The following is a 461,373-nucleotide window of genomic DNA, read 5'->3' as shown; positions in this document are numbered from 1 at the left end:
CCTCAAAGCGTGGGCGAAACATTCAAGGGTTTTCCGGCCGGGGTTGGTGGTGCACCTAATCAGGGCCCCGTCGACGGCAAGATCCCGAGCGGTGGTCACGCGCTGTTCTCCGCGCTGGATGCCCAGTCTGCTACCCGCTGGCATCTGAATGAAATCAAGAACCGCAACATTGACTTCCAGTGGCGCTACACCGCTTCTCACCCGGCCACCAAGCATGAATATTTCATCACCCGTAACGGCTGGAATCCGAACGAATCGCTCAAGCGTGCGACCTTCGAGAGCACCCCGTTTTGCACCGTCGATGGCGGGCATCAGTTGCCGGTGTCGGGTGCCAAGCACAACTGTAATATTCCGGCGGACAAGTCCGGCCCCCATGTGATCCTGGCGATCTGGACTGTCGGCGATACCGACGCGGCGTTCTACAACGCCACTGATGTGAACATCATCGCCGAGCCTGAATTGCCGGGCGGCTGGTCGTCGGTAGGCGGCATTGCTGCGTCCAATCACCTGCTGGTGGGCGACAAGGTCAAGGCCCGCGCCTTCTCCGCCAATGGCGAAAGCCAGGATTACAGCGTGGAGATCGCCATCGACACTGCCGAGGAAGGTGCGCCAGCCAACTGGTCATTCAAACTCGCAGAGAAGATCAACAGCACCCACAAACTGATCCGCGCAGGTATCCGCGACGAAAGCGGCAATATCGAACCGGTGCGTGGCAACAACACCCTGTACGCGCAAAAAGACAGCGGTGTAACCCGCTACGAAGTTCAGCTGGACATGAAGGAAGACGCGTCGGCGCGCATGTCGGTCGCTTCCCAGCGTCCGGAATATGAGCTGGACAAAGGCTTGGCCAAGGTCGATTTCGGCATGATCGCCAACCGCCAGATGAACGTTGAAGCCACCTTGTTCGACGAGAACAACAAGCCGGTCGGGACGGTCTCGGCGCAAGTGCAAAGCGGTGCGACCAGCCTCGTCATGGACGTTCGCAGTAACCCGGGCAAACACACCCTGACACTGGTCGGCACGACGCTTGATGGCCGTACCACCCGCCAGGACACGCAGACCACCCTCATGACCGGTGAAGGCGCGGGCGTGGAACATGACTTCGTGTTCCCCGAAGGCCTTGGCGAGTACACCGCCGGCACCAAGGTGTTGCAACCCAAGACCAATGAGGTCTTCGAGTGCAAGCCATTCCCCGAGTCCGGTTACTGCAAGCAGTTCAGCCCGACCGCCAACGGCTTTGAGCCGGGCGTCGGCGCGCACTGGCACATGGCCTGGAACAAACTCTAAGGCCGTTGGGTAACGCCTGCGGCGGTCTGTGCCTGGACCGCCGCACGCTTGAGTTTGACCGCCACACGCAGCAACTCGTGCTGCTCTCGTACTCGCAGGGCTTTTCAATGATTAGGCGATTTTTCACCTTCTGCCTGGTGATGATCTGCGTCGTTTACGCAGGGTTTCTGGTGTGGCAGGAGCAGGACTTTCGCAAAAGCCAGGCTTCGCCGGCCCAGGGCGCTGCACCGCTGCAGACACCTTCGCCCCGCGCATCCCTGGACGCCACTGCCATCGCCTCCGTATTCGGGTTGAGGCCTGAAGCCTCATTGCTACCCAGTGCCGAGCCGCTGACCCTGCTGGCCAGTTTTGTCGTCATCAGCGGACTGTCCAAGGCATTGCTGGCCGACGCGCAGGGCGCACGCATTTACCAGGTCGGCGACCGGTTGCCGGGCGGCAGCATTCTGCGTCGGGTCGAGACCGATAAAGCGGTGTTATGGAACAAGGGGCGCGAAGAGGTCTTGATGCTGCAAACGTCGACCGTGCGTTTTCTCAACCGGCTGGACCACCCAAGCGCAGCACCAGCTCCCGCCACACCTACGCGTTATCTACGCCCGTATACCGAGTGATGTCTGCGATGAACAGTTACAACGGCGCGCAGGTGTTGCGTGCCCTGGTTTTCCTCGTTGCCTTGGCGACCACGCTTTTTCACGGCGACTTGCAAGCCGAGGAAGAAAAATGGCAACTGGCGATGAACAACGCCGAGCTGCGGGACATTGTGGAAGAAATGTCCGCAATTCTTCAAACGACGGTGGTGCTTGACCCCCGTGTCTCGGGACGTATTACGGTCATGTCTCGTCAGGCGCTTGATCGTGAAGGCGTTCGTCGTCTGTTTTACTCGGTACTCGATGCCCACAACTTCACCGTGATCGACGAGGGCGACCGAATTCTCATTACACCGGTGACCGAAGCGAAAACCCGCGCCAGTCAAGGCACGGCAAAAAACGCTACGGCGTCGCAGTTTGTCACCCAGGTCATCGCGCTCGACACCAGCAACGCCGCCGACCTGGCCGGGCTGGTACGACCGCTGGTTTCGGCCAACGGTTATGTGGGGCCATCGGTGTCGGCCAATGCCCTGGTGGTCACCGATACCTCAGCCAACGTGCAGCGAATCGCCAAAGTCGTACGTCAACTGGACGCGGGGAAGAACAACCTGCATTCGGTGATGCAGTTGAAGTATGCCCAGGCGGCTGATGTGCTCACCATCATCGAGTCGTCGCTGGGCAAGCGCAATGCCGACACGGCGATCCAGGCACTGGCCGACCACCGCACCAACCGCCTGATTTTCATCGGCCCGCCCGCAGTGCGCCAGCGTCTGCTCGATCTGGCACGGGGCCTGGACACGCCGGCTACAGCCTCGGTGGACAATGCGCGGGTCATTCGTTTGCGCCATAGCGATGCCAAGCAACTGGCCGAAATTCTGGAAGTGATGGGGCAGGGCCGCAAGCAGGCCTCGACCCTGGGCAGTGTGAAGGACAGCGCTTCCAGTGCGGCCTTCATGATCAAGGCGGACGAAAGTCAGAACGCGCTGGTGGTGATTGCCGAGCCGGCGCAAGTCCGGACGCTGGAAAACATCGTGCGCCAACTGGACCAGCCTCGTGCGCAAGTGCTTATCCATGCCGCCATCGTCGAGATTTCCGGCGACATCGCAGAAACCGTTGGCGTGCAATGGGGCTTGAGCACCGGTGACATCAAAGGCTTCATCAACTTCCCTGGCACCGATGTGCCGATCGTGGGCGGGCTGACCTTCGACGGCAAAAGAGTCGCGCCCGAAGGCGCGATCCTGAAACTGGGCACCGACCGTTTTGGCGCGTTGATTTCGGCGCTGGCCAGCAGTACCCACAGCAATCTGCTTTCCACGCCAAGCCTGCTGACCCTGGACAATCAACAGGCGGAAATCATCGTTGGGCAAAACGTGCCATTCAAGACCGGTTCCTACGCCACCAGCAGCAGCGGTGCGGACAATCCCTTTACCACAGTCGAGCGCAAGGACGTTGGTATTAGCCTGAAGATCAAACCGTACATCAACGAAGGGTCGACCCTGCGCCTGGAAGTGGAGCAAGAGGTGTCGGATATCGCGCCTTCGGTCTCGGGCATCGATTCTTCCGACCTGATCACCAACAAGCGAGCGCTCAAAAGCACCATCCTCGCCGATGATGGAGAGATCATCGTGATCGGCGGCCTGATCCGCGACAGCGTGCGCACCCAGCGCAGCGGCATCCCACTGCTGCGTGACATTCCCTATTTGGGGGCATTGTTTCGCTGGAGCCGCGACACGCAAACCAAAAGCAATCTGATGGTGTTCCTGCGTCCGACCATCGTACGCAGCAAGGAAGACCTGGCCGATGTGAGCCAGCAGCGCTACAACGCCATGCGCAAATTGAGCCAGCCGGCCGCGCACGAAAACAACTCGTTGCTGCTGCCCGCCGAAGCCCGGCAGTTGTTCGACCAGCCCGTTGAGCCGCCGGTGTTCGATTTACGCAAGTCGGCGTCGGGGACACCATGAGCGAAGAAAACGCTGCGCTGTCGTTCGGTTTCGCCCGGCGCTTTGGTGTCTTGCTGGCGCATGAGGAAACCGGGCCTTGTCTGATGCTGCGGGCCGATACGCCGCTAACGGCGCTGTCTGAGGCCCGGCGCCGGTGCGCTCGGGATCTGCCGATCCGGGTGCTCGATGCCGATCAGTTCGCTGCGCGCCTGGGCACCGCGTTCCGTGACGGCCAGAGCGCGGCGCAGCAGGTTGCGCAGGGGCTGGATGACGAACTGGATTTGCTCAGTCTGGTCGATCAAGTTCCGCAAACGGCTGACTTGCTGGAGCAGCAGGGCGATGCACCGATTATCCGCCTGGTCAACGCGTTGCTCAGCGAAGCCGTGCGTGAACACGCTTCGGACGTGCACCTGGAAACGTTCGAGCATTCAGTGGCCGTGCGCATGCGCATCGACGGGCAATTGCGCGAGATGCTCCGGCCGAGGCGTGAGTTGGCGACCCTGCTGGTGTCGCGGGTCAAGGTCATGGCGCGCCTGGACATCGCCGAAAAACGCATTCCCCAGGATGGTCGGATAGCCCTGCGCCTGGCGGGACATGAAGTCGATGTGCGGGTCTCCACGTTACCGTCGGCCCATGGTGAAAGGGTGGTATTGCGCCTGCTGGATAAACAGGCTGGACGCCTGGATTTGCAGCGTTTGGGAATGCCCGCGGACACTCTGGCAACCCTGCGTCAGTTACTCGCCAGGCCCCATGGCATCCTGCTGGTGACCGGCCCCACCGGCTCCGGCAAAACCACCAGCCTTTACGCTGCACTGAGCAGCCTGAACGACCAGACGCGCAACATTCTCACGGTCGAGGACCCCATCGAATATCACCTGCCGGGGGTGGGGCAGATGCCGGTCAATCCGAAAGTGGACATGACGTTCGCTCGTGGGTTGCGCGCCATTCTGCGCCAGGACCCGGACGTGGTGATGGTCGGCGAAATCCGTGATCGCGAGACGGCTCAAATCGCCGTTCAAGCCTCCCTCACCGGGCATCTGGTGCTGTCGACGCTGCACACCAACAGTGCGGTCGGCGCGGTGACACGGCTGGTGGACATGGGCGTGGACGCCTACCTGCTGGCGTCGTCGCTGGTCGGCATTTTGGCTCAGCGTCTGCTGCGCACGTTGTGCCCGCATTGCAAGGCGTCGTACCGCGCCGACGCGGTCACGTGTGAACGTCTCGGGATCAGCGAGACGCCCCCCACAACGTTGTTTCGGGCCGTGGGTTGTGAACGGTGCCAGCACGGTTATCGCGGGCGTATCGGTATCTACGAGTTGCTCAGTGTCACGCCGGCGGTGGCAGCACTGATTCATCAGGGCGCCGGTGAGCGGGCATTGCTTGAAGAGACACGCCGGGCGTCTCGCAGCCTGTTCCAGGACGGCCGACAACGGGTGCTCGATGGCGTGACCAGCCTCGACGAGTTGTTGCGCGTGACCCGGGAGGATTAGCCAGTGCCGACCTTCGACTACCGGGCCGACGATGCCCAGGGCAAGCGCTGCAAGGGGCGGTTGGAGGCGGACAGCCCGCGACATGCTCGTGAACTGTTGCGCGAGCGCGGTCTGTGGCCGCGTGAATTGAAAGAAGTGCACGTGGGCACCGCCATCGGTTTGCAACCGCGCGGTGGACGTTTGAGCGCCGCGCAACTGGCGTTGTTGACGTTGCAGTTGTCCACCCTGGTTCAAGCCGGTCTGCCTCTGGAAGAAGCGTTGCAAGCCGTGGCCCGCCAGAGTTCGAGGCGCAAAGTAGCGGGTCTGTTGTCGGCGGTGCGCAGCCGGGTCATGGAAGGGCATGCACTCTCCACGGCACTGTCGCTGTTTCCCAGGGCGTTCCCGGATCTCTATCGCGCCACCGTCGCTGCGGGAGAGCGTTCCGGCCATTTGGGTCAGGTGCTGGAGCAATTGGCCGCGTACACCCAGGCGCGTCAGGCCTCGCGGCAGAAGATTCAGATGGCGCTGGTGTACCCGTTGATACTCATGCTGGCCAGCGTGGCGATCGTCGGTTTTCTGCTGGGTTTCGTGGTGCCGGATGTGGTGAAAATCTTCATCGACAGCGGTCAGCCGCTGCCTTGGTTGACTCAGGCGCTGATCGGCTTGAGTGGCGGTTTGCGCCAGCATTTCCTGACGTTGATCGCTGGTCTGGCGCTGCTGGTCGGCCTCTACCGCTGGAGTTTGCGCGAGCCTGCGTGGCGGCTGCGCTGGCATCGCCTGGCGCTGCAACTACCGGTTGTGGGGCAGGTGTTGCGGGCGATGGAAGCGGCACGCTTTGCCAGCACCCTGGCGATCCTGAGCAAGAGCGCCGTGCCGTTGGTGGATGCGCTGGAAATCGCTGCGGCGGTTATCGGCAACCTGACCCTACGCGCGCGCATGGTCGATGTCGCCCGCTCTGTGCGTGAAGGCGGGACGTTGACTCGCGGCCTGGAACTCAGCGGCGACATCCCGCCGATGATGCTGCACATGATCGCCAGCGGCGAACGCGCTGGCGAACTCGACCACATGCTGGTGCGGGCCGCGGAGCAACAGGAGAGCAGCCTGGCCGCGCGCATCGCGCTGGTCGTGAGTCTTTTCGAACCCGCCATGCTGGTGCTGATGGGCGGCGGTGTGCTGCTGATCGTGCTGGCCATCCTGCTTCCTATCCTGAGCCTCAACCAACTGGTGAATTGACCCATGCAACCTCTACCTGACAATTTGTCCCGCCGGCAGGCGGGTTTCACCCTGATCGAAATCATGGTGGTGGTCGTGATCATCGGTGTGCTGGGGGCCATTGTGGTTCCACAGTTCATGAGCCGTCCCGATCAGGCCAAAGTCACCGCAGCGAAAATCGATATCCAGGCGATTTCCACTGCCCTGGAAATGTATCGCCTCGACAATTTCCACTACCCCTCGACGCAGCAGGGGCTGGAAGCCTTGAGCAAACACCCGTCGGGCCTGCCGGCGGCGAGAAACTGGAACCCCCAGGGCTACCTGAAAAGCTTGCCGGTCGACCCGTGGGGCACGCCCTACCAATATCTCAATCCCGGCGCACAATCGCTCGATGGAAGCTTTGACCTGTATTCCCTGGGGGCTGATGGCGTGGTCGGCGGTGACGGGCATGCAGCCGACATCGGCAATTGGGGCGGCTGATTCATGCGCCAGTGTTGTCAGGGCTTCACCTTGCTCGAGTTGATGATCGTGCTCGTGGTCATCGGCATGCTGCTGGGCATGGTGAGCCTGGTGGTCGCGCCCAACCCATTGCGTGAAGCACGCTACGAAGCGGGCGAAGTCGCCGGCATGATCCAGCGGCTGCGTGAGCGCGCCGTGCTCAATGGCGAGCAATACGGTATTCGTCTCAGTGAGTCTGGTTATCGCGTCATGCAGCTCCAGGACCGTGAGTGGCGGCCAATGGCTGCCTTCCATCAGTGGCCCGCCCACCTGCGTTTGCACCTGGAGCAGGACGGGCAGGCCCTGACGCTCGGCGGCGATCAAGGGTTGCCGCAACTGTTGATGCTCAGCAGCGATGAAAACACGGCCTTCATCCTGACGTTTTCGATGGGCGACCGCTCGCTCCTCAGCCTGTCGAGCGACGGCCTGGGTGAGGCAGTGATCGATGGTTAAGGGCGTGTCGCAGCAAGGCGGGTTCACCTTGCTGGAGATCATGGTGGCCCTGGCGGTTTTCTCCACGTTGGCGGCCGCCGTGCTCTCGGCCAGCCAGTACGTGGCGAAGCAGACCACGGTGGTCGAGGCGCGGCTGTTCGCCGTCTGGTTGGCCGATAACCAGCTCAATGAACTGCGCCTGCAATCGTCGTTAGCCCCGGGGCAGGAGCAACGTACGGTGCACATGGATCGCCGCGACTGGCGGCTTCGCCAGCAGGTCAGCGCATCGCCGGACTCGCGACTGTTGAAGGTCGATATCGAGGTCAGCGCTGTCGGTGGCGACTCAGTCCTGCACCGCAGCCGTGGCTGGATACCGGTGCGCGATGAATAGGCAAAGCGGCTTTACTTTGCTGGAGCTGGTGATCGCCCTCGCGATCTTCGCCGTGCTCGGCCTGGCCAGTTGGGGATTGTTCGACGGTGTCGTGCGCGTGCAGCAGGGCACAACGGCCCACGGGCGGGAGTTCAGGCGCCTGCAACGGGCGGTGGCGGTGATTGAGCGTGACTTGATGCAGGTCACCGAGCAGCCGGTGGTGCTCGAGCAACGCCAGTTGCAGTTGCAACGCAGCCATTGGCGCAACCCTCTGGACCAACCGCGCAGCGAGCGCCAGACGCTGACCTACCGGCTTGAAGACGACGTGCTGTGGCGTGAAAGCATGGGTGAGGGCACGCCGGCCCCGCAGCGGCAGAAACTGCTCGGTGAAGTTCGGCAGTTGAGCTGGCGCTTGTTTGATCGTCAAAGCGGCTGGCGAGATGAGTGGCCGGCCTCGGACGATGCAAGTGTACCGCTGGCCGTGGAACTGCAAGTGTCGGTGGGGCGCTTCGATTCGATCCGCCGGGTGCTGCTGTTGCCTGGGGCATTGCCTTGAACGGACGACAGCGGGGGATCGCCCTGATCAGCGTGTTGCTGGTCATGAGTCTGGCGTTGCTGATCACCGGCGGCTTGCTGCGCAGCCATCGCCTTTCGTTGCAAAGCAGTGGCCAGGCTGTGCAACACGTGCAATTGCGTCAGTGGGCGATGGCCGGGGAAACGTGGGCGCTCTTGCAATTGCAGGAGGCGGCCAGTGCATCGCGGACAACCGTCGACCTGACCCAGGCATGGGCGCGGATGTCGCCCGATTTCGACATCGAAGGTGCGCAGTTGCACGTCGGTATTGAGGACCTGGCCGGTCGTTTCAATCTCAATGCCTTGTTACGCCAGGGCCGGATCGACCAGGTGACGCTCAATCGTTGGGGACGCTTGCTTGAGCGGCTCGAACTGGCGCCACTGTCGCTGAGTCAGGTCGGCGTCTTGAATGAGCTCAGCCAATTGCGTCTGCTGCCGGGCGTGGATGGGCAGCACCTGCGTCGATTGGAACCCTGGGTCGCGTTATTGCCCACCGACGCTGCGCTGAATATCAACACCGCCCCGGCGCTGCTGTTGAGAACGCTGGATGACCTCGAGCCAGCCACGGTCGACGCCCTGATCCGCCAGCGCTCGATGGCGGCGTGGCCCAGCGTCCAGGCCTTTACCGAGGAACCGCTGCTGCGGGGTGCCGACCTGAGCCGTCATGGCCTGGGCGTCACCAGTCGCTGGTTTCGAGTCACCGTGCAGATCACCCAGGGGCAGAGCCGACTGCGACTGGCCACGGATGTCGAGCAGGATCCCGACACTCGGCAATTCAAAGTCCTGCAGCGACGCCTACTTCCTTCAAGTGCCAATGAGATGCCCCAATGAACACCTGGCTTTACCTGACCGCCGAGGGTCTGAACACGGCTTCTACCGACTGGCCAAGCTGCCTGTGGTCATCCGCCGGACAACGGCGGTTGATGCCATTGGATCAGGCCGCGCGCGAGCTTGGCGGGCAAACGGTGGATCTGCTGTTGCCCATGGAATTGTGCAGTTGGGTGCGCACCGATCCGTGGCCGAACAAACGCCACCCCGGGGGGCAGGCCATTGCTTTTGCCGTGGAAAACCAACTGAGCGACCCCCTCGATCATCTCCATTTAGGGTTTGGCTCCCGCGACAAGGAGGGGTGTTATCCGGTGATGGTGGTGGAACGAGAACGCTTTGCCGCAGTGCTCGCGTTGCTCAAGGAAACGGGCATTGCTGTGCGTTCGGTGTACGTAGACGCCGATATCATGCCCGGGACCGGACCGTTGGCGGTGCGCTGGTTCGGTCGATGGCTGGTGGGCGCAGGCGCTCCAGCCCGCCTGGCGATGGACGATGAGGGATTGGCGCTGCTGCGACCGCTGCTGCCACTGGATACCCGATGGATCGACGAGCGCCACGATGCGGTCGACATCGATCCGTACCTGACACTCAGTCACTCGCGGGCCATCAACCTGCTGCAAGGACCTTTCGCCCCACGTCGCCGGCATCTGTCGTGGCGGCCTGGTGGCCTGGCGCTGCTCGCTCTCCTACTGTTGAGCTGGCTGGCCAGCGCCGCGCGAATCGATTTTCTCGAGCGCGAAACCCGTCGGATCTCCAACCAGAATGAACAACGGTTCACCACGCTCTATCCAGACCAGACCCGCATCGTCGATCTGGCGACACAGCTCAAGGTACTGCAAAACCAGGCAACAGAGCCGCAGAAGACCCATATCGCCGGCCTGCTCGGTTTGGTTGAGCAAGTCGTTGGCGCCAGCCCGGTTGAAGTACGGCGTATCGAGTATCGGGCGGGTGATGGCTGGAGAGTCCAATTGACTGCCAACAGCTTTGCCGAGCTTGAGCAGTTACGCGAACGCGGTCGCCAGCAAGGCATGCCGGTCCGGCTCGACAGTGCGAACAAGGAACTTGACCGCGTGCAAGCGACGCTCACCATGGAGGACGCTCGATGAAGGCTGCCTGGCGTCGCCTGGCCATTCGTGAGCAACGCCTGTTGATGCTGATGGGCGCCTTCGTGCTGATGGTTGCCGCATTCAGCCTGATCTGGCAACCCACCCGCGAGCGCTTGGACGCCGCCGAGCGCCAGCACCAACGGCAATGGATACTGGCGTCGCAGTTGCAACGCGCGCAGCCGCGCAGTGAAGTGAACGCCCTCGTCCCTGATCAGCCCCTTTCACTGCGCATCAGCGAAAGCGCCACGGCGGCCGGGCTGGAGCTGCACCAGATGGATGCCGACAACGACCTGTTGCGCCTGACTGTCAGCGGGGACGGGAAAACGCTGCTGCAATGGCTGGATCGCGCGGAGCGCGAGGGCGCAGCCTTGCAATCGCTGACACTGGAAAAACGCGACACACTTTTGCAGGCGCGGGTGGTGCTCAAATAGAACGCCTCACCTCCTGAATGACCCTCACCGCCCTTTGTAGGAGCGAGCTTGCTCGCGATGGTGCCTGAGTGGCTGCGGTGTCTGGACGTTAATCGCGACGGTTCGACGCCTCGACATGCTCGCTCCTACAGGGTGGGCCTGCTTCAAATTGGGGTTCCTGGCAGAGGCGGCAGCTTCGCCAGCTTCAAAGCCACCAACAGCGCCACCACCAGCAGGGCACCGATGAACAGGCCGATGCCATTCCAGCCACCCAGGTGCCAGAACATGCCGCCGGCGGTCCCTGCGATGCTCGAGCCGGCGTAGTAGCTGAACAGGTACAGCGACGATGCCTGGCCCTTGGCCTTGGTGGCGCGGCGGCCGATCCAGCTGCTGGCTACCGAGTGCGCGCCGAAAAAGCCGAAGGTGAAGATCAGCATGCCGATGATGACAACCGGCAGCGGCGTGACCAGGGTCAGGGCGAGGCCGACGAACATCAGCGCAATGGTGGCCCAGAGCACCTGGCGCCGGCCCAGCTTGTCCGCCAGCGCACCTATTTTCGCCGAGCTGTAGATGCCCGACAGGTACACCACCGAGAGCAGGCCGACGAAAGCCTGGTCCATGTGGTACGGCTCGGCGAGCAGGCGATAACCGATGTAGTTGAACAGGGTGACGAATGCACCCATCAACACAAAGGCCTCAAGAAACAGCAGGGGCAGGCCGGCATCTCGAAAGTGCATGGTGAAGCCATCCAGCAGGCTGCGCGGGTGCAGCGAGCGCGCGCGGAAATTGCGCGATTCGGGGAGGATTCTCCAGAACACCACCGCCGCGATCAGTGCCATCGCGCCGACCACCAGCATCGCGGTGTGCCAGCTGACGAAGTCGATCAATACGCCTGTGATCAAACGCCCGCTCATCCCGCCGATGGCATTGCCGCCGATGTAGAGGCCCATTGCCAGGCCGATGTGCTTGGGGTGGATTTCTTCGCTCAGGTACGTCATTGCAACGGCCGCCAGGCCGCTCAACGACAGGCCGATCAGTGCACGCATCAGCAGCACGCCGTGCCAGCTCGGCATCATCGCACTGGCGATGGTGCACAACGCGGCGGCTGCCAGTGCCGTGACCATCACCGGCTTGCGCCCGATGCGGTCCGAGATCGGACCGGTGATCAGCAGGCCGATGGCGAGCATGCCCGTGGCCACTGAAAGGATCAGGCTGCTTTGCGCCGCATTGATGGCGTACTCGTGGGACAGCAAAGGCATCATCGGTTGCACGCAATACAACAACGCGAAGGTGGCGAACCCGCCGCAGAACAGCGCCAGCACCGTGCGCATGAACATCGGGGTGCCTTTCTCGATGTAAATCTCCTTGAGCTCGGCGGCGGTATCGCCAGCGGTGGCGGGAGGCACTTCATGGGCGAGTGGGGCGACAGCAGTTTTCACTTCAGACCTCGGGGCGGGCAGCGGTCAGGCAATGGAAAAAGCATATAGCTGGCTAATGATTCAATCCAATATATTATTCGACCTGTTTAAGAGGTTTTACGACCTGTTGGAGGGATCATGGAACTGCGACACCTGCGCTACTTCATTGCCGTGGCTGAAGAACTGCATTTTGGCCGTGCGGCCCAGATGCTCGGCATCTCGCAGCCGCCGTTGAGCCAGCAGATCCAGGCGCTGGAGCAAGACGTGGGGGCGCGCCTGTTCGAGCGCACCAATCGTCGGGTCGAACTGAGTGAGGCGGGCCGATTGTTCCTGGAGGAAGCCCGGCTGGTGTTGGCACAGGTCGACAAGGCCGCCGATGTGGCGCGTCGGGCGCAGCGAGGTGAGCTGGGCGAACTGAAGATCGGCTTCACTTCGTCCGCGCCATTCAACTCGACGATTCCCCAGGCGATTTTTGCTTTTCGCCAGCAATTCCCGGCCGTGCATTTGACCCTGCGGGAAATGAGCAGCACTCAGGTGGCCGACGCGCTGGTGGATGAGTCGATCGAAATCGGCATCATGCGGCCATTGGCTTTGCCCGAGTCGCTGAGCGTGGTGGAGTTGACGCGCGAGCCTCTGGTGGCGGTGCTCAGTTCCAAGGATCCACTGGCCCTCGGCAGCGAAGAAGGTTTGTTCCTTTCAGCCCTGGCTCACGAACCCTTTGTGTTTTTCCCTCGCAGCTACGGCAGCGGGTTGTACGCGCAATTGTTGAGTCTGGCGCGGGAGGCGGGTTTCAGTCCGAATTTTGCGCAAGAGGCTGGCGAGGCAATGACCATCATCGGCCTGGTGGCGGCGGGGCTTGGGGTGTCGGTGTTACCGGCGTCTTTCCAGCGGATGCGCATCGATGGCGTGGTCTATCGCTCCTTGCTCGACCCCGGAGCGATGTCGGCGGTGTGGCTCGCCCAGCGCAAGGGGCAGGTTTCGCCGATGGCGAAGGCATTTGTCGAGTTGCTGACGGAGGTCGAACCGCTCAAGGCCTGAGGAGTATCCCTGTAGGAGCGAGCATGCTCGCGATGGTCGTAGATGATGACGCTGGCTGTCTGAATGCCCGCGGTGCCTGATCCTCCATCGCGAGCAAGCTCGCTCCTACAGGGGCAACGGACTCAGGACCAGCGCCGGAAAATCAGCGACGTGTTGACCCCACCAAAGGCGAAGTTGTTGTTCATCACGTACTGGTTGCGCATTTTCCGGAATTCGCCGCGCAGGTAGTCGAGCTTGCCGCAGTGCGGGTCCACCTGGTCGAGATTGAGGGTGTGGACGTACAAGTCGCGGTTCATCATTTCGATGCTGAACCAGGACTCCAGCGCACCGCATGCGCCGAGGGTATGGCCAAGAAAGCTCTTCTGCGAACTGATCGGCATGTGCTCACCGAACAGGGTGCTGGTTGCCAGTGTCTCGGCGATATCGCCCTGTTCAGTAGCGGTGCCATGGCCGTTGACGTAGCCGATGTCCGATGGCTGCAAGCCGGCGTCTTCAAGCGCCAGCTCCATGGCCCGGCGCATGGTCACCTGTTCCGGACGCGTGGTGTGCTGGCCGTCCGCGTTGCTGCCGAAGCCAACGAGTTCGGCATGGATATGTGCGCCGCGCGCCAGGGCGTGTTCCAGCTCTTCCAACACCAGCATGCCGCCGCCTTCGCCGATCACCAGGCCGTCGCGACCGCTGTCATAAGGGCGCGGTGAGGTCTGCGGAGCGTCGTTTTTCAGGCTGGTGGCGTAGAGCGCATCGAAGACCATGGCTTCGGTGGGGCACAGTTCCTCGGCGCCACCGGCGAGCATCAGGGGCAGGCGTCCGAACTTGATCGCTTCATAGGCGTAGCCGATACCCTGGCTGCCGCTGGTGCAGGCGCTGGAGGTGGGAATCAGGCGGCCGGTGAGGCCAAAGAAAATGCTGATGTTCGCCGCCGTCGTGTGGGGCATCATCCGCACATAAGAGTTGGCGTTCAGGCCTTCGGCGACGGAATTGAGCAGCATGTTGCCAAACGCCTTGATCTCGTCGGTACTGCCCGTTGATGAACCGCAGGCGACGCCCATGCGCCCGTCCTTGATCGACGCGTCACCCAGCAAGCCCGCGTCGGCCAGCGCCTGCTCTGCGGCGCCGACCGCCAGGCGCGAGACCCGGCCCATGCTGCGCAGTTGCTTGCGGGTCCAGTGGCTTGGCACCTTGAAATCATCGATTGGCCCGGCCAGGCGCGTGTTGAGTTCGGTGAAGCGATCCCACTCGTCCATCCGCCGGATACCGCTGCGATTGGCGCGGAAGTTGGCGGCGATGGTGTCCCAGTCGCAGCCCAGCGAGGTGATGCCGGCCATGCCGGTAACGACAACACGTTTCATCAGCACAGGCCTCCGTTGACGGCCAGCACTTGACGGGTGATGTACGACGCTTCAGCCGACATCAGGAAGTTCACCGCGCCGGCCACCTCGTCAGGGGTGCCCATGCGTTGTGCAGGAATCATTTTCATCAGTTCTTCCACCGGCACGTTCTCGTCGAGCATGGCTGTGTCGATCAGGCCGGGCGCGACACAGTTGACGGTGATCTTGCGCTTGCCCAGTTCGATGGCCAGAGCCTTGGCGGCACCGATCAGACCGGCCTTGGAGGCGCTGTAATTGACCTGTCCGCGATTGCCGATCAAGCCGGACACCGAGGTGATGCATACAATGCGTCCGGCGGCGCGACGACGAATCATCGGCATCATCACCGGGTGCAGCACATTGTAGAAACCGTCGAGGTTGGTACGCATCACCACATCCCAATCATCCTCGTTCAGCGCTGGAAATGCACCGTCACGTGTCAGGCCGGCATTGAGCACGACGCCGTAATAGGCGCCGTGGGTCTCCACGTCAGCTTCGAGGATGGCCTTGCAGCCGGCGCGATCGGACACGTCGAATTGCAGGATGCGGGCGCGGCGACCGAGGGCCTCAATGTCCGCCTTCACCGCCTCGGCTTCTGTCAGGCCGCTGCGGCAGTGCAGCACGATGTCATGGCCGGCCCGAGCCAGGCGCAAGGCGATGGCACGGCCGATACCACGGCTGGAACCGGTGACCAGTACCGAGTCAGTCATGCCAGGGTTCCTTGTGCAGAGCTGTGTGGAGTTTCATGCAGGTATTGAGCGGCCTGGGGCGGACGGAACACATTCAGACGAGCGGTGGCGTGAATGCCGGGGGCGTTGATGTGGCATTCAAACACGCCCATGCCGTTGTCGTCCTCCAGCGAGCGAATGCCGTGGATACGCAGTTCGGTGCCGACAGGGAAATGATCGACGTTGCATTCGAATTTGCGCGAGCCCAACAGGAAGCCCAGTGCCACTTCGTCGCCGCGCTGACGTGCATGGCAACCGGCATAGGCAGCGACACTCTGCGCCATCAACTCGACACCCACCCACGCCGGCAGTCCGCCGTCTGGACGACTGAACAGGCCATCGGGCCTGACGGTGAGGCGGGTGTGGATCTGTTCGTCGTCGAACGCCAGGACCTGATCAATGAGAATCATGTCGCCGGCGTGCGGCAGCAGCTGCGCGAGCGGCCAGTCAATCATGGGGCATCTCCGATAATCAGGCTGACGTTATTGCCACCGAAGGCAAAGGAATTGCTCATCAGGAAGCGAGGTGCAATGGACGCCAGATGATCGGTCGCGGTCACCCATTTCAAAGTCGGCAGGGCGGGGTCTTGCTGTCCGTCCCACACATGCGGCGGCAGCGCCTGTTGGTGGTTGTCCGCGCACAGGCTCAGCCAGCAGAACGCCGCCTCCAGCGCACCGGCCGCGCCGAGGGTATGACCGGTCATGGGTTTGGTCGATGAGCACGGCACGCCGTGGGGGAACAAGGTCGCCACCGCCAGGCTTTCCATGGCGTCGTTGTGTTGGGTGGCCGTGCCGTGCAGGTTCAGGTAGCTGATTTGCTCCGGTTGCAGCCGCGCCCGGCTCAGGGCCTTGCGCATCGCTTGCAAGGCGCCGCGCCCGGTGGGCTCCGGCGCGGAAATGTGGTGGGCATCGGAGCTGGCGCCACTGCCCAGAAGGGCGATCGACGGGGTGGCGTTCGCCTGGCGGGTCATCAGGAACAACGCTGCGGCTTCGCCGATGTTGATCCCGTCGCGGTTCATCGAGAAGGGGTTGCAGCGTTGTTCCGAGACGGCTTCCAGCGCCGAGAAACCGTTGAGTGTCAGCTTGCACAGGGTGTCGACGCCACCACACAACACTGCGTCGCACATGCCCAGGTCCAGCAGGCGTTGCGCGCTCATCAACGCCCGGGCGCTGGAGGTGCAGGCCGTGGAAATCACGTAAGCCGGGCCGCTCAATTGCAGCCAGTCGGCGAGGAAGGTGGCCGGCGCGCCGAGTTCCTGTTGCTGGTAGTCGTACTCGGCGGGGAATTGCTGTTCGCGAACGTAATGCGCCAGCCCGCGGCTGGCCTCGTCGATTCCCGATGTACTGGTGCCCAGGACCACGCCAATACGCTCGCGACCGTAGGAGTGGATCGCTCGGTCAATGTCGTCGCGGATCTGCAATGCCGCTTCCAGCAGCAGTTGATTGTTGCGGCTGCCTTGATGTGCCAGTTCAGGCGGGATGGGCGCCAGTTCGCCGCGCACGGCGGCCACCGGTATTGAACGTTCCGGTACCCAGCCGGCCTCGCTGCGCACGCCGGCGCAATCACCGGCGAACAGATTGCTTGCAACCTGTTGTTTGTCGCGACCCAGGGCGCAGATGACCCCGAGGGCGTTGAGGTACGCGGTCATGGCGTTTCACCGGTCAGGGGGGTGACAAGATACGTCGGACCCTCTGACAGCTTCAGTTCAAAATTCAGTGGTTGTGCGTAGCGCACATCCCAATGTTCGGGCAAGGCACGTTGCACGCCATGTTGCCAGGCGCTCGGGTAGTTATCCGAAAGTTCATCCCTGGGTGTCAGTGCGAACAACAGCGCCGCGAACAACGTCCGCGCTTCGGGGTTGGGCGGTAACAAGCCATCAGCCTGCCATTGACCATCGATCAGTTTCTGGCGTGCCTGGGGAATGCCCAGCAGGTCCATCATCGACCAGCGAATGCCCGGGCCTTCGCGGGCGATCACCAGGACCCAGTCCTGACGCAGGCCGTCCTCCAGGCGCTGAATGTGCAGTTGCTGGGGCAACGGCAGGTTGGGGGCCTGTTCAGGCAGCGGCGCGCGGCTGGCGCAGGCGCTGAGCATCAACAGCGCGAAAACCACCCCTGTAGGAGCGAGCTTGCTCGCGATGGCGATCGCCCATCCGAAAAATTCGCTGACTGACACACCCCTATCGTCGGAACGCCGCCCGGAGACAAGCTCGCGCCTACAGGTTGGGTGTTTCATACGGCTTGAGGTGAACATCAGGCAACCCCTTCCAGAGGCTTGCGCGCCACCACATTGACCAGGGTTTCTTCCCGTTGGCCGAAGGGTTTCGGCTGGCGCAGGCCGAAGCGTTCAAGGAGGCCGAAATCCCTGGACCGACTCCACCACAAGTACGGATAAGACACGTTGTGCGGTGAAAATTCAAAACCCTGACTGCGGATCATCTCGAGATACTGGGCGGCACTCTTTTGCACGTGCATGGGGTGGCGAAATAACCAGCGGATGACCCAGGTATCAATGTAAGCCTCGGTGGATTCTGCGAACAGCAGATATCCGCCGGGCTTGAGCACGCGATGGAACTCGGCCAGGGCCCTTTCCTGCTCCACCAGGTGATGGAAGGTCTGGTGACAGAACAGCAGGTCAACGCTGGCATCCGCTACGGGCAGGGTCGCGCAATCGCTGCCGATCAGTTCCACGTCCATGGCCTGACGGGCGGCTTCCGCGCTGCTGAGTTCAAGGCTGTGCGGGTCGGCATCGATACCGATCAGGCGCCGTGGCGCGAATGTCTGACGCAGGTGCTGGAACGACTTGCCCTGGCCACAACCGGCATCGAGCAGTACGGGATGCTCTGGCAATGCTTCGCTGAACAGGCTGCGCAGGTCATTGATCGCGACGCGCAGCACATGATGCTGCCAGGTATGGCTGCGCAGGAACCAGAGACCGAAGCGAGTCTCTTCAACGTAGTTGTCGCTCAGGTAATTCATGTTGCATCCCTAGCACAGAGTTCCGACAGCATTCGCAATCGGCGTTTGGGTTCAGCGACAAACGGGTTGCGCTCGTCCCAGGCGTAACCGGCGAGGATCGAGCTGATCATGCGGCGGATATCGGGTGAGCTGTCCGGATGATAAATCACATCCTGGAATGTGCCGGCGTACCAGCCTTCGACATAGCAGCGGAAGGTATCGACGCCACGCTTGAGCGGCTCGGCGAATTCGCGCTGCCAATCGACGGTTTCCCCCAGCAGCTGTCGGTGCAGCACGGCGGCGGCCATGCTTGCCGAACGCATGGCGATGGTCACGCCGGAAGAGAACACCGGGTCGAGAAACTCGGCGGCGTTACCCAGCAGCGCGAAACCGGGGCCGTGCAAGGTCTTGACGTTGGCCGAATACCCGCCGATGACGCGTGCCGGAGTATCCCACACGGCGTTGCCCAGCACACCCGCCAGGCTGGGTGTTTCGGCAATGAACTGGCGCAGGCAGTCGTCCAGGTTTTGCGCGCGAGCATCGAAATGCCCGGCTGCCGCGACCACGCCCAGTGAGCAGCGGCCATTGCTGAACGGGATGGTCCAGAACCAGATGTCACGCTGGGTCGGGTGGGTGGTGATCAGGATTTTCGTGCGGTCGAAACCTGGGTGATTGATGTGGTCTTCGATGTGGGTGAAAACCGCCTGGCGAACCGGAAAATTCGAAGGCGCTTCAAGGTCCAGCAAGCGCGGCAGGACGCGGCCGTAGCCGCTGGCATCGAGCAGGAAGTCCGCTTCGACGCCGTATTCGCTGCCGTCCTCGCGTTGCACGCCCAACTGCGGTTTTACCCGAGCGACATCGACACTGACGATGGTTTGTCCGTAGCGGATTTCCACGCCTTGCAGCGCCGCCTGATCGGCCAGCAGTTTGTCGAAATCCGCCCGCTGGACCTGGAAGGTCGTCGGTTTTCCCTGGCTGAAGGTGTCGCTGAAATCGAACGCGCTGCGTTGCTCGCCCCAGGCGAACGCCGCCCCGGTTTTGAGCTGGAAACCGGCGGCGTTCACGGCGTCGAGCATCCCGGCTTCCTCGACGAAATCCAGGCAATGGGACAACAGGCTTTCGCCGATGGAAAAACGCGGGAAGTGCTGGCGTTCGATCACCAGCACGTCATGCCCCTTGCGCTTGAGCAATGCGCCGGCGATGGCACCCGAAGGCCCGGCCCCTATGATGACGACCTGACGACGTTCCATTTCAGTGGTTGGCATGGGAATTCCTTTGCGAGGTGGCAGCGTTCACGGGCATTCGATGCAGGCCGACCAGTGCCGGCAGCAACGTCGCGATCAGGCCCATCAGCATCAGTGCGAAGTACAGCGGCGGGCTGATGAGGTGTTGTTGCAGCAGCAGGTTGAGAAAAACGATCTCGCTCAAGCCGCGAATGTTGAGCAGCACACTTTCACGCCAGCGGCTGGCGCCTGGGAAGGAAGCGCCGGCCCAACCCAGCCCCAGCCAGTTACCGACCATTTTGCTGATGATCGGCAGCAGCAGCAGCGCTGCCAGTTGCAGCCAGCCGAGGCTGTTCAGGGCGCTATGGACGTTGATCTGCACGATGCCGAACGTGAGGATCAGCGGGATTGCGACCCAGGTCTGCATGCCAGTGATCCAGCTCGTCGGCAGCGGCAGCACCAGTGGCACCTTCAGTGCGGCCATGCACAGCAGATAGCCGATGCCGACCAGCAATGCGTTGAGTTTGTAGTGTTCGGCGACCACCAGCAGCGCGAAGAAACAGGCGCTGTACAGTCTTGGCTGGCGCAAACCCAGGAGCCGCAGCAGCAAAGGCAGGGACGCACAGGCCAGGGGTAATAGCAGGCTGCTCAAGTGCAAGCTGCCTTGCGCGATGGCGAACAGCGTCCAGCAGGTGAGGTCGATCAGGATCGCAGTCTGCACCAGTCGACGCGTTGCGGTGTTCGGGTAGCCGATATGCCGCAAGTACAGATACAGCACCGGGATCGCGGTAATGGCGAACAGCAGGCCCACTGCCAGCGAACTGATCCACGGTTGCGGCGGCAGCAGCCAGACGGCTGTTGCGAGCCCACAGGCAAACGGCACGCAGAAACTCGGCAGGGCGATTTTCAGGCTCTGGCGGTCGAGTTGCAGATCGATCACGTCACTGAGAATGAAACCCAGCAGCAGGGCAAAACTCAGGCTGTAGAGGGTTTTCAGCCACAGTGGCGCGACCAACTCGACGCCGCTCAATTGCCAATGTGGCTCGACCCAGAAATACATCAGCAACGGCAGGCCGGCGGTGGCCAGCAATAACTGACTGACAATCGGAATCAGGCCGAAGTGCCGCCCCACGCGGGTAGCCACGGCAAACAGCGCCAGGGCCATCGCCCAGAACAGCACGATCATCATGCTGCAGGCTCCGCGACCGTCGCCGCATGTGCCTGTCGTCCGGCCCAGGGTGCGAGCAAAAAGCTGAACGCCAGGCCCAGGCTCACCGACAGTCCAAAGTTGCTCACTGCCGGGGTGCTGGACACCGCCAGCAAGCCGAAGGACAGCCAGGTGGTCAGCGCTGCCAGCAGGGTGCCCAGCAGGCTGACGGCCGCTCCGCCGACCTGTTCGCGCATGAGAATGGCGTAGTCGACGCTGATCGCTGTTACGAGCAGCAGGCCGAACAGGCTGAACAAGGTCAGCGGCTGACCCAGCCAGCCGAGACTCGCGAGGCTGCACAATGCGGCCAGCAGCGGCAGGGCGACGATGCGCATCGCGCCACCCAGGCCGAACGGCAGCATCAACACCAGCACGATCAACACGCATGAAGCGAGTTTCAGCTCCGCAGCGCTGATCTGCGTCTGGGCAAAGACCCTGTTCAAGTCGCCGAGTCGATCCACCAACTCCACACCCGGCAAATCCATCACCTGAACCCGCAACAATGCAGCGTCGTTCAAGCCTTGCAGGCTGACAATGGCGGCGACGCCGTCATCGGTCGAGCCCAGCCACAACGTACGATAGGGTTCGGCCAATGGGCCGGTCAGTGCGCTGTCGATATCCTCGGTGGGCAATGTCTGCAACTTCGCCAGCTCGCTTTTCAGAGCGTCCAGCGGTACACCGACGGCGAGCAGCGGCTGCCAGAACTGAGGCAACTTGTTTAGCGCTTCGCGCACCCGCTGCTGTTCACTGGGTGGGCTGACCAGTTGATTGAGCGCCAGGTATCCATTGAGTTTGTCCAGATTGATCAACTGCTCCAGCCGCTCGCCCAAAGCGCTCTGGCGCTCCAGCAACTGCTGCTGATTGGCCGCGCGCACCAGGAAAAACTGACTGGTGGGCTGATAACCAGTGATGCGCGCGATGGCCTGGGCTTCGTCAGTCAGTTGCTGCGGCGCGCCAATCCACTGGCGGATATCGTTTTTGCTCTCGAGTTGCAGCAGGCCACCGACACAGAAGGCAATCAATAGCGCCAGCAACACGGGGGTACGCGCGACCTTCAGCAGGGCTTCGCGTCGATCGAGCAGATAGTCGGACACCCGCAGTGGCCAGTCCGCCGGGCGCAGCTCCACGTTCTTGAGCAGCGCGGGTAGCAGGCACACTGCTGACAGGTAGGCACCCAGCAGGCCGGCGGCGGAGAACACGGCAATCTGGGTCAGCGCCGGGAATGGCGTCCAGGCCAGCGCGAGGTAGCCAATGCAACTGGTGATCAGGCTCAGCGTCAATCCGGGCAGGGTCAGGCGCAAGGCTGGCCAACTGCGCCAGGGTTTCAGGCTCCAGCTTTTGGAGAGGTAATGCAGCGGGTAATCGACTGCGACGCCGATCAGGCTTGAACCGAGCACCAACGTCATCACATGCATGCGCCCGAACAGCGCCACGCAGGCCACCGCACCGAACAGCATCCCAACCAGCACCGGGACGAAGGCCAGCAGTACTCGCCAGCGACGGAAGGCCAGCAGCAACAGCAGAAGAATGCCGAGCGTGGCGCCGCCGCCGACCCAGGTCATCTCGCGAGTGGCTTGTTGCTGGCCGTTGGCGGCGTAGAGCAGGCCGCTGGCGGCGAGCAGTTGCACGTCGGAGCGGGCCGCCTGTTCGCGGCTGAGCTTGAGCAGGTCGGCCACTTGCAGTGGCAGGTTCATGTCGAAGGCGTTGCCGGTGGTGCGCGCCCGCAGCAGCACCCAGCTCTTGCCGTCAGCATCGGCCACCAGCGCGCCGCTGCCGATGTCCAGCTGCACCGAACCCAGTTGCGACTGGCTGTTCTGGATGCGTCCGGTCAAACCCAGCCAGTCATCCTGGCTGGGCACCAGGCTGAACCCGGTAAAGGGGTCGAACAACGCCTGCACCCGTTGCTGGATGAACGCGTCGGGGTGTTCGATCAGTTGCTGGCGATCCTTCGCCGACAGCATCGCCAGTCGGCCTTGAAGCAGTTGTGCGCGCAGGGCTGGCAAGTCTGCCTGCAAGGTCCACTGGACCTTTTCGAACAGACCGCTGGCCTGCCATTGCTCACCCAGTTGCTGCGCCGTGGAGACGGCTTGCTGGCGATCCGGGTGACCCACCAGCACCAGCATTTCGCGGTTCAGCGGTTCCTGCATGCGCTGTTCGGCACGCAATTCAAGGGCGTCCGGCGCGGTGCCGGGCACCAGTTCCATCAGGTTGGCCGACAGCGGGGCTCCATCACGCCATTGCCAGCCGGCGAGCGCGAGCACTGCCAGCAGCAGGAGCACAAACAGACGTGGCAGCGTGCGTTCACTCGGCAAAGTCTTGTTGCTCCGTTTCGCTTAGCGGGGAGGTGCTCGTGCTGTCCTGCATGCGCATCAATGTGCGGTCGCCCTGGGTTTCCAGCAGTTCGATGCTGTGCACCAGCTCGCCGCCTGTGATGTTGATCTGATTGAACACCTGCTTGAGCAGCACGGACCGCGGGATCAAGGTCAGGGTCCAGTTCTGCGCATCGCCCCCCAGGGACAGTTCGAAATCCCGCTTCAGTCCGCTGCTGTCGCCCTGCAATACGGCCAGGAACAAGCGGTTCTGCTCGGTACCGGCACTTTTGCCCGGCAGCAGTTGCCAGCCGCTGGCATCACGCCGGGCGATGCCTTTGGCGGTGATGCGGTAATCCTGTTGCAACGGTGTTTTTAACAGCCACAGCAAACCGTGGTTTTTCGCCAGGACGAAGCTGCCTTTGCTCGTCAGGGGTTGGGGCAGGGCGCGCAGGTGTTTTTCCTGGGTGAACTGGCCGTGGATGACATCGGGTTTGGCCAGTTGATCGCTGAGCTGTTGCAGATCGAACGCATGGGCGATCGATGACAGGCACAGCAGTGTCAGCGCGCCCATGCATTTCAGGAGTGGGTTCATGCCAGTACCCTTTCGACAGCATCGGTAAAAACCCTGGGTGAGGCCAGTTGCATCTCCCGGCTGCGCATCTCGACCGCCACCTGCACCGAGCTGGCGCGGGTCAGGCGTTCACCGGTCTGCACGTCGCTGATGAGGTAATTGATCTTCAATCGATTTTCCCACTCCACCAGGTTGGCCCGTACATTGAGCGTCTGGCCGAAGACGGCGGCGCGCACGTAGCGCAGTTGCAGGTCAATGACCGGCCAGGCGTAGCCCGACTCGACCATGGCCGCGTAGTTGTGGCCGATCCTGTCCAGCAACGCGCAGCGCGCCACTTCCAGGTATTTGATGTAGTGGCCGTGCCAGACGACGTTCATGCTGTCGACGTCGAAGAACGGCACGAGGATCTGCGTATCGATGTGAAGAACGCCCTTGCTACGCATGCAACCTCCAGTGTTGTTCGGCAATCCGTTGCAGGCACAGGCGTAATTCGCTTTCCAGCGCACGGTCCTCGATGACCGGTGAAAAATCCCTGGCCAGTGCCTCGTGCATGGCGGCGAGGGCCGGAGGCAGGGGACGCGCCTCCTCGGCCTTGCTGCGCAGCCACACGCCTTGGTTGGCCGCCAGCAACGTGGCGGCGGCGACCTGTTCGGTCAGCTCCAGCACACGGATCGCATCACGGGCGGCGATGGTGCCCATGCTCACCTTGTCCTGGTTGTGGCATTCAGTGGAGCGTGAGAACACGCTGGCCGGCATGGTGTTTTTCAAGGCTTCGGCGGTCCAGGCGCTGGCACCGATCTGTACAGCCTTGAAGCCATGATTGAGCATGGCGCGATCTGCCGTAGCACCAGACAGGTTGCTCGGCAAGCCATGGTTGTAACGCTCGTCCACCAGCAGCGCGAGTTGACGGTCGAGCAGGTCGGCGACGTTGGCCACCAGGTTTTTCAAGCTGTCCATGGCGAACGCGATATGGCCGCCATAGAAATGGCCGCCGTGCAGTACACGTTCGGCTTCGGCGTCGATGATCGGGTTGTCGTTGGCGCTGTTGAGTTCGGTCTCGATGAACGAGCGCAGCCAGTTCAGGCTGTCGGCCAACACGCCGAGCACGTGGGGTGCGCAGCGCAGGGAATAGCGGTCTTGCAGGCGGTGCAGTGGCGCGGTGGGCGCGGCGATGGCCAGGTCCTCGCGCAACCACTTGGCGACCTGCATCTGTCCCGGATGAGGTTTGGTTGCGAACAGGCGCTCGTCGAAATGCTCCGGATTGCCTTGCAACGCCACAACGTTCAGCGCAGTGATGCGCGTGGCCAGTTGCAGCAGGTAGTCGGCGCGGGCATAGGCCAGGCAGGCCAGGCCGGTCATCACGGCAGTGCCGTTCATTAATGCCAGGGCTTCCTTGGGGCGCAACACCAGCGGTTGCCAGCCCAGTTCACGATGCACATCGCCAGCCTGTCGGCGTTCACCGCGATAGATCACTTCGCGCTCGCCGGACAGGGTGGCGGCCACGTACGACAGCGGCGTCAGGTCACCACTGGCGCCCACCGAGCCCTCTTCGGGAATCAGCGGCAGGATGTCGTGTTCGAGGAACGCCTGGAGGCGCTCCAGCAATTCCACGCGCACGCCGGAAACGCCATGGCACAGCGACTGCAAGCGCGCCGCCAGCACGGCGCGGGTGGCCTGTGCGTCGAGCAGCTTGCCCAGGCCGCAGCCGTGGAACGTGAACAGGTGCTGCGGCAGCGCCTCGACGTGATGCAAGGGCACCGCCACCACGCACGAATCGCCGTAACCGGTGGTGACGCCGTAGATCACGCCTTCCTTGTCCAGCAGCGAATCGAGGAAACGTGCGCCCTTGGCGATGCGCTCGCGGTAGGCGGGGTCGTCCTGCAATCGTGTCGGCACTTGGCGGTTGGCCAGGGCTCGCACGTCTTCGATGCGCAAAGGGAGTTCGCCGAAGGTTACCGGCTCAAGCGTTGGCGTCGTCATCGGTCTTCCAGAAAGGATAAAAGTTGAACCATTGTTGGGGCGCTTCAAGGCAATAGTGGCCCAGGCGTTCGGCGTAGCGGTTCGCCCACTGATGAATGACCTGTTCGCGGTCGTTGCGCTTCCAGATGATGGTGTCGGCGAACGGTTCGAGGGTCAGGCGATAATCACCATCGGGCTTCTTCAGGCACAGCAACAGATTGACCGGGCACTTCAACAGTCCGGCCAGCAGCCATGGCCCTTGTGGGAATCGAGCCGGATAACCGAGGAAATCCACGGTCACGCTGCGCCCGCCGTGCAATGGCACACGATCACCAGCAATCGCCAGCCACTCGCCGCGCTCCAGGCGCTCGTGCAGTTGCAGCATGATGACCGGGTCGAGTTCGCTGACCTGGATCAGCCGCAGGTTGGTCGCGCCGGCCTCACCCAGCAGGCGGTTGAATTGTTCGGCATGCTTGGTGTGCACCAGCACATTCATCGTGACCTTTTCGCCGATCTCTGCCAGCGCACGACACACTTCGAGGTTGCCCAGGTGGGCGCCCACCAACAGTTGGCCACGGCTGCCGCGCAACTGGTTGCGCAGCAGTGCGGGGTCGATGATTTCGATCTGCTCGATGCTGAGCTTGCCGTTCCACACGTCGAGTTTGTCGAGCATTGAGTCGGCGAAGGCCATGAACTGGCCAAACACCCGCCAGTGGCTGGGACGCAAACTGTCACGGCCACTCCAGTCGGCCAGGCGTTGCTGGTATTGCCAGGCACTGTGGCGGGCAGTGCGACCAAACAGGAAAAAGTACAGGACGATGCCGTACAGCACCGGGCTCAGCAGCCTGCGGCCGAGCACCTTTGCGCCAAACGCAGTGAGCTTCATCAGCCAGAAGCTGCCCCGCTCCTGGCGGTCCGCCCAATGTTGCTTGTCGACCCCGTCGCTCATGCTCGCCACCGTCGCCAGAGGATCACCGGAGCGCGCAGCAACATGCCAAAAAAAAGCCTGGTGTGCATGCTCGAAATCAGCACATTGTCGTGGAGCATGCGAAAGTGCGAGACACCGTCCAGCGGGTAATGCACCTTGGTGGGCAACCACTGCATCGGCTGATTGCGCCAGGCCAGTCGCACCAGGATGTCCGAGTCGAAGTCCATGCGCTTGCCGATACGGGCCGAGTCGATGACCGCCAGCACGGGCGACAGCGGGTAGACGCGAAAACCGCACATCGAATCGCGGATCTGCAGGGACAGCGTGTTGATCCAGACCATCACGTGCGTCAGGTAGCGCGCGTACAGGCGACCTTTCGGCACACTGGCGTCATATTGCGGATAACCGCAGATCAGTGCGTGGGGATGGGCGCGCGACTGTGCGATGAAAACCGATACGTCCTGCAGATCATGCTGGCCATCGGCATCCACCTGCAAAGCGTGGCTGAAGCCAAGGCGCGAAGCTTCGCGCAGGCCGGTCATGACCGCGCCGCCCTTACCCTGGTTGGCGGCGAGGCGGATCAGGTAGACCATTTCGCGCTGCGCCAGTCGATCCAGCACCGCCGCACAGGCCTTATCGCTGGCGTCGTCCACCAGGATGCACGGCAAGCCACAGGCGATCAGCGCATCGACCACCGTGGTGATGGCGGTTTCGTGGTTGTAGACGGGGATGACGGCGCAGGGGCTATGCATCGCCGGCCTCCAGCAAAATCCGCCCACTCGAGCAGGTGGCCGTCTCGTTGCGATAGGCGAAATACACCTTGCCGCGAACCGGGTCGAAGCGCAGGTGCAACTGGATTTCATCGCCCGGGCGCACCAGTTGCTGGAACTTCAACACTTCCATGCCGGCGAATTTCTCCGGCAGGTTCATCAACTGTTGACCCAGTTGCAACGCCCACTCCACCTGCACCACGCCGGGCAATACCGGAGCCTGGGGGAAGTGACCGCTGAAATAGGCCAGGTCTGGCGGCACCGCCAGTTGCAGGCTCCACTCACCATCGGTTTCGATTTGCTCGAGGATTTCTGGCGACTTCGGGCGTGGAGCCATCAGCAAGGCGTCCACGTCCGCCTGAGGCAATTTGCCTTGGGTGTTCAGCGGCAGTTGTCGCAGCAGGCGCCAGCGCCGAGGCAGGGCGATGGCTTCGCAATGCTGGCTGAGGTGCTCGCGCAGTGTTTGCGTCAGTGTGCGTCGACCGTGATTGCGCAAGGCATGCAAACCTGACTCACTCAGGACCAGCAGCGCACCCAGCGAGGCACGATTTTCCTGGACGACCCCCAGGCGCGCTTCGGCCACCCACTCATGGTCAGTCAGTGCCCGTTCCAGCATGGGCAGCGAAATGCGTTTTTCTTCGAGCTTGACGATCCGGTCCAGTCGGCCCAGCAGTTCGAAACGGCCGTCGGCGGCGATTCGTACTGCATCCGCGGTGTGCTCGACATGATCCTGCGGCAGGTAGGGCGACGCAATCAGCAACGCGCCATCGCTGTCCTGGCTTAATTGGACGCCGGCAAAGGCTTGCCACAGCGCATCGCCCTGGCGCCAGGCAATGCCACCGGTTTCAGAGCTGCCGAGGATTTCCGTTGGCCATTGCTGCAGGCGTTGATACAGGCCGTGTGCTGCCTCCACCGGCAAGGCACCGCCCGATGAAAATACTCGGCGCACTGCGCTCAAGGCTGGCCAGTCGAGGTTGTCACCCATGCGCTTGAGCAACGCAGGGCTGGCGACCCAGGCAAACGACGGATATTCACGGCTGGCGCGCTGCAGGTCTTCGGGGAAAGGCAGTTGCCTGCGCACGAATGGTCGCCCGGCGCACAGCGGCCACAACACGCGAAACAGCAGACCGTAAATGTGTTGAGTGGCAACGCTGCCAATCACGCAGGCGTCGGCCAGATCGGCTCCCCACAATTGCTCCAGCGCCTGGACCTCGTTGACGAGCTGGCGAAGGGATTTATCGATTCGCTTGGGTTCGCCGCTGGAACCGGACGTGCACAGGCTCAGCGTGCAACGATCCAGGTTGAGAGGGGCAGGGATTGCGGGCGTCTGGCGATAGTCGTCCAGGTGCCCATCATCGGCCTGGTCCGTCAGCCACAGATCGACCTCATGCGACCAGCGCTGACGGGTCTGTGGTTGCAGGTCCGCCGGTAACAACACGCTGACCCCGGCACGCCAAGCACCGAGCAGCGCGATCGCAAGGTCGGCCGCGTCTTCGAGGTGCACGGCGATGCGTCGCACGCCCTGGCGCTGAAGGCCGGCCGCAAGGCTCAGGGCCTGTTCGCACAGCTGTGCATGATTCAACGCCGGCCCGGCCGTCACGGTGCGTTCCGGCTGCGGCTTGAGCAACAGTTGCTCAAGGTTTATCCAATTCATGGTCGGCCTCGTACCCGTTGTCGTATGAGCCATTCAATGGCAAACATCAGGCCGATCAACCCGTAGGAGATCAGGCCCGTGTACAACATCCACCAACTCAGCGGCGCCCAGAGCGTCAGCGCCGCCGCACAAAATCCGTTGCACAGGAAAAACACGCACCAGGCGATCGTGACCTTGCGTGTGTAGCGAATGGCCCTGGCGGGCAGATGGGGTTCACGCAACCTGGCCAGGCGCTCGATCATCGGCGGACCATATTTCAGACTCAGCCCGAACAGCACCAGCATGAATCCGCTGATCAGCACCGGGTACCAACGCAGCAGGGCGGGGCTGTCGAACAAGGCCAGCAGCAGGCAGAACACGATGGCGACGGTGGCCATCCACAGGCTGCCAGGCTTGCGCGCGCCGGTCAGTGCCCGCGCCAGCCACAGGCTTCCCAGCAGCAGGCCGAACTGCCACGGCGCGAAATGCTCCATGCCGAAATACACCGCGAAGGGGTACAGCACGCCCGCCAGCAGCAGGCCAAGGCCGATCAGTCGCCTCATGCAGCCGGTTGGACCAGTCGATAGACCGCCTCGACCACATCGTTGACTGTGCGCACCGATTTGAACTCTTCGGCGGCGATTTTCTTGCCGGTCTGACGCTTGATGTGATCGATCAGGTCGACCGCATCGATGCTGTCGATTTCCAGATCCTGATACAGGTTGGAGTCGAGGCTTACACGCTCGCGGTCCAGTTCGAAGAGTTCGACCAAGGCATCGCGCAGGGTGTTGAAAATGTCTTCACGAGTTTGCATGGTCCGGTCTCAAGCTGCCTGTTTTGCAGTGACGAACGCCGCAAGGCTCGCCACGTTGCTGAAGTGGTTACGGGTGTCCTTGGCGTCGGCGTCGATTTTGATGCCGTACTTTTTCTGAATGGCCAGACCCAACTCCAGGGCGTCGACGGAGTCCAGACCCAGGCCTTCGCCAAACAGCGTCTGGTCGTCGCCAATATCCTGGACACTGATGTCTTCGAGGCCCAGGGCGTCGATGATCAGTTCTTTGATTTCACGGTGTAGATCGCTCATCTTCGGCGAGCTCCTGGATAAAGTAGTGATGCAGGTAATCGTTGAGCTTGCGAGAGGCCTGTGGCGCAGGGCCCTGTGCGGCGAAGGCCTGTGGATCTATATCGGCCCCCACTCGGAAACTGAAGTGCACGCGTCGTTTCGGAATTCGGTACCAGGGGTCTGCCTTGGTCAGGGTGGTCGGGTTGACCTTGATGACCACCGGGGTGAGAATTTTCGCACCGCGCAAGGCGATTGCAGCGGCACCCCGATGAAAGGCGGGCGCTTGCCCAGGTTGGGTACGGGTGCCTTCGGGGAAGATAATCAGGGTCTGGCCGCTTTTCAGCGCATCGGCTGCCGCGTCGAGCATACCCATGCTGCCATCATTGCTGATGTATTCGGTACGCCGCAGCGGGCCACGGGTGAAGGGGTTTTCCCATAGGCTGCTTTTGACCACGCAGTTGGCATGGCGCACCAGGCCGATCAGGAACACCACGTCGATCAGCGACGGATGATTGGCGATGATCATCTGGCCGGGGCGACCAAGCTTTTGCGCACCCTGAATGTCGTAGGTCAGCACCCCGCTGCGAGCCATGATCCGCACGAACAGCCAGAAGCAGCGACTGACGGTTCGTCGCGCACGCAATCTGTGGGTTTCGACGCTACCGGGCAGGCAGCTCAATATCGGGAAAATCACCAGGCGCAGGCACAGGCCGGCCAACCCGAAAAGGGCAAAGCTTGCCGCCGTCGCCAGCCAACGCCAGTAATAAGCGTCGCGATTTTTCTCGGTCACAGGTTGCGTTGCCAGGTCCATACACGATTTTTCCAGGCATGTTGGCAGGTGGTGTGCTGGCCGAGCAGGGTATGCAACAGATTCAGGGCGTGCGGCCAGTGGGGTTTGGACAACGCATCCGGGATGCTGTTCAGGGACAACTGCCAGTCGTTACCGGGCGTCAACAACAAACCGACCGCGTAGGGAAAGGGTACATCGTCGATCCAGTCCGAATACGCTTGGGGTGGCTGCTCTTCGGTGATCACCAGCAGCACTGCGGGCGCCCCTTCGGCCAACAATGCCGCAGCCTCGAGCATGCCATGTTCCAGGCCGTCGCCAGCCGCCGCCAGGGCTGTCATCTCGCTGGTTTCACCGCGCATGATCGACCAAAGGCCGATGACTGCGTTATGGACCGAGAGGCTGAACTGGGTCGGTGACAGGGGTTGTTCAGCGGCCAGGTCGCTGAGAATCTCGAAGGTGCGCGGGGTTTCGCCATGCCGGGAAATAAAGACCAACGGTAGATCGTGCCGACCATCGGCCAGCGGCCAACCCACGCTGAACGCCATTCGCGCCAGGCGACTGAGTCGGCGTCGCTGCATGGCCGGCAGAAACGAAACGTCGGGAGCGGCGTCGCTGCTGTGCGGCACGATCGATTGCCGGCTCCAGGCTAGCCAGTCTTGCGCGCTTTCGAGCCCGGGAGCCCAGGCGCGCCATTGGGCAATGTTGAAGTTGATCACTGGCGTACATCCCGCCCCTGCGGGCTTTTTTGACACGGCGAGTCGAAAAAAACAGCGGTTCACCTGACGTGACGCTGAGCGCCGAGTGGCGCGCATTATCCCGGTGCGGCGGGTACGTAGCAAATGCTGGTTACATCTTGCTCAACGCAGATTACTGCCTGGCGAGTGGACGGCTGTCGCTGGGTGATTATCCACGCCTGGCCGCTCCTTTCTGTCGGCTGCCAGAAGGATTCTCGGGCGAGATTTCGGTTTTTACGGTGAGGGGTTTATACCTCTCGATGTAGTCCATTGCCCGGGGAGGTAGCAAAGCGGCTCTGAGGCCTACTACACTCGATCAATCTTTAGATACACGGAGGTTTGACATGCGGCGCGTGGTATTCAATCAGAAAGGCGGCGTGGGCAAGTCCAGCATCGCCTGCAACCTGGCCGCAGTCAGCGCCAGCGAGGGTTATCGCACCCTGCTGGTGGACCTGGATGCCCAGGCCAATTCGACCCAATACCTCACTGGGCTGACCGGTGAAGACATTCCCATGGGGATCGCCGACTTTTTCAAGCAGACACTGTCCTCCGGCCCGTTCTCGAAGAAGAACCGTGTCGATATCTATGAAACCCCGTTTGAGAACCTCCACGTCATCACCGCCACCGCCGAGCTCGCCGACTTGCAGCCCAAGCTCGAGGCCAAGCACAAGATCAACAAGCTGCGCAAACTGCTAGAGGATCTGGATGACGAGTACGATCGGATTTACCTGGATACCCCGCCGGCGCTGAATTTCTACGCGGTTTCGGCGTTGATTGCTGCCGATCGAGTGCTAATCCCGTTCGATTGCGATAGTTTTTCTCGACAGGCACTGTATGGCCTGCTGTCGGAAATCGAGGAATTGAGAGAGGATCACAACGACGGGCTGGAAGTTGAAGGCATCGTCGTCAACCAGTTCCAGGCCCGCGCCAGTCTGCCTCAGCAAATGCTCGATGAGTTGATCGCTGAAGGTTTGCCGGTACTGCCGGTCTACCTGGGGTCGTCGGTGCGCATGCGCGAATCGCACCAGGCCAGCACGCCGCTGATCCACCTCGACCCGCGACACAAGCTGACCCAGCAATTCGTCGAGCTGCATTCCCTGCTCGAAAACGCCTGATCCCCTGAACCTTTAGGGGCGAGCTTGTCGAACCGTCGCGGTGGTAGACCAGACAACGCTGGGCGCCAGATTGCCCGCGTTATCGCTATGGTCCATCGCGGACAAGTCCGCTCCTACAGGGAACTACGCAACCAACTCATCAACTGCGGCAACGGCAACGCCCCGCTCTGACGCGCCACCTCCCGGCCATTCCTGAACAGGATCAGGCTCGGAATCGACCGAATCCCCAACTGCGCAGACAACTGCGGGTTCGCCTCACTGTCCAGCTTGGCCAGCCTGCACTTGCCTGCCAACTGCCCGGCGGCCTGCTCAAACACCGGCGCAAACGACTTGCATGGCCCGCACCAATCCGCCCACACATCCACCAAGAGCGGCAGATCGCCCTTGATCTGGCTGGCGTAGTCACCTTGCTTCAATTCAAAAGGTTTGCTCAGCAGCACCTCAGCCTTGCAGCGTCCGCATTTGGGCTGATCACCCAGGCGCTCGGCAGGGATGCGGTTGAGGCCGTTGCAGTGGGGGCAGGGGATGAGAAGTGGGTCGGTCATGATCGGGCTCTTGGCTGTGGGCGGGGCATGCCGGTTATCTGGAGTCCGGGAGGCGTTTTATCAAGTGTTGGGTGAGCTGCGCGAGGAGGTGAGTGTCGCAAATGCTCACATTTTCGCGCCGGCATATTTCTGCGCAATGGCTAGGCTGGAATCAACTTCGACGTCTTTCACTTCCAGAGGCTTTCGCTTTGTCTTCAATTGCGTGCTACTTTTGTTGCACTCATCGAGAAATCGATGCCCTGCATTTGTCGGATAGGAGTTATCCCGTGTCCGTGACATCCAAAATTCGCCGCCAGGGAGGCGCAGCAGTAATCACGCTTGCGCCGACCTTGCTCAAGCTCCTGCACCTTGAGGTGGGAGCACAACTGGAGCTGAATGTGGTCGATGGAGAATTGATTGCCCGCCCTGTGAAATCCGAGCCTCAAAAGCGATATAGCCTCGCGCAGTTGCTGGAGGGCGCCGAAGAAATGGCTGAGCTGAACGCACAAACGGCCTCTGCTCGCGAGGGCGATCCAATAGGCCGGGAGCTTGGCTGATGGTGCGTCGGCGTGCCCCGCAGCGGGGCGATGTTTACTGGATTGATCCCAACCCGGTCGCGGGTCGGGAGATGATGAACCGGCACCGTTTTGTGGTGATAACCCCCAGGGAAATTAATGCGCTGGGTGTCAGCATGACAGTGCCAGTCACCAGCGGCGGCGGTTTCAGCCGGAACGTAGGGCTGGCTGTCAGTGTATCCGGGCACGAAACGAACGGCGTTGCGGTATGTAATCAGGTCCGCAGCTTTGACATCGAACAACGTGTACTTGATGGCTCGGCCAAGTTCATCGAGCGACTCGATGACGTCACGATGGCCGACATCGTCGCTCGAGTCGTCAGTGCCATCGATCCTCTGGACTGACCACCTCACGACGAACAACTGATCTCCAGGTGCTTGCCCCACTCCGGCGGTCGCTGGGCGTAGCTTTCCATCCCCGGCTGCTCCTCGAACGGTTTACTCAGTACCTCATGCAGCCTGCGCACCTCTGAATAGTCGCCTTTCTCGGCGGCATCGATGGCGTTCTGCGCCAGATAGTTGCGCAGGATGTAGAGCGGGTTGACCGCGTGCATGCGTTGGCGGCGTTGGGTCTGGTCCGGTTCTCCTTCGCGGCGGGTGCGGTCGATGTAGCGCTGTCCCCAGGCGTCGAAACCCTTGATGTCGACGAAGTCATCGCGCAAGCGTGCAACCGCCTGCTCCGGGGCTTCTTCGCCCAGGCGGCGGAAAAACAGCGTGTAGTCGACGCCGCTGTTCTGCATCAGTTGCAGCAGGTGTTCCAGCAGTTGCTGGTCGTCTTCTTCGCCAGTGGTCAAGCCCAGGCGACGACGCATCAGGTCCAGGTAATGGGCTTGGTACAACGGCAGGTACAGACCCAGGGTTTCACGCAGCGCCTCGACGCTGATGAACGGCGTCAGGGCCTGAGCCAGGGCGCTGAGGTTCCACTGACCGATCGGCACCTGGTTGCTGAACGAGTAGCGGCCCTGGTCGTCGGAGTGGTTGCAGATGAAATTGGCGTCGAAATCGTCGAGGAAAGCAAACGGGCCGAAGTCGAAGGTGATGCCCAGGATCGACATGTTATCGGTGTTCATCACGCCGTGGCAGAAGCCGTATGCCTGCCACTTGGCGATCAGTTCGGCATTGCGCTCGACGATTTCACGGAACATCGCCAGGTAGGGTTCCGGTTGTTCGAGGCACTGTGGGAAATGCAGCGCCAGCACGTGCTCGCCAAGCACTTTCTGTTGCTCTGGACGTTTGGTGTAGTAGAAATACTCGAAGTGGCCAAAGCGCACGTGGCTGGGCGCCAGGCGCAACACCATGGCCGCGCGTTCCTGCCGCTCACGCCACACGGGCGTGTCTGAACCGATCACACACAACGCCCGCGTCGTGGGAATGTTCAGCGCGTTCAGCGCTTCGGAGGCGAGAAATTCACGGATCGAAGAACGCAACACGGCGCGTCCGTCGCCCATGCGCGAAAATGGCGTCTGGCCCGCGCCCTTGAGGTGCAAATCCCAATGTTCGCCGGCTTCGTTGTATACCTCACCCAGCAACAGGCCCCGCCCGTCGCCCAACTGCGGGTTGTAGGAGCCGAACTGATGACCGGAATAAACCATTGCCCTCGGCACCGCGTCGGCCCACAGCTTGTGGCCGCTGAACAGCTCGGCGAACTCCGCCGTTTCGGCCACCGCCGGGTCAAGGTCGAGCAGCGCCATGGCGGCGGAGCTTGCGACCACCAGCCGTGGATTGTCGATGGGTTCGGGTAGCACGTGGGCGGAAAAGGTATCGCCCAGGCGGTCGAAGCGGTTATCGAAGGTCAGTTCGTCTAGGGCTTTCACCGGCCATCTCCAGCAGAATGTCCGAGCATTCTGCTAGGGATAGGGCGGTTAGTCGAGCTTGGCGGGCGGCGGCTCTTGCAGGGGCTTGCCCTCAGCCAGCGGCACGATGGTCTTCGTTTCCGGCTCGATAGGCACCATCTTGTATTCCTGACCGTGCAGGTTCTTGAGGTAAACCTCCATTTGCCGGAAAGAAATATTGATGTGCTGTTTCTTGAACTCACGGTTGATGAAGCGGTTGACTTCATCGAGCACCGGGTTGCGGTCGCCGAGGTCACGCACGTGCATGCGCAGCTCATGGTCAAGGGTGCTTTCACCAAAATTGAGGAAGTACACGTGCGGCTCCGGTTCCTTGAGCACCCGTGGGTTCTCCCGGGCGGCCTTGAGCAGCAGTTCTTTGACCAGGTCCAGGTCCGAGCCGTAGTCGACGCCGAGTTTGAGCGTGACCCGGGTGATGGTGTCAGTCAGCGACCAGTTGATCAGTTGCCCGGTGATGAAGGTTTTGTTCGGGACGATGATGTCCTTGCGGTCGAAGTCGGTGATGGTCGTGGCGCGGATGCGGATCTTGCTCACCGTGCCCGACAGGTTGCCGATGGTGATGGTGTCACCAATGCGCACCGGGCGTTCGAAGAGGATCATGATGCCGGAAATGAAGTTGGCGAAAATCTCCTGCATGCCGAAACCGAGGCCTACCGATAGCGCGGCCACCAACCATTGCAGCTTGTCCCAGCTCACGCCGAGGGTCGACAGGGTCGTGACGAAACCGACGCCGGCAATCACGTAGGAAAGTAGCGTAGTGGTGGCGTAGGCACTGCCTTGGGCCAAGTCCAGTTTCGACAGCACGAACACTTCCAGCAGACCCGGCAAGTTGCGCGCCAGGGCGAAGGTGATACCGATGATGATCAGTGCGCCCAGCATGTCGCCGATGCTGATCGGCACCATGCTCATATTGGCCCCGGTGCCGCTGGTGTATTCGTAGAGGGTGACGTTGTCCAGGTACGAGAACACCGAGATCAGGTCGGACCAGACCCAGTACAGCGCCGCGATGAAGCCGCCCAGCAGAGCCAGGCGAATCAGGCGCAGGGACTGTTCGTTGACCTTCTCGATGTCCAGGGTCGGCTCTTCGATCACCGCTTCGCCATCACCGGCTTCCTTGGCGGCCTGGCGTTTGGCCAGGGCGCGCTGATAAGCCAGGCGCCTGGCCGCGACGCTGAGTCCGCGTACGAACGTGGCTTCAATCACCAGCCAGAACATCAGCAGGTACAAGGTATTGATCAAGCGGTCGCTGAGTTTCAGTGCGGTGTAGTAGTAACCAAAGCACACGGCCACGAATAACGCGATGGGCAGGGCAGTGAACATCACTCCCACGGCCTTGCGGAACAGCGAGGCATTCTTGTGGGTCGGGCTGCTGATCAGCAGGCGGCTGAGCAACAGGGCCATCAGCGCGTAGCAGGTCAGCACCACCGGCATGCCCAACACGTCGTCGGCCAGCGCCGCCGGTTGCAGTTCGGCGACCGCCACCACCGCTACCAGGGCCATGACCACCAGCCCGAGTCGGCGGACCCAGGCCTGGAGGAACTCGACCTGGGGTTTTTCCCAGCGGAAGTGCAGTTCGGCTACGCCACCCGGCGCGAGGATTCGGTAAGCGGTGTAGAACACCAGCCAGGCCATCGCCATTTGCAGCAGCGCCGCGCCCATGTTGGCGTTCTGTCCGCGGGCGTCGATCTGCAACGCCAGCCCGCACAGGGCAAGACCCAGTGCAACCGGCAACGCCAGCAGAATGTTGATGAGGATCGCCTGTGGCGTGTGCAACTGGCTGTCACGCTTGAAGTGGCCGATGTCCTGGTGGACCTTGTTCAGACGGGCATAGAGGCTTTTGCGGCGCCATAGCAGTGCGCCGATCAGCAGCACCAGCGGCAGGAACAGCAGCGGTCGCTGCGTCAGGCCATCGCTCAATTCGCTGAAGCTCGAAGCCAGCGGCAGGGTCGCGATCTGGCGTTGCAGGCGTTCCGGCACGCCGCGCATCCATTCCAGGTCCAACGGCTTGTTGCTCGGAATCCAGAACATCTGCTCGTCGAGCGTCGCACGCAGGCTTTGCGCGGTGCTCAGCAGTTGCTTCTGGTTGAGCTGCAGCGTGATGGATTCGTTGAGCACTGCGCTGAGTTCGCGGTTCAGACGCTCCAACAGGTCGGCCCGGGTGGTGGCCAATTCCAGCAGGCTTTTACGCAACTGCGGGGTGACCTGCTCGGGCGGCTGGGTCGACAGCAGATTGTCGACGTAAGTCGCCGGATTGCTGAGCAACTCGCGCTGTTGGCTCACCTCGAACTGGTACAGGCGGATGTCGGCGATCTGGTCGGCAAGATCACGATCGACCTTGAGGCGCGGCAGGCCCTGTTTTTGTTTGTAGAGGATCTTGGACAGCAGCAGGCTGCCCTTGAGCACGTTGATTTGCTCGTCCAATGCCGAGTCACTTTGGGTCACATTGTCCAGTTGCTGCTTGGTTTGCAGGTTCTGTTGCGTGACCACGTTCAAGCGGTCGGTGCTTTTGAGCAGGTAGTCAGACAGCTTCAGGTTGGCTGCGCTTTCACTTGCCAGCAAGGCACTGCCGCCGGATTTCTGCGCTTCGATGGACTGCTGCGTCACGGTCTCCTGGGATTGGGCCAGGCGCTTTTGGTTGATCAGGGTTTGCAGTTCCTGGATTTCCCGGTCCAGGCGGTCGGACTTTTCCGTCAGCAGGTCGTGCTGGCTGTTACCCAGGTCCTGCAACTGGCTGTTGCCGGCCAGTTCCTGGCGACGCAGCGGGATCAGTGCATTCAGTGCTGCCAGCTCGGCATTGAGCAGGTCGCGTTGCTCGCCGCTCAACGTCTTGCCGGCATCTTTGCCGGCCTTGAGAATATTGTTGATCTGCTGGATGCGCGTCTGGCTGCTGGAGATTTCCGCCTGGGCGCGCTCGGGACGGGTCTGCGCCGTGATGACCAGGCTATTGGCATCCGCCAGGGCCTTTTGCATGTCGCTTTGCTGGGTCGAGCGCTCGGTCAGCAATTGTTCCAGTTGCGGGATGGACTCCTTGGCGTAGCGCTGTGCCACCGGCGGCATGCTGGTGCCCTTGAGTCGGGTCAGCTCGCGCTGGTTCTCGATGGTCTGTTTAGGCGCTGTCGCCAATTGCTGCTTGATGTCGGCCAGCTTCTGCTCGTAGTCACGCTGGTTGCCGAGCTGGGTCAGGGTGTTTTGCAGAACGCTCTGCAAGGCTTTCTGATCGGCTTCGGGCAGTTTGCGATCGGCGATCTTGTCCAGGTTGGCCTGTACGGTTTCGCGGGACGGCGGTTCGGCTGCTTGCAGAGAGCCGACAGAAAGGCTCAGGCCCAGCAGGGCCATGATGAAAAAGGTGCGCAGGGTCGACATAGATTTTGATCGGAAACAAAAGGCGAAGTGTGGAGTTTAGAGGAAGAGCCCGGGGCCCGGGCGACTTCCTTCGGGGAATCTGACGCCCACTTTGCCGATCTTGTTCCCGTCCATGACCGCGACGGTCCACAGGGTGTTGTTCCAATCCACCTGGTCGCCGACTACTGGCGCACCGCCCACTTTCTGCGCAATGAACCGACCCAGGGACATGTCCGGATCGATGCCTTCGACCTTCAACCCGTAGAGGGCAGCAACCGCGGCCAGTTGGGCGTCTCCTTCGAGTACGAAGTCGCCGAAGAAACGCAAATCCAGCCCCCGTTGCGGCGCCTGGCTGAACAGTTTTCCCAGGGCCGGCAGGTTGTGTTCATGACCGATTACACACAGCAAATCGTCGACTTCGAGCACCGTACTACCCGACGGATGGAGCAATTGTTGGCCGCGAAACAGCGCTGCGATCCTGGTGCCCTCTGGCATTTTCAACTCGCGCAGCGGCGAGCCTATGCACCACTTCTCGGCACCGAGGCGATAAACGAACAGCTCCCACTCGCTGGTGACGTGAACCTCCAACGCGGCGCGAGAGATCGGCGCCGGCTCCGGGGGAACGGTCACCTTCAACAGTTTGGCCACCCACGGCAGGCTGGTGCCTTGCACCAGCAGCGAGACCAGCACGATGAAAAATGCGAGGTTGAAGTAGAGCTGGGCATTGGGCAGCCCGGCCATCAGCGGGAACACCGCTAGAATGATCGGCACCGCCCCGCGCAGGCCCACCCAGGAAATAAAGGCTTTCTCGCGGCCATGGAATGCCTTGAACGGCAGCAGGCCAACGACCACCGACAGCGGACGTGCTACCAGGATCATCCACAGCGCCAGGCCGAGCGCGGGGATGGCGATGGGCAGCAAGTCGTGTGGCGTCACCAGCAGGCCCAGCACCAGGAACATGCCAATTTGTGCCAGCCATGCCATGCCATCGAGCATGTGCAGGATGCCGTGGCGGCTGCGTACCGGACGGTTGCCGATCACCAGGCCGCACAGATAAACCGCGAGGAAGCCGCTGCCGTGCAGGGCGTTGGTCAGGGCGAACACCACCAGGCCGCCGGCAATCACCAGGATCGGGTAGAGACCGGTGGCGAGGTTGATGCGGTTGACCAGTTGCAACATCAACCAGCCACCGCCCAGTCCGATCACACCGCCGATGCCGAACTCTCGCACCAGGTGCAGCAGCAGGTCCCAGTGCAGCCCCGTCTGACCGCTCGCCAGCATGTCGATCAGGGTGACGGTGAGGAACACCGCCATGGGGTCGTTGCTGCCGGATTCGATCTCCAGGCTGGCGGTCACCCGCTCATTGAGTCCCTTGCCGCCCAGCAGCGAGAACACCGCCGCGGCGTCAGTGGAGCCGACAATGGCGCCGATCAGCAGGCCCTGGATCATATTCAGGTCGAACAGCCAGGCTGCGACCATGCCGGTCAAACCGGTGGTAATCAGTACCCCGACGGTGGCCAGCGACAGCGCCGGCCACAATGCCACACGGAAGCTTGAGACCCGGGTGCGCAAGCCGCCGTCGAGCAGGATGACCGCCAGTGCGAGGTTGCCGACCAGATAGGCCGTCGGGTAGTTGTCGAAAATGATCCCGCCGCCGTCGACACCGGCGGTCATGCCCACGGCCAGGATAATCACCAGGATCGGGATGCCCAGACGTGAGGAAAGTGAGCTCACCAGAATGCTTGCACCTACCAGCAACGCGCCGATCAAGAACAGGCTGTTGATGGTTGTCGCATTCAAGGGCAATACTCCGGAAGCTGAAAAAAGGCGGGCACAAACTGACCATGCAGTCTGCGTGCCATCGATTCTAACCTGTTGAAATGTGATGCTGTCAAACAGGTTTGGGCGCCGATCGTTCCGATGCGTCGTATCCGGATCGTTCCCACGCTGCGTTCAATGATCGTTCCCGCGCTCGGGGTGGGAACGATCATCGGCGAGAGGTCAGAGCCTGAAACGCCCCACCATCGTGTTCAGATCCACTGCCAGGCGCGACAGCTCGTTGCTGGCCGCACTGGTCTGGTTGGCGCCGGTGGCCGATTGCACCGACAGGTCACGAATGTTCACCAGGTTACGATCCACTTCGCGGGCCACCTGGGCCTGCTCTTCGGCGGCGCTGGCGATGACCAGGTTGCGCTCGTTGATTTCGGCGACGGCGCTGTTGATGGTGTCCAGGGACAGGCCGGCGCCCCGAGCGATGTTCAGGGTCGACTCAGCACGTTCGGTGCTGTTGCGCATCGAATCCACGGCCTGTTCCGTACCGTTCTGAATGCTGCCAATCATGCGCTCGATTTCGCTGGTCGACTGCTGGGTGCGGTGGGCGAGCGCTCGAACTTCATCGGCCACCACCGCAAAACCGCGACCCGCTTCACCGGCGCGAGCCGCTTCGATGGCAGCGTTCAGGGCCAGCAGGTTCGTCTGATCAGCCAGGCCACGGATCACATCCAGGACCTTGCCGATGTCGCGCGATTCATTGGCCAGCTCGCCGATCAAGGTGGCGGTGCTCTGCACGTCGGTGCTCATGCGTTCGATGGCGCTTACGGTTTCCTGAACCAGGTCACGGCCGTCACCTGCGGAGGTGGTGGCGTTCTTCGACGCCTCGGAGGTGCTCACCGCGTTGCGTGCCACTTCTTCCACGGCGCTGGTCATCTCGTTGACGGCCGTGGCGGCCTGTTCGATCTCGTTGTTCTGCTGGGTCAGGCCACGGGCGCTTTCGTCGGTGACGCTGTTGAGTTCTTCGGCGGCCGATGCCAACTGCGTGGCCGAACCGGAGATACGTTGCAGGGTGTCGCGCAGCTTGTCCTGCATCTTGGCCATGGCGGCCAGCAGTCGACCGGCTTCGTCCTGGCCATCAACGGTGATCGGGCGCGTCAGGTTGCCCTCGGCGATGGCCTCGGCGGCGCCCAGGGCATTGGCGATTGGTCGGGTGATGCTGTTGGTCAGCAGCCAGGCAAACAGGAACGTCAGAACGGTGGCGATAACCAGCAGGACAACCACCAGATTGAACGCGCTGTCGTACTGATCGGCGGCTTGCTGGTCGGTGTCGAGGGTTTGCCGGGTGTTGATCTCCAGCAGTTTGGTCAGCACCGTGTTGATCGCCTCGGAGTTGCTCAGCAGATCGGTGTTGAGCAGGTTGCGCAGATCATCCACCTGATTGCTGCGCGACAGTGTTTTCATCCGGTCTTCGATCTGGCGATATTGCCCCAGCAGCTGTACGTATTGATCGTAGGCGGCACGTTCCTGCGGGCTGGCGATCAGTTTTTCGTAGATGCCCTGGGCGGTGCGGATCTGCTGGTTGCGCATGTCCAGCAGGTCCATGGTCTTTTGCTGTACGTCCGCCTCGCGATTGACCAGCAGACGGTAGGACAGGACGCGCAGGCGCAGGGTCAATTGGGTGAATTCATCGAGAGCCTTGATGCTTGGCACACTGTTACTGGCGATGTCCTCGGCGGCACCGCGAATCTTGCTCATCTGATTCAATGCAAACACGCCCAGGATCATCATCAGCGCGCCAATCAGGGCGAAACTCACAAACGCACGCGGGGCGATATTCATATTACGAAGGGACATGGTGGGTACCGAATTAAACGCGCCTGTGCGGCGCTGAAACTGACGTATGCGTGACTTATCGGTCATACGACTAAAGTCTTGAGGGGGCTTCGGATCAGTCGCCAATCCGATGCGGCGACGAAGTGCAGGAACCAGATCCGCCAATCACAGTCTCTAGGGTTCGCCGAGGAGCGTTACCGACCAGGAAAATCAAGGGCTTGCGTCCTTGTACCCCTGGCATCGCCGGTAACTTTTCTTTATCGTACGCGCCCTTTGAAAAAGCCTGGAAAATCAAAATGTTGGAAGCATCCCTCAGCCAATTGGAACAACTGGTCAGTGACCTCGTGCAACAGAATCAGAGCCTCTTGGGCACCAATCAGGCCCTGAGTGCGGAACTGGCCGGGCTCAAGGATGAAAATGAAAGCCTGCAACTGAGCCTGATGGAACAGGAAGAGAAGCACGGCGCGACCGCTGCCCGTATTCAGGCGCTGGTTGATCGCGTCAATGCCGGCCCGGTCAGCGCATGAGTATCGGCGCCGCAGGGGTAAAGGTCGTCTCGATTCTGGGAGAGGACTATTCGATCAAGGCACCGGCCGGGGAAGAGCAAACCCTGCTGGACGCCGCCGTCATGTTGAAGGCTGCCCTGGCCGAGACCAAAAGGAAGTACCCGACGCTGATCGGCGATCGCCTGCTGGTGCTGGCCGCGATGAACCTGTGTTCCCGGCAGATCGAAATGCAGAAGCAACACAAGCTGGAACTCGACCGTTATCAAGAGCAAGTCAGCGCCACGGTTGAAGTGATCACCAAGACGATCAATCAGGCCTGATAGGTCTTGAGCACAACCAAAGAATAGATTGTCGATTGTCCTGTATACAATCGGCACGGCTGTTGCAGTGTTTCAGCCTCTTATTCTTTGGGGGTGTTTCATGCAGTTCTGGCGACGCAGTATTCAATGGCAGTTGATCTTGAGCATGGGCACCGCCCTGCTGCTCAGCATCCTGATCGTAGTTGGCATTTATACCCTCGTGGTCAACCGTCTTGCCCAGCGTTATCTGGTCGAACAGGCGCTGCCGTCGAGCATCGAGGCCATGCGCAACGACATCGAGCGCATCCTCGTGCAGCCCCTCACCGCCGCCAAGGACATCGCCAGCAACAGCATGGTCCGCGAGTGGCTTGCCAATGGCGAAGATGCCAGTAAAACGCCGGCGTTCGTAGACTATCTGGAAGGCATCCGCGCCGAACACAAGGCGTTTACCGCGCTGATTATCGGCGCCGCGACCAACCACTACTTCACCGAAAAAGGCCTGGATCGCTCCCTGAGCCGAGCCAACGCCAAGGACGCCTGGTTCTACTCCTTCCTCGACAGCAATCAGCCGCGCACCCTCAATATCGACAATGACACCGCCACCGGAGAATTGGCGCTGTTTATCGACCTCAAGGTCGAACAAGCGGGCAAGGTGGTGGGTGTCGCTGGCCTCGGGCTGAGCATGAAAGAGCTGTCCGAGTTGATTCACGACTTCAACTTCGGGGCGCGCGGCCGGGTCTATCTCGTGCGTTCCGACGGTCTGATCCAGGTCCATCCCGAGGGGCAGTTCAGCGGCAGGCGCACGCTTGCCGAGCAGATCGGCGCGTCCGCAGCCCAATCGATCATCGGTCAAAAAAACGCCGCAAGCAGCAGCTTCAGTCGTGAGGGCGAAGACTATCTGGCGCTAAGCCTGCCCTTGCGTGATCTCGACTGGACGCTCGTGGCCGAAGTGCCGCAGTCGCAGATCTACGCAGAAGCTCGCCGCGCCCTGTGGATAAGTAGCGGCATCGGCCTGGCGGTAGCCCTGGTGAGCTTGCTGCTGGTGGTCTTGCTGGCCCGCGGGTTGGTGCGACCGATTCGGCAGGTAACAGAAGCACTGGTGGCCATCGGTAGCGGTGGTGGAGATTTGACTCACCGGTTAGATTCCACTCGCGCTGATGAACTTGGCGACCTTGCGCGTGGTTTCAACCGCTTCCTGGAAAGTCAGCGCACCCTGATCGGTGAAGTACTGGCCACCAGTGAACGCTTGCGTACAGCCGTGGGGCAAGTGGCGCGAGTGGTGGACAACACGGCTGAACGCTCTGGTCGGCAACAGGAAATGACCGACATGGTCGCCACCGCCGTCCATGAGATGGGTTTGACCGTGCAGGACATCGCACAGAACGCCGGCAACGCGGCGCTCGCGTCACAGACGGCCCGTGACGAAGCGTTGCTGGCGCGGGAGGTGGTTGGCGGGTCGATCCGCCACATCGAAAGCATGTCCGATGAAATCGGCGTGGCCGCCGGTGCGGTCGGGGAGCTGGCGCATCAGGTGGCGTCGATCGATCAGGTGCTGGCGGTGATTCGCGGGATTTCCGAGCAGACCAACCTGTTGGCGCTCAACGCCGCCATCGAAGCCGCGCGGGCGGGGGACATGGGGCGTGGTTTCGCGGTGGTGGCCGATGAAGTGCGGACCCTGGCCCGACGTACACAGGCGTCCACCGACGAGATTCAGCAGATGATCGCCAGCCTCAAGCAGGGGGCGGAAAATGCGGTGTCGTCGATGCACAGCGGACAAGCGGCGACGGGAACCGGTGTCGAGTCGAGCCAGCGCACGGGTGCATCCTTGACCGCTATCACCGGGCAGGTCGAACGCATCAGCGACATGAACCACCAGGTGGCGACCGCGACGGAAGAGCAGTCGGCGGTGACCGAAGAGATCAACCGCAACGTGCAGGGGATTTCCGATCTGGCGCGGGCGACGGCGGGAGAGGTGAGGGCATGTCGGGAGGATTGCCAGACGTTGCAGCGCTTGGCCGATGACCTGGCGCGGCAGATGGGTGGGTTCAAGTTGGGGTGATGGGGTGTTTTCACTGGCGCCTTCGCGAGCAAGCCCGCTCCCACTGATGGCTAGGGTGTTCACACCATTTGTGTTCCACCCCAAACCCTGTGGGAGCGGGCTTGCTCGCGATTGGCCGCGCTACAACAAGCCGATCAGAACCACTCATCCTGCATGTTCAGGCACACATCATCCCGAGCTTCAAGAATTGCCAGTTCATGATGGCAACCCGGTACTTCCCAGGTCAGGAAATACCGGGCCGCCTGCAGCTTGCCTTTATAGAAGCCTGCATCCGCCGCATTGCCTTTGGCCAAGCCTTCCTCGGCACGAATGGCCTGCTCCAGCCAGCGCCAGCCAATGACGGTGTGTCCGAACACTTTCAGGTACAGCGCCGAGTTCGCCAGGCTGCTGTTGACCTTGCCTTGGGCGAGGTCTGTCAGCAGGCCGATGGTCACGCTCTGCAAGCGGGCAACCAGCTTCTCCAGCGGCTCACGCAAGGGCGTCAGTGAGTCGAACCCCTGCGCCCGCTCGGCCGTCTCGGCGATCAGACGAATCAGTTGCTTGAGCCCCGCGCCGCCATTCTGTGCCAGTTTGCGTCCGAGCAAGTCCAGCGACTGAATACCATGGGTGCCTTCATGGATCGGGTTCAGGCGGTTGTCGCGGTAATACTGTTCCACCGGGTACTCTCGGGTGTAGCCATGCCCGCCGAGAATCTGGATCGCCAGTTCGTTGGCCTTCAGGCAGAACTCCGACGGCCAGGATTTGACGATCGGTGTCAGCAGATCCAGCAGCTCGTGGGCCTGCTTGCGCTCGGCTTCGGTTTCAAGCGTGGTGGTGTCATCGAACAGTCGCGCCGCGTAAAGCCCGAGGTCGAACGAACCTTCGACGTAGGCTTTTTGCGTGAGCAGCATGCGCTTGACGTCGGCGTGCTGGATGATTGCCACAGGTTTGGTGGTCGGATCCTTGCTGTCCGGCACCCGGCCTTGTGGGCGCTCGCGGGCGTATTCCAGCGAGTACAGGTAGCCGGCGTAACCGAGCATCACCGCGCCCATGCCAACACCGATCCGCGCCTCGTTCATCATCTGGAACATGTAGCTCAAACCCTGATGCGGCTGGCCCACCAGATAGCCAACACATTCGTCGTTATCGCCGAAGTTCAGCGCCGTGGACGTGGTGCCGCGCCAGCCCATCTTGTGAAACAGCCCGGCCAGCAGCACATCATTGCGAGGCCCCAGGCTGCCGTCATCGTTGACCAGAAACTTGGGCACGATGAACAGCGAAATTCCCTTCACCCCGGCGGGTGCATCCGGCAGTTTTGCCAGCACCATGTGCACGATGTTCTCCGACAGCGGGTGATCACCGCCGGAGATGAAAATCTTGTTGCCCTTGAGTCGATAGGTGCCGTCGGATGCAGGCTCGGCGCGAGTACGAATGTCCGATAGCGAGGAGCCGGCATGTGGTTCAGTCAGCGCCATGGTGCCGAAAAAACGGCCCTCGATCATCGGTTGCAGGAAACGCTGCTTTTGCTCGTCGGTGCCGAAACTTTCTATCAGGTTGGCCGCGCCCATTGTCAGGAACGGGTACGACGTCGATGCCGCGTTGGCTGACTGGAAATGGGCAAAACAGGCTTGGGACAGCAATGTAGGAAGCTGCATGCCCCCGGCGTCGAAACTGCGCGCGGCGTTGAGGAAACCGGCCTCGAGGAACGCATCCACGGCAGGTTTCACCTCGGGGATCAGAATCGCCCGACCGTCTTCGTAGCGCGGCTCGTTCTCGTCGTTCTTGCGGTTATGCGGGGCGAAAAATTTCTCGGCGATGCTGCGAGCGGTGCCAAGGGCGGCATCGAAGGTTTCGCGATTGTGCTCGGCGAAACGCTCACGCTGGGTCAGGCCCTCGGCATCGAGGACTTCATACAGCTCGAAAGCCAGATTGCGGGAACTGAGCAACGTCTCGGACATGGCGGCCTACCTGTTTTTGGAATGGGCCGAGTCTAAGTTGGGGAATGCAGGAGGGATAGGATGATTGATGGAGATGATAAAGCAGCACAAGCCTCAAGCCACAAGTAAAAGCACTCGCAGGTGCTTTTACTTGCAGCTTGTAGCTTGAGGCTCGCAGCTGCCGTCAGCCGATGGTCATCAGGCTGGCATTACCACCTGCTGCCGCAGTGTTGACGCTCAATGCGCGCTCGATCACGAGGCGTTCCAGCGCAATGTTGGATTCGCCCTGCGACAGGCCCTGAACACCGACGATGGCGCCAGCACGCTTCGCCACTTGCTGGCACACCGCACGCAGTTGGTCGGAATGGCCATGATGCAGGACCGCATCAAACACCACTTCGTCCTTGTTCCAGTCGGTCACCAGCTTGATGCGCGCCTGAATGTCTTTCGACAGGCGGGCGAACAGCGTCTTGGCCACGTCAGTTTCCGGCCATACCGCGCAACCGCCCACTGCCAGCACCGCTGCCAGTTGAGCCAACAGGTCGCCTTCGACTTCCGCCAGGCACAGCACGTGTTCACGCGGCAGGATCGCATAGCTGTTGCGCTCACCGGTCGGGCCGGCCAGGACGCGGGTGATGCCGCTTTGCGATTGTGCGGCGAATTGCGCGCACAGTGCGCTCAGGTCAGCGAGCTTGTTGTTGTCGGCCCAGGCTGTGAGGGCGGTCAACGGTTGGCTCATGGCATCGCGCAGACGAACATCCGGCGCCGCGATGGCGTCACCGCGAGCGAAGGATTGCTCTATGGCATCTGTAGGACGGGTCGACAACAGGCGGTAAAGGTACAGCGGGCCGCCCGCTTTCGGACCGGTACCCGACAGGCCTTCACCACCGAACGGCTGTACACCGACCACAGCACCGACGATGTTGCGGTTGACGTAGACGTTACCGGCATTGACGTTATCGATCACCTTGGCGATGGTCTCGTCGATGCGGGTGTGCACGCCCAGGGTCAGGCCGTAGCCGGAGGCGTTGATCTGGCCGATCAACTGGTCGATGTCCTTGCGCTTGTAGCGAACCACGTGCAGCACAGGGCCGAAGATTTCCCGTTGCAGTTCGTCAAAGCTTTCCAGTTCGATCAGGGTCGGCATCACGAAGGTGCCGCGCTTGACCTCCTCGGCATCGGCGATAGCGACCTGGTACACGCTGCGGCCTTTGTCGCGCATGGCCTGGATGTGCTTCTCGATACCTGCCTTGGCTTCGGCATCGATCACTGGCCCGATGTCCACGGACAGGCGCTCTGGGTTGCCAAGGCGGCTTTCGGCCATCGCGCCCTTGAGCATTTCGATGACGCGGTCGGCGGAATCTTCCTGCAAGCACAGCACGCGCAGTGCCGAGCAACGCTGGCCGGCGCTGTCGAAGGCCGACGATACAACGTCAATCACCACTTGCTCGGTCAGCGCCGAGGAGTCGACGATCATGGCGTTCTGGCCGCCGGTTTCGGCGATCAACGGGATCGGACGGCCCTGGTTGTCCAGGCGACCGGCAATGTTGCGTTGCAGCAGGCGCGCCACTTCGGTGGAGCCCGTGAACATCACGCCTTTGACGCGATCATCGCCGACCAGGTCGGCACCTACCGTTTCGCCACGTCCCGGCAGCAGTTGCAGTACGCCTTGCGGAATGCCGGCTTCGAGCAGCAGGCGCACGGCTTGCGCGGCGACCAGTGGAGTTTGTTCCGCAGGCTTGGCCAGAACCGGGTTACCGGCGGCGAGGGCTGCGGCAACCTGGCCGCTGAAAATCGCCAGCGGGAAATTCCACGGGCTGATACAGACCACCGGGCCCAGTGGGCGGTGGGCGTCGTTGCTGAAATCGTTGCGTGCCTGGACCGCGTAGTAACGCAGGAAGTCCACGGCTTCACGCACTTCGGCAATGGCGTTGGCGAAAGTCTTCCCCGCTTCACGGGCCAACAGACCCATCAACGGCTGGATTTCGGCTTCCATCAGGTCGGCGGCGCGCTCCAGGATGGCGGCACGTTCGGCGGGCGGGGTGGCCTGCCAGATCGGGGCGGCGTTCAGGGCACACTGAATGGCGTTGTCGACATCTTCGACCGTCGCTTCCTGCACGTGGCCGACCACGTCACGCAAATCGGAGGGGTTGAGTACGGGCGCCGGGGTTTCGGTGCTGGAGGCGCAACCGAGCATGGGTGCGGCTTTCCAGTTGTTGTGTGCGGTGGCCAGCAGCGCGCAGGACAACGACGCCAGACGGTGTTCGTTGGCCATGTCGATGCCGCTGGAGTTGGCGCGCTCGGGGCCGTACAGGTCGCGCGGCAATGGAATGCGCGGGTGCGGCAGGCCAAAACCGCCTTCGGTAGTGGCCATCTTCTCGATGCTGGCGACCGGATCGGCCACCAGTTCCTGGATCGAGATCGACTGGTCGGCAATGCGATTGACGAACGATGTGTTCGCGCCGTTTTCCAGCAGGCGACGTACCAGGTAGGCCAGCAGCGTTTCGTGGGTGCCAACCGGAGCGTACACGCGGCACGGACGGTTCAGCTTGCCCTCGGAAACCTTGCCTACAACTTGTTCGTAAAGCGGTTCACCCATGCCGTGCAGGCACTGGAACTCGTATTGGCCCGGGTAATAATTCTGACCGGCGATGTGATAAATGGCCGACAGGGTGTGGGCGTTGTGCGTGGCGAACTGCGGGTAAATGACTTCCGGCACCGACAACAGTTTGCGCGCGCAAGCGATGTAGGACACGTCGGTGTACACCTTACGGGTGTAGACCGGATAGCCTTCCAGGCCTTCGACCTGGGCGCGCTTGATTTCGCTGTCCCAGTACGCGCCTTTTACCAGGCGGATCATCAGGCGATGACGGCTGCGGCGAGCCAGGTCGATCACGTAGTCGATCACGTACGGGCAACGCTTCTGATAAGCCTGGATCACGAATCCGATGCCGTTCCAGCCGGTCAGTTGCGGCTCGAAGCACAGGCGCTCCAGCAGATCCAGCGACAGCTCAAGGCGATCGGCTTCTTCGGCGTCGATGTTCAGGCCAATGTCATATTGCTTGGCCAGCAGGGTAAGCGACAGCAGGCGTGGGTACAGCTCGTCCATCACGCGCTCATATTGCGCACGGCTGTAACGCGGGTGCAGGGCGGACAGTTTGATGGAAATGCCCGGGCCTTCATAAATCCCACGACCGTGTGAAGCCTTGCCGATCGAGTGAATGGCTTGTTCGTACGAGGCCAGGTATTTCTGTGCGTCGTGCTCGGTGAGCGCGGCTTCACCCAGCATGTCGTAGGAGTAGCGGAAGCCCTTGGATTCGAACTTGCTCGCGTTGGCCAAGGCTTCGGCGATGGTTTCGCCAGTAACGAATTGCTCACCCATCAGGCGCATGGCCATGTCGACGCCCTTGCGGATCATCGGCTCGCCACTTTTGCCGATGATGCGGCTCAGGGACGAAGTCAGGCCGGCTTCATTATGAGTAGACACCAGCTTGCCGGTCAGCAGCAGGCCCCAAGTGGCGGCGTTGACGAACAGCGACGGACTGTTGCCCAGGTGTGGCTGCCAATTGCCAGTGCTGATCTTGTCGCGGATCAGGGCGTCACGGGTGCCTTTGTCCGGGATGCGAAGCAGCGCTTCCGCCAGGCACATCAGGGCCACGCCTTCCTGCGAAGACAGGGAAAATTCCTGCAGCAGGCCCTGCACGATCCCGGCACGGCCGCCGGCACTTTTCTGGTTGCGCAACTTTTCGGCAATCGAAGCCGCCAGCTTGTTGGTGGCGTCGGCCATCGGTGCGGGCAGGCGAGCCTGTTCGATCAGCATCGGCACCACTTCCGGCTCAGGGCGGCGGTAAGCGGCGGTGATCGAAGCGCGCAGGACCGATTGCGGCAAGATGCTTTCGGCGAATTCGAGGAAGCACTGGTGAGCGTGGTCGACGTGCAGCTCGCCTGCATCATCACTCGCAGCGGCGCTCAAGCCGTTGAGCTCAGTCAGGGTTGCACCACCCTCGAGTTTTTCCAGGTAATTGAAAATTGCCTGCTTGATCAGCCAGTGGGGCGTGCGATCAATCGAGGTTGCGGCGGCCTTCAGGCGCTCGCGGGTCGGGTCGTCAAGCTTGACGCCAAGGGTGGTGGTAGCCATGTTTTTATCCTCATGTTTGCCACGACTGCGTGGCATCAGCTGGCCGCAAGATTAGCCGTGCTCTGGATGAGGTGCAACCGGGTGCAACCCTTTTTTTGCAGGAATAATGCGCAACTCGTCAGGAAAATAATTCTGGAACGAAAGTCCCGCTTCTGCTTGGTGCTTTTGCTTATAGCAAGCACATTTTACTGACCCATTACGGAGCAAAAGCGCTTTTTTTTCTGAGGAATCCGACTAGGTGCAACTAATTCTCGAGAAATGGGTTGCACCTTATTTGCAATGTTGCATAGCATCTGCGCCCCAAGGTGCAACCGATCAAAAGTTGGCTGCACCGGCTGATGGCTTTCCTGGGGAAACATCAGTCATAAATGCGCGGCCTCCCGAAGCGTCTGTCAAACATCATCGTTTACAGGCGGTTCAACTTGCCGCTGCTACATAAAAACAAAGCCAGGGCGTCACTTAATGAGCAATCCAACCCTGATCACGTTCGTGATCTACATCGCAGCAATGGTGCTGATCGGCTTCATGGCCTATCGCTCCACCAACAACCTTTCCGATTACATCCTGGGCGGTCGCAGCCTGGGCAGCGTTGTCACCGCGTTGTCCGCCGGTGCTTCCGACATGAGCGGCTGGTTGCTGATGGGCCTGCCGGGCGCCATCTACATGTCCGGCCTTTCGGAAAGCTGGATCGCCATCGGCCTGATCGTCGGTGCCTACCTGAACTGGCTGTTCGTCGCCGGCCGTCTGCGTGTGCAGACCGAGCACAATGGCGATGCGCTAACCCTGCCGGACTACTTCTCCAGCCGTTTTGAAGACAAAAGCGGCCTGCTGCGGATCATTTCCGCGATCGTGATCCTAGTGTTCTTCACCATCTACTGCGCCTCCGGCATCGTGGCCGGTGCCCGCCTGTTCGAAAGCACTTTCGGCATGTCCTACGAGACCGCGCTGTGGGCCGGTGCTGCGGCAACGATTGCCTACACCTTCGTAGGCGGTTTCCTGGCAGTGAGCTGGACCGACACCGTACAAGCCACGCTGATGATCTTCGCCCTGTTGCTGACGCCGATCATCGTGCTGCTGGCCACTGGCGGCGTCGACACCACGTTCCTGGCCATCGAAGCGCAGAACCCAAGCAACTTCGACATGCTGCGCAACACCACCTTCATCGGCATTATCTCGCTGATGGGTTGGGGCCTGGGTTACTTTGGTCAGCCGCACATTCTTGCGCGTTTCATGGCGGCGGACTCGGTCAAGTCGATCGCCAATGCCCGTCGCATCTCCATGACCTGGATGATCCTGTGCCTGGGTGGCACCGTAGCGGTAGGCTTCTTCGGTATCGCCTACTTCTCCGCGAACCCTGACGTGGCCGGTCCCGTGACCGAGAACCATGAACGTGTGTTCATCGAGCTGGCAAAAATCCTCTTCAATCCATGGATTGCCGGTGTGCTGCTGTCCGCCATCCTGGCTGCCGTGATGAGCACCCTGAGCTGCCAATTGCTGGTGTGCTCGAGTGCCCTGACCGAAGACTTCTACAAGACTTTCCTGCGTAAGTCGGCTTCCCAGCTGGAGCTGGTGTGGGTCGGTCGTGCCATGGTGCTGCTGGTGGCACTGGTCGCCATTGCGCTGGCCGCCAACCCGGAAAACCGCGTGCTGGGCCTGGTCAGCTACGCCTGGGCGGGTTTTGGTGCCGCATTCGGTCCGGTGGTTCTGATCTCCGTGATCTGGAAAAACATGACCCGCAATGGTGCACTGGCTGGCATCCTGGTGGGTGCGATCACCGTGATCGTGTGGAAACACTTCGAACTGCTGGGTCTGTACGAAATCATCCCTGGTTTCATCTTCGCCAGCCTGGCGATCTACATCGTCAGCAAAATGGGCGCGCCGACTCAAGGCATGCAACAGCGTTTTGCTGCGGCCGAGGCCGATTACCGCCTGAACAAGTGATCGTGACGAGCTGATGCTCTGACCTTTCGCTAAAACGGCCCGCTTCCTTCTGGAGGCGGGCCGTTTTTTTTGCGTAGGGTCAACAATGCTCGGGTTGCCCACTCGGCTGCGAAGTCCTGACGTTCACCTTCGTACAAGGTAAACTTGCGGGCCTTCGCAGGAGCAATCATGAATTATCGTCACGCCTTCCATGCCGGCAATCACGCCGATGTGTTCAAACACCTGACCTTGACCCGCCTCATCGCCTTGATGTCGCGCAAGGAGCAGCCATTCGCCTATCTGGATACGCACGCCGGTATTGGTCTGTATGACCTTCAGGGCGATCAGGCGAACCGTACCGGCGAGTACCTGGAAGGCATCGCGCGACTGTGGGATCAGCCAGACCTGCCGGCGGCGACCGCCGATTACATGAAGGTGCTGCACGACATGAACCCGGATGGCCAGCTGCGCTATTACCCGGGTTCACCGGAGCTGGCGCGACGCCTGACGCGAGCGCAGGACCGGGTGATGCTCAACGAGAAGCATCCCGAAGATGGCGTGCTGCTCAAGGACAACATGGCTGGCGACCGTCGAGTGAAAGTGCACCTGGGCGAGGGCTGGCACGTGGCCCGCGCGATGTTGCCGGTGCAGGAAAAGCGCGCGGTGATGTTGATCGATCCACCGTTTGAACAGCTCGATGAAATGCAGCGCTGTGCGGCTTCGTTGAAAGAGGCGGTTGGCCGGATGCGCCAGACAGTGGCGGCGATCTGGTACCCGGTGAAGGACCAGCGCATGTTGCGTCGTTTCTACCAGGACCTGGCCGGGACGGGCGCACCCAAGTTGCTGCGCGTGGAGTTGCTGGTGCATCCGCTGGAAACACCCAACAGCCTGAACGGTTCCGGGCTGGCGATTGCCAACCCACCCTGGGGGCTGGAAGAGGAGCTGCGCGAGCTGCTGCCGTGGCTGTCCGAGAAACTGGGGCAGACCCAGGGCGGCTGGAAGATGGACTGGTTGATTGCTGAGTAACAGCATTCCCCTGTAGGAGCGAGCACGTCGAGGCGTCGAACCGTCGCGATGGTCGTTAACGATAACGCTGGCGGCCTGACACCCCGCGGTGCCTGGACTTCCATCGCGAGCATGCTCGCTCCTACAGTTCAGGCAGGGATGCCCTAGATCGGGCAGGTCACGCCTGTACCGCCAATCCCGCAGTAACCTTCAGGGTTCTTGGCCAGGTACTGCTGGTGATAGGCCTCGGCGAAGAACACCGTCGGTGCCTGGTCGATTTCGGTGGTGATCGTGCCTTGGCCCGCCTTCGATAGTTCCTCCTGGAACACCGCTTTGCTGCGTTCGGCGGCGGCGAGTTGTTCCGGGGTGGTGGCGTAGATCACCGAGCGGTACTGGGTGCCGATGTCGTTGCCCTGGCGCATGCCCTGGGTCGGGTTGTGCAGTTCCCAGAACATCTTCAGCAGCTCGTCGTAGCTGACTTTCTGCGGCTCGTAGACCACCAGTACGACTTCGCTGTGACCGGTCAGGCCCGAGCACACTTCCTCGTAGGTGGGGTTCGGCGTGAAGCCACCCGCGTAACCCACGACCGTGCTGACCACACCTTCGCGCTGCCAGAACCGGCGTTCCGCGCCCCAGAAGCAACCCAGGCCAAAAATGGCAAATTCCACGTCATCGAAGAACGGACCCAGCAGCGGCGTGCCTTTAACGAAATGGTTTTCCGGCAAGGTCATCGGGGTTTCGCGGCCAGGCAGAGCTTGTTCTTTAGTCGGTAGCACGTTTTTGTTCACCAGAATTTCCGAGCGCAAGACCATCATCAGTCCCCTCAGTCAGGTTGAAATGTAAGGAATCAGACCGCCAGTGTGCCCGAGAGTCGCGTCGCTGTCAGGCGATTGGGCCACGCGGATAGCGTTTGAGCTTGTCGATCAGCTCGGCGCCCGGAATCGGTCGGTCGAACAGGTAGCCCTGGCCAACGTCACAACGGTGACGGCGCAGGAACGTCAGTTGCTCGGCTGTTTCGATGCCTTCGGCCACGACCTTGAGTTTAAGGTTGTGGGCCATGGCAATCACCGCGGAGGTGATTTCCATGTCGTCCTGGTTGTCCGGGATTTCGTGAATGAAGCTTCGATCGATCTTGATGATGTCGATGGGGAATTTTTTCAGGTAACTGAGCGAGGAGTATCCGGTGCCGAAGTCATCCATGGCCAGGGTCAGCCCCAGGCGCTTGAGCTGGTCGAGCTGCAAGTGGGTGTCTTCGGTGGCTTCCAGCAGCAGGCCTTCGGTCAGTTCCAGCTCCAGCAGGCATGCCGGCAGCGCTTCTTCCTTGAGGATGTTGGCGATCGAGGACACCAGGTCCGGGTCGGAGAACTGCTTGGGTGACAGGTTGATCGCCACCTGCAGATTGCCCAGGCCGGCAGCGGTCAACTCTTTGCTCATGCGGCAGGCCTGGCGGGCGATCCACTTCCCGATCGGGATAATCAGGCCCGTTTCTTCGGCGACGCTGATGAACTGGTCCGGACGGATCATGCCTTTTTCCGGATGGTTCCAGCGCAGCAGCGCTTCCATGCCCAGCAGCCGACCGCTGCGCAGGCACAGCTTGGGCTGGTAGAACACATCCAGCTCGTTCTGGGTCAGGGCGCGCCGCAGGTTGTTCTCGACGAACAGTTTGTAGCTGGCCTCGGCATTCAACGCTTCGGTGAAGACCTGCACCTGATGTTTGCCGTTGGCCTTGGCCTTGTGCAGCGCGAGGCCGGCGTTACGCATCAGGGTCTGTGGGTCACGTCCGTGCAGCGGTGCGCAGGCCAGGCCGACGGAGCCGGTGACGCTGATCAATTGGTTGTCGACGAACATGGGTTTGTCGAGCGTCGCCAACAGTTGATTGGCAACCTGCTGGCCCGATGTGAGGTCGGTGTTGTCCAGCAGTACGGCGAATTCGTTACTGGCGAAACGCGCCAGACTGCCGCCCGGCGACAGGCTGTTGCGCAGGCGACGGGCCAGGCTGATCAGCAGCTTGTCACCCGTCTGGTGGCCCAGGCTGTCATTGATTCGCTTGAAGTTGTCGATGTCCACCAGCAGCAGGCTGATCGGGGTATCGCTGTCTCGGGCGAAGCGTTCATCGAGGTTTCGGATGAAGGCCGGCCGATTGCCCAGGTTGGTCAGGTTGTCGGTGTAGGCCAGGCGTTCGATGCGCTGCTGGGCGAGCTTGGTCTGGGTGATGTCTTCGTAGATGCCGATGTAATGCGTCAGTTCGCGGTTGTCGCCGTACACCTTGGAGATCGACAACTGGCCCCAGTAGGGTTCGAGGTTTTTCCGGCGACTTTTGAATTCACCCTGCCAGCTGTTGCTCTTGGCCAGTGAAGACGGCGCATCGAACAACAGTTCACTGAGGTTTTCCAGGGCCGGCAGCTCCGACAGCCGCTGGCCGTGGACTTCTTCGGTGCTGTACTGGGTGATGGCGGTGAAGCTGGGGTTGACGTACTCCACCACGCCATCGCAGTTGACCAGCAGAAAGGCGTTGGCACTCTGTTCGACCGCGCGCTGGAACAAGTGCAGTGCGCTGGTGGCGGTGCGCCGATTGTGGTTGTTGATCACTTGGGCGAACTGATCAGCCAGTTCGCCGGCAAACGCAATCTCGTCGGACTGCCAGTCGCGGGTTTCACCTGATTGCTCCAGGCAGAGCACGCCGACCACCTGGCCGTCGATGCGGATGCTGGCGTCGAGCATCGCGTTGACGTTACGAGCGCGCAGGGCCTCGGCCATTTCCCGGGTGCGTGGGTCGCGGATGGCGTTATGCGCATCGATCGCCCGGCTGCCGTGCAGCGCATCCATGTAATCGGGGAAGCCACTGATGTCGATGGCGTCAGGCAACTCATAAGTCTGGGTGCAGCGGTGATACGCCGAAATCGGTACCAGCAGCGAGCCTTCCAGGTTCCACAGGCTGGCGCAATCGATCTGGTAAATGTCACAGGCGCTGCGGGTGATCAGCTCGGCCGCTTCTTGCACGGAGTTGCCAGTGCTATAGCGCTGGCGCGTCAGCAGCAGGATCAGGTCTTGTTGGGCGCGTACCCGGTCCAGATGCAGGAGTTGTTCCTGCTGGGCGCGTTGATTGAGTTCCAGGGCGATTTGCAGCCGGGTGTTGCGGGTTTCGAGATCCAGTGCCGGCAGCAGTGGTTCACCTTCGAAAATGCCGTCGACCACCATCAGGTAGCCACGCAGCAAATGTCTGTTGTGTTGTTTGTAGGCTTCGCCCAGCTCCAGCAGGCTCAGGGTGCCCGCAGCGGTGTGCAGGGTGTACCGGACCAGGTAGTGGGCGTTACTGGTCAGTTGCTGCTGGATGGTGTCATGCAGATGATAGCGTGCTTCGGGCTCCATCAAGCTGGCGTAGGGCGAGCCGACGAGCGCGCACAGCTCCACCGCCGGGAGGCCGAACTGTCGCTCGCAATTGGGATCGAGAAACAACAGGGCCCAGCTCGGTTCGTTCAGCCGTTCGAAACGCAGCATGCCGAGGCGCGAAGGCACCGGCAGTTGCGTCACTACCTCGGCCACCATACGGCTGGCGGCATCGGGTTGGCTTTTCATGGAAGGAACTCGCTTCGATTGTGCTGAACGCGCCGGGCTCTCGCCCTCTTTACTGTTGCCTGCAGCAAGGTTGCATCATTGCGACACCGACTGACAAGAGACATGAAGGCCAAGTGCTATAAGAATATGTCGGCAGGCAGGAAGAATTCTTCAGTTCGTGGCGAAAACTACCGGATTCAGCCCCTGCGAGGTTAACGCAACCTGATTTTCAGCGTTTGCAGAGGCCCGCCACACCGGTTGTGATAAGTCACCTGAAGGTGCCGGGACTCCACCCGCAGATGGGCAAAGTTGTCCTGGCTGATCACTGGGCTGGTCAGTTGATGCCGGTACTCGCCTGCGTCGGTCCTGGCCAGCGGTTCGTCGAATACGAAGGTACAAGTTCGGGCATAGGGCAACAGCATGCTGTTGCACAGCGGTGAGGAGACGATGGTGTGCACTTCGAAGTCCGGGTCTTCGCTGTGGGTCAGCCGGCTGGTCAGGGAGCCGTGGACATCGCCGCAAACGAAGAAGACATTTTTGATCCGGTGTGTACGAATCGTTTCCAGCAATCGTAATCGTTGCTCCGGAAAGGCTTGCCAGGCATCCGTGGCGAACCGTCTGCGGTCGGGGTACAACACCACGCTGGTGACCACGAACTTGACGCGTGCCGGGCTGTGAACCAGCCAGGTGCACAAGGCCTGCTCCTGCTCTTCGTCGAGAATGCGCCGATTGTCGGCCGACAGATTGCGCCGTGTGCGGCTATCGGTGACAAACCATTCGATATCGCCATGGGTAAACTGGTACCAATAACGGCTGAGGTGACGATTGATTGTCCCATCGTCGTGCAGCTCATGGGCGGGGCTGTGGCTGGCCTGGTACAGCTCGTACGCGGCGATGGCATTGTCGTATAAATGATCGTCGCCCCGGTTTTTGTTGGCCGGCCAGTTGTCCTCGATTTCGTGGTCGTCGAGGATCATGTACGTCGGGATTCCGGACATCAGTCTCGCTATGTGCGGTTGGGAAAAGGCCGTGCGGTACTTCTCCAGGATTTCCCCGTAATCGCGGTCAGGCGCAATGAGATTCAAGTCGTCGATGTAGACCTGGTCGCCGGTCATTACCATCGCGTTGATCGGCGCCGCGCGATGCTGCGCCAAGTGGTTGATCGAGGCAAAGATGCGGTCGCCCAGATGTGGCAGCGCAGCCATTCCAGCGGTCATGCGCAGGTATCGACACGAGCCGACGATGTATCCCCTCGGCGCCGTCGCGCTGTCTGACGGCGTGCGGAAACGATAGATGTCCCGAGGCCATTGCAGCGCCAGCTCCTGGATTGACTCCACGGTATGCAGAGCGCTCATCGGGCTGAACCAGCCCGCCTGGTACTCGTATTCGGTATCGGCGGCGAGCTGGTTCAGGGCAATGACCTCGCACATGTCGCGCTGCTCTGTCAGTTGGCTGAAAACCCCGCGGGACCAATGAGCCTCGCCCCTGTGTCGATAGCGCAGGCCGGCGAATACCAGGGCACCTTTTTGCGATTTGCCCCGTAGGAATATCCGGGTGTGAGACGACGTAGTGTGTCCAATGATCGGGCCGACGGTAGGTTTGTGCAGGTAGGAATTCATTCGACGCAGTACTCGTTGAGCCAAAAGTGTGTTGGCCCAGCCTAGAGATTGCCTCGCAAAAAAAATCGGGGTGAAGTGGACGGAGGGTGTGGGATTTGTAAGCCCGATCTGTCGGACAAGGGAGGAGGGCATCTGCCAATAAAATCAGGGCAAAAAAAAGCCCCGCCAAATTGACGGGGTTGAGGTACGAGCGTGGCGCTCGAAAAAGCAGCGACGCGACAGGCCCTCCGGTGAAGGAGGGCCGGCCGGTGTTACAGCAGGATAGTACGGATGTCCGCCAGCAGGTCGCTCAGGCGCTTGGTGAAGCGAGCCGCAGCGGCGCCGTTGATCACGCGGTGATCGTAGGACAGCGACAGCGGCAGCATCAGCTTCGGCTGGAAGGCCTTACCGTCCCAGACTGGCTGGATGGTGGCCTTGGAAACACCGAGGATCGCCACTTCCGGCGCGTTGACGATCGGCGTGAAGCCGGTGCCGCCAATGTGGCCGAGGCTGGAAATGGTGAAGCAGGCGCCTTGCATGTCGTCAGCGGTGAGCTTCTTGTCGCGAGCCTTGGCGGCCAGCGCAGCGGCTTCGGCTGCCAGTTGCAGCAGGCTCTTCTGGTCGACGTTCTTGATGACCGGTACCAGCAGGCCTTCAGGGGTGTCGACGGCGAAGCCGATGTTCACGTACTTCTTGCGGATCACAGCCTTGCCGCTTGGAGCCAGCGAACTGTTGAAGTCCGGCAATTCCTTGAGCAGGTGCGCGCAGGACTTGAGCAGCAGCGGCAGGATGGTCAGCTTGACGCCAGCCTTCTCGGCAACTGCTTTCTGTGCGACGCGGAAGGCTTCCAGTTCGGTGATATCAGCCGAATCGAACTGAGTCACGTGCGGGATGTTCAGCCAGCTGCGATGCAGGCTCGACGCGCCGATCTGCATCAGGCGGGTCATCGGCACTTCTTCGGTTTCGCCGAAGCGGCTGAAGTCCACGGCCGGAATCGGCGGAATGCCCGCACCTCCGGTAGCGCCGGCAGCAGCCGGTGCTTCCTTGGCCTTCTGCATCATCGTCTTGACGTAAGCCTGCACGTCTTCCTTGAGGATGCGACCGTGCGGGCCGCTGGCGCCAACAGCGCTCAGCTCTACACCGAACTCGCGAGCCAGTTGACGCACGGCTGGGCCGGCGTGAACCTTGGCGCCTGGCTTGGCTGGAGCGGCGGCCGGTGCGGCAGCCGCAGGAGCGGAGGCAGCAGGCGCAGCAGCGGCAGGTGCAGGCGCGCTCGGAGCCGCAGCGGCCGGAGCCGGTGCAGCCGCAGGCGCGGCGCCTTTGACCTTGAGTTTGAGGATCAGGTCGCCGGTGCCGACTTCGTCATCGAGCTTGACCGAAACGCTTTCCACCACGCCAGCGGCAGGCGATGGAATTTCCATGCTGGCCTTGTCGGATTCCAGGGTGATCAGCGATTGGTCAGCTTCGACGCTGTCGCCGGCCTTGACCAGCACTTCGATGATCTTGGCCTTGCCCGCCGAACCGATGTCCGGAACGTGAATATCCTGGACGCTGTCGGCAGCGGGTGCGGCTGGTGCCGCAGCAGCAGGGGCTGGCGCAGCAGCGGCCGGAGCAGCGGCCTGGGCTGGCGCGGCAGCACCCGCCACTTCCAGGTCCAGAATCAGGTCGCCAGTGCCAACTTCGTCATTGAGCTTGACGTTGATGGCCTTGATCACGCCAGCGGCAGGCGATGGGATTTCCATGCTGGCCTTGTCGGATTCCAGGGTGATCAACGACTGGTCAGCTTCGACGGTGTCGCCGACCTTGACCTGGATTTCGATGATCTGAGCCTTGCCTGCCGAACCGATGTCCGGCACGTGCACTTGCTGAACCGAAGCGGCAGCCGGGGCAGCAACTGGCGCGGCAGCAGGGGCAGGGGCGGCAGCAGGCGCTGCTTTTTCCGCAGGAGCAGCGGCAGGCGCAGGGGCCGCAGCAGCGGCACCTTCGACTTCCAGCTCGAGCAGTTCGTCGCCTTCTTTCAGGCGATCGCCCAGCTTCACTTTCAGGCTCTTGACGATACCGGCCTTCGGCGCAGGCACTTCCATGCTCGCCTTGTCCGATTCCAGTGTCAGGATGCTCTGGTCGGCTTCGATACGGTCGCCGACCTTCACAAACAGTTCAATTACTTCACCTTCACCGCTGCCGATGTCAGGTACGCGAATGAGTTCGCTCACGGAATCTCTCCTCAGCAGTCCAGTGGGTTGCGTTTTTCCGGGTCGATCCCGAACTTGGCGATGGCTTCAGACACCACCTTGGGTTCGATATCGCCACGGTCAGCCAGTGCTTCAAGGGCTGCCAACACCACGAAATGACGGTCGACTTCGAAGAAATGACGCAGTTTCTTGCGGCTGTCGCTGCGGCCGAAACCGTCGGTGCCCAGGACTTTGAATTCCTTGGACGGTACCCACTGACGGATCTGCTCGGCGAACAGTTTCATGTAGTCGGTCGAAGCGATGACCGGGCCTTTACGGCCAGTCAGGCACTCTTCAACGTAGCTGCGCTTAGGCTTCTGGCCCGGGTGCAGGCGGTTGGTGCGCTCGACGGCCAGGCCATCACGACGCAGTTCGTTGAAGCTGGTGACGCTCCACACGTCGGCACCGACGTTGAATTCTTCACGCAGGATCTTCGCCGCTTCACGGACTTCCCGCAGGATGGTACCGGAGCCCATCAGCTGAACGTGGTGCGCCGCTTCGCGGGTGTCTTCCTCGAGCAGGTACATGCCTTTCTTGATGCCTTCCTCGGCACCGGCCGGCATGGCGGGCTGCTGGTAGGACTCGTTCATCACGGTGATGTAGTAGAAAACGTCCTGTTGCTCTTCGGTCATTTTCTTCATGCCGTCCTGGATGATCACCGCCAGCTCGTAGCCGTAGGTTGGATCGTAGGTGCGGCAGTTCGGAATGGTGGAAGCCAGCAGGTGGCTATGACCGTCTTCGTGCTGCAGGCCTTCACCGTTGAGGGTGGTACGGCCGGCGGTGCCGCCGATCAGGAAGCCACGGGTGCGGCTGTCGCCAGCGGCCCAGGCCAGGTCGCCGATACGCTGGAAGCCGAACATCGAGTAGAAGATGTAGAACGGCAGCATTGGCTGGTTGTGGCTGGAGTACGACGTACCGGCCGCGATGAAGGAGCTCATGGCGCCCGCTTCGTTGATGCCTTCTTCGAGGATCTGGCCCTTCTTGTCTTCCTTGTAGAACATCACCTGGTCTTTATCGACTGGCTCGTAGAGCTGGCCGACGGACGAGTAGATGCCTAACTGACGGAACATGCCTTCCATACCAAAGGTACGGGCTTCGTCCGGGATGATCGGGACGATGCGCGGGCCGATTTCCTTGTCCTTGACCAGTTGCGCGAGGATGCGCACGAAGGCCATGGTGGTGGAAATTTCGCGGTCGCCCGAGCCGTCGAGGATGGCCTTGAGGGTGTCGAGCGATGGGGTCGGCACGCTGAAGCTCTGCGCACGACGCTGTGGCACGAAACCGCCCAATGCGGCGCGGCGCTCGCTCAGATAGCGGGCTTCGGCGCTGTTCGGCTCCGGCTTGAAGAACGGCAGGTTTTCCAGCTCTTCGTCCTTGACCGGAATGTCGAAGCGGTCGCGGAACAACTTCAGGCTGTCGACGTCGACCTTCTTGGTGTTGTGCGCGGTGTTTTTCGCTTCGCCGGCACCGGTGCCATAACCCTTGATGGTCTTGGCCAGGATGACGGTAGGCTGGTCCTTGTGGTTGACCGCCTGGTGGTACGCCGCATAGACCTTGTACGGGTCGTGGCCGCCACGGTTGAGTTTCCAGATCTCGTCGTCGGACAGGTCTGCAACCATCGCCTTGAGTTCTGGCGAGTTGAAGAAGTGCTCACGCACGAACGCGCCGTCCTTGGCTTTGTAGTTCTGGTATTCGCCGTCGATGACTTCGTCCATGCGGCGTTGCAGGATGCCGTCGACGTCCTTGGCCAGCAGTGGGTCCCAGAAACGGCCCCAGATGACTTTGGAAACGTTCCACTGAGCACCACGGAACACGCCTTCGAGTTCCTGGATGATCTTGCCGTTGCCGCGAACCGGGCCGTCGAGGCGCTGCAGGTTGCAGTTAATGACGAAGATCAGGTTGTCGAGCTTCTCGCGGCCAGCCAGCGAGATTGCGCCCAGGGATTCCGGCTCGTCGCACTCGCCATCGCCCAGGAAGCACCAGACTTTCTGCTTGCCTTCAGGAATGAAGCCACGGGCTTCCAGGTACTTCATGAAGCGCGCCTGGTAGATCGCCTGGATCGGGCCCAGACCCATGGATACGGTTGGGAACTGCCAGAAATCAGGCATCAGCCAAGGGTGTGGGTAGGACGACAGGCCCTGACCGTCCACTTCCTGGCGGAAGTTGTTCATCTGCTCTTCGCTGATGCGGCCTTCCATGAATGCACGGGCGTAAACGCCTGGCGAGGTGTGGCCCTGGAAGTAGATCAGGTCGCCGCCGTGCTCGTCAGTCGGGGCCTGGAAGAAATAGTTGAAGCCGATGTCGTACAGGGTAGCGCTGGAGGCGAAGCTGGAGATGTGACCGCCCAGGTCAGAATCCTTCAGGTTCGTACGCATCACCATGGCCATCGCGTTCCAGCGTACCAGCGAGCGAATGCGGCGTTCCATGAACAGGTCGCCAGGCATGCGTGCTTCGTGGGTGACGGGAATGGTGTTGCGGTATGGTGTGGTGATGGCGTAAGGCAATTGCGAACCGCTGCGGGTTGCGAGTTCGCCCATACGGGTCATCAGATAGTGAGCACGGTCTTCGCCTTCTTTGTCGAGAACCGATTCCAGGGCGTCCAGCCATTCCTGGGTTTCGACGGGATCGAGGTCTTGCATGGCTTGCTCCAGGGCGGAAAGGCTACCAGAATCGGTTGCCTGAGTGAGCGACTGGCCTTGTGGGCAGACGTTATGAATTCTTGGATTGCCGAGAGGTAGGTTCCGGCGGCGTGTAGTTTTACTACAAATCATCGGGCATTTCAGCTATCCGAATGTATATACGAGTAGTAAAACTACAGGTGAGCGGCTTGTGGCCTCCAGCTGCGTTGTGAGAATAATCGTTAAGGTTGGTCTTTTGCCAACCAAAAAAGGTGAAAGCTTGATGCTGACTACCAAAAATGAAGAATTTTCAGCTATTTTTAACCTTTGTTCGACAGTCGATCAGGTAGTGCGAACTGAAAAATCACTACAAGCAGCCCTCCACACGCCGATCAAGGATAGACCATGAGCCTGCCTGCGCTTGCCGAACTTCCCGGCATTCTCCTGCCGTTGGTCACCCGTGCCGAGCAGTCGTTCCGTGAGGCTGTGCTGACCCTTGAGGATGACCATGGGTTCTCGGGGTGGACTCCAGAGCGCTGGGCGCAATGGGCGCGCGTGGGCGCCGCCAGCGATTTCGTCATTGAACAAAGTGTTCGTGACCCTTTGATGTTGCTGACCCTGGTGCAGTCCGGGGAACTGGATCGTGCCTACACTCCCGGCGAGTTGTGCGCGCAGATTGCGGCAGCGGTGAACGAGGCACAGACCGAGGACGAACTCGGTCGCGCCTTGCGTCGCCAGCGTGCCCGCCACCAGGTGCGGATCATCTGGCGCGACCTGACTCGCCAGGCCGACCTGGTCCAGACCTGCCGCGACCTCTCGGACATGGCCGATGCCAGCATCGACCAGGCCTATCAGTGGTTGTACAAACGTCATTGCGAGCAGTTCGGCGTGCCTACCGGCAGGCGCAGCGGCGAGCCGCAGCAGATGGTGATCCTTGGCATGGGCAAACTCGGCGCGGTCGAATTGAACCTGTCCTCGGACATCGACCTGATCTTTGCCTACCCGGAAGGCGGCGAAACCGTCGGGGTGAAGCGCTCGCTGGATAATCAGGAGTTCTTCATCCGTCTGGGGCAGCGCCTGATCAAGGCGCTGGACCCGATGACCGTTGACGGCTTTGTATTCCGTGTCGACATGCGCCTACGGCCTTACGGTTCGTCGGGCGCGCTGGTGCTCAGCTTCAACGCGCTGGAGCAGTATTACCAGGATCAGGGGCGGGATTGGGAACGCTACGCAATGATCAAGTCGCGCGTGGTGGCGGGTGATCAGGCAGCCGGTGCGCAGTTGCAGGAAATGCTGCGTCCGTTCGTTTACCGGCGTTATCTGGATTTCTCCGCCATCGAAGCGCTGCGCACCATGAAGCAGCTGATTCAGCAGGAAGTGCGGCGCAAGGGCATGGCCGACAACATCAAACTCGGCTCGGGCGGCATTCGCGAAGTGGAATTCATCGCCCAGGCGTTTCAATTGATCCATGGCGGTCGCGACCTGAGCCTGCAACAACGCCCTCTATTAAAGGTGCTGAGCACGCTCGAAGGCCAGGGTTACCTGCCGCCAGCGGTGGTCAACGAACTGCGCGAAGGTTACGAGTTCCTGCGTTACACCGAGCACGCAATCCAGGCGATTGCCGATCGCCAGACCCAGATGCTGCCAGACACCGCACAGGATCAAGCGCGCATTGCGTTTATGTTGGGTTTCGATAGTTGGGACACCTTTCATCAGCAATTAATGTACTGGCGCGGTCGTGTGGCCTGGCACTTCGGCCAGGTGATCGCCGACCCCGACGAAGAAGCCGGCGCCGAAAGCGAAGTGGTGGTCGGTGGCGAGTGGCTGCCGCTGTGGGAGGACGTCCAGGACGAAGAAGCGGCCTGCCGTCAGCTGGAAGACGGCGGTTTCACCGATGCCGGCAAAGCCCTGAAAGCCCTGGCCGGACTGCGCAGCAGCCCGCAATTGCGGGCGATGCAGCGTTTGGGGCGTGAGCGCCTCGATGCCTTCATCCCGCGATTGCTGGCCCAGGCGGTCGAGCATAGCAATCCTGACCTGGTGCTTGAGCGTGTGCTGCCGTTGGTGGAGGCCGTGGCTAGGCGTTCAGCGTATCTGGTGCTGTTGACCGAAAACCCCGGCGCGTTGAGGCGTTTGCTGACCTTGTGCGCCGCGAGCCCGTGGATTGCCGAGCAGATCACTCGTTTTCCGCTGCTGCTCGACGAATTGCTCAACGAAGGCCGCTTGTTCAAGCCACCCTTGGCTCCGGAGTTGGCAGCGGAGTTGCGCGAGCGCCTGACACGCATTCCCGAGGACGACCTGGAGCAACAAATGGAGGCTCTGCGCCATTTCAAGCTGGCGCACCGCTTGCGTGTCGCGGCGTCTGAAATCGCCGGGCATCTGCCGTTGATGAAAGTCAGCGATTACCTGACCTGGCTTGCCGAGGCCATTCTCGAGCAGGTGCTGGCACTGGCCTGGCGCCAGACAGTGGCCAAATATGGCACACCGTTGCGCAACGACGGGACGTTGTGCGATCCGGGCTTCATTATTGTTGGTTACGGGAAAGTCGGCGGCCTGGAATTGGGGCATGGGTCCGACCTGGACCTGGTGTTTATCCATGACGGCGACCCGCAGGCGGAAACCGACGGCCCCAAATCCATCGACGGTGCGCAATTCTTTACCCGGCTGGGGCAACGGATCATTCACTTGCTCACGGCCCAGACCAACTCCGGTCAGTTGTATGAAGTGGACATGCGCCTGCGGCCCTCCGGGGCATCGGGGCTACTGGTAAGTTCGCTGGGGGCCTTTGCCCGGTATCAGGAAAACGAAGCCTGGACCTGGGAACACCAGGCGCTGGTGCGAGCGCGGGTGCTGGTGGGCAGTCCGGATGTGGGTCAGGCGTTCGAGCAGGTTCGTGCGACTATTTTGGGTAAATCCCGGGACCTGGCGACCTTGCGCCAGGAGGTCAGCGATATGCGCGCCAAGATGCGTGACAACCTTGGCAGCAAGAGCACCGGGGCCGGCACCGCGGCGAATGCCTTCGAGGCCTCGGCACCGTTCGATCTCAAGCAGGACGCCGGAGGTATCGTCGATATTGAATTTATGGTGCAATACGCCGCCCTGGCGTGGTCTGAAACACACCCGCCGCTGCTGCGCTGGACGGACAACATCCGCATTCTGGAAGAGCTGGAACACGAAGGGCTGATGCCTGCCGAAGACGCCAGCCTTCTGCGCGAGGTCTATAAGGCCTACCGTTCCGCCGCGCATCGGCAGGCCTTGCAGAAGGACCCGGGAGTGATACCCGGTGACCAGTTCGTGGACGAACGGCGACAGGTGATGAGGATCTGGCGTGAAATGGGGCTAACCTGAAGGGCTTGCCACACCGTGTTTTGGAGAATTCTCGAGGCGGGGAGGCGTATGCCTCCCCGGTTCGTTTTTGGAAGCCACATGAAAATTCTGATCGTTGGGCCCAGTTGGGTCGGTGACATGGTGATGGCGCAGACACTGTTTCAGTGCCTCAAGCAGCGTCACCCGCAATGCGAGATCGATGTCCTGGCGCCCGAGTGGAGCCGGCCGATTCTCGAACGCATGCCCGAAGTTCGCCAGGCCTTGAGCTTTCCGCTCGGCCACGGCGCGTTGGAGTTGGCGACCCGTCGGCGCATCGGTAAATCCCTGGCCGGCCAGTACGACCAGGCGATCCTGTTGCCCAACTCACTGAAATCGGCGCTGGTGCCGTTTTTTGCCGGTATTCCCAAACGCACCGGTTGGCGTGGCGAGTTCCGCTATGGCCTGCTCAACGACGTGCGCACGCTGGACAAAGAGCGTTATCCGCTAATGATCGAGCGCTTCATGGCCCTGGCTTACGAGCCCGGTTCTGAACTGCCCAAGCCCTACCCGCGCCCGACCCTGCAGATCGACCCGGTGAGCCGTGAAGCGGCGCTGGCCAAATTCGGCCTGGCCCTCGATCGTCCGGTGCTCGCGCTGTGCCCAGGCGCCGAGTTTGGTGAGTCCAAGCGTTGGCCATCCGAGCATTATGCGAAGGTCGCCGAGGCAAAAATTCGCGAAGGCTGGCAAGTCTGGTTGTTCGGCTCGAAAAACGATCATGCGGTCGGCGAAGACATCCGCGCCCGGTTGATTCCCGGCCTGCGTGAAGAATCCGTGAATCTGAGCGGCGGTACATCCCTGGCCGAGGCCATCGACCTGCTGTCCTGCGCCGACTCTGTGGTGTCCAACGACTCTGGACTGATGCACGTCGCGGCAGCCCTGAATCGTCCTTTGGTGGCGGTCTATGGTTCGACATCGCCGGGCTTTACCCCGCCGTTGGCCGAGCACGTGGAGATCGTGCGCCTGGGCATCGAATGCAGCCCGTGCTTTGATCGCACGTGCCGATTCGGTCATTACAACTGCCTGCGCCAATTGATGCCGCAGGCGGTGAGCGAAGCCTTGCAGCGGTTGCAGGGCACTGCGGTCGAGGTCCACTAGTTTGCGGGTTCTGCTGATCAAGACTTCTTCGCTGGGCGACGTGATTCACGCGTTGCCGGCACTGACCGACGCGGCCCGGGCCATTCCCGGCATTACGTTCGACTGGGTGGTGGAAGAAGGTTTCGCCGAGATCCCGACCTGGCACCCTGCCGTGGGCAAGGTCATTCCCGTGGCCATTCGCCGCTGGCGCAAGAATCTCTGGCAAACCATCAAGAGTGGCGAGTGGAAACGCTTCAAGCAAAGCGTTCGCGCCACCCGATACGACCTGGTCATTGATGCGCAGGGCCTCCTCAAGAGTGCGTTGCTGACTCGCTATATCAAGGCGCCGGTGGCGGGACTGGATAAAAACTCGGCGCGTGAACCGATGGCTGCGCGATTCTATGATCGACGCCTGGCGGTTGCCCGCGGTCAGCACGCGGTGGAGCGCGTGCGTCAATTGTTCGCCATCGCGCTGGGTTACGACCTGCCCAAGGGGCTGGGCGATTACGGCCTGAACGTCGAACGGCTGGTGGAGTTACCGCGCAAGAACCCGTACGTGCTGTTCCTGCATGGCACGACCTGGGATACCAAGCACTGGCCCGAAGCCTACTGGCGCGAGCTCGCCGAGCGGGTTGGTTACCTGGGTGTCGGTGTCAAGCTGGCGTGGGGCAACCCGGCGGAAAAGGCGCGTGCAGAGCGCATCGCCAAGGACATGCGCCACGTCGAAGTGCTGCCCAGACTGAATCTGGCGGGCGTCGGCAAGGTCCTGGCGGGTGCGCAAGCCTGCGTGGCGGTGGACACCGGCCTGGGCCACCTTGCCGCAGCGCTCGACGTGCCGACGCTGTCGCTGTTCGGTCCGACCAATCCGGGTCTGACCGGCGCCTATGGCAAGGCACAGATTCACATCGCCAGCGATTTCCCCTGTGCGCCGTGCCTGCAAAAAAAATGCACCTACCAACCGACGGCCGAAGATGCCCGTCGGTTTGACCTCAAGCGCGAGTGGCCGTTGTGCTTCACGCGTCTGAATCCCGAGCGTGTCGCGACCCGACTGAGCACGTTGCTACTGGCTGAGGAGCTGCGCTGATGCAATTGGCATTCGTCCTGTACAAGTATTTCCCCTTCGGCGGCTTGCAGCGTGATTTCATGCGCATTGCCCTGGAATGCCAGCAACGTGGCCACCAGATTCGCGTCTACACGCTGATTTGGGAAGGCGATATACCCCCGGGTTTTGAAGTGCTGGTGGCGCCGGTGAAGGCGTTCTTCAATCACCGGCGCAATGAAAAACTCAGTGAGTGGATGGCGGCCGACCTGGCCAAGCGCCCGGTGGATCGCCTGATTGGCTTCAACAAGATGCCCGGCCTGGACGTCTATTATGCCGCCGATGGCTGTTTCGAGGACAAGGCGCAGAACCTGCGCAACTCGCTCTACCGACGCTGGGGCCGCTACCGGCACTTCGCCGAATACGAGCGCGCCGTGTTCGCCAAGGATGCCAAGACCGAAGTGCTGATGATTTCCGAGGTCCAGCAGCCGCTGTTCATCAAGCACTACGACACACCGCTGGAGCGCTTTCATCTGCTGCCACCGGGCATTTCCCAGGACCGTCGCGCGCCGCCGAACGCCGCCGAAATCCGCGCCGATTTTCGCCGCGAATTCAGCCTGAAGGACGACGATCTGCTGATGGTGCAGATCGGCTCCGGGTTCAAGACCAAGGGCGTGGACCGCAGCCTCAAGGCGCTGGCCGCGTTGCCCGCTGATCTGAAGAAACGTACCCGGTTGTTTGTAATTGGCCAGGATGACCCCAAATTGTTCCAGATGCAGAGTGCCACGCTGGGGCTTGGCGATAACGTGACATTCCTCAAGGGGCGCAGTGATATCCCGCGTTTCCTGCTCGGCGCTGACCTGCTGATCCATCCGGCCTACAACGAAAACACCGGGACCGTCCTGCTCGAGGCACTGGTTGCCGGTTTGCCGGTGCTGGTCAGTGCGGTCTGCGGTTACGCCCATTACATTGCCGAGGCCGATGCAGGCCTTGTACTGGATGAGCCTTTCGATCAGGGGCAACTGACGCAGTATCTGACCCTGATGTTGAGCGACGCACCTGCACGGGCGGCCTGGCGCCGCAATGGTCTGGCCTTCGCGCAGACGGCCGACCTCTACAGCATGCCGCAGCACGCGGCCGATGTGATTCTGGCGGAGCACGCTTAATGAAGTTGATGCTGGCTGAACCGTTCAAAAGCCTTTGGGCCGGACGCGATCCATTCGCCGAAGTCGAAGGGCTTCAGGGCGAGGTGTACCGTGAGCTGGAAGCGCGGCGCACATTGCGTACTGAAGTGGACGGCAACGGGTTTTTCGTAAAGATTCACCGCGGCATTGGTTGGGGCGAGATTTTCAAGAATTTGCTGACCGCCAAGCTGCCGGTGCTCGGTGCCGGCCAGGAGTGGCAGGCCATTCAGCGCCTCCAGGAAGTTGGGGTGCCGACCATGACGGCTGTCGCCTACGGCGAGAAGGGCAGCAATCCGGCCGACCAGCATTCGTTCATTGTCACCGAGGAACTGGCGCCGACCATCAGTCTTGAGGACTTCAGCATCGACTGGGTCAAGCAGCCGCCAGAGCCAAGCCTCAAGCGCGCACTGATTGCCGAGGTCGCTCGTATGACCGGCATGATGCACCGCGCCGGGGTCAATCACCGCGATTGCTACATCTGCCACTTCCTGCTGCACACCGACAAACCGGTTACGCCTGAGGATTTCAAACTCTCTGTGATCGATTTGCACCGCGCCCAGACCCGCCCGGTAATTACCCAACGCTGGCGCAACAAGGATCTGGCGGCGCTGTATTTCTCGGCCCTGGACATCGGGCTGACCCGGCGTGACAAATTGCGGTTCCTCAAAGGCTATTTCCAGCAGCCGCTGCGCCAGATTCTGGCTGACGAAGCTGCATTGCTTTCCTGGCTCGACGGCAAGGCCAACAAACTCTACGTGCGCAAGCAACGATACGGGGATGCACTCTGATGTCGGGCTGGAAACTCGATCCTGCCTACAGCGATCTGGCCGAGGACTTCGGCACCCTTGAGGCGGTTTTCGCCCTCAAGGGGGAGCAGTTGACCCGCGACCCGTTGTCCGAAGTCGTCCGGGTCCAGCGCAATGGCATCAACTATTACGTCAAGCGCTACGTAGGCGCTGGCAAGGGCTTGCGTCGTTACCTCGGCAAGCCGCGGGTGAAGATGGAGTGGCAGAACCTCAAGCGTTTTGCGAAGTGGGGCATCCCAACGGCCGAAGTGGTTGCCTGGGGGCTTGAGCGGCGTGGTGCGGCCTATGATCGCGGGGCGATGATCACCTTGGAGCTGCCGCATACCGAAGACCTCAATGCCTTGGCCGAGCGCAACGATCCTAAACTGAAGGATCGCGCCTGGGTCGACCATATCAGTCGGCAATTGGCGGCCTACACCCGGACCATGCACGACAACCGCTTCACTCATAACGATCTTAAGTGGCGCAATCTGTTGGTCGATGATCAGGGGCAACTGTTTCTGATCGACTGCCCCAATGGTGATTTCTGGCGTGGTTTCTGGCTCAAATACCGGATTTCCAAGGACCTGGCGTGCCTCGACAAGGTTGCCAAGTACCATCTCTCGGCGACCCAGCGCCTGCGCTTTTACTTGCACTATCGTCAGCGTGCGCGGCTTAACGCGGCCGATAAAAAACGCATCCGGCATGTGGTGAGATTTTTTGAGGGACGCGAATGACTGATTTCCTGGCCGATGAAGACCGTGCGTTGCTGGAACGCCATGGGCTCGGCACCTTCGAAGCACTGTGGGCCAAGCAACTGGAAGCCGTGGATGAACCCAATACCGTGCGCGGTGGCTGGAGCAGTGTGTTCAGGCTGGATCTTGAAGGGCATGGTTTTTACCTCAAGCGCCAAAGCAACTATCAGATGCACACCCTGCATGCGCCTTTTGGCGAACCGAGTTTTGCCCGGGAATTTCGCAATATCAGCCGCTATGAAAAGCTCGGTATCCCGGCACTGAAGGCGGCGTTCTTCGGTGAGCGCAAGGTGGATGGCGATGTTCGAGCGGTACTGCTGACCCGCGCGCTGGACGGCTGGGATGACCTGGACTCACTGTTGCAACGCTGGCAGGACCTGAGCCCGGCGCAGCACTCGGCCATCCTCAAGGCCTGCGGGCAGCTTGCCCGGCGATTGCACGGCGCACGTCAGCTGCATGGCTGCTTCTATCCCAAGCACATATTCCTCCAGGCCACGGGCGATGGTTACAGCGCTCAATTGATCGACCTGGAGAAAACCCGTCCATTGCTGTTCGGCCATCGCGACCGGGTCAAGGACCTGGAACCGTTGACCCGCCGGGCTCGGGAATGGAGCGTGGGGCACTTGCGCGAGTTGTTGGCGGCCTACCTGGACCAATCGCAGGACAGCTCGCTGATCGACAGTTGGTTGTCGCGCCTGACCGCGCGGCGCAGTTACAAGAGGGCGGGCTGATGCGCTTGTCGCAACTCCGAACGGCCGGTCGCCAACCGACGCTGCCGCTGAGTATTTCCCTGGCGGACGCGGCTGGCCAAGCCGATTTGCAATTGTTGAGCCTGTTGAGGGTACTGCCCGGGCAGCGATACGTCGGCGCCGGGATCTGGCGTGGCCGCCCGGTGTTGGCCAAATTGCTGGTCGGCAGCAAGGCGGCCCGGCATTTTCAGCGCGAGCGCGACGGCGTGCAGTTGCTGGCGGCTCAAGGGCTGGCCACGCCGCAATTGTTGGTCGATGGCCTGAAAGAGGGCGAGGGCGGCTGGCTGCTGTTCGATTTCCTCGAAGGCGCCGACAGCCTGGGCGACGCCTGGAAAGCGGTCGAGCACCTGACGCCACTGGCGGATGAGCAGACCGCCGTGCTGGCTGAGGCACTGGGTGCTATCGGGCAGATGCACCGCAAGGGGTTGTGGCAGGAAGACCTTCACCTGGACAACCTTCTGCGCCAGGGTGGACGGTTGTATCTGATCGATGGCGCCGGCATTCGCAGTGAAAGCCCTGGCCAGCCGTTGTCGCGGCAAAAGGTCCTGGAAAACCTCGGCGTATTGTTCGCGCAACTGCCCAAGTCGCTGGAGCCGTTCACTGAAGAGCTGCTGGTGTACTACCTCCTGAGCAATGGCGAACATGCGTTGCCGATGGAAGCCTTGCAGAAGCAGATCGACAAGGTGCGTAGCTGGCGTCTCAGGGACTTCCTGATCAAGGTTGGGCGTGAGTGCACCTTGTTCAGCGTGCAGCGTGGGGCATTCGGCTTGCGGGCGATTCGCCGCGAGGAGGAAGCGGCCATGCTGCCGGTACTCGAGCAGGCTGATGCGCTGCTCGATCAGGGCCATCTGTACAAGACCGGCGGCGCGGCGAGTGTGGGAAAAGTCGAGACGGACGGCCGGACGCTGGTCATCAAACGGTACAACATCAAGGGTTTTGCCCACTGGCTCAAGCGCTTCTGGCGGCCTAGTCGCGCGTGGCATTCCTGGCGCGAAGGCAATCGACTGGCGTTCCTGGGGATCGCCACGCCAAAACCCCTGGCAGTCCTGGAAAAGCGCTTCTTATGGTTGCGCAGTCGGGCTTACCTGGTGACCGAGCACCTGCCGGGGCCGGACATCATCGAGCGATTTGCGCCTTACGTCGAGAATGGCGAAGCGCCCGAAGCCGAACTGGCGGCGTTGGATCACCTGTTCGCCGAACTGATTCGCGAGCGGATCAGCCACGGTGATTTCAAGGGTCACAACCTGTTCTGGCAGCAGGATCGCTGGGCACTGATCGATCTCGATGCCATGTGTCAGCATACTTCGCGCAGCAGCTTTGCCCCCGCCTATGCGCGGGATCGGGCGCGGTTCATGCGTAACTGGCCTGAGCAGAGTGCGTTGTATCAGGTCATTGATCAGCGGCTGCCCAGGGACATCCCCAGCGCCAGCTGAAAACGCGAGGGCGAGCCTGCTCGCGTTGGCTGCCTTCCGGGCTGTGAAGCTCGGAAGGCAGGTTGATGTGAACTCTCCTACAGGCGCCGTCGCCCTTCATGAACTGGGCGTCCCATGGTCACGATGCTAGCTTGCCGGATGTTCTCGGAGGGCAAGATTTGACTATCAAAATGGCTATCACGCTTGGCATCTGCTCGCTGGTGCTGTCGGGCTGCGGGACCGCACTTACGGTTATGCAAAATGAGGAGGATGCAGCGCGTGGCCTGAGGAAGCACAAGACCTACTGCCCGTCGATCCCGCGCATCTATAGCGGGCTGTCCTATGATTTCTGTGTCTTGAATGCGCCGCCAGAACCCGGCGGCTATCTCGCCTCGTTTGTGCTGCTGGATCTGGCGCTGTCCGGAGTAGGTGACACGGTCGTTCTGCCCTACACCATTTATCGGCAGGTGATCGATGGCAACATCGGCATCTACTGGCGAACCACACCCCGATGACGGGCCTCTGTATACCACTGACAACCCGGTGGGTCATTCCTGCCATCTTTTACGCTATAATCCCGCCCTTTAGCTGTCTCTCGCCCCTTGCGAGGGCACATCCATTTTGAGGCGCGTTGCGCCTGCATGCAGACTTAAGAGGCTAGACCCCTGTGGCATTGACGATTCTTGGCCTGTCCGGCGCCCTTAGCCATGATCCTTCCGCAGCCTTGTACATCGACGGCAAGCTGGTCGCGGCAGCTGAGGAAGAGCGCTTCGTACGCGATAAACATGCAAAGAACCGCATGCCCTACGAGTCGGCGAAATTCTGCCTTGAACAGGCCGGTATCAAGCCCTCCGACGTTGACGTGGTGGCAATCCCGTTCGCCCCGATCAGCCTGTTCGGCAAAGCTCGCTGGCACTACGCCAAGCGTTACTGGTATGCACCGGATCGTGCACTCGATGCGATCCTGATGGGCAACCGTCGCTATAAACGCTATCGCAACAAGATCGTCTGGTGCCTCGAGCAACTGGGTTTCGATCCGAAGAAAATCAAGATCGAGCCGGTTGAACATCACCTCGCTCACGCCTCCAGTGCTTACCACTGCTCCGGCTTCAAGGAGAAAACCGCGATCCTGGGGATCGACGGCAAGGGCGAGTACGCCACGACCTTCTTCGGATACGGCGAAAACGGCAAGATCCACAAGATCAAGGAATTCTTCGATCCGGACTCCCTCGGCGGTCTGTACGGCGCGATCACCGAGTTCCTCGGTTTTGAAATGCTCGACGGCGAATTCAAGGTCATGGGCATGGCGCCGTACGGCGATGCCAGCAAATACGATTTCTCGCGCCTGGCCTCCTTCGAAAACGGCGAGTTGGTGATCAACACCGACTACGCCAACGTCATCGGCCTGCGTCGCTATAAAGAGAAGGGCAAGGGGTTCTACTTCTCGCCGAAATTGATCGAGTGGCTGGGTCCCAAGCGCGAAGGCGACATCGCCGACGAGCCTTACATCCACTACGCTGCGAGCATGCAGGCACTGTTCGAAAAACTCGCGCTGCAGATGATCGATCACTACCTGGGCGACGTGCTCAAGGAAACCGGCAAGCTGGCCTTCGCCGGTGGCTGTGCGTTGAACGTCAAGCTGAACCAGAAAATCATTGCTCGCCCTGACGTCAAGGAACTGTTCGTCCAGCCAGCGTCCGGCGATGCCGGCACCGCGGTCGGCGCGGCCGCCTACGTGTCGCACGCCCGTGGCGTGCCGGTCGAGAAGATGGAGCACGTCTACCTCGGCCCGTCGTACAGCAACGAAGACGTGATTGCCGCGTGCGCCCGTCATGCCGACAAGCCGAAATGGCGCAAGCTCGACAACATGCCTGCGCAGATTGCCAAGATCATGGTAGACGGCAACCCCGTGGCCTGGTTCCAGGGTCGCATGGAGTTCGGTCCGCGCGCGTTGGGCGGACGTTCCATCATCGGTTGCCCGAGCGTGGCGGGTGTGGCTGACCGTATCAACCACCAGATCAAGTTCCGCGAGCGCTGGAGGCCTTTCTGCCCGTCGATGCTCGACACCGTTGCCCCGCAGATGATCAAGGTCGATCACCCGGCGCCGTTCATGACCTTCACCTTCGAAGTGGCTGAAGAGTGGAAAACCCGAGTGCCGGAAGTCGTTCACGAAGACGGCACTTCCCGCGCCCAGGTGCTCAAGCGCGAGTACAACCCGCGCTACTACGACATGATGAAGGCGCTGGAAGACCTGACCGGCAACGGCGTGTCGCTGAACACCTCGCTCAACCGCCGTGGTGAGCCCATGATCTGCTCGCCGACGGATGCCCTGAACATGTTCTTCGGTTCCGACCTACAGTATCTGATCATGGAGGACATTCTCGTGGTCAAAGAGGGTGCGGACGCCTATGACACGCTCGGCTGAACGCCATGTGCTGCAGTTCTGCCACGGCTATGACGGTCCGTTCCTGGACTGCGCCCGGCAGTATGCCAGCCTGTTCGCGGGGACCGGTTATCGAGTCACCACGGTGTTTCTCACCGGGGTGGCCGATGCACAAGTCGCCGCGAGCTGTGCGTCGGACGAAGTGTTATTCATGGAGTACAGCTCCAGGGCCATTCGTGGCCTGAAGCTGGGCGCCATCGGCGATCTGCGCAAGATCGCCGCTTCGCGCAACTTCAGTTTCTGCATCGCACACCGATTCAAGCCGATCTACATTGCCCTGCTGGGCACATCGTTGTCAGTCATTGGCGTTCATCACGCGTTTGATGACTATGAGCGCCCTGGCCGTCGGTTCTTCGCGAATTTCTTCCGCAAACGCCTGAGCCTGCTCGGGGTTTCCGATGCCGTACGCGACGACATCCGCCGTTGCCTGCCGAAATGGCCGGCGGCACGGATCCAGACGCTCTACAACCGCATCAACGTACAAGATCTCCAAGACGATCACGTCTCCGTCCGCGAGGCTCGGGAAACCCTCGGTCTGTCGATGGATGCGTGGATTATCGGCAACGTGGGGCGACTGCATCCGGACAAGGATCAGGCCACGCTGCTGCACGGTTTTGCGGCGGCATTGCCGGGATTGCCGGCCAACAGTCAGTTGGTGATTCTGGGGATCGGGCGACTGGAGCAGGAGCTCAAGGCCATGGCCCGTGAGCTGGGGATCGGTGATCGTGTGCTGTTCCTTGGCCAGGTGCCCGAAGCCCGGCGTTTTTTCCGGGCCTTCGATGTCTTTGCCCTGACCTCCGATCACGAACCGTTTGGCATGGTGTTGCTCGAAGCCATGGCGGCAGGCCTGCCGTTGCTGGCCACCGCCTGCGGCGGCGCCAGGGAGGTGGTCGAAGGCGTCGGCATTCTGTTCCCGTTGGGTGATACCGAACGTCTGGCCCAGGGGCTGCAACACCTGGCTGCGATGGATGACCAGCAGCGGCGCCAGTGCGCCGAACTGATGCTGGAGCGCCTGCGAGAGCGATTCTCCGACCGCGCGGTGCGAGATGCATTCTGGCATCTGCCCAATGTCACGGAACTGGCGGCGAGGGGTTGATGCTCAACCGATTTCAAGGATGGCGCGAGCGTGGTTGGTCGGTGGTCGATGCCCCGACCTACGAGCAGGCCTGGCAACGATACGGCGGCAGTGTTGCGACCCACCCCCTGGTGGTCGAGCGTCTGGCCGGGTTGGCCAACATCCCCGTACGTTATCTGGCGTGGGCGCCAAACGGCGATGTGCAGGCGGCCATTGCGACTTGGGGCCGCGATCTTGCCCTGTCCAAGGACGTGCTCAAGCGTAACGGCAAGAAGGGGCTGTTCGACCTCGGCAATGCCGAAATCATCCTGCCTGCTGCCGTTGATAGCCAGGCACCACTGCGCCATCGCGCCCGTTATCTGTCTGCGCTGAATGAAGGTCGCTTCAGCGGTATCAAGCTGCAGGCCGAACAGTTGGCCATGGCGCGCACGCCTGAAGAACTGTCCAAGAAGTTTCGCTACAACCAGCGGCGCGAGTTGCGTTTGCTGGAGGAGGCGGGTGGTGTGGTGCGTCCGGTCAGCGAGTTTTCCAGCGCCGAGCTGGCTGCCATCTACTGTGATCTGTTCCTGCGCCGCTGGGGATTCCCGGCGACTGGCGCTGAGCGCATGGCCGAGGTGGTCGAGTTATTGCGTGAGCTGCTGATCGGCTCGGTGATTTTCCTTAACGATGCACCCATTGCCATTCAATTGGTGTATCGCGTTGAAGCGCCGCAATGGATCAGTGTCGAGTACATCAACGGCGGCGTCGATCCGCAGACCCGTGAATTCAGCCCCGGTAGCGTCTTGAGCTTCCTCAATACCCAGAGTGCCTGGGAGCACGCTCGGGCGCTGGACAAGCCCCTGCGCTTTTCCTTTGGTCGTGCGGACCGTGAATACAAGGACCGCTGGTGTAATCCTGTGCCGGTCTTTACCGTATGAGTGCGCCCATGAGTCGCAAACAACAACTGCTCAAGCGTCACCGGCGCAACAAACGCATCGGCCTGCTGATTGCCCTGGTGCTGCTGATTGCAATCGGTGTGCTGGTGGCCTGGTGGCTACCGCTGGTGCTGGCGATAGTGAGCTGGATCGCACACGAGGCCTGGTTTGCCGACCATCTGTTCTACTCGCCCAGGGACGATTACGCCTACAGCTTCCCGCCTTACACGCCGCAACCCAGGGTTCACCTGGACGGTGAGCGTCTGCGCCTGGATGATGGAGTCATGCTGGTCGATGACGCGACCCTGATCCTGGCAGTGCAAATCAAAAGCAGCTGGCTGGGGCGCTTTTTCGACCCGGCCGTGGAGTTGTCCGGTGGCGATCACGCCGATTGGCAGACGTTCGAGCGGGGTGCGAATGGGCTGCGCTACCTCAACCTGAGTGGTCAGGCGCAGGTGCTGTCCCGGGGTGACCTGCGCCTGCGCGGGCGCTTTTGCCGGGTGTCTGGCGAGCCGGTGCTCTGGGCCTTCGAACAACCGGACTACCGTCGTCACCGGGTGATGGTCATCGCCCCTCATGCCGATGACGCCGAACTGGCGGCTTATGGTTTGTACAGCCAGGCCGACGAAGCCTGGATCGTGACCCTGACCGCAGGCGAAATCGAAGCACAACATTATCAACAGATGGGCCTGGATCCGGTTGAAGCCGCGCGGCTCAAGGGGCGACTGCGCGCCTGGGACAGCATCGCCGTGCCGCGCTGGGCGGGTGTACCCCAGGAACATTGCGTACAGCTGGGCTATTTCTGCCTGCAACTGGCGGCCATGCGAGATGCCCCGTCGCAGCCGATGGGGTCGCGCGAAGCACAGATGCACGACACCCGGTTGTTCCGTCAGTTGAACCCCTTCGCTCTGCCGGGCGATGCCGATGGCGCACCGACGTGGAACAATCTCGTGGCCGACCTGCGCGAGTTGCTGTTGCGGGCACGGCCGGAAGTGATCGTGCTGCCACACCCGACACTCGATCCGCACCCTGATCACATTTGTGCTCAGCAGGCGGTGCTCGAGGCCCTGCACGGCCTGCAATGGCAGCCGACGACATTGCTCGGTTATGCCAACCACCTGCACGACAATGACCGTTGGCCCATGGGAGATACCGGTCACGGCATCGCATTGCCGCCGGTGTTCGATTCGGCGATCGTGATGCAGCCTTATTGCCTGCCAGTGCCCGTTCCACTTCAGCGTGATAAAGCCATGGCGCTGGCAATGATGCACGACCTGCAGCCACGCATGCCGTTCAAGCGCCGCCTGAGGCGGTTGATACAGCGATTACTGGCCAGTAGAGTGCCGCCCACCTATGGAGAGAATGAGTTCTTTCGCAAGGCGGTCCGGCGCCACGAGCTGCTCTGGCTTCTGAAGCATGGCGAGCCATCCGGGCCCCAGAATTGAACTACAACCCTGCCTGTAAAAGGCAGTGTTCCCAGTATTTACAGTGAGTTTTCCGTGATCAATCCATGCCCGCGTATTTTGTTCCTGATGCCCTATTTCGGGCGCTGGCCTTTCTGGATGCCGTTTTTCCTGGAGAGCTGCCGACGCAATCCTGATATCGACTGGCTGTTCTTCAGTGACTGCGGGGTTCCTGACAACCTGCCGCCCAACGTCACCATCGAGTGCATGACATTCAGCGATTACTGCGGCCTGGTGTCCCAGCGCCTGGAAATCGATTTTGCACCGACCCAGGCCTACAAGTTGTGTGACATCCGCCCGGCGTTTGGGCTGATCCATGCCGATCGCCTGGAAGGTTATGATTTCTGGGCATTTGGCGATATCGACCTGGTGTACGGCGATCTGCGCAGTTACTTCACGGCGGATCGGCTCGCTTCCTATGACCTGTATTCGACCCACGAGCGGCGAGTGGCGGGGCATCTGTGCCTGATCCGAAATTCCGAGCGAAAACGTCAGTTGTTCAGGCAGATCGAGGATTGGCAGGCGCGATTTACTGACCAGAAGCACCACGCCCTGGACGAAGGTGCTTTCAGCCGGATTTTCCTCTGGCGCAAGAATTTCCCGGAACCCTTGTTCAAGTTGGTGGGCAAGTTCAACCCGTGGCGCCGCCGAAGCGAGTTCACCGAGGCTTTCAGTACGCCGGGCGGTTGCATCAAGTGGCACGACGGGACGGAAAACTTCCCGCGCCGGTGGTTCTGGCGTAACGGCACGTTGACCAACGATCGCGATGGCGAGCGTCAGTTTCCGTACTTCCATTTCGTCTGCTGGAAGCGCAACGAATGGCCGCAGTTACCAGAACCGGATCCGGCAGAGATCAAGCGCCTGGCCGCCGAACCTGCCTGGATAATCGACGAAACCGGCTTTCACCGGGGCGCGTTATGAGTCAACGGTTGAAAGTGCTGCAGTTGCAGCCTGACTACAACGTCAAAGCCCATGATTTCGCCGACCTGGCCGAACAGATCGTCAAGGCTTTGCCGGGCGATCGCTATGAAGTGACCGCGGCCTTCCTGCGGGGCAAGCCCGGACCGGGTGAGGCGGTGAGTCGTGCTGCACACTCGGTGTACTTCGAGTTTTCCGACAAGTCGCTCAAGGGCATGCGCATACGTGCCATGTGGCGGCTGTACCAGTTTTGCCGCAAAGAAAAATTCGATGTGGTGATCTGCAACCGTTTCAAGCCGGTGAACATGATGCTGGCGCTCAACCGCTGGCTGAAGGTGCCGCTGTGCATCGGCATCTCCCACGGTTTTGGCGAGTACGACCGGTTTTACCGGCGTCGCCAGACCCAGCGCCTGATCGATCATCACTGGCGTTTCGTCGGAGTGTCGCCGGCAGTCAAGCAGTACCTGTTGGACTGCGACTGCGGTTTCACTGACCAGAACACCTGGGCCATTACCAATGCGATCGACATCGACCAGGCTGAAGGTTTGCAGCACAGCCGCGAGCGTGCCCGGGAAATGCTCGGCATCGATCCTTCGGTACGCTTGATCGGTGCGCTGGGTCGGCTGGTGCCGGTCAAAGGGCACACCTACCTTTTACAAGCGTTCGCGGCACTCAAGGACAAATACCCCGACACCCAGCTGGCGATCATTGGCGCAGGTCGCGAAGAGTCGCGCCTGGCGGCCGAGATCGAGCGTCTGGGGCTGACCGGACGTGCGCATTTGCTGGGTTTCAAGGAAAACGCCCTGCAGTATGTTCGCGCCTTCGATATCTGGACAATGCCCTCGCTGGCCGAGGGGCTCGGGTTGGCGCTGCTCGAAGGTATGAGCGGGCACCTTCCGGTCATCGCCTCGAACGTGCCCGCGATGCTGCCCCTGATCCAGGGGGCGGGCGGTCTGGCAATCACCCCCAAAGATGTGCCGAGCCTGGTCGCAGCACTGGATAGCTATCTCGCATTGTCAGATGACGATCTCAGGGCCAAAGGTGAGCAGGCCTATCGCTATCTTCAGGAGCAACACGATATCGAGGTGTTCCGCCAGGAATACCTGAATCTGATCGACACTGGCTTGAGCCAGGCCCGCAAGGAGCAGTCATGAACGACGCACAACCCATCGTCACGGTCATCATCGCGTCGTACAACCACGGGCGTTACATCGAGGACAGCATTCTCAGTGTGCTGAATCAGACCTACCCCAATATCGAGCTGCTGGTGGTCGATGATGGCTCCAGTGATGACAGCGTCGAGCGGATCAACGCCTTGCAGGCGCTACACGGTTTCGATTTCCGTGTGCAACAGAATCAGGGGCTGACCAATACCCTTAACGGCGCCATTGCGCGGGCAAAGGGTAGTCTGATCGTGCCCTTCGGTTCCGATGACATCATGTTGCCCGAGCGCATCGCCATCCAGGTGGCGCATATGGACGGCAAACCGGAGGTCGGCATTTGCGCCGGGAATATCGAGCTGATGGACGCTGAAGGGGTCGCGTACCCGGAATCACGTCAGCGCCGCGATGTGCCGTTTCGTCGTCTGGACTTCGATGACATGTTCCTCGAACGCAAGCCTTATCCGCCGGCGCCGACCCTCATGATCCGTCGCGAGGCCCTGGAGAAAGTCGGTGGCTTCGATCCGACGATTCGCCTGGAGGATTTGCTGATCGAACTGAAAGTGACCCATGCCGGGTATTTTATCGATGGTTTGAACGTGCTGATGGCGCGCTATCGCAAACACGCCACAAACTCCTACAAGAACCACCGCTTCATGATCGACAATATCCTGCGCACCTACGCTCTGTTCAGCGATCACCCGATGTACGAGTTCGTGCGTTACCGCTTCCTGAGTTCGATGTTCCTGAAAACGGCCAACCGCGACCGTACGCTGGCGCGCGAACTGCTGGCGCAGATTCCGTTCAAGGCGTGGAACAAGAAGACCTGGCGCGGGCTGGGGCGCTTGTACTTTTCACCGCTGGAGAAGGATTAAGCCCGCACCGGCAGGTGCGAGCCTTCATCCTGCGGCTGTCTCATCGGGCGGATGAGGCAGTCGCAAGCACCTGTTTATGCAGGGTGTCCACGGCCGACGGCGAGGCTGTCACGGCATACCCTTGCAGCAGCGCCTGCAAATGCTCTTCGAACAGCCAGCGTCGATCGACGGTGTAGCGCTGCATATGGCGCAGGTTGCGCTGGCGCAGCGACAGGCTCAGTGATGACGGGAAGATGCGCAGGTCGGCGACGTCGATCAGGCCGAATTCTCCATCCTCCAGAACCAGCACGTTACCCAGGTGCAGCGAGCGGAAGTACACCCCTTGCTCGTGGAGTTGCGCCATGAACTTGCCAAAGCGCTCCACCAGCGCCTGACGCACTTCCGGTGCTGTGATTCCTTGGAGTACCTGGCGCAGGGTGTGACCCGGCAGGGGCGTGTAATGCACGGCACTGCTGCCATCCTCCAGGCGATAAAGCTCCAGAATCCGTGGCGTCGGGAAACCCATGTTGCGCAGCCGCTCGCTGTTGACAGCAAAGCGTTCGGAATAGGCATTGAAGCTGCCCGAGGTGTACCAGCGCCGGGGCCGGAACAACTTCAGGAAACTGCCATCGACCAGGCGCAGCACTTTTGGCCCCAAGCCATCTTCTTCGATAATCCGGGCGTCGGCGCTCATCGCTTCCAGGGCTGGCTGGGTCAGGCGCTTCACGGACATCGTCAGCAAGCGACCGGCAAGCTGGTTGATGCTCAAAGCGGCAATCAGTGCCAAGGGAATCCATAGCAGGAACCAGTGCTCCTTGGGCCGGGAAAGAATTCCGCCGCCTTCGGTGAGGCCGCCGCCGATACCGAACACCAACCAGGTCGACGCAATGATGAGCAGTGGTTGCAAGCGTTGGCGCCAACTGCTCAGCAACGCCCAGGCTTGAACGAACAACCAGGGAATGAAACCGATAATACCGACGTAATACAGCACGCCGAGGGCGAAGTTGTGTGGCTCTGCCAGCGTGTAACCCAAGCCGACATCGACCTCCAGGCTGGCATCGTAGCCATGGCCAAGCCATGGTCGTTCGGCGATTTTGTGCAGGACGAACTGCCAGATTTCGAAACGGTAGGAATTGCCTCGATCAAGGATCATGCTCGAGAAAAGCACCAGCACTGCCGCACCCCCGACGCCCATGAGACCCAGCAGCAGGATCGAGCGACGGTTCCAGCAGATGAAGCTCAGCCACAATGCCGCCAGCGTCAGGCCGACCAAGGGGGTACGGGAGCCGGTCGCAATGACCGCCGCGAACATGACTGCCATGGCGGGGATACTCAGCCAGAGTATCTGTGGGCGTTTACACGTCATGCTCAAGCTGAGCCAGTAGGCGCAGAAGAAGGCGAACAGGTGCGAGCTCAACAGCGGGTTATCGAACGCGCCTCCGCCAATCAGGCGCAAACCCGGTGCGTAAATCCCGGCAAACACGTACAGGTAGCAGATTGTCGCGATCAGCCCCACGATCGCGGCGCTGAACAGCAGCGGTTGGATGACTTCGCTGCGATGGCGAATCAGCAGGTAGCAACCTGCAAACAACATCAGCAAATGCAGGGGCGGCTTGAGTTTGCCGGAGAACCCGTCATCGCCAGGGCTCCAGGCAAGGCTGATCAACGCCCAGGCGGCAAACAGCAACACCGCGATAAAGATCGGATCGCGCAGCAGTTCCCTGAGCTCGCGCGGACGCATGCACAACGCAATCAATGTCGGGATGCTGAACAACCCGTAGTAGAGCTTGTGAAGCAGGCTGCGATCCGGCAGGAAAAACATCGAGCACAAAAGCAGAAAATAGCCCGCAGGAAGAATCCAGAGGCAGATGAAGTCGAAGACTCGATTGGGGGTACTGCTCAAACCACTGAGTTGCATGTTGGAAAATTCAATCCTGAAGTTGATCGGCCAATCCGATGGTGGCCTTATGATACTGTTTGCGTCGTCTAACAATAACAGCCTTTATGCGATTGCCAGAACCCTGAGGAAGCTGTGCTAAAGTCAGCGTCCTTTTTATCGACATTCGCGTGATATGACCGACTCCAGTCTCTACGCAAGCCCTTCGAGCTTGAAAATCTATTTCCGCCTGCTGGGTTACGTCCGGCCCTACATCAGCCTGTTCCTGATCAGCATCGTCGGTTTTCTGATTTTCGCCTCGACGCAGCCAATGCTCGGGTACATCCTCAAGTATTTCGTCGATGGCCTGTCCAATCCCGAGGCGGTGCTGTTTCCCAGCGTGCCTTACCTGCGCGACCTTCAACTGCTGCAAGCCGTGCCGTTGCTGATCATCCTGATCGCCGCCTGGCAGGGGCTGGGATCTTATCTGGGCAACTACTTCCTGGCCAAGGTTTCGCTCGGGTTGGTGCACGACCTGCGTGTGCAGTTGTTCAATAACCTGTTGGTGCTGCCGAACCGATATTTCGACAAGCATAACTCGGGTCACCTGATTTCCCGCATCACCTTTAACGTAACAATGGTTACAGGGGCGGCAACAGATGCGATCAAGGTCGTAATCCGTGAGGGTATGACGGTTATCTTCCTGTTTGCCTCGTTGCTGTACATGAACTGGAAGTTGACCCTGGTGATGGTCGCGATCCTGCCACTGATTGCGTTCATGGTGGGCAACGCGAGCAAGAAATTCCGCAAGCAGAGCAAGAAGATCCAGGCCGCCATGGGCGATGTCACGCACGTGGCGTCGGAAACCATCCAGGGTTATCGCGTGGTGCGCAGTTTCGGCGGGGAAGTCTACGAAGAGAAACGCTTCCTCAATGCGAGCCAGGGCAATACCGACAAGCAACTGCGCATGACCCGCACGGGTGCCATTTATACGCCGCTGCTGCAGTTGGTGATTTATAGCGCGATGGCGGTGCTGATGTTCCTGGTCCTGTACCTGCGGGGCGATGCTTCCGCCGGTGACATGGTGGCCTATATCACCCTGGCCGGCCTGCTACCCAAACCGATCCGCCAGTTGTCGGAAGTCAGTTCGACCATTCAGAAAGGCGTCGCCGGTGCCGAAAGTATCTTCGAGCAACTGGACGTTGAACCGGAAATCGATACCGGGACCATTGAACGTGATGCCGTTACCGGTCGTCTGGATGTTCGTCATCTGAGCTTCACGTACCCGGGCACCGAGCGCCAGGTGCTCGACGACATCAGTTTTTCCGTCGAGCCAGGGCAAATGGTCGCGCTGGTGGGGCGCTCGGGCAGTGGCAAGTCGACCCTGGCCAACCTGATCCCGCGGTTCTATCACCATGACAAGGGCGAGATCCTGATCGATGGTGTCGAGGTCGAGCAGTACAAGTTGCTCAACCTGCGCAGACACATTGCCCAGGTGACCCAGCATGTCACCCTGTTCAGCGACACGGTGGCCAACAATATCGCCTATGGCGATCTGGCTGGCGCACCCCGTGAAGACATCGAAAAGGCTGCGAAAGATGCCTATGCCATGGACTTCATTGCACAATTGCCCCAAGGCCTGGACACCCAGGTCGGTGAGAACGGCGTGTTGCTGTCTGGTGGCCAGCGCCAGCGTCTGGCGATCGCCCGGGCGTTGCTGAAGAATGCACCGCTGCTGATTCTCGACGAGGCGACTTCGGCCCTGGACACCGAATCGGAGCGACACATCCAGGCGGCACTGGATCAGGTCATGAAGGGACGAACGACGCTGGTCATCGCTCACCGTTTGTCGACTATCGAGAAAGCCGATCTGATCCTGGTCATGGACCAGGGCCAGATCGTCGAGCGGGGTACGCACACCGAACTGCTGGCTCAGAATGGTTACTACGCCCGCTTGAATGCCATGGGGCTCGATGCCCCGGCAGAAAACATCGCGTGAGCCTTGCGCGGTCAATCATGTAGGTAACTGTCTGGAAAGATCGCAGCCTGGGGTCATCAACCCTGAACAGGCTGCGATCTTTCATTTTTGCTCCTCGGAGGCGTGCCATGCGCCGGCCCCGCACCAACCCTGTGCTAATATCCCGCCCTTGTTCATTTTGTATGTGGGATGCTCCATGAAGTTGTCCATGCCGCGATTCGATGTAGCCCCAGTATTGGTGGTCGGCGATGTCATGCTCGACCGCTACTGGCATGGCGGGACCTCACGGATCTCCCCTGAGGCACCGGTTCCGGTGGTCAAGGTCGAGCAAATCGAGGATCGCCCGGGCGGCGCTGCGAACGTTGCCTTGAACATTGCCGCGCTGGGCGCACCCGCCTCGCTGGTCGGTGTGACTGGCGACGACGAAGCCGCCGACAGCCTGGCCAATAGCCTCAAGGGTGCTGGCGTGCGAGCGATGTTCCAGCGTATTGCGCATCAGCCGACCATCGTCAAACTGCGGGTCATGAGCCGTCATCAGCAATTGCTGCGCATCGACTTCGAAGAACCGTTCGCGACCGACGCCCTGGCGCTGGGCGACCAGGTCGGCGAATTGCTGGAAGGCATCAAAGTGCTGGTGCTGTCCGACTACGGCAAAGGCGCGCTTAAAAATCACCAGGTGCTCATCCAGGCCGCTCGTGCCCGTGGCATCCCGGTGCTGGCCGACCCGAAGGGCAAGGATTTCTCGATCTACGGTGGCGCCAGCCTGATTACCCCCAACCTCAGCGAATTCGAAGCGATCGTCGGCCGTTGCGTCGATGAGCACGACTTGGTGAATAAAGGCGCTCAGTTGATGCATGACCTCGAGCTGGGTGCTCTGCTCGTGACCCGGGGCGAACATGGCATGACCCTGTTGCGCCCGGATCATCCGGCGCTGCACCTGCCGGCGCGCGCGCGGGAAGTGTTCGACGTGACAGGTGCCGGCGATACGGTGATCTCCACTTTGGCGGCGGCGATTGCGGCCGGTGAAGAACTGCCCCACGCGGTGGCGTTGGCCAACCTGGCGGCAGGCATCGTCGTCGGCAAGCTCGGTACGGCGGCCATCAGTGCTCCGGAACTGCGTCGGGCCATTCAGCGTGAGGAAGGTTCCGAGCGCGGTGTGCTCGGCCTCGAGCAACTGCGACTGGCGGTTGACGACGCTCGCGCTCACAAGGAGAAGATCGTCTTTACCAACGGTTGCTTCGATATCCTGCATGCGGGGCACGTGACCTACCTTGAGCAGGCACGGGCACAGGGTGATCGCCTGATCGTTGCCGTAAACGACGATGCGTCGGTCAGTCGCCTGAAAGGTCCGGGGCGGCCGATCAATAGCGTCGACCGGCGCATGGCGGTGCTGGCGGGGCTCGGTGCGGTAGACTGGGTGATCAGCTTTTCTGAGGGTACTCCGGAAAATCTGCTGCGCGAGGTCAAGCCGGACGTGCTGGTCAAGGGCGGCGATTACGGCATCGACCAGGTGGTCGGCGCGGACATCGTGACGGCCTATGGTGGAGCGGTAAAGGTACTGGGGTTGGTGGAAAACAGCTCGACAACGGCGATTGTCGAGAAGATCCGCAGCCATTGAACAAGATTAAAAGTTCCCGTTCCTGTCTGAGCATGAGCGGGTTTAATTGTGAGGGGCTGACCGCACCGATGAAGTTCGTTGGTAATCTCTCAATGCTTTTGCTTGCTTTTTCTCAGTGGTAAAAGATTGATGAAAGTCATGCTTCTGGTTATGGCCGAGCAGCGCGTCATTCTGGACCGCCTGTATGAAATCGTGCAGCAGAACTGCGACGAGTGCGTGGTCTATCGGCTAAGCAAAAAACAGCAGATGAACCTGGGGCCGTTTCTCGCATCTGTCAATTATCAGGCGTTCGACCGGGTTGTCATCTTCTCCAGGGTCAAGCGGCTGGTCCCACAACTCAGGGTGTTGAGGTGCATTCCCGGCCTGATATTTCTTGAGCACGATGCTTATCAGAACTACATGCCCGAAAGTAAGTATCAAGGGGTTTACTCACGTCTGTACAGTCGTTTGCCCAGTTCGCGTGCGCTGGTGTCCGGCGCGGTAGTGGCGCGTCGGATGCGATCGGAAGATATTGATGCCGTGTTCGTTTCAAAGGGATATGACGAACAGATGTTGCATAACACGGGAAGTGTGCGGGATATCCCCGCTGGCTTCCTGGGTAGCCTGAAAAGTACCGAGTATTCCCAGCGCAAGGCACTGCTTGAAGTGCTCGCCCGGCGTACCGGCATGTTGGTGACCCGCACCAAGTCGGGTGCTGAGTACCTGGAAATGCTCAATCGCATCAGGATCTTCGTGAGTGCCGACATCGGCATGAATGAATTCATGATCAAGAACTTCGAAGCGATGGCTTGTGGGTGTGTTCTGCTGGCATGGAGCCAGGGCGAAGAAGACCAATTGCTCGGCTTTGAGGATATGCACAACACGGTGTTCTACCGCTCCGAAGAGGAAGCGGTGGAAAAACTCAGGTTGCTGCAAAGTGACCCGGAACTGACGGCGCGGATTGCCAGTAACGGACAGGCATTTGCCGAAAGCCGGTATTCCTTCGCTCGGGTGGGCCGTACGCTCGCGACCGAAATCCAGCGTGAAATGCGCCCTTGGCAGCCTCCGTCGGCATTCACGCGTTTATGGGTCAAGGTGCGTTACGGTATGCAGGTCCCGTTGCAGTGATGGCCGACAGCCAACCGCCACACGATGACCACATGGCGCTGGATGCTCTGCCCGGTGGGCACCAGTCCATTCCCGATGGGTTGCCTCAGGCGCTCCAGGAGTGTCTGCGCAAAGCGGCTCGGGTGGTGCTATTGGCCAACAATCCCGCCATCAGCCAGGACGATTTCCAGGCATTGGACATCGGCGCTGACGATGTCGTCGTCAGCTTCAATAAATGTGTCCTGGCGACGCTGCTTACGCCACGCAGCGTCAATCTGTTCGTACACGGGTTCAACGCACCGGACGCCTATTTTTTCGGCCTTCCTTATGGGCCAGGGGTGCAACGAATCCTGGATCACCCTGATGCGCGTTGTTTCACCCTGCTGGTCGGGTGCACGGGGCAGATGTGCCCATTGCCTGGGGTGGCCCTCTTTTGGGAGCGGATTCCGTTGCCGGCCTTGTGGAACTACCCCGTCGATCGTCCGGACGGCAAGCGTTACGTCGGACCAACCACTGGCTTCAATGTGTTGGTATTGCTGGATTGGTTGCGCGCCCAGGCGGGTTACGACTTTCAACTCGTGACCCTGGGCTTTTCCAATGAGGCGGGCAAACGTTGGGGCGGGCATGCCTGGGATTATGAGCGTGACTGGTTGCAGCGGTCGGGTGTGACGGCGATACCGCTGCGGCCTCGCCGGTGGTGGCGGAAACTGTTCGGTCGAAGGTGACTGCGGGACGATTGTCTGCCGGGCAACAAGATCAAATTTAAAGGGGTGCTGTCGAGTGTTGAATATTGCAGTGGCTTTTTTTGGTATCCCTAGAAATTCGCAGGTCTGCTTTCCTTCCATTCAAGAAAACGTCCTTTCGCGGCTGCCTTCGAACAGCAATGTGAAGTGTTTTTACCATCTTTATGAAATCAACGAAGTGCAGAACTCGCGCTCGGGCGAACAGGGAGAGTTGAAGGCCGACAACTACGAGCCCTTCAAGTCCATGACCGGACAACTGACTTCAACCGATGGCGTGCTTGAGCGCTGGGATTTCGAAAAAGTGAAAGCGCTGGGCGATACCTGGGCGGATGATTATGCCTCGCTTCGCAACCTGATCTTCCAGCTCAATTCGCTGCACACGGTCACGACGATGATGGAGTCCTTCAAACCGGATTTCGTGGTCTTCGTGAGACCGGATATCTGCTTTCACACCGCACTGCCCACGTATGTGTTCAAGCGTGAGCAAGCCCGGCGGCTCAATTGCTACATTCCGGACTGGCAATGGTGGGGCGGGGTCAATGATCGTTTTGCCATTTGTGGGCGTGACACTTACGCCGCTTACGGCAAAAGGATCGAGAAAATTTTTGAGTTCACTCAGGTGACGGGCAGGAAACTGCACTCCGAGCGCCTGCTCAAGTTCGCTTTGCAGCAGGCCGGGGCCAGGATTTGCACCCTGGACACCCAAGCCTCGCGGGTGCGTATCACCGGAGCATTTGCCGAAGAGTCGTTCTCGCCCAAGCGCGGCATGGGCAAGCGCGAGAATCGCTACTTTCATTTCTTTGCGCGACTGCGCACCTGGATGGACAAGCGGCGCAGCTGATCCGGTCCGGGGTGTGGGTGTTTACTTGCGCAGACCTGCGCGCATCAGACGAACCAGCCCCAGGGCCTTGACGCTCAGCTTCTTCAAGCCCTGTCGGGGTGCCTTCGGTATTTGCAGTCCCTGTTGAACCACCCATTCTTTCCAGCGAATCCGCTCTTCGCTCACGGTCCAGCCTTGCTGGATGGCAAAGCTTTCGGCGAGGTACAGGCCGCGAGTGCTGGCGGGTATGAGCTTGTCGCGCTTGAGCGTGTACAGCTCGGCCAGCGGCCGGCCATCCTTGAGGGGCATCAGGTACAGGTCCGGACGTTTGCGATCCAGGCGTGCCACCAATTGGTCGCCTTCGAGCCGCTCGTCGACATGAAACAGGCTCAGGGACTTGGCCTCACGGGGCACTTCCAGGCGCAGGTCATAGATCAACTGCAGCGAGGCGGTCGGCAGATGCACATAGGCCTGTGGCCGCTCGATCAGTGGCAGGTTGGCGCAACGCACAGGTCGCGCCGCTCCGGATAGTGGCGTCAGGCGAAAAGGCAGTGCCTCGCGGTAGTGCAATGCAGACGAGTAGGGCGCTGGTAGCCAGGTGTCATTGAATCGTCCACCGAGCCAACCTTCCGGGGTTTCCAGCAGGCATTCCTCGGCAATCTCCTGGATAGCGGTGTGCAGCGGCAGGTTCAGTTCGTGTGCGGGGACGTAACCGGAAATCAGCTTGAGGACCACATCCCCGCGGTCCTGCCGCCGCTGGCGCACCAGCACCCAGTAATCACGATTCTGCCAATGCAGAGTCAGTCGCACCGAGACCCCGAGGTTGGCCAGTTCCAGGGCGAACCGCTCGTTGTCGGCCACCGTCACCGGGCGGCGCCGATGCAGGGTCTGGGAAAAATTGAGCGGCATGCCGACGCTCTGGTAACTCAAGCCTTCGGGGGACGCTTGCACGAATAGCGGCAGGGTCTTGAAGTTGCTCGGGTTCTTTCTTATGAGCGTACGCGGCATGTCGGCTCCTGCTAAAGGCCGCGAGGCGGCATCATTTTTTGCCCAGAACCTGGGCAACGGTCGCGACGTTGTGGGCGAGGTGCAACGGGTTGATGGTCCCGACAATAGCACTGGCTACACCCGGATGTGCAAACAGCAACTCGAAACTGGCGCGCACCGGGTCCACGCCCGGGCTCAAGCAGACGTGGCCGCTGGCGAGGGCTTTTTTGACCAGGATGGCTTTGCCGTGAGCAGCAGCATAGTCAATGACCGCTTTCTCGTGCTGCTCGTTCAGATTGTAGGTGACCATTGCACAATCACCTTGCTCCAGCGCCTTCAAACCGCCGTCGACAGTTTTGCCGGAAAAACCAAAACCGCGAATCTTGCCTTCGGCCTTGAGTGTGGCAAGGGTGGCATAGACCTCGCTGTCGTTGAGAATTGCCAGATCGTTGCCGTCGGAGTGCACCAGCACCAGGTCGATGAAATCCGTTTCCAGACGTTGCAGGCTGCGCTCCACCGAGAGCCGGGTATGTGCCGCGCTGAAATCGTGACGTGACTGACCGTCGGCGAACTCCTCGCCGACCTTGCTGACGATGACCCAGTCCTGACGCTGGCCCCGCAACAGAGGGCCGAGGCGCTCTTCGCTGTGGCCGTAGGCCGGCGCCGTGTCGATCAGGTTGATACCCAGGTCACGCGTCAGCTTGAGCAGCTGGCGTGCGTCCTCATCGTCGGGAATCTGGAAGCCATTGGGGTATTTGACGCCCTGGTCACGGCCCAGTTTGACCGTGCCCAGGCCCAATGGGGAAACCAGCAGGCCGGTGCTGCCCAGGGGGCGATGCAGACTGTGCAGTGTGGGTACGCTCATGGCAGCAATTGCTCCCAGGCCGGGACGCCCATCGGCGGTTTCGGCAGTTCTGGCAATGGCCCCGGGTGGCCTGGCTGGATGCCGTCACGTTGCAGGGCGCTGATGACGCGGTCGGCGAAGTCCGGCGCCAGCGCCAGCTTGGTCGGCCAGCCCACCAGCAGCCGGCCCTCTTCTGCGAGGAACGCGTTGTCCGGGCGGGTCAGGCCCGATTGCAGCGGCTCGGCACGATCCACGCGCAAGGTCGCCCATTGCGCGGTGCTGAGGTCGATCCACGGCAGTAACTGGCCAAGTTCTTTTTGCGCGGTTGCAATCTGCTCCGCCGGTTCGCGTGCGACGCCCTCGGCTTCGGCGATGTCACCGCCCATATACCAGACCCATTGGCCATCGGCGGCCGGGTGGGTGGTGACGGTGATGCGCGGTTTGGTGCCGCCGCCCAGGCAGTGGGCGTACAGCGGTTTCAGGCCCGGGCCCTTGGCGATGATCATGTGCAGAGGTCGGCGCTGCATGGCCGGCTGGCTCAGGCCCAGGCTCTGGAGCAATGCTGCCGTGCCCGCACCGGCACTGAGGACGATGCGCTGGGCGCGGATCTCGCGCCCGTCGACCTTCAGGCCGACCAGTTCGCCGTCCGCGAGTAGCGGTTCGATATGCTGGCCGGCGAGCAGGCCGTCGCCGGCGAGGTCGGCCAGGCGCCGGACCAGGCTGGGGACGTCGACCACCAGTTCGGCCAGGCGATAGACCTTGCCCTTGAAACGCTTGTCCTGCAGGGCCGGTGGCAGTTGGTCACCCTTGACCTGATCGACACGACCACGCACGGCTTTGCTGGCGAAGAAACTGGTGAGGTTGCCGGCGAGGGTGCCCGGCGACCAGAGGTAGTGCGCTTCGGACAACAGGCGCACGCCGGACAGGTCCAGCTCGCCTTCACCGGTCAGCGCTTCGCGCCAGCGGCGCGGCATGTCGGCGATGGCTTCCGAGGCGCCGGTCAGCGCACCGTGAAGCGCGTACTTGGCTCCGCCGTGGATGATCCCCTGGGATTTGACACTCTGCCCGCCGCCGAGACTGGCGCTTTCCACGAGCACGGTCGAGAACCCCTGGCGGCGCAGGCGTGCATTCAGCCAGAGGCCGGCGACACCAGCGCCGACAATCAGAACGTCGGTGGAAATAACGGATGGCATGCAGCGACCTCAGGGTTTTCCAGGAAGCTGCAAGTTTCAAGCTTCAAGCTTCAAGCTGCAAGCAAGAGGCGCAGATATCCCTCATGTAGCTTGCCGCTTGAAGCTCGTGGATGGGCTAATGGCCGGCTGTTTTTGAGAACAACTGGATCACCACCACGCCCAGCACGATCAGCGCCATTCCTAGCATGGCCGGCACGTCCAGTTTCTGTCCGTAGATGAACAGCGCCGCGACGCTGACCATCACGATGCCCATGCCCGCCCACACGGCGTACGCCACCCCTACCGGCACGGTGCGCACCACCAGGGTCAACATCCAGAAAGCGATGGCGTAACCGGTGATGACCAGAATCAGGGGTAGCGGGGTACTGAAGCCCTTGACGGCTTTCATCGAAACCGTGGCGATCACTTCGGCGCAGATGGCGATAGCCAGATAGTAGTAAGCGGTCATGGGCGGACTCCTCGTGTGACGTGTTGCGTTCTGAGTCGGCATTCTAGAGATTGGCCAGATGCGGTAAAGTCATTACCTATCTGATTTGGAGATGGGTTGATCATGCAATGGGACCTGGACCAACTGCGCCTGTTTGTCAGCGTTGCGGAGCAGCGATCGTTTTCGGCGGTGGCGCGACAGCAGCGCAAGGCGCAGTCGGCCGTCAGCAGTTCGATTGCCTTGCTCGAAGAAGACCTGGGCATGAGCCTGTTCGATCGCAGCAGCGGTCGGCAACCCAGGCTCACTGAAGCTGGCAATGCCCTGCTGGAGGAGGCCCGGGAAGTACTGCGCCAGTGCGAGCGCCTCAATGGCCGAGCGTTGGCGATGATGCGCGGGGAGGAAGCGCGGCTGCGACTGGCGCAAGATGAAGCAATGCCTTATCAACCGATCATTGAAAGTTTCGAGGCGCTTGCGGAGCAATTCCCCAGCCTGGAAGTGCAGTTGACCAGCGCCGCCCAGGGCGAGGTTGCGCGCAAACTCGTGGAGCGTCGCGCCGATCTGGGGTTGCTGTTCTTCCATGACCAGATTCCCGAGGCGCTTGAGCGACGGGTACTGGGCAGTGTGGAGATGGTCACGGTGTGTGGTGTTGAACATCCGTTGGCGCAACGGGAGCGGGTCGATTGCCAGCAACTGGCACAGCATCGTCAACTGCTGATGTCCACCCAGTCCAGTGTCTACCCCGGCAGCGAGCCGGCCAGCCCTCAGGTCTGGCGCGCCGACAGTTTTTATGTGATGGCCGAATGGCTGGTGCGTGGCCTGGGCTGGGCATGGCTGCCTCGGCATGTGGTGCAGTACCCCACCTATCACGGCCAGATGGTTGAGTTGGACAGCGAATGGACCCCACCCGCGCTGGTGGTTGAACTGGTGTGGCGTCGCGACGAGCCACTCGGACCTGCGGCTCGCTGGCTGGCGGAACGATTTGCCGTGCACTTGCAGGCGATCGGCGGCAAAAGTGGATAAACTCCGCCGCCATGAATAGAACTCTCTACACCGCGCTGTTTTACCTGGGGCTGCCACTGGTAGCGATTCGCTTGTGGCTGCGCGCGCGCAAGGCGCCGGCCTATGCCAAACGCATTGGCGAGCGCTTCTCCCTTGGGCTGCCGGCCATGAAGCCGGGCGGTATCTGGGTGCACGCGGTGTCCGTTGGCGAAAGTATTGCCGCGGCGCCGATGATTCGCGCATTGCTGCAACGCTATCCGACACTGCCGATCACCGTCACCTGCATGACCCCGACTGGTTCCGAGCGCATCCAGGCCCTGTTCGCCAATGAGCCGCGCATCCAGCATTGCTACTTGCCGTATGACCTGCCTTGCGCTGCCGCGCGATTCCTGGATCGGGTCCGGCCTACGCTGGCCGTGATCATGGAAACCGAGTTGTGGCCCAACCATATCCATCAATGTGCCAAACGCGGGATTCCCGTGGCCTTGGCCAATGCGCGGCTGTCCGAGCGCTCCGCAAGGGGGTACGCACGCTTTGGGAAGTTGACGCAACCGATGCTTGCCGAGATGAGCCTGTTCGCCGTGCAGACCGAAGCCGAAGCCCAGCGCTTTCGCGAGCTGGGCGCTCGCGCCGAGACCGTGCAGGTAACCGGCTCAATCAAATTCGACCTGACCATCGACCCCGCGTTGCTACAGCGCGCCGCCAATCTGCGCGAGCAATGGCAGGCGCAGGAACGTCCAGTCTGGATCGCCGCCAGTACCCATGACGGCGAAGATGAGGTGGTACTGGCCGCCCATCGCCGATTGCTCACCGGTCACCCTGATGCGTTGCTGATCCTCGTGCCGCGCCATCCGGAGCGCTTCAATTCGGTGTTCGAGCTATGCCGGCAGCAGGGCTTCTCCACGATCCGTCGTTCCACCGGCGAACCGGTGACTGCCGGCACGTCGGTGTTGCTGGGCGACACCATGGGCGAGCTGCTGTTTCTATATGCCCTGGCGGACAGCGCGTTTGTCGGCGGCAGCCTGGTGCCCAACGGTGGCCACAACCTGCTGGAGCCCGCGGCTCTGGCCAAACCGGTGATCAGTGGCCCGCACCTGTTCAACTTTCTGGAAATCGCTGCACAGTTGCGCAGTGCCGGGGCGTTGCAGGAAGTGGAAGACGCCGACGGCCTGGCACTGGTCGTGCAACGTCTGTTCGAATTACCCCGCGATGCGCAGCGCATGGCCGAGGCCGGTTTGAAGGTGATGCGCACCAATCAGGGTGCCTTGCAGCGCCTGCTCGATGGGTTGGGGCGGTTGATCGAGCGCTGATCCCCGCCTGATCGTTCACTTTTGTGGGAGCGAGCTGGGAGCATTCCCGGTTTGATGATCAGGGCCGTGCCTTGAGCTGAGCCTCTGCCGCCTTCGCCAGATCCGGTGGCAGGAAGTCCTTGTCCGGGTTGTAGTCGGGCTTGAGGTAGCGTTTCAGGTCTTGCAGATCCCCCGGGTTCAGCGTTCCGGCCGCCTGCTTCAGGCGCAGGTTGTCGAGGATGTAGTCGTAGCGGGTGTTGTTGTAGTCCCGCACCGAGTTGTACAGCTGACGCTGGGCATCCAGCACGTCGACAATGTTGCGCGTCCCCACCTGATAACCGATTTCGGTCGCTTCAACCGCGCTCTGGTTGGAGATGATCGACTGCTTGCGCGCCTGAACCTGTTCCACGTCAGTGTTCACCGCGCGGTGCAGGTTGCGGGTGTTTTCCACCACTTGGCGACGCAGGCTCTCACGCTGCTGTTCGTTCTGGTCCAGTTGTGCATACGACTGACGGACCTGCGAACTGGTCAGCCCGCCGCTGTAGATCGGAATGTTCAGCTGCAACGCCAGCGTGGTTTGCTCGACAGGGCCGCCGTAGGCCTGGCCGAACGCATTCGGGTTACTGAAACCAAAGGCATCGTTGTCACCTCGTTGGTACTTGGCGACCGCATCGACGGTGGGCAGGTGGCCAGCCTTGCGTTGCTTGAGGGTGTCTTCAGCGGCACTGACCGCGAAGTTGCTGGCCAGCAGGTTGAGGTTCTGCCGGGCAGCGGTATCCACCCAGGCCTTGGCGTCGTTTGGCGCCGGCGGCAGGATCGGCAACGAGTGGACCATACCCTGAATCGAGTTGTACTGGCGGTTGGTCAAGGTGATCAAGGCTTCGAACGCGTCGTCCACCTGACGCTGGGCCACGATCCGGTTGGCTCGCGCGGTGTCGTAGCTGGCCTGGGATTGCAGCACGTCGGTCTTGTCCGACAGGCCGACGTCAAAACGCTCGTTGGACTGATCGAGCTGACGCTTGAACGCGGCTTCTTCTGCCTTGGTCGAGGCCAGCGTGTCCTGGCTGCGCAGTACGTTGAAGTAGTCTTCGGCGGTTTGCAGAATCAGGTTCTGCTCGGTCGCCGACAGTTGCAACGCCGCTTGTTCGTTGACGTTCTTGGCGGCCTGGTACTGGAACCAGCGGTCGGCACGGAACAGTGGCTGCGCCAGCGTAGCCTGATAGGAGTTGGCGCTGCGGTTGGCGATGGCCGACGGTTGATTGATGTCGGTGCGTACATTGGCCACCTCGCCACCCCCTGAGAGGTTCGGCAGCAGACCGGCGCGGGCCTGGGGCACGACTTCCTTCTGGGCGCCATACTGGGCGCGGGCGGCGGCCAGGTCGGCATTATTGTCCACCGCTTCCTGGTAGACGCTGACCAGGTCAGTGTTGGTCGCCAGGGGCGCTTCTGCTGCCCAGGCCATTCCATTGGACGCACAAGACACGGCAACGGCCAGTGAGAGTTTGCGCAGCATGAGGCGATCCCTAAAAAAGTGATATGACGCTGATAATTCAGGCGCCAAGTTAAGGCGCGGGCTGCACAGCGTCAAGGCGCTATGCGGCGTAGCGAGTGTAGTTGCGCATACGGGCGGCAACAATCCTGCAATTACGCCATTCATCATGGTGATTGCCGCGGTGTTGGCGTTCCTTGCCAGTTGTGTCTAGACTGGCCGGGTTCTTGTCGGGGTGCCTTGCTATGAGGCTGAGATCGAATCATTTCGGATCCCGTTGAACCTGATCAGGTTAGCGCCTGCGTAGGGAACAAGATTTCTCGTCACCCGGCGAGTCCTCTTGTGCTTCGTCCGGGATGTTGTTCGCCATCGAACTACCCCTCGAGCACTGAGCACAGCACAGCTGGTTTCCAGCATTCGTGCGTCCATTCGTCACAGGTTCGCTCCGACAAAATTCCAATGCCTGGATGCCGTCTGGAGAGCCCGTGATGACGATAAAACTAAAAAATACAACCAACCTCAGTGATTCGGCGCAAGTCGATCAGCAATCGGTTCAGCCGTTTACCCGCTCGCAAAAAATCTATGTCCAGGGCTCTCGTCCGGACATCCTCGTGCCGATGCGTGAAATCAGCCTCGACGTGACGCCGACCGACTTCGGCGGTGAGGTCAACGCCCCGGTCACGGTCTATGACACCTCCGGCCCGTATACCGACCCCAACGTCATCATCGACGTGCGCAAAGGCCTGGCCGATGTGCGCTCACCGTGGATCGAATCCCGTGGTGACACCGAGCGCCTGAGCGGCCTGAGTTCGAACTTCGGCCAGGAGCGCCTGGCCGATCCCGAGCTGACCCAATTGCGCTTCGCCCACGTCAACAACCCGCGCCGGGCCAAGGCCGGGGCCAACGTCACCCAGATGCACTACGCGCGCCAGGGCATCATCACCGCCGAGATGGAATTCGTTGCCATCCGCGAGAACATGAAGCTGGAAGTGGCGCGCGCCGCGGGTCTGCTGGACCAGCAGCACGCCGGCCACAGCTTTGGCGCCAGCGTGCCGAAAGTCATCACCCCGGAATTTGTGCGTGATGAAATCGCCCGTGGCCGCGCGATCATTCCGGCCAACATCAACCACACCGAACTGGAACCGATGATCATTGGCCGTAACTTCCTGGTGAAGATCAACGGCAACATCGGCAACAGCGCCCTGGGTTCGTCCATCGAAGAAGAAGTGGCGAAACTGACCTGGGGCATTCGCTGGGGTTCGGACACGGTCATGGACCTGTCCACCGGCAAGCACATCCACGAAACCCGCGAGTGGATCATTCGCAACTCGCCCGTACCGATCGGCACCGTGCCGATCTACCAGGCCCTGGAAAAAGTCGGCGGTGTGGCCGAAGACCTGACCTGGGAGCTGTTCCGCGATACGCTGATCGAGCAGGCCGAGCAAGGTGTCGACTACTTCACCATCCACGCCGGCGTGCTGCTGCGCTACGTGCCGATGACCGCCAAGCGGGTGACCGGCATCGTTTCGCGCGGTGGTTCGATCATGGCCAAATGGTGCCTGGCGCACCACAAGGAAAACTTCCTCTACACGCATTTCGAAGACATCTGCGAAATCATGAAGGCCTACGACGTCAGCTTCTCGCTGGGTGATGGCCTGCGGCCGGGCTCGATTGCCGATGCCAACGACGAAGCGCAGTTCGGCGAACTGGAAACCCTGGGCGAGCTGACCAAGATCGCCTGGAAACACGACGTGCAGTGCATGATCGAAGGCCCGGGCCATGTACCCATGCAGTTGATCAAGGAGAACATGGACAAGCAGCTCGAGTGCTGCGACGAAGCGCCGTTCTACACCCTCGGCCCGCTGACGACCGACATTGCCCCCGGCTACGACCACATCACCTCCGGCATCGGTGCGGCGATGATCGGCTGGTTCGGTTGCGCCATGCTCTGCTACGTGACGCCCAAGGAACACCTGGGCCTGCCGAACAAGGATGACGTGAAGACTGGCATCATCACCTACAAGATCGCCGCCCATGCCGCCGATCTGGCGAAGGGGCATCCGGGCGCGCAGATCCGCGACAATGCCTTGAGCAAGGCGCGATTCGAGTTCCGCTGGGAAGACCAGTTCAACCTGGGCCTGGATCCGGACACGGCTCGTTCGTATCACGATGAGACGCTGCCGAAGGACTCGGCCAAAGTCGCGCATTTCTGCTCCATGTGCGGGCCGAAATTCTGCTCGATGAAAATCACTCAGGAAGTGCGCGAGTACGCGGCCAACCAACGGATCGACACGGTCGATGCGGATGTTGCCCAAGGCCTGGCGGAACAGGCCGAGCGTTTCAAGCAGGAAGGCAGTCAGCTTTACAAAAAGGTTTAAGCGACAAGCTGCAAGCTGCAAGTAAAGAGCGCGCGTAATGCCGGCTTTTTCTTGCAGCTTGAAGCTTGCGGCTTGTGGCTATCATTTCTCTGAGACAACCCCCTTGAGCATCCAACCCAGCACCTACTCCCCCGACATCGCGGTACCCGCCGACAAGCGTGTGTTCGGTGGTCGTGATCTGTTTTCCCTGTGGTTTTCCCTAGGCATCGGCCTGATGGTGTTGCAGACCGGTGCGTTGCTTGCGCCGGGTCTTGGCCTGTCCGGCTCTTTGCTGGCGATATTCCTCGGCACCCTGGTCGGCGTCCTCCTGCTGGCGGCGGTCGGCGTGATTGGCAGTGACACTGGCCTTTCATCGATGGCCGCACTGAAACTCAGCCTCGGCGCCAAAGGTGCCAGCCTGCCGGCGGTGCTGAACCTGCTGCAACTGATCGGTTGGGGGTCGTTCGAAATCATCGTCATGCGCGATGCCGCCAGCCTGTTGGGCGCCCGGGCCTTCAGTGAAGGCAGCCTGCTGGCCAATCCACTGCTGTGGACCGTGTTCTTCGGCGGCCTGGCGACCCTGCTCGCGGTCAGCGGTCCATTGACGTTTGTGCGTCAGATCCTGCGTAAGTGGGGCATCTGGTTGCTGTTGGCCGCCTGCACCTGGCTGACCTGGAACCTGTTCGCCAAGGCCGACCTGGCCGCGTTGTGGGCCCAGGCAGGCGACGGCTCGATGCCATTCGCCGTGGGCTTCGACATCGCGATTGCCATGCCACTGTCGTGGCTGCCGCTGATTGCCGACTATTCGCGGTTCGGTAAACGCGCGAAAAGCGTGTTCGGCGGTACGGCCGTGGGCTTTTTCATCGGTAACTTCTGGCTGATGAGTCTTGGCGTGGCCTACACCCTGGCGTTCGCGCCCAGTGGTGAAGTGAACGCTTTGTTGCTGGCACTGGCCGGCGCGGGACTGGGCATCCCGTTGCTGCTGATCCTGCTGGACGAATCGGAGAACGCCTTCGCCGATATTCACTCGGCAGCGGTTTCCAGCGGGATCCTGTTGCGCCTGAAAGTCGAGCACCTGGCCTTGGCCATCGGCGTGATCTGCACCTTGATCGCCCTGCTGGCGCCGTTGGCCCAGTACCAGAACTTCCTGTTGCTGATCGGTTCGGTGTTCGCACCGCTGTTCGGCGTGGTGCTGGTGGACCACTTCATCCTGCGCAAACGCAGTGGCCAGGTTGCGTCAACCGCGTTGCGCTGGCCGGCATTGCTCGCCTGGCTGGGCGGTATCAGCACCTACCATCTGCTGGCCAACCTGTATCCGGATATCGGCGCCACCCTGCCGGCGCTGATCCTGGCAGGGCTGTTGCAACTCATCCTGGGTCGGGCCTTCAGCTACGGCCGGGAAACAGCTCGGGCTTGAGAATGCCATTGAGGCGAGGGTAGGGGATCTTCAGTTCGACATGGCCCAGCGCATAAGGCGCGATGCTGCTGGTCTCGTACTTGAGGATCACCCCGCCATAGGTCAGCGCCACGTTCTGGGTTTTCTGGAACGGCCAGCTCTTCACGAACTCCGCTTCCTGATCGAGCTTGGTGCTGATCAGCCAGCTGTTGTGCGCCACCTGCGCGGCTTTCCAGAATGCCTCTTCCTGGCCCGGCAGCAGCATGTCAGACAGGGTCAGCACCTTGTGCTGCGGGCGCGAGTAGTTGACGAAGCCGCGGCCCGGCGTGCCATGGGCGCCTCCGGTGTCCAGATAGCTGGCAAATTCGATGATCACCAAGCCGTCATGCTGCTCACGTACCTTGGCCTGCAAATAGCTGCTGTTACGCGGTGGCGCTGTGCGCAGGAACTCATCGCGATAGGCCGCCAGCGTTGGCGCCACCGGGGCGTCGGGCGAGGTGCGGGTCATTTGCAGCAAACGCTTTTCGACGATGCCGTCCAGAGCGGGCTCGCCGGGGAAGCGCAGCGTGTCGATGTTCACCAGCGGGCAATCGGCACTCGTGCAACCTGGCTTCAACTGCTCGGAAGTGTCGCGGGTGACTTCCAGCGGCACTCGATAGTTGGGTTGGAACAAGCTCTGGCAAGCGCCCAGGGTCAGGGCGATGACCGCCACGGAGGCGAATTTGAAAAGCGACATGGGCGTCCTTCATCAAACAGGGAAAGGCGAAAAGGTATCCGCTTCGACTCTCGAGCAGGCCGTCAGTTCGCCACTAAGCTAATTAGAGTGGGTTTCTCCCTCACCGTCCATCCCGCTGGCGGGAAAGGGGCTGCATCAAACGTCACGGGCGCGTTAGGATGGCGCGAAGTCGAGGTGGCAAGAAGCGAACCTCGGATCGGATTTGTGGAAACGAGGATTGTCATGACCGATTTTGCCAGCGCCATTCCGACCGCCGTGGAGATCGTTCGGCGCGAAAAGTGCTACCAGGGCTTCTACAAGCTCGACCGCGTGCACTTGCGCCACGAATTGTTCGCCGGTGGCATGAGCCGCGAAATCAGTCGTGAAGTGTTTGTGCGCCACGATGCGGTGTGCGTGCTGCCTTACGATCCGCGGCGCGATGAAGTGGTGCTGATCGAGCAGTTTCGGGTTGGCGCCATGGGCAAGACCGACAATCCGTGGTTGGTCGAATTGGTCGCTGGTCTGATCGACAAGGACGAAGTGCCGGAAGAAGTTGCTCACCGCGAGGCGCAGGAGGAAGCTGGGCTGGTATTCGGGGCGCTCTGGCCGATGACCCGGTATTTTCCATCGCCTGGCGGCAGCAACGAATTCGTGCACCTGTTCCTGGGGCGCTGCGAAACGAACGGGGTGGGGGGCCTTCATGGATTGGAGGAAGAAGCTGAAGATATCCGCGTGACGGTCTGGGCCTTCGAAGATGCCTTGCAAGCCGTGCGCGATGGGCGAATTGCCAACGCGGCGAGCATCATTGCCTTGCAATGGCTGGCATTGAACCGCGTTGAAGTGAGGGGGCTATGGTCGTAAACAAGCTGCGCGATCGCTACCGGGTCGACCTGGCGGGGCTGCAAGCTTCCTGCGAGGCCAACTACGCGCGCCTGATGCGACTGCTGCCCGACATGCGCAGCGAACCCGCAGCGCGGCGCATTGCCGTGACTCACGGCGACCAGATGCTCGGCGTGCTTGCCCTTGAGGTGTTGCAGGTCTGCCCGTACACCACGACCCTGCAAGTGCGCCAGGAGCACAGCCTGCCGTGGCTGCCGGTGCCGCAGCTGGAGGTCCAGGTCTACCACGATGCGTGCATGGCCGAAGTGGTCAGTGCCGAACATGCACGGCGCTTTCGCGGCATCTATCCTTACCCCAATGCCGCGATGCACCAGCCCGACGAAAAGGCCCAGTTGAACATGTTCCTGGGCGAGTGGCTGAGCCATTGCCTGGCGCTGGGGCACGAGTACGAAGTCGTTCGTTAGTTGTGAACTGCGTCCGGTTCACGGGTTTCCTCTTTTGCACGTCCCCCAGCATAATTGCGTCACTCGAGCCCTGGGAGAACGTCTTGCCGAGCGTATCCACACTGACCACCGCCGATTCGGCGCTACTGGTGCAACTGTCTGACAGCCATCTGTTTGCCGAGGCCGATGGCACGCTGCTGGGCATGAACACGCGGCAAAGCTTGCAAAAGGTCATCGAACTGGTCCGGCAGCAACAGCCTCGGATCGACCTGATCATTGCCAGCGGCGACCTTTCCCAGGACGGAACATTGGAGTCCTACCGGCAGTTTCGCGACCTGACTCGCCCCCTGGACGCGCCAGCCCGCTGGATTCCCGGTAACCACGATGAGCCGCAGGTCATGGCCGAGGCGGCGGTGCAGAGTGCACTGCTGGATCCGGTCGTGGACATCGGCAACTGGCGGGTCACCTTGCTTGACTCGGCCGTACCGGGGTCCGTGCCGGGGTATTTGCAGGAAGAGCAATTGCAACGGCTGGCGCGTTCCCTGAGCGAAGCGCCGGATCGCCATCACCTGGTGTGCTTTCATCACCACCCGGTGCCGATCGGCTGCGCCTGGATGGAGCCAATCGGCCTGCGCAACCCTGACGCACTGTTCGCTGTGCTGGACCGTTTTCCCCAGGCGCGTGCCGTGTTGTGGGGGCATGTGCATCAGGAAATCGATCAAGTGCGTGACAACTTGCGACTGATCGCCTCGCCTTCGACCTGCATTCAGTTCGAGCCGGGCAGCGCCGATTTCAAGGTCGGCGAGCAGGCGCCAGGTTATCGCTGGCTGCGGTTGCTGCCCGATGGGCAGATCGAGACCGGGGTAGAGCGGGTGACCGGGTTCGAGTTCACTGTGGATTATGGGTCTAATGGCTATTGAGGTTGTTGGCTTGATCTGAGACCGAGGCGCGCCCATCGCGGGCAAGTCGAATCGTCGCACCGCCGCTCCCACAGTTGGACCCGCTCCCCTGTAGGAGCGAGCCTGCTCGCGATGAGGCCGGTACAGGCGCCCCCGCTTCCCTGTAAACTCCGCCTTCCTCACCCGACACCCAGGGAGCTCCAATGTCCGGTTCGATCCTCTATATCCACGGTTTCAACAGCGCACCCGCCTCGAAAAAGGCCACGCAGTTGATGCAGGTAATGGAACGGCTGGGCTTGAGCGATCACTTGCGGGTTCCGGCCTTGCATCACCACCCGCGCCAAGCCATCGCGCAACTGGAGCAGGCCATCGGGGAGCTGGGACGGCCATTGCTGGTCGGCAGCTCGCTCGGCGGCTACTATGCCACTCACCTGGCCGAGCGCCATGGCCTCAAGGCCCTGTTGATCAACCCTGCCGTCAGTCCGCACCGGATGTTCGACGGATTCCTGGGAACGCAGAAAAACCTGTACACCGATGAGGCCTGGGAGTTGACCCACGACCACGTGACGGCGCTGGCCGAACTGGAAGTGCCGGCGCCCCAGGACCCGCAGCGATATCAGGTGTGGTTGCAAACCGGTGATGAAACACTGGACTATCGACTCGCCCAGCAGTATTACCGGGCCTGTGCGTTGCGCATCCAGGCTGGTGGCGATCATGGTTTCCAGGGTTTTGCCGAGCGATTGCCGGCAATGCTGAGTTTTGCCGGCATCGGCGCAGATGTGTATCAGGCGATGGATTTCACAGCTTTGTGAGCCTTCGCTCCTTTTTTATCGAACATTTTTTATACAGGCGGACGAAGAGACCCCATGGCCACTCCCAGCGCTAGCTCTTATAACGCAGACGCCATCGAAGTCCTCTCGGGCCTCGACCCGGTGCGCAAACGCCCCGGGATGTACACCGACACCAGTCGGCCGAACCACCTCGCCCAGGAAGTCATCGACAACAGCGTCGACGAAGCCCTGGCCGGCCACGCCAAGTCCGTGCAGGTCATCCTGCATGCCGACCATTCGCTGGAAGTCTGCGATGACGGGCGTGGCATGCCCGTGGACATTCACCCCGAAGAGGGCGTGTCGGGCGTCGAGCTGATCCTCACCAAGCTGCACGCGGGCGGCAAGTTTTCCAACAAGAACTACCAGTTCTCCGGCGGTCTGCACGGGGTGGGTATTTCCGTGGTCAACGCCCTGTCGACCGAAGTGCGGGTGCGCGTCAAGCGTGACGGTAACGAATACCAGATGACCTTCGCCGACGGTTTCAAGAAAACCGAGCTGGAAGTGGTCGGCACCGTCGGCAAGCGCAACACCGGCACCAGTGTATTTTTTGCGCCGGACCCGAAATACTTCGATTCGCCAAAATTCTCCATCAGCCGCCTCAAGCACGTGCTCAAGGCCAAGGCTGTGCTGTGTCCCGGGCTGCTGGTGAGCTTTGAAGACAAAGGCACCGGCGAGAAAGTCGAGTGGCATTACGAAGATGGCCTGCGCTCGTACCTGGTCGATGCGGTCAGCGAATTCGAGCGCCTGCCGAACGAGCCGTTCTGCGGCAGCCTGGCCGGTAACAAGGAAGCGGTGGATTGGGCGCTGCTGTGGCTGCCCGAAGGTGGCGACAGCGTTCAGGAAAGCTATGTCAACCTGATCCCGACTGCTCAGGGCGGTACCCACGTCAATGGCCTGCGCCAGGGCTTGCTCGATGCCATGCGTGAGTTCTGCGAGTTCCGCAGCCTGTTGCCGCGCGGCGTCAAGCTGGCGCCGGAAGACGTCTGGGAGCGCATCGCCTTCGTGCTGTCGATGAAAATGCAGGAGCCGCAATTCTCCGGCCAGACCAAAGAGCGCCTGTCGTCCCGGGAAGCGGCGGCATTCGTCTCCGGCGTGGTCAAGGACGCGTTCAGCCTGTGGCTCAACGCCAACCCGGAAACCGGCATGTTGCTGGCCGAACTGGCGATCAACAACGCCGGTCGCAGGCTCAAGGCCAGCAAGAAGGTCGAGCGCAAGCGTATTACCCAGGGCCCGGCCCTGCCAGGCAAGCTGGCTGATTGTGCCGGCCAGGACCCGATGCGCTCCGAGCTGTTTTTGGTGGAAGGTGACTCCGCCGGTGGTTCGGCCAAGCAGGCACGGGACAAGGAGTTCCAGGCGATCCTGCCGCTGCGTGGCAAGATCCTCAACACCTGGGAAGTCGACGGCAGCGAAGTGCTGGCCAGCCAGGAAGTGCACAACATCGCCGTGGCCATTGGTGTCGATCCAGGCGCGGCGGACATGAGCCAGCTGCGCTACGGCAAAATCTGCATCCTCGCCGACGCCGACTCCGACGGCCTGCACATCGCCACGCTGCTGTGCGCGCTGTTCGTCCAGCATTTCCGTGCGTTGGTAGAGGCCGGTCACGTCTACGTGGCGATGCCGCCGCTGTACCGCATCGACCTGGGCAAGGAAATCTACTACGCCCTCGACGAAGCCGAGCGCGACGGGATTCTTGATCGCCTCGTTGCCGAGAAGAAACGCGGCAAGCCGCAGGTCACCCGATTCAAGGGCCTGGGTGAAATGAACCCGCCGCAACTGCGCGAAACCACCATGGACCCGAACACCCGGCGCCTGGTGCAGCTCACCCTGGGTGAAGATTTCGCCGAAACCTCGGAAATGATGGACATGCTGCTGGCGAAAAAACGCGCCGGCGATCGTAAAACCTGGCTCGAATCCAAAGGCAACCTCGCCGAGGTTCTTGCCTGATGCGGGTTGGCTTTGCCCTGGCGTGCCTGTTGACCTGCGTTTCGGCTTTTGCCGAACCGGTTCCGGAGTTGCGCCTGTTGTCCGAGCATCCCGTGGAAGGGATGCGCGGCGGCAACCTGTCAGGGCTGGCCTTGTGCGGCAAGGAGCTGTGGACGGTTTCCGATCGCGATGACGATCAGATCTATCGCCTGCAGGCCAGCGATACGGTCTGGCAGGCGCAAGCCGTGCACATTGACGTGCCGCCTGTACCGGACAGCGGTTTGCCCTGGGGTTTGCGTTCGCGGACCTGGGCGGCCTCGTTCGTGCGGGGGGGCGACCTGGATTTCGAAGGCATCACCTGTGATAACGCCGGCAATCGCTACATTGTCAGCGAGGCACATGCGGCAGTGCTGCAAGTGCCGGCAGACGGCGCCACGTCCTGGCTGAGGATTTCGCCATTGCTGGTGCGCGAGGCACGGGCCAGCGGCATGCTGTTGCACTTCAATGCGCTGTTCGAAGGCCTGGCAATCAACCCGGCTGGCGATCAGTTGTGGTTGGCGGCGGAGCGTGAGCGCCGTGGCCTGCTGAAAATCAAGCGCCAGCAAACGCTCTGGGATTGCGACGGCGGTTGTGTGTTGCTGAGCGAAGCCGGAGTGGAAATGCAACCGGCACAGTTCCCCAAGGCGAGGGCGGTGTCGCGGGATTTTTCCGACCTGTCCCTGTTCAACGGCAAGCTGTTTACCCTGGAACGCAATGCATTCGAGATTTGCCGCCGTGATGCGGTGACAGCCAAGGTCGAGCGTTGCTGGTCGTTTGCCGATGAAGCGTTGCAGGAAAACCGACGTTATTCTCAGAGCTATGGTTTGGCCGAAGCGTTGATCATTGACGCCGATGGCGCGTGGATCGGCATCGACAACAACGACGGTGCCCGGGCCGATGGCGAGACACGCCCAATTGTCTGGCGCTTTGCCGCGCCGCAAGGCGGCTGGGGTGCCACGCCGTGACTGAGCAGGCGCCGGGCAAGCGCGCCGGTCGGGTCTTGCTGATCCTGGCCTGGTGCGCCGGGCTGTTCCTGGCCACGCGGTTTTTCGGTGAATGGGAAGCACGCCAGAACAACCCGAACGTTATCGTCAGCTCCGAACAGGGCGATGGCTTTATCGAAGTGAAACTGGTGAGCAATCAACAGGGGCATTTCGTCGCCAGCGGCCAGATCAACGGCCAGCCGGTGGATTTCATGCTGGACACCGGGGCGACGGATGTTTCGATCCCGGCGGACCTGGCCAAGCGGTTGAAACTTGAAGAAGGCTTTGGGGTGACCCTGAGTACGGCAAACGGCCTGAGCCAGGGTTACCGTACCCGGATCGATCGTTTGCAGGTCGGCGACATCGTCTTGCGCGATGTTCGTGCGCTGGTCGCACCCGGCCTGGATGGCAATCAGGTGCTGCTCGGTATGAGCGCGCTGAACAAACTTGAATTTACCCAGCGCGGTGGCACCATGCTGCTGCGCCAGACAACGAACCGATGAGGCCCGCATGAGCGACTCCCTTGATCTCAGCCTGGACGGTGTAGAACGCCGGTCACTGTCTGACTTCACCGAAAATGCCTACCTCAACTACTCCATGTACGTGATCATGGACCGTGCCCTGCCGCATATCGGCGATGGCCTGAAACCGGTACAGCGCCGCATCGTCTATGCGATGAGCGAGTTGGGGCTTGACGCTGATTCCAAGCACAAGAAATCGGCGCGTACCGTCGGTGACGTGCTCGGCAAGTTCCACCCCCACGGCGATTCGGCCTGCTACGAAGCCATGGTGCTGATGGCCCAGCCATTCAGCTATCGCTACACGCTGGTCGATGGGCAAGGTAACTGGGGTGCGCCGGACGATCCCAAGTCCTTCGCTGCCATGCGTTACACCGAGGCGCGTTTGTCGCGTTACTCCGAAGTGCTGCTCAGCGAACTGGGTCAGGGCACCGCTGACTGGGGGCCGAATTTCGACGGCACCCTTGACGAGCCGCTGGTGTTGCCGGCACGTTTGCCGAACATCCTGCTCAACGGCACCACCGGCATCGCCGTGGGCATGGCCACTGACGTGCCGCCGCACAACCTGCGTGAAGTGGCGTCGGCGTGCGTGCGTTTGCTCGATGAGCCCAAGGCCACGGTCGAACAGCTCTGTGAACACATCCAGGGCCCCGATTACCCGACCGAAGCGGAAATCATCACCCCTCGCGCCGATCTGCTGAAAATCTACGAAACCGGTCGCGGTTCGGTGCGCATGCGCGCCGTGTACCATATTGAGGATGGCGACATCATTGTCACCGCGCTTCCGCACCAGGTCTCCGGGGCCAAGGTGCTGGAACAGATCGCGGCCATGATGCAGGCAAAACCGTCGAAAGCCCCGCAGATCGCCGATCTGCGCGACGAATCCGACCACGAGAACCCATGCCGCATCGTGATCATTCCCGGGGCGCGAAAAAGCTTCGACCACGACGCGCTGATGCAGCATCTGTTTGCCAGCACCGATCTGGAGTCCAGCTACCGGGTCAACATCAACATCATCGGCCTGGACGGCAAGCCGCAGCTGAAAAACCTGCGAGCGCTGCTGGTCGAGTGGCTGGAGTTCCGGGTGAAGACCGTGCGTCGCCGCCTGCAATTCCGCCTCGACAAGGTCGAACGCCGCCTGCACCTGTTGGACGGCTTGCTGATTGCCTACCTCAACCTGGACGAAGTGATCCATATCATCCGCACTGAGGAACACCCCAAGGCGAGCCTGATCGCACGGTTCGCCCTGAGCGAAATCCAGGCCGACTACATTCTCGATACCCGCTTGCGTCAGTTGGCGCGACTGGAAGAAATGAAGTTGCGTGATGAGCAGGATGCATTGCTCAAGGAACAGGCCAAGCTGCAAGCGCTGCTGGGCAGCGAAGCCAAGCTGAAGAAGCTGGTGCGCAGCGAGCTGATCAAGGATGCCGAAACCTATGGCGACGATCGTCGCTCGCCAATCGTCGAGCGCGCCGAAGCCAAGGCCCTGACCGAACACGATCTGCTGCCTAACGAGAAAGTCAGTGTGGTGCTGTCTGAAAAAGGCTGGGTTCGCTCCGCCAAGGGCCACGACATCGACGCCACCGGGCTTTCCTACAAGGCCGGGGATGGTTTCAAGGCGTTGGCGGCAGGGCGCTCCAACCAGTACGCGGTGTTTATCGACTCCACAGGTCGCAGCTATTCGGTGGCCGCTCATACCTTGCCGTCGGCCCGTGGCCAGGGTGAGCCGTTGACCGGTCGCCTGACGCCGCCGCCAGGGGCGAACTTCGAATGTGTGCTGATGCCTGAAGACGATTCGCTCTACGTGATCGCCTCCGACGCCGGCTACGGGTTCGTGGTCAAGGGTGAAGACTTCCAGGCCAAGAACAAGGCGGGCAAGGCCCTGTTGAGCCTGCCGAACAATTCGAAAGTGATTGCGCCGCGTCCGGTGGCTGATCGTGAGAACAACTGGCTGGCCTCGGTGACCACCGAAGGTCGCCTGCTGATTTTCAAGATCAGCGATCTGCCACAATTAGGTAAGGGCAAAGGCAACAAGATCATCGGTATTTCCGGTGAGCGCGTGGCCAATCGCGAAGAATATGTCACGGACATCGCCGTCATTCCCGAAGGCGCCACCTTGGTGCTTCAGGCTGGAAAACGTACCTTGTCACTGAAAGCGGACGACCTCGAACACTACAAGGGTGAGCGTGGTCGTCGTGGTAACAAATTGCCACGTGGCTTCCAGCGGGTCGATGCGCTGCTCGTCGAAAACCTCAATTAAGCGTCCTAGAGCGCCGGATCTGCGATTTAACGCGTAGATCGGCGCTTTGGCGCTGGAGTCGGAGCGCATATTCACGGATGATGTGCCCTTTCAAGCGCCGGTGTAACCGAGCGTTCTTCATATTTATTGAGTATTTTCACTGTGGTCCGCTTTGTAGCGACCACCTGGACGGGATGATGACTGCTCTGCGCCTTCCTTTTATTTTGATGCTCGCCGGCGTTCTTGGCCTGGCGGGTTGCAGCGTTCACCAGCCGGTGTCGCTGTATCAGCTGGACAGCGGAAGTCCGGCACAGCCTGCGCAAGCCGCAGGTATGGCGGTTTTACTCGGCCCGGTAACGGTTGCCGACTACCTGCAACGCGAAACCCTGCTGCAACGTCAGCCGGATGGCAGCCTGCAGGCATCGATTGACGGTCGCTGGGCGGGTAGCCTGTCGGCGGATATCGATCAGCTGTTGCTGCGCCAGGTGGCGGGTCACCTGGACAGCCAGCGTGTGGTACTGGCCCCGGCGACCCTCGGTTTCACCCCGGATGTCCAGGTACTGCTGACCATTACCCGCCTGGACTCGGGCGAATCACAACCGGCGATCCTCGATGCGCAATGGCGTCTGATCGACCGCCGTGGCCAGGTTCGCGATAACCGCATCGTTCACCTGCAAGAGGAGCACGCCGGCGGCACAGCGGCCCAGGTGCAGGCCCAGGGCGTGTTATTGCAGCGTTTGGCCGAACAGTTGTCCGTGGCGCTCAAGCCACTGGCCAACCAGCCACCGATTGCCGAAGCACCACGCAAACCGGCAGCCAAGCCGGCGGCGCCGGCGGTCGAGCAGGAAAAACAGCCAAAAATCCCGATGGCTGCGCCGATCCGTACCGATATGGAAGTGTTCAGGTTTTGAGGTTGGTTTGATTTGGTTTAAAGCAAAGCCCGCGAACGTGCGGGCTTTGTTGTTTCTGGAGGATCTTCAGGGCTTCTGCCGGCTCCATCGCGAGCAAGCTCGCTCCTACAGGAGAGCGCGGGCCCCTGTAGGAGCGAGCTTGCTCGCGATGAGGCCGGCACAGGCAACAAAAAAAGCCCGCATGATCTGCGGGCTTTTCTACGACTGAAACTCAGGCCTCAGGCCCTACGCTCATGCATCCGCGCCAGCTGGCGTTCAAGCATCGATGGATAAGGCTCCATCAGCCGCTCCACGCAGCAGGCCCCCTCGGGGCTGGCGATCGGGCGGATACGGGCGCGCTGGCGGATCAGGGCGTCGTCGCTGATCTTGCGCTCCACCAGCAGCAGGTTGCGGCTGTGTTGCGAAAGCGCCAGGGCGTCCTGGGCGGTTTCGGTCAGCAGCAGGTCGATCTGGCTCAGGCCGAACAGCTCGTCACCCAGGGTCAGGCCCAGTTGCAATTGCAGGGTGATGCCGCTGTCCGCGACTTCGATCTGCAATTGATGGCCCAGCGCACGCAGCAACTCACCGCAGCAGATGGCGTTGGTCAGGTAGTCGTCGCCGCTGTCCTCGGTGTGGAACAGCATCAGCGTGCTGCCATCGTTCAGGGTGTGCAGTTCACTCTGGTAGAGCGACGCGGCCTGATCGAGGCAATCGCGATAGCGTTCGAGCAATTCTTCCAAGCGCGCACGGGGCAGGCGACGCAGTTGGTCCTGGGCGCCGAGCTGCACGGCCAGCACGGCGCTGTGCTGCGGTACGCTGGACACGGGTAGCTTGATAGCCGGGCTCGCTGCCGACTCGTCGCGCAGGTCGGCAAACGGGTCCTCGTCGTCATCGTCGTCTTCGACGGTGCTGACGATTTGCCGGGGTGCGGGCTTGAGGCCAGCAACCGGCTTGGTCTCATCGAAACTCGGATCGCGCAGGTTACGCACTTCGAAGGCCGGTTCGTCGGAGTCAGCGTAATCGCTGTCGTCGTACTCGGCTTCCGGGACCGGCTCGGGTTCAGCCGGTTCCGGAGCGAAATTGGCGTGAAGTTGACGCGCCAGGTCGCCGATTTCGTCCTGGCGGTCGGTCGCCGGGGTGTATTCGTCGATATTGCGCAGCCACACGCGCAATTGCAGCAGCGGCGTGGACAGGTAGCGCCCCATGCGCAGGCTCAGGGCCAGGGACAGGGCCAGCAGAATGGCACTCAGGATGCCCATGCTCTGGAGGCTGATGGTCATCGGCTGCTGGAACTGATCCATGTCCAGGCTGATGCGCAGTTGACCGGCGGTTACGTCCTGGAAGGTGATCTTGCTCTGGTACATACCCTCGGCTTCGCCCAGCAGGCCGTGCTTGGGGCGCTGACCGGATTCGGCGAGGATGCGATTATCCACGCTGTAGATGGCGGCGTGTGCCACCAGCTTGTTCTTGGTCAGGTTGTTGAGCAGCACGTTGAGGCTGAGGATGTCGTTGGACACCAGCAGCTCGGTGGCCGAGGTGGCCGTCTGCGTGGTCAGGCTTTCGCCCAGGGCATCCGCCTGCTCGTGCATGGCCTGCTTGAACTGCAAACCCATCACGCAGGCGTAGATCACCAGGGCCAGGGCGACCAGGATCACGTTATGGCTGGCGATGCGCAATGCAATCGGTACACGGCGGTGACGCAGTGCACGGAAGATCAGCAGGAAGAAGTTATCGGTTTTTACTGGCGTGGGCCGGTTCACTTGCGCTCGGCTCTTTTGTCCGTGAAGTTGACGCGCAGTATAGCGACAGGCCCTAGACCGGCAAAGCGCTCACGGTGCCCGATGGTCACTGAATGTGGGTAGAATGCGGTTTTTTTCCACTTGCGGGGGTGCGCCTTGCGCGAAATCGTCCTGATAAACATCACCGGATCCGATCGTCCGGGTCTGACTGCGGCCATTACCGGCGTTCTGGCACAGGGTGGTGTGAGCATTCTCGACATCGGCCAGGCGGTGATCCACGACACGCTGTCGTTCGGCATCCTGGTCGAAATTCCCGACACCGAGCAAGGTCAGTCGGTGCTCAAGGACATCCTCTTCAAAGGCTACGAGCTCGAACAACAGGTGCGATTCACGCCGGTGTCCGAAGAGGATTACCAACAGTGGGTGGGCAACCAGGGCAAAAAACGCCATATCGTGACGCTACTGACCCGCAAAGTGACCGCCGGGCAATTGCAGGCGGTGAGCGAAATTACCGCCAGGTACGGGCTGAACATCGATCACATCGATCGTCTGTCCGGACGCATGCCCCTCGACACCCCGGCCGACAAGGGCAAGGGTTGCATCGAGTTTTCGGTACGTGGTGAAGCCGCTGACCCACAGGCATTGCGCGCTGAATTCCTCAACGTCGCCCAGGAACTGAACGTCGACATCGCCTTCCAGGAAGATTCGCTGTTCCGTCGCAACCGTCGCCTGGCGGTGTTCGACATGGACTCGACCCTGATCGAGGCCGAAGTGATCGACGAACTGGCCAAGGCCGCTGGTGTAGGCGACAAAGTCTCGGAAATCACCGAGCGCGCCATGGCCGGTGAGCTGGATTTTCGCGCCAGCTTCAAGGAACGCCTGGCGCTGCTCAAGGGCCTGGATGTCGGCGTGCTGGACTCCATCGGCGCCTCATTGCGCCTGACCGAAGGCGCCGAGACGCTCTTCGCGGAACTCAAGCGCCTGGGCTACAAGACGGCGATCCTGTCGGGCGGCTTCACCTACTTCGCCAAGCAGTTGCAGGCCAAGCTGGGCATCGACTATGTGTTCGCCAACGAGTTGGAAGTGGTGGATGGCAAGGTAACCGGCGTTGCGGTCGAGCCGATTGTCGATGCGCAACGCAAGGCCGATCTGCTCAAGGAACTGGCGGCCAGAGAAGGCTTGCGCCTTGAGCAGACCATCGCCGTGGGCGACGGCGCCAACGACCTGCCGATGCTGGCGATCGCCGGCCTGGGCGTTGCGTTTCGCGCCAAGCCGCTGGTCAAGCAGTCGGCGAAACAGGCGATTTCCACGCTGGGGCTCGATGGTGTTTTGTATCTGCTGGGCTTCAGGGATCGTGACGGGCAGCTCTGAGTTCAGCGGCGGCTGACAAACCTTATCGCGGGCAAGCCCGCTCCTACAGGTGGTCTGCTGTAGGAGCGGGCTTGCCCGCGATGGCCGCGCTGCGGTCTATCAGAGTGTCTTCCACAACGAATCAAAATCTTCTTCCGAGCCGACCCCACCGTCGCTGCCCGTGACGTTCTCGTTCCTGGCCGCTTCCAGCGAGCGATACGCGAACTGATTGAAGCTGTTGGTGCTGGCCAGCCGCCGATCCAGACCGGCGCGGCGTTCTTCGCCGTTGGTATTGATCAGCACCTTGTTGCCTTCCTGGAAGGGCAGGCGCGGGGCGAGCAGGGTTGCCGGCAAATCGACAGCACTGATGGCCGGCAACAACAGGCCACGCAGATAATGGCTGTGGTCGTCGCGAGCGCGCACCAGTTGCAGGCCGCAAGGTTCGGCATACGGGGCAACTTGCTCAATGCCCATTTGCGTGCCGCCGCCACGAACCTGGCGGATCCAGCGCACCACCGCAATGCTCCAACCGCCCCCCGCTGCATCTTCGATGCCGACCATTTCGCCCGCCTGCAATTCCTCTGGCACAGCGTCGGGCCACGCCAGGCAATAGCCTCCCGGGCTGTGATTGATCACGGGCAGGACGTAGGTCGGGAAGTGACGGTTCTGGTCAGAGGTCTCGTGACTGTCGTCGATCTGCAGTTGTGGGTATTCGATTTCCTCATAGGGAAGCATCGCATCGGCGGTGCCTTGAGGCGCGGCGTCGAATGCCTGTCGCCAATGGTCATTTTGTGGACCGGCAGGTTCCATGGCTGTGAATTTGGCGCGGCCGCTTCCGGGGGTTTTCAGGATTTCGCTAAACGGACGTTGGCCGCCCAGGTAAAAGTGCAGCGCGCTCATGCCAACGCACAGCGTCAGGGTGCCTTGGCTGGCGGTGCGCTGGAAGCTGCGCTCTACGGCCTGGCCCCAGGCGGCACTCAGGTGTTGCAGGGTGTCCACGCTCAGGCCTGCGGGCACGGGTAGGGGATTGGCGCTTTCGATGTCTCGCAGGTGCGCGTCAATGGCGGCTACGAGTGGCTGCGGATCGAAAGTGAGCAAGCTTTCCAACTGTTCAGGGCGGAATTTCGCTCGGTAGCGCGGGCCGATATCGAGTTCCGGTGCGACGGCAAACAAGCCAGAGGCTTGCGTTTGCAGCTTGAGCCATTTGCTCCAGGGCTCAAGGACTTCGACAAGCCGTGCGATCTGGTTCTGGCGCAGCTGATTGCAGCGGGCGGCGCCGAGCAGCAGGGCGACCGTATAGGTTTGTTCGATACTGATCGTTTGCGTCTGACTGGCCAACGGGTCGCGCAGACTCTGGTCCTGAAGGCGATGGGTGCAGGCAATCCGATACAGTTGGTGCAGTTCCAGCCACAAACCTTCCGGCACGGGGGCGTACAGTTCGGTGGCGCGAATCAGGGTACCGTTGAGGCAATGCATGGCCCGTTGCAATGCGTGGGTCAACAGCGGTGCGCGGTCTTTGCTAAAACGCGGGGCGATGCGTACGACGATCTGCTTGTACCCGATCGCCAAATGACCTTGCAGCGCCTGGCAGAGGTTGACGACCTTGCGCGAGCGCTCATCGAGCACAATCGACTGGTGCAGGAAGTGCCGCTCCAGGTGCTTGCAAACGTAATACACCTCGGGCCGCAGCAATTCGAGGAGTTGCAGGCGATTGTCGCTGGGGGTGAGCAGTTGGTTGAGTTCGCTCAGGCCCTGATAAAGCCGACGTGCGGTTTCGCCGATGTTGGCCTTGGGCAAGTCTGCGATCCAGCGCTTGAGATCGCGCGGAGTGGCCTCGCAGAAAGACAAACGTGGTTGAGTGGGCGTGGGTGCCCGTAGCAACAAGTGGGGACTGGTCTCATCCATGCCGTAAACAAACTCCAGCCGGGAAGTGGGCAGTGAAGGTTTGACTCTAGCAGCTATGGACAAGCGAAAGGGTACACAAATTCCACACCCCCTGTAGGAGCGAGCAAGCTCGCTCCTACAGGTACAGGGTTGGTATCAGGCCTTTGGCAGGCCCAAACCCTGGCCCATCTGCACGGGCGAACCAGCGGCCAATTCTTCGGCCCACTTGACCTGATCCGGCCCGAACAGCACGACGGCGGTCGAACCCAGCTTGAATCGACCCAGTTCCGCACCTTTTTCCAGGTGGATCGGCGCACGGGCCGCTTCGTCGTAGCGGAAGGTTTTCAGCTCGCGCTTGGGCGGCGTCACCAACCCGGCCCAAACGGTTTCAATCGACGCCACGATCATCGCGCCCACCAGCACCACGGCCATCGGCCCGCGCTCGGTGTCGAAAATGCACGCCACACGTTCGTTGCGCGCGAACAGTTCCGGGACGTTTTCAGCGGTGGTCTGGTTGACCGAGAAGATACGGCCCGGAATGTAGACCATCTCGCGCAGGGTGCCGGCCAGCGGCATGTGCACGCGGTGGTAGTCCTTGGGCGACAAGTAAATGGTGGCGAAATCGCCGCCCATGAACGGTGCGGCATTGGCCGGGTCGCCGCCCAGCAGTTCCAGCACGCTGAAACTGTGGCCCTTGGCCTGGAACACACGTCCGTGTTCGATCGGGCCCAACTGGCTGACCGCGCCATCGGCCGGGCTCAGGATTGCGCCTGGTGTCTCGTCCAGCGGACGGGCGCCATCCTTCAAGGCACGGGTGAAGAATGCATTGAAGTGCTCGTACGCGGTGATGTCTTCAACCAGGGCCTGGGACATGTCCACCTGATAGCGCTTGGCGAACCAGGCGGTGAACGCATTCTTGAACCAGCGCACACGGCATTCGGCGACGCATCCGGCCAATCGCGAAAGCAGGTGGTGGGGCAGCAGGTACTGGCTGAGGATAAACAGACGCTTGTTCATTAACTGTCCTTTAAAACCTTAAATCTCTACGGGCGTGTCGGGATGGTTGCCCCATTCGCCCCAGGAACCGGCATAGCCTTTGACCCGCGGATAACCGAGGGATTTGGCCACCAGATAAGTGAAGCCAGAACGGTGATGAGTCTGGCAGTGGGTAATGACTTCTTTGTCCTTGGTGATCCCCAGGTGTTCGAGGATTCGCGGCATGTCGGTGCGGATGCGCAGGTTGCGCGCCGGGTCCATGCCCTCGGTCCACTCGAAGTTGACTGCGCCGGGAATGTGCCCAGCCTTGGCCGCCAGGACCTTCTCGCCGGAATACTCCAGTGGCCCGCGTGCGTCCCAGATAGCCAGGTCGGCGGCGCCAAGGCGGCTTTGCAGGTACTCGCGTGTCGCGGTGGGTTCCTCGTGCAGGGTCAAGGTCACCGGACCGCCCACCGCTGGCGGGATTTGGATCGACATCGGCGAGCCTTCCGCCAGCCAGGCCGTCAGGCCACCGTCGAGGTAGTGGTACTTCTGGTGGCCGATGACATCGAGCAACCAGATGAAGCGCCCGGCCCAACCGCCGCCTTCGTCGTCGTAGACCACGTACACGGCGTCGGGATTGTGGCCCAGTTCACCGAACAGCGCCTCGAGTGCCGCTTGCGGTGGCATCAGGCCCGGCGCCGGCGGCTGGCCGAGTTGCGTGCGTTTCGGATCGACGAAGCGCGCGCCGGGAATATGGCCTTCGGCATAGCGGGCGCTGCTGGTCAGGTCCACCAGGATAAGATCGCGGGCGTCGAGGCGAGGAAGCAAGTCGCTCGGCTCAATGACCAGCGGCAAGCCAGAGAAGTCAGACATGTGAGGTCTCCAGGGCACAAAGGGGAGGATTGTAGCGGGTCATTGGCCGCGATGGCTAAAGCTGTGCAGGGCTTTCTCGATGCACTGCGCGGTTTTCCCAAAGGCCTGCACGGTGATATCCGAAAACGGCCCACCACCCTGGTCTGCGGCCACGATCATGATGACGCGGCCGTTGTTGACCAGCGAACGCAGCATCAAGTGTTCACCGCGAAATTGTGCGCGCAGGCCGGGGGGCAGCAGCGCCGAGAATTGCGCATTGTTGGCCGGGTTCAGGCGCACCTGCGCCTGTTGCGCCAGCAAACGTTGCAACACGGTGCTTTGACTGACCACGAAATTCAATCCGGCTGCTTCCTTGGGCAGCCCGGCGGTCTGGTGTACGCGCAGATTGGCGTGGGTGCGGTCGGCCATCAGGATCATCACCCGGCGCATGCCACACGCCACCAGGGCGTCCCGTGCCGAGTTGGTCAGGTGCATGGCATTGGTGAACCGACTCGGCTCTGCCAGTAATTCGGCGCATTGCCCGCGCCACTTCGTCAAGTCTTCGGCAGACGGTCCCGGGGCAGGCAGCAGGCCCGCGTGGATACGATGGGTGCCCCACGGCCAGAGCAGCGCAACGGCGGGATGGAAGAGGCCAGGCGCGGCGTGGTGGCGGGCGCTGTTGACAGCCTGCTGGTGCAGTTGCTGCTGCAACTCGTCCATTGGCATTTGCAGGTAGAGGCTGGTCAAGTATTGCCAGCGCTGACTGTGCGGGCAGTCCCAGGATTGTTGCGCCGACAGTGCCAAGCCGTTGGCCAGCAACACGGTGTTGGCCGGCTGGTTGAGCCAGCGCCGCAGTGTCGGGTCGTCATCGAGACGGTTTTGCTGGCGCAGCGGATGATCGATGTCACGGGCGATGCGCAGAACTTGCACCAGCTCACGTTGCTCCATGAGCAGCAGCCTGTAACCTTGTTGGACCCAGTTCGGCAGGTGCCAGGTTTCCACCAGCGTGCGGGCGATTCGCAACAAGCGAACGCCGAACAATTGTTTCTCGACTTTGCGTGCCGACTCGCCCTTGTGGATAACCCGCAGTTCCCACTCTTCGAGCAATTGCGGGTGGGTCAGTGCCAGCGGCCATAACGGCGACAGGAATAACAGGCTGCCCCAGTGGATGTCCTGCCACAGCCTGGCCAGGCGTGCGGCGAAAAAACCATTGGCCTGTTGCGTAGCGTGCTGGCTGATCAACTGCAACTGTCGCAGGGTCGCTGGAATTTGCGATTCAGGCATGGCAGGCAGCCGAGCGAGCAACTCTTTGGTGCGCTTCAAACCCAGGCGCGTGATCGCCACCTCAAGGTTTTCCGCCGGCTCGGCCATGCTGCCGTGAGTCTGCCGATTGGCTTCGCGAATCACGCTCAATGCCAGTGCAGGGCTGTCCTGCATCAGGTCGGCGATATCGCGCAATGAGCTGCGATTGTCGGTGATTGCCTTGCAAACCCGGTCGTGGCTGGCCTGTGGGACAGGCAGGCGCACGCCATCGAGAAGCTTTACCCAGCCTTCGAGCGTGGTCGGTTTTTGCGGTGGAACGTTCGTTTCATTAGCCATGGTTGGACGTGATCATCGTCTGCATTACCTACGCCCAGAATGGGCCAAATTGGCTTTTCGCCTGAACTGGCTATAGTCTGGCGCAGTTTTGCCGATAAGTAGAAGAAGAGATTTTTTAACTTCCGAATATGACCTTGAACCCGACTCAGTAAGTGCTCTCCTACCTATGGCTAAAATAATCGGCATCATCGTCGTATTCGCTAGCGTGCTCGGCGGATACGTGCTCTCCCACGGCAAAATTGCCGCCCTGATCCAACCCTTCGAAGTCATGATCATTGGCGGCGCAGCCTTGGGTGCGTTCCTGCAGGCCAACCCCGGCTATATGACCATGCACGTGCTCAAGAAATCCCTGAGCATGTTCGGCTCGCGCTTCAGCCACACCTTCTACCTGGAAGTGTTGGGGCTGGTTTACGAAATCCTCAATAAAAGTCGCCGTGAAGGCATGATGGCCATCGAAGGCGACATCGAAGATGCGGCGGCGAGCCCGATTTTCGCCAAGTATCCCGCAGTGTTGAAAGATGAACGCATGACCGCGTTTATCTGTGATTACCTGCGCATCATGTCGTCCGGCAACATGGCTCCCCATGAGCTGGAAGGTCTGTTCGACATGGAGCTTTACAGCCTCAAGGAAGACCTGGAGCATCCTTCCCATGCGGTCAACGGCATTGCCGACGGCATGCCCGGTTTCGGTATTGTCGCCGCGGTACTGGGTATCGTGGTCACCATGGCCTCGCTCGGTGAGGGCGACCAGGCTTCCATCGGCTTGCACGTAGGTGCGGCACTGGTGGGTACCTTCTTCGGTATTCTTGCCGCTTACGGTTTTTTCGGCCCCCTGGCCCATTCCCTGGCCCACGATGCCAAGGAAGAGCTGAACGTATACGAAGCGATCAAAGCCTCGCTGGTGGCCTCGGCTTCTGGCATGCCGCCATCGCTGGCCGTGGAGTTCGGGCGCAAGGTTCTGTACCCGGCGCACCGTCCTAGCTTCGCTGAGCTGGAACAAGCGGTTCGCGGTCGCTAAACCATGGAAAATAATCAGCCGATAATCGTCAAGCGCGTCAAGCGCATAGCCGGCGGACATCACGGGGGCGCCTGGAAAATCGCCTTCGCTGACTTCGCGACGGCGATGATGGCGTTCTTCCTGGTGCTGTGGCTGCTGTCCACCGCGACACCGGAACAGAAGATAGCCATCGCCGGTTACTTCAAGGACCCGGTCGGGTTTTCCGAAAGTGGCACGCCCTACATCATTGACCTGGGCGGCTCGCCGACCCTGGCGCCGGAAAACACCCTCAACCCTGAGGTGAAGTCCCAACCTCAGCCGGACAAGGTGACGGTCGACGCCGAACAGGTCGAAGGCATGGCCGAGATGGTCGAGAAGGAACGCCTGGAGCTGTTGCTGCAGGAACTGCAGAACAAGGTGGAAGAAAATCCGCAACTGCAGAAGTTCAAGGACCAGATCCTGTTCGAGATCACCACCGACGGCTTGCGTATCCAGATCGTGGACGCCGAGAACCGGCCGATGTTCGATTCCGGCAGTGCGCGCCTGAAGCCGTATTTCGAAGACATCCTGCTGGCCATGGCCGACACCATCAAGGCGGTGCCGAACAAGATCAGCGTCAGTGGCCACACCGATGCCAAGCCGTTCGCCGGTACCGGCGACTTCGGCAACTGGGAGCTGTCGGCCAACCGCGCCAACGCCGCACGCCGTGCGCTGGTGGCGGGCAGTTATCCGGAAGATCAGGTGGCGCGGGTGGTGGGTTATGCCTCGTCGGCACTGTTCGATCGCGAGAATCCGCTCAACCCGGTCAACCGCCGTATCGACATCATCGTGCTGACCAAGAAAGCCCAGCGTGCCATCGAAGGCTCGCAAGGTGCGGAACCGGCTCCGGAACCGACACAAGGCCAGGGTGGCCCAGGTGAAGTGCCGGCCAAACCGGCCGATCCAAACGCCTTGCCGCCTGAAAAGGAACCGCTACCGGCCCACGAGCTGCGCGAACGCCTGAACCTGTTCGACAACCCGGCCCCCAAACCGCCGGAAGCGCCGAAACAGTGATACGAAAAAGCCGCGATATGATCGCGGCTTTTTTGTGCCTGAATGGCTAATTTCAAAGCTGATCACCGACCCCTGTAGGAGCGAGCTTGCTCGCGATGGATGTCCAGACACCGCTGGATGTCAGGCCGCCAGCGTCATCGTTGACGACCATCGCGACGGTTCGACGCTTCGACAAGCTCGCTGCTACAGGTTCGGTGTTATGCCGGTGGGTGAGGTCGCCCGGGAAAAAACCGAAAAACCATCCATGTCCGAGATTGATGTGGGAAATCTCTTAGTTGCATAAACCGGGGTTTTCTTCATCTGGGGCGCGCCTATAGTTTCCCCGTCACCGACGAAAACGGTGATCGACTTTAGCCGGTCGTATCAGATGATGCACAAGCGCCCGTATAATCGCGGCGCTTTTTGCTGCCTTGGGTCTGCATGTCTATGGTGGCTGTGCGTGGGACACCTTCGGGTGTGCCGGAGTCATCTGCCGGTCGGCTAACCCGCGCATAGCTACCACCTAATTCGTTTAGCCGCGAAAGGTGGAGCTTCATTTATCAGATGAGATTCAGCCATGCCTAAATACCACCCCCTCCAAAGCAATTTCAGCGCCGGCCCGATCCTGTACATCGATACCGAGGCCCGAGCTGTCGACCTGCTCGAAAACGCTGTCCACCGCCTCAAAATTGCCCGTAACCTGCTGAATAGCGTCACCTGCCTGAGCGTCAGGAATGCTGAAGGTCATGACCTGGAACACTTCGCCAGTGCCGCCCACCTGCTGTTGCAGGACGGTTGCGATGCGCTGGATGTGCTGGGTTGGTCGCTGGAAAAAGCCGCCCGCTAAATGCAAAAAAGCCGCGAAATGCTCGCGGCTTTTTTATGCCTGAATGGCCAATTTCAAAGCTAATCACCGACCCCTGTAGGAGCGAGCTTGCTCGCGATGGATGTTCAGACACCGCTGGGTGTCAGGCGACCAGCGTCATCGTTGACGCCCATCGCGGCGGTTCGACGCGCTCCCACCGGAACAACGCCGCTTAATAACCACCCTGCGGCAAGCTCGCGATGATCGAGCGATAGCTGTTCATCCGCTGCTGTTGCACGCGGCCGTCTTCCAGGGCCTTGAGCAGCGCACAGCCGGGTTCGCGGTCGTGTTTGCAATCGCGGAAGCGGCAGGTGCCGATCAGGTCGTTGAATTCGATGAAGCCGGCTTCGACGTCGGCGCGGCTGACGTGGCCGAGGCCGAATTCGCGGATGCCCGGGGAGTCGATCAATTCGCCACCACCGGGGAAGTGGAACAGGCGCGCGGTGGTGGTGGTGTGGGTGCCTTGGCCGGACAGCTCGGACAAAGGACCGACGCGGGTGTCGACGTCCGGCAGCAGACTGTTGACCAGCGACGACTTGCCGACGCCGGACTGGCCTACGAACACACTGATGTGCCCGTCCAGTTGCTGTTGCAGTTGCTCCATGCCGTTGCCGTGGTGCGCCGACACTTCCAGCACCGGGTAACCCAGCGTGCGGTACACCGCGAGCAGGGCGTTGAGTGCCGGGGCGTTCTGCTCGTCGATCAGGTCGAACTTGTTGAGCAGCAACAGCGGGCGAATGCCGGCATGTTCGGCGGCCACCAGATAACGGTCAATCAGGTTGGCGTGAGGCTCGGGCAGCGGAGCGAAGACGATCACGATCATGTCGACGTTGGCCGCCACGGGCTTGAGCTGGCCGCGGCTGTCCGGGCGGCACAGTTCGGTGTTGCGCGGCAATTGCGCGACGATCACCCCGATGCCCTGATTGCCGGCGCGCCACACCACCTGATCGCCGGTCACCAGCGCTGGCAGGTTGGCGCGCAAATGGCAGCGAAACACCTGGCCAGCCAGTTCGCCAGCCAGCGCTTCGACTTCGACCTGCACACCAAAATGCGCAATCACAAGGCCTGTCTGTTCCGGGCCCAGGTCGCCACCCTCGAGTGCCTCGACCGCCGAGGACTCGCGTTTGGCGGCGCGGGCAGCGCGCTCGCCCTGAATTTTTTCGATGCGCCAGTTTTGACGACGATTGAGTTGGCGTTTGGCCATGGGTGTTCCACAAGAAGAATGCAGCGATTAGGTAAAACGGCCGCGAGTTTAGCACGCCCCGAGGCCTCCCTAAGCTAAACTGCGCAGCATTGCCTAGGAGTCGACACATGCTAAACGCGCAAAACCTGATCTGGATCGATCTGGAAATGACCGGTCTGAACCCTGACACCGACGTCATTATCGAAATGGCCACCATCGTCACCGACAGTGAGCTCAACACCCTGGCCGAAGGCCCGGTGATCGCCATTCACCACAGTGACGAAGTGCTCGCCACCATGGACGAGTGGAACACCCGCACCCACGGCAACTCGGGCCTGACCCAGCGTGTGCGTGAGAGCCGCATCAGCATGGCCGAAGCCGAAGCGCAAACCATCGCGTTCCTGGAACAGTGGGTGCCGAAGGGCAAATCGCCGATCTGCGGCAACAGCATCTGCCAGGACCGTCGCTTCCTTTATACCCACATGAAAGGCCTCGAAAGTTACTTCCACTACCGCAACCTCGACGTGTCGACTCTCAAGGAGCTGGCGGCACGCTGGGCGCCGGATGTGCGTGACAGCTTCAAAAAGGGCAGTACCCACCTGGCACTGGACGACATTCGCGAATCGATCGCGGAGTTGCAGCATTACCGCAAGCATTTCATCAAGGTTTGATTTGCCGGTGTCTGGGCGGGCCTCTTCGCGAGCAAGCCCGCTCCCACAATTGATCGCGTTCACAATTGGGCTTCTGTGGGAGCGGCGGTGCGACGATTCGACTTGCTCGCGATGGGGCCAGCACAATCTACAAGGCACGCCCCCTTTTGGTGCCGCCCCTTAATGGCTAGACTGCGCGCCTTCTCGCAAGGACTGCCGCCATGTTGCTGATGCTTTACCTGATCGCCATTACCGCCGAAGCCATGACCGGGGCGCTGTCCGCGGGGCGGCGGGGCATGGACTGGTTTGGCGTGGTGCTGATTGCCTGCATCACGGCGCTGGGCGGTGGTTCGGTGCGCGATGTTTTGCTCGGCCATTATCCGCTGACGTGGGTCAAACACCCGGAGTACCTGGTGCTGACGTCGATTGCGGCCATGGTCACCGTGTTCACCGCGCGCTGGATGCGCCACCTGCGTTCGCTGTTTCTGGTGCTCGATGCCGTGGGGCTGGTGGCCTTCACTTTGATCGGCTGTATGACCGCCCTGGAAATGGGCCACGGCATGCTGGTGGCCTCGGTCAGCGGTGTGATTACCGGGGTGTTTGGCGGCATCCTTCGTGACATCTTCTGTAACGACATCCCGCTGATCTTCCGCCGCGAGTTGTACGCCAGCGTTTCCTTCGCGGCCGCCTGGTGCTACATGCTGTGCATCTACCTGCAACTGCCCGGCGAACAGGCGATCCTGATCACCCTGTTTGGTGGATTTCTCCTTCGCTTGCTGGCCATTCGTTTCCATTGGGAAATGCCCAAGTTCGTCTATAACGACGAACAGTGAGACACATGCACTCACAGACCCTTTGCGTTGCGGTACATAGATAAAGACAAGGCGTTCAAGTGACTCAATAAGCTGTGGGCTACCACTGTTTAAAGGATCCTTCCATGCCTGATTCATCGACTGCCAGCGATGCTGGGGGCCCACCTCTACATTCCAATGCTTTCAATTTCAGCGGGTTTCTCACCGGAGGGGTCGATCCTCGCACCGGCACGTATACCTGCTCGCTGACACTGGGCGAGCTCAGGTCCAACTTTTTGCAGGGGCCAAGCCTGCCAATCAGGCTTTTCTTCAATCCACTCCAGACCCATGACGGCGGATTCGGGAAAGGCTGGTCACTGGCACTGACCCGCTACGACGTACCCCATGGCCTCCTGACGCTGGCGGGGGGCGAACGTTACCAGGCGAAGAAGACGTCTTCGGGGCTCGTCCTTGACGAACTCAAGCTGAAGACTTTCAAGGTGCTTTGTCGGGAATCCGGACGCTTTGATGTCGTGCATAAAAGCGGCTTGATCGAAGAACTGGAGGTCTACGTCGGTAGTGAGCTGGCGGTGCCCAAAAGAATCGTTTCGGCCAACGGCGGGGCGATCCTGTTCGATTACCAGTCGATGGGTGATGTGCCGGCGCTGTCCGCCGTGCGCGACGCCACTCGAGCCTTGTTGAGCATCGAGCGAACGCCTGGCCAGGTGGTCTTGACGTTGTACCCAGGCAGCGAGTGCGCCGCGTCCTTCACGCTGAAACAGGCCGGTGATCGGGTGAGTGCCGTGCAGTTACCCGACGGCAGTGCCTGGATACTGAGCAGTCAGGCCATCGGCGGGGCCGAATGCCTGACAGAGGTCATCTCACCCCTGGGGGCGCGCGAACAGATCCGCTACGAAGCGGCGGGCCATCGGCTTCCCTGTGGCGCGCCACAGACGACGATCCCGCATGTCTGCACCCATACGGTTTTCCCGGGCCTGCAACCGGCCATCACTACCCACTACCGATTCTCGCCGACCAATTTCCTGGGGTACGACGACAGTGATGTGCACTGGAGGCGGGACGGCGACACCTTGTACCAGAGGAGCTCGGACTACCTGTATTCTTCGGTGGAAATGCTGATGGAGGGTGCCAACGTGCATCGCTCCATCAAGCGTACCTACAACAAATACCATTTGCTGATCTCCCAAGTGACCCGCTGCAATCAAAGCGTGGTGTCGAGAACGGTCGATTATCACCTTGAGCCGGGCAAACCGTTCACCGGGCAGCCCGCGCAATTCCGACTGCCCAAGGTCCAGACGCTGCGCTATGAAAACCGCCAGACCCAGGCTTTCCGCGAGGAGGTGACCACGACCCTGTTCGATGCCTGGGGCAACCTTCTCAAGCATGTCGCGCCGAACGGGGTGGTGACCGTCTCGACGTTTTACCCGGCCAGCGGTGCCGAAGGTTGTCCGGCCGACCCGCTGGGGTTCGCGCGCTTCGAGAAAAGCCGAACCGTACGGGCGGCAGCGGATCTTGCCCAGGCTGCGACGACGCAGCTGCAATTTCGCTACCGGCAAATCGGCGAGCCCGGTAAGCCTGGCTGCGATGTCGTACTGTCGCAACAGAGCTTTTACGAGCACACGCAGGCGGGAGCGGTCTTGCGATTGCAGACCGATCTCGAATACACCGAGATGGTCACAGACCCGCAGGCTTACACCGTGCTGCACAAATACACAGTGCGCCAGGGCGGGGAGTCGTGCGCGACGCATTTCGAGTACCTGCTTGATGACACCGCGTTGCAGATGCAAACCATCCAGTTGGGGTTCGATGAAACCCGCCAGGAATCGAGCGTGAGCGCGTCTGTCATCAATGGCTTGAAGCGCTCGGAGCAGAACGAGGATCAGGGGCGCGTCGACTTCACTTACGATGGCCTGGGTCGAGAAACGAGCCGAACCGTTGCAGCCGGCAGTGAATTCGAAAGCCGCAACAGCTCGCGTTTTAAACAGGAGAAGAAGGGGGCCCGGATCCTGGTGACGAAACTGGACACCGATGCCATGGGTCAACACAGCAAAACCCGCTATGACGGGCTTGGGCGGGTCATTGAGGTCGAAGAGCAGGACCCGGAGCAGGACGGGGACGTGGTGTTTCGCGAGGTCTATGCCGCGAAGTACGACGTGCTCGGGCAAATGACTGGTGAAAAAAAGATCGACTGGTGGCTCGGGCAGCGCCAGGTGTTCAATACGGTCTTCACCTATGATGATTGGGGGCAGGTCAGCAGTACGGTGCACCCCGATGGTCGTCGGGAGCGTCGCGACTTTGACCCGATCCTGCGCAAGGAGACGACCTGGCTGGAGGGCATGGGCAAAACCGTCACGGTGTACAACACATTCGGTAAACCCGACAGCATCGAGCGCTTCGATACCTCGAACAACAGCCATGGCGCACAGCTTTATGCGTATGACGGTCTGGGCCGTTGCGTCGAGCAGACCGACCCCGTGGGGAATCGCACCACCCATGCCTATGACGTGTTCGATCGCCTGACCCTCAGCACGTTACCCGACGGCAGTGCGGTGCAGACCACCTACGCCGGGCACTCCCGGCAGTCCTTGCCGGTCGGCATCACGGTGGCCGGCCATACGCTGGGGCGACAGGTATTCGATGGGCTGGGGCGCTTGACCCTGAGCGTCGTAGGTGGCCGGACCAGTCGGGTGGGATATGAAGCCGGTTGCAGCCAACCTGCCTGGAAGCAAACGCCCGCTGGCGAGCGCATCGAATACCGCTACGAAGCCCAATTGGGTGGTGTTGTCACGCAACGCCAGGCCACCGGATTACTCGCCAGCTACGAATATCATCCTCAGCTGGGCGAGTTGACCCGGTGTGTCGAGCAGGGCCGCGAAACCCGACTGACGTACGACCGGGCCGGGCGCCTCAAAAGTGAGACTTCCCTGGTCGGCGACGACGGTAAAAGTGTCTTCTACAGCTATTCCCTGGGTGGTCGATTGCTTCGTTTCGTCGACGTTCTGGGTGAGCCGCACACGACCGGGTATGACGATGCAGGTCGTGCGCAGTCATTTGAACATCGGGCGCTGAACGCCACTTTTTCCTACAATACACTCAGTCAACTGGTGGCGATCGAGGCCCGCGCCACGCAGGGACAAGGCTCCATGACCACGCGTATGGCCTACGATGATTTCGGGCGTGAGGTGTCGCGAACCTTCCAGTTCGGCGATGGTGCGACTCAGGTCTTGTCGTCGGCCTACACCCAGGCGGACAAACTGACGCGAAAGACGTTGCGGCACGAGCAGGCGGTGTTGCGCGACGAGCAGTTCGCCTACGACTCGCGCGGTCGTCTCTGCCTGTATCAATGCACGGGCACTCAACGGCCGTGTGATGCCCAGGGCAAGGAGATCATCCGGCAAGCCTATGTGTTCGATGCGCTCGATAACATCCTCACCCTGGAAACCCGATTCCCCGGTGGCAGCAACCTCACGACTTTCGAATACAGCGCTACTGACCCGACCCGATTGACTGTGATCCGTAACAGCCACAAGGACTACCCGGCGCCAGTGACGCTGCAATACGACGACAATGGTCATCTGGTCCTGGATGAACAGGGGAGGCGTATTTCCTACGATGCTCTGGGGCGCCTGGTCCGGGTCGCCGGCACGGACCAGCAGGTCATACGCGACTTTCATTACGACGCCCGGGATCGGCTGGTCGAGCTGGCCCAGCCGTCAGGGGCGACCACCCGGCGTTATTATCGAAACGATCGGAGCAGCAATGATCTCGAGGGTGCCAGCAGCCGCACGTCGTTGGCGTCGAACGGCCTTCTGCTGGGGCTGGAGCGCCGAGGTACCGATGCCGGGATCGGGCTGCTGGCTGTCGATCAGCAGCGTAGCGTGCTCAGCGAGACGTCGGGCACGCAATGTTCGCCGTTTGCCTACAGCCCTTTTGGTCATCGACGGGTGCAGGCCGGTTCGTTCAGCGTGCCGGGATTCAGTGGCGAGCTACTCGATCCGCAGAGCGGTTTGTACCTGCCCGGAAACGGTTATCGTGTTTACAGCCCGACCCTGAGGCGCTTCCTCAGCCCCGACAACCTGAGCCCGTTCGGTGCGGGTGGTTTGAATCCCTACGCTTACTGCGCAGGCGATCCGATCAATCGAGTCGATCCCACCGGGCATTTCTGGGGGGCGATCCTGAGTGGCGTGGTCTCGTTCATCGGCATTGCAGCCAGTGTTTTGACATTAGGCGTCGCGACGCCACTGGCAATGGTGGGATTGGCCATGGGGGTCGTTTCCGGCGTTACCGGAGCGACTGCCGCTGTGTTGCGGACCTTTGACGCGGAGTCGGAAGCGGCGGATATCCTCGACTGGGTCAGTATCGGGGCAGGCGGGGGTTCGGTGGTGGCAGGGGTTGGCGCCATCGGTAAGGCCACCGTGCATTGGGGCAATCGGCTTGGCAAAGCCTTTTCGAAGGGTTTGAGCCCCAAGCGCCCACCCTCGGCATCGGGAATCGGTACAAAAACCGGGAATGCCGGCAGTTCGGTCGGCGAAGGCTTCAGGGGCAATGGGCCGTGGAAAATCAAGCTGGCCGAGCCGAAAAGCATCTCGAAACAACTGAGGCGCGCGCAGCAACACGAGTACGACCAATTCAAGAACGTGATCTACCACAAAGGGGTGGACCCGGCCGAAGCGGTTCGGCACATGGGCGACCCCAACCCCAAATTCCTGCAGCATCATTCGAAGGCCTGGAAGGACCTTCAGGGTAACAGGGTCAACCGGGTCGATATGTGGGAGGCCCGGCTCGGCGGCAAGGACCGCGTGACGTACCTGGTCGATGACACCGACAAGTTGGTCACTGTTCTACAGGTAGGTGGCCACACCTGAGCCACTCAGGAGGCGCGAGCAGAATGCTGGCGCAACGCCCATTCCACGTGTTCCCTGACCATCTCCGAGGGATAATCCCGCCGTGCCTTCAGCGCTTCCAGCACCTGGATCGTCGAAGGCGCATTGCCCAGGCCCACGGCCAGATTCCGCAACCAGCGCTCGTACCCCGCCCGGCGCAGTGGCGAGCCTTCGGTACTGCTGAGGAATTTATCCTCGTCCCACAGGAACAGCTCCGCCAGTTCGGCGTTGTCCAGGTTATGCCGTGGCTTGAAGTCGCCTTCACCGGATGGTTTGGCAAAGCGGTTCCACGGGCAGACGATCTGACAGTCATCACAGCCGAACACCCGATTGCCGATCAGGGGGCGCAACTCTTCAGGGATGGCGTTTTTCAGCTCGATGGTCAGGTAGGAAATACAGCGCCGCGCATCCAGCACATAGGGGCCGACAAAGGCGTTGGTCGGGCAGATGTCGAGGCATGCCGTGCATTTTCCGCAATGATCGCTGGCGTGCGGCGGATCGACCGGCAACGGCAGGTCGACGAACAATTCGCTCAGAAAGAAATAACTGCCGGCCTTGCGATTCAAGACCAGGGTGTTCTTGCCGATCCAGCCTAGACCGGCCTGCTGTGCAATGGCTTTTTCCAGCACTGGAGCGCTGTCGACGAATGCCCGGTAGCCGAACGGGCCGATCACTCCTTGAATTTTTTCTGCCAGTTGTTGCACACGTTTACGGATCAATTTGTGGTAATCGCGGCCCAAGGCATAACGCGATACGTAGGCTTTTTCCGGTTGGGCCAGGCGTTTGGCCATTTCGGTGTCGCCTGGCAGGTAGTCCATGCGCAGGGACACCACCCGAAGTGTGCCGGGCACCAGTTCCTCCGGATGCGAACGTTTGCTGCCGTGGGCGCCCATGTAGTCCATTTCGCCGTGATAGCCGGCTTCGAGCCAGCGCTCCAGGTGCTGCTCATGCTCGGCGAGGTCCAGGCCGCTGATGCCGACTTGCTGGAAGCCCAGCTCGCGGCCCCAGTCCTTGATGGATTGGGCGAGGGCGGACAGGTCTGTAGTAATGGCGGACATGAGGCGAGAGAAACCGGAGCTGAGGTGCGTATAATTCTGCCAGACATCGGAGCCCGAAGACGCATGCCGCACACTAAAGATGATTTACCCGACGCGCTGTACGGCGCCGCGCAAGTGCGAGCCATCGATGCGCGGCTGATCGCTGCCGGCACACCGGGCTTCGAATTGATGCAGCGCGCTGCGTATGCCACCTGGCGGACGCTGGTCCGGCGCTGGCCGGGCGCGGACGAATTGACGGTCGTTGCGGGCCACGGCAATAACGCCGGTGATGGCTATCTGATTGCTGTGCTGGCCAGGCGTGCCGGTTGGAAGGTTCGCGTGTTGGCTGCCGGTGATCCTCAGCGCTTGCAAGGCGATGCCGCGTTGGCCTGTGCCGAGGCACGGGCCGAGGGCGTGGACATTGAGACCTGGGGCGCGCAATCGGCGCTTCGGGGCGTCGTCGTGGACGCGGTGCTGGGCACGGGTCTGACGGGCGAGGTGCGCGAGCCCTTCGCCAGTGTCATCGGTGCAATCAACGCCTGTGGCTTGCCGGTGGCGGCGGTGGATATACCTTCGGGGCTGTGTGCCGATACCGGCCGGGTATTGGGTGTGGCGGTGCGGGCCGACCTGACCGTGACATTCATCGCTCTGAAGCTGGGACTGTTCACCGGGGACGCGGCGGATGTGCTCGGAGAGCTGGTGTTCAATGATCTGCAAGCATCACCGCAGGCTTTCGAGGGCGTCGACGTCAGGGCGCGTCGACTGACGGCCAGCAACTTGCCTCGTCTGGCGAGTCGCGCGCAGAGCGCCCATAAAGGCCAATTCGGCCATGTCCTGTTGATCGGCGGGGATCGCGGTTTTGGGGGTGCCATCCTGCTCAGTGCACAAAGTGCGCTACGCAGTGGCGCGGGCATGGTGTCGCTGGCCACCCGTAGCGAACATGTGCCGGCAGCGCTGGCCCGGCTCCCGGAAGCCATGGTCCTGGGCACTTCGTCGGCCAATCAGTTGATGGGATTACTGCAAAAGGTTTCCGTGCTGGTGGTCGGGCCCGGCTTGGGGCAGTCTTCCTGGGGGCGAAGTTTGCTGTCGGCAGCGGCCAATGCGCCGTTGCCACAGGTTTGGGATGCTGATGCCCTGAATATGCTGGCGGCAGGGCAGGTGAAGCTGCCCGGTGGCGGTGTGATCACACCTCATCCGGGCGAGGCCGCACGGTTGCTCGGGATCACTACCGCTCAGGTTCAGGCCGACCGGCCAGGCGCCGCCCAGGCACTGAGCAAAAGATATACAGCGGTTGTGGTGCTCAAGGGCGCCGGCAGCCTGATCGCCAGCCCCGACGGGCGTCTGGCGGTGTGTCATCAGGGCCACCCGGCCATGGCCACAGCAGGTCTGGGCGATGTGCTGGCCGGTTTGATTGGCGCGTTGTTGGCGCAAGGCATGAGCCCGTTCGACGCTGCTTGTCTTGCGGTCTGGCTGCACGCCAATGCCGGGGCGCAACAAGGTAATTCGGGCCGTGGGCTGGCGGCCAGTGATTTGATTCCAGCCATTCGTCAGTTGTTGGAGGAGCAAGCACCGTGTCTGAAGTAACCCTGTACCTGGCTGATGAGCAAGCGATGACCGCTTTTGGCACACGCATCGCGAAAACCACCGAAGGGCACGGTCTGATTTTTCTCGAGGGGGATCTGGGGGCGGGTAAAACCACGCTGTCCAGGGGCATCATCCGTGGCCTGGGCCACGTGGGCGCGGTGAAAAGCCCGACCTTCACGTTGGTCGAACCCTACGAGATCGGTGACATTCGCGCCTTCCATTTCGACCTTTATCGGCTGGTTGACCCGGAAGAGCTGGAGTACCTCGGCATCCGTGACTATTTCGAAGACGATGCGTTATGCCTGATAGAGTGGCCCCAGAAGGGTGCAGGCTTTTTGCCAAAGCCTGACCTGACCATTACCATTAGCCCCCAAGGCAGTGGGCGCTCGCTGAAAATTTTGTCCCAGGGCTCGCGTGGCGAGTCCTGGTGTGCCGCTTTGGCATTGGAATCCAATTAAATGATGGGGTCAGGTATGCGCTTTCGCGCGATGGTAGCTGCCGTTGGGATGTTGTTTTTGGCGGTGACCGTCAACGCTATGGCCGACACGAAGGTCAACAGTGTTCGTCTATGGCGGGCGCCGGACAACACGCGTCTGGTGTTCGACCTCACCGGGCCGGTGCAGCACAGTGTGTTCACCTTGACCGCCCCGGATCGACTGGTGATCGACATCAATGGCGCCAGCCTTGGCGCGCCATTGAACGTCTCCACCGCCAACACCCCGATCACCGCCATGCGCTCGGCTCAACGCACGCCGACCGACCTGCGGGTTGTCATCGATCTTAAAAAAGCCGTCACGCCGAAGAGTTTCACCCTGGCGCCAAATGCCCAGTATGGCAACCGCCTGGTGGTCGACCTGTTCGACAATCCGGCGGACGCTGCGCCGATTCCGGCGCCGACCAACGTCGCGACCGTCGCCCCGGTCCCGGTCACCCCGGTAGATCCTCCGGTGAAGTTGCCGCCTGCCCCGGCCGGCAAGCGCGACATCATTGTGGTCATCGATGCCGGCCACGGCGGTGAAGACCCGGGGGCCTCGGGTTCCCGTGGTCAACGCGAAAAAGACGTGGTGCTGTCCATCGCCCGTGAACTGCAACGGCAAGTCAACGGCATGAAAGGCTTCCGCGCCGAACTGACCCGTACTGGCGACTACTTCATTCCACTGCGCGGACGCACCGAAATTGCGCGCAAGAAAGGCGCCGATCTGTTCGTCTCGATCCACGCCGATGCCGCACCCTCCACCGCCGCGTTCGGTGCGTCGGTGTTCGCCCTGTCGGATCGTGGCGCCACGTCGGAAACGGCACGGTGGCTGGCGGACAGTGAAAACCGTTCCGACCTGATCGGCGGTGCGGGCAACGTCAGTCTCGACGACAAGGACCGCATGCTCGCGGGCGTATTGCTCGACCTGTCGATGACCGCGTCGCTGACTTCCAGCCTGAACGTCGGCCAGAAGGTCCTGAGCAACATCGGGCGCGTCACGCCTTTGCACAAACAACGCGTGGAGCAGGCCGGGTTCATGGTGTTGAAGTCGCCGGACATCCCATCGATCCTGGTGGAAACCGGTTTTATCTCCAACGCCAACGAAGCGTCCAAGCTCGCCGCGTCCAGCCACCAGCAGGCCCTGGCACGCTCGATCAGCAGCGGTGTGCGCCAGTTCTTCCAGCAGAATCCTCCGCCGGGGACCTACATCGCCTGGTTGCGTGATTCCGGCAAGATTGCCCAGGGCCCACGGGACCACCGGGTCAACCCCGGCGAAACCCTGGCAATGATCGCCGTGCGCTACCAGGTGTCGCCGGCGACCTTGCGCAGTGCCAACAACCTGAAAACCGATGAGTTGAAAATCGGTCAGACCCTGACCATTCCCGGCACTGAACTGGCGTCCAAAGAATGAATCAGGTGGTGACCAACAGCGCTCGTATCGAGCTGCTCAGCCCCCGACTGGCCAACCAGATTGCCGCCGGTGAGGTGGTCGAGCGCCCGGCTTCGGTGATCAAGGAGTTGCTGGAAAACAGCCTCGACTCCGGTGCCAAACGCATCGATGTCGATGTGGAGCTGGGCGGCATCAAGCTGCTGCGGGTGCGCGACGATGGCCGAGGCATCGCCGCCGATGACCTGCCGCTGGCCCTGGCGCGACACGCCACCAGCAAGATCCGCAACCTGGAAGACCTCGAGCAGGTGATGAGCCTGGGGTTTCGCGGTGAGGCGCTGGCTTCGATCAGTTCCGTGTCGCGCCTGACCCTGACGTCACGTACCCGCGATGCCGATCAGGCGTGGCAGGTGGAGACCGAAGGTCGGGAGATGGCGCCCCGTGTCCAGCCGGCGGCTCACCCGGTGGGCACGTCGGTGGAAGTGCGCGACCTGTTCTTCAATACCCCGGCGCGGCGCAAATTCCTCAAGACCGAAAAAACCGAATTCGATCACCTGCAGGAAGTGATCAAGCGCCTGGCGCTCGCCCGGTTCGACGTGGCGTTTCATTTGCGTCACAACGGCAAGACCATCCTCAGCCTGCATGAGGCCCATGATGATGCGGCCCGCGCACGGCGTGTGGCGGCCATTTGCGGCCCGGGTTTCCTGGAGCAGGCGCTGCCCATCGAAATCGAGCGCAATGGCCTGCATCTGTGGGGATGGGTCGGCTTGCCCACCTTCAATCGCAGCCAGGCGGACTTGCAATACTTCTTCGTCAATGGCCGGGCCGTGCGCGACAAACTGGTGGCCCACGCGGTGCGCCAGGCCTATCGCGATGTGCTGTTCAATGGCCGGCACCCGACATTCGTGCTGTTCTTCGAGGTCGACCCAACCGGCGTCGACGTCAACGTGCACCCGACCAAGCACGAAGTGCGCTTTCGCGAAGGGCGCATGGTCCATGACTTCCTCTATGGCACCTTGCACCGCGCCTTGGGCGATGTACGTCCCGACGATCATCTGGCCGCACCGGTAGCGACCGCCATCGTCCGCCCGACCGGCCTTGAAGCCGGCGAGTTCGGGCCACAGGGCGAAATGCGCCTGGCGGCCAATGCCCTGCTGGAGCAGCCGCAGGCCCAACCGTCATTCAATGCCGCCGGCGCTGGAGCTGGAGCTGGCGCCGGTTATCAGTATCAATACACTCCGCGCCCGCAGTCGACGATGCCAGCAGCGGAAGCCCAGGCCGCCTATCGCGAGTTCTTCGCGCCGCTGCCCGAAGCCAACGCCGCTGCGCTTCCCGAAGGGCAGGGCGATATCCCGCCGTTGGGTTATGCGTTGGCGCAGCTCAAGGGCATCTACATCCTCTCGGAAAACGCCCAGGGTCTGGTGCTGGTAGACATGCACGCCGCCCATGAGCGGATCATGTACGAGCGACTCAAGGTCGCCATGGCGAGCGAGGGTCTGAGCGGACAGCCGTTATTGGTCCCTGAATCGTTGGCGCTGAGTCAGCGCGAGGCCGATTGTGCCGAAGAGCACGTCGCCTGGTTCCAGCGCCTGGGCTTCGAATTGCAGCGGTTGGGCCCGGAGACTCTGGCCATTCGCCAGATTCCGGCGTTGCTCAAGCAAGCCGAAGCCAACCGGCTGGTCAGCGATGTACTGGCGGACCTGATGGAATATGGCACCAGCGACCGCATTCAGGCCCACCTCAACGAACTGCTGGGCACCATGGCCTGTCACGGTGCGGTGCGGGCGAATCGGCGGCTGGCCCTGCCGGAAATGAACGGCTTGCTGCGTGACATGGAAAACACCGAGCGCAGCGGCCAATGCAACCATGGCCGACCGACCTGGACCCAACTGGGCCTGGACGATCTGGACAAATTGTTCCTGCGCGGTCGTTGATGAGCCAGCTCCCACCTGCGATTTTCCTGATGGGCCCGACTGCAGCGGGCAAGACAGACCTGGCCATCGAGCTGACCAAGGTCCTGCCCTGCGAACTGATCAGTGTCGATTCGGCCCTGGTCTATCGCGGCATGGACATCGGCACCGCCAAGCCTTCGAAAGAAATCCTGGCTGAATTCCCACACCGCTTGATCGATATTCTCGACCCGGCAGAGAGCTATTCGGCGGCCGATTTCCGCCGTGACGCCCTGCAAGCCATGGCCGAGATCACCGCGCGCGGCAAGATTCCGCTGCTGGTGGGCGGCACCATGCTCTATTACAAGGCGCTGCTCGAAGGCCTGGCGGACATGCCGGCAGCCGATCCCGAAGTGCGGGCGCAAATAGAAGAAGAGGCTGCACGCCTTGGCTGGCAAGCCCTGCACGAGCAATTGCAGCGTATCGACCCCGAGTCGGCGGCGCGCATACACCCCAACGATCCCCAGCGCCTCAGTCGCGCATTGGAAGTTTATCGGGTCAGCGGTCAGAGCATGACCGCGCTTCGATTGCAACAAAGTGCGCAAAGTACTGAAGCAGCCGCGTCGGGACGGCAACAATTGCCCTATACTGTCGCGAACTTGGCCATTGCCCCGGCAAATCGCCAGGTACTGCACGAACGAATTAAACAAAGATTCACTTTGATGTTGGAACAGGGGTTCATGGACGAGGTCGTAGCCCTGCGTGAAAGAGGTGACCTGCACACCGGGTTGCCATCTATACGTGCGGTCGGTTATCGACAAGTCTGGGACTATCTGGATGGCAAGCTGACAGAAGCCGAAATGCAGGAGCGTGGAATCATCGCCACGCGCCAATTGGCCAAGCGTCAGTTCACGTGGTTGCGCAGCTGGGCTGACTTACACTGGTTGGACAGTCTCGATTGCGACAATCTGCCACGCGTCTTGAAATACCTTGGAGCCATCTCCATATTGAGCTGAGTCTTTGCAATTGCCGTCTATCCTTGGGGGTGTGACGGCCACAAGCCAACTGTTTACCTATTTTTATATTGAATCCTTAAAGGAGTGCGACACATGTCAAAAGGGCATTCGCTACAAGACCCTTACTTGAATACTTTACGTAAAGAGAAAGTTGGGGTGTCCATCTACCTGGTCAACGGGATCAAACTGCAAGGCACGATCGAGTCGTTTGACCAGTTCGTCATCCTGCTGAAAAACACCGTCAGCCAGATGGTCTACAAGCACGCTATCTCTACAGTGGTGCCGGTTCGTCCAATTCGTCTGCCTAGCGCAGCCGAATCCGAGTCGGGTGACACTGAACCAGGTAACGCCTGATAGGAGTCTCCTTTGTTCTTTGAGCGCCACGGTGGTGGGGAGCGAGCCATTCTCGTTCACTTGGATGGTCAGGACCCTGAGGCGCGCGAAGATCCGCAGGAGTTTCAGGAGTTGGCGGCATCGGCTGGTGCCGAGACCGCGGCGTTTTTCAACGTGCCGCGTAATCGGCCAACCGCCAAATACCTGATTGGCAGCGGCAAGGTCGAGGAGTTGCGCGACCTGGTCAAAGCCGAACAGGTAGAACTGGTTATTTTCAATCACATCCTCACGCCCAGTCAGGAACGTAACCTCGAACGTGTTTTCGAGTGTCGCGTGATCGACCGCACGGGTCTGATTCTCGATATCTTCGCCCAACGCGCCCGTACCCATGAAGGCAAGCTCCAGGTTGAACTGGCCCAGCTTGAGCACATGAGCACGCGCCTGGTTCGTGGCTGGACTCACCTTGAGCGGCAGAAGGGCGGTATCGGCCTGCGCGGTCCGGGTGAAACACAGCTGGAAACCGACCGGCGCCTGTTGCGGGTTCGCCTGCGGCAGATCAAGGGGCGCCTGGAAAAGGTTCGCAGCCAGCGCGAGCAGTCTCGGCGCGGGCGCAAGCGCGCGGAAATTCCGACGGTTTCACTGGTGGGTTATACCAACGCCGGCAAATCGACGCTGTTCAACTCGGTGACCGATTCCGAAGTGTTTGCCGCGGACCAGCTCTTCGCCACCCTCGACCCGACACTGCGCCGCCTCGAACTCGACGACCTCGGCCCCATCGTGCTGGCCGATACCGTGGGGTTCATCCGTCACCTGCCGCACAAACTGGTCGAGGCATTTCGGGCTACGCTCGAGGAGTCGAGCAACTCCGACCTGCTGCTGCACGTGATCGACGCCCATGAACCCGAGCGTATGGCCCAGATTGAACAGGTCATGGTAGTGCTCGGGGAGATCGGGGCGCAGGACTTGCCGATCCTCGAGGTATACAACAAACTCGATTTGCTCGAGGGCGTGGAGCCGCAGATCCAGCGCGATGCCGATGGCAAGCCGCAGCGGGTCTGGTTGTCGGCCAGGGACGGTACCGGTCTGGACTTGCTCAAGCAGGCCGTGGCCGAATTGCTCGGCGATGATTTGTTCGTGGGCACCTTGCGCTTGCCGCAACGTTTTGCTCGACTGCGTGCGCAGTTTTTTGAAATCGGTGCTGTACAGAAAGAAGAGCATGACGAAGAAGGCATCTGCCTGCTGGCCGTTCGTTTGCCACGCGTCGAGTTGAATCGACTGGTGAGCCGCGAAGGCATGCAACCGATGGAATTCATCGAGCAACACACTTTGCAATAAAAGCCTGAGAAAGCGGTTGTGCCGCAGGGACAGGCATTCTGTAGCATTGGTCGGCGCGCCGTGGGTGCGTCTTTGCTTTATCAGATGGAGAGCGCTATGGCTTGGAATGAGCCGGGTGGCAACTCGAATAATCAGGATCCTTGGGGTGGCAAGCGCCGCAATAACGGCGACCGCAAGGGGCCACCAGATCTCGACGAGGCCTTCCGAAAGCTGCAGGAAAGCCTGAACGGGTTGTTCGGTGGTGGTAAAAAACGCGGTGATGACGGCGGTGGTTCCGGCAAGAGTGGCGGCTTTGGCGGCATACTCGGCATCGGCCTGGTCGTGCTGGCGGCCGTCTGGCTGTACAGCGCCGTTTATGTCGTGGACGAGCAGGAGCAAGCCGTGGTGCTGCGCTTCGGCAAGTACTACGAAACGGTTGGCCCGGGCCTGAACATCTATTTCCCGCCGATCGACAAGAAGTACATGGAAAACGTCACGCGTGAGCGTGCGTACACCAAGCAGGGCCAGATGCTCACCGAAGACGAGAACATCGTCGAAGTGCCGCTGACCGTGCAGTACAAGATCAGCAACCTGCAGGACTTCGTGCTGAGCGTCGATCAGCCGGAAATCAGCCTGCAGCACGCGACTGACAGCGCCTTGCGCCACGTGGTGGGTTCCACTGCGATGGACCAGGTGTTGACCGAAGGTCGTGAATTGATGGCGAGCGAAATCAAGGAGCGTCTGCAACGCTTCATGGATACCTATCGCACCGGTATCACCGTTACCCAGGTCAACGTACAGAGCGCAGCGGCACCGCGTGAAGTGCAGGAAGCCTTCGATGACGTGATCCGTGCCCGTGAAGACGAGCAGCGTTCGCGCAACCAGGCGGAAACCTATGCCAACGGCGTCGTGCCGGAAGCCCGTGGTCAGGCCCAGCGCATCCTTGAAGACGCCAATGGCTACCGCGACGAAACCGTCTCGCGTGCCAAGGGTGAGGCTGACCGCTTCACCAAGCTGGTGGCCGAGTACCGCAAGGCGCCTGAGGTTACACGTCAGCGTCTGTACCTGGACACCATGCAGGAAGTCTTCAGCAGTACCAGCAAGGTACTCGTGACCGGCAACAAGAACGGCCAGAGCAACCTGCTTTACCTGCCGCTGGACAAGATGATCGACAGCAGTGGTCGCAGCACCAACGCACCGGTCAACAGTGCGGCAGCGACCAGCAATGAAGCAAATGCGCGTGCCGCAGCTGATCTGCAGCAACAGCAGGCACGTACCAGGGAGAGTCGCTGATGAGCAATAAATCGCTGATCGCCCTTATTGTTGGCGTCGTTGTGGCGATCGCTGCCTGGAACTGCTTCTACATCGTGGCTCAGACCGAGCGCGCGGTGTTGCTGCAGTTCGGACGCGTGGTTCAGGCTGATGTCCAGCCGGGGCTGCATGTGAAAGTGCCTTACGTTAACCAGGTGCGCAAGTTCGACGCTCGCCTGATGACGCTGGATGCACCGACACAGCGCTTCCTGACCCTGGAAAAGAAAGCCGTGATGGTCGATGCCTACGCCAAGTGGCGTGTGAAGGACGCCGAGCGTTTCTACACCGCGACTTCCGGCCTCAAGCAGATCGCCGACGAGCGTCTGTCCCGTCGTCTGGAATCGGGCCTGCGTGACCAGTTCGGTAAGCGCACCCTGCACGAAGTGGTATCCGGTGAGCGTGATGCGCTCATGGCGGACATCACCTCTTCGCTGAACAAGATGGCCGAAAAGGAACTGGGTATCGAAGTGGTCGACGTTCGCGTCAAGACCATCGACCTGCCCAAGGAAGTGAACCGCAGCGTGTTCGAGCGTATGAGCACCGAGCGTGAGCGTGAAGCTCGCGAGCACCGCGCCAAGGGTAACGAGCTGGCAGAAGGCATCCGTGCCGACGCCGATCGTCAACGCCGCGTGCTGCTGGCTGAAGCCTATCGTGAATCGGAAGAGATCCGCGGTGACGGCGATGCCCAGGCCGCAGCGATCTATTCCAAGGCCTACGGCCAGGACCAGGAGTTCTACGCGTTCTACCGTAGCCTGCGCGCCTACCGTGAAAGCTTCGCGAACAAATCCGACGTCATGGTCCTGGACCCAAGCAGCGACTTCTTCCACTACCTGGAAAAAGCCAAGCCTTGATACGGCGTTGACCGAAATCGCCCCCGCCGGGCGGCTAAAACCTTCGGCGGGGTGATCCTTTGGGAAAACGTGTGTATGATGCGGCAGCCGGGAAATTCCCGGCTTTTTTGCGTCTGCACGTTTGATTGCTGTTTTTTTGCAGATGTCCGGGCCCGTTGGCTCGACAGGTTTTACGAGGAAAGTGTTTGGCGAAGCCCGAATTCAGGCTTTTCGCTTCGTTGCTCTTGCGCGTGTTTTCGCAGGGCCAGGCATTTTCTGCTTCACTCAAGGCTCGCCCCAAGGCTTGCCGCCCGGATCATAGGGGAATGGCGTAATGGCAACGGTAGACCGCTGGCTGCTGCCAGATGGCATCGAAGAAGTACTGCCACCGGAGGCGGCGCGCATAGAAGTCGCGCGTCGCCAGGTGTTGGATCTGTTCCAGAGCTGGGGTTACGAGTTTGTCGTGACTCCCCATATCGAGTACCTGGAATCCCTGCTGACCGGCGCGGGCCAGGACCTGGATCTGCGTACCTTCAAGGTCATCGACCCGCAATCGGGTCGGCAGATGGGTTTCCGGGCGGATATCACGCCGCAGGTGGCGCGCATCGATGCGCACACCTTGCGTCGCGAAGGCCCCAATCGCCTGTGCTATGCCGGTAGCGTGCTGCACGCCCAGCCGCGCGCCTTGTCATCCTCGCGCAGCCCGATCCAGTTGGGTGCCGAGTTGTACGGCGATGCCAGCCCGAGCAGTGACGTCGAAGTCATCAGCCTGATGCTCGCCATGCTGCAACTGGCCGATGTGCCGGACGTGCACATGGACCTCGGGCATGTTGGCATCTACCGCGGCCTGGCCCGTGCGGCAGGCCTGTCCGGTGAAGTCGAGCAGCAGTTGTTCGATGCGTTGCAACGCAAGGCCATCGACGAGGTCATTACCTTGACCGAAGGCCTGCCGGCAGAACTGTCCGACATGCTGCGCGCGCTGGTTGACCTGTGTGGCGGCCGTGAAGTGCTGGTGGCGGCTCGTGAGCGCCTCGCCAAGGCGCCGGCACCCGTGCTGGCGGCGTTGGACGATTTGCTGGCGATAGCCGAGCGCCTGTCCAGCCGTTTCCCGGATCTGCCGCTGTATTTCGACCTGGGCGAGTTGCGCGGTTATCACTACCACACCGGTGTTGTGTTCGCCGTGTTCGTACCGGGTGTTGGCCAGTCCATTGCCCAGGGTGGTCGTTACGACGACATCGGTGCCGACTTCGGTCGTGCCCGTCCGGCAACCGGCTTCTCCACCGATTTGAAAACCCTGGTGACCCTGGGGCGTGCTGAGATCGAGCTACCGTCTGGCGGTATCTGGATGCCTGACAGTACGGATGCGGCACTCTGGCAGCAGGTTTGCCAGTTGCGCAGTGAGGGTCAGCGTGTTGTCCAGGCATTGCCTGGGCAGCCTTTGGCCGCCGCCCGTGAAGCGGACTGCGACCGGCAATTGATTCAGCAGAACGGGCTTTGGCAAGTATCGCCACTGGCCTCTTGAGTTTTCCTGCCGGCCGCCGCCGGCACCAAGTTTGCGCGAATGAGGACAAGTGTTATGGGTAAGAATGTCGTAGTCCTGGGCACCCAGTGGGGTGATGAGGGCAAAGGCAAGATCGTTGATCTGCTGACCGAACATGCTGCCGCCGTAGTGCGCTACCAGGGTGGCCACAACGCGGGTCACACGCTGGTGATCGACGGTGAGAAAACCGTCTTGCACCTGATCCCGTCGGGCGTGCTGCGCGAAGGCGTACAGTGCCTGATCGGTAACGGCGTGGTGGTTGCGCCCGACGCTCTGATGCGGGAAATCACCAAGCTGGAAGAGAAGGGTGTGCCGGTGCGTGATCGCCTGCGCATCAGCCCTTCCTGCCCGCTGATCCTGTCCTATCACGTGGCGCTGGACCAGGCCCGCGAAAAGGCTCGTGGCGAGATGAAGATCGGCACCACCGGTCGCGGCATCGGCCCGGCATACGAAGACAAGGTTGCACGTCGTGGCCTGCGCATCGGTGATCTGTTCCACCGCGAGCGTTTCGCCGCCAAGCTGGGCGAGTTGCTGGACTACCACAACTTTGTCCTGGTCAATTACTACAAAGAGCCGGCCATCGACTTCCAGAAAACCCTGGATGAGTGCATGGAATACGCCGAGTTGCTCAAGCCGATGATGCTCGACGTCACCGCCGAGCTGCACGAGCTGCGTCGCGCGGGCAAGGACATCATGTTCGAGGGTGCCCAGGGTTCCCTTCTGGACATCGACCACGGTACCTACCCGTATGTCACCAGCTCCAACACCACCGCCGGCGGTATCGCCACCGGTTCCGGTGTGGGTCCGCGCTTCATCGACTACATCCTGGGTATCACCAAGGCCTACACCACTCGTGTCGGTTCAGGTCCGTTCCCGACCGAGCTGTTCGATGACATCGGTGCATTCCTGGCCAAGCGTGGCCACGAATTCGGTGCAACCACCGGTCGCGCCCGTCGTTGCGGCTGGTTCGATGCCGTCATCCTGCGTCGCGCCATCGACGTCAACAGCATCTCGGGCCTGTGCCTGACCAAGCTGGACGTACTGGACGGCCTGGAAACCATCAACATCTGCATTGGCTACAAGAACCAGGACGGTGCGGTGATTGACGCTCCAACCGACGCCGACAGCTACATCGGCCTGGAGCCTGTGTACGAACAGATGCCAGGCTGGACCGAGTCGACCCTCGGCGCCAAGACCCTGGAAGAGCTGCCGCAAGCCGCTCGCAACTACATCAAGCGCATCGAAGAGCTGGTCGGCGCGCCGATCGACATTATTTCGACGGGCCCGGACCGCAACGAAACCATCGTTCTGCGTCATCCGTTCGCTTAATAAGTCGTTGATGTAAAAGACAAAGGGCCCTTATTTGGGCCCTTTGTCGTATCTGTCTGTAGGACGGCACGACCTTTGCTCTGAATTTGAAAAAGCTCAATAAAAAAGGATGGCTGCCTCCGTGCCATCAATTTAATGGCGTCAAAGCAGAGGGATTACCTGTGTCGGCCGTTCTTTCCCTGTTACAAAGCCGTCTTTTGCGGCCTGTGTTCGTTACCCTTGGTATCGCTCTTTTGGTGCAAGTGCTGGTTGCGGTCGCCCTGACACGCAGCACGGTGACTGCGCTGGAGGCCGATCTGGGCGTTCGCCTGGGCGCCGACAGCCAAAAACTGTCCACCGAGCTCGAGCAGGCGGGACGCGAAGTCACGTCGAGCCTCGACAGCCTCTCCGCCAGTACGCGCCAGCGGCTCACTGCCGGCTTGTCTTCGCGTCTGGAAGAGGAGCAATCGCAGCTGCGGGCGACCCTGGAAAAAGACCTGAAGGACTCCGCCAGTGATATGGCGCAGCTCCTGGCCTCGGTCGCGCCCCGCGCCATGTGGGACAACGACGTGCCGACCCTGTCCGAATTCGCCCGTCGCGCCCAGCGCAATCCCAACGTGCTGTTCGTCGTCTATGACGATGCGACCGGCCAGCACCTGACGCGCTACCTCAATCGCGAAAATCCGATCAACAAGGCACTGCTGGAAAAAGGCCAGGGCGAACGTGCCCTGGACAAGGTGCTGGATGCAGCGAGAAACGATCCGTCGGTCTACTACGTTGAAGCGTCCATCAACCCTAATGGCGTGGAAATCGGCAAGGTGCTGATGGGGGTCTCCACCGCTTCGGTGGAAACGGATCTGGCGGCGCTGGATAAACGCTTCGAAGCGCTGATTGCCAACAGCGATCAACTGGTGGGCGACAGCCTCAAGGGCGCGGCGGCCGACAGTGCCACCGCCATGCGCGCACGGCTGGCTTCCGCTCAGTCCACTGCTGCGGACATGAAAGCCAATACCACCGAAACCGTGCAGGAAGCGGCAGCGACCTTGCGCTGGCGCATTGGCATGGGCCTGGCCTTGGTGGGGTGCGGCGTGTTGCTGCTGCTGGCCGTCGTGCTCGGTCGTCGGGTGGTCAATCGTTTGAAGATGCTGATCATCGCCATGGACGACCTGGCGGCCGGCGAGGGCGACTTGACCAAGCGCGTGCAGATCAACAGCAAGGACGAGATCGGCGACATGGCGTCGGCGGTCAATCGCTTTGTGGATAAGTTGCAGCCCATCGTGCGTGAAGCGGGCGATGTCGCCCAGCGCACGGGCGTCGAGATCGGCGCCATGACCTTGCGCAACGCCGGTGCCGATGCGGCGGCCGGTATGCAGCGCGACGAGGTGGCCGAGAGCCTGCGCGCGTTGTCGCAAATGGCCGATGAGGCGCAGTCCGAAAGTCATGCCATGCAGGCGGCCTTGCAGCAGGTGGTGGAGATTCGTTCGGCCACCGACGAAAATACCCGCACCTCGGCGAAAGTCGGCGGCCTGATCGAGGCGCTGGCCGAGCAAGTCGATACCGGCGCCAAGGTGATTGAGCGACTGGCGCAGCAGAGTGAGCAGATTGAAGTGGTGCTGACCGTGATCCACGGCATCGCCGAGCAAACCAACCTGCTGGCGCTGAACGCGGCCATCGAGGCGGCGCGCGCCGGTGAAACCGGTCGTGGCTTCGCCGTGGTGGCGGATGAGGTGCGGGCGTTGGCGAGCAAAACCCAAAGCTCCACCGGTGACATCCAGGCGCACATCGTCGCCTTGCAGCAAGGTGCGCGGGAGGCTGTTGCTGCGATTGGCCAGGCCGGGCGCCAGGCCAGCGAAGGTCTGCTGGTGTTGCGTGACAGCGCGCGCTTGCAGCAAACGGTGCAGGTGTCGGTCGAGCAGGTGCACGCGGCGATTGGCCTGGCCACGCAGGCCGCGGCGCATCAGGCGCAGGGTGCGCAGGCTGTACGCGGGCGCGTGGAAACCATTCATGCCCAGGCCGAGAAAGCGGCTCAGGCGGTTGTAGAGACGACCGAGAGCGGCAAGGTGCTCGATGGGTTGGCAGCGCAGCTCAAGGCCAGCCTGGGGCAGTTCAGGGCTTGATGTGTAGTCTGTAAGGCCGCCATCGCGGGCAAGCCCGCTCCTACAGTTTGGAATGCGATTTCCTGTAGGAGCGGGCTTGCCCGCGATAGCAGTATCAGCGGTTCAGATACATCCGCGTCGTCAACAGATAAACCGGCAACCCCGACACCACAATCAACAGCGCCGCATAAGGCGCTGCCGCTGCAAACTCCACATTCGCCGTGTGCGCCCAAACCTCTGTTGCCAAAGTGTTGAGCCCCGTGGGGCTTAGCAGCAGGGTCGCCGTCAATTCCTTCATCGCGTCCAGGAACACCAGCGCAAACGCCGCCCCTAGTGCCGGGAAGATGATCGGCAAGGTGATGCGACAAAATGCGCTGAACGATGATGCGCCCAAGGTGCGGGCGGCTTCTTCCAGTTGCGGCGCGGCCTTGTTCAGTGCCGTGCGAATCGGCGCCTGTGCCAGCGGCAGGAACAGCAGAGCATACGCAATCAGCAGCAATGCCGAGGTCTGGTAGAGCACCGGCACGTAATGCAGGGCGAAATACACCAGGGTCAGGGCAATCACCAGTCCCGGCAGCGCATGCAACAGATAAGGCAGGCGCTCAGCCCAGATGGCCAGTCGACCCTTGTGGCGCACCACCAGCAGTCCCACTGGCACCGCCAGCACCAGGCACAGCGCGGCGCCGCCCAGAGACAGCGCGAGTGACGACAGGAGCGCCTCGGTGATCGCGGCCACGGGAAACGCCGCCGAGGAACCCACCATCAACCAATACGCCAGCATGCCCAGGGGAATGCCGCTGCCGATGATCGCCAGCGCCAGGCAGTAAAGTTGCCCGGCGACAGCCCAGTGCCCAAGCCGAACCTGCTCTGCACGTCGTGCCGCACCCTGGCCGGTGCGCACGTGGCGGCCCTTACCACGCATCCGTAGCTCGAGCCACAACAGCATCAGGCACAGCGCCAGCAGTACTGCGGACAGCATTGCCGCGTTGGCATTGCTGAACTCCAGCTCGAACTGCTGATAGATCGCCGTGGTAAAGGTTTGCAGGCCGATGATCGACAGCGCGCCGAACTCCACAAGCATGTGCAGTGCGATGAGCAGCGAGCCGGCCAGCAGGGATGGCCATAGCAGCGGCAGGGTGATCTTGAAGAACACGCCCCAGCGGTTCTGACCCAATGTGCGCGCGGATTCTTCCAGGGATGGGTCGAGATTACGCAGCGTGGCCGCTACCGGCAGGAAGATCAGTGGGTATTTGGACAGGGTCATCACCAGGATGGCGCCGCCCAGGCCTTCGAAATGCGCGCTCAGGGAAACCCAGGTAAAGCTGCTGACAAACGCCGGCACGGCGAACGGCAGGCAGAGGATCACCCCCCACAGTCGCCGTCCCGGCAAATTGCTGCGCTCCAGCAGCCAGGCCAGCGAAAGGCCGATGATGCCGCAGGCCACCGTCACGCCCGCCATCAATGCCAGCGTATTGCGCAACAGGCCGAACACATAAGGTCGCCACAACAGGTGCAGTGCCTCGGCCCAGCCGGCCTGCCAGGTTTTCAGGCCGACATAGACCAGCGGCAACAGGCTCAATAGCACCAGCAACAACACTGGCAGCAGCAACCAGATCGACGGCCGCTTGCGTCGTGGCACATGACCCCCGCGCGCGGCGGGGGCAGATAACGATGCGCTCATCAGTTCAAGCCAACGTCGCGTTCCAGGTCCAGGGCTTCTTCAGCGTTGCCGAGGTCGGCCGGCGTGACGTTGGGGGCTTGCAGCTCGCTGAAGGGCTTGAGACCGCGATCCGACTCCATGCCTTTGTGCAGCGGGTACTCGGCGGTGGTCTGGGTGATCACGCGCTGGCCTTCTTCGCTGGCCATGTAGGCGAGCAACTGCTGGGCTTCTTTGGGATGCTTGCTGGATTTCAGCACGGCCGCGCTGGAAACGGTGATCAGCCCGCCGACGTCGCCGCCGGTGAAATAATGCAGTTTCGAATCAAGCTGGCCTTTTTCACGCTGCAGGGCGAACCAGTAATAGTTGTTCACCAGGACAGTGGCGACGTCACCGTTTTCCACGGCCTTGAGTGCGACCATGTTGTTGCTGTACGTCTTGCCGAAGGCGCGCAGCCCAGTCAGCCATTCCTCGGCCGCGTCCATGCCGTGCACCTTGATGATGGCGACGGCCTGTTCCTGGAACGCGCCGCTGGTAGGCACGAAGCCAACCTTGCCTTGCCATTTCGGGTCGGAAAATTCCATTACCGACTTGGGCAGGTCTTTTTCATCGATCAGTTTAGGGTTGAAGGCCACCACACGAACCCGCGCGGTCACGCCGATCCAGGTCCCATTGCTTGCGACGTAGTCTTTGGGCAGGACGGCGAGGGTGGCGGCGTCGGTCTGGGCCAGCAGGCCCTGCTCGCCGAGTTTGTTCAGTGGGGGAGATTCTTCGGTGTAGATCACGTCGGCGGGAGAGCGACCGCCTTCTTCGACGACCTGGCTGGCGAGCTGATTGCTGCTGCCCTTGCGCACATTGACGTGAATCCCGGTCTTGGCCTCGAACGCCTTGGCGACGGCGTCGCCGACTTCCTTGTGTTGGCCGTTATAGAGGGTCAGGGAAACCGGGTCGGCAGCCTGGGTGAGGGGAGTAGCGAGTGCCAGGCCGAGCAGGGTGAAGGTCAGGCCGCGGCGCAGGGTATTTCGAAACATCATTCGCAGGGTTCCTCACTGTCGCATTGCAAAAACTTGCAACAATGATAAACGATATTGTTTCTCATGTGCGCCTTGCGGGTTGGTATTGCCTTTGGTATGGATCTGGAGCTGAAACCTGTAGGAGCGAGCATGCTCGCGATGGTCGTCAACGATTGCGCTGGCTGCCTGACACTCAACGGTGTCTGGGCGACCATCGCGAGCATGCTCGCTCCTACAGGGGGTATGGGATTTCAGGGGGGGGGCAGAAACGCAAAAACCCGCTTTCGCGGGTTTTTGTGAAATTCAGAATCGTGATCCTGAATTTGAAATTGGTGCCCAGAAGAAGACTCGAACTTCCACGACCGTAAGGTCACCAGCACCTGAAGCTGGCGTGTCTACCAATTTCACCATCTGGGCATTCATCGCGAGCGTTGCCGCTGTTGATGTGGCGCACTATACGGAGAGCTTTTTGATCTGTAAACCCCTGATTTGGTTTTAATAAATCAAATGCTTAGAATGCAAAAACCCGCTTTCGCGGGTTTTTGTGGGAGCCTTGAAATTGATCTAATCTCAAGCTCGAAATTGGTGCCCAGAAGAAGACTCGAACTTCCACGACCGTAAGGTCACCAGCACCTGAAGCTGGCGTGTCTACCAATTTCACCATCTGGGCAGTATCGGCAGCGCTAGTGCGTCGTCGATGGCGCGCACTATACGGAGCGTCTTTTTAACTGTAAACCCCTGCCTTCAAAAAAACATGAAAAATGTTACCGACGGCATTTTTACCAGCTCTGCGGTGTCCATAAAGGGGCTTTAGGCGAGTCGATGCAGTCCGAAATTTCCCGTTTCATTACGCCTATGCCAAACTAACGCGTATATAGACAAGGTGAAAACTCTCTAATGGCCGATTGGCAGTCCCTCGATCCCGAGGCCGCTCGTGAAGCGGAAAAATATGAAAACCCTATTCCTAGCCGCGAACTGATCCTTCAGCACCTTGCTGATCGAGGTTCGCCTGCTAACCGCGAGCAGTTGGTCGAAGAGTTCGGCCTGGTCACCGAAGACCAGATCGAAGCGCTGCGCCGGCGACTGCGCGCGATGGAGCGCGATGCTCAACTCATTTATACCCGTCGTGGCACTTATGCGCCGGTGGACAAGCTCGACTTGATCCTGGGTCGCATCAGCGGTCACCGCGATGGTTTCGGCTTCCTGGTGCCGGACGACGGCAGTGACGATTTGTTCATGAGCCCCGCGCAAATGCGCCTGGTGTTCGATGGTGACCGTGCATTGGCCCGTGTGTCTGGCCTGGATCGTCGCGGTCGTCGTGAAGGCATGATCGTCGAAGTCGTGTCCCGTGCTCACGAAACCATCGTCGGTCGTTACTTCGAAGAAGGCGGTATCGGCTTCGTGGTGGCGGACAATCCGAAGATCCAGCAGGAAGTGCTGGTGACACCGGGTCGCAACGCCAACGCCGACATCGGTCAGTTCGTCGAAGTGAAGATCACCCACTGGCCGACGCCACGCTTCCAGCCCCAGGGCGATGTCATTGAAGTCGTGGGCAACTACATGGCGCCGGGTATGGAGATCGACATTGCTCTGCGCACCTACGATATTCCGCACGTCTGGCCCGATGCAGTACTCAAGGAAGCCGCCAAGCTCAAGCCGGAAGTCGAAGAAAAGGATAAAGAGAAGCGCATCGACCTGCGCCATCTGCCGTTCGTCACCATCGACGGTGAAGATGCCCGCGACTTCGATGACGCGGTGTATTGCGAGGCCCGCCCGGGCAAGCTGCGCCTGTTCTCCGGTGGCTGGAAGCTGTACGTGGCGATTGCCGACGTCTCCAGCTACGTGAAGCTCGGTTCGGCGCTGGATGCCGAGGCCCAGGTTCGCGGTAACTCGGTGTACTTCCCCGAGCGCGTGATTCCGATGTTGCCCGAGCAGTTGTCCAACGGCCTGTGCTCGCTGAACCCGATGGTCGACCGGTTGGCCATGGTTTGCGAGATGACCATCTCGAAAACCGGTGAGATGACCGATTACTGCTTCTATGAAGCGGTCATTCACTCTCATGCACGCCTGACCTACAACAAGGTCAGCGCCATGCTCGAAACGCCCAAAGCCGCCGAGGCGCGCAAGCTGCGTGGTGAATACACCGATATCGTGCCGCATCTCAAGCAGCTTTATGCGCTGTACAAGGTGTTGCTGGCTGCCCGCCATGTGCGTGGCGCGATCGATTTTGAAACCCAGGAAACCCGGATCATCTTCGGTTCCGAGCGCAAGATCGCGGAAATTCGCCCGACCGTGCGCAACGACGCGCACAAGCTGATCGAGGAATGCATGCTGGCCGCCAACGTGGCCACCGCCGAATTCCTGCAGAAGCACGAAATCCCTGCGCTGTACCGCGTTCACGACGGTCCGCCGCCTGAGCGCCTGGAAAAGCTGCGTACCTTCCTGGGTGAGTTGGGCCTGTCCCTGCACAAAGGCAAGGACGGTCCATCGCCCAAGGATTATCAGGCGTTGCTGGCCGGCATCAAGGATCGTCCGGACTTCCACCTGATCCAGACCGTGATGCTGCGTTCGCTGAGCCAGGCGGTGTACACCTCCGATAACCAGGGCCACTTCGGCCTGAATTACGAGGCCTACACCCACTTCACTTCGCCGATTCGTCGCTACCCGGACCTGCTCACGCATCGGGCGATCCGTAGCGTCATTCACTCCAAGCAGAACACCCCGCACGTTCGTCGGGCCGGTGCGATGAGCATTCCCAAGGCTCGCATCTACCCTTACGACGAGGCGGCGCTGGAGCAGCTGGGCGAACAGTGCTCGATGAACGAGCGTCGCGCCGACGAAGCGACTCGTGACGTGGTGAACTGGCTCAAGTGCGAGTTCATGAAAGACCGCGTGGGCGAGTCGTTCCCGGGCGTGATCACTGCGGTGACCGGGTTTGGCCTGTTCGTCGAACTGACCGACATCTACGTCGAAGGTTTGGTGCATGTCACGGCGTTGCCGGGTGATTACTACCACTTCGATCCTGTGCACCATCGCCTCGCGGGTGAACGCACCGGTCGCAGCTTCCGCCTGGGCGATACGGTCGAAGTGCGCGTGATGCGCGTTGATCTCGACGAGCGCAAGATCGACTTCGAGATGGCTGAGAAAACCATCAGCGCGCCGATCGGTCGCAAGAAGCGCGGGGCCGACACGGCTGCGCCAGCTTCCACCAAGGCGTCTGAGCCGGCTGCGGCAAAAACCGGTCGTCGCACTGCCAAGGAAAAACCTGCCGAGGCCTACCGCTCGAGCGATGCCGCGGCGAAGAACGCCGAGGTGCGCAAAAGCCGCGAGATGAAAAAGGCGTTGCTGTCCGAAGCGAAAAGCGGTGGCAAGTCCTCGCGTTCCACCTCGGACAAGGCGCCTGCGAGCAAAACGAGCAAACACCGTAAAGGCCCGCCAAAAGCGGGTTCCGCTCCAGCCAAAAGTGGCGGGGCGCGTAAACCGAAGGCGAAGTCATGAGTCAGTTGGAAAAAATCTACGGCGTGCATGCCGTAGAAGCGTTGCTGCGTCATCACCCAAAGCGCGTCAAGCAGATCTGGCTGGCCGAAGGCCGCAGTGAGCCGCGCTTGCAAAACCTGATTGCACTCGCTGGCGAAAACCGCGTGCCGGTCGGCAATGCCGAGCGTCGCGAGCTGGATGCCTGGGTTGAGGGCGTGCATCAGGGCGTGGTGGCGGAAGTGAGTCCCAGCCAGGTCTGGGGCGAAGCGATGCTCGACGAACTGCTCGATCGTACCGACGGTGCGCCGCTGCTGTTAGTGCTCGACGGTGTGACGGATCCGCACAATCTGGGCGCTTGCCTGCGTTCGGCCGATGCCGCCGGTGCGCTGGCGGTGATCGTGCCCAAGGACAAGTCGGCTACCCTGACCCCGACAGTGCGCAAGGTCGCCTGCGGGGCGGCGGAAGTGATTCCACTGGTCGCCGTGACCAACCTGGCGCGCAGCCTGGAAAAACTCAAGCAGCGTGGCTTGTGGGTCGTGGGTACGGCGGGTGAAGCCGAGCAGAGCCTGTATCAGCAGGACATGACCGGTCCGACCATCCTTATCATGGGCGCTGAAGGCAGCGGCATGCGTCGCCTGACCCGCGACCTGTGCGATTACCTGGTGCACTTGCCGATGAGCGGCAGCGTCAGCAGCCTCAACGTCTCCGTGGCGACCGGGGTCTGCCTGTTCGAAGCGCAACGTCAGCGCGCTGCGCGCAAGTAGTGAGCTTTAAGCTGCAAGCCTCAAGTAACAGACAATCTGCTTGAGGCTTGTAGCTTGCAGCTTGCATCTATTGTTCAAATAATCACCAATTGCCTTGCGCCTCCCCCCTCCCTTCTCTACAATTGCGCCCCTTGCTGTGACGGCAGGCACGCATGTGTCTCCCGCAAGCAAGTCCATAAGTGTCATTCACTCCTTGTCTGACCGCCTTCGAGCGGCAGGCTACAACCCGTAAGGAGCATTCATGCGTCATTACGAAATTATCTTTTTGGTCCACCCGGATCAAAGCGAGCAAGTCGGCGGCATGGTTGAGCGTTACACCAAGCTGATCGAAGAAGACGGCGGCAAAATCCACCGTCTGGAAGATTGGGGCCGTCGTCAACTGGCCTACGCAATCAACAATGTTCACAAGGCTCACTACGTGATGCTGAACGTTGAGTGCACTGGCAAGGCCCTGGCCGAGCTGGAAGACAACTTCCGTTACAACGATGCAGTGATCCGTAACCTGGTCATCCGTCGCGACGAAGCCGTTACCGGCCAGTCCGAGATGCTCAAGGCTGAAGAAAACCGCAGTGAGCGCCGTGAGCGTCGCGACCGTCCTGAGCACTCCGACGCCGAAGGCGTTGATGGTGATGACAGCGACAACAGCGATAACGCTGACGAGTAATCCACGGACCTTTTGAGGAGCCTATTACATGGCACGTTTCTTCCGTCGTCGTAAATTCTGCCGCTTCACCGCTGAAGACGTGAAGGAGATCGATTACAAAGATCTCAACACTCTGAAAGCTTACGTATCCGAGACCGGCAAAATCGTTCCAAGCCGTATCACCGGTACCAAAGCACGTTATCAGCGTCAGCTGGCCACCGCTATCAAGCGCGCCCGCTTCCTGGCCCTGCTGGCCTACACCGACAGCCACGGCCGCTGAGACCGGGTAGTCGACTCGTAGCAAAGGATTGAATGCATGCGTGCCTTGGCTGAGTTCATCATGCGGGGCCGTATGCAGGCCACTCTCGTAGTGGCTGGATGCGCGGCATTGCCGTTGTTGTATTGGTTGGGTGCTGCCGCTGGATGTCTCGTGCTCCTGCGGCGCGGATTGCAGGACGCCCTTGGCGTGCTTGCTCTGGGACTGCTGCCGGCATTGCTCTGGTGGCTGTATTCCGACGACCCACGGGCACTTCTGGTGCTGTTGGGGTCTTCGAGTCTTGCGCTGGTTTTGCGCGCAAGCGAATCCTGGACCCGCGTGTTGCTGGTCAGCATAGCGATGGGAGTGGTGTTTGCAGTGGTGCTGGGGACAGTTTTTGCTCCCCAAATCGAGTTGCTGGCGCAGGCCTTGATCAAGGTCATGCCGTCGCTACTCGGTGATGTCTACCAGAAGCTGTCGGTAGATGAGCAAGCGCATTTTGCGTCGCTGATTGCACCAGTCCTGACCGGCCTGATTGCGGCCTTGTTGCAAATCGTCAGTGTGCTGAGCCTGCTTGTTGGGCGCTACTGGCAGGCGTTGTTGTATAACCCGGGTGGTTTTGGTCGCGAGTTTCGCACCATCCGATTCCCGCTGGGGCTGGCGATGTTACTGCTGGCGTGCATGCTTCTGGGGCCGAACATCGGTCCGCAGATGGCCATGTTGACGCCGTTGTGCAGTGTACCGCTGGTGTTCGCCGGGCTGGCCCTGATTCACGGGCTGGTGGCGCAAAAGCGACTGGCCAGGTTCTGGCTGGTGGGGTTGTACGTCACGTTGTTGCTGTTCATGCAGCTGATCTATCCGTTGCTGGTGGTCCTGGCCATCGTCGACAGCCTGATTGATTTTCGCGGTCGTCTGGCGCCGAAAGACGCCGATAACGCGAACGGTGAAGGTTAAAAGTTAAGAGGATTTCCACATGCAACTGATCCTTCTGGAAAAAGTCACCAACCTGGGCAACCTGGGTGACAAAGTGAACGTTAAGGCTGGTTACGGTCGTAACTACCTGCTGCCTTACGGCAAAGCTACCGCTGCGACCCCAGCCAACCTGGCTGCGTTCGAAGAGCGTCGCGCTGAGCTGGAAAAAGCTGCAGCAGACCGTAAAGCATCGGCTGAAAGCCGTGCCGCCCAACTGGCTGAGCTGGAAGTGACCATCACTGCCACTGCCGGTGACGAAGGCAAGCTGTTCGGTTCGATCGGCACCCACGACATCGCTGATGCACTGACCGCCTCCGGCGTCGAAGTGCAGAAGAGCGAAGTTCGTCTGCCGAACGGCACCATCCGCAACGTAGGTGAATTCGACGTAGCCGTGCACCTGCACGCTGAAGTTGAAGCCACCGTACGCGTTGTCGTGGTAGCAGCTTAAGCAACACCTGATCGGCTGGCGGCTTGCCCGTCAGACGGTTAACATCGGGCACGATCCTGTTTACAGGTCGTGCCCTTTGTCTTTCTGGGAACTCCCGTTTTTCAATCCCTGCTTCTAAAAAACCAAGTGACCATGAACGATATTTCCGCTCCTGAGCAATACGATCTGCAAACCGCCGCGCTAAAGGTGCCGCCGCATTCCATCGAAGCCGAACAGGCTGTGCTCGGTGGTCTGATGCTGGACAACAACGCCTGGGAACGTGTGCTCGATCAAGTCTCCGACGGCGATTTCTATCGACATGATCACCGCCTGATTTTTCGTGCGATTGCCAAGCTTGCCGACCAGAACATGCCGATCGATGTCGTCACGTTGGCCGAACAGTTGGACAAGGAAGGGCAAACTTCCCAGGTCGGCGGCCTCGGTTACCTGGGAGAGCTGGCAAAAAACACGCCGTCGGTCGCCAACATCAAGGCCTACGCACAGATCGTCCGCCAGCGCGCGACCTTGCGCCAACTGATCGGCATCAGTAATGACATCGCTGACGCCGCCTTCAACCCGGAAGGGCGTACTGCCGAGGAAATTCTCGATGAAGCCGAACGGCAGATCTTCCAGATCGCCGAGGCTCGTCCAAAGACCAGTGGTCCGGTGGGCGTCAACGAATTGCTGACCAAGGCCATCGACCGCATCGACACCTTGTTCAACACGGGTGAAGGGATCACCGGCCTGTCCACCGGCTACACCGACCTCGACGAAAAAACCAGTGGCCTGCAGCCCGCCGACCTGATCATCGTTGCCGGCCGTCCGTCGATGGGTAAGACCACCTTCGCGATGAACCTGGTTGAAAACGCGGTACTGCGCAGCGAGAAGGCGGTGCTGGTGTACTCCCTCGAGATGCCAGGTGAATCGCTGATCATGCGTATGCTGTCCTCGCTCGGGCGCATCGACCAGACCAAGGTGCGTTCCGGCCAACTGGAAGACGATGACTGGCCGCGCCTGACTTCGGCAGTCAATCTGCTCAACGACCGTAAGCTGTTCATCGACGATACGGCGGGTATCAGCCCCTCGGAAATGCGCGCCCGTACCCGTCGCCTGGTGCGCGAGCACGGTGAAGTCGGCCTGATCATGATCGACTACCTGCAACTCATGCAGATCCCGGGCTCCAGCGGCGACAACCGGACCAACGAGATTTCCGAGATTTCCCGGTCCCTGAAAGCCCTGGCCAAGGAATTCAACTGCCCGGTGGTGGCCCTGTCCCAGCTCAACCGCTCCCTGGAGCAACGGCCGAACAAGCGTCCGGTGAACTCCGACTTGCGTGAATCCGGAGCGATCGAGCAGGACGCCGACGTCATCATGTTCGTGTACCGCGACGAGGTGTATCACCCGGAAACCGAGCACAAGGGCATTGCCGAGATCATCATCGGCAAGCAGCGGAACGGTCCGATCGGGTTTATCCGGCTGGCGTTCATCGGTAAATACACGCGCTTTGAGAACCTGGCGCCGGGTAGCTACAACTTCGATGATGATGAGTAAGATCTTCATCGCCTGACCTGGCCCAATCGTCGCACCGTCGCGATAGGGTCACCACAATTTCCGACCGAATCCGTCGGAATTGGTCAAAATTTGTGCTATATTCCGCGGCCGCGAAATTCCATGCAAGCCAACACCGGTCATCGTCATGCAAACAGCCAAGCCGTTATTTGACTATCCCAAGTACTGGGCCGAATGTTTCGGTCCAGCGCCATTCCTGCCGATGAGCAGGGAGGAGATGGATCAGCTTGGCTGGGATTCCTGCGACATCATCATCGTCACAGGTGATGCGTACGTTGACCATCCGTCATTCGGCATGGCGATCATCGGCCGGCTGCTGGAGGCCCAGGGCTTTCGCGTCGGTATCATTGCCCAACCAAACTGGCAGTCCAAAGACGACTTCATGAAGCTGGGCGAGCCGAATCTGTTTTTCGGCGTCGCGGCCGGCAACATGGACTCGATGATCAACCGCTACACAGCCGACAAGAAAATCCGCTCCGACGACGCCTACACCCCTGGTGGCATGGCGGGCAAACGTCCGGACCGTGCAAGCCTGGTTTACAGCCAGCGCTGCAAGGAAGCTTATAACCACGTGCCAATCGTCCTCGGTGGTATCGAAGCGTCCCTGCGCCGCATCGCCCACTACGACTATTGGCAGGACCGGGTGCGCAACTCGATCCTGATCGATGCCTGCGCCGACATCCTGCTCTACGGCAACGCCGAACGGGCCATTGTCGAAGTCGCTCAGCGCCTGTCCTACGGCCACAAGATCGAAGAGATCACCGACGTGCGCGGCACCGCGTTCATCCGTCGCGACACGCCCAAAGACTGGTACGAAGTCGATTCCACGCGCATCGACCGTCCGGGCAAGATCGACAAGATCATCAACCCGTACGTGAATACCCAGGACACCCAGGCCTGCGCCATCGAGCAGGAGAAGGGGCAGGTTGAAGACCCGCAGGAAGCCAAGGTCGTACAAATCCTTGCCAGTCCGAAAATGACCCGCGACAAGACCGTGATCCGCCTGCCATCCGTGGAAAAGGTGCGTAACGACGCGGTGCTGTATGCCCACGCCAACCGTGTGCTGCACCTGGAAACCAACCCGGGCAACGCCCGTGCACTGGTGCAGAAGCATGGCGAAGTCGATGTCTGGTTCAACCCGCCGCCCATTCCGATGACCACCGAAGAAATGGACTACGTGTTCGGCATGCCGTACGCACGCGTTCCCCACCCAGCGTATGGCAAGGACAAAATCCCGGCCTACGACATGATCCGTTTCTCGGTGAACATCATGCGTGGCTGCTTTGGCGGCTGCACCTTCTGCTCGATCACCGAACACGAAGGTCGGATCATTCAGAACCGTTCCGAAGAGTCGATCATTCGCGAGATCGAAGAGATCCGCGACAAGGTGCCAGGTTTTACCGGCGTCATTTCCGACCTCGGCGGCCCGACCGCGAACATGTATCGCATCGCCTGCAAGAGCCCGGAAATCGAATCCGCCTGCCGCAAGCCGTCGTGCGTGTTCCCTGGCATCTGTCCGAACCTGAACACCGATCACTCGTCGCTGATCCAGCTTTATCGCAGTGCTCGTGCCCTGCCGGGGGTGAAAAAGATCCTGATCGCATCGGGTCTGCGTTATGACCTGGCAGTCGAGTCGCCGGAGTATGTCAAGGAGCTGGTGACCCACCACGTGGGTGGTTACCTGAAGATCGCCCCGGAACATACCGAGGAAGGTCCGCTCAACCAGATGATGAAACCGGGTATCGGCACCTATGACCGGTTCAAGCGCATGTTCGAGAAGTACACCAAGGAAGCGGGCAAGGAACAGTACCTGATCCCGTACTTCATTGCGGCGCACCCCGGCACCACCGACGAAGACATGATGAACCTGGCCCTGTGGCTCAAGGGCAATGGCTTCCGTGCCGATCAGGTGCAGGCGTTCTACCCGTCACCGATGGCCAGCGCCACGGCGATGTACCACTCGGGCAAGAACCCACTGCGCAAGGTGACCTACAAGAGCGATGGCGTCACCATCGTCAAGAGCGAAGAACAGCGTCGTCTGCACAAGGCATTCTTGCGTTATCACGATCCGAAGGGCTGGCCGATGCTGCGCGAAGCGCTGACGCGAATGGGGCGCGCCGATCTGATCGGGCCGGGCAAGAACCAACTCATTCCGCTGCACCAGCCGTCGACCGACAGTTACCAGAGCGCCCGTCGCAAGAACTCGACCCCGGCCGGTAGCCACAAGGTAGCAGGTGAAAAGACCACCAGGATCCTGACCCAGCACAATGGCCTGCCACCACGTGCCAGCGATGGCGGCAATCCTTGGGACAAGCGCGAGCAGGCCAAGGCTGCCGCGTTCGCGCGCAACCAGCAGGCGGCCAAGGAGCGCAAGGACGCGGCCAAGGGCAAGGGCCCCAAGCCTGCGCGCAAGCCTGTGGTGCCGCGCTGAGGATTGTGTGAGCTGATCAAGAAACGCCAGCCTTCGGGTTGGCGTTTTTTTTGTGTGATGGCTGCTGGCCTCTTCGCGGGCAAGCCCGCTCCCACAGGGGACAGGTGTACAAGGAACAAATGTGGGAGCGGGCTTGCCCGCGAAGAGGCCGGTCCAGTCACCGATAAATTTGCGCTCGCCCTCCACGGCAACATTTATGTGCAATTGCTCCTCGCACATTTCCTGCATTGCCCGATTTTGGTGCTGTACTGCCTCCTGTAAAGGGAGAAAGCGCCAGCGCCACCGGGTGGCATAAGTCTTGCGCGCTTTCGCATACGCCCAAGGCTCGCAGGAGGCACGCCGTGTCGATTCATGTCGCATTGCACCACGTCACGCATTACCGCTACGACCGCGCCGTCGAACTCGGCCCGCAGATCGTTCGCCTGCGCCCGGCCGCCCATAGTCGTACGCGGATTTTGTCTTATGCGCTGAAAGTCTCCCCAGAGCAGCACTTCATCAACTGGCAGCAGGACCCGCAGGGCAATTACCTGGCCCGATTGGTGTTCCCGGAGAAAACCGACGAACTGCGGGTGGAAGTCGATCTGGTGGCGGAGATGGCGGTGTTCAATCCGTTCGATTTCTTCCTCGAGCCCTATGCAGAAAAGATCCCTTTTGCCTACGCCGCCGACGAGCGCAAGGAGCTGGCACCGTACCTGGAAACCCTTCCCCTGACACCGATGTTCAAGGACTATCTGGACGGCATCGACCGCACACCGTTGCCGAGCGTGGATTTCCTCGTCGCCCTCAATCAGCGCCTGAGTGAAGACATCGGCTACCTGATCCGAATGGAACCGGGGGTTCAGACTCCCGAGCACACCCTTGAGCACGCGTCGGGTTCCTGCCGTGATTCGGCCTGGCTGCTGGTACAACTGCTGCGCAATCTCGGGCTGGCGGCGCGCTTCGTCTCCGGCTACCTGATTCAACTGACTGCCGATGTGAAAAGTCTGGATGGGCCGTCGGGCACCGAGGTGGACTTCACCGACCTGCACGCCTGGTGCGAAGTCTACTTGCCCGGCGCCGGCTGGATCGGCCTGGACGCGACTTCGGGGTTGTTCGCCGGTGAAGGGCATATTCCGTTGGCCTGTAGTCCGGATCCGGGCTCTGCGGCGCCCATCAGTGGCTTGGTCGAACCCTGCGAATGTGAGTTTACGCACGAAATGTCGGTGGAGCGGATCTGGGAGGCGCCGCGTGTCACCCAGCCTTACACCGATGACCAGTGGCTCGCGATCCAGGCGCTGGGGCGGCAGATCGATGCCGACTTGCTGGCAGGCGATGTGCGCCTGACCATGGGCGGTGAGCCGACGTTCGTCTCCCTGGACGATCCAGACGGCGCGCAATGGAATACCGCTGCGCTCGGACCAGACAAACGCCGCCTGTCCGCCGAACTGTTCCAGCGCCTGCGCAAACATTACTCACCCAAGGGCCTGGTGCATTTCGGCCAGGGCAAGTGGTACCCCGGGGAGCAACTGCCACGCTGGTCGCTCAACAGCTACTGGCGGCGTGATGGCGTGCCCATCTGGCACAACAGCGCGCTGATTGCCGATGAGCAGCAAGACTACGGCGCCGATGGGGAGCTGGCGAGACGTTTCCTGGCGAGTGTCGCCGAGCGATTGAAGATTGAGACCCGTTTTGTCTTCCCCGCCTACGAGGACAATTTCTATTACCTATGGCGCGAAGGTGCCTTGCCGCAGAACGTCACCGCCGAAGACTCGCGGTTGGAGGACCCCCTGGAGCGTGCACGCCTGCGTAAGGTCTTCAGCCAGGGCCTGGATAAAGTCATCGGCCAGGTGCTGCCACTTGCCCGCACTGCCAGGGGCGACCGCTGGCAGAGTGGCCGCTGGTACCTGCGCGACGAGCATTGCCGGCTGGTGCCGGGGGACTCGCCGCTGGGCTATCGCTTGCCGCTGGCTTCGCAGCCTTGGGTCAAGGCAGCGGAGTATCCGTTCATCCATCCTCAGGATCCGAATCAGGATTTCCCGTCTCTGCCCGACACAGCGCAACTGCAAAGCCCTGACACGGCATCGGTTGCGGATGACCGGGCGCCGCTGATTGACGAGTCCGCGGCCTGGCTGACGCGCATCGCATTCTGTGCCGAGGCGCGGGAAGGGCGGTTGTACCTGTTCATGCCGCCGCTGGAGCGGGTCGAGGATTATCTGGAACTTGTCACCGCCATCGAGGCCACGGCCGAGGAACTGCATTGCCCGGTGTTACTGGAAGGTTATGAGCCGCCAAGCGATCCGCGGTTGAGCAACTTTCGCATCACCCCCGACCCTGGCGTGATCGAGGTGAACGTGCAGCCGTCCGCCACCTGGGACGAACTGGTCGAACGCACCGAGTTTCTGTACGAACAGGCTCGGCTGACCCGATTGACCAGCGAAAAATTCATGATCGATGGTCGACACACCGGCACCGGAGGCGGTAACCATTTCGTACTGGGCGGTGCGACCCCCGCCGACTCACCGTTTCTGCGCCGGCCCGATCTGCTGCGCAGCCTGATCAGCTACTGGCATAACCACCCGTCATTGTCCTATCTGTTTTCGGGTTTGTTCATCGGCCCTACGTCCCAGGCGCCCCGTGTCGATGAAGCGCGCAACGATGCGTTGTACGAGCTGGAAATCGCCTTCGCGCAAATGCCGGAGCCCGGTGAGCAATGTCCGCCATGGTTGGTGGACCGGCTGTTGCGCAACCTGCTGATCGATGTGACCGGCAACACCCACCGCGCCGAATTCTGTATCGACAAGCTCTATTCACCCGATGGCGCCACGGGACGTCTTGGACTGCTGGAGTTGCGCGCTTTCGAGATGCCGCCCCATGCGCGCATGAGCCTGGTCCAGCAGTTGCTGTTACGCGCGTTGGTTGCACGGTTCTGGCGCGAGCCCTATGCGCCGCCGAAGCTGGCCCGCTGGGGTACTGAGTTGCACGACCGCTTCCTGTTGCCGCACTTCATCGAGCAGGACTTCGCCGACGTTATTGTCGATCTCAATGCGGCGGGTTATCCACTACGGGCTGAGTGGTTTGCCGCTCATCTGGAGTTTCGTTTTCCCAAGGTAGGCGACTACGCGGTCAGCGGTATCGAACTGGAACTGCGCCAGGCACTGGAACCCTGGCATGTGCTGGGCGAGGAGGGCACCGCCGGCGGCACCGTGCGTTATGTGGATTCGTCGCTGGAACGCTTGCAGGTCAAGCTCAGTGGCCTGCCGCCACAGCGTTACGTACTGACGTGCAATGGCGTGCCGGTGCCGTTGCAACCGACCGGGCGTGTAGGCGAATTCGTCGCAGGCGTGCGTTTCCGTGCCTGGCAACCCGCCAATTGCCTGCAACCGACGATTCCCGTCCACGCGCCCTTGGTGTTCGACTTGCTCGACACCTGGATGGAGCGTTCGCTGGGTGGGTGCCAGTATCACGTGGCCCATCCGGGCGGACGCAACTACGAGAGCCTTCCGGTGAATGCCAACGAAGCAGAGAGTCGACGGTTGGCGCGTTTCTTCCGCATCGGACACCGTCCCGGAAAACTGGCGATACCCGTTTCTGAAATCAACGACGAGCTGCCGATGACACTCGATTTACGACGTTGCTGAGCCTTGCGCGACGCTCGGATTTTTCGTCTATCCGGGCGTCACAAGCGTGCGTTAGTCTGACTGTTTCCTGCTGTCTGCCGAGCTTTCCATGCCTGACCTGCTAGATCGCTACCCGCTCACTGCGGGCTCCTATCACGAACTGCTCGACGAGAGTGGCGGCGTACGTGTGCATTGGCGTCGGCTGTTCGACCAATTGCAACGCAGCACGTCCGCGCAGTTGGAGCAACGCCAGGCACTGCTGAGCCGGCAGATCCAGGAAAACGGCGTGACCTACAATGTCTATGCCGACCCCAAGGGTGCTGACCGGCCCTGGGAGTTAGACCTTTTGCCGCATGTCATCGCCGCCGATGAGTGGGAACAGCTGTCGGCGGGCATTGCCCAGCGTGCACGCTTGCTGAACGCGGTTCTGGCTGACCTTTATGGCCCGCAACGCCTGATTGCCGAGGGCCTGCTGCCTGCCGAACTGGTGTTCGGCCACAACAATTTCCTCTGGCCATGCCAGGGCATCACCCCGCCTGACGGTACTTTTTTACATCTGTATGCCGTGGATCTGGCGCGCACGCCCGATGGTCGCTGGTGGGTGACGGCGGACCGGACCCAGGCCCCCTCCGGCGCCGGTTACGCGCTGGAAAATCGCACCATCGTGTCCCGGGCCTTTCCCGAGTTGTATCGCGACATGAAGGTGCAGCATCTGGCCGGATTCTTTCGCACGCTTCAGGAAACCCTGGCCCGTCAGGCGCCCAGTGAAACGCCGTTGGTGGTGTTGCTGACGCCCGGGCGTTTCAACGAAAGCTATTTCGAACATTTGTATCTGGCGCGGCAGCTGGGCTACCCCTTGGTGGAGGGCGGCGACCTCACGGTGCGCGACGCCACGGTTTACCTGAAAACATTGAGCGGCCTGCGTCGAGTCCACGCAATCATGCGTCGGCTCGACGACGATTTCTGCGACCCGCTGGAGCTGCGCACCGATTCGGCCCTCGGGGTACCGGGGCTGCTGGACGCCGTGCGGCAGGGCCGGGTGCTGATGGCCAATGCGCTGGGCAGCGGGGTGCTGGAGTCGCCGGGGCTGCTGGGTTTTTTGCCGAGGATCAACCAATTCCTGTTTGGCGAAGAACTGATCCTGCCCTCCATCGCCACCTGGTGGTGTGGCGAGGCGCCGGTGCTGGCCCAGGCGCTGGAAAAGCTGCCGCAATTGCTGATCCGTCCCGCGTTCCCCTCCCAGAGCTTTACCCCGGTATTGGGGCGAGACCTGAGCGAAGCGCAGCGTCGGACACTCGCCGAGCGCATGCAGGCGCGACCCTACGCCTACGTGGCGCAGGAACTGGCGCAGTTGTCCCAGGCGCCGGTCTGGCAGGCCGAGGGCGGCCAATTGCAGCCACGGGCCATCGGCATGCGCATGTATGCGGTGGCCAGTGGCGAGGGTTATCGGGTGCTGCCCGGCGGATTGACCCGAGTGGCCGCCGAGGCGGACGCCGAAGTGGTGTCGATGCAACGCGGTGGTGCGAGCAAGGACACCTGGGTGCTGAGCGATCGCCCGCCGAGCGGCGAGCAGTGGAAAGCCCAGCGAAATATCGGCGTGCACGATCTGGTGCGGCGCGATCCGTACCTGCCATCGCGGGTCGTGGAAAACCTGTTCTGGTTCGGTCGTTACTGCGAACGCTGCGATGACAGTGCGCGCTTGCTGCGCATCATGCTGGCACGCTACGTCGATGGCGACGACCCGCAAGCCCTGCAAGCTGCCGTCGATTTGGGCGAGCGACTGATGCTGTTGCCCGATGAAGGCTCCTTGCCCGAGCGATTGCTGGCGGCATTGCTCGGCGATGACTGGCCGTTCAGCCTGCGATCCAACCTGCAACGATTGCAGTGGGCGGCGTCGCAGGTGCGCGGCAAGCTTTCCCGGGAAAACTGGCAGGCGCTGGTGGAGTTGCAGCGCGAAGCGATGGAGCTGGAAACCGCTGATCCGGACTTCGGCGAGTTGTTGGATTTTCTCAACCGTTTGGTGATGTCGCTGGCAGCGTTGTCCGGTTTCGCCCTCGACGATATGACCCGCGATGAAGGCTGGCGCTTCCTGATGATCGGGCGACGGATCGAGCGCCTGCAATTTCTCAGCGCCAGTCTGGCGGCGTTCCTGCGCGGTAGTGGGGCGTTCGATCAGGCGGGCCTTGAGTGGCTGCTGGAACTGGGCAACAGCAGCATCACCTACCGCTCGCGTTATCTGGCGGTGGCGCAGTTGATCCCGGTGCTGGACCTGTTACTGCTCGACGAGCAGAACCCTCACGCGGTGTTGTTCCAGCTGAAGTTGGTGACCCGCACGCTGAAACGCTTGAATGACGATTTCGGCGCCCCACGCGAGTCGGGGCTACCGCTTCTGGTGGAGCATTTGGCCCGCTTCGACCTGGGTTGTCTCGAGTATTCGCTGTTTGGCGATGCCAGTGTTCGTGCAGCAATCGATGGGCTGGCCGACCTGCTGCAAGCAATCGCTGACGCCAGCGGGCAGGTGTCGGATCGCCTGGCGTTGCGTCACTTCGCCCACGTTGATGATGTCAGCCAGCGCACGGTGTCCGTCTGATGAACGCCCGTTACCAGATTTTCCACGACACGCATTATCACTACGACAGTCCGGTGTCGCTGGCCCAGCAACTGGCGCACCTGTGGCCTCGCACCTGTGTCTGGCAGCGCTGCACGGATCAGCAGTTGCAGATCAGTCCCGAGCCGACCTCGCGCCGGGACGAACTGGACGTGTTCGGCAATCCGCTGACACGCCTGGCCTTCGAACGGCCTCACGATGAATTGCAGGTCAATGCGCGACTGTGTGTTGAAGTGCTGGCGCGGCCTGTTCTGGATTTCACCCGGTCGCCGGCCTGGGAAGACACGCGTAATGCCTTGACCTACAGCGGTCAGCCACTTTCATCAGAGATGCTTGAAGCGTGTCGGTATCGCTTTGAATCGCCCTATGTGCACCTCAAACGCAATTTCGTCGACTTTTCGCAAAGCTGTTTCCCTGCGCAAAGACCGCTGTTACTGGGTGTGCGGGCGTTGATGGAGAAAATATTCCGCGAATTCACTTTCGACGCCGAAGCCACGCAGGTGGCGACGCCGCTGGTGGAAGTGCTGGAGCGTCGACGGGGAGTGTGTCAGGACTTCGCCCACTTGATGCTCGCGTGTGTGCGCTCGCGAGGGTTGGCGGCGCGCTACGTCAGCGGCTACCTGTTGACCCAGCCACCCCCGGGCCAACCACGCCTGATCGGTGCCGATGCCTCCCATGCCTGGGTGTCGGTGTATTGCCCGGTACTGGGCTGGGTGGATTTCGACCCGACCAACAATGTCCAACCGGCGCTGGAACACATCACCCTGGCCTGGGGCCGGGACTTCTCCGATGTTTCGCCATTGCGCGGGGTGATCCTGGGTGGCGGCAATCATGACCCGGAGGTGCGGGTTACCGTGATGCCGCAGGATTGAATGCCCCGCCCTTGTAGGAGCAAGCATGCTCGCGATGGAGGCTCAGGCGGCGATGGCGTCCTGACACCCCGCGTCATCGTTGACGACCATCGCGAGCATGCTCGCTCCTACAGAAGGTTAGGATCAACCTGGTGTCTGCTCCGTCCACTTCGGCGCAATGGTCGGCTGCCAGGCGTCCAGGGCGTCGATCAGCGTTTGTGGCGATTCGCTCACTTGCAGCATGTCGCGGTGTGCCCCGCGAACGAAGCCTTCGCCGACGATGTGATCGAGAAACCCGGTCAGCTTGCTGTAGAAGCCGTTCACCTCAAGCAATCCCAACGGTTTGCCGTGATAGCCGAGTTGGCCCCAGGTCCAGACTTCGAACAGTTCTTCCAGGGTGCCCAGGCCCCCTGGCAGCGCGATGAATGCGTCGCTGAGCTCGGCCATCCGCGCCTTGCGCGCGTGCATGCCGTCGACGACTTCCAGGCGAGTCAGTCCGCTGTGGCCGATTTCCTTGTCTTTGAGGCTCTGCGGAATGATGCCGATGACTTCACCGCCTGCCGCCAGTGCGGCGTCGGCGACAATGCCCATCAGCCCCACGGCGCCGCCTCCATAGACCAGGGTCAACTTGCGTTCGGCCAGCGCGCGGCCAAGCGCTACGGCTGCCTCGCGATAAGCTGGGTTGGTGCCGGTGCTGGCACCGCAAAATACACAAACGGATGTTAAAGACATGCCTTACTCCATGCTCAGGATGGGCACAGAGTAAAGGCAGCGTCGCTGCGTTCCAAGGTCTAGACTTCGCGCCGGGACGTTTCACAGGTACCACTGGCGCCGCAGGCGTAAGCGGCGAGCAAGCTGCACAAAAAACTGTTGATGGACATGACAGGCACTCCGGTTGAAGGTCGATGGCCTAATGATAGGGTCGCCCCGGACGTCTGACTGGTAGATTGTCTCGATAGGGGTCATAGCCCGAAAGTTGTATACAAGTTATGACGTAGGTCATAGGAACTTGCCGGATTTTCAGGCAGTCTTCTGTCCATTAGAAATTTCGTTAACCATGCCTTGGAGATTCACCATGTTTGCCAAACTTGTTGCGGTATCCCTGTTGACGCTGGCCAGCAGCCAATTGATGGCTGCCGAGTGCAAGACCACCATCGACTCCACTGACCAAATGTCCTTCAGCACCAAGGCCATTGAAATCGATAAAAGCTGCAAGACCTTCACCGTGGAACTGACCCACTCCGGCAGCTTGCCGAAGAACGTAATGGGCCATAACTGGGTGCTGAGCAAGGAAGCCGACATGCAGCCGATCGCCACCGACGGCCTGGGTGCCGGCATCGACAAGAACTACATCAAAGAGGGTGACGCCCGCGTCATCGCCCACACCAAAATCATTGGTGCCAAGGAAACCGACTCGGTGACCTTCGACGTATCGAAACTCGATGCTGCCGAGAAATACGGCTTCTTCTGCTCGTTCCCAGGCCACATCTCGATGATGAAAGGCACTGTGACCCTGAAGTAAATCCGCGTCATCGTCGCCTGTTCTGGTCAATGAAAAAGCCCGCTGAATCAGCGGGCTTTTTCATTCATTCACGCCTCAAGGCGCAAACGGCATCACCCGCTTGTGATGCGTCTTGTTGTACGTATCGCAAATAATCCTGAACGCTTCATCCCGCACCGGCTCACCGTGCAGGAACGCGTCGATTTCGGCATAGGTCACGCCATGGGAGGCTTCGTCCGGCTTGCCCGGTGCGAGGTCTTCAAGGTCCGCCGTCGGGACTTTCTCAACCAGCGACTCCGGCGCACCAAAGCTGCGGGCGATGGCTCGTACCTGGTTTTTCACCAGGCCGCTCAACGGTGCAAGGTCGCAGGCGCCGTCACCGAACTTGGTGAAGAAACCCATCACCGCTTCGGCTGCATGGTCGGTGCCGATCACCAGGCCCTGCGTGGCGCCGGCGATGGTGTACTGGGCGATCATGCGCATCCGTGCCTTGGTGTTACCCAGGACGAAGTCCACCGAAGCCGCCGGCTTGCCTTCGAAAGCTTTCACTTCGGACGCCAACGCCTTGACCGCCGGGCCGATGTCCACGGTGTGACGTTCGTCTGGCTGGATGGCTTCCAGCGACGCCTGGGCATCGTGCTCATCGAACTGCTTGCCGTAAGGCAGGCGCACGGCGATGAACTTGTAACGCTCATCGCCCGTGCGCTCGCGCAGCTCACGTATGGCGCGCTGGGCCATCAGGCCGGCGGTCAGCGAATCGACGCCGCCGCTGATGCCGAGCACCAGGGTCTTGAGCCCGGAATTGACCAGGCAGTCCTGGATGAACGTGATACGCCGCACGACCTCTGCCTCGAGGGCAGCCTTGTCGGCGAATGGCGGTTGAACCTTGAGCTGCTCAGCAATCTCACGCTGTACGGCTTGCATGAATTCACTCCTTGCTTGGTGTGCTGGAAGGGTCGGCAGGTACTTTGAATACGTGTCGCAAGTAGGCGACGAAATTAGGGTCTTTGCAGTGAGTCTTGCCGGGCTCGTCGGAGATCTTCGCCACCGGCTGGCCGTTACAGGCGGCCATTTTAAGCACGATGCTCATCGGTTCAACACCCGGAATATCGCACGTCAGATGGGTGCCGATGCCAAAGCTGACATTGATCCGACCACGCAGGGCACGGAATATCTCTAGCGATTTGGGCAGCGTCAGACTGTCGGAGAACGTCAGCGTCTTGCTCATGGGGTCGATGCCGAGCTTCTGGTAGTGCGCGATCGCCTTTTCTGCCCAGATGACCGGGTCGCCGGAGTCATGACGCAAACCGTCGAAGAGCTTGGCGAAGTACAGGTCGAAATCGTTGAGGAAGGCGTCCATCGTGATGCAATCGGTCAGGGCAATCCCCAGCAGGCCACGGTATTCACGAACCCAGCAATCGAGGGCGGCACTCTGGCTGTCGATCAGGCGCGGGCCTAGCTGCTGGTGCGCCATGATCCATTCGTGGGCCATGGTGCCTAACGGTTTCATGTCCAGCTCCCGGGACAGATGCACGTTACTGGTGCCGACAAACCGACCAGGAAAATCGTGCTTGAGCACATTCACGACTTCTTCCTGCACACGGTAGGAAAAACGCCGGCGGGTGCCGAAATCGGCGACTTGCAACTCAGACAGTTCGTCGCTGCTGGCGTTGACGGTCAGCCAGTCGAACTTGCGATATAGCTGCTCGCGGGCCTGCTCCAGCTTGATATCCCGGTAGCGATAGCGGTTGCGCACTTCGCTGACGATGGACAACAGCGGCACTTCAAACAGAATCACATGCAACCAAGGCCCACGCAGGCGGATGAACAACTCACCGTTCTCTATGCCGGTATGAACGTAGCGCAAGTTGAAGCGGAACAAGCCAAGAAAACGCAGGAAGTCCGGTTTCATGAAGCTGATGCGCTCCATGAAGCCCAACTGATCGGCGCTCAGGCTCAGCTCGGCCAGGCGCTCGATCTGAAAGCGGATCTCCGCCAGGTAAGGGCGTAAATCTTCGCTGTTGCGGCAACGAAACTCCCATTCGACTTCCACGTTCGGGTAGTTATGCAGCACCGCCTGCATCATCGTCAGCTTGTAGAAGTCGGTGTCGAGCAGGTTCTGCACGATGCGGTCGGCAAATACGCTCTCGCTCATAACGGGGGTTCTCCACTTTGAATGGCGATAGTGGCGCATATCGGTGCCGCTCATGACCAGCGATTTTTTAGTGGATTCGATCCACTGTAGGAGCGGGCTTGCCCGCGATAGCGGTACATCAGTCGACATTCAGGGTGACTGGCACAGCGCATTCGCGAGCAAGTCGAATCGTCGCACCGCCGCTCCCATCAAAAGCAATGTCGCGTTAATTCGGGGTGTCGATCTGCTCCAGCATCCACTGCACGAAATCCCGCACCTTGGGCACTTCCGCCGAGTGTTCCGGGTAGGCCAGGTAGTAGGCGTCGGCGCTGGGCATCGCATGTTGCCAGGGGATGACCAGCTTGCCGTCGGCCAGTTCCTCTTCCACCAGAAACCGGGGCAACAGCGCTACGCCGCAGCCCACCTGAGCGGCGCGGATGCACATGTAGAAGGTTTCGAAACGCGGGCCGTGGTAACTGTGTTCGGTGTGGTAGCCCTGGCTGTCGAACCAGTCGTGCCAAGCCTGGGGGCGGGATGCATTTTGCAGCAGGACCAGGTCTGTGAGTTGCGTCGGATCAGTAAAGGGTTTCGCCGGCAGGCTGGCCGGCGAGCAAACGGGCACCAGTTCTTCGCCGAACAGCTTCAGGCATTCGCTGCGGGGGCGGGAGCCCTGGCCGAAGTAGAACGCCAGGTCGCTGCGACCTTGCAGCAGGTCGTCGGCTTCCTGTTCGCTGCACAGGTCCAGGTGGATCGACGGATGACGCAGGCGCCAGCCTTTCAGGCGCGGCACCAGCCAGCGGGCGCCGAAGGTCGGCGGGGTGGAGACGCGCAGTACCTCGGTCTCACCGCCGTAGGAACGCAGGTAATGCGTCGACATTTCGACCTGAGTGAGGATTTTTCGGACTTCCACCAGGTACAAGTCGCCGGCCGGAGTCATCTGCAGGCGACGGCGCACGCGACGGAACAAAAGGTGTTGCAGCAATTCTTCCAGTTGCGCGACCTGTTTGCTCACCGCGCTCTGGGTCAGGTTCAGCTCTTCGGCTGCCCGTGTGAAGCTCAAATGCCGGGTCACGGCCTCGAAACACTGCAGGGCGGTGATCGACGGCAAGTAACGTTTATTCAGCATGTGGGGTGTCCTTTTTCCGGATTCTTTCTGGCCAGCAATTCGCAGCATGAATAAACGGAATGATATCTCTCTTAAAGGTCGTTTGTTGGGTAACCTGCGGCAGGCTAAAACTACAGGTCTGATCAGTCGGCGTAATCGGCTGGACGTTTTCTGTTTTTTGCTTGAGGAGTGACCCATGGTTGCCGCATTGCTTGATCGTCTTGGTGTAAACCCGGCCCTGTACCAGAACGGCAAAGTGCCGGTGCATTCGCCGATCGATGGCAGCCGGATCGGTGCCGTGAACTGGGAAGGTGCCGCCGAAGTCGAGCAGCACATCAGTCGTGCAGATCATGCGTTCGAGTTGTGGCGCAAGGTGCCGGCCCCGCGCCGTGGCGAACTGGTGCGTCAATTCGGCGAAGTCTTGCGTGAATACAAGGCCGACCTCGGTGAGCTGGTCTCCTGGGAAGCCGGCAAGATCACCCAGGAAGGTTTGGGTGAAGTCCAGGAAATGATCGACATCTGCGACTTCGCCGTCGGGCTGTCCCGCCAGTTGTACGGTTTGACCATCGCGTCCGAACGTCCTGGCCACCACATGCGTGAAACCTGGCATCCGCTGGGCGTCGTCGGCGTGATCAGCGCGTTCAACTTCCCGGTCGCGGTCTGGGCCTGGAACACCACGCTGGCGCTGGTCTGCGGCAACCCGGTGATCTGGAAGCCGTCGGAGAAAACCCCGCTCACCGCTTTGGCTTGCCAGGCGCTGTTCGAGCGCGTGCTGAAAAATTTCAGCGATGCCCCGCCACACCTCAGCCAGGTTGTCATCGGTGGCCGCGATGCCGGCGAAGCGCTGGTCGATGATCCGCGCGTCGCGCTGGTCAGCGCCACCGGCAGCACCCGCATGGGCCGTGAAGTGGCGCCTAAAATTGCCGCTCGCTTTGCCCGCAGCATTCTTGAATTGGGCGGCAACAATGCGATGATCCTCGGCCCAAGCGCTGACCTGGACATGGCCGTACGCGCCATCCTGTTCAGCGCCGTTGGTACCGCTGGCCAGCGTTGCACCACCCTGCGTCGCCTGATTGCCCATGAATCGGTCAAGGAAGAAATCGTCACCCGCCTCAAAGCCGCCTATGCCAAGGTGCGCATCGGCCATCCGCTGGAAGGCAACCTGATCGGTCCGCTGATTGACAAGCAGAGCTTTGACAACATGCAGGATGCGCTGGAACAGGCCCTGAGCGAGGGCGGTCGGGTATTCGGTGGCAAGCGCCAACTGGAAGATAAATTCCCGAACGCCTATTACGTGGAGCCGGCCATCGTCGAAATGCCGGAGCAGAGCGACGTGGTCCGCCACGAAACCTTCGCCCCGATCCTCTACGTGATCGGCTATAACGATTTTGAAGAGGCGCTGCGTCTGAACAATTCGGTGCCACAAGGCCTGTCCTCGTGCGTGTTCACCACGGACGTGCGTGAAGCCGAGAAATTCATGTCGGCAGTCGGCAGCGACTGCGGCATCGCCAACGTCAACATCGGCCCGAGCGGCGCGGAAATCGGCGGTGCATTCGGTGGCGAAAAAGAAACCGGCGGTGGCCGCGAATCCGGCTCCGACGCCTGGCGCGCCTACATGCGCCGCCAGACCAACACCGTGAACTATTCGCTCGAGCTGCCGTTGGCGCAGGGCATTACGTTTGATTGAGCAGCTTTGAGCTACGAGCTACAAGCTGCAAGCCAATTTGCTTGTAGCTTTTAGCTTGCCGCTTGCAGCTGCTCCGCCAGGAGCCAACATGCCGTTACGCGAAGAATGTCTGTGGGAAAAACTGACGCCGCAAAGGCCCGACCATGCGGCGCTCAAGGGCGAAGTAACGGTTGATGTGTGTGTCATCGGCGCCGGTTTCACCGGTTTGTCGGCGGCGGTGCATTTGCTGGAACAAGGCAAGACCGTCTGTGTGCTCGAAGCCCACCGTACCGGTCATGGCGGTTCGGGACGCAATGTCGGGCTGGTCAATGCCGGCATGTGGATCCCGCCGGATGACATCGAAGCCGGGTTTGGCGAAGCGGTCGGCAGTCAGCTCAATCGCATGCTGGGCGCGGCGCCGGCGCTGGTGTTCAGTCTGGTGGACAAATACAACATCGATTGCCAGTTGCGCCGCGAAGGCACGCTGCACATGGCGCACAACGCGCGTGGCGAGGCGGACCTGCGCAGTCGTGAACAACAATGGAAACGCCGTGGCGCGCCCATCGAACTGTTGACCGGTTCGGCCTGCGAGCAAGCCACGGGCACCAAAAAGATCGCCGCAGCGCTGCTCGATCGGCGCGCGGGTACGATTAACCCGATGGCCTACGCCACCGGGCTGGCCAATGCCGCCGTAAAGCTGGGTGGCCAACTTTTCGATCACTCACCCGTCACGCGCCTGGAGCGCCAAGGCCAGCGCTGGTCGGTGCAGACCGAGCAGGGGGCGGTGCTGGCTGAACAGGTGGTCATCGCCTCCAACGCTTACACCGAAGGCGACTGGACCGAGTTGCGACGCAATTTTTTCCCCGGTTATTACTATCAGGTGGCTTCCGTGCCGCTAAGCGGCGAGGCGGCGGACCGCATTCTTCCCGGCGGTCAGGGATCCTGGGACACCCGTCAGGTACTCAGCAGCGTGCGTCGGGACAAAGAAGGTCGACTATTGCTCGGCAGCCTGGGCAACGGTAATCAGAAACCGACGTGGTTTCTCAAAGCCTGGGCCGATCGGGTGCAGCAGCATTACTTCCCGTATCTCAAATCGGTGGAGTGGGAGTGCACCTGGACCGGGCGCATCGCGTTTACCCCCGATCACCTGATGCGCCTGTTCGAGCCGGCCCCGGGGCTGGTGGCCGTCACCGGTTACAACGGGCGCGGTGTGACCACGGGCACGGTGGTCGGTAAGGCGTTTGCGGACTATCTGTGTAACGGAAATCCTCAGGCCCTGCCGATTCCATTCGCACCCATGCAGCCGGTAGCCGGGGTGGGGCTGCGCAGTTGTCTGTACGAAGCCGGCTTTTCGCTGTATCACGCGGGCCAGTGCCTGCGCATCGTGATCTGATTGAAGAAATTTGTTGCCCGAAGCGGCGCTTTTCGGTGTTGCGACTAGCCTGTAATGGTGCGGGTTGTAGCAGTCCCCGCACCAGCAGTGTGCAGTTCGGTGACGCGGGTTGTTACAGGCTGGTTGCACGCCGTTTGGTGTCGCGGTTGCAATGATGGCGCAGGCAGGTTGCGCCTTAAAAAATAATTGGTTTTACCTTCCGCGGTTTAGACGGTTGCACGCCCAATGAAAATGGGACCGAAACAGTCATAAAAACAATAACGCAGCGACTTTTTTCAGAATAAAAAACCGATGGCACGGCCCTTGCTCTGAGCATTCAGTGAAGTTGCAGTGCCAAATCAAAAAAAACCTTGGAGCACCACCTCATGTCCCAGACGTTTTACAAGAAAGGCTTTCTGGCCCTCGCAGTGGCTACTGCGTTGGGCGTTTCTGCGTTTGCTCAGGCTGACATCAAGATCGGCGTAGCGGGTCCAATGACGGGCGCCAACGCGGCATTTGGCGAACAGTACATGAAGGGTGCACAAGCGGCGGCCGATGCGGTCAATGCTGCAGGCGGCGTGAACGGGGAAAAAATCGTACTGGTCAAGGGCGATGACGCCTGCGAACCGAAACAGGCTGTGACGGTCGCCAAGGACCTGACCAACCAGAAAGTCGCAGGTGTGGTTGGCCACTTCTGCTCCTCGTCGACCATCCCGGCCTCCGAGATCTACGACGAAGCGGGCATCATCGCCATCACCCCGGGCTCCACCAACCCGCAGGTGACCGAGCGCGGCCTCAGCGCCATGTTCCGTATGTGCGGGCGTGACGACCAGCAAGGTATCGTCGCCGGCGACTACATCGTCGACGTGCTCAAGGGCAAGAAAGTCGTCGTGCTGCACGACAAGGACACCTACGGCCAAGGCCTGGCAGATGCCACCAAGGCACAGCTGGAAAAACGTGGCGTGAAGCCGGTGCTGTACGAAGGCCTGACCCGTGGTGAGAAAGATTTCAGCGCCGTGGTCACCAAAATCCGTGCCGCCGGTGCCGACGTGGTCTACTTCGGTGGCCTGCACCCGGAAGCCGGTCCACTGGTCAAGCAACTGCGTACCGAAGGCCTGAAAGACGTGAAGTTCATGTCTGACGACGGCATCGTGACCGACGAATTGGTGACCACCGCCGGCGGCCCGCAATACGTGGACGGCGTGCTGATGACCTTCGGTGCCGACCCTCGCCTGCTGCCAGACAGCAAGACGGTGGTAGACGCCTTCCGCAAAGCCGGCACCGAGCCAGAAGGCTACACCCTGTACGCCTACGCCTCGGTCCAGACCCTGGCTGCAGCCTTCAACGGCGCCAAGTCCAACAAGGGCGAGGACGCGGCTGCATGGCTGAAGAAAAACCCGGTCAAGACCGTCATGGGCGAAAAAGCCTGGGACAGCAAGGGTGACCTGAAAGTGTCCGACTACGTGGTTTACCAGTGGGACAAGGACGGCAAATACCACCAGCTGGAAAAACAGAAGTGACATGACTGCCCGGCGCCCCGTGCGCCGGGCAATCCTTGAACATGTCCGTGCAGTACCTGACTTTTCTTGTAGAGCTGCACACAACCGCGTTGCGTCGGCGGCTGAACCCCGGTCCGTCGCAGGTGGCTTCTGTGCAGTCTCTCAAATGCGTGAGATTGCGTTATGGATGGTATTTTCCTGCAGCAACTGGTCAACGGCCTGACCCTCGGGTCGGTCTATGGCCTGATCGCCATCGGCTACACAATGGTCTATGGCATCATTGGCATGATCAACTTCGCCCACGGCGAGGTTTATATGATTTCCGCTTACCTCGCGGCAATCAGTCTGGCACTGCTGGCTTACTTCGGTATTGAATCCTTCCCTCTGTTGATGCTGGGCACACTGGTCTTCACCATTGTCGTCACCGGGGTGTATGGCTGGGTCATCGAACGCATCGCCTACAAACCCCTGCGCAACTCCACTCGGCTGGCACCGCTGATCAGCGCCATCGGTATTTCGCTGATCCTGCAAAACTATGCCCAGATCAGCCAGGGCGCTCGCCAGCAGGGTGTTCCGACACTGCTGACTGGTGCATGGCGGATCGACATCGGTACTGGCTTCGTCCAGCTCACCTACACCAAGATCTTCATCCTGGTCGCGGCATTCGCCGGCATGGCGTTGCTCACCTACATCATCAAGTACACCAAGCTCGGCCGCATGTGCCGCGCCACCCAGCAAGACCGCAAAATGGCCTCGATCCTGGGGATCAACACCGACCGGGTGATTTCCTACGTGTTCATCATCGGTGCAGCGATGGCGGCCCTGGCCGGCGTGCTGATCACCATGAACTACGGCACGTTCGACTTCTACGCAGGCTTCGTCATTGGCATCAAGGCGTTTACCGCAGCGGTACTCGGCGGCATCGGCTCACTGCCTGGGGCCATGCTCGGCGGGATTATCCTCGGGATTTCCGAGTCGCTGTTCTCGGGTCTCGTCAACTCGGACTACAAAGACGTCTTCAGCTTCTCGCTGCTGGTCCTCGTTCTGGTCTTTCGGCCTCAAGGCCTGCTCGGCCGTCCTCTTGTGTCGAAGGTGTAAGTCATGTCTTCAACCACTAAAAAAACCATTGATCTCAAGAAAAGTCTGGTTGATGCGATTCTCTCCGGCCTAGTTGCCCTGATCGTGTTCGGGCCGATCGTCGGCGTCGTACTCGATGGCTATGGCTTCAATCTGGAAGCCACGCGAGTGGCCTGGATCATCGCCGTTGTCATGGCCGGTCGTTTTGCCCTCAGCACCTTCCTGCAAACTCGCAGGGGCCTGAAAATTCTCGAGGGTTTTGAAAGCTCCGGCTCCGGGGTACACGTACTGCCACCTGACTACAAATCACGCTTGCGCTGGATCATCCCGTTGATGATCGTCATCGCCGTGGTGTTTCCGTTCTTCTCCAACTCCTACCTGCTGGGCGTGGTCATCCTCGGGTTGATCTACGTGTTGCTGGGCCTGGGCCTGAACATCGTGGTGGGCCTGGCCGGCCTGCTCGACCTCGGTTACGTGGCGTTTTACGCCATCGGTGCCTATGGCCTGGCGCTGGGTTATCAATACCTGGGGCTGGGGTTCTGGACCGTGCTGCCGCTGGCGGCGATCACGGCTGGCCTGGCGGGCTGCATCCTGGGTTTTCCGGTGTTGCGTCTGCACGGCGACTACCTGGCGATCGTGACCCTGGGCTTCGGTGAAATCATTCGCCTGGTGCTCAACAACTGGCTGTCGCTGACCGGCGGGCCAAACGGCATGCCAGCGCCACTGCCAACGTTCTTCGGCCTTGAGTTCGGCAAGCGGGCGAAAGATGGCGGGGTGCCGTTCCACGAGTTCTTCGGCATCGCCTACAACCCGGACGTGAAGTACTACTTCATCTACGCCGTGCTGTTCCTGGTCGTACTCGCCGTGCTGTACATCAAGCACCGCCTGACCCGCATGCCGGTCGGCCGCGCCTGGGAAGCCCTGCGGGAAGATGAAATCGCCTGCCGTTCCATGGGGTTGAACCACGTGCTGGTCAAACTCTCGGCGTTCACCATCGGTGCTTCGACCGCCGGTTTGGCAGGGGTGTTCTTCGCCACCTATCAAGGCTTCGTCAACCCGACGTCCTTCACCTTCTTTGAGTCAGCCCTGATCCTCGCCATCGTGGTACTCGGCGGCATGGGCTCGACCATCGGTGTGGTCATCGCGGCTTTCGTACTGACCGTGGCCCCGGAGCTGCTGCGTGGTTTCGCTGAATACCGCGTGCTGTTGTTCGGCATCCTGATGGTGGTGATGATGATCTGGCGACCGCGCGGCCTGATTAGGATCAGCCGTACCGGTGTGACGCCACGCAAGGGGGTAGCGCCATGAGCGAAGTCGTACTTTCAGTTGAAAAATTGATGATGCACTTTGGCGGCATCAAGGCGTTGAACGACGTCAGCCTCAACGTGCATCGCAACTCGATCTTCGCCCTGATCGGCCCCAACGGCGCCGGCAAGACCACCGTGTTCAACTGCCTGACCGGTTTCTACAAGGCCTCCGGCGGCAAGATCGAACTCAACGTGCGGGGTGAGCGCACCAACGTCATCCAGTTGCTGGGCGAATCATTCAAACCGACCGATTTCGTGTCGCCGAAATCCTTCGCCAGCCGCATGTACTACAAAATGTTCGGCGGCACCCACCTGGTGAACCGCGCCGGCCTGGCCCGTACCTTCCAGAACATTCGCCTGTTCAAGGAAATGTCGGTGCTGGAAAACCTGCTGGTGGCGCAACACATGTGGGTCAACCGCAGCCTGCTCGCGGGCATCCTCAACACCAAGGGCTACCGCAAGGCCGAAAGCGATGCGCTGGACCACGCTTTCTACTGGCTGGAAGTGGTGGACCTGGTGGACTGCGCCAACCGCCTGGCCGGTGAGTTGTCCTATGGCCAGCAACGCCGTCTGGAAATCGCCCGTGCGATGTGCACCCGGCCGCAGATCATCTGCCTCGATGAACCGGCCGCCGGCCTCAACCCTCAGGAAACCGAAGCGCTGAGCGCGATGATCCGTCTGCTGCGTGACGAGCACGATCTGACCGTGGTGCTGATCGAACACGACATGGGCATGGTTATGAGCATTTCCGACCACATCGTGGTGCTGGACCACGGCATTGTCATCGCCGAGGGCGGCCCCGACGCTATCCGCAACGACCCGAAAGTGATTGCCGCTTACCTGGGCGCTGATGAAGAGGAGCTCGTATGACTAACGGCGCCATCCTCGAACTCAAGGAGCTGGACGTGTTTTACGGGCCAATCCAGGCCCTGAAGAAAGTCTCGCTGCACATCAACGAAGGGGAAACCGTCAGCCTGATCGGCTCAAACGGCGCCGGCAAGTCGACGCTGCTGATGTCGATCTTTGGCCAGCCGCGTGCGGCGGGTGGGCAAATCCTCTACCAGGGCGTGGACATTACCCACAAGTCATCGCACTACATTGCCTCCAACGGCATCGCGCAATCGCCGGAAGGCCGGCGTGTATTCCCCGATATGACTGTCGAGGAAAACCTGCTGATGGGCACCATTCCCATTGGTGACAAGTACGCCAAGGAAGACATGCAGCGCATGTTCGAGCTGTTTCCGCGTCTTGAAGAGCGGCGCACTCAGCGGGCCATGACGATGTCGGGTGGTGAGCAACAGATGCTCGCCATCGCCCGCGCGCTGATGAGTCGGCCGAAACTGCTGTTGCTCGATGAGCCAAGCCTGGGCCTGGCGCCTATCGTGGTGAAACAGATCTTTGCCACCCTGCGCGAACTGGCCAAGACCGGCATGACCATCTTTCTTGTCGAGCAGAACGCGAACCATGCCCTGCGCCTGTCTGACCGGGCCTATGTGATGGTCAACGGCGAGATCCGCATGAGCGGCACTGGCAAGGAACTGCTGGTGAACGAGGACGTGCGCAACGCCTACCTTGGCGGGCATTGATCTCGGCGGCAACACCCAAGCCCCGGCGCGCAAAGCGCCGGGGCTTTTTCATGGCTATCCCCAACCCCTGTAGGTGCGAGCATGCTCGCGATGGTCGTCAACGATAACGTTGGGTATCTGGTTCCCCGCGGTGCCTGGGCCACCATCGCGAGCATGCTCGCTCCTACAGGATGGGGGGAGCAAAAGGTCAATTGTGGAAAACAAATTCCAGAAGCTCCGAAAGCGCGACATAAAGCCGCTGTAAACAGTTGTTTCGCCAAGCTTTTGAGTTGTCCCCGTTTGCTGTGGAACTGGCTGTGAATAACATGGGAGTAGCCGGCTGAACGCCTTGTAAATCGTGGCTTGCAGCGTGGCGGTTGTTTTTTGAGCAGGTGGTTTTGGCCTGCGTCAGGCCGGCAATGTCAACCTTTTTATTGGTCGCGTCAGGCGCACAAAAACGCAAGATACCGCCTGTGGATAACTCTGTGGTTAAACTCTGGAAAGACTCACCCGAGGGCCGTCGTTACTGGCTTGGCGCCATCGCCGATTGAGTCGGTAGATCGTGCAAATTGCCCAGGTCTGCACAGTGAGTATTACGGGGTCAAGCAAAAAACTTTGTAATCTGCCCGCAAAGCCTTATGCACAGCGGCTTGCAGCGTAATGACTTGCCCCCGGAAACTGTGGAGCGGCTTGTGGATAACATGCGGGTATCTGGCTGCAGGCCACGGCTGGCGAGGCGTGCGGCATGTTGATCGTTTTTTGTACAATGCTACCGGTTGCCGGTGCGTGCCAAGGCGGGCATGCTGGCTGCTGAACTTCCATTCCAAGGGTTGCACGGCAGCCCAAGCAAGGAGAACACGATGTCCAACACCCTGTTTATTACCGGCGCGACGTCCGGTTTTGGTGAAGCCTGCGCCCGTCGTTTCGCCGAGGCTGGCTGGAAACTGGTGCTGACAGGTCGTCGTGAAGAGCGTCTGAATGCCCTGTGCGCCGAGCTATCGAAGCAGACCGAAGTCCATGGCCTGGTGCTCGATGTCCGTGATCGCAAGGCCATGGAAGAAGCCATTGCCAATCTGCCGCCGTCCTTCGCCAAGCTGCGCGGGCTGATCAATAACGCTGGCCTGGCCCTGGGCGCGGACCCGGCGCCGAAGTGCAGCCTGGATGATTGGGACACCATGGTCGACACCAACATCAAGGGCCTGATGTACGCCACCCGCCTGCTGTTGCCGCGCCTGATCGCCCATGGCCGTGGCGCCGGTATCGTCAACCTTGGCTCGGTTGCCGGCAACTACCCGTACCCAGGCAGCCATGTGTATGGCGGCACCAAGGCGTTCGTCGGGCAGTTCTCGCTGAGCCTGCGTTGCGACTTGCAAGGCACGGGCGTGCGGGTCAGCAACATTGAACCCGGTCTGTGCGAAAGCGAGTTCTCGCTGGTGCGTTTCGCCGGTGACCAGGAGCGCTACAACGCGACTTACGCCGGTGCCGAGCCGATCCAGCCCCATGACATTGCCGAGACGATTTTCTGGGTACTCAACGCTCCGGCGCACATCAACATCAACACCCTTGAGTTGATGCCGGTGAGCCAGAGCTGGGCGGGGTTTGCGATTGATCGTTCGGGTGGAAAGGCTTAAACCGCGTCGCGGCCAATCGCGGGCAAGCCCGCTCCTACAGGGTCCGGTGTGACACACAAAGGGTGTGAACAACGAAAATCACTGTAGGAGCGGGCTTGCCCGCGATAGCGGTCTAACCGTCAGCCGAGATACTCAACCAACCCGCCATAACAGGTCGCCAGGTGATACGGCGTGGTCGACGGCATGTCACGGCGGCAGACTTCACCATTCACCGCACGGCACTCATGCCATCCGCCGGCATGCAGGAAGCGACGCTGCAATGTCTGTAATTGGCGCAGCACATTGGCTTCGCTGTCCGGCCGCAGGGTCAGTGCGCGCAGGTATTCCGCCTGGGCCCAGATACGCTGGGTCGCATCGCGTGGCACGCCATCGTGTTCCAGCACCAGTGTGGCCTTGACCGCCCCTGTCTTCTGGTCGACCCCCAATCGTTCGGTGAACCTGAAAGCACGCGTGATCGAGCCGTGCAGGGCCGAGTCACGCAATAACGGCGAGGATTCCAACAGGAAATACCACTCGAACTGATGCCCGGGTTCGAACCAGTTATCCACAGCGCCCAGCGGTTTCTCCATCAGCACGCCGTGTTCCGGATCGATGAAATGTTGCTGCATGGCTGTGCATAACCCGATGAGGGCTGCCTGCACCGCGTCATCCTTGCGTACCGACAAGGTCGCGAGCAGGGCTTCGGCCAAATGCATGAGTGGATTTTGCAGGGGGCCGCTGCTACGCGACGACCAGTCGCGCTCAAGGCTGGCTTCGTAAAGGCCGTCGCCCGTGGCGAATCGCTCGGCCACCACTTGCAGCGAGGCATTGAGCACCGATTCCACCAGCGGTTCGCGAACCTTGCCCCAGTAATGGGCGCAGGCGAAGACGATGAATGCGTGGGTGTAGAGGTCCTTGCTTTGATCCAGCGGGGCGCCTTGTGGATCGATGCTATAGAACCAGCCGCCGTGTTCGGCATCGTGAAAGTGATGCTGCAGCGAACGGAACAACGCGGCGGCGCGAGCCTGGGCGCCGGGCACCTGGCCGATCAGGCTGGAAAACAAGTACAGCTGCCGTGCGCAGGCCATGGCCCGGTAACGCTGGGGCGGCAGCGGCTGGTGCGCGGCATCCAGGGCCTCGTAGGGCAAGGCCATCTCGGCATTCCAGCCGGGCCCCTGCCAGAGCGGCACGATCACCTTCAGAAAATGCGCTTGCACCGTGGCAAACAGGGCAGTCAGTTCAGGCTGGGAAGCGGAGCGGGAAACAGGCGGCATTGGCTGGCGTCACGGCAGGGTTGATGGCGCGACATGTTAGCAGGCCTTGGGTATGTGGTGTCTGTCAGGGCGCTATCGCTGGCAAGCCAGCGCTTACATGGGGGCGCGCGGCAACGGTAGGAGCGAGCTTGCTCGCGATAGGGGCGCCCCGAATCCATCGTTCCTGAAATAGAACGCTAAAGCCAATTTTCGCTATCTACCGCTCAAAAGGTGATGGTTTTAATCTTCTCCCATCAACGCGAAACACACCCACTACTGAAAATCAAAACACCTTAGGAGCAACAGCCATGGCTAAATTCAAATACAACCGCCTGAACAAAGACGACGCTGCCGTGCTGCTGGTTGACCATCAGGCGGGCCTGCTGTCCCTGGTTCGCGACATCGATCCTGACGCCTTCAAGAACAACGTGCTGGCCCTGGCTGACCTGGCCAAATTCTTCAACCTGCCGACCATCCTCACCACCAGCTTCGAGCAAGGCCCCAACGGTCCGCTGGTTCCTGAGCTCAAGGCGTTGTTTCCGGATGCGCCGTACATCGCCCGTCCCGGCCAGATCAACGCCTGGGATAACGAAGACTTCGTCAAGGCGGTGAAGGCCACTGGCAAGAAACAGCTGATCATCGCCGGCGTGGTCACCGAAGTCTGCGTAGCCTTCCCGGCCCTGGCTGCCCTGGAAGAAGAGTTCGATGTGTTCGTGGTCACCGACGCCTCCGGCACGTTCAACCAGATGACCCGTGACGCCGCCCACGACCGCATGAGCCAAGCGGGTGCGCAACTGATGACCTGGTTCGGCGTGGCCTGCGAGCTGCACCGCGACTGGCGCAACGACATCGAGGGCCTGGCCGCGCTGTGCTCCAACCACATCCCGGACTACCGCAACCTGATGACCAGCTACAACGCCTTCAACACCGCCAAGTAAGCCAACCGCGCCCAAGGCAACGGCTATCGTTGTCTTGGGCGCCGCTTCGTTCACCGCACATCCATCCAATTCCTGCCGGGCAATCCCCGGCATGCTACGCAGTCGTGCCCACCGCTGCCGCATCCAGATGGAGAACATCATGACCCAAGACTCCAACGACAAAAGCCGCCGACAGTTCCTGGCCAACAGCACCATCCTCGGTGCCGCCGGCGCGCTTTGGTCGGCGTTGCCATTTTCTGGCTCCACCGGTTCTGCCTACGCTTCCAGCCAAGGTGGCTCCATGAGCGCCGACCTGATTCTGTTCAACGGCAAATTGCACACCGTCGACCGCGAGAAACCCCTGGCCACCGCTGTCGCCATCAAGGACGGCCGCTTCATTGCCGTGGGCAACGACGGCGAAGCCATGGCCCACAAGACCTCGGCCACCCGGATCATCGACCTCAAGGGTCGTACCGTCATCCCCGGCTTGAACGACTCCCACCTGCACTTGATTCGTGGCGGTTTGAACTACAACCTGGAACTGCGCTGGGAAGGGGTGCCCTCGGTGGCTGATGCCTTGCGCCTGCTTAAAGATCAGGCGGCCCGCACGCCGACGCCACAGTGGGTGCGCGTGGTGGGTGGCTGGAACGAATTCCAGTTCGCCGAAAAACGCATGCCCACCCTGGAGGAAATCAACCAGGCCGCGCCTGATACTCCGGTGTTCCTGCTGCACCTCTACGATCGTGCGCTGCTCAACCGCGCCGCGCTGAAGGCCGTGGGTTACACCAAGGACACGCCGAACCCACCGGGCGGCGAGATCCAGCGCAACAAGTTCGGCGAGCCCACAGGCCTGCTGATTGCGCGCCCCAATGCGATGATCCTGTATGCCACGTTGGCCAAAGGGCCGAAGCTGCCGCTGGAATATCAGGTCAACTCGACCCGCCAGTTCATGCGCGAGCTCAACCGCCTTGGCCTGACCAGCGCCATCGATGCCGGCGGCGGCTACCAGAACTACCCGGACGACTATCAGGTGATCCAGGAATTGGCCGACAAGGGCCAGTTGACCGTGCGCATCGCCTACAACCTGTTTACCCAGAAGCCCAAGGAAGAGCTCGCGGACTTCAAGAACTGGACGTCCAGGGTCAAGCCCGGCGATGGCACCGACTTCCTGCGCCACAACGGTGCCGGCGAGATGCTGGTGTTCTCGGCGGCCGACTTCGAAGACTTCCTTGAGCCGCGCCCGGACCTGCCGCAGACCATGGAGCAGGAACTCGAACCGGTGGTCCGCCATCTGGTCGAGCAACGCTGGCCGTTCCGACTGCACGCGACCTACGACGAATCGATCTCGCGCATGCTCGACGTATTCGAGAAGGTCAATCGCGACATTCCGTTCAACGGCCTGCCGTGGTTCTTCGATCACGCCGAAACCATCAGCGCGAAAAACATCGAGCGCGTGCGCGCGTTGGGCGGCGGCATCGCCATCCAGGACCGCATGGCATTCCAGGGCGAATACTTCGTCGACCGTTACGGCGCGAAGGCTGCCGAGAAGACGCCGCCGATCCAGCGCATGCTTGCCGAAGGTATTCCGGTCGGTGCCGGCACTGACGCCACTCGGGTCTCCAGCTACAACCCGTGGACTTCGCTGTACTGGCTGGTCAGCGGCAAGACTGTCGGCGGAATGGCGTTGTACCCGGAAGGCCTGAGTCGCGAAACCGCGTTGCAACTGTTCACCCATGGCAGCGCCTGGTTCTCCAGTGAACAGGGGAAAAAGGGGCAGATCAAGGTCGGCCAACTGGCGGACCTGGCCGCGTTGTCGCTGGATTTCTTCAGTGTCGATGAAGAGGCGATCAAAGGCATCGAGTCGGTGCTGACCGTCGTCGACGGCAAGGTGGTGTACGGTGCGGCGGAATTCAGCAACCTCGGCCCTGGCCAGGTGCCGGTGTTGCCTGAATGGTCGCCGGTGGCCAAGGTGCCAGGGCACTGGCGCGCCGGTGCGCCCTCGTTGGCGGCGGTGGCGCACCAGTGTGTCGGGCCTTGTGGGGTACATGCGCACAGCCATGAGCGGGCGCGGCATTCGAGTGTGCCGGTCAATGATTACCAAGGGTTCTGGGGAGCCTTGGGTTGTTCGTGTTTTGCTTTCTGATGTGAAGGGGGGGAACCGTGAGGGTTCCCCTTTTTTTGTGTTGTCTGGTCGGGCCTCATCGCGGGCAAGCCCGCTCCCACAGTGGTGCGATGTACGCAGTTCCATTGTGGGAGCCTGCTCGCGATGGGTTAGCGGGCGCCGCGATTTGTCAGGCTGGCCCCGCCAACAAATGCCGAATCCGGATCTCGACCCCATCGGTCTGCAACTGCCGCACGCGCGCTTCGATCTTGAGCTCGCCACGGGTGACCCGGCCGTGATGGCGCAGGTGCTCCAGCCACGATTCCTCGAAGAAGAACTCGACCCATAAGTCCGGGTCGGCGCTGTCACGCATCAACCCCCACGACAACGCACCGTTGCGCTTGCGCATGGCTTCCAGCGCCCGTGCGGCTTGCTGAAAAGCTTCGACCTTGCTCGGTTCGACGTGGTACTCGACCGTGATCATCACCGGCCCGCTGTCTCGGTCCAGGGCATCACTGAGCAGCGGCGTTGGCCAGTGCAGGGAGGGCGTCAGTTCCTCAACCTCGGTGCTGGGTAGTGCCACCTTGATAGTCAGCAGCGTACAGAGGGCCAGGCCCCCGGCCGCCAGCAGCAGGCTGAGGGTAATCGAGGCGTGACTCGCGAGGCTGCCCCACAGCAGGCTGCCCGCCGCCATGGCACCGAAAAACACCAGGATGTACACCGACAATGCCCGCGCCCGCACCCAGGCCGGCACCGAGGTTTGCGCCGCCACTTGCAGGTTCGATAGCACGGCAATCCATGCCGCGCCGCTGAGCAGCATCGCCGGCAGCAGCGCGTAGAAATTGCGCGTCAATGCCAGGGCCAGCAGAAACAGCGCGTACAACAGGCTGGCCACCGCCACCAGGCGATCGCGGCTGATCTTTTCCCGCAGGCGTGGCAGCAAGGTCGCGCCACCGACTGCACCGATGCCGATGGCCGCCAGTAACATGCCGAAATCGGCTGCACTGCCGTGCATTTCACCGCGCACGATCAGCGGCAGCAGGGACATGCCGGCGCTGGCGCAGAAGAAAAACGCCAGGGCGCGGATCAACACCGCTTGCAAAGGTTTGGAACTGCGGGCGAAGCGCAGCCCGGTTCGGATGGCGCCGACAAATCGCTCGGCGGGCAGCAGCGGCTCCTGTACCTGCCGTTTCCACAACAGCAGCACCACAATCACGCCGGCGAACGATACGGCGTTGAGGGCGAAGGTCAGCCAGGGGCCGACCAGGCTCACCAGCACGCCCGCCAACGCCGGGCCGACCGCACGCGACACGTTGATGCCGACGCTGGAAATCGCCACCGCATTGGACAGTTCGTCCTTGCCCACCAGTTCCGGCGTCAGCGCACTCCACGCGGGCATCATCAGCGCGGTGCCGATGCCCAGCGCCAGTGTCAGTACCAATAGCAGCGTGACGTTCATCATGCCGAACAGGGTCAGCAGCGCCAGGGTCAGGGCGACCGCCGACATCCACAACTGCACCAGCAACAGGTAACGACGCTTGTCGACGATGTCCGCTGCCGCGCCAGCGGGCAGGGCGAGGAAGAACATCGGCAGTGAGCCGGCCACCTGGATCAAGGCCACGTGCAGCGGGCTGGCGGATAACGTGGTCATCAACCAGCCGGCACCCACCTCGTGCATCCAGGTGCCGATGTTGGAAGCGATGGTGGCGATCCACAGCATGCGGAAGGTGGTGTTGCGCAGGGGGCTCCAGGCGCCTGAGGTTGCAGTGCTCATATCAGAAGGTGCCTTTGAGTGGGTATTCGATGATCACGTAAATGCGGTCGATGTCATCGCCAGCCTGGGCGCTGTTGGCGCGGTGACTGACATGGGACAGCGACAGGTTCAGCCCCTTGGCGCTGCCGGACTGCACGGTGTATTTAAGGTCGATGTCACGCTCCCAGTGCCGGCCGCCCTTGCCTTGCTGGGGCGTGAAGCGATCTTCGCCCGGATCGAACGGATTGTAGGCGCCGCCTTGTGGCGCGTGGGTGCCGTCGATGCCGCTGCCACTGACATAACGCGCCATCAGCTTCAGGCCGGGGATGCTGAAGGTGGCCATGTCGAGGTCATAGCGCAGTTGCCAGGAGCGTTCGCCCGGGCCGTTGAAGTCCGCGTACTTGATGGAGTTGGCGAGGTAGATGGAGTCGCCGCCGACGAAGTCGAATGGCGTGTCGCCTTCGATCTTTTGCCAGGCCAGGGTCACCGCCTGGGCGCCGAAGTTGTATCGGGTCGCCACGCTGTAGGCCAGGGTGTCGATGGCGCCAGCACTGGCATTGCCTGTGTCGCGGGTCTGGTACAGGTTGCCGTCCAGTTTCCAGTTACCCTCGCGTGCATTGAGGTTCAGGTAGGCTTGGCGCCAGGTGTCTTGCAGTTGTGAGGCAAACAGCGAGCCGCCGAACGGACCGTCGGGAGCGTAGGTGGCGCCGGCCAGGCTGATGGCATGGCCGTCGGTGTTGGCGCCGTAGCCGTCGAAATCCTCGAAGCTCGAAGTGCTGTCCTGGTTGCTGAACGCGGTGAAGCGTCCTGCTTGCAGGCGCCAGTCCGGCAGGTCGGTGTTTTCCAGCAACCATCCCGTGGCGTACTCCGGGCGCAGGCGTTTGTCGGCGGTGTCGAATACCGGGGTTTCGACGGTCATCTCGCCGTAGCGCAGCAGGGTGTTGCCCATGCGCAGCTTGAGTGCCGCACCGGCGCTGGAGTAATCGGATTCGGCGCGTCCATCGCTGTCACGGGGCAACAAGCCGGTCCCGGCGTGGCCACGGCCGCCGTCGAGCTTGAGGCCGACAAAACCGTGGGCGTCGAGGCCCAGGCCAATCGTGCCTTCGGTGAAACCGGAACGGACATCGCCGATGAAACCCTGGGCCCATTCCTGGCGGTAGTTTTGTCCGCTGGCGGAGGGCGAGCGGAAATCGCTGTGCAGGAAATAATTGCGACTGAGCAGCGACCAGCCAGGCTCGTCATCGGCGTGGCTCAGGGCTGGGGTGATGATTGCAGCGGTGGCGAGCAAGGCGCGGGATGACCCACGTATCAAGGCAGTCATGGGCGCTCCGGCGTATAGGAGCCGCCACTGTAGCGCCGCGTCGAGGCCTGGGATTGTGTCGGTGTGCTGGATCAGGAACCGGGGCTGGGCGGCGCCGGTTTCACGCCATGTCGCTGATGCAGAACTCTTCGGCCAGATGATCGATCAGCGAGCGCACCGACGGCAGCAAACCGCGCCGCGACGGGAAGATCGCATGGACAATGCCGCAACGCGGGTGCCAGCCCGGCAGCAGCTCCACCAGCCGCCCCTCCGCCAGATCGTCACGTACCGCCACGCGCGGCAGGTGCGCGATACCCACGCCGGCCACCACGAAATGACGCAGCGCGAACAGGTCATCGGTGACCATCCGCGGTGTGTGCGCGACGACCAGGCTGTGGCTCATGTCTTCGCCCTGGATCAGCTCCCACTGGTACTCGCGCTGGGCACTGCCCCAATGCACGCTGGGCAACTGGCTCAGAACCTGCGGATCGAACCCTGGCGGCAGTTGCTGCAAAAAACTGGGGTGGCCGACCAGGCATTGCGTGCTGTTGCCCAGCACCTTCATCACCATGTCGGTGTTTTCCAATGGCGGAAAGCGCACGCGCAGGGCGACGTCGATGCCTTCGTGCAACAGATCGACGCGGCGGTTGGTACTCTCGATGAACAGCTCTACCTGGGGATATTTGAGCATGAAGCGCGAGAGCATCGGCCCGACCCAGAAGTTCAACAGGGTGGTCGGGCAGCTGATGCGCACCAGCCCACGGGGTTCGCTGCGATTGCGCTCGATGATCTCGGCGGCGCCCTCGGCTTCCACACGCATGGCCAGGCAGCGCTGATAATAGGCCTGGCCGACTTCGGTCAGCGAGCAATGGCGGCTGGTGCGGTGCAACAAGCGCACGCCCAGGCGCTCCTCAAGATCGGCAATGCGTCGGCTGAGTTTCGACTTGGGCATGTCGAGCGCCCGCCCGGCGGGGGCGAAGCCGCCGTGCTCGACCACTTGGGTGAAGTAGTAGAGGGAGTTGAGGTCTTCCAATGATCGTTCTCCGGCTGGCGGCGCAATTACTCGGTGCTGCCGAGTCCTTGCCAGTGTTTGAGGCCAATGAAGATAAAACGCAGTTGCTGGGTCATCTTGGCTTGCGGCGTCAGGTGCTCGGGCAGCGCCTCGGCCGGTGGGTCGATGACGTCGGGCAGGGTGGCAAACACACTTTTAACGACCAGGTCGGCGATGACGCTCAGGGCCGCGCTGTCCAGGTGATGCAACTTGGGCATCAACCCCAGATCGGCAGCCAGGTCGGAGCTGATGTCTTCGCGCAAGCGGCCGATGGCCTGGCGTACCGGCAATGAACCGCCGTACTGCTCGCGGGCGAGAAACAAAAATTGTGAGCGATTGGCCGACACCACATCGAGAAAGATCCGCACCGAGGCGTCGATGATGCCGCCCATGACAAATTCGTTGTGGCGTACCAGGCGAATGGTTTCGCGGAAGGTCTGGCCGACTTCACTGACCAGCACCAGGCCCAATTCGTCCATATCGGCGAAATGCCGGTAGAAACCTGTTGGGACTATCCCGGCGGTTTTCGCCACTTCGCGCAGGCTCAGGCTGCCGAATCCACGGCCGCTCTCCATCAAATGACGGGCCGCGTCCATCAGGGCGTTGCGGGTTTGTTGTTTCTGTTCGGCGCGGGGCAGCATCGCAAGGGCGTTTTTTCTGGACAGGACAGCGACGCACTCTAGCAAATCGGCTTTGCCGGCGTCGAACGATCAGGCGGGGAAAGGAGCTGCCATAAAAGTCAAAAGCCCAATCCGGGGATTGGGCTTTTTTTCAAGGCCGTCATGGCCTTAGCTCAAGCGGGCATTGCGTTCGATAACACGGTCACCACCACCTTCGGCGAGTGTTTGACCCAGAGGAGTGCGGTCGGAACCATCAGCAGCGAGGGTTTGGCCCAGAGGAGTGCGGTCGGAACCATCAGCAGCCAGGGTTTGGCCCAGTGGAGTGCGGTCGGAACCATCAGCAGCGAGGGTTTGGCCCAGTGGAGTGCGGTCGGAACCGTCAGCAGCCAGGGTTTGGCCCAGTGGGGTGCGGTCGGAACCGTCAGCAGCCAGGGTTTGGCCCAGTGGGGTGCGATCGGAACCATCGGCAGCCAGGGTTTGACCTTGTGGGGTACGATCCGAACCGTCCTGAGTGATCAGGCCTTTTTCTTTCAGGCGATCGTTACCACCTTCAGCCAGGGTCTGGCCTTGTGGAGTACGGTCGGAACCATCAGCGGCAACCGTCTGGCTGAACACCGAGGTGGCGGCTTTGACTTGTGGGGTGGCCTGTTCTGCGGCTGGCAGGGCGAAAGCGGTGCTGGCCAGCATTGAGAGTGTAAGGCTAAGCAGTAATTGGCGTTTCATGATCGGGGTGCTCCGTGGCAAGGCAACAATTTGGGTACGAGGTCAATGTTACCCTCGATAAATCGATATAAAAGTTCATAAGCGCAATGGTAATAATCAACGGAATTGATTGTTCCATGCGAAGGCTCTAAACCGGGCCTTTCAGCGCGGTGTTTTTGCACTGATGTGGGTATTTTCAACTCACATTCGCCGCACAACAGTGCGGGAGCGGTAACACTGGCTGACGGGCGCAGGTTGATCCGGGCCGATTATTTGAACGTTAAGCCGCATTTCGGTTAAACCTGCGGGCGGTTTTCCAGTCGTACATTCCATGCAGGCCGATCTGGCCTAACGTTTCACATGCGCGTCGCGGTCAGGGCGCTCAGTCGTTTTCAGGAGCTCTGTGCAATGACGCGCACCCCCAAAATCCTCGCCTGGACCTTTGCCAGCCTGGCGTTTGTACTGGCAGTACTGGTGCTGATCATCGTGTTCTTCGATTGGAACCGGATCAAACCGACCCTCAACGAGAAAGTTTCCGCAGAGCTGCATCGACCGTTTGCCATCAACGGCAACCTCGCCGTGGTCTGGCGGCGCGAGCTGGACGAGGGCGGCTGGCGCGCGTGGGTGCCGTGGCCACACGTGGTGGCCGAGGACTTGAGCCTGGGCAACCCGGATTGGTCGAAGCAGCCGCAGATGGCCACGCTCAAGCGCGTCGAGCTACGCATTTCGCCACTGGCCCTGTTGGCGCAGCGCGTGTCCATCCCGCGCATTGACTTGACCGAGCCCAATGCGCAGCTCCAGCGCCTGGCCGATGGGCGGTCGAACTGGACGTTCCAGTTCGACCCGAAAGACCCGAACGCGGAGCCGTCCAACTGGGTGGTGGACATCGGATCGATCGGTTTTGACAAAGGCCATGTCACCCTCGACGACCAGACGCTCAAAACCCAGCTCGATCTATTGATCGACCCGCTGGGCAAGCCGATCCCATTCAGCGATATCGTCGGCGACAAGGCGGCCAAAACCGCCCACGAGAAAGGCAGCGCGCCTCAGGACTACGCGTTCGCGCTCAAGGTCAAAGGCCAGTACCACGGGCAGAAACTGTCGGGTGACGGCAAAATTGGCGGGTTGCTGGCGTTACAGGACTCAACGCGACCGTTCCCGCTGCAGGCCCAGGTCGCCATTGCCGACACCCGTATCGAACTGGCCGGCACGCTGACAGACCCCCTCAACCTCGGCGCACTGGATTTGCGCCTGAAGCTGGCTGGCAGCAGTCTGGGCAACCTTTACCCGCTGACCGGCGTCACCCTGCCGGACACGCCGCCATACGCCACCGACGGCCACCTGATTGCCAAGCTGCATGAACCGGGCGGCGCGGTGTTCCGCTATGAAGCGTTCAACGGCAAGATCGGCGCCAGCGACATCCACGGCAACCTCGCCTATGTCGCCAGCCAGCCTCGGCCGAAACTCAGCGGTGCGCTGGTTTCCAATCAATTGCTGTTTGCCGACCTGGCGCCGCTGATCGGCGCCGACTCCAACGCCAAGCAAAAGGCCAGAGGTGGTGAAAGCAAACAACCCGCGGACAAGGTACTGCCGGTTGAAGAGTTCAAGACCGAGCGCTGGGGCGACATGGACGCCGATGTCGAGTTCACCGGCAAGCGTATTGTCCACAGCGAAAAATTGCCGTTCAACGACCTCTACACCCACCTCGTGCTGACCGATGGCGTGCTCAGCCTCGAGCCGCTGCGCTTTGGCGTCGCGGGCGGCAAGCTGGACGCACAGATCCGACTCAACGGCCACACCCAGCCCCTGGAAGGTGATGCGAAACTGACCGCCCGGGGTTTCAAGCTCAAGCAACTCTTCCCGACGTTCGAACCGATGAAGACCAGTTTCGGCGAACTTAACGGCGATGCGGACATCAGCGGGCGGGGCAACTCGGTGGCGGCGCTATTGGGCACGGCCAATGGCAATCTGAAAATGCTGATCAACGATGGCGCCATCAGTCGTGAGCTGATGGAGCTGGCGGGGCTCAATGTCGGCAACTACGTGGTCGGCAAAATCTTTGGTGACAAGGAAGTGAAGATCAATTGCGCAGCGGCCGATTTCGACATCAAGTCGGGCCTGGCGAGTACGCGTTTGTTCGTGTTCGACACCGAGAACGCGATCATCTACATCGACGGCACGGCCAACATGGCGACTGAGCAACTGGACCTGACCGTGACCCCGGAATCGAAGGGCTGGCGCTTGATTTCCCTGCGTTCGCCCTTGTACGTACGTGGCAAGTTCATCAAGCCGGATGCCGGCGTGAAGGCCGTGCCATTGATGTTGCGGGGTGCGGGGATGGTCGCGCTGGGCGTAATCGCGGCGCCGGCGGCCGGGCTGCTGGCCCTGGTGGCGCCGAGCGGCGGGGAACCGAACCAGTGTGCGCCGTTGTTGCAGCAGATGAAGGCGGGGAAGGCGCCGGTCACAGTCAAACCCACCAAGTAATCGACCTGTCGTTGATACCCCGCGGTGTTCTTGCGACCATCGCGAGTAAACTCGCTCCTACAGGGGAATGCGGACCCCTGTAGGAGCGGGCTTGCCCGCGATGAGGTCTGTCAGACGCTACAAATCCTGCAGAATGTCGGCCATATCATCGGCATGCTCTTCTTCCTGAGCCAGGATGTCTTCGAAGATGCGCCGTGTGGTCGGGTCCTTCTCACCGATGTACTGAATGATCTCGCGGTAGCTATCGATGGCGATACGCTCGGCGACCAGGTCTTCATAGACCATCTCCTTGAGCGTGTTCCCGGCCACGTACTGGGCGTGGGAGTTTTTCGACAGCAAGTCCGGGTTGAACTCCGGCTCGCCGCCCAGTTGCACAATACGCTCGGCCAGTCGGTCGGCATGTTCGGCTTCTTGCTGGGCGTGTTCGAGGAATTCGTCCGCCGCGGCGTGCGCTTTCAAGCCACTGGCCATGAAATAGTGGCGCTTGTAGCGCAGCACGCACACCAACTCCGTCGCCAGCGATTCGTTGAGCAGGCGCAACACCTGCTCGCGGTCGGCACTGTAGCTTTCGGTCACCGCGCCATTCTCGACATTTTGCCGGGCACGGGCGCGAAGCGTCGTTACATCAGACAACTGCATGTCACTCATTTCGTTCTCCTGGAGGCTAATCCGGTGGGGCGTCACCTTCTGTGCAAGTGATCGCTACTTAGGGTGTGAGTCCCGCGAACGGGAAAAAGTTTGATGCAATTGGGCACTCGAAAAAGGGCCTTGGAACAGGTTTGAGTGGCGGGATGTCATAGACTGCTCATCGTGTTGTCACCTTTGTTGGTGATGCTTGGCGGACGTCTTGCATCCCGTCAGGCGACTGTTCACCGCTCACAAGGATGTCCGTCCATGTCGCAAGGTGCTGCCACGCGTTATCCGTTGGTGCTGGTTCCGGGGATGCTCGGGTTTATCCGGCTGGTGCTCTATCCGTACTGGTACGGGATTGTCGAGGCGTTGCGTCAGGGCGGGGCGACGGTGATCGCCGTGCAGGTCTCGCCGCTCAACTCCACCGAAGTGCGTGGCGAGCAGTTGCTGGCGCGAATCGACGAGATCCTGCGCGAGACCGGTGCCGAAAAGGTCAACCTGATCGGCCACAGCCAGGGCTCCCTGACCGCTCGCTACGCGGCGGCCAAACGCCCGGATCGTGTGGCTTCGGTTACCTCGGTGGCCGGGCCCAATCAGGGTTCTGAACTGGCGGACTACATTCACACCCACTATCCGGCGAACAGTGCCAAAGGTCGGCTACTGGCCGTTTTTCTGCGGTTGATCGGTGCGGTCATGGGCGTGCTGGACACCGGTTATCGCGGACCAAAATTGCCAGTGGACATCCACGCGTCCCACGAATCGCTGACCACCGCCGGCGTGGCGCTGTTCAACCAGCTTTATCCACAGGGCCTGCCCGAAACCTGGGGCGGGCACGGGGCGGAAGAGGTCAATGGCGTGCGCTACTACTCGTGGTCAGGCACTCTGCAACCGGGCAAGACCGACCGAGGGCGTAACCTGTTCGACGGCACCCACCGCAGTTGTCGGCTGTTCGCCAGGACCTTCGTGCGTGAAGCCGGGCAGTGTGATGGCATGGTCGGGCGGTATAGCTCGCATTTGGGCACGGTGATTGGCGATGCGTACCCGCTGGATCATTTCGACATCGTCAACCAGTCGCTGGGGCTGGTGGGCAAGGGGGCTGAGCCGATTCGGTTGTTTGTCGAGCATGCGGGGCGCCTGAAGGCGGCAGGGCTCTAGTCCGAGTCGCCCCCATCGCGGGCAAGCCCGCTCCCACAGGTTTTGTAGACGCAGCTAATCCCTGTGGGAGCGGGCTTGCCCGCGATGGCGTCCGCTCAGCCACCGCGACTTTTACCTCCCAACTCCGTCGTCCACCGCTCCGAAACAATCACCCCACCCAACGTCAACGCCCCACCCACCAGGTGATACAGCGCCAACTGCTCACGCAACACCACCGCCGCAATCAACGCGGTAATCACCGGCAGCAGGTTGAAAAACAACACGGTCCGGCTCGGCCCCAAACGGACCACCGCCTGCATCCACAACAGCGGAGCGATCATCGACGCCAGCAGGCAGGCATACAACACCAGCGGAATGTTCTGCGCGGTCGGCCCGGTTTTCGCAGAAGCGGCAAACAGCGGAAACAACACCACCACGGCCACGACCACTTGCAGGTACAGCAACACCAGCGGCGGCAACCGCAGCTGCCATTTTTTCAGCAGCGTGCTGTACAGCGCGTAGGCCAGGGTAGCGATCAGCATCAGTGCGTCGCCCAGGTTCACCCCGTGTTCCAGCAGCGCCGCGAGGCTGCCGGACGACACCACCACCAGCACGCCGATCAACGACAGCACCGCACCGACCAGCGCGCCCGCCGATGGCCAGCAGGGGGTAAGCGTATTGCATCAGCACAACCAGAACGTTGGTGGCCGGCCATTATCCATAGTCTGGCGACCGGCAGGAATGTGTAACAGGCCTTGTCTACACTTCAGGGCGAGGCCGCGCGCTCCCGTGCGGCGACAGGAGAAAACTCCATGAAGATGTTGCGTGTCCCTTTGTTGATGATCGGTCTGCTGCTTTGCTCCCAAGGGTTCGCCGCCACGGCCCAGCAGACCAAGATGACCACCTGCAACGCCGACGCTACCGCCAAAAGCCTCAAGGGTGATGAGCGCAAGGCCTTCATGAGCACCTGCCTCAAGGCGGCCCCGGCGGCCAACGACGCCAAGGCCCTGACCCCGCAGCAGGAGAAAATGAAAACCTGCAATGCCGATGCGGCGACCAAGGCGCTGAAGGGCGATGAGCGCAAGGCGTTCATGAGTAGTTGCCTGAAAAAATAACAGGCGGCGGGATTTGTGGGGGCTGACAGGGCCCTTTCGCGAGCAAGTCGAATCGTCGCACCGCCGCTCCCACAATGGATCTGCGTACGCCGGACTACTGTGGGAGCGGCGGTGCGACGATTCGACTTGCTCGCGAAGGGGCCAGTATGGTCACTGCAAAAACCTACAATCCCTAGTGCTCTCCCGCGAACGCTGGCAGACTGCCAATCCTTCTACGCCGTTCGTTTTGAGGCTGTATGCCAACGTTTTCTCAACGCCAAGTCTTGCTGGTCATCAGTTGGGTGATCATCTTCGGTGGTTTGCTGCTGGTGCTGCCACTGCGCTTACTGCCCAGCCTGTTGGCGGGGTTGCTGGTTTTCGAATTGGTCAACATGCTCACGCCGCAATTGCAGCGCCTGATCGAAGGGCGGCGGGCACGCTGGCTGGCGGTGGCGTTGCTGGGAACGCTGGTAGTGAGTGTGCTGGCGCTGATCTTCGCCGGCGCCATCAGCTTCCTGCTGCACGAGGCGGAAAACCCCGGCGCGTCCCTGGATAAATTCATGCACGTGGTCGACCGCGCGCGCGGCCAGTTGCCGCCGTTCATCGACGCCTACCTGCCCGCCAGCGCCGCCGAATTTCGCGTGGCGATCGGCGACTGGCTGAGCAAGCACCTGAGCGATCTGCAACTGGTGGGCAAAGACGCGGCGCACATGTTCGTGACGCTGCTGATCGGCATGGTGCTCGGCGCGATCATCGCCTTGCAACGCATCCCGGACGTGACCAAACGCAAACCGCTGGCGGCCGCGCTGTTTGATCGACTGCACCTGCTGGTTCAGGCCTTCCGCAACATCGTGTTCGCACAGATCAAGATTTCCCTGCTCAACACCTTCTTCACCGGGATCTTCCTGGCGGTGGTGCTGCCAATGTTCGGCATCAAGCTGCCACTGACCAAGACCCTGATCGTGCTGACCTTCCTGCTCGGCCTGTTGCCGGTGATCGGCAACCTGATCTCCAACACCCTGATCACCATCGTCGGCCTGTCCCTGTCCATTTGGGTGGCCGTCGCGGCGCTGGGTTATCTGATCGTGATCCACAAGCTCGAATACTTCCTCAACGCGCGCATCGTCGGCGGGCAGATCAGTGCCAAGTCGTGGGAGTTGCTGCTGGCGATGCTGGTATTCGAAGCCGCCTTCGGCCTGCCGGGGGTAGTGGCGGGGCCGATTTATTATGCGTACTTGAAGAGTGAGCTGAAGCAGGTGGGGATGGTTTAGGGGCAGTTGGGGAGCTTTAAGCTGCAAGCTGCAAGTAGAGGCAAGAGCGGGTGTGGGTTGCTTTTGACCTTTCTTGCAGCTTGAGGCTTGCAGCTCAAGGCTGCCCCTCAACCGTACCGCTTGGCCGCCTCGATCGCCAGACCACTGCCGATGCTGCCAAAGATATTCCCTTCCACATGCCGCGCATTTGGCAGCATCGCCGCCACGCTGTTGCGCAGCGCTGGAATCCCGCTTGAACCGCCGGTGAAGAACACCGTGTCCACTTGCCCGACCTGGACATCAGCGTCATTCAACAGTTGGCCGACGCTTTCGCGCACGCGTACCAGCAGGTTATCGATGGCCGACTCGAACAGCGCCCGGGTCAGCTCCACGGCGAGGCCCGGCTCGATGCGGTCCAGGGGCACGTTGCGGCTGTCGTTGTAGGTCAGCTGGATCTTGGTTTCTTCCACTTCCATCGCCAGCCAGTGCCCGGCGCGCTGTTCGATCAGCTTGAACAGGCGGTCGATGCCGCCGGTGTCCTCGATGTCGTAGCGCATGCTGCCCAGGGCCAGTTGCGACTTTTGCGAATAAACCGAGTTGATGGTGTGCCAGGTCGCCAGGTTCATGTGGTGGCTGGTGGGCATGTAGGCGCCGCTCTTCATGCGGCTGCCGTAGCCGAACAGCGGCATCAGGCCTTGCAAACTCAGTTGCTTGTCGAAGTCGGTCCCGCCGATGTGCACGCCACCGGTGGCGAGGATGTCGTCCTGGCGCTGGTCGTGGCCACGACGCTCGGGTGACAGTCGCACCAGGGAGAAGTCCGATGTACCACCGCCGATGTCGACGATCAGCACCAGTTCTTCCTTCTCGATGGTCGACTCGTAGTCGAACGCCGCCGCAATCGGCTCGAACTGGAACGAAACGTCCTTGAAGCCGATCTTGCGCGCCACGTCCACCAGGGTGTCTTCGGCTTCCTTGTCGGCGACCGGATCTTCGTCGACGAAAAACACCGGACGACCCAGCACCACTTGCTCGAACTCGCGACCGGCGGCGGCTTCGGCGCGCTGCTTCAACTGGCCGATGAACAGCCCCAGCAGGTCCTTGAACGGCATCGCCGTGCCCAGCACGCTGGTGTCGTGCTTGATCAGCTTGGAACCCAGCAGGCTCTTGAGCGAGCGCATCAGGCGGCCTTCGTAACCTTCCAGGTACTCGTGCAGCGCCAGCCGACCGTAGACCGGGCGGCGTTCTTCGAGGTTGAAAAACACCACCGACGGCAGGGTGATCTTGTCGTCCTCCAGCGCGATCAGCGTTTCCACGCCGGGGCGCAGCCAGCCGACGGTGGAGTTGGACGTGCCAAAGTCGATACCCAAGGCACGGGCTGGAGATGCGTTTTTCATGTCTTTGCGGTTCCGGTCGAAAAAACGGCCGCGCAGTGTATGCCAGTGCGGCGCAGAATCGAAGGCCGACCATCCACTAAATCTCGCCGTTCGTGCCTTGATAAGCCGCCCCGAAGCCCCCAACTTGTCAGCATCAAGCGCGGCAGCCCGCGAACGGTCGCAAGTACCGGACGCCGCTGCCGATAAACTTCTGAAGCGCCCCCCGGTCACAATAGTGTCCCGCACTTGAGATCGGTCAACCGGCCAGCCGCAAATGCGAGCATGCTGGCCGTCATGGCGCGATATCGATAACGGATGGTGAGCCTTAGATGGACTTCAAAGACTATTACAAGATACTCGGTGTGGAACCGACCGCAGACGATAAGACGATCAAGGCCGCTTATCGCAAACTCGCGCGCAAGTACCACCCCGACGTCAGCAAGGAAAAGGACGCCGAAGCCAAGTTCAAGGATGCCTCGGAAGCCTATGAAGCGCTGAAAAGCGCCGACAAGCGCGCCGAATACGACGACCTGCGCAAATACGGCCAGCATGGCCAGCCGTTCCAGGGCCCGCCGGGTTGGCAGGGTCGCAGTAGCGGCGGTTTTGGTGGCGGCAACACGGGTGATTTTTCGGACTTCTTCAGTTCGATCTTTGGTAACCGTGGCCCCGGTTTTGGCGGTGGACAATCAGGCCGCAGCGCCGGACGACGAGGGCAAGACGTGGAAATGGAACTGGCGATTTTCCTCGAAGAGACCCTGTCCAACGAATCGAAGAAAGTCACCTTCCAGGTGCCGCAGTACAACGCGGCCGGCCAGCACGTGAGCAACACCAGCAAGAGCCTGAACGTGAAAATCCCGGCTGGTGTCACCGATGGCGAGCGCATCCGCCTCAAGGGCCAGGGCGCGCCGGGCATCGGTGGCGGTGCCAATGGCGACCTGTTCCTGATCATCCGCTTCGCGCCGCACCCAAAATTCGACGTCGAAGGCGAAAACCTGATCATCACCTTGCCGCTGGCACCGTGGGAACTGGCCTTGGGCGCCGAAGTGGCCGTGCCGACCCTGACCGGCAAGATCAACCTCAAGGTCCCGGCCGGCAGCCAGAACGGCCAGCGCATGCGCGCCAAGGGCCACGGCTTGCTGAACAAGGCCGGGCAACGCGGCTACCTGTTCGTGCAACTCAAGGCCGTGATGCCCAAGGCGTCCAGCGACGAGGTCAAGGCGCTGTGGCAGGAACTGGCGAAGAAGGCCGCCTTCAACCCGCGAGAGAACTTCTGACACCCCAGATGGAGTAGCCGACTATGAGCAGTCCCCTGATCGTTCAACTGGACATGGCAGAATTCTGCGAGGCGACCGAGCTGTCGGACGTCTACGTGATCGAAATCGTCGAACACGGCATCCTCGAACCTCAGGGCTCCGTGCCCAAGGATTGGCGTTTCACCGACTACGAGCTGACCCTGGCCAAGCGTGCCGCCAAGCTGCGGCACGACCTTGAGCTGGAATGGGAAGGGGTGGCGCTGGCACTGGACCTGCTTGAGGAGGTCCAGCAGTTGCGGGCGGAGAACCGGATGTTGAAGCAGCGGTTGGGGCGGTTGGTGGTGGAGTAGGGGCTCCCGCTGCTGGGGCGAACCAACGGAATTGATAGTCAGAGACCGCCATCGCCGGAACAATGCGATCGCGAGCAAGCTCGCTCCTACAGTGGAGCGGTGGCGTGCGCGGCTGATTCTCCCTTGTAGGAGCGGGCTTGCTCGCGATAGCGGTACACCCGGCGCCACTGTGTTACCTGATAGTGCGCGACGCCCGGTGGCATTGGAGGGCAGGTTCAATCGTCAATCCCGTCAACCACCCCTCGGGTCGAGCTGATCGAGGGCGCGGTTCACCGAGATTTCCGCGAGCATGACGATTTGCACGATGCCCAGCAGGGTGTTGCGGCCGGCGCCTGTTTCACGGTCGGCCAGGTCCAGGGTGATGACGCTGGCAGAGGCAAGTGATTCGCTGACGCTGCCCAGCAGCTCCTGGATGTGGACGTCCGGGTTGACGTTGTACATCGAGCAGGGCTTGCGGGGTTTGGCCTTGAAGTCGGCGGTGGAGGGTGGGGGTTCGCTGTCGTTTGTTTCGGGTGGATCTGGTTTGACCTTGCGCATATCTGAGAACTCTTATTGGGGCCTACACCTTTACGCCGCTAAGCAAAAAGAGGTGGCGACTGCACGCAGGTTAGCGGACCGGGGTTCTCAAACCGGTGCGCCCTGAGGCGCCCTGCGTGCGGTCACCATAAAACCGCAGGCATAAAGCCTGTGCGGTGGATGCACGTGCAGTTGAAAACCACGGGCCGCTAAGCCCGACCACTGAGGTATCAGTGGCGAGTCAACGATAGAGCCCAAGACCAAGCTGCACTAGCCGGCCGATTCTGGGAGGGTCGTAGGTCACGACGCAAGGTTTTGTGGCTTTCAGGAAGTAACCTGGAGTGCTTTTAAACAGCGCTGGTAAACGGGAAAAACTTCTTACGATCAAAGCTTTCAGGTAGATGTTTCCAACGGGCGCTTGGTCAAAATCTGACATTTCGGTGCCGCCATCGTCGGAACGCCGCCCGGAGCAAGCTCGCTCCTACAGTGGAGCGGTGGCGTGCGCGGATGATGTGTTCGGCGAAAATCCCTTGTGGGAGCGGGCTTGCCCGCGATCGCGGTGCATCAGGCGCCCGCTGTGTTGGATGACACCCCGCTATCGCGAGCAAGCTCGCTCCTACAGTTGATTGGTGGCGTGCGCGGATTGTGGTTTCGGTGAAGATCCATGTGGGAGCGGGCTTGAACTGGTCAAGTAATCTTGGACACTGATTACGGTTCACGCCGCCAATCTTTCCTTCACGACCGGCGACCTGTAGTCGTTATAGCTGTGAGGCCTGCTGATGTTGTAGCGCGAGACATAGCGCTGCACATCTGCCCGGGCCTCATGCTCCAGTTTGTAGCCCGTTTCAGGCACCCACTCGGACTTCAAACTACCAAAGAAACGCTCCATCGGGGCATTGTCCCAGCACTCGCCTTTACGGCTCATACTTTGCCTGAACCGATGTTTCACAAGCGCATTTCGGAATTTATGGCTGGTGTACTGGCAACCTTGATCAGAATGAAACAACACATCCTGGGGATGGCCGCGCAGCTCAACCGCCATGCGTAGCGCTTCGCAGGTCAGGTTGGCATCAGAAATCATCGAAAACGACCACCCTACGATCCTGCGAGCGTACAGATCCAAAACGGCGGCGAAGTACATCCACCGCTTGCCGACCTTGATGTATGTCACGTCGCCACACCACACCTGATTAACCGCCGTCACATCAAATTTTCGCTTGAGCACGTGCGGCGCCACCAAGGCCTCCACACCCGGCGACTTGTACTTATGGCGCCGGCGCTGACGACTAGCGATGCCAGCTTCGCGCATCAAACTGCGAGCCATATAACGCCCGATACGATGCCCTTTGGCTTGTAGCTCCTTGGACAAAGTACGTGCGCCGGCCGACTCTCTGGACGCCTTGTGGTGCCTGACCAACGCGGCTTTGAGCTTGTCCCGTTCAGGATTTGCTCTGCCTTGGCGCTGGCGCCAGGCGTAAAAGCTACTGCGGTTGCCCCCAAACGCCCGGCAACACTTTTTAACGCCGTACTGCTCGCCCAGCTCATCGATCAGCGTGAATGATCTTTGGCGTCCAAAAGCAGGAGAGCACTGGCCTTTTTTAGGATTTCGATATCCAGGTCTTTCTCTCTGAGCAGAGCTTTGAGTCTCTGGATTTCTCGTTGATCAGCGGTAATCGCCTTGGCCCCCACCGGAGTCGAGCCCAAGCGCTCTTTTTGCACTTGATCAACCCAACGGCGCAGGGCTGTGGGGCCGATATCCAGGCTGGCACAGACTTCGGTAACCGGCTGACCTTCATCCAACACCATGCTGGCAGCCTTGAGCTTGAACTCACTCGAATAGGATTTACGCATATCCAAACACCTCAGATTTGGGCGCTATCATAGCGCCCGATTGAAGTGTCCAAAATCATTAGGCCAGTTCAGCTTCACGCCCTAACTATGTACCGCAATCACCTCCCTCCAAAGTGATGTGCTAGCCCTCCAATTCACTGGAGAGACGCTATGCCCAATCCCCCCGCTTCAGCCAGCCTGCACGGCACGTTCCTGGAGAAGTCCATTCCCGAGTGGTTGATCAACGCCAGTGCGGAACGCCGCCAGGCCCTGAAAGATCATGCCGTTGCCACACCTGACTGGTTAAAAAATGCCACACGCGAGGAGCGGGCCGCCGCAGGCGTGTCCGCGGCGGCCAGCCTTGCCGCGCAGAATTGCCTCGACAAGGTCATGTCCAGTCTGCAAACCATCGACACCTTTGCCGAGCCCTTGCTGGTCGAGGCGCTGAGAGACCAGTTCAAGGTCGAACTGGACGTCAACACCACGCTGCTCAGTCTCAAGCAACCGCTGGAGTGGGGGATATTCGGCACCGATGTCGGGACCTACGAAGTGTTGCGCTTGCCGCTGCTGCAAGCCGCCCTGCATAACTTTGAAGCGTCGGAAACCGAGCCCAACGCCTTCCACGAGTCCTCGGGGTTTGTGCAGGAAACGGCAAACGGTTTCACCCCGGTCGAGACGCCGCTGACCGTGGCCCAGTTCACGCAGTTGTGCCGCTCGCTGGACATCGGTGCGAAGTACCAGGCTTACCTCAAGGACTTCCTCAAACCCGCTGACGGTGTCGCGCTGCAAACCCTGCGCCTGCCCTTCATCGACGCCCAGAAAACCGCGATGCGCGCCGCCGCCGAACTGGCGCTGCTCAAGCAGGACATTCAACCGGCTGACTACCGAATGATTCTCTCGGTAATCGCGGGTGAAACTCATCCGTGGATGGGCGAGAAACAGGTCTGGTTCCGTGACCTGTTTTTGATGAAGCGGCGGATGATCGGCTGTGTGCTGTTCATCATCTGTGAAAAATACCGTTACCCCGATTCGCTGATCCTGTACATCCCCAACGACCCGCAGCATCCACTCAAGCGTTACACCTTCGATGAAATGCGTGCGATGTTCAAACGCCGCTTCACCACCCGCGATCCCGTGCAGACCAGGGGTGGCAGCCCCACCCCGGAGCAACGCCACTTCAGCCGGTTTGTGTCATATGCCGACCTGCCGCATTACTTCAAGACGTTCACCCAGGATGCAGCGGACGCCCCGCTGGGCCAGACGCTCAACCCTTACATCTCCATCGCCAACAAGGTGCTGCAGGGCATCAATCCGTTTTCGGGCTTCAAGCAACTGCCCGATGTCGCCGTCAATCAGGCCCCCAACAATGACCCCTTTCTCGCACCCAGCAGCCTCCCGCGCAAGGGCGAAGGCCTGTGGTCGGAGAACATGGAGCTGTGGGGGTATCTGTTCGAACAACACCGTGACAAGGTCATCGCCGATGCGCGCAGCCATGCGGTGCCGACGGCGGACGTCGATGCGCGGGTGCGTTCGGAAAAAATCGCCCATCTGTTGAACATCGGCATGCTCGTGTTGACCTCGGTGGCGATGTTCGTACCGGTCCTGGGCGAGGCGACGATGGCGGTGATGGCCGGCCAGTTGATGTCGGAGACCTTCGAGGCGTCCATCGAATGGAGCGAGGGCGACATCCAGGCTGCCAAGGCGCACCTGGTCGATGTGGCAGAGAATCTGGCCTTTATCGCCGTGGCCGGCGCTGCCGGTAAAGGCCTGGCCAAGTTGAGTGCGGTCAAGGCTGAACCGGTGATCGAGCGACTGGACGCCGTCACCCTGCCCAACGGTGAACCCCGGCTATGGCGGCCCGACCTGCGCGGCTACGAGCGCCCGGTGTCGGTGGACCGCGACGTGCCGGCCACTGAGCTGGGTCAGTTCGAATTTGACGGCAAAACCCACGTGCGACTCGATGGCCGGTTTTACCAAAAAACCTACGACACAGCGCTCAAACGCTGGCGCATCGAGCACCCGGCACAACCGCACGCCTACCGCCCGGCGCTCACACATAACGGTCGCGGCGCCTGGCGTCACGTGCATGAGCGACCATTGAGCTGGGACCGTCTGACATTGCTGCGACGCATGGGGCCGTTGACCGATCCATTCTCCGACGGGCAGTTGCTGCAGGTTGCCGATGTCAGCGGTATCAGCGACGCCGCTTTGCGCAAGATGCATCTGGACAACGCCGGGCCACCGCCCTCCTTGGTCGATGCGATGCGACTGTTCAACGCCGATCACGGCGTGGCGCAGGTCATCGAGCAGATAGAGACCCGGCGCGCCGTCGATGATCGCTACCTGTTTACCTTGCCGCTGATCGCCGAGTTGCCACGCTGGCCGGCCGGGCGGGTGTTGCAAGTGTTCGAAGGCGCCGAGTTGGCCGGGCCATCGCTCAAGTACGGTTCCGAACGGCGGATGGCTCGGGGCAAAAGAAAGACGCCGATTCGCATCAGTCGCGCGGACGTGCTCAGTGGAGAGTTGCCCGAGCGCATCCTGGCCGCTCTCGACGAGAAGGAAATCAACGACCTGCTCGGTGGCGAACCGGCCCGGGTGAAAGAAGCCAGGCCAGCAGAGTTTCGCAAGCAAATCGCCGATTTCGCCCGCACCCGTCAGCCGGCGTTGTTCGAAAGCCTCTACAAAGGCGCGGACCCGGTGGCCCCTGGCGTGGCCAAGCTGCAACGGTTATGTCCAGGGCTCAGCGAGTCGGGCGCCGTCATCGTGTTGAGCCAGGCCAACGCCGAAGAACTGATGCGTCTGGCGAACGGACACGCGCCGCTGCGCCTGCTGGAACAGGGCCGTTGGTACGCCCAACAGGGCCGGTTGAGCCGGGCTTTCGCCGGGCTGCATCTGCCAAACACGGTGTCGGCAGACAGTAAGCGTCTGGCCTTGCACACATTGGCGCAATTGCCGGGTTGGTCGGGGCGAGTGCGTCTGGAAATTCGCGAGGGCCGTATCGAAGGGCCGCTGATCGATGGTATCGGCGACCCGACGAGCGAGGTGCGCAAATACCTGGTGAAGAAAGGACCGGTCTATCAGGCCTTCAATGATCGCGGCGAAACGCTCAATGGTGTGCCTCGTGAAGGCGATAATTTTTACGCCTCGATCCTGCACGCGTTGCCCGACGATGCGCGCCAGGCCCTGGGCATTCCAGGCGTGGCGCAAAGTGCCGACCTGCGACGGGCGATCATCGACCACGCCACTGCGCATCCCGCTGAGGCGGCGCGGGCGTTGCGCGATCGATCAACGATGCGCGCCTGGTTCAGGCCACCGCAACGCATGACCAAAAAACTGTTGGGCTACCCGGCCAGCGGCCGTGCGGAAGGCGTGGACGGTGAACTGATCGCGAGGGTGCAGTCGGTGTATCCGGAGTTGTCGAATCCCGATGCGCTGAACTTTCTGCTTCAACGATGGCGACAGGGCGAGAGTCGTCAGCAGATCTGCCAGTGGCTCGACAGCCGATTGCAGGAATGGCAGAACCTGGAAGCAGCGCTCGATCATTGGGTGGCCACCGACGACCCGCAGCGCCAGCCACGTTTGCGATGGAGCAGCAAAACCGAGGTGGTGCAGGCGATCAAGGTGGCGTGGCGTAATGCGCCGTTGGTCATGGCCGATCCCACAGCCGTGTCGCGGCTTGACCTGTTGATCGATGAACCGCTGGTGGCGCTGCCGGCCGATTTTTCCCATATCCGTGAACTCGCCGTGGCGGGTGCCGGTCTGTCCAGTGCGAATATCGATGGTTTTCTGCGCGCGTTCGGCCAGGTCAACACACTGACCCTCTCGGCCGGTGCGTCGCTGCGCAGCTTGCCGACCTTGCTCGACAGCCTGTCGCAACTCACCGACCTGCGGGTGTTTTCGAGCCTGCCGCTCAGCCTGACGGACATGGCCCGGCTGGAAAACATGACCCGGCTGCAAAGCTTGCACCTGCGTGGCGTGCTGGCCTCGCCCGATACCTTTGACGTGAGCCGCTTGACCCGCCTGCGCAGCCTTTGCATCGCGCAAACGAACATGCTCGCGTTTCCCAAGGGCGTGCTTGAGTTGCCTGGCCTCGAACGGTTGGATCTTCGCGATACGAAGGTCAGCCAGTTGCCGGAGATCCTCCTGGAGGGGCGTCACGACAAGCTGTTGTCCGGCCTCTCGGTGGAGTGGTTCTGGTTCTCGCGCGAAGCGTTCAAACCGATTTATGACTACGTCAAGAATCATCCCGTACACCTCATCGATCGGGAAGAAATGGTCCGGGGTTATTGCCGGGGTCGGCTGGGGCATTTGAGCGATGCGCCCTATGCAGCCCTTCGACCATCGACGCAAACCCCGTTTGTGTTGCTGTTCGAGGCGTTTTTGCGCACATGGGAGGGGGCCCAAGCCCGATTCGATGCCGTTGAAGCCGTGCTCGATCAGCACGACGAACTCAGTCGCCAACTGGACGCCTGGCTGGCGGGGATGAAGTTCCTGGACAGCGCCGCTCTCTGGACCGAGGCGCCGACATTCAGAATCAGTTGGTACAACGGGCTGCTGCGCCGTTACGGCGTGGCGTCGTATTCCCAGGTACTGGAACTGCCCGGCATGAAGGTTGACCGCCTGCCGGCGTTTTCCACCGATGACTTCGCGCATGTGACGACGTTGTCGCTGCGCGAGCTGCAAGCGCCCCTCGAGCAAACGCGGCGCTTTCTCGGTCATTTCAGCCAGGTGGAAAACCTCGATATGGGCGGCAGTCAATTCTCCGATGTCGACGTTTCGCGGCATGGGTTGGACGTCAGCGAGCTGCGTCACCTCAAGGTCCTGAACCTGGCAGGCAGCAATCTGCAGCGTTGGCCCACCGGTGCAGGCAACCTGGCCTGGCTTGATTTGAGCCGCACACGGATCAGCGCCGTGCCCGAGGTTGTGCTGGCCGATGACTACCTGTTGTTGCGCACTCACCTTGCGGACATGCCATTGGCGCCACAAGCCCGGCAAGCGCTGAGTGCCGCTTACGCCCGGATTGAACGGACCAACGGGATCCCGCTCGGAACCCTCGACCGTTTTGCCCGCGAACCGCTGCCACGGGCATTGGTGCCCGGCGAAACAGTGGCGTCGATCATCGAGGCGCTGTTGCCATTGCCGGTTGAGGCACCGGCAGGCGAGGGGCTTGCCCAGCGTTTGCAGCGCGTCACCCCGGTGTCGGAGGACGCAGCCTTACAAGCGCTGGAGCAGATGCGCACCCATGGGCTCAGCGATACACAGGTGGGCGAGCGCATAGACGGCTGGCACCAGAATCTGGTCGACCTGACCCGTCGGCTCAACGGTTGGATGTGTATTCGCCAGACCCAGGGCGCAGGGTGGCTGGTGTCGTCCCAAACGCGACGCGTCGCCGCGCTGCGCATTGTCGAGTGCTGGCAGCAAGGCCTTATCGGTTGGAGCGGCATCGCCGATCGCACGCTGAGTTTCGATGGTTTGCAGTTGGGCGACCTGCCCGAGTTAGCGTTGCCGCTGCCCCATGTGGACACATTGGACCTGACTGGTGTCAGGCTTTCCGCTCAGGGCTCCAATGCGTTCCTGGGGGCATTCACCCACCTGCGAAGCCTGACCCTCAGCGGCCAGAACTTGCAGGCGTTACCGCGGGCGATCGAGTCCATGGCCACACTGGAACGGCTGGCGTTGTCCGGCAACGAGTTGCTCGACCCCCGGGAAATCTACTCGGTCCTGGACCCTCTGGAGCACCTGCAATGGCTGGATCTGAGCCACAACGATTTGCCCGCGTTCAGTGTCGGGACCTTGCCGCGACTGGAGGCGTTGGACCTGCGCAACAACCTGATCACTGAGTGGCCAGAAGGCACGCTGCAATCGGTGTATCTGCGCGAGCTGAACCTGAGCGGCAACCGAATCGCTCACATTCCCGAAGAGGCGTTCAACGGGCAACATGACACGCTGATGCAGGGGACGGACCTGTCCGATAACAGTCTGTCGGGCGACAGCCTGATGCGGCTATGGGATTACGCGCTGAGTGTTCATCCCAACGCCTGGCTGGGTTATGCACCCGATGACCTGGACCTGATGCTCGATGAGTCGGGCAGCGGCAGCGAGGAAGAGATGACTGTCGAGAGCGACGTTGAAGAGGCGGGCATGTCCGTCCAGCCTGACGAAGTGATCACGCAGATCGACGCGCGACCCGAAGATCTCCAGCCTTGGCTCGAAACCCTGGAGCCGAAGGTGGCGGACAGTTACCGGTCGCTGTGGAACCGGTTGGCGGCCGAACCGGACAACGGCGCGTTTTTCCATTTGCTGAGTCTGCTGCGACTGACCCCGGAATATCGCTTGGCCCGCGCTGACCTGACCCGTCGCGTCTGGGAAGTGGCGGGGGCGGCGGGGGAGGACACCGAGTTGCGCCAGACCTTGTTCAGCCTGTCCAGCACCCATGGCACCTGCGAGGATGGACGGATCCTGACCTTCAGCGGGTTGGAGGTGAAGGTCTTTGAACGCAACGTGCTGCAAGGCATTGCGCCGGATCGTCTGGAAGAGAAAGGCGCGGCGTTGCTGCGCCTGTCCCGCCAGTTGTTTCGTCTTGCGAAGGTCGAGGAACTGGCCAGCCGAGCCACCGGCCGTCACGCCGATCCGGCGGAAGTGCGCCTTGAATATCGCTTGGGTCTGACCCGTGGCTGGCGGGACGGCCTGGAACTGCCCGGGCAGCCGAAATACATGCGGTTTGGCCGACCCATCAGCGGCACGGTGTTGCAGCAGGCGCAGGCCACCATCGAGGCCATGGAGCGGTCCGATGCGTTTTATGAAGACCTGATCAGCCGCGATTACTGGGTGCAGTATCTACGGGAAAAATACCCCGAAGCCTTCGACACTCTGGATCGCAATGCGGCCGAAAGACAGGGCCAACTGGAGGATGCTCACTCGGGGCTGGGCGACGCAGGGTACGCGGGTGCAGTGGAGATGCTCGGCATTGAGCTGAGCATTGCGCGCAATGAAAAACTGATGGAATTGTCGCGCCTGGAAACCCTGGATGAAGCAGCGGCGCCCTGACCCCGAGTCAGCGTTAACGACCATCGCGAGCCGGCGTCCGGACACCGGCAGGAGCGAGCCTGTTGAGGCGTCGCGATGGGGCCCCAGACACCCTGGAAGTTACTGCGCCCCTTGCAGCACCTTGTAGTAAAGGGCGGTTGGCTTGTAGCGACCGCTGGGGTCGCAGGCGTAATCGGGAATTTCCCCTGCACGGGTGTAGCCCAACGCCTGATAAAAGGCCTCGGCGGGGGAGCCGGCTTCGGTGTCGAGGTAGAGCATGCCGCGTTTGTATTGCAACGCGGTCTGTTCCAGCGCACTCATCAACTGCTGACCCAGGCCGCGACGGCGCGCCTGCTCACGCACCAGCAGCTTCTGCACCTCAGCACGGTTCAGCCCATTGGCTTTCTGGCACAGGGTCAGTTGCACGCTGGCCTGGACTTCTTCGTCCTTGACCACCACCCACAGCAGCACATTGCCTTTGCCCAATTGCTCCTGCACGTCATCGAAATAGGCACGTGCCTGGCGGGCATCCAGATCTGCCATGAAACCCACGCTGGCACCATAGCCCACGGCATCGAGCAGCAGGTCGATCAAGCCCTGGCGGTAGTGCGCAAAACTTTCAACATTGACGCGGCGTAACTGGGCGGCATTCATCGAGCGTTACTCCTGGCTGGCGCAAGGGGGTTCAGCGCCAGGGTTGAGGGTCAGTTGCATGAAGGTCAGGTCCAGCCAGCGCCCGAACTTGGTGCCCACCTGCGGCATCTGCCCGGTGATCACGAAACCGACGCGCTCATGCAGGCGAATGGACGCGGCATTGCCGCTTTCGATGGCCGCGACCATCACGTGTTTGTCGCAGCCGCGCGCGCGCTCGATCAGCACGTTCATCAGTTTGGGCCCCAGGCCATTGCCGCGTTGGTCGCTGCGCACGTACACCGAGTGCTCCACGGTGTGGCGGAAACCGTCGAATGGCCGCCAATCACCGAATGAAGCGTAGCCCAGGACGCTGTTGTCGCCGGCGACAATCACCAGGATCGGATAGCCCTGGGCCTGCCGGGCGTCGAACCAGGCCTGGCGATTGCCCAGGTCGACCGCTTGTTCGTTCCAGATCGCCGTGGTGTTGAGCACGGCGTCGTTGTAAATGTCGCGGATCGCCGGCAGGTCGGCGGGGATCGCATCGCGGATGGAATAAGTCATGGGCTGTCTCGAACTATCGGTTAGGCGCTGCGTGGAAAAGTCGTTATTGAAACATGCTGCGACAACGTGGCGCTTATTGCCAATCGGGTGAGGCATATGTACCGCACGACAGAGTGGCAGGAATTCCAGCATCGGCGTGTTCGCTCCCATTTCGCCGGGGCGATTCACTGACTGGAGTTTTCGATGACCACACCGATAGAACACGCCGGCATGCCGGTATTACCCCCCTTGAGCCCACCCTTCACCAGCGCCGACGATGCTGCCCTGTGGGCGCATCAACAGGAACGGCGCAGCGACCGGGAATACGGTGCCCTGATATTGAAACGTCCCGACGGCAATTTCGTCGCCACCACCCCGATTGAAGATGGCGCGGATTCCTTTGATTTCGAACGTTTGCTGCTGTTGGAACGGGCCACGCAAACCATCATTCACCCGCCGGGTTATCGGTGTGTGGGCCTTTTCCACACTCATCCCGAAAACGAGCGAGAGACTGCACGGTTGTTTCCTCATTACCGCGAGGAGCAGGTCAAGCTGCACATCACGTTGCCTTCGACGGTGGACCTTTCGCTGTCTTTCCGGCAATCGGCCGTTTTGCAGCAGCAGTACATTTCCAGCCCCTATGGCTCCCTGATTGTCTATGGCATCGACCCACAGTACGCCCGACGCAGCCCGAGCTATCGAATGGGTTCGACGCCGGAAAGCCGTGTCCGGCGAATCGTCGCCATTGGCCACTTCCGAGTGCTCGAGCCCGGTACGGTCTGGAATGGATGGCGTGGCCCGGTCACCGCCGACTGGGTGCCCTACCAAGCCGTTACGCCCTGATCCATAACCTGTTCAAATCGTCACCAGCCCGCGTACGCCTTCGGCTTCCATCTGTTCGCCGCGCCCCTGTTGCACGATTTCGCCCCGGGACATCACCAGGTACTGATCGGCCAGTTCGGCGGCAAAATCGTAGAACTGTTCCACCAGCAGGATCGCCATGTCGCCGCGCGCGGCGAGCTTCTTGATTACCGCGCCGATTTCCTTGATGACCGACGGCTGGATGCCTTCGGTGGGCTCGTCGAGGATGAGCAGTCGCGGACGACTGGCCAGGGCTCGACCGATCGCCAGTTGCTGTTGCTGACCGCCGGACAGGTCGCCGCCGCGTCGATGTTTCATTTGCAGCAGCACCGGGAAGAGTTCGTAGATGAACGCCGGGACTTCCTTCGCCTCGCTGCCGGGAAAGCGCGACAGGCCCATCAACAGGTTTTCTTCGACGGTCAGCCGACCGAAAATTTCCCGGCCCTGGGGCACGTAGGCGATGCCGGCGTGCACCCGTTGGTGCGGCTTTAGCGTGGTGATCGGCTGACCTTCCCAGTTCACCACGCCCTCCCTGGCCGGCAGCAGGCCCATCAGGCATTTGAGCAGGGTGGTCTTGCCCACCCCGTTGCGGCCGAGCAGGCAGGTGACCTCGCCGACCTTCACGTCGAACGTCAGGCCACGCAGGATGTGGCTACCGCTGTAGTATTGGTGCAGCTGTTTCACCTGTAGCATCTGAACTCCCGGGTTTGGTTTTGAGCTTGAAGCTTGCAGCTTGCAGCTGTCCGATTCATCGGCCCAAATACACCTCAATCACCCGCTCATTTTCCTGCACCTGCTCGAGCGAGCCCTCCGCCAGCACGCTGCCCTGGTGCAACACGGTGACGTGGTCGGCAATCGAGCCGACAAAGCCCATGTCATGCTCCACCACCATCAACGAGTGCTTGCCCGCCAGGGTCTTGAACAGTTCAGCGGTGAATTCGGTTTCGGCGTCGGTCATGCCCGCCACCGGTTCGTCGAGCAGCAACAGTTGCGGGTCCTGCATGAGCAACATGCCGATCTCCAGAAACTGCTTCTGCCCGTGGGACAGCAGGCCGGCAGGGCGATTGACCGAGGTGGTCAGGCGAATGGTTTCCAGCACTTCGCTGATGCGATCCCTTTGCTCGCCGCTCAGGCGCGCCCGCAGGCTGGCCCAGACCGACTTGTCTGTTTTCTGCGCCAGTTCCAGGTTCTCGAACACGCTCAAGGCTTCGAACACCGTGGGCTTCTGGAATTTGCGACCGATGCCGGCCTGGGCGATCTGCACTTCGCTCATCTGCGTCAGGTCCAGGGTTTCGCCAAACCAGGCCTGGCCATGGCTGGGGCGGGTCTTGCCGGTGATCACGTCCATCAGCGTGGTTTTGCCCGCACCGTTGGGGCCGATGATGCAGCGCAGTTCGCCGACGCCGATGTACAGGGTCAGATCGTTCAAGGCCTTGAAACCGTCGAAGCTGACGCTGATGTCCTCCAGGGTCAGGATGGTGCCATGGCGGGTATCCAGGCCTGGGCCGACGCGCTGGCCGAGGCCGATGGCCTCGCGGCTGCTGCCGGGGTCCTTGTTCGGTTGCGGTGGATAGAACGCCGGTTCGAGCATGAATTGCGCCGTGGCCGTGATTCTCATTGCTCACCTCGTTTCTTCAGCAGACCGATCACGCCCTTGGGCAGGTACAGGGTCACGACAATGAACAGCGCACCGAGGAAGAACAGCCAGTACTCGGGGAACGCCACGGTGAACCAGCTCTTCATCCCATTGACCACCCCAGCGCCGAGCAACGGACCGATCAGGGTGCCGCGCCCGCCGAGTGCGACCCAGACGGCCGCTTCGATGGAGTTGGTCGGCGACATCTCGCTGGGGTTGATGATGCCCACCTGCGGTACATACAGGGCGCCGGCCAGGCCGCACAAGACCGCGCTCAAGACCCAGACAAACAGCTTGAAACCGCGTGGGTCGTAGCCGCAGAACATTAGGCGATTTTCCGCATCGCGCAGGGCCGTCAGCACCCGGCCGAATTTGCTTTGCGCTAAACGCCAGCCGATGAACAGGCTCGCGATCAGCAACAGCACCGTGGCCAAAAACAGCACCGCCCGCGTCCCGGGTTCGGTGATGCCAAAACCCAGGATCGTGCGGAAATTGGTGAAGCCGTTATTGCCACCGAACCCCGTCTCGTTGCGGAAAAACAACAGCATGCCGGCGAAGGTCAGGGCCTGGGTCATGATCGAGAAGTACACACCCTTGATCCGTGAGCGGAAGGCGAAAAAACCGAACACCAGCGCCAGTAGACCCGGCGCCAGCACCACCAGGCACAGGGCCCAGAGGAAACTGCCGGTGCCGGCCCAATACCAGGGCAATTCAGTCCACGACAGGAACGTCATGAACGCCGGCAGGCCATCACCTGCCGCCTGGCGCATCAGGTACATGCCCATCGCGTAACCGCCCAGGGCGAAGAACAGGCCATGACCCAGTGACAGCAGGCCGGCATAACCCCATACGAGGTCCAGCGCCAGGGCGACGATGGCGTAGCAGAGAATCTTGCCCACCAACGTCAGTGTATAGGCGGAGACGTGCAACGCGCTGTCCGCCGGCAACAGTGACAGCAGCGGCAATGCCAGCAGCACGGCAAGGATTGCTGCGCCAACGGCGAGGGTGACTTTCGGGCCGGCCTTTTGTGCGGCCGTGAGCATCAATGGCTGGTTCATCAGTCGATCACCCTTCCCTTGAGTGCGAAGAGGCCTTGCGGACGCTTCTGGATGAACAGAATGATCAGCGCGAGGATGAGGATCTTGCCGAGCACCGCACCGATCTGCGGCTCCAGGATCTTGTTGGCGATACCCAGGCCGAAGGCGGCCAATACGCTACCGGCCAGTTGACCGACACCCCCCAGTACCACCACCAGGAACGAGTCAATGATATAGCTCTGGCCGAGGTCCGGGCCGACGTTGCCGATCTGGCTCAGGGCCACACCACCAAGGCCGGCGATGCCCGAGCCCAGGCCGAAGGCGAGCATGTCGACGCGCCCGGTGGGCACGCCACAGCAGGCGGCCATGTTGCGGTTCTGGGTGACCGCGCGCACGTTCAGGCCCAGGCGCGTTTTGTTCAACAACAGCCAGGTCAACACGACCACAAAAAGCGCGAAGGCGATGATGACCATGCGGTTGTACGGCAGCACCAGGTTGGGGAGCACTTGGACCCCGCCGGATAACCAGGCCGGGTTGGCCACTTCGACGTTCTGTGCGCCGAACAGCAGGCGCACCAGTTGAGTCAGCATCAGGCTGATGCCCCAGGTCGCCAGCAGGGTTTCCAACGGGCGCCCATAGAGATGACGAATCACCGTGCGTTCCAGCGCCATGCCGATGGCGGCGGTCACGATAAATGCCACCGGCAGCGCGATCAGCGGATAGAACTCGATGGCCTGGGGCGCGAAACGCAGGAACAGCAACTGCACGACATAGGTCGAGTACGCGCCCAACATCAGCATCTCGCCGTGGGCCATGTTGATCACCCCGAGCAGGCCGAAGGTGATTGCCAGGCCGAGTGCGGCGAGCAGCAGGATCGAACCCAGGGACATGCCGCTGAAGGCCTGGCCGAGCACCTCGCCGATCAACAGTTTACGTTTGACTTGGGCCAGGCTGGTTTCGGCGGCAGTGCGCACGCTGGCGTCCGTTTCCGCACCGGCTTGCAGCAGTCCTTCGAGACGCGTGCGCGCCAGCGGATCACCGGTTTCGCCAAGCAAGCGCACGGCTGCCAGGCGCACGGCGGGACTGGCGTCCACCAGTTGCAGGTTGGCCAGCGCAAGGCTCAGGGCGGCATGCACACCTTCGTCCCGTTCGGCTGCCAGTTGCTGGTCGAGGAATTTCAATTGCGCAGGCTTGGCACTTTTCTGCAATTGCTGGGCGGCGGCCAGACGCATTTTGGCATCGGCGGCGAGCAGTTGATGGCTGGCCAGCGCGGTGTCGATCAACCCGCGCAGACGGTTATTCAGACGCAGGGTTTTCGGCTGGCCATCGACGCTCAGTTCACCTTGTTGCAAGGCGTTGAGCAATTCGATGCGTGCCGGGTCGGGTTGTGCGGCCCAGGTATCCAGCAGCTTGACTTGCTGGGTGGGGTTGGCGGCGAGGAAGTCTTCGGTGTCGCTGGCCTGAGCGGCCATGGGCAGCAACAGCGCGAGGACGAGAAGTAAACGATGGAGGGGAATAACCATAGGTAGCCGCCTTGACACGGACTAATTGTGGGAGCGGGCTTGCTCGCGAAAGCAGTGGTTCAGTCACCATCAATGTTGCCTGACACACCGCTTTCGCGAGCAAGCCCGCTCCCACAAGGGGGAACTGTGTTGGGGCTGAGTGATGTGCTCAACCCCACATCCGGTGACTCAGTTACTCTTCACCGCATACTCCGGCTTCTTGTCGTTGCCCGGGATGAACGGGCTCCAGGGTTGTGCGCGTACCGGGCCTTCGGTCTGCCACACGACGTTGAACTGACCGTCCGCCTGGATCTCGCCGATCATCACTGGCTTGTGCAGGTGGTGATTGGTCTTGTCCATGGTCAGGGTGTAGCCGGACGGCGCGGCAAAGGTCTGGCCGGCGAGGGCTTCGCGCACTTTGTCGACGTCGGTGGATTTGGCTTTCTCGGCCGCTTGCGCCCACATGTGGATGCCCACGTAGGTGGCTTCCATCGGGTCGTTGGTCACCGCTTTGTCGGCGCCCGGCAGGTTGTGTTTCTTGGCGTAGGCCTTCCAGTCATCGACGAACTTCTTGTTCACCGGGTTCTCTACCGACTCGAAGTAGTTCCACGCCGCGAGGTTGCCCACCAGCGGCTTGGTGTCGATGCCGCGCAGTTCTTCTTCGCCCACCGAGAACGCCACCACCGGAACCTCGGTGGCCTTCAGGCCCTGGTTGGCCAGTTCCTTGTAGAACGGCACGTTGGAGTCGCCGTTGACCGTGGAGATAACCGCCGTTTTGCCGCCCGCCGAGAACTTCTTGATGTTGGCGACGATGGTTTGATAGTCGCTGTGGCCGAACGGGGTGTAGACCTCTTCGATGTCCTTGTCAGCCACCCCTTTGGAGTGCAGGAACGAGCGCAGGATCTTGTTGGTGGTGCGCGGGTAGACGTAATCGGTGCCCAGCAGGAAGTAACGCTTGGCGCCCCCGCCTTCTTCGCTCATCAAGTACTCGACGGCCGGGATCGCCTGCTGGTTCGGCGCGGCGCCGGTATAGAACACGTTTGGCGACAACTCTTCGCCTTCGTATTGCACCGGGTAGAACAGCAAGCCGTTGAGCTCTTCGAACACCGGCAACACGGATTTGCGCGACACCGACGTCCAGCAACCGAACACCACCGCCACCTTGTCCTGGGTCAGCAACTGCCGGCCCTTTTCCGCGAACAGCGGCCAATTCGACGCCGGGTCAACCACCACCGGCTCGAGCATCTTGCCGTTGACGCCGCCCTTGGCGTTGATTTCGTCGATGGTCATCAACGCCATGTCTTTCAGCGATGTTTCAGAGATCGCCATGGTCCCGGACAACGAATGCAGAATCCCCACCTTGATGGTCTCGGCGGCCTGGACCGTCCACGTCATGCCCATCGCGGCGATGCTGGCCGAAAGGGTGAAAGCCTTGATCAAACTGCGACGCTTCATTGTGCGATCTCCATGAACTAATGAATTTTTCCGGTGGCAGATGCGGACTACTTGAAGGTCTTTAGCAAGGGCTGTGCCCAAGTCCGGAGATCGCGTGCTTGAGCCGTTGCTGGCTGCGCGAGTGAGGGGGCGTGCACCACGCTGGCGCCGAATCGGCGCCTCGGTGCACACCATGCGCTGCGGTGGTGCCCGGTATTTTTGCGGTGCAAATACATATGTACCGCTGACGTGAAGGACCAAGGTGGATCATGGGTTGTGCGACTTGCCCACCGCTTGTGTGGGAACGCTTTCCCATTTCACGGACGAATACCTCATGAACGATCACACCAGGCGCAAGCCTCCCAGCAACATCGTGCTGCCGGCCCTCAGCCCGCCCATGATCAGCGCCGACGATGCCGCGCGATTTGCCCACGAGGCGATTGGCAACAAACGCGACAAGGAATACGGCGGGCTGATCCTGCAGGGCGAGAGCGGACGCTTTTTTGCGACGTTGCCCATCGGCGGCAATTTGTATGTGGATTTCACGCAGTTGCTGGCCGTAGATGCGCAAGGCAATTTCATCCACCCGGACGGCTACACGTGCCACGGCCTTTATTACTCCCATCCCAACGTGCTGGCGCTAGTGAAGAAGAAATACCCGGGACTGCCCGAGGCGGGTGCCCACCTGGCCATGAACTTTTTCACCGATGTGGAGAAGGCCTTCATGATCCGTCACCGAGGTTTTGCCAAGGCTTTTTATCTTTCGGGTGCCGAGACCTGCCTGCTCAAATATGAGCCCAGCGGCTCGCCTGAAGAGGACTTGCTTGCCGAAGAAATCAAGAATGAGCGCCCCAGGGGGACGTTTTATCTCGTCGAGGAAATCATCGACGAACTGGCGAGAGCCGGCAGGCTGAGTGTGGTGATCCCCAACCCATTGTGGGGCAACGTCAGGGGGCAGGTGGTCGGTAACTGGATCGCGACCGAGCCGGTGAACAAAGCGAACGTCCCGACGCAGCAACCGTTCTGCTCGCCGATAGACGATCAGCCCGCGGAGTTGGTCGGCAAGTTCGTGCGCCCCGACAGCGCCAACGCCGATGTGGAGTTCATGGGCGCCATCCTCAAGGCGCAGGGGACGGAGGAGTACGTTGCCACGTTCCCCTGGCGCGAGCGCACTTCGCTAGCTGCGGTGCTCGATGAATTCCCCCGTCATACGGACGGGGGGCCGCGCTTGCCGGCAGGTTTTCACATCGACGGGTTCTATGCGGTGACCCACGCGAAACCTGCACACCTCCCTGTCCAGCAGGACTGGCTCTACAAGAACTTTTTTTCCCCCGCAGAGCTGGCTCCCCTCATCGCCCAGTCGCGCAAGGTTGATCCCCTGCGAGATCCCGAGCGCGGCTTGACCCTCTACAAGCGCACGCCGACCAAGGCGTTGCTGAGTTACACCTGCTCCGGCTCCGAAGCTGAAACCGCACTGATGGAGGGCAACGGCGAAACCCTGCAAAAGGCTCTGAAGGCCGGGACCCTGACGACCTTCGAGTTTGTCTTGCAGATGGCCGCCGCCGGCCGCCTGATGGTTGTGCAGGACGGCAACATCTGGGACAAGACCGGACAGGTGGGACCGGGCTGGGAGCCTTTCGAGCGCATTCGCCAATCTCTGAGCCCGGCGTTCCTCACCGCCGACGATGCGGCGCGTCACGCGCATTTCCAGATGAACAGCCGGCGTGATATCGACCAGTTGGGCTACATCCTGGAGCGCGATGGCAAGTTCTTCGCCACCACCCCAGTCGACGGGAAACAGTGGCAAAAGGACTGGGGCTTGCCGTTCGCAGGCGGGCTCGCCAAGCGCAAGGTCGAGTTGCCGGGCTATCGCTACGAAGCCGTCTACAACGCCACCGAGGACATCCGCGCACGGCTCAAGGCCATGCAGCCCGACTGGTCGGCTGGGCGTATCGCGCTGCACACCAGCCTGCCTAACCTTCAGCACCTGGAGGTGATCATGTCAGGGCGGGAGGCGATCACAACGTTGTATAACTCCGGCCCGGATGAGTCCCTGGTCAAGTACGTGAGGGTCGGTTCGCAGCAGGAGCGCAATTTTGCCGTGCTGCTCGATGGCGCGGTCAAGACCGGTGTGATCGACGAGCAACTCGACGGATTCGACGCGACCGCGGAAACCCTGGTGAAGAAACTCGTGGCGCTCGGCGAATTGACGGTGCTCAACTCAAGTGCAGTGTGGAAGGGTTCGCGTGGCAGGTTGCCGGGCAACTGGGTGGCTTATCAGCCGTTCGTGGCTGACGGCCCTGTGCAACCGGCACTCAGTTGGGTCATGCCAGACGTTGACGTGGGCGCGCAATGGGCCCATGACCTGATGCGCGAGAAGCCTGTGCTCGGGCAGGTCGCGTTCATTGTCAACCGCGTTCAGACAGGTGAGTCTGCGGTAACCGAACCCACCGTGATCGACGCCGGCAAAACAGCGTTCGCCCAGGCGTTGCTGGCCTTCGTAGGTAACAAAAAGGGCATCCCCGCACTTCCGGCGGGTTATGCCATCCAGGGCATCTGTTACCAGTCCGTGCCGGACTCCCACTTGATACCTGCACAAAAGTGGCTGTACGAGAGCTTTATCTCGGCCACCGATTTTTCCGCCGCCATTGGCAGTTCGCGCCAGCACAAGATGGCGGGGTTGGCCCTGTACCTGGGCACCCGTGATGGTGCGCGGTTACGGTATGAATTTTCCGGGTCGATGCAGGAGAGTCGTTTGCACAGCGCCAGCCCGGACGGCGATGAACAGCGCGAACTGGAAAACGGCACGCTGACCCCCGAGGCCTTTATCTGGCGAGTGGCGGCGGTGGGTGCGCTGTCGGTGATCCAGACCGGCAAGCTGTGGGATGTCGAGGGCGCCGTGGGCACTTCATGGCACCCGTTCGCCCGTTACCCGCAACATCGCCTGAGCCCGGCTTTTCTTACGGCGGACGATGCTGCGCGTTATGTTCACGAGCAAATCGGTGATCAACGCGACTATGAGTTCTGCGGCTATGTCATGGAGCGCGAGGATGGACGATTCGTGGCGACTGAGCCCTGGGTGGTTGGGAAGGCCGGTCGCTTCGCCACGGATTTTGTCTACCCCGCAGATGCCGGGGGCAAACCGATTCTGCCCGAGCGGCATGTGCTGCGCGGTGTGTATGCCTCGCGCCTCGCGCCTGGCGTTGTCGATGTACGACGTCCAACGGATGAAGCGCCACGGCTGGAGCCGCGAGCAGGCGAGCATCGACGCGCAGTCATTCAGCGATACCGATCTGCAGGCGATCTTGCAGAACGCGCCTTACGCCCAGGTCGCTTATCTGTCCTGCGCCGAAGACGCCCTGATTGCCTACGACCTCAGCGGCTCGGCCGCGCAGAAGGCGCTGATGGCGCATGTGACGCCCGGGGAGAAACCCAGCCCGATGGCCGAGGCGTTGGCAACGGGCGCGCAGTTACCCGAGGACGTCGTCAAACAACTGGCAGCCGCCGGCGGCTTGCGTGTGTTGCTCGCCAATGAGTTGTGGGGTTCGCGCGGCATGGTGGTCGAGTACTGGAAAGCGTTCGCCCAACCGCGCCCCTTCGAAACGCCCGAGCAGGTGGCGTACGGTTCGGTGTTCGCCAGCGCTGAGGCCGCGGCGCTTGACGCGCATCGGCGCATCCGGCGCCAGGGCCCGGATCAGACCTGTTTTGCGTTTGTGTTGAAACATCAGCACAAGGAGGAGTACGTAGTCAGTGAATCGGTGCCGGCCAGCCACCGCCAGCCGCTGTTTTCCCAGGCCAGCCTGTTCCGGCTCGATGACGCCGGAACGTTTGTCTACCCTGCGTCGTTCAAACTGTTCGGGTTGTTTTACGCCCGGCAATGGCTGCCGCAAAACCTTGCGCCAACCGAGCAATGGCTGGGCCGGCACTTTCTTTCATCGAGCGATCTCTACAGCGCCTATTTCGAGGCCAATCGCTTGCGAGACTCGGGTGATAAAACCGGGTTGCCTGTTTATTTGTCGACCCTCGACCGTGCCCTGTTGAAGTTTCAGTCGCCCAGCACGACGACTTTGTTCGATGCCTCGATTCAGCCTTCGGGGACGGCCGAGGATGTGCACACGCAACTCAAGAGCGGGCAGTTGTCGGCCAGGGATTTTGTCAGCCGGGTCATCGCTCGGAGCTGGTTGACGGTGGTAGAGGGCAATGAATGCTGGGGGCCGCCCGCATCTTCCCGGTTGGGGGCGCATTGGAAGCCTTTTACAGGGTTCATTCGACGTAGCCTCAGCCCGGCATTCAGCACGCATGCCGATGCCGTGCGCCATGTCGAGCAACGGTTAGGTGCGAACCGCGATCACCTGCAGGGTGGACTCGTGCTCGTGCGAACTGATGGCTTGTTTGTTGCCACCGAGCCGCTGCCGGTGGTCAGCGAAGATTTTGATCCCAAGTGGATTCTGCCGGATGAGGATGTTGCGTTGGAGCGGTTGGCGCCCGGTTGCAAGGTCTTCGCGCGTTATCGCAGTCGCGTGGCGACGCCGTTGCCATTTCTGTTGCAGGGCCAGGACCGGCAGGTCTATAGCGACTTCTTCTCGACACCGGTGCTCGCCACGGCGCTGGCGTCGGGGCATTTGTGGACTCACGAATACCTGCTCGGTGACCAGGGTTCGATTCTGTCGTTCAGTCTGCATGAGCCTGAGGCGGACTTGCTGAGCGTGGCGCAAAAGAGCGAAAGGACGACACGCCTGGCCGCTCTGGAGGACCAGCTCGCACCGTCCAGCGACGCCCCCCATGACCCATGGAGTAACCAGATCGAACGGCGGATACGCAGTGGTGTGAGCACGCCCGTTGAGCTGATCGATCAGTTGGTCGGCGTGGGCCGCCTGGAGGTGGTGCAAAGCAGCAACCTCTGGGGGCCGGCGCTCAAATTGGGCAAAGGCTGGCGGCCGCTGACACAGGGTTACCAGGCACCGGAGTCGGTGCGTTTCGCCTCGGCTGATCGCAGTTTGAGTCCGGCGTTCTGCCACGCCGACGATGCCGTGCGGCATGTGCATGAACAGGGAGGGGGACGCGAGCACTGGCGATTTGGCTTGGTGCTCGTTTCATCGCGTCTTGCCCACGCGGTGGCGAGCCTGCCGGTCATGGCCGATGACCTGAAGTTTCACCGCGCGCGAGTGTTCCAGGGCGCACGGTTGCCCAGCGGCTATTCGGTACAGGGCATTTATTTGTGCGCGCCTGCCCGCCAGCCCGATGAGCTGCCCCGCACCGAGGTTTTTCGCAGCTTCATCCCGCCCACGGTGCTCGCAGCGGCATTGTCGGCTGCGCAACGGTTGGTCGCAGGGACCTCGGCTGGGTTTGAGCCGTTGTACCTGTCGTGCGCCGATGGCGCGTTGCTCAAGTACCAGGCCTCGACCTGGGACCCTGACCTGCAAACCCATGGGGCGATCACGGCGTACGTCAAATCGTTGCAGGGCGATGGCAACCCCGCCGACTACATTCGCAAGATCGCGCGCGGTGGACAGCTTGAAGTGTTGGTGCGCAGTGCTATTTGGGCGAAGGTCGGGCGCGTTGGACCGGCTTGGTCGCCGGGCAAGGTCGAGGCAACACCCGCCGGGGAGGCTGCACGCCTGGCGTTGGGACCTTTGTGCGCGCATCCGGACGACGCGGCGCGCTGGGCGTGGCGACGGGCTCGAGGCAATGCGCTGTTGGGGGCGATCCTGCGTGACGGTCAGGTGAATTTCGTCGCCACCGATCCGCTGGAGGATGCCGGTCCCACCGTGCCACTCGGCCTGCGTGACTACGCCCCGGCCTTTCGACGGCTGTTCATCGGGGTGTTGTTTCCCGGCTACTCCCGCAAAAATCCCGGCGCTTCAAAGAGGTATCCAGACGGCTACGAAGTGATGGGTGTGCAGCAACTTTACAAGGTGGACGCCGCCGCGCCGCCTGAACAGACGCTTCACCACAACTTCGTCGCCCACGACGAAATACGGGCCTGCATCGCGGTACTGGCAACGGCGGCCATCGCTGACAGCCGTTACTACCTGACCCCGCGAAATGGCGCGTTGCTGGTCTATCGCCCGAGTTACCTGGACGCTGAATCGCGGGTGCTGCGCGATGGGTGGAGCCAGACGCAAACGCTTTCGCAGGTACTCGAGACGTTGATCGGCAGCGGTCGTCTGGACGTCCTCGAGCCTGACGAATTCTGGCAGCCGCGGGGGCACGTGACGGCGAAGCGGTTGCTGGAGATGGGGCGTAGGTCTACCTGATCCATGTGATCCCCCTGTGGGAGCGAGCCTGCTCGCGATAACCGTCAACAATCACGAGGGGTGCCTGACACCCCACGCTGATCTCGGATTCATCGCGAGCAGGCTCGCTCCCACATTTTTTTGCTGGGGCGAGGGGTCAGATCATGCCGCCTCCACCTGCCGGTCAAACCGCGTCATCAGCACCCGATCCAGCAGCCACACCACCACCAGCGACGCGCCCACCAGCGGGAACACCACGGCCAGTGCCAGCATGATCGCCACGCCGGTTTTCCAGGTCGGCAGGTCGTGGCGCAGCGGCGGAACGCCGAACTTGCCCTGTGGCCGGCGCTTCCACCAGATCACCACGCCGCTGACGGCGCTGAGCAGGATCATCAGGCAAATCAGCAGCACGATGATCTGGTTGAGGGTGCCGAACATCTTGCCTTCATGCAGCATCACGCCCAGTTCCGTGGCGCGAGCGACAGAACCGTATTGCTCCCAACGCACATCGGCCAGGACCTTGCCGCTGTATTGGTCCACGTGCAACGTGGCGTCGTTGCGAGGATCGTCGGCGAACACCGCAATGGTGAACACGCCGGTATCGGTGGTCGGCAACGTGATGCTGTAGCCCGGCTCGACCTTGCGCTGTTCGGCGATGTTCTGCACTTGTTGCAGGCTGACGGTCGGTGCGGCGGGGCCGGCGTGTGCGCCGCCATGGGCCATATGTTCGGCATGGTCGCCGGACATTGGCATCGGCGTGTTTTCCACGGCCCATGGCACGGTCTGGCGGGTGGCGGTGTTGAGGCTGCGGGCCTCAATGTCCGATTTGGGCATGTCGTTCCACATGGCATCGGGGAACTTGTTCCACACCTCGGCGTACTGCTTGCCCCAGAAACCGGTCCAGGTCATGCCGCTGAGCAGCATCACCAGCAGCAGGCTGGCGCCCCAGAATCCGGTGACGGCATGCAGGTCACGCCACAACACGCGCCCGCGACTGTTCAGGCGCGGCCACAGGATGCCGGCAGCCTGGCCACGCGGCCACCACAGGAACAGGCCGGACACCACCAGCACCACGCCCCAGCCGGCGGCCATTTCGATCAGCCGGTCACCGACCGTGCCAATCATCAACTCGCCATGGATTGCCCGCGCCACCGCTTGCAGGTTCCACTTGGCGTCTTGCTCGCCGAGGATGTCACCGTGGTAGGGGTCGACAAACACATTGAGTTCGGTGGTGCCGTTGAGTACGACAAACTGCGCGCTGCGCTCGGCATTGACCGGCGGCAAGTACTGTTTGATCGCCCCCTGGGGGTAGGCGTCTTTGACGCGCTTGAGCATGTCGTCGGCCGATACGGTGTGATGCCCGGCCGGGACATTCATGAGGCTGCCATACATCAACGGATCAAGCTGCGGCTTGAACAGGTAGACGGTGCCGGTCAGGGCCAGCATCACCAAAAATGGCGCGACGAACAGACCGGCATAGAAATGCCAGCGCCAGGCCAGGTTATAAAAATTCACTTGAGGCTTTTTCATCGGTTGTGCTCCGCTTGGCGTGGATCTGTTGTAGTTGTCTGGTACCCCTGTAGGAGCGGACTTGTCCGCGATGGATTCAGCAACACCGAGGGGTGTCAGGCTGACAGCGTCATCGTTGACGTCCATCGCGGACAAGTCCGCTCCTACAGGGTGGGGCGGTTCTAGAAACTCATATCCACCTTCGTCCAGAACGTACGTCCGGGTTCCTTGATGGCTTGCGGGTCATCGGCCGGGTAGCCAAAACCGGCGTTGCCGGCCAGGTTCAAGTGCTCGGCATAGGCCTTGCCGAACAGGTTGTCGACGCCGCTGCTGACCTTCCAGTTTTTGTTGATGCGGTACGCGCCGTTAAGCGAGAACACGCCAAAACCCGAGGTCTTGGTGAAGTCCTTGCCGACCACGTTGCCCTTGTTCTGGTCGATGCGGTTTTGCGCGGCCACCACCCGCCACAAGGCGCCGGCGCTCCAGTTGTCTTCGCTGTAGGTCAGGCCGAACCGTGCATCCAGCGGTGGCATTTGTGGCAGGGCCTTGCCATCGCTGCTGTTCTTGCCCCAGGCATAGGCCAGCGTCGCATCCGCTTTCCAGTTCGAGGTCAGCTTGTAGGCCGCACCCAGTTCGCCGCCCATGATTCGTGCGTCGATGTTGGAGGCTTGTGAGGTGGTGCCCATCATGCCGGGTGTGTAGTTGAACAGGATGTAGTCGCGGATTTGCCCGACATAACCCGAGGCCCAGGCGTCGAGGTCGTCGGTCTTGTATTGCAGGCCGAAGTCGAACTGCGTGGTTTTTTCCGGCTTGATCGAATCGAAGGCGTTCACCGAACCGGTCGGGCCGGAATTGGGCGAAAACAGCTCCCAGTAATCCGGGAAGCGCTGGGTATGACCCAAGCCTGCGTACAGGGTGGTCGGGCTGTCAGCCAGGTCGTGTTCATAACGCACGAATCCGCTTGGCAGTGTGTCGGCACGGGTGTCATCGGCGGTCGGGTTGGCCCGCGTCATCATCCCGGAGCCGGTGGTCTGGCGGAAATCCTTGGCCGAAGCACGGTCCAGACGAGCACCGGTAATCAGGCGATCACGGTCGGCGGCGTACCAGGTCAGTTCGCTGAACACCCCATAGTTATGGAAGTCGGCGTCCTTGGTGTACGGCAGGTTCTTGTAGGTGTCGACGCCCATGCTGCTGCGCTGGCGGTGTTCGTTGGTCTGCGCGTCGATACCGCTGATCAACTGCACATCGGCCCAGCGCCAAGTGGCCTTGATTCGAGCGCCCAGGGTGCGGCGATCGACGTTGGAAGCCATGGGACCTGCCATCATCCCGGTGCCCGATGGGGTGCGCAGGGTGTAGTTGTCCATCACATGGTCAGCGTAGTTGTAGTAGACCTGCGCCTCGATCTTGTCGAGCACGTCGCCGATGTTGGATTTTTCGAAACGCAGGCCCAGGCTTTCGCGTTTGAACTGCGCACCGTCCATGCCGCGTCCGGCGTAACGTGCCTCGCCATCGCCCTTGCCGGCGGTGAGTTCCAACAGTGTGTCGGCGTCGGGCGTCCAGCCCACCGCGACATCACCGTTCCATTTGTCGTAGCGCGAGGCCACGGTGTCGTTGTTGCCGTCGCGATAGTCGTCGGCCTGGGCCGTGTTGCCAATTACCCGCACGTAGCCCAATGGGCCGCCCGCGGCCGCATCCACGGTTTTGTCGAAGCGACCGTTGGAGCCGGCCAGGACACTGGCGTTCACCCGGGTGCCGAGTTCGCCGAAGCGCTCCGGCTCACGGTCGAACAGGATGGTGCCAGCCGATGAGCCGGGGCCCCAGAGGACGGTTTGCGGGCCTTTGATGACGGTGAGTTTGTCGTAGGTTTCCGGGGAAATGTACGACGTGGGCGCGTCCATGCGGCCGGGGCAGGCGCCGAGCATCACGCCACCGTTGGTGAGGATGTTCAACCGCGAGCCGAACATGCCGCGCAGCACCGGATCGCCGTTGGTGCCGCCGTTGCGCACCAGGGCGAAGCCGGGGATGGTCTTCAGGTAGTCGCCACCGTCGCTGGCGGGCACCGGTTGGCGCGGGTCCTTGGGGTTGGTGACGATGGTGAGTGGCGAGCTTGGCGCGATGGCGGTGATCACCGTCGGGCTCAGTTCTTCTTCGTGGCCGGCGTGGTCGTCGGCCTGCACCATGGGTGACAGCAGCGCGCCGCAGAGAATGGCGGTGGCGTGCCTGAAACGTACGCGCGTGGTGCTCAAGGCGAAAGAGGCTTGGGCAGGGCTCAAGCGTGGGTCAGCAGAAAACCTGGACATGACAATTTCCATCGAACAGTCGTAAACGATACGGACGGCAACCTGCGTACTGGCTGTGGGCATGCTCGCAAGTACGCGGCGTCAAAAGACGTCGGCTGCCTCGCAAGCCGGCTCGCTCCCACAGGAGGCTCTGGCTGTCTTCGGACCGTGTGATATCAGGAGGTGTTTACGCGTCGATGGGGGGCGCACGGGTGCGGGCGCCGGGGAAGAAGGTGGACCGGGCGTGGCCCAGGCGGGTCGCGGGGGTGCTGAAAGTGTTGGTCAGGGGGGCATCAAAGGCGACGAATGACTGGCCGCCCGTCAGCGCCGGGCAGTTGAACAGCAGGCTGCAATAACCGCACTTTTCCCACATGGCATGGTGGCTGGCCTTGGGCGGGCAGTGTTCGGCGGCAGGCGTGGCCCCATGGTCGCGGTGCGACATCGCGGGCATGTCCATGCTCATGTCCATCGACATGCTCATGGTCATTGCAGTGGCGCGTTGATCCATCGGCATCGACTGGGAAATCAGTGGGCCGATGAAAATCATCAACATGGCGAACAGGCTGATCCAGCTACCGCGAGTCAATCCTGTGGACTGGCGGCGGGAGGTGGATGACCTGGCGCAAGGCGGGCGCATGGGCGTCTTCAGCGTTGCGGCTTAGGGCTTGTGCACGTGGGTCTGGGCGCCGTCGGGCGCGGTTTTCTGCACCGCGACTTCAACGTTCACGTCGCCGGCTTTTTCGAAATGCAGGGTCAACGGGAAGCGCTTGCCGTCGCTGAGCAGGCTGCGATCCTTGAGCTCCAGCAACATGACGTGATAGGCCATCGGCGCGAAAGTGACCGTGCCCCCCGCCGGAATCTCGACGCGAGGCACCTGCTGCATTTTCATCAGGTCGTTCTGCTTCACGTGTTCGTGCAACTCGGCGGTGGTGGCAATCGGTGTGTCGACGCTGAGCAGGGTGTCTGCCGTCTTGCCGGTGTTGTGAATCACGAAGTAAGCGGCGACGGTCGGTGCGTTGGGCGGCAATTCCTGCGACCAGGGGTGAGCGATTTCCAGTTCGCCGACTTTGTACTCATGGGCATTGGCAAAGCAGGCAGGCAGCAGCAACGCGGCCAGGACGATAAGTTTGTTCAACATGGCAGTTCTCCGAACGATTCAAGACGCAGGTCAATTTGCGATAAGGAATCACACGAGAGGGGATGCCCGAGGATTGAGGCTGGGCCATTGCTGGCGAGGCGTGGGGGTGTCGAGAGTCGCCACGGGCAGGCCGCGATTGTCCTGCAAATGGGCGAAATACAGCTGTGGAGCGTGTCCCGGCAATGCCACCAACGGGGCGGAACCGGAACAGCACCAGCAATGCTGCATATTGGAATGTGGGTCGCTCTGGGGGGCTTTGTGTTCCACGTCACCCAGGTCGATCGCGACCATGCGGGTGCCGCTGGACGAACAGAAACTGCCCCACATCAACTGCTCGGCAGGGGCTTTGGCCGCCTGCGACATGGCTCCGGTCACCGGCATGGCGAGCATGTTGAACAGCACTGCGAAGCAGGCTATCCAGGCAAGTGCGAGCCGTTGTCGGGACATGGGACGTATCCGGTTGAGTGAGCGATCAGGCGCGGCTATTTAGCCTGATCAATGCCGATAAGTAAAAACACCGAGTGCGGTTTGGTGTCGCAGTGCCAGCACTTCATAACCACATGATAGCTGTGATTGAGCGATTGCCACTGTGGAAGCTTCGCTGAACCTGTAGGAGCGAGCACGCTCGCGATGGTAGTCCAGACACCGCTGGCATCCAGATAGCCAGCGTTATCGTTGACGACCATCGCGAGCGTGCTCGCTCCTACAGAGGACTGGTCAGGGCTTCGAGTACGTCGGCAACCGTGCTGAATTCCCGATCCACCTGCGGCAATGCCGGCCGCTTCAACACCAGCACCGGCACACCCCGTTCGCGGGCGACTTCCAGCTTCGGTTCGGTCGCGGTACTGCCGCTGTTCTTGCTGATCAGCACATCGATCTGTCGACGCTCGAACAGTTGCCGCTCATCCGCGATGAAAAACGGCCCACGGGCACCGATCACTTCGCAGCGCGGGGTCGCAGGGTAAACGTCCAGTGCGCGCAAGGTCCAGAATTGCTCCGGCGGAATTTCATCCAGGTGTTGCAGGGGTTCGCGACCGAGCGTGAACAGCGGTCGCCGGAAAGGTTTCAGGGCCTGGATCAACTCGACCCAATCGCTGACTTCGCGCCAGTCGTCCCCCGGCTGGGGTTGCCAGGCGGGCCGCCTGAGTGCCCAGCAGGCGATGCCGCTGATCTGCGCGGCGCGTGCCGCGTTGTGGCTGATTTGCGCGGCGTAGGGATGTGTCGCGTCCAGCAGCAGGTCGATGCCTTCATCGGCAATGAACTGGGCCAGGCCCTCGGCACCGCCATAGCCGCCCACATGCACCTGGCAGGTGAGGTCGTCGGGTACCCGGCCGATGCCGGCCAGGCTGTAAATGTGGGTTGGCCCCAGCGTCCGGGCGATCGCCAACGCTTCAGTGACGCCGCCGAGCAGCAATAGGCGTTTCATTGAACGACTCCCGCCTGGCCGACGATCCCGCCCTGGCGATCGATGGCAAAGACCTCCACATGAACCTGCGCCGGCACCACGCTACGGGCAAAGGCCCTGGCGTGTGCGCACACCGCGTCGCCCAGGGCGATACCGGCGGCGCTGGCCATTGCCAGTGCTTGCTGGCTGGTGTTGGCCTCGCGAATCGCCTGCTGCAACGCCGTGTCGGCCCCCACATCCGCCGCCCAATCGGCCAGTTGCGGCAGGTCGATGCTTGAGTGTCGGCTGTGCAGATCCATGTGCCCGGCGGCCAGTTTGCTGATTTTGCCGAAACCGCCGCACAAGCTGAGTTTATCCACCGGCACTTTGCGCAGGTGCTTGAGCACGGCGCCGACGAAGTCGCCCATTTCGATCAGGGCGATTTCCGGCAGGTTGTAGACCCTGCGCATGGTGTCCTCGCTGGCGTTGCCGGTGCACGCGGCGATGTGCAGGTAGCCGTTGGTTTTTGCCACGTCGATGCCCTGGTGAATCGAGGCAATGTACGCCGAGCAGGAGAACGGCCGGACGATGCCGCTGGTGCCCAGTATCGACAAACCGCCGAGAATGCCCAGCCGTGGGTTCATCGTTTTCAACGCCAGGGCCTCGCCGCCCTCGACGTTGATCGTGACCTCGAAACCACCGTGATAGCCCAGCTCCAGCGCCAATCCGCTCAGGTGCTCAGTGATCATTTTGCGCGGAACCGGGTTGATTGCCGGCTCGCCGACCTCCAACGCCAGGCCGGGTCGGGTGACCGTGCCGACGCCTCGGCCGGCGCAGAAGCGGATGCCCGGCTCGGCGCGCAGTCGCACCCGGGAGAACAGCAACGCACCGTGGGTCACGTCCGGGTCGTCACCTGCATCCTTGATCGTGCCGGCCTCGGCCCCGTCATCCAGCAGTCGGCAGAATTCCAGGCGCATCTGCACGCGCTTGCCCTTGGGCAGAACGATGTCCACGGCATCCGCCTCGGCGCCGCCCAGCAGCAGTCGCGCGGCGGCCAAACTGGTGGCAGTGGCGCAGCTACCGGTGGTCAGGCCGCTGCGCAGGGGGGCGGGATGTTCAGCGGTTTCGTCACGCATCGACAGGCTTGACCACGTCCAAGAGGGTAATCGGCAGGGCCTGGCGCCAGGTGTCGAAGTCGCCCAGCGGTTGTGCCTGGGCGATGTGAATGCGCGTCAGCTCGCCGCCGTGCCGTTCGCGCCAGGCCATCAGGGTCATTTCACTTTGCAGCGTCACGGCATTGGCGACCAGCCGGCCACCGGGTTTCAACTGCGCCCAACAAGTGTCCAGCACGCCCTCGCGGGTGACGCCGCCACCGATGAAAATCGCATCCGGGCGTTCGAGGCCGGCGAGGGCGTGCGGCGCCTTGCCGCGAATCAGTTGAAGGCCGGGCACACCGAGCGCGTCGCGGTTGTGTTCGATCAATGCCTGCCGGCCCTCGTCGGCTTCGATGGCCAGCGTTCGGCAGCTCGGGTGGGCACGCATCCATTCGATACCGATCGAGCCGCTGCCCGCGCCAACATCCCACAGCAGTTCACCGGGCACCGGGGCCAGGCGCGCCAGGGTGATCGCGCGGACATCGCGCTTGGTCAATTGGCCATCGTGCTTGAACGCCGAATCCGGCAGACCGGCCACACGCGATAGGCGGGGCGCGTCGGCGCTGGCGATGCAGTCGATGGCGAGCAGATTCAGATCGGCGATCGACGGCGCGTTCCAATCCTGAGCGAGGCCGTCGATGCGCCGCTCCGCCGGGCCGCCCAAATGCTCCAGCACCGTCAGACGGCTGGGGCCGAAGCCGCGTTCGCGCAACAGCGCGGCAACGGCGGCTGGGCTTGCGCCGTCGTTGCTGAGCACCAGCAGACGCACACCGCTGAACAGTTGCGCATTGAGCGCTGCGATGGGACGGGCCACCAGCGACAGCGTGACGACGTCCTGCAACGGCCAGCCCATACGCGCGGCGGCCAGCGAACAGGAGGAGGGCGCAGGCAGGATCAGCATCTCGTCGGGACGCAGGTGCCGAGCGAGGCTGGCGCCCACGCCAAAGAACATGGGGTCGCCGCTGGCCAGTACACACACCGGTTCGTCGCGCAGGGCCAGGACCGGGTCCAGGGAAAACGGGCTTGGCCAGGCCTGGCGCTGACCACGGATGCATGGCGGCAACAGATCAAGCTGGCGCTGGCCGCCAAAAATCCGCGTGGCACGCAGCAGCGCGTGCCGGGCGTTCTTGCCCAGGCCTTTGAAACCGTCTTCACCAATGCCAATTACTGTCAGCCAGGGCGTCATGCCTGCTCCTTGAAAAAACCACCCACCGGGCTCGGGCGCGATGATACCGCGCCGCTGCGGTTTTTCCCCTGTTTGCCGACTGAACACCGGTTGGGGTTAGCCGGCAACCAGAAAATATCTTGAGGTACTTCGAGGATTGTTGACCCGATGGGCATCTGATTAGTGTGAGCGACGGTTTAACAATGGAGTTGACCGACCAGACAATTGAAAAGGATTTTGTATGTTCGAGCCCCCTGCGACGTTTTCACCCCGGGACCGGAGCCGTGCAGCTCTGGCGGGCAGTACGATCGTTTCGGTCGCCCCCAGGGTGTCGGAAGATGATGAACAGATCGCGCTGGATTGTGCGCTTTATCTGGAGCAGTACACCGACACCCTTTATGACCGTGAAAGCCAGTGGTACGAATGGCTTCAGCATTTCACGCTGGGGCTCTGGCACCTGGGCTGGATTCACCAGCGTCCGGTGATGCTGGAGAGTCGCAAGGTGTTGCTGTCCGAGCCGATCAGCACGCAGATTCTCGAGACACTCAGGCCCCGGGCCAGCGGGCAGATGTACAGCGCCGCCGTGCACGCCTTCGAGTCGCTCAAAAGCAACCTGCAAGTCAGCGCTTCACTGGAGAAGATCAGCTCGAGAGGGCAGGGGCGACAGTTTCAAGTCATGCCCTGCGCCTACGATGCAGAGGGCAACCTGACGCTCACGCTGATTCATGCCTGGTATGTCAGCGTGATCAGCCCCGGGCAATTTCTGTTCATCACGTGGCAGGACAACGACACCACGCTGATTCAGCACTATGGGACTTTCACCCTCGATCGACGCCGTTTCGACAGCCTGGCCGTGGCGATGCGCGCGAAAATCACCGAGCGCAGCCGCGAGTATCTGCTGCGAATGTAGTCTCCCGCGTGGCGCCAATGCTCTGGTCGTCCGACAGGCTTTTCATCCCCCGTTGCAAAGCAGGCATAATACCGGCCCCTTCGCCCGCGAAGTGCTCGCCACCTGTACGGGTCATGCCCTTGAACGAACGCCTGATGTCCACCGCAGTACGCCCCTCGGCCTGTCCGGGATTACTCCGTATCGTCCCGGCGCTGGACGGCGGCATCTGTCGCATCAAGCTCACGGGCGGATCGATCACCAGCGCCCAGGCCGAAGCGGTGGCCAGCGCCGCGCAAGATTTTGCCAGCGGTGCGATTGAAGCGACCAACCGTGCCAATCTACAGATACGCGGGATCGGCGAGGAACACGCCGCGTTGATCCAGCGCCTGCTGACGGCCGGCCTGGGCCCTGACAATGCGGCGGGTGATGACGTGCGCAATCTGATGCTCAGCCCCAGCGCCGGGATCGATCGGCACAGCCTGTTCGATACCCGTGCGTTGGCCGGGCAAATCCTCGCCACGGTGCAGCGTCACGAACGCTTCCATGACCTGAGCCCCAAGTTCGCCATGCAACTCGATGGCGGCGAGGCGCTGGCGATGCTCGAACACCCCAACGACCTTTGGCTTTCGGCCTACCGGCACGATGGCGAGTGCCGGTTGGCGTTTGGTCTGGCGGGATGCCCCACGGATGCTCCGGTCGGCTCGGTCGCGCTGGGCGATGGCCATGACTTGATGGTGGCGGTGCTTGAATTGTTCCTTGAGCTGGCAGCGCCCGAGCAGACGCGGATGCGCCATTTGCTGGCCGACATGACGCCCGAGGCCTTCGTGGCGCGACTGGCCGAACGGTTGAGCATTGCGCCCGTCTGCGGCAGGAAGCGTGCCACGCACTCGACGGGGCTGCACATGGGCGTGCAGGATCAGGCGCAAGCCGATCATGTCTACGTCGGTGCCGTGCCGCCACTGGGACGGCTCGATTGCGCCATGCTTCGTGGTGCATCGCGTCTGGCGCGGCAATACGGCGACGCCACCCTGCGATTTACCCCGTGGCAAAGCTTGCTGTTGCCGAACGTGCGCCGTGAGCACGCTGATGAAGTCCTGCGCGTCATGCATCAGTTGGGCTTGTTGTGCGAAGCCGATCAGGCGCTGTCGCAGTTGATTGCCTGCACCGGGTCCGCCGGTTGCGCCAGAGGCCTGGCCGATACCAAGGGTGACGCCCGGCAACTGGCTGCCCTGTTGCAACGCCACGGCGATGCGGTGAACGTGCACCTGAGCGGTTGCCCGCGCTCCTGCGCCGCCGCGCATATCGCCCCGGTCACATTGCTGGCGGTCACCCCCGGTCACTACGACCTTTATTTTCGCGAAGCGGGGCAGCCGGGTTTCGGCGCCCTGCACGCACGCAACCTTACTATTGACGCGGTCGACGCCTTGCTCGACGCCCGCTCACGGAGCCCGCTTGATGCTTGATTACATTCGCGACGGTCAGGAGATCTATCGCAACTCCTTCGCGATCATTCGTGCCGAGGCCAACCTCGCGCGTATCCCGGCGGACCTGGAAAAACTCGCGGTCCGTGTGATTCACGCCTGCGGCATGGTCGATGCCATCGATGGTTTGCAGTTTTCTGCGGGTGCCGGCAAGGCCGGGCGCGATGCGCTGGCGGCCGGCGCACCGATCCTGTGTGATGCACGGATGGTGTCCGAGGGCGTCACCCGGGCGCGCCTGCCGGCCAACAATCAGGTGATCTGCACCCTGCGCGATGAAAGCGTGCCGGACCTTGCCCGCGAACTGGGCAACACCCGTTCGGCCGTCGCCCTGGAGCTGTGGCGCCCGCACCTTGAGGGAAGCGTCGTGGTGATCGGCAATGCGCCCACCGCGTTGTTCTACCTGCTGGAAATGCTTGATGCCGGTGCGCCGAAACCGGCACTGATCCTGGGCTTCCCGGTCGGTTTTGTCGGCGCTGCCGAATCCAAGGCAGCGCTTGCGGCGGACAGCCGGGGCGTGCCGTTTGTGATCATGCAAGGTCGACTGGGCGGTAGCGCCATGGCGGCTGCAGCGGTCAATGCCCTCGCCACGGAGGTCGAATAATGCAGCCACGTGGACGTTTGATCGGCCTGGGCGTCGGCCCTGGTGATCCGGAACTGATTACCGTCAAGGCCCTGCGCCTGCTGCGTGAGTCGCCGGTGGTGGCGTACTTCGTCGCCAAGGGCAAGAAGGGCAACGCGTTCGGCATCATCGAGGCCCACTTGCAAGCGGCGCAGACGCTGCTGCCATTGGTCTACCCGGTGACCACCGAAGCGCTGCCGGCACCGCTGTCGTACGAACAAGTCATCAGTGATTTCTACGATGCGGCCAGCGAAGAGCTGGCGACGCACCTGGACGCCGGCCGCGACGTGGCGGTGATCTGTGAGGGTGACCCGTTCTTCTACGGCTCCTACATGTACCTGCACGATCGCCTGGCCGAGCGTTACGAAGCCGAAGTGGTGCCGGGCGTGTGCTCGATGCTCGGTGGCGCGTCGGTGCTCGGTGCGCCACTGGTGTATCGCAATCAGAGCCTGTCGGTGCTCTCCGGGGTGTTGCCCCACGACGATCTGAAGCGTCGTTTGGCCGATGCCGACGCGGCCGTCATCATGAAGCTGGGGCGTAACCTGCCCAAGGTACGTGAGGTGCTGCAAGAACTGGGGCTGGCTGAGCGTGCGTTGTACGTCGAGCGCGCGACCATGGCCAATCAGAAGATCGTGCCGTTGGCAGACGTCGAGCCGATGTCCTCGCCGTATTTCTCGCTGATTATCGTTCCGGGTGAAAGGTGGCAAGGCTGATGACACGTCCAGCACCGGCAATTGTCATCCTGGGCAATGGCAGCCTCGACACCGCGCGCAGGATTCAACAGCTGTACCCCGGCGCCCTGGTCCATGGGCTGGCCGAACGGGTCGAAGGCGCAGATCGTCCTTATCGTGAGTTTGGCGCGACCCTGCGCGAACTCTATCAGCAGGACACGCCAATCATCGCCCTGTGCGCGGCCGGCATCGTCATTCGCACCCTGGCGCCCTTGCTGCTGGAGAAAGGCGTAGAGCCGCCAGTGCTGGCCGTCGCCGAGGACGGCAGCGCCGTGGTCCCGTTGCTGGGTGGCCTGAGTGGCGTGAACGTCATGGCGCGGGAAATCGGCGCGGGGTTGGAGGTGGCGCCGGCTATCACCACCAGCGGCGAACTGCGTTTCGGCACCTGCCTGCTCAACCCACCCAGTGGGTTTGCGCTGGGTGATCTGGAGTTGGGCAAGCGTTTTGTGTCCGATCTGCTCGCCGGTGAAACGGTGCGCATCGAAGGTTCGGCGCCCTGGTTGGCCAGCGCGCAACTGCCTGAAGATCCACACGCGCGGCTGGCGGTTCATGTCGGGCATGCCGAGCGCGCACCCACGGCCAATGAACTGCTGATCTATCCGCGTAACGTGCTGGTGGCGGTGAGTGCCGGCGTGGCCAACCCGTCGCAGGCGATCCGCGAGGCGCTGCATGAGGCGAGGATCGCCGTGCAATCGGTGGCGCTACTGCTGGCGGCCGATCGGGACATGGCCGACCCGACGTTGCGTGAAGCCGCCCTTGAATTGGGTGTGCCGCTGCGTTTTTCCGGTGACAGTGCCACGGTGGGCGAACTCGCCCGCAGCGCCGTTGGCCAGCCGGTGTCGATGTTCGGTGATGACCGCATCGCCATTGCGGTGGCCGAACAACCGCTGCAGGCGCTGTTGATCGGTCGCCCTCGCGGGCGCCTGGCGGTGATCGGGCTGGGGCCAGGGGCTGCCGAGCTGATGGTACCGGCGGTCAAGGCTGAGTTGGCCCGGGCCAATGATGTGCTCGGCTATGAAACCTACGTACGCATGGCCGGCCCGTTCCGCGACGATCAGGTGCTGCATTGCACCGACAACCGCGAAGAGATGCAGCGTGCTCGGCACGCCTTCGAGCTGGCAGCCCAAGGGCGCTCGGTGGTGGTGGTTTCTTCGGGCGATCCGGGGGTGTTCGCCATGGCGGCGGCGGTGCTCGAGGCACTGCACGAGTCCAGTTCCGAGGCCTGGCACAACGTTGACCTGGAAATCCTGCCGGGGGTGTCCGCTTCACTGGCGACCGCCGCCCAAGCCGGGGCGCCGCTGGGGCATGACTTCTGCGTCATGTCGCTTTCGGACAATCTCAAGCCGTGGGCCATCATCGAAAAACGCCTGGACCTGGCGGCACAAGCCGACCTGGCGCTGGCGTTCTACAACCCGATCTCCCGCTCGCGTCCCTGGCAGTTGGGGCGTGCACTGGAGATCGTCGCGCAGCATCGGGTTGCGCAGACGCCCGTGGTGCTGGGGCGTGATGTCGGCCGGCCCGGACAGACCTTGCGGGTTACCACGCTGGGGCAACTGACTCCCGATCAGGTCGACATGCGCACGATGGTTTTGGTCGGCTCTTCGACCACCTGCCTGTTTCCCCGACCCGACGGTGGCGTCTGGGTGTATACGCCACGTTGGTATGGCAACAAACCTTAAACTCATTGGCAGCCGGCGCAACGCCGGCTTTTTAATGGGCGCTTTATATTAACTTCTGACAATAATTTAAATAACTTGGTTGCATCGTTGTTTTGACTGTCGTGGGTTGGGTTGTTAGTTTTCTTTTGTCTGCAAGAGGCAGATCAAACTAACAACAGGATAGTAAACAGAATGATTGAAGCAGAAGTAGACGCAGCTTTTGATTTTGCTGCGCAACGTGATTATTTTGCGGTGGAAGTTACATCGAAAAAATGGGATGTAAGTGTTGACCAAAGTTTGGGCGGTGAGAATGACTCTGCCGTATTGGGTTCGACCGTTGCCGCTTACGATGAGGCGCTGTCGGAGGAAGAGCGAGCGGCATTTGACGACACGATTCTTTATGCGGAAATTCGTGCTGACGCGTTCAATCGCGAGACCCAACGTCGTGAATGGTATCGCGAATACAGCAAGGCCCTGACTATGTGCGGTTGGCCCACGGTCAATGACCCTTACAGGGAGTACGTCAGTCAGGAACTGAATTTCACCATGGATGAAGCGGCGCTGCAGATTATTTCACTGGTGGCCGGCGCGGATAAACTCAAAATACTGCCGCTTATTTCTTCGGCCTTTAATTCATTGGAGAAAAATGACGGCGCCATAAAACTGGTTGAGCATAAGAGTAAAAAGAACAAATCTGCCAACTTTCAAATTGTCCCATGCGTTTCTTTGGGTGGTCGCCCAACCATGATCGCATGTGCCATGCAGTTGGAGGCCAGCGATGTGCTGACCAAAGTATTGTTCTTCAAGTTTAAGCGCGAGCAAGTCAAAATTTACAATGCCGCCACTCGCCGTACATTAAATCGTCGCGCCTATGATGTCGTCAAGGACTTGGTCCAGTCAGCGGTTCACAAGAAACGTCTTGAATACTTCAAGACCCAACTTTAAAAATACAACGACTTTCGGTCGTGAAGTGTTTCGTTGTTGTCTTTGCATAATTTAAAGGTGAGACATGGAGAGTCATCGTCAGGAGTCCTTTGTGGGTTCCGGTTTGCTCGGTGTGTTGTCCGCAGGTTTGGACGCCCCGATGAAATGCGACATCCTGTATTCGTTGCTCGCTGCGCGATTGATGGCGGGGACTTCGCCTGTGAGCCGTTCCGATTTTGCCCATGACACCTTTGTCCAGGCCATTAAGCGGTGCGGCTGGACGCTGAGGCGGGAGCAGTGGGTGGAACCGGTGTTTGAGCACCTGCTCGCCGTCACGCCGCAGGATCTGATCACCCGAGCGATGGACGACGTAGCGCTTCTTGAACAGCGCGATGTGGCCTGCGAAGCCTTGGCGGCATTGGCTGATCTTGCGATGGATTCGCCCGCACGCCTGCTTTATCAGCAGGGGTTGATCAGTGAGTCCGTCGTCGCGCTGGCGCAGGGCGAAGAACGGCGGACCCGAGTTCGGCTGCGGTTTGCCGTGAGTACCCGCCACGCCTGCATCGAAGTGTTTTATCTGTCGTTTGAAACGACCCAGAGTGCAGAAGGGAATTGGTTGGCGCAGGCCTTTGCATCCCAATGTTTCACCTCGGCGGTGACGGTCCAACACCACTCATTCGAGCTCGCAGCCAGGGTGTTTGCCAGCAGTCGAGCACAGTTGGTGGCCTTTGTCGGGGAGCATGCGTTGATGGCCGTCACGCCAGCACCCGCGTTATCGGGCGAGGACCGGGCCTGCGGTGCCGTCAGGGCACCAGATAGCCCTTCACCCCGGTAAAGATAATCTGGGCCGCGAGTGCACAGACAAACAGTCCCATCAAGCGGCTGACAATCTGCAAGCCCTGGTCACCGAGAATGCGTTCAATACGGTTCGACAGGTAAAGCACCACCCCAACGGTGAAGCTGGCCAGGGCAATGCTGAGGATGGCGGTGAGCTTGTCGTCCCAGTGAGGCTGGCTGACGCCCATCACCAACAGCGCGCCGATCGTGCCGGGGCCGACGGTCAGGGGAATGGTCAGCGGGACGATCGTGACGTCTTGCTGCACGTTGTCGGTCTGTACCGCCGACTTGCCCTGGGCCATGCCCAGCGCCGAAATGAACAATACGCTGCCGGCGCCGATGCGGAAGGCATCCACGGTGATGCCAAAGACGCTGAAAATTATCCGCCCGAACAGATACAGCAGGACACTGGATACCAGCGTGGCGATCGCCACTTTCCAGGCCAGCCGGCGTTGTTCCTTGCGTGAATAACCGCGGGTCAGGCTGATGAAGCACGACAGCACGAAGAACGGGCTGTAGAGCACCAGCATCTTCAGGTAAACGCTGAACAACACGTGGAGCATGGGGCAGGCTCACTGGCGAGGGAAGTCGTGGGGGAGTCTATCAGGCGTCGCGCAGTCTGTCGGCTCAGGACGTTTGGGTGGCTGCTCGATTTTGCTGGTCGCGCTGGGCTACCCAGTGTTCGATCAGTTCGCGCAGCTGTGACAGCTCGACCGGTTTGGCCATGTGCCCATCCATGCCGGCCTGGCGTGCACGCTCCTTGTGTTCGGCGAGGATATGCGCGGTCAACGCCACGACCGGGGTGCGAACCCGCTGGTTGCTGACTTCCCAGGCGCGCAATTGCTGGGTGGCGGAGAAGCCATCGAGAATCGGCATTTCGCAATCCATCAAGACCAGGTCGTAGCGCTGCGCCTTCATCGCCTGCAAGGCTTCCTCGCCATTGCTGGCGGTGTCCGGTTGCAGGTTGAGCTTGCCGAGCATGCCGCGAATGACCTTGGTCGAAATGCTGTTGTCTTCGGCCACCAGAATGCGGAAGTCGCTGGGTACCTTGACTGGCAACGGCGGGCCGCTGGGCATCTGCGGCGAAACGGCCTGGCCCTTGTTGCGCTGGTTCAGCTCATCGGCCAGGGTGGTTTTGAGGGTGTAGCCGGCCACGGGTTTGGCGAGGATGCGCTTGATCCCGGAGTTGCGCGCGATGATCTTGCTCGGCGCGTTGCTGATGCCGGTGAGCATGACCAGCAGGATATCGTGGTTCAGGCTCGGGTCTTCCTTGATCTTGGCAGCCAGTTGCATGCCCGTCATGCCGGGCATGTTCTGGTCCAGCAGGACCACGTCGAAGTAGTCACGCAGGTGGGCCTTGGTGCGCAGCAGCGCCAAGGCTTCCTTGCCCGAAGGCACGGCGCTGACGTTCAGGCCCCAGGCGCTGCACTGCTGCACCAGCACCTTGCGGCAAGTGTCGTTGTCATCCACCACCAGCACTCGAGCACCCTGCAGCGGACCATCGAGGTCGGAGGTCGGATGTTCGAGGCGGTCGGGGTCCAGAGGGAGGGTCAGCCACAGCGTACTGCCCTGGTTGGCGCCACTCTTGATGCCGAACTCGCCCTGCATCAGACGTATCAACTGACGGGCGATCACCAGCCCGAGGTTGCCGCCCAGGCGCGTGGTGGACAGGAAGTTCTTGCTGTGCAGTTCGGTGTGCATCAGCGCGTCGCGTTCTTCGGCGTCCATCGGTTCGCCGCTGTCCTGCACGGCAATGCGCAGGCGAGGGCGAGCGCTGCGTTCGTCGAGGGCGACGACGATCAGGATCTCGCCTTCATCGGTTTTCTTCAGGGCGTTTTCCACGAGGCTCAGCAGCGTCTGGCGCAGGCGCGTCGGATCGCCGCTGATGACCCGTGGCACTTGCGGCTGGATGAAGCTGATCAGCTCCACGTTTTGTTGTTCGGCCTTGGCGCGGAAGATGCTCAGGCAATCCTCGATCAGTGCATTGAGGTCGAATTGCACATCATCGAGCTCGATCTGCCCGGATTCGAGCTTGGAGATGTCGAGGATTTCGTTGATCAGTGTCAGCAGTTCGTTGCCGGCACTGTGGATGGTTTGCACATAGTCGCGTTGCTTGACCGACAGCGGTGTGCCCAGCAGCAACTCGGTCATGCCCAGCACGCCATTCATCGGGGTGCGGATCTCGTGGCTGATCTTCGCCAGGAATTCGGCCTTGGCGTTGATCTCGGCATTGCTGGCGGCGAGGTCGCGGCTGACGCTGAAGCGGTCTTCGGTGATGCTGCGCTGACGCTCGCTCAGGGCGATGCTCATCAGCAGCCCGCTAAGGCAGATGAACGCCAGCAGCGCGGTGATCAGACCCTGCGGCTCGATCAGCGTCAGCCCCATCAGGGCCGGGAGGATGATCAGGATGCCGAGGTTGAAGACCACCATGCCGGCCACGAACAGCCGCGCCGGACGATAGCCTTTTTGCCAGTGCCAGGCGCTGACGAACAGCATCGTCAAGCCGGCGAGAGCAACGAGGGCGTAGGTAATGATGTTCAGCGGCAGTGTGTTGACGAACAACAGCAGCAGGGCACAGATGCCGATGAATAGAATTTCACCCTGCAGCAGCTTGTTCAGCGGATGGGGGCCGAGCGGTGAAAAGAAGCGGTACGCGAACATCAATCCGCAGGGAGCCGTCAGTATCAAGGCAACGTAGGCGCCCGGTGTCTGCAGGCCGTGCCAGTCTGGTAGCCAGGGAGCCGCAAGGTTAAGCAGCAAGCCCAGGCTTAGCATCAGCAGCGCTTCGCAGCCCGCCAGCCACAGGCTGCTGCGCGAGCGGCTGTAACCGTAGCGGATCAGGTTGTGCAGGATCAGCATGCCAATGCAGCCGAACAGCAGGCCGTAGATCAGCGTCTGGTTGTGATTGGCCGCGGTCAGTATCGCCGATTGCAGGGTGATATAAGGTCGCATCTGGTGTTCGGACACCAGGCGCAGGTAGACATCGAGAGGCTTGTCGCTTTGCGGCAACGGCAACATGAAGTCGCTGTTGGGCACCCGACGTTCAGTCTGGGGCTGTTCGCTGCCGGTGTTCAACTGGTCGATCAGCTTGTCGCCGTCGAGCACGTAGAGATTGAGGTGCGACAGGTCGGGGGCAAATATCCGCAGCAACTGTTCGTGTTTGCCGGGTGCCAGCCTGAAGCGCAGCCAGAGCGCACCGCCAGGTTCGGCTGCGCTGAGGCGATCGAGTTCGGTAGGGCTGAATTGATTGATATAGCGAGTGGAGCGGATGTCGCTCAGTTGCAGGTCGCCCTGTTCGTCGAGCAATACTGCCCAGCCACTGCCTTGCGCGGCCTGGGCCGACAGCATGAAGAGCAGTGTCATCAGCGTGACAGTGAAACCTATGGCAATCCTGAGCCAGCGCACGGCGAAATCCCTTCGTAGGTTGATGCCAGAATATAACTATGCGCGGCGCCGGAATAGTCCGGCAAGGGCCTGAAACCCTTGCCCGACCGAATGAAACGCTTATTCCTGATTTTCGCCACGCTCGCGGGCAATGGCACGGTAGCCAATGTCCTTGCGATAGAAACAGCCTTCCCAATCAATCTTCGCTGCCAGTTTGTAAGCCTGCTGCTGGGCGGCATCGACGCTGGCGCCCATGGCAGTCGCGCAGAGCACCCGACCACCGGCGGTCACTACTTGACCGTCCTTGAGCGCAGTACCGGCGTGGAAAACTTTGCCTTCCAGGCCGGCCGCAGCATCCAGACCGCTGATGGCCGCGCCTTTAGCGTAGTCGCCAGGATAGCCGCCTGCCGCCAACACGATGCCGACGCTTGGACGCGGATCCCATTGAGCTTCGACCTTGTCCAGGGCTTGTGCCAATGCAGCTTCGACCAGCAACACCAGGCTCGACTGCAGGCGCAGCATGACGGGTTGGGTCTCAGGGTCGCCGAAACGGCAGTTGAATTCGATAACTTTTGGGTTACCAGCCTTGTCGATCATCAAGCCTGCGTACAGGAAACCGGTGTAGACATTGCCTTCATCGGCCATGCCGCGCACGGTCGGCCAGATCACCTGGTCCATGACGCGCTGGTGCACTTGGCTGGTGACCACTGGCGCTGGCGAGTAGGCGCCCATGCCGCCGGTGTTCGGACCGGTATCGCCGTCACCGACGCGTTTGTGGTCCTGGCTGGTCGCCATTGGCAGCACATTTTTGCCGTCGACCATGACGATGAAGCTGGCTTCCTCGCCATCCAGGAACTCTTCGATGACCACGCGCGAACCGGCGTCGCCGAAGGCATTGCCCGCAAGCATGTCGCGAACGGCGTCTTCGGCCTCGGCCAGGGTCATGGCCACGATCACGCCTTTACCGGCGGCCAGGCCGTCGGCCTTGATCACGATCGGTGCGCCTTTTTCGCGCAGGTAAGCCAGGGCCGGCTCGATTTCGGTGAAGTTCTGGTAGTCGGCGGTCGGGATCTTGTGACGCGCCAGGAAATCCTTGGTGAACGCCTTCGAGCCTTCCAACTGCGCGGCACCGGCGGTCGGACCGAAGCAGTCCAGGCCACGGGAACGGAACAGGTCAACGACGCCGGCCACCAACGGCACTTCGGGGCCGACGATGGTCAGGGAAACATTCTTCTCGGCGAAATCGGCCAGCTGTTCCAGGGCCAGGACGTCGATGGCGACGTTCTCGCACTTGGCTTCAATGGCGGTACCGGCGTTGCCCGGGGCCACGAAAACCTTCTGCACGCGCGGATCCTGAGCCACTTTCCAGGCCAGGGCGTGTTCACGGCCACCGCTGCCAATGATCAAAATGTTCAAAAGAAGACTCCTTTGGAGAAGCTACAAACTACAAGCTGCAAGTAAGAGCGGATACCCGCGACCTTCAATTGCAGCTTTGGCTTTAAATTGTTCGGGCTGCACCTACAAGCAGGGCTGAATCAGGTCTGCTCTTCACTTGTAGCTTGCAGCTTGGGGCTTGAAGCTGCACTCAGTGCCTAAAATGGCGCATGCCGGTGAACACCATCGCGATATTCGCTTCGTCCGCCGCAGCAATCACTTCCGCATCACGCATCGAACCACCCGGCTGGATCACCGCAGTAATACCGGCCTTGGCCGCATTGTCCAGGCCATCACGGAACGGGAAGAACGCATCCGACGCCATGACCGAGCCGGCGACCTGCAAGCCGGCGTGTTCGGCCTTGATGGCCGCGATACGGGCCGAGTTCACGCGGCTCATCTGGCCGGCGCCGACACCGATGGTCTGACGGTTCTTGGCATAGACGATGGCGTTGGACTTGACGTATTTGGCCACTTTCCAGGCGAAGATCAGGTCGTTGATTTCCTGTTCGGTCGGTGCACGCCGGGTGACGACTTTCAGGTCATCGGCGCCGATCATGCCGATATCGCGGCTCTGTACCAGCAAGCCACCGTTGACGCGTTTGTAGTCCCAGGCAGCGGCGCGGTCGGCCGACCATTCGCCACAGGCCAGCAGGCGCACGTTGGCTTTGGCGGCCACAATGGCGCGGGCTTCTTCGCTGACGCTTGGTGCGATGATCACTTCGACGAATTGACGCTCGACGATGGCCTTGGCGGTTTCAGCATCCAGTTCGCGGTTGAAGGCGATGATGCCGCCGAAGGCCGATTCGGTGTCGGTAGCGTAGGCCAGGTCGTAAGCCTTGCGAATACCGCCTTCGGCATCCGGGCTGACCGCCACGCCGCACGGGTTGGCGTGCTTGACGATGACGCAGGCCGGCTTGACGAAGCTTTTCACGCATTCCAGCGCGGCATCGGTGTCGGCCACGTTGTTGTACGACAGCTCCTTGCCCTGCAGCTGGGTAGCGGTGGCGATGCCGACTTCAGCAGGCTTGGCTTCCACGTAGAACGCCGCGCTCTGGTGCGGGTTCTCGCCGTAGCGCATTTCCTGGGCCTTGATGAACTGGCTGTTGAAAGTGCGCGGGAATTCGCTGCGACCGGAGGTCGAGAGGGTGTCAGCGGCCTGGTTCACGGTGCCCATGTAGTTGGCGATCATGCCGTCATAGGCGGCGGTGTGTTCGAACGCCTTGAGCATCAGGTCGAAACGTTGAGCATAGGTCAGGCCGCCGGCCTTGAGGTTTTCCAGGACGTTGGCGTAGTCGCCGGCATTGACCACAATGGCCACGTCTTTGTGGTTCTTGGCGGCGGAACGGACCATGGTCGGACCGCCGATGTCGATGTTCTCGATCGCGGTCGGCAGGTCGCAGCCTGGCTTGTTGATGGTGGCTTCGAACGGGTACAGGTTGACCGCTACCAGGTCGATTGGCTTGATGCCGTGCTCGTTCATGATGGCGTCGTCAGTACCGCGACGACCGAGGATCCCACCGTGGATTTTCGGGTGCAGGGTTTTGACCCGACCGTCCATCATCTCTGCGAAACCGGTGTAATCCGCGACTTCCACTGCGGCAACGCCGTTGTCACGCAGCAGCTTGAACGTTCCGCCGGTGGAGAGGATCTCGACGCCGAGGGCTTCAAGCTCCTTGGCGAACTCGAGGATCCCGGTCTTGTCAGAAACGCTGATCAAGGCGCGGCGGATCGGCAGGCGGGTAGTCTGGTCGGTCATCTCAATTTCCATCAAAAGTGTCAGCAAAAAAGGCGACCGGTTTTACGCGGGCGCCTTTCTGGTTTGATTGAATGCTTACAACAAGTCGTACTGCTTGAGTTTCTTGCGCAGGGTGCCGCGGTTGAGTCCGAGCAGCTCACTGGCCTTGGTCTGGTTGCCCTTGACGTAGTTCATCACGCACTCGAGCAGGGGGGCCTCGACTTCGGATAGCACCAGGTTGTACACATCCGTGACGGCAGCGCCCTCAAGGTGGGCGAAATAATTGTGCAGCGCCTTCTCGACATTGCCGCGAAGGGTCTGACCTTCTTCGCTGGGCGTATTGAGGTGCTGTTTCAAATTCACGTTGTCGCTCACGGGCGTTGTTCCACTCACTAAAGTCTCAGTCATCATCGTCATGCGGCCACCCCTTCTCCGTCCCCTGTCAGGCTCTTATAACGTTCGGCGAAGAAGGCCTGAACGTTGGCGCATTGTGCTTCCGTATCCTGCAAACGATTGAAGTGGGCGCGAAACTCCCTGGCGCCCGGCAGGGTTGCGAGATACCAGCCCACATGCTTTCGAGCGATCCGTACCCCCATCACGTCTCCATAGAAGGCGTGCAGGGCAGCCAGATGCTCTAGCAGAATGCGTTCCACCTCGATCAGCTCCGGCGTCGGAAGTTTTTCACCGGTACGCAGGAAATGGTCGATCTCGCGAAAAATCCATGGCCGCCCCTGGGCAGCCCGTCCAACCAGCAATCCATCGGCACCCGTCGCGTCCAGCACGTAGCGGGCCTTCTCTGGAGAATCGATATCGCCATTGGCAAAAACCGGCATCGACACCGCCTGCTTGATCGCGGCGATGGTGTCGTATTCGGCAAAGCCGGTGTACAGGTCGGCACGGGTGCGGCCATGGACCGCCAACGCCGTGATGCCTGCCTGCTCGGCGATCTTCGCCACCGTCACACCATTCTTGTTGTCCCGGTCCCAGCCGGTGCGGATCTTCAGGGTGACCGGCACATCGACTGCGGCCACCACGGCCTGCAGGATCTCGGTCACCAATGCCTCATCCTTCAACAGGGCGGAACCGGCGGCCTTGTTGCAGACCTTTTTCGCCGGACAACCCATGTTGATATCAATAATCTGCGCGCCCATCTCCACGTTGGCCCGGGCCGCTTGCGCCAGCATCTGTGCATCACCACCGGCGATCTGTACCGAGCGTGGCTCGGGATCACCTTCGTGGATCATGCGCATGCGCGACTTGCGGGTGTTCCACAAACTCATGTCGCTGGTGACCATTTCCGAGACTACTAGTCCTGCGCCCAGTCGCTTGCACAGCTGACGAAAGGGCTGGTCTGTGACACCCGCCATCGGGGCGAGGATCAAGCCGTTGTGCAATGTGTATGGACCGATGCGTACCGCCGACATAGGACTTCCCTGTTGTGGGGCCGGATCATGAGAGTTCGAAAAAGGGTTGGCATGATACCCGCTCTCGATGACCGGATAAAGGCTGAATTGAACAAAATCTGAACAGTTATTCCGTTATCGCCAGCGGTTTGGTATCAGCGGTATCTGTCAGAAATGTGCCGTCAAACCCGCAGCACTGCACCGTTTCACTCGGGCGAGTGGAAGCTCAGGCTGTAATTAACGGCTTTTGTACCTGGATCGAGAATGTCCAGGGCGATGTGGATCGGCGTCTGTGGAGGCATTTCTGCCATCCCTTCGAGGTCGCCGCTCAGGTACTCGCCGGGCTTGAAGCGACGACTGGCGATCAGGTGACCGTTAAGGTCGGCAAATCGCAGCTCCAGGAGGGGGAAGGGCTGGGAGAACGGGGCGCGGTTGTAGATGATCGCATCGACCACCAGAGCGCCATTGAATTCCGGATGGCTGCGCACCACCAGGTTGCTGCTCTTGATTTTTGCGATGTCGACCTTGGACGGCACCGTGCAGCCGATCTGCGGGCAGAGCTGCTGAAACCAGGGGCGATACTGATCCTGGCGGGCCAGTTCATCGAAGTGGTAGGCGATGTATTGGCCGACGAGCGCGCCAGCGCCGACCAGAATCAGCAGCAGCCAGAGAAGGCGTCGGCCCCAGGGTGAGCGGCGTTTCTGCCAGTCGAGTTGCAACGGGTCGTCAGTCAGGTCCTGCAGGACTTCGGCACGCATCACCGGTTCGCGGCGTTTGCGCAGGGGTTCGATGGACGGCAGGTTGTCGTCGAGCGGGTCGTCGGCTGCTGACAGCCGTTCGTGGTGCAGAGGTGCGTCGAGCGGGTCGTTCAGGCGCAGTTGCACAAGTTGCGGCGTTTCGTCGCGCTCCTCGTCCAGGTCCTCGGGTTCCAGGGACAGCGAGGGTTCGGTGCGCGAAGGCCTGGCCTCGAGGTCGGGCTCGATGTCCGGTTCCGGGGTGACCATGGCCTCGTTGGCGGTTTCGTCGCGTTCGGCGGGCGATTGGCTGAACAGGCTGTCGGACCAGGGTTCTTCGTCTGGTTCAACGCTATCGCGGCGGGCACTCAGGCTGTCTTCGCGGTGGCGACCGAATTCGGTGCTCGGCTGGATTTCCCGTTGTTCAAGGCGGGCGAGTTCGCCGTCCAGGTCCAGCGTATCCAGATCCAGTTCGGCGGCGCTCCACTGCTTTTGGCTGACAGCTCGCGGTTCTGGCTCCTGGGTCACGGCCGGGGCCACGGGTGTCACCGCTTCCTTGCCGGCCTGCTCCAACAACTGCTTGGCGGCGTTGAAGACCTGCAGGCACGATCCGCAGCGAACCACTCCGCGGGCCACGCTCAATTGAGCATGGCTGACACGGAAGCTGGTTTGGCAATGCGGGCACTGGGTGACGAAGCTATCGGTCATGCGACGATCCGGATTATGCAGGTGTCCATTCTAGCGCCGACGGCCGGTGATGCGCACCCAGCCATCACGATTGGCGATCGGATCCAGGTCGAAGTCCTGTGTGTAGGCGGCGGCGACTTCTTCGCCTTGTTCGGCGAGGATGCCCGACAGCGCCAGGCGACCACCCGGCTTGACCAGGCTCGACAGTTGCGGAGCCAGGGATACCAGCGGGCCGGCGAGAATATTGGCGACCAGCACGTCGGCCTGAACCTGCGGTAGATCTTCTGGCAGGTACAGCGGGAACAGGGCGTCATCGATGTTGTTGCGCCCGGCGTTGTCACGCGATGCTTCCAGCGCCTGCACGTCGATGTCGGTCCCCACCGCTTCCTTGGCGCCCAGCAGAAGGGCGGCAATGGCCAGGATCCCCGAACCGCAACCAAAGTCCAGCACGTTGCAGTCCTTCAGGTCCTGGCCGTCGAGCCACTCCAGGCACAGCGCGGTGGTCGGGTGGGTGCCGGTGCCGAAGGCCAGGCCCGGATCGAGCAGCAGGTTCACAGCGTCAGGTTCCGGGGCGGCGTGCCAGCTGGGCACGATCCACAGGCGCTGGCCGAAGCGCATTGGCTGGAAACCGTCCATCCAGCTGCGCTCCCAGTCCTGGTCTTCAATGACTTCGCTGTGATGTTCGGGTAGCGGGCTGCCTGTGAGCAGTTCGAGGTGGGCCAGCACGGCCGCGGCTTCGGTGCCGCCTTCGAACAGGGCCAGCAAATGCGTGTGCGACCACAGTGGCGTGGTGTTGAGTTCCGGCTCGAAGATCGGCTGGTCTTCGGCGTCCATGAAGGTCACCGACACGGCGCCCACTTCGAGGAACGCGTCTTCGTAGGTTTCGGCTTGTTCTGGGCTGATGGCGAGACGGACTTGCAGCCAAGGCATGGCGGGCACCTTTGAAAAATATTGATTGCAGCCTAGCGGCCTGCGAGAAGCGCGCAAGTTTACGCGAGCGCGCGGGGTTTGTGGGAGTGGCGTGGTTTCTGTAGGAGCGGGGCCAGATGGGCAAAAACAAAAAAGCCGCCCCGAGGGCGGCTTTGATGTGAACTGACTAAAAGCTTAGTGCTTTTCGCCAGCCAGCTTGTGTTCCAGGTAGTGGATGTTGATCCCACCCTTGCAGAAGCCTTCATCACGGACCAGATCACGGTGCAGCGGGATGTTGGTCTTGATCCCGTCGACCACGATTTCGTCCAGGGCATTGCGCATGCGCGCCATGGCCTCGTCACGTGTTGCGCCGTAGGTGATCAGCTTGCCGATCAACGAGTCGTAGTTCGGCGGAACGGCATAACCGCTGTACAGGTGCGAATCGACGCGAACGCCGTTGCCGCCTGGAGCGTGGAAATGCTTGACCGTGCCTGGGCTTGGCATGAAGGTTTTCGGGTCTTCGGCATTGATCCGGCATTCCAGCGCGTGACCGCGGATGACCACGTCATCCTGGGTGAACGACAGCTTGTTGCCGGCGGCGATGCTGAGCATCTCCTTGACGATGTCGATGCCGGTGACCATTTCCGAAACCGGGTGCTCTACCTGGACACGAGTGTTCATCTCGATGAAGTAGAAACGACCGTTTTCGTACAGGAACTCGAAAGTGCCAGCGCCACGGTAACCGATGTCGATGCACGCCTTGACGCAACGGGCGAAGACTTCCTGGCGAGCCTTCTCGTCGATGCCCGGTGCCGGCGCTTCTTCGAGAACTTTCTGGTGGCGGCGCTGCAGCGAGCAGTCACGGTCACCCAGGTGAATCGCGTTCCCCTGGCCATCGGACAGGACCTGAACTTCCACGTGACGCGGGTTGGTCAGGAATTTTTCCAGGTAGACCATCGGGTTGCCGAACGCTGCGCCCGCTTCGGAGCGGGTCAGTTTCGCCGAGGAAATCAGGTCTTCTTCCTTGTGCACAACACGCATGCCGCGACCACCACCACCGCCAGCGGCTTTGATGATCACCGGGTAACCGACTTCGCGACCGATGCGCAGAGCGGTTTCTTCGTCTTCAGGCAGTGGGCCGTCGGAACCCGGAACGGTTGGAACACCAGCAGCGATCATGGCGTGCTTGGCCGAAACCTTGTCGCCCATCAGGCGGATGGTTTCGGCTTTCGGACCAATGAAGGCGAAGCCGGAGTTCTCGACCTGTTCGGCGAAATCAGCGTTTTCCGCAAGGAAGCCGTAGCCTGGGTGGATGGCGGTGGCGCCAGTCACTTCAGCGGCGGCGATGATTGCCGGAATGTGCAGGTAAGAGTGGGCGGCCGAGGCCGGACCGATGCAGACGGATTCGTCTGCCAGGCCCAGGTGCATCAGCTCTTTGTCGGCCTTGGAGTAAACGGCGACGGTCTTGATGCCCATCTCTTTGCAGGCGCGCAGAATCCGCAGTGCGATCTCACCGCGGTTGGCGATCAGAACTTTTTCCAACTTCGCAGTCATCAAAGTTTCTCCGCGGTTCAAACGATGGTGAACAGCGGTTGGTCGTACTCAACCGGCTGGCCGTCTTCGACGAGGATGGACTCGATTACACCGCTGGCTTCGGCTTCGATGTGGTTCATCATCTTCATGGCTTCGACGATGCACAGGGTGTCGCCTTTCTTCACGGTCTGGCCGACTTCAACGAAGGACGGTGAGGTCGGCGAAGATTTGCGATAGAAAGTACCGACCATCGGCGAACGGGCAACGGTGCCGTTCAGTACCGGTGCGGCAGCAGCAGCCGGGGCGGCAGCGGCAGCAGGAGCAGCGGCAGGCGCGGCAACCGGAGCCGGCATCGGCGCTGGAGCGTAGTACTGCTGGGCTGGAGTCTTGCTGTTACGGCTGATGCGTACGGACTCTTCGCCTTCCTTGATCTCGAGCTCGTCGATGCCGGACTCTTCCAGCAATTCGATCAGTTTCTTAACTTTACGGATATCCATGAATCATCAACTCCCAAGGGTCGGTCAGGGGCGTATAGCCTGTTGTTCAAGCTGCTCCAGGGCGGCCTCCAGGGCCAGTCGGTAACCGCTGGCGCCAAGGCCGCAGATCACTCCCACCGCTACGTCGGAGAAGTAAGAGTGATGGCGGAAAGGTTCGCGTTTGTGCACGTTGGACAAATGCACTTCGATGAATGGGATGCTCACCGCCAGCAGCGCGTCACGTAATGCGACACTTGTGTGTGTAAAAGCTGCTGGGTTGATCAGAATGAAGTCCACGCCTTCGCTGCGGGCCGCGTGGATCCGGTCGATCAACTCGTACTCGGCGTTGCTTTGAAGGTGCAGCAAATGATGGCCGGCGGCACGGGCGCGTTGTTCCAGGTCCTGGTTGATCTGGGCCAGGGTCGTGGCGCCATAGGTGCCCGGTTCGCGGGTGCCAAGCAGGTTCAGGTTGGGGCCGTGCAGCACCAGTAGGGTCGCCATCTGCTGTTCCTTGTTATCCGAATGCATGTGTCAGAACCCGGCGACTATGCCGCAAAGCCTTTATGACTGTCCAGTTCTATGCAATAGGCAGCACGATGGCCGATGATTGCGCGAGATATGTGACTGGGCGGTGAAATCCGGTCAGTTTGAGGATGTTTGTGTATTGGAGTTGGGGGAGGATAGCGGAGAGTTGTGGATTGCGCTGGGATGCAAGTGAAGGGGAGGCCAAACCGGCCTCATCGCGGGCTTGCTCGCGAAGGCGGCCGGTCAGTCAACACATGATTTGGATCAGACCCGAAACGCCTGAACCGCCGTATCCAACCGCCCACCCAGCACCAGCAAGTGCTCCCCTTGCTCGCGCCCTTCACCAATACGCAGCAGGTTGTCCCCGCCCAATTGGTGAATGCGCTCGCTGTGATCGCGAATTTCGCTAACCGCGCCACTTTGCTGCGCGGTGACATCGGCGATGCGGATCGCAGTGTCGGCGATGGTCTGGATCGCGCCGACGATTTTGTCCAGCGCACCATCGGCTGCCTGGGCCTGGCTGGCAGTGGCTTCGGCGTGTTCCACCTGGGCGCGCATGCCTTCCACCGACTCGCGCGCCGCACTCTGCAGGCCGGCGATCAGGGTCTGGATCTCGGCCGTGGCGCCCGCCGTGCGTTGCGCCAGTGAACGGACTTCTTCAGCCACAACCGCAAACCCTCGGCCCATTTCGCCGGCGCGGGCGGCTTCGATGGCGGCGTTCAGGGCGAGCAGGTTGGTCTGGTCGGCAATCGAACGGATCACCGTCAGTACGCCACCAATGGTCGCCGACTCCTCGGCCAGGTGCTCGATCATTTGTGCGTTGCCTTGTACTTCCTCGACCAGCGCATGCAGGCCGGTCAGGCTCAGGCCAATGACTTCCTGTCCGTGTTCCACTGCCAGCCCGGCATGGCGGCTGGCGTCGGCAGCCTGGCTGGCATCGCCAGCGACCTGTTGAATGGTCGCCTCCAGTTCACCGAGCGAGTCGCGAATCAACGCGGTATCGCCGGCCTGATGCTCGGCGCCGTTGTGCAGTTCGTTGCTCAATTCAGCGAGCGTCCGGCTGGTGCCCGAGACTTGTTCGGCGTTGAGGCGAATGGTGCCTACCAGGTCGGCGAGGTAGGCGCGCAGGCGGTTGAGCGAGGCCTGGATATCATGCAGCTCGCGGTTGGTCTTGCCCAGTTCGATGTCCCGGCTGAAGTCGCCCTCGGCCCAGGTCAGCAGCGCGGGCGCGAGATTGGTCAGGGTCCGGGCCAGGCGCCGTTGCAGCGTGTCGATCAGCAGCGCGATCAGCAGAATCAGGCCAATCATCACGCCTTGCATCAGTCGGACTTCACTCTGAATCTGTCCGTGCTGGGCGCGAACCACCGGTTCCAGCCCTGCGATCGCCTGCTGTACCTCAGCGATTTTCTGGTGCGTTGCGGCGCTCAGGTCGGTGCGCTTCTGGATCTGTTCGCGGGTGCGCTCAAGTTCGGCGGGGTAGCGAGTCAGCAGGCTATTAAGGTCGCGCTTGAGTCCGACGCCGGCATCCTCGGTTTCGGTTTTTTCGGTGTTTTCCAGGCCCATCATCGCGGCGAAATCGTCGGAACCCGATTCGTGGGTACTGGCAACGCCGAGCAGCGGCAAGGCGTTCAGCAGCTCCGCTTGTGTGCGGATGCTGGTGACTTCGCGTTCAACATCCGCCGCCAGTTCGCTGCGACCGCTGCTGACCAGCTTGTCCCGCGCCAGAGACAGTTTGCCCAGGTGCTGGGAAGCGGCCAGCAACGGTGTCAGATACGTCGCGTGACCGCTGGCGTACTGGCTGAGCTGATCGAGACTGGCTCCGAGTTCCCGTTCGGCTTGCAGCAGTAGGGCCTGAGGGTCGCCAGCGAGTTTCCCAGCGGCCAGCAGATCGGTTCTGCTGAATTCATCCAGGTTCTTAAGGCTGGGGCGCAAGGAGTCGGCCAAGGGCGGGGGCAACGCGCCCAGTTCCTTTTGCAGTGTTTCGATTGCCTGGCTGGCACCGCTCAGGCGCAGTGCGTCACCGCTGGCGAGGTAGTCCTCGACGTTGCGCGCGACTTCATTCTGAAACTGCTGGGACAGACCCAGGTAGCGCTCCATCAACAGATAAGGACGTTCCAGGGCTTTTTGCGACCACCACAGGGTGACGCCGAGGGCGACGCACACGGCGACTAAAAGGAGGGTATTGAAATTGGTCAGCAATTTGAGGCGCATCGCGGACTACCAACGGCAGAATGGTAAGTCCGTGAAGTTATTGCGATTGTGTTACATGGTTATGACGGATTCGGTCGATTCCGATGAAAAAGTGGCACTTTGCTTTGATGTCCGCGCCGCATGCACCCGATTGCGTCCGGCATGCTTGGCGCGATACAGGGCTTCGTCTGCCTGACTCGCCATCATCAGGCTGTCAGAGTCCTCGCAGAGTTCAACCACCCCGGCGCTGAACGTGCACCACAGGTCCTGGGGCTGGGCCGGGTAATGAATCTCGGCAAAGCGCTGACGGATCTCGTCGAGTACGTTGTGAGCCGCTTCGATATCGGTGTCGGGCATCACGATGGCGAACTCTTCGCCACCGTAACGACCGATGAAGTCGGTCTTGCGCAGGCGTTGCTTGAGAAACAGTGCCAGGCTCTTGATCACTCGGTCGCCCATAGGGTGGCCGTGGCTGTCGTTGACTCGTTTGAAGTGGTCGATGTCCAGCATCGCAAAGCTCAGTGGCTTGTTCTCGCGGCGAGAACGGAAGCTGCAGTCTTCGAGTAGTTGCAGAATGTGCGTGTGGTTGTACAGGCCAGTGAGGCTGTCACGCACCATTCGCGCCTTCAGGTTGCGGGCCCGGGCTGCGCGGTTGCGCACCGTGGTGATCAGGTGCCGGGGCTTGATCGGCTTGGTCAGGAAGTCATCGCCGCCCTCGCTCATGGCGTCGAGCTGTTTGTCCTGATCGTCCTCGGCGGACAGGTAAATGATCGGCACGCTGACATAACGGTCATTGTGGCGAATCACCTTGGCCAGTTCGGTGCCGGTGCAGGTCGGCATATACATGTCGAGGATGATCAGGTCCGGCTGGAAATCGGCCAGTTCGGCCATGGCCTGGATCGGATCGATCAGGGTGCGCGTGACGATCCCGGCGCTGTTGAGCAGGCGTTCGGTGTGCAACGCCTGGGCGCGGGAGTCGTCGATGACCAGCACTTTATAGGGCTCGTACTGCGCGACACAGGTCAGGACTTCGATTTTCTCCAGCAGGCTCGAGGCTTCGAGAGTGCCGGTCAGGAACTCCTGGCCACCGGCCCGCACGGCGGCCAGGCGGGTGGGAGTGTCGGTTTCGTGCAGGCTGAAAAACAGCAGCGGTAATGGCTCGTCCAGGCCGACCTGTGCCTCGGCGGCCAGTTTGAGGCCGATACCAGGGCCGCAGAAGTCCACGTCCATTACAATGGCGGCAGGCAGGCGTTCGACCATCGACGATCGGAACGAGGCCACGCTGTCGAGGGACTGGGCGCTGAGCCCGAAGAATTCCAGTTGTTTGGCCAGGCGCTCGGCACGCTCGTGATCCTGCAGCATCACGTAGATCGGCTTGCGCAGGGGCGGCAGGAAGGTCTGTTCGAGTTGATCGCCGTGACGCAGGCCGGTGCGTGACAGGCGCTGCATCAGGCGATTGAGGTCGGTGATCAGCCCGCTGCTCAAACGTCCGCGATTGGCGTCGACCGCTTCCAGGGACAAGCCGATGTTGCGTGCCAGTTGGGTATGTTCCGGTTGCTCGAAGCGCTCGGCGAAACGCAGCAGGCGCAGATTGGCCTCGCTCAATTCCGCCAGGTCGGCGATGGACCACTCACTGCGTTGCAGGCGCTGCCAGATCTCAAGAATTTGACGTGCCTGATGAATTACCCGCTGGGCAAAGTGATGCTTGAGGCGATCGCGGCTTGGGTCTTCTGGCTCGGTCATATCCTGACTACTAGGTAGGGTGCATGCTGAGGTCGACTGGTGGCTCTATGCTAGCACCTCTTTTCGCCGGGATGAGTGTCGTACGTCAATAATCTGCAACCAGACCGCATTCATTTTCTGACTTGGCGGTCTTCAAGTGCCTGTGCGTTGTTGGGTGCGACCCGTAAAACGGGTGCTGCGAGCATTTTCGGCCACGATTTTACGAAGGTCTGCGCGATCCTCGTTGCCGGGCAATTGTGTTTTTTCAGTGGTCTGGATCCTGTCGGGGATCGAGGCTGGCAGGGGTCAGGGATTCCCCTAGAGATCATCGTGACAAGCGCCAGCACCGAAACCAGCCTGCGCTACCCGGCGCCAGATCGATATTGCGTCCGGATAACTCGACGACAGGTGCCGGGCAAAGGCACGTTGTTGTATGGTTGTGGTCGAACCGTTGAACCCAAGTGATTGAAAGGACATCGCCATGCTGGACTGGAAGAACCGCGCGGGCAGCGCGCCTGAACGACCTGCTGAACCGAAATCGGCCACCCGCAGTTACGTTGGCGGCCTGCTGTTCAGTCGCGCGCTGGCCACGCTGATCGGTCTCTATCTGCTTGTGACCATTGCGCTGGGTTGGTACTGGAGCCAGGAGCCAGCATTGTTCCCGGTTCAACAGAATGCCCAGATCGCCGCCGAGAAAGAAGGCAAGCAGATGGTCATCGGGTATACCACCGTGGAAACCCTCAAGACCGTCGCCGATACCCTGCTGACCAAACCAGGTGGCTATATTTCCAACGACCGGTTCCCGCCGGGCCTGTGGATGGATAACACGCCGAGTTGGGAATATGGCGTGCTGGTCCAGGTCCGCGACCTGACGCGCGCCTTGCGTAAAGACTTCGCCCGCTCGCAATCGCAGTCGGCCGAAGACGCCGATCTGGCAAAAGCCGAACCGCGTTTCAACTTTGACAACAAAAGCTGGGTGCTGCCGTCCAGTGAGTCCGAGTACCAGGAAGGCATCAACTCCCTGAACCGCTATCAGGCGCGCCTGTCTGACCCGACGCAGAAAAACGCGCTGTTCTACGCTCGCGCCGACAACCTGAACAACTGGCTTGGCGATGTCGGTACCCGCCTGGGTTCGCTGTCGCAACGTCTGTCGGCCAGCGTCGGTCGGGTCAAGCTGAACACGGCGCTGAAGACCGAAGTCGTCGCACCGGGCGAAGTCCCGCAGGTTGACGAGGAAATTGTCGAGACTCCGTGGATGCAGATCGACAACGTGTTTTATGAAGCCCGCGGCCAGGCTTGGGCGCTGTCCCATCTGCTGCGCGCCATCGAAGTCGATTTCGCCGATGTGCTGGCGAAAAAGAACGCGACGGTCAGCGTGCGTCAGATCATTCGTGAGCTCGAGGCCTCGCAAGAGCCGGTGTGGAGCCCGATGATCCTCAACGGCAGCGGCTTCGGTGTGCTGGCCAACCACTCGTTGGTGATGGCCAATTACATTTCCCGTGCCAACGCCGCCGTGATCGATTTGCGTCAACTGCTCAATCAGGGCTGAGTCATGGTCGATAACGTGAGGGAGGCCGCCCATCGCGCGGCTTCCGATGCCGAACAGATTGCCTGGGTCGATGAGCAGGACAACCTGATCGGCTCCCTGGTGCGCTCCGACCTGCGCGAGCGCGGGCTGATCGGGCGCGGCACGTACATCATGCTGTTCAATACCGCCGGTGAGCTGTGCGTACACCGGCGTACCCTGAGCAAGGCGATTTATCCAGGTTACTGGGACGTCGCGGCGGGAGGCATGGTGCTCGCCACTGAAACCTACGCCGAGTCGGCTGCCCGGGAGCTGGAGGAAGAGTTGGGGGTGAGCGGCGTGGAACTGACAGCCCACGATCATTTCTTTTTCGAGGACACGGATAACCGGCTCTGGTGTTCGGCATTTTCCGCCGTGTGGGACGGGCCCCTGGTCCTGCAACCGGAGGAGGTGCTGGAAGCGCGTTTTATCCCGGTTGAGCAGGTCATGCAGGAAATCCAGCAAAAGCCCTATTGCCCGGACTCCCTGGCCGCCTTGAGGCGCTATCTGCGCACTCACGGTGGCGACGTCGCAAAGGAGGCATAAATTGGCGCCGATTGGCTCTTAGCAATCGGCGTTTTTGCCGTTACACTGCGCGACCTTTTCAAACTGTAACGTTTCACAGTACCTGTAAGGGCGAGCACGCTCGCGTGGGGTGTCAGGCTGTCAGCGTTATCGTTGACGACCATCGCGAGTAAACTCGCTCCTACAGGTTCGGTGTTGTCTCTGTAGGAGCGAGCATGCTCGCGATGGTGGACCAGACGCCGTGGGGTGTCAGGCTGTCAGCGTTGACGACCATCGCGAGTAAACTCGCTCCTACAGGTACGGTGTTGTCTCTGTAGGAGCGAGCATGCTCGCGATGGTGGACCAGGCGCCGTGGGGTGTCAGGCTGTCAGCGTTATCGTTGACGATTATCGCGAGTAAACTCGCTCCTACAGGTACGGTGTTGTCTCTGTAGGAGCGAGCATGCTCGCGATGGTGGACCAGGCGCCGTGGGGTGTCAGGTTGTCAGCGTTATCGTTGACGATTATGGCGAGTAAACTCGCTCCTACAGGGAGTCAAACGTTGCAGTAGCGCTGCCCCTGCCTGAGTGGGGCTTCGCGGTCGATAGCCTGCCCCAGGCTGCGACCAGTCTTTGTCCTCCCATAGAGGATTGCCGGTGGCCAAAAAAGCCGCATCCTTCGCCGCCCTTGGTGGCTTGGTATTTTCCACAGACGCAGGTCGTCATTGCCCGGAATGCAGTAAACCGGTGGACGCCTGCATCTGCAAACAAACCGTTATCCCGGCCGGCGACGGCATCGCGCGCGTGCGTCGCGAGAGCAAGGGCCGTGGTGGCAAGACGGTGACGACCATCACCGGCGTGCCGTTGGCCGAAGATGCGCTCAAGGAACTGGCGACCACGTTGAAAAAACGTTGTGGCACCGGCGGGGCGTTGAAAGACGGCATCATTGAAATCCAGGGCGATCATGTCGAGCTGCTGCTGGGTGAACTGATCAAGCTCGGTTTCAAAGCGAAGAAGTCCGGCGGCTAGCAGCCTCTGTGAAGATCATCGGTGGCTTGACCCCGTCCTGAAACCTTCGGACCCGGTGTCGCCACCATGCTTTTCACAGAGCCTGTTCCTGACTGGCTTCTAAACTCGTTGCGGTCGACGAGGTCTACCCCTTCGTTGACGAACCGTCATTTTCATTCTTTAGACTGCGCCGGCCTGAATCCAGGTGACGCTCCATGACTTCTTTATAGGGGACTTCAATGTCCGTACGACGCACACGCAAAGACGATGGCAGCCAATGGACAGTTGCGGACAGCCGCAGTGTTTACGGGATTCGCCATTGGGGGGCCGGATATTTCGCGATCAATGATGCCGGTCGCGTCGAGGTTCGTCCGAACGGCCCACAAAGTTCGCCTATCGACCTGTTCGAGCAAGTCGATCAGCTGCGCCAGAGCGGCCTGTCCTTGCCGTTGCTGGTGCGTTTTCCCGATATCCTGCAAGACCGCGTACGTCAGCTGACCGGCGCATTCGACGCCAACATCGCGCGCCTGGAATATCAGAGCAAGTACACCGCGCTGTACCCGATCAAGGTCAACCAGCAGGAAGCAGTGATCGAAAACATCATCGCCACGCAAAACGTGTCGATCGGCCTGGAAGCCGGCTCCAAGCCAGAGCTGCTGGCCGTACTGGCCCTGGCGCCCAAAGGTGGCACCATCGTCTGCAACGGCTACAAGGACCGTGAGTTCATTCGCCTCGCGCTGATGGGCCAGAAGCTTGGCCACAACGTGTTCATCGTGATCGAGAAAGAGTCCGAAGTGGGGCTGGTGATCGAAGAGGCTGCCTCGCTGAAGGTCAAGCCACAGGTTGGCCTGCGCGTGCGCCTGTCGTCCCTGGCTTCGTCGAAGTGGGCCGACACCGGCGGCGAAAAATCCAAGTTTGGCCTGTCGGCGGCGCAACTGCTGTCGGTGGTCGAGCGTTTCCGCGCGGCGGGCCTGGATCAGGGCATTCGCCTGCTGCACTTCCACATGGGGTCGCAGATCGCCAACCTGGCGGACTACCAGCACGGCTTCAAGGAAGCGATCCGCTACTACGGGGAACTGCGCAACCTCGGCCTTCCGGTGGATCACATCGACGTGGGCGGCGGTCTTGGCGTTGACTACGACGGCACCCATTCGCGCAACGCCAGCTCGATCAACTACGACATGGACGATTACGCCGGTGTCGTGGTCGGCATGCTCAAGGAATTCTGCGATGCGCAGAGCCTGCCGCACCCTAACATTTTCTCCGAGAGCGGCCGTTCCCTGACCGCACACCACGCCATGCTGGTGGTGCAGGTCACCGACGTCGAGAAACACAACGACGACGTGCCGCAGATCGAGAACAAGGAAGCACTGCCGGAAACCGTGCAGTGGCTGGTCGATCTGCTCGGCCCGACCGACATCGAAATGGTCACCGAAACCTACTGGCGCGCCACGCACTACATGAGCGATGTGGCTTCCCAGTACGCGGACGGCAAAATGACGCTGGCGGAAAAGGCCCTGGCCGAGCAATGCTACTTCGCCGTGTGCCGTCGCTTGCACAACTCCCTGAAGGCGCGCCAGCGCTCCCACCGTCAGGTGCTGGACGAACTCAACGACAAGCTCGCCGACAAGTACATCTGCAACTTCTCGGTTTTCCAGAGCCTGCCGGATACCTGGGCCATCGGGCAGGTCCTGCCGATCCTGCCGCTGCATCGCCTGGACGAAGAGCCGTTGCGCCGCGCGGTGTTGCAGGACCTGACGTGTGACTCGGACGGCAAGATCAAGCAGTACGTCGACGAACAGAGCATCGAAACCAGCCTGCCGGTGCATGCGCTCAAGGATGGTGAAGACTACCTGCTGGGGATCTTCCTGGTCGGTGCCTACCAGGAAATCCTTGGTGACATGCACAATCTATTCGGTGACACCGATTCGGTGAACATCTATCAGAACGCCGACGGCAGCGTGTATCACGCGGGTATCGAAACCCACGACACCATCGAAGACATGCTGCGTTACGTGCACTTGTCGCCGGAAGAGTTGATGACTCACTACCGCGACAAATGCGCCAGTGCTCGCATCTCGGCCGCCGAGCGTACCCAGTTCCTCGACGCCCTGCGTCTGGGCCTGACCCGTTCGTCTTATCTGTCTTCCTGACGTCAGCCGCTGCCCCCACCGGGTTGTCTGAAAACTAACTGCGCAATGCGGGAATTTCAGATGACCTGGGTGCGGCGTTTCCTGGTTTTTAGCCAAAGTGGTTCCCGCTTCCGGCTCTCAAAGTTATCTGGTCTTCTTTTCTCGTAGGCCATTTCCTAAGTTGTACTTCAGCTCTCTACTCGGCCATGTCTCTCGGCGAGAATTCCCGGCTTCCCTTCCTGTAGAGAATCGCCGATGTTCGATCCAGTCAACGAACAGTCATTTCGTCTGGATGTAGCCGGTCTGCCTGCGCCTTTTGAAGTCCTGGCCTTTATCGGTAGAGAAGCGATCAGCGAACCCTTTGCGTTTGACGTTGACCTGCTGATCGAAGATCCGACGCTCGACTTGGCGAGCTTGCTCTACCGAACAGCCGTCCTGCACTTCGGTTCCCCGGGCAGTGCGCTGCATGGCCAGTTGCATGAACTGGTCCAGCGCGACCATGGCCAGAGCGCCAGGCTTTGTCAGATACGCCTGGGGCCGAAGCTCACGTGTCTGGCCCAGCGTTTCAGCCAACGGATCTTCAATGGGCTGTCGGTGCCTGACATCCTGGACCGGGTACTCAGGGAGCATGGCATCGTCGGCAAGGATCGCCGCTTTGAGTTGCAAGGCGATCACCTGCCTCGGGATTTCTGCACGCAATATCGAGAGTCGGATTTGCAGTTTCTACAGCGCCTGTGTGCCCAGGAGGGGGTGCATTACCACTTTGAACATCAGCCGCACGGCCACTGCCTGGTGTTCGGCGACGGCTTCGGGCATTTCCGCTCTTGCACCCAGGCGTCATTCCAGGTCGGGGGCGAGCAACCAGGCGTGCGGCAATTCCAGCTCCAGGCCGGCCAGCACAGGGCGTCGGGGGCCGAAGGTCGTACCGACCTGCCGGATTTGCGCAGCGGACACTCGATGCCGCTGGTCGGCCATCCGGTCGCTGAGTGGAATCAGCCCTGGCTGCTCACGCATGTCGAACATCACGGCAGTCAGGATCCTTATGAACCCTACACCAACAAGATCCGCGCCATTCCCTGGCAAGCGCCCGTCATGGCGTCTCAGGGGCCTGCCCAACCGCGCATGCACAGCCTGCAACGGGCCTGGGTGGTCGATGTCGATGAACTGCGGCCCGACCCTTCCCGGCCGGTGGCCGTCCAGTTTGACTGGCTCTATCAGGGCGAAGGTGCGAGCCCCAGTCATTGCTGGCTGCCGCTGGCCGGTGAACTGCAAGGTGCGCAGACGTTGAGTGAGGGTACTGAGGTGGTGGTGAGCTTCATTGAGGGCGATCCGGATCAGCCGATGATCTGTGGTTTTCTTCCGCCACCGGAGACGGTTGAAGCACTCCAGGTGTCCGCTGTGCCGGTCGAGGGCCAGGCCGGGGCGGGGATGCTGGAGTTGCTGCGCTCGGGCGAGCCTCTGGTGTTGCTATGTCTTTTGCCGGGTGGTGGAAGTTTCAGTCATTGCGCCGAGGCGTTGTGCACCTGTCGGGTATTGCTGCGCTCTGGTCAGAGCGGTGCGGCATGATCGGCGTGACTGCGCAATGGCTGCTGCTGGATGTCCCGAGTGTCCCGCGAACACGGGCGTTGCTGCAAAAGCCGTTTCACCGGGCCCAGTGGTTCTGGTTGTTCGAAGACACGCACTGGCATGCACTGCGCGAAGACGGGCCGGCGTTGATCGACCTTCGAGAGTGCCCGGCCCTGGCACAGGCCTGCTACAGCCAGGCACAAGTTTGTCGAGGCTTGCTGATTGCCAGTGAGGCGCCAGCGTCTCGGCTGCTGGAACATCTGCGTCGCATGCTCACGGTCACCCTGGGCGTGCACCGTGCCCTGTTGAGTTATTACAACCCAAACACAGCCAGCTATTTTTTCGATGCCTGTGATGCCGGTGAGCTGAGCCGTTGGTTGGGTCCCATCAACCAGTTGCACTGGTTCGGCGGCACCTGGGCCGATCGCGCAGTGGGCTGCCAGGGGTGGCAGCAACTGCTCAATCCTGCACTTGCCGTACGCCCTCTGGCCGTTGAAGAAAGCCTTAGTCCCCTTCAGCGCGAAAAGCTGCAGACCTGCCTGCTGGAACAGCACGCCTGGCACTGGAGTCAATCCACCGGGACCGATTACCCGCGCTTGTGGGCCTATCTGCAGGAAGGCCTGACCCTGGGTTTCAGCGATCGGCCGGTGCTCGACGGCTGGTTATGGCTGCGCCTGCAATACCCCGAGGCTTCGCCGGTGCTGCCCTTGTCGGGGCGCACGCAACAGGAGCGCCTGGACAGCTTGAGCCAGTATTGGCAGAACGATCAGGCTCAATGAGTTCGCTCGGCAAACCAGCGATCCTGCTGGCGCAACGACCAGGCAATAGCGCCCAGGGTCAGGCTGCGCAGCACCATGAACAGCAGGAACGATATCCACAGGCCGTGGTTGCCCAGGTCGCGAAGTCCCCAGGCCAAAGGCAGGGTCAGCAACACCGCCAGAACCATGCCGTTGCGCATTTCCCGGGCGCGGGTGGCGCCGATGAACAGGCCGTCGAGGATGTAGCTCCAGACGGCGATCAACGGCAGGGCGGCCAGATAGGGCAGGTAGATGAAGGCGGTGTCTCGCACACTCTGGATATCGGTCTGCATCTCGATGAACAGGTGCCCGGCGACGACAAACAACGTGGCAAATCCCACGCTTGCCAGCAACGACCAGCCGCAGGCGACGACCAGCGAACGGCGCAAGGCATCGCGGTCGCGGGCGCCGATGGCGTGTCCGCATAACGCTTCCACGGCATGGGCCAGGCCATCGAGCGCGTGTGCGGTCAGCAGCAGGCCATTGAGCAGCAGGGCGTTGGCGGCCACGGTGGAGTCACCCAGTCGCGTGCCTTGCACGGTGATCAGAATGAACACCGATTGCAGCAGCAGGCTGCGGATAAAGATGTCACGGTTGACCGTCAGCAACGGCCGCCAACTCTGCCATAGCGCCAGGGCGGCCCAGGCGATCTGGCCCGGGTAGGCACGCAGGGCCTTGCGGGTCAGCAGCAGGCCGATCAGCGCACCGGTCCACTCGGCAATCACCGAGGCCCGGGCGGAACCGGCCACGCCCCAATCCAGTCCGAGGACAAACCACAGATTCAGCGCAATGTTGACCAGGTTGGTGCTCAGCAGGATCGCCAGCGGCGCACGGGCGTTCTGGGTGCCGAGAAACCAGCCGACCAATGCATAACTGGCGAGTGCCGCCGGCAGACCGAACAGGCGGGTGTGGAAAAACTCCCGGGTCATGTGGTCCAGTTCCGCTGTCGGCTGCATGTAATGCAGCGCGATACCACTCAATGGCACACCCAGCGCACCCAATGCCAGGGCCAGACCCATGGCCAGCAACAGGCCCTGCAACAGAATCTGCCGCAGCGCCGCGCCATCTGCCCGGCCGGCGGCCTGGGCGGCAAAGCCGGTGGAGCCCATGCGCAGGAAGCTCATGGCCCAGGCCAGAAAACTGTAAAGGCTGGCGCCGACCGCGACTGCACCCAGTTGGTGGGCGTGGGGCAGGTGGCCGATGACCGTGCTGTCGACCAGTGCCACCAGGGGCACGGAAATGTTCGAGAGAATCATGGGGGCGGCGAGCGCCCAGACCCTACGATGGGTGGGACGGTCGCGCCAGTCGGCGGTCAGGTTGGACATGCAGGCTCCTTGGGGGAGCCTGCATTGTAACGACAGTTCGGGCTGCTCGTGGCTAGTGGATGATCCAGCTCAACAGCCACAACCCCAACAGCAACCAGATGATCCCCATGATGATCGACGCGTTCATGAACGCCCGGATCGCCGACCACAAGAGCATCAAGCCCACGATCAGGGCAATGATGCTGACGATCGAGGTGTCCATGCCCAGGGTGCGGGACAAACCCTCGACGAAATTGCCGCCGGCATTGCTCAACAGATTGAACAGACCGCTGAGGGCGTCAACGATAAAGCGGATGACCGAACCGAGCGCCTGGCCCAGCCATTCGAAAAAGCTTTCTACCTGCATGTCGTGAACGTCCTGATGTCAGTGGTTGAGCCTTGGGCCACGGAGTACTGCGGCGAGTTCCGTAGCTGGATCGTTTTGAGTATGGCGCAAGAAACTTGCCTTCATGGGTTATCCCCCCGAAGCTATACGTCCTCAGGAGAGCCCGATGAACCTTGTTGAACTGACCGAACGCCTGCATGCCATCCGTGACCGCAACGATTGGCGGCAATTTCACAGCCCGAAAAACCTGGCCATGGCGGCGAGCGTGGAAATGGCCGAGCTGGTGGAAATCTTCCAGTGGCTGACCGAAGACCAGTCACGCCAGTTGCCTGCGGACAAACTCGTCCATGCCGGGCAGGAGGTCGGGGATATCGTGTTGTATCTTCTACTGCTGTGCAGCGAGCTGGGGCTGGACATGAACGAAGTGGTGCGCAGCAAGCTGGCCGACAGTGAGCGGAGGTTCAGCTGATGAGCGATCGTCATTTCGATCAACTGGCGACCCGCTTTGCCGAAAAAATCTACGGCGGGGCCAAGGGCGCAATTCGTCTGGCGGTGCTGCAGGCCGACTTGGCCGAAACCTTGCCCGACCGGCCGTTGCGGGTGCTGGACATCGGTGCCGGACTGGGGCACATGTCCTTGTGGCTGGCCCAGCGCGGGCACGACGTCACACTGGCGGAACCCGCCGAGCCCATGCTTGAAGGTGCCCGCCAACGGTTTGCCGAGGCAGGGCAGAGCGCAGCGTTCATTCAGGCGCCGTGGCAGGAGTTGCTCGGCCAGCTCACCGAACCCTACGACCTGGTGCTGTGTCACGCCGTGCTGGAATGGCTGGCCGAGCCTCATGCGATTTTGCCGGTGCTGCATCAGTTAACCCGCACGGACGGCTGGTTGTCCCTGGCCTTCTACAACCGTGATGCGCTGATCTACCGTAACCTGCTCAAGGGGCATTTCCGCAAAATGCGCAAGAACGACATGGCCGGAGAAAAGCAAAGCCTGACCCCGCAGCAACCTCTTGATCCGCGGGAATTGGCGGCGCAACTTGAAGGCCTCTGGCAGGTCGAAACACAGAGCGGGGTGCGGGTTTTCCACGACTATATGCCTGTGGAATTCCAGGCCCGTGCCGAACTGGTGGACTTGCTGGAAATGGAGTTGGCCCACCGACGTCACCCGAGCTTCGCCGGGCTTGGGCGTTACCTGCACTGGATTTGCCGGCCGATTTGATCGGAGCACAACATGATAAGTCGCTTGGGATTGCTGGTGATGTTCCTGGGCCTGGCTGCCTGCCAGGGCACCAATCCGTATGTGGCCAGTTCCAGGCCCTTGCCACCGGCACCACCGCAGGCAGCCACGACGTTCGACCGTAGTGCGTATCCGGCAGCGCCGCGCGATTATGGACGTTACCGCAGTTGGGCCTGGCTCAACGGGACGTTGCCGCCAGGCACGGCGTGGGCGGACTCCGCACAGGTGGCCGAAGCCGTGAGCAATGCCCTGGATCAACGTGGCTTGCGCCCGTTGCATGACAATCGTGCGGCGGACCTGTTCGTCAGCGCTAATCTGCACCTGGAAACCCGCTTGCGTCGGTATCGTGACGATTACGGCTACTACGGCGGCGGGTATGGTAGCTACAACCGCTATGGCAGCGGCTACGGCATGTACAACACGGTGCCAATCGTACGCACCTATTCCGAGCAGGTTGTGGTGGTGCAGGTCGATCTGTTCGATGCGCAAAGCGGTCAGCCAGTCTGGAGTTCCAGCGCTGAAACGAGTAGCAAGAGCAGTCAGAGCGCGCAGGCCGACGCCATCCGCGAAGCTGTGGAAAAAGCCATGTCGGCGTATCCTCCCAGTTAGCTTCTGCAATAATAAGAAGCGTTCCGCAGGTTCATGTCTTCAACCGGAGAATCATCATGTTCCGCCGTCTCGCTGTTCTGGCCGTGGCCGCACTCCTCAGTGCGTGCGCCGCCAATCAGGTCAACCATGACTTCGACGCCAGCCGCGATTTCGCGGCCTATCGCAGTTGGAGCTGGAAAGATCCCGTCCTGCAATATCGCCCTGACGATCCAAGAATCAAGAGCGACCTGACCGAGCAGCGCATCCGTGAGGCAGTGACCGACCAACTGGATCAGCGCGGTTTGCGCCCGGCGGCGGCTGGCAGCAAGGGCGATGTGCAGGTGCAAACCTACCTCATCGTCGAAGATCGCCAGCAACAGGTGACCACCAACTATGGCGGTACCTGGGGCAACCCATGGAACGGCTATTGGGGGGGGCCGATGTACAACGAGACGCGCAACATCACCTACAAAGTGGCGACCATCCAGATCGATATGCTCGACGGCAAGGACGGCAAACTGGTGTGGCGCGGCAGTGATGAACAGATCCTCAGCCGCACACCGAACCCGTCGGATCGCAGTACGGCGATACACGACACGGTCAAAAACATCCTCGCCAATTACCCGCCTCGTTAACGCGGCGCACCCACTACCCGTAGGAGCGAGCTTGCTCGCGATGGCGGTGTACCAGTCATTTGAACGTTGACTGATACACCGCCATCGCGAGCAAGCTCGCTCCTACGGGTTTTTCATTGTTCTGGGCGATCTGAGGATAATGACAGCCTTGCGCACGCGACGGACGGTGCTGCTGCGGTTGATGCGTATCCCGAGTGTCAGATCTGGCTGATGCAGATTGGCCATCACTCGCGCCAAAAGTCTGGCTTGTGACAAGTCAAAGGCTTACGGGCGTGTTCGGGCTGTCTGGACGAAAGCGTCAAGCAAGCGGTCGCTCACGCGAAGTGGGCAGGCGCGCACGTCGATTGATCCCTGTGGATCCAATCGCCGGGCGGTGTATGACAGAGGACACAAGTGCGTCTACTTTCAAAACAGTAGTTGTACAGCCAATGAAGGATTGTACAGAAGTGGTCAGCCCTGGCCTGGAAGGGAGTTGCCATTGAACAAGTCTGTGTCGCCCGTGAAAATCCTCGTAGTCGATGATCAACCGATGATTGTCGAGATGGTTTGTGAGTTTCTGGAGGACAGCGGCTATCGCTGTGTGCCTTGTGAGTCGAGCCAGGAGGCTGTCGAGCGCTTCACTGGAGACACGGAAGTCGGTCTGGTGCTTTGTGATTTGCACATGCCCGGCCTGGATGGCATCGAGTTGGTCCGGGAGCTGCAACGGTTATCCGGCAAGCATCGGGCATTCGAGGCGATCATGCTGACCGGGCGTGCGGAAAAGCAGGATGTGATCAAGGCCCTGCGGGTCGGAATTGCCGACTACTACCAGAAGCCGATCAACCTGGCGGAAATGCTCGAAGGGGTTCAGCGTCAGGAGATGGCCCTTCAAGAGCGGCAAAAGCATGTGCAACTGGGGCGGTTGAGCCAGAAGTTGCAGTACCTCTGCGCGTCGATCAACGACCTGTATCAGGATCTGGACAAGATCCGTCATGACTCGCCGATGCCACCGAGCAGCGACGTTCATCCCAGCGATGCCGATGGGGTAGAGGTCCCGGCGATTTTCAACCCGTTGTCACCCAGGCAACTGGAAGTGGCGCGGCTGGTTGGCAAGGGACAGACCAATTACCAGATCGCCTGCGAGTTGGGGATCACCGAAAACACCGTGAAATTGTACGTCTCACAGGTGTTGCGCCTGACGCACATGCATAACCGTACGCAACTCGCGTTGGCGTTGTCGCCGAACGTGTCTGCGGTTCGCCAGAAAGACACAACCCACTGACACCTGGCGCCAGTATCTGCAGGAGGAAGGGCTCCTGCAGAAAACAGGAACGGGGCGGTAGCCGTCACAGCTGATAACTGAAGCTGATGCTGTACCGTGGCTTGCGATTGAACGTATCCAGCGCCTTTTCCGACATCGGCTTGGCCGCTTCCAGCGCGATGTTGTAGTACTTCGCATCGCCAAATCGTACGCCCAGCGCCGCCGAGGACAGATCGTTGCCTTTGACCGGCAGCTCATTGAACCAGGTCCGGGCGCGGTCCAGCACCACATAAGGTTGCACAATCCTCACCCAGGTCGCGTCACGGTTGTAGCTGTAGTTCAGCTCGTAGGCCACGCCCCAGCCCTTGTCACCGGAAGCCTGGTCGTCGGGATAGCCTCGGCCGAAGTTCTGCCCGCCAAACACCGCACGTTCGCTCTCGGGCAAGGTGTTGTCGCTCCAATAGAGGGCGGCGGACACCACGCCCTGCCAATGCTCGAAAAACCGGTCGCTTTGCACCCCCGACAAGCGCACGCGGAAGAAGTCCAGGTCGAGGTCGGCGTTGTTGGTCTTCGCGCCCATGCTATCGATGCCCTGGTACAGCCCGCCGCTGAGAATCCGCAGTTGTGTCTGATCGGCCTTGCGCCAGTCGCTCTCGAAGGCCAGGGCACGAATATCACTGCGTTGCTCCAGGCTCAGCGGCAGGCCGACAACCTTGTAGCGTGTCTTGTCGTCGACCGCATACCACCGCGCACCGGCACTGAGCAGTTCGTTGGGACCGGCAGTCAGCGGGTGGCTGAAGCCGATGGAGTAGCGGTCATTTTCCCGGTTGGGTTTGAGCTCGATGCCGTTATCCAACTGCACGTTGGTGCCGAGGTCGGCGCGATAACGCGAGGCCGATAACGCCAGTTGCGTGCCCTCGGCATTAAGGAACTGGTTGTAGTCGACGCGGTAGTAATGCTCGTGGTCAGCACCCGGTGGGAATAATCCACTGAGACTCAGTTGTTCACCCATGGCAGTGTGCGAGTTGCTGCTGATGCCGAGCAACGCCTGGGTGCCGTTACGGTTGTCTTCGGTGGCGTTGAGGCTGCTTGTGAACGATTTACGGCTGGCCTGGACAAGCAGGTAAGCCCCGCCGTCGGTGGTTCCCGGCGGTGGCACCTGGGCCTGCATCGTCACGCCGGGAATGCGGCTCATCAGTGTGGTGTAGCGTTCAAAGGTCTTGCGCGTCAGGGGCCGTTGCGCCTGGAGTTTGGCCACCAGCTTCTCCAGCAGGCCCTTGACCCGCCCGACGTCGCCCGTCAGTTGGTAATCCTTGATGTAACCCTCCACCAGCACCACACGTGCCACGCCGTTATCGAAGCTTTGCTGAGGCAGAAAGGCGTAAGACAACAAATAGCCGTCCTGTTGATAGCGGCGGGTGATGCTGCGCGTGGCTTCGATCAGGTCGGCGACACTGCTTTCCCGGCCAAGCAACGGCTGGTACAACGCGGCCAGCTCGCTGAGTGGATAAATCGTCCCGCCTTCGATCTGCAGGGTTTTGATTGTGACCTTGGTGCTCATCAGCAGTGGCTGGGCCTGGGCCGCACCGGGATCCGGCACCTGCAAGGGGGCAGCGGTCGGACGGTAGGCATCGGCCGGCAGGTTGGGAACGGGAAGGTTGCGGATTGTGTCGTTGCTGTTGAGGAAGCCGGGAAGTGTGTCTGCGAGGGCGCAGGTACCGAGGCTGAGTAGAAGCAGTGACGCGGCTACGCGCATAAAACGTTCCCTGTTCAATCGTTCCAAATAGTGCGGGAAAGCGGCGCAAGGCATCGGTGACGTCTTGCGCCGCTGACGGCAGCTAACGTGATGGGTTGTTCAGCAGGTTACCCAGGCCACCCCCTGCAGTACCGCCATTGACCAGCCCGCCCGCAGCGGTGACGGTATTGCCCAACGAGGTCACGGTGTTGCCGAGCGACGTGCCGACCGGATTGGAATTGCTGGCGACAATAGCCCCGCCGAGGTTCGCGACTGCACCACCCGCCTGGCTGGTGAGGCCGGCGACCGGGGCGCCTATGCCCGTGGCCGCGCCCACATTTTGCGTGACCCCGCTGACGGTTCCGACCACCGGACCAAGCGCGGTGCCGAGGTTGCTGCCCACCGTGGCCAATGGTGCGGTAGGTCCGGTGTTGGCAATACCCGAACCGCCCAATGCGCCGCCCACGCTGGCGACGAGATTGCCGCCTGCGACCGCGTTGTTGGCGGCGGCATTGATCACCCCGTTGCCGCCGTTCAGGCCTTGGCCGAGATTGACCACTGCGCCGCCCACGGTTTCAAGCAGCCCATTACCACCCGTTCCCGAGCCCGTTCCATTGGATACCAGGCCGCCGGACTTGCCGACCGCGGTCCCGGTATTGCTCAAGGCATTCCCGAGGGTGTTGGTCACCGCGTTGCCGCCACCGGCATCGGTTACGCGATCTCCCACACCGTTGACGGTGTCGCCGACTTGCTTGATTGCACCTTTGAGCGGATCACCCAGACCCGTGGCATCACCGACGTTTTGGGTGGTGTTTTCCACCAGGGCGATGACCGGAACGAGTGCGTCGCCGGTTTCCCGGGTCACCGACCCCAGCGGACCGCTGGTGGTGACGGTGCTCAAGGTGTCGCCGAGCATGGTGACCTTCTGGCCGACGCCATCGAGCACCGGTGCGACCCGAGTCACCACGCCACCCGCTACCGGAATGCTGCTGGTAGCGGTGGCCAGTTTGCCGCTGACATCGGAAACGCCATTACCCACATCCTGCACTACACCGCCCACGGCGGAAGCGGTGACACCCAGCCCGTTCGGATCGGTGCCCAGTTTACCCACGCCATTGGCCACGCCATCACCCAGCGTGGTCACCACATTGCCGGCCGTGTTGGCGACGCTTTGCACCACACCGCCGGCTACCGGAACCGAACTCAGCGAGTCGCCGATCTGTCCTACGCCATCGCCAAGGCCACTGACCGTGGTGCCGACATCCTGAACCAGCGTGGTGGTCACCAGCGGCGCACCGGCCGACGGGGGCGTTCCGCCCGAACCGCCTGATCCGCCTCCCGAACTCCCGCCTGAACCATCCCCTGTACCGCCACCACCTGCCCCGGCACTGGCCGAGCTATCAGGTGAACTGCTGCCGGAACTGCTGTGATGACCGCCACCGCCACTGCTGCAACCGCCAAGGCCCAACGAAAGGATGAGCGTCAGGGCTGTTGCCGATTTACACCATGCTGGATTTTTCATGAAGAGATTCCTTGCATCTGTAACAACGTCGTGGGGTCGATAGCTCACCGTTCGTGTGGGCGGCGAAGCCTTCGTCCGTTGTTTACATGAAAGTCGCAAGGTCTCGGGTGCGCCATTCTCCAATTGGTATTAACACCTTGGATACTGGCCTGTTGATACAGGTTTGCTGGCCGCTCGTTCCATCGCGGACGAGCGATAATCACGTCAGGCGATCGGCTGCCAACGGCCGGCCATGTGTTCAAGATCCCCAGTACCCAGCAACTGGAACTCGCCACTGGAACCTCCCGCACTGGCGAGCAGGAACACATCGCCTGGCAGTCGCACCGGTTTGCGAAACTGCACGCCGATCTCGATGTTTGCCGCCGGCAAATGCTCCGCCAACGCGGCAAGCGTACGAGCCTTGAGCCACAACCCATGGGCGATCGCCTGGGGGAAGCCGAACAGTTTCGCGCTCGCGGCACTCAGGTGAATCGGGTTGTAGTCGCCGGACACCCTGGCGTACTGGCGACCAATGTCCGCCGGCGCTTTCCAGCGGGTCACCTCGCTTTGCACCCGTGTTGTCTGCAACTCATGTTCCACCGGCTCGCCTTCAAGTTTTACCCCGCGACACAGCATTTGGCTTTGCGCTTGCCACAGCGGCCCCAACTGGTCGTCGAGCGTCGTCACCAGGTCGAAGGTCGCCCCCTTGGCATGAGGTTGCAGGTTCTCCACGTGCACGCCGACCTGAACGTGACTCACGCCACCCAAAGGGCGAAAGACACGAATGCGATTGCTCAAATGAATCAGCCCCAGCAACGGAAAGGGAAACGCCTTGTCCGTGAGCAGTTGCATCTGCAATGCAAACGCCAGGATGTGTGGATACGTCGGTGGCAATAATCCACTGTCGGCAAAGCCGCAGACGCGGCGGTACTCGGCCAGTGCTTTGGCATCGACATCGACCCAGCAACGCAACCCGGTGCCTGGCAATGTGGTGCCCGTGATCTTGCGTCGCACGGCGGCCCGCGCATACAACCCCGGCAGGTTGGGTTCGCGGTCGAGTGTGTTCCAGTCGGTCATCATCGTTAAGCCCCCAGAACGCTTTGGCCGCAGACCCGCAATGCCTGTCCTGTGAACGCACCCGTGCCGGGCTGCGCCAGCCAGGCCACCGCCTCGGCCACGTCCTGCGGCAAGCCGCCCTGGCCCAGCGAGCTCATGCGCCGGCCCGCTTCGCGCAAGCCAAAGGGAATGTGCGCCGTCATCTGGGTTTCGATGAAGCCCGGCGCCACCGCGTTGATACTGATCCCACGCTCGTGCAGCAACGGTGCCCAGGCTTGCGCCAAACCGATCAAGCCGGCCTTGCTCGCTGCGTAGTTGGTCTGGCCGCGATTGCCGGCGATACCGCTGATCGAGGCCAGCAAAATCACCCGGCCGTTGTCTCGCAACGTGCCGCTGTCGAGCAGGGCCTTGGTCAGCACCTGAGGGGCATTGAGATTGACCGCGAGCACGGCGTCCCAGAACTCCGGAGTCATGTTGGCCAGGGTTTTATCCCGCGTGATACCGGCGTTGTGCACCACGATGTCGACCCCGTCAGGCAACTGTTCCATCAATTGCGCGGCGGCATCTTCGGCGCAGATATCCAGAGTAATGCTGCGTCCGCCAAGCCTCGAAGCCAGGGCTTCAAGATCGGTCCTGGCAGGGGGGACATCCAGGAGAATGACGTCGGCACCGTCTCGGGCCAGGGTTTCGGCAATCGAAGCTCCAATGCCCCGCGCCGCGCCCGTCACCAGAGCCTTGCGCCCCGCCAATGGCCGCGTCCAGTCGGTGACGGGGGTATCGCAGGCATTCAAGCGGATCACCTGGCCCGACACGAATGCACTCTTGGGCGAGAGGAAAAACCGCAGCGGGCCTTCCAGTTGATCCTCGGCGCCTTCGCCAACCTGAATCAACTGCAAGATGCCACCACTGCGAAGCTCCTTGGCCAGTGAACGGCTGAAGCCCTCAAGAGCCCGTTGTGCGCTGGCGGCAAACGGATCGCGCAGATCCTGCGGTGCGCGCCCGAGAATCACCAGATGAGCGCTGTGGTCGAGGTTCTTCATGATCGGCTGAAAGAACTCACGTAACTGCTTCAAGGCGTCGGTGTGCACCAGCTCAGTGGCATCGAACACCACCGCCTTGAGTTTCGGGCCGTGGCCGGGGATCCACGCCGTCGCCAACGAAGGCTCGGTGCCATAGCTGTAGATGGCATCGGTCAGGCGATTGGCGAAAGCACTGACCTTTTCCGCCAGTGGCCCGCCGCCGATCAGCAGTGCGCCCTCGACCGGCCGAAGCCGGCCAGCTTGCCAGCGCTCCAGCCGTACCGGCGACGGCAGACCCAGGGCCCCAACCAGTCGATGGCCGATGGACGAATTGGCAAAGTCGATATAGCGGTCAGACATGGAACGCGCTCCGGTAGCTGGGGTTCAAAGTGTGGACCACGAATGGCAATCGGTCGTTCGATTCCCGGGATAAGGCCTACGCTTGGACAGGATAGGCCGTTTCGCCCCAGGCATTTTCAGGGCGTTACGGGTCTGTCCAGGGGGATTCGGTTCTATGTCGAGATATTTCATCAGGAGCTTTTCATGACTCGTCGCGTCGCGATCATCGGTGGTAACCGCATTCCTTTCGCCCGTTCCAATGGGCCGTACGCCACTGCGAGTAATCAGTCGATGCTCACGGCGGCGCTTGAGGGCCTGATCGAACGGTTCAACCTGCACGGCCTGCGCATGGGCGAAGTGGTGGCCGGTGCGGTGCTCAAGCATTCGCGCGACTTCAACCTGACCCGCGAATGCGTGCTCGGCTCGCGGCTGTCGCCGACCACCCCGGCCTACGACATTCAGCAGGCGTGCGGCACTGGCCTGGAGGCGGCATTGCTGGTGGCCAACAAGATCGCGCTGGGCCAGATCGACTGCGGCATTGCCGGCGGGGTCGATACCACGTCCGACGCGCCCATTGGCATCAACGAGGGGCTGCGCCGGATCCTGTTGCAAGCCAATCGCGGCAAAACCACGGGCGACAAACTGAAAACGTTCCTGCAATTGCGTCCCGGCCATCTCATCCCCGAGTTTCCCCGCAATGGCGAGCCGCGCACCGGCCTTTCCATGGGCGAGCACTGTGAATTAATGGCGCAGACCTGGAGCATCCCGCGCGCCGAGCAGGATCAGCTTGCGCTGGAGAGCCATCACAAAATGGCCGCCGCCTATGCCGAAGGCTGGCATAACGACCTGATGACGCCATTTCTCGGTCTGACCCGCGACAATAACCTGCGCCCGGACCTGAGCCTGGAGAAACTGGCTTCACTCAAACCCGCCTTCGAGAAGAGCGCCAAGGGGACGCTGACGGCGGGCAACTCGACGCCGTTGACCGACGGTGCGTCGCTGGTGCTGCTGGGCAGTGAGGAGTGGGCCAGGGAACGAGGCTTGCCCATCCTGGCTTACCTGCGCGATGGCGAGGCCGGCGCGGTGGATTTTGTCAACGGCGCCGAAGGTTTGCTGATGGCGCCGGTGTACGCGGTGCCTCGTCTGCTCGCGCGCAATGGTCTGACGCTGCAGGACTTCGATTACTACGAAATCCATGAGGCGTTCGCTGCGCAGGTGCTCTGTACTCTGAAAGCCTGGGAAGATGCCGATTACTGCCAGACCCGCCTGGGCCTGGATGCACCACTGGGCTCCATCGACCGCAGCCGGCTCAACGTCAAGGGCAGCTCGCTGGCGGCGGGGCATCCGTTCGCGGCGACCGGTGGGCGGATTGTGGCGAACCTGGCGAAATTGCTCGATGCGGCCGGGAAGGGCAGGGGCCTGATTTCGATCTGTGCGGCGGGCGGGCAAGGCGTGACGGCGATCGTCGAACGTTGACGGGGCGATCTGTTAACACCAGATCCCACGCTGATCGGTGGTGTTGAACAGATAAGGCATTTGCCCTACTGTCCATGCACCACCTGCCCATCTACACAAGGCCCCTGAATGCCGTCCAACGGACAACTGACCCTGGAACGCACCATTCCAGTCCTCGGGGCTTTGCCACGCCCCCTCTACGCCCGGGTCGAAAGCCTCAACGCCGGTTCCTGGACTCCGTCCCATCGCCATGACTGGGTGCAATTCTCCTACGCCATCAGCGGCGTTCTCGGCGTGCACACCGTCGAGGGCAGTTACTTTGCGCCTCCGCAGTGGGGGATCTGGATTCCGGCGGATTTTGACCATCAGGTCGTGACGTCGATGCGCGCCGAGATGCGCAGCCTGTATGTGCGTCGCGAAGACTGCCTGTGGGCGCCGAAGCGGTGTCGGGTGCTGGAGGTGACGCCGTTGGCGCGGGAGTTGATCAAAAGCTTTTGCCAATTGCCTGTGGAGTATCCACAAGGGGACAGCCCACAGGCGCGGCTGGTGAGTGTGCTGCTGGATCAATTGGCCAGCCTGCCGGAAGTCGGTTTTTCATTGCCGTTGCCGCGCCATGAGCGTTTGCTGGGGCTGTGCAACGAGCTGATCGAAAGTCCCGAGCACAACGTGACGTTGCAGCAATGGGCGCTACGCTTGGGGACGTCGGAGAAAACCCTGACGCGCCTGTTCCAGCGCGAAACCGGCTTGAGCTTTCGCGGCTGGCGCCAGCGCATGCGATTGCTGTCGTCGTTGAGCCTGCTGGAGGAGGGCGCGAGTGTGACCGACACCGCGTTGGCCTGTGGGTATGACTCCACATCGGCGTTTATCGCGGCGTTCAAAGGGTTGTTCGGATTTACCCCAGGGGAGTTGTTCCGCCAGTAAACGCCAATCGTCGGAACGCCGCCCGGAGCCGGCTCGCTTGTATGTTTAGACTTGAAGGGGTGGGGTGGGACTACAGACTCGATTCTGACTCTGACCAGTACAGACCGTGGGAGACTTCTCCTCCCACCCCTTCTACCCAAAGCGCCGATAAGGAATTCATCGGTTAACCGACGATAGAGACAAGCCAGCGCAACGGTAGACCCCAACAAGCACCTAAACCCTAGCTCCGAGGATTTGTTATGACAATCCTTACTTCGCAAACGGTTGTCGGTATCGATGTCGCCAAGGCCGAGATCGTTGTCTACCGCGCTGATCAGCAAACCCTTGAATCCATTAAAAACGAGCGAGCAGCCCTCAAACGTTGGCTTAAAACGCTGCCAGCTCAAAGTGCCATAGCACTTGAAGCCACCAACATTTACCACTTGGACACGGTCGAGCTGGCTCACGAAATGGGCCACCAGGTCTACGTAGTGGATGCTTATCGTGTGAGCCATTACCGCCGTGGAGTCGGTCAAAGAGCCAAGAATGATCCCTGCGATGCACGCTTGCTGGCGCGTTACCTGGAGAGCGAACAAAGCAAATTGCGGATCTGGACCCCGCCGCCCAAAGCCTACAGCACACTGAAGAGCCTTCTTCACAGGCGGGCAACGCTGATCAAGAACCATACTGGGCTGATGTTGAGTTGGACCAGTGAACCTCTGTTGAAAAAGCTACAAACCGCTCAACAGAAGGCATTCAAGCAGGCAGATCAGGCTATCCAGAAACTGCTGCGCAAGGTCAGTAAGGAGGCAGGAATTGAGGAAAATATCGAGCGCTGCAAAGCCATAGAAGGCGTTGGAGAGCTAACTGCAACGGGGTTGGCGGCGACCTATATACGGGGAGATTTTGCGAACGGCGATGCATTCATCGCGTTTCTAGGGATGGACTTGGCGGTCGATGACTCCGGCAAGAAAAATGGGCTGCGATCCCTGACCAAAAAAGGGGATCCGGAGGTGCGTCGTTTGGCTTACAACGCGGCAATGGCGGCGTGTCGCTCGGCCAAATGGAAGCCGTTTTACGAGGCATATCTGGTCAGAGGCTTCTCGAAAACCCAGGCCTTGGTAGCTTTGGCCCGAAAGCTCTGCCGAGTGGCATTCGCCCTGATGAAAAATCAGAGCGAATACCTGTCAGCTTGAGAATTCAAACTTGTCGGGCAACATAGAATCTCCCACAGTGGACTTGTTACACCATCCTAATATGGGAGCGAGCCTGCTCGCGATAGGTAACCCCGGTTCAGATCAGGTCTTGAACCTGCGCACCAACCCATCCAGCTCACTGGACAGCCCTGCCAGGCTCTGGGAGTCGAGCCGCGCCGAGTTCGCCAGTTCCGCCACCAACTGCGCATCGCCATGAATCTGGCTGATGTGGCGGTTGATGTCTTCGGCCACCTGATGTTGCTCTTCTGCCGCCGTGGCGATTTGGGTGTTCATGTCGCGGATTACGTCCACCGACTCACGAATCTGCCCGAAGCTGCTACGCGCTTCGCCGATGCGGGTGACAGACTGCTGGGACACTTCCAGGCTCGCATGCATCTGTTGCGTCACTTCGCTGGTGCGCTTGGCGAGGTTGCCCAACAGGCCGTCGATTTCCGCCGTGGAGTCGGCGGTACGCTTGGCCAGCGCGCGCACTTCGTCGGCCACCACCGCAAAGCCGCGACCCTGCTCACCGGCCCGGGCCGCTTCGATGGCGGCGTTGAGGGCCAGCAGGTTGGTCTGTTCGGCAATCGAACGGATCGTCCCGAGAATCGACTGGATGTCGTTGCTGTCACGTTCCAGTTGTTGCATCGATTGCGCCGATTGTTCGATTTCCTGACTCAGGCGATCCACGCTATTGACCGCCGCGTCGATCTGCAACTGACCTTCATGGGCCTGGCGCTGGCCACTGTCGGCCGACTCGGCGGCCTGACTGCAAGAGCGTGCGACTTCGTTGGCGGTGGCGACCATTTCGTGGAACGCGGTGGAAACCATGTCCACGGCTTCACGCTGGCGCCCGGCCGCTTCGGCCATGTCGTGGGACACCTGCGTGGAGCTCTTGGAGGTGTCAAGGATCTTGCTCGCGGCGCCGCCAATGCTCTGGATCAGGTTGCGAATTGCCGCCAGGAACTGGTTGAACCAGTTGGCCAGTTGCGCGGTTTCATCGCGGCCACGGATTTGCAGGCTCCGGGTCAGGTCGCCTTCACCCTGGGCGATACCTTCCAGGCCACTGGCCACACTGCGGATCGGGCGTACGATAAGGCTGGCGAAACTGGCCCCGACTACGGCAAACAGCACGGCCAGCACGGCAGCGATGATGGCGATCAACCAGGTCAATTGGGTCGCGGAGCTCATCACTTCGCTTTGCTTGATCAGACCGATGAAGGTCCAGCCCAGTTGCTCGGACGGCCAGACATTGGCCATGTAGCGCTCGCCATTCAGCTCAACCTCGACCAGTCCTTTGCCAGCCTTGGCCAGTTGCGCGTAACCGTCGCCGAGGCTGCCCAAGGCCTTGAAGTTATGTTCTGGCTGCTTCGGGTCCACCAGCACGGTACCGTTGTTTTCCAGCAGCATCAGGTAACCGGTTTCACCCAGTTTGATCTGCTTGACGATCTCGGTGAGTTGCTTGAGCGATACGTCGATGTTGACCACGCCACCCTGGGCACCCAACTGGTTGGCCACGGCACGAACAGTACTCACCAGCACGGCGTCATCGCCTGCCCAGTAATAGGCCTCGGTGCGCACGGTCTTGCCCGGGTTGGCCATGGCCGTCTTGTACCAGGGGCGAATGCGCGGGTCGTAGTTGGACATTTTTGCGTCGCCCGGCCAGAACGCATAACCGCCACTGGACAGGCCGTAGGACACGTAGGCGTAAGCTGGATGGCTGGCGGCCAGCGCGGAAAACAGTTCAAACAGCTTGGTGTCGATTTCGGTATCGGGAATCTGGGCAGCATCAGCGCTGACGCGGCTTTTCACGCTGGCATCGGCATTTTTCACCAATGGCTGGTTCGCCAGGTACTCGACGTTCTGGCTGATACCGTCGAAAAACAACTGCATGGCGTTGGCGACCTGGCGAATCTCACGGCCACTGCCGTCGACGAAATCGTCCTTGGCGTCACCGCGAAGATTCAGCACCACCAGCGTGGCGACCAGTACCACGGGCAAGCAGGCGATGATTGCAAAAGCCCATGTCAACTTCTGTTTGATGTTCATCCGCGCTCCATATTTTCTTGTAACCCACGCAGTGCAGAGGACTCGCGGAATTATTGGCAGCCGTAAACGGTATTGTTGAACCCGATCCTGGGTGCGACGTCTTCTTTTAAGGAAGAGATCGTCGGACAATTCACTTTGTTACTGAAGACTTCGGCTGCTCGCGCGGGAAATTGAGGAATGATGGAAAAAATCCTACGAAAGGAGTCGCTGCGGTATGTCGAACTCTGTCGCCAATGCCCTCGCGCGCCTTCTTCAACGAGGGCAGCGGGCTCGGCTATGATCCTTGATGGTCTATGAACCTCAACGCAACTGGCCGGTTTTTTCGGCACATTGTGTGCATCTGCATCGTTCACAGGTCGGCAACCCCCTCCCGCCAATGAGTGGATTGCCGTATAACGAATGACTTTCGCGTGTTTGGTAATAAAGGACCCAGAATAAAAGCTGATGAAGACTCCAAAACGCATTGAACCCCTGATCGAGGACGGTCTGGTCGACGAGGTGCTGCGCCCACTGATGAGTGGTAAAGAAGCAGCTGTTTATGTAGTGCGCTGCGGCAATCAGTTGCGTTGCGCGAAGGTCTACAAGGAGGCGAACAAACGCAGTTTCCGCCAGGCGGCCGAGTATCAGGAAGGCCGCAAGGTCCGCAACAGTCGGCAGGCCCGAGCCATGGCCAAAGGCTCCAAGTTTGGCCGCAAGGAGACCGAAGACGCCTGGCAGAACGCCGAAGTGGCGGCGCTGTTCCGTCTGGCCAATGCCGGCGTGCGAGTGCCCAAGCCGTACGACTTCCTCGAAGGCGTGTTGCTGATGGAATTGGTGGCCGACGAATACGGCGATGCCGCGCCACGCTTGAACGATGTGGTGCTGGAACCGGACCAGGCACGTGAATATCACGCGTTCCTGATCTCCCAGATCGTGCTCATGCTGTGTACTGGCCTGGTGCACGGTGACCTGTCGGAGTTCAACGTGCTGCTGACGCCGACCGGTCCGGTGATCATTGACCTGCCGCAAGCGGTGGACGCTGCAGGTAACAATCACGCGTTCAGCATGCTGGAGCGGGATGTGGGCAACATGGCGTCCTACTTCGGGCGGTTTGCCCCGGAGCTGAAACAGACCCGTTACGCCAAGGAAATGTGGGCGTTGTACGAGGCTGGCACCTTGCAGCCGAGCAGTGTCCTGACCGGGGAGTTTGCCGATACGGAAGAACTGGCCGATGTTGGCGGGGTCATGCGTGAAATCGAAGCGGCGCGCCGTGAAGAAGAGCGCAAGCAGGCGGCCCGCGCGGCGGATGATGCGCCACCGAGCAAGGGGGGCGAGGAGCCACCACCGCCTTGGTTGCAGTGAGGGGTTGAATCAGGAAACCGGCTTCGGCCGGTTTTTTGTGGGCATGGTTTTGGTGGGGTGGTGTCTTTGAGGGCCTCATCGCGGGCAAGCCCGCTCCCACAGAGGATTTTCAGTGCTCATCAGATCACTGTAGGAGCGGGCTTGCCCGCGATGGCGGCCTCCCAGGCAATGAGCAACCTCAGGCACAACACCCCGAAGCCAGGTTCTTCAGGATCGGGCAATCGGGCCGGTGATCGCCCTGACAATGCTCTACCAAGTCCTGCAGGGTATCGCGCAACTGTCCCAGTTCGCGGATCTTCTGCTCCAGCTCCTCGATGTGCTGGCGCGCCAGCGCCTTCACGTCGGCACTGGCACGCTGGCGGTCCTGCCACAGGGCCAGCAGCTTGCCGACCTCCTCCAGGGAGAACCCCAGGTCCCGGGAGCGTTTGATAAACGCCAGGGTATGCAAGTCGTCATCGCCGTACAGCCGATAGCCACTGTCAGTGCGATGGGCCGCCTTGAGCAATCCGATGGACTCGTAGTAGCGGATCATCTTCGCGCTCAGGCCGCTTTGGCGGGCTGCTTGGCCGATGTTCATCGGATGTCCTCCAGGTCCTTGGGTGTCCAGGTTTTCAACAGTAGCGCATTGCTCACCACGCTGACGCTCGACAGCGCCATCGCCGCACCGGCCAGCACCGGGTTGAGAAAACCGAAAGCCGCCAGCGGGATACCGATCAGGTTATAGACGAAGGCCCAGAAGAGGTTCTGGCGAATTTTCGCGTAGGTCCTTCGGCTGATCTCCAGCGCGGCGGGCACCAGGCGTGGATCGCCGCGCATCAGGGTGATCCCGGCTGCGTGCATGGCCACGTCGGTGCCGCCCCCCATGGCGATGCCGATGTCGGCGGCGGCCAGGGCAGGGGCGTCGTTGATGCCGTCGCCGACCATGGCCACCACGGCGGTTTTCTTCAGTGCCGCGACGGTGGCGGCTTTATCGGCGGGGAGTACCTCGGCGTGGACATCCTCGATGCCCAGCGCTTCGGCCACCACCCTGGCGCTGCCGCGATTGTCACCGGTCAGCAAGTGACTGCTGATCTGGCGGCTGCGCAGCTGTTGCACCGTTTGCAACGCGCCAGGCTTGAGGGTGTCGCCAAACGCGAACAGGCCCAGCACATGTGGCTGTGGTGTTTGGGCGATGAGCCAGGACAGGGTGCGGCCTTCGGTTTCCCAAGCGGTGGCGGAGTCGGCGAGCGCTCCGGCGTCCAGCCCGCTTTCTTCAAGCAGGCGTCGATTGCCCAGCGCCAACCGCCGGCCCTCGAGGGTGCCCGCGATGCCACGGCCAGTCAGCGATTGGCTGTCGCTGACGTCTGCCACCTGCAAGCCGCGTTCGGCGCATTCGTCCAGTACTGCCTTGGCCAGTGGGTGTTCGCTGCCGCGTTGCAGGGCGCCGGCCATTTGCAGAAGGGCGGCTTCGTCACCGTCGAGGGCACTCAGGTGGGCGATGCGTGGCGCGCCCGACGTCAGCGTGCCGGTCTTGTCGAACACCACGGCGCTGACGGCGTGGGCACGCTCCAGGGCTTCGGCATCCTTGATCAGGATGCCGTGGCGCGCCGCCACGCCGGTGCCGGCCATGATCGCGGTTGGCGTGGCCAGCCCAAGGGCGCAGGGGCAGGCGATCACCAATACCGCGACGGCATTGATCAACGCGGTTTCCATCGGCGCCCCGTACAGCCACCAACCGATCAGGGTTGCCAGGGCGATCAGCAGGACTGTCGGCACGAATACCTGGCTGACTTTGTCCACCAGTTTCTGGATCGGCGCTTTCGCCGCCTGGGCGTCTTCCACCAGGCGGATGATCCGTGCCAATACGGTTTCAGCGCCCAGGGCCTGGGTGCGGACCAGCAATCGACCCTCGCCATTGATGGCGCCACCGGTGACCTTTTCGCCGGGCCGTTTTGGCACGGGCAGGCTCTCGCCGCTGATCAACGCTTCGTCGGCATGGCTCTGGCCATCAATCACTTCGCCGTCGACCGGGAAACGTTCTCCGGGTTTGACCAGCACCTGATCATTGAGGCGCAACGCGCTGATGGCGACCTCTTGCTCGCGCCCGTCGATCACCTGGATCGCCCTTTCGGGGCGTAGCGCTTCGAGGGCGCGGATGGCACTGGCGGTCTGGCGTTTGGCGCGGCTTTCCAGGTATTTGCCCAGCAGCACCAGCGCGATCACCACCGCCGACGCTTCAAAATACAGATGCGGCATGCGCCCGGCGGCCGTGGCCCATTCATAGAGACTCAGGCCGTAGCCGGCGCTGGTGCCGAGGGCGACCAGCAGGTCCATGTTACCCGCACCGGCCCGCAAGGCTTTCCACGCGGCCACATAAAAGCGTGCACCGAAGACGAATTGCACCGGCGTGGCGAGGGCAAATTGCACCCAGGCGGGGAGCATCCAGTGCACACCGAACGGTTGCAGCAGCATCGGCAGCACCAGTGGCAAGGCGAGGACTATGGCGAGGATCAGCGCCCAACGCTCCCGGCGCAGATGTTGCTGTTGCCTGTCGAGGGGCGGGTGCTCCAGGTCCCGGACGCTGGCGCTGTAACCGGCCTTGGTCACGGCGTCGATGAGGGTTTGAGACGTGACCTGTCCGAGCAATTCAAGGTGAGCGCGTTCGTTGGCCAGATTGACGCTGACGCTTTTGACCCCCGGGACTTTGCCCAGTGCCCGTTCAACCCGGCCAACGCAGGATGCGCAGGTCATGCCCTCGATGCTCAATTCCACGCTGTGCCGCGGCACGCTGTAGCCCGCTTGCGCCACTGCGTCGATCAAGGCTGGCAGGCTGTCGCGGGGCGCTTGCACGCGCGCCTGTTCGGTGGCCAGGTTGACGCTGACGGCCGAGGCGCCAATGACTTTGCTCAAGGCACGCTCGACACGCCCGGCGCAGCTGGCGCAGGTCATGCCGGCAATCGGCAGATCGAAAGTGGTGGATTCGGACATCGGTCGCGCTCCCTGTAGAAGATGCCTACAGGTTCAACCTTGCCATGCGGGCAAGGTCAAGCGCCATGTTCCAGATCAATTGAACGTGTCAGTAATCCAGAGCCGTTCGCTTGAGGTACATGCCTTCCTGGGTCATGGCGATCCGGTACTTCAACACGTCCCCGGCCTTGAGGGTGATGACCTGCGAACCCGGCGCCAGCATTCCCGGATTGCAACCCTGTGCCTGGCCTGGCAGCAGTTTCAGGCGCAGCGAGACATTACCCGGCGGCAGGTTGAACGAGATGCTCTGCTCCTGGAACAATCGGGCCGACAGTTGATCCTGCAGGTACACGCCGATTTCGCAACTGGTCGACACTTCCAGGCGCTCGCGGGAAATGATCAGGACACCGTAATCCTCACCGGCAGCGTTGGCCGATGGCATGGCGGCGAAAAGGCTGAGTAAGCCAAACAGGCTGAAAGCTGACCAGCGCATGGCTGAATCTCCACGGATCGAGTCATTGATGCGCGTAGCTTGGCCGAGCCAGACGCCGATTGCCAGCCCGGCAGCGAAATGCAGAACTTGACCTTGCCATGGTGGAAAGGTCGAGACTGTGCGCAACCTCACTTAACAGGAGTCATTGCATGCAAGTGTTCAACGTTCAAGGGATGTCTTGCGGCCATTGCGTCAAGGCCATCACCCAGGCGCTGCAAGCGGCGGATCCGGCGGCCAGCGTGCGGGTCGACCTGGCTGCAAAGGAAGTCGGTGTTGAAAGTGCTTTGACCGCGGAGCAGGTGATCGCCGCGATCAGTGAAGAAGGTTATGAGGTGAAAGTTGCCTGAAGTCATGTAACCGATGAATTTTGATCGTTAGCGAACTATCGGAATGTTCAAGGCGTCCTCGCGCGGCTAGACTGTGAGACCGCAGACCTCAGCCGCACTGGATGCCTGATGAACCTCCGTACCATTTTGATACTTGGCGCCCTGAGCGCTTTTGGGCCGCTCGCGATCGATTTCTACCTGCCCGCTTTCCCGGCCATGGCGCTGGCGTTCGGCACGGATGAACAGCACGTTCAGCTGACGCTGGCGGCCTACTTCCTCGGCCTGTCCATCGGCCAACTGGCATACGGCCCGGTCGCAGATCGTTTTGGTCGGCGTGTCCCGCTGCTGGTGGGCGTCGGCCTGTTCACGGTCGCGTCCCTGGCATGTGCCTTCGCACCGAATCTGGAATGGCTCATGGTGGCGCGCTTCGTCCAGGCGCTGGGTGGCTGCGCGGGGATGGTGATCTCCCGGGCGATCGTCAGTGACAAATGCGATGCAGTCGGAGCGGCCAAGGTCTTTTCCCAACTGATGCTGGTCATGGGCCTGGCGCCGATTCTCGCGCCGATGCTGGGCGGGTTACTGGTCAACACCACCGGCTGGCAGTCGATCTTCCTGGCGTTGACCGGCTTCAGTGCGTTGGCAGCTCTGGCGGTTGCACTTGGGTTGCCGGAAAGCATGCCCGAGCATCTGCCTCGTCAACCGTTGTCCGGTGCATTGCGTCAGTATGGGCGCTTGCTCAAAGACCCGATCTTTCTGGGGCACGCCCTGACCGGGGGCATCGCGATAGCGGGGATGTTTGCCTACATCGCCGGTTCACCGTTTGTGTTTATCAAGCTCTATGGCGTGCCGGCCGAACACTTCGGCTGGCTGTTCGGCACCAACGCGGCAGGTTTCATTCTGGTGGCGCAGGTCAATGCGCGATTGCTGGCCAAGCGCGGTCCCGCGTTTCTGCTGGCGCGCACAGTATGGATTTACCTGGCGGCAGCCCTGGCGCTGCTGGCCGTCAGCTCATTGCGCACCGAACAGTTGTGGCCCTTGCTGGTGCCGTTGTTCATCTGCATCGCCAGTCTCGGTTGCATTCTGCCCAACGCGTCTGCCTGCGCCATGACTGGCCAGGGGGCGCGTGCCGGCAGTGCCTCGGCGCTGATGGGATGCCTGCAGTTCAGCGTCGCCGCCGGTGCGGCGTCGCTGGTGGGAATTCTGTATGACGGCAGTGCCATGCCGATGGCGATGGTCATCAGCCTGTGCGCGATTCTGGTGGTGAGTGTCGCGATGTTCACCCGGCGCCTGCAAAATGCGCGCGCAGTGGCGCAAGCCCAGGTCTGAGAAAGTCTCAGCCAGCAGCGCGGTGCTGGTAAACCGGCATGGGGTGAGGGGCGTGCAGGCGCGCTTCAAGGGTTCGGGTAAAGGCGCGGGCTTCGGCTTCGCTGCGGAAGTTGACCACGTGTTGATCCAGAAGGACCTGCCACTGGGATTTTGCCAATTCTTTTATCAGGATCTTCATTGCTGACCTCCTCGGTTAAAAGATTGCATCGCAGAGATCACGATTGTAGACCCCCATGCAATCAAAACCATGACAACGATCAACGTTCGGACTGACGGCGCCGCCCGTGCGGGCGGCGCTTGTTTCAACGTATTTCAGAAGCCTTCAAGGACAATCTTGCCCTTGGATTTTCCACTTTCCAGTAGTTCATGGGCTCGGCGCAGGTTGGTGGCGTTGATCGTGCCGAAGTGCTCGCCGACTGTGGTTTTCAGCGTCCCGGCGTCGATCAGCTCCGCCACCCGGTTGAGCAGTTTGTGCTGTTCGATCATGTCAGCGGTTTCGAACAGCGAACGGGTGTACATGAATTCCCAGTGCAGTGACAGGCTCTTGCGCTTGAGCTTGGTCACGTCCAGCGCTTTCGGATCGTCGATCAGCGCGAGTTTGCCTTGTGGGGCCAGGGCTTCGACCAACTGATCCAGATGCTGATCGGTCTGGGTCAGGCTGGCGACGTGCGTCACGTGCTCAAAGCCTGCGCGTTTCAATTCTTCGCTCAGCGGCTGGCTGTGATCGACGACCAGGTCGGCGCCCAGTTCACGCACCCAGCTTTGGGTCTGGGGCCGGGACGCGGTGCCGATGACGTTCAGCCCGGTCAACTGGCTGGCCAGTTGCGTGAGGATCGAGCCGACACCGCCTGCGGCACCGACGATCAACAGGCTCTGGCCTTCATCGGTTTTGCCCTCGCGTATTTGCAGGCGTTCAAAGAGCAATTCCCACGCGGTGATGGCGGTCAGGGGCAGGGCGGCGGCTTCGGCGAAACCCAGGGATTTTGGCATATGGCCAACGATGCGCTCGTCCACCACGTGCAGTTCGCTGTTACCGCCCGCACGGGCGATGGAACCTGCGTAGAACACCTTGTCGCCGGCCTTGAACAGCGTCACTTCACTGCCCACCGCCTTGACCACGCCGGCCACGTCCCAACCCAGCACCTTGGCCGTGCCTGCCTCCGGCTGGACGTTCTGGCGAACTTTGGTGTCCACCGGGTTGACCGAAATGGCTTTGACTTCCACCAACAGGTCGCGTGGGCCTGCGGTCGGTTCGGGAAGCTCGATGTCCTGCAGGGACTTGGCGTCGCTGATCGGCAAGGAGGCGTAGTAGGCAATGGCTTTCATGGGGGACTCCAGAAGGTAATAAAAGAATGGGTCAAACCAGGGCGCGCAGGCGCTTGAGGTCGAAGTGTTCGATCAGCTCGCCGGCCGTGGCGCGAAAATGCTGGATGTGTGCGCTGGCGTCATGGGCCTGCAACGCCTCGTCGCTGTTCCATTGCTCGATCATGTAAAAGGCCTGCGGATTGGCCAGGTCCTGATGCAGATCGTATTGACCGCAGCCCGCTTCCGCGCGAGTTGGTTCAAGGAGCGCTCGAAGGTGTCGCTCGAGCGCGTCCTGTTGGCCGGCTTTGGCAATCAGCGTGGCGATGGCTGTGAAAGGCTGGGACATGGTCGACTCCAGAATCAGGTTATTTGCGATGAGACAGATGATTGGCTATTTCATTGGAAGATAAAACCCGCTAAAAGCGCAGTCTCTTTCAATGAAATTTTGATAATGAGGCGTCGCGATGTTGCGCTTTGATGACCTGCAACTGTTCGTCCGGGCCGCGGACCTGGGTAGCTTGTCTGCCGCTGCCCGGGGCATGGACATGTCGGCGGCGGTTGCCAGCGCGGCGTTGAAGCGCATCGAGCAGCAACTCGGCGCACGGTTGCTGGCCCGTTCCACGCGGAGCCTGCGCCTGACCGCTGAGGGTGAAGGTTTCCTTGAATACGCCCGGGCCGCGTTGGGTAATCTCGACGAAGGCCGTCGCTTGCTGGCCCGTGGCCAGGATCAAGTCAGTGGTGTGTTGCAGTTGTCGGCACCCTCGGATTTCGGGCGTAACCTGTTGCTGCCGTGGCTGGACGAGTTCCAGCGCGAGCACCCGCAACTGACCGTGCGTCTGTTGTTGGGCGACCGCATCGCCGACCTGTTTCGCCAACCCGTGGACATCGCCCTTCGCTATGGCGAGCCGGAAGATTCCAGCCTGGTGGCACTGCCCATCGCCCCACAGAATCGCCGCGTGCTGTGCGCCGCGCCCAGTTACCTGGCCAGGCATGGCGAGCCGCGCCAATTGGAACAACTGGCGCAGCACAATTGCCTGTTGTACATGCTCGGCAGTCGAGTCCACGACCACTGGAGCTTTCACGACGGCAAACGTGAAGTCAGCCTGACCGTCAGCGGCGACCGCTTCAGCGACGATGCCGATGTGGTGCGCCTGTGGGCGGTGTCGGGTGCCGGCATCGCCTACAAATCCTGGCTGGATGTCGGCGCCGATGTGTTGGCCGGGCGTTTGAAAGTGCTGATGCCGGAGCTGCTGGGTGAGCGTGCTCCGCTGAATTTGCTGTGCGCCCATCGCGCTCAATTGAGTAAGCCGGTGAACCTTCTGCGGGAAATGCTTGCCAGCCGATGTACTCGTCTGGGCGGCCAATTTCCCGGGTTGGCAGGGGTTGATCTTTAGTCGCAGGCAAATAGCGAAATTTCTCTCAGTATCAATCACCACCAATGGTTTCCGAGGGGCAGGAACCGGGGGACAACACGCTTATACTAGCGCCCGTCTCATGTGTGCCCCACCAAGCTTGCCATGGCGGGGCCGCAGATGAGCCGATCGGCACTGCGGTCAATCACCTGTCTTTGCAAGTCTGCGAAGCAGCGGCTTGGGTGAGTGGATGGCTCTGCCCGGTTTATGGCGGTTTTCACGTCTTGGCCGAGGACACATTACTGGTCAAGATATCTCTGAGCAGTAGACGAAACGATTCAACAGGGAGTGAATACATGGAACATGCACCTTGCATCAGCCAGATTGCCACGTTGCTGTCTGACCCAAAGCGCAGCGCAATGATGTGGGCCTTGATGGACGGCGCGGCGCGGCAGGCTGAAGAACTGGCATTGCTGGCCCGTCTGTCGCCGTCTTCGGCCAGTGCGCATCTGGGGCGTTTGTCCGCTGGAGGGCTGTTGAAGGTCGAAACCCGTGGCCGCAAGCGATTCTTCCGGCTGGCCGCACCTGAGGTCGGCGCGGCGATAGAGGCGTTGGCCAGTGCGACGATCGCCAGTACCCCTCGGGACATCCCCGAGGTGTTCAAGCGCAATACGGCGCCTGTCCCTATTCGCCAGACTGCGCCATCGTCCTTGTTGCGTGCGCGCCTGTGCGACGATCATCTGGGAGGGACGCTGGCCGCGGACCTCTATCAGCGCCTGCTGGACGCAGGCTGGATCGAACAGTTCGATCATCGGGTGTCGATTACGCACAAGGGCGCCACCGAACTGGCGAACCGCGGTGTGTTCGTCCAGGCATTGGCGCACAGCACCAGCAAGGCTGCCTGTGCCTGTCCCGACTGGAGTGAGAGACGTCCGCACATGGGCGGGTCGCTTGGGGCGGCTTTGCTGCAGTTGTTCATGCAGTCCGGCTGGCTGAGCCTGCCGAATGACTCCCGTGCGCTGCACATCACCTCGGCAGGGCAGCGGGAAATCCATCGCTTCGCCAAGGAAACCGAGCTGGAAATGGCGTTGTAGGAGGGAGCCGGGGAGACCTGAATCATGTGGGAGCGGGCTTGCTCCCACATGGGTAGAGCGGCGCTGCTTACGGCTTGACCAACCGGGCATCCAGGCTGTTTTGCGCCAGGCGTTTGGCCTGGTCCTGGGTCATGCCCAGGTCGGTGTACAGCGCGTGGAAGTTCTCGGTCACGTAGCCGCCGAAGTACGCCGGGTCATCCGAGTTCACCGTGACCTTCACACCGCGCTCGAGCATGTCGAGAATGTTGTGTTGGGACATATGGTCGAACACACAGAGCTTGGTGTTGGACAGCGGGCACACGGTCAACGGAATCTGCTCGTCAATGATCCGCTGCATCAGGCGCTCGTCTTCAATGGCGCGTACGCCATGGTCGATGCGCTGGATTTTCAGCAAGTCGAGGGCTTCCCAGATGTATTCCGGCGGGCCTTCTTCACCGGCGTGGGCAACGGTGAGGAAACCTTCGTGGCGGGCACGATCGAACACGCGCTGGAACTTGCTTGGCGGATGACCCATTTCCGAACTGTCGAGGCCGACGGCGACAAACGCATCACGGAACGGCAGCGCCTGATCGAGGGTTTTCTGTGCTTGCTCTTCGCTCAGGTGACGCAGGAAGCTCAGGATCAAACCGCTGGTGATGCCCAGTTGCTGCTCGCCATCTTTCAACGCGGCGGCAATGCCGTTGAGGACCACTTCGAAGGCAATGCCCCGGTCGGTGTGGGTCTGCGGGTCGAAGAACGGTTCGGTATGAACCACGTTCTGCGCCTTGCAGCGCAGCAGGTAGGCCCAGGTCAGGTCATAAAAATCCTGCGAGGTGCGCAGAACATCGGCGCCCTGGTAATAAAGGTCGAGAAATTCTTGCAGGTTGTTGAAGGCGTAGGCCTTGCGCAGGGTATCGACATCGTTCCAGGGCAGCGCGATCTTGTTGCGTTCGGCCAGGGCGAATAGCAGCTCGGGCTCCAGCGAACCCTCGAGGTGCAGGTGGAGTTCTGCCTTGGGCAGGGCGTTCAGCCAATCGTACATGTGTTGAAATCTCATCAGGTGCAATGGCGGCATTCTACAGATGATCACGGCGTTTATTGATAAAACCTGACTGGGCGGTTCATTCATTGCACGCCGAGACAACAATCGGGGACTAAGGTGTAACGAAACGTTAGCGGCGTCCCGCAGTCAGTAGCTCATGGCATCGCTTCGCGTCTTTCGGCATATAGGTCCGCAATGTTCACAATCCTCAAGCAAGAAAAGTTTCTGCTGCTGGCGCTGATCGCCGCATTCGTCGCCTACCCGCTGGAGCACTGGATGTTGCACAGTGGCCAGGTGATCGCGTTGATGGCCGGGCTGGTGCTGATTCTTTTCATCGTTGCTGCCTCCATGCGCGTTGCACACCATGCGGAATTGCTCGCGGAGAAGGTCGGCGACCCTTATGGCACGATGATCCTGACGCTGGCAGCGGTGTTGGTTGAAGTGGTGATCCTGGCGATCATGATGAGTAATGAAGCATCGCCGACGTTGGTGCGCGATACGATCTACTCAGCCGTGATGCTCGACATCAACGGCATCCTTGGTCTTGCCGCGTTGATGGGCGGCATCAAGCACGGCGAACAGTCCTATAACGATGACTCTGCGCGCAGCTACAGCGTGATGATCCTCACGGCCATGGGCGTTTCGATGGTGGTGCCGGAGTTCATTCCGGAGGCCAAATGGAAAATGTATTCGGCCTTCACCATTGGGGCCATGGTCGTGCTCTACACATTGTTCCTGCGCATGCAGGTCGGGCCGCACAGTTACTTTTTCAGCTACAGCTATCCGGAAAAACGTCGTAGAAAAGAGCCCATGGAGCAGGAGCCAAAACCCGTCAGCCTGGCGCTGTCCATCGGCATCCTGGTGTTTGGCGTGATCGTGATTGGCGCCCTGGCAGAGGTCATGTCCAAGACGCTGGACCTGGGCCTGGAGGGCACGGGAGCACCGCCGGTGATCACAGCGATTCTGGTGGCGGCGATTTCCGCGGCGCCGGAGATCCTGACCGCATTGCGTGCTGCGCTGGCCAACCGCATGCAGTCGGTCGTCAACATCGCCATGGGGGCATCGTTGTCAACGGTGATCCTGACGGTGCCGGTGATGGAAGCGATGGCGCTCTACACCGGACAACCCTTTCAGATGGCGATGACGCCCGTGCAGACCGTGATGATTTTTCTCACGCTGATTGTCAGTGCGATCAACCTCAACGACGGCGAAACCAACGCCATTGAGGGGATGACCCACTTTGTGTTGTTCGCCACCTTCATCATGTTGTCGGTGTTGGGGCTGTAACGTTCCCTGTAGGAGCGAGCTTGCTCGCGATGCGTTATGACGGACACATTGATGGTGACTGACACGCCGCTATCGCGAGCAAGCTCGCTCCTACAGGGGGAGTGTTGTGTCAGGCGCCAGCGATCAACTGCCGCGCCGCCTGACTGTGATCGGCAATCAAGCCTTTGAGATCCAGCCCTTCAACTTGTCCGTCGATCACCCGCCACTGGCCGCCGACCATGACTCGATCCGCCCGGTCCGCACCGCACAACAGCAGCGCCGACACCGGATCATGACTGCCGGAAAACCGCAGTTCATCGAGTTTGAACAGCGCAAGGTCTGCCTGTTTGCCTACCGCCAATTCACCAATGTCGTTGCGACCGAGCAACTGCGCTGATCCCTTGGTTGCCCAACCCAGCACACGTTCCGGGGTGATCTTCTCGGCGCCGTACCGCAAGCGCTGTATGTACAGCGCTTGCCGTGCTTCGAGGATCATGTTCGACGCATCGTTGGACGCCGAGCCGTCCACGCCCAGGCCCAGTGGCGCCCCGGCATCGGTCAGTTCGATACTCGGGCAAATGCCGGATGCCAGGCGCATGTTCGAGCTTGGGCAGTGACAAATACCGGTGCCGGCGGCGCCCAGGCGAGCAATTTCATCCGTGTTGAAATGGATGCCGTGGGCCAGCCAGGTACGCGGGCCGAGCCAGCCGACGCTGTCCAGGTAGTCCACCGTGCGCAGGCCGAAGCGTTGCAGGCAGAAATCTTCTTCGTCCAGGGTTTCGGCCAGGTGCGTGTGCAGACGTACATCGAGTTTATTCGCCAACTCGGCGCTGGCCGACATGATGTCCTGGGTCACCGAGAACGGCGAGCAGGGCGCCAGGGCGATCTGGATTTGCGCGCCATCGCCACGTTCGTGGTACTCGGCAATCAGGCGCTGGCTGTCGTCGAGAATCACTTGGCCTTCCTGCACGGTTTGCTGCGGGGGCAGGCCGCCGTCCTTTTCGCCCAGGCTCATGGACCCGCGCGTCAGCATCGCGCGCATGCCCAGTTCGCGCACGCTCTGAACCTGCACGTCGATGGCATTTTCCAGGCCGTCCGGAAACAGGTAGTGGTGATCGGCGGCCGTGGTGCAGCCCGACAGCAGAAGTTCGGCCAACGCCACCTTGGTGGCCAGAGCGAGTTTTTCCGGGGTGAGGCGCGCCCAGACCGGGTAAAGGGTTTTCAGCCACGGAAACAATGGCTGATTGACCACCGGCGCCCAGGCGCGGGTCAGGGTTTGATAGAAATGGTGATGGGTGTTGATCAGGCCGGGGAGGATCACATGCTCGCGGGCATCGAACACCTGTCCACAGGGCGCGGATGGCTGCTGCCCGGCGGCGAGCACTTCGACGATCACACCGTCTTGCACGACCAGGCCACCACGGGCATCGAGGCCATTGGCCGTGAAGATTGAAAGGGGATTTTTTAACCAGGTACGGGTCGCAGGCATGGTGGCCGGCTCCTCTGAAAGTGGGTTCAGGTTAGCCAGCTCAGTGATTACCCTGTCTGCTGATCCAGGGTCGCCGTGGGGGCGAAGTGCCCAGTGTCAGATAAAAGTGCGTGGTGGGCAAGCCTCGGTCGACCAACCGGCATGCTTGCCCCTGAGCCTGTAGGAGCGAGCATGCTCGCGATGGAAGCCCAGGCACCGCGGGCATCCAGACAACCCGCGTCTTCGTTAACGACCATCGCGAGCATGCTCGCTCCTACAGGGGGGCGGGGTCGCCTGTGGTTACCAGGGAATAACGTCACCCCGATAGTTCACAAAGTGATGCCCACCCTTGCCGACATACGCATTGACCTGATCAATCAGCCCCCGCGTGCTGGTCTCCACATCCAAGTCGGCACCCTCACCGCCCATGTCGGTTTTCACCCAGCCCGGGTGCAGCGACAGCACGGTCATTTTCTGTTCGCCCAGTTGGGTGACAAAGCTGTTGGTCATGGAGTTCAGTGCTGCCTTGCTCGCCTTGTACAACGCCAGCTCCGGTGCGTCCGGCATGGTGACGCTGCCCAGCACCGAACTCATGAAGGCGAGCACGCCGGTGTCGGGGCGAATCTGCCCGACGAAGCGCTGCGCCAGATTGATCGGCGCCACCGCATTGGTGAAAAACAACTGACCCACCTGCGCCAGCGTCGCACCGCCTGGCGTCTGCACCTCTGGTCCCTTGACTCCGGCATTGACGAACAACAGGTCAAACATCTCACCCTTGAGTTGCTGGCTCAACGCGATGACCGCCTGTTGATCGTCCATGTCGAGCTTTTCGATCCGCACCTTGCCCAATGCCTGCAAGGCGTCGGCGCCTTTTGGATTACGTACGGTGGCGGTAACTTGCCAGCCATCAGCCAGCAAGGTTTTCACCAGGCCCAGACCCAGGCCCCGAGAGGCTCCAATGATGAGTGCGGTTTTGACCTTGGACATACGCGGGTTCCTTGAAAGTGACGTTCACGGATTTAATGGACAACGTTGGCCGAGCCGTTATTGCAATTCGCTGCGCACCGATGCGCATCCTGACGTTTCGAGAAGGGGCTAGACCCTGGAGCATACTCCAGGCGTAAGCCTTGATGCTCCCAAAATGATGGAGCGGCACCCATTTGGACTTCGACGCAGCAACGCAAACCGGTGGGCAAGAGTGCCTGGTATGACCTGATCGTGAAGGCTGCGTTTGCCACATGGCGCAGGTATTGCCGGTGGGCGGCGACTGATCAAAAAATAACCAACCTCAACCAACCCAGGCCGGACATGAAACCGGGCCAGCCATAAACGGGTTATCCACAGATTGCTCCACAGTATTTGTGCGCAATCGCCAAAGTCGGGCATAAGCCCGGCTCGGCTATCTTCTAAAGGTGATAAACCGAGTTAACTGGTTGTTTTGAAGCATATTTTCAGTATTTGAAGAAAAATTGAACGAAAAATGAGCAATGCCCGCAAAGCCGCATGACAGAAGGGTTACAGCACGATGTGCTCAGGTTATCCACAGCCGGGTGCACAGTAGATGTGGGCAATGTTCTGGTTCTAACGAATCGCAGTCAGCGTTGCAGCCGAATGCGTCCGCGACTCAGATCCGCGAGCTGCTTTTGCAGGGTGTCGATCTGTGCCTCGCCTATCGCCAGTTGCATCTCGACACCGTTGGCGGTGAAGGTTTCTTCCACCACCAGGCCCCCGAGTTCCGCCACCCGTAGTTTTACCAGCGTCAGTTCTGCGAATCCGCACGCGCAGCTCACGGGCACGCGACTGATGAGCTCTACTTTCGGCGCCGCTTGCAGGCATTTGTTGGCGCCACCGCCATAAGCGCGGGCCAGGCCACCCGTGCCCAGTTGAATGCCGCCATACCAGCGGATCACCAGTACCACCACCTGATCGCAATCCTGTGCTTCGATCGCCGCTAGAATCGGTCGGCCAGCCGTGCCGCCGGGCTCGCCGTCATCGGTGCTGCGGTACTGATCGCCCAGCTTCCAGGCCCAGCAGTTGTGCGTGGCATTCAAGTCGCTGTGCTGTTCGATGAACGCCTGGGCTTCGGCAGGGCTGCCGATTGGCGCGGCGTAGGTGATGAAGCGGCTTTTACGAATCTCTTCGCGGTATTCGCAAAAGCTGCTGAGGGTAAAAGGCATAAGTGTCTTAAATAGTTGGAGTCAGGCCGCAGCCCTTGAGAATGATGCGGATCAGGTTATCGCCGGCCTCTTCCATGTCCTGTTTGGTCAACTTGGTGCGACCGCTGACCCGACAGATCTGCGTGGCGAAGTCGGCGTAATGCTGGGTGCTGCCCCAGAGCAGGAAGATCAGGTGAACCGGATCCACCGGGTCCATTTTACCGGCCTCGATCCACGCCTGGAACACCGCCGCCCGGCCCTGGAACCAGGCGCGGTAGTCCTGGTTGAAATACTCGGTCAGGCATTCGCCGCCGCTGATCACCTCCATGGCGAAAATGCGCGAGGCTTGAGGTTGGCGGCGGGAGAACTCCATTTTTGCGCGGATGTAACGGGTCAACGCTTCGGCCGGATCATCCTCGGCCGTGAGGCTGTTGAACGTGGCGTCCCATAATTGCAGGATGTTGCTCAGCACCGCCACATACAACCCCAGTTTATTGGTGAAGTAGTAATGCAGATTGGCCTTGGGCAAACCGGCGTTCAGGGCGATGGTATTCATGCTCGTGCCTTTGAACCCGTGACGGGCGAACTCGTCTTCGGCGGCTTTGATGATGGTCTCTTCGTTCTTCTGACGAATGCGGCTGGCAGGTTTGCCGGCGTGAGCGGGAACTTCAAAGGTCATGGGCACTTCCGGACAGGTGGGTGGGTGCAAGCAGTGCGTTGATAGCGCACCGACAGGGTCCCCGACAAGTCTTGATGCAATAAAACCCGTGCGGATCAGCGTGTGGCCGCCAGGCTTTCCAGGAAACTTTCCAGTACCAGGTGCGCGCGTCGGCCTTTTCGGGTTACCGAGGCCAGGCTCAGATCATAGAAACGAGCTTTGGGTTTCAGTGCTCGCAGGCGACCTTGTTGCACCCAGAGGCCGGCGTAGTGGTCCGGCAGATAGCCGATGTAGCGGCCGGTCAGGATCAGGAACGCCATGCCTTCGCGGTCCGAAGCGCTGGCCGTGCAATTGAGCGCCTGGTAATGCGCCTGGATTTCTGCCGGCAAGCGGAACGTCGGAGCGATTGCGTCCTGACTATTGAGGCGCTCGTCGTCCAGTTGCTTGTCGTCGACGTAAAACAATGGATGTCCCACCGCGCAGTACAGCAGCGAGCGTTCACTGTAGAGCGGTTGATACTCGAGACCGGACAGCGCGCTCGCCTGTGGCACCACGCCCACGTGCAGGCGGCCGTCGAGCACGCCCTGTTCGACCTCGTTGGGGGCGATCATGCGGATCTGAATCTGCACGTCCGGCCCACGCTCCTTCAATTGTGCCAATGCGTGGGTGATGCGCATGTGGGGCAGGGTGACGAGGTTGTCGGTCAGGCCGATGATCAATTCGCCGCGCAAGTGTTGATGCAGGCCGTTGACCTCGGTGCGGAAACTTTCCAGCGCGCTTAATAGCTGCAACGCCGACTGGTAAACCTCGCGACCTTCCTCTGTCAGGGAAAATCCAGCGCGACCGCGTTGGCAAAGGCGCAGGCCGAGGCGCTGTTCGAGGTCGCTCATTTGCTGGCTGATCGCCGAGCGCCCGATGCCCAGCACCGTTTCTGCTGCCGAGAAACCTCCGCACTCCACCACGCTGCGGAAGATGCGCAACAGGCGGATATCAAAGTCGCTGACTTGTGCCAGCGGATCGGGACGGCGGCTACTCATGCGCTGTGTGCTCAAAGTTTAGTGAGGGGCAGACTGAACATTACAAAAGTTGGATTTCACCGACTTTATCCTCGTGGCAATTTAGCTGCAAGAACGCTGTTCATCTCCATGCCGCTTATCGCCCTTTGAGGTTTTGCCCATGAATCTGCCTGAAAATGCACCGACTGCCCTGGCCAGCCAGCTCAAGCTTGATGCTCACTGGATGCCATACACCGCCAACCGCAATTTCCAGCGTGATCCGCGACTGATCGTGGGGGCAGAAGGCAGTTGGTTGGTGGACGACAAGGGGCGCAAGGTCTACGACTCCCTGTCCGGTCTGTGGACCTGCGGCGCCGGGCATACCCGCAAGGAAATCCAGGACGCGGTGGCCAAGCAACTGGGCACCCTCGATTATTCGCCGGGCTTCCAGTACGGCCACCCGCTGTCGTTCCAATTGGCCGAGAAAATCACCGACCTGACGCCAGGTAACCTCAATCATGTGTTCTTCACTGATTCGGGTTCCGAATGCGCGGATACGGCGGTGAAAATGGTCCGCGCCTACTGGCGTCTGAAAGGCCAGTCGACCAAGACCAAGATGATCGGCCGTGCCCGTGGTTACCATGGTGTGAACATTGCCGGCACCAGCCTTGGCGGTGTCAACGGCAACCGCAAGCTGTTTGGTCAGGCGATGATGGACGTCGACCACCTGCCGCACACCCTGCTGGCGAGCAATGCGTATTCACGTGGCATGCCAAAAGAGGGCGGCATTGCCCTGGCGGATGAACTGCTCAAACTGATCGAACTGCATGACGCATCGAACATTGCCGCCGTATTCGTCGAGCCAATGGCCGGTTCTGCTGGTGTGCTGGTTCCGCCAGAGGGTTACCTCAAGCGCCTGCGTGAGATCTGCGATCAGCACAATATCCTGCTGGTGTTCGATGAAGTGATCACCGGTTTCGGTCGTACCGGCACCATGTTCGGCGCCACCACTTTTGGTGTGACCCCCGATTTGATGTGCATCGCCAAGCAAGTCACCAACGGCGCGATACCGATGGGCGCGGTGATTGCCAGCACCGAGATCTACCAGACTTTCATGAACCAGGCGACGCCTGAGTACGCGGTGGAATTCCCGCACGGCTACACCTATTCCGCGCACCCGGTGGCTTGTGCTGCAGGTCTTGCAGCCCTGGATCTGCTGCAAAAGGAAAACCTGGTGCAGAGCGTGGCCGAAGTCGCGCCGCATTTCGAACAAGCACTGCATGGCTTGAAGGGGTCGAAAAACATCATCGACATTCGTAACTTTGGCCTGGCCGGCGCAATCCAGATCGCGCCTCGTGACGGCGACGCCATCGTGCGTCCGTTCGAAGCGGGCATGGCGCTGTGGAAAGCGGGCTTCTACGTACGCTTCGGTGGGGACACCCTGCAATTTGGCCCAACCTTCAACAGCAAGCCGCAGGACCTCGATCGCCTGTTCGATGCGGTCGGCGAAGTGCTGAACAAGATCGATTGATTCTCCCTTCTATATATGGCGCCCCGCGACGGGGCGCCTGTGAACAACTTTTCAGGAGCCCCGCATGAGCGTTATCCCGCATTTGATCAATGGCGAACTGGTCACCGAAGACGGTCGCTCGACCGACGTGTTCAACCCCTCCACCGGCAAGGCGATCCACAAGCTGCCGTTGGCCAGCCGTGAAACCATTCAGAAAGCCATCGATTCGGCCAAGGCTGCGTTTCCAGCCTGGCGCAACACGCCGGCAGCCAAGCGTGCTCAGGTGATGTTCCGGTTCAAGCAATTGCTGGAACAGAACGAGGCGCGTATCGCTCAACTGATCAGCGAAGAGCACGGCAAGACGCTGGAAGATGCGGCGGGTGAACTGAAGCGCGGTATCGAGAACGTCGAGTTCGCCTGTGCGGCACCGGAAATCCTCAAGGGTGAGTACAGCCGCAATGTGGGTCCGAACATCGATGCCTGGTCGGATTTCCAACCGTTGGGCGTGGTGGCCGGTATTACGCCGTTCAACTTCCCGGCGATGGTGCCGCTGTGGATGTACCCGCTGGCGATCGTCTGCGGTAACTGCTTCATCCTCAAGCCATCCGAGCGTGATCCAAGTTCGACACTGCTGATCGCGCAACTCCTGCTGGAAGCGGGCTTGCCCAAAGGTGTGCTGAGCGTGGTGCATGGCGACAAGGCCGCCGTGGATGCGTTGATCGAAGCACCGGAAGTCAAGGCGCTGAGCTTTGTCGGCTCGACACCGATTGCCGAGTACATCTATTCCGAGGGCACCAAGCGCGGCAAGCGTGTCCAGGCGTTGGGTGGGGCGAAGAACCATGCGGTGCTGATGCCGGATGCGGATCTGGATAACGCGGTCAGCGCATTGATGGGGGCGGCGTACGGCTCCTGCGGCGAGCGTTGCATGGCGATCTCGGTGGCCGTATGTGTGGGCGACCAGGTGGCCGACGCGCTGGTGGCTAAATTGGTGCCGCAGATCAAGGCGCTGAAGATCGGTGCGGGCACTAACTGCGGTCTGGACATGGGGCCTCTGGTTACCGGTCAGGCTCGCGACAAAGTCAGCGGCTATGTGGAAGACGGTGTAGCCAGCGGTGCGAAACTGGTGGTCGATGGTCGTGGCCTGACCGTGGCCGGCCATGAAGAAGGTTTTTTCCTGGGTGGCTGCCTGTTCGATAACGTCACTCCAGAAATGCGCATCTATAAAGAAGAGATCTTCGGGCCGGTGTTGTGCGTGGTTCGCGTGAACAGCCTGGAAGAGGCCATGCAACTGATCAACGATCACGAATATGGCAACGGCACCTGCATCTTCACCCGTGACGGTGAAGCGGCGCGGTTGTTCTGTGATGAGATCGAGGTCGGCATGGTCGGCGTCAACGTGCCATTGCCGGTGCCGGTGGCTTATCACAGCTTCGGCGGTTGGAAGCGTTCGCTGTTTGGCGATCTGCATGCCTACGGTCCTGATGGTGTGCGTTTCTACACCCGTCGCAAAGCCATCACCCAGCGCTGGCCACAGCGTGCAAGCCATGAAGCATCGCAGTTCGCTTTCCCTAGCTTGTAAGTAGAAGGGAAGAAAGCCGAGCCCCTTGGGGCTCGGCTTTCTTGTTTTTGGGGGCTTTTTTGACCCATATGACAGAAATATGAAAATAGGTGTTGACGGCAGATTCTGGACGTCTATAATTCGCCCCACTTCCGGCGCAGTCGAAACGGAAAACTCCTTGGTAAACAACGAGTTACGCGGTTTTCGGCAGTGTTCAGCTTCAGATCATCGAAGCCTGGAAGGAGTCGGTCAGGCAGGAAGTTGTCGCTTGATAGGCGGTTCGATCTTCTCGGTCGAAAGCGGTGAAAAAGAGGTGTTGACAGCAGCGTGTAACGCTGTAGAATTCGCCTCCCGCTGACGAGAGATCGGAAGCGCAAGTGGTTGAAGTTGCAGAGGAAACTTTGAAAACTTCTTAAAATAACCGCTTGACAGATGCACCAGGCGCTGTAGAATGCGCGCCTCGGTTGAGACGAAAGCTCTTAACCAACCGCTCTTTAACAACTGAATCAAGCAATTCGTGTGGGTGCTTGTGGAGTCAGACTGCTAGTCAACAGATTATCAGCATCACAAGTTACTCCGCGAGAAATCAAAGATGTAACCAACGATTGCTGAGCCAAGTTTAGGGTTTTCTCAAAACCCAAAGATGTTTGAACTGAAGAGTTTGATCATGGCTCAGATTGAACGCTGGCGGCAGGCCTAACACATGCAAGTCGAGCGGTAGAGAGAAGCTTGCTTCTCTTGAGAGCGGCGGACGGGTGAGTAATGCCTAGGAATCTGCCTGGTAGTGGGGGATAACGTCCGGAAACGGACGCTAATACCGCATACGTCCTACGGGAGAAAGCAGGGGACCTTCGGGCCTTGCGCTATCAGATGAGCCTAGGTCGGATTAGCTAGTTGGTGAGGTAATGGCTCACCAAGGCGACGATCCGTAACTGGTCTGAGAGGATGATCAGTCACACTGGAACTGAGACACGGTCCAGACTCCTACGGGAGGCAGCAGTGGGGAATATTGGACAATGGGCGAAAGCCTGATCCAGCCATGCCGCGTGTGTGAAGAAGGTCTTCGGATTGTAAAGCACTTTAAGTTGGGAGGAAGGGTTGTAGATTAATACTCTGCAATTTTGACGTTACCGACAGAATAAGCACCGGCTAACTCTGTGCCAGCAGCCGCGGTAATACAGAGGGTGCAAGCGTTAATCGGAATTACTGGGCGTAAAGCGCGCGTAGGTGGTTTGTTAAGTTGGATGTGAAAGCCCCGGGCTCAACCTGGGAACTGCATTCAAAACTGACAAGCTAGAGTATGGTAGAGGGTGGTGGAATTTCCTGTGTAGCGGTGAAATGCGTAGATATAGGAAGGAACACCAGTGGCGAAGGCGACCACCTGGACTGATACTGACACTGAGGTGCGAAAGCGTGGGGAGCAAACAGGATTAGATACCCTGGTAGTCCACGCCGTAAACGATGTCAACTAGCCGTTGGGGACCTTGAGTCTTTAGTGGCGCAGCTAACGCATTAAGTTGACCGCCTGGGGAGTACGGCCGCAAGGTTAAAACTCAAATGAATTGACGGGGGCCCGCACAAGCGGTGGAGCATGTGGTTTAATTCGAAGCAACGCGAAGAACCTTACCAGGCCTTGACATCCAATGAGCTTTCCAGAGATGGATTGGTGCCTTCGGGAGCATTGAGACAGGTGCTGCATGGCTGTCGTCAGCTCGTGTCGTGAGATGTTGGGTTAAGTCCCGTAACGAGCGCAACCCTTGTCCTTAGTTACCAGCACGTTATGGTGGGCACTCTAAGGAGACTGCCGGTGACAAACCGGAGGAAGGTGGGGATGACGTCAAGTCATCATGGCCCTTACGGCCTGGGCTACACACGTGCTACAATGGTCGGTACAGAGGGTTGCCAAGCCGCGAGGTGGAGCTAATCCCACAAAACCGATCGTAGTCCGGATCGCAGTCTGCAACTCGACTGCGTGAAGTCGGAATCGCTAGTAATCGCGAATCAGAATGTCGCGGTGAATACGTTCCCGGGCCTTGTACACACCGCCCGTCACACCATGGGAGTGGGTTGCACCAGAAGTAGCTAGTCTAACCTTCGGGAGGACGGTTACCACGGTGTGATTCATGACTGGGGTGAAGTCGTAACAAGGTAGCCGTAGGGGAACCTGCGGCTGGATCACCTCCTTAATCGACGACTCAGCTGCTCCATGAGCTCCCACACGAATTGCTTGATTCATTGAAGAAGACGATTAGAAGCAGCTCCAAGCTTAAAGCTGCAAGCTTCAAGTTTGATTGCGCTAAGCATCAAAATTGGGTCTGTAGCTCAGTTGGTTAGAGCGCACCCCTGATAAGGGTGAGGTCGGCAGTTCGAATCTGCCCAGACCCACCAATTTTGTTATGGGGCCATAGCTCAGCTGGGAGAGCGCCTGCCTTGCACGCAGGAGGTCAGCGGTTCGATCCCGCTTGGCTCCACCATTAACTGCTTCTACTTGTTAGAGTTTAGAAATGAATATTCCGTTGTGAATATTGATTTCTAGTCTTTGATTAGATCGTTCTTTAAAAATTTGGGTATGTGATAGAAAGATAGACTGGACGTTACTTTCACTGGTAACGGATCAGGCTAAGGTAAAATTTGTGAGTGACTCTTAAGAGTTTTGCGAATTTTCGGCGAATGTCGTCTTCACAGTATAACCAGATTGCTTGGGGTTATATGGTCAAGTGAAGAAGCGCATACGGTGGATGCCTTGGCAGTCAGAGGCGATGAAAGACGTGGTAGCCTGCGAAAAGCTTCGGGGAGTCGGCAAACAGACTTTGATCCGGAGATGTCTGAATGGGGGAACCCAGCCATCATAAGATGGTTATCTTAAGCTGAATACATAGGCTTAAGAGGCGAACCAGGGGAACTGAAACATCTAAGTACCCTGAGGAAAAGAAATCAACCGAGATTCCCTTAGTAGTGGCGAGCGAACGGGGACTAGCCCTTAAGTGGCTTTGAGATTAGCGGAACGCTCTGGAAAGTGCGGCCATAGTGGGTGATAGCCCTGTACGCGAAAGTCTCTTAGTCATGAAATCGAGTAGGACGGAGCACGAGAAACTTTGTCTGAATATGGGGGGACCATCCTCCAAGGCTAAATACTACTGACTGACCGATAGTGAACTAGTACCGTGAGGGAAAGGCGAAAAGAACCCCGGAGAGGGGAGTGAAATAGATCCTGAAACCGTATGCGTACAAGCAGTGGGAGCAGACTTTGTTCTGTGACTGCGTACCTTTTGTATAATGGGTCAGCGACTTATATTCAGTGGCGAGCTTAACCGAATAGGGGAGGCGTAGCGAAAGCGAGTCTTAATAGGGCGTTTAGTCGCTGGGTATAGACCCGAAACCGGGCGATCTATCCATGGGCAGGTTGAAGGTTAGGTAACACTGACTGGAGGACCGAACCGACTACCGTTGAAAAGTTAGCGGATGACCTGTGGATCGGAGTGAAAGGCTAATCAAGCTCGGAGATAGCTGGTTCTCCTCGAAAGCTATTTAGGTAGCGCCTCATGTATCACTGTAGGGGGTAGAGCACTGTTTCGGCTAGGGGGTCATCCCGACTTACCAAACCGATGCAAACTCCGAATACCTACAAGTGCCGAGCATGGGAGACACACGGCGGGTGCTAACGTCCGTCGTGAAAAGGGAAACAACCCAGACCGTCAGCTAAGGTCCCAAAGTTATGGTTAAGTGGGAAACGATGTGGGAAGGCTTAGACAGCTAGGAGGTTGGCTTAGAAGCAGCCACCCTTTAAAGAAAGCGTAATAGCTCACTAGTCGAGTCGGCCTGCGCGGAAGATGTAACGGGGCTCAAACCATACACCGAAGCTACGGGTATCATCTTCGGATGATGCGGTAGAGGAGCGTTCTGTAAGCCTGTGAAGGTGAGTTGAGAAGCTTGCTGGAGGTATCAGAAGTGCGAATGCTGACATGAGTAACGACAATGGGTGTGAAAAACACCCACGCCGAAAGACCAAGGTTTCCTGCGCAACGTTAATCGACGCAGGGTTAGTCGGTCCCTAAGGCGAGGCTGAAAAGCGTAGTCGATGGAAAACAGGTTAATATTCCTGTACTTCTGGTTATTGCGATGGAGGGACGGAGAAGGCTAGGCCAGCTTGGCGTTGGTTGTCCAAGTTTAAGGTGGTAGGCTGGAATCTTAGGTAAATCCGGGATTCTAAGGCCGAGAGCTGATGACGAGTGTTCTTTTAGAACACGAAGTGGTTGATGCCATGCTTCCAAGAAAAGCTTCTAAGCTTCAGGTAACCAGGAACCGTACCCCAAACCGACACAGGTGGTTGGGTAGAGAATACCAAGGCGCTTGAGAGAACTCGGGTGAAGGAACTAGGCAAAATGGCACCGTAACTTCGGGAGAAGGTGCGCCGGTGAGGGTGAAGGACTTGCTCCGTAAGCCCATGCCGGTCGAAGATACCAGGCCGCTGCGACTGTTTATTAAAAACACAGCACTCTGCAAACACGAAAGTGGACGTATAGGGTGTGACGCCTGCCCGGTGCCGGAAGGTTAATTGATGGGGTTAGCTAACGCGAAGCTCTTGATCGAAGCCCCGGTAAACGGCGGCCGTAACTATAACGGTCCTAAGGTAGCGAAATTCCTTGTCGGGTAAGTTCCGACCTGCACGAATGGCGTAACGATGGCGGCGCTGTCTCCACCCGAGACTCAGTGAAATTGAAATCGCTGTGAAGATGCAGTGTATCCGCGGCTAGACGGAAAGACCCCGTGAACCTTTACTATAGCTTTGCACTGGACTTTGAATTTGCTTGTGTAGGATAGGTGGGAGGCTTTGAAGCGTGGACGCCAGTTCGCGTGGAGCCATCCTTGAAATACCACCCTGGCAACTTTGAGGTTCTAACTCAGGTCCGTTATCCGGATCGAGGACAGTGTATGGTGGGTAGTTTGACTGGGGCGGTCTCCTCCTAAAGAGTAACGGAGGAGTACGAAGGTGCGCTCAGACCGGTCGGAAATCGGTCGTAGAGTATAAAGGCAAAAGCGCGCTTGACTGCGAGACAGACACGTCGAGCAGGTACGAAAGTAGGTCTTAGTGATCCGGTGGTTCTGTATGGAAGGGCCATCGCTCAACGGATAAAAGGTACTCCGGGGATAACAGGCTGATACCGCCCAAGAGTTCATATCGACGGCGGTGTTTGGCACCTCGATGTCGGCTCATCACATCCTGGGGCTGAAGCCGGTCCCAAGGGTATGGCTGTTCGCCATTTAAAGTGGTACGCGAGCTGGGTTTAGAACGTCGTGAGACAGTTCGGTCCCTATCTGCCGTGGACGTTTGAGATTTGAGAGGGGCTGCTCCTAGTACGAGAGGACCGGAGTGGACGAACCTCTGGTGTTCCGGTTGTCACGCCAGTGGCATTGCCGGGTAGCTATGTTCGGGAAAGATAACCGCTGAAAGCATCTAAGCGGGAAACTTGCCTCAAGATGAGATCTCACTGGAACCTTGAGTTCCCTGAAGGGCCGTCGAAGACTACGACGTTGATAGGTTGGGTGTGTAAGCGCTGTGAGGCGTTGAGCTAACCAATACTAATTGCCCGTGAGGCTTGACCATATAACACCCAAGCAATTTGAGTCGAAAGGCCAGATTGCGGTGTTGTGAAGACGAAACGAACCGAAAGTTTGCAGCTCACAAAGCACCGAAAGCCATCACATACCCGATTCGCTGGAATGTCGAAAGACACGTCAGCTCAAGAATTTCTTGACGACCATAGAGCATTGGAACCACCTGATCCCATCCCGAACTCAGCAGTGAAACGATGCATCGCCGATGGTAGTGTGGGGTTTCCCCATGTGAGAGTAGGTCATCGTCAAGATTAAATTCCGAAACCCCAATTGCGAAAGCAGTTGGGGTTTTGTTTTGCCCGCAAGAAAAGCTTCGCTACCCACGGCAGGCGGCTGCGGCTGTCACGATCAGCCGACAATGCTAAGGTTCGCCCCTGGCTTTTGTAATTTTCCAAGGATGCCTTTATGCCGGACGCGACGTCCCTCAGTGCTGGTTTTATGGTGGTTCACGGCAACCGCCTGGACGAGTTGCGCAGTCTGGTGGTCAGCTGGATGCGCCGCTACCCGCTGGCTCCCCTGGAAAATGAAATCGCCCTGGTGCAGAGCAACGGCATCGCCCAATGGCTGAAGCTGGCATTGGCAGAAGACCCGGAAGAAGACGACATGGGCGGCTGCGGTATCGCCGCCGCGATCGACGTGCAGTTGCCGGGCAGCTTCATGTGGCAGCTCTATCGCATGGTCCTGGGTCGTGACGAAATCCCGGTCAAATCCCTGCTTGATAAAGCCCCGCTGACCTGGCGCCTGATGCGCCTGCTCCCCCAGTTGATCGACCAACCACACTTCGAACCGCTGCAACGCTTTCTGACCCATGACACCGATCTGCGCAAACGCTACCAACTGGCCGAGCGACTGGCTGACCTGTTCGACCAATATCAGGTCTACCGTGCCGACTGGCTGGAGGACTGGGCTGACGGTCGTCATCAATTGCGCAACGTACGCGGTGAAGCCAAGCCCCTGACGCCCGCCAACTGCTGGCAGGCTGAACTGTGGCGTGCACTGCTGCTGGACGTCGGTGAGGAGGGCATGTCGCAAAGCCGAGCGGGTGTCCATCAACGCTTTATCGAACGTATCAACAACCTCGACGCCGCCCCCGCCGGGTTACCTTCACGAGTGATCGTTTTCGGAATTTCCTCATTGCCCGCCCAGGCACTGGAAGCCCTCGCCGGGCTGTCCCGTTTCAGTCAGGTTCTGTTGTGCGTCCATAACCCGTGCCGCCACCACTGGGCGGACATCGTCGCGGACAAGGACCTGCTGCGTCATCAGTACAAGCGTCAGGCGCGCAAGAGCGGCATGCCGGTAGTGCTGGACTCCCAGACTTTGCATCAGCATGCCCATCCGCTGTTGGCTGCCTGGGGTAAGCAAGGGCGCGACTACATCAACCTGCTCGACAGCTACGACGATCCCAACAGTTACCGTTCGGCGTTCCGCGATGGGCGCATCGATCTGTTCAGTGACGGCCAGCCACTGAACATGCTCAATCAACTGCAGGACGACATTCTCGAATTGCGCCCCCTGAATGAAACCCGAGAACGCTGGCCAGCGGTCGACCTGAAAGTCGATCAATCGATTCGTTTCCATGTTGCTCACAGCGCCCAACGCGAAGTGGAAATCCTCCACGACCAGTTGCTTGCACGCTTCAGTGCCGACAAAGACCTGAATCCACGCGACATCATCGTGATGGTTCCCGAAATCGACAGCTATGCACCCCACATACGGGCCGTGTTCGGCCAGCTCGATCGCAATGACCCGCGCTTCATTCCGTTCACGCTCGCCGACCAGGGCCAGCGCGGTCGTGATCCATTGCTGATTGCCGTCGAACACCTGCTCAAGCTGCCCGACAGTCGATTCCCCGTCAGCGAAATTCTTGACCTGCTCGACGTTCCTGCCCTGCGCACCCGCTTCGGGGTCGAGGAACGGGACCTGCCCACCCTGCATCGCTGGATCGAAGGCGCCGGCATTCGGTGGGGCATGAACGCCGACCAACGTGCCGGCCTCGGCCTGCCTCAGGAGCTGGAGCAAAACAGCTGGCGGTTTGGCCTGCGGCGGATGCTGCTTGGTTATGCGGTGGGCAGTGGCGGTGCCTGCGAGGGGATCGAACCCTATGACGAAATTGGTGGGCTGGACGCGGCACTCATCGGTCCTTTGGTGGCTTTGCTTGATGCACTGGAGGTGGCGCATCAGGAGCTGTCCGAGCCCGCTGCTCCCCTTCAATGGAGCCAGCGATTGCAGGCCCTGATGCAACTGTTTTTCCTGGCCAGCAATGAGCATGACGACTACCTGCTCACCCAACTCGAAGAGCTACGCGAAACCTGGCTGCAGACCTGTGAGTCGGTGGGCCTCAACGATCACCTGCCGTTGACCGTCGTCCGCGAAGCCTGGCTCGCCGGCCTCGATCAGGGGCGTTTGTCCCAGCGTTTTCTCGCCGGTGCGGTGAACTTTTGCACCTTGATGCCAATGCGGGCAATCCCCTTCAAGCTGGTGTGCTTGCTGGGCATGAACGACGGTGATTATCCGCGTGCGCAACCGCCACTGGACTTCGACCTGATGGGCAGTGACTACCGCCCCGGCGACCGCTCCCGTCGCGAAGATGATCGCTATCTGCTGCTCGAAGCCCTGCTGTCGGCACGCGATCAACTGTACGTCAGCTGGGTCGGCCGCAGCATTCGCGACAACAGCGAGCGGCCCGCCTCGGTGTTGATCGGTCAACTGCGTGACCACCTCGCCAGCGGCTGGCGATTGCATGCTGGCGGCGAAGACCTGCTTGAGGCCATGACCCAGGAGCACCCGCTGCAACCGTTCAGCGCCCGTTACTTTCATGAGGGCGACAACCTGTTCAGTTACGCGAACGAATGGCAAGCGCTTCACCAAGGCATCGAGTCCATGGCCGACGCCAGCATCCTGCCACCTTTCGTGCAGGAAGAGCCGCTGAGCCTCGGCCAGTTACAGGACTTCCTGCGCAACCCTGTCCGACATTTCTTCAGCCAGCGACTGAAAGTGTTTTTCGAAGCCGCTGAAGTACCCCTGGCCGATGAGGAGCCCTTTGTCCTTGACGCGTTGCAACGCTACAGCCTCAGCGACAGCCTGCTCGGCGCCGCACTGGCGCGAATCGACCTGGCGGACGAGGTGTTGGAGTTCCAGGCCAAACGTCTGCAAAACAGTGGGCTGTTGCCCATGGCCGGTTTTGGCGAGCGCCTGCAACGTGAGTTGATCGAGCCGCTGCCTGATCTGTTGCAACGCTATCAACAGCTTCTGGCGTTATGGCCGACACCTCTGAACAGCGCACTGCCGATCAATGTCCAATTCCAGGATTTGCGCCTGGAGGGCTGGCTCAGTGGCCTGCATCAGCGGGCTGATGGTGGGCTATTGTCGGTCACTACGATCCCTAACAGCATCGGCTCGATCAAGGCGCGAAAATGGCATCGCCTCACTCGTCCGTGGGTCAATCACCTGGTGGCCTGCGCCAGTGGCCTGCCGATGACCACCGCGTTGGTGGCCAGTGACGACAGTCTGCTGTTGCCGCCGCTGGAGCAGGAGGCGGCCTGGCGAACGCTCGGCGACTTGCTGCAGGCGTGGCAGACCGGCATGCGCCAGCCACTTCCCGTCGCGGTGAAGACGGCGTTTGCCTGGCTCGGTCAGACCGATCCCGCCAAGGCCGACGCCGCTGCCCGCAAAGCCTATGAAGGGGATGGATTGACCACTGACGGTGAGCGGCGTGAAAGCCCGGCACTCAGCCGCCAGTTCGCCGACTACGACGCGTTGGTCGCCGACGAGACGTTTCCCGATTGGTGCACCGCTTTGTATAAACCCATCGTTGACGCTCCCTGGCGTTCATTGACCAGCGAGGAAGCGCGCGCATGACCACCCAGACACCGCTGGCCCTGGCGTTCCCGCTGCGCGGCAGCCAACTGATCGAAGCCAGCGCCGGCACCGGCAAGACCTTTACCATTTCCGCGTTGTACCTGCGCCTGGTCCTCGGTCACGGTGGCGAGTCGAACGGTTACGGGCGTGAATTGTTGCCGCCGCAAATCCTTGTCGTGACCTTCACTGATGCCGCGACCAAGGAGCTGCGCGAACGCATTCGTACGCGTCTGGCTGAGGCCGCGCGGTTTTTCCGCGATGAGACACCGTCGCCCGATGCGCTGATTGCCGAGTTACGTGAGCAGTACACGCCTGAACAATGGCCCGGCTGCGCGAACCGGCTGGACATCGCCGCGCAATGGATGGATGAAGCGGCCGTTTCGACGATTCACAGTTGGTGCCAGCGCATGTTGCGCGAGCACGCCTTCGACAGCGGCAGCCTGTTTACCCAGACCCTGGAAACCGATCACAGCGATTTGCTGGGCGAGGTCCTGCGCGATTACTGGCGTCTGTTCTGCTACCCGATGCAAGGCGATGCACTGGACTGGGTGCGCAGTAACCTGGGCGGTCCGGCCGCGTTGTTGCCGCGCGTGCGTGGTCTGTTCGCCACTGCACGGGATGGCGAAGAAGGCATGGCCCCCGCCGATCTGATCGTCGAGTGCCTGCACGAGCGGCGCGCTGCCCTGGTCGATCTGAAAAGCCCCTGGCGCCAATGGGCGGACGAGTTGCTCGCCATCTGCCATGAAGGGGTGGCGAGCAAAAGTGTCGACGGTCGCAAGATGCAGGCGCGTTACTTCGAGCCTTGGTTCGAGAAACTGAAGGCCTGGGCGGAAGACGAAGCGCTAGAGCAACTGGACATCGGCACGGGCTTCACCCGCCTGACGCCCGATGGCATGGCCGAGGCCTGGAAGACGGGTGCGGCGCCTGGCCATCCGGGGCTGGATGCCATGGCGGGTCTCAAGGCCAGCCTGGATGCCTTGCCCACACCCGATGCCGCTGTTCTGCAACACGCTGCCCGTTGGGTGAGTGCACGGTTCGAGGCCGAGAAGCGTCGCCGGGCGGAAATGGGTTTCGACGACATGTTGCTGCGCCTCGATGCTGCGCTGCAAGCCGACGGCGGCGAGCGTCTGGCGACCCTGATTCGCGAGCAATTTCCGGTGGCGTTGATCGATGAGTTCCAGGACACCGACCCGGTGCAGTACCGGATCTTCGAAAGCATTTATCGCATCGAGGACAATAACCCCGAATGCGGTCTGTTCCTGATCGGCGACCCCAAGCAGGCGATCTACGCCTTCCGTGGCGCCGACATCTACACCTACCTTCGTGCCCGTCAGGCGACCGCCGGGCGACTGCACACCCTGGGTACCAACTTCCGCTCCAGTCATGGCATGGTCGGGGCGGTCAACCATGTGTTTGAACGCGCGGAGTCGCGGGAGACCGGGCGCGGCGCGTTCCTGTTTCGTGAGCAGGGCGGCGAGAACCCGGTGCCGTTTTTGTCGGTGGCGTCCCAGGGACGCAAGGAAGCCTTGAGCATCGATGGACAGGTCGTGCCCGCGCTGAACATCTGGCATCTGTCGGCCGATCAACCACTGTCGGGCGCGGTCTATCGCCAGCAACTCGCCGCCGCGTGCGCCAGTCGTATCACCGCGTTGCTCAACGGCGGGCAACAAGGCACGGCGGGATTCGTCCAGGACGGCAAAGCGTTCAAAGGCCTGTTGCCGGCGGACATCGCGATCCTGGTACGCGACGGCAACGAGGCCCAGGCCATCCGTGCCGAACTGTCAGCCCGGGGCGTGCGCAGCGTTTACCTTTCCGACAAGGACTCGGTGTTCGCCGCCCAGGAAGCCCACGACCTGCTGACCTGGCTCAAGGCCTGCGCGGAACCGGATGTCGAGCGTCCGCTGCGAGCGGCACTGGCCAGTCTCACCTTGAATCTGTCGCTGGCCGAGCTGGAGCGTTTGAATCAGGATGAGCTGGCCTGGGAAACGCGGGTCATGCAGTTCCGTGGTTACCGTGAGCTATGGCGCAAGCAGGGTGTGTTGCCGATGCTGCGACGTTTGCTGCATGACTTCCAACTGCCTCAAGCCTTGATCGCGCGCCATGACGGCGAGCGGGTGCTGACCAACCTGTTGCACCTGTCCGAGTTGTTGCAGCAGGCCGCCGCTGAACTCGATGGGGAGCAGGCGTTGATTCGCCATTTGTCCGAGCACCTGGCGTTGTCCGGCCAGGCGGGCGAAGAGCAGATCCTGCGCCTGGAGAGCGACGAGCAACTGGTCAAGGTCGTGACCATTCACAAATCCAAGGGCCTGGAGTATCCGCTGGTGTTCCTGCCGTTCGTGTGTTCGACAAAACCTGTCGATGGCAGCCGTTTGCCCCTGCATTACCACGATGAAGCGGGCGATGCCCAGGTCAGCCTGAAGCCCACGCCTGCATTGATCGCCCTCGCGGATGATGAACGGCTGGCCGAGGACCTGCGTTTGCTTTACGTCGCCCTGACCCGTGCCCAGCATGCGTGCTGGCTCGGTGTGACCGACCTCAAGCGCGGCAATAACAACAGCTCGGTGTTGCACCTGTCGGCCCTGGGTTATCTGTTGGGCGGTGGTGCGCCCCTGGCGGAATCGTCCGGGTTGCAGCGCTGGTTGGACGACTTGCAGCAGGACTGCCCGGCGTTGCACTACGGCCAGATGCCCGAGCCGACTGACGAGCATTACCAGCCGCCGCAAAACGTGGCCACCTTGCTCCCGGCCCTGATCCCCACGCGCAAGGCCAGCGAGAACTGGTGGATCGCCTCCTACAGTGCCCTGCGCATCGGCGATAGCCTGAGCGCGGGCGAAGCCCCGGAAAGCCCACAGGCACAAAAACTGTTCGATGATGAGCGTCTCGATCCCGAAGCACCGCGTGAGATGGTGACGGGCGGTGCCGATATCCATCGCTTCCCGCGTGGTCCGAACCCCGGCACCTTTCTTCATGGCCTGCTCGAATGGGCGGGTGATGAAGGCTTCGCCGCCACGCCGCAAGAGGTGGAAGACGCCATTGCCCGGCGTTGCAATCGCCGTGGCTGGGAAGGCTGGATCACCACGCTGAGTGACTGGTTGCAGCACGTGCTCAAGTCGCCATTGCCTGTGGGCGTCGGTCAGCCCCCTGTGATACTTGCGCAGTTGCGACAGTACCGGGTGGAGATGGAGTTCTGGTTCGCCAGCCACAGGGTCGATGTACTCAAACTCGATGAACTGGTGCGTCAGTACACTCACAACGGTGTCGCCCGTGTCGCTGCTGAGCCGGTGCTGCTCAACGGCATGTTCAAGGGCTTCATCGACCTGACATTCGAACACGACGGTCGTTACTACGTGGCCGATTACAAGTCCAACTGGCTAGGCGTCGATGACGCGGCGTACACCGAGCAAGCCATGGAACAGTCGATTCTCGACAATCGCTACGACCTTCAATACGTGCTCTATCTGTTGGCGTTGCATCGCCAACTGAAGGCTCGACTTGCCGATTACGATTACGACCGGCATGTCGGCGGCGCGTTGTATCTGTTTCTGCGCGGCACCCGTGCGGCTTCGCAAGGCGTGTACTTCGCCCGGCCGCCCAAAGCCTTGATCGAACGTCTGGACCGGTTGTTCCAGGGCAAACCGGAACCCAAGGCCGAACCGGCCTGGGAGCAGGGAGAACTGCTATGAGTCGCACCTTCGCCGATCTGCTGCCGATGCCCCTGGCCGCTGAAAGCCTGGCCAGCCTGGCACCCCTGAGTCGCGCCGATGATTTGCTGCTGTTGCTCACGCGTTGGGTCGAACGCGGCTGGTTGCGCGCGCTGGACAAGGCCTTCGTCGCCTTCCTGCATGAACTCGCCCCGGAGGACGATCCACTGGTGCTGCTGGCGGCGGCGCTGACCAGCCATCAACTGGGTCACGGACACGTTTGCCTGGACCTGTTCGAAACGCTCAAGGAGCCGGACTTCGCCCTCTCGTTACCCCCGGAAGGTGACGTGCAAGGCGGCGCGATGCTGTTGCCCTCGCAGTTGCTGGCGAGCCTCGACGGCGCCCACTGGTGCAAGGTCCTGGCCTCCAGTCGCCTGGTCGCCTTGTCCGCCGATGACAGCGAAACGGCGCAGCAACGACCATTGGTGTTGTCTGGAAAACGCTTGTACCTGCGGCGCTACTGGGCCTACGAACGACGTATCGATAACGCGCTGCGCTTGCGCCTGGCGGAGCACGAGTCGACACCTGCTGACCTGCCGCAACGTCTCACGGGCCTGTTTGGCCAGGCCAGTGCCGATCAGCCGATCGACTGGCAAAAACTCGCCTGTGCCTTGGCCACCCGCAGCGCGTTCAGCATCGTCACGGGTGGTCCCGGAACCGGCAAGACCACCACCGTCGTGCGCCTGTTGGCCTTGCTCCAGGCGCCGGCGGTGGAAGCTGGCAATCCGCTGCGCATCCGTCTTGCCGCGCCGACCGGTAAAGCGGCGGCGCGGTTGACGGAGTCCATCAGCCAGCAGGTTCGGTCGCTGGAAGTTGCAGAGGCCGTGCGGGAAAAAATTCCATCGGACGTCACCACCGTGCACCGCCTGCTGGGTAGTCGCCCCGGCACTCGACATTTCCGACACAACGCCGGCAATCGTCTGCCGCTGGATGTGCTGGTGGTGGACGAAGCCTCGATGATCGACCTCGAAATGATGGCCAACCTGCTCGATGCCATGCCGGACCATGCCCGGCTGGTACTGCTGGGTGACAAGGATCAACTGGCGTCAGTGGAAGCTGGTGCCGTGCTGGGTGATTTATGCCGCGACGCCGAAGCCGGCTGGTACAGCCCGCAGACGCGGCAGTGGCTGCAATCGGTCAGCGGCGAACACCTGGAAAACAGCGGTTTGCAGGAAGACACCCAAGGTGCGCACCCGCTGGCGCAACAGGTAGTGATGCTGCGCCACTCGCGACGGTTCGGGGAGGGCAGCGGTATCGGCTTGCTGGCGCGCAGGGTCAACCAGCAACAGCCTGAAGAAGCGCGCACATTGCTGGCGGCGCGCAGCCATGACGATGTGTTTTCCCTGCCGTTGAAGGGAGAGCAGGATCGGGCGCTGGAGCGCTTGTTGCTTGAGGGGCATGGCGAAGGCCCGCAAGGGTATCGGCATTATCTAAATGTGTTGCACGACCGACGCCCCGCACTCGATAGCCCCCTCGACGATGCGCGGTGGATCGAGTGGGCGCGCGATGTGCTGCAAGCCTTCGATGCCTTCCAGCTCCTGTGCGCGGTGCGCAAGGGGCCCTGGGGAGTGGAGGGCCTCAATCAGCGCGTGACTGACGCGCTGCTCAAGGCGCGGCTGATCGACGGTCATCAGCAATGGTACGAAGGTCGGCCAGTGTTGATGACCCGCAACGACTATGGCCTGGGTCTGATGAATGGTGACATTGGCATCGCCCTCAAACTGCCTGAGCGTGACGGCCCACAAGCGGGGCGTCATGTATTGCGCGTGGCATTCCCGCGCAACGATGGTCAGGGCGGCGTGCGTTTTGTCCTGCCGAGCCGACTGAATGATGTCGAAACGGTGTACGCCATGACGGTGCACAAGTCGCAAGGCTCCGAGTTCGCCCACACCGCGCTGATTTTGCCTGACGCCCTGAACCCGGTGCTGACCAAGGAACTGATCTACACCGGCATCACCCGGGCCAAGCATTGGTTCACCCTGATCGAACCGCGTAAGGGCGTATTTGAGGAGGCCGTGCAGCGCAAGGTCAAGCGACTGAGTGGTTTGATGCTGGCGCTGGAAGAAGGGGCTTCTGTGGCGGGGTAAAGACGCAGTTCCGGCGCCAAAAAAATGGCTGAAAGCCCCGTCCTGTAAGGCCTCGCGGGCGATTCGTTGCTGTGCTATCGTTGCGGCATTACCCCGCTCGAACCCAAGAGAATCCCTGCATGAAGGTGGCTGTCCGGACGACAGGGCGCATTGCTGGTTGCCAGCAAATCGTGTTCGCAGGTTTTCTCTGTCTGCTCAGTGGCCTCGTTTTCGCGCAAGCGCCAACCTCGCCCGGCATGGCCGACCAGCGCGCCCGCTCGGTCACGCAAGTGGTCCTCGGCATCCTCAGTTATGCCCGCTGGCCCGTCGAGCCACCGCAACTGCGCTTGTGCATCGTCGGCCCGACCGAATACACCGATGACCTGGTCAAGGGCACGACCCAATCCACCGGGCGACCTGTCACCGTGCGTCGCCTGCTGGCCGACAACCCGTCGGTTGTCAGCGAGTGCGATGCGCTGTACATCGGCAAGCTGACACGCGAGGAGCGTGGCCGCTTATTCTCCGCTCTGACCGGGCAGCCCGTGCTGAGCATCAGCGAGAGCGACGATCCCTGCACCGTAGGCAGCCTGTTCTGCCTGCGGGTCGGCGATGAACAGGTCTCCTTCGAGGTCAACCTGGATTCCGTGGCTCGCAGCGGCGTGCGCATTCACCCCAGCGTGTTGCAACTGTCTCGTCGCAGGTCGGCCGCGCCATGAAGCCTTCCAGCGAGAGCAATCGCCCGACACTGCGTTCGGTCCTGGGTCGCGGCCACTTGATCGTCGCGCTGGTGGCGGTGGCCATGGCCAGCGTCTCGTTGACGCTGCTCGGTGTCCTGGCCTTGCGCGCTTATGCCGACTACAACCTGCAACTGATCGCCCGCTCGATCAATTACACCGTGGAAGCGGCCGTGGTGTTCAACGACAAGCCGGCCGCCAATGAAGCACTGGCCTTGATCGCGTCCACCGAAGAAGTGGCCGATGCCCAGGTGCTGGACGCACAAGGCAGGGTGCTGGCGCATTGGCACCGCCCGGAAAGCGGATTGCTTTCTGCCCTTGAAATGCAGATGGCCAAGGTATTCCTGGAGAAACCGATCAGCTTGCCGATCATCCATCAGGACCGTGAGATAGGTAACATTCACCTGACCGGCCACGGTGGCAGCCTGATGCGTTTCCTGCTCAGCGGTCTGGTGGGCATCGTGCTGTGCACGGCCATCAGTGCCTGGGTGGCGCTGTATCTCGCGCGCCGGCAACTGCGCGGAATTACCCGGCCACTGCGCCATCTGGCCGCCGTGGCCCATGCCGCGCGCAGCGAGCGGGCGTTTGACCAGCGCGTGCCGCCCGCCGAGATCGCCGAACTCGACAACCTCGGCAACGACTTCAACGCCCTGCTCGATGAACTCGAGAACTGGCAGACCCACCTGCAGACCGAAAACGAAACCCTGGCCCATCAGGCCAGCCACGACAGCCTCACCGGGTTGCCGAACCGGGCGTTTTTCGAGGGCAGGCTGATTCGTGCCCTGCGCAACGCCAACAAGTACAACGAGCGTGTGGCGGTGCTGTTTCTCGACAGCGACCGGTTCAAGGAAATCAACGACAACTTCGGTCACGCCGCCGGTGATGCGGTGCTGGTGGCTGTTGCCAATCGGGTGCGCGCACAACTGCGCGAGGACGATCTGGTGGCACGCCTGGGCGGTGATGAATTCGCCGTCCTGCTCACGCCGTTGCACCAGACGGAGGACGCCGAGCGCATCGCCGACAAAATCCTGGAGAGCATGGAAATGCCGATTGCTCTGCCAGGGACCACGCAAGTGTTGACCTCCCTCAGCATCGGTATCGCCGTCTATCCCGATCATGGCGCGACGCCGGGGGCGCTGCTCGACGCGGCCGATGCGGCCATGTACCAGGCCAAACGCCTCGCCCGAGGCGCACAGCACACGTCAGGGTCGGAGCACCCTGTCGCCGACGTTTAAACCAGGAGCTATGTCCGTGTTCTCACTTCGTATTCTGACCCTCACATTCTTCATGGCGATCCTGGCATTGACCGGTTGCCAGACCGCGCCGCAAAAAGGCCTGACCCCTGCGCAGGTCGCGGTGCTCAAACAGCAAGGTTTCGAATTGACCGACGAGGGCTGGGCCTTCGGCCTGTCCGGCAAGGTCCTGTTTGGTAGCGATGTCGAAAGCCTCAACCGGCAGAGCACCGACATCGTTGAACGTATTGGCAAGGCGCTGCTGGGCGTGGGCATCGACCACGTACGCATCGACGGCCACACCGATGCCTCGGGTAAAGAGGCCTACAACCAGCAACTGTCCGTGCGGCGAGCGAAAAGCGTGGCCACGGTACTGACCGCCGTTGGCATGCCCGAGCAAAACATCCAGCTCCAGGGCCTGGGCAGCAGCCAGCCGGTGGCCAGCAACGACACCGCAGCGGGGCGGACCGAGAATCGCCGCGTGTCGATTGTGGTGAGTGCGGGTTAGTCGGCGAACAATATTTCGCGGTGTTCGCCCATCAACAACCCCTGGTTCTGCTCGGTGACTGCGCGGATGTAATCCCACAACAACGTAATCCGCTTGAGTTTTCTCAAGTCCTCGCGGCAGTACATCCAGAACTGGCGCGTGATGTTGATCTCCTCCGGCAGCACCGGTAATAAACGGGGATCCTGAGCGGCGAGAAAACACGGCAGGATGGCCAGTGAGCGCCCTTGTTGCGCCGCCACGAATTGGGCGATGACGCTGGTGCTGCGTAGATTGGCGCTGGCGTTGGGCAGGACGTTGGCCAGGTACAGAAGCTCGGAACTGAACGCCAGGTCGTCGACATAACTGATGAACGAATGCTTGCCGAGGTCGGACGGGCGCCGGATGGGCGGGTGTTTGTCCAGATAGTCCTGGGTGGCGTACAGCTGCAGTTTGTAGTCGCAGAGTTTGCAGCACACGTACGGACCGTGCTCCGGGCGTTCCAGGGCAATGACGATGTCGGCCTCGCGCTTGGACAGGCTGATGAAGTGCGGCAACGGCAGGATGTCCACCGATATGGCTGGATAGGCGTCAACGAAGTGGCTCAGTTGCGGGGTGATGAAAAAGCTGCCGAACCCTTCGGTGCACCCCATGCGCACATGCCCGGACAGCGCCACGCCCGACCCTGACACTTGCTCGCAGGCCATGTGCAACGTGCTTTCGATCGCCTCGGCGTAGGCGAGCAGCCGCTGGCCCTCGTTGGTCAGGACAAAGCCGCTGGTGCGCGACTTTTCGAACAGCAGGGTGCCCAGGGCCGTTTCCAGGGAACTGATGCGTCGCGACACGGTGGTGTAGTCCACCGCCAGGCGTTTGGCCGCTGTGCTGGCCTTGCGGGTGCGGGCGACTTCGAGGAAAAACTTGAGGTCATCCCAATTCAGCGACCCCAGCGACGTGATGTTTTTTTGCATGATGGACCGGCTTTTATGTGCGTTCTTATTAGAAGTTTGCACATCTATACTCCAGAAACAGTCCGATCACCACATCGCGACGCACGACTCATCTCAAGGCGACCTTCTCGCCTTGGCTCGCTCTCTCGACAAAAACAAGATCCCGGAGACCAGCATGAACGTATCGCTCACGCCTAACGAAACCACGGTGCACAAGGTCAAGCTGTTGATCGACGGCCAGTGGGTCGAGTCGCAGTCCACCGAGTGGCACGACATCGTCAACCCGGCCACCCAGCAAGTGCTGGCCAAGGTGCCATTTGCCACGGCGCAGGAAGTGGACGCTGCCATCAGTGCCGCCCATCGGGCCTTCCAGACCTGGAAGCTGACGCCAATCGGTGCGCGCATGCGCATCATGCTCAAGCTCCAGGCGCTGATCCGCGAGCACTCCAAGCGCATTGCCGTGGTGCTCAGCAACGAACAGGGCAAGACCATTGCCGACGCTGAAGGCGATATTTTCCGGGGCCTGGAAGTGGTGGAGCACGCCTGCTCGATCGGCACGCTGCAAATGGGCGAGTTCGCCGAAAACGTCGCCGGTGGCGTCGACACCTACACCCTGCGCCAGCCTATCGGCGTTTGCGCCGGTATCACCCCGTTCAATTTCCCGGCGATGATCCCGCTGTGGATGTTCCCGATGGCCATCGCCTGCGGCAACACCTTCGTGCTCAAACCGTCGGAACAGGACCCGCTGTCGACGATGCTGCTGGTGGAACTGGCCATCGAGGCCGGCGTCCCGGCCGGCGTGCTCAACGTGGTGCACGGTGGCAAGGATGTGGTCGATGCGCTGTGCACCCACAAGGACATCAAGGCTGTTTCCTTCGTCGGTTCGACCGCCGTCGGCACCCACGTGTACGACCTGGCGGGCAAACACGGCAAGCGCGTACAGTCGATGATGGGCGCAAAGAACCACGCCGTGGTGCTCCCGGATGCCAACCGCGAGCAAGCGTTGAACGCGCTGGTGGGGGCCGGTTTCGGTGCCGCCGGGCAACGTTGCATGGCCACCTCGGTGGTGGTGCTGGTCGGTGCGTCGAAGCAGTGGCTACCTGACCTCAAGGCATTGGCGCAGAAACTCAAGGTCAACGCGGGCAGCGAGCCGGGCACCGACGTCGGTCCGGTGATTTCGAAAAAGGCCAAGGCGCGCATTCTTGACCTGATCGAAAGCGGCATCAAGGAAGGGGCCAAGCTGGAGCTGGACGGTCGCGACATCACTGTGCCGGGTTTCGAGCAGGGCAACTTCGTCGGCCCGACCCTGTTCTCCGGTGTCACCACCGACATGCAGATCTACACCCAGGAAATCTTCGGCCCCGTGCTGGTGGTACTGGAAGTTGACACCCTCGACCAGGCCATCGCCCTGGTGAACGCCAACCCGTTCGGCAATGGCACGGGTCTGTTCACCCAGAGCGGTGCGGCAGCGCGCAAGTTCCAGAGTGAAATCGATGTGGGCCAGGTGGGCATCAACATCCCTATCCCGGTGCCGGTGCCGTTCTTCAGCTTCACGGGTTCCCGGGGTTCCAAGCTTGGCGACCTCGGCCCGTATGGCAAGCAGGTGGTGCAGTTCTACACTCAGACCAAGACGGTGACTGCGCGCTGGTTCGATGACAACAGCGTCAACGACGGCGTGAACACCACCATCAACCTGCGTTAAGGAGCCGGACATGAAAATTGCCTTTATCGGTCTGGGTAACATGGGCGCGCCGATGGCACGCAACCTCATCAAGGCCGGTCATTCGCTGCGACTGGTGGACCTGAACACAACCGTGCTGGCTGAGCTTGAACAACTGGGCGGCAGCATCAGCGGGTCGGCCCGCGAGGCCGCCCAGGGTGCGGAGCTGGTTATCACCATGCTGCCCGCCGCTGTGCATGTGCGCAGCGTGTGGCTGGGCGAAGACGGTGTGCTGGCCGGTATTGGCCAAGGCGTGCCAGCGGTGGATTGCAGCACCATCGATCCGCAGACAGCCCGCGATGTGGCCGCAGCGGCGGCCAGGCAGGGCGTGGCCATGGCCGATGCCCCGGTTTCCGGTGGCACCGGCGGTGCGGCGGCCGGGACGCTGACGTTCATGGTCGGCGCAACGGCAGAACTCTTTGCCACCCTGCAACCGGTGCTGGCGCAGATGGGCCGAAACATCGTGCATTGCGGTGAAGTCGGTACAGGGCAGATCGCCAAGATCTGCAACAACCTGTTGCTGGGGATCTCCATGGTCGGCGTCAGTGAAGCCATGGCGCTGGGGGATGCGCTGGGAATCGACACGGGCGTGCTGGCTGGCATCATCAACAGCTCCACCGGACGTTGCTGGAGTTCGGAAATGTACAACCCGTGGCCGGGCATCGTCGAAACGGCGCCGGCGTCGCGCGGTTATACCGGTGGTTTTGGTGCAGAGTTGATGCTCAAGGATCTTGGGTTGGCCACGGAAGCGGCGCGTCAGGCGCACCAACCGGTGGTGCTCGGCGCTGTGGCCCAGCAGTTGTATCAGGCGATGAGCCTGCGTGGGGAAGGGGGCAAGGACTTCTCGGCGATCATCAATAGTTATCGTAAGCCGCAATGAACATCTGGGGTGGGGGATAACCCCACCCTGTAGGATCGAGCTTGCTCGTGATAGCGGTGGGTCAGTCACAATCAGGGTGGATGTGACGGCCGCATCGCGAGCAAGCTCGCTCCTACAGTTTTTTGTGTCAGGCAAACACGAAATACTTGCGCACGGTTTCCACCACTTCCCAGGTGCCTTTCATCCCCGGCTCGATAACAAAAATATCACCCGCGCGCAGATGGATCGGTTCCTTGCCTTCCGGCGTAATGATGCAGTAACCCTCGCGGAAGTCGCAGTATTCCCACTTCACGTATTCCACATACCACTTGCCCGGAGTGCAGATCCAGGTGCCCATGATCTTGCTGCCGTCTTCGCTGATGTAGGCGTTGAGGTTGACCGTGTGCGGGTCGCCTTCGAGTTTTTCCCATTTGCAGGCGTCCAGCACGGGCAGTGGGTGAGTGTCGCGAAGAACGGTGATCGGTGCATTTGCGGTCATGATGACTCCAGGCAAGTGAGGAGAGCTGAAGGCGCATCCTGCCGGGAGTGACCAGGGTCGAGTTGTCTGTGCTCGACATCGGAATGCCCAGAAGCGCTCGCATGTGCGTGATCCCTGTGTCAGCGCGTTCCGACAGGCAATACGATAACTGTAGGAGCGAGCTTGCTCGCGATGGAGGCCCAGGCACCGCAGGGTGTCAGGCGTCCAGCGTCATCGTTGGCGACCATCGCGAGTGAACTCGCTCCTACAGGGGGGACGCTCGCGATGGAGGCCCAGGCACCGTGGGGTGTCAGGTGTCCAGCGTCATCGTTGACGACCATCGCGAGTAAACTCGCTCCTACAGGGGGGACGCTCGCGATGGAGGCCCAGGCACCGTGGGGTGTCAGGTGTCCAGCGTCATCGTTGACGACCATCGCGAGTAAACTCGCTCCTACAGATGGCGCATAAAAAAGCCCCGGTATTCATTGAATGCCGGGGCCATTTTTTGCGCGGTTAGTTGCTGCGCGACACGCGTATCCGGTAGCAGGCGTAGATCAGCGCCACCCACACCGGCATGGCATACACCGAGGCCCGTACCGGCGGGATCATCCAGATGACGCAGATGATCACGGCCATGAAGGCCAGGCACAGGTAATTGGTGTAGGGCGACCAGAACGCCTTGAAGCCCGGCTCCACACCCCGCTGGACCATGGCTTTGCGGAATTTCAGGTGTGTGAGGCTGATCAGCGCCCAGTTGATCATCAACGAGGCAACCACCAGAGCGAACAGCAATTCCAGCGCCTCATGGGGTGCCACGTAGTTGACCACCACGGCCAGCAGGGTAATCAGCGCCGACACGCCCAGCGCCAGCAGCGGCACGCCTTGCTTGTTCAGCTTCATCAGCACCTTGGGTGCATCGCCCTGTTCCGCCAGGCCGTAAAGCATGCGGCTGTTGCAGTACACGCCACTGTTGTAGACCGACAGCGCGGCGGTGAGCACCACGAAGTTGAGGATCTGTGCGGCGGTGTCGCTGCCGATCAGGGCAAAGATCTGCACGAACGGACTGCCGCTGTAGGCATCGCCCGAGGCGCCCAGGGTTTCCAGCAATTGGTCCCACGGGTAGAGCGACAGCAGCACGGTGAGTGCGCCGACGTAGAAGATCAGCACCCGGTACACCACCTGATTGATCGCCTTGGGAATGACCTTCCTCGGCTCGCTGGCTTCCGCTGCGGTGATGCCGACCAGTTCCAGGCCACCGAACGAGAACATGATGAACGCCATCGCCATCAGCAGGCCAGTGGTGCCGTTGGGGAAGAAACCGCCGTGGCTCCACAGGTTGCTCACCGATGCCTGCGGGCCGCCGGTGCCGCTGAATAGCATGTAGCAGCCCAGGACGATCATGCCGATGATGGCCACGACCTTGATGATCGCGAACCAGAACTCCATCTCGCCAAAGACTTTGACGTTCAGGCAGTTGATCAGGTTGACCAGCACGAAGAATACCGCCGCGCTGACCCAGGTCGGCACCTCCGGCCACCAGAACTGCACGTATTTACCGACAGCCGTCAGTTCGGCCATGCCCACCAGAACGTACAACACCCAGTAGTTCCAGCCAGACAGGAAACCCGCGAAGCCGCCCCAGTAATTGTGCGCGAAATGGCTGAATGAGCCGGCCACCGGTTCTTCGACGATCATTTCGCCCAGTTGGCGCATGATCAGGAACGCAATGAAACCGGCAATCGCGTAACCGAGGATCATCGACGGGCCGGCGGACTTCAGAACGCCGGCGGAGCCCAAAAACAGCCCCGTGCCGATCGCACCACCCAGTGCGATCAATTGAATGTGTCGATTCTTCAGCCCTCGCTTGAGCGTCGCCTGCTGCAAAATTTCATCCGCCATCGCGTTCCCTTCTGATTGTTGTGGCCAGGCCTGATTTGAAAGCGCAGATCTTACGCTTCGTCGCCTGTTTGTAATACTGACCCGGGTTCAAGGTTTGCGCTGCGCAACGTCTCGAGCAAGGCCTTGGCATAACCCGGCAGACCCTCGAAAGAGCGGGCGCAGAGCAATAGTTTGCGTTGTGCCCAGTCTTCCTTGAGGACAAAGCGCTTGAAGGGCAGATCGTTGCCACGACGCTGAATAGCGACCTGAGGCACGATCGCCAGTCCGGCGCCGCGGGCGACCATACGCATCAGGGCATCGAACCCTTCTGCGCGAATGCGGATCGCCAGCCGCGCCCCGGCGTGTAACGCCTGTTCCTCCAGGTACACCGCCAACGCGCTGCTGGCGCTCAGACCGACGAAATCGTAATGCAGGGAGTCGCCGAACGTTGGGCTCTCTTCGTGCGCCAGCGGGTGGTCGGGCGGTACGATAAGCACCAGCGGATCATCGCGAAACGCCAAAGTGTCCAGACCATGGATGTCGACGGCGTCCGAGACGATGCCCAAGTCCGCTGCCCCCTGGCGCAAGGCGTGGACGATGCGCAGGCTGGGCATTTCCTGCAGCTCGATGTCGAGGTTGGGGTGGTGGCAAAGGAAGTCCGCCAGCACTTCCGGCAGGTGTTCGGTGATCGCCGTGGTGTTGCACAACAGGCGCACCTGACCTTTGACACCCTTGGCGTATTCGGCCAGGTCCTGCTGCATGCGTTCGGCGTGTTGCAGCAGCAACCGGGCGTGGTGCGCCAGGGCTTTTCCCGCCGGTGTGGGGGTGACGCCCCGCCGACCGCGCTCGAGAAAGTCGATGCCCAGCGAAGACTCCATGGCGCGGATTCGCGCACTGGCAGCCGCCAGCGACAAATGACTGCGCACGGCGCCGGCCGTGATGTTGCCGCTGTCGAGGATATTCAGGTAGAGGCGCAGGTCGGTGAGGTCGAAGTGCATGGGGTGGCCCGGGGTTGTGTGGTGTTTGGGCGGGCCTCATCGCGGGCAAGCCCGCTCCTACAGAGCTCGCCGCCGGCCCCTGTAGGAGCGAGCTTGCTCGCGATGAGGCCATCAGCACCGCTGAAGTTCCAGAGCCTCTACCAAAACAAGAGGCACCCTCAGTATATGGCAGATTTCCACCCGGCCAATCCAGACTCAGGATAGGCCCCATGAACACACTCCTCGCGTACTACCAAAACCTGGGCCTGGCCCTTTCCCTTATGATCATCGCCACCTTTCTGCTGGCCGGCATGATCAAGGGCGTGATCGGCCTCGGCCTGCCCACCATCGCCATGGGTCTGCTCGGTCTGGCTATGGCGCCGTCGCAGGCTGCGGCGCTGCTGATCATCCCGGCGACGCTGACCAACGTCTGGCAACTGGCGTTCGGCGGGCATCTGCTCGGGCTGGTCAAGCGGTTGTGGCCGATGCTACTGGCGATTTTCATCGGCACGGGGGTTGGCACCTTGTGGATCGGCATGGTCGGCGGGCATTGGGTGGTGCGGGGGCTCGGCGCTGCATTGTTGCTCTACGCGTTGAGCGGTCTGTTCCTGCCCACCCTGCGCGTTGGCAGCGCAACCGAGCGCTGGCTGGGTCCCCTGTGTGGCGTGGTGACCGGGGTGATCACCTCAGCCACTGGCGTCTTCGTGATCCCGGCGGTGCCTTACCTGCAAGCGCTGGGCTTGAGCAAGGACGAACTGGTGCAGGCACTGGGCTTGTCGTTCACCGTGTCGACCCTCGCCCTGGCTGCCGGGTTGTTGTGGCGCGAGGCGTTGGGCGGGGGCGAACTGAGCGCGTCATTGCTGGCACTGATCCCGGCGGTGCTGGGCATGCTGCTCGGCCAATGGCTGCGCCAGCGGATCAGTGCACCGGTGTTCAAGCGCGTATTTTTCATCGGCTTGGGTGTGCTCGGCGGGCACTTGCTGATCAGCGGATAGCGGACGACGGGCTGAGCATATCAATGGCGCGGATATCGAAGTCCCTTTCCAGATATTGCTCGCGCTGCGCCAGAAACTCCTTCATGTGCGGCAAGTTCGAGTGCACATCGAGGTGCGCCTGGGACTGCCAGATCTCAAAGAAGATAAACAGTGTCGGGTCCTGTTTGTCGCGCAGCATGTGGTATTCGATGCAGCCGGGCTCGGCGCGACTGGCCTCCACATGGCGAAGGAAGAAAGCTTCGAAAGCGTCGGATTTTTCCGGGCGGGTCTTGGCATGCAGGATGAAACCTTGCAACTCACTCATTAACAATCTCCTCAAGGTCAGAATTGGCCCCAGTGTATTGCAACAATCTGTCGTTGATTCGTGCGTATAGGTCAAATCAGTTTTGTGAGTTCAAGGCTTATTACGCGCGATCCGGATCGTTAATCTGCCGCCATTCCATTTCAGACCCTTTCGAGATCACTCATGAAAAAAGTCCTGTTGCTCAATGGCGGTAAAAAATTCGCTCATTCCGATGGTCGCTACAACACCACCCTGCACGAAGCAGCGCTGGCCGTGCTGGACCGCGGTGGCCTCGACGTGAAAACCACCTTCATCGATGAGGGTTACGACATTGCCGAAGAAGTGGCCAAGTTCCTCTGGGCCGATGTGATCATCTATCAGATGCCGGGCTGGTGGATGGGCGCGCCGTGGACCGTGAAAAAGTACATTGACGAAGTGTTCACCGAAGGTTACGGCAGTCTCTACGCCAGCGACGGTCGCACCCGCTCCGACGCTTCGCAGAAGTACGGCAGCGGTGGCCTCGTGCACGGCAAGCAATACCTGTTGTCGCTGACCTGGAACGCACCCCAGCAAGCCTTCGACGACCCGACCGACTTTTTTGAAGGTAAGGGTGTGGACGCCGTTTACTTCCCGTTCCACAAGGCCAACCAGTTCCTCGGCATGACCGCCTTGCCGACCTTTCTCGCCGTTGACGTGATGAAACGCCCGAACATCGAAGGCGATATCGCACGCTACGAGCAGCATTTGACCGAGGTGTTCGGTCTCAAGGCCTGAGGTTCCTTTTGCCCCTCATCCAGCTACTATCAAGCCAGTCTTGAATGAGGGGCCTTTGTGAAAGCCAGATCCGATGAGTTGCAGATATTCGTCTGCGTGATTGAGTGCGGGTCGATTTCAGCGGCCGCCGAGCAGGTCGGGCAGACGCCCTCGGCGGTCAGCCGCACGTTGTCGCGGTTGGAGGCCAAGCTCGATACGACCTTGATCAACCGCACCACGCGGCGCATGGACCTGACCGAGGAAGGCAAATATTTCTTCGAACACGCCAAGCTGATTCTCGATCAGATGGATGAGCTGGAAGAGCGCCTGTCCTCACGCCAGCAGACCCCGTCCGGGCGTTTGCGCATCAACGCAGCATCGCCCTTCATGCTGCACGCCATCGTGCCGTACATCGACGAGTTCCGCAGGCTCTACCCGGACATCCAGCTGGAACTCAACAGCAACGACCTGATCATCGATCTGCTGGAGCAGAGCACCGACATCGCCATCCGCATCGGCACGCTGTCCGATTCGACCCTGCACGCCCGCTCACTGGGGTGCAGCCCACTGCACATCGTCGCCAGCCCGGCTTACCTCGAACGACATGGCACACCGAGGGTCGTCGAGGACCTGAGCGGGCATGCGCTGCTCGGGTTTACCCACAACGAAGGCCTCAACCAATGGCCGTTGCGGTATGTGCATGGCGATCGCTGGCCGATCCAGGCTTCCATCAGCGCGTCCAGCGGCGAGACCATTCGGCACCTGGCGCTCCAAGGGCAGGGCATTGCCAGCCTGTCGCATTACATGACCATCGATGACATTCGCGCCGGACGTTTGAAGGTGGTGCTGGCGGATTTCAACAGTGGTTATCGCCAGCCGATCAACGCGGTGTACTACCGCAACTCGCAATTGGCCCTGCGGATTCAATGCTTCCTGGATTTCATCCAGGGCAAGTTGGCGTTGTATGCCAGTTCGGACTTCAACGCTGATTCTTGACCCCTGCGCAAGATTGAATTGGGTCGGTGGGTATTTTTCGTCAGTAACGACGCCTTGATACTGATCGCATCACTGACCCAAGCAGGGAGATTCCCCATGAACGTATTCGTCACCGGCGCTGCCGGTTTTATCGGCGGCTCCATCGCCACCGGCCTGGTTCGTGCCGGCCACACCGTCACTGGCCTGGTGCGCAACAGCGAACAGGCCAATGAGTTGAGCGCGCTGGGCATCACCCCCGTATTCGGCACCCTGGATGACAGCGCCCTTCTGGCGCAACAGGCCCGTGCGGCCGACGCGGTGATCAACGCGGCCAGCAGCGATCATCGCGGGGCGGTAGAGGCTTTGCTGGATGCGATGCGCGGTTCGCAAAAGGTGTTCCTGCACACCAGTGGTTCGAGCATTGTCGGCGATGCGTCGGGTGGCGAGGCCAGTGACGCGATCTACTTTGAAGACACCTTGCCGGAACCGACTGTCGACAAGGCCGCACGCGTGGCCATCGATAACCTGATCCTCGCGGCGGCGAAGGACGGCGTGAATTCGGCAGTGATCTGCAACACCCTGATCTACGGCCACAGCCTGGGCGTCAATCGTGACAGCGTGCAACTGCCTCGGCTGCTGAAACAGGCACGCAAAAGCGGGGTGGTGCGTCATGTCGGCACGGGTCGCAACATCTGGTCCAACGTGCACATTGAAGACGTGGTGGCGCTGTACCTGCTGGCGTTGACCAGGAATGTGCCGGGCACGTTCTATTTCGTTGAAAGCGGTGAAGCGTCGTTCATCGACATGACCACCGCCATGGCCGAGGCGTTGAACCTGGGGCAACCGCAGGACTGGCCGTTGAAAGACGCCGAAGCCGAGTGGGGTTATGAAATGGCCAACTATGGCTTGGGTTCCAACAGCCGGGTGCGCGGCAAGAAGGCGCGGGAGTTGCTGGGCTGGGCGCCAAAGCGGACGTCGGTGGTGGAGTGGATTCGCGACGAGATGGTCTGAGTTCGCCTTAGACCGCGTTATCGTTCTTCGTCGGAACGCCGCCCGGACCAAGCCCGCTCCCACAGTTGACCGCGTTGTTCAGACGAACTCGGTCCAATGTGGGAGCGGGCTCGCTCGCGACGGTATTCTTGAAGGCACCAAAGCTGGCCGGGCCAGGCGCAAATCCGTAACATCCGCACATTATTTTCGCGACACCTTGCCTGCGGTCCCCCCATGAAACCAAAAAAACTACGCGCCGAAGTCCTGGCTGGGCTCACCACGTCTTTTGCCTTGCTGCCCGAATGCATCGCCTTTGCGCTGGTCGCTCATCTCAACCCGCTGATGGGCCTGTATGGCGCCTTCATTATCTGCACCCTGACCGCGCTGTTCGGCGGCCGGCCGGGGATGGTTTCCGGGGCAGCCGGGTCGATGGCGGTGGTGATCGTTGCGCTGGTGGTGCAACACGGCGTGCAATATTTGTTGGCGACCGTACTGCTCGGTGGCCTGGTGATGCTCGCCTTCGGTGTGTTGAGGCTGGGCAAGCTGGTGCGGATGGTGCCGCACCCGGTGATGCTCGGTTTCGTCAACGGCCTGGCGATCATCATCGCCCTGGCCCAGCTTGAACACTTCAAGAACGGCGAGCACTGGCTCACCGGCACGCCGTTGTATCTGATGGTGGGGCTGGTGGTGCTGACGATGGCGATTGTCTACGTGCTGCCGCGCCTGACCCGCGCCGTGCCGCCGGCATTGGTGGCCATTCTGGGCGTCGGGTTGGCGGTGTACCTGCTGGGCCTGCCAACGCGCACCCTGGGCGACATGGCGCACATCGCCGGCGGCCTGCCGACGCTGGCGTTGCCGGACATCCCGTGGACGCTCGAAACCCTGCGCATCATCGCGCCCTACGCAATCCTGATGGCGCTGGTCGGCCTGCTGGAAACACTGCTGACCCTGAACCTGACCGACGAAATCACCGAGACCCGCGGTTTTCCGGATCGCGAGTGCGTAGCGCTCGGCGCGGCGAACATGGTCTCGGGTGTATTCGGCGGCATGGGTGGCTGCGCGATGATCGGTCAGACCGTGATCAACCTGAGTTCCGGTGGCCGTGGCCGGGTGTCCGGCGTGGTCGCTGGCGTGCTGATCCTGTTGTTCATCCTGTTCCTGTCGCCGTTCATCGAGCGTATTCCGCTGGCAGCGCTGGTGGGGGTGATGTTCGTGGTGTCGCAACAGACGTTTGCCTGGGCTTCGCTGCGGGTGGTGAACAAGGTGCCGTTGAACGATGTGCTGGTGATCATCGCCGTGACGGTGATCACGGTGTTCACGGACCTCGCCACGGCGGTGCTGTGCGGGATCATCATCGCCGCGCTCAATTTCGCCTGGCAGCAGGCGCGGGAGTTGTACGCCGACAGCCACCTCGAAGCCGACGGCAGCAAGCTGTACCTGATGCATGGCACGCTGTTCTTCGCCTCGACCACGCCGTTTCTCAACCAGTTCGACCCCGCCAATGACCCGGCCGTGGTGACCATTGATTGCCGTCACCTGAGCTTCGTCGACTACTCGGCCATTGCCGCGCTGAAAACCCTGCGCGAGCGTTACGCCAAGGCGGGCAAGCACCTGCGGGTGCTGCACTTGTCCGAGCGCTGCAAGAAACTGCTCAAGCGGGCGCGGGTGGCTCACGACTGATTATGCGTAATCCGCTACCCCTGTAGGAGCGAGCATGCTCGCGATGGTGGATCAGACACCGCGGGCATTCAGACAGCCCGCGTCATCGTTGACGACCATCGCGAGCATGCTCGCTCCTACAGAGGGGGCGCGAATCAATCAGCGATCGGTGTCAGGGATGAAAATACGCCCACCTGATTTTCATAAACCCTGATCACGCATATCCCTGCACGACACCCCATACCCCTGTACGAAAATTACTTTCACCTCGTTTGAAAATCACTCATCGAAATGTTTTAAGAGTTTCACAAAACTTTCGACGTGACCCTTTCGAGGAGTACCGCATGACCCCGTCCTTCGGCTATTGGCTGCTGGTGTACGCCGCCGTCGCCATCATCGCGCTGATCGTGTTGATCGCCCGTTATCGACTCAACCCCTTCATTGTCATCACCCTGGTCTCAATCGGCCTCGCGCTGGTGGCGGGCATGCCGGCGTCCGGCGTGGTTGGTGCCTATGAGGCCGGTGTCGGCAAGACGTTGGGGCACATTGCCCTGGTGGTGGCGCTGGGGACGATGCTGGGCAAGATGATGGCCGAGTCCGGTGGCGCCGAGCGGGTAGCGCGCACCCTGATTGACCGCTTCGGCGAGCGCAATGCGCACTGGGCGATGGTGTGCATTGCCTTTCTGGTGGGCTTGCCGCTGTTTTTCGAGGTCGGTTTTGTCTTGCTGGTGCCGATCGCTTTTACCGTGGCGCGCCGGGTCGGGGTGTCGATCCTGATGGTCGGCCTGCCGATGGTCGCCGGTCTGTCGGTGGTGCATGCGCTGGTGCCGCCGCACCCGGCGGCGATGCTGGCTGTGCAGGCCTACCAGGCCTCGGTAGAACAGACCTTGATGTATGCGATTGCCATCGGTATTCCCACGGCGATCATTGCCGGTCCCCTTTACGCCAAGCTCATCGTGCCGCACATCCAGCTGCCGGCAGAAAACCCGTTGGAGCGCCAGTTCCTCGACCGCGAGCCACGCGCTCGCCTGCCCGGTTTTGGCATCACCATGGCCACCATCCTGTTGCCCGTGGTGCTGATGCTGATCGGCGGCTGGGCCAACCTGCTGTCCACGCCGGGGAGCGGCTTCAACCAGTTCCTGTCGTTCATCGGCAACTCGGTGATCGCCCTACTGCTGGCCACGCTGCTGAGCTTTTGGACCCTGGGCATTGCCCAGGGTTTCAGCCGCGAATCGATCCTCAAGTTCACCAGCGAGTGCCTGGCGCCGACGGCCAGCATCACCTTGCTGGTCGGCGCTGGCGGTGGCTTGAACCGGATCCTGGTGGACGCCGGCGTCACCGACCAGATCGTCAGTCTCGCCCATGAATTCCACCTGTCACCGCTGATCATGGGCTGGTTGTTCGCCGCGTTGATGCGCATCGCGACCGGGTCAGCTACCGTGGCCATGACCACCGCGTCGGGCGTGGTCGCGCCCGTGGCCATCGGCCTGGGTTATCCGCACCCGGAATTGCTGGTGCTGGCGACGGGGGCCGGCTCGGTCATCTTTTCCCACGTCAACGACGGCGGCTTCTGGTTGATCAAGGAATACTTCAACATGAGCGTGGCCCAGACCTTCAAGACGTGGACCGTACTGGAGACCATCATTTCAGTGGTCGCCTTCGGTCTGACTGTGGGCCTTTCCTACCTGATTTAACCGGAGCCGCTTGCCATGGACATCCTCTATCAGATCCGCGCCCGTCAGGATTCCTTCAGTGCCGGTGAAGGACGCATCGCTCGCCTGATGCTCGACGACGTAGGATTTGCCTCTGCCGCCAGCCTCGATGAGTTGGCGCAGAGGGCGGACGTCAGTACCGCGACGCTGTCGCGATTTGCCCGCAGCGTGGGTTGCCGCGACTTGCGCGACCTGCGCCTGCAACTCGCCCAGGCCAGCGGCGTAGGCAGTCGTTTCCTCGATCCGGCCAGCCCGCCGGCGCAGTCGGCGTTCTACCGGCAGATCGTCGGCGACATCGAGTCGACCCTCCATCAGCATCTTTCAGCGTTCGAAGAGTCGCGCTTTGCCGATGCAGTGAAGCTGCTGGGCAAGGCGCGGATGATTCACGCCTTCGGCATGGGCGGATGCTCGACGCTGTGCAGCGATGAACTGCAAGTGCGACTGGTGCGTTTCGGCTACCCGGTGGCGGTGTGTCATGACCCGGTGATGATGCGCATCACCGCTGCGGGCCTGGATGAAGGGCACGTGGTGATTGCCTGCTCGCTGACCGGCATTACCCCCGAACTGCTCGAAGCCGTGGAGTTGGCGCGCAGCTATGGCGCGCGCGTCCTGGCGATCACCCGCGCCGACTCGACGTTGGCGCAACTGGCCGACGTGCTGCTGCCGCTGCAAGGGGTGGAAACCTCATTTATCTACAAACCCACGGCGGCGCGCTACGGCATGCTGCTGGCCATCGACGTGCTTGCCACCGAGCTGGCACTGGCCAATCCTGAAGACAATCAAGAACGTCTGCGGCGCATCAAACTCGCCCTGGACGATTACCGCGGCGGCGATGATCACTTGCCGCTGGGAGACTGAGATGCTGTACGACACGCTGATTCGCAACGCACTGGTCATCGACGGCAGCAATGCCCCGGGTTTTGGCGCCGACGTGGCGATTCTCGATGGCCGCATCGAGCGCATCGGTGATCTGCACGCCTCCCGCGCTCATGAAGAAATCGACGCGGCAGGCCGGGTGTTGGCCCCGGGGTTCATCGACGTGCACACCCACGACGACACGGTGGTGATTCGCCAGCCGCAGATGCTGCCCAAGCTCAGCCAGGGCGTGACCACGGTGATCGTCGGCAACTGCGGCATTAGCGCGTCGCCGGTGAGCCTCAAGGGTGATCCGCCGGACCCGATGAACCTGCTTGGCACGGCCGCCGCGTTCGTTTACCCCACCTTCGCCGATTACCGCGCGGCGGTGGAAGCGGTCAACACCACTTTGAACGTCGCTGCCCTGGTCGGCCACACGGCGCTGCGCAGCAACCACCTGGACGATCTGTTTCGCACCGCCACGGCGGCTGAAATCAGCGCTATGCGCGAACAGCTTCGTGAAAGCCTCGAAGCCGGTGCCCTCGGTTTATCCACAGGCCTGGCCTACGCCAGCGCATTCTCGGCGTCCACCGAAGAGGTGATGCAACTGACCGAGGAACTGACCGCCTTCGGCGCGGTGTACACCACCCATTTGCGCAGTGAATTCGAGCCGGTGCTGGAGGCCATGGACGAAGCGTTCCAGATCGGTCGCCATGCGCAATCCCCGGTCATCATCTCCCACCTCAAATGTGCCGGCGCCGGTAACTGGGGGCGCAGCCCGCAACTGCTGGCGCGTCTTGAGGAGGCCGCGAAAACCCACGCGGTCGGTTGCGATTGTTATCCCTATGCTGCGAGCTCTTCGACCCTGGACCTCAAGCAGGTCACCGACGCGCATCGCATTACCATCACCTGGTCCACGCCACACCCGGAGCAGGGCGGTCGGGACTTGATGGACATCGCCGCCGACTGGCGTGTCTCATTGCTGGACGCCGCCCGCCGACTGCAACCGGCGGGCGCGGTGTACTACGGGATGGACGAAGCCGACGTGCGAAAAATCCTCGCTCATCCACTGTCGATGGTGGGCTCCGACGGCTTGCCGGAGGACCCGTTTCCGCATCCGCGCTTGTGGGGGGCTTTCCCACGGGTACTCGGCCATTTCAGTCGCGATGTCGGGCTATTTCCCCTGCACACCGCCGTGCACAAAATGACCGGGTTGTCGGCGGCACGATTCGGCTTGAAGGCGCGGGGCGAGATCCGCGAAGGGCACTGGGCTGACCTGGTCTTGTTCGACCCGACCACCATTCGCGATGTCGCCAATTTCACGGATCCCCAACGGGCAGCCGAGGGCATCGACGGCGTGTGGATCAACGGCGTGCTGAGCTACAGCGAGGGGAAGGCGAACGGCAAACGCGTAGGGCGGTTCCTCGCGCGCGAGGGGGATCTGCACGACGGATTTCAGTAATGATTTCCGAGACCTGGGTCACGGTAGTGGCACATTGCAATTAAAGAATACCGGCAGGAAGCCGAAGTGCTGAGACTGGCCAAACTACAATCAAGCCCTTACCAGTCTGGGAGCAACGAAATGAGCTTCGGCAAAACCACCCCGATCCTGCGGATTTTCGATGAAAACAAGGCAGTGGAGTTTTACGTCGATTTTCTGGGTTTCAAGATCGACTGGCAGCATCGTTTCGAACCGAATTTCCCGCTGTACCTGCAAGTCTCCCGGGGTGAATGCGTGTTGCACTTGTCAGAGCATCATGGCGACAGCACACCCGGTGCTGCCCTGCGCATCGAGACCGATGAGCTGGAAGCGTTTCAGCAGCAGTTGTTGGCCAAGGACTACAAGTTCTCGCATCCACAGATCCAGGCCATGCCCTGGGGTAGCCAGGACATGACGATCCTCGATCCGTTTGGTAATCGGTTGGTGTTTACCAATGCGATTGCGGTGTGAGTATTAGATAGCTTGCTCGCGAAGAGGCCGAAACGTCAGACGCGGAAGTGGCTGACCATTTCCTGCAACTGACCACCCAGGCGCGCCAGTTCAACGCTGGACTTGGCGGTTTCATCGCTGGCCGCGGCGGTCTGTTCGGACACGTCGCGCACGTTGATGATGCTGCGGCTGATCTCTTCGGCCACCGCGCTTTGCTGTTCGGCGGCGGCAGCGATTTGCTGGTTCATCGACTGGATGTTCGACACCGTGCGGGTGATGTTGTCCAGGGATTCGCCGGCTTTGCGGGTCAGGGCCACGCTGCTGTCGGTAAGGCTGCGGCTGTTGTTCATCACCGCCGACACCTGTTGGGTGCCGTTCTGCAGGGCTGCCACCAGGCCTTCGATTTCCTCGGTGGATTTCTGCGTACGCTGCGCCAGGCCACGGACCTCGTCGGCGACCACGGCAAAACCGCGACCGGCTTCACCGGCGCGCGCAGCCTCGATGGCGGCGTTGAGTGCCAGCAAGTTGGTCTGTTCCGCGACGGCCTTGATCACGTCCATGACGCTGCCAATCTTGTCGCTTTCCTGTTGCAGCACACCCATGGCTTCGGTGGAACGCACCACTTCGGTGGCCAGGCGTTCGATTTGGGCAATCGCTTCGTTGACCACTTTATCGCCTTCGCGAGCTTCGCCGTCAGCGGCGGCTGCCGCTTGCGAGGCTTCTTCGGCGTTGCGTGCCACTTCCTGAACGGTGGCGGTCATCTCGTGCATCGCGGTGGCCACTTGATCGGTCTCGATCTTCTGGCTGTTCACACCGGCGCTGGTCTGGCTGGTCACGGCCGACAATTCTTCTGCTGCACTGGCGATCTGGGTCACGCCATCGCGGATGCCGCTGATCAGGTTGCGCAGGGTCACACCCATGCGAGCGATGCCTTGCTGCAATACGCCGAGTTCATCACGGCGAGTAACCTTGACGTCGTGGGACAGGTCGCCACCCGCGATGCGCTCCACCACGGCCAGCGTTTCACGCAGTGGACCGGTGATCTGGCGGGTAATGAGCACGGCGGCGATGATGCCGACCACCAAGGCCAGCAAGGTGCTGATCAGTTGCAGGGTACGGGCCTGCGCACTTTCAGCGTCGCGGCGATCAAGCTGGATTTGGTACAGCTGCTCGCTGAGACTGACGATCGTATTGCCTTGATCGGTCATCTCCTTGCGGGCCTGCACCACGTCGTTGTTGGTCGCCTTGTACGCGCGCACGGCGGTGCGGTAGTCGGTCAGCGCTTTTTCAAGTTGACGCAGGGCGTCTTGCTGAGTGACGGCAAAATGCACATTGAGCTGTTCCAGGCTGGCGACGGCGGCGTCCAATTGGTTGGCAGCCTTGAGCTCGGTGTCGGCGTTGACGGCGGCGGTGTAGCCTCGCACTTCGTAGCGCGCCAGGATGAACGCTTCCTTGGCCGCGGTAATGGCCTGGAATTGCTCGAAACGCTGATCGCTCAACGGCATCTGCTGAACTTCGGTGCTGATGGCATTGATCAGGGTGTTCGCGGTCTGCGCGTTGGCGGTCATCACATCGCGCGCCGTATTGCCGGCGCGGTAGGCACCTCGCATTTTTTCCAGGGAAATCCGGTATGCAGCGATCAGCGCAGCTTGCTCGTTAAGCAGCTTGAGGTTTTCCGGGCTCTTGAATTTATCCAGCACCGCCTTCTGTTGAGCGGCGAAGGCATCGAGATTCACCTGCACGTTCTGCGCGGTGGTCTCGTCACCGTTGGCCAGCATGTATTGCAGACGGGCCACGCGCAGCTTGGTCAGGCCCGCGTTGAGCTGGGTGATGTCGCTCATCCAGTTGCTGCGGTCGATCAGGCCACCCAGGCTTGTCCAGCCAGTGAGGGCGAGTACGCCGGTGAGCACCAGGACCAGGCCGAAACCCAGGCCCAGCTTCATGTTCATGCTGATGTTACCGAACCAGCTATTCATCAAATTCCTCCAGGAACGTTGCGCTGCGGTCGTCGAGTGGCTGGAAGATTGTTGTTTTTCGTAGCCAAAAGGTGTGTGAAAGGCCTGTATCGGCAGCGGGGCGGGATAGCTGAATGGTTTCTGTCAGACAAATCTGTAACAAGGCTTATGCGCGAGCATTGAGCTTTTTTTCACATGGGTTTCACCCGGGGCCGACGCTCGTCTCTTTACCCTCGCGGCATCCAATGAGTGTGGTGCATGCCTGCGAGGCCTGATGTGGAATTGAGACTGAGTGTATTCGGGGTAAAACGCTCGATTGACCTGAGCCGTTGGACCCGCTATCGAAATGCCGCAGTGGTGGTCGCTTCGGCCTTGCTGGTCATTCCGTTGACAGTGTGGCTGTTGCGGCCCGCCGCCGTGCCGGACCTGGCCCATGGCAATGTCGCTGGCGCACAGGCGTTAGTGTCCGAGTGGGCGAAGGGCGATGTGATTGTGCTGGTGCGTCACGTCGAACGCTGCGATCACTCCAGAGCCGCGTGCCTGACGGGCAATGACGGCATCACTGATCGCTCGCGCAGTGTCGCGGTGAGTGTCGGGGCGCAGTTCGAGCAGTTGGGGTTGGGCAACGCCGACATCTACAACAGCCCGATGACCCGCACGGCGCAAACGGCGGGTTTCATGTTCAACAAGGTGAGTGCGAACGACGACTGGCTGGTCAGTTGCCGGGGCACGATGCTGCGTGATGCGTTGGCGCACAAGGTGCCCGGGCGCAACCTGGTGCTGGTGACCCACAGCGAATGCATGTCGCAGATGGAGAAAGACCTCAAGCTGCCTGCCGCGAACCTGGGTTATGGCGCTTCGCTGTTTGTTTCCGCACAAGCCTTGCAGGCACCGCGCATGCTTGGCTTTATCGAGGCGTCCGACTGGCGTACGGTGGCATTCCAATGAGTGCGTCCGTGCGTTTTTATGCCTGGAACTTCGGCGTCCCGCTGGCCTGCGCTGCGGTGGTGTTTTTGCTGTTCGACATGACCCGCATCGACATCGCGTTCAGCAACCTTTTTTATGATCCGGTCACCCATACCTTTCCACTCGATCAGGTTCACTTTTTTGAGCGACTGACCCACAAGTGGGCGCGGATCATTCCGAACTGGACGGCGGAAATCGCCTTGATCGGCGCGATGTTGTCGTTTGTCTGGCCGTTGATCCATCCAGGCAAACGTCCTCGTCTTGCCGGTTTTCTCGAACGTTGCAAGCTGGCGCCCGTCCTGCGATTTGCCGCCGAGCATCGTCGGGACTTCTGGTTTGTGGTGTTCGCGTTTGCCATTTGCACCGGTGTCATCCATTTCCTCAAATCCCACACCAGCGTGTATTGCCCAATCGAGACGACGCTCTACGGTGGGAAAATGGCCCACATCGAGTGGTACAGCAACTTCCAGCTGTTCAGGGAAGCGGGTGATGGACGTTGCTGGCCGGGCGGACATGCGTCAGGTGGGTTCACCATGCTCGCCTTGTATTTTGTTGCGCGGCGGTATCGGTGGCGGTTTTCCAAGGCTCTGATGTATGGCTCGTTGTTGCTGGGTTTTGTGTATGGCACGACGCGGGTTTTGCAGGGTTGGCACTATATGTCTCATACCTTCTGGGCCGGGGTTTTCGTGTGGCTGGCGTGTTTGCTGACGGCGTTGGCGTTTTATGGGCGAGCGCGGTTGGAGGTTCCGGTGTTGCGCGCTCCGCCGAAGAACCGTGTCGGAGCGGGCTCCCCCGCGAAGGCGGCCTGAGGCTCCTACAGGGGCCCCTCACTGGCCAACAAAAAAATAATCCTGGCGCCCCACTCGCATCTGCTTCACCACTTTCAACGGCGCCTGCGGTGGCGAATCCGCCGCCATGACCGCGATGTTGGACGGTGACGCGCTCAGGAAGTCATGCAGCTGCGCTTGCGTATCCAGCCCCTTGAGCACGCTCTGGGTATAGAACACGCTGGCGCCGCCCACCCTTTCATTGGCTTGAAACATTGCCACGGTCTTGCCATTGGCTTGCATCGTTTGAATCTGCTGCGTCAGGGGCAGGAACGATAGCTTGCGATCCGCGTGAGGCAGTACCCATTGCGCGGCCGTCAGGTAGCTGGCGATCACCACCGCCAGCACGCCGATAGCCAGGCTTCGACTATGGCGAGCGATGCGGCCCCGCAGGTTCGAGGCGCGTTCGTGTTGTTGGAGTCGTTCGAACAGGACTGCCGCATATTCAGCGGCAATCACCGCCGCCGCCGGCGTCATGGACATCAGATAGACGGTGCGCTTGCTCGACGCCAGGGTGAGCATGAGGAACTGCGCCAGTATCCACAGGGTGAAAAACAGCAGGTAACGGTTGGCCATCAGGCTTTTACGGAAATGCCAAAGGCCCAGGTACACCAGAATGTTCCAGGGCAAGAATGCCTGGGGCAATTTGGCCAGGTAGTAGTAAAACGGTTCGTAATGCCCCGCTTCCACAAACGAACCGCTGAAGCGCCCCACACTGTTGGTCAACAACACTTCCTGCAAGGCTTGCGCGCCCCCGCGCTGATACAGCACCGCAAGCCACATCAGCAGCGGCAGCAGCCCCACCAGCGTCAGCAGGCCGGGCCGTAGCCAGTGGCGCAATGTCAGGCGTTTGTCGATCAGACTCTCGGTCAACAAGTAGGCGAAGATCACCACCCCCGGCAGGGCCAGGCCCAACACGCCTTTGCTCAGTGTCGCAATGGCGATTCCGCTGGCAAAGAGCAAGGCGTTACCGAGTCGTGGTTGCCGATGTCCCTGGAAAAACGCCAGCAACGCCATGCTCACGCCCAGGGCCAGCAAGGCGTCTTCGCCCACGCCCCGCACATTGCTCCAGTAACTGGCCATGGTTGCCAGCAACATGGCCGCCGTCCAGGCAATCGCCTGGGGCCTGCCGAATCGTCGCAGCAGGGCGTACAGCAACATCACGCTGAACAACCCGGCAAACGCCGACGCCAGCCGCACTGCCCACGGCGTGCCGCCGAACGCACGGATCGCCCCGGCATCCAGCCACAGGCTCAGGGGTGGTTTCTCCAGAAACGGTTGGCCGAACAGTCGCGGCGTCACCCAGTCGTTGTCCAGGTGCATCTGCATGGCAATCCCGGCGACGCGGGCTTCAGTGGAACCTTGCAACTGGTGATGACCCAGCGCGAAGAAAAACAGCACAGCCGCCAGCAGGAACAACGACGAGACGGGACGCGACATGGTGTGTGACTACCCAAGGGAGATCCCCTGAGCATACCGGGCAAATGCTTAACGAATTGTGAATGGGCCCTCGACCAAACCGCCTCGGAACGCTTTCCACCCGACAAAAAAAAGCCCGCGGGAGGGCGGGCAAACCATAGTTTCTTGAATGAGCGCGGGCAATGTAACGGTTGGTGAACGGCGATGGGGTGAAGAAAAATTTATCTGTGGAGCTGAGGACCCTTATGCTAGCCTCAATCAATGATTTCATTGATTGCGCGGGGGCGATATGGCCAGCATCACAATTAGAAACCTGGACGCTCAAGTCAAAGAACAATTGCGCATTGCGGCTGCTCACAACGGGCATTCGATGGAGGAAGAAGCGCGCCTGATCCTGGGTAAAGCCTTGGCGAGTGTAGATCGTACTGGGGGACTGGGGAGTCGGATTCATCATAGATTCAAAGCGACGGGCGGGGTTGATCTCGATCTTCCAACAAGGCACGAGAAAGCGACTGCGGTGGATCTCTCTGAATGATAGTGCTCGATACCAATGTTCTTTCTGAGTTCATGCGTAGCGAGCCTGACAGCCGAGTACTGGCTTGGGTCGATGAGCAACCGGCCATGGATCTGGCAATCACTGCTGTTACTGTCGCAGAAATTCTCCACGGTATTGCCCGACTGCCCTTCGGTAAGCGTAAACAGAAGCTGGAAGCTCATGCCATGGCGATGTTCGACGAAGACTTCGTCGGGCGCATTCTGCCATTCGATGCCCATGCTGCCGTGGAGTACGCCAACCTCGTTGCCGTCGCTGAAGCAAAGGGGCGCGGGGTGTTGATGGCTGACGCGCAAATTGCCGCCATTTGCCGAAATCATGGCGCTTCTATCGCCACTCGCAATGTTCGGGACTTCGAGTGTTCCGGCATTGAGGTGATCAATCCATGGGATGTCTGAGTCCCATGAATAGATCGGCAATCGGAAGGACAGCGCACTCATCAACCCGATGCGCTGCCTCCATCATTCTCAAAAATCGTACTTGAAATCCGTCATCACATTGCGCGACGTGACTCAATAGGTCAGTTATTGACAGGTGGGTCATTGTGTCAATTTAATGACGATCTTTAATTGGATCCATAATTTTCGTCATGACAAAGACAAACTATTGACAGTGTGATGTCATTCACACATTATCTGCGCCGCTCTTATGGCATACCGCCATAAACTCGTCGTTCATCTGATGTATTTTGAACCTTCGAGAACAGGTCGATGTCGCATCGCATGCGCATTGGGCCAAGTGCTATCAGTCGGGTCCTGCTCCACAGAAACACCGTTTTACGGACGTTACATTCGCAGTGTCCGATTGAATCTTCAGGAAGAAACTTCATGTCTGATGGACGAATACTGGTTACCGGCGGTGCAGGATTCATTGGGTCGCACTTGGTAGAAGCGTTGCTGGGCAAAGGCTACAAAGTTCGCGTACTCGATAACCTGTCGACCGGGAAGGTAGGCAATTTGCCGGTGGGCAACGCCAACCTGAATCTGGTGGTGGGTGATGTCGCGGACAGTGTCGTGGTCGAGCAGGCCATGCGTGATTGCACGGCCGTGGTGCACCTGGCGGCAGTGGCTTCGGTGCAGGCATCGGTGGACGACCCGGTCGGCACCCATCAAAGCAATTTCGTGGGCACCCTTAATGTGTGCGAGCACATGGCCAAGTCCGGAATCAAGCGCGTGGTGTTCGCATCCAGCGCAGCGATCTACGGCAACAATGGCGAAGGGACGGCCATTGATGAAGACACCCCAAAATCTCCCCTGACCCCGTACGCCAGCGACAAGTTGTCCAGCGAGTATTACCTGGATTTCTATCGCCGCGCACACGGTCTGGAGCCGGTGATCCTGCGCTTCTTCAATATCTTCGGACCGCGTCAGGATCCTTCTTCGCCGTATTCCGGGGTGATCAGCATCTTCACCGAGCGGGCCATGGCCGGCAAGCCGGTGGCGATTTTCGGTGATGGCGAACAAACCCGTGACTTCGTTTATGTACAGGACCTCGTAAGTATTCTCGTACAAGCTGTGGAGGCAGACGAGGTGAGCCCTGGCGCGGTGAATGTCGGGCTCAGTCGCGCCACCAGCCTTAACGATCTGATCACCGAACTGGGCAACGCCACCGGCACGCCGTTGACGGTGAACTATCAGGCTGCGCGCCAGGGCGACATCCGCCACTCGCGCGCTGACAACACGCGTTTGCTCCAGCGTTTTGCGCTCCCGGCGCCGACTTCCATCGGCGAAGGTTTGGCGCAGTTGCTGCGCAGTTTGTAAATCTGCCCGGCCCGATTCAGACGTCCGAGCAGTACCGGTTCAGTCAATTCAAGAGTGAATTATGCACATCGTTTTTCGCAGGACACGCCTACGTGCCCTTGCCAAGCGCCTGTTTGCGGCGCTGGCAATCTTCGCGAGCGGGCCGACTGTCCAGGCTTCAGCCTTGCCCCAACCGGCCAGCGTGGTTTTTTGGTACGCCGATCAACCGCCGCTGTCCGAGCTGGCGCAGTTCGACTGGTCGGTGGTCGAGCCGGGGCACATGACGGCAAGCGACGTCAAAACCCTGCGCAAATTGGGCAGTCACCCATTTGCTTACGTGTCCATTGGCGAATTCGATGGCAGCAAGACTGAAATCGACAAGGCCGGCTTGCGCAAGGCGATCAGCCCAGTGCGTAACGACTCCTGGAACAGTCAGGTCATGGACCTCACCTCGCCAGCCTGGCGTGAACATTTGCTGGGCCGCGCCAAGACCTTGCAGGCCGAAGGTTACGACGGGCTGTTTCTGGACACCCTCGACAGTTTCCAATTGCTGCCCGAAGCCTCGCGTGAAGCACAGCGCGTGGCCCTCGCCAGCCTGTTGCGTGAAATGCACAAACGCCAGCCAGGCCTGAAGCTGTTTTTCAACCGTGGCTTCGAAGTGCTGCCCGAGCTTGATGGCGTTGCGTCGGCGGTCGCGTTCGAATCCATGTACGCCGGTTGGGACGCCGCAGCCAAGCGCTATCGCCCGGTTCCGGAAGCCGATCGCCAGTGGCTGCTCGGTGAGTTGCAACCGCTGCGTGCCAAGGGCATCCCCCTGGTGGCCATCGACTACCTGCCACCTGAGCGCCGCGACGAGGCACGCAAGTTGGTCAAACGCTTGCGTGACGAGGGGTTCATTCCTTTCATCAGCACGCCTGAACTGGATTCGATAGGCGTCAGCAACATCGAGGTGCAGCCGCGCCGCATCGCCATGGTCTACGACCCGCGCGAAGGCGACCTGACTGTCAACGTCGGTCATTCCCTGCTGGGCGGTTTACTTGAATACCTCGGCTACCGAGTCGACTACCTGGCCGTCGACAATTTGCCCGAACATCGCTTCAGTGGTTTGTACGCCGGCATCATCACCTGGATGAGCAGTGGCCCGCCGCAGGACAGCACCGGCTTCAACCGGTGGCTGGGCAAGCGCCTGGACGAGAAAGTGCCGTTGGCGTTCATGGCCGGCCTGCCGGTCGAGGACAAAGCGTTGCTCAAACGCCTGGGGCTGAACCTGGCGCCACCGGCTGGCGTGCAAACGCTGAGCATCACCTATCAGGACAAATCACTGATCGGTGCGTTCGAAGCGCCGGTGCAGCCACGTTCCCGTGAGCTGAGCGCGGTTTCCGTGCTGCCTCAAGGGCCGAAGGCCGCATTGTTGCTGACCGGCAAGGGCGGCCAGACCTTCGCGCCGGTTGCCATTGGCGAATGGGGTGGCTTGGCGCTGGCGCCGTACGTGCTTGAAAGCAACAACGAACGCAGCCGCTGGATCCTCGATCCGTTCGCCTTCGTCCAGGCCAGCCTGCGTCTGCCGGCACAACCGCGTCCGGACACCACCACCGAGAACGGTCGCCGCATCGCCACGGTGCACATCGATGGTGATGGTTTTCCTTCGCGCGCCGAAGTGCGTGGCTCGCCCTACGCCGGTAAACAGGTGCTCACCGATTTCATCCGGCCCAACCCGTTCCTGACCTCGGTGTCGATCATCGAAGGCGAGATTTCGCCGCGTGGCATGTACCCGCACCTGGCCCGCGAACTGGAGCCGCTAGCGCGTGATTTGTTCGCCGACCCCAAGGTCGAAGTCGCCACCCACACTTTCAGCCACCCGTTTTACATGCAGCCGGACAAGGCTCAGGAAGACGAGGATTTCAGCGCCGAGTACGGCTTGAAAATGGCCATTCCGGGTTACGACAAAATTGATTTTCGCCGCGAGATTGTCGGCTCGCGCGACTACATCAACCAGAACCTCACTACACCGGAAAAACCGGTGAAAATGGTGTTCTGGCCGGGCGATGCCCTGCCGTCGGCGGCCACCATCAAGTTGGCCTACGACGCCGGCCTGAAGAACGTCAACGGTGCCTCGACCATGCTCACCAAGGCGCGGCCATCGCTGACCGGCTTGAACCCACTGTTGCGCCCCACCGAAGGTGGCTTGCAGTACTACGCGCCGATCATCAACGAGAACGTCTACACCAACTTATGGAAGGGGCCTTATTACGGTTTCCGTGACCTGGTCGAGACGTTCGAACTGACCGACAGCCCGCGCCGCTTGCGTGGCCTGCACCTGTATTACCACTTCTACTCAAGCACCAAGCAAGCCTCGATCAAGGCGATGGACGAAATCTACGCCTACATGCGCGAACAACAACCGCTGTCGTTGTGGATGAGCGATTACCTCGACCGCTTGCACGGCCTGTATCAAGCGAGCCTTGCACGCACCGCCGACGGCGACTGGCAGGTTCGTGGCATGGATGCGCTGCGCACCCTGCGAATCGACCCGCAACTCGGCTGGCCCGACCTGCGCCGCTCGCAAGGCGTGGCCGGTGTGCGTGACTTGCCGCAAGGGCGCTACGTGAGTTTGAGCAGTGATCAGGCGTTGCTCGCCCTGCGTGCTGATCGCGACCCGCGCCCGGCGCTGGAGGAGGCTAATTTGCCGTTGCAGGACTGGCGTTACCTGGATGACAAGCGCGTGAGTTTTTCGTTTGCCGGGCAGGTTGACCTGACCTTCTCGGTACGTTCGGCCAGTGCTTGCCGGGTCGAGGTGGATGGGCAGCGTTTCGCCGGCAAGGCCGCTGCCGGCCTGTGGACTTTTCAACTCCCAATGAAGCAGGTGAGTAATGCCCAACTCGTCTGCAACTAAAAACAGCCGCCTGCTCAATCCCTGGGCACTGGCGGTGGTGGCGGTTACCGTGGGCGGGTTGCTGTGGGCAACTTTCCAGCGTGAGGAAGTGTTCCAGCCTGATGGCGGTGAGCCGGACGCTGTCTCGGCCAACTACGCCGAGCTGTTGCTGACAGCGCACCCGGATGACGATCACCTGCGCTTGCAGTTGATCGATCTGTTGATCAGCCTCGGCGACTACGCCAAGGCCCGTCAGCACCTGGAAGCGTGGCCGGCGCCGGTGGGTCCGGTGCAGGCTTACTACCGGCTGGAGCTGGATGCGCTGGAAGCGGCGAACAGTGAAGAGCCTGGCGTGCGAGAGGCGCTGGTCGAGCGGCTGCAGAAGTTCGATCACCGCCGTTTGTCCCTGGCGCAATTGCAGAGCCTGGCCAAACTGGCGCTGACGCTACAGGCGCCGGCCTTCGCCGCCACGGTGTATGAAGAAATCGCCGCGCGCGATCCAAAACAACGTACCGAGGCGCTGAAGTCCGCCGCGCAATGGCATCTGGCGGGCGAGCAACCGGGCAAGGCGGCAGACATTTATCTGCAACTGAGCAAGGACAGCTCGCAACCTGCCGAGCACCGCGAGTACGCGCATCTGGCATTCAGCAGCTTGCTGGCGGCGGATCGCGGTGCCGAGGCGGCGCAGGTGCTCGCCGACGAACTCGACCAATTGCAGAACCCGGAGACCGATGCGCCCTGGATCGAGCAGGGCGTCGACGTCGCGATGGGCAACAAGCGCTTTGATCTGGTGCAGCGCTTCATCGCCCAGTGGCGGGTGCTGCAGCCGGATAACCCGCACATTCTGCGCAAGGAATTCACCACGCAACTGGCCATGAACGATCTGGCCGGTGCTTGGGAGAGTGGCCAGCAATTGCTGCTGGAGTTCCCGCAAGAGCAGCCGTTGCTGGAACAGATGGCTCGCCTGGCTGAATGGCGCGGGGATATCGAATCGGCACTCGATTTCTGGATGCGCCTGCTGGCGCTGAACGACACGCCACCCGTGCGTGAGCACGCGTGGCGTCTGGCAATCGCGCAGTTCGATTTCGATCGCGCGATCCCGTTGCTCGAAGGCATCGCCAACCATCGCGCGCTGACCGATCCCGAGCTGGACGCGGTGACCTACGCTCACGAGTCGCGCGGCACCCCGGAAAAGGCCGAAGCCTGGTTGCACACCTATGTGCGCCAATACCCCAAGCATCGCCTGGCCTGGATGCGGCTGTTGCAGAACCTCGAAAACACCGGCCAGTACGCAGTCAAGGCCCGCGTGTACAAGGATTACTCGAAGCGTTTTGACCTGACCATTCCCGAGCGCATCGACTGGGCCGGCACTCACCTCAAGCTGTTCGATAATCAGGCGGCGTGGAACGTGTTGCTGGTCAAGAACAGTGACAAGATCACCGACAAGGACTACTGGACCACCCGCGCCGCGTTGGCCTGGGACCTGGAGCTCGATGATGAATTGCGCGCGTCCCTGGAGAAGCTGCTGGCCATCAAGGGCTCGCTCAACTCCAACGATGAGTCGCACCTGATCGCCGGTTATCGCCAGAGCAATCCGCGCCGGGCGCTGGAGTTGCTGATCGACAGTTGGCAGCGTACTCGCAGCCCGATTCGCCTGGTCGATGCCTTGCTGCTGGCCCAGGAACTGGAAGACTGGTCGAAGGTGACCGAACTCTTGAAAGAGGCCGAGCAGGATCCGGCCATCTTTGAGCAAGATCAGGTGCTCGGCGTGCGCGGTGCCTTGGCAATGCACGAAGGCCAGCCTGAAGAGGCCAAGCGCCTGTACCTGCTGGGCTTGTCCAAGTATCCGGATGAAAACCTGTTCCGCGAGCGCCTGATGTGGCTCTACGTCGACCAAGGCAACACCGCCGAGCTCAAGCCGTTGCTGACTCAGTGGAAAGCCCGGGCCCGTAACGATCAGGTCATGTGGCTGGCGTTCGCCAGTGCCAACCAGTTGCTCGGTCGCAACAGCGAATCGCTGGCCTGGTATCGCCTGTACATCAAGAACACACCGAACGACTGGCTGGTGCAGGCGGCTTACGCCGATGCGCTGTACGACGCGGGTTACCAGGATGCGGCCCAGCGCCTGCGCCTGAAACTGCTACGCAGCCCCGAGGCTGAAAACGCCCAGCCGTCCAAGGAACGCTACAGAACCTGGCTGCGTTTGATGAGCAGCAGCTATTCGCCAGCCAAGGCCCAACAAGAAGTGGCCAAGCGTCAGGACGGCTCTCCGGCCATGCTGCAGTTGTGGTTCGACCGCTTGCTGGCACGCCTGGACGCGACCAACCAGGAATCGCAGAAGGATGCGTGGCTGGATTGGGCGAAAAGCCAGGGCCTGAAGGTGGACCGCTATGAGCAGATCCAGCAGGCTTTGCGCAGCCGCAACAAAGCCCAGGTCGAGACGCTGTTGGCCAGCAGCGACCTCAACCCGGCACAACGGGCTCAAGCCCTGAGTCGCCTGGGGCGGGTCAATGAAGCACTGGAAACCAACCTCGAAGCGCTGGGTGACGATCAGCCCGAAACGGTTCAGGAGCAGTTGCGCCGTCAGGCGGTGGAGATCCATGAAAGTACGCCGCAAGGTGCACTGTTGTCCTGGCAGGATCAGGATTTTGGTGGCATCGCCTTCGACGCGCCGCGCCTGCAAATCGCCCACAACATCGGTGACAATTGGTACGCCGACCTCGAGCTGGAGCAGGGCACCTACGACGGTGACGACGTGATCGGCTCGCGCATCGGCACTGAGCGCAACGCCGCCCTGACCCTGATTCGCCCGGTGGAAAACGGCAGCTACAAACTGTTCGCCGACACCAGCCAGCGCAAGGACGATGACCGTAATGGCCTGGGCCTTTCCCGCAGTTGGCAGTTGGGCGTCAGCGATGAGCTGGAAACCGGCGTGGACTGGCATCGCAAGAGCGAGGACAGCGGCCTGATGCGTGCCTTTGGCGAGCAGGATCGCCTGTGGCTGGGCGGTCGTCATAGCCTCAGCGCCCGCGACCAGTTCAGCTGGGAAATCGCCAAGCGCTCGTTCTCTACGCGTGCCGGTGACAGCCTGGGCAATGGTGAGGCGTTGAAGGCCGAGTTCAACCATACGCTGGAATTCGCAGGCCCCAACTGGACCGTGCGCAGCGGTGTCGACTATCAGCACAACAATGTGAACGACAAGCGCCTGGATGACCTGTCCAGCCTTAATGACGGGCCGGTCATCAGAGGTATCGACGAGAACGGTAACCTCGATCCTGACGATACAGTCCTGGCCAGCGACCTGCTGCAAAGCCGCTACGGCCAACTGTATGTCGGCAGCACCTGGCGTCGCGGCATTCCGGGCGCGCTGGTGCGCACCAAGCCGCAATACACCTGGCTGGTGGACGTGACGGCGGGCTGGCAGTGGCTGGATCAAACCTTCAACTACGGCCTCAACACCGGTATCGGTTTTGAAGTATTGGGTGACGACGAGTTGGCCCTGACCGTCGGTTACCAGTCCGCGCCACAAGGCGGGGATGGCAAGTCGGGCGGAACACTGGGTGTGAGCTACGGCGTGCGGTTTGGGCGCTGATCATGGAATGTCTACGGAGAAAAACTATGCAAGCAATTCGTAATCTGGGCCTGGCCCTTGCCGCCCTGGTCGTCGCCGGTTGTGCCAGCTTCACCGATGAAGTCAGCCCGAACCTGCCGCGCAACGCGCAGTGGGGCATCGTGCCGATGGTCAACTATTCGCAGACGCCGCAGGCCGGTGAGCGCAGCGAGCAGATCCTGCTCAGCGTGCTCAGCAGCCGTGGCCTGCAACCGCGTGTCTACCCGGCAAGCGCCCAGGGCGAACAGGCACTGATGGACGACAACGAGCGCCTGGCCGGCGCCCTGGAATGGGCACGCGAGCAGAAGCTCGACTATGTCATCTCGGGCTCCGTCGAAGAGTGGCAGTACAAGAACGGCCTGGACGGCGAGCCTGCGGTGGGTATCAGCCTGCGCGTGCTCGAAGCCGAAAGCGGCCGTGTGCTGTGGAGCAAGAGCGGCGCTCGCGCCGGTTGGTCCCGTGAAAGCCTGGCGGGCACTGCGCAGACCGTCCTCGACAAACTTGTTGGCGCCCTTCGGTTCGAGTAATCGCAATGAATTCTCCCCACATGGATTACAGTCTGGCGCCGCAAGCGAGCGGCCCGGTCTCCTGGCTGGAAACGCTGTTGGTAACCGGCCTGGCCATCGGCCTGGGCCTGTGGCTGACCCCGGCTGACCCGTTGCAGATTCACGGCGGTTTCCCCTGGCCGATTCTTGCGCCGATGCTGCTGGGCGTGCGCTACGGGTTTGTCCGTGGCCTGTTCAGCGCCGGCCTGCTGGTGCTGGCGATGTTTGCCATGCGCCATTTCGGGTTGGCCGGTTACGAGCAGATCGACTCGTCCTTCATCGTCGGCGTGCTGGTGTGCGGGATGCTGGTGGGGGAGGTTCGCGACCTGTGGATGCGGCGCCTGGAGCGTCTGCAAATGGCCAACGAATACCGCCAGTACCGTCTCGACGACTTCACCCGGGCGCACCAGATTCTGCGTGTTTCCCACGACCTGCTCGAGCAGCGCGTGGCGGGCAGCGACCAGAGCCTGCGCAGCTCCTTGCTGGGCCTGCGGGAAAAACTGCGCGTGATGCCCGACGCCGGCGATGCACTGAGCGCACTGGCAGAGCCGATCGTGGCGATGCTGGCCCAATACGGAGCCCTGCGCGTGGCCGGTCTTTACCGCGTCGACGAGCGTGGCGACAAGGTCTTGCCGCAGGCGCTGGCGACCATCGGCGTGATGGGCCCGTTGAGCACCGAGGACGGTCTGGTCAAACTGTGCCTGGAGCGCGGCGAACTGGTGAGCGTGCGTCAGGAGCTGATCGATGCGGGCACCTCTTCGCAGTTCTCGTCCTTGCAGGCATGCATTCCGTTGATCGATGCCGAAGGCCGCTTGCTGGCGATCCTCGCGGTGCGGCAGATGCCGTTCTTCGCGTTCAAGGATCGCACCCTGAGCCTGCTGGCCTTGCTCGCCGGGCACATCGCCGACCTGTTGCGTCGCGACCCGCAAGTGCTGCAACTGCCCGATGCACGCGCCCAGCAATTCACCTTGCAGCTCAAGCGTTCCCTGGCGGATGCCGACCAGCACCAGTTGCCGGCCGGCCTGTTCGCCTTTGAAATGACCCGCGCCAACGAAGAGCTGACGCGCCTGATGGAGCGCAGCCAGCGTGGTCTGGACTTGCATCTGCCGGTGGTCAACAACCGCGATCACAAGTTGCTGCTGGTGCTCCTGCCGTTGACCAGCCCGCAAGGTACGGAAGGTTACCTGTCCCGAATCAACCTGTTGCTGCATGAGCACTTCGGTATCGAAAGCGACATGCAAAGCCTGGGCGTGAAGGTCATGCCGTTCAATCTCGAGCCTGGCGTCGACCGCCAGGAGCTGCGTAATTTCCTGTTCAACGAGTGTGGCCTGAATGATCAGCAAGTGGCTGTTTAGCGCAGCGTTGTTGTTAGAAGGCGGCAGTTGGGCCACGTTGTGGCTGGCGGCCCCCGAGCTGCAGCAATTGCTGATGTTCACTGTCAGCCATGCGCTGGCGTGCGCGATGCTGTGTGGCGCGGTGTGGCTGCTGCTGCCGGCGCGCTACCGTGCGCCGTTGCCCTGGAGCCCGCTGTTCATTTTCAGCCTGGCGTTCTTCATTCCGGTGATCGGCATGCTGGGCGTCGTCCTGTCGATCTTCCCGGCGCTGTACCTGCCACGCAAACGCGACAAGCAGGAGTGGCAAGCGGTGGGCATCCCGAGCCTGCCGTATCGCGCGCAACAGCAACTGCATTCGCCGATCTTCGCCGATGGCGGTTTGCAGGACGTGTTGCGTCACGCCCCGGACCCCGACCAGCGCCTGGCCGCCTTGCTGGCCACGCGGCGCATGCAGGGCAAGGAAGCCGTGCCGATTCTCAAGCTGGCCCTGGGCGACCCGAGCGATGACGTGCGCCTGCTGGCGTACTCGATGCTCGACAAGCAGGAGAGCGACATCAACCTGCGCATCCAGATCGCCCTCGGGCAATTGGTGGGCGCCAGTCCCTCCGCCGCCGGCGCGCTACACGGCACCCTGGCGCGATGGTACTGGGAGCTGGCCTATTTGGGCCTGGCGCAGGGCAGCGTGCTGGATCACGTGCTCAGCCAGGCCAGCGAACATGCCGAGCAAGGCCTGCAAGCGGGCGAGGGCGGTGAGCTGTTTTTGCTGGCCGGGCGTATCGCCCTGGTGCGTGGCGATGTCGAGCGCGCCGAAGTGCTGTTGCACCAGGCCCAGGACAGCGGCATGGACCCGGCGCAGATTCTGCCATTCCACGCCGAACTGGCGTTCGAAGCCGGGCGCTATGACGAAATCCCCGGACTGCTGGCGCAACTTCCCGAGAAAACCCGCCAGCGACCACCGTTCGCTGAGCTGGTGAGGAGCTGGACATGAGTCAACAGCAAGAGGCGCCGTTGGCCGACATTTGCCTGCTGCTCGAAGGCACCTGGCCTTACGTGCGCGGCGGCGTGTCGAGCTGGATTCACCAGATGATCCTCGGCTTGCCCGAGCTGACCTTTTCGGTGATGTTCATCGGCGGCCAGCGCTCGGCCTACCCGACGCGCCGCTACGAAGTGCCGTCGAACGTGCTGCACATCGAGGAAGTGTTTCTCGAGGACGCGACCCGACCGGCCAACACCCGCGGCACCCCGCGCGAAGCCGATCAACAGCAACTGATGGACCTGTATCGTTTCCTGCATCACCCCGATGCACCCGAGCCCGAGTTGGGCGAACGCTTGCTCAATTGCATCGCCGAGGGCCAGATGACCCTCGATGACGTGCTGCGCAGCCGTGCCAGTTGGGAAGCGCTGAGCGAGGGCTATCTGCTGCACTGCGCCGACCCGTCGTTCGTCAACTATTTCTGGACCCTGCGCTCCATGCAGTCGCCGCTGCTGATGCTCGCCGAAGCCTCGCGCAAGATGCCCCGTGCGCGCATGCTGCACTCGGTGTCCACCGGTTACGCTGGTTTGCTGGGCTGCATCCTCAAGCAACGCTGGAAGTGCAGCTACCTGCTCAGCGAGCACGGGATCTACACCAAGGAGCGCAAGATCGACCTGGCCCAGGCCAGTTGGATCGCCGAGAGTTCCGGCCAGGCGCTCAACCGCAGCCTGGATGCCGGCTCGGGCTACATCCGGACCCTGTGGGTACGCTTTTTCGAGCGTATCGGCCAACTGACCTACAACAGCGCCGACAACATCATCGCCCTGTACGACGGCAACCGTCAGCGCCAGATCAAGGACGGCGCCGACGCCTCGCGTACGCAGGTGATCCCCAACGGCATCGACCTGCCGCAGTGGACTGCCGCGCTGGAATCCCGCGCTCCCGGCATTGCGCCGGTGGTGGGTTTGATCGGCCGAGTGGTGCCGATCAAGGACGTGAAGACCTTCCTGCGGGCCATGCGCGGCGTGATCAGCGCCATGCCTGAAGCCGAAGGCTGGATCGTCGGCCCCGAAGAAGAAGACCCGGAATACGTCAGCGAATGCCGCAGCCTGATGGCCAGCCTGGGACTGGAGGGCAAGGTGCATTTCCTCGGCTTCCAGCGCATCCAGGAAATCCTGCCGCAACTCGGGTTGATGGTGCTGACCTCGATCAGTGAGGCGCAACCTCTGGTGATCCTCGAAGCCTGGGCCGCCGGCACGCCGGTGGTCAGCAGCGACGTGGGTTCGTGTCGCGAGCTGATCGAAGGCGGCAGCGCCGAAGACCGCGACCTGGGGCTGGCCGGCAAAGTGGTGGCGATCGCCGACCCACAAGCCACCTGCACCGCCATCCTCGAACTGCTGCGCAACCCGCAACGCTGGCACGACGCCCAGGCCAGTGGCCTGTTGCGGGTCAATCGTTATTACACCGAAGCCTTGATGCTGCAGCGCTATCGCGACCTGTATCGGGCCTCCATGGAGAACCGTTAATGGCCGGTATTGGCTTCGAGCTGCGCAAGATTCTCTCGCGCGACTCCTACACCGCAACCTTGCACGCCTATGTCTACGCTGGCCTGATCAGCTCCGGGCCTTGGGTGCTGTCGATCATCAGCGTGATGCTGGTGGGCATCATCAGCCTCGGCCTGGTGATCCCCAACTCGTTGGTGGCGCAGTTTCTGGTGACGGTGACTTACCTCATGGCCACCTCGCTGATCCTCACCGGTGGTTTGCAGTTGTACTTCACCCGCTTCGTGTCCGACCGCTTGTTCGAGCACAAATACGAGCAGATCCTGCCCAACCTGTTGGGCATCCTGCTGCTGGTCACGCTCGCGTCGGGCATACTCGGGGTGATCGTGCTCGGTCTGCTGTTCGACCAGCCGTTGTTGTACAGGCTGCTGGTGGTGGCCAACTTCGTGGTGCTGTGCAACCTGTGGCTGGTGATCATCTTCTTGTCGGGGATGAAGGCCTACAACCGCATTCTGCTGGTGATGCTGGTGGGCTACACCCTGATGGTGGTCAGCGCCTGGCAGTTGGCGTTCCTGAAAATACCGGGCCTGCTGCTGGCGCTGTTGATCGGCCATAGCACGCTGCTGTTTTTGTACCTCTACGACATTCTGCGCGAGTACCGCGCCGAGAAACTGATCGCCTTCGACTTCCTCGATCGTCGGCAGGTATTCCTCAGTTTGTTGGCCACCGGATTCTTCTACAACTTCGGCATCTGGATCGACAAGTTCCTGTTCTGGTTCAACCCCGGCACCTCCAACCAGGTCATCGGCCCGCTGCGCGCGTCCATCCTCTACGACCTGCCGATCTTCATCGCTTACCTCGCGATCATCCCCGGCATGGCGGTGTTTCTGGTGCGCATCGAAACCGACTTCGCCGAGTGGTACGACCGCCTGTTCCGCGCCATCCGCGAAGGCGAAACGCTGCAACACATCGCCTCGCTGAAAACCGAAATGACCCTGTCTATCCGCCAGGGCCTGCTGGAAATCTGCAAGGTCCAGGGCCTGACCGTGGTGCTGCTCTTCCTCTTCGCGCCGCGATTGCTCGACTGGCTGGGCATCTCCAGCTACTACTTGCCGCTGTTCTACATCGACCTGATCGGCGTGAGCATCCAGGTGGTGTTCATGGCGCTGCTCAACGTCTTCTTCTACCTGGACAAACGTAAAGTGGTGCTGGAACTCTGCGTACTGTTCGCCGCCCTCAACGGCGCGTTGACCCTGTTCAGCATGATGCTGGGCCCAAGCTTCTTCGGCTACGGCTTCACCCTGTCGCTGCTCATCTGCGTCCTGCTCGGCCTGCACCGCCTCTCCGCCGCCCTCGAAGACCTGGAATACGACACCTTCATGCTCTCAAACCGCTAATCCCACGATCCCTGTAGGAGCGGGCTTGCCCGCGATGGTCGTCAACGATGACTCTGGAAACCTGACACCCCGCGGTGATCCGGCATCCATCGCGAGCAAGCTCGCTCCTACAGAAGCCCCAAATCCTGTGGGAGCGAGCCTGCTCGCGAAGGTCGTGAACGATAACGCTGAAAACCTGACACCCCGCAGTGATCCGGCATCCATCGCGAGCCTGCTCGCCCCTACAGAAACACCAAACAGGCCGGCGGTCGGCCCCACTTGAAAGCCCAATCCCCACTGCTAGCCTTGATCACTCGGAGCTGCCGGCGCAAGGCGATGTGTTCCGGGCCAACCCTTGAATCGAGCACCGCTCGACCCCTCAAGCCGACCCTCGCCCCCTGACGTTCATCGACCCCTGGCGAAGTCTCCGAAACCCTGTCCTGTGATAGCGCCCTGGAGATTTCGCATGAAACCGCAGCAGATCCAGCTCACCCGCATCACCCCCGAATACTGGCGAGTCACCTTCCACAACCCGCCGTACAACATCTACGGCCCCGAAACCATGCCGCAGCTGAACGAGGTGGTCACCGCCCTCGAGACCGATCCACAGGTCAAAGTCGTGGTATTCGACAGCGACGTACCCGGCTTCTTCCTCACCCACTACGACTTCGTGCCACCGCTCACCGACACCACCAACCTGCCCAACGGCCCGACCGGCCTGCCACCGCTGCCAGACATGCTGGTGCGCCTGAGCAAAGCCAAAGTCGTCTCCATCGCCTCCATCCGAGGCCGCGCCACCGGCGTCGGCAGCGAACTCGCTTTGGCCAGCGACATGCGCTTCGCCAGCCGCGAAAAAGCCATCCTCTCGCAATGGGAAATCGGCGCCGCCCTCGTCCCCGGCGGTGGCCCCATGGCCCGCCTGCCACGCCTCATGGGCCGAGGCCGCGCCCTCGAAGTGCTGCTCACCGGCAACGACATCGACGGCGAACTCGCCGAACGCTACGGCTACGTCAACCGCGCACTGCCCGACGCCGAACTCGACCCCTTCGTCGACACCATGGCCCGCCGCATCGCCCGCTTCGACAAACAATCCATCAGCGAAATCAAACGCCTGGTCGACGCCTCCAGCCTGCCACCCCAAGAAGCCATCGCCGCCGAATGGGACGGCTTCATCGGCTCAGTCCAACGCCCGGCCGCCCAGCAACGCATCGGCCAACTGATGGAACTCGGCCTGCAAGAAAAAGCCGACGTGGAAATACGCTTGGCACACTACACCGGCACCCTGGGTGAATAACCCACAGCAAACAACAGGAGTCACCGTCATGAGCACTGGACTGGAAACCGTTCTATACACCGCCAAAACCCAAGTCGTCGGCGGACGCACCGGCACCGGCAAATCGAGCGACGGCCAGCTCGAAGTCACCCTGAGCTCCCCAGGCGCAGGCAAACCCGGCACCAACCCCGAACAACTCTTCGCCGTCGGCTACTCCGCCTGTTTCCTCGGCGCATTACAGGTCGCCGCCGGGCAACAAAAGGTCAAACTGCCGCAAGACACGGAAGTGAATGCCGAGGTGGATTTGGGGAAAACCAAAAACGGCGAGTTTCAACTGGCGGTGAGATTGGATGTGAAGATCTCCGGGTTGGACGACAAAGTGAAGAAAGAACTGGTGGATGCCGCGCACGAGATCTGCCCGTATTCGCGGATGACGCGGGGGCATGTTTCGGTGGAGTTGAAGGCGTCTTGAAGCTGCTTCACCCCATGGCCTGAGGCTGACAATCACCAGCTTCACATTCAAAAGGGCAGCGTCACAGCTGCCCTTTTTCATTGCGAATCGGCACGAGGGCTAACCGCCAGTCTTCATCGGCGGCCAACGACTCAACACCTTCTGCACATCATCAATCACCGCCTTGCTCATCGACGTCAAATGATGCGCCGCCCAGGCATGACGGTCGCTGTCGCGGGTGTAGGCGGCATCGGCGGTTAGCAGCCTGGCGAGGAAGAGGAGGTCGGATACTTGCTCCAGGGCGGCGGCCACGGGTACGCCGCGGTTTACTCGGAAGAGGGGTTCGTTGTTGCAGTAGTGGAAGGGGGTTAGGCCGATGGTGGTGAGGCATTCATCGGTGTCTTCGGAGGGGGAAGATAAATCCGTTTCCGGAGGAAGAGGTGCTTGCTGGTGCATAGATGAAACTCCAAGTCAGAGAAAAGGAGCCATCACACTCGCTACCAAACGAGGGGGTGGCGGCCATACGCGGGTTGGTAGACCGGCGACTTGGAAAACCGGCGCGCCCGAAAGCGCCCCACGCATGACCACCTCTGAAGACTCAAGCCAAGGCTTGGATCAGGTGATGCTATGCACACAAGTCAGCCGGGCTACCAAACCCGATCGCTGTTTCGCAGCGACTGAGAAACGATAGGGCGAGACTGAAAAGCGGACAAGCCGGCGGATTCTGGAGTGGGTGTAGGGAATGGCGCAAGGGGGTGTAGCTTATGGGAGGTGTTTGCGACGCTGCTTAAACGCTGACGTTTAAGCAGCGTCCGGATGTCAGAGACGCAAAAAAACGTCGCGAGTAAACTATGTTGTCCTGTGTGAGCTTGAGCTTCACCGATCAAAAGACACCTAAGCGACTTTTTCAATATTGGTGAGCCGGGGTGAGCTACAAACCTGTAGCTTTTTGATTTTATTGACTAATAATTGATCATGCGAATTACTTGGGATACCAGCATGGAATGCTGCGTATTCTGGTTTTCGATAAGTGGTGTTTTTTGGGCTCAGACGAGCGCCCCGTCAAAGTAATCGCTGTCGAGCCTCGGCATCTTGTAAAGCTGCGAGCTGACACCAACTTTGTGATCCAACATTAGATTGACCAAGCGTTTACCGTCGATCAGTACCAGTCCTTCGACTGATCACGCGAACTCGACCGCTTGGGCAGTGAAGCCTAAGGTGGTGATGAATACACCACGTTTGGCTTTCTGCCCTGCCAGGGAGCCATAGAGCGCCTGCAAATCGGGGCGGCCAACGGTGCTCTGCCAGCGCTTAGTCTGCACGTAGAATTTAGCCGGCCGTGGCAGACCGGCGACCGCGTTTGGCCTTGGGTGCAGCCGCGCGTTGAGCTTTGATGCGATCAAGGAGCACGCTGGCCGGTTCGTCGTTCGGGTCTTGCGGCACAAGATCGCCTCTGAACGCTTTGGCAAGGATGCTTTGGGTTAGGAGGTCGATACGTACTTGGGCGGCTTTGATACCGGCTTCCAATTGATCGGCGAAGGCGAATAGCTGTTCAATCCTGCGGACGATTTCGATTTGTTCTGCCCGTGGGGGGAGAGGAAACGGCAGGGACTGAACAGTCTTTTTGTTCAGTGCCTGCTGGTTGTTTCCCGAGCCAACACGTCGGGTCTCTTCGTAACGCTCGTAGAGATAGTAATAAAGATATTCGGATATACAGTAAGCCGAATGAACTCGGAGTGCCGCTGTGTTCTGATTGTGGCATGCCTTTATATCAAGGATAGCTGGCTGTCCACGGGTTTTACCCTGGCCGATCATTGCCAACATGACCGTTCCAGCAGGATGGATGGTCGTTGATGCGGACTTATAGCCTGCTTCTGTAATCGATTCTCTTGTTGTTTTTATACGGCAAAAAGCCACTTCGGAACTGCTTACCCAAGGGATTTCCTCTCCCCAAAATTTGGGACTTGTACGGCTCGGCGTTGCTCCAACATATACATCGAAAACTTCACCAACCTTTGCCTCTACCCACGAATTCGGTAGCGGATACCCGAGCGATCCGGGCAGCAGGTCCGCTTCTTTGTACTTCCTCCCATCCGATTGATAAGCATCAGCCCAAGCTTTTTTTAGTTCATCAGGAAGGATAGAGCTCACGCTCGGGTTAAGCGCACGCCACCCCTCCGTCAACTTGCCAGACACGGCGGAGGCTAGGACGGATTGCCGGAAGCGTTTGAGCAGTGCGGGAATGCCGTCGATACGGGCTTTCAGGGTATCGACTTGAGCCAGTAGTTCATCGAGCTTGGCGGCGATGCGGGTTTGTTCTGCGAGTGGAGGCAGAGGAATGACTAGATCTTTGAGTTTTGAACCGTTTACGTTTGGCTGACCGATTCCTGTACTGAACTCCGTAATTTGCCGCCAGTAACCTTGGGATCGGAAGTAAAGTGAAAGATAGCCCGCAGCCTCTGGTCGCATGCAGCGCACACGAATTAAATAAGAGGCGAAAACTGCCTTAGGAATTTCTCCCTTAATCAGAAAGCTCTTCCCAACAGTTGCTCCTGTTCTCGCAAACACAAGGTCATTTTCTTTAAGTAAATATTTATTCGTCTGCTCGGAATCTATCTCGCAATACGGAACAGAGTCCCACAATACCTCGTTTTCTTGGATGTCTGTAATTCGCAGCAGGTGCGGACCCACCCTCTCTCTTGTGGACGAGGCCGTGTATCCGTAGCTAATGTCCTCGGCTAAGTCTCCGAGCCGCGCTGTTGTCCAATTGTTTGGCAGCTCACTCATTACCGGTACCTACTTCCAATCCCATCACTTGCGCCATCAACTGCTTCTGCGCCACCACTTCATCCCCCGCCCCCAGCGCCTTCATCAGCTCTTCCAGCTCACGCAGTGCCTCGGTCAATTCAGCCATAGCCTCACCCGCCAGTACTTCCGGAGCGGGTAGGTCGGCAGCATCCAGGCTGCTGTCGTCTTTTAGCCAACTGATATCCAGCGAGTCACTACGCTCGTTGCGGATGTAATCGCGGGTAAAGCAGCGGAAGCGGCTGTTTTCACCGATACCTTCGACGTTCTCGGATCGTGGGCTTTCGCCGTCGGGGGTGTCGCCATAGGCATCTTCGAACGGTTTGAGGTGAGTGGCGCCGAAAGGAGTACGCTTGCCAAAGCTAGGCATATTGCTACGCAGGTCATAGATCCAAACACGCTTGGTGCAGCCTTCCTCCTGACGCGGATTTTCCACGGTGCCCTTCTGGAAAAACAGCACGTTGGTCTTCACACCCTGAGCATAGAAAATACCGGTAGGCAGACGCAGGATCGTGTGCAGGTTGCACTTCTCCATCAGGTCGCGACGCACATCAGTGCCGACGCCAGCCTCGAACAGCACGTTATCCGGCAGCACCACGGCGGCACGCCCACCGGGTTTGAGGCCACGATAGATGTGCTGGAGAAAGGCCAACTGCTTGTTGCTGGTGTGGTAGGTGAGGTCGTCGCGTGTCGGGCCGCCGCCACCCTTGGCGGTACCGAACGGCGGGTTGGAAAGGATAACGTCGACTTTGGGCAGGCTGGCGCCGGTCTGGCCGAGGGCGTTGCCCAGGTGCACTACGCCTTCTTCATCACCTTCCATGCCATGCAGCAGTGTGTTCATCAGCGCCAGGCGACGAGTGCCGGGCACCAGTTCTACGCCGACAAAGGCGCGATTGCGCTGGAAGGCCTGGGCCTTGGCGTCGAGGTCGTAGTGATCGTCAGTGTTGCTCTTGATGTAGGCATCGGCGGCAATCAAAAAGCCTGCGGTGCCGGCGGCGGGGTCCTGAATGGTCTCCCCCGGCTGCGGTTTTATGCAGCGGATGATGCTGTCGATCAGCGGACGCGGGGTGAAGTACTGGCCAGCGCCTGACTTCGTTTCGCTGGCGTTCTTTTCCAGCAAGCCTTCATAGAGATCGCCGAGTCCGTCCTCGCGGGCGCTGAACCAGTCGATGCCGTCCAGGCTCTTGATCAGCTGTTCGAGGTGTCGCGGTTGCTGGAGGCGAGTCTGGGCGTCGGCGTAGATAGCAGCGATCAGCGGGTCCGGGTTTTTGCCAAGGTCCAGCAGCATCTGCCGGTAGTGATCTAGCAGGGTCACGCCGGACTTGCCAGCCAGGTCTGGCCAGCGCGCGCCTTCGGGCAGTTTGTGGCCGAAGTTCTCGTTGTTCTGAACCTGTTCGTATTCCATCTTGATGAACAGCAGCAGCACGAGCTCGGTGACGTAGTCGCTGTAGTTGATGCCGTCGTCACGGAGGACGTCGCAGAGGTTCCAGAGTTTCTGAACGATATCGGAGTTGGTCATGGGGTACCTGTGGCGAAATGTGTAAAGCGCCAGATTGCGCTGGTGCAAAAAAGTGGTTGCCTGGGCTCAGTCGTCTGAGGAACGTTGTTCAGCCTTTAGCACACGGCCGGCCGCAGTCAGGCGGTAGCGTTGTTTGCTGCTGTTGGGCTTGTCCGGAATGGTCATCTCGACCACGCCAAGCGCCAGTAATGGGGCCAAAACCTGCTCGCGGAACTTGCTACGGTTGCTGCGCCCGACGAAGGTCATCAGCTCTGGCGCAGAGTGATCGCCTGCCATCCTGTACAGCAGCGTTAACTGCTCTTGCTGCAAAGGCAGGCGAGTATCGACCTGTTGTCCTTCGACAGCGGACTCAGTCCCTACTTGGTCCCTACTTAGTCCCGACTTAGTCCCTACTCGGTCCCCGCTTGGGCCCGAAAGAGGCCCTTTTTCAATGGCGCGCTCAATCACCACCTTGAACTGATCACTCTGCCGGTCGTCCTCCAGCCGGATCATTGGCCACGCATCGATAGCGCGCGGGATGCCGGTGCCCAAACCGCGATAGGGGAGAATGTGCACAGCATGGGAGGTGAGCGTCGGGTTACGGCGGTTGGACAGGCCGAATCGGATTTTCTCGGTATCGAGCACGTCAGGCAGGTGCCCAGGACTGATCAGTTCTATGCGATCGGCGAAGATCATGATCCGAATGGAGGCGCTGACAAAGTAGTCGCGGTGGATCAGGGCATTGACCAGCAGTTCTTCAAACACCTCCTCCGGCACTTCCAGCTGGCCGAGGGAATTGAAGCCCTGCTGGCGTTGCACATGGCGCAGGTTACGTTTGATGAAGGCGAGACTGCGTCGGTATTGCTCCGGCAGGTTGCCGTCGATGTCTTCGCTGTCGAGGTAGTGGCGGTCATGCAGCACCGTACCCGGAAACGCCACCGCTTTGATGTCGAACGCAGGGCACAGTCGTTGTGGCGTTCTGCCGAAGAGCAACAAACCGGCCAAGTTAGGTATGCCGCCGCTGGCGAGGCCGAGGTTTTCCAGGATTTGGATGGTTTCCAAACCTGCTTGCTCGGGGCTTTGCCGAAAGCGATGTTGGAAGTAATCGCCCAGCGCCTGAGTGTCGATATCCGTCACGCTGCAGCCCGCGACCGGTACCGCATCGGCGCGCACCAGCCCGGCTTGCTGGAATAAACGCTGTAGCTCTTCGCGCGCCGTAACCCGGCGTTTATCGGCCCCGTTCTTGACCCAGATGCGACCCTGGTTGTCGACGTAGGGTTTGTTCAGTCCTTGTTCGACTGTCACCACCATGACCAGTCCGTGCTCGGTCTGAAGGTTGCTGGATAATGGATTGATCGCCGGGCGGACATTCTGCGAGGCCGCGTTGGAGAGCAACTGATTAAGTCGCGCAACGTCGATGCTACCCAGCCCGCTAAACTCCCCTGAGTCCTCTACGCCAATTATCAGATAGCCACCCGACGTATTGGCGAACGCCACCAACTCGGCTGCCAAGGCATCGATATTGTTGAAATCGCGCTTGAACTGATGGCGACTGTCCTCACCACGGGCAAGGATCTGATGAAGCTCGGCAAGGGTCATTAAACGTCTCTAGGTGTTGCGGTCGATAAATCGGTAGCAGGAGGCATTATTCCTCATAAAAGAGTGCGGTGGCCAATCCGACAGTCCGGATCGGCCTTATCCCGTTTGTGTCCAAAGGTTGTCATTCAGGGCGTCGAGCACCACACCCAGATTACCGCCGAGCATTTTGTCCAGCCGCTTGCTGCCGCCATCGTTTTTGAACGCTTCACCAATCTGCTTCTCGTCAATAACCACTTCGTGCACCAGTTGTCTGGAAAGGCGGTCCAGCCACTTACGCTGGACTTGAGTCCATGGGTGCAGGGCGTAAATAGTCTCCATCGCTTTGATTACGCGCTGTTCGAATGGCAGCAACGCCCCCCCGAGGGCTGCGCGGCGGATGAAGCCGACGATGCTGGCCGCGATCTCCTGGTTGGTCTGGTTACGCCAGGCGCTTTGCAGGTTCACCTCGCTGTAACCATGGCCGTCGAGCAACAAGCGCACTTCGCGCAGTTGTTCACGGGTGAGATCTTGCGGACGGTTGACCACTACGCCCAGGGCCACCGACTGGTTCAGCTGATTCCTGACGAAGTCATTGAAGCTTTCCAGATAGTCGGCGGGCTTATGGTAATCGCCGTAGTTCTGCTCACGGGTCATCAGTTCGTCCGTGTGGGTGGAGATCACCGGGTAGTTCAGCGACCCCAGCAGGGCATTCACCGTGGCGAGTTGGTTGAGCAATTGAGCATGCTGTTGAATGAACTGGGCCGCTTGCTGCGGACCGAGCTTGTGCAGGTGCTGGTGCAATTTGTCGGGGGCTACGCCCCAGATATCTTCCAGTTCAGCGAGCTTGTCCTTGAGGATTGGCTTCTGCTCGGCTTTATGGGTGGCTTTGCGCAGGATGCGCATGACCCGCTGGCTCAGTTGGTCCAAAACGTCGTGGGCATGGCTGGTGTCTGGCAGGTTGCCCGGAGCATCGAGGCTGGCCGGGTTGGTCAGTTCGCTGACCAGTTGTTCCAGGCTGATGTTCGGGTCCTTCACCAGCGGCTTCATTGTATCGACTGGTTCGAGCGCTGCGTACAGATCAACGGGATCGTAGATCTTGAACACCGTCTTGCCGATGTCATCGCAGCGACGAGTCGCGCGGCCCTTCATCTGTTCGTAGAGGATGCGCGAGCGCACCCGGCGCATGAACACCAAGTGGCAGATGCGCGGCACGTCGATACCGGTGGTCAACAAGTCGACCGTGATGGCAATGCTCGGGTAGCGCTCGTTCTTGTACTGGCGGATCAGTTGTTTGACCTTGTCACTCTGCCCAGTGATGATTTGTACAGCCGCCTGGTTGTAATCCTCGTCGTGAACGTTCTTGAAGGCTTCGTCCAGGAGGGTTTTCACCCGCTCGGCATGCGCCTGGTTGACGCAGAAGATCATCGTTTTTTCGTCGCCCAACGGGTCGAGCTCTTGTGCCAGTTGCTCGCAGATGACCTTGTCGAAACCGGGCGTAATTACGCGACGATTGAAGGACTCGATTTCGAAGTCGAGTTCGTCCTCGAGTTCGGCGACATCCACTTCGCCAGTGCTCGTATCGATGACGCTGACGCTCTCGCCCTTCGCAAAGTGAATGCCGTTATCACTCAGTTGGGTCTTGTAGCGGATGGGCGGTTCATGATCGATCAACCAGTCGTCAGCCACAGCCTCACGATAGCTATAGGTGAATATCGGGGCACCGAAGACTTCACTCGTGTGCTTGGCTGGCGTGGCTGTGAGGCCGATGCGGCAGGCGTCGAAGTAATCGAGCACGCGGCGATACTGCGACAGGTATTGGTTGAAGTCGCGCACCGTCAGCTCGCCCTCAGTCATTTCCTGGTCGAGGGTGTAACCGCGGTGGGCTTCGTCGACGATGATGCAGTCAAAGGCATCGATGGGCGGCGGAGTGTCTGACTGGAAGATGCGCATGACCATGGCCTGCACAGTGGCGACCTGGACCCGTGTTTCTGCTTCGGCAGCCATGTCGCCAAGTTCTTTGATGTTGTAGATTTGCGCCAGCGTTTGGCTCTTTTCCAGCGTCGCTTCGTTGAAGGCTTCGATGGCCTGCTGCCCGAGGGCGCTGCGATCTACGAGGAAAAGAATACGGCGAAAGCGCTCGGCCTTCAGTAAGCGGTACATCAGGCCAATGATTGTGCGCGTTTTGCCGGTCCCTGTGGCCATGGCCAGCAGGCATTGGCGGCGATTGGCCGCCAGCGCTTGCTCGACGGCGCGGATGGCGTTCTCCTGATAGCCCCGAAGCTTGAGATAGCCGAAGCCTTCCTGTTTTAGCATCGCTTCGGCGTCTTCAGTGTTGCGCTTGAGCAGGTCGAGCAGGCCGTCTGGTGTGTGGAAGTCCTGCAACGGCCGGCGCAGATTGGCCGGGCTGCGCAAGTCGCGGAACCAAATGCCGGACAGCTCGGCGAGTTGTTTAATGTAGGGACGACCATTGCAGGCGAACGCGAACGGGACTTTGAAGTGGTCGCCCTGGCCGTCGGCCCAACCCTCGCTCTGCCCGGCCGGTTGCAGATCGTTTGTCACGATCAACTGGCGTGAATAGCGCTCGGCTTGGGGGATGCGGTCGGCTATGTTGATGCGCTTACGCTTGGCTTCGACGATGGCAACCGGCATGAGGCCAGCGAATAGCACGTAATCAGCGTTCTCTTTCGCTTTGCTGGTTGGCCATTCGGCGATGGCCTTGTTTTTGCCCTTTTCGGGCCGAGCGCCGTTGCTGTAGGTCAGGTCGAGTGAATCGGCCTCCCAGCCCGCATCGTTCAACTGTTGATCGATAAGGATACGGGTGAGGTCTTCGTTGAGGTCGAACTGGCTGCTGGCTTGCTGAGTCTTGCGCGTGACCTGCTGGACAGCTTTGGGCTGATCCTCAAGTTGTTGCTGCAGCACTTTCAGCCGCGCTTCGAAATCGACTCGGGCTTTGGATAGCTCTGCCTCGCGCTCCAGAGCAATCTGCTCGTAGATACGCGCTTCCTCGTTCATCTGTCCGGCGAGACTGGCTTGCTCTTGCTTTTCTTGCGCCAATAGCTCGGCTAACTGGTGGTTGCTCTCGAGTTGCTGACGACTGTCGCCCAGCTCTGCACGAAGTTTTTCGATCTGTCCCTGCAGCTCACGCAGAGGCTCACTCGGATCCACCGGAACCATGAAAGGCCCGGCCTTGAAGGCGCTGCCGCCCTTGCCGAATGACTGGTGGTACCAGATCGCCAAGGCGCGGGCGACCCTCAGCCCATCCAGTGCTTCGCGATGCAGGGTGCGGAATTCGTGGGTCGCCTTGTTGCCTTCGACCCGCAGCGTATGGAACAGGTTGCGGATGTTGCCGTCAAGCTGGATTTCACGGCTCAGGCGATACAGCAGGTCAGCTTGGGACGTGGTGGCGTCGAACTCAATGCCTGCTCTTACCGCCAGATCCTGGGCGAGCGCTTCGCCCAACTGCCGCAGTTTGATCAGCGTCGTGTTGGGGTCACTGGAAAAAACTCGCTCGGCCGTATTGGCAAGTTGAAAAAAGACCGGATCGTGTTCTTTGAAGAAGGCGAAGTTGCTGCTCTCTGCCATGTTCCATCCTTGAGTGAGTCACCGGCCATCCCGAGAGTGCCGACGCAATAAGGGCATAATGCCATGCGAAGCGTGGTGCGGGTATTACAGTGTGTGCTTACGAGCGCTTGGAAAAACAGCCCCGCGTGGTGACAGGGCTCTTCTGCATTTTATGCAACTGCGCCGATAACCATCACAGATCGTCGGTGAGCTCGCAAAGCTAGTCCCCTGTGTACCCTTCATCCTCGCAAGGCTCCCAATAAAACGTAAACAGCACCAACTGCTCCACCGGCTCATAGAACATCATGATCAGATCCGCCCCCCAGCTCTGGTAATGATGTGCGGGTACGCTCGCCACGTGATGAAACATATGGCCAGCGGGGCTGTACGGGTATCCTGCCGTTACCCCGTGCTCCTTGCTTCTCGCATAACCAATCGAGAGGCTGGGATTGGGGAATTTCGAGTAGTCCGCCACGCCGCCAATCTGCTCGACAAACGTCATCTGCTCAACGTCGTACAGGGGGACACCATCGACTAACGCCGATGGGAAGAACAGGCGCCCCGAGTTCCGATAAAGCTCTTTGGCCGCTTCATAGGCCGTTTTCTGATCCGCGTACATTCTTTGCAAACTCAGCCGCGCCTCCACATACGGGTCGGCCAAATGTTGGTTATCCGGATGGAGGAAGAAATAGCGCGGGTCGCCCATCAGGCGATACTGCCCCTGCTCGACCTTGAAACCAATCCAGTTGGTATGCACGAGCGGAGAATGCCACCAGGTGTCCTCCGTCGCTTGACCCACGAAGTGATGTTCTGACGGCTCCATGGGACCCAGCATGGTCAGATACCCGGACCATTCGGGATTGACCACGCTGAGGTCGATGCCAAAGAACGGTTGCAAGTGTTCGATGAGCTCCGCGTGTTCGGGCACGAAAACTGTCTCAGGGTCCGGGAACGGGCGCAGCCCATACGGTACCTCGGTGTAATCCGGCCAGCGTTGCTCCACCTCACGAAGCATATCCGTGAACTCAAGGTCTTTGTGCAACCCTTTCCTGTAGTCGCTTAGCAGGGCTTGTGCCACACCAAAATGTTCCGAACTAAGCTGTCCCAGATCATCTGCGGACACTACGTGCCTGTAAGGGGCACGCATCGACCGCACGATCGATCGTAAACATTTCGCGGAGGCACTGTGGTCGTTGACGAGCACGTCCTTGTATCTGAGAAAGGCGGATTCGCTCATGTGTTGTCGTCCTTACTACATGTCCGTGAGTGCCCCCCATATTGTTGCCGGAGAGTATTTTTTTCTGAGCCTTGGCACCTGCTCCAAATGTTTACCTGTATGAACAGCCAACATGGACGGAGCGGGTGCTTTTGCTTAGGGTATGGCCATTCGATACTACCTGCAAGGCAGCCGGCATGAAGCGTGAACAGTTTTTGCTCCAACCTGAAGTTGAGGCTTTTGTTGAGTGGCTGGCGACGAATTTGCCCACCCTGACGTTCAAGCTTCGTTTCAAATCCAGCAAATTTGTACCGGGTGGTTTGCAGGAGGATGTTCGCGGTTTCGAGCAGGTGCTGGCGCACTATCGTTGGAAGGCCAGCTGGCTGGACAGCAACCAGGCATCGGTGGACTCGCAAACCTGGGCGCAAACGCAACGCTCGCTCGGCCAGCTTCGCGAGTGGCTTAAAAGTGCAGTCGAGCGCGGTGATGAGCCGCAAGCGTTGCAGGCGTGTTTGCAGATTCTTCGCTGGGGCGGCGTGCGTGGCGCCATCCCGTTTTTGCATCGTCTGGCCGCCAAGAGTGAGTTGTCCGCTTATCTACGAAAGATGGCCGGGCTCATGGCGCTCGATGGCGACAATGACCTGGATGAGCTCGATGAGAGCAGCGTTGAACGCTTCGACGCTGGTCTGACCAAGATTCACGCGCTGCTCGATGCGTCGGGTTCGCCGATTTATGACAGCCGCGTCGGTGCGGCCATGGCCATGCTCTATTCGTTGTTTCGTGAGCAGTGGGCGGGGCGCGGTAAGCCGCTGTTGTCGTTCCCGTCCGGTGGTGCGCGTGGCAGCCAAATCCGCAATCCCGGAGCGTTTACCAACGGCTTGGCGGCGCCGCAGTTTTCTTCGATTCGTTATGAGGTGTGGGCGCGCTGCCAGGTGCGCCTGGGGTGGATCATCCGTGCCCTGCTTGAGCGTACCGAGTGGTTCGCCGACCAAGGCACGCTGCCTGCGCGGTGCCATGCGTTCGAAGCCAGCCTGTTCATGCTCGGTTATGACCTGCGCTGCTTTGGCGGGACACTGAAAACTGCTGCGCTCCTGGAGGATGAGGAGGATAAACCCGACCGTGAGAGCACGGGCTGGGTGCCGACGGGGAACCCTTTCAATCGGGTGGTGGCGGATTATCTGGAATTCCGCCGCGACGGTGGGCAGCCGGATAAAACCTCCTTCGTTGACTGGCAGGTAGCCAACCGTGGTGTCTCCCGCTCGACGGCGCAAGACTACTGTTTTGCGTTTTCCATGCAGGAATTCGACCTGTTCAACCGTTCACTCGAGGAGTTGGAGAGGATCGTCGCCGGTGGCGAAGACGGGTTGCGTGCGGCCTTGTCCAGCGAGGTGCTGGAGCCCTTCTTCCTAGGGGATGAGCGGGTCAACGTATGCCTGGTGGATGCATTGATCACGGGGCGAGCGTATCAGCGAGCGACGACGTGCAAGGCGCGTGTCGAATCGATCCTGGCCGCCGGCTACGCAGGCACGCCCAATTCCGCCAATACGCTCATGGCGTTGGGCCGCAACGTCGGCAAGCATTTTGGTTTGCTCGACGCCGAGCATTTGCCAACGCCGCTTTTCGAGCAGTTCTTCGGCGAGTGCTCGCTGGAGGCCTGAACCTCACATTAGCTTCGCTTACCGTACAGCGGTCCCGGGCACTTCACAGGATGAATCTCGACCATGCAAATGCGCAATGGCACACGTCTTTACTCCGCCTCGGACCTCTGCAATTTTCTTGAGTGTCAGCACCTCACTGCGCTGGACCTTGCGCACCTGCTCAACCCGATGGAAAAAGCGCCATCGAGTGACCAGAACCGCTTGATTCAGGACAAGGGCCTGGCCCACGAGGCGGCTTATTTTGATCGCCTCCAGAGCCAATACGCCAATGTGGTCGATATCGCCGAAGGTGATCCGAGTTTCGCCCGCCGTGTGGAGCTGACGATTCTGGCCATGCAAGCGGGTGCCGACATCATTTTCCAGGCATCGCTGCAGGACGGCCCCTTGATTGGCCATGCCGACTTTCTGCGCAAGGTGCCGGTGCCATCGGCACTGGGCGACCATAGTTATGAAGTGATCGATACCAAGCTGGCGAAAACCGCCAAGGCCAAGTTCCTGGTGCAGACCGCACTGTATTCGCGCCTGTTGGTGCCCATTCAGGGCGTGCAGCCGCAGTACATGTACATCGTACTCGGCGATGCAGAGCGTACGGAGCAGGCCTTTCGCGTGGCGGACTACGCCGACTATCTGGAGCATGTGCTGCAGCGCTTCATCGCCTTCACAAGCGTGGCCGAGCCGCCCGCCACTTACCCTGACCCCTGTGGACATTGCGGGTTTTGTGGTTGGCGCGAGCGCTGTGACGAGCAACGTCGGCAAGACGATCATCTCTCGGCCGTCGCGGGTATCAGCCGTTCGCAGATCAATAAACTGCACAACGCTGGCGTCATGACGCTGCGCCAGTTGGCCCAAAGTCCGGACACCTTGCGTGTCGCCAACTTGCAGTGGGAGTCGTTGAACAAGTTGCGTCATCAGGCGCGCTTGCAGTTCCAAGGGCGCAGCAGTGATCACCCGCTGTTCGAGCTGCTGCCACCCGCCGGTGTGCACCGTGCTTTCAACCGCATGCCGCCGGCGGTCGAGGGCGATCTGTTCTTTGACATGGAAGGCAATCCGCTCGAAGAGGGTGGCCTTGAGTACTTGTTTGGGCTCTACATCAACGAGGGCGGCGAGCAAACGTTCAAAGCCTTCTGGGCGCATAGCCGTGAGGAAGAGCGAATCGCTTTCGAGCAATTCATCGACTGGGTGACCACCCATCTCAAGCGTTATCCCGACGCGCATATCTACCACTACGCCAGCTACGAAGAGACGGCGATCAAACGCCTGATGAGCCAGCACGGTACTCGCGAGGCACAGGTGGACGGCCTGCTGCGCAACGGCAAACTGATCGACCTTTACAAGGTGGTGCGTGAAGCGATCCGGGTGTCGGAGCCCAGTTATTCGATCAAGAACATCGAGCACTTTTACATGGCTCAGCGTGAGGGCGATGTGACCAATGCCGGCGCCAGTATCGTATTTTATGAGCAGTGGAAAGAAACCGGCGACTCGGCGTTGCTTGAGCAGATCGAGCGCTACAACGAAGACGACGTGAAATCCACTTATCTTCTGCGTAACTGGCTGCTGGAGATCAAACCGGCGGATGCGGGTGAGCTTTTGCTACCAGAGCCTGTCAGCGTGACTTCCAGCACCGAGCCCACTGACGTGGAGATTCGGCTGGAACAATATCGCCAGCGCCTGCTCGATGGACCGCACGCCGAAGACCCTGTACGTGTGCTGACCTTCCAGCTACTCGACTTTTATCGTCGCGCCGACAAGCCGACCTGGTGGCAGATGTTCAGTCGCCGCGATATGACTTCCGAGGAGTTGCTGGAAGATATCGAAAGCCTTGCGGGTTTGCAGCGCACGTCGACACCGCGTGAACCGATCATGAAGTCGTTCCTGTACGAATACCGTTTTGAGCCGCAAGAGACCAAGCTGCGTACAGGCTCAAAAGGCCGTATCGCCGGAACCCAGACCAGCATCGAATTGCATCACCTGGATTTCGACCTGGGGCTGGCGACCTTCAAGGCTACCGAGCAAAAAGCGCCACCCGAATATTTCGACATGATCCCCAATGGTCCAATCCCGACGGATTCGCTGCGTGACGCGTTGTTTCGGTATGCCGACAGCGTGCTGGCAGGCGGCAAGCGTTTCCCGGCCGTGACCGACTTCCTGCATCGACGCCTCCCACGGGTGAATGGTGTAGATCCGGGAGCACCGCTGCTCGATCCAGGCCTGCCACCGTTGGACGCCATCAAGCAAGTGGTGCGCAATCTCGACCAGAGCGTGCTGTTCATTCAGGGCCCACCGGGCACCGGCAAGACTTACACCGGCTCGCACGTCATTGTCGATTTGCTCAAGGCGGGTAAGCGCATCGGCGTCACGTCCAACTCGCACCACGCCATCAACAACCTGCTGGCAGCGGTGGAAGCGCGAGCGCTGGAAGAGGGCGTCACGTTCAGCGGCTTGAAAAAGTCCTCGGACGGAGAGGGCAATGAATTCGAAGGCCGCTGCATCCGCTCCATCGAAAACAAACAGGCATTTATCGCTGCCTGCGGGCCATCGATTGGCTTGACCGCCGGCACGGTCTGGATACTGGCGAACGAGGCGTTTACCGAAGAGTTGGACTACCTGTTCATCGACGAAGCCGGGCAGGTGAGTGTGGCCAACCTGGTGGCCATGGGTATGGCGGCTCGCAACATCGTGCTGATGGGGGATCAGATGCAACTGTCGCAGCCGGTGCAGGGTGTGCACCCGGGACGCTCCGGGGACTCCATACTCGACTACCTGCTGGACGGCACGCCGACCATTGCGGCGGACCGTGGCGTGTTCCTGGCAACCACCTGGCGCATGCACCCGCAGGTGTGCTCGTTCATCTCCCAAGCGGTTTATGAGGGGCAGCTGTGTTCGGCGCCCGGCACCGAGCGGCAGGTTTTGCTGCTGGACGGCCGGCGCCCGGAGATACCTGCCAGCGGGCTGATATTCTGCCCTGTTCAGCACGATGGCAATAGCCAGAGTTCGAGCGAGGAGGCCGCGCAGGTCAAAGCGCTTTACGCCTACTTTTTAGAACAACGGTTTATCGACAGCGAAGGTCAGGAGCACGCGATAGGTCTCGACAACATCTTGGTCGTGGCGCCGTACAACTTGCAGGTTCAAGTGCTCAAACAGGCACTTCCCGCAGGTGCCCGGGTGGGTACCGTGGATAAATTTCAGGGGCAGGAAGCGGAGATTGTCATCGTATCGATGGCGACTTCCAACGGAAACTACCTGCCGCGTGACATCGGTTTTCTGTACTCGAAGAACCGCCTGAACGTGGCGGTCAGTCGCGCCAAATCCCTGGCCTGCATCGTCGCCAGCCCGGACCTCACCGTTGTCCGTTGCCGGACACCCCAGGAGATGAGCCTGGTAAACGGTTTGTGCATGGCTGTCAGACATGGTGCGGTAGAAAGCCATGCTTGAGCACATGGAAGACCGAGTCGAGCTTGGCCTGAACGACTGGCACCTGTGTGTATTGCTCGATGTGGGTCCGCCGCTCGATCCCCAAGGCATGAATCAGCGTGATCTGGCCGGCGATACACCGCTGGACATGGCCTACCGTCTGAGCCGTCGGGAACTGGCGGGCACGCTTGAGTCACTGGGTGCGATTGGCGATCTGCAGTTTCGCGATTGGCCTGGTTTGGGGACTTTCATGCCCCACGACAAGTACATTCACCAACCGGCCCGATTCGGCAATGTCGACATCCTGCACGCGCGTCACCAGCTCGGCGGCAGCCTCAACGACCGGGACGTGCTGGGCAATACGCCGCTGCATTTGCTGCTGATGCATGGGCACTGCAAGGCCGCCCGGTGTTTCATCAGCCACTACGCCCAATACGGCCTTGATCTGTACGCGAAGAACAGCGAGGGCAATACCCCACGAAATATTGCCCAGCTCAAAGGTGAACACGCGTTGGCGCAAGCGCTACTCGACGCTGAGGTCGACAACAGTGTGCGTGCGCTGCGTGTCTGGCGAGAGATGGGGCTTAATCATGCAAGAGCCACGGACGCAGCTCCTTGATATTGCTGACCACGATCTGCTGGGCCTCGGGGTTGGTGGCCTGGTTTCTCGGATCGACCTGATAACGGCGTAATACGTACTTCACCAATGCCTTGCGACTGGGGACTACCAGTTGGCCATCCGTCATGCCGAAGTCGGTTTCGATGATGGCCTGCTGCGCGGCGTTCAAGCGGCCATCGGGGGTGAAGATGATCGGCACTTCGGTGTTCCACTCTTCATCCAGTTCGCGGGTGTCCTGCGACTCGTCGAGCAGGTCCGGCTCGCCACGCAGTCGGCTGAGTACAAAGTCGCGGTACTGGCGGTTCTTCTCGCAATACGCGCGCACATGCCAGCGCATGCCGGTGTAGACCAGTGTGTGGGGGGCAATCAGGCGGATTTCCACGTTTGGCGTGTTGAGCGACACGTATTCGGTTTCCAGGCGTAGGCCATCGCGGCAAGCCTTCAGCAATGGGCGCAGAACCTCCGGCCGAATCGGACGGTCCGGGACTTCCAGGACTTTTGTGTGGGCGTAAGCCAAGGCGAGCCCATCAATGTGCAAAGCACGCTCGTTGTTCTGGTAAAGCAGGTGCAAATAGGCGCTGGCGCTGTCGTCGATAAACAGCGGAGAGAACGTCTTGCTCGGGACGTAGCCTTTTATTTTTTTGTCATATGTAAGGTTTTTAGGCGCATGTTCCGTGATGTACGTGTTGATGTCCTTGGACGCCTGCTGGCGGCTGATGCCGAAGCTCTGGATCAGGTGTCCCGTAGTCAACCGGCCCTCCCACCAGGCAACGGTCTCGATCAAACGATAGCGAAGTGCCAGATCCCAGCGAACCTGCTCGACGGATTGCTTGCGTTTCATACCCTCTCCATGTGCGCGAATACTTTACCTGTATAAGTCTACATTCTAGACCTGTCGCGTTGCACTACATATCTTGTGTCTGGCATTCGAGATGAATTGAAGTCACGGAAGGAAGTGGACATGAGTATGTCGGAAATGGTTTCGACAGGGGCGTTTGTGATGATGGTGGCAATCCTGATGGTGTTACTGCATCAGTGCCTGAGATTGCGTGAACTCTGGCATATGGCGCTGGGCTGCCAAAAAAATGCACGCACAGCGCGGATCTCGGAAATGGAAAACCGCGAACTGCGTTCGGCGTTGCGGGCCGAGAAAGAACACGTTCAGCAGTTGCAGAGAAAGCTGGTGATTTTGCAGGAATTGATCCCGGCTGAGGGATGAGGAAAGGACATGAACAGACTTGAACGGATCAAGGGTTGCCTGCTCGGCGGCGCTGTCGGTGATGCGCTGGGCGCCCCGGTGGAGTTTCTCGAGTGGTCTGCAATTGAGGCCAGGTTCGGTCCACAGGGTATCGTTGATTTTGCGCCTGCTTTTGGTCTCACAGGCGCCATCACCGATGATACGCAAATGATGCTTTTCACCGCCGAAGGCTTGCTGCGAGCCTATGTGTGCGGCAGCTCTCGAGGGGCGTGCCATGTCCCGAGCATCATTCATCATGCGTTGCTGCGCTGGCTGATAACCCAGGACTACCCTGCGGCAATGCCGATCGACGTGGACGGCTGGTTGATACAGCAATCGCAGCTCTGGTCTCGGCGCGCCCCTGGCATGACTTGCCTGAGTGCACTCAAGGCCAGTCCGAGGCTCGGCGCAGTTGCCGAGAACAACAGCAAAGGCTGTGGCGCCTTGATGCGCGTTGCACCCTGCGCTTTTTTTGCCAACGCCTTTGACTACGCGGCCCAGTCTGGGCGCCTGACTCACGGGCATCCTACGGGTTATCTGGCGGCCGGATTGTTCGCCGATATTCTCCAGCGCATGGTCGATCAGCAAGACAGTCTGGAGCATGCGGTGACTCAGAGCCTGGCCAAGTACGGACAAACGCCGGGTATGGAGGAAACACGCAGAGTCATTGAGCGCGTACTTTTCTTCTTTTACGAGGGCTACCAGCCGACGCCTCAGCGAATAGGCGAGCTCGGTGGTGGGTGGGTCGCCGAAGAAGCGCTGGCTATCGGACTGTGGTGCGCCCTGGCAGCGCCTTCGTTAGAAGAAGGCGTGATCATGGCAGTTAATCACAGTGGCGATAGCGACAGTACCGGGCTCATCACCGGGCATTTGTTGGGTGCTCAGTATGGTGCTGCGGCTATTCCCGCTCGGTGGTTGGAGACATTGGAGTTACGTGAAGTCATCGTGCAAGTTGCCGAGGATATGGAGCGTATTCCGCGGGAATACTGTGGCTATGGCGGAGAGTTTGATCAGCAGATCGAGCAGGCGTATCCCGGTAGTTGAGATAGCGGATGGTACTGAATCCAGACAAGTACATAGGAAAGCAGAAATGCCAATGAAACCCAGGCCCTTTACGTATGAGTGTGAAGAATGCGGTTGGACGAAAACAGTGGCGCCGCGCAGTGATGCATTGAGGCCGGGGGAGTGGTTTGACCGGTGCCCGAAGTGTGGGGCCAAGGCACCGAGGATGCGGGCTGCAGGATGGATTGAGGGCGCGATAGCAGAGTTTATGGCGCGCCGGCGATTCTGAATCGCGGATGAAGTTGGTACCGTCGATGAACTTGACAGCAATAGTGGCTAAATGCAATTTAGCCACTGGATGTTCAGTGCAGTTGGGGCTAATAAGGAACGATATGAGTAAGCAACAGGATTTCTCCAAGCTGTACGCTCGGGTGGCGAGTGATATTGCCACGGCACTGGATGATGTCTCCAGGCTGGATGTGAGCAATGACAAAGGAAATGCGCACCTCGCCAACGTCAAGGGTAAGCTCGGCGAAATGAAGTCTCGGTTTGACTCCGAGATTTCTTATCTCGAGAAGCATGCCGAATGGGACAACTTCACCATTGCTTTCTTCGGCGAAACCAACGCAGGGAAAAGCACGATCATCGAAAGTCTGCGAATTCTGTTCGAAGAAAAGAAGCGTCAGGCACTTATCGAAAGAAACCAGGCCACCGTCAGCGATATCCAGGCGGTGTTCTCGGAAAATAGCGACGCGCTAATCGACGAACTCAGCACTCGTTATGTCAGCTTCTGCGAGGAAATTGCAGCGCTGGGAGACGATATCGGCGCCTTGGTCAACCAGACCCAGCGCGACCTGCAAAGCACTCGCCAGCGGCTCGAACATACTCAGCAGGAGTATAACTACGGCAAGGAGCGGCTGAGCCATACCCTGATAGACCTCGAAAGTACTCGCCAGGCGCTAAAGGGAACCGAAGCGCGTCTGGGGGAAAGCCAGATGACTCTCGGCCAGGTGCAGGGTGAGCTGCAGCAAGTCGGACTGCAGCTGCAAGGTGTACGCAGCGACTTCCAACGTAGCCAGCAACAGCTGACAGAGCAGGGCGCTCAGATGCAGGCTTGCCAATCGAAATTGATTGAATGCCAACATGAGGGCGAGGCAACGCGCATTTCGCTGGAGCAGCGCGCGAAGGTGAAATTGGTGCTCGGGTTGGTAGTGGGGGCGGCGATTGGTGTCATCGCGGGAGCGCTGGGCTATGCCCAGTTGCTGTGATGCCAAGGCTTTTTCGCTCAGCACTTATCTCTCTTTAGTCGAATCCGGACCCACCCATGCGCGAACAACATTCCTTGAGCGAGTTGGTCAGCGACAGGCTGCCAACCCTGCTGAAACAACAGAAAGAACTGGAGCGCCTGCAGCGCTGTGCAGGACAGGTCGACGGCGAAATCGTCGGCACTGGTCAGGCGGATTTCACCCAGGACAATGTGATCTATGAGTTCAGCCACCAAGGCAAGAACTTCCACCTGATAGACGTGCCCGGTATCGAGGGTAACGAATCCAAGTATGAATCGATGGTCCAGGCCGCTATTGCCAAGGCCCACCTGGTGTTTTATGTCAACGGCACCAATAAGAAACCGGAAGCCGAGACCGCTCAGAAGATCAAGCATTACCTCAACCGTGATGCCAAGGTTTACGCCATCTGCAATTTGCGCGGCAAGGCGGACTCCTATGAGTTCGATAGGGATCGCGAGTCGCTTGATCGAACCCATAAAGACGCGAACGCCATTCGCGAACAGACCCGGGGAGTGCTGGAAGATATTCTCGGTGCTGAACTGGTTAGTGGTTGCCAAAGCCTGCAAGGGTTGCTGGGCTTTACCGGCGTAGCGTTCGACGAGCGAGGCCTGACCAGTATCCACTCCGGCCGGGCTGACCTGCTGAAATCGCAACGTGCCTATAAGCAGGACTTTGGCAGCCAACAAGCCATGCGCAGCTTCAGCCAGCTGGACCAGTTGCACCAGGTCATTGGTGATGGCTGCGCCAACTTCGAAGTTGATATCGTCGAAAGCAACAAGCGCAAAGTGCTGCGCCTACTGCAAGACACCATCAATGATCTGAAGAAGCAACGAGACGAACACCAAGCGTTTACCGACAAGATCGGTGCAGAGATTCTGGAATGCCAGAAAGCTATTCGGCTCAGCTTTGAAGAGCTGAAAAGCAGTTTCACCAAACAGCGCAGCAACGCCCTCGGTATCTTTTTCAATGAACTGACAAGTGCAGCACGGGCAGCTGTCGAAGAGAAGTTCAGTGATAAAGATGATGTGGAGCGGGTGATCCAGGAGCACGTCATTGCTGGCCAGCAGCAGCTTGCCGAAAACCTGACAAAGAGCCAGGAGCAACTGCTTGAGCAACTATCGCAAAGTATTGAACGGGCGCTCAAGCGCCTGCAGGAAAACGCCGAGCGGGTCAGCTTTCAACAGCGCTTGAGTGCCGCGGCCAGCGATTCACTCTCGCTTTCCAGTGCTATGGATGCAATCAGCTTCAATTTTTCCGATGTCAGCAGCTTGCTACTGAGTGTTGGTGGTTATGCCATGAGTGGTTTCGCGCTCGGCTCGTTCTTCCCCGTGGTGGGTAACATCGTCGGCGCGGTTATTGGCGGTATCGTTGGAGTAATTGCCGCAGGCCTAAGCTACTTATTTGGCGGGCGCAGTAAGAAGATCGCCGAGGCGCAAGCTAATGTCACCGAGGCCATCAAGAAAGAGCGCGTTGCCAGCGAGAAGGCATTCGATCAGGACACCCAGGCCATGCTGGCGAAAATCAAGGCGCAGATTGAGGGCTCGACCCTGAATCAGTTGGATGACGAACGTCGCAAGATGGCCGACGTCGGTGCCTTGTTCGATGAAAAAATTGCCTCTATCCAGGCGCTGAAAAACGAAGTGGAAGCGAAACCCTATGGAACAATTTAAGCAGTTCAACGCCAGTAAGACCGAGGTTATCAAGTCGCTCGACAACCTTCAGAACCTTGTTGGTGCGCTTGAAAAACTGGGGCTGGATGTGACCCAGGACATCGATAAGATCAAAAAGGCTATTGGTGATGTCCAGGCCGATGCCTTGCGCATTGCCCTTCTGGGTGCGTTCTCTGACGGCAAGACCAGCGTGGTTGCCGGATGGCTGGGCCAGGTCATGAAGGACATGAAAATTGACACCAACGAGTCGTCGGACGCTCTGGCGATCTACCGTCCTGATAACCTTCAGGACCGCTGCGAAATCGTCGATACCCCCGGTCTTTTCGGTGATAAGGAAAAAGCCGCTGAAAATGGCGCCCTGGTCCAGTACGGCGATATCACCAAGAACTACATATCCGAAGCACACCTGATTTTCTACGTGGTCGACGCCACCAACCCGCTCAAAGAAAGCCATCAGGACATCGTTCGCTGGGTATTGCGCGATCTCAATAAGCTCAGCTCGACCATCTTCGTTATCAACAAGATGGATGAAGTGGCAGACCTGCGTGACGCCGAAGAATTTCAGCAACAGAGCAGCATCAAGAAGAACAACCTGCTGGATAAACTTCAGCGTTTTGTTGACCTGTCGCCGGCCGAGCGCGAAGCGATCAACGTGGTCTGCGTTGCTTCCAACCCAAACAGCCGCGGGCTGGAGTTCTGGCTTGAGCAAAAGGACCTGTATGACCAGCGTTCGCGCATCAGCGAGTTGAAGCAAGTCACCCAACGGGTGCTGGACGGCAGCGGTCGTGAAACCCTTATCAAGAAGACTGGTATCGACGTCGTTCGTGACGTTCTGGGCAAGAAGATCGCCATGGCGAAGGATGAGCTGATCAAGTTCGAGCTACTGGCTGCTAACCAGCGTCGCGACTCGGCGCGCATCCAGGAAGACATTTCGGAGGGCAAGCGCAAAGTACTTGCCACCGTCGGCAACCTTTACCAGGAGCTTAGTAATCTGGAAAAAGACCTGCTTAACAGTATTCGCACATTGCCTCGTGATCAGGTTCACGCCTTTCTTGAGGCGGAGATCGGTTTCACGAAGAACGACATCGGCGAGAAATTGCGGTTTCGAATCGACCATCTGTTCAGCACGGCGTTCAATCAGTCCTCCACCATCATGAATGGCATCAGCGCCAGCATCGAGCATCAGTTGGACACCTCGTCAGACTTTGCCGACAGCATCACTGCCTCGGCTTTGTCCGCCTCGAGCAGGGCGTTGAGTGCGGTGTCGAAGATTCCCGTCGAAAGCATCAAGAACGGCGTGTTCCTGGCCCGAGAGACCCTGAAAAACCTCACCGGCTACGTTTATAAATTCAAGCCTTGGGAAGCCACCAAACTGGCCGCCAATATAAGCCGTTGGGCCGGGCCGATCGGCGCTGGTATTCAGGTGCTGACCGACGTCATCAGCGTCGCTCAGCAGCAGCGTGCGGAGGCGGAGCTCAAACAGCTACAGAATGACCTCGCTGAAGTAGTCAAGAGCCATTTTGCCGAGCCAATGAAGCTGCTCAAAGATCACGACAAGGTGATGGAGATTTTCGCGCCGCAGATCAAAGCGTTTGAGAAGATCCTGGTCGAGCAAGAGGAAAGCCTGAACAACCTGCATAACCGGCAAACGCAACTGGCGGAGCTGGAGACCCACTTGAGCCAGGCGTTTAGTTCGCAGGCGGTGATTGAAGGGGAATATCGGGTGGTTTGATCGCCTGAGCCTGGCCAGCGTTGTTGGCCAGGCCTACTAGGGTGGGCGTTAAAGCAGTCCTTCGTTATTTAGCTTCACGCGTGCGTAGAAGAGTATGGCAATGGCCGGAATCAATGCCGAGTAGCCTGGTTTGACCGCACTTTTCAAATTGGTGACCGCCGTCCTCATGCGCACAGTTGGTAACAGTGCGCTGAGCGATGGCAGTATCGATGCAGATGCCAATACCAATTCTTTGTTCGCCTTGGAGATCACCGAGCCTGTCTCCCGATACACCGGCGCAGGCGCTTCAGGCGTGGAGAAGTATGACGTTATCGTCAGGCTGGCTGCCAACGCATCCACCTGTTCGAAGTAGCCTTTCTCGGGCGTGGCGCCAACTTGGTGGAGAACTTCCTTGTTTGAAGCGAACGCGTGGCCCTCACCAAAAGAAGACTGGAAGAACTGGCTGATCAGCAGTGCCTCCAATTCGATTACTTGCGCACAATCGTGCAACTCATTCACCAAGTCATAATGCTCTGCGAGCATAAGCAAGATCTGCACGTACTTGAGCCCGCGACCCCTGACCAGATTGACCAAGCAGTGCCCTCCGAGTAATTGCAGCTCCTGGGTCAGCAAATACAACGAATTGTCAGTTTTAAAGCTCGTCCAACTACTGGTACGCAGGTGCTTAACCACCTGGCTACGGATTCGGTCGCTGGTCAGCTCGAGCAGGTCGTACAGCAGATGGTCGGACACAACCGGATCGGGACTCTTTACGATTGCCTGTGCCTGAGTTGACGCTGGTAGGCCGCCTTGATAACCATGAAAACGTGAAGCTCGCAGTACCCTCTCCAAACGCGGCCAATAGTCCGTATGGCCAAATCCGGGCATCTCGACGTTCTTACAGTTATCAACAGGGTTGCGACCTGCACTGGTTTCGCCAAGGTTTAGCAGCAAAATATTGTCGGCGCTCGAAAAGGCGTTGCACAGGCTGCCCTTGATGCGTTTTCCGATTGCAGAGGCTTCTTCCCCCGAGAGTTCAGAGGCAGCAGCCATCAACAGTACGTCACCAACTTCGAGACCGTCAGGAGCCTGTTTGCTTAGCAGCTCGCGCAGAGCACTGATCACCACGCGTCCACCGAGCGAGTGCCCGACCAAGTTCACAGTTTCCACGTAGGGGTGATGCTTGAGAATGTATGCTTCGAGTTGCTTGAGCAGTGTTTTGCCCATGGCGGTGGCGCGTTTGCGGCTGACGTTGAAATGAAAAGCGCGATCGGCGACTGCGGCACCAGCACCGGCAAGGAGGCTGAATCGGCCGGCCGCCAGAATACCTTTAGTGGATAGTTCGTCGAACTGGCTCCAATGGCCCGATGGCCAGAAGGCGAAGATGTTGATGCAGTTGTGTAATGACGATGGAATGTACTTGCGCAGGGAAGAGCGATCTTCCATATCGTGGCCGGCCGAGTACCCGTGGATGAATACGTTTGCAACGGTTCCCGAGCGCTGGGGAAGTGTCAGGAATTTGAACTGGGTGCTCACTCAACATCCTTGCAGGCAGCTGTAGGGAAAAGGGGATGATGGCATTGCGCTATTTTTATGTAAACGAATTCACTTAACAGACAGGGAAGCAGCGAGAGGTGAGCAAAGGTCTCTCACAACAGGTTAAGCCTATGTGCTGAAGTTACTTTTGTTACTGCTACTGCTACGACTGCAACAGGTGGGGGGCTGGGGGCTGTGTCAGGGTAATTACTGCAGGTATTTGCTGTTGGAACTTTCGGGAATTGTCGCCGCTTTCTCTGCCATCGGCCAGCTTCGGGGCATGCAGGTGGACACGTGCGCGGGTCAACTTGAGTGTATTAAGCTGCCCTTTTCCAACAAAGGCTGCTATCGCATCAGCTCGAAAACCACAAAATATTTTCAACAGACCGTATGTCATGATTTCGTCGAGGTGTCGTCTCAGTCCTTTCACCGTTTCAAGGCACTCCTTGGCCTCCACTGGGCGAAGCAGTTCGATGACCATCGGTGCGGAGATTTTAGAGAGCGACGCGCGGTCGTTGAAGGTCCTCGCCATCGCTGAGACGTGATCCTTATCCTGATCCTTATCCTTATCCTTTGCCTTGATCGTGTCGAGCTGACGGTCGGATAAACGGTGGACTCGAGCAGGCATGAGAGCTACCTCTGACTCCGTTTGGTATTCCAAAAATTGGCACCAGAGAGCCTGAAATACCATTTGGAATACCAAAGGAGCGGCACTCGAAATTCTTCTGCGGAAGGCACTGGCGCTGAGTGCTTGAATTTACTGAACTCCAGACACAAAAAAAGACGCCCAAAGGCGTCTTTTTCAATTGGTGGAGCCGGGGGGATTTGAACCCCCGTCCGCCAGTACTCCGCTGTCGGTACTACATGCGTAGCCGTGTCTATTAAGTTAACCCTCAGCGACCCGACGGGCAGGGTGCTTTGGGCGAGTTGTGTAAGTTTTAGCCGCTTCGTCCACAACGTACTGCACGGCGATTCTGTTCTATATGACAATCACTTTGGGTTTACAGACATCCCCTGATGATTGCTGGACCCGAAGGTACCAGAAGGGAAGAGCTAAGGCTGCTTACGCAGCGAGAGCGTATTCCCCGTAGGTTTCGTCATTGGCAACTATAAGAAGTTGCAACAGTGGATTTACGAGTTCTGTTACCAACTCGGCATGCACCTAAAGTTTCGCAACCGGCGTCGAATCCTAAACGGCCCCGAACCCGTTGCTGCGTGAATCATGTGAGCAACAGGCCTGTGCAGTGTACGACAACGCGGGCCAGAAGGCCAACCCGAAGGTTGGCCTTGAGCGGTTGTCAGTTTTTACCGTCCTTGTTCGAGTTTCTGATTTCCTGAATGGTCTGGGTGGTTTCCGCGATGCATTTCTCTGTGCCTTCCTTGGTGCCCATGGCCTGGTGGGCCTTGGCTTGCTGGACGCTGGCATCGACCCGGGCCTGTTGTTCCGGGGTCTGGATCTGGGCCTTGGCGTTGGCGATGGTTTGCAGGTTGACCTCGCAAAGATCGTCGGTGTTGTTCGCCGCAAACGAGGTAGACGCCATCATGGAAGCTGTAACGAACAGACCTAACAGTACAGAACGTTTCATGTGTCTCTCCTTGAACTGAGGGGCCATGCCTTCGCTGGCCGTCAGGACGGTGCCGGGTTTGGGTAAGGCCCGGCGATGGCCGGGCTTACTCAGTGGACTACGGCGTGGCGTCAGGGTTCTATTTTTCTTCAGAGGGTCCTCGCCCGGGTGACACGGTCCACGAGATAGACCAGCCCGTGGTAGTCGATACCGCCGTGTTGGGTCAGGCCGATTTCGCAGGTGCGGCTGGTGGAGATGCCTTCGCTGCAGGTCTGCACCGCGTCCTTGAGGCTGCGCAGTGAGTGGGCATTCAGCTCGGGCGTGGTGAAACCCTTGTCGCCGGCGAAACCACAGCAATGAATGCCTTCGGGGATCACGACGTTTTTGCTGCACTTGCGGGCCAGGTCGATCAGCGCCTGGCTTTCGCCCAGGTGCTGGGTGCTGCAGGTGACGTGCACCGCAATTGGCGCTTCCTGGGGCATGAATTCCAGGCGGTCCATCAAGTGCGTGCGGATGAAGCGCACCGGGTCGTACAGGTCCAGTCGAACATCGCCCAGGTCTTGCACCAGCCGCAAGGTGCAGGGGCTGGTGTCGCAGTAGATCGGGTCGAGGCCGCCACGGCTGGCGTGCATCAATGCGGCGAGCATTTCCTGGCGTTTGTGTTCGGCCTGTTCGGCGTAGCCTTTGGAGGCGAATGGCTGGCCGCAGCAGAGGCTGTCGAGGTTGTCGGGGAGGACGACCTGATAACCGGCTTTTTCCAGCAGGCCGCGGGTTTTTTCGTACAGCGAGGATTGCTCGGTATCACCCGCCGCCGGGCCCATGACCCGCGAGACGCAAGCCGCCAGGTACACCACACGGGGGCGGGCGTCTGTCACGCTCGGGCTGAAACGAATGGCTTTTTCCGGCTGCGGCATGGCGTTGGTCCACAGTGGGACTTGGCCCTTGGACACCTTGGTCAGGGTCGCCGACAGTTTGGCCAGGCGCGGCGCGCCCAGCAGCATGCGGGCGCCGTTGGCCACGTGCAGGGTGAAGCGTGCGCCTTGCAGGGCGGTGGCGAAATTGCCTTCAAGCCAGTTGGCGGTTTTCGTATGGGTGGCTTTGCGGCCGCGCAGCTTTTTCACCAAGTCGCCGGTGTTGATGCCTACCGGGCAGCGCTGGGCGCACAGGCCGGTAGCGGCGCAGGTTTCCAGGCCGTGGTATTCGTAGGCGGCTTCCAGTTCGCGGGTGTCGACGCCTGCACGTTTTTTCGCCTGGATGTCGCGCCAGATGACGATGCGCTGGCGTGGGCTCAGGGTCAGGCCCTTGGAGGGGCAGACCGGTTCGCAGAAGCCGCACTCGATGCACTTGTCGACGATCTCGTCGGCGGCCGGCAGCGGTTTGAGGTGTTTGAGGTGGATCTGCGGGTCTTCGCTGAGCACCACGTCCGGGTTGAGGATGCCGTTGGGGTCGAGCAGGCGCTTGAGCTGCCACATCAACTGGTAGGCATCGCTGCCCCATTCCAATTCGACGAAGGGCGCCATGTTGCGGCCGGTGCCGTGCTCGGCTTTCAGCGAGCCGCCGAATTCCACCGCGACCAGTTGCGCGACGTCATCCATGAACGCCTGGTAGCGTGCGACTTCTTCCGGGTTGTTGAAGCCTTGGGTGAAAACGAAGTGCAGATTACCTTCCAGGGCGTGTCCGAACAGGATGGCTTCGTCGTAATGATGTTTGTCGAACAACTCGATCAGGCGGTTCACGCCAATCGCCAGTTGTTCCACCGGGAAGGTCACGTCTTCGATGATCACCGTGGTGCCGGTTTTGCGCACGGCGCCGACGGCGGGGAAGGTGTCTTTGCGGATGGCCCAGAGGCGGGCGTTTTCCAGCGGGTTCTCGGTGAAGTCGACTTGCTTCTCCACCGAGAAGGCCGCCAGCGACGCCATGATTTGCGCCAATTGTTCGTGCAGCAACGTGGAAGACGCGGCGCGGGATTCGATCAGCAGGGCGCAGGCGTTGTCCGACAGGTGCTGTACGAAATCCGGCATGCCGGGTTTGTTCTGCACCGAACGGAGGCTGCGGCGGTCGAGCAGTTCCACGGCGGATACCGGTTGGCTCTTCAGCACGCTGACGGCGTTGCAGCAGGTTTCGACATCGGGGAACACGATCAGCGCCGAGGCCTTGTTCGGGTGGTCGACCACGGTGTCGTAGGTAACAGCGCTGATGAAACCCAGCGTGCCTTCGGAGCCCACCAGCAGGTGGCTCAAGATATCCACAGGCTCGTCGAAATCCACCAGGGCGTTGAGTGACAGGCCGGTGGTATTTTTCAGACGATATTTGTGGCGAATTTTCGCAGCCAGTTCGGCATTGGTGCGTGTCTCGCGACCCAGCTCAGCCAGGCGCTCGAGCAGCGCGCCGTGGCTCTGGCGGAAGGCGGCGATGCTCGCTGCATCTTCGGTGTCGAGACGGCTGCCGTCGGCCAGCACCAGGCGAATGCCCGCCAGGGTGTGGTAGGTGTTCTGTGCGGTGCCGCAGCACATGCCGCTGGCGTTGTTGGCGACGATGCCGCCGATTTTGCAGGCGTTGATCGAGGCCGGGTCCGGGCCGATCTTGCGCCCGAACGGCGCCAGCCAGGCATTGGCCTGCGCGCCGATCACGCCCGGTTGCAGGCGGATCTGCGTACCCTGGCCGCGGATCTCGCGACCGTTCCAGTTGTCCCCCAGCACGATCAGCACCGAGCCACTGATGGCCTGGCCAGACAGGCTGGTGCCGGCGGCGCGGAAGGTCACCGGGACTTGATCGCGCTGTGCCAGCTTGAGCAGGGCGACCACTTCGTCCTCGGACTCGACGCGGATCACCAGCTTGGGAATCAGCCGATAGAAACTGGCGTCAGTGCCGAAGGCCAAGGTCGACAGCGGGTCGTCGAAACGTCGCTCTTGGGGGATCAGTTGCTGCGCATCTCGCAGGAAAGCGGCCGGTAGGCTCATTGGTCCTCCAGAATCAACACCACCAGGTCCTTCGGACCATGCGCACCGTACGCCAGCACTTGTTCGATGTCGGCGGTCTTCGACGGGCCGGACACCAGCAGCGCATTGGTCGGCATGCCGAGTGCCCAGTTGAATTCCTGCTGCACCTGATAGAAGTTGTCGCGGATTTCACTGGCCTTGAGCAAGGCAAAATGCACCGTTGGCGCGAGGCTCATCAGGCGCGGTTCTTCCCGCGTCGGCCAAAGGATCAGGCTGCCGGTAGCGGCAATGGCGCCGAGGGTGCCGGTCAGGCTGGCCGGAGTGTCGTTGAACAACTCGGCTTTCCACTCTTCAACCGGGCGGTCGTAGGCTTTGAGCGTTGGTAACTCCGGATTGTTTGCCCAGTGTTGAGTGATCTGTTGGCCGTGGACGGTGCTCGGCGCGATCAGCAGGCTCGGTAATTGGCGATCGGTCAATAATTGCCCGAGCAGGGCGGGCCAACCGGCACGGGTTGTCAGGTGGATTTCGGTGTGCACCGCTTCCATCAGTTTGCGCAGTTGCGGGATGCGCTGTTCGGCGGTGTAGGTGTAGGGCGCTGTCACCAGCTCGACATCGAAATTGTCAGGCACCGGTGTCGTGCCTGTCAGGCTTGTGCGCAATTTGCCGAGGATATTTTGCTTGGCGCTCATCAGCGGTCTCCCTGTTTGCCCAGGTGTTCACGGGCCATGTCATGCAGTGAGCGGGCAGCGGGTTTTGGCGCGCTGTGGTTTTGCGTCCAGGGGCCCACGTTGCTCGGCGCGAGCGCTCGCAGGCGCGTGGCGAAGAAGCTGAACAGACGATACAACGTCGGCGAGCTGTTGAGTTTGGCCCAGGCGTTCCAGATGAAACGTTCCTTGCGTGAATATTTGCTGCCTTGGCCGCGCATGACCTGATTCGGGCTGTCCGGTGCCTTGACGTTTTCTTCGCGCAGGCGACGCAGCAGCGCAGGAATCGGAATTTTTACCGGGCACACTTCACCGCAGGCGCCGCACAGCGACGAGGCGCTCGGGTGGTTAGGCACCTTCGCCAAACCGACCATGTGCGGCGTGATGATTTTTCCGATAGGGCCGGGGTACACCTCCCCATAGGCGTGGCCGCCGATTCGGGTATACACCGGGCAATGGTTCATGCAGGCGCCGCAGCGGATGCAGTTCAGGCTCTGGCGCAATTCGCTGTCGGCAAACGCCTGGCTGCGACCGTTGTCCAGCAGCACCAGGTGCACTTCCTGCGGGCCGTCGAGTTCATGCTCCTTGCGCGGGCCGGAGATCATGTTGACGTAGGTGGTGATCGGGATGCCCAGGGCAGAGCGGGTCAGCAGCGACAGCAGCGGCACCACGTCGCGCAGGTTTTCCACGACTTTCTCGATGCCGGTGACAGCGATGTGCACCGGCGGTACGGTGGTGGTCATGCGCCCGTTGCCTTCGTTTTCCACCAGCAGCAGGGTGCCGGTTTCGGCGACGGCGAAGTTGACACCCGAGACGCCGATGTCCGCTTCGAAGAATTTCTGCCGCAAGACCTTGCGACCGATCTGAATGAGTTGGTCAACGTCCTTAGTGTATTCCACGCCAAGTTTGTCGTGGAACAAGGACGCGACCTGACCGGCATTCTTGTGGATCGCCGGCATAATGATGTGTGAAGGCTTCTCGTGGTCGAGCTGGACGATGTATTCCCCCATGTCCGACTCCAGGCATTCAATGCCTTGAGCTTCGAGGACATGGTTCATTTCCATCTCTTCGCTGACCATCGATTTGCCCTTGATCACTTGCCGCCCCTCGTGAGCGCGGATGATCGACAGGACGATGTCATTGGCTTCGTCCACCGTTTCCGCCCAGTGCACTGTCACACCGTTGCGGGTCAGGTTTTGTTCAAGCTGCTCGAGCAGGTCGGGCAGCTTGGATAACGCACGGGCGCGGACGGCATTGCCCAGCGCTCGCAAATGTTCTCTTTCGCGGGCATCGCCGAAGGCGGTTGCCCGTTTGGTCATCAGTGAATCCATCGCCTTGCGAAAGTTGTTTCGCAATTGCTGGTCACCCAATGCCTTGTGCGCACGGGTGTGGAAATCTTCTTCTACGGCGACCGTAGGAATAATCGTGGAAGCGTTCATTGAGCGCCTCCGGTGCGTTGCCACAGGAAGCTGGCCAGATGCTGACCGCGCAACGCTTCCTGCTGTTTTTCCAATGAGCCGTTGATGTTCATCAGGCAACCGCAATCGGCACTGATTACCTGATGCGCGCCGGACTCCTTCAACGAGCGAGTCTTGTCAGCCACCATTGCCCCGGAAATATCTGGCATACGGACGCTGAAAGTCCCACCGAAGCCACAGCATTCGCTTTCACGGCTGTGCTCCACCCGTTCCACGTTACCCAGTTGCGCCAACAGCTCGCGACCGTGCAGGTGGGTGCTCATCTCGCGACGGGCCGAGCACGATGTGTGCAGGGCCACTTTGACCGGGGCGCCGCTGTCCTTGAGCTGCACCTTGCAGACAAACAGCAGGAACTCGGCCAACTCATATGTCCGGGCCGCCAGGGCCTGGACTTGTTGCAACGTCTGCGGCTCGTCCTTGAACAAGTCGGCGTAGTGCTCGCGGATCATGCCCGCGCAGGACCCCGACGGCACCACCACCGGATAATCCCCGGCAAACAATGCCAGTTGCGCGCGCGCCACGGTCCGCGCCTGCTCGGTGTAACCCGAGGTGTAGGCCGGCTGTCCGCAGCAGCTTTGCCCTTGCGGGTACTCGACACGAATGCCTTCGCGCTCCAGCAGGTGGATCGCGTCCATCCCGGCTTCCGGGTAGAACAAATCCACCACACAGGTTCCGAACAGATAGACCCGGGACGGTTTTTCGCCGGGGTACTGTCGAGGCTCGGGCAGGGGCGGGGCGACGCGGGTCGCATTCGGCACGGCGTTGTAAAAAAGCTCGCTCATCAGGCGTTGTCTCCGGGTGGTCCCGGTTATCCGTCCGCTGAGGCTGCTCAATATAGAGCGTATTGCTTTCAGCAGCCTTACGGACCGGGTTGTGAATAACTGACGCCGCAGTGGGGCGCGGCGTCGGTTCTTGCGCAGAGGATCAGTGCACCAGCATGCCGGTGAACCAGTAGGCTTGAGCCAGGGTGATCAGGCCGACGATGGTGGCGAAGAACAGGCTGTGTTTGAGGGTGAAGCGGAACAGGTCCGATTCCTTGCCCACCAGGCCGGTTGCGGCGCACGCCACGGCGATCGATTGTGGCGAGATCATCTTGCCGGTCACGCCGCCGCTGGTGTTGGCCGCTACCAGCAGGGTGTCGTTGACGCCAATCTGGTGTGCGGTGGTGGCTTGCAGCGAACTGAACAGGGCGTTCGACGAAGTATCGGAACCGGTCAGGAACACGCCCAGCCAGCCCAGGAACGGCGAGAAGAACGGGAAGGCCGCACCCGTGCCAGCCAATACCAGGGCCATGGTCGACGACATGCCCGAGTAGTTGGTGACGAAGGCAAAGGCCAGCACCATGCCGATGGACAGGATCGGCCAGCGCAGTTCGTAGAGGGTCTCTTTAAAAGTGGTAAGACCAGTTTTGACGTTGATCTTCAACACCAGCATCGAGATCAGCGCCGAGAAGAAAATCGCGGTGCCGGTCGCGGAGATCGGGTCCAACTTGAACACCGCTGGAATGGCGGTTGGTGCTGCCACGATCGGTGCGGTCTTGATTACCAGTTGATCGAGGTGCGGGATCGCAAAGTTGAACACCCAGCTGTACATCGAACCGCCAGCGGCGAACATGGCCTTGAACGGTTTCAGGGTCCAGATGGTGACCAGCACGGTGAGGATCAGGAACGGCGACCAGGCCTTGAAGATTTCACCCAGGCTGTAAGGCGATGCCGTGGTAGTGCGCGGCTGGCCGAACCCACCGGCACTGGCGGTGACCACCGAGGCGGACACGGCACCGGCGACATGTTGCCCGGCGGCGCGTTTTGGCTGCCAGACTTTCAGGAACAGGGTCAGGGAAATCAGGCTGGCCAGGGCCGAGGTGATGTCCGGCAGTTCCGGGCCGATGAAGTTGGAGGTGAAATATTGGGTAACGGCAAAGCTCAAGCCAGCCACCAACGCTGCCGGCCAGGTTTCACGGACGCCGCGCAGGCCATCCATCATGAACACCAGCCAGAACGGCACGAACAACGACAGCAGCGGCAGTTGGCGACCGGTCATGGCGCCGATCTTGAACGCGTCGATACCGGTGACCTGGCCGGCCACGATGATCGGGATCCCCAAGGCGCCAAAGGCTACAGGCGCGGTGTTGGCGATCAGGCACAGGCCGGCGGCGTACAGCGGGTTGAAGCCCAGGCCTACCAGCAGGGCGGCGGTAATCGCTACCGGCGCGCCGAAACCGGCGGCGCCTTCAAGAAATGCACCGAAGCAGAAACCGATCAGCAGCACTTGCAGGCGCTGGTCGTCGGTGATCGACAGGACCGAGCTGCGAATGACCTCGAACTGACCGCTCTTGACCGTCAGTTTGTAGAGGAAAACCGCTGCCACGATGATCCACGCGATCGGCCACAAGCCATAGGCGAAGCCGTAACCGGCGGCAGCGAAGGCCATGTCGACCGGCATCTGGAACGCGAAGATGGCAACCAGGATGGACAAGGCCAGCGTGATGCTGCCCGCCACATGGCCTTTGAGGCGGAACACCGCCAATGCCAGGAAGAAGAACACAATGGGAATAACGGCCGCGAGCGCGGATAGGCCGAGGCTGCCGAGCGGGCTATAGAGCTGTTGCCAGGTTTGCATATGGGGTGGCCCCTAGTTGTTGTTGGTAGGCACTGGTCAGCGTTCTTGGTTAATTGGTAATACCAATTTACAATCGCTGTTCGCTAGGGTAAAAGCCTTGTTGGTGGTGTGTCAATTTGCAGCACTTAAACTTTTGTCGAATAAGGGCCGCGCCGCGTGCGTGATCTGCTCGAACAAATGTCGTCTGGTGCGTGCTGGCTCGGCGTCGATAGGCCAGAATAGAGAGCCCGGCGAGCGGTCGGGACCGTGGAGAATTGAGTTATGGGCTTTGATCAGATTCGTCAGCGCCGTTTGTCTGACGATATTGTCGAGCGGCTTGAGGGGATGATCCTCGAAGGTACCTTGAAGGCGGGCGAGCGCTTGCCGGCCGAGCGTGCCCTGGCCGAGCAGTTCGGCGTGTCACGCCCCTCATTGCGCGAAGCGATTCAGAAGCTGGCGGCCAAGGGGCTGCTGGTCAGTCGCCAGGGTGGCGGCAACTATGTGGTGGAATCATTGGGCACCACATTCAGCGATCCGCTGCTGCATCTGTTGGAAAGCAACCCAGAGGCTCAGCGTGATCTGCTGGAGTTTCGCCATACGCTGGAGGCGTCCTGCGCCTACTACGCTGCGCTGCGGGCCACGGATGTCGACCGCGAGCGACTGAGCACCGCTTTCAATGAGTTGCAGGATTGCTACTCGCGTCACGATGAAGTGAGCCGGGCGGAAGAGGGCGCGGCGGATGCGAAATTCCACCTGGCGATCGCCGAGGCCAGTCACAACGCGGTGTTGCTGCACACCATTCGCGGGTTGTTCGATTTGCTCAAGCGCAACGTGGTGACCAACATCGGTGGCATGTACAAACAGCGCACGGAAACCCGCGACATGCTGATTACCCAGCATCGGGAGTTGTACATGGCGATTATCGAAGGCCGGGCGGAGCAGGCGCGGGAAGTGTCCAGCCGGCACATTCTGTATGTGCAGGAAGTGCTGGAGGAAGTGCGTCAGGAAGTGCAGCGGGTGGCGCGGGCGGAGCGGCGCAAAGGGATGTAGGCGGGGATTTTGTGGTGGGTGTGCGATTGCTATCGCGAGCAAGCTCGCTCCTACAGGTTTTTTGATATCCCTGTAGGAGCGAGCTTGCTCGCGATGGGGCCATCAGAACGAGCGAATTACTCTTCCTTGCCCTTGTTGCGCACCGCACGCTGCAACTCGCGACCGGCGTCGCGCTCGCGTTCGGTATCACGCTTGTCGTATTCCTTCTTGCCCTTGCCCAGTGCGATCTCGCACTTGACCATGTGCTTGCTCCAATACCAGGACAGGCACACGCAGGCGTAACCCTTTTGCTGCACGGCAGCGGAGAGCTTGTCGATCTCGCGCCGATTGAGCAGCAGCTTGCGGGTGCGGGTCGGGTCGGCAATCACGTGGGTGCTGGCGGTGGTCAGCGGCGTGATGTGGCTGCCGAGCAACCAGGCTTCGCCGTCCTTGAGCAGGACATAACTGTCCACCAGCTGCAGCTTGCTTGCCCGCAGACTTTTTACTTCCCAGCCGGCCAGGACCAGACCAGCCTCGAACTTGTGTTCGATGAAGTAATCGTGCCGCGCCTTTTTATTCTGCGCGATGGTCCCTGTTGGGTGTTTCTTCTGTTTAGCCATAGGGGCGGCATTATAGGCAGTTGCAAGCGAGTCGGCTACGGTGATGCTGTGTGCTTGAGCAGGTTGATTGAATCCCGGACAATGCGCGCTCTTTTTTCAATGCTTGGACGTGGTAACGATGTCGACAGACAAGGTTTCTGTCCACGGCAGTTGGGCTAGCCGCTGGGTTTTCATACTGGCCGCGACCGGTTCGGCCGTGGGCCTTGGGAGCATCTGGAAGTTCCCATACATGGTGGGGGTCTTCGGTGGCGGTGCTTTCGTGCTGATGTTCCTGGCTTGTATCGCGCTGATCGGTGTGCCGGTGATGCTCGCGGAAACGCTGATCGGCCGTCGCGCCCGCCAGAGTCCGGCCAATGCCCTGAAAGTGTTGGCGCTGGAGGCCGGGCATTCGGCAAAGTGGTCCTGGGGCGCGTTCGCCGGAATGATCACGGCCCTGTTGATTTTGTCTTTCTACAGCGTTGTCGGCGGCTGGTCGCTGGATTACATCATCGACATGGGGCGCGGCGATTTCCAGGGTGTCACGCCTGACCAGGTTGGCGCGTATTTCGGTCATGTGATCGCCGATCCCTGGCGCCTGACACTTTGGCACACGATTTTTATGGTGCTATCGGCCCTCGTGATCGCCAAAGGCGTCGTCGCCGGGCTCGAACGTAGTTTGCGCATCATGATGCCGCTGTTGTTTGTGATGATCCTGGTGCTGCTGGGCTACAGCATGACCACCGGCCATTTCATGGATGGCGTGCATTTCATGTTCGACTTCCACCCGGAAAAGGTCCTCGATGGCTTGCTGCCAGCGATGGGGCATGCGTTCTTTTCGCTGAGCGTCGGTGTCGGCTCGATCATGATCTACGGCGCTTACATGCCGAAGGACGCATCCATTTCCGGCACGGTGGTCGGTGTCGCGTTGCTCGATACCTTTGTGTCCCTGGTGGCGGGTCTTGCTTTGTTTCCTATTGTGTTCGCCGCCGGGATGAACCCGAGTGAAGGCCCTGGGCTGATGTTTGTCAGCCTGCCATTTGCCTTCGGGAACGTAGCATTTGGCCAACTGATGGGCGTAGTGTTCTTCGTGCTGGTAGCGATTGCCGCCTGGAGTTCGGCGATTTCGTTGCTGGAGCCGATGGTGGCTTACCTGGTTGAACGCACCAGAATCCGCCGTGCCTGGGTAACCTTCTGGCTGGCGTTCACGTGCTGGTTCGTTGGCCTGGGCACGGTGTTTTCGTTCAACATCTGGAAGCAGGCCAAGTTCTTCGTGAACGAAGGCGGGATGTTTCACCTCTACCAATGGGGTGCCGCCGGCGGTCTGGATTTCTTCGGTGTGATCGATTTTTTCACCTCGCGGATCATGTTGCCACTCGGTGGTTTGTGTTTCGTGTTGTTTGCGGGCTGGGTGATGGGGCGTGAAGCGGTGCGCGACGAATTGTCGATCCGCAGCCCCGGGTTGTTCGCCTTGACCCTGTTTTTGATGCGCTATGTGGCGCCCATCGGCATTCTCGTAGTGTTTGCCGCCCAGCTGTGGAAGTGACGCTGACATGACGACACACATTCAACGTTCGGCGCTGCTGCCGTATCCGGCACAAGCGCTGTATGACTTGGTCAATGACGTAGCGAGTTACCCGCAATTCCTGCCGTGGTGCTCGTCGGCTGAAGTCCTGGAAAGCTCCCCCGAGTTCATGCGCGCAAGCGTCGGGGTGGCCAAGGGCGGGCTCAGTCAGCACTTCGTGACGCGCAATACTCTGGTGCCGGGGCAATCGATCGAGATGAACCTCGAAGAAGGCCCCTTTACCCAATTGCACGGCATTTGGGTGTTCAAGGCGCTGACCGACAAGGCCTGCAAGATCAGCCTGGATCTGTCGTTCGATTACGCCGGGCCGATCGTTCGCGCCACGCTGGGCCCGCTGTTCAATCAGGCTGCCAACACCCTGGTCGATGCGTTCTGCCAGCGCGCCAAGCAGATACATGGTTGATCATGATTGAAATCGAGGTGGTCTACGCGGCCGTAGACCGTCAGGTGCTCCTGACGTTGACGGTGCCGGTCGGGACGACCGTGCGGGCAGCCTTGCTCGGGTCCGCCGTGGCTCGGGAGTTTCCGGAGCTGGATCTGGTCCATTGCCCTGTGGGAATCTTCGGCAAGGTTGTAGCCGATCCAGAGCGTCGTTCTGTTCAGGCAGGGGATCGAATCGAGATTTACCGACCACTGCTGGCCGATCCGAAAGAGGTGCGCCGACTGCGCGCGGTAAAAGCTGCCGAGGCTAAGGCCCGGAATCAGTGAGTGGCTTGAGCGCCAGGCAATAAAACCCGTCAGCAATGAGCAGGCGTCAGTCTCGGATTGCAGGTGCACTTTGTAGGATGTTTATTGTGCATCTGTAAGATAAGTTTGATTCTTAAAGCGAATTTTCAATTCGTTCCCATCGCGGTTGAATGCTTGGTTCTGAATAACCTAAGGTCAAATCTCGCCCTTGTTGAATGCAGGGTGCAGATAATTTGTTTAGGGATAAATACAAATGAAATTGACCAAATTTTTGAAGTGTATAAGTTTATGCTCGGTGATAGGCGCGGTTTCCGTTATTACGCCTGCCAGTGCAACTTCCAATGTCTTGACTGCCACGATCAGCGCTCAGGGTAAGGTGCTGACTCAGACGCCCGAATGGATCTCCACGGTCGAGCAGAGCTCGCAACCTGACTATCTCGCGAATTACAAGGTTGGCTTCAAACCGGGCGTCTTCACAATCGCTCCACGGTTCTGCTCGGTTTCCTTGATCGATACCCGTTCCAGCGATGATCTACTGCATGGACAGGCCAGGCTGGGGGCTGCTCCGAAACAGGAGTACGTGACCGTTATTACCCATTTGCTCGGATTGAAGGGACCTTCCGGTGATTCTTCCCAGGACTTTATGTTGATGTGTGTTAATTAAGTCCAGGTCATCCATACTCACTCGGGCTTTTGCCAACTTGACTGAATCAGTTTGGTTGGCTTTGTCGTAACTGAGTGAGGGGCGCAACAGTTTGCGATAACAAGAAAGGAAAAGCTGATTGTTGGCGCCACACAAGAATCCGATACCAGCGATTGGGTATCGGATTGTTCGCGACGCTTGCAATGACTCGAATACTTAAGTCAGAGGCATTTAGTCTTGAAGCGGCTTTTTACCTCGTCACAAATTATTGCGGCGAGGTGTCCAGCGGTTCTGGCGTCGGGACTGGAACGGTTTCTACACCGTCGACGTCCTTCTGAATCTGATCGAGCAACGAACCTGGCTTGACCGGTTTTTCCGGTTTTGGCTTCTCGGCATTTTCGGCAGGGGCGGTCACGCTGTTGCCGCTGTCCTTGCCCAGAATGGCTTCATCTCGGCTCACGCCTGGCATGAAGTCACCGGAGAGGCTGACAAGTTGATCATTTGGGTTGAAGATAACGCTAATGCGTTCCTGTTGGCGTTCACCGCCACCCGGTTGCAGGCTGTACAGATAATCCCAGCGATCGGCATGGAACGTGTCGGCCAGCAGGGGGTTGCCCATGATAAACCGTACTTGCCGTCGGGTCATTCCGGGGCGTAACTGGTCTATCATGTCCTGCGTGACGACATTGCCCTGCTGGATGTCGATTTTGTAAACCCCGGGGAATGAACAACCGGCGAGTGCGAGCAGTCCCACAAAGGTGAAACTGGTTAGCAAGAGCTTGGTGTTTTGCATCGGTGGGCGACTTCCACTATCTTGGCTGGGACAACGTAAACGCCGATCATACCCGCATTAAGAGAAGCTGCGAAGCAGCATCGCGAGAAAGCTGACCATGGTTGAAAATAGCGAACTACGCAAAGCCGGCCTCAAAGTGACCCTGCCACGGGTCAAGATTCTGCAAATGCTCGACTCCGCCGAGCAACGCCACATGAGTGCCGAAGATGTTTACAAGGCGCTGATGGAGGCTGGCGAGGACGTCGGTCTGGCCACGGTTTACCGTGTTCTGACCCAGTTCGAGGCAGCAGGCCTTGTGGTGCGGCACAACTTCGACGGGGGCCATGCGGTCTTCGAGCTGGACGATGGCAAGCATCACGACCATATGGTCAACGTCGAAACCAGTGAAGTGATCGAGTTCTTCGATCAGGAAATCGAAAACCTGCAGAAAGCAATTGTCGAGAAGTATGGCTTCGAAATGGTTGATCACAATCTGGTGCTGTACGTACGCAAGAAAAAGTAAGCATGTCGCGTGAATTGCCAGGTTCACGAAACGAACAAAGGCGACCCGAGGGTCGCCTTTGTGCTTTTTGCGGGGTTTACGCCTTCGCGGCAACCACCATTTTTTTCGCGTGGGCCAGGGACTCCTTGGTCAGGTCGATGCCCCCCAGCATGCGAGCGACTTCCTCGACGCGATCATTCTTGCTGAGCTTGGACACGGCCGTGCGGGTAGCGTCTTCACCGCGCACCTTGTGCACAAACAGATGCTGATGCCCCTGCGCCGCCACTTGCGGCAAGTGAGTCACCGTCAGTACCTGTCCGCGCTCGCCCAGGCGACGGAGCAACTGGCCGACAATCTCGGCCGTCGGCCCGCCAATCCCCACGTCCACTTCGTCGAATACCAGGGTGGGTACGCGGGAGGTCTGGGCGGTGATGACCTGGATCGCAAGGCTGATCCGCGACAGTTCACCGCCCGAGGCGACTTTGGCCAGGGCTTTGAGGGGTTGGCCGGGGTTGGCGCTGACCAGCAGTTCGACCTGTTCCAACCCATTGGGCAGCAGTTCATCGCCGCTGTTGGGGCGTAATTCGATGGTGAAGCGCCCCCCCGGCATGCCCAGGCGTTGGATTTCCTGTTCGACGGCGCTGGCCAGGCTGCTGGAGGCTTGATGACGCAGGTCGCTCAACTCCCGGGCCTTTTCCTGATAATGACGAGCGTAGGACGCCAACTCATCGCTGAGGCGTTCGATTGATTCGTCGTTGGCATTGAGTGTCTCGATTTCATCCAGCAGTCGCTGCTGCATTTCGGCGACTTCGGTCGGCTGGATGCGGTGTTTGCGTGCCATGGTGTAGATCGCATCGAGGCGTTCTTCCAGATATTGCAGGCGCGCCGGGTCGGCGTCGAAGTTGTCGAGGAAACGGTTGAGCTCGCCGACGGCCTCTTCCACCTGGATTTGTGCACTGGTCAGCAGGCTGCTGGCTTCGCCCAGTGCGCCAATGGTGCTGTTCACGCTCGACAGGCGATTGAGGCTGGCGGTCAGGGCATTCAGGACATTGCCGTTATCACTCTCGCTGCATTGCTCGACCACCTGGCGACAGATACCGAGCAAGGTTTCGGCGTTGGTCAGGTTCTTGTGTTCCTGCTCCAACTCTTCCAGCTCGTTTTCGCCCAGCCCGAGATTTTCCAGCTCTTCGAGTTGATAGCTGAGCAACTGGTGGCGGGCACGTTGTTCGTCGCCGGAGTTGGACAGTCGCTCCAACTCCTGGCTGGTCTGGCGCCAGCGCTGGGCGGCGAGCTGAACCTGGCGAGCCAGATCGGTCGCGCCGGCATATTCGTCGAGCAGGCGGCGGTGGGTGTCGGTCTTGAGCAGGGACTGGTGTTCATGTTGGCTGTGAATATCGATCAGCAGCTCGCCCAGTGCCTTGAGGTCGCCCAGCGGGCAGGGCGTGCCATTGATATAGCCCCGGGAGCGTCCCTCGGCAGTGATCACTCGACGCAGGATGCACGGCCCTTCGCTTTCCAGGTCGCGTTCGGCCAGCCAGGCGCTGGCTTCCGGGATGTCGACTAGGTCGAAGGTGGCCAGGATGTCGGCCTTGTCCGCACCGGGGCGGACCACGCCGCTGTCGGCGCGGTCGCCGAGGGTCAGGCCCAGGGCGTCGAGCATGATCGACTTGCCGGCGCCGGTTTCCCCTGTGATCACGCTCATCCCGCGATCGAGTTCAAGATCGAGATGTTCAACGATGGCGTAGTTATGTACGGACAGGTGCACCAGCATGACGGCCGCTCCCAGGCTTTAGGTCTGGTTATTTATACAGTGTTTTGTTCGCGACTGACAATGCCTTGCCTTAGCTCGATTTGATTGGTCCGACGAAAGCGTTAGCGCGCCTGGGAATGACAATGCAGGGGTTTTTTGTAGGGTTAATGCTGATAAGCCCTTGAAGCCTGTTTTTACGGCCCCATATACCGGGACAGAAGCGCGAGTACAGCTCGCGGACGAAATTGAAAGGAGAATTCTATGGCTGACGAACAGACAGTGGATACGCAAAACCCAGACGTCAACCAGGCGCCCGAGGCTTCGGGTGAAGACCTGGCGACTCGTGTGCAAGCGCTCGAAGAGCAACTGGCTGCCGCTCAGGACGCCACCCTGCGAGTCACCGCTGACCTGCAGAATGTCCGCCGCCGTGCCGAGCAGGACGTTGAGAAAGCTCATAAGTTTGCGTTGGAAAAATTCGCCGGCGACCTTCTGCCGATCATCGACAGCTTGGAGCGAGGCCTGGAATTGTCCAACCCGGACGACGAGAGCATTCGTCCGATGCGCGAAGGCATCGAGCTGACCCTGAAAATGTTCCAGGACACCTTCAAGCGATACAGCGTCGAAGCGATCGACCCGCATGGCGAACCGTTCAATGCCGCTCTTCACCAGGCAATGGCCATGCAGGAAAGCGCCGACGTTGAACCCAACAGTGTGCTGAAGGTGTTCCAGAAGGGTTATCAGCTCAGCGGTCGCCTGCTGCGCCCGGCCATGGTCGTGGTCAGCAAAGCTGTGACACCGACTCAACCTTCTATTAATGAGCAGGCTTGAAATCCGCCGCAAGGCCCCCATTTATAAGTCAAGCGTTTAAGTGCTACCGCAGTTAGCCACCACTGCTGCGGCAACCAAATCCAAAGTTTCGGGAGAGTGAACATGGGCAAAATTATCGGTATCGACCTGGGGACTACCAACTCCTGCGTCTCCGTGCTGGAAAACGGCAAGGCCAAAGTGATTGAAAACGCCGAAGGCGCGCGTACCACGCCTTCGATCATCGCTTACGCCAACGATGGCGAAATCCTGGTTGGCCAGTCGGCCAAGCGTCAGGCAGTGACCAATCCGCACAACACCCTGTACGCGGTGAAGCGTCTGATCGGTCGTCGCTTCGAAGAAGAAGTGGTCCAGAAAGACATTCAGATGGTCCCTTACAAGATCGTCAAGGCTGACAACAACGACGCCTGGGTTGAAGTGAACGGCCAGAAAATGGCGCCGCCACAAATCTCGGCTGAAATCCTGAAGAAAATGAAGAAGACCGCCGAAGATTACCTCGGCGAGGCTGTGACCGAAGCGGTGATTACCGTTCCGGCCTACTTCAACGACAGCCAGCGTCAAGCCACCAAGGATGCTGGTCGCATCGCAGGCCTGGACGTCAAACGTATCATCAACGAACCAACCGCAGCTGCTCTGGCTTACGGTATGGACAAGGCCAAGGGCGATCACACCGTGATCGTTTATGACCTGGGTGGCGGTACTTTCGACGTTTCCGTGATCGAGATCGCTGAAGTCGATGGTGAGCACCAGTTCGAAGTGTTGGCCACCAACGGTGACACCTTCCTGGGTGGTGAAGACTTCGATATTCGTCTGATCGACTACCTCGTCGACGAATTCAAGAAAGAAAGCGGCATGAACCTCAAGGGTGACCCGCTGGCCATGCAGCGCCTGAAAGAAGCCGCTGAAAAAGCCAAGATCGAGCTGTCGTCCGCTCAGTCGACCGACGTGAACCTGCCGTACATCACTGCAGACGCCACCGGTCCTAAGCACCTGAACGTGAAGATCTCTCGCGCCAAGCTGGAATCGCTGGTCGAAGACCTGGTTCAGCGCACCATCGAGCCTTGCCGCATCGCGCTGAAAGACTCCGGTATCGACGTTGGTTCGATCAACGACGTGATCCTGGTCGGCGGTCAGACCCGTATGCCACTGGTTCAGAAACTGGTGACCGAGTTCTTCGGTAAAGAAGCTCGTAAAGATGTGAACCCGGACGAAGCCGTTGCCATGGGTGCTGCTATTCAGGGCGCCGTTCTGGCCGGTGACGTTAAAGACGTTCTGCTGTTGGACGTGAGCCCGCTGACCCTGGGTATCGAAACCATGGGTGGCGTGATGACCGCGCTGATCGAGAAAAACACCACGATTCCTACCAAGAAATCGCAAGTGTTCTCGACTGCCGACGACAACCAGGGCGCCGTGACCATTCACGTGCTGCAAGGTGAGCGTAAGCAAGCGGCGCAGAACAAGTCTCTGGGCAAGTTCGACCTGGCCGAGATTCCACCTGCACCACGTGGCGTGCCACAAATCGAAGTGACCTTCGACATCGACGCCAACGGCATCCTGCACGTAGGCGCCAAGGACAAGGCCACTGGCAAGACTCAGTCGATCGTGATCAAGGCCAACTCCGGCCTGTCCGACGAAGAGATCGAGCGTATGGTGCGTGATGCCGAGGCGAACGCCGAGGAAGATCGCAAGTTTGAAGAGCTGGCCGCTGCCCGTAACCAGGGTGATGCACTGGTTCACTCCACGCGCAAAATGGTCGCTGACGCTGGCGACAAAGTAAGCGCTGAAGAGAAGACTGCGATCGAAGCGGCCGTGGTTGCCCTGGAAGCTGCTGTCAAAGGCGACGACAAGGCTGCCATCGAAGCCAAGGTCGAAGAGCTGTCGAAAGTCTCCGCTCCAGTGGCGCAGAAGATGTATGCCGAGCAGGCTCAACCTGCTGAAGGCGCTGCACCGCAAGGCGAATCGGCTGAGAAGGCTGACGACGTGGTCGACGCCGAGTTCGAAGAAGTCAAAGACAACAAGTAAGTTGTTGGTCGTCCGGTTGACCGCCTTCGGGCAGTGACTGGTAGGATGTCGCCGCGCGGGAGCCTGCCTCCCGCGTTGGCGTGTCTGGAGTACACGAATTTTTACAGCATGCGACAAGGCTTCGGGCCGGCTCGGATGTTGGCGGTATGGCCGGGAATGCTCCTGCTTTTCGTGCCGCAGATGCCGCAATGAAACAAAGACCGGGATCGTTGAATTGACGTGAGTCCGGGCCTGTATTGGGGCTCAACGAGTTTGACGAGGCTCAGGAGAGGTTTGTCGAACGTCCTCAAGAGTGCAGAAGACTTATGGCAAAACGTGACTATTACGAAGTATTGGGTGTTGAGCGTGGCTCAAGCGAAGCTGACCTGAAAAAGGCCTATCGCCGCCTGGCGATGAAGCACCACCCGGACCGTAATCCTGATGACAAAGCATCGGAAGAGCTGTTCAAGGAGGCCAACGAGGCCTACGAAGTGCTGTCCGATTCCAGCAAGCGCGCTGCGTATGATCAGTACGGTCATGCCGGTGTCGACCCGAGCATGGGGGGCGGCGGCGCAGGGTTTGGTGGCCAGAACTTCTCCGACATCTTTGGAGACGTCTTCAGTGACTTCTTTGGTGGTGGTCGCGGCGGTGCTCGTGGCGGTGCCCAGCGCGGCAGCGACCTGCGCTACACCCTGGAGCTGAACCTGGAAGAGGCTGTTCGCGGCACCACCGTGAATATCCGCGTTCCGACGCTGGTCAACTGCAAGCCGTGCGACGGTTCGGGCGCCAAGAAGGGCTCTTCGCCCGTCACTTGCCCGACTTGTGGCGGTATTGGCCAGGTGCGCATGCAGCAAGGTTTCTTCTCGGTGCAGCAGACCTGCCCGCGTTGCCATGGCCAGGGCAAGATCATTTCCGATCCGTGCAACTCGTGTAATGGCGACGGTCGCGTCGAAGAGTACAAGACCCTTTCCGTGAAAGTGCCAGCCGGTGTCGATACCGGTGACCGGATTCGTCTGTCTGGCGAAGGCGAAGCGGGCGCTCAGGGTGGCCCGACGGGCGACCTGTACGTGGTGATCAACGTGCGCGAGCACGCGATCTTCCAGCGTGACGGCAAGCACCTGTTCTGTGAAGTGCCGATCAGCTTCGTCGACGCGGCGCTGGGTGGCGAGCTGGAGATTCCGACTCTCGATGGTCGGGTCAAGTTGAAGATCCCGGAAGGGACTCAGACCGGCAAGCAGTTCCGTGTTCGCGGCAAAGGCGTTGCGCCGGTGCGTGGCGGCGGTGCAGGCGACCTGATGTGCCGCGTGGCGGTGGAAACCCCGGTCAACCTGGGTCGTCGTCAGCGCGAATTGCTCGAAGAGTTCCGCAGTTCGCTGGCGGACGACAACAGCCATTCGCCCAAAACCACCGGTTGGTTTGAAGGCGTGAAGCGCTTCTTCGGCGATCTGTAAGGAGTGAGCATGCGACGTATAGCTGTCATGGGCGCCGCTGGCCGCATGGGCAAGATCCTCGTCGAAGCGGTGCAGCAGCGCGCGCCGCTGACCGGTCTGACGGCCGCCATCGTGCGCCCCGGCAGCACGCTGATCGGCGTGGACGCAGGTGAGCTGGCCTCGCTGGGGCGTATCGGCGTTCCGTTGTCCGGTAACCTGGAATTGGTGGCGGAGGAGTTCGATGTGTTGATCGACTTCACCCTGCCGGAAGTCATGCTGAAAAACCTCGCGTTCTGCCGCAAGGCTGGCAAGGCGATGGTCATCGGCACCACCGGGCTGGATGCTGCTCAGAAACAGTTGCTGGTCGAGGCGGGCAAGGACATTCCCATCGTGTTTGCCGCCAACTTCAGCGTCGGGGTGAACCTGTCGCTCAAGTTGCTCGACATGGCCGCGCGCGTGCTGGGTGATGATGCCGACATCGAAATCATCGAGGCGCATCACCGGCACAAGATCGATGCGCCTTCGGGCACCGCCTTGCGCATGGGTGAAGTGATTGCCAGTGCGCTGGATCGCGATCTGCAGAAGGTCGCGGTGTATGGGCGTGAAGGCCACACCGGTGCGCGGGAGCGGGAAACCATCGGTTTCGCCACTGTTCGTGGCGGTGATGTGGTGGGTGATCACACGGTTCTGTTCGCTTGTGAGGGCGAGCGACTGGAGATTACCCACAAGGCGTCCAGTCGCATGACCTTCGCCAAGGGCGCGGTGCGTGCCGCGTTGTGGCTGGATGCTCGCGAGCCGGGCCTGTACGACATGCAAGACGTGCTCGAGCTGCGGTAAGATGCCCCCCGAAACCGGAAGCCGATTCAGCGTCGGCCCCGGTTTTGTTACGCCAAGCGACGTCCTGTCGCATTCTCCAGCCTTTAGGGCTCATTGGCGGTAGACCAAAAAACCCTTTTTCTGTAAGCTACAGCTTTAGTGTGTCCACTAAAAGCGCGCAGAAAATTATTCAGTGAAGAAGCGGGGTGACGTGTCCATACGTCACTCCGCTTTTTTACAACCTGCGATCGCCCTTTCAGGCTTTATTTACGGGAGGTCTTCTTGACTAAGCCAGCCATACTCGCCCTTGCTGATGGCAGCATTTTTCGCGGCGAAGCCATTGGAGCCGACGGACAAACCGTTGGTGAGGTGGTGTTTAACACCGCAATGACCGGCTATCAGGAAATTCTTACCGATCCTTCCTACGCCCAACAGATCGTTACCCTGACTTACCCGCACATCGGCAATACCGGCACCACGCCGGAAGACGCCGAGTCGAACCGCGTATGGTCCGCTGGCCTGGTCATCCGTGACCTGCCACTGGTTGCGAGCAACTGGCGTAACACGATGTCCCTGTCCGATTACCTGAAGGCCAACAACGTTGTGGCCATCGCTGGTATCGACACCCGTCGCCTGACGCGCATCCTGCGCGAAAAAGGCGCGCAGAACGGCTGCATCATGGCCGGTGACAACATTTCCGAAGAAGCCGCCATCGCCGCCGCCCAGGGCTTCCCTGGCCTCAAGGGCATGGACCTCGCCAAGGTCGTCAGCACCAAGGACACCTACGAGTGGCGTTCGACGGTCTGGGACCTGAAAACCGACAGCCACGCGACCCTCGAAGCGTCTGAGCTGCCTTACCACGTCGTGGCGTACGACTACGGCGTCAAGGTCAACATCCTGCGCATGCTGGTCGAGCGCGGCTGCCGCGTGACCGTGGTTCCGGCACAAACCCCGGCTGCCGACGTGCTGGCACTCAACCCTGATGGCGTGTTCCTGTCCAACGGTCCTGGTGACCCAGAGCCTTGCGATTACGCCATCCAGGCGATCAAGGACGTACTGGAAACCGACATCCCGGTGTTCGGCATCTGCCTCGGTCACCAACTGCTGGCTCTCGCCTCCGGTGCCAAGACCCTGAAAATGGGCCATGGCCACCACGGCGCCAACCACCCCGTCCAGGACCTGGACACCGGTGTCGTCATGATCACCAGCCAGAACCACGGTTTTGCGGTGGACGAAGAAACCCTGCCGGCCAACGTTCGTGCGATCCACAAATCGCTGTTCGACGGCACCCTGCAGGGGATCGAGCGTACCGACAAGAGCGCCTTCAGCTTCCAGGGTCACCCGGAAGCCAGCCCTGGCCCGAATGACGTAGCGCCACTGTTTGATCGCTTCATCAACGAGATGGCCAAGCGTCGCTGATCGCTGGCCCTGATGCAGCAAGGCCTTAAGGGCGGTCCCGACACCGGTGGCCCCCTCAAGGCTCAACAGATTGAACAAGACGGCTTGCCGACTGACCTGCGGATTTGAGTGACAAACCCATGCCAAAACGTACAGACATTAAAAGCATCCTGATTCTCGGCGCTGGCCCGATCGTGATCGGCCAGGCCTGCGAATTCGACTACTCCGGCGCCCAGGCCTGCAAAGCCCTGCGCGAAGAGGGTTACCGCGTCATCCTGGTGAACTCCAACCCGGCCACCATCATGACCGACCCGGCCATGGCCGACGCTACCTACATCGAGCCGATCAAGTGGCAGACCGTTGCCAAGATCATCGAAAAAGAGCGTCCGGACGCGCTGCTGCCGACCATGGGTGGCCAGACCGCGCTGAACTGCGCCCTGGACCTGGAGCGCGAAGGCGTCCTTGAAAAATTCGGCGTAGAGATGATCGGTGCCAATGCCGACACCATCGACAAGGCTGAAGACCGTTCGCGTTTCGACAAGGCCATGAAAGACATCGGTCTGGCGTGCCCGCGTTCCGGTATCGCCCACAGCATGGAAGAGGCCAACGCGGTCCTCGAGAAACTGGGTTTCCCTTGCATCATCCGTCCGTCCTTCACCATGGGCGGCACCGGTGGCGGTATCGCTTACAACCGTGAAGAGTTCGAAGAAATCTGCGCCCGTGGTCTGGACCTGTCGCCGACCAAGGAACTGCTGATCGACGAATCCCTGATCGGCTGGAAAGAATACGAGATGGAGGTTGTCCGCGATAAGAAGGACAACTGCATCATCGTCTGCTCCATCGAGAATTTTGACCCGATGGGCGTGCACACCGGTGACTCGATCACCGTGGCGCCGGCACAGACCCTGACCGACAAGGAATATCAGATCCTGCGTAACGCCTCCCTGGCGGTACTGCGCGAGATCGGCGTGGAAACTGGCGGTTCCAACGTTCAGTTCGGTATCTGCCCGAACACCGGCCGCATGGTCGTGATCGAGATGAATCCGCGTGTATCGCGTTCCTCGGCCCTGGCTTCGAAAGCCACCGGTTTCCCGATTGCCAAGGTCGCGGCCAAGCTGGCCGTGGGCTACACTCTTGACGAGCTGTCGAACGACATCACCGGCGGCAAGACCCCGGCGTCCTTCGAACCGTCCATCGACTACGTCGTGACCAAGCTGCCGCGTTTCGCCTTCGAGAAATTCGCCAAGGCTGACGCGCGTCTGACCACCCAGATGAAATCGGTGGGTGAAGTCATGGCCATCGGCCGTACTTTCCAGGAATCCCTGCAGAAAGCCCTGCGCGGCCTGGAAGTGGGCGTTTGCGGCCTGGACGAGAAGCTCGACCTGAGCAACCCGGAAAGCATGAGCGTGCTCAAGCGCGAGCTGACCGTGCCGGGTGCCGAGCGCATCTGGTACGTGGCTGACGCGTTCCGCGCCGGCCTGAGCGTCGAAGACATCTTCGGCATGAACATGATCGACCCTTGGTTCCTGGTGCAGATCGAAGACCTGATCAAGGACGAAGAGAAGGTCAAGACCCTCGGTCTGTCGGCCATCGACCGCGATCTGATGTTCCGCCTCAAGCGCAAGGGTTTCTCCGATCAGCGCCTGGCCAAGCTGCTGGGTGTCACCGAGAAGAACCTGCGCACTCACCGCCAGAAGCTGGAAGTGTTCCCGGTCTACAAGCGCGTCGACACCTGCGCGGCCGAGTTCGCCACCGACACCGCCTACCTGTACTCGACCTACGAGGAAGAGTGCGAGGCAGCGCCGTCCAACCGCGACAAGATCATGATCCTCGGCGGTGGCCCTAACCGTATCGGCCAGGGTATCGAATTCGACTACTGCTGCGTACACGCGGCACTGGCCCTGCGCGATGACGGTTACGAGACCATCATGGTCAACTGCAACCCGGAAACCGTTTCCACCGACTACGACACGTCCGACCGCCTGTACTTTGAGCCGGTGACCCTGGAAGACGTGCTGGAAATTGTGCGTGTCGAGAAGCCAAAAGGCGTGATCGTCCAATACGGTGGCCAAACGCCGCTGAAACTGGCCCGTGCCCTTGAGGCGGCTGGCGTGCCAATTATCGGCACCAGCCCTGACGCTATCGACCGTGCCGAAGACCGTGAGCGCTTCCAGCAAATGGTCGAACGCCTGAACTTGCGTCAGCCGCCAAACGCCACCGTGCGCAGCGAAGATGAAGCCGTTCGCGCCGCCGCCAAGATCGGTTACCCGCTGGTGGTGCGTCCTTCGTACGTGCTGGGCGGTCGGGCGATGGAAATCGTCTACAAGGAAGAAGAACTCAAGCGTTACCTGCGCGAAGCGGTGCAAGTGTCCAACGACAGCCCGGTGCTGCTGGACCACTTCCTCAACTGCGCCATCGAGATGGACGTGGATGCGGTCAGCGACGGCAAGGACGTCGTGATCGGCGCGATCATGCAGCACATCGAACAGGCTGGCGTTCACTCCGGTGACTCCGCTTGCTCGCTGCCGCCGTACTCGCTGCCGGCGCACATCCAGGACGAGATGCGCGAACAGGTCAAGAAAATGGCCCTGGAACTGGGTGTGATCGGCCTGATGAACGTACAGTTGGCGCTGCAAGGCGAAGACATCTACGTCATCGAAGTCAACCCACGCGCTTCGCGTACCGTACCGTTCGTGTCCAAGTGCATCGGTGTTTCCCTGGCAATGATCGCTGCGCGCGTGATGGCCGGTAAGACCCTGAAAGAACTGGGCTTCACCAAGGAAATCATTCCGAACTTCTACAGCGTGAAAGAGGCGGTGTTCCCATTCGCCAAATTCCCAGGCGTTGACCCGATCCTCGGCCCAGAGATGAAGTCCACCGGTGAAGTCATGGGTGTCGGCGACACCTTCGGCGAAGCCTTTGCCAAGGCCCAGATGGGCGCCAGCGAAGTCCTGCCGACCGGCGGTACTGCGTTCATCAGCGTACGTGATGACGACAAACCGCTGGTTGCAGGCGTCGCCCGTGATCTGATCAACTTGGGCTTCGAAGTGGTTGCCACAGCAGGTACTGCCAAGCTGATCGAAGCCGCAGGCCTGAAAGTGCGCCGCGTGAACAAGGTGACCGAAGGCCGTCCGCACGTGGTCGACATGATCAAGAATGACGAAGTCACGCTGATCATCAACACCACCGAAGGTCGCCAGTCGATCGCCGACTCGTATTCCATTCGTCGTAATGCCTTGCAGCACAAGATCTACTGCACCACCACCATTGCTGCGGGCGAGGCCATCTGTGAAGCGCTGAAGTTCGGTCCCGAGAAGACCGTGCGCCGCTTGCAGGATCTACACGCAGGGTTGAAGGCATGAGCATAACCAAGTACCCCATGACCGTTCAGGGCGCTCGCGCCCTGGAAGAGGAGCATGCTCACCTGACCAAGGTCGTCCGTCCGAAGCTCAGCCAGGACATCGGGACGGCTCGTGAGTTGGGTGATTTGAAGGAAAACGCCGAATACCACGCTGCCCGCGAGCAGCAGGGTATGGTGGAAGCGCGTATCCGCGACATCGAAGGCCGCATGCAGAACGCTGTGGTCATCGACGTCACGACGATTCCTCACACCGGTAAGGTGATCTTCGGCACGACCGTCGAGATTGCCAACGTCGAAACCGACGAAAGCGTCACTTACCAGATCGTTGGTGAGGACGAGGCTGACATCAAACTCGGCAAGATCTCCGTGGGTTCGCCTATCGCTCGCGCCTTGATTGCCAAGGAAGAAGGCGATGTGGTCGGCGTCAAAACGCCTAGCGGCGTTATCGAGTACGAGATTGTCGAAGTCCGCCACATCTGAAGGCAGGCGCCCGCTGCGTGCGGGCGCCATGCTTTGGCAACTGACCCAGATGCTGTGGGTAGGTGGCCTCTGGTTGTCGCATATCGGTCTGCCGCCGGTGCTGGGTCGAATTGGCCTGGCCCCGCTGCTGGTGGACGAAATTGCAGGCATGCTCAATGCGCTGATGGTGGCATTTGCCGCAGCGTGTGTGGTTTTCCAAGGGATGGTGCTGGTGCGGACCGAAGGGCTTTCCAGCCTATGGCGCGATATTCGTGGGCAGTTACTGCTGATGGCGCTTTATGCCAGCGCAATGTTTTTCGCGGTACTTCTCGGTTGGCCGGATGCCGTTCGTTGGCAGGTATTCAGTTATCTGATCCTGGGCTTTTCCGGGGTGGTGCTGGTTTTGCAGCCGGTGCCGGGATGGAGTGGCGGGGTGCGTCATGCGCACCCTTGACCCTTTCCATCACTTGAAGCGATGGACGTTCGACAGCTGCTTGTTGACGCTGAAGTTCTTGCGGTAGATCAGTGCCATCTTGCCGATGACCTGGACCAGATCCGCCTTGCCGACCTTGCACAGCTCTGCAATGGCTGCCAGGCGCGATTCGCGGTCGAGAATGTTGAGCTTGATCTTGATCAGCTCGTGATCCGCCAGCGCGCGTTCAAGTTCGGCTAACACACCTTCAGTCAGGCCGTTGTCTGCCACAATCAGGACTGGTTTCAGATGGTGGCCAATGGATTTGTACTGTTTCTTCAGCTCTGGAGTGAGCGGCATAATCTGACCCTTACGTCTGGATTCTGTAAAATGGCGGCCATTTTACCCGAGGGCTCGTTGATCCGCCCAATTAATCACGACCCTAATCATCGAGGTGCCCAGTGGCGCGTTCCAAGACAAGCCTTGGTTGGCTGAAAAGACATGTCAATGATCCCTATGTGAAGCAGGCGCAGAAGGATGGCTACCGCTCGCGTGCGAGTTACAAGCTTCTGGAGATCCAGGAGAAATACAAGCTGATCCGTCCTGGGATGAGTGTGGTTGACCTGGGTGCGGCCCCCGGCGGCTGGTCGCAGGTCACCAGCCGGCTGATCGGTGGTCAGGGGCGCCTGATCGCCTCGGACATCCTGGAGATGGACAGCATCCCGGACGTTACTTTCATTCAGGGTGACTTTACCGAGGACTCAGTGCTCGCGCGGATCCTTGAAGCCGTTGGTAATTCGCAGGTGGACCTTGTGATTTCCGATATGGCCCCCAATATGAGTGGTACGCCTGAAGTGGATATGCCCAAAGCCATGTTCCTTTGCGAGCTGGCCCTCGATCTGGCGGAGCGGATACTCAAACCTGGTGGCAATTTTGTAATCAAGATTTTCCAGGGCGAAGGGTTCGATGTTTACCTGAAGGACGCTCGCAAGAAGTTCGACAAGATCCAGATGATCAAGCCGGACTCTTCCCGTGGCACCTCTCGCGAGCAGTACATGCTGGCCTGGGGTTTTCGCCGCGGAAACGGGTAAAGCAGGTTTTTTTCGCAGGGTCGATAGGTTTTTCGTATTTCGCCCTGTGGGCATAAGCGAATACTGTGTAGAAAGTGTTTCACAAAGGGTTACAGACGGCGCCTGCCAAGCCGTACGTAATGTAGTAAGTTAGGCCGGTGAATATCATGCGAAGCGCGCGCCATTAGCGGAGCTTGCTTCAGAGGGTAGTTAATTGAACGATATGGCAAAGAATCTGATCCTGTGGTTGATCATTGCGGCTGTCCTGGTGACGGTGATGAACAACTTCTCCAGCCCTAACGAGCCGCAGACCCTCAACTATTCCGACTTCATCCAGCAGGTCAAGGATGGCAAGGTCGAGCGCGTAGCGGTTGACGGCTACGTGATCACCGGCAAGCGCAACGATGGCGACAGCTTCAAGACCATTCGTCCTGCAATCCAGGACAATGGCCTGATCGGCGACCTCGTGGACAACCACGTCGTGGTTGAAGGCAAGCAGCCCGAGCAGCAAAGCATCTGGACCCAGCTACTGGTTGCCAGCTTCCCGATCCTGGTGATCATCGCCGTGTTCATGTTCTTCATGCGCCAGATGCAAGGTGGTGCTGGCGGCAAGGGCGGGCCGATGAGCTTTGGCAAGAGCAAGGCGCGCCTGCTGTCCGAAGACCAGGTGAAAACTACCCTGGCTGACGTCGCCGGTTGCGATGAAGCCAAGGAAGAAGTCGGCGAGCTGGTTGAGTTCCTTCGCGATCCGGGCAAATTCCAGCGCCTGGGCGGCCGTATTCCTCGCGGTGTGCTGATGGTTGGTCCTCCGGGTACCGGTAAAACCTTGCTGGCCAAGGCGATTGCCGGTGAAGCCAAGGTGCCGTTCTTCACCATTTCCGGTTCCGATTTCGTCGAAATGTTCGTCGGTGTCGGTGCCAGCCGTGTTCGGGACATGTTCGAGCAGGCCAAGAAACACGCACCGTGCATCATCTTCATCGACGAAATCGACGCCGTCGGTCGCCATCGTGGCGCTGGCATGGGCGGCGGTCACGACGAGCGCGAGCAGACCCTCAACCAGTTGCTGGTAGAGATGGACGGCTTTGAGATGAACGACGGCATCATCGTCATCGCTGCAACCAACCGTCCGGACGTTCTGGACCCGGCGTTGCTGCGTCCTGGCCGTTTCGACCGCCAGGTAGTGGTCGGTCTGCCGGATATCCGCGGTCGCGAGCAGATTCTCAAGGTTCACATGCGCAAAGTACCAATGGGTGACGATGTCGCTCCAGCGGTTATTGCTCGTGGTACTCCTGGTTTCTCCGGTGCGGACCTCGCCAACCTGGTCAACGAAGCCTCTTTGTTCGCCGCACGTGCTGGCAAGCGCATCGTGGAGATGAAAGAGTTCGAGCTCGCCAAGGACAAGATCATGATGGGCGCCGAGCGCAAATCCATGGTCATGTCGGAAAAAGAGAAGCAGAACACCGCTTACCACGAGGCGGGTCATGCCATCGTTGGTCGCATGGTTCCCGAGCATGATCCGGTCTACAAGGTATCGATCATTCCACGTGGTCGTGCGCTGGGTGTGACCATGTTCCTGCCCGAAGAAGACCGCTACAGTCTGTCCAAGCGTGCCTTGATCAGTCAGATCTGCTCGCTGTACGGTGGCCGTATCGCTGAAGAAATGACCTTGGGCTTCGATGGTGTGACCACTGGCGCATCCAACGACATCATGCGTGCCAGTCAGATTGCACGGAACATGGTGACCAAGTGGGGTCTGTCGGAAAAGCTCGGTCCATTGATGTACGCCGAAGAAGAGGGCGAGGTGTTCCTCGGTCGTGGCGGTGGTGGTCAGAGCGCCAGCTTCTCGGGTGAAACAGCCAAGCTTATCGACTCCGAAGTGCGCAGTATCATTGACCAGTGCTACGGCACCGCCAAGCAGATCCTCACGGATAACCGTGACAAGCTCGATGCCATGGCCGATGCCCTGATGAAGTACGAAACGATCGATGCTGAACAGATCGACGACATCATGGCGGGCCGTGCTCCTCGCGAGCCTCGCGACTGGTCGGGTGGCGCCGGTACACCGCCGCCAGTGCAGGATCCTCGTCCGGAAGCCCCGATCGGCGGTCCAGCTGCTGACGTTTAAGGTTTGAAATGACTTCTGTTCAGTCCTCGACCCGGTTGCCTTTTGGCAACCGGGTTCTTGATTTGGCCCATACGCATGTCATGGGCATTCTCAATGTCACCCCCGATTCCTTTTCCGATGGCGGTCGATACAGCCATCTCGATGCGGCCTTGCGTCATGCCGAAGCCATGGTGCTGGCGGGCGCGACGCTGATCGATGTCGGCGGCGAGTCTACCCGGCCTGGCGCCAGAGCGGTTTCGCCGCTCGAGGAGCTTGAGCGGGTGGCTCCGATTGTCGAGCGCATCCATCGCGAGCTGGATGTGATCATTTCGGTCGACACCTCCACTCCTGCGGTCATGCGCGAAACGGCGCGCCTCGGCGCGGGGTTGATCAATGACGTTCGTGCGCTGCGTCGTGAGGGCGCGCTGGACGCGGCGGCAGATACCGGTTTGCCGGTCTGCCTGATGCATATGCTCGGAGAACCGGGCGATATGCAGGATAATCCGCACTATCAGGACGTCACTCAGGAGGTTGCCGCGTTTCTCGCTGAGCGCATGGCGCAGTGCGCTGCAGCAGGCATTCCGGCAGAGCGGATCATCCTCGATCCGGGTTTTGGCTTCGCAAAAAACCTGCAGCACAATCTAAGCTTGTTCAAGCATATGGAAGCCCTGCATGTCTTCGAAAGGCCCCTGTTGGTTGGGGTTTCGCGCAAGAGCATGATTGGTCAGGCCTTGAATCGCCCGGTCGATGAGCGACTGTCGGGTGGCCTGGCGCTCGCGGCACTGGCATCTATCAAGGGGGCGCGTATATTGCGCGTCCATGATGTGGCCGAGACTGTCGACGTCGTGCGCATGATCGCTGCAGTGGAATCAGCCGAATAAGAAACATGGAGCACTTATGACTAAGAAATACTTTGGCACCGACGGCATTCGCGGTCGGGTCGGCGAATACCCGATTACCCCTGAATTCATGCTCAAGCTCGGATGGGCAGCGGGCATGGCATTCCGCAAAATGGGTGCCTGCAAGGTCTTGGTAGGCAAGGACACGCGGATTTCCGGGTATATGTTCGAATCAGCGCTTGAAGCCGGGCTGACGTCGGCGGGCGCCGACGTGATGCTGCTGGGGCCTATGCCGACACCGGCTATCGCTTACCTGACGCGCACGTTCCACGCCGAAGCCGGCATCGTGATCAGTGCTTCGCACAACCCTCACGATGACAACGGCATCAAGTTCTTCTCCGGCAAGGGCACCAAGTTGCCGGATGAAGTCGAGCACATGATCGAAGAGTTGCTCGATACCCCGATGACGGTGGTGGAGTCGAGCAAGATTGGCAAGGTGTCGCGCATCAATGACGCCTCGGGCCGTTACATCGAGTTCTGCAAGAGCAGCGTACCGACCGGCACCAGCTTCGCCGGCATGAAGATCGTGATCGATTGCGCCCACGGTGCAACCTACAAAGTGGCGCCGAGCGTGTTTCGTGAGTTGGGTGCCGACGTTGTTGTGCTTTCGGCACAGCCCAACGGCCTCAACATCAACGACAACTGCGGCTCGACGCACATGGGGCCGCTGCAGGCAGCGGTCCTGGCTGAGCATGCCGATCTGGGTATTGCGTTCGATGGTGATGGCGACCGGGTGCTGATGGTCGACCACACGGGCGCGGTCGTCGATGGCGATGAGTTGCTGTACATCATTGCTCGCGACCTGCATGAGCGTAATTGCCTCAAAGGCGGCGTGGTCGGGACCTTGATGAGCAACCTGGGGCTGGAACTGGCGTTGGCGGACCTGTCGATTCCGTTCGTGCGTGCCAATGTCGGCGACCGTTATGTCATTGCGGATCTGCTGGAGCGCAACTGGCTGGTTGGTGGCGAAAATTCGGGTCACATCGTCTGCTTCAATCACACCACGACCGGTGATGCGATCATTGCGGCGCTGCAGGTGCTGATGGCGCTCAAGACCCGATCCGAAACCTTGGGTCAGGCTCGGCAGTCGCTGCGCAAATGTCCTCAAGTGCTCATCAATGTACGTTTCGGTGGCGGTGCGAGCCCGCTCGAACATGCAGCGGTGAAAGAGGCCAGCGAGCGTGTCACCAAGGCCATGGCGGGGCGCGGGCGTGTGCTGTTGCGCAAGTCCGGCACCGAGCCATTGGTGCGTGTCATGGTTGAAGGCGAGGACGAAACCCTGGTTCGCGGCTATGCCGAAGAGCTGGCAAAACTGGTTACTGAAGTTTCTGCCTGAATTCGGCTTGCCAGCCATGATTGTGTTGGGTAACATCTGCGCCCACTTTGACCGACGAGGTACAGCATGCGTCGCCCTATGGTAGCTGGTAACTGGAAGATGCACGGTACCCGCGCCAGCGTCGCTGAGCTGATCGACGGCCTGAGTCAAATGGCTTTGTCTGGCGGTGTTGATGTCGCGGTGTTCCCGCCTTCCTTGTATATCAATCAAGTGATTGATGGCTTGAAAGGCAAGTCGATTTCGGTCGGCGGCCAGAACTCCGCGGTGGAATCCGGGCAGGGTGCTTTGACTGGCGAGATTTCGCCGAGTCAATTGGTGGATGCAGGTTGCTCCCTGGTGCTTGTTGGGCACTCGGAACGCCGCCAGATCATGGGCGAGCAGGATGCAATGCTGGTTCGCAAGTTTGCAGCGGCGCAGGCAAGTGGCTTGATTCCGGTGTTGTGTGTAGGGGAAACCCTCGAGCAGCGCGAAGCGGGGAAAACTCTTGAAGTGGTCTCGCAGCAGCTGGGCAGCATTGTCGATGAGCTGGGTGTCGGCGCTTTTGCCAAGGCAGTCATTGCTTACGAGCCGGTCTGGGCCATTGGTACCGGGCTGACTGCTTCGCCGCAACAGGCGCAGGATGTGCATGCAGCCATCCGTGCTCAGTTGGCGGCAAAGAATTCTGAAGTCGCACAAGGTGTGCGGCTTCTATACGGCGGCAGCGTGAAGGCGGCCAATGCGGTCGAACTGTTCGGCATGCCGGATATCGATGGGGGGCTCATTGGTGGAGCTTCCCTGAATGCAGATGAGTTCGGTGCGATTTGTCGCGCCGCGGGAAACTGAAAAAATGCTGGAAACAGTCGTAGTCGTTTTTCATCTGCTGGGTGCATTGGGCGTAGTTGCTCTCGTATTGCTGCAGCAGGGTAAAGGTGCGGACGCTGGTGCGTCTTTCGGGGCAGGTGCTTCAAATACTGTGTTCGGAAGCCAAGGTTCCTCTACCTTTCTTAGTAAGTTTACTGCTATACTTGCCGCCGGTTTCTTCATAACCAGCTTGGGGTTAGGTTACTTTGCTAAAGAGAAAGCTCACCAGCTGACTCAAGTAGGTTTGCCTAACCCGGCAGTGTTGGAAGTACCAAAGCAACAACCGGCTTCTGATGATGTCCCGGTGCTTCAAGAGCAAAAGTCGGCTACTCCAGCGACTGACGTGCCTCCAGCTCAAGAGCAGAAGTAAGAAGGGTTTCAAACGTAGTATTGCCGAGGTGGTGGAATTGGTAGACACGCAACCTTGAGGTGGTTGTGCCCATAGGGTGTAGGGGTTCGAGTCCCCTTCTCGGTACCAATTAGTCAGGAGAGCCCGCTGTTGCGGGCTTTCTTGCAGGTGGAAGGTTACATTGACCCTGTAGGGTGTTCAGTCGTATACTTCCGCCCCAGCTTTGTCGCGGGGTGGAGCAGTCTGGTAGCTCGTCGGGCTCATAACCCGAAGGTCGTCGGTTCAAATCCGGCCCCCGCAACCAGTTTCAGGAGCCCCTATTCAGGGGCTTTTTGTTAGCTGAATACTTTTGACGCCGATTTTCAATGGCGATCTCATGTGGGCTTTTTGCCCATTTTTTATTTGCAAAGCATGCACGAGGGGGTTCAGGTGTCGAGCAAGCTAGAACAGCTGCAGGCCTTGTTGGCCCCGGTAGTCGAGGCTCTTGGCTATCAATGCTGGGGGATCGAATTCATCTCTCAAGGCAAACATTCGGTCCTGCGAGTCTACATCGATAAAGAAGGCGGCATTCTGATCGAGGACTGCACCAAGGTGAGTCATCAGGTCAGCGCAGTTCTTGATGTCGAAGACCCGATCAGTTCTGAATACGCCCTTGAGGTTTCCTCTCCTGGCATGGATCGCCCACTGTTCACCTTGGAACAGTTTGCCTCGCATGCCGGTGAACAAGTGAAGATCAAGCTGCGCTCGCCTTTTGAAGGTCGACGCAACTTTCAGGGCCTTCTGCGCGGCGTAGAAGAGCAGGACGTAGTGGTGCAGGTAGAAGACCACGAGTTCCTGTTGCCGATCGATATGATCGACAAGGCCAACATTATTCCCAGTTTTGACTGAGACGCGGATCCCGCGGATCCAATGGCTTGCGAAAGGCGAGGCGTACGATGAGCAAAGAAGTACTGCTGGTAGTTGAGTCGGTATCCAATGAAAAGGGTGTACCGGCAAGTGTGATTTTTGAAGCGCTGGAGCTGGCTTTGGCCACTGCTACCAAAAAGCGTTTCGAGGATGAGGTCGATCTGCGTGTGGAAATCAACCGCCACACCGGTGCCTACGAGACTTTCCGTCGCTGGACAGTCGTCGAGGAAGACGATCTGGACGATCCTGCGATCGAAACCTGGCCGAGCAAGGTTGCGCAAACGCATCCTGGCGCCAAGGTCGGTGACGTCGTCGAAGAAAAGATCGAGTCCATCGAATTCGGCCGCATCGCTGCACAGACTGCCAAGCAGGTCATCGTGCAGAAAGTTCGCGAAGCCGAGCGTGCTCAAGTCGTTGACGCCTATCGCGAGCGCCTGGGGGAAATCATCTCCGGCACCGTGAAGAAAGTGACCCGCGACAACGTGATCGTCGACCTGGGCAACAACGCTGAAGCGTTGCTGGCCCGCGAAGACATCATCTCTCGCGAAACCTTCCGGGTTGGCGTGCGTTTGCGTGCCCTGCTCAAGGAAATCCGCACCGAGAACCGCGGCCCGCAGCTAATCTTGTCGCGTACCGCGCCGGAAATGCTGATCGAGCTGTTCCGTATCGAAGTGCCGGAAATTGCTGAAGGCCTGATCGAAGTGATGGCTGCGTCCCGTGATCCGGGGTCGCGCGCCAAGATCGCCGTCCGCTCCAAGGACAAACGCATCGACCCACAAGGTGCCTGCATCGGTATGCGCGGTTCGCGCGTCCAGGCGGTATCGGGTGAGTTGGGCGGCGAGCGTGTGGACATCGTCCTGTGGGACGATAACCCGGCTCAGTTCGTGATCAACGCCATGTCCCCGGCGGAGGTTGCGGCAATTATCGTTGACGAAGATGCCCATGCAATGGACATCGCCGTTGGCGCAGACAATCTGGCTCAGGCCATCGGTCGTGGTGGTCAGAACGTGCGTCTGGCAAGCCAATTGACTGGCTGGACCCTGAACGTGATGACCGAATCGGACATCCAGGCCAAGCAGCAAGCAGAAACTGGCGACATCCTGCGCAACTTCATCGACGAGCTGGAAGTCGACGAAGAGCTGGCGCAGGTGCTGGTTGATGAAGGCTTCACAAGCCTGGAAGAGATTGCCTACGTACCGTTGGAAGAAATGCTCAACATCGACGGCTTTGACGAAGAAATCGTCAACGAGCTTCGTGCTCGTGCCAAGGACCGCTTGTTGACCAAAGCCATCGCTACTGAGGAAAAGCTGGCAGACGCCCATCCGGCCGAAGACCTGCTCTCGCTTGAGGGTATGGACAAGGATTTGGCGGTGGAACTGGCGGTGCGCGGCGTAATTACCCGCGAAGACCTGGCCGAGCAGTCTATTGACGACCTGCTCGACATCGACGGCATCGACGATGATCGTGCCGGCAAGTTGATCATGGCCGCCCGAGCCCACTGGTTCGAGTAATTAGGCGCGGCCTGAGGAGAGAAATGCATGACGCAAGTCACGGTGAAACAACTGGCCGATGAGGTCAAAACACCGGTAGAGCGCCTGTTGCAGCAGATGCGTGAGGCAGGTCTGCCGCACACCGCCGCCGAAGAAAATGTGACTGACAGTGAGAAGCAATCCCTGCTGACTCACTTGAAAAGCAGCCACAAGGCGAAAGTGGAAGAACCACGCAAGATTACGCTGCAGCGTAAAACCACCAGCACCCTGCGTGTTGCTGGCAGCAAAAGCATCAGCGTTGAAGTTCGTAAAAAGAAAGTGTTTGTGCAGCGCAGCCCGGAAGAAATCGAAGCCGAGCGCAAGCGTGAGCTGGATGAGCGCCGTGCAGTAGAAAATGCTGCTCGTCAGAAGGCTGAAGAAGAAGCCAAGCGTCGCGCCGAAGAAGAAGCGCGTCGTCAGCCTGCGTCGGTTGAAGCGCCTGTTGCTGCGGCCGAGCCTGTAGCAGCGCCTGCCCCGGTCGCCGAGCCTGTGCGTGAAAGCGCCCCGGTTGCAGCGGCAGCGCCGGCACCTGCGGCCGATGCTCGCAAGCGCGACGAACAGCGTCGTCCAGACAAACCACGCGCCGACGACAACAATCGTCGTGGCGGCGGTGCTGGCGACGGCGAGCGCAAGAACGCTCCGCATCGCGCTACGGTCAAAGAGAAAGCACCTGCGCCACGTGCAGCGCCACGCACTACCGACGAAGAAAGCGATGGCTTCCGTCGTGGTGGTCGCGGCAAGGCCAAGCTGAAGAAGCGCAACGCCCACGGTTTCCAGAGCCCAACCGGCCCTGTCGTGCGCGAAGTGAAGATCGGCGAGACCATCACCGTGGGCGATCTGGCCCAGCAGATGTCGGTCAAGGCTGCTGAAATCATCAAGTTCATGTTCAAGCTGGGTACGCCGGCGACCATCAACCAGGTACTGGACCAGGAAACTGCCCAACTGGTTGCTGAAGAGCTGGGCCACAAAGTGACCCTGGTCAGCGACACCGCCCTGGAAGATTCCCTGGCCGAGTCCCTGAAGTTCGAAGGTGAGGCCGTTTCCCGTGCTCCGGTCGTGACCGTAATGGGCCACGTTGACCACGGTAAGACCTCCCTGCTCGACTACATCCGTCGTGCGAAGGTTGCTGCTGGCGAAGCCGGTGGTATTACCCAGCACATCGGTGCGTACCACGTTGAAACCGACCGTGGCATGGTGACGTTCCTCGACACCCCAGGTCACGCCGCGTTTACCGCCATGCGTGCCCGTGGTGCCAAGGCGACCGACATCGTGATCCTGGTGGTTGCAGCGGACGACGGCGTGATGCCGCAGACCATCGAGGCGGTGCAGCACGCTCAGGCCGCCGGTGTTCCGCTGGTCGTGGCCGTGAACAAGATCGACAAGCCGGGCGCCGATCTCGATCGCATCCGTAGCGAACTGTCGGCACACGGCGTGACCTCCGAAGAGTGGGGTGGTGACACACCATTCGTACCGGTTTCCGCGAAGATGGGTACCGGTGTCGACGAGTTGCTCGAAGCCGTATTGCTGCAAGCCGAAGTACTGGAATTGACTGCCACACCGTCGGCTCCTGGCCGTGGTGTCGTGGTTGAATCGCGCCTGGACAAGGGCCGTGGCCCGGTGGCTACCGTGCTGGTTCAGGACGGTACTCTGCGTCAAGGCGACATGGTCCTGGTCGGTTCGAACTATGGCCGCGTTCGCGCCATGCTCGACGAGAACGGCAAGCCAATCAAGGAAGCCGGTCCGGCCATCCCTGTCGAGATTCTCGGCCTGGACGGTACCCCGGACGCTGGCGACGAGATGAGCGTGGTTGCCGACGAGAAGAAAGCCCGTGAAGTGGCTCTGTTCCGTCAAGGCAAGTTCCGCGAAGTCAAACTGGCTCGCGCTCACGCCGGCAAGCTGGAAAACATCTTCGAAAACATGGGTCAGGAAGAGAAGAAGACGCTCAACATCGTCCTCAAATCCGACGTCCGTGGTTCGTTGGAAGCGTTGAACGGTGCCTTGAATGGCCTGGGCAACGACGAAGTGCAAGTGCGCGTAGTGGGTGGCGGCGTCGGTGGTATCACCGAGTCCGACGCCAACTTGGCACTGGCTTCCAACGCTGTTCTGTTCGGCTTCAACGTGCGTGCCGATGCTGGCGCTCGCAAGATCGTCGAGCAGGAAGGTCTGGATATGCGTTACTACAACGTGATCTACGACATCATCGAAGACGTCAAGAAAGCCCTGACCGGTATGCTCGGCAGCGATGTTCGCGAGAACATCCTGGGTGTGGCCGAAGTACGTGACGTGTTCCGTTCGCCGAAGTTTGGCGCGATCGCCGGTTGCATGGTGATCGAAGGTACCGTTTACCGTAACCGTCCGATCCGTGTACTGCGTGAAGACATCGTTATCTTCGAAGGCGAGCTGGAATCCCTGCGCCGCTTCAAGGATGACGCTTCGGAAGTACGTGCCGGCATGGAATGCGGTATCGGCGTCAAGAGCTACAACGACGTCAAAGTCGGTGACAAGATCGAAGTCTTCGAGAAGGTTCAGGTTGCTCGCAGCCTCTAACTCGCGCACTTCAAGGGCCACGCCAAGCCGCCGCATGCAGATGCGCGGCGCGGTGTCCTGGCTCTGAACGCAACGCCCGGTCTGGCTTTCGTCAGGCCGGGCGTTTGCCGCTTTCAGACCCTGCGGGTTTCACCGTGGGGCAGTAACAGGTAACAAGACATGGCAAAAGAATACAGCCGTACCCAACGTATCGGCGATCAAATGCAGCGTGAGCTGGCCCAGTTGATCCGTCGTGAAGTCAAGGATCCACGTGTCGGCCTGGTGACCATCACCGCCGTTGAAGTGAGCCGTGACGTCGGTCACGCCAAGATCTTCATCACGGTGATGGGGCAGGATAACGCCGAAGACATCGCGCAAAGCATCAAGGTGCTCAACTCCGCCGCCGGTTTCCTGCGTATGCAGTTGGCCCGCGAAATGAAGTTGCGCAGCGTTCCGCAGTTGCACTTCCACTACGACGAAAGCGTCGTACGTGGCGCGCACCTGTCGGCCCTGATCGAGCGCGCGGTCGCTGAAGACAGCCAGCACTCGGTTGCGGCGCAAGCTGAAGACACCAAGGAGTAATCGGTGGCTCAGGTCAAACGTATCCGTCGTAACGTCAGCGGCATCATTCTGCTCGACAAGCCCCTGGGCTTTACCTCGAACGCGGCGTTGCAGAAGGTTCGCTGGCTGCTCAATGCCGAGAAGGCCGGGCACACCGGCAGTCTCGACCCGCTGGCCACCGGGGTATTACCGTTGTGCTTCGGCGAGGCCACCAAGTTTTCGCAATACCTGCTCGATTCCGACAAGGGGTACGAAACCCTGGCGCAACTGGGCAAGACCACCACCACGGCGGATGCTGAGGGTGAGGTTTTGCAGGAGCGTCCGGTGACCGTTGGTCGATCCGATGTCGAAGCGGCGCTGCCGAAATTTCGAGGTCAAATCAGTCAGATACCGCCAATGTACTCGGCGCTCAAGCGTGATGGCCAGCCGCTGTACAAGCTCGCACGTGCAGGTGAAGTAGTGGAGCGCGAACCGCGTTCTGTTACTATTGCGCGCTTGGAATTGCTGGCCTTCGAAGGTGATACTGCGCGGCTAGCCGTGGATTGCAGCAAAGGCACCTATATTCGCACCCTGGTTGAGGATATCGGTGAGCAACTCGGTTGTGGCGCTTACGTTGCAGAACTGCGACGCACCCAGGCCGGGCCTTTCACGCTGGCGCAGACGGTGACGCTCGAAGAGCTGGAAGCCGTACATGCCGAAGGCGGCAACGAAGCGGTCGACCGCTTCCTGATGCCATCGGACAGCGGCTTGCTGGATTGGCCGCTGTTGCAGTTCTCCGAAGCGAGCGCGTTCTATTGGCTCAACGGCCAACCGGTTCGCGCCCCGGACGCTCCGAAGTTCGGCATGGTACGGGTACAGGATCACAACGGTCGCTTCATCGGAATCGGTGAAGTGAGCGAAGACGGGCGCATCGCGCCGCGTCGATTGATTCGGTCGGAATGACCGAAACCGGTCTGCGTAACAGCAGGCTGGCGAGGGTGGCTGTTAGCAGGCACGGTTACTTCTCATTTATAGATACAGGGATTTGTCCCTGGCCTGTTGAAGCTGTTTCTCTGAAACAGTTTCCTGATAAAAGGATTGCCTCATGGCTCTCAGCGTTGAAGAAAAAGCTCAAATCGTTACCGACTACCAGCAAGCTGTTGGTGATACTGGTTCTCCAGAAGTGCAAGTTGCACTGCTGACCCACAACATCAACAAACTGCAAGGTCACTTCAAGGCCAACGGTAAAGATCACCACTCCCGTCGTGGTCTGATCCGCATGGTTAACCAGCGTCGTAAGCTGCTGGACTACCTGAAAGGCAAAGACGTGAGCCGTTACAGCGCTCTGATCGGTCGCCTGGGTCTGCGTCGCTAATCAGCGATTGCGCTAGAGGTTGGTTGTCTGTCGTACGTCAGTGGGTTTCCCGCTGGCGTATGGCAGGCTCCCAGCCTCAAGTTTTATCTGGATGCACGTTTTACCCTGGACAGGCGTTGGGCCGATTCCCGACATTGCCCAAGAATTTCGCAAGAAGACAAGTTCCCCCAAGAGCCACAAAAGAAGGTAGGACACCGTGAACCCGGTAATCAAAAAATTCCAGTTCGGTCAGTCGACCGTTACTCTCGAGACTGGCCGTATCGCCCGTCAGGCCTCCGGCGCAGTATTGGTCACCGTTGACGACGACGTCAGCGTATTGGTGACCGTAGTCGGTGCCAAGCAAGCCGATCCAGGCAAGGGCTTCTTCCCTCTGTCCGTTCACTACCAGGAAAAGACTTACGCTGCCGGTAAGATCCCTGGCGGTTTCTTCAAGCGCGAAGGCCGTCCTTCCGAGAAAGAAACCCTGACTTCCCGACTGATCGACCGTCCGATCCGTCCGCTGTTCCCAGAAGGCTTCATGAACGAAGTGCAGGTTGTCTGCACCGTCGTTTCCACCAGTAAGAAGACCGATCCGGACATCGCTGCGATGATCGGTACCTCGGCTGCGCTGGCGATCTCCGGCATTCCTTTCGATGGCCCGATCGGCGCTGCCCGTGTTGCTTTCCATGAAAGCACCGGCTACCTGCTGAACCCGACCTACGAGCAACTGGCTGCCTCCAGCCTGGACATGGTCGTCGCCGGTACCGAAGAAGCCGTACTGATGGTTGAATCGGAAGCCAAAGAACTGACCGAAGACCAGATGCTGGGCGCTGTACTGTTCGCCCACGACGAATTCCAGTCGGTGATCAAAGCTGTAAAAGAGCTGGCTGCCGAAGCTGCCAAGCCAACCTGGACCTGGGCTCCACAAGCTGAAGCCACCGAACTGCTGGGCGCTATCCGTGCCGAGTTCGGCGAAGCGATCTCCCAGGCTTACACCATCACCGTCAAGGCCGACCGTTACGCTCGTCTGGGCGAGTTGAAGGATCAAGTGGTTGCCAAGCTGTCCGGTGAGGAAGGCCAGCCTTCGTCCAGCGAAGTCAAAGCGGCTTTCGGTGAAATCGAATACCGCACCGTTCGCGAAAACATCGTTAACGGCAAGCCACGTATCGACGGTCGTGACACCCGTACCGTTCGTCCGCTGAACATCGAAGTGGGTGTTCTGCCAAAGACCCACGGTTCGGCGCTGTTCACCCGTGGTGAAACCCAGGCGCTGGTCGTTGCAACCCTGGGCACCGCCCGTGACGCGCAGCTGCTGGACACCCTGGAAGGCGAGAAAAAAGACCCGTTCATGCTGCACTACAACTTCCCTCCGTTCTCGGTAGGCGAGTGTGGCCGCATGGGTGGCGCTGGTCGTCGTGAAATCGGTCACGGCCGTCTGGCTCGTCGTTCGGTTCAGGCCATGCTGCCAGCGGCCGACGTGTTCCCGTACACCATCCGCGTGGTATCGGAAATCACCGAATCCAACGGTTCGAGCTCGATGGCTTCGGTCTGCGGCGCTTCCCTGGCCCTGATGGACGCTGGTGTTCCAATGAAGGCGCCGGTTGCCGGTATCGCCATGGGCCTGGTTAAAGAAGGCGAGAAATTCGCCGTCCTGACCGACATCCTGGGTGACGAAGACCACCTGGGCGACATGGACTTCAAGGTAGCCGGTACCGCCAAAGGCGTCACCGCGCTGCAGATGGACATCAAGATCAAGGGCATCACCGAAGAAATCATGGAGATCGCTCTGGGCCAAGCCCTGGAAGCGCGCCTGAACATCCTCGGCCAGATGAACCAGATCATTGGCCAGTCGCGTACCGAACTGTCGGCCAACGCTCCGACCATGATCGCGATGAAAATCGACACCGACAAAATCCGTGATGTCATCGGTAAAGGCGGCGCGACCATCCGTGCGATCTGCGAAGAGACCAAGGCTTCGATCGACATCGAAGACGATGGCTCGATCAAGATCTTCGGCGAAACCAAGGAAGCGGCTGAAGCGGCTCGTCAGCGCGTCCTGGGCATCACCGCAGAAGCTGAAATCGGCAAGATCTACGTCGGCAAGGTTGAGCGCATCGTCGACTTCGGCGCGTTCGTCAACATTCTGCCGGGCAAGGACGGTCTGGTTCACATCTCCATGCTGAGCGATGCTCGCGTAGAGAAAGTGACCGACATCCTCAAGGAAGGCCAGGAAGTGGAAGTATTGGTACTGGACGTGGACAACCGCGGCCGTATCAAGCTGTCCATCAAAGACGTGGCAGCAGCCAAGGCTTCGGGCGTTTAATCACCCCGCACGCCTGACCGCTCCAACGTTATGAAAAATGCCCCGCAGCGCAAGTTGCGGGGCATTTTTTTTGTGTGCACGAAAACGAAACGAATCGTGAAGTTGCCTGGCCTGAACGTCAGTGCTAGGTTTAGCCCACTGCCCGTGTAGCTCAGTCGGTAGAGCAGCGCACTCGTAACGCGAAGGTCGCAGGTTCGATTCCTGTTTCGGGCACCACCACCCTGTTTGCGATGATCCCCGAATGGTTCTGAAGGCCAGATAAACCGCCGTACATCCGGTTATTTGCGTCAGAGAGATCCTAGATGATCCAGATCCATCTTCCATTCCATCGATCAGCGAGAACGACATGACCGTAACAGCATTGAGCCAGGAAGCCCGGCACGAAGAAGCGCTGAAAAAGTACCTGCTTGAATCCCCGCAATTGGCCGACGAGATCAAGGATCTGCCCGCTGATGATCAGAAAGACCAGATCCAGTGGGCGTTCGAGGATGAGGCGGAAGCCCAGGGCTTGCAACCGTGGGAGCTGACGCTCAAGTACACCTCGAGCCCGGAGGAATTCGAGGCGACGCGCCTGGCCCTGCACAAGGAAGCGGCCGAAGTGTTGGGCGTCGAGTGGGAAGAGTACTGCGAGATGAATAATCTCGTCGTTTGACGAGAGCTTCAAGCGGCGAGCCTCAAGCGGCAAGTGACCCTGCCTGGGCTTGCGGCTTGCGGCTAATCGCTGGGTTACAAACTCAAGCGCATCGACAGATCGACTGCTTTCACATCCTTGGTCATTGCACCAATGGAAATGTAATCCACCCCGGTCTGCGCAATCGGCAGCAATGTCGATTCGTTGATTCCGCCGCTGGCCTCCAGCTTCGCCTTGCCGCCATTGAGTCGCACGGCTTCGCGCATGTCATCCAGGTTCAGCTCGTCGAGCATGATGATGTCGGCGCCGGCCGCCAGTGCTTCCTTGAGCTCTGCCAGGCTTTCCACCTCGATCTCCACCGGTTTGCCCGGCGCAATCTTGTGCGCAGCGCTGATCGCCTCGGCGATGCCACCGCACGCGGCGATGTGGTTTTCCTTGATCAGGAAAGCGTCGTAGAGGCCGATGCGGTGGTTGTGGCAGCCGCCGCAGGTGACGGCGTACTTTTGCGCCAGGCGTAGCCCTGGCAGGGTTTTGCGCGTGTCGAGCAGCTTTACCTGGGTTTCAGACACGAAATCTGCCAGGTATTGAGCGCGAGTGGCCACGCCGGAGAGCATTTGCAGGAAATTCAGGGCGCTGCGTTCGCCCGTCAACAACGAGCGAGCAGGGCCTTCGAGGTGGAACAGGGCCTGGTTGGGCTGGACCCGTTCGCCGTCTCGCACCTGCCAATGCACCGCAACACGCGGGTCCAGCTGGCGGAACACCGCGTCTACCCAAGCGGCGCCGGCAATGACAGCCGCGTCGCGGGTAATGATGGTGGCTTTGGCCAGGCGTTCAGCCGGGATGAGTTGCGCGGTGATGTCGCCGCTGCCCACATCTTCGAGCAACGCACGGCGTACGTTGGCTTCGATTTCGGCGGTGAGATCGGCGAGACGAAGATTGGGCATAACGGACTCCACAAACAAAGTGGCCCGAGTATAGGGCCTTGGCGCAACGCACCCAAGGCGTGTGACGCCCTTGTGTCGCTCCGAAGGCGTCATTTTCTCGGTTTCCGTGAATCATTCGCCGCCATCGATGGTCCATCTGGAGTGCCTGCTTGCGGTCTGTAGAGAGTTTGCTGGCACTGGAGCCCTCTTTTACAAGATAATGCGCCTTGCATTTGGCGCCATGACTTTGACGCCCACAGGAGAGCGGGATGCACAACGATGGGAATGTAGTGCCTTTGCGCAAGGTGACTACCGATTCGGCAACATTGTCGCCGCTCGCCCGTGTGCCCGTGATTCTGCTGCAGGTTCGCGACAAGGCGGTACTCCAGCTCAGGCACGGCATGCAGACGCTGTTCGATAATGCCGATGATATGTTGTTCGAAATGTCCGACCGTGCGCGTGGGGACGTTGAACAGAACATCTTCTTCCAGGCCATGCGCGACTTGCGACTCAAGCGCAAAAATATCGAACGGGTTTTTCTTGAGCAGGTGCTGGAGGCGTTTGTCAGTCTCACCCGCTACAGCGAAGCGGCGATCGCGGCCCCTGCTGCCCTCGGCGTGGTAACGCCGCTCTCTGGCGATGAGCTGGAGCGCAGCCTGGCGGTAGAGGCCATGGTCAACAAGGTGCTGAACCGCGACGGTTTTGCGCTGGACCAGCTGACCGCCAGGCTCAGCACCCTGATCGGCAAGAAATTGGTGACCGCAGACAATCCGTTGGGACCTGCGATGCTTTGCGAGTATTTCATGCAGGCGGCACGCAATCTTGGGTTGGAGATCAAGGTCAAGTTGATCATCCTCAAGCTTTTCGAGCGTTATGTGCTCAACGACGCCGACCAACTCTACGCCGAAGCCAACCAGCTGCTGATCGCCACCGGCATCTTGCCCGATCTCAAGTCCGCCCCTGCGCGGCGCGCGCTCGATCGTGCGCAGGCCAGTGTCCAGGCCGAAACCACCGAAGCCAGTGCGCCGCTCGATCAGGATGTTCAGGAAGTGTTCGCCGCCCTGCAAGAGCTGCTGCTTCACATGCGTGGCCGAATTGCGCCGACCCTGGAGGTCAGTGCGCCGGCTCAGCCGATTTCCACCCGCGACCTGTTGCGTCTGCTCTCGCATCTGCAGCAATACGTGCCGCCGCCTGCGGTGCAGGATGACTTCGACCTTCGCAACCAGCTCGAACAGCTGTTGACCCGGGTCAGCCTCAAAAGCGGCAAGTCGCGAGTGGTGGGTGTCGCCGATGAAGACGTGATCAACCTGATCACGATGTTGTTCGAATGCATCCTCGATGACCGCAACTTGCCGGATTCGCTGAAAGCGCTGATTGGTCGCCTGCAGATTCCGATGCTCAAGGTAGCGGTGCTGGACAAGAGTTTCTTCAGTCGGGGCTGTCACCCGGCTCGGCGCCTGCTCAACGAAATCGCCGCCGCCGCCATGGGCTGGGGCGATTGCGACGATCATCAGCGCGACAGCTTGTACCTGCGTATCGAACAAGTCGTGCAACGCCTGTTGAGCGACTTTGTCGACGATCCGGCGATCTTTTCCGATCTGTTGGCCGAATTCCTGGCTTTCACCAGCGACGAACGCCGCCGCAGCGACCTGTTGGAGCAACGCACCCGCGACGCCGAAGAGGGCCGTGCGAGAGCCGAGTTGGCCGGCCAGCAAGTTGAGCAGGCATTGAACGCGGTGCTGCTGGGTAAAGTGCTACCCAGGCAAGTACTGGCGTTTGTTCAGCAAGCCTGGAGCCAGGTCTTGCTGTTGACGTGCCTCAAGCACGGTGACCAGTCCGAGCAGTGGCGAGCCGATGTACAGACCCTGGAGCAATTGGTCTGGAGCGTGCAGCGTCATGACGAGCCCGACAGTGAGCTACGGCTGCTGGAACTGGTGCCCGGGTTGCTCAAGGCGCTGCGCGAGGGGTTGAACCGGTCGGCGTTCGATCCGTTTGCCACGGCCGAGTTTTTCAGTGAGCTGGAAAGCCTGCACGTCCAGGCGTTCGAACAAAAAGCCCCCGAGGCCGAGGCGCCGGTGATGGTGCAGGTGCAGGAGCAAATCCAGTTGCACAACGCCGATGAGGGGCCGGTCGATACAGGTTCGGCGGCGGACGATGAGAGCCTGCTTCAGATTGATCGGCTGCAGGTGGGGGGCTGGGTAGAGTTTCAGGAAGAAGAGGAAAACACCCTGCGTTGCAAGCTGGCGGCAATCATCGACACCACGGGCAAGTACATTTTCGTGGATCGCACCGGGATGAAGGTGCGCGAGCGCAGCCGTGAAAGCCTGGCACTGGATATACGCCGCCATACCGTGCGAATCCTCGATGACACCTTGCTGTTCGATCGGGCCCTGGAGTCGGTGATCGATAATCTGCAGCGTCTCAATCGCGGCAAGTGATCGCGTGACGGGGGGCTATCGCGGCATACTGGGTGCCAACACAGTCGACGTCGAAGGAAACGGTATGCAGTTGGACCCCGCGAGCGGTTGGTGCCAGGGCGTGAATGTTTGCCCTTCACCCAACTTCAATGCGCGCCCCTCGGGCGAAATCTCCCTGCTGGTGATCCACAACATCAGCTTGCCGCCGGCGCAATTCGCCACCGGCAAGGTGCAGGAATTCTTCCAGAATCGGCTGGATGTCACAGAGCATCCCTACTTTGAGGGGATCGCCGAACTGCGGGTGTCGGCCCACTTCCTGATTGAGCGAGACGGTACTGTCACCCAATTCGTGTCGTGCCTGGAACGCGCCTGGCATGCCGGTGTTTCGTGTTTCGAAGGCCGGGAAACCTGTAACGATTTTTCCGTGGGCATCGAGCTGGAAGGCACCGATGATCTGCCTTTCACCGACGCTCAATACGAGGCATTGACTGCATTGACGTTGCAGTTGCAGGACGCCTTCCCGGCCATCACCACGCAGCGTATCTGCGGGCATAGCGACATTGCTCCCGGGCGCAAGACTGATCCGGGGCCGGCGTTTGACTGGAGTCGTTATCGCGCAGCCCTGGCCAAAGAGGAACAACGATGAGTTTTCTGGTGTTGCTGTTGGCAGTGTGGATCGAGAAATTCTCGGCCCTGCGCCATCAAATTCAGCGTGACGGCGGTTGGGTACGTGAACTGCACAAGCTGGAGGCCAGCCCGCGCCTGGTCAATCACCCGTGGTGGGTGCTGCTGATCCTGGTGTTGTTGCCGGTGGCCCTGCTGGGGCTGTTGCTGGTGGTACTGGACCCGGTCGCCTACGGACTGCTGGCGCTGCCGGTGCATTTGCTGGTGGTGATTTACAGCTTGGGGCGTGGTGATTTGCTGGGTGGTCTCGGGCCGTTTCGCGATGCCTGGCGCCGCGAGGATTTGCAGGCTGCGGCGCATGTTGCCAAGCGCGATCTCGATATCTGCGCCGACAGTGGCGAGCAACTGCTGGAGCGTGTCCAGGGGCACCTGCTGTGGCAGGCCTACCAGAGCTTTTTTGCGGTGATCTTCTGGTATTTCCTACTGGGGCCGGTGGCAGCGCTGAGTTATCGCCTGTTGGCCCTTGCCGAGGAGCATGGGCAAAATCCGACGGTGGTTGAGTGTGCGGCGCAGTTGCGACACGCCTTCGACTGGGTGCCGGTGCGCCTGCTGGCCGCCAGTTTTGCCTTGGTTGGCAATTTTGTCGCAGTGAGCCGGGTCATGCTCCACGAACTGTTGAACTGGAACATCAGCGCCGCTCAACTGATCGAGAAAATCGGACTGGTGGCCGGTGAAATCCCCGCGCCGGTAGCCGGGCCCGATGGCATCAATAGCCTCGACCGGATCTGGGAGCTGCTACTGCGGGCCGCGGTGCTCTGGTACGCCGATTTTGCCCTGTGGACGGTCCTTCCCTGAACGCATTCCTGTAGCCGCGGTTCTTCCCTGCGGCTACAGATCCGCGGCTGCCCCCGTTAACTTTAAGTTACAAAACCCCCCGTCGATTTGAGTTATACAACGACAGCACTCAATGGTGGCTATCTGCTGTCGACGTGCGCCGGCCAATAACAATAAAAAATCAACGGGGGACTTCCAGTGAAGAGCTTGCTCTATCCCGCTGTCGCGCTAATGAATCGCTTGAGCTTCGGCATGAAGTTCAGCCTGATCAGCATTCTGTTCCTGGTGCCGATGCTGGTGACCAACTTCTATCTGGTGCGCGATTCGTATCGTGAGTTCCAGGGCACGCAGGTGGAGTTGCAGAGCCTCGATCTGCTGGGCAGCAGCCTGACTCTGCGCCGCGACCTGGAAACGCTGAACAACCTGGTGCAGATCAACGTCGTCCTGGGCCAGGCAGGCAAAGCCGGTCATGTCGAATCGAAAATCACCGCACTCGAACAGAATTTGCTGACGCGCCTGCAAGGGCTGACGGCGATGACGACCGATCCGGAACAGATCGCCGTGTTCGATGGTAAACGCGATGAAATGATCAGTGCGTTAAAGGCTCAGCAGACGGAAAATTCGCTGCAGAGCAAAAGTGCGCTGATCGGAAAACTGCTGGGCAATGCCCAGATTTTCAGCCAGATCGTCGCCAGCCAGGCGGGTCTGAGTCGTGACAGCCAGAGCGACATGCGTCAGCTCACCGAGCTCGTTACCAACATCACACCGCCGGTCACCCAGATGCTAGGCGATGGGCGCGCCATGGGGTCCTATTCCCTGGGACAGGGCTTTCTCAATTCGTCGTCGAGCACACGCTTCGACGAGTTGCTTGCGCAGATCGAAAAACTGCAAGCCGAATACAGCCTGAAGCTCCAGGACGCATTGGGTTCGAGCAAGGTCGCGCGCGAAACACTGGCGACCCGGGCGGAGGCCAGCAAAGCGTCGCTGAAAAAGGCCAGTGAACTGTTCGAGGAGCAGGTGGTGATGGCCGACACCCTGGATGCGCCATGGCAGGCTTTCTACGATCAAGTCACCGGCTTGATGGACCAGACTTATCAGCTCAATGAAGCCACGCTGAAATTTCTCGATACCCAGTTGCAACAGCGCCTCAGCCAAAACCGCACCCACATGTTGCTGCAGGCCATCGCGCTGTCGGTGGTGTTTGTGCTGATTTTTTACCTCTACGGCGGTTTCTACGCCTCGACCCGCACGACCCTCAAGCGGCTCGGCGCGATGATGGACAAGGTGGCGGCCGGCGATATGACCGTCACCTTCAACGCCAACAGCCGTGATGAGCTGGGCGAGTTGGGTGAGGTGTTCAACGGCACGGTGAAAAAAATCCATGACCTGATCGAGCGCGTTGGCCACACCGTGGCAGAGGTCGAGCGGCAGGCCGGTCAGGTCGAGAATGTCTCGGCCCAGAGCAACCAGGCGGTGGCGGGGCAGCGCACGCAGATCGAGCAGGTGGCGACGGCAATGAACCAGATGTCGGCCACCTCCCAGGAAGTGGCGCGCAGTGCGGCTGCGGCAGTCAGTAGCGCCCACAGCGTCAATGACGAAACCATCAACGGGCGCGGCCTGGTGGAATCACAACAGGGCAGCATCGCTGCGCTGGCCAGCGAGATCGATCAATCGGTGCTGGTGATCAACCAACTGGCCAGTGATAGCCAGTCCATCAGCAGCGTGCTGGAAGTGATCAAAAGCATCGCCGAGCAGACCAATCTGCTGGCGCTCAACGCGGCTATCGAGGCGGCGAGGGCGGGTGAGCAGGGGCGTGGGTTTGCGGTGGTGGCGGACGAGGTCCGGACTTTGGCCAAGCGCACCCAGCAATCGACTGAAGAAATCGAACAGATGATTGCTAAATTGCACAGCGGTGTCGGCGCTGCGGTGAAAGCCATGGGCACCAGCCATCAGATGGCCAACGGCACGGTCGGACAGTCGGAAAAGGTTCAGCAGGCGCTGGAAAACATCCTCGGCGCTGTGGGAATGATCGTTGATCAGAACCAGCAGATCGCTGCGGCCGTGGAGCAACAGACCGCCGTCGCCCACGACATCGACCAGAACATCGTCGAGATCAACCGCGCCGGCGAGCGCACTGCTGAAGGCGCACACCAGACGGAGGACGCCAGCCGGGCGTTGTCGGTCCAGGTCATGGAACTCAAGCAACTGATCAGTGCATTTCGGGTCTGACGCACCCCGAGCCCCCTCTTGTGGGAGTGAGACTGCTTGCTCCCGCAAGAGGAAAAATCGCGCAGATTCCGGTGATTCTCGGGCGCCGTCTGTAATATTTGTTACCTCGGCGGGTAGGTATTATCTGCTTTCTCTCCAGGCTCTGGTTTTTGGTCTTCAATAAAGGATGATCCACAACCCTGACCTACCCTGAGGAGGCTCGGTTATGTCCGTCGTCACTACTGGAATACAGGGCCATTGCGCCCATTGTGGATGCACCCACCCACTCGAAGCCTGGCAGCTCAATGCCATCGCCATCCATGAGGCATTTCCCTGTTCGCACTGCCACAGAACGCTGGAGCTGAACGACCCCAGGCAAATCAAACGCATCAAGTCCCTGGATTCCCTCGCGATGCTGCGTGCCAGTACGTTGGTGATGGTGTGCACCGCTCTGCTGGTGGCGCTGGTGATGGAATGGATCGGATTACTCAGCGTGGTTGAACAGGTCAACTTCTCGCTGGTGGCGATTCTGATTTACTTCGTGGTGGTGCAATACGCCAGGCACCGGCAACACATCACGCTGATTCTGGAAGCCGCGAAGGTGCACGCCGACTGACTACCAGTTGAACAGCTCGCAGGCGTTGGCTGTGCTGGCCGCGGCCAGGCGCTCTGGGCTGATTGCCATGATCTGCGCCAGCGCCGCGCAGATCGCCGGCAGATGCGCAGGGCTGTTGCGCTGGCCGGCAAACATGGCCGGCGCCATGTCGGGTGAATCGGTTTCCAGCACTACCGATTCCAGCGGCAACTGGGCGAGTACCCGATGCATGCGCAACGCCTGCGGCCAGGTGGCGGCGCCGCCAAGACCCAATTTGAAACCGAGCCTTGCGTACTCGCGCGCTTCTTCGCGGCTGCCGGCAAAGGCGTGGATGATGCCCGCGCGTCGGGGTTTGAAGCGCTTGAGCGTGGCGATCACTGCCGCATGACTGCGTCGTACATGAATCAGCGCCGGCAGGTTGAAGTCGACGGCCAATTGCAATTGGGCCTCGAACAGAATCTGTTGGCGCTCACGATCAAGGGTCTCGATGAAATAATCCAGGCCGATCTCACCGACAGCGCAAAGCTGGCGGTGACTGGCCAGGCGGCCCAGCCAGTCACCCAGTTCGTGCAGATCCTGCGGGCCATGCTGGTCCAGGTACACCGGGTGCAGGCCCAACGCCGCATGCAGGTCCGGGTCGCTTTGCACCAAGTCCCAGACCCGCTGCCAATTGGCTTGATAAACCCCCAGTACCACCATCTGGCGCACGCCCAGAGCGCGGCTTTGGGCGATCAACGCCTGGCGATCAGGGTCGAAGTCCGGAAAGTCCAGATGGGTGTGGGTGTCGATCAGCTCCACGGTTCAATCCTGGCGAATACGCTGCTTGAAGGTTCGCGCAATGGCATGTACGCCCGGCTGGTAATCGGACTGCTCGATGGCGGCCAGGGCTAGTTGCAACGCTTTGTCGGCGATCAATTGATGCTGCTGGGCCATGGCATTGACCGGCAGCGGCAGGAAGTCCAGCAACTGCGTGTCGCCAAAGGTGCCAAGGCGCAGCGGACGGGTTTTGAGCGGGAAGTCATGCAAGGCATCGAACACGCCTTGCAGCAGCACGTAGGAGGTGGTCACCAGCGCATCCGGTAAATGCCCCAGGCGCTGGAGCAGTTCTTCCATCAACTGCTGGCCGCAATCGCGGCTGAACGATTCCCCCTGCTCGATCAGGATTTCGCCTTCGAAACCGGTCAGTGCCTCCTTGAAGCCCGCCGCCCGCTCCTGGCTGATGCTCAGCTCCGGTCGCGCACCGATCAGCGCGATCTGCCGGGGCAATGGGTCGAGCAGGCTGCGGGTCAAATGCAGGCTGGCCTCGCGATCGTCGCTGATCACCGAGCAGAAATCGTCAGATGCCATGACCCGGTCGATGGCGATGATCGGAATACCCTTGGCCTGCAATTGGCGATAACTGTCGTCATCGGACGGCAGGCAACTGGCGACGATCAGCGCATCGCACCGACGGGCGCGGAACAATTGCAGCAATTGGCGCTCGCTCTCGGGCTCATCGTCGGAGCTGGCAATCAGCAACTGATAGCCTCGCGCCCGCGCCCCTTGTTCGAGCAATTTGGCAATGCGCGCATAACTGGGGTTTTCCAGGTCCGGCAGGATGAAACCCAAGGTGCGGGTATGCCGGCTGCGCAGCCCGGCTGCCTGTGGATTGGGGGTAAAGCCGTGGGCCTCGACGACCGCCCGTACACGCTCGACGGTGGCGCTGCTGATACGTTGCTGCTCAGCCTTGCCGTTGATGACATAACTGGCGGTGGTAACGGACACACCGGCCAACTGCGCGATATCACTGAGTTTCAAACCGGGATTTCCTTTTTTTTCGAGCATGCCCGACATTTTTGCCAATCCTACCCGATTCGGGCATGCAGCTTTTGTCGCAACGTATCCGACAGGTTGTGCTTCAACGAGACCGCATAATCGAGTAACGTGCCAAACATACTAGATTAAACGTTTCAGCAAGCGTATTTTCTGCGCATTAGTTGCATTTGGCCGGTTCTGCCGCGAAACCGCCAAAAGTTGCGACCAAGCGCTTAAGCTGACTCATTCAAAACAATACCTGGCGCCCCGAGGTGCCAAAAAGGAGAACGCATGCTCGAGCTCACGATAGAGCAGATTTCCATGGGCCAATCAGCCGTGGACAAGTCTTCGGCGCTGGAGCAACTGGCCGGCCACCTGGTGACCGATGGCCTGGTGGCCGACGGGTATCTCGCCGGTCTGCAGGCACGTGAGGCCCAGGGCTCGACGTTTCTTGGCCAGGGCATTGCCATTCCCCACGGCACCCCGCAAACCCGCGACCAGGTGTTTTCCACCGGCGTACGGTTGATGCAGTTCCCCGACGGTGTGGATTGGGGCGACGGCCAGATGGTCTACCTGGCCATCGGCATCGCGGCCAAGTCCGACGAACATCTACGCCTCCTGCAGTTGTTGACCCGTGCCCTAGGTGAGACCGATCTGGGTCAGGCCCTGCGTCGCGCCACTTCTGCTCAAGCCCTGTTGAAACTGCTGCAAGGCGCGCCGCAGGAGCTGGCACTGGACGCACAGATGATCGGCCTGGGGGTGCCGGCAGAGGACTTCGAAGAGCTGGTCTGGCGCGGCGCCCGTCTGTTACGTCAGGCCGATTGCGTCAGCAGCGGTTTTTCTGCGGTGTTGCAGCAGGTCGAAGCCCTGCCCCTCGGCGATGGCCTGTGGTGGCTGCACAGTGAGCAAACGGTCAAGCGTCCGGGCCTGGCCTTCGTTACACCGGACAAGCCCCTGCGTTATCTCGGCCAGCCGCTAAACGGCCTGTTCTGCCTGGCCAGTCTGGGTGAAGCACACCAGGCTCTGCTCGAGCGGCTGTGCGCGCTGCTGATCGAAGGCCGTGGCCATGAACTGGGTCGCGCCACCAGTTGCCGCAAGGTTCTCGAAGTGCTGGGCGGCGAGTTGCCGGCGGACTGGCCCAGCGCGCGCATTGCCCTGGCCAATGCCCACGGTTTGCACGCACGTCCGGCGAAGATCCTCGCGCAACTGGCGAAGAGCTTTGACGGCGAAATCCGCGTACGCCTGGTCGACGGGCACGACAGCGCTGTATCGGTGAAGAGCCTGAGCAAGTTGCTCGGCCTCGGCGCCCGTCGCGGTCAGGTGCTGGAATTGATCGCTCAGCCGAACATCGCCGCGGATGCATTGCCTGCATTGTTGGCGGCCATCGAGGAAGGCCTGGGTGAAGAGGTCGAACCGCTGCCGGCTGTGAGCCAGCAGCCTGAGGTCGAGGTTGCCGAAGTGTTGCTCGCTCCGGTGGCCGGTAGCGTGGTCCGGGCCATCCCGGCGGCGCCGGGCATCGCCATTGGCCCGGCACATATCCAGGTGCTGCAAGCCATCGATTATCCGCTGCGGGGTGAGTCCGCCGCTGTTGAGCGCCAGCGGCTGCAACAGGCGTTGGCGCAAGTGCGGCAGGACATCGCCGGCTTGATCGAACGCAGCCAGTCCAAGGCGATTCGCGAGATTTTTGTCACCCACCAGGAAATGCTCGACGACCCTGAATTGACCGACGAGGTCGAGACCCGTCTCAAGCAAGGTGAAAGTGCCGAAGCCGCCTGGATGACCGTGATCGAAGCGGCGGCCAAGCAACAGGAATCGTTGCAGGACGCGCTGCTGGCCGAGCGCGCGGCGGACTTGCGCGACATCGGTCGTCGTGTGCTGGCACAACTGTGCGGCATCCAGACTCCGAGCGAGCCGGATCAGCCGTACATTCTGGTGATGGACGAAGTGGGGCCGTCCGACGTGGCGCGCCTGGATCCCGCCCGGGTTGCTGGCATTCTCACTGCCCGGGGTGGCGCCACCGCTCACAGCGCCATTGTCGCTCGCGCACTGGGCATCCCGGCGCTGGTCGGTGCGGGTGCGGCGGTATTGCTGTTGGCGCCGGGCACGCCCCTGCTGCTCGATGGCCAGCGCGGTCGCTTGCACGTGGAGGCCGACGCCGCGACCTTGCAGCGCGCCACACAAGAGCGCGACAGCCGCGAGCAACGCTTGAAGGCGGCCGCCGAACAACGTCATCAACCGGCGCTGACCACCGATGGCCACGCAGTCGAAGTGTTTGCCAATATCGGTGAAAGTGCCGGTGTCAGCAGCGCGGTGGAGCAGGGCGCCGAAGGTGTTGGCCTGTTGCGCACCGAACTGATTTTCATGGCCCACCCGCAGGCACCGGACGAAGCGACCCAGGAAGCTGAATACCGTCGTGTCCTCGATGGCCTGGCCGGTCGCCCATTGGTGGTACGCACCCTCGATGTCGGCGGCGACAAGCCGTTGCCTTACTGGCCGATCGCCAAGGAAGAAAACCCCTTCCTCGGCGTGCGGGGTGTACGCCTGACCCTACAGCGCCCGCAGATCATGGAAGCGCAACTGCGCGCATTGTTGCGTGCCGCCGACAATCGTCCGTTGCGTATCATGTTCCCGATGGTCGGCAGCGTCGAAGAGTGGCGCCAGGCGCGGGACATGACCGAACGGCTGCGCTTGGAAATTCCGGTGGCGGACCTGCAACTGGGGATCATGATCGAAGTGCCGTCTGCGGCGTTGCTCGCCCCGGTGCTGGCCAAAGAGGTGGACTTTTTCAGTGTCGGCACCAACGACCTGACCCAGTACACCCTGGCCATCGACCGTGGCCATCCGACCTTGTCGGCCCAGGCGGATGGCCTGCACCCGGCGGTGCTGCAACTGATCGACATCACCGTGCGCGCGGCCCATGCCCATGGCAAATGGGTCGGCGTGTGCGGCGAGCTGGCGGCAGACCCGCTGGCGGTGCCGGTGCTGGTCGGCCTGGGCGTCGATGAACTCAGCGTCTCCGGGCGCAGCATTGCCGAGGTCAAGGCGCGCGTGCGCGAACTCAGCCTGACCCAGGCGCAAACCCTCGCCAGCCAGGCGCTGGCCGTGGGCAGCGCGAATGAAGTACGTACACTCGTGGAGGCCCTGTAATGGCCCGGATTCTCACCCTGACCCTCAACCCGGCGCTGGACCTGACGGTGCAGTTGCCACGGCTGGAGCCTGGTCAGGTCAATCGCAGCGAAGACATGCACACCCACGCCGCCGGTAAAGGCGTGAACGTGGCACAGGTGCTGGCGGACCTCGGCCATCAGCTGACCGTCGGCGGATTTCTTGGTGAAGACAATCTGCAAGCTTTCGAAACCCTGTTCGCCAAGCGCGGTTTTGTCGACGCTTTCATCCGCGTGCCCGGCGCCACCCGCAGCAATATCAAAGTGGCCGAATGCGCCGGGCGCATCACCGACATCAATGGCCCGGGACCCAAGGTCAGTGCCGCCGCGCAACAGGCGTTGCTCGATCGCCTGGAGCAGATTGCCCCCGGGCATGATGCGGTGGTGGTGGCTGGCAGCCTGCCCAAGGGTGTCAGTCCCGAATGGCTGCGGGGCTTGGTCCAGCGCTTGAAAACACTCGGTTTGAAGGTTGCGCTGGACACCAGCGGCGATGCGCTGCGAGCGGCGCTCAAGGCCGGCCCTTGGTTGATCAAGCCCAATACCGAAGAGTTGGCCGAAGTGCTCGGCTGCGAGGTGACGTCGCTGGCGGCCCAAGCGGACGCCGCGAGCCGGTTGCATGCCCAGGGCATCGAGCACGTGGTGATTTCCCACGGTGCCGACGGCGTGAACTGGTTCAGTGTCGGCGCGGCCATGCATGCCACGCCACCCAAGGTCAGTGTAGCCAGCACCGTCGGTGCCGGGGACTCGCTATTGGCCGGCATGCTGCACGGCCTGCTCAGTGCAGATACACCTGAGCAAACCCTGCGCACGGCCACGGCGATTGCCGCGATGGCGGTGACGCAGATCGGTTACGGCATTGGCGATGCGGCGCAGTTGGCGCAGCTCGAACAGGGTGTACGCGTACGTCCCCTGACAGAACAATAAGAGGGTATGTCATGAAGTTAGCCATTGTTACGGCCTGCCCGAACGGCATGGTCACCAGTGTGCTGTGTGCCCGTCTGCTCGATGCTGCGGCGCAGCGCCAGGGCTGGAGCACCAGCGTCGAAGTGATGGACGCGGCGCATCCCGAGCGACAGTTGTCGGCGGCCACCATCGAGGCGGCCGAGTGGGTGTTGCTGGTGACCAGCGCGCCGGTGGACCTCTCGCGATTCGTCGGCAAACGCGTGTTCCAGAGTACCCCTGCGCAAGCGTTGCAGGATGTCGAGGCGGTGTTGCGACGCGGTGCGCAGGAGGCTCAAGTCTGTGTGGTGCCCGAAGCCGGCAACGAACCCGCCCCCGTCACCAAGAGCATTCCGCGTCTGGTGGCGATCACCGCTTGCCCGACCGGTGTTGCCCACACCTTCATGGCCGCCGAGGCGTTGCAGAGTGCAGCGAAACGTTTGGGCTATGACTTGCAGATCGAAACCCAGGGCTCGGTCGGCGCTCGCAACCCACTCAGCGCCCAGGCGATTGCCGAGGCCGATGTGGTGTTGCTGGCCTGCGACATTGAAGTGGCCACCGAACGTTTTGCCGGCAAGAAGATTTATCGCTGTGGCACTGGTATCGCTTTGAAACATGCCGAGTCGACCCTGGACAAGGCACTGGCCGAAGGCGAGCAGGAAAGCGCGGCCACCGGGGCCAAGGCACCTGCCAAGCAGGAAAAGACCGGCGTCTACAAGCACCTGCTCACCGGCGTGTCGTTCATGCTGCCGATGGTGGTGGCGGGCGGGTTGATGATTGCGTTGTCGTACATGTTCGGTATCAACGCGCACGAGGAGAAGGGCACCCTTGCCGCTGCGTTGATGCAGATCGGTGGCGAGACCGCGTTCACGTTGATGGTGCCGTTGCTGGCCGGTTACATCGCTTACTCGATTGCCGACCGTCCGGGCCTGGCGCCAGGGATGATCGGCGGCTTGTTGGCGAGCACGCTGGGGGCCGGGTTTATCGGCGGGATCATTGCCGGTTTCATCGCTGGTTACGTTGCCAAGGCGATCAGTCGCTACCTGGCGTTGCCGCAGAGCCTGGAAGCGCTGAAACCGATCCTGATCATTCCGCTGTTCGCCAGCCTGTTCACCGGTTTGGTGATGATCTACGTGGTCGGCACGCCGGTGGCCGGGATGCTCGCGGCGCTCAAGGATTTTCTCGACGGCATGGGTACCACCAACGCCATCCTGCTGGGCGTATTGCTCGGCGGCATGATGTGCGTCGATCTGGGCGGACCGATCAACAAGGCCGCTTACGCGTTCTCGATGGGGTTGCTGGCCTCGCAGAGCTACGCACCGATGGCCGCGACCATGGCCGCCGGCATGGTGCCGCCGATTGGCTTGGGTATTGCCACCTTCCTCGCCCGCCGCAAGTTCGCCCAGACCGAGCGCGAAGCCGGTAAAGCCGCGTTGGTGCTGGGGCTGTGTTTCATCTCCGAAGGCGCAATCCCCTTCGCCGCCAAGGACCCGCTGCGCGTGATCCCGGCCAGCATCGCCGGTGGTGCGCTGACTGGGGCGTTGTCGATGTACTTCGGCTGCAAACTGATGGCGCCACACGGCGGTTTGTTCGTGCTGGCAATCCCCAATGCGATCAACCATGCGCTGCTGTACCTGCTGGCAATAGTCGCGGGAAGCCTGCTGACGGCAGTGGCGTATGCGCTGCTCAAACGCCCGGAAGTGGCGGAGTTGGCGGTGGAACCGGTGAGCGCCTGACAATCCGAATCATGGGCGCAGTTCCTCTGTAGGAGCGGGCTTGCCCGCGATGGCGGAGTGTCAGTCGCCAATGATGCTGTATTTGATGGCCCCTTCGCGGGCAAGCCCGCTCCCACAGTGGTTTTGCGGCGGCAACAATTCATGTGAACGCCGCCGCTCCTGTAGGAGCGGGCTTGCCCGCGATGGCGGAGTGTCAGGCGCCAATGATGTTGGGCTTGATGGCCCCTTCGTGGGCACGCCCGCTCCCACAGTGGTTTTGCGGCGGCAACAATTCACGTGAACGCCGCCGCTCCTGTAGGAGCGGGCTTGCCCGCGATGGCGCTCGCGCTGTCAGTAGACGTCCCGGCGATAACGCCCCTGCTCGATCAGCCGCTCGACCTCGGCAGCACCCAGCATATCCTTGAGCACTTGATCCACACCACTGGCCATGCCCTCAAGGCTGCCGCAGATGTAGATCGACGCGCCGTCCGCCAGCCATTTTTTCAGCTCTTCGGCGCGCTGGCGCAACAGGTCCTGCACGTAGATTTTCTCGGATTGATCGCGTGAGAACGCCAGGTCCAGGCGTTCGAGATCGCCTGAAATCAGCCACTCCTGCAACTCGTCGCGGCACAGGAAATCGTGTTCGCGGTTGCGCTCGCCGAACAATAGCCAGTGGCGCTGTTGCCCGTCGGCGATGCGTGCCTTGAGCAAACTGCGCAGGCCGGCCAGGCCCGTGCCGTTGCCCAGCAAAATCATCGGTACCGGTTCGACCGGCAGATGGAAACCGCTGTTACGCCGCACCCGCAGGCTGATGCTGCTGCCCACCGGGGCGTGTTCGGTCAGCCAGCCGGAGCCGATGCCCAGGCTGCCATCGGTGTGCAGCTGCTGGCGCACAATCAGCTCCAGCACGCCGTCGGCGGCAATCGAAGCGATGGAGTATTCGCGCATGGCCAGCGGCACCAGTGCGTCGACCAGCGCCTGGGCGTGCAGGCCAACCAGGTGCGCACGGTTCTCCGGTAGCTGGCGGGTGGCGAGTGCCTGCTCCAACGGCTGCGCCAGGTCATCGAGGTGCACGTTGGCGCGGCCGTCGATTCCCAGGCCGTCGAGGAAATGCTCGATGGCCCACGGACAATTGCGTGGCAGCATTTCCACCAGGTCCCCGGCCAGCCAACTGCTGGTGCTCGGTGCGTTGAGGCCCAACAGATACACCGGCGCGCCGCTGCTGTCGGGGTTCATCAGGTCACGGCGCACCAGCGTCCAGTTGTCGTAGCTCGGTGCCTGCCAGGTATCGACGGGGGCCTGTCCGGTCAGATGGCCCAGTTGCTGCTGCCAGTGACGCAGGGCGTACGGGTCGCCGCTGTCGACTTCCACCGGGGTGAACAGGCTTTTGCCGCCGTGCTCGCCCAGCCAGTTATGCAGACGACGGGCGAAACCACAGAAGTGCTGATACTGGCGATCACCGAGGCCCAGTACCGCGTAGTTCAAGCGCTCCAGGCTCAACGCCTGGCCCAGCACCTTGCGCTCGAAACCGCGAGCGCTGTCCGGCGCATCGCCCTCGCCGAACGTACTGACCACGAACAGCGCGTTGCTGGAATCCTGCAGGTCCTGTTCGCTGACGCTGGCCAGCGGCCGGACGTTCACCGGCAACCCGGCGGCCTGCAACTGGCCAGCGGTCTGCCACGCCAGTTGCTCGGCAAACCCGCTCTGGCTGGCGAAACCGATCAGCCACGCCGGGGCGTTGCCTGAGGGTTGTGCCAGGCCCTGGCGTGCGTCTTTGATCTGGCGTTTCTTGCGGCGCCGGTCCAGGTACAGCAACCACCCGGTGACGAAGAACAGCGGCATGGTCAGGGAGCTGATCGTCAGGATGATGCGCCCGGTGATGCTGAAGTAACTGCCGGTGTGCAGCGCATAGATACTGGTCAGCAACTGCCCGCCGAGGCTTTTGTCGCTGTAGCGGTCATGACGTTTGATCACGCCGGTGGCCGGGTCCAGGGTGATCTGGTTCAGGGCGCGGTCATGGGGCGAGTCTTTCAACAGGTAGAACACCGTCGCCGGCTGCCCGGCCACGGGCGGCATGCGAGTGTTGTAGAAGCTCAAGCCAGGGCCGGCGGCGCTGTAAATGCTGCTCCACATGGCCGAATAATCGGCGGCCGGCGCCGGGCCGTCGGGCGCTGGACCCCGGTTGCGCACGCGCTCGTTCTGCGGCGAATCAGAGAGCAACTGCGTCAGCCCTTTGCTGTACCACTCGTAGGACCAGAACAACCCGGTCAAGGCTGAGAAAAGGTAAAACACCAGGCACCAGGTGCCCGCCACCGAATGCAGATCCCAGTTGAAGCTGCGACCTTTTTTCTTCCAATCGAGGGTCAGCCAGGCGCGCCAGCTTTTCCACTGACGCGGCCAGCGCAGGTACAAGCCGGACAGGCAGAAGAACAACAGGATCAACGTACAGGCGCCCGTGATCTGCCGACCGCTGTCACCCATGGCGAGGAAGCGGTGCAGTTGCAGCATCAGGCCGAAGAATTGCTGCCCGCTGGCATCACCCATCAGTTCGCCGGTGTAAGGGTCGAAGATGCGCATGGGGCCGCGACGCTCGCCCGGCGGCGGGGTGAAGAAGGCACGGGCGGCGAGGTCGCTGTCGATGTTGACCGAAAGCATCGCGACTTTAAGGCCTGTGGCCGCTTCTACTTTCGCCACCAGTTCGGCGGGCGGCAGTACGCCGGCACCCTGCTTGTGCACCTGCAGCACTGAAGGATTGATGGCGTACAGGATTTCATCCTGAAACGACACCAGCGCCCCGGTGATGCCCATCAGGGCCAGGACCAGTCCGGCACTGATGCCAAAAAACCAGTGCAACTGGAACAGGGTTTTCTTCAACACGTCGCTCGCCTTGTTCGTTCGAAAGTAGTCATCACGGCGCGCATTATGAAGCCGTGGGTTGTCGAGAAACATTGTTTTCACACAACAAAGCCCTGTTCATCTGGATGAACAGGGCTTCGCTGCTTTTATCCTGTGGGAGTGAGCCTGCTCGCGATGGTCGTCAACGATTACGCTGGGTGCCTGGCACACAGCGGCGTTTTCACGTCCATCGCGAGCAGGCTCGCTCCCACAGTTTTTCCCAATCCCTTAGAAGTGGAAATTGGTACTCAGCAGCGCCGTACGACCGGCCGCCTGGTTGGCGAAGTGGGTCGAGAAGGCTTTGTCGTAGTAGGTTTCGTCGGTCAGGTTCTGCACGTTCAGTTGCAGGTCGATGTTCTTGGTCAGCTTGTAGGCGGCCATCGCATCGTAGCGAACGTAAGAATCGACCATGGTGGTGTTGGCGGTGCTGCCGAACACGTCGTCGACATAGAACGCGCCGCCACCGATGGTCAGCTTCGGCGTGACCTGGTAGGTCGTCCACAGGCTGGCGCTGTTCCTCGGCGTGTTCGGCAGTTCATTGCCGTTGTTGGCCTTGTTGGCCGGCATATCACCGCCGTCAATTTGCTCGCTGTCCATGAAGGCGTAGCCTGCGAAGATTTGCCATTTGTCGGTGAGCTTGCCGCTGGCCGACAGTTCGAAGCCCTGCACGCGAGTTTTGCCGGCGTTTTCATAGGTCGTGGTGTTGACCTGCACGCGAGCGTTTTCCTTCTCGGTGCGGAACACGTCGGCGGTCAGCGACAGACGATCATTGAAGAAGTCCCACTTGGTACCGATCTCGTAGTTCTTGGTGGTTTCCGGCTCCATGTCGCTGCTCAGCAAGTTGCCGCTGCGATCCGGCGTGCCGCTCAACGGGTTGCCGTCCTGGCCTTCGCCGAGGGTGGCGCCCGCTGGGGTCGCAGAGGTCGCATAAGAGGCGTAGATGCTGCCATTTGGCGCTGGCTTGTAGACCACGCCGAACTGACCGGTCACGAATTCGCTGACGTCGTCACCTTTGAAGGTGGTCGCGCCGGCGCCGTTGTAGCTCTTGTACTCGGTGTCGAAGTGGTCGTAGCGCAGGCCCATGTTGACCAGCCACTGCTCGGACAATTCCAGGGTGTCGAACACGTACAGCGCGTAGGTGTTGGCCTTGGTGTCGGTGCCAGCGTAGTTGCGCGAGATGGCGCCGTTCCACGGATCGTTCGGGTTCGGATTGGCCAGCGAGGTGCAGTTGAAACCGGTCGAGGCGCCCACAGGGCAGACGGTGGTCCTGCCGCCGTTGGCGGTGAAGCCGGTGGCGGTGGCGACGGTGTAGCTGCTTTTCTGCGATTCTTCGTTCGACAGTTCAAGACCAGTGGAGAAGCTGTTCTTGAACCCGGCAATGTAGACGTCACCAAACAGGTCGGTCTGGTTGGTGGTGGTCTCGGTGTTGCTGACGCGGGTGTTGGCGCGGCGCCAGACGGTGCCACGGTTGACGTTACCCTGGCTGTCATCCGGCTGGGTCAGGATGTAGTCCTGCATGCTGGTGCCGTGACGAAGGGTGTTCTTGATGGTCAGCGCGTCAGTCAGGTCGTGCTCGATGGCGAAGGTCGCGGTGTCGGTACGGCCTTTGCGGAAATCGCGGTCGGCCAAGCCGTAGAAGTTGCTGCTGTCGCCACCGTCATTGGGCTTGTCCGGATTGGCCTTGGTACGCGCTGCCGAACCCGCCGTCGGGATCGAATACGGAATGCCCGAATCCGGCGTGTCATTACTTTCCAGGTGGTAGTAATCAAGGTTGACGCGGGTGTCGGTGCCCAGGCCGAACACCAGGGAGGGCGCGACTCCCCAACGGTCATAGTCGACCTGGTCACGACCGGCGACATTGCTCTCGTGGCTCATCAGGTTCAAACGGCCAGCGGCGCTGTCGGTGAATTGGTAGTTGCCATCGAAGGTGTAACGCTGGGTCTGGTCCGAACCCCAGGTGAAGCCGCCATCCAGCGAGTTGCCCAGATGGGCCTTTTTGCTCACCAGGTTGATCGTGCCGCCAGCCGCACCACGACCCCCAATGGCGGAGTTCGGGCCTTTGCTGACTTCGATGGATTCGACGGCGAAGATCTCACGGCTCTGCGAACCGGTGTCGCGGACGCCGTCCAGGTAGGTGTCGCCCTGGGCGTCGAAGCCGCGGATGAACGGACGGTCGCCCTGTGGGTTGCCACCTTCACCGGCACCAAAGGTGATACCTGGAACGGTGCGCAACGCGTCCTGCATGTTCAGTGCGCCAGTGTCCTTGAGGACTTGTTGCGGGATGACGGTTACCGAGCGCGGCGTGTCGACCAGCGGTGCGGTGTACTTGGGCGAAGAGGCTTTTTCGACGTTGTAACTGGTCGCGTCCTGGGCTTCACCAGTGATGGATGTGGCATCCAGGGCAATCGCGCCGTTCGACGCTTTTGCGTCGGTCTTCTCGGCAGCGAACGCCATGTGGCCCGCAGAGCCGGCGGTCAGCGCCATGCCGATCGCAGAAGCGAGCAAACGCGGTGAGCTGACAGGTAATTGTGCTTGTTGGCGCGACATCGGAATTTTCCTTCCCCAAGGATTTGAGGTCGCGAAATATAGGGTAGACGCGTCTTTGTATCAATTGCGAAACGTTACTATTTGCACTGAATTTACATTCTTTACAATTTGCCCTTACGGTTTTTGGTGTTTCATTCGTCTGGTGGGTTTTACACTGACAATAAGAATCAATACCATTGCCATCCTTTTGCCTTCAGGACCGTTTCCATGTTGCTGCACATCAAGGGCTTGTTCACCAAAGACGAAGTGCAGCGCATCCGCGAGGTTCTGGAGCAGGCCGATTGGGCTGACGGGAAAATGACTGCCGGCTATCAGTCGGCCAAGGCCAAGCACAATCTGCAACTCCCCGAGGGCCATCCACTCGCCAAGGAAATTGGTGAGGCGATGATTGAGCGCCTGTGGAAAAACCCGCAATTCATGTCCGCGGCGCTGCCGCACAAAGTCTTTCCTCCGTTAGTGAACTGTTACACGGCGGGCGGCAGTTTTGACTTCCATATCGACAACGCCGTGCGCCAGCCCAAGGGCAGCGTCGAGCGCGTGCGCACTGACCTGTCCTCCACGCTGTTCTTCAGCGAGCCCGAGGATTACGACGGCGGGGAGCTGGAAATCCAGGACACCTACGGCGCGCAACGGATCAAGTTGCCGGCCGGCGACATGGTCCTGTATCCCGGCACCAGCCTGCACAAAGTCAATGCCGTCACCCGTGGTGCGCGATTCGCCTCATTCTTCTGGACGCAAAGCCTGGTACGCGAAGACAGTCAGCGCGCGCTGTTGTTCGAGATGGACGGGGCGATCCAGCAACTGACCCAGGACATGCCCGAGCATCCTTCACTGATCCGCCTGACCGGCACTTACCACAACCTGTTGCGCCGTTGGGTCGAGGTATGACGTTTCAACTGCGCCGCGAGGAAGTGCTCGACGGCGAACGCCTCAGGGCGATGCTCGACGAAAGCCCGGCCCGTGCGGCCCAGGCAATTCTGATGGCCGCCCGGGAAGGCGTTGTCGAAGCCCAGGCGCTGCTCGCGCAGATTCTGCTGGATGGGCAGGGCATCGCACAGGATCAGCCGCTGGCGTTGCGCTGGTTCGACATCGCCGCCCGCCAGGGGCACCTGATGGCGCGCAACATGCTTGGCCGTTGCCATGAACATGGCTGGGGTTGTACAGCGAATGCGGCGATTGCCGCCGGGCACTATCGGATGGCGGCCGACGCAGGGCTGGATTGGGCGATGTACAACTACGCCAATCTGCTGGCGACCGGGCGCGGGGTGCTCGAGGATCAGGTGCAGGCCTTGCGGTTCTACCGGCAGGCAGCCGAACTCGGCCATGCGAAGTCGATGAATCTGTTGGGGCGTTATCTGGAAGAAGGGCGGTTTTGCCCGATGGATCTGCCGGCGGCCCGTGACTGGTATCAACGTGCTGCAGAGGGCGGAGACTTTCGTGGGCAGTTCAGTTTTGCCGCGTTGCTGGCCGATGAAGGCAACGTCGATGGCGCCGTGGACTGGCTGCGTCAGGCATTGGTGGGCGGTAACCTGAATTTCCTGCGCGTCGCTGCACCGGCGCTGGCCAGTGCAACGGATTCACGCATTCGCTCGATGGCCGACGATTACGCCCGCCGCCGAGCCGAACTCGAACTTCAAACCCTCTAGGAGCGAGCAAGCTCGCTCCTAGAGGTACGGCGTTATACGTAGAACGATTTCAGCGGCGGGAAGCCATTGAATTCAACCGCGCTGTAGCTGGTGGTGTAGGCGCCGGTCGACAGCCAGTACAGGCGATCACCAATGGCCAGGTTCAGGGGCAGGCCGTACTTGTAGTTTTCGTACATGATGTCGGCGCTGTCGCACGTTGGGCCGGCGATGACCACTTCTTCCATCTCGCCTTTTTTCTCGGTCCAGATCGGGAACTTGATGGCTTCGTCCATGGTTTCGATCAGGCCGGAGAACTTGCCCACGTCGGTGTACACCCAGCGCTCGACGGCGGTCCGGGATTTACGGGCCACCAGTACCACTTCGCTGACCAGGATGCCGGCGTTGGCGATCAGCGAGCGGCCAGGTTCCAGGATGATTTCCGGCAGGTCGTCACCGAAGTCTTCCTTGAGGAAGCGGATGATTTCCTCGGCGTAGGTTTCCAGGCTGTTGGTACGGGTGATGTAGTTGGCCGGGAAGCCGCCACCCATGTTGATCAGCTTGAGGTGGATACCGTCTTCTTCTTTCAGGCGCTCGAAGATCACCTTGACCTTGGCGATGGCCGCGTCCCAGACGCTGATGTCGCGCTGTTGCGAACCGACGTGGAACGAGATGCCGTAAGGCACCAGGCCCAGGTCGCGGGCGAGGATCAGCAGGTCCATGGCCATGTCGGTCTGGCAGCCGAATTTGCGCGACAGTGGCCAGTCAGCCGTGGTCGAGCCTTCGGTGAGGATGCGCACGTAGATCTTCGAACCCGGTGCGGCCTTGGCAATGTTGCGCAGGTCGGCTTCGGAGTCGGTGGAGAACAGGCGCACGCCCTTCTCGTAGAAGTAGCGGATGTCCTTGGACTTCTTGATGGTGTTGCCGTAGCTGATGCGGTCGGCGCTGACGCCGCGATCCAGCACTTTGTCCAGTTCGTAGATCGAGGCGATGTCGAAGCTCGAGCCTTTTTCCTTGAGCAGGTCGATGATCTCGACAGCCGGGTTGGCCTTCACCGCGTAGTAGACCTTGGCGAATTCGAAACCGGCGCGCAGGTCATCGTAGGCCTGGGCGATCATCGCGGTGTCGATCACCACGAAAGGGGTTTCTTGCTTGTCGGCGAACGCCTTCATTTTCTGAAAAGTTTCGCGCGCGAAATAGTCTTCGACCTGGATCGACATGCTTGGGAGCTCCTATGGGCAAACTCGTGAAATCAATGGGTGCATGAACGCCCTCCGTATCCCCACTTTGGTTCGCCTACTTCCCAAGGCATGTCGCCGAAAGCAAAAAGGCCATGGGATGTGCAGCTTTCCCTTGGCCTTGCTGTCTCGTCGTCAGTACTTGAGCCGGATGGATCGTTTCCAGCATGGACGTTCGGCGCGAACTTTAGGGCGTGAGGGACTTGAGATCAACAAAAAATGTCGCGTTTTTGCACTCTTCTGACGTGCGTGACCGACATCACTCTTTGTAGCGGACAGAGATGACGGGCAGATGTTCCCCGGTGATTTTGAAGTGTTAAAAATACCTGCACGTTCGAAGCTTTTGTGCGCTTGATTGTAGGTAAGTACGTTAGCGGCAGCTTCGGCGACGTTGGCGGCGAGTGGGGTCTGTCGGAGGGGATTTGGCTTGCCGGGGAGGTAAAAAGAGGAGGGGGCCAGGGTTGCCAGTGTTGATATTTCTTTCCGGTGTGTGAAATGCGGAAAACATGGTCTTTTAATCGAGTAATTTTTGAATGCTAGATCGCCATCGCGACGGTGCGACGCTTCGCCAAGCCCGCTCCCACAGAGTTCGAGTCATACACAAAATTTGTGTATAGCCCAAATCACTGTGGGAGCGGGCTTGGCGAAGCGTCGCACCGCCGCGATGGCGTCAGATCAGACCGCCGCCACCTCGGCTGGCGACACGATACTGGTCTTGCCCCCACGGGATTTGCCCGAACTCAGGTATTCGGCAATCGACTCCTGGGTGACTTCCCCGAGGAACACCCGCTCCGCATCCATCACCGGCAGCCACGAGCGGTTGAACTCGTACATGCGCGACAACAGGATGCGCAGGTGTTCGTCGTAGGCCGCCGTGGCGTTGAACTCGCGCAGGTACTGGCCGCAGGTGCCGGTCTGACGGTGCAGGTCACGGCGTCGTACATAGCCCAGTGCCTTGTTTTCAGCGTCGGTGACGACGACATAACGGCGGTCGTGCTCGTCCATCAACTCCAGCGCTTCGGCCACCGGCGTTTCCGGGCTGACCGATGGGGCATTGTCCGCCGCGTCCTCGGCTTTCACCAGCAGCAGTCGCTTGAGCGTGCTGTCCTGGCCAACGAAGTTGCTGACGAACTCGTCCGCCGGGTGCGCCAGCAGGGTGTCGGGGTGGTCGATCTGCAGCAGCTTGCCAGCGCGGAAGATCGCGATCTTGTCGCCCAGCTTGATGGCCTCGTCGATGTCGTGGCTGACCATGATCACGGTCTTGTTCAGCGCTCGCTGCATCTCGAAAAATTCGTTCTGGATCATCTCGCGGTTGATCGGGTCGACCGCACCGAAGGGTTCATCCATCAGCAACAACGGCGCCTCGGCCGCCAGTGCGCGAATTACGCCGATCCGTTGCTGCTGGCCACCCGACAACTCCCGTGGATAGCGGTGCAGATACTGCTTGGGTTCAAGCTTGATCATGCTCATCAGCTCGCGGGCGCGGTCGTGGCATTTCTGTTTGTCCCAGCCGAGCAGTTTTGGCACGACCACGATGTTTTCCTCGATGGTCATGTTCGGGAACAGGCCGATCTGCTGGATCACGTAGCCGATGTTGCGGCGCAGCGTCACTTCGTCGAGGTCGGTGGTGTCTTCGCCGTTGATGAAGATCTTGCCCGAGGTCGGCTTGATCAGGCGGTTGATCATCTTGAGCGTGGTGCTTTTGCCGCAACCCGATGGCCCGAGGAATACACAGATTTCGCCTTCGTTGACGGTCAGGCTGACCGAGTCCACGGCTTTTACGTCTTTGCCGTTGCTTTGGAAGGTCTTGCTGAGGTTTTGAAGTTCGATCATTTGAGGAGTCCTTTTGGAGTCAACGAGCGTTGCAGCAGTTGCAGGATCAAGTCGGCAAAGATGGCCAGGAGGCTGACCAGCACGGCGCCGACGATCAGCATCGACATGTCGCTGCGGCTGATGGAGGCGAGGATGAGTACGCCGAGGCCACCGGCACCGATGGTGGCGGCGATGGTCATGACACCGATGTTCATGACCACGGCGGTGCGTACACCGGCGAGGATCACCGGCACCGCGATGGGCAGCTCGACCATGCGCAGGCGCTGGCCGAAGGTCATGCCGATGCCGCGCGCGGCTTCACGGATGCCCGGCTCGACGCCGGTCAATGCGAGGTAGGTGTTGCGCATGATCGGCAGCAGTGAATAAAGGAACACGGCGGTGATCGCCGGCATGGGACCCAGGCCTTGGCCGAACTTGGAGTAGAACGGCAGCAGCAGGCCGAACAGGGCAATCGACGGCACGGTCAGCAGCACCGTGGCGCTGGCTTGCAGGGGGCCGGCGAGTGTCGGGAACCGTGTCATCAGGATGCCCAGCGGGACACCGACCACAATCGCCAGGGTCACGGCGATGCCGACCAGAGTGATGTGTTGCCAGGTCAGGTGCAGCACCTGTGACCAGTCGAGGTGGGAAAAGGCGTTGAAGAATTCCATGGCTCTTCCTCCTTAATTGATGGGGTGCTGGCGCAGGAAATCAGCGGCCACGGTGGAAGGGCTCTGGTGATCGACATCGACCCGCGCGTTGAGCTCGCGCATGGTGTTGTCGTCGAACAGCTCGGCCAGTGGCTTGAGTTGTTCAGCCAGTTGCGGGTGGGCGTCGAGAAACGCCTGACGCACCACCGGTGCGGCGGTGTAGTCCGGGAAGTAATGCTTGTCGTCTTCCAGCAGCTTCAGCTTGAAGGCGTTAAGGCGTCCGTCGGTGGTGTAGACCAGACCGGCAAATACCTGAGCATTGCGCAATGCGGTGTAGACCAGGCCGGCGTCCATCTGGCGGATGTTCTTGCGTGTCAGGTTCATGTCGTACAGTTCGACCATGCCCGCCAGGCCGTCGGAGCGGTTGGCGAACTCGGTGTCCAGGGCCACGAGGTTGTTGGTCTCGGCCTCCTGGCGCAGCACTGTGTTCAGGTCGCTGATGGTGTTGATCTGCGGGTACTCATCAGCGACTTTTTTCGGCAGGGCGAGGGCGTAGGTGTTGCTGAATTTCGACGGAGTCAGCCAGACCAGGCCTTTCTTGGCGTCGAGCTCTTTCACCCGGGCGTAGGACTGTTCGCTGTCGAGTTTTTCAGTGACGTGGTTGTAGGCCACCAGCGACACGCCGGTGTATTCCCAGAGCATGTCCAGTTGCCCGCTTTCGTGGGCGCTACGGGCCAGGTTGCTGCCCAGGCCGCCGGTAACCTGCACGTCGTAACCCTTGGTGCGCAGGTATTGCGAGGTGATTTCCGCCAACAGGGTCTGTTCGGTGAATACCCGGGCGCCGATGCGCAACAGCGGTTTTTCCGCCGCTTGGGCAAAACCTGCGAGCAGCAGGATGCCGCCCAGTATCAAGCATAATTTTTTCATGACGATTCCTTTGCCGAGGCTTAAGACGGGCGCAAGCCGCGTTCGAGCCAGAGGCGGCTGGCGAGTGTCACCAGGCCGTCGAGCAGCAGCGCCAGCAGGGCGGTGCAAGCCGCGCCGAGCAGGAGTTGCGGCTGATTGTTCAGGGCGATGCCGGGGAAAATCAGGCTGCCCAGGCTGTTGGCGCCGATCAGGAACGCCAGCGGTGCGGTGCCGACGTTGATCGCCAGGGACACGCGCACGCCACCGATGATGATCGGCACGGCGTTGGGCAGTTCGACTTTCCACAGCACCTGGCGCGGGGTCATGCCGATGCCGGTCGCGGCTTCCTTGAGCGAGCCCTGCACGTTTTTCAGGCCTTCATAGGTGTTGCGCACGATGGGCAGCAGCGAGGCGAGGAACAGGGCGAAGATGGCGGGGCCACTGCCGATGCCCAGAATACCCAGGGCGATGGCGAGTACGGCGAGCGGCGGCACGGTGTTGCCGATGTTGAAGATTTGCATGAAGCGTTCAGCACGGCCCACCATCGACGGGCGGCTGAGAAAGATGCCGGCGGGAATTCCCACGACAAGGGCCGCCAGCATCGAGGCCAGGACCAGAATCAAATGCGCTTGCAGGTAAAACAATAAATCGTCGCGGTACTGTTGAATCGTGTTGATGCCAATCCAGTGGACCAGCAGGGCCAGAAGGGCGACCGCAACCGCACCTCCTACCAGCCCTTTGCCATAGCGAATAGCCACAGGCGGACTCCTGTTTTCTTTTGTCGGCGAACGCAGTCCCATGTGGCAGGCCATGACACTGGCTGCCGCGCAGGGCGTTCGCGAGAAGCAGCTCATACCGAGCATGCCCCTGTAGGAGCGAGCTTGCTCGCGATGAAGGATCAGACGACACGGTCTATCTGACACCCCATCGCGAGCAAGCTCGCTCCTACAGGGGTAGGCGTACGGCATTGAGCCATGAGCGCAGCCTCGTCAGGCTAACTTGCTGATTTTCCAGCCCCTGATACGAGTGTCGTAGCAGGGGAGTGGACGCCTCCACCTTTAAAAGGTTCCATAATTAGCAGCATTTGGCCACCCTTCATCCTCGCCCGGCGCTTTGCATTGACAGCAAAGCGCCGGGCGAGCGGTGGTCCGACGCCTTCGGTTTACGCTATACTCGCCGCCCTTTTTTGAATCACCGCCAGGCGATTTTCCATGACCAGACAGGCCGCCGAAGTCGCGAAGCGCCGCACTTTTGCCATTATTTCCCACCCCGACGCCGGTAAAACCACCATCACCGAGAAGCTGTTGCTGATGGGCAAGGCGATTGCGGTCGCGGGTACGGTGAAGTCCCGTAAGTCGGACCGCCATGCCACGTCCGACTGGATGGAAATGGAAAAGCAGCGGGGTATCTCGATTACCACGTCGGTCATGCAGTTCCCGTATCGCGAACACATGATCAACCTGCTCGACACCCCGGGCCACGAAGACTTCTCGGAAGATACCTATCGCACCCTGACTGCGGTGGACTCCGCGTTGATGGTGCTCGACGGCGGTAAAGGTGTAGAGCCACGGACCATCGCGTTGATGGACGTCTGCCGTCTGCGCGATACGCCGATCGTCAGCTTCATCAACAAACTTGACCGTGACATCCGTGACCCGATTGAACTGCTCGACGAAATCGAGGCGGTTCTCAAGATCAAGGCTGCGCCGATCACCTGGCCGATTGGTTGCTACCGGGATTTCAAGGGTGTGTATCACCTCGCCGGCGACTACATCATTGTCTACACCGCCGGTCACGGTCACGAACGCACCGAAACCAAGATCATCGAGAAACTCGACTCCGACGAGGCGCGTGCGCACCTGGGCGATGAGTACGAGCGTTTCCTCGAGCAACTCGAACTGGTGCAGGGCGCCTGCCACGAGTTCAACCAGCAGGAGTTCATCGACGGCCAGATGACCCCGGTGTTCTTCGGTACCGCGCTGGGCAACTTCGGCGTCGATCACGTGCTCGATGCCGTGGTGGACTGGGCACCGCGCCCACTGCCACGGGTAGCCAACGAGCGCACCGTGGAACCGGTGGAAGAGAAGTTCTCGGGCTTCATCTTCAAGATCCAGGCGAACATGGACCCGAAACACCGCGACCGGATCGCATTCATGCGTATCTGCTCGGGCAAGTACGAAAAAGGCATGAAGATGCGCCACGTGCGCACCGGCAAGGACGTGCGCATCGGCGACGCCCTGACGTTCTTCTCTTCCGAGCGAGAGCAACTGGAAGAGGCGTTTGCAGGCGACATCATCGGTCTGCACAACCACGGCACCATCCAGATCGGTGATACCTTCACCGAAGGTGAGTCCCTGGGCTTCACCGGTATCCCACACTTCGCCCCGGAACTGTTCCGTCGCGTGCGCCTGCGCGACCCGCTTAAGTCCAAGCAACTGCGCCAGGGCTTGCAGCAGTTGGCGGAAGAGGGCGCCACCCAGGTGTTCTTCCCGGAACGCAGCAACGACATCATCCTTGGCGCCGTGGGTGTGCTGCAGTTCGACGTGGTCGCCAGCCGCCTGAAGGAAGAATACAAGGTCGAGTGCTCCTACGAGCCGATCACCGTGTACTCCGCGCGCTGGATCGATTGCAGCGACAAGAAGAAACTCGAGGAATTCTCCAACAAGGCCGTGGAAAACCTGGCCGTCGACGGTGGCGGTCACCTGACCTACCTTGCCCCGACCCGCGTCAACCTGGCCCTGATGGAAGAGCGCTGGCCCGACGTGAAATTCCGCGCGACGCGTGAGCATCACTAAGCGCTGAACGACTACACCCAAAGCCCCGTTGCGAAAGCCTCGGGGCTTTTTGTTAGCTGCACACCCGACCCTGTAGGAGCGAGCATGCTCGCGATGACGGTGTGTCAGTCTACATTTGTGTTATTTGACACACCGCCTCGCGAGCAATCGAGCGTCGACCGGCTGCTCCTACAGGTGACCATCGCCAATTCGAAATAAGGGTTATGCCAAAGCAATCTCTCCGCCCGTGGCATTTCAGGCTCGTCACCAGCGTCCTATCTGGAGAAACACCCCAAACGGAACTAGATTTTATTCAGCGCTCAAAGGAGGGAATCGGCCATGAACCGGTTGTTTCGCGTTTTACTGATGTTGAAGGTATTGGTGATGCTGTCCTTCGGGACGTCGATGGCGTGGGCCGAGTGTGAGGACCACGACACGCAGGCCTCGAGTGGGCCGGTGGGGCATGCCGGGTTGATGATTGCCAAATCGGAGTCTGAGCCGGGCGATCAGGGGCAGGGAGGCAGCGAGGGGGATGATGACTCGACTACCGATGACCCGGATAGCGGTGATGAGGATGACGATGGTTCGGCGTAGCTGATCCAGCTGCGCACACATAAAAACTGTGGGAGCGAGCCTGCTCGCGATGGCGTCCTGTCAGTTGACATGGTTGTCACTGGCAGACCGCTATCGCGAGCAGGCTCGCTCCCACAGGTCAGTGGTTTACTTCAGGTGTTTTCTACAAAAACTGCTCCGCATAGTGGCAAGCCACCTGCCGGCTATCGAGCGGACGCAGCAGCGGCTCTTCCGTGCTGCAACGCTCGGTCGCATACGGGCAACGCTTGTGGAAGGCGCAGCCTGGTGGCGGGTTCAGCGGGTTGGGCAGTTCGCCCACGATCTTGATTTTCGGCTTGGACGGATCCGGGTGAATGGTCGGTGTCGCCGAGAGCAAGGCCTGGGTGTACGGGTGCAGTGGACGGGCGTAGATGTCCTCTTTCGGGCCGATTTCCACCGGGCGACCGAGGTACATCACCATCACGTCGTCGGCCACGTGTTGCACCACGGCCAGGTTGTGGGAGATGAACACGTAACCGGTGTTGAACTCCTGCTGCATGTCCATGAACAGGTTCAGCACCTGGGCCTGGATCGACACGTCGAGCGCCGAGGTGGGTTCGTCCGCCACCAGCACCTTGGGTTGCAGCATCATGGCGCGCGCCAGGGCGATGCGCTGGCGCTGACCACCAGAGAACATGTGCGGATAACGCTGGTAGTGCTCGGGACGCAAGCCGACCTGCTTCATCATCGCCTGGACCTTCTCGCGACGCTCGGCGGCACTGAGGCTGGTGTTGATCAACAAAGGTTCGGCCAGTTGATCACCGATTTTCTGCCGTGGGTTGAGCGAGGCGTACGGGCTCTGGAACACCATCTGTACGTCTTTACGCAGTTGCTTGCGCTGGGCCTTGTCGGCGCCGGCCACTTCCTGGCCGGCGATCTTCAGCGAACCCGAGGACGGCTCCTCGATCAGTGTCAGGGCGCGGGCGAGGGTGGATTTGCCACAACCGGATTCACCGACGACTGCGAGGGTCTTGCCGGCTTCCAGTTCGAACGACACGCCGTTCAGGGCGCGCACGGTGGCGTGGCCCTTGAACAGGCCTCGGGACACTTCGTAGTGACGGGTGAGGTCGCGGGCGGTAAGTACGACGGCCATTACGCCACCTCCTGGTTCAGCGGATAGAAGCAGCGAGCGAGGCTGTTGCTTTTCGGGTCAAGGGCTGGCCGCTGCGCGCGGCAGTTGTCCTGCACGTACGGGCAGCGTGGCGACAGCAGGCAGCCTTGCGGGCGGTCATAGCGACCGGGCACGATGCCGGGCAGGGTCGAGAGGCGCGAGGCACCCAGGCTGTGCTCCGGAATCGCCTTGAGCAGTGCTTCGCTGTAGGGGTGCGCCGGGATGTCGAACAGTTGCGGCACCTGGCCCACTTCCACAGCCTGGCCGGCGTACATCACGCACACGCGCTGGGCGGTTTCAGCGACCACCGCGAGGTCGTGGGTGATCAGCACCAGGCCCATGTTCTGCTCTTTCTGCAACGCCAGCAGCAATTCCATGATCTGCGCCTGGATGGTCACGTCCAACGCGGTGGTCGGTTCGTCGGCTATCAGCAGTTTCGGCTCGCCGGCAATCGCCATGGCGATCGCGACTCGCTGGCTCATGCCGCCGGACAGTTGATGCGGGTAGGCGTCCATGCGGCTGGCCGCGCCCGGAATTTCAACTTTTTCCAACAACTCGATGGCACGCTTGCGCGCGGCCTTGCCGGACATGTTCAGGTGCAGGCGCAGCACTTCCTCGATCTGGAAGCCCACGGTGTAGCTGGGGTTCAGCGCGGTCATCGGGTCCTGGAACACCATCGCCAGGTCTTTACCGACGATCTGCCGGCGCTGGCGATTGCTCAGCTTGAGCATGTTCTGGCCGTCAAAGCTCAACGAGTCGGCGGTCACGATGCCCGGGTGCTCGATCAAGCCCATCAGCGCCATCATGGTCACGGACTTGCCGGAACCGGACTCGCCAACGATGGCCAGCACTTCGCCCTTGTCCACCTTGAGGTCGAGGCCGTCGACCACCGGGGTGGCGTTCTTGTCGCCAAAGCGAACGTTGAGATTCTTGATTTCTAGCAGTGACATGGGAATCTCCTCAGGCGGCGTTCTTGAGTTTCGGGTCCAGCGCGTCGCGCAGGCCGTCACCCATCAAGTTGATTGCCAGCACGCTGAGCAAAATGGTCAAACCCGGCAGGCTCACGACCCACCAGGCGCGTTCGATGTAGTCACGGGCCGAAGCCAGCATGGTGCCCCACTCAGGGGTTGGCGGTTGTACGCCAAGGCCCAGGAAGCCCAGAGCGGCGGCATCGAGAATCGCCGAGGAGAAGCTCAAGGTGGCCTGGACGATCAGCGGTGCCATGCAGTTGGGCAGCACGGTGATGAACATCAGGCGAGGCAGGCCGGCACCGGCCAGGCGGGCCGCAGTCACGTAGTCGCGGTTCAGCTCGCCCATCACAGCGGCGCGGGTCAGGCGCACATACGACGGCAGGGACACCACGGCGATGGCGATCACGGTGTTGATCAGACCTGGGCCGAGGATGGCGACGATCGCCACGGCCAGCAGCAGGGACGGCAGGGCGAGCATGATGTCCATCAGGCGCATGATGGTGGGGCCGAGCAGTTTGGGGAAGAAGCCCGCGAACAGGCCCAGCAGGATCCCCGGAATCAACGACATCACCACCGACGACAAACCGATCAGCAGCGACAGGCGCGAACCCTGGATCAGGCGCGACAGCAGGTCACGGCCCAGTTCATCGGTGCCGAGCAGGAACTGCATTTGCCCACCTTCGAGCCATGCCGGAGGTGTCAGCAGGAAGTCACGGTATTGCTCGCTTGGATTATGCGGGGCGACCCATGGCGCGAAGATCGCGCAGAAAATCACCAGCAGCATGAACAGCAGGCCGGCAACGGCGCCTTTGTTCTTGGCGAACGCTTGCCAGAATTCTTTGTACGGCGAGGGGTACAGCAGGCTTTGATCCGCGGAAGCGGCGGTGGCTACTGAGGAAGTTGGAGTGCTCATGAATATTGACCTCAGCGCTGATGACGGATGCGTGGGTTGGCAAAGCCGTAGAGGATGTCCACCACGAAGTTGACCAGAATCACCAGGCAGGCGATTAACAGGATGCCGTTTTGTACCACCGGGTAGTCACGGGCGCCGATGGCTTCGATCAGCCATTTGCCAATGCCTGGCCAGGAGAAGATGGTTTCAGTCAGGACCGCACCCGCCAACAGGGTGCCGACTTGCAGGCCGACCACGGTCAGTACCGGGATCAGCGCGTTGCGCAGGCCATGCACGAACACCACGCGCGACGGCGACAGGCCCTTGGCCTTGGCGGTACGGATGTAGTCTTCGCGCAGGACTTCGAGCA

Annotated in this window: 364 protein-coding genes, 7 tRNA genes, 3 rRNA genes, 1 other RNA gene, 6 pseudogenes and 1 riboswitch (2 of these 382 only partly in view); of the genes and pseudogenes, 224 read left to right on the top strand and 157 right to left on the bottom strand. The window is 60.6% G+C overall.

What is annotated here, in order from left to right:
* The 12 genes from gbpA to gspM form a co-directional block, all read left to right on the top strand.
* On the top strand, positions 1-1,287 hold the 3' portion of the coding sequence (gene gbpA, locus AB4O36_RS24215) for an N-acetylglucosamine-binding protein GbpA (RefSeq protein WP_460118795.1). 180 nt of this gene lie to the left of the window's left edge; 1,287 of the gene's 1,467 nt are visible here — the last part of the coding sequence; its start codon lies beyond the left edge, outside the window; it ends in the stop codon at positions 1,285-1,287.
* Between the two features lie 107 nt (positions 1,288-1,394).
* Positions 1,395-1,895: a type II secretion system protein N gene (locus AB4O36_RS24210; protein WP_460140442.1), complete on the top strand. Its 501-nt coding sequence runs from the start codon at positions 1,395-1,397 to the stop codon at positions 1,893-1,895.
* Between the two features lie 8 nt (positions 1,896-1,903).
* On the top strand, positions 1,904-3,832 hold the full coding sequence (gene gspD / locus AB4O36_RS24205; RefSeq protein ID WP_460140441.1) for a type II secretion system secretin GspD: 1,929 nt from the start codon (positions 1,904-1,906) through the stop codon (positions 3,830-3,832).
* Positions 3,829-5,301 (top strand): type II secretion system ATPase GspE, encoded by a 1,473-nt coding sequence (gene gspE / locus AB4O36_RS24200; RefSeq protein WP_460140440.1) that lies wholly within the window; start codon positions 3,829-3,831, stop codon positions 5,299-5,301. The genes gspD and gspE overlap by 4 nt, the downstream gene beginning before the upstream one ends.
* Positions 5,302-5,304: 3 nt before the next feature.
* Entirely contained in the window at positions 5,305-6,513 is a 1,209-nt protein-coding gene (gspF, locus tag AB4O36_RS24195; RefSeq protein ID WP_460140439.1) for a type II secretion system inner membrane protein GspF, read from the top strand.
* Positions 6,514-6,516: 3 nt separating this feature from the next.
* Complete coding sequence (gene gspG, locus AB4O36_RS24190) at positions 6,517-6,972, top strand: type II secretion system major pseudopilin GspG (protein WP_460118787.1); 456 nt, start codon at positions 6,517-6,519, stop codon at positions 6,970-6,972.
* Positions 6,973-6,975: 3 nt separating this feature from the next.
* Complete coding sequence (gene gspH, locus AB4O36_RS24185; protein WP_460118785.1) at positions 6,976-7,443, top strand: type II secretion system minor pseudopilin GspH; 468 nt, start codon at positions 6,976-6,978, stop codon at positions 7,441-7,443.
* The gene (gspI, locus tag AB4O36_RS24180) at positions 7,436-7,813 is read left to right on the top strand and encodes a type II secretion system minor pseudopilin GspI (protein WP_460118783.1); all 378 of its coding nucleotides are present in this window, start codon (positions 7,436-7,438) and stop codon (positions 7,811-7,813) included. Before gspH ends, gspI begins: the two co-directional genes overlap by 8 nt.
* Positions 7,806-8,348, top strand: a complete 543-nt coding sequence (locus AB4O36_RS24175) for a type II secretion system protein GspJ (protein ID WP_460140438.1) — start codon at positions 7,806-7,808, stop codon at positions 8,346-8,348. The genes gspI and AB4O36_RS24175 overlap by 8 nt, the downstream gene beginning before the upstream one ends.
* Positions 8,345-9,196: a type II secretion system protein GspK gene (locus AB4O36_RS24170; RefSeq protein ID WP_460118779.1), complete on the top strand. Its 852-nt coding sequence runs from the start codon at positions 8,345-8,347 to the stop codon at positions 9,194-9,196. The genes AB4O36_RS24175 and AB4O36_RS24170 overlap by 4 nt, the downstream gene beginning before the upstream one ends.
* Positions 9,193-10,299, top strand: a complete 1,107-nt coding sequence (gene gspL, locus AB4O36_RS24165) for a type II secretion system protein GspL (protein ID WP_460118777.1) — start codon at positions 9,193-9,195, stop codon at positions 10,297-10,299. Before AB4O36_RS24170 ends, gspL begins: the two co-directional genes overlap by 4 nt.
* Positions 10,296-10,730 carry a type II secretion system protein GspM gene (gene gspM, locus AB4O36_RS24160; RefSeq protein ID WP_460140437.1) on the top strand — a complete coding sequence of 145 codons (435 nt, stop codon included), beginning with the start codon at positions 10,296-10,298 and terminating at the stop codon, positions 10,728-10,730. The genes gspL and gspM overlap by 4 nt, the downstream gene beginning before the upstream one ends.
* Positions 10,731-10,873: 143 nt before the next feature.
* Here the strand turns inward: gspM and AB4O36_RS24155 are convergent, their stop codons facing one another.
* Positions 10,874-12,148, bottom strand: coding sequence for an MFS transporter (locus AB4O36_RS24155; protein WP_460140436.1), 1,275 nt, complete (start codon positions 12,146-12,148; stop codon positions 10,874-10,876).
* Positions 12,149-12,265: 117 nt separating this feature from the next.
* Between AB4O36_RS24155 and AB4O36_RS24150 the strand changes: the two genes are divergently transcribed.
* On the top strand, positions 12,266-13,165 hold the full coding sequence (locus AB4O36_RS24150; RefSeq protein WP_460118771.1) for a LysR family transcriptional regulator: 900 nt from the start codon (positions 12,266-12,268) through the stop codon (positions 13,163-13,165).
* A 122-nt stretch (positions 13,166-13,287) separates the two neighbouring features.
* Here the strand turns inward: AB4O36_RS24150 and AB4O36_RS24145 are convergent, their stop codons facing one another.
* The 20 genes from AB4O36_RS24145 to AB4O36_RS24050 all read right to left on the bottom strand — a co-directional run bounded on the left by AB4O36_RS24145 (position 13,288) and on the right by AB4O36_RS24050 (position 31,389).
* Positions 13,288-14,514, bottom strand: a complete 1,227-nt coding sequence (locus AB4O36_RS24145) for a beta-ketoacyl-ACP synthase (RefSeq protein WP_460118769.1) — start codon at positions 14,512-14,514, stop codon at positions 13,288-13,290.
* Entirely contained in the window at positions 14,514-15,242 is a 729-nt protein-coding gene (gene fabG / locus AB4O36_RS24140) for a 3-oxoacyl-ACP reductase FabG (protein WP_460140435.1), read from the bottom strand. The genes AB4O36_RS24145 and fabG overlap by 1 nt, the downstream gene beginning before the upstream one ends.
* A complete protein-coding gene (locus AB4O36_RS24135; protein ID WP_460118765.1) occupies positions 15,239-15,715 on the bottom strand; it encodes an ApeP family dehydratase in 477 nt (158 codons plus the stop codon). The genes fabG and AB4O36_RS24135 overlap by 4 nt, the downstream gene beginning before the upstream one ends.
* Positions 15,712-16,908 carry a beta-ketoacyl-[acyl-carrier-protein] synthase family protein gene (locus AB4O36_RS24130; RefSeq protein ID WP_460140434.1) on the bottom strand — a complete coding sequence of 399 codons (1,197 nt, stop codon included), beginning with the start codon at positions 16,906-16,908 and terminating at the stop codon, positions 15,712-15,714. Before AB4O36_RS24130 ends, AB4O36_RS24135 begins: the two co-directional genes overlap by 4 nt.
* Positions 16,905-17,354, bottom strand: a complete 450-nt coding sequence (locus tag AB4O36_RS24125; RefSeq protein ID WP_460142171.1) for a hypothetical protein — start codon at positions 17,352-17,354, stop codon at positions 16,905-16,907. Before AB4O36_RS24125 ends, AB4O36_RS24130 begins: the two co-directional genes overlap by 4 nt.
* 158 nt (positions 17,355-17,512) lie before the next feature.
* Positions 17,513-18,238, bottom strand: a complete 726-nt coding sequence (locus AB4O36_RS24120) for a class I SAM-dependent methyltransferase (protein WP_460140433.1) — start codon at positions 18,236-18,238, stop codon at positions 17,513-17,515.
* Positions 18,235-19,482: an NAD(P)/FAD-dependent oxidoreductase gene (locus AB4O36_RS24115; protein WP_460140432.1), complete on the bottom strand. Its 1,248-nt coding sequence runs from the start codon at positions 19,480-19,482 to the stop codon at positions 18,235-18,237. Before AB4O36_RS24115 ends, AB4O36_RS24120 begins: the two co-directional genes overlap by 4 nt.
* A complete protein-coding gene (locus AB4O36_RS24110) occupies positions 19,469-20,629 on the bottom strand; it encodes a cation:proton antiporter (RefSeq protein WP_460118757.1) in 1,161 nt (386 codons plus the stop codon). The genes AB4O36_RS24115 and AB4O36_RS24110 overlap by 14 nt, the downstream gene beginning before the upstream one ends.
* Positions 20,626-22,959 (bottom strand): MMPL family transporter, encoded by a 2,334-nt coding sequence (locus AB4O36_RS24105; RefSeq protein ID WP_460140431.1) that lies wholly within the window; start codon positions 22,957-22,959, stop codon positions 20,626-20,628. The genes AB4O36_RS24110 and AB4O36_RS24105 overlap by 4 nt, the downstream gene beginning before the upstream one ends.
* Entirely contained in the window at positions 22,949-23,551 is a 603-nt protein-coding gene (locus tag AB4O36_RS24100) for an outer membrane lipoprotein carrier protein LolA (RefSeq protein ID WP_460140430.1), read from the bottom strand. The genes AB4O36_RS24105 and AB4O36_RS24100 overlap by 11 nt, the downstream gene beginning before the upstream one ends.
* The gene (locus tag AB4O36_RS24095) at positions 23,548-23,973 is read right to left on the bottom strand and encodes an acyl-CoA thioesterase (protein ID WP_460118751.1); all 426 of its coding nucleotides are present in this window, start codon (positions 23,971-23,973) and stop codon (positions 23,548-23,550) included. The genes AB4O36_RS24100 and AB4O36_RS24095 overlap by 4 nt, the downstream gene beginning before the upstream one ends.
* Complete coding sequence (locus AB4O36_RS24090; protein ID WP_460118749.1) at positions 23,966-25,510, bottom strand: HAL/PAL/TAL family ammonia-lyase; 1,545 nt, start codon at positions 25,508-25,510, stop codon at positions 23,966-23,968. Before AB4O36_RS24090 ends, AB4O36_RS24095 begins: the two co-directional genes overlap by 8 nt.
* On the bottom strand, positions 25,491-26,438 hold the full coding sequence (locus tag AB4O36_RS24085) for an LpxL/LpxP family acyltransferase (protein WP_460140429.1): 948 nt from the start codon (positions 26,436-26,438) through the stop codon (positions 25,491-25,493). Before AB4O36_RS24085 ends, AB4O36_RS24090 begins: the two co-directional genes overlap by 20 nt.
* Positions 26,435-27,169, bottom strand: a complete 735-nt coding sequence (locus AB4O36_RS24080; protein ID WP_460140428.1) for a glycosyltransferase family 2 protein — start codon at positions 27,167-27,169, stop codon at positions 26,435-26,437. The genes AB4O36_RS24085 and AB4O36_RS24080 overlap by 4 nt, the downstream gene beginning before the upstream one ends.
* Complete coding sequence (locus tag AB4O36_RS24075) at positions 27,162-28,841, bottom strand: AMP-binding protein (protein ID WP_460140427.1); 1,680 nt, start codon at positions 28,839-28,841, stop codon at positions 27,162-27,164. The genes AB4O36_RS24080 and AB4O36_RS24075 overlap by 8 nt, the downstream gene beginning before the upstream one ends.
* A complete protein-coding gene (locus tag AB4O36_RS24070; RefSeq protein ID WP_460118745.1) occupies positions 28,838-29,383 on the bottom strand; it encodes a COG4648 family protein in 546 nt (181 codons plus the stop codon). The genes AB4O36_RS24075 and AB4O36_RS24070 overlap by 4 nt, the downstream gene beginning before the upstream one ends.
* Positions 29,380-29,634, bottom strand: a complete 255-nt coding sequence (locus tag AB4O36_RS24065) for an acyl carrier protein (RefSeq protein ID WP_368556674.1) — start codon at positions 29,632-29,634, stop codon at positions 29,380-29,382. The genes AB4O36_RS24070 and AB4O36_RS24065 overlap by 4 nt, the downstream gene beginning before the upstream one ends.
* A gap of 9 nt (positions 29,635-29,643) precedes the next feature.
* Positions 29,644-29,904, bottom strand: a complete 261-nt coding sequence (locus tag AB4O36_RS24060; protein WP_192307628.1) for a phosphopantetheine-binding protein — start codon at positions 29,902-29,904, stop codon at positions 29,644-29,646.
* Entirely contained in the window at positions 29,885-30,694 is an 810-nt protein-coding gene (locus AB4O36_RS24055; protein WP_460118742.1) for a lysophospholipid acyltransferase family protein, read from the bottom strand. The genes AB4O36_RS24060 and AB4O36_RS24055 overlap by 20 nt, the downstream gene beginning before the upstream one ends.
* Entirely contained in the window at positions 30,670-31,389 is a 720-nt protein-coding gene (locus tag AB4O36_RS24050) for a beta-ketoacyl synthase chain length factor (RefSeq protein ID WP_460118740.1), read from the bottom strand. The genes AB4O36_RS24055 and AB4O36_RS24050 overlap by 25 nt, the downstream gene beginning before the upstream one ends.
* Positions 31,390-31,751: 362 nt before the next feature.
* Between AB4O36_RS24050 and AB4O36_RS24045 the strand changes: the two genes are divergently transcribed.
* Positions 31,752-32,522, top strand: a complete 771-nt coding sequence (locus tag AB4O36_RS24045; RefSeq protein WP_460140426.1) for a ParA family protein — start codon at positions 31,752-31,754, stop codon at positions 32,520-32,522.
* A 113-nt stretch (positions 32,523-32,635) separates the two neighbouring features.
* Here AB4O36_RS24045 and trxC read toward each other — a convergent pair whose 3' ends face one another.
* The gene (gene trxC, locus AB4O36_RS24040) at positions 32,636-33,067 is read right to left on the bottom strand and encodes a thioredoxin TrxC (RefSeq protein ID WP_460118736.1); all 432 of its coding nucleotides are present in this window, start codon (positions 33,065-33,067) and stop codon (positions 32,636-32,638) included.
* A 101-nt stretch (positions 33,068-33,168) separates the two neighbouring features.
* On the opposite strand from trxC, the gene mazE reads away from it, so the two are divergent.
* A complete protein-coding gene (mazE, locus tag AB4O36_RS24035) occupies positions 33,169-33,603 on the top strand; it encodes a type II toxin-antitoxin system antitoxin MazE (RefSeq protein WP_460126842.1) in 435 nt (144 codons plus the stop codon).
* On the top strand, positions 33,603-33,965 hold the full coding sequence (gene mazF / locus AB4O36_RS24030; protein ID WP_460118734.1) for a type II toxin-antitoxin system toxin MazF: 363 nt from the start codon (positions 33,603-33,605) through the stop codon (positions 33,963-33,965). The genes mazE and mazF overlap by 1 nt, the downstream gene beginning before the upstream one ends.
* 5 nt (positions 33,966-33,970) lie before the next feature.
* Here mazF and selO read toward each other — a convergent pair whose 3' ends face one another.
* From selO to AB4O36_RS24005, 5 genes and pseudogenes are all read right to left on the bottom strand, one after another.
* Positions 33,971-35,434, bottom strand: coding sequence for a protein adenylyltransferase SelO (gene selO / locus AB4O36_RS24025; RefSeq protein ID WP_460140425.1), 1,464 nt, complete (start codon positions 35,432-35,434; stop codon positions 33,971-33,973).
* Between the two features lie 48 nt (positions 35,435-35,482).
* Positions 35,483-38,833, bottom strand: coding sequence for a mechanosensitive channel MscK (gene mscK, locus AB4O36_RS24020; RefSeq protein ID WP_460140424.1), 3,351 nt, complete (start codon positions 38,831-38,833; stop codon positions 35,483-35,485).
* Positions 38,834-38,869: 36 nt separating this feature from the next.
* Positions 38,870-40,612, bottom strand: coding sequence for a potassium/proton antiporter (locus tag AB4O36_RS24015; RefSeq protein WP_460118728.1), 1,743 nt, complete (start codon positions 40,610-40,612; stop codon positions 38,870-38,872).
* A 201-nt stretch (positions 40,613-40,813) separates the two neighbouring features.
* Complete coding sequence (locus tag AB4O36_RS24010) at positions 40,814-41,677, bottom strand: methyl-accepting chemotaxis protein (RefSeq protein ID WP_460126841.1); 864 nt, start codon at positions 41,675-41,677, stop codon at positions 40,814-40,816.
* Positions 41,669-42,424: pseudogene (locus tag AB4O36_RS24005) on the bottom strand (MCP four helix bundle domain-containing protein); the annotation flags it as partial. The gene AB4O36_RS24010 and the pseudogene AB4O36_RS24005, both read right to left, overlap by 9 nt.
* 290 nt (positions 42,425-42,714) lie before the next feature.
* Between AB4O36_RS24005 and AB4O36_RS24000 the strand changes: the two are divergent.
* The 4 genes and pseudogenes from AB4O36_RS24000 (at position 42,715) to AB4O36_RS23985 (ending at position 45,282) form a co-directional block, all read left to right on the top strand.
* Positions 42,715-42,945, top strand: a complete 231-nt coding sequence (locus tag AB4O36_RS24000) for a hypothetical protein (RefSeq protein ID WP_460118727.1) — start codon at positions 42,715-42,717, stop codon at positions 42,943-42,945.
* Entirely contained in the window at positions 42,942-43,244 is a 303-nt protein-coding gene (locus AB4O36_RS23995; RefSeq protein WP_460118725.1) for a cell division protein ZapA, read from the top strand. The genes AB4O36_RS24000 and AB4O36_RS23995 overlap by 4 nt, the downstream gene beginning before the upstream one ends.
* Positions 43,245-43,344: 100 nt before the next feature.
* Positions 43,345-44,415, top strand: a pseudogene (locus AB4O36_RS23990) (HAMP domain-containing protein); the annotation flags it as partial.
* 126 nt (positions 44,416-44,541) lie between these two features.
* Positions 44,542-45,282: a methyl-accepting chemotaxis protein gene (locus tag AB4O36_RS23985; protein ID WP_460126839.1), complete on the top strand. Its 741-nt coding sequence runs from the start codon at positions 44,542-44,544 to the stop codon at positions 45,280-45,282.
* Positions 45,283-45,416: 134 nt separating this feature from the next.
* Here AB4O36_RS23985 and AB4O36_RS23980 read toward each other — a convergent pair whose 3' ends face one another.
* The gene (locus tag AB4O36_RS23980; RefSeq protein WP_460118723.1) at positions 45,417-47,219 is read right to left on the bottom strand and encodes an acyl-CoA dehydrogenase; all 1,803 of its coding nucleotides are present in this window, start codon (positions 47,217-47,219) and stop codon (positions 45,417-45,419) included.
* A gap of 163 nt (positions 47,220-47,382) precedes the next feature.
* Positions 47,383-51,336, bottom strand: a complete 3,954-nt coding sequence (gene putA, locus AB4O36_RS23975) for a trifunctional transcriptional regulator/proline dehydrogenase/L-glutamate gamma-semialdehyde dehydrogenase (protein ID WP_460140423.1) — start codon at positions 51,334-51,336, stop codon at positions 47,383-47,385.
* A gap of 462 nt (positions 51,337-51,798) precedes the next feature.
* Here putA and putP point away from each other — a divergent pair, with 462 nt between their 5' ends.
* Together putP and AB4O36_RS23965 are read left to right on the top strand one after the other, a co-directional pair.
* Complete coding sequence (gene putP, locus AB4O36_RS23970) at positions 51,799-53,277, top strand: sodium/proline symporter PutP (RefSeq protein WP_460118719.1); 1,479 nt, start codon at positions 51,799-51,801, stop codon at positions 53,275-53,277.
* Between the two features lie 168 nt (positions 53,278-53,445).
* Positions 53,446-54,282: a 23S rRNA (adenine(2030)-N(6))-methyltransferase RlmJ gene (locus AB4O36_RS23965; RefSeq protein ID WP_460118717.1), complete on the top strand. Its 837-nt coding sequence runs from the start codon at positions 53,446-53,448 to the stop codon at positions 54,280-54,282.
* A 143-nt stretch (positions 54,283-54,425) separates the two neighbouring features.
* Here the strand turns inward: AB4O36_RS23965 and msrA are convergent, their stop codons facing one another.
* The 5 genes from msrA to aceE form a co-directional block, all read right to left on the bottom strand.
* A complete protein-coding gene (gene msrA, locus AB4O36_RS23960; RefSeq protein WP_460126837.1) occupies positions 54,426-55,073 on the bottom strand; it encodes a peptide-methionine (S)-S-oxide reductase MsrA in 648 nt (215 codons plus the stop codon).
* 70 nt (positions 55,074-55,143) lie between these two features.
* Complete coding sequence (locus AB4O36_RS23955; RefSeq protein WP_460140422.1) at positions 55,144-57,837, bottom strand: sensor domain-containing phosphodiesterase; 2,694 nt, start codon at positions 57,835-57,837, stop codon at positions 55,144-55,146.
* A 191-nt stretch (positions 57,838-58,028) separates the two neighbouring features.
* Entirely contained in the window at positions 58,029-59,423 is a 1,395-nt protein-coding gene (locus AB4O36_RS23950) for an alkaline phosphatase D family protein (protein WP_460142170.1), read from the bottom strand.
* A gap of 263 nt (positions 59,424-59,686) precedes the next feature.
* Positions 59,687-61,627, bottom strand: coding sequence for a dihydrolipoyllysine-residue acetyltransferase (gene aceF / locus AB4O36_RS23945; protein ID WP_460140421.1), 1,941 nt, complete (start codon positions 61,625-61,627; stop codon positions 59,687-59,689).
* A gap of 11 nt (positions 61,628-61,638) precedes the next feature.
* Positions 61,639-64,284 carry a pyruvate dehydrogenase (acetyl-transferring), homodimeric type gene (gene aceE, locus AB4O36_RS23940; RefSeq protein WP_460118711.1) on the bottom strand — a complete coding sequence of 882 codons (2,646 nt, stop codon included), beginning with the start codon at positions 64,282-64,284 and terminating at the stop codon, positions 61,639-61,641.
* A 384-nt stretch (positions 64,285-64,668) separates the two neighbouring features.
* Between aceE and glnE the strand changes: the two genes are divergently transcribed.
* The 16 genes from glnE to AB4O36_RS23860 all read left to right on the top strand — a co-directional run bounded on the left by glnE (position 64,669) and on the right by AB4O36_RS23860 (position 83,472).
* Positions 64,669-67,608 (top strand): bifunctional [glutamate--ammonia ligase]-adenylyl-L-tyrosine phosphorylase/[glutamate--ammonia-ligase] adenylyltransferase, encoded by a 2,940-nt coding sequence (gene glnE / locus AB4O36_RS23935; RefSeq protein ID WP_460140420.1) that lies wholly within the window; start codon positions 64,669-64,671, stop codon positions 67,606-67,608.
* Positions 67,609-67,686: 78 nt separating this feature from the next.
* A complete protein-coding gene (waaF, locus tag AB4O36_RS23930) occupies positions 67,687-68,721 on the top strand; it encodes a lipopolysaccharide heptosyltransferase II (protein WP_460118707.1) in 1,035 nt (344 codons plus the stop codon).
* Between the two features lies 1 nt (position 68,722).
* Entirely contained in the window at positions 68,723-69,784 is a 1,062-nt protein-coding gene (gene waaC / locus AB4O36_RS23925) for a lipopolysaccharide heptosyltransferase I (RefSeq protein ID WP_460140419.1), read from the top strand.
* Entirely contained in the window at positions 69,784-70,905 is a 1,122-nt protein-coding gene (locus AB4O36_RS23920) for a glycosyltransferase family 4 protein (RefSeq protein ID WP_460118704.1), read from the top strand. The genes waaC and AB4O36_RS23920 overlap by 1 nt, the downstream gene beginning before the upstream one ends.
* On the top strand, positions 70,905-71,711 hold the full coding sequence (gene rfaP / locus AB4O36_RS23915; protein WP_460140418.1) for a lipopolysaccharide core heptose(I) kinase RfaP: 807 nt from the start codon (positions 70,905-70,907) through the stop codon (positions 71,709-71,711). The genes AB4O36_RS23920 and rfaP overlap by 1 nt, the downstream gene beginning before the upstream one ends.
* Positions 71,711-72,445 carry a lipopolysaccharide kinase InaA family protein gene (locus tag AB4O36_RS23910; RefSeq protein ID WP_460140417.1) on the top strand — a complete coding sequence of 245 codons (735 nt, stop codon included), beginning with the start codon at positions 71,711-71,713 and terminating at the stop codon, positions 72,443-72,445. The genes rfaP and AB4O36_RS23910 overlap by 1 nt, the downstream gene beginning before the upstream one ends.
* On the top strand, positions 72,442-73,194 hold the full coding sequence (locus AB4O36_RS23905; RefSeq protein WP_460140416.1) for a lipopolysaccharide kinase InaA family protein: 753 nt from the start codon (positions 72,442-72,444) through the stop codon (positions 73,192-73,194). Before AB4O36_RS23910 ends, AB4O36_RS23905 begins: the two co-directional genes overlap by 4 nt.
* Positions 73,194-74,645: a lipopolysaccharide kinase InaA family protein gene (locus AB4O36_RS23900; RefSeq protein WP_460140415.1), complete on the top strand. Its 1,452-nt coding sequence runs from the start codon at positions 73,194-73,196 to the stop codon at positions 74,643-74,645. The genes AB4O36_RS23905 and AB4O36_RS23900 overlap by 1 nt, the downstream gene beginning before the upstream one ends.
* Before the next feature lie 158 nt (positions 74,646-74,803).
* Positions 74,804-75,139, top strand: coding sequence for a YceK/YidQ family lipoprotein (locus tag AB4O36_RS23895; protein ID WP_460118694.1), 336 nt, complete (start codon positions 74,804-74,806; stop codon positions 75,137-75,139).
* A 152-nt stretch (positions 75,140-75,291) separates the two neighbouring features.
* Complete coding sequence (locus tag AB4O36_RS23890; protein ID WP_460118692.1) at positions 75,292-77,049, top strand: carbamoyltransferase family protein; 1,758 nt, start codon at positions 75,292-75,294, stop codon at positions 77,047-77,049.
* Positions 77,033-78,163, top strand: coding sequence for a glycosyltransferase (locus AB4O36_RS23885; protein ID WP_460140414.1), 1,131 nt, complete (start codon positions 77,033-77,035; stop codon positions 78,161-78,163). Before AB4O36_RS23890 ends, AB4O36_RS23885 begins: the two co-directional genes overlap by 17 nt.
* A complete protein-coding gene (locus tag AB4O36_RS23880) occupies positions 78,163-79,059 on the top strand; it encodes an antimicrobial resistance protein Mig-14 (protein WP_460118688.1) in 897 nt (298 codons plus the stop codon). The genes AB4O36_RS23885 and AB4O36_RS23880 overlap by 1 nt, the downstream gene beginning before the upstream one ends.
* Positions 79,060-79,067: 8 nt before the next feature.
* Positions 79,068-80,501 carry a PIG-L deacetylase family protein gene (locus tag AB4O36_RS23875; RefSeq protein ID WP_460140413.1) on the top strand — a complete coding sequence of 478 codons (1,434 nt, stop codon included), beginning with the start codon at positions 79,068-79,070 and terminating at the stop codon, positions 80,499-80,501.
* A gap of 54 nt (positions 80,502-80,555) precedes the next feature.
* Positions 80,556-81,440 carry a DUF6625 family protein gene (locus AB4O36_RS23870; protein WP_460140412.1) on the top strand — a complete coding sequence of 295 codons (885 nt, stop codon included), beginning with the start codon at positions 80,556-80,558 and terminating at the stop codon, positions 81,438-81,440.
* Positions 81,437-82,591, top strand: coding sequence for a glycosyltransferase family 4 protein (locus AB4O36_RS23865; protein WP_460118682.1), 1,155 nt, complete (start codon positions 81,437-81,439; stop codon positions 82,589-82,591). Before AB4O36_RS23870 ends, AB4O36_RS23865 begins: the two co-directional genes overlap by 4 nt.
* Positions 82,588-83,472: a glycosyltransferase gene (locus tag AB4O36_RS23860; RefSeq protein ID WP_460140411.1), complete on the top strand. Its 885-nt coding sequence runs from the start codon at positions 82,588-82,590 to the stop codon at positions 83,470-83,472. Before AB4O36_RS23865 ends, AB4O36_RS23860 begins: the two co-directional genes overlap by 4 nt.
* A gap of 40 nt (positions 83,473-83,512) precedes the next feature.
* On the opposite strand, the gene AB4O36_RS23855 is transcribed toward AB4O36_RS23860, so the two are convergent.
* Positions 83,513-85,369 carry an O-antigen ligase family protein gene (locus AB4O36_RS23855; protein WP_460140410.1) on the bottom strand — a complete coding sequence of 619 codons (1,857 nt, stop codon included), beginning with the start codon at positions 85,367-85,369 and terminating at the stop codon, positions 83,513-83,515.
* Positions 85,370-85,523: 154 nt separating this feature from the next.
* On the opposite strand from AB4O36_RS23855, the gene msbA reads away from it, so the two are divergent.
* The 5 genes from msbA to AB4O36_RS23830 all read left to right on the top strand — a co-directional run bounded on the left by msbA (position 85,524) and on the right by AB4O36_RS23830 (position 91,593).
* Positions 85,524-87,326: a lipid A export permease/ATP-binding protein MsbA gene (gene msbA / locus AB4O36_RS23850; protein ID WP_460140409.1), complete on the top strand. Its 1,803-nt coding sequence runs from the start codon at positions 85,524-85,526 to the stop codon at positions 87,324-87,326.
* A gap of 175 nt (positions 87,327-87,501) precedes the next feature.
* Positions 87,502-88,923, top strand: a complete 1,422-nt coding sequence (gene hldE, locus AB4O36_RS23845) for a bifunctional D-glycero-beta-D-manno-heptose-7-phosphate kinase/D-glycero-beta-D-manno-heptose 1-phosphate adenylyltransferase HldE (RefSeq protein ID WP_460140408.1) — start codon at positions 87,502-87,504, stop codon at positions 88,921-88,923.
* Positions 88,924-89,052: 129 nt separating this feature from the next.
* Positions 89,053-90,030: a glycosyltransferase gene (locus AB4O36_RS23840; RefSeq protein ID WP_460140407.1), complete on the top strand. Its 978-nt coding sequence runs from the start codon at positions 89,053-89,055 to the stop codon at positions 90,028-90,030.
* The gene (locus AB4O36_RS23835) at positions 90,030-90,734 is read left to right on the top strand and encodes a hypothetical protein (RefSeq protein WP_460140406.1); all 705 of its coding nucleotides are present in this window, start codon (positions 90,030-90,032) and stop codon (positions 90,732-90,734) included. Before AB4O36_RS23840 ends, AB4O36_RS23835 begins: the two co-directional genes overlap by 1 nt.
* Before the next feature lie 55 nt (positions 90,735-90,789).
* On the top strand, positions 90,790-91,593 hold the full coding sequence (locus tag AB4O36_RS23830) for a hypothetical protein (RefSeq protein WP_460140405.1): 804 nt from the start codon (positions 90,790-90,792) through the stop codon (positions 91,591-91,593).
* Between the two features lie 21 nt (positions 91,594-91,614).
* Here AB4O36_RS23830 and AB4O36_RS23825 read toward each other — a convergent pair whose 3' ends face one another.
* From AB4O36_RS23825 to AB4O36_RS23810, 4 genes are all read right to left on the bottom strand, one after another.
* Positions 91,615-92,580 (bottom strand): metal ABC transporter ATPase, encoded by a 966-nt coding sequence (locus tag AB4O36_RS23825; protein ID WP_460140404.1) that lies wholly within the window; start codon positions 92,578-92,580, stop codon positions 91,615-91,617.
* A 31-nt stretch (positions 92,581-92,611) separates the two neighbouring features.
* Positions 92,612-93,424, bottom strand: coding sequence for an aldo/keto reductase (locus AB4O36_RS23820; protein WP_460140403.1), 813 nt, complete (start codon positions 93,422-93,424; stop codon positions 92,612-92,614).
* The gene (locus AB4O36_RS23815; protein WP_460140402.1) at positions 93,421-94,596 is read right to left on the bottom strand and encodes an NAD(P)/FAD-dependent oxidoreductase; all 1,176 of its coding nucleotides are present in this window, start codon (positions 94,594-94,596) and stop codon (positions 93,421-93,423) included. The genes AB4O36_RS23820 and AB4O36_RS23815 overlap by 4 nt, the downstream gene beginning before the upstream one ends.
* Before the next feature lie 115 nt (positions 94,597-94,711).
* Positions 94,712-95,044 carry a DMT family transporter gene (locus tag AB4O36_RS23810; RefSeq protein ID WP_460118660.1) on the bottom strand — a complete coding sequence of 111 codons (333 nt, stop codon included), beginning with the start codon at positions 95,042-95,044 and terminating at the stop codon, positions 94,712-94,714.
* 102 nt (positions 95,045-95,146) lie between these two features.
* Here AB4O36_RS23810 and AB4O36_RS23805 point away from each other — a divergent pair, with 102 nt between their 5' ends.
* On the top strand, positions 95,147-96,043 hold the full coding sequence (locus tag AB4O36_RS23805; protein ID WP_460140401.1) for a LysR family transcriptional regulator: 897 nt from the start codon (positions 95,147-95,149) through the stop codon (positions 96,041-96,043).
* Between the two features lie 11 nt (positions 96,044-96,054).
* Positions 96,055-97,332: a lipid IV(A) 3-deoxy-D-manno-octulosonic acid transferase gene (waaA, locus tag AB4O36_RS23800; protein WP_460140400.1), complete on the top strand. Its 1,278-nt coding sequence runs from the start codon at positions 96,055-96,057 to the stop codon at positions 97,330-97,332.
* Positions 97,333-97,390: 58 nt separating this feature from the next.
* Here waaA and AB4O36_RS23795 read toward each other — a convergent pair whose 3' ends face one another.
* Positions 97,391-98,824, bottom strand: a complete 1,434-nt coding sequence (locus AB4O36_RS23795) for a TolC family outer membrane protein (RefSeq protein ID WP_460118654.1) — start codon at positions 98,822-98,824, stop codon at positions 97,391-97,393.
* A gap of 197 nt (positions 98,825-99,021) precedes the next feature.
* A riboswitch (TPP riboswitch) is annotated at positions 99,022-99,127 on the top strand.
* Positions 99,128-99,288: 161 nt separating this feature from the next.
* Between AB4O36_RS23795 and thiC the strand changes: the two genes are divergently transcribed.
* Entirely contained in the window at positions 99,289-101,178 is a 1,890-nt protein-coding gene (thiC, locus tag AB4O36_RS23790) for a phosphomethylpyrimidine synthase ThiC (protein WP_460140399.1), read from the top strand.
* A gap of 103 nt (positions 101,179-101,281) precedes the next feature.
* A complete protein-coding gene (cytX, locus tag AB4O36_RS23785) occupies positions 101,282-102,574 on the top strand; it encodes a putative hydroxymethylpyrimidine transporter CytX (RefSeq protein ID WP_460118650.1) in 1,293 nt (430 codons plus the stop codon).
* Here cytX and AB4O36_RS23780 read toward each other — a convergent pair.
* On the bottom strand, positions 102,543-103,289 hold the full coding sequence (locus tag AB4O36_RS23780) for an RsiV family protein (RefSeq protein ID WP_460118648.1): 747 nt from the start codon (positions 103,287-103,289) through the stop codon (positions 102,543-102,545). The genes cytX and AB4O36_RS23780 overlap by 32 nt on opposite strands.
* Positions 103,290-103,511: 222 nt before the next feature.
* Here AB4O36_RS23780 and AB4O36_RS23775 point away from each other — a divergent pair, with 222 nt between their 5' ends.
* The 9 genes from AB4O36_RS23775 (at position 103,512) to AB4O36_RS23735 (ending at position 112,893) form a co-directional block, all read left to right on the top strand.
* Positions 103,512-104,129 carry an NUDIX domain-containing protein gene (locus AB4O36_RS23775; protein WP_460118646.1) on the top strand — a complete coding sequence of 206 codons (618 nt, stop codon included), beginning with the start codon at positions 103,512-103,514 and terminating at the stop codon, positions 104,127-104,129.
* On the top strand, positions 104,120-104,572 hold the full coding sequence (locus tag AB4O36_RS23770; RefSeq protein ID WP_460118644.1) for a DUF1249 domain-containing protein: 453 nt from the start codon (positions 104,120-104,122) through the stop codon (positions 104,570-104,572). Before AB4O36_RS23775 ends, AB4O36_RS23770 begins: the two co-directional genes overlap by 10 nt.
* Positions 104,573-104,655: 83 nt before the next feature.
* Positions 104,656-105,471 (top strand): 3',5'-cyclic-AMP phosphodiesterase, encoded by an 816-nt coding sequence (cpdA, locus tag AB4O36_RS23765; RefSeq protein ID WP_460118642.1) that lies wholly within the window; start codon positions 104,656-104,658, stop codon positions 105,469-105,471.
* Positions 105,472-105,653: 182 nt separating this feature from the next.
* Positions 105,654-106,262, top strand: a complete 609-nt coding sequence (locus AB4O36_RS23760; RefSeq protein ID WP_460118640.1) for a YqiA/YcfP family alpha/beta fold hydrolase — start codon at positions 105,654-105,656, stop codon at positions 106,260-106,262.
* A gap of 54 nt (positions 106,263-106,316) precedes the next feature.
* A complete protein-coding gene (gene parE / locus AB4O36_RS23755; RefSeq protein ID WP_460118638.1) occupies positions 106,317-108,224 on the top strand; it encodes a DNA topoisomerase IV subunit B in 1,908 nt (635 codons plus the stop codon).
* Positions 108,224-109,207 (top strand): esterase-like activity of phytase family protein, encoded by a 984-nt coding sequence (locus AB4O36_RS23750; protein WP_460118636.1) that lies wholly within the window; start codon positions 108,224-108,226, stop codon positions 109,205-109,207. Before parE ends, AB4O36_RS23750 begins: the two co-directional genes overlap by 1 nt.
* Positions 109,204-109,728 carry a retropepsin-like aspartic protease family protein gene (locus AB4O36_RS23745; protein ID WP_460118634.1) on the top strand — a complete coding sequence of 175 codons (525 nt, stop codon included), beginning with the start codon at positions 109,204-109,206 and terminating at the stop codon, positions 109,726-109,728. Before AB4O36_RS23750 ends, AB4O36_RS23745 begins: the two co-directional genes overlap by 4 nt.
* A gap of 7 nt (positions 109,729-109,735) precedes the next feature.
* The gene (parC, locus tag AB4O36_RS23740) at positions 109,736-112,003 is read left to right on the top strand and encodes a DNA topoisomerase IV subunit A (RefSeq protein WP_460118632.1); all 2,268 of its coding nucleotides are present in this window, start codon (positions 109,736-109,738) and stop codon (positions 112,001-112,003) included.
* A gap of 176 nt (positions 112,004-112,179) precedes the next feature.
* A complete protein-coding gene (locus AB4O36_RS23735; protein ID WP_460118630.1) occupies positions 112,180-112,893 on the top strand; it encodes a PqiC family protein in 714 nt (237 codons plus the stop codon).
* Between the two features lie 218 nt (positions 112,894-113,111).
* Here AB4O36_RS23735 and AB4O36_RS23730 read toward each other — a convergent pair whose 3' ends face one another.
* Complete coding sequence (locus AB4O36_RS23730) at positions 113,112-114,632, bottom strand: AhpA/YtjB family protein (protein ID WP_460118628.1); 1,521 nt, start codon at positions 114,630-114,632, stop codon at positions 113,112-113,114.
* A 135-nt stretch (positions 114,633-114,767) separates the two neighbouring features.
* On the opposite strand from AB4O36_RS23730, the gene serB reads away from it, so the two are divergent.
* Positions 114,768-115,982 (top strand): phosphoserine phosphatase SerB, encoded by a 1,215-nt coding sequence (serB, locus tag AB4O36_RS23725; RefSeq protein WP_460118626.1) that lies wholly within the window; start codon positions 114,768-114,770, stop codon positions 115,980-115,982.
* Between the two features lie 99 nt (positions 115,983-116,081).
* On the opposite strand, the gene AB4O36_RS23720 is transcribed toward serB, so the two are convergent.
* The 4 genes from AB4O36_RS23720 to AB4O36_RS23705 all read right to left on the bottom strand — a co-directional run bounded on the left by AB4O36_RS23720 (position 116,082) and on the right by AB4O36_RS23705 (position 121,274).
* Positions 116,082-117,866, bottom strand: a complete 1,785-nt coding sequence (locus AB4O36_RS23720) for a molecular chaperone (protein WP_460118624.1) — start codon at positions 117,864-117,866, stop codon at positions 116,082-116,084.
* Between the two features lie 135 nt (positions 117,867-118,001).
* Positions 118,002-118,862 (bottom strand): archaetidylserine decarboxylase, encoded by an 861-nt coding sequence (asd, locus tag AB4O36_RS23715; protein WP_460118622.1) that lies wholly within the window; start codon positions 118,860-118,862, stop codon positions 118,002-118,004.
* 18 nt (positions 118,863-118,880) lie between these two features.
* The gene (rhdA, locus tag AB4O36_RS23710) at positions 118,881-119,696 is read right to left on the bottom strand and encodes a thiosulfate sulfurtransferase (protein ID WP_460118620.1); all 816 of its coding nucleotides are present in this window, start codon (positions 119,694-119,696) and stop codon (positions 118,881-118,883) included.
* Positions 119,697-119,735: 39 nt separating this feature from the next.
* Positions 119,736-121,274: an HDOD domain-containing protein gene (locus tag AB4O36_RS23705; protein WP_460140398.1), complete on the bottom strand. Its 1,539-nt coding sequence runs from the start codon at positions 121,272-121,274 to the stop codon at positions 119,736-119,738.
* Between the two features lie 166 nt (positions 121,275-121,440).
* On the opposite strand from AB4O36_RS23705, the gene motA reads away from it, so the two are divergent.
* From motA to AB4O36_RS23690, 3 genes are all read left to right on the top strand, one after another.
* Positions 121,441-122,292 carry a flagellar motor stator protein MotA gene (gene motA / locus AB4O36_RS23700; protein WP_371050223.1) on the top strand — a complete coding sequence of 284 codons (852 nt, stop codon included), beginning with the start codon at positions 121,441-121,443 and terminating at the stop codon, positions 122,290-122,292.
* A 3-nt stretch (positions 122,293-122,295) separates the two neighbouring features.
* Entirely contained in the window at positions 122,296-123,324 is a 1,029-nt protein-coding gene (gene motB, locus AB4O36_RS23695) for a flagellar motor protein MotB (protein WP_460118616.1), read from the top strand.
* Between the two features lie 556 nt (positions 123,325-123,880).
* Complete coding sequence (locus AB4O36_RS23690) at positions 123,881-124,150, top strand: hypothetical protein (RefSeq protein ID WP_460118614.1); 270 nt, start codon at positions 123,881-123,883, stop codon at positions 124,148-124,150.
* A 190-nt stretch (positions 124,151-124,340) separates the two neighbouring features.
* Here the strand turns inward: AB4O36_RS23690 and rsgA are convergent, their stop codons facing one another.
* Entirely contained in the window at positions 124,341-125,372 is a 1,032-nt protein-coding gene (rsgA, locus tag AB4O36_RS23685; protein WP_460118612.1) for a small ribosomal subunit biogenesis GTPase RsgA, read from the bottom strand.
* Positions 125,373-125,479: 107 nt separating this feature from the next.
* Here rsgA and orn point away from each other — a divergent pair, with 107 nt between their 5' ends.
* The 3 genes from orn to AB4O36_RS23670 all read left to right on the top strand — a co-directional run bounded on the left by orn (position 125,480) and on the right by AB4O36_RS23670 (position 131,678).
* Positions 125,480-126,022: an oligoribonuclease gene (gene orn, locus AB4O36_RS23680; RefSeq protein WP_460118610.1), complete on the top strand. Its 543-nt coding sequence runs from the start codon at positions 125,480-125,482 to the stop codon at positions 126,020-126,022.
* A gap of 200 nt (positions 126,023-126,222) precedes the next feature.
* Positions 126,223-126,834, top strand: coding sequence for a trimeric intracellular cation channel family protein (locus AB4O36_RS23675; RefSeq protein ID WP_368556745.1), 612 nt, complete (start codon positions 126,223-126,225; stop codon positions 126,832-126,834).
* Positions 126,835-126,938: 104 nt separating this feature from the next.
* Positions 126,939-131,678: an RHS repeat-associated core domain-containing protein gene (locus AB4O36_RS23670; protein WP_460140397.1), complete on the top strand. Its 4,740-nt coding sequence runs from the start codon at positions 126,939-126,941 to the stop codon at positions 131,676-131,678.
* 5 nt (positions 131,679-131,683) lie between these two features.
* Here AB4O36_RS23670 and queG read toward each other — a convergent pair whose 3' ends face one another.
* Positions 131,684-132,754 (bottom strand): tRNA epoxyqueuosine(34) reductase QueG, encoded by a 1,071-nt coding sequence (gene queG, locus AB4O36_RS23665; RefSeq protein ID WP_460140396.1) that lies wholly within the window; start codon positions 132,752-132,754, stop codon positions 131,684-131,686.
* A gap of 63 nt (positions 132,755-132,817) precedes the next feature.
* On the opposite strand from queG, the gene AB4O36_RS23660 reads away from it, so the two are divergent.
* The 12 genes from AB4O36_RS23660 to AB4O36_RS23605 all read left to right on the top strand — a co-directional run bounded on the left by AB4O36_RS23660 (position 132,818) and on the right by AB4O36_RS23605 (position 147,837).
* Positions 132,818-134,317: an NAD(P)H-hydrate dehydratase gene (locus AB4O36_RS23660; protein ID WP_460140395.1), complete on the top strand. Its 1,500-nt coding sequence runs from the start codon at positions 132,818-132,820 to the stop codon at positions 134,315-134,317.
* Positions 134,305-134,775: a tRNA (adenosine(37)-N6)-threonylcarbamoyltransferase complex ATPase subunit type 1 TsaE gene (tsaE, locus tag AB4O36_RS23655; RefSeq protein ID WP_460118602.1), complete on the top strand. Its 471-nt coding sequence runs from the start codon at positions 134,305-134,307 to the stop codon at positions 134,773-134,775. Before AB4O36_RS23660 ends, tsaE begins: the two co-directional genes overlap by 13 nt.
* Positions 134,776-134,823: 48 nt before the next feature.
* Entirely contained in the window at positions 134,824-136,203 is a 1,380-nt protein-coding gene (locus tag AB4O36_RS23650; RefSeq protein WP_460126833.1) for an N-acetylmuramoyl-L-alanine amidase, read from the top strand.
* On the top strand, positions 136,200-138,113 hold the full coding sequence (gene mutL / locus AB4O36_RS23645; protein ID WP_460118600.1) for a DNA mismatch repair endonuclease MutL: 1,914 nt from the start codon (positions 136,200-136,202) through the stop codon (positions 138,111-138,113). The genes AB4O36_RS23650 and mutL overlap by 4 nt, the downstream gene beginning before the upstream one ends.
* A complete protein-coding gene (miaA, locus tag AB4O36_RS23640) occupies positions 138,113-139,084 on the top strand; it encodes a tRNA (adenosine(37)-N6)-dimethylallyltransferase MiaA (RefSeq protein ID WP_460118598.1) in 972 nt (323 codons plus the stop codon). Before mutL ends, miaA begins: the two co-directional genes overlap by 1 nt.
* Positions 139,085-139,177: 93 nt before the next feature.
* On the top strand, positions 139,178-139,438 hold the full coding sequence (gene hfq / locus AB4O36_RS23635) for an RNA chaperone Hfq (RefSeq protein WP_460118596.1): 261 nt from the start codon (positions 139,178-139,180) through the stop codon (positions 139,436-139,438).
* Positions 139,439-139,450: 12 nt separating this feature from the next.
* The gene (gene hflX / locus AB4O36_RS23630; RefSeq protein ID WP_460118594.1) at positions 139,451-140,752 is read left to right on the top strand and encodes a ribosome rescue GTPase HflX; all 1,302 of its coding nucleotides are present in this window, start codon (positions 139,451-139,453) and stop codon (positions 140,750-140,752) included.
* 96 nt (positions 140,753-140,848) lie between these two features.
* Entirely contained in the window at positions 140,849-142,024 is a 1,176-nt protein-coding gene (gene hflK / locus AB4O36_RS23625) for an FtsH protease activity modulator HflK (protein ID WP_460118592.1), read from the top strand.
* Positions 142,024-142,893: a protease modulator HflC gene (gene hflC / locus AB4O36_RS23620; RefSeq protein ID WP_093227195.1), complete on the top strand. Its 870-nt coding sequence runs from the start codon at positions 142,024-142,026 to the stop codon at positions 142,891-142,893. Before hflK ends, hflC begins: the two co-directional genes overlap by 1 nt.
* Positions 142,894-143,206: 313 nt before the next feature.
* Positions 143,207-144,394: an ATP phosphoribosyltransferase regulatory subunit gene (locus AB4O36_RS23615; protein ID WP_460118589.1), complete on the top strand. Its 1,188-nt coding sequence runs from the start codon at positions 143,207-143,209 to the stop codon at positions 144,392-144,394.
* 54 nt (positions 144,395-144,448) lie between these two features.
* A complete protein-coding gene (locus tag AB4O36_RS23610) occupies positions 144,449-145,741 on the top strand; it encodes an adenylosuccinate synthase (protein ID WP_460118587.1) in 1,293 nt (430 codons plus the stop codon).
* Positions 145,742-145,902: 161 nt separating this feature from the next.
* Positions 145,903-147,837: a methyl-accepting chemotaxis protein gene (locus tag AB4O36_RS23605; RefSeq protein ID WP_460140394.1), complete on the top strand. Its 1,935-nt coding sequence runs from the start codon at positions 145,903-145,905 to the stop codon at positions 147,835-147,837.
* 94 nt (positions 147,838-147,931) lie between these two features.
* Here the strand turns inward: AB4O36_RS23605 and AB4O36_RS23600 are convergent, their stop codons facing one another.
* The 4 genes from AB4O36_RS23600 to AB4O36_RS23585 form a co-directional block, all read right to left on the bottom strand.
* Positions 147,932-149,497, bottom strand: coding sequence for an ABC transporter permease (locus AB4O36_RS23600; RefSeq protein WP_460118583.1), 1,566 nt, complete (start codon positions 149,495-149,497; stop codon positions 147,932-147,934).
* On the bottom strand, positions 149,497-150,507 hold the full coding sequence (locus AB4O36_RS23595) for an extracellular solute-binding protein (protein ID WP_460140393.1): 1,011 nt from the start codon (positions 150,505-150,507) through the stop codon (positions 149,497-149,499). The genes AB4O36_RS23600 and AB4O36_RS23595 overlap by 1 nt, the downstream gene beginning before the upstream one ends.
* Before the next feature lie 309 nt (positions 150,508-150,816).
* Positions 150,817-150,903 (bottom strand) — tRNA-Leu (locus AB4O36_RS23590).
* A gap of 166 nt (positions 150,904-151,069) precedes the next feature.
* Positions 151,070-151,156 (bottom strand) — tRNA-Leu (locus AB4O36_RS23585).
* Positions 151,157-151,383: 227 nt separating this feature from the next.
* Between AB4O36_RS23585 and rnr the strand changes: the two genes are divergently transcribed.
* The 11 genes from rnr to AB4O36_RS23530 all read left to right on the top strand — a co-directional run bounded on the left by rnr (position 151,384) and on the right by AB4O36_RS23530 (position 168,101).
* Positions 151,384-153,984, top strand: coding sequence for a ribonuclease R (gene rnr / locus AB4O36_RS23580; RefSeq protein ID WP_460118579.1), 2,601 nt, complete (start codon positions 151,384-151,386; stop codon positions 153,982-153,984).
* Entirely contained in the window at positions 153,981-154,727 is a 747-nt protein-coding gene (gene rlmB / locus AB4O36_RS23575; RefSeq protein WP_460118577.1) for a 23S rRNA (guanosine(2251)-2'-O)-methyltransferase RlmB, read from the top strand. Before rnr ends, rlmB begins: the two co-directional genes overlap by 4 nt.
* Positions 154,728-154,968: 241 nt before the next feature.
* Complete coding sequence (gene rpsF / locus AB4O36_RS23570; RefSeq protein ID WP_037015709.1) at positions 154,969-155,391, top strand: 30S ribosomal protein S6; 423 nt, start codon at positions 154,969-154,971, stop codon at positions 155,389-155,391.
* A gap of 28 nt (positions 155,392-155,419) precedes the next feature.
* Positions 155,420-155,650 carry a 30S ribosomal protein S18 gene (gene rpsR, locus AB4O36_RS23565; protein WP_002551829.1) on the top strand — a complete coding sequence of 77 codons (231 nt, stop codon included), beginning with the start codon at positions 155,420-155,422 and terminating at the stop codon, positions 155,648-155,650.
* 36 nt (positions 155,651-155,686) lie between these two features.
* Positions 155,687-156,580, top strand: coding sequence for a hypothetical protein (locus tag AB4O36_RS23560; protein WP_460118575.1), 894 nt, complete (start codon positions 155,687-155,689; stop codon positions 156,578-156,580).
* A gap of 19 nt (positions 156,581-156,599) precedes the next feature.
* On the top strand, positions 156,600-157,046 hold the full coding sequence (gene rplI, locus AB4O36_RS23555) for a 50S ribosomal protein L9 (RefSeq protein ID WP_007973276.1): 447 nt from the start codon (positions 156,600-156,602) through the stop codon (positions 157,044-157,046).
* Positions 157,047-157,178: 132 nt separating this feature from the next.
* Complete coding sequence (gene dnaB / locus AB4O36_RS23550) at positions 157,179-158,576, top strand: replicative DNA helicase (protein ID WP_460118574.1); 1,398 nt, start codon at positions 157,179-157,181, stop codon at positions 158,574-158,576.
* Between the two features lie 145 nt (positions 158,577-158,721).
* Positions 158,722-161,025, top strand: a complete 2,304-nt coding sequence (locus tag AB4O36_RS23545; RefSeq protein WP_460118572.1) for a YgiQ family radical SAM protein — start codon at positions 158,722-158,724, stop codon at positions 161,023-161,025.
* Between the two features lie 341 nt (positions 161,026-161,366).
* Positions 161,367-164,642 carry a transglutaminase family protein gene (locus AB4O36_RS23540; protein ID WP_460118571.1) on the top strand — a complete coding sequence of 1,092 codons (3,276 nt, stop codon included), beginning with the start codon at positions 161,367-161,369 and terminating at the stop codon, positions 164,640-164,642.
* Positions 164,643-164,730: 88 nt separating this feature from the next.
* Complete coding sequence (locus AB4O36_RS23535; protein ID WP_460118569.1) at positions 164,731-167,211, top strand: circularly permuted type 2 ATP-grasp protein; 2,481 nt, start codon at positions 164,731-164,733, stop codon at positions 167,209-167,211.
* Positions 167,211-168,101, top strand: coding sequence for a transglutaminase family protein (locus AB4O36_RS23530; RefSeq protein ID WP_460118567.1), 891 nt, complete (start codon positions 167,211-167,213; stop codon positions 168,099-168,101). Before AB4O36_RS23535 ends, AB4O36_RS23530 begins: the two co-directional genes overlap by 1 nt.
* A 123-nt stretch (positions 168,102-168,224) precedes the next feature.
* Here AB4O36_RS23530 and AB4O36_RS23525 read toward each other — a convergent pair whose 3' ends face one another.
* Positions 168,225-168,812 (bottom strand): LOG family protein, encoded by a 588-nt coding sequence (locus tag AB4O36_RS23525; protein ID WP_460118565.1) that lies wholly within the window; start codon positions 168,810-168,812, stop codon positions 168,225-168,227.
* Positions 168,813-169,155: 343 nt separating this feature from the next.
* Here AB4O36_RS23525 and azu point away from each other — a divergent pair, with 343 nt between their 5' ends.
* Entirely contained in the window at positions 169,156-169,602 is a 447-nt protein-coding gene (gene azu / locus AB4O36_RS23520) for an azurin (RefSeq protein WP_460118563.1), read from the top strand.
* Positions 169,603-169,677: 75 nt separating this feature from the next.
* On the opposite strand, the gene nadE is transcribed toward azu, so the two are convergent.
* From nadE to AB4O36_RS23505, 3 genes are all read right to left on the bottom strand, one after another.
* The gene (nadE, locus tag AB4O36_RS23515) at positions 169,678-170,505 is read right to left on the bottom strand and encodes an ammonia-dependent NAD(+) synthetase (RefSeq protein WP_460118561.1); all 828 of its coding nucleotides are present in this window, start codon (positions 170,503-170,505) and stop codon (positions 169,678-169,680) included.
* 4 nt (positions 170,506-170,509) lie between these two features.
* On the bottom strand, positions 170,510-171,736 hold the full coding sequence (gene pncB / locus AB4O36_RS23510; protein WP_460118559.1) for a nicotinate phosphoribosyltransferase: 1,227 nt from the start codon (positions 171,734-171,736) through the stop codon (positions 170,510-170,512).
* 205 nt (positions 171,737-171,941) lie between these two features.
* Positions 171,942-172,841, bottom strand: a complete 900-nt coding sequence (locus AB4O36_RS23505; protein ID WP_460118557.1) for a LysR family transcriptional regulator — start codon at positions 172,839-172,841, stop codon at positions 171,942-171,944.
* Positions 172,842-173,016: 175 nt separating this feature from the next.
* Between AB4O36_RS23505 and amaB the strand changes: the two genes are divergently transcribed.
* The 9 genes from amaB to AB4O36_RS23460 all read left to right on the top strand — a co-directional run bounded on the left by amaB (position 173,017) and on the right by AB4O36_RS23460 (position 182,937).
* Positions 173,017-174,507, top strand: a complete 1,491-nt coding sequence (amaB, locus tag AB4O36_RS23500) for an L-piperidine-6-carboxylate dehydrogenase (RefSeq protein ID WP_460118555.1) — start codon at positions 173,017-173,019, stop codon at positions 174,505-174,507.
* Positions 174,508-174,595: 88 nt separating this feature from the next.
* A complete protein-coding gene (gene amaA / locus AB4O36_RS23495; RefSeq protein WP_460118553.1) occupies positions 174,596-175,879 on the top strand; it encodes an L-pipecolate oxidase in 1,284 nt (427 codons plus the stop codon).
* 365 nt (positions 175,880-176,244) lie between these two features.
* Positions 176,245-177,378 carry an ABC transporter substrate-binding protein gene (locus tag AB4O36_RS23490; RefSeq protein ID WP_460118551.1) on the top strand — a complete coding sequence of 378 codons (1,134 nt, stop codon included), beginning with the start codon at positions 176,245-176,247 and terminating at the stop codon, positions 177,376-177,378.
* Between the two features lie 162 nt (positions 177,379-177,540).
* Positions 177,541-178,455 carry an ABC transporter permease subunit gene (locus AB4O36_RS23485; protein WP_460118549.1) on the top strand — a complete coding sequence of 305 codons (915 nt, stop codon included), beginning with the start codon at positions 177,541-177,543 and terminating at the stop codon, positions 178,453-178,455.
* Positions 178,456-178,458: 3 nt separating this feature from the next.
* The gene (livM, locus tag AB4O36_RS23480) at positions 178,459-179,742 is read left to right on the top strand and encodes a high-affinity branched-chain amino acid ABC transporter permease LivM (RefSeq protein ID WP_460118547.1); all 1,284 of its coding nucleotides are present in this window, start codon (positions 178,459-178,461) and stop codon (positions 179,740-179,742) included.
* The gene (locus tag AB4O36_RS23475) at positions 179,739-180,611 is read left to right on the top strand and encodes an ATP-binding cassette domain-containing protein (RefSeq protein WP_460118545.1); all 873 of its coding nucleotides are present in this window, start codon (positions 179,739-179,741) and stop codon (positions 180,609-180,611) included. The genes livM and AB4O36_RS23475 overlap by 4 nt, the downstream gene beginning before the upstream one ends.
* Positions 180,608-181,327, top strand: coding sequence for an ABC transporter ATP-binding protein (locus AB4O36_RS23470; protein ID WP_460118543.1), 720 nt, complete (start codon positions 180,608-180,610; stop codon positions 181,325-181,327). The genes AB4O36_RS23475 and AB4O36_RS23470 overlap by 4 nt, the downstream gene beginning before the upstream one ends.
* 81 nt (positions 181,328-181,408) lie before the next feature.
* Complete coding sequence (locus AB4O36_RS23465; RefSeq protein ID WP_460118541.1) at positions 181,409-181,627, top strand: hypothetical protein; 219 nt, start codon at positions 181,409-181,411, stop codon at positions 181,625-181,627.
* Between the two features lie 539 nt (positions 181,628-182,166).
* A complete protein-coding gene (locus AB4O36_RS23460; protein ID WP_460118539.1) occupies positions 182,167-182,937 on the top strand; it encodes an SDR family oxidoreductase in 771 nt (256 codons plus the stop codon).
* Between the two features lie 119 nt (positions 182,938-183,056).
* Here AB4O36_RS23460 and AB4O36_RS23455 read toward each other — a convergent pair whose 3' ends face one another.
* Positions 183,057-184,190 carry an AGE family epimerase/isomerase gene (locus AB4O36_RS23455; RefSeq protein WP_460118537.1) on the bottom strand — a complete coding sequence of 378 codons (1,134 nt, stop codon included), beginning with the start codon at positions 184,188-184,190 and terminating at the stop codon, positions 183,057-183,059.
* Between the two features lie 287 nt (positions 184,191-184,477).
* On the opposite strand from AB4O36_RS23455, the gene ycaC reads away from it, so the two are divergent.
* Positions 184,478-185,107, top strand: a complete 630-nt coding sequence (gene ycaC, locus AB4O36_RS23450; protein ID WP_460140392.1) for an isochorismate family cysteine hydrolase YcaC — start codon at positions 184,478-184,480, stop codon at positions 185,105-185,107.
* A 280-nt stretch (positions 185,108-185,387) separates the two neighbouring features.
* Positions 185,388-187,229: an amidohydrolase gene (locus AB4O36_RS23445; RefSeq protein WP_460126831.1), complete on the top strand. Its 1,842-nt coding sequence runs from the start codon at positions 185,388-185,390 to the stop codon at positions 187,227-187,229.
* A 148-nt stretch (positions 187,230-187,377) separates the two neighbouring features.
* Here AB4O36_RS23445 and AB4O36_RS23440 read toward each other — a convergent pair whose 3' ends face one another.
* From AB4O36_RS23440 to AB4O36_RS23420, 5 genes are all read right to left on the bottom strand, one after another.
* A complete protein-coding gene (locus tag AB4O36_RS23440; protein WP_460140391.1) occupies positions 187,378-188,961 on the bottom strand; it encodes an MFS transporter in 1,584 nt (527 codons plus the stop codon).
* A 1-nt stretch (position 188,962) separates the two neighbouring features.
* Positions 188,963-190,261 carry an OprD family porin gene (locus tag AB4O36_RS23435; RefSeq protein WP_460140390.1) on the bottom strand — a complete coding sequence of 433 codons (1,299 nt, stop codon included), beginning with the start codon at positions 190,259-190,261 and terminating at the stop codon, positions 188,963-188,965.
* 100 nt (positions 190,262-190,361) lie between these two features.
* Positions 190,362-191,273: a LysR substrate-binding domain-containing protein gene (locus AB4O36_RS23430; RefSeq protein WP_460118529.1), complete on the bottom strand. Its 912-nt coding sequence runs from the start codon at positions 191,271-191,273 to the stop codon at positions 190,362-190,364.
* A gap of 26 nt (positions 191,274-191,299) precedes the next feature.
* A complete protein-coding gene (locus AB4O36_RS23425; protein WP_460118527.1) occupies positions 191,300-191,932 on the bottom strand; it encodes a TetR family transcriptional regulator in 633 nt (210 codons plus the stop codon).
* Positions 191,933-192,079: 147 nt separating this feature from the next.
* A complete protein-coding gene (locus tag AB4O36_RS23420; protein ID WP_460118525.1) occupies positions 192,080-192,634 on the bottom strand; it encodes a hypothetical protein in 555 nt (184 codons plus the stop codon).
* Positions 192,635-193,021: 387 nt separating this feature from the next.
* Between AB4O36_RS23420 and AB4O36_RS23415 the strand changes: the two genes are divergently transcribed.
* Entirely contained in the window at positions 193,022-195,097 is a 2,076-nt protein-coding gene (locus AB4O36_RS23415; protein WP_460140389.1) for an AsmA family protein, read from the top strand.
* Positions 195,098-195,214: 117 nt separating this feature from the next.
* Here AB4O36_RS23415 and AB4O36_RS23410 read toward each other — a convergent pair whose 3' ends face one another.
* Positions 195,215-195,745: a ferritin-like domain-containing protein gene (locus AB4O36_RS23410; RefSeq protein ID WP_460118521.1), complete on the bottom strand. Its 531-nt coding sequence runs from the start codon at positions 195,743-195,745 to the stop codon at positions 195,215-195,217.
* A 246-nt stretch (positions 195,746-195,991) separates the two neighbouring features.
* Here AB4O36_RS23410 and AB4O36_RS23405 point away from each other — a divergent pair, with 246 nt between their 5' ends.
* Positions 195,992-196,882, top strand: a complete 891-nt coding sequence (locus tag AB4O36_RS23405; RefSeq protein WP_460118520.1) for an alpha/beta fold hydrolase — start codon at positions 195,992-195,994, stop codon at positions 196,880-196,882.
* Between the two features lie 95 nt (positions 196,883-196,977).
* On the opposite strand, the pseudogene AB4O36_RS23400 reads toward AB4O36_RS23405, so the two are convergent.
* Positions 196,978-197,517 (bottom strand): annotated as a pseudogene (locus AB4O36_RS23400) (DMT family transporter); the annotation flags it as partial.
* A gap of 156 nt (positions 197,518-197,673) precedes the next feature.
* On the opposite strand from AB4O36_RS23400, the gene AB4O36_RS23395 reads away from it, so the two are divergent.
* Both AB4O36_RS23395 and AB4O36_RS23390 read left to right on the top strand, forming a co-directional pair.
* Entirely contained in the window at positions 197,674-197,976 is a 303-nt protein-coding gene (locus tag AB4O36_RS23395; protein WP_460118518.1) for a PsiF family protein, read from the top strand.
* A gap of 236 nt (positions 197,977-198,212) precedes the next feature.
* Positions 198,213-199,226 (top strand): AI-2E family transporter, encoded by a 1,014-nt coding sequence (locus tag AB4O36_RS23390; RefSeq protein WP_460118516.1) that lies wholly within the window; start codon positions 198,213-198,215, stop codon positions 199,224-199,226.
* A 107-nt stretch (positions 199,227-199,333) separates the two neighbouring features.
* Here AB4O36_RS23390 and AB4O36_RS23385 read toward each other — a convergent pair whose 3' ends face one another.
* Entirely contained in the window at positions 199,334-200,599 is a 1,266-nt protein-coding gene (locus tag AB4O36_RS23385) for an Hsp70 family protein (protein ID WP_460118514.1), read from the bottom strand.
* Positions 200,600-200,907: 308 nt separating this feature from the next.
* On the opposite strand from AB4O36_RS23385, the gene AB4O36_RS23380 reads away from it, so the two are divergent.
* Complete coding sequence (locus AB4O36_RS23380) at positions 200,908-201,852, top strand: DnaJ C-terminal domain-containing protein (RefSeq protein WP_460118512.1); 945 nt, start codon at positions 200,908-200,910, stop codon at positions 201,850-201,852.
* Between the two features lie 23 nt (positions 201,853-201,875).
* Entirely contained in the window at positions 201,876-202,181 is a 306-nt protein-coding gene (locus tag AB4O36_RS23375; RefSeq protein WP_460118511.1) for a chaperone modulator CbpM, read from the top strand.
* A 231-nt stretch (positions 202,182-202,412) separates the two neighbouring features.
* On the opposite strand, the gene AB4O36_RS23370 is transcribed toward AB4O36_RS23375, so the two are convergent.
* Complete coding sequence (locus AB4O36_RS23370) at positions 202,413-202,718, bottom strand: DUF6124 family protein (protein ID WP_460118510.1); 306 nt, start codon at positions 202,716-202,718, stop codon at positions 202,413-202,415.
* Positions 202,719-203,412: 694 nt separating this feature from the next.
* A protein-coding gene (locus tag AB4O36_RS23365; RefSeq protein WP_460140388.1) for an IS3 family transposase occupies positions 203,413-204,548 on the bottom strand; the annotation gives its coding sequence in 2 pieces (ribosomal slippage) (positions 203,413-204,299 and positions 204,299-204,548; 1,137 coding nt in all).
* A 150-nt stretch (positions 204,549-204,698) separates the two neighbouring features.
* Here AB4O36_RS23365 and AB4O36_RS23360 point away from each other — a divergent pair.
* Positions 204,699-211,574 carry an NEL-type E3 ubiquitin ligase domain-containing protein gene (locus AB4O36_RS23360; protein ID WP_460140387.1) on the top strand — a complete coding sequence of 2,292 codons (6,876 nt, stop codon included), beginning with the start codon at positions 204,699-204,701 and terminating at the stop codon, positions 211,572-211,574.
* Positions 211,575-211,673: 99 nt separating this feature from the next.
* Here AB4O36_RS23360 and AB4O36_RS23355 read toward each other — a convergent pair whose 3' ends face one another.
* Complete coding sequence (locus AB4O36_RS23355; protein ID WP_460140386.1) at positions 211,674-212,207, bottom strand: GNAT family N-acetyltransferase; 534 nt, start codon at positions 212,205-212,207, stop codon at positions 211,674-211,676.
* A gap of 6 nt (positions 212,208-212,213) precedes the next feature.
* Positions 212,214-212,747 carry an N-acetyltransferase family protein gene (locus AB4O36_RS23350; RefSeq protein WP_460118504.1) on the bottom strand — a complete coding sequence of 178 codons (534 nt, stop codon included), beginning with the start codon at positions 212,745-212,747 and terminating at the stop codon, positions 212,214-212,216.
* 183 nt (positions 212,748-212,930) lie between these two features.
* On the opposite strand from AB4O36_RS23350, the gene AB4O36_RS23345 reads away from it, so the two are divergent.
* Positions 212,931-213,569: a DUF4329 domain-containing protein gene (locus AB4O36_RS23345; RefSeq protein ID WP_460140385.1), complete on the top strand. Its 639-nt coding sequence runs from the start codon at positions 212,931-212,933 to the stop codon at positions 213,567-213,569.
* Between the two features lie 12 nt (positions 213,570-213,581).
* On the opposite strand, the gene urtE is transcribed toward AB4O36_RS23345, so the two are convergent.
* The 5 genes from urtE to urtA form a co-directional block, all read right to left on the bottom strand.
* Complete coding sequence (gene urtE / locus AB4O36_RS23340; RefSeq protein ID WP_460118501.1) at positions 213,582-214,280, bottom strand: urea ABC transporter ATP-binding subunit UrtE; 699 nt, start codon at positions 214,278-214,280, stop codon at positions 213,582-213,584.
* A gap of 55 nt (positions 214,281-214,335) precedes the next feature.
* Positions 214,336-215,205, bottom strand: coding sequence for an urea ABC transporter ATP-binding protein UrtD (gene urtD / locus AB4O36_RS23335; RefSeq protein WP_460140384.1), 870 nt, complete (start codon positions 215,203-215,205; stop codon positions 214,336-214,338).
* The gene (gene urtC, locus AB4O36_RS23330; protein ID WP_460118498.1) at positions 215,202-216,281 is read right to left on the bottom strand and encodes an urea ABC transporter permease subunit UrtC; all 1,080 of its coding nucleotides are present in this window, start codon (positions 216,279-216,281) and stop codon (positions 215,202-215,204) included. The genes urtD and urtC overlap by 4 nt, the downstream gene beginning before the upstream one ends.
* On the bottom strand, positions 216,281-217,783 hold the full coding sequence (urtB, locus tag AB4O36_RS23325; RefSeq protein ID WP_460118496.1) for an urea ABC transporter permease subunit UrtB: 1,503 nt from the start codon (positions 217,781-217,783) through the stop codon (positions 216,281-216,283). The genes urtC and urtB overlap by 1 nt, the downstream gene beginning before the upstream one ends.
* Before the next feature lie 168 nt (positions 217,784-217,951).
* Positions 217,952-219,217, bottom strand: coding sequence for an urea ABC transporter substrate-binding protein (gene urtA / locus AB4O36_RS23320; protein ID WP_460118494.1), 1,266 nt, complete (start codon positions 219,215-219,217; stop codon positions 217,952-217,954).
* Positions 219,218-219,530: 313 nt separating this feature from the next.
* On the opposite strand from urtA, the gene AB4O36_RS23315 reads away from it, so the two are divergent.
* A complete protein-coding gene (locus AB4O36_RS23315; protein ID WP_460140383.1) occupies positions 219,531-222,731 on the top strand; it encodes a hypothetical protein in 3,201 nt (1,066 codons plus the stop codon).
* Between the two features lie 2,863 nt (positions 222,732-225,594).
* Here AB4O36_RS23315 and AB4O36_RS23310 read toward each other — a convergent pair.
* From AB4O36_RS23310 to cbiE, 8 genes are all read right to left on the bottom strand, one after another.
* The gene (locus AB4O36_RS23310; protein ID WP_460140382.1) at positions 225,595-226,962 is read right to left on the bottom strand and encodes a PepSY-associated TM helix domain-containing protein; all 1,368 of its coding nucleotides are present in this window, start codon (positions 226,960-226,962) and stop codon (positions 225,595-225,597) included.
* Between the two features lie 161 nt (positions 226,963-227,123).
* On the bottom strand, positions 227,124-229,241 hold the full coding sequence (locus AB4O36_RS23305; protein ID WP_460140381.1) for a TonB-dependent copper receptor: 2,118 nt from the start codon (positions 229,239-229,241) through the stop codon (positions 227,124-227,126).
* Positions 229,242-229,407: 166 nt separating this feature from the next.
* The gene (locus AB4O36_RS23300; protein WP_460140380.1) at positions 229,408-229,857 is read right to left on the bottom strand and encodes a DUF2946 domain-containing protein; all 450 of its coding nucleotides are present in this window, start codon (positions 229,855-229,857) and stop codon (positions 229,408-229,410) included.
* 21 nt (positions 229,858-229,878) lie between these two features.
* Positions 229,879-230,358, bottom strand: coding sequence for a copper chaperone PCu(A)C (locus AB4O36_RS23295; RefSeq protein ID WP_460140379.1), 480 nt, complete (start codon positions 230,356-230,358; stop codon positions 229,879-229,881).
* 48 nt (positions 230,359-230,406) lie between these two features.
* A complete protein-coding gene (locus AB4O36_RS23290) occupies positions 230,407-230,805 on the bottom strand; it encodes a DUF2946 domain-containing protein (RefSeq protein ID WP_460140378.1) in 399 nt (132 codons plus the stop codon).
* A 256-nt stretch (positions 230,806-231,061) separates the two neighbouring features.
* Complete coding sequence (locus tag AB4O36_RS23285) at positions 231,062-231,784, bottom strand: cobalt-precorrin-6A reductase (RefSeq protein WP_460140377.1); 723 nt, start codon at positions 231,782-231,784, stop codon at positions 231,062-231,064.
* Positions 231,781-232,878, bottom strand: coding sequence for a cobalt-precorrin-5B (C(1))-methyltransferase (locus AB4O36_RS23280; RefSeq protein ID WP_460140376.1), 1,098 nt, complete (start codon positions 232,876-232,878; stop codon positions 231,781-231,783). The genes AB4O36_RS23285 and AB4O36_RS23280 overlap by 4 nt, the downstream gene beginning before the upstream one ends.
* Positions 232,871-234,082 carry a precorrin-6y C5,15-methyltransferase (decarboxylating) subunit CbiE gene (gene cbiE, locus AB4O36_RS23275; protein WP_460140375.1) on the bottom strand — a complete coding sequence of 404 codons (1,212 nt, stop codon included), beginning with the start codon at positions 234,080-234,082 and terminating at the stop codon, positions 232,871-232,873. The genes AB4O36_RS23280 and cbiE overlap by 8 nt, the downstream gene beginning before the upstream one ends.
* A gap of 220 nt (positions 234,083-234,302) precedes the next feature.
* Here cbiE and AB4O36_RS23270 point away from each other — a divergent pair, with 220 nt between their 5' ends.
* The 7 genes from AB4O36_RS23270 (at position 234,303) to AB4O36_RS23240 (ending at position 241,198) form a co-directional block, all read left to right on the top strand.
* A complete protein-coding gene (locus tag AB4O36_RS23270; protein ID WP_460140374.1) occupies positions 234,303-234,971 on the top strand; it encodes a hypothetical protein in 669 nt (222 codons plus the stop codon).
* Between the two features lie 134 nt (positions 234,972-235,105).
* Positions 235,106-236,413, top strand: coding sequence for a precorrin-3B synthase (gene cobG, locus AB4O36_RS23265; protein WP_460118470.1), 1,308 nt, complete (start codon positions 235,106-235,108; stop codon positions 236,411-236,413).
* Positions 236,406-237,032, top strand: a complete 627-nt coding sequence (locus AB4O36_RS23260; RefSeq protein WP_460118468.1) for a precorrin-8X methylmutase — start codon at positions 236,406-236,408, stop codon at positions 237,030-237,032. The genes cobG and AB4O36_RS23260 overlap by 8 nt, the downstream gene beginning before the upstream one ends.
* Positions 237,032-237,763 carry a precorrin-2 C(20)-methyltransferase gene (locus AB4O36_RS23255; RefSeq protein ID WP_460118466.1) on the top strand — a complete coding sequence of 244 codons (732 nt, stop codon included), beginning with the start codon at positions 237,032-237,034 and terminating at the stop codon, positions 237,761-237,763. The genes AB4O36_RS23260 and AB4O36_RS23255 overlap by 1 nt, the downstream gene beginning before the upstream one ends.
* Positions 237,763-239,460: a precorrin-3B C(17)-methyltransferase gene (gene cobJ / locus AB4O36_RS23250; protein ID WP_460140373.1), complete on the top strand. Its 1,698-nt coding sequence runs from the start codon at positions 237,763-237,765 to the stop codon at positions 239,458-239,460. The genes AB4O36_RS23255 and cobJ overlap by 1 nt, the downstream gene beginning before the upstream one ends.
* Positions 239,461-239,631: 171 nt before the next feature.
* Positions 239,632-240,384, top strand: coding sequence for a hypothetical protein (locus tag AB4O36_RS23245; protein WP_460140372.1), 753 nt, complete (start codon positions 239,632-239,634; stop codon positions 240,382-240,384).
* Positions 240,385-240,448: 64 nt separating this feature from the next.
* Positions 240,449-241,198 carry a hypothetical protein gene (locus AB4O36_RS23240; RefSeq protein WP_460140371.1) on the top strand — a complete coding sequence of 250 codons (750 nt, stop codon included), beginning with the start codon at positions 240,449-240,451 and terminating at the stop codon, positions 241,196-241,198.
* Here AB4O36_RS23240 and AB4O36_RS23235 read toward each other — a convergent pair.
* The 13 genes from AB4O36_RS23235 to gcbA form a co-directional block, all read right to left on the bottom strand.
* Complete coding sequence (locus tag AB4O36_RS23235) at positions 241,167-241,763, bottom strand: MarC family protein (protein WP_460118458.1); 597 nt, start codon at positions 241,761-241,763, stop codon at positions 241,167-241,169. The two genes, AB4O36_RS23240 and AB4O36_RS23235, sit on opposite strands and share 32 nt — an antisense overlap.
* A gap of 64 nt (positions 241,764-241,827) precedes the next feature.
* Positions 241,828-244,605: a hybrid sensor histidine kinase/response regulator gene (locus AB4O36_RS23230; RefSeq protein WP_460140370.1), complete on the bottom strand. Its 2,778-nt coding sequence runs from the start codon at positions 244,603-244,605 to the stop codon at positions 241,828-241,830.
* A 99-nt stretch (positions 244,606-244,704) separates the two neighbouring features.
* Positions 244,705-246,000: a phosphoribosylamine--glycine ligase gene (gene purD, locus AB4O36_RS23225; protein ID WP_460140369.1), complete on the bottom strand. Its 1,296-nt coding sequence runs from the start codon at positions 245,998-246,000 to the stop codon at positions 244,705-244,707.
* A 169-nt stretch (positions 246,001-246,169) separates the two neighbouring features.
* Positions 246,170-247,777, bottom strand: a complete 1,608-nt coding sequence (gene purH, locus AB4O36_RS23220; RefSeq protein ID WP_460118452.1) for a bifunctional phosphoribosylaminoimidazolecarboxamide formyltransferase/IMP cyclohydrolase — start codon at positions 247,775-247,777, stop codon at positions 246,170-246,172.
* 75 nt (positions 247,778-247,852) lie between these two features.
* Positions 247,853-248,173, bottom strand: a complete 321-nt coding sequence (gene fis, locus AB4O36_RS23215; protein WP_030128251.1) for a DNA-binding transcriptional regulator Fis — start codon at positions 248,171-248,173, stop codon at positions 247,853-247,855.
* Entirely contained in the window at positions 248,170-249,180 is a 1,011-nt protein-coding gene (gene dusB, locus AB4O36_RS23210; RefSeq protein ID WP_460118450.1) for a tRNA dihydrouridine synthase DusB, read from the bottom strand. Before dusB ends, fis begins: the two co-directional genes overlap by 4 nt.
* Before the next feature lie 185 nt (positions 249,181-249,365).
* Positions 249,366-250,601 carry a DUF3426 domain-containing protein gene (locus tag AB4O36_RS23205; protein WP_460118448.1) on the bottom strand — a complete coding sequence of 412 codons (1,236 nt, stop codon included), beginning with the start codon at positions 250,599-250,601 and terminating at the stop codon, positions 249,366-249,368.
* A gap of 30 nt (positions 250,602-250,631) precedes the next feature.
* Positions 250,632-251,510: a 50S ribosomal protein L11 methyltransferase gene (gene prmA, locus AB4O36_RS23200; protein WP_460118446.1), complete on the bottom strand. Its 879-nt coding sequence runs from the start codon at positions 251,508-251,510 to the stop codon at positions 250,632-250,634.
* Positions 251,511-251,684: 174 nt separating this feature from the next.
* Positions 251,685-253,043, bottom strand: coding sequence for an acetyl-CoA carboxylase biotin carboxylase subunit (gene accC, locus AB4O36_RS23195; RefSeq protein ID WP_460118444.1), 1,359 nt, complete (start codon positions 253,041-253,043; stop codon positions 251,685-251,687).
* Between the two features lie 17 nt (positions 253,044-253,060).
* Positions 253,061-253,519 (bottom strand): acetyl-CoA carboxylase biotin carboxyl carrier protein, encoded by a 459-nt coding sequence (gene accB, locus AB4O36_RS23190; protein ID WP_460118442.1) that lies wholly within the window; start codon positions 253,517-253,519, stop codon positions 253,061-253,063.
* A 24-nt stretch (positions 253,520-253,543) separates the two neighbouring features.
* On the bottom strand, positions 253,544-253,999 hold the full coding sequence (gene aroQ, locus AB4O36_RS23185; RefSeq protein ID WP_371052193.1) for a type II 3-dehydroquinate dehydratase: 456 nt from the start codon (positions 253,997-253,999) through the stop codon (positions 253,544-253,546).
* Between the two features lie 288 nt (positions 254,000-254,287).
* Positions 254,288-255,331: a methyl-accepting chemotaxis protein gene (locus tag AB4O36_RS23180; protein ID WP_460142169.1), complete on the bottom strand. Its 1,044-nt coding sequence runs from the start codon at positions 255,329-255,331 to the stop codon at positions 254,288-254,290.
* A 954-nt stretch (positions 255,332-256,285) separates the two neighbouring features.
* Complete coding sequence (gene gcbA, locus AB4O36_RS23175) at positions 256,286-257,956, bottom strand: diguanylate cyclase GcbA (protein WP_460140368.1); 1,671 nt, start codon at positions 257,954-257,956, stop codon at positions 256,286-256,288.
* 460 nt (positions 257,957-258,416) lie between these two features.
* Here gcbA and AB4O36_RS23170 point away from each other — a divergent pair, with 460 nt between their 5' ends.
* From AB4O36_RS23170 to AB4O36_RS23145, 6 genes are all read left to right on the top strand, one after another.
* Positions 258,417-259,484 carry a DUF2333 family protein gene (locus tag AB4O36_RS23170; protein WP_460118437.1) on the top strand — a complete coding sequence of 356 codons (1,068 nt, stop codon included), beginning with the start codon at positions 258,417-258,419 and terminating at the stop codon, positions 259,482-259,484.
* 3 nt (positions 259,485-259,487) lie between these two features.
* Entirely contained in the window at positions 259,488-260,045 is a 558-nt protein-coding gene (locus AB4O36_RS23165; protein WP_460140367.1) for an NUDIX hydrolase, read from the top strand.
* A 613-nt stretch (positions 260,046-260,658) separates the two neighbouring features.
* A complete protein-coding gene (locus AB4O36_RS23160) occupies positions 260,659-261,030 on the top strand; it encodes a translation initiation factor Sui1 (protein ID WP_046032986.1) in 372 nt (123 codons plus the stop codon).
* Positions 261,031-261,248: 218 nt separating this feature from the next.
* Positions 261,249-263,162: an arginine decarboxylase gene (gene speA / locus AB4O36_RS23155; protein ID WP_460118433.1), complete on the top strand. Its 1,914-nt coding sequence runs from the start codon at positions 261,249-261,251 to the stop codon at positions 263,160-263,162.
* 234 nt (positions 263,163-263,396) lie between these two features.
* Positions 263,397-264,707 (top strand): type VI secretion system Vgr family protein, encoded by a 1,311-nt coding sequence (locus AB4O36_RS23150; protein WP_460140366.1) that lies wholly within the window; start codon positions 263,397-263,399, stop codon positions 264,705-264,707.
* Positions 264,704-265,486, top strand: a complete 783-nt coding sequence (locus AB4O36_RS23145) for a DUF4123 domain-containing protein (RefSeq protein WP_460140365.1) — start codon at positions 264,704-264,706, stop codon at positions 265,484-265,486. The genes AB4O36_RS23150 and AB4O36_RS23145 overlap by 4 nt, the downstream gene beginning before the upstream one ends.
* Here AB4O36_RS23145 and AB4O36_RS23140 read toward each other — a convergent pair.
* On the bottom strand, positions 265,480-266,829 hold the full coding sequence (locus tag AB4O36_RS23140; RefSeq protein ID WP_460140364.1) for an MATE family efflux transporter: 1,350 nt from the start codon (positions 266,827-266,829) through the stop codon (positions 265,480-265,482). The two genes, AB4O36_RS23145 and AB4O36_RS23140, sit on opposite strands and share 7 nt — an antisense overlap.
* Positions 266,830-266,881: 52 nt before the next feature.
* Positions 266,882-267,175: a hypothetical protein gene (locus tag AB4O36_RS23135; protein WP_460118426.1), complete on the bottom strand. Its 294-nt coding sequence runs from the start codon at positions 267,173-267,175 to the stop codon at positions 266,882-266,884.
* A 145-nt stretch (positions 267,176-267,320) separates the two neighbouring features.
* Here AB4O36_RS23135 and AB4O36_RS23130 point away from each other — a divergent pair, with 145 nt between their 5' ends.
* From AB4O36_RS23130 to AB4O36_RS23110, 5 genes are all read left to right on the top strand, one after another.
* Positions 267,321-267,623 (top strand): MazG-like family protein, encoded by a 303-nt coding sequence (locus tag AB4O36_RS23130; protein ID WP_460140363.1) that lies wholly within the window; start codon positions 267,321-267,323, stop codon positions 267,621-267,623.
* Complete coding sequence (locus AB4O36_RS23125; protein WP_460118424.1) at positions 267,623-268,372, top strand: methyltransferase domain-containing protein; 750 nt, start codon at positions 267,623-267,625, stop codon at positions 268,370-268,372. Before AB4O36_RS23130 ends, AB4O36_RS23125 begins: the two co-directional genes overlap by 1 nt.
* A gap of 12 nt (positions 268,373-268,384) precedes the next feature.
* Positions 268,385-268,999, top strand: a complete 615-nt coding sequence (locus tag AB4O36_RS23120) for a DUF4136 domain-containing protein (RefSeq protein WP_460140362.1) — start codon at positions 268,385-268,387, stop codon at positions 268,997-268,999.
* A gap of 56 nt (positions 269,000-269,055) precedes the next feature.
* Entirely contained in the window at positions 269,056-269,613 is a 558-nt protein-coding gene (locus AB4O36_RS23115; RefSeq protein ID WP_460118420.1) for a DUF4136 domain-containing protein, read from the top strand.
* A gap of 478 nt (positions 269,614-270,091) precedes the next feature.
* Positions 270,092-270,874 carry a response regulator transcription factor gene (locus AB4O36_RS23110; protein ID WP_460118418.1) on the top strand — a complete coding sequence of 261 codons (783 nt, stop codon included), beginning with the start codon at positions 270,092-270,094 and terminating at the stop codon, positions 270,872-270,874.
* A 64-nt stretch (positions 270,875-270,938) separates the two neighbouring features.
* On the opposite strand, the gene AB4O36_RS23105 is transcribed toward AB4O36_RS23110, so the two are convergent.
* The 4 genes from AB4O36_RS23105 to AB4O36_RS23090 all read right to left on the bottom strand — a co-directional run bounded on the left by AB4O36_RS23105 (position 270,939) and on the right by AB4O36_RS23090 (position 276,524).
* Positions 270,939-272,609, bottom strand: a complete 1,671-nt coding sequence (locus AB4O36_RS23105; protein WP_460140361.1) for a ShlB/FhaC/HecB family hemolysin secretion/activation protein — start codon at positions 272,607-272,609, stop codon at positions 270,939-270,941.
* 82 nt (positions 272,610-272,691) lie between these two features.
* A complete protein-coding gene (locus tag AB4O36_RS23100; RefSeq protein WP_460140360.1) occupies positions 272,692-274,110 on the bottom strand; it encodes a collagen-like triple helix repeat-containing protein in 1,419 nt (472 codons plus the stop codon).
* Positions 274,111-274,314: 204 nt separating this feature from the next.
* Positions 274,315-275,169 (bottom strand): MaoC family dehydratase, encoded by an 855-nt coding sequence (locus tag AB4O36_RS23095; protein ID WP_460140359.1) that lies wholly within the window; start codon positions 275,167-275,169, stop codon positions 274,315-274,317.
* A gap of 2 nt (positions 275,170-275,171) precedes the next feature.
* Complete coding sequence (locus AB4O36_RS23090; protein ID WP_460140358.1) at positions 275,172-276,524, bottom strand: 3-oxoacyl-ACP reductase; 1,353 nt, start codon at positions 276,522-276,524, stop codon at positions 275,172-275,174.
* Positions 276,525-276,707: 183 nt separating this feature from the next.
* Between AB4O36_RS23090 and AB4O36_RS23085 the strand changes: the two genes are divergently transcribed.
* From AB4O36_RS23085 to AB4O36_RS23075, 3 genes are all read left to right on the top strand, one after another.
* A complete protein-coding gene (locus AB4O36_RS23085) occupies positions 276,708-277,979 on the top strand; it encodes an acetyl-CoA C-acetyltransferase (protein ID WP_460118408.1) in 1,272 nt (423 codons plus the stop codon).
* Positions 277,980-278,087: 108 nt separating this feature from the next.
* On the top strand, positions 278,088-278,879 hold the full coding sequence (locus AB4O36_RS23080) for an AraC family transcriptional regulator (protein ID WP_460140357.1): 792 nt from the start codon (positions 278,088-278,090) through the stop codon (positions 278,877-278,879).
* Positions 278,880-279,118: 239 nt separating this feature from the next.
* Entirely contained in the window at positions 279,119-280,054 is a 936-nt protein-coding gene (locus AB4O36_RS23075) for an IS110 family transposase (protein ID WP_460121494.1), read from the top strand.
* Positions 280,055-280,156: 102 nt separating this feature from the next.
* Here the strand turns inward: AB4O36_RS23075 and AB4O36_RS23070 are convergent, their stop codons facing one another.
* Positions 280,157-282,103 (bottom strand): methyl-accepting chemotaxis protein, encoded by a 1,947-nt coding sequence (locus tag AB4O36_RS23070; protein WP_460118404.1) that lies wholly within the window; start codon positions 282,101-282,103, stop codon positions 280,157-280,159.
* Between the two features lie 444 nt (positions 282,104-282,547).
* On the opposite strand from AB4O36_RS23070, the gene AB4O36_RS23065 reads away from it, so the two are divergent.
* Positions 282,548-283,444, top strand: coding sequence for a PA4780 family RIO1-like protein kinase (locus AB4O36_RS23065; protein WP_460118402.1), 897 nt, complete (start codon positions 282,548-282,550; stop codon positions 283,442-283,444).
* Positions 283,445-283,622: 178 nt separating this feature from the next.
* On the opposite strand, the gene cueR is transcribed toward AB4O36_RS23065, so the two are convergent.
* The 3 genes from cueR to AB4O36_RS23050 form a co-directional block, all read right to left on the bottom strand.
* Positions 283,623-284,021, bottom strand: a complete 399-nt coding sequence (gene cueR, locus AB4O36_RS23060; RefSeq protein ID WP_460118400.1) for a Cu(I)-responsive transcriptional regulator — start codon at positions 284,019-284,021, stop codon at positions 283,623-283,625.
* A complete protein-coding gene (locus AB4O36_RS23055) occupies positions 284,018-286,411 on the bottom strand; it encodes a heavy metal translocating P-type ATPase (RefSeq protein ID WP_460140356.1) in 2,394 nt (797 codons plus the stop codon). Before AB4O36_RS23055 ends, cueR begins: the two co-directional genes overlap by 4 nt.
* Positions 286,412-286,499: 88 nt before the next feature.
* A complete protein-coding gene (locus AB4O36_RS23050; protein ID WP_460140355.1) occupies positions 286,500-286,883 on the bottom strand; it encodes a hypothetical protein in 384 nt (127 codons plus the stop codon).
* A 149-nt stretch (positions 286,884-287,032) separates the two neighbouring features.
* Between AB4O36_RS23050 and AB4O36_RS23045 the strand changes: the two genes are divergently transcribed.
* Complete coding sequence (locus AB4O36_RS23045; RefSeq protein ID WP_460140354.1) at positions 287,033-287,230, top strand: heavy-metal-associated domain-containing protein; 198 nt, start codon at positions 287,033-287,035, stop codon at positions 287,228-287,230.
* Positions 287,231-287,338: 108 nt separating this feature from the next.
* Positions 287,339-288,535 (top strand): multidrug effflux MFS transporter, encoded by a 1,197-nt coding sequence (locus AB4O36_RS23040; protein WP_460118392.1) that lies wholly within the window; start codon positions 287,339-287,341, stop codon positions 288,533-288,535.
* Positions 288,536-288,542: 7 nt separating this feature from the next.
* Here AB4O36_RS23040 and AB4O36_RS23035 read toward each other — a convergent pair whose 3' ends face one another.
* The 3 genes from AB4O36_RS23035 to AB4O36_RS23025 form a co-directional block, all read right to left on the bottom strand.
* Complete coding sequence (locus AB4O36_RS23035) at positions 288,543-288,713, bottom strand: hypothetical protein (RefSeq protein ID WP_460118390.1); 171 nt, start codon at positions 288,711-288,713, stop codon at positions 288,543-288,545.
* 134 nt (positions 288,714-288,847) lie between these two features.
* On the bottom strand, positions 288,848-289,861 hold the full coding sequence (locus AB4O36_RS23030) for a zinc-binding alcohol dehydrogenase family protein (protein ID WP_460140353.1): 1,014 nt from the start codon (positions 289,859-289,861) through the stop codon (positions 288,848-288,850).
* A 31-nt stretch (positions 289,862-289,892) separates the two neighbouring features.
* Positions 289,893-290,186 (bottom strand): putative quinol monooxygenase, encoded by a 294-nt coding sequence (locus AB4O36_RS23025; RefSeq protein WP_460118386.1) that lies wholly within the window; start codon positions 290,184-290,186, stop codon positions 289,893-289,895.
* Between the two features lie 118 nt (positions 290,187-290,304).
* Here AB4O36_RS23025 and AB4O36_RS23020 point away from each other — a divergent pair, with 118 nt between their 5' ends.
* The gene (locus AB4O36_RS23020; RefSeq protein WP_460118384.1) at positions 290,305-291,234 is read left to right on the top strand and encodes a LysR family transcriptional regulator; all 930 of its coding nucleotides are present in this window, start codon (positions 290,305-290,307) and stop codon (positions 291,232-291,234) included.
* Positions 291,235-291,548: 314 nt separating this feature from the next.
* Positions 291,549-292,286 (top strand): ArsR/SmtB family transcription factor, encoded by a 738-nt coding sequence (locus AB4O36_RS23015; RefSeq protein WP_460118382.1) that lies wholly within the window; start codon positions 291,549-291,551, stop codon positions 292,284-292,286.
* A 67-nt stretch (positions 292,287-292,353) separates the two neighbouring features.
* Here the strand turns inward: AB4O36_RS23015 and AB4O36_RS23010 are convergent, their stop codons facing one another.
* Positions 292,354-293,307: an adenosine deaminase gene (locus AB4O36_RS23010; RefSeq protein ID WP_460140352.1), complete on the bottom strand. Its 954-nt coding sequence runs from the start codon at positions 293,305-293,307 to the stop codon at positions 292,354-292,356.
* Between the two features lie 195 nt (positions 293,308-293,502).
* Here AB4O36_RS23010 and AB4O36_RS23005 point away from each other — a divergent pair, with 195 nt between their 5' ends.
* The gene (locus AB4O36_RS23005) at positions 293,503-294,594 is read left to right on the top strand and encodes a calcium:cation antiporter (RefSeq protein WP_460118378.1); all 1,092 of its coding nucleotides are present in this window, start codon (positions 293,503-293,505) and stop codon (positions 294,592-294,594) included.
* A 109-nt stretch (positions 294,595-294,703) separates the two neighbouring features.
* Here AB4O36_RS23005 and AB4O36_RS23000 read toward each other — a convergent pair whose 3' ends face one another.
* The 5 genes from AB4O36_RS23000 to AB4O36_RS22980 form a co-directional block, all read right to left on the bottom strand.
* Positions 294,704-296,062, bottom strand: a complete 1,359-nt coding sequence (locus AB4O36_RS23000; protein ID WP_460140351.1) for an 8-oxoguanine deaminase — start codon at positions 296,060-296,062, stop codon at positions 294,704-294,706.
* A 279-nt stretch (positions 296,063-296,341) separates the two neighbouring features.
* A complete protein-coding gene (locus AB4O36_RS22995; protein ID WP_460118374.1) occupies positions 296,342-297,028 on the bottom strand; it encodes an SDR family oxidoreductase in 687 nt (228 codons plus the stop codon).
* 608 nt (positions 297,029-297,636) lie between these two features.
* A complete protein-coding gene (locus tag AB4O36_RS22990; RefSeq protein ID WP_460140350.1) occupies positions 297,637-298,218 on the bottom strand; it encodes an IMPACT family protein in 582 nt (193 codons plus the stop codon).
* Positions 298,219-298,225: 7 nt separating this feature from the next.
* Complete coding sequence (locus tag AB4O36_RS22985) at positions 298,226-298,876, bottom strand: TetR/AcrR family transcriptional regulator (RefSeq protein WP_460118370.1); 651 nt, start codon at positions 298,874-298,876, stop codon at positions 298,226-298,228.
* 95 nt (positions 298,877-298,971) lie between these two features.
* Positions 298,972-299,892, bottom strand: coding sequence for a LysR family transcriptional regulator (locus AB4O36_RS22980; RefSeq protein WP_460118368.1), 921 nt, complete (start codon positions 299,890-299,892; stop codon positions 298,972-298,974).
* Positions 299,893-300,031: 139 nt separating this feature from the next.
* Between AB4O36_RS22980 and aptA the strand changes: the two genes are divergently transcribed.
* From aptA to AB4O36_RS22915, 13 genes are all read left to right on the top strand, one after another.
* Positions 300,032-301,381, top strand: a complete 1,350-nt coding sequence (gene aptA / locus AB4O36_RS22975; protein ID WP_460118367.1) for an omega-aminotransferase AptA — start codon at positions 300,032-300,034, stop codon at positions 301,379-301,381.
* A 64-nt stretch (positions 301,382-301,445) separates the two neighbouring features.
* Positions 301,446-302,939, top strand: coding sequence for a CoA-acylating methylmalonate-semialdehyde dehydrogenase (locus tag AB4O36_RS22970; RefSeq protein WP_460118365.1), 1,494 nt, complete (start codon positions 301,446-301,448; stop codon positions 302,937-302,939).
* Between the two features lie 628 nt (positions 302,940-303,567).
* Positions 303,568-305,104: ribosomal RNA gene (locus AB4O36_RS22965) — 16S ribosomal RNA — on the top strand.
* Between the two features lie 125 nt (positions 305,105-305,229).
* Positions 305,230-305,306, top strand: a tRNA-Ile gene (locus AB4O36_RS22960).
* Between the two features lie 10 nt (positions 305,307-305,316).
* Positions 305,317-305,392, top strand: a tRNA-Ala gene (locus AB4O36_RS22955).
* A 237-nt stretch (positions 305,393-305,629) separates the two neighbouring features.
* A 23S ribosomal RNA gene (locus tag AB4O36_RS22950) occupies positions 305,630-308,523 on the top strand.
* Between the two features lie 146 nt (positions 308,524-308,669).
* Positions 308,670-308,785 (top strand): 5S ribosomal RNA (gene rrf, locus AB4O36_RS22945).
* The 16S, 23S and 5S rRNA genes sit together here with 2 tRNA genes alongside, the layout of an rRNA operon.
* Before the next feature lie 154 nt (positions 308,786-308,939).
* Entirely contained in the window at positions 308,940-312,392 is a 3,453-nt protein-coding gene (recC, locus tag AB4O36_RS22940) for an exodeoxyribonuclease V subunit gamma (protein ID WP_460140349.1), read from the top strand.
* Positions 312,389-316,075, top strand: coding sequence for an exodeoxyribonuclease V subunit beta (gene recB / locus AB4O36_RS22935; RefSeq protein WP_460140348.1), 3,687 nt, complete (start codon positions 312,389-312,391; stop codon positions 316,073-316,075). Before recC ends, recB begins: the two co-directional genes overlap by 4 nt.
* Entirely contained in the window at positions 316,072-318,180 is a 2,109-nt protein-coding gene (gene recD / locus AB4O36_RS22930; RefSeq protein ID WP_460140347.1) for an exodeoxyribonuclease V subunit alpha, read from the top strand. Before recB ends, recD begins: the two co-directional genes overlap by 4 nt.
* A gap of 119 nt (positions 318,181-318,299) precedes the next feature.
* Positions 318,300-318,875, top strand: coding sequence for a YfiR family protein (locus AB4O36_RS22925; RefSeq protein ID WP_460140346.1), 576 nt, complete (start codon positions 318,300-318,302; stop codon positions 318,873-318,875).
* Entirely contained in the window at positions 318,872-320,128 is a 1,257-nt protein-coding gene (locus AB4O36_RS22920; protein WP_460140345.1) for a diguanylate cyclase domain-containing protein, read from the top strand. Before AB4O36_RS22925 ends, AB4O36_RS22920 begins: the two co-directional genes overlap by 4 nt.
* A gap of 10 nt (positions 320,129-320,138) precedes the next feature.
* Positions 320,139-320,633, top strand: coding sequence for an OmpA family protein (locus AB4O36_RS22915; RefSeq protein WP_460118354.1), 495 nt, complete (start codon positions 320,139-320,141; stop codon positions 320,631-320,633).
* Here AB4O36_RS22915 and AB4O36_RS22910 read toward each other — a convergent pair.
* Positions 320,630-321,577 (bottom strand): LysR family transcriptional regulator, encoded by a 948-nt coding sequence (locus tag AB4O36_RS22910; protein WP_460118352.1) that lies wholly within the window; start codon positions 321,575-321,577, stop codon positions 320,630-320,632. The two genes, AB4O36_RS22915 and AB4O36_RS22910, sit on opposite strands and share 4 nt — an antisense overlap.
* 154 nt (positions 321,578-321,731) lie before the next feature.
* Here AB4O36_RS22910 and AB4O36_RS22905 point away from each other — a divergent pair, with 154 nt between their 5' ends.
* On the top strand, positions 321,732-323,258 hold the full coding sequence (locus tag AB4O36_RS22905; protein WP_460118350.1) for a CoA-acylating methylmalonate-semialdehyde dehydrogenase: 1,527 nt from the start codon (positions 321,732-321,734) through the stop codon (positions 323,256-323,258).
* Between the two features lie 10 nt (positions 323,259-323,268).
* The gene (gene mmsB, locus AB4O36_RS22900) at positions 323,269-324,156 is read left to right on the top strand and encodes a 3-hydroxyisobutyrate dehydrogenase (protein WP_460140344.1); all 888 of its coding nucleotides are present in this window, start codon (positions 323,269-323,271) and stop codon (positions 324,154-324,156) included.
* A 127-nt stretch (positions 324,157-324,283) separates the two neighbouring features.
* Here the strand turns inward: mmsB and AB4O36_RS22895 are convergent, their stop codons facing one another.
* From AB4O36_RS22895 to AB4O36_RS22885, 3 genes are all read right to left on the bottom strand, one after another.
* The gene (locus AB4O36_RS22895; protein WP_460140343.1) at positions 324,284-324,634 is read right to left on the bottom strand and encodes a cupin domain-containing protein; all 351 of its coding nucleotides are present in this window, start codon (positions 324,632-324,634) and stop codon (positions 324,284-324,286) included.
* A 492-nt stretch (positions 324,635-325,126) separates the two neighbouring features.
* Positions 325,127-326,512 carry an amino acid permease gene (locus AB4O36_RS22890; protein ID WP_460118344.1) on the bottom strand — a complete coding sequence of 462 codons (1,386 nt, stop codon included), beginning with the start codon at positions 326,510-326,512 and terminating at the stop codon, positions 325,127-325,129.
* Between the two features lie 50 nt (positions 326,513-326,562).
* Positions 326,563-327,489, bottom strand: a complete 927-nt coding sequence (locus tag AB4O36_RS22885; protein ID WP_460118342.1) for a LysR family transcriptional regulator — start codon at positions 327,487-327,489, stop codon at positions 326,563-326,565.
* Between the two features lie 209 nt (positions 327,490-327,698).
* Here AB4O36_RS22885 and AB4O36_RS22880 point away from each other — a divergent pair, with 209 nt between their 5' ends.
* Positions 327,699-328,463 (top strand): sulfite exporter TauE/SafE family protein, encoded by a 765-nt coding sequence (locus AB4O36_RS22880; RefSeq protein ID WP_460118340.1) that lies wholly within the window; start codon positions 327,699-327,701, stop codon positions 328,461-328,463.
* Here the strand turns inward: AB4O36_RS22880 and AB4O36_RS22875 are convergent.
* Positions 328,453-328,767: a putative quinol monooxygenase gene (locus AB4O36_RS22875; RefSeq protein WP_460140342.1), complete on the bottom strand. Its 315-nt coding sequence runs from the start codon at positions 328,765-328,767 to the stop codon at positions 328,453-328,455. The genes AB4O36_RS22880 and AB4O36_RS22875 overlap by 11 nt on opposite strands.
* A 162-nt stretch (positions 328,768-328,929) precedes the next feature.
* Between AB4O36_RS22875 and AB4O36_RS22870 the strand changes: the two genes are divergently transcribed.
* The 8 genes from AB4O36_RS22870 to AB4O36_RS22835 all read left to right on the top strand — a co-directional run bounded on the left by AB4O36_RS22870 (position 328,930) and on the right by AB4O36_RS22835 (position 337,641).
* Positions 328,930-329,520, top strand: coding sequence for an NAD(P)H-dependent oxidoreductase (locus tag AB4O36_RS22870; RefSeq protein WP_460140341.1), 591 nt, complete (start codon positions 328,930-328,932; stop codon positions 329,518-329,520).
* Between the two features lie 57 nt (positions 329,521-329,577).
* Entirely contained in the window at positions 329,578-330,495 is a 918-nt protein-coding gene (locus AB4O36_RS22865) for a LysR family transcriptional regulator (RefSeq protein ID WP_460140340.1), read from the top strand.
* Between the two features lie 96 nt (positions 330,496-330,591).
* Entirely contained in the window at positions 330,592-331,485 is an 894-nt protein-coding gene (locus AB4O36_RS22860; RefSeq protein WP_460118332.1) for an NAD-dependent epimerase/dehydratase family protein, read from the top strand.
* Positions 331,486-331,698: 213 nt separating this feature from the next.
* Positions 331,699-333,144, top strand: a complete 1,446-nt coding sequence (locus AB4O36_RS22855) for a SulP family inorganic anion transporter (protein WP_460140339.1) — start codon at positions 331,699-331,701, stop codon at positions 333,142-333,144.
* Between the two features lie 323 nt (positions 333,145-333,467).
* On the top strand, positions 333,468-334,817 hold the full coding sequence (locus AB4O36_RS22850) for a GntT/GntP/DsdX family permease (protein ID WP_460140338.1): 1,350 nt from the start codon (positions 333,468-333,470) through the stop codon (positions 334,815-334,817).
* Between the two features lie 15 nt (positions 334,818-334,832).
* Positions 334,833-335,693: a MurR/RpiR family transcriptional regulator gene (locus tag AB4O36_RS22845; protein ID WP_460140337.1), complete on the top strand. Its 861-nt coding sequence runs from the start codon at positions 334,833-334,835 to the stop codon at positions 335,691-335,693.
* A 1-nt stretch (position 335,694) separates the two neighbouring features.
* A complete protein-coding gene (locus AB4O36_RS22840; RefSeq protein ID WP_460118325.1) occupies positions 335,695-337,152 on the top strand; it encodes an N-acyl-D-amino-acid deacylase family protein in 1,458 nt (485 codons plus the stop codon).
* Positions 337,153-337,272: 120 nt separating this feature from the next.
* Positions 337,273-337,641, top strand: coding sequence for a glyoxalase superfamily protein (locus tag AB4O36_RS22835; RefSeq protein ID WP_460118323.1), 369 nt, complete (start codon positions 337,273-337,275; stop codon positions 337,639-337,641).
* Between the two features lie 35 nt (positions 337,642-337,676).
* On the opposite strand, the gene AB4O36_RS22830 is transcribed toward AB4O36_RS22835, so the two are convergent.
* On the bottom strand, positions 337,677-338,540 hold the full coding sequence (locus AB4O36_RS22830) for a methyl-accepting chemotaxis protein (protein WP_460126827.1): 864 nt from the start codon (positions 338,538-338,540) through the stop codon (positions 337,677-337,679).
* Positions 338,535-339,461 (bottom strand): annotated as a pseudogene (locus AB4O36_RS22825) (methyl-accepting chemotaxis protein); the annotation flags it as partial. The pseudogene AB4O36_RS22825 and the gene AB4O36_RS22830, both read right to left, overlap by 6 nt.
* A gap of 372 nt (positions 339,462-339,833) precedes the next feature.
* On the opposite strand from AB4O36_RS22825, the gene pmrG reads away from it, so the two are divergent.
* Both pmrG and AB4O36_RS22815 read left to right on the top strand, forming a co-directional pair.
* The gene (pmrG, locus tag AB4O36_RS22820; protein WP_460118321.1) at positions 339,834-340,523 is read left to right on the top strand and encodes a lipopolysaccharide core heptose(II)-phosphate phosphatase PmrG; all 690 of its coding nucleotides are present in this window, start codon (positions 339,834-339,836) and stop codon (positions 340,521-340,523) included.
* A complete protein-coding gene (locus AB4O36_RS22815; RefSeq protein ID WP_460118318.1) occupies positions 340,520-341,350 on the top strand; it encodes a phosphatase PAP2 family protein in 831 nt (276 codons plus the stop codon). The genes pmrG and AB4O36_RS22815 overlap by 4 nt, the downstream gene beginning before the upstream one ends.
* An 18-nt stretch (positions 341,351-341,368) precedes the next feature.
* On the opposite strand, the gene AB4O36_RS22810 is transcribed toward AB4O36_RS22815, so the two are convergent.
* The gene (locus tag AB4O36_RS22810) at positions 341,369-342,808 is read right to left on the bottom strand and encodes an ArnT family glycosyltransferase (RefSeq protein ID WP_460118315.1); all 1,440 of its coding nucleotides are present in this window, start codon (positions 342,806-342,808) and stop codon (positions 341,369-341,371) included.
* 268 nt (positions 342,809-343,076) lie between these two features.
* Between AB4O36_RS22810 and AB4O36_RS22805 the strand changes: the two genes are divergently transcribed.
* From AB4O36_RS22805 to AB4O36_RS22750, 12 genes are all read left to right on the top strand, one after another.
* Positions 343,077-343,322 (top strand): FitA-like ribbon-helix-helix domain-containing protein, encoded by a 246-nt coding sequence (locus AB4O36_RS22805; RefSeq protein WP_460118313.1) that lies wholly within the window; start codon positions 343,077-343,079, stop codon positions 343,320-343,322.
* The gene (locus AB4O36_RS22800; protein ID WP_460140336.1) at positions 343,319-343,738 is read left to right on the top strand and encodes a PIN domain-containing protein; all 420 of its coding nucleotides are present in this window, start codon (positions 343,319-343,321) and stop codon (positions 343,736-343,738) included. Before AB4O36_RS22805 ends, AB4O36_RS22800 begins: the two co-directional genes overlap by 4 nt.
* A gap of 429 nt (positions 343,739-344,167) precedes the next feature.
* Positions 344,168-345,100, top strand: coding sequence for an NAD-dependent epimerase/dehydratase family protein (locus AB4O36_RS22795; RefSeq protein ID WP_460118309.1), 933 nt, complete (start codon positions 344,168-344,170; stop codon positions 345,098-345,100).
* A gap of 61 nt (positions 345,101-345,161) precedes the next feature.
* Complete coding sequence (locus AB4O36_RS22790) at positions 345,162-347,972, top strand: bifunctional glycoside hydrolase 114/ polysaccharide deacetylase family protein (protein WP_460140335.1); 2,811 nt, start codon at positions 345,162-345,164, stop codon at positions 347,970-347,972.
* Positions 347,950-351,543 (top strand): tetratricopeptide repeat protein, encoded by a 3,594-nt coding sequence (locus AB4O36_RS22785; protein WP_460140334.1) that lies wholly within the window; start codon positions 347,950-347,952, stop codon positions 351,541-351,543. Before AB4O36_RS22790 ends, AB4O36_RS22785 begins: the two co-directional genes overlap by 23 nt.
* 26 nt (positions 351,544-351,569) lie before the next feature.
* Positions 351,570-352,088 carry a penicillin-binding protein activator LpoB gene (locus tag AB4O36_RS22780; RefSeq protein WP_460118304.1) on the top strand — a complete coding sequence of 173 codons (519 nt, stop codon included), beginning with the start codon at positions 351,570-351,572 and terminating at the stop codon, positions 352,086-352,088.
* Positions 352,089-352,093: 5 nt separating this feature from the next.
* Positions 352,094-353,461: a PelD GGDEF domain-containing protein gene (locus AB4O36_RS22775; RefSeq protein WP_460118302.1), complete on the top strand. Its 1,368-nt coding sequence runs from the start codon at positions 352,094-352,096 to the stop codon at positions 353,459-353,461.
* Positions 353,439-354,428 carry a HEAT repeat domain-containing protein gene (locus tag AB4O36_RS22770; RefSeq protein WP_460140333.1) on the top strand — a complete coding sequence of 330 codons (990 nt, stop codon included), beginning with the start codon at positions 353,439-353,441 and terminating at the stop codon, positions 354,426-354,428. Before AB4O36_RS22775 ends, AB4O36_RS22770 begins: the two co-directional genes overlap by 23 nt.
* Positions 354,425-355,939, top strand: a complete 1,515-nt coding sequence (pelF, locus tag AB4O36_RS22765) for a GT4 family glycosyltransferase PelF (RefSeq protein ID WP_460140332.1) — start codon at positions 354,425-354,427, stop codon at positions 355,937-355,939. Before AB4O36_RS22770 ends, pelF begins: the two co-directional genes overlap by 4 nt.
* Complete coding sequence (gene pelG, locus AB4O36_RS22760; protein ID WP_460118296.1) at positions 355,939-357,312, top strand: exopolysaccharide Pel transporter PelG; 1,374 nt, start codon at positions 355,939-355,941, stop codon at positions 357,310-357,312. Before pelF ends, pelG begins: the two co-directional genes overlap by 1 nt.
* A 445-nt stretch (positions 357,313-357,757) precedes the next feature.
* Positions 357,758-358,585: an enoyl-CoA hydratase/isomerase family protein gene (locus tag AB4O36_RS22755; protein WP_460140331.1), complete on the top strand. Its 828-nt coding sequence runs from the start codon at positions 357,758-357,760 to the stop codon at positions 358,583-358,585.
* Positions 358,586-358,613: 28 nt separating this feature from the next.
* Positions 358,614-359,036 carry an organic hydroperoxide resistance protein gene (locus tag AB4O36_RS22750; protein ID WP_371050729.1) on the top strand — a complete coding sequence of 141 codons (423 nt, stop codon included), beginning with the start codon at positions 358,614-358,616 and terminating at the stop codon, positions 359,034-359,036.
* Positions 359,037-359,135: 99 nt separating this feature from the next.
* Here the strand turns inward: AB4O36_RS22750 and AB4O36_RS22745 are convergent, their stop codons facing one another.
* The 7 genes from AB4O36_RS22745 to AB4O36_RS22715 all read right to left on the bottom strand — a co-directional run bounded on the left by AB4O36_RS22745 (position 359,136) and on the right by AB4O36_RS22715 (position 369,694).
* Entirely contained in the window at positions 359,136-359,471 is a 336-nt protein-coding gene (locus AB4O36_RS22745; RefSeq protein WP_460140330.1) for a DUF3077 domain-containing protein, read from the bottom strand.
* 725 nt (positions 359,472-360,196) lie between these two features.
* A complete protein-coding gene (locus AB4O36_RS22740) occupies positions 360,197-360,337 on the bottom strand; it encodes a restriction endonuclease (RefSeq protein ID WP_327183643.1) in 141 nt (46 codons plus the stop codon).
* 7 nt (positions 360,338-360,344) lie between these two features.
* Entirely contained in the window at positions 360,345-361,802 is a 1,458-nt protein-coding gene (locus AB4O36_RS22735; RefSeq protein WP_460140329.1) for a restriction endonuclease subunit S, read from the bottom strand.
* Positions 361,795-363,339: a class I SAM-dependent DNA methyltransferase gene (locus AB4O36_RS22730; protein ID WP_460140328.1), complete on the bottom strand. Its 1,545-nt coding sequence runs from the start codon at positions 363,337-363,339 to the stop codon at positions 361,795-361,797. The genes AB4O36_RS22735 and AB4O36_RS22730 overlap by 8 nt, the downstream gene beginning before the upstream one ends.
* A gap of 66 nt (positions 363,340-363,405) precedes the next feature.
* The gene (locus AB4O36_RS22725; RefSeq protein ID WP_460140327.1) at positions 363,406-364,917 is read right to left on the bottom strand and encodes an RNA-binding domain-containing protein; all 1,512 of its coding nucleotides are present in this window, start codon (positions 364,915-364,917) and stop codon (positions 363,406-363,408) included.
* A gap of 96 nt (positions 364,918-365,013) precedes the next feature.
* Positions 365,014-368,478 carry a type I restriction-modification system endonuclease gene (hsdR, locus tag AB4O36_RS22720; protein ID WP_460140326.1) on the bottom strand — a complete coding sequence of 1,155 codons (3,465 nt, stop codon included), beginning with the start codon at positions 368,476-368,478 and terminating at the stop codon, positions 365,014-365,016.
* Between the two features lie 199 nt (positions 368,479-368,677).
* The gene (locus AB4O36_RS22715) at positions 368,678-369,694 is read right to left on the bottom strand and encodes a hypothetical protein (protein ID WP_460140325.1); all 1,017 of its coding nucleotides are present in this window, start codon (positions 369,692-369,694) and stop codon (positions 368,678-368,680) included.
* 176 nt (positions 369,695-369,870) lie between these two features.
* Here AB4O36_RS22715 and AB4O36_RS22710 point away from each other — a divergent pair, with 176 nt between their 5' ends.
* The 3 genes from AB4O36_RS22710 to AB4O36_RS22700 all read left to right on the top strand — a co-directional run bounded on the left by AB4O36_RS22710 (position 369,871) and on the right by AB4O36_RS22700 (position 375,361).
* Positions 369,871-371,331 carry a hypothetical protein gene (locus tag AB4O36_RS22710; protein WP_460140324.1) on the top strand — a complete coding sequence of 487 codons (1,461 nt, stop codon included), beginning with the start codon at positions 369,871-369,873 and terminating at the stop codon, positions 371,329-371,331.
* Positions 371,332-371,394: 63 nt separating this feature from the next.
* Positions 371,395-374,763, top strand: coding sequence for a TM0106 family RecB-like putative nuclease (locus tag AB4O36_RS22705; RefSeq protein ID WP_460140323.1), 3,369 nt, complete (start codon positions 371,395-371,397; stop codon positions 374,761-374,763).
* Positions 374,756-375,361: an ankyrin repeat domain-containing protein gene (locus tag AB4O36_RS22700; protein ID WP_460140322.1), complete on the top strand. Its 606-nt coding sequence runs from the start codon at positions 374,756-374,758 to the stop codon at positions 375,359-375,361. The genes AB4O36_RS22705 and AB4O36_RS22700 overlap by 8 nt, the downstream gene beginning before the upstream one ends.
* On the opposite strand, the gene AB4O36_RS22695 is transcribed toward AB4O36_RS22700, so the two are convergent.
* Positions 375,327-376,202 carry a WYL domain-containing protein gene (locus AB4O36_RS22695; RefSeq protein ID WP_053181870.1) on the bottom strand — a complete coding sequence of 292 codons (876 nt, stop codon included), beginning with the start codon at positions 376,200-376,202 and terminating at the stop codon, positions 375,327-375,329. The two genes, AB4O36_RS22700 and AB4O36_RS22695, sit on opposite strands and share 35 nt — an antisense overlap.
* Positions 376,203-376,322: 120 nt before the next feature.
* Between AB4O36_RS22695 and AB4O36_RS22690 the strand changes: the two genes are divergently transcribed.
* The 5 genes from AB4O36_RS22690 to AB4O36_RS22670 all read left to right on the top strand — a co-directional run bounded on the left by AB4O36_RS22690 (position 376,323) and on the right by AB4O36_RS22670 (position 382,288).
* On the top strand, positions 376,323-376,580 hold the full coding sequence (locus AB4O36_RS22690) for a hypothetical protein (RefSeq protein WP_460140321.1): 258 nt from the start codon (positions 376,323-376,325) through the stop codon (positions 376,578-376,580).
* 9 nt (positions 376,581-376,589) lie between these two features.
* A complete protein-coding gene (locus tag AB4O36_RS22685; protein WP_460140320.1) occupies positions 376,590-377,642 on the top strand; it encodes an ADP-ribosylglycohydrolase family protein in 1,053 nt (350 codons plus the stop codon).
* A 350-nt stretch (positions 377,643-377,992) separates the two neighbouring features.
* A complete protein-coding gene (locus AB4O36_RS22680) occupies positions 377,993-378,868 on the top strand; it encodes a hypothetical protein (protein ID WP_460140319.1) in 876 nt (291 codons plus the stop codon).
* Positions 378,869-378,924: 56 nt separating this feature from the next.
* On the top strand, positions 378,925-380,556 hold the full coding sequence (locus AB4O36_RS22675; protein ID WP_460140318.1) for a GTPase: 1,632 nt from the start codon (positions 378,925-378,927) through the stop codon (positions 380,554-380,556).
* A complete protein-coding gene (locus tag AB4O36_RS22670; protein ID WP_460140317.1) occupies positions 380,543-382,288 on the top strand; it encodes a LeoA/HP0731 family dynamin-like GTPase in 1,746 nt (581 codons plus the stop codon). Before AB4O36_RS22675 ends, AB4O36_RS22670 begins: the two co-directional genes overlap by 14 nt.
* Positions 382,289-382,336: 48 nt before the next feature.
* On the opposite strand, the gene AB4O36_RS22665 is transcribed toward AB4O36_RS22670, so the two are convergent.
* The 9 genes and pseudogenes from AB4O36_RS22665 to AB4O36_RS22625 form a co-directional block, all read right to left on the bottom strand.
* Entirely contained in the window at positions 382,337-383,803 is a 1,467-nt protein-coding gene (locus AB4O36_RS22665; RefSeq protein WP_460118290.1) for a DUF726 domain-containing protein, read from the bottom strand.
* A 382-nt stretch (positions 383,804-384,185) separates the two neighbouring features.
* Positions 384,186-384,305: pseudogene (locus AB4O36_RS22660) on the bottom strand (integrase); the annotation flags it as partial.
* A gap of 305 nt (positions 384,306-384,610) precedes the next feature.
* Positions 384,611-385,004, bottom strand: a transfer-messenger RNA (tmRNA) gene (ssrA, locus tag AB4O36_RS22655).
* A gap of 97 nt (positions 385,005-385,101) precedes the next feature.
* The gene (locus tag AB4O36_RS22650; protein ID WP_460118289.1) at positions 385,102-385,389 is read right to left on the bottom strand and encodes a hypothetical protein; all 288 of its coding nucleotides are present in this window, start codon (positions 385,387-385,389) and stop codon (positions 385,102-385,104) included.
* Positions 385,390-385,517: 128 nt separating this feature from the next.
* Positions 385,518-388,328 carry an FAD-binding and (Fe-S)-binding domain-containing protein gene (locus AB4O36_RS22645; RefSeq protein WP_460140316.1) on the bottom strand — a complete coding sequence of 937 codons (2,811 nt, stop codon included), beginning with the start codon at positions 388,326-388,328 and terminating at the stop codon, positions 385,518-385,520.
* Positions 388,325-388,996, bottom strand: a complete 672-nt coding sequence (locus AB4O36_RS22640; protein WP_460118286.1) for a LutC/YkgG family protein — start codon at positions 388,994-388,996, stop codon at positions 388,325-388,327. The genes AB4O36_RS22645 and AB4O36_RS22640 overlap by 4 nt, the downstream gene beginning before the upstream one ends.
* Positions 388,996-390,450, bottom strand: coding sequence for a LutB/LldF family L-lactate oxidation iron-sulfur protein (locus AB4O36_RS22635; protein WP_460140315.1), 1,455 nt, complete (start codon positions 390,448-390,450; stop codon positions 388,996-388,998). Before AB4O36_RS22635 ends, AB4O36_RS22640 begins: the two co-directional genes overlap by 1 nt.
* The gene (locus AB4O36_RS22630) at positions 390,447-391,271 is read right to left on the bottom strand and encodes a (Fe-S)-binding protein (RefSeq protein ID WP_460140314.1); all 825 of its coding nucleotides are present in this window, start codon (positions 391,269-391,271) and stop codon (positions 390,447-390,449) included. Before AB4O36_RS22630 ends, AB4O36_RS22635 begins: the two co-directional genes overlap by 4 nt.
* 142 nt (positions 391,272-391,413) lie before the next feature.
* Positions 391,414-393,108, bottom strand: coding sequence for a lactate permease LctP family transporter (locus tag AB4O36_RS22625; RefSeq protein WP_460118280.1), 1,695 nt, complete (start codon positions 393,106-393,108; stop codon positions 391,414-391,416).
* Between the two features lie 261 nt (positions 393,109-393,369).
* Here AB4O36_RS22625 and AB4O36_RS22620 point away from each other — a divergent pair, with 261 nt between their 5' ends.
* On the top strand, positions 393,370-394,137 hold the full coding sequence (locus tag AB4O36_RS22620) for a GntR family transcriptional regulator (RefSeq protein WP_460140313.1): 768 nt from the start codon (positions 393,370-393,372) through the stop codon (positions 394,135-394,137).
* Between the two features lie 116 nt (positions 394,138-394,253).
* Here AB4O36_RS22620 and smpB read toward each other — a convergent pair whose 3' ends face one another.
* Positions 394,254-394,736, bottom strand: a complete 483-nt coding sequence (smpB, locus tag AB4O36_RS22615) for an SsrA-binding protein SmpB (RefSeq protein WP_460118276.1) — start codon at positions 394,734-394,736, stop codon at positions 394,254-394,256.
* Between the two features lie 118 nt (positions 394,737-394,854).
* Between smpB and AB4O36_RS22610 the strand changes: the two genes are divergently transcribed.
* The 4 genes from AB4O36_RS22610 to AB4O36_RS22595 all read left to right on the top strand — a co-directional run bounded on the left by AB4O36_RS22610 (position 394,855) and on the right by AB4O36_RS22595 (position 397,648).
* The gene (locus AB4O36_RS22610) at positions 394,855-396,258 is read left to right on the top strand and encodes a sodium-dependent transporter (RefSeq protein ID WP_460140312.1); all 1,404 of its coding nucleotides are present in this window, start codon (positions 394,855-394,857) and stop codon (positions 396,256-396,258) included.
* Between the two features lie 7 nt (positions 396,259-396,265).
* Entirely contained in the window at positions 396,266-396,700 is a 435-nt protein-coding gene (locus AB4O36_RS22605) for a type II toxin-antitoxin system RatA family toxin (protein WP_460118272.1), read from the top strand.
* A gap of 2 nt (positions 396,701-396,702) precedes the next feature.
* On the top strand, positions 396,703-397,005 hold the full coding sequence (locus tag AB4O36_RS22600) for an RnfH family protein (RefSeq protein WP_460118270.1): 303 nt from the start codon (positions 396,703-396,705) through the stop codon (positions 397,003-397,005).
* A 232-nt stretch (positions 397,006-397,237) separates the two neighbouring features.
* A complete protein-coding gene (locus tag AB4O36_RS22595) occupies positions 397,238-397,648 on the top strand; it encodes a hypothetical protein (RefSeq protein ID WP_460118268.1) in 411 nt (136 codons plus the stop codon).
* Positions 397,649-397,892: 244 nt separating this feature from the next.
* On the opposite strand, the gene AB4O36_RS22590 is transcribed toward AB4O36_RS22595, so the two are convergent.
* The gene (locus AB4O36_RS22590; protein WP_460118266.1) at positions 397,893-398,420 is read right to left on the bottom strand and encodes an outer membrane protein assembly factor BamE; all 528 of its coding nucleotides are present in this window, start codon (positions 398,418-398,420) and stop codon (positions 397,893-397,895) included.
* 97 nt (positions 398,421-398,517) lie between these two features.
* Between AB4O36_RS22590 and fur the strand changes: the two genes are divergently transcribed.
* Positions 398,518-398,922 carry a ferric iron uptake transcriptional regulator gene (fur, locus tag AB4O36_RS22585; protein ID WP_110966279.1) on the top strand — a complete coding sequence of 135 codons (405 nt, stop codon included), beginning with the start codon at positions 398,518-398,520 and terminating at the stop codon, positions 398,920-398,922.
* A 76-nt stretch (positions 398,923-398,998) separates the two neighbouring features.
* Here fur and recN read toward each other — a convergent pair whose 3' ends face one another.
* A complete protein-coding gene (gene recN, locus AB4O36_RS22580; RefSeq protein WP_460140311.1) occupies positions 398,999-400,672 on the bottom strand; it encodes a DNA repair protein RecN in 1,674 nt (557 codons plus the stop codon).
* A gap of 240 nt (positions 400,673-400,912) precedes the next feature.
* On the opposite strand from recN, the gene grpE reads away from it, so the two are divergent.
* The 8 genes from grpE (at position 400,913) to AB4O36_RS22540 (ending at position 411,395) form a co-directional block, all read left to right on the top strand.
* Positions 400,913-401,479, top strand: a complete 567-nt coding sequence (grpE, locus tag AB4O36_RS22575) for a nucleotide exchange factor GrpE (RefSeq protein ID WP_460140310.1) — start codon at positions 400,913-400,915, stop codon at positions 401,477-401,479.
* A 102-nt stretch (positions 401,480-401,581) separates the two neighbouring features.
* Positions 401,582-403,498: a molecular chaperone DnaK gene (gene dnaK, locus AB4O36_RS22570; RefSeq protein ID WP_460118260.1), complete on the top strand. Its 1,917-nt coding sequence runs from the start codon at positions 401,582-401,584 to the stop codon at positions 403,496-403,498.
* Positions 403,499-403,803: 305 nt separating this feature from the next.
* Complete coding sequence (dnaJ, locus tag AB4O36_RS22565; RefSeq protein ID WP_460118258.1) at positions 403,804-404,928, top strand: molecular chaperone DnaJ; 1,125 nt, start codon at positions 403,804-403,806, stop codon at positions 404,926-404,928.
* A gap of 9 nt (positions 404,929-404,937) precedes the next feature.
* Positions 404,938-405,744: a 4-hydroxy-tetrahydrodipicolinate reductase gene (dapB, locus tag AB4O36_RS22560; protein ID WP_460140309.1), complete on the top strand. Its 807-nt coding sequence runs from the start codon at positions 404,938-404,940 to the stop codon at positions 405,742-405,744.
* Positions 405,745-406,005: 261 nt separating this feature from the next.
* Entirely contained in the window at positions 406,006-407,142 is a 1,137-nt protein-coding gene (gene carA, locus AB4O36_RS22555; protein ID WP_460118255.1) for a glutamine-hydrolyzing carbamoyl-phosphate synthase small subunit, read from the top strand.
* A gap of 119 nt (positions 407,143-407,261) precedes the next feature.
* Positions 407,262-410,483 carry a carbamoyl-phosphate synthase large subunit gene (carB, locus tag AB4O36_RS22550; RefSeq protein WP_460118253.1) on the top strand — a complete coding sequence of 1,074 codons (3,222 nt, stop codon included), beginning with the start codon at positions 407,262-407,264 and terminating at the stop codon, positions 410,481-410,483.
* A gap of 2 nt (positions 410,484-410,485) precedes the next feature.
* On the top strand, positions 410,486-410,962 hold the full coding sequence (gene greA, locus AB4O36_RS22545; protein WP_460126823.1) for a transcription elongation factor GreA: 477 nt from the start codon (positions 410,486-410,488) through the stop codon (positions 410,960-410,962).
* A gap of 28 nt (positions 410,963-410,990) precedes the next feature.
* A complete protein-coding gene (locus AB4O36_RS22540) occupies positions 410,991-411,395 on the top strand; it encodes an MFS transporter (RefSeq protein ID WP_460140308.1) in 405 nt (134 codons plus the stop codon).
* A gap of 9 nt (positions 411,396-411,404) precedes the next feature.
* On the opposite strand, the gene AB4O36_RS22535 is transcribed toward AB4O36_RS22540, so the two are convergent.
* Positions 411,405-411,713 carry a YhbY family RNA-binding protein gene (locus AB4O36_RS22535; protein WP_460118249.1) on the bottom strand — a complete coding sequence of 103 codons (309 nt, stop codon included), beginning with the start codon at positions 411,711-411,713 and terminating at the stop codon, positions 411,405-411,407.
* 101 nt (positions 411,714-411,814) lie between these two features.
* Between AB4O36_RS22535 and rlmE the strand changes: the two genes are divergently transcribed.
* From rlmE to AB4O36_RS22450, 17 genes are all read left to right on the top strand, one after another.
* The gene (gene rlmE / locus AB4O36_RS22530; RefSeq protein WP_460118247.1) at positions 411,815-412,444 is read left to right on the top strand and encodes a 23S rRNA (uridine(2552)-2'-O)-methyltransferase RlmE; all 630 of its coding nucleotides are present in this window, start codon (positions 411,815-411,817) and stop codon (positions 412,442-412,444) included.
* Positions 412,445-412,646: 202 nt separating this feature from the next.
* Positions 412,647-414,548 (top strand): ATP-dependent zinc metalloprotease FtsH, encoded by a 1,902-nt coding sequence (gene ftsH / locus AB4O36_RS22525; protein ID WP_460140307.1) that lies wholly within the window; start codon positions 412,647-412,649, stop codon positions 414,546-414,548.
* Between the two features lie 8 nt (positions 414,549-414,556).
* Entirely contained in the window at positions 414,557-415,408 is an 852-nt protein-coding gene (gene folP / locus AB4O36_RS22520; RefSeq protein WP_460140306.1) for a dihydropteroate synthase, read from the top strand.
* A gap of 16 nt (positions 415,409-415,424) precedes the next feature.
* Positions 415,425-416,762: a phosphoglucosamine mutase gene (glmM, locus tag AB4O36_RS22515; protein ID WP_460118241.1), complete on the top strand. Its 1,338-nt coding sequence runs from the start codon at positions 415,425-415,427 to the stop codon at positions 416,760-416,762.
* Between the two features lie 66 nt (positions 416,763-416,828).
* Positions 416,829-417,584 (top strand): triose-phosphate isomerase, encoded by a 756-nt coding sequence (gene tpiA, locus AB4O36_RS22510; RefSeq protein ID WP_460118239.1) that lies wholly within the window; start codon positions 416,829-416,831, stop codon positions 417,582-417,584.
* A 4-nt stretch (positions 417,585-417,588) separates the two neighbouring features.
* A complete protein-coding gene (gene secG / locus AB4O36_RS22505) occupies positions 417,589-417,972 on the top strand; it encodes a preprotein translocase subunit SecG (RefSeq protein ID WP_017336473.1) in 384 nt (127 codons plus the stop codon).
* A gap of 22 nt (positions 417,973-417,994) precedes the next feature.
* Positions 417,995-418,080: transfer RNA gene (locus AB4O36_RS22500), tRNA-Leu, on the top strand.
* A 98-nt stretch (positions 418,081-418,178) separates the two neighbouring features.
* Positions 418,179-418,255: transfer RNA gene (locus tag AB4O36_RS22495), tRNA-Met, on the top strand.
* A 125-nt stretch (positions 418,256-418,380) separates the two neighbouring features.
* Positions 418,381-418,839 (top strand): ribosome maturation factor RimP, encoded by a 459-nt coding sequence (gene rimP / locus AB4O36_RS22490; RefSeq protein ID WP_460126821.1) that lies wholly within the window; start codon positions 418,381-418,383, stop codon positions 418,837-418,839.
* 47 nt (positions 418,840-418,886) lie between these two features.
* A complete protein-coding gene (gene nusA / locus AB4O36_RS22485; protein WP_460118237.1) occupies positions 418,887-420,368 on the top strand; it encodes a transcription termination factor NusA in 1,482 nt (493 codons plus the stop codon).
* A 27-nt stretch (positions 420,369-420,395) separates the two neighbouring features.
* The gene (gene infB / locus AB4O36_RS22480; protein ID WP_460140305.1) at positions 420,396-422,933 is read left to right on the top strand and encodes a translation initiation factor IF-2; all 2,538 of its coding nucleotides are present in this window, start codon (positions 420,396-420,398) and stop codon (positions 422,931-422,933) included.
* Between the two features lie 159 nt (positions 422,934-423,092).
* Complete coding sequence (rbfA, locus tag AB4O36_RS22475) at positions 423,093-423,494, top strand: 30S ribosome-binding factor RbfA (RefSeq protein WP_460140304.1); 402 nt, start codon at positions 423,093-423,095, stop codon at positions 423,492-423,494.
* A 3-nt stretch (positions 423,495-423,497) separates the two neighbouring features.
* The gene (gene truB / locus AB4O36_RS22470; protein WP_460118231.1) at positions 423,498-424,415 is read left to right on the top strand and encodes a tRNA pseudouridine(55) synthase TruB; all 918 of its coding nucleotides are present in this window, start codon (positions 423,498-423,500) and stop codon (positions 424,413-424,415) included.
* 142 nt (positions 424,416-424,557) lie between these two features.
* A complete protein-coding gene (gene rpsO / locus AB4O36_RS22465) occupies positions 424,558-424,827 on the top strand; it encodes a 30S ribosomal protein S15 (protein ID WP_460118228.1) in 270 nt (89 codons plus the stop codon).
* A 196-nt stretch (positions 424,828-425,023) separates the two neighbouring features.
* Positions 425,024-427,129, top strand: coding sequence for a polyribonucleotide nucleotidyltransferase (gene pnp / locus AB4O36_RS22460; protein ID WP_368556984.1), 2,106 nt, complete (start codon positions 425,024-425,026; stop codon positions 427,127-427,129).
* A 140-nt stretch (positions 427,130-427,269) separates the two neighbouring features.
* A tRNA-Thr gene (locus AB4O36_RS22455) sits at positions 427,270-427,345 on the top strand.
* A 130-nt stretch (positions 427,346-427,475) separates the two neighbouring features.
* Positions 427,476-427,781, top strand: coding sequence for a DUF6388 family protein (locus AB4O36_RS22450; RefSeq protein ID WP_460118226.1), 306 nt, complete (start codon positions 427,476-427,478; stop codon positions 427,779-427,781).
* 74 nt (positions 427,782-427,855) lie between these two features.
* On the opposite strand, the gene nadC is transcribed toward AB4O36_RS22450, so the two are convergent.
* Positions 427,856-428,704: a carboxylating nicotinate-nucleotide diphosphorylase gene (gene nadC / locus AB4O36_RS22445; RefSeq protein ID WP_460140303.1), complete on the bottom strand. Its 849-nt coding sequence runs from the start codon at positions 428,702-428,704 to the stop codon at positions 427,856-427,858.
* Between the two features lie 248 nt (positions 428,705-428,952).
* Between nadC and AB4O36_RS22440 the strand changes: the two genes are divergently transcribed.
* The 6 genes and pseudogenes from AB4O36_RS22440 to AB4O36_RS22415 all read left to right on the top strand — a co-directional run bounded on the left by AB4O36_RS22440 (position 428,953) and on the right by AB4O36_RS22415 (position 435,382).
* Positions 428,953-431,121: a DUF1631 domain-containing protein gene (locus AB4O36_RS22440; protein ID WP_460140302.1), complete on the top strand. Its 2,169-nt coding sequence runs from the start codon at positions 428,953-428,955 to the stop codon at positions 431,119-431,121.
* 64 nt (positions 431,122-431,185) lie between these two features.
* Complete coding sequence (gene ampD / locus AB4O36_RS22435; protein WP_460118220.1) at positions 431,186-431,746, top strand: 1,6-anhydro-N-acetylmuramyl-L-alanine amidase AmpD; 561 nt, start codon at positions 431,186-431,188, stop codon at positions 431,744-431,746.
* Entirely contained in the window at positions 431,743-432,579 is an 837-nt protein-coding gene (gene ampE, locus AB4O36_RS22430) for a regulatory signaling modulator protein AmpE (protein ID WP_460140301.1), read from the top strand. The genes ampD and ampE overlap by 4 nt, the downstream gene beginning before the upstream one ends.
* 210 nt (positions 432,580-432,789) lie before the next feature.
* Positions 432,790-433,881 (top strand): annotated as a pseudogene (locus tag AB4O36_RS22425) (methyl-accepting chemotaxis protein); the annotation flags it as partial.
* Positions 433,858-434,787: a methyl-accepting chemotaxis protein gene (locus AB4O36_RS22420; protein WP_460126819.1), complete on the top strand. Its 930-nt coding sequence runs from the start codon at positions 433,858-433,860 to the stop codon at positions 434,785-434,787. The pseudogene AB4O36_RS22425 and the gene AB4O36_RS22420, both read left to right, overlap by 24 nt.
* Before the next feature lie 205 nt (positions 434,788-434,992).
* Positions 434,993-435,382: a hypothetical protein gene (locus AB4O36_RS22415; RefSeq protein WP_460118216.1), complete on the top strand. Its 390-nt coding sequence runs from the start codon at positions 434,993-434,995 to the stop codon at positions 435,380-435,382.
* On the opposite strand, the gene AB4O36_RS22410 is transcribed toward AB4O36_RS22415, so the two are convergent.
* Together AB4O36_RS22410 and cra are read right to left on the bottom strand one after the other, a co-directional pair.
* A complete protein-coding gene (locus tag AB4O36_RS22410) occupies positions 435,383-436,159 on the bottom strand; it encodes a TatD family hydrolase (protein WP_460140300.1) in 777 nt (258 codons plus the stop codon).
* A 3-nt stretch (positions 436,160-436,162) separates the two neighbouring features.
* Positions 436,163-437,158 (bottom strand): catabolite repressor/activator, encoded by a 996-nt coding sequence (gene cra, locus AB4O36_RS22405; RefSeq protein WP_460118212.1) that lies wholly within the window; start codon positions 437,156-437,158, stop codon positions 436,163-436,165.
* A 288-nt stretch (positions 437,159-437,446) separates the two neighbouring features.
* Between cra and ptsP the strand changes: the two genes are divergently transcribed.
* From ptsP to AB4O36_RS22390, 3 genes are read left to right on the top strand one after another with little or no spacing between them, the layout of a single operon-like run.
* A complete protein-coding gene (gene ptsP / locus AB4O36_RS22400; RefSeq protein WP_460140299.1) occupies positions 437,447-440,302 on the top strand; it encodes a phosphoenolpyruvate--protein phosphotransferase in 2,856 nt (951 codons plus the stop codon).
* A complete protein-coding gene (gene pfkB, locus AB4O36_RS22395; RefSeq protein WP_460140298.1) occupies positions 440,302-441,243 on the top strand; it encodes a 1-phosphofructokinase in 942 nt (313 codons plus the stop codon). The genes ptsP and pfkB overlap by 1 nt, the downstream gene beginning before the upstream one ends.
* Positions 441,244-441,254: 11 nt before the next feature.
* A complete protein-coding gene (locus AB4O36_RS22390) occupies positions 441,255-442,994 on the top strand; it encodes a PTS fructose-like transporter subunit IIB (RefSeq protein ID WP_460140297.1) in 1,740 nt (579 codons plus the stop codon).
* Between the two features lie 330 nt (positions 442,995-443,324).
* On the opposite strand, the gene AB4O36_RS22385 is transcribed toward AB4O36_RS22390, so the two are convergent.
* A complete protein-coding gene (locus tag AB4O36_RS22385) occupies positions 443,325-445,850 on the bottom strand; it encodes a PepSY domain-containing protein (protein WP_460140296.1) in 2,526 nt (841 codons plus the stop codon).
* Between the two features lie 246 nt (positions 445,851-446,096).
* On the bottom strand, positions 446,097-448,415 hold the full coding sequence (locus AB4O36_RS22380; protein ID WP_460140295.1) for a TonB-dependent receptor: 2,319 nt from the start codon (positions 448,413-448,415) through the stop codon (positions 446,097-446,099).
* A gap of 207 nt (positions 448,416-448,622) precedes the next feature.
* On the opposite strand from AB4O36_RS22380, the gene AB4O36_RS22375 reads away from it, so the two are divergent.
* Together AB4O36_RS22375 and AB4O36_RS22370 are read left to right on the top strand one after the other, a co-directional pair.
* Positions 448,623-449,303, top strand: a complete 681-nt coding sequence (locus tag AB4O36_RS22375; protein WP_460140294.1) for a Fe2+-dependent dioxygenase — start codon at positions 448,623-448,625, stop codon at positions 449,301-449,303.
* Positions 449,300-450,061: a tetratricopeptide repeat protein gene (locus AB4O36_RS22370; protein WP_460140293.1), complete on the top strand. Its 762-nt coding sequence runs from the start codon at positions 449,300-449,302 to the stop codon at positions 450,059-450,061. The genes AB4O36_RS22375 and AB4O36_RS22370 overlap by 4 nt, the downstream gene beginning before the upstream one ends.
* A 32-nt stretch (positions 450,062-450,093) precedes the next feature.
* On the opposite strand, the gene AB4O36_RS22365 is transcribed toward AB4O36_RS22370, so the two are convergent.
* From AB4O36_RS22365 to AB4O36_RS22345, 5 genes are all read right to left on the bottom strand, one after another.
* Positions 450,094-451,257, bottom strand: coding sequence for a type III PLP-dependent enzyme (locus AB4O36_RS22365; protein WP_460140292.1), 1,164 nt, complete (start codon positions 451,255-451,257; stop codon positions 450,094-450,096).
* Positions 451,258-451,950: 693 nt separating this feature from the next.
* Positions 451,951-453,108: an osmoprotectant ABC transporter ATP-binding protein OsmV gene (locus AB4O36_RS22360; protein ID WP_460118195.1), complete on the bottom strand. Its 1,158-nt coding sequence runs from the start codon at positions 453,106-453,108 to the stop codon at positions 451,951-451,953.
* A complete protein-coding gene (locus tag AB4O36_RS22355) occupies positions 453,105-453,758 on the bottom strand; it encodes an ABC transporter permease (protein ID WP_460140291.1) in 654 nt (217 codons plus the stop codon). The genes AB4O36_RS22360 and AB4O36_RS22355 overlap by 4 nt, the downstream gene beginning before the upstream one ends.
* 12 nt (positions 453,759-453,770) lie before the next feature.
* On the bottom strand, positions 453,771-454,664 hold the full coding sequence (locus AB4O36_RS22350) for a glycine betaine ABC transporter substrate-binding protein (protein ID WP_460140290.1): 894 nt from the start codon (positions 454,662-454,664) through the stop codon (positions 453,771-453,773).
* Positions 454,665-454,684: 20 nt separating this feature from the next.
* Entirely contained in the window at positions 454,685-455,443 is a 759-nt protein-coding gene (locus AB4O36_RS22345; RefSeq protein WP_460118189.1) for an ABC transporter permease, read from the bottom strand.
* A 411-nt stretch (positions 455,444-455,854) separates the two neighbouring features.
* Between AB4O36_RS22345 and AB4O36_RS22340 the strand changes: the two genes are divergently transcribed.
* Complete coding sequence (locus tag AB4O36_RS22340) at positions 455,855-457,438, top strand: peptide chain release factor 3 (RefSeq protein ID WP_460118187.1); 1,584 nt, start codon at positions 455,855-455,857, stop codon at positions 457,436-457,438.
* A 318-nt stretch (positions 457,439-457,756) separates the two neighbouring features.
* Positions 457,757-458,011 (top strand): hypothetical protein, encoded by a 255-nt coding sequence (locus tag AB4O36_RS22335; RefSeq protein WP_460140289.1) that lies wholly within the window; start codon positions 457,757-457,759, stop codon positions 458,009-458,011.
* Between the two features lie 142 nt (positions 458,012-458,153).
* Here the strand turns inward: AB4O36_RS22335 and AB4O36_RS22330 are convergent, their stop codons facing one another.
* The 4 genes in view from AB4O36_RS22330 to AB4O36_RS22315 are tightly spaced (at most 11 nt apart) and all read right to left on the bottom strand, a layout consistent with a single transcriptional unit that may run on beyond the window.
* Positions 458,154-459,122 carry a peptide ABC transporter ATP-binding protein gene (locus AB4O36_RS22330; RefSeq protein WP_460118182.1) on the bottom strand — a complete coding sequence of 323 codons (969 nt, stop codon included), beginning with the start codon at positions 459,120-459,122 and terminating at the stop codon, positions 458,154-458,156.
* Complete coding sequence (locus AB4O36_RS22325; protein WP_460118180.1) at positions 459,122-460,090, bottom strand: ABC transporter ATP-binding protein; 969 nt, start codon at positions 460,088-460,090, stop codon at positions 459,122-459,124. The genes AB4O36_RS22330 and AB4O36_RS22325 overlap by 1 nt, the downstream gene beginning before the upstream one ends.
* Before the next feature lie 10 nt (positions 460,091-460,100).
* Positions 460,101-461,024, bottom strand: coding sequence for an ABC transporter permease subunit (locus tag AB4O36_RS22320; RefSeq protein WP_460118178.1), 924 nt, complete (start codon positions 461,022-461,024; stop codon positions 460,101-460,103).
* Positions 461,025-461,035: 11 nt separating this feature from the next.
* Positions 461,036-461,373 carry the final stretch of an ABC transporter permease subunit gene (locus AB4O36_RS22315; RefSeq protein WP_460118175.1) on the bottom strand. It continues 673 nt past the right edge of the window, so the window shows 338 of its 1,011 coding nt (coding positions 674-1,011); its start codon lies off the right edge, out of view — the gene reads right to left on this strand; the stop codon is at positions 461,036-461,038.

The sequence above is a fragment of the Pseudomonas sp. S2_E01 genome, from assembly GCF_054668365.1.
Note: the sequence above shows the minus strand (reverse complement) of the source record. Positions and strands in the feature narration are given on the sequence as shown.

Bases quoted from the DNA above. Each gene is read 5' to 3' on its own strand.
- AB4O36_RS24210 (WP_460140442.1), top strand. From the start codon at position 1,395: ATGATTAGGCGATTTTTCACCTTCTGCCTGGTGATGATCTGCGTCGTT.
- gspD (WP_460140441.1), top strand. From the start codon at position 1,904: ATGAACAGTTACAACGGCGCGCAGGTGTTGCGTGCCCTGGTTTTCCTC.
- gspE (WP_460140440.1), top strand. From the start codon at position 3,829: ATGAGCGAAGAAAACGCTGCGCTGTCGTTCGGTTTCGCCCGGCGCTTT.
- gspG (WP_460118787.1), top strand. From the start codon at position 6,517: ATGCAACCTCTACCTGACAATTTGTCCCGCCGGCAGGCGGGTTTCACC.
- gspH (WP_460118785.1), top strand. From the start codon at position 6,976: ATGCGCCAGTGTTGTCAGGGCTTCACCTTGCTCGAGTTGATGATCGTG.
- gspI (WP_460118783.1), top strand. From the start codon at position 7,436: ATGGTTAAGGGCGTGTCGCAGCAAGGCGGGTTCACCTTGCTGGAGATC.
- AB4O36_RS24175 (WP_460140438.1), top strand. From the start codon at position 7,806: ATGAATAGGCAAAGCGGCTTTACTTTGCTGGAGCTGGTGATCGCCCTC.
- gspL (WP_460118777.1), top strand. From the start codon at position 9,193: ATGAACACCTGGCTTTACCTGACCGCCGAGGGTCTGAACACGGCTTCT.
- gspM (WP_460140437.1), top strand. From the start codon at position 10,296: ATGAAGGCTGCCTGGCGTCGCCTGGCCATTCGTGAGCAACGCCTGTTG.
- AB4O36_RS24150 (WP_460118771.1), top strand. From the start codon at position 12,266: ATGGAACTGCGACACCTGCGCTACTTCATTGCCGTGGCTGAAGAACTG.
- AB4O36_RS24145 (WP_460118769.1), bottom strand. From the start codon at position 14,514: ATGAAACGTGTTGTCGTTACCGGCATGGCCGGCATCACCTCGCTGGGC.
- fabG (WP_460140435.1), bottom strand. From the start codon at position 15,242: ATGACTGACTCGGTACTGGTCACCGGTTCCAGCCGTGGTATCGGCCGT.
- AB4O36_RS24135 (WP_460118765.1), bottom strand. From the start codon at position 15,715: ATGATTGACTGGCCGCTCGCGCAGCTGCTGCCGCACGCCGGCGACATG.
- AB4O36_RS24130 (WP_460140434.1), bottom strand. From the start codon at position 16,908: ATGACCGCGTACCTCAACGCCCTCGGGGTCATCTGCGCCCTGGGTCGC.
- AB4O36_RS24125 (WP_460142171.1), bottom strand. From the start codon at position 17,354: ATGCTCAGCGCCTGCGCCAGCCGCGCGCCGCTGCCTGAACAGGCCCCC.
- AB4O36_RS24120 (WP_460140433.1), bottom strand. From the start codon at position 18,238: ATGAATTACCTGAGCGACAACTACGTTGAAGAGACTCGCTTCGGTCTC.
- AB4O36_RS24115 (WP_460140432.1), bottom strand. From the start codon at position 19,482: ATGCCAACCACTGAAATGGAACGTCGTCAGGTCGTCATCATAGGGGCC.
- AB4O36_RS24110 (WP_460118757.1), bottom strand. From the start codon at position 20,629: ATGATGATCGTGCTGTTCTGGGCGATGGCCCTGGCGCTGTTTGCCGTG.
- AB4O36_RS24100 (WP_460140430.1), bottom strand. From the start codon at position 23,551: ATGAACCCACTCCTGAAATGCATGGGCGCGCTGACACTGCTGTGCCTG.
- AB4O36_RS24095 (WP_460118751.1), bottom strand. From the start codon at position 23,973: ATGCGTAGCAAGGGCGTTCTTCACATCGATACGCAGATCCTCGTGCCG.
- AB4O36_RS24090 (WP_460118749.1), bottom strand. From the start codon at position 25,510: ATGACGACGCCAACGCTTGAGCCGGTAACCTTCGGCGAACTCCCTTTG.
- AB4O36_RS24085 (WP_460140429.1), bottom strand. From the start codon at position 26,438: ATGAGCGACGGGGTCGACAAGCAACATTGGGCGGACCGCCAGGAGCGG.
- AB4O36_RS24080 (WP_460140428.1), bottom strand. From the start codon at position 27,169: ATGCATAGCCCCTGCGCCGTCATCCCCGTCTACAACCACGAAACCGCC.
- AB4O36_RS24075 (WP_460140427.1), bottom strand. From the start codon at position 28,841: ATGAATTGGATAAACCTTGAGCAACTGTTGCTCAAGCCGCAGCCGGAA.
- AB4O36_RS24070 (WP_460118745.1), bottom strand. From the start codon at position 29,383: ATGAGGCGACTGATCGGCCTTGGCCTGCTGCTGGCGGGCGTGCTGTAC.
- AB4O36_RS24065 (WP_368556674.1), bottom strand. From the start codon at position 29,634: ATGCAAACTCGTGAAGACATTTTCAACACCCTGCGCGATGCCTTGGTC.
- AB4O36_RS24060 (WP_192307628.1), bottom strand. From the start codon at position 29,904: ATGAGCGATCTACACCGTGAAATCAAAGAACTGATCATCGACGCCCTG.
- AB4O36_RS24055 (WP_460118742.1), bottom strand. From the start codon at position 30,694: ATGGACCTGGCAACGCAACCTGTGACCGAGAAAAATCGCGACGCTTAT.
- AB4O36_RS24045 (WP_460140426.1), top strand. From the start codon at position 31,752: ATGCGGCGCGTGGTATTCAATCAGAAAGGCGGCGTGGGCAAGTCCAGC.
- trxC (WP_460118736.1), bottom strand. From the start codon at position 33,067: ATGACCGACCCACTTCTCATCCCCTGCCCCCACTGCAACGGCCTCAAC.
- mazE (WP_460126842.1), top strand. From the start codon at position 33,169: ATGCTCACATTTTCGCGCCGGCATATTTCTGCGCAATGGCTAGGCTGG.
- mazF (WP_460118734.1), top strand. From the start codon at position 33,603: ATGGTGCGTCGGCGTGCCCCGCAGCGGGGCGATGTTTACTGGATTGAT.
- mscK (WP_460140424.1), bottom strand. From the start codon at position 38,833: ATGTCGACCCTGCGCACCTTTTTCATCATGGCCCTGCTGGGCCTGAGC.
- AB4O36_RS24010 (WP_460126841.1), bottom strand. From the start codon at position 41,677: ATGCAGGACAAGCTGCGCGACACCCTGCAACGTATCTCCGGTTCGGCC.
- AB4O36_RS24000 (WP_460118727.1), top strand. From the start codon at position 42,715: ATGTTGGAAGCATCCCTCAGCCAATTGGAACAACTGGTCAGTGACCTC.
- AB4O36_RS23995 (WP_460118725.1), top strand. From the start codon at position 42,942: ATGAGTATCGGCGCCGCAGGGGTAAAGGTCGTCTCGATTCTGGGAGAG.
- AB4O36_RS23985 (WP_460126839.1), top strand. From the start codon at position 44,542: ATGACCGACATGGTCGCCACCGCCGTCCATGAGATGGGTTTGACCGTG.
- AB4O36_RS23980 (WP_460118723.1), bottom strand. From the start codon at position 47,219: ATGTCCGAGACGTTGCTCAGTTCCCGCAATCTGGCTTTCGAGCTGTAT.
- putA (WP_460140423.1), bottom strand. From the start codon at position 51,336: ATGGCTACCACCACCCTTGGCGTCAAGCTTGACGACCCGACCCGCGAG.
- putP (WP_460118719.1), top strand. From the start codon at position 51,799: ATGAGCAATCCAACCCTGATCACGTTCGTGATCTACATCGCAGCAATG.
- AB4O36_RS23965 (WP_460118717.1), top strand. From the start codon at position 53,446: ATGAATTATCGTCACGCCTTCCATGCCGGCAATCACGCCGATGTGTTC.
- msrA (WP_460126837.1), bottom strand. From the start codon at position 55,073: ATGGTCTTGCGCTCGGAAATTCTGGTGAACAAAAACGTGCTACCGACT.
- AB4O36_RS23955 (WP_460140422.1), bottom strand. From the start codon at position 57,837: ATGAAAAGCCAACCCGATGCCGCCAGCCGTATGGTGGCCGAGGTAGTG.
- aceE (WP_460118711.1), bottom strand. From the start codon at position 64,284: ATGCAAGACCTCGATCCCGTCGAAACCCAGGAATGGCTGGACGCCCTG.
- glnE (WP_460140420.1), top strand. From the start codon at position 64,669: ATGAGCCTGCCTGCGCTTGCCGAACTTCCCGGCATTCTCCTGCCGTTG.
- waaF (WP_460118707.1), top strand. From the start codon at position 67,687: ATGAAAATTCTGATCGTTGGGCCCAGTTGGGTCGGTGACATGGTGATG.
- AB4O36_RS23920 (WP_460118704.1), top strand. From the start codon at position 69,784: ATGCAATTGGCATTCGTCCTGTACAAGTATTTCCCCTTCGGCGGCTTG.
- rfaP (WP_460140418.1), top strand. From the start codon at position 70,905: ATGAAGTTGATGCTGGCTGAACCGTTCAAAAGCCTTTGGGCCGGACGC.
- AB4O36_RS23910 (WP_460140417.1), top strand. From the start codon at position 71,711: ATGTCGGGCTGGAAACTCGATCCTGCCTACAGCGATCTGGCCGAGGAC.
- AB4O36_RS23905 (WP_460140416.1), top strand. From the start codon at position 72,442: ATGACTGATTTCCTGGCCGATGAAGACCGTGCGTTGCTGGAACGCCAT.
- AB4O36_RS23900 (WP_460140415.1), top strand. From the start codon at position 73,194: ATGCGCTTGTCGCAACTCCGAACGGCCGGTCGCCAACCGACGCTGCCG.
- AB4O36_RS23885 (WP_460140414.1), top strand. From the start codon at position 77,033: ATGACACGCTCGGCTGAACGCCATGTGCTGCAGTTCTGCCACGGCTAT.
- AB4O36_RS23880 (WP_460118688.1), top strand. From the start codon at position 78,163: ATGCTCAACCGATTTCAAGGATGGCGCGAGCGTGGTTGGTCGGTGGTC.
- AB4O36_RS23875 (WP_460140413.1), top strand. From the start codon at position 79,068: ATGAGTCGCAAACAACAACTGCTCAAGCGTCACCGGCGCAACAAACGC.
- AB4O36_RS23865 (WP_460118682.1), top strand. From the start codon at position 81,437: ATGAGTCAACGGTTGAAAGTGCTGCAGTTGCAGCCTGACTACAACGTC.
- AB4O36_RS23860 (WP_460140411.1), top strand. From the start codon at position 82,588: ATGAACGACGCACAACCCATCGTCACGGTCATCATCGCGTCGTACAAC.
- AB4O36_RS23855 (WP_460140410.1), bottom strand. From the start codon at position 85,369: ATGCAACTCAGTGGTTTGAGCAGTACCCCCAATCGAGTCTTCGACTTC.
- msbA (WP_460140409.1), top strand. From the start codon at position 85,524: ATGACCGACTCCAGTCTCTACGCAAGCCCTTCGAGCTTGAAAATCTAT.
- hldE (WP_460140408.1), top strand. From the start codon at position 87,502: ATGAAGTTGTCCATGCCGCGATTCGATGTAGCCCCAGTATTGGTGGTC.
- AB4O36_RS23840 (WP_460140407.1), top strand. From the start codon at position 89,053: ATGAAAGTCATGCTTCTGGTTATGGCCGAGCAGCGCGTCATTCTGGAC.
- AB4O36_RS23835 (WP_460140406.1), top strand. From the start codon at position 90,030: ATGGCCGACAGCCAACCGCCACACGATGACCACATGGCGCTGGATGCT.
- AB4O36_RS23825 (WP_460140404.1), bottom strand. From the start codon at position 92,580: ATGCCGCGTACGCTCATAAGAAAGAACCCGAGCAACTTCAAGACCCTG.
- AB4O36_RS23820 (WP_460140403.1), bottom strand. From the start codon at position 93,424: ATGAGCGTACCCACACTGCACAGTCTGCATCGCCCCCTGGGCAGCACC.
- AB4O36_RS23815 (WP_460140402.1), bottom strand. From the start codon at position 94,596: ATGCCATCCGTTATTTCCACCGACGTTCTGATTGTCGGCGCTGGTGTC.
- AB4O36_RS23810 (WP_460118660.1), bottom strand. From the start codon at position 95,044: ATGACCGCTTACTACTATCTGGCTATCGCCATCTGCGCCGAAGTGATC.
- AB4O36_RS23805 (WP_460140401.1), top strand. From the start codon at position 95,147: ATGCAATGGGACCTGGACCAACTGCGCCTGTTTGTCAGCGTTGCGGAG.
- waaA (WP_460140400.1), top strand. From the start codon at position 96,055: ATGAATAGAACTCTCTACACCGCGCTGTTTTACCTGGGGCTGCCACTG.
- AB4O36_RS23795 (WP_460118654.1), bottom strand. From the start codon at position 98,824: ATGCTGCGCAAACTCTCACTGGCCGTTGCCGTGTCTTGTGCGTCCAAT.
- thiC (WP_460140399.1), top strand. From the start codon at position 99,289: ATGACGATAAAACTAAAAAATACAACCAACCTCAGTGATTCGGCGCAA.
- AB4O36_RS23780 (WP_460118648.1), bottom strand. From the start codon at position 103,289: ATGTCGCTTTTCAAATTCGCCTCCGTGGCGGTCATCGCCCTGACCCTG.
- AB4O36_RS23775 (WP_460118646.1), top strand. From the start codon at position 103,512: ATGACCGATTTTGCCAGCGCCATTCCGACCGCCGTGGAGATCGTTCGG.
- AB4O36_RS23770 (WP_460118644.1), top strand. From the start codon at position 104,120: ATGGTCGTAAACAAGCTGCGCGATCGCTACCGGGTCGACCTGGCGGGG.
- AB4O36_RS23760 (WP_460118640.1), top strand. From the start codon at position 105,654: ATGTCCGGTTCGATCCTCTATATCCACGGTTTCAACAGCGCACCCGCC.
- parE (WP_460118638.1), top strand. From the start codon at position 106,317: ATGGCCACTCCCAGCGCTAGCTCTTATAACGCAGACGCCATCGAAGTC.
- AB4O36_RS23750 (WP_460118636.1), top strand. From the start codon at position 108,224: ATGCGGGTTGGCTTTGCCCTGGCGTGCCTGTTGACCTGCGTTTCGGCT.
- parC (WP_460118632.1), top strand. From the start codon at position 109,736: ATGAGCGACTCCCTTGATCTCAGCCTGGACGGTGTAGAACGCCGGTCA.
- AB4O36_RS23735 (WP_460118630.1), top strand. From the start codon at position 112,180: ATGACTGCTCTGCGCCTTCCTTTTATTTTGATGCTCGCCGGCGTTCTT.
- AB4O36_RS23720 (WP_460118624.1), bottom strand. From the start codon at position 117,866: ATGGATGAGACCAGTCCCCACTTGTTGCTACGGGCACCCACGCCCACT.
- asd (WP_460118622.1), bottom strand. From the start codon at position 118,862: ATGAACAAGCGTCTGTTTATCCTCAGCCAGTACCTGCTGCCCCACCAC.
- rhdA (WP_460118620.1), bottom strand. From the start codon at position 119,696: ATGTCTGACTTCTCTGGCTTGCCGCTGGTCATTGAGCCGAGCGACTTG.
- AB4O36_RS23705 (WP_460140398.1), bottom strand. From the start codon at position 121,274: ATGGCTAATGAAACGAACGTTCCACCGCAAAAACCGACCACGCTCGAA.
- motA (WP_371050223.1), top strand. From the start codon at position 121,441: ATGGCTAAAATAATCGGCATCATCGTCGTATTCGCTAGCGTGCTCGGC.
- motB (WP_460118616.1), top strand. From the start codon at position 122,296: ATGGAAAATAATCAGCCGATAATCGTCAAGCGCGTCAAGCGCATAGCC.
- AB4O36_RS23690 (WP_460118614.1), top strand. From the start codon at position 123,881: ATGCCTAAATACCACCCCCTCCAAAGCAATTTCAGCGCCGGCCCGATC.
- rsgA (WP_460118612.1), bottom strand. From the start codon at position 125,372: ATGGCCAAACGCCAACTCAATCGTCGTCAAAACTGGCGCATCGAAAAA.
- orn (WP_460118610.1), top strand. From the start codon at position 125,480: ATGCTAAACGCGCAAAACCTGATCTGGATCGATCTGGAAATGACCGGT.
- AB4O36_RS23675 (WP_368556745.1), top strand. From the start codon at position 126,223: ATGTTGCTGATGCTTTACCTGATCGCCATTACCGCCGAAGCCATGACC.
- AB4O36_RS23670 (WP_460140397.1), top strand. From the start codon at position 126,939: ATGCCTGATTCATCGACTGCCAGCGATGCTGGGGGCCCACCTCTACAT.
- queG (WP_460140396.1), bottom strand. From the start codon at position 132,754: ATGTCCGCCATTACTACAGACCTGTCCGCCCTCGCCCAATCCATCAAG.
- AB4O36_RS23660 (WP_460140395.1), top strand. From the start codon at position 132,818: ATGCCGCACACTAAAGATGATTTACCCGACGCGCTGTACGGCGCCGCG.
- AB4O36_RS23650 (WP_460126833.1), top strand. From the start codon at position 134,824: ATGTTGTTTTTGGCGGTGACCGTCAACGCTATGGCCGACACGAAGGTC.
- mutL (WP_460118600.1), top strand. From the start codon at position 136,200: ATGAATCAGGTGGTGACCAACAGCGCTCGTATCGAGCTGCTCAGCCCC.
- miaA (WP_460118598.1), top strand. From the start codon at position 138,113: ATGAGCCAGCTCCCACCTGCGATTTTCCTGATGGGCCCGACTGCAGCG.
- hfq (WP_460118596.1), top strand. From the start codon at position 139,178: ATGTCAAAAGGGCATTCGCTACAAGACCCTTACTTGAATACTTTACGT.
- hflK (WP_460118592.1), top strand. From the start codon at position 140,849: ATGGCTTGGAATGAGCCGGGTGGCAACTCGAATAATCAGGATCCTTGG.
- hflC (WP_093227195.1), top strand. From the start codon at position 142,024: ATGAGCAATAAATCGCTGATCGCCCTTATTGTTGGCGTCGTTGTGGCG.
- AB4O36_RS23615 (WP_460118589.1), top strand. From the start codon at position 143,207: ATGGCAACGGTAGACCGCTGGCTGCTGCCAGATGGCATCGAAGAAGTA.
- AB4O36_RS23610 (WP_460118587.1), top strand. From the start codon at position 144,449: ATGGGTAAGAATGTCGTAGTCCTGGGCACCCAGTGGGGTGATGAGGGC.
- AB4O36_RS23600 (WP_460118583.1), bottom strand. From the start codon at position 149,497: ATGAGCGCATCGTTATCTGCCCCCGCCGCGCGCGGGGGTCATGTGCCA.
- AB4O36_RS23595 (WP_460140393.1), bottom strand. From the start codon at position 150,507: ATGATGTTTCGAAATACCCTGCGCCGCGGCCTGACCTTCACCCTGCTC.
- rnr (WP_460118579.1), top strand. From the start codon at position 151,384: ATGGCCGATTGGCAGTCCCTCGATCCCGAGGCCGCTCGTGAAGCGGAA.
- rlmB (WP_460118577.1), top strand. From the start codon at position 153,981: ATGAGTCAGTTGGAAAAAATCTACGGCGTGCATGCCGTAGAAGCGTTG.
- rpsF (WP_037015709.1), top strand. From the start codon at position 154,969: ATGCGTCATTACGAAATTATCTTTTTGGTCCACCCGGATCAAAGCGAG.
- rpsR (WP_002551829.1), top strand. From the start codon at position 155,420: ATGGCACGTTTCTTCCGTCGTCGTAAATTCTGCCGCTTCACCGCTGAA.
- AB4O36_RS23560 (WP_460118575.1), top strand. From the start codon at position 155,687: ATGCGTGCCTTGGCTGAGTTCATCATGCGGGGCCGTATGCAGGCCACT.
- rplI (WP_007973276.1), top strand. From the start codon at position 156,600: ATGCAACTGATCCTTCTGGAAAAAGTCACCAACCTGGGCAACCTGGGT.
- dnaB (WP_460118574.1), top strand. From the start codon at position 157,179: ATGAACGATATTTCCGCTCCTGAGCAATACGATCTGCAAACCGCCGCG.
- AB4O36_RS23545 (WP_460118572.1), top strand. From the start codon at position 158,722: ATGCAAACAGCCAAGCCGTTATTTGACTATCCCAAGTACTGGGCCGAA.
- AB4O36_RS23535 (WP_460118569.1), top strand. From the start codon at position 164,731: ATGCCTGACCTGCTAGATCGCTACCCGCTCACTGCGGGCTCCTATCAC.
- AB4O36_RS23530 (WP_460118567.1), top strand. From the start codon at position 167,211: ATGAACGCCCGTTACCAGATTTTCCACGACACGCATTATCACTACGAC.
- AB4O36_RS23525 (WP_460118565.1), bottom strand. From the start codon at position 168,812: ATGTCTTTAACATCCGTTTGTGTATTTTGCGGTGCCAGCACCGGCACC.
- azu (WP_460118563.1), top strand. From the start codon at position 169,156: ATGTTTGCCAAACTTGTTGCGGTATCCCTGTTGACGCTGGCCAGCAGC.
- nadE (WP_460118561.1), bottom strand. From the start codon at position 170,505: ATGCAAGCCGTACAGCGTGAGATTGCTGAGCAGCTCAAGGTTCAACCG.
- pncB (WP_460118559.1), bottom strand. From the start codon at position 171,736: ATGAGCGAGAGCGTATTTGCCGACCGCATCGTGCAGAACCTGCTCGAC.
- AB4O36_RS23505 (WP_460118557.1), bottom strand. From the start codon at position 172,841: ATGCTGAATAAACGTTACTTGCCGTCGATCACCGCCCTGCAGTGTTTC.
- amaB (WP_460118555.1), top strand. From the start codon at position 173,017: ATGGTTGCCGCATTGCTTGATCGTCTTGGTGTAAACCCGGCCCTGTAC.
- amaA (WP_460118553.1), top strand. From the start codon at position 174,596: ATGCCGTTACGCGAAGAATGTCTGTGGGAAAAACTGACGCCGCAAAGG.
- AB4O36_RS23490 (WP_460118551.1), top strand. From the start codon at position 176,245: ATGTCCCAGACGTTTTACAAGAAAGGCTTTCTGGCCCTCGCAGTGGCT.
- AB4O36_RS23485 (WP_460118549.1), top strand. From the start codon at position 177,541: ATGGATGGTATTTTCCTGCAGCAACTGGTCAACGGCCTGACCCTCGGG.
- livM (WP_460118547.1), top strand. From the start codon at position 178,459: ATGTCTTCAACCACTAAAAAAACCATTGATCTCAAGAAAAGTCTGGTT.
- AB4O36_RS23475 (WP_460118545.1), top strand. From the start codon at position 179,739: ATGAGCGAAGTCGTACTTTCAGTTGAAAAATTGATGATGCACTTTGGC.
- AB4O36_RS23470 (WP_460118543.1), top strand. From the start codon at position 180,608: ATGACTAACGGCGCCATCCTCGAACTCAAGGAGCTGGACGTGTTTTAC.
- AB4O36_RS23465 (WP_460118541.1), top strand. From the start codon at position 181,409: ATGCTCGCGATGGTCGTCAACGATAACGTTGGGTATCTGGTTCCCCGC.
- AB4O36_RS23460 (WP_460118539.1), top strand. From the start codon at position 182,167: ATGTCCAACACCCTGTTTATTACCGGCGCGACGTCCGGTTTTGGTGAA.
- AB4O36_RS23455 (WP_460118537.1), bottom strand. From the start codon at position 184,190: ATGCCGCCTGTTTCCCGCTCCGCTTCCCAGCCTGAACTGACTGCCCTG.
- ycaC (WP_460140392.1), top strand. From the start codon at position 184,478: ATGGCTAAATTCAAATACAACCGCCTGAACAAAGACGACGCTGCCGTG.
- AB4O36_RS23445 (WP_460126831.1), top strand. From the start codon at position 185,388: ATGAGCGCCGACCTGATTCTGTTCAACGGCAAATTGCACACCGTCGAC.
- AB4O36_RS23440 (WP_460140391.1), bottom strand. From the start codon at position 188,961: ATGAGCACTGCAACCTCAGGCGCCTGGAGCCCCCTGCGCAACACCACC.
- AB4O36_RS23435 (WP_460140390.1), bottom strand. From the start codon at position 190,261: ATGACTGCCTTGATACGTGGGTCATCCCGCGCCTTGCTCGCCACCGCT.
- AB4O36_RS23425 (WP_460118527.1), bottom strand. From the start codon at position 191,932: ATGCTGCCCCGCGCCGAACAGAAACAACAAACCCGCAACGCCCTGATG.
- AB4O36_RS23420 (WP_460118525.1), bottom strand. From the start codon at position 192,634: ATGAAACGCCAATTACTGCTTAGCCTTACACTCTCAATGCTGGCCAGC.
- AB4O36_RS23415 (WP_460140389.1), top strand. From the start codon at position 193,022: ATGACGCGCACCCCCAAAATCCTCGCCTGGACCTTTGCCAGCCTGGCG.
- AB4O36_RS23410 (WP_460118521.1), bottom strand. From the start codon at position 195,745: ATGAGTGACATGCAGTTGTCTGATGTAACGACGCTTCGCGCCCGTGCC.
- AB4O36_RS23405 (WP_460118520.1), top strand. From the start codon at position 195,992: ATGTCGCAAGGTGCTGCCACGCGTTATCCGTTGGTGCTGGTTCCGGGG.
- AB4O36_RS23395 (WP_460118518.1), top strand. From the start codon at position 197,674: ATGAAGATGTTGCGTGTCCCTTTGTTGATGATCGGTCTGCTGCTTTGC.
- AB4O36_RS23390 (WP_460118516.1), top strand. From the start codon at position 198,213: ATGCCAACGTTTTCTCAACGCCAAGTCTTGCTGGTCATCAGTTGGGTG.
- AB4O36_RS23385 (WP_460118514.1), bottom strand. From the start codon at position 200,599: ATGAAAAACGCATCTCCAGCCCGTGCCTTGGGTATCGACTTTGGCACG.
- AB4O36_RS23380 (WP_460118512.1), top strand. From the start codon at position 200,908: ATGGACTTCAAAGACTATTACAAGATACTCGGTGTGGAACCGACCGCA.
- AB4O36_RS23375 (WP_460118511.1), top strand. From the start codon at position 201,876: ATGAGCAGTCCCCTGATCGTTCAACTGGACATGGCAGAATTCTGCGAG.
- AB4O36_RS23370 (WP_460118510.1), bottom strand. From the start codon at position 202,718: ATGCGCAAGGTCAAACCAGATCCACCCGAAACAAACGACAGCGAACCC.
- AB4O36_RS23360 (WP_460140387.1), top strand. From the start codon at position 204,699: ATGCCCAATCCCCCCGCTTCAGCCAGCCTGCACGGCACGTTCCTGGAG.
- AB4O36_RS23355 (WP_460140386.1), bottom strand. From the start codon at position 212,207: ATGAATGCCGCCCAGTTACGCCGCGTCAATGTTGAAAGTTTTGCGCAC.
- AB4O36_RS23350 (WP_460118504.1), bottom strand. From the start codon at position 212,747: ATGACTTATTCCATCCGCGATGCGATCCCCGCCGACCTGCCGGCGATC.
- AB4O36_RS23345 (WP_460140385.1), top strand. From the start codon at position 212,931: ATGACCACACCGATAGAACACGCCGGCATGCCGGTATTACCCCCCTTG.
- urtE (WP_460118501.1), bottom strand. From the start codon at position 214,280: ATGCTACAGGTGAAACAGCTGCACCAATACTACAGCGGTAGCCACATC.
- urtD (WP_460140384.1), bottom strand. From the start codon at position 215,205: ATGAGAATCACGGCCACGGCGCAATTCATGCTCGAACCGGCGTTCTAT.
- urtC (WP_460118498.1), bottom strand. From the start codon at position 216,281: ATGAACCAGCCATTGATGCTCACGGCCGCACAAAAGGCCGGCCCGAAA.
- urtB (WP_460118496.1), bottom strand. From the start codon at position 217,783: ATGGTTATTCCCCTCCATCGTTTACTTCTCGTCCTCGCGCTGTTGCTG.
- urtA (WP_460118494.1), bottom strand. From the start codon at position 219,217: ATGAAGCGTCGCAGTTTGATCAAGGCTTTCACCCTTTCGGCCAGCATC.
- AB4O36_RS23315 (WP_460140383.1), top strand. From the start codon at position 219,531: ATGAACGATCACACCAGGCGCAAGCCTCCCAGCAACATCGTGCTGCCG.
- AB4O36_RS23310 (WP_460140382.1), bottom strand. From the start codon at position 226,962: ATGAAAAAGCCTCAAGTGAATTTTTATAACCTGGCCTGGCGCTGGCAT.
- AB4O36_RS23305 (WP_460140381.1), bottom strand. From the start codon at position 229,241: ATGTCCAGGTTTTCTGCTGACCCACGCTTGAGCCCTGCCCAAGCCTCT.
- AB4O36_RS23300 (WP_460140380.1), bottom strand. From the start codon at position 229,857: ATGCGCCCGCCTTGCGCCAGGTCATCCACCTCCCGCCGCCAGTCCACA.
- AB4O36_RS23295 (WP_460140379.1), bottom strand. From the start codon at position 230,358: ATGTTGAACAAACTTATCGTCCTGGCCGCGTTGCTGCTGCCTGCCTGC.
- AB4O36_RS23290 (WP_460140378.1), bottom strand. From the start codon at position 230,805: ATGTCCCGACAACGGCTCGCACTTGCCTGGATAGCCTGCTTCGCAGTG.
- AB4O36_RS23285 (WP_460140377.1), bottom strand. From the start codon at position 231,784: ATGAAACGCCTATTGCTGCTCGGCGGCGTCACTGAAGCGTTGGCGATC.
- AB4O36_RS23280 (WP_460140376.1), bottom strand. From the start codon at position 232,878: ATGCGTGACGAAACCGCTGAACATCCCGCCCCCCTGCGCAGCGGCCTG.
- cbiE (WP_460140375.1), bottom strand. From the start codon at position 234,082: ATGACGCCCTGGCTGACAGTAATTGGCATTGGTGAAGACGGTTTCAAA.
- AB4O36_RS23270 (WP_460140374.1), top strand. From the start codon at position 234,303: ATGTTCGAGCCCCCTGCGACGTTTTCACCCCGGGACCGGAGCCGTGCA.
- cobG (WP_460118470.1), top strand. From the start codon at position 235,106: ATGTCCACCGCAGTACGCCCCTCGGCCTGTCCGGGATTACTCCGTATC.
- AB4O36_RS23260 (WP_460118468.1), top strand. From the start codon at position 236,406: ATGCTTGATTACATTCGCGACGGTCAGGAGATCTATCGCAACTCCTTC.
- AB4O36_RS23255 (WP_460118466.1), top strand. From the start codon at position 237,032: ATGCAGCCACGTGGACGTTTGATCGGCCTGGGCGTCGGCCCTGGTGAT.
- cobJ (WP_460140373.1), top strand. From the start codon at position 237,763: ATGACACGTCCAGCACCGGCAATTGTCATCCTGGGCAATGGCAGCCTC.
- AB4O36_RS23245 (WP_460140372.1), top strand. From the start codon at position 239,632: ATGATTGAAGCAGAAGTAGACGCAGCTTTTGATTTTGCTGCGCAACGT.
- AB4O36_RS23240 (WP_460140371.1), top strand. From the start codon at position 240,449: ATGGAGAGTCATCGTCAGGAGTCCTTTGTGGGTTCCGGTTTGCTCGGT.
- AB4O36_RS23235 (WP_460118458.1), bottom strand. From the start codon at position 241,763: ATGCTCCACGTGTTGTTCAGCGTTTACCTGAAGATGCTGGTGCTCTAC.
- purH (WP_460118452.1), bottom strand. From the start codon at position 247,777: ATGACCGACCAGACTACCCGCCTGCCGATCCGCCGCGCCTTGATCAGC.
- fis (WP_030128251.1), bottom strand. From the start codon at position 248,173: ATGACGATGATGACTGAGACTTTAGTGAGTGGAACAACGCCCGTGAGC.
- dusB (WP_460118450.1), bottom strand. From the start codon at position 249,180: ATGTCGGCGGTACGCATCGGTCCATACACATTGCACAACGGCTTGATC.
- AB4O36_RS23205 (WP_460118448.1), bottom strand. From the start codon at position 250,601: ATGACCGATAGCTTCGTCACCCAGTGCCCGCATTGCCAAACCAGCTTC.
- prmA (WP_460118446.1), bottom strand. From the start codon at position 251,510: ATGCCTTGGCTGCAAGTCCGTCTCGCCATCAGCCCAGAACAAGCCGAA.
- accC (WP_460118444.1), bottom strand. From the start codon at position 253,043: ATGACTGCGAAGTTGGAAAAAGTTCTGATCGCCAACCGCGGTGAGATC.
- accB (WP_460118442.1), bottom strand. From the start codon at position 253,519: ATGGATATCCGTAAAGTTAAGAAACTGATCGAATTGCTGGAAGAGTCC.
- aroQ (WP_371052193.1), bottom strand. From the start codon at position 253,999: ATGGCGACCCTACTGGTGCTGCACGGCCCCAACCTGAACCTGCTTGGC.
- AB4O36_RS23180 (WP_460142169.1), bottom strand. From the start codon at position 255,331: ATGATTGGCCTGATTCTGCTGATCGCGCTGCTGATCGACACGCTGCAA.
- gcbA (WP_460140368.1), bottom strand. From the start codon at position 257,956: ATGACCGAGCCAGAAGACCCAAGCCGCGATCGCCTCAAGCATCACTTT.
- AB4O36_RS23170 (WP_460118437.1), top strand. From the start codon at position 258,417: ATGCTGGACTGGAAGAACCGCGCGGGCAGCGCGCCTGAACGACCTGCT.
- AB4O36_RS23165 (WP_460140367.1), top strand. From the start codon at position 259,488: ATGGTCGATAACGTGAGGGAGGCCGCCCATCGCGCGGCTTCCGATGCC.
- speA (WP_460118433.1), top strand. From the start codon at position 261,249: ATGTCCGTACGACGCACACGCAAAGACGATGGCAGCCAATGGACAGTT.
- AB4O36_RS23150 (WP_460140366.1), top strand. From the start codon at position 263,397: ATGTTCGATCCAGTCAACGAACAGTCATTTCGTCTGGATGTAGCCGGT.
- AB4O36_RS23145 (WP_460140365.1), top strand. From the start codon at position 264,704: ATGATCGGCGTGACTGCGCAATGGCTGCTGCTGGATGTCCCGAGTGTC.
- AB4O36_RS23140 (WP_460140364.1), bottom strand. From the start codon at position 266,829: ATGTCCAACCTGACCGCCGACTGGCGCGACCGTCCCACCCATCGTAGG.
- AB4O36_RS23135 (WP_460118426.1), bottom strand. From the start codon at position 267,175: ATGCAGGTAGAAAGCTTTTTCGAATGGCTGGGCCAGGCGCTCGGTTCG.
- AB4O36_RS23130 (WP_460140363.1), top strand. From the start codon at position 267,321: ATGAACCTTGTTGAACTGACCGAACGCCTGCATGCCATCCGTGACCGC.
- AB4O36_RS23125 (WP_460118424.1), top strand. From the start codon at position 267,623: ATGAGCGATCGTCATTTCGATCAACTGGCGACCCGCTTTGCCGAAAAA.
- AB4O36_RS23120 (WP_460140362.1), top strand. From the start codon at position 268,385: ATGATAAGTCGCTTGGGATTGCTGGTGATGTTCCTGGGCCTGGCTGCC.
- AB4O36_RS23115 (WP_460118420.1), top strand. From the start codon at position 269,056: ATGTTCCGCCGTCTCGCTGTTCTGGCCGTGGCCGCACTCCTCAGTGCG.
- AB4O36_RS23105 (WP_460140361.1), bottom strand. From the start codon at position 272,609: ATGCGCGTAGCCGCGTCACTGCTTCTACTCAGCCTCGGTACCTGCGCC.
- AB4O36_RS23100 (WP_460140360.1), bottom strand. From the start codon at position 274,110: ATGAAAAATCCAGCATGGTGTAAATCGGCAACAGCCCTGACGCTCATC.
- AB4O36_RS23095 (WP_460140359.1), bottom strand. From the start codon at position 275,169: ATGATGACCGACTGGAACACACTCGACCGCGAACCCAACCTGCCGGGG.
- AB4O36_RS23090 (WP_460140358.1), bottom strand. From the start codon at position 276,524: ATGTCTGACCGCTATATCGACTTTGCCAATTCGTCCATCGGCCATCGA.
- AB4O36_RS23085 (WP_460118408.1), top strand. From the start codon at position 276,708: ATGACTCGTCGCGTCGCGATCATCGGTGGTAACCGCATTCCTTTCGCC.
- AB4O36_RS23080 (WP_460140357.1), top strand. From the start codon at position 278,088: ATGCCGTCCAACGGACAACTGACCCTGGAACGCACCATTCCAGTCCTC.
- AB4O36_RS23075 (WP_460121494.1), top strand. From the start codon at position 279,119: ATGACAATCCTTACTTCGCAAACGGTTGTCGGTATCGATGTCGCCAAG.
- AB4O36_RS23070 (WP_460118404.1), bottom strand. From the start codon at position 282,103: ATGAACATCAAACAGAAGTTGACATGGGCTTTTGCAATCATCGCCTGC.
- AB4O36_RS23065 (WP_460118402.1), top strand. From the start codon at position 282,548: ATGAAGACTCCAAAACGCATTGAACCCCTGATCGAGGACGGTCTGGTC.
- cueR (WP_460118400.1), bottom strand. From the start codon at position 284,021: ATGAACATCGGCCAAGCAGCCCGCCAAAGCGGCCTGAGCGCGAAGATG.
- AB4O36_RS23055 (WP_460140356.1), bottom strand. From the start codon at position 286,411: ATGTCCGAATCCACCACTTTCGATCTGCCGATTGCCGGCATGACCTGC.
- AB4O36_RS23050 (WP_460140355.1), bottom strand. From the start codon at position 286,883: ATGCGCTGGTCAGCTTTCAGCCTGTTTGGCTTACTCAGCCTTTTCGCC.
- AB4O36_RS23045 (WP_460140354.1), top strand. From the start codon at position 287,033: ATGCAAGTGTTCAACGTTCAAGGGATGTCTTGCGGCCATTGCGTCAAG.
- AB4O36_RS23040 (WP_460118392.1), top strand. From the start codon at position 287,339: ATGAACCTCCGTACCATTTTGATACTTGGCGCCCTGAGCGCTTTTGGG.
- AB4O36_RS23035 (WP_460118390.1), bottom strand. From the start codon at position 288,713: ATGAAGATCCTGATAAAAGAATTGGCAAAATCCCAGTGGCAGGTCCTT.
- AB4O36_RS23030 (WP_460140353.1), bottom strand. From the start codon at position 289,861: ATGAAAGCCATTGCCTACTACGCCTCCTTGCCGATCAGCGACGCCAAG.
- AB4O36_RS23025 (WP_460118386.1), bottom strand. From the start codon at position 290,186: ATGTCCCAGCCTTTCACAGCCATCGCCACGCTGATTGCCAAAGCCGGC.
- AB4O36_RS23020 (WP_460118384.1), top strand. From the start codon at position 290,305: ATGTTGCGCTTTGATGACCTGCAACTGTTCGTCCGGGCCGCGGACCTG.
- AB4O36_RS23015 (WP_460118382.1), top strand. From the start codon at position 291,549: ATGGAACATGCACCTTGCATCAGCCAGATTGCCACGTTGCTGTCTGAC.
- AB4O36_RS23010 (WP_460140352.1), bottom strand. From the start codon at position 293,307: ATGTACGATTGGCTGAACGCCCTGCCCAAGGCAGAACTCCACCTGCAC.
- AB4O36_RS23005 (WP_460118378.1), top strand. From the start codon at position 293,503: ATGTTCACAATCCTCAAGCAAGAAAAGTTTCTGCTGCTGGCGCTGATC.
- AB4O36_RS23000 (WP_460140351.1), bottom strand. From the start codon at position 296,062: ATGCCTGCGACCCGTACCTGGTTAAAAAATCCCCTTTCAATCTTCACG.
- AB4O36_RS22995 (WP_460118374.1), bottom strand. From the start codon at position 297,028: ATGTCCAAGGTCAAAACCGCACTCATCATTGGAGCCTCTCGGGGCCTG.
- AB4O36_RS22990 (WP_460140350.1), bottom strand. From the start codon at position 298,218: ATGCCTTTTACCCTCAGCAGCTTTTGCGAATACCGCGAAGAGATTCGT.
- AB4O36_RS22985 (WP_460118370.1), bottom strand. From the start codon at position 298,876: ATGACCTTTGAAGTTCCCGCTCACGCCGGCAAACCTGCCAGCCGCATT.
- AB4O36_RS22980 (WP_460118368.1), bottom strand. From the start codon at position 299,892: ATGAGTAGCCGCCGTCCCGATCCGCTGGCACAAGTCAGCGACTTTGAT.
- aptA (WP_460118367.1), top strand. From the start codon at position 300,032: ATGAATCTGCCTGAAAATGCACCGACTGCCCTGGCCAGCCAGCTCAAG.
- AB4O36_RS22970 (WP_460118365.1), top strand. From the start codon at position 301,446: ATGAGCGTTATCCCGCATTTGATCAATGGCGAACTGGTCACCGAAGAC.
- recC (WP_460140349.1), top strand. From the start codon at position 308,940: ATGCCGGACGCGACGTCCCTCAGTGCTGGTTTTATGGTGGTTCACGGC.
- recB (WP_460140348.1), top strand. From the start codon at position 312,389: ATGACCACCCAGACACCGCTGGCCCTGGCGTTCCCGCTGCGCGGCAGC.
- recD (WP_460140347.1), top strand. From the start codon at position 316,072: ATGAGTCGCACCTTCGCCGATCTGCTGCCGATGCCCCTGGCCGCTGAA.
- AB4O36_RS22925 (WP_460140346.1), top strand. From the start codon at position 318,300: ATGAAGGTGGCTGTCCGGACGACAGGGCGCATTGCTGGTTGCCAGCAA.
- AB4O36_RS22920 (WP_460140345.1), top strand. From the start codon at position 318,872: ATGAAGCCTTCCAGCGAGAGCAATCGCCCGACACTGCGTTCGGTCCTG.
- AB4O36_RS22915 (WP_460118354.1), top strand. From the start codon at position 320,139: ATGTCCGTGTTCTCACTTCGTATTCTGACCCTCACATTCTTCATGGCG.
- AB4O36_RS22910 (WP_460118352.1), bottom strand. From the start codon at position 321,577: ATGCAAAAAAACATCACGTCGCTGGGGTCGCTGAATTGGGATGACCTC.
- AB4O36_RS22905 (WP_460118350.1), top strand. From the start codon at position 321,732: ATGAACGTATCGCTCACGCCTAACGAAACCACGGTGCACAAGGTCAAG.
- mmsB (WP_460140344.1), top strand. From the start codon at position 323,269: ATGAAAATTGCCTTTATCGGTCTGGGTAACATGGGCGCGCCGATGGCA.
- AB4O36_RS22895 (WP_460140343.1), bottom strand. From the start codon at position 324,634: ATGACCGCAAATGCACCGATCACCGTTCTTCGCGACACTCACCCACTG.
- AB4O36_RS22890 (WP_460118344.1), bottom strand. From the start codon at position 326,512: ATGGCGGATGAAATTTTGCAGCAGGCGACGCTCAAGCGAGGGCTGAAG.
- AB4O36_RS22885 (WP_460118342.1), bottom strand. From the start codon at position 327,489: ATGCACTTCGACCTCACCGACCTGCGCCTCTACCTGAATATCCTCGAC.
- AB4O36_RS22880 (WP_460118340.1), top strand. From the start codon at position 327,699: ATGAACACACTCCTCGCGTACTACCAAAACCTGGGCCTGGCCCTTTCC.
- AB4O36_RS22875 (WP_460140342.1), bottom strand. From the start codon at position 328,767: ATGAGTGAGTTGCAAGGTTTCATCCTGCATGCCAAGACCCGCCCGGAA.
- AB4O36_RS22870 (WP_460140341.1), top strand. From the start codon at position 328,930: ATGAAAAAAGTCCTGTTGCTCAATGGCGGTAAAAAATTCGCTCATTCC.
- AB4O36_RS22860 (WP_460118332.1), top strand. From the start codon at position 330,592: ATGAACGTATTCGTCACCGGCGCTGCCGGTTTTATCGGCGGCTCCATC.
- AB4O36_RS22855 (WP_460140339.1), top strand. From the start codon at position 331,699: ATGAAACCAAAAAAACTACGCGCCGAAGTCCTGGCTGGGCTCACCACG.
- AB4O36_RS22850 (WP_460140338.1), top strand. From the start codon at position 333,468: ATGACCCCGTCCTTCGGCTATTGGCTGCTGGTGTACGCCGCCGTCGCC.
- AB4O36_RS22845 (WP_460140337.1), top strand. From the start codon at position 334,833: ATGGACATCCTCTATCAGATCCGCGCCCGTCAGGATTCCTTCAGTGCC.
- AB4O36_RS22840 (WP_460118325.1), top strand. From the start codon at position 335,695: ATGCTGTACGACACGCTGATTCGCAACGCACTGGTCATCGACGGCAGC.
- AB4O36_RS22835 (WP_460118323.1), top strand. From the start codon at position 337,273: ATGAGCTTCGGCAAAACCACCCCGATCCTGCGGATTTTCGATGAAAAC.
- AB4O36_RS22830 (WP_460126827.1), bottom strand. From the start codon at position 338,540: ATGGGTGTGACCCTGCGCAACCTGATCAGCGGCATCCGCGATGGCGTG.
- pmrG (WP_460118321.1), top strand. From the start codon at position 339,834: ATGCCTGCGAGGCCTGATGTGGAATTGAGACTGAGTGTATTCGGGGTA.
- AB4O36_RS22815 (WP_460118318.1), top strand. From the start codon at position 340,520: ATGAGTGCGTCCGTGCGTTTTTATGCCTGGAACTTCGGCGTCCCGCTG.
- AB4O36_RS22810 (WP_460118315.1), bottom strand. From the start codon at position 342,808: ATGTCGCGTCCCGTCTCGTCGTTGTTCCTGCTGGCGGCTGTGCTGTTT.
- AB4O36_RS22805 (WP_460118313.1), top strand. From the start codon at position 343,077: ATGGCCAGCATCACAATTAGAAACCTGGACGCTCAAGTCAAAGAACAA.
- AB4O36_RS22800 (WP_460140336.1), top strand. From the start codon at position 343,319: ATGATAGTGCTCGATACCAATGTTCTTTCTGAGTTCATGCGTAGCGAG.
- AB4O36_RS22795 (WP_460118309.1), top strand. From the start codon at position 344,168: ATGTCTGATGGACGAATACTGGTTACCGGCGGTGCAGGATTCATTGGG.
- AB4O36_RS22790 (WP_460140335.1), top strand. From the start codon at position 345,162: ATGCACATCGTTTTTCGCAGGACACGCCTACGTGCCCTTGCCAAGCGC.
- AB4O36_RS22785 (WP_460140334.1), top strand. From the start codon at position 347,950: ATGCCCAACTCGTCTGCAACTAAAAACAGCCGCCTGCTCAATCCCTGG.
- AB4O36_RS22780 (WP_460118304.1), top strand. From the start codon at position 351,570: ATGCAAGCAATTCGTAATCTGGGCCTGGCCCTTGCCGCCCTGGTCGTC.
- AB4O36_RS22775 (WP_460118302.1), top strand. From the start codon at position 352,094: ATGAATTCTCCCCACATGGATTACAGTCTGGCGCCGCAAGCGAGCGGC.
- AB4O36_RS22770 (WP_460140333.1), top strand. From the start codon at position 353,439: ATGATCAGCAAGTGGCTGTTTAGCGCAGCGTTGTTGTTAGAAGGCGGC.
- pelF (WP_460140332.1), top strand. From the start codon at position 354,425: ATGAGTCAACAGCAAGAGGCGCCGTTGGCCGACATTTGCCTGCTGCTC.
- pelG (WP_460118296.1), top strand. From the start codon at position 355,939: ATGGCCGGTATTGGCTTCGAGCTGCGCAAGATTCTCTCGCGCGACTCC.
- AB4O36_RS22755 (WP_460140331.1), top strand. From the start codon at position 357,758: ATGAAACCGCAGCAGATCCAGCTCACCCGCATCACCCCCGAATACTGG.
- AB4O36_RS22750 (WP_371050729.1), top strand. From the start codon at position 358,614: ATGAGCACTGGACTGGAAACCGTTCTATACACCGCCAAAACCCAAGTC.
- AB4O36_RS22745 (WP_460140330.1), bottom strand. From the start codon at position 359,471: ATGCACCAGCAAGCACCTCTTCCTCCGGAAACGGATTTATCTTCCCCC.
- AB4O36_RS22735 (WP_460140329.1), bottom strand. From the start codon at position 361,802: ATGAGTGAGCTGCCAAACAATTGGACAACAGCGCGGCTCGGAGACTTA.
- AB4O36_RS22730 (WP_460140328.1), bottom strand. From the start codon at position 363,339: ATGACCAACTCCGATATCGTTCAGAAACTCTGGAACCTCTGCGACGTC.
- AB4O36_RS22725 (WP_460140327.1), bottom strand. From the start codon at position 364,917: ATGACCCTTGCCGAGCTTCATCAGATCCTTGCCCGTGGTGAGGACAGT.
- hsdR (WP_460140326.1), bottom strand. From the start codon at position 368,478: ATGGCAGAGAGCAGCAACTTCGCCTTCTTCAAAGAACACGATCCGGTC.
- AB4O36_RS22715 (WP_460140325.1), bottom strand. From the start codon at position 369,694: ATGAGCGAATCCGCCTTTCTCAGATACAAGGACGTGCTCGTCAACGAC.
- AB4O36_RS22710 (WP_460140324.1), top strand. From the start codon at position 369,871: ATGAAGCGTGAACAGTTTTTGCTCCAACCTGAAGTTGAGGCTTTTGTT.
- AB4O36_RS22705 (WP_460140323.1), top strand. From the start codon at position 371,395: ATGCAAATGCGCAATGGCACACGTCTTTACTCCGCCTCGGACCTCTGC.
- AB4O36_RS22700 (WP_460140322.1), top strand. From the start codon at position 374,756: ATGCTTGAGCACATGGAAGACCGAGTCGAGCTTGGCCTGAACGACTGG.
- AB4O36_RS22695 (WP_053181870.1), bottom strand. From the start codon at position 376,202: ATGAAACGCAAGCAATCCGTCGAGCAGGTTCGCTGGGATCTGGCACTT.
- AB4O36_RS22690 (WP_460140321.1), top strand. From the start codon at position 376,323: ATGAGTATGTCGGAAATGGTTTCGACAGGGGCGTTTGTGATGATGGTG.
- AB4O36_RS22685 (WP_460140320.1), top strand. From the start codon at position 376,590: ATGAACAGACTTGAACGGATCAAGGGTTGCCTGCTCGGCGGCGCTGTC.
- AB4O36_RS22680 (WP_460140319.1), top strand. From the start codon at position 377,993: ATGAGTAAGCAACAGGATTTCTCCAAGCTGTACGCTCGGGTGGCGAGT.
- AB4O36_RS22675 (WP_460140318.1), top strand. From the start codon at position 378,925: ATGCGCGAACAACATTCCTTGAGCGAGTTGGTCAGCGACAGGCTGCCA.
- AB4O36_RS22670 (WP_460140317.1), top strand. From the start codon at position 380,543: ATGGAACAATTTAAGCAGTTCAACGCCAGTAAGACCGAGGTTATCAAG.
- AB4O36_RS22650 (WP_460118289.1), bottom strand. From the start codon at position 385,389: ATGAAACGTTCTGTACTGTTAGGTCTGTTCGTTACAGCTTCCATGATG.
- AB4O36_RS22645 (WP_460140316.1), bottom strand. From the start codon at position 388,328: ATGAGCCTACCGGCCGCTTTCCTGCGAGATGCGCAGCAACTGATCCCC.
- AB4O36_RS22640 (WP_460118286.1), bottom strand. From the start codon at position 388,996: ATGAGCGCCAAGCAAAATATCCTCGGCAAATTGCGCACAAGCCTGACA.
- AB4O36_RS22635 (WP_460140315.1), bottom strand. From the start codon at position 390,450: ATGAACGCTTCCACGATTATTCCTACGGTCGCCGTAGAAGAAGATTTC.
- AB4O36_RS22630 (WP_460140314.1), bottom strand. From the start codon at position 391,271: ATGAGCGAGCTTTTTTACAACGCCGTGCCGAATGCGACCCGCGTCGCC.
- AB4O36_RS22625 (WP_460118280.1), bottom strand. From the start codon at position 393,108: ATGCAAACCTGGCAACAGCTCTATAGCCCGCTCGGCAGCCTCGGCCTA.
- AB4O36_RS22620 (WP_460140313.1), top strand. From the start codon at position 393,370: ATGGGCTTTGATCAGATTCGTCAGCGCCGTTTGTCTGACGATATTGTC.
- smpB (WP_460118276.1), bottom strand. From the start codon at position 394,736: ATGGCTAAACAGAAGAAACACCCAACAGGGACCATCGCGCAGAATAAA.
- AB4O36_RS22610 (WP_460140312.1), top strand. From the start codon at position 394,855: ATGTCGACAGACAAGGTTTCTGTCCACGGCAGTTGGGCTAGCCGCTGG.
- AB4O36_RS22605 (WP_460118272.1), top strand. From the start codon at position 396,266: ATGACGACACACATTCAACGTTCGGCGCTGCTGCCGTATCCGGCACAA.
- AB4O36_RS22600 (WP_460118270.1), top strand. From the start codon at position 396,703: ATGATTGAAATCGAGGTGGTCTACGCGGCCGTAGACCGTCAGGTGCTC.
- AB4O36_RS22595 (WP_460118268.1), top strand. From the start codon at position 397,238: ATGAAATTGACCAAATTTTTGAAGTGTATAAGTTTATGCTCGGTGATA.
- AB4O36_RS22590 (WP_460118266.1), bottom strand. From the start codon at position 398,420: ATGCAAAACACCAAGCTCTTGCTAACCAGTTTCACCTTTGTGGGACTG.
- fur (WP_110966279.1), top strand. From the start codon at position 398,518: ATGGTTGAAAATAGCGAACTACGCAAAGCCGGCCTCAAAGTGACCCTG.
- recN (WP_460140311.1), bottom strand. From the start codon at position 400,672: ATGCTGGTGCACCTGTCCGTACATAACTACGCCATCGTTGAACATCTC.
- grpE (WP_460140310.1), top strand. From the start codon at position 400,913: ATGGCTGACGAACAGACAGTGGATACGCAAAACCCAGACGTCAACCAG.
- dnaK (WP_460118260.1), top strand. From the start codon at position 401,582: ATGGGCAAAATTATCGGTATCGACCTGGGGACTACCAACTCCTGCGTC.
- dnaJ (WP_460118258.1), top strand. From the start codon at position 403,804: ATGGCAAAACGTGACTATTACGAAGTATTGGGTGTTGAGCGTGGCTCA.
- dapB (WP_460140309.1), top strand. From the start codon at position 404,938: ATGCGACGTATAGCTGTCATGGGCGCCGCTGGCCGCATGGGCAAGATC.
- carB (WP_460118253.1), top strand. From the start codon at position 407,262: ATGCCAAAACGTACAGACATTAAAAGCATCCTGATTCTCGGCGCTGGC.
- AB4O36_RS22540 (WP_460140308.1), top strand. From the start codon at position 410,991: ATGCTTTGGCAACTGACCCAGATGCTGTGGGTAGGTGGCCTCTGGTTG.
- AB4O36_RS22535 (WP_460118249.1), bottom strand. From the start codon at position 411,713: ATGCCGCTCACTCCAGAGCTGAAGAAACAGTACAAATCCATTGGCCAC.
- ftsH (WP_460140307.1), top strand. From the start codon at position 412,647: ATGGCAAAGAATCTGATCCTGTGGTTGATCATTGCGGCTGTCCTGGTG.
- folP (WP_460140306.1), top strand. From the start codon at position 414,557: ATGACTTCTGTTCAGTCCTCGACCCGGTTGCCTTTTGGCAACCGGGTT.
- glmM (WP_460118241.1), top strand. From the start codon at position 415,425: ATGACTAAGAAATACTTTGGCACCGACGGCATTCGCGGTCGGGTCGGC.
- tpiA (WP_460118239.1), top strand. From the start codon at position 416,829: ATGCGTCGCCCTATGGTAGCTGGTAACTGGAAGATGCACGGTACCCGC.
- secG (WP_017336473.1), top strand. From the start codon at position 417,589: ATGCTGGAAACAGTCGTAGTCGTTTTTCATCTGCTGGGTGCATTGGGC.
- nusA (WP_460118237.1), top strand. From the start codon at position 418,887: ATGAGCAAAGAAGTACTGCTGGTAGTTGAGTCGGTATCCAATGAAAAG.
- infB (WP_460140305.1), top strand. From the start codon at position 420,396: ATGACGCAAGTCACGGTGAAACAACTGGCCGATGAGGTCAAAACACCG.
- rbfA (WP_460140304.1), top strand. From the start codon at position 423,093: ATGGCAAAAGAATACAGCCGTACCCAACGTATCGGCGATCAAATGCAG.
- rpsO (WP_460118228.1), top strand. From the start codon at position 424,558: ATGGCTCTCAGCGTTGAAGAAAAAGCTCAAATCGTTACCGACTACCAG.
- AB4O36_RS22450 (WP_460118226.1), top strand. From the start codon at position 427,476: ATGACCGTAACAGCATTGAGCCAGGAAGCCCGGCACGAAGAAGCGCTG.
- nadC (WP_460140303.1), bottom strand. From the start codon at position 428,704: ATGCCCAATCTTCGTCTCGCCGATCTCACCGCCGAAATCGAAGCCAAC.
- AB4O36_RS22440 (WP_460140302.1), top strand. From the start codon at position 428,953: ATGCACAACGATGGGAATGTAGTGCCTTTGCGCAAGGTGACTACCGAT.
- ampD (WP_460118220.1), top strand. From the start codon at position 431,186: ATGCAGTTGGACCCCGCGAGCGGTTGGTGCCAGGGCGTGAATGTTTGC.
- ampE (WP_460140301.1), top strand. From the start codon at position 431,743: ATGAGTTTTCTGGTGTTGCTGTTGGCAGTGTGGATCGAGAAATTCTCG.
- AB4O36_RS22420 (WP_460126819.1), top strand. From the start codon at position 433,858: ATGACCGTCACCTTCAACGCCAACAGCCGTGATGAGCTGGGCGAGTTG.
- AB4O36_RS22415 (WP_460118216.1), top strand. From the start codon at position 434,993: ATGTCCGTCGTCACTACTGGAATACAGGGCCATTGCGCCCATTGTGGA.
- ptsP (WP_460140299.1), top strand. From the start codon at position 437,447: ATGCTCGAGCTCACGATAGAGCAGATTTCCATGGGCCAATCAGCCGTG.
- pfkB (WP_460140298.1), top strand. From the start codon at position 440,302: ATGGCCCGGATTCTCACCCTGACCCTCAACCCGGCGCTGGACCTGACG.
- AB4O36_RS22390 (WP_460140297.1), top strand. From the start codon at position 441,255: ATGAAGTTAGCCATTGTTACGGCCTGCCCGAACGGCATGGTCACCAGT.
- AB4O36_RS22380 (WP_460140295.1), bottom strand. From the start codon at position 448,415: ATGTCGCGCCAACAAGCACAATTACCTGTCAGCTCACCGCGTTTGCTC.
- AB4O36_RS22375 (WP_460140294.1), top strand. From the start codon at position 448,623: ATGTTGCTGCACATCAAGGGCTTGTTCACCAAAGACGAAGTGCAGCGC.
- AB4O36_RS22370 (WP_460140293.1), top strand. From the start codon at position 449,300: ATGACGTTTCAACTGCGCCGCGAGGAAGTGCTCGACGGCGAACGCCTC.
- AB4O36_RS22365 (WP_460140292.1), bottom strand. From the start codon at position 451,257: ATGTCGATCCAGGTCGAAGACTATTTCGCGCGCGAAACTTTTCAGAAA.
- AB4O36_RS22360 (WP_460118195.1), bottom strand. From the start codon at position 453,108: ATGATCGAACTTCAAAACCTCAGCAAGACCTTCCAAAGCAACGGCAAA.
- AB4O36_RS22355 (WP_460140291.1), bottom strand. From the start codon at position 453,758: ATGGAATTCTTCAACGCCTTTTCCCACCTCGACTGGTCACAGGTGCTG.
- AB4O36_RS22350 (WP_460140290.1), bottom strand. From the start codon at position 454,664: ATGAAAAAATTATGCTTGATACTGGGCGGCATCCTGCTGCTCGCAGGT.
- AB4O36_RS22345 (WP_460118189.1), bottom strand. From the start codon at position 455,443: ATGGGACTGCGTTCGCCGACAAAAGAAAACAGGAGTCCGCCTGTGGCT.
- AB4O36_RS22340 (WP_460118187.1), top strand. From the start codon at position 455,855: ATGACCAGACAGGCCGCCGAAGTCGCGAAGCGCCGCACTTTTGCCATT.
- AB4O36_RS22335 (WP_460140289.1), top strand. From the start codon at position 457,757: ATGAACCGGTTGTTTCGCGTTTTACTGATGTTGAAGGTATTGGTGATG.
- AB4O36_RS22330 (WP_460118182.1), bottom strand. From the start codon at position 459,122: ATGGCCGTCGTACTTACCGCCCGCGACCTCACCCGTCACTACGAAGTG.
- AB4O36_RS22325 (WP_460118180.1), bottom strand. From the start codon at position 460,090: ATGTCACTGCTAGAAATCAAGAATCTCAACGTTCGCTTTGGCGACAAG.
- AB4O36_RS22320 (WP_460118178.1), bottom strand. From the start codon at position 461,024: ATGAGCACTCCAACTTCCTCAGTAGCCACCGCCGCTTCCGCGGATCAA.